Origin of the sequence: Propioniciclava sp. (assembly GCF_047602245.1) — a bacterium.
Lineage (GTDB): Bacteria > Actinomycetota > Actinomycetes > Propionibacteriales > Propionibacteriaceae > Propioniciclava.
This window is the reverse complement of sequence record NZ_JASGHT010000001.1, coordinates 340,981-795,030: the sequence shown is the minus strand read 5'-3', so window position 1 is coordinate 795,030 and position 454,050 is coordinate 340,981. Positions and strand designations below refer to the sequence as shown.

The window sequence follows — 454,050 nt, the reverse complement described above, 5'->3', positions numbered from 1 at the left end:
CGCCCCCGAGGGAGCGCCGGCATCGTGATCCTGCGGCCGTGAGGCTCAGGCCTTCTTGGTGAAGGGCTCCACCAGGTTGGCCGGCAGCAGCTCGTAGCCGTGGAACGCCCGGCTGAAGCTGCCGGTGCCGTGGGCGATGCCGCGCAGATCGATCGCGTAGCGCGCCAGCTCCAGCTGGGGCACCAGCGCCTTGATGATCACCTTGCGGCCGTCGGTGTCGGTGCCGAGGAGCTGCCCGCGGCGTCCGGACATGTCGGTCATCACCGCGCCCATGTACTCCTCGCCGACGGCCACCGTGACCAGGTCGAGCGGCTCCAGCAGGGCCACGTTCTTGCCGACCTGCGCGGCCTCCTTCAGCGCCGCACCGGCCGCCATCTGGAAGGCCATGTCGGACGAATCCACCGAGTGGGCCTTGCCGTCGTACAGGGTCACCCGCACATCGACCATCGGGAACCCGGCGATCACGCCGCGCTCGAGTTGGGCCTTGGCGCCCTTCTCGACCGAGGGGATGAACTGCCGCGGCACCGCACCGCCCACCACCTTGTCGACGAACTCGAAGCCCGCGCCGCGCTCCAGCGGCTCGACCTCGATGTTGACCACGGCGTACTGGCCGTGCCCGCCGGACTGCTTGACGTGGCGGCCGAGCGCGGTGGCCTTGGCGGTGAACGTCTCGCGCAGCGCGATCTTCACCGGCTCCTGCTCGACGTTCACGCCGTAGCGGTTGCGCAAGCGGGCCAGCAGCAGGTCGGCGTGCGCCTGGCCGGTGGTCCACAGCACCAGCTGATCGGACGCCCCGCGCGCCAGCCGGACGGTGGCGTCCTCGACCGCGAGCCGCTGCAGGGCACCGGCGAGCTTGTCCTCGTCGTTGCGGGTGGCGGCCTTGATCGCCAGCGGCAGCAGCGCCTGCGGCGTCTTCCAGTTGCCGACCACGACCACGTGATCGCGCGAGGACAGCGTGTCGCCGGTTTCGGCGGTGGTCAGCTTGGGCAGCATCACGATCTCACCGGCGATGGCGGAGGTCTTCGGCTTCAACTCGGTGCCGTGCGCCTGCTGGATCTGGCCGATGCGTTCCTCGTTGTCGTGGTCGGGATGAGCCTCGTCTTCCTCGGCGAGGAAGAACGAGCGGTGGCCCGACAGGTGCACCACGTCATCGGTACGCAGGGTGCCCGAGAAGATGCGCACCATCGACAGCCGGCCCGCGAACGGGTCGGTCGTGGTGCGGATCACCTGGGCGCACAGGGGAGCCGACGGGTCGGAGGGGGCGGGGCCGGCCTCGTCGCCGTTGAGCTTCACCATGACCGGGTTGGGGTGCAGGCTCGGGGTGGGGAAGCCGTGCTCGATCAGGCTGAGCAGCTCGTCGGTGCCCAGGCCGCTGGACTGGATGACGGGCACCACCGGGAACAGGTTGGCGCCCGCGGTGGCCTTCATCAGGTCGTCGAGCAGGTAGGAGCGCCCGGGATCGGTGCCCTCGAGGTAGGAGTCCATCAAGGCGTCGTCCTCGGCCTCCTGGATCAGCGCCTCGATCAGCGGGCCGCGGTGCAGCTCGACGAGGTCGTCGTGGCTGCCGTCGCCCTCGTGCAGCACCGGCTCACCGCCGCCGGAGTAGTCGCGGAAGCGCCGCGACAGGACGCCGACGGTGCCGTGGATGCCCGCGCCCTCGCCGACGGGGACGTGGACCGGAAGGACGCCCTCGCCGAACTTCTGCTTCAACTCCTCCACCACCGTGTCGAAGTCGGAGTGCGCGGCGTCCAGCTTGGTCAGCGCGATCACCCGGGGGAGGTTCGCCTCGGCGCATTCCTCCCACAGTGCTTGGGCCGCGCCGTCGATGCCGTCGGCGGCGCTCACCACGAAGATCGCGGCGTCCGCGGCGCGGATACCCGCCCGGAGCTCGCCGACGAAGTCGGGATGACCGGGCGCGTCGAGGAGGTTCACGAAGACGTCGCCGGTAACCAGCGACGCGAGATAGAGCTGGGAAAGACGCTCGGCGTCGTCCTTCTCGCCCCTGTAGCCGGCGACGCGCGCACGCAGCAACTGCTCGAACAGCGAGGTCTTCCCTGACCCCGCGTTGCCGATCAGCACCACGTTGCGGACATCGTCCGGATTGTTCACCTGGACCAGTGCAGTGTTCACCTTTGAACTCATGGCCCAACCCTGCCACGCGCCGGGTTCGCATGTGCGGTTTGAGCCTGTTTTTGACCCCTGCGTTGCCCCGGGGTAATCTGAACCGCTGTTGCGCTGGAGTGCGCCCTTGTGGTGACCCGCGCCGACGCTCACGTTTTGTTCAGCTCTGAATGGAAGATGGTCCACGACCGTGTCTACGTACAGCCCCAAGCCTGGCGAGATCACCAGGAACTGGCATGTGATTGATGCCTCCGATGTCGTGCTGGGTCGCCTCGCCGTGACCGCCGCGACGCTCCTGCGTGGCAAGCACAAGCCGGTGTTCGCGCCGCACGTCGACACCGGCGACTTCGTCGTGGTCGTCAACGCCTCCAAGATCGCGCTCACCGGCAACAAGGCCACCACCAAGATGGCCTACCGCCACTCCGGCCGTCCGGGCGGCCTGCGCGCCGTCTCCTACGGTGACCTGCTGGCCACCGACCCGCGCAAGGCCGTCGAGGCCGCCGTGTGGGGCATGCTGCCGAAGAACAAGCTGAGCCGCCAGCAGCTCAAGAAGCTCAAGGTCTACGCCGGCCCCGAGCACCCGCACGCCGCGCAGCAGCCGCAGGCGTACGAGATCACCCAGATCGCCCAGTGACACGACAGGGAAGCACCGTGACCGACACCACCAACGAAGAAGTCCTCGCTGAGATCACGCCGTTCACCGACGAGGCTGACCGCGAGATCGCCTACCGCTCCGAGGGCACCGCGTCCTCGGCGGCGCCGGGCGTCCGCCCCGCCGTCGTCGCGCCGGGCGCCGCGACCGGCCGCCGCAAGGAAGCCGTCGCCCGCGTGCGCATGGTGCCGGGCTCGGGCCAGTTCACCATCAACGGCCGCACGCTCGAGGAGTACTTCCCGAACAAGCTGCACCAGCAGACGGTCAACGAGCCGTTCGTGACCGCGGCTGTCGAGGGCTCCTACGACGTCGTCGCGAAGATCGTCGGCGGCGGTGTGACCGGCCAGGCCGGTGCGCTGCGCCTGGCGATCGCCCGCGCGCTGAACGCCGTGGACGCCGAGGCCAGCCGCCCCGCGCTGAAGAAGGCCGGGCTGCTCACCCGCGACGCCCGCGTCAAGGAGCGCAAGAAGGCCGGTCTCAAGAAGGCCCGCAAGGCGCCTCAGTACAGCAAGCGCTGACGCCGATGCCGCGGCTCTTCGGTACAGACGGGGTCCGGGGCAAGGCCAATGTGGATCTCACCGCGGAGCTCGCGCTCGAGCTCTCGGTGGCGGCCGCGCACGTGCTCGGCGAGTCCGGGCTCTTCGAGGGTCACCGTCCGGTGGCCCTCGTTGCGCGTGATCCCCGGGCCTCCGGCGAGTTCCTCGAGGCGGCCGTGGTGGCCGGCCTCGCCTCCGCGGGCGTGGATGTCGTCCGGGTCGGCATCGCGCCCACCCCGGCGGCGGCGTTCCTGGTCAACGCGCTGGACGCCGACCTCGGCGTCATGCTGTCCGCCTCGCACAACCCGATGCCCGACAACGGCATCAAGTTCTTCGCTCGTGGCGGCGTCAAGCTCGACGACGCCCTGGAGGAGATGATCGAGGCCCAGCTGGAGGCCGAGTGGAAGCGCCCGGTGGGCGCCTCGGTGGGGCGCGTCAGCGACGATCCCGCCGCGGTCGAGTCCTATGTGGCGCACTTGGTGCGCTCGCTGGGCTCCCACGGCAGCCTGGCCGTCCTCAAGGTCGTGCTCGACTGTGCCCACGGCGCCGCCTTCATGACCGCCCCTGCGGCGTTCGAGGCTCAGGGTGCCGAGGTGATCACCATCAACGCCGCCCCGACCGGTCTCAACATCAACGAGAACGCGGGTTCGACGCACATGGAGGGCCTGCAAGCTGCCGTGAAGCACTACGGTGCGGACGCCGGCTTCGCCTTCGATGGGGACGCCGACCGCTGCCTCGCCGTGGACGCCGAGGGCAACCTCGTCGACGGCGACCAGATCCTGGCGATCCTGGCGCTGGCGCTGAAGGACTCGGGTGCGCTGCGCTCCGACACCGTGGTGGCGACCGTGATGAGCAACCTCGGTTTCCTGCAGGCGATGGAACGCCACGGCGTCCGGGTCGACCAGACCAAGGTGGGCGACCGCTACGTGCTGGAGTCGATGAACGCTAACGGCTTCACTCTCGGTGGCGAGCAGTCCGGCCACGTGATCATGAGCGAGTTCGCGACCACCGGCGACGGCGTCCTCACCGCGCTGCACGTCGCGGCGCAGATGGTGACCACCGGACGGTCGCTGGCCGATCTGGCCGGCGTGATGCGCCGGCTGCCTCAGGTGATGATCAACGTCAGCGGCGTCAACAAGGCGCGGGCGGGCATCGACCCGGTGGTCCAGTCCGCCGTGACGGCGGCCAGCCGCGAGCTGGCCGGCACCGGACGCGTCCTGCTGCGCCCTTCGGGCACCGAGCCGTTGGTCCGGGTGATGGTGGAGGCGTCCACGGCCGAGGAGGCCGGCGAGGTCGCGCAGCGTCTCGCCGACGTCGTGCGGGATCGCCTGACCCTGTGAGCGGCGTGGCCCCGGCCCGGACGGCGGGCACCGGTCTGGTTCTGGCGGTTGCCGTGGCCTCGTTCGTGTTCGCCAGTTCGCTGGTCGCGGTGCTGCCCGCCTTCCGGTTCGAGTCGCAGTTCCCGGCGCTGCTGCCGCTGTTCGCCCCGGCGGCCGCCGCCGGCATCGGGCCGGTCCTGGCCGCCGCGCGCGCCGTGGCGGGCCCGTGGCGGGCCGTCCACGGCCCGGTGTTTCTGCTTCCCTACGCGTTGGTGCTGGTGTGGGGGGCCGCAGTTCCCGCGTCGCCGTTGCCCTGGTGGGTGGCGCTGGTGGCGTCGGTATCGGTAGCGGCGCCGTTCTTCGTGATCGCGCTCCGCGAGCGTGCACTGCTCGGATTCCCGGCCCACGCCGAGCCCGACGCCTCCAGCCGGCGGGGCACCGTCCTGATCGGGCTGGCGCTGCTGCTGCTGGTCTACGCGGTCGCCGGCCCACCGCTGATCGGCCCGGTGTCCGGCGCGCTGCTGGCCGTGGTGCTGGCGATCGCGGCGCTGCTGCCGTCCGGGCTGGCGCGCGCGTCCCAGACCTGGGGGACCGGGTCCTGGCTGGCGTTGCTGTGGGGCGCGCTGGTCGTCTGGGCCAGCGCCGTGGTGCACGGCCTGACCAGCGTTTTCGCGCAGCCCTGGGTGCTGGCGGGGGTGATGGTGCTCGCCGGCCTGCCGTTGCTCGCCGTCCAGTCGGCGACCGGACGGCGTCTGGGCTGAGGCGTCCGGTCAGGTCTTGCGGATCCTGATCCACTCGATGTCGTGCTGCGCGTCCTTGCGCAGGATGGCGGTCGCCCGGCCGCGGGTCGGCAGGATGTTCTCGACCAGGTTGGGCCGGTTGATGGTGTCCCACACCTGCTCGGCGTAGGCGAGCGCCGCGTCGGCGTCCAGGCTCGCATAGCGGGTGAAGTAGGAGCGCGGGTCGGTGAAGGCGGTTTCGCGCAGGCGCATGAACCGGGTCAGGTACCACGACCGCAGGTCGTTCTCGTCGGCGTCCACGTAGACGGAGAAGTCGAAGAAGTCGCTGACGGCCAGCGACAGGCTGCCGTCCTGACGCGCCCGGGCCGGCTGCAGCACATTGAGTCCCTCGACGATCAGGATGTCGGGCCGGTGCACCACCACGCGCTCGCCGGGGACGATGTCGTAGACCAGATGGCTGTACACCGGGGCGCTGACCTCCTCGATGCCGGACTTCACGTCCATCACGAACCGCAGCAACGCCTGCCGGTCGTAGCTTTCCGGGAATCCCTTGCGCTGCATCAGTCCGCGGCGTTCCAGTTCGGCGTTGGGCAGCAGGAAGCCGTCGGTGGTGACCAGGCTGACCCGGGGGCGTCCGGGAAGCTGCGCGAGCAGGGCCTCCAGCAGTCGCGAGGTGGTCGACTTGCCCACCGCCACCGAACCGGCGACACCGATCACGAACGGGGTGCGTCGCTCGGACAGGCCCAGGTACTCGTGCGTGCTGCGATACAGGTGGCCGGTGTGCATCACGTACAGGTTGATCAACTCGGCCAGCGGCAGGTACACCTGCTCGACGGTGCTCATGTCGATGAAGTCGGCGCGGCTGCGCGCCCGGCGCAGCGCCTCCTCGGTGAGTTGCAGCGGCATCTGCCCGGCGAGATCCGCCCACATGCGCCGGTCGGCGAGCACGTAGGGCCCGTACTCGTCCAGCCCGGACGAGGAACGGGTGGGCATGCCGGTGGGCGATAGGCTGAAGACCATGTGCGGAATTATCGGGTATGTCGGGCCGCAGGGCGCCCAGAAGGTTCTCGTGGACGCCTTGCGTCGGATGGAATACCGAGGATACGACTCGGCGGGCATCGCCTTGGTGTCGGACGGATCCCTCGTCTCGGCGAAAAAGGCGGGCAAGCTGGCCAATCTCGAGGACGAGCTGACGGCCTCCCCGATCGCCGACGCGCACCTGGGCATCGGGCACACCCGGTGGGCGACCCATGGCGCGCCGACGGACGCCAACGCGCACCCGCACCTGTCGGCGGATCGTCGTGTCGCGCTGATCCACAACGGCATCATCGAGAACTTCGCGACGCTGCGCGCCGAGCTCGAGGCCGAGGGGATCACGTTCGTCTCGGAAACGGACTCGGAGGTGGCCGCACAGCTGGTCGGCCGTGAGGTCACCGCTGGAGCGGGGCTGGCCGACGCCATGCGCACCGTCGCCCGCCGCCTGGAGGGCGCCTTCACCCTGGTCGCGATCGACGCGCACAACCCGGACCTGCTGGTCGCCGCCCGCCGCAACAGCCCGCTGGTGGTCGGCGTCGGTGACGGCGAGATGTTCGTCGCCTCCGATGTGGCCGCGTTCATCGAGCACACCCGCGAGGCCGTCGAGATGGGCCAGGACGAGGTGGTCGAGGTGACCGCCGGCGGCTACCGGGTGACCGACCTGGACGGCAACCAGACCCAGGGCAAGCCGTACCACGTGGACTGGGATCTGTCGGCGGCCGAAAAGGGCGGCTACGACTGGTTCATGCGCAAGGAGATCTACGAGCAGCCGCAGGCGGTCGCCGAGACCCTGCTGGGCCGCTTCGATGCCGACCGCCGCCTCACCCTCGATGAGATCCGGATCTCGGAGGCGGAGTTGCGCACCATCGACAAGATCGTCATCGTCGCCTGCGGCACCGCCTTCTACGCCGGCCTGGTCGCCAAGTACGCCATCGAGCACTGGACCCGGATCCCTTGTGAGGTCGAGATCGCCTCCGAGTTCCGCTACCGCGACCCGATCATCACCGCCCGCACCCTGGTCGTCACGATCTCGCAGTCGGGGGAGACCGCCGACACGCTGATGGCCGTGCGGCACGCCCGCGAGCAGGGCGCCAAGGTGATCGCGATCTGCAACACGAACGGCTCGACGATTCCGCGCGAGTCGGACGCCGTCCTCTACACGCACGCCGGTCCCGAGATCGGGGTCGCGTCCACCAAGGGCTTCCTGACCCAGGTCGCGGCCTGCTACCTGCTCGGTCTCTACCTGGCGCAGGTGCGTGGCACCAAGTACGGCGACGAGATCGCCGCGGTGATGGCGGAGCTGGAGTCGATGCCCGGCAAGATCCAACAGGTGCTCGACGGCACCGACGCGATCGTGGAGCTCGCCCGTGGGATGGCCGACCGGGGCTCCTTCCTGTTCTTGGGCCGCCATGTGGGCTACCCGGTGGCGCTCGAGGGTGCGCTGAAGCTGAAGGAGATCGCCTACCTGCACGCCGAGGGCTTCCCGGCCGGCGAACTCAAGCACGGGCCCATCGCCCTGGTCGACGAAGGCATCCCGGTATTCGTGATCGTGCCGCCGCAGGGCCGCGATCAGCTGCACGACAAGGTGATCTCCAATATCCAAGAGGTCCGGGCCCGCGGGGCCCACACCGTCGTCCTGGTCGAGGAAGGCGATACCGAGGTGGCGCCGTACGCGGACGTGCTGATCGAGTTGCCGCGCGCCTCGACGCTGCTGCAGCCGTTGCTGGCCACGGTGCCGTTGCAGATCTTCGCCTGCGAGGTGGCGACCGTGCTCGGTCACGACGTCGACCAGCCCCGCAACCTGGCCAAGTCCGTCACCGTCGAGTGAGCTAGATGATCCTCGGTATCGGAGTCGACGTCTGCTCGATCGAGCGGATCAAGGACGCCTGCGGGCGTCCCGGATTCACCGACCGGGTGTTCACCCTCTCGGAGCAGCCGGCCAGCGAGCAGACGCTGGCCGGTCGCTTCGCGGCCAAGGAGGCGCTCGCCAAGGCGCTCGGCGCCCCCGCGGGGCTGCGCTGGAGCGACTGCGAGGTGCTCAGCGACGAGACGGGGCGTCCGTCGTTGGTGATCGCGGGCACCGTGGCCGAGCGCGCCGACGAGCTGGGCGTGACCCGGCTGCACGTGTCGATCAGCCACGATGCCGGAGTGGCGGTCGCCATGGTGGTGTGCGAGGGCTGAGGAGGGAGTGGACATGATGCCTGCTACTGCCGCGCTCGCCGCGGCCACGCTGCCCGACGGGCGCGAACTCATCGTCCGAGGGGCCGCCCATGAGGACGCGCCGGCGATCCTCGCCATCGTGCATCGCGCGTTCACCGCGCGCCCGGTGGTCGGCGACAAACCCGAAGCGCTCAGCGACGACCTGCGCTCGGTCGAGGCGCGCCTGGAATACGGCCACGGCTATCTGACCCTGCTCGACGGCGAGCCCATCGCGGTCGTCATGGTCGCCCGGCAGCGCGGCGCGCTGCGGCTGGGCCGGGTCGGCGTCCTGCCTGAATACCGGCAGTTGGGCGTGGCGTCCTTCGTGATCGGGGTGGTCTTGGAGGATCTCGCCGCGCGCGGCGAGGAGCGGGTGCAATTGCTGGCCCGCCAGGAGTTCCCGGCGCTACAGGCCTGGTGGGAGAAGCACGGCTTCGTCGCCCAGGGCATCGTCGAGGGCAACTGTGTGGTGATGGCGCGCGCGCTGCCCGTCGCGATCGAGGTGCCGGACGCCGACGCGATGCGCGCGCTGGGCGCTCGGCTGGCGCACCTGCTGCGCGCCGGCGACCTGATCATCGCCTCCGGCGACCTGGGCGCGGGCAAGACCACGCTCACCCAGGGCATCGGGGCCGGCCTCGATGTGGACGGGCCGGTGATCTCGCCCACCTTCGTGCTGGCGCGCGTCCACCCGACGCGGACCGACGGCCCGGCGCTGGTGCACGTGGACGCCTACCGCCTGGGCGGCTTCGCCGAACTGGACGACCTCGGCCTCGACGACTCGATGGAGGGTGCCGTCACCCTGGTCGAGTGGGGAACCGGGGTGGCCGAGGCGCTGGCGTCCGACCGGCTCGAGATCGACATCCGCCGGGGCATCGACCCCGACGACGAGACCCGCTGGGTGTTCCTCACCCCGATCGGGCCGCGCTGGAACCGCGTCGCGCTCGCCGCGGTCGCGAAGGAGGAGACGTGAGCACCATCCTGGCTGTGGACACCTCGACCGTGGTCGCGGTCGGCCTGGCCGCCGGCGGCGGCATCGTCGCCTCGGCGCGCATCGAGGACTCCCGCGCGCACGCCGAAGAGTTGATGCCGCTGGTCGTCCGGGTCCTCGACGAGGCCGGGATCGCGCTCGCCGACATCGATGGGCTGGTCGCCGGGGTTGGCCCGGGCCCGTTCACCGGCCTGCGCGTCGGCGTGGTCACCGCGACCACGCTCGCCGAAGTGCTCGGGGTGCCGGTTCGCGGCGCCTGCTCGCTGGACGCGATCGCGGCCGCCTGGGCGTCCGCGGGAGCCCCGCAGGAGTTCGTCGTTGCCAGCGATGCCCGCCGCAAGGAGGTGTACTGGGCGCGCTACGAGGCGTCCGGACGCCGCCTCGACGGCCCGCACGTCACCGCGCCTGCCGAGGTGCCCGCCCTGCCGCTGGCTGGGCCGGGTGCCGCGCTGATCGGCGATGTCGCTGGTCCTCAGGCGCTGGATGCCGGCTGGCTCGCTGCCGCCGAGTTGCCCGACGCGGGCCTGGAGCCGCTGTACTTGCGGCGTCCGGACGCCGAGGTGTCCACCAAGATCAAATCGACCCTGCCCGCGCCCAAGCTGTCGCTGCGGAGGACGCGGTGACCGTCGGTGTCGCCACCGGCGCCGACCTGGCCGCGATCATGGCGCTCGAGGCCTGCTTCGAGCACGCGCGCTGGAGCGAGGCGTCCTGGGCCGAGCAACTGGCCAACGATCAGGGGCGCGTCCTGACCGCCCGCGACCCTCGCGGTGAACTCTGCGGGGTGGCGACGTTCCGCTGTGTGGCCGAGACCGCCGACCTGGACCGGATCGTGGTCGCGCCCGGCCTGCGCGGGCAGGGGATCGGCGGCCGGCTGCTCGATGCGGGCCTGACCTGGGCGGACGCCGCAGGCGCGGAGCAGGTGATGCTCGAGGTGGACGCCGGCAACGCGCCGGCGATCGCGCTGTACCAGGGTCGCGGATTCGTGATGCTGGCGCGGCGCCGCGACTACTACGGAACCGGGCGGGACGCCCTGGTGATGGCACGGACGAAGGAGGCCGCGCATGAGTGAGCCGCTGGTGATCGGCATCGAATCGAGCTGCGACGAGACCGGGGTGGCGCTGGTGCGCGGGCGCGAACTGCTCGCCAACGAGGTGGCCAGTTCGGTCGATCTGCACGTCCGCTTCGGCGGCGTGGTGCCCGAGGTGGCCTCGCGCGCACACCTGCAGGCGATGGTGCCCACGCTGCGCCGGGCCTGCGCCAGCGCTGACGTCGACCTGTCCGAGATCGACGGGGTGTGTGTGACGGCCGGTCCCGGGCTGATGGGGGCACTCGTCGTCGGGCTGTCGGCGGCCAAGGCGCTCGCGGTCGCGCTGAACAAGCCGCTGTACGGGCTCAACCACCTGGTCGGGCATGTGGCGGTCGACCTGCTCGACCATGGCCCGCTGCCGGAGCGGTTCGGGGCGCTGCTGGTCTCGGGCGGGCACACGTCGCTGCTGGTCATCGACGACATCACCTCGTCCATCACCGAGGTCGGCTCCACCATCGACGACGCGGCCGGCGAGGCCTACGACAAGGTGGCTCGCCTGCTCGGGATGGGCTACCCCGGCGGTCCGGTGATCGACCGCGCGGCGGCCCAGGGCGACCCCCGGGCGATCGCGTTCCCGCGCGGGCTGACCAGCCGGCGCGACCTGGCCAAGCACCGCTTCGACTTCTCCTTCTCCGGGCTGAAGACCGCCGTGTCGCGCTGGGTGGAGACCGAGCGGCGCGCGGGCCGTCCGATTCCCGAGGCGGACGTGGCCGCCTCCTTCCAGGAGGCGGTCGCCGACGTGCTCACCGCCAAGGCGATGGACATGTGCGACCACTTCGGGCTGGACACGATCCTGCTCGGCGGCGGCGTCGCCGCCAACTCGCGGCTGCGCGGGCTGCTGGCCGAGCGCGCCGAGACGCGCGGAGTGACCGTGCGGCGTCCGCGCCCCGGCCTGTGCACCGACAACGGCGCGATGATGGCGGCGCTCGGCGCCGAGGTCGTCCGGCGCGGGCACCGGCCCAGTTCGCTGAGCATCGGCGCGAACCCCGGCCTGCCCGTCTCCACCGTGTTGGTCTGAGCGCCGGTGAGCAAGACCACGCGGTCGTACCTGCTGCTGGCGCTGTGCTCGGCGATCTGGGGCTTCGCCTTCGTGGCGCAGCGGATGGGCGCCGAACACCTGGGTGCCTGGTCGTTCAACGCGTCCCGCGGCCTGCTGGGCGCGCTCGCCTTGGTGCCGCTGGTCTGGTTCCTGGACGCCCGGACGGGACTCAGCGCCGAACAGCGGCGTCGGGAATGGAAGGCCGTCGCCGGGCCGGGGCTGTTCATCGGCGCCATGTTCTTCGGCGGGCAGAGCCTGCAACAGCTGGGCGTCGAGCAGACCACCGCCGGCAACGCGGCCTTCGTGACCGGCCTCTACATGGTGCTGGTGCCCATCGCCGGACGCCTGTTCGGCCAGCGCACGGGTGGCTTCACCTGGCTGGGGATCGCGCTGGCGGTGCCGGGACTGTTCCTGCTCACCTGGACCGGCACCGGGATTGGTGCCGGCGACCTGCTCTGCCTGATCGGCACCGGATTCTGGACCTTCCACATTCTCGGCATCGGCCGGTTCGCCCGGCACGTCGACCCGATCCGGCTGTCGGTGGCACAGTTCGTGGTGCTCGCCTCGGCCTCGGCGGCCGTCGCCGTCGTGGTGGAGCCGGCCCCGTTCGGCGGGCTGATGCCCGCCCTGGGCGCGGTGCTGTTCGCCGGGGTGATGTCGACCGGGGTCGGGTTCACGCTGCAGATCCTCGGCCAGCGGCACGCCCGGGCCTCGATCGCGGCGATGATCATGTCGCTGGAGGCGATGTGGGGTGCGGTCGGTGGTGCGCTGCTGCTCGGCGAGCGGCTCACCGTCCCCGGCCTGATCGGGGCCGGGCTGATGCTGGCCGGCATCCTGCTCGCGCAGGTGCCCACCCGCGCCGAGCGGGCGGCCGAACGCGAGGCGGAGGCGTCCGTACCTGCCCGGGAGGGGAGCTGAGATGCCGTACACGCCGATCCTGGGCACGCTCGCGTACGTGACGCGCGGCGAGGACGTCCTGATGGTGCACCGGACGTTCCGCGACGGCGATCAGCATCTGGGCAAGTACAACGGGCTCGGCGGCAAGCTCGAGCCCGGTGAGGATGTGGTGGCCGGGATCGTCCGCGAACTCCGCGAGGAGGCCGGGATCGAGGCCACCGACGTCCGGCTGCGCGGCACGCTGAGCTGGCCCGGGTTCGGCACCGGCGGCGAGGACTGGTTCGGGTTCATCTTCCGGGTGGACGCCTTCGGCGGCGAGCCGCCGGCGGCCAACGAGGAGGGAACCCTGCACTGGGTGCCGCGGGACCGGCTGCTCGACCTGCCGCTGTGGGAGGGCGACCGGCAGTGGCTGCACCTGGTCTTCGACGATGCGATCGCCCAGTTCCACGGCGTGATGCCGTACCTGGACGGGCGTCCGGCGAGCTGGTCGGTGACGATCGTCGAGCGCTGATTCCGGCCGGCGGACGCGGGGCCGGGGACGTTTCCGTGGGACCTTGGCATGAGGGATCGGGGCGGAGGTTGCCCTAGGCTGGAAGGCATGTCTGAAGCGCCCTACGTCGTCCTGCCCGGAAACCATGGCTCGCGCGTGCGCGTGAACGCGCGCGGCAGTTTCATCCTCCGCATTCCGCGTCTCAACCGCGGCACCGCGTTCACCCCGGAAGAGCGGGTGAAGCTGGGGCTGGAGGGGCAGCTGCCCGAGCGAGTCACTCCCTTGGAAGGCCAGCTGCACCGCGCCTACACGCGCTTCCTGCGCGCCGGGACGGCGCTGGACAAGTTCGCCTACCTGCAGGGGCTGCGCGACCGCAACACGGTGCTGTTCTACCGGCTGATGAGCGAGCACCTCGAAGAGATCATGCCGATCGTGTACACGCCGACCATCGGCGACGCGATCCAGGAATTCAGCCTGTGGTACCAGCAGATCAACGGGGTGTTCCTGTCGATCGATGCGCCCGACCGGATCGAGGCGTCCCTGCGGGCGAGCGGCAAGGGCCCCGATGATGTCGACCTGCTGATCATCACCGACTCCGAGGGCATCCTCGGCATCGGCGACCAGGGCGTGGGCGGCATCCAGATCTGCATCGGCAAGAAGTCGCTCTACACGGCGGCGGCGGGGGTGGATCCCGACCGGATGATCCCGATCGTGCTCGATGTGGGCACCGATAACCTCAAGCTGCTCAACGACGACCTGTACCTCGGCGTCCGGCGCGCCCGGGTGCGCGGCGAGCGCTACGACGAGTTCATCGAGCAGGTGGTGCGCGCGATCCAGAACGTGTACCCGGACGCGATGGTGCACTGGGAGGATTTCGGCGCCGACAACGCCCACCGCATCCTGCGCCGCTACCGCGACGAGATCTGCACCTTCAACGACGACGTGCAGGGCACCGCAGCCGTCGTGGGTGCCGCCATCCTGGCCGGCGTCCGGGCCAAGGGGGAACGGCTGCGCGACCAGAAGTTCGTCATCCACGGCGCCGGGACCGCGGGTGTGGGCGTGGCCGACCTGCTGGTCGACCTGATGGTGGCCGAGGGCCTCACCCGGGATCAGGCGCGGGCCCGGTTCTGGGCGGTGTCCAGCCGCGGGCTGGTCACCGATGATCCCGATGTGCCCTTCCGTGACTTCCAGCGCGCCTACGCGCGCCCGGCCAAGGAGACCGAATCCTGGTCGCACTCCCACCGCAAGCGGATCGGTCTGGCCGACATCGTCGCCAACGTGCGGCCGACGGTGCTGATCGGCACCTCCGGGCAGCCCGGTTCCTTCACCGAGAAGATCATCCGCGAGATGGCCTCGCACGTCGAACAGCCGCTGATCCTGCCGCTGTCGAACCCGACCAAGCTGGCCGAGGCGACGCCCGCGCACATTCTGGAATGGACTGAAGGACGGGCGTTGATCGCGACCGGTTCGCCGTTCCCGCCGGTCATGTACGACGACGTCACCTACACCATCGCGCAGGCCAATAACGCGTTCGTGTTCCCCGGACTGGGCCTCGGTGTCGCCGTGTGCCGTGCCTCCCGGGTCACCGACCGGATGATCGCGGCGGCCGCCGAAGCGGTGGCCTCGCTGGTGCGGCTCGGACGCCCCGGCAAATCGCTGCTGCCGCAGGTCAACGACCTGCGCCGGGTGTCGGCCACCGTCGCCATCGCGGTCGCGAAGGCCGCCGAGGCCGACGGCGTCGCCACGGTGCCGCTGACCGACCCCGTCCAGCAGGTGTTCGACACCATGTGGCAGCCGGTCTACCCCGAGCTGATCATTGAGGACTGACGCTCTTTCTCTTTTTTCCTTGGTGGCCCGGTGTGGTTCAGGAAGCCGATGGCCGGCGCGCTCTAAAAGGGAGGCGAAGGCTCTCGTGCGACCGAGGTGGGCTGTTCGGTTGCTGCCGGTGTTCGGTGACTCAACGCGGGCGGTGGGCGGTTCCCGGCTTGGCGGCCGTCGAGGTTCGGTGTCTTGCGATGGTCGGGGTCTCGCCCGAGAGGGACGGTGCCCGCCGGGGTGACGAGATAGCGGTAGCCGGCCGGGGAACGCCAGTGGAAAACGCCCGGGAGCGGCTGGTCCAGTCGCCAGTCGGCATGGGTTTTGGCGCGGTGGACCGGAATGCTGAGCGGACCGAGGTTCGCCGCGCGGGTCTGCGGCACGGCGTCCGTAGGCACGGCTCGGTAGGGGACCGTGTGGTCGAGTTGGCAGCCGCGTGAGGAGCGCGCCGACCAAGGGAACACCTCGACCATGTTGCGGGCGATGACATGCTCGCGGAGCCGGTCGGGGATCTCATAGGCGTCCGTGGCGGGCGGCTGGTTGAGGTCAACCACCGGCCGGACGACCACCTGGCAGCCGCGCAGCACCTGGTGGAGCGATCCGAGGTCGATCGGGTCGTGGCCTTCGACGCGGACGACCCGGGTGCCACGGCTGTTGCTGGGGTCGACGTCATCTGCGTGCAGGTGGAGGTTCAGGGTGACGCGCGGCCGGAGCTTGTCCGGATCGATCCGTCGCACCCGCTTGAAAGCATCCAGTCCGGCCGACGGGGCTCCTTGCTCTGGTTGTGTTGATTCCTGCGTGTGCGGTGATGGCGCCTGCACGTCGGACGGACGTTCCGGCGTGGTCAGTGACAATTCCGGCACGTACTGCGGCGGCTCATATCTGGCGGGTGCGTGCTCCTGTGTGGGGAGCGCATGGTCCTCCAAGAAGGCGGCGGCGAGATGCGGATGGGCGAGCATCGCGAGCGCAGTGGCGCGGCGTTGCTGCCGGTCGCGGGTATCGCCTTCGGTGGTCAGGAGTTCGGCGATCCGGTCGATCTGGGCGTCCAGGGTGACCCCGTCGCCGCCGTCGAGACACGCGTGCACGCGGGAGACGCCGTCCATGATCGGATCCACCCACACGCCGCGCCGGGTGCGGGCTTCGGCCGCCTTGTGGGCCGCAAGTTCGGGATCGGCCCGGAGGATGAGGCCTTTGAGGAGCCGGCGGGCGCGTGGCCAGCCGAGCATGCCGACCGCCGCGGCGAGGTCGGCGTCCACCCGCAGGCAGGCGTCCAGGCTCAGCCCCGCCGAAGTGGTGTCGCGGACCACGTTGATCGCCTGCCAGGCTTCGATCCGCTGATCGAGGACGACGGCGTCCCACAAGCGGGGATGCCGGTGGCGCAGGTTGAGTGCGTCGGCGATCTTGAGCTTGGCCGTGGTGACCGTGCAACGCAGGATGCCGGCGAGTTCGAGGGCCAGGAACTCGCCCACGTGCGGGGTGCCTTCGGCTCCACCGGGGATCCACCGTTCGCCGGCGAGCACGCGCCCCGACAGCGGAGCGGAGCGGTCGTCCGCAGGGGTGCCGTGGACGAGCGCGGCATCCAGGGGCAACTCGTCGTGCAGGTCATGTTCGGTGACCTCGTACTCGTCACATGCCCGGGCGACCAGGACGAGCTCACGAGCATTCAGCACCGAGCGGAGCTGGACGGTCTCGCTGAGTTCATCGAACACGTCCCCAGCACGATCTCCGAGCCGAAGCCCGGACGCCACACCGGTCGGCAGCACCGCGGTCGGGACGCGCATGGACGGCAGCGGCACCTCGTCGGCGCCGTGGATGGGGGACGCCCACCCTGCCGTCTGCGGATCGTTCATGAAACCAGTCTGTCTCCCGGCTCTGACATTTTCTGAGCCAGGAACCCCACCAAGAGGTCTCGAAGATCACGACCAGATGACAATGATCAACCCATGGCGCGGCCAGGGTGAGGAAACGGGCTTGGCGACCCACCCGATGTTTCTCAGATCATGCTCGACGCGGTGTTCCGCGCGACATCACCGCTCAGGCGTCCGCGAAACCGTTCGGGTTGGACGACTGCCAACGGTAGGCGTCTGCGCAGGCGTCGTCGATGGTCAACCGGGCCGACCAGCCCAACTCGGCGTTCGCCTTGGTGGGGTCGGCATACGAGGACGCCACATCACCAGGACGGCGGGCGACGATCTGGTAGGGGATCGTGATCCCGGACGCCTTCTCGAACGCCTTCACGATGTCGAGCACGGACGTCGGGTTGCCGGTGCCCAGGTTCCACACGTGGTAACCGGACGCTTCCGCCAGCTTGCCGAGCGCGGCGAGGTGGCCGGCGGCCAGATCGACGACATGGATGTAGTCGCGGGTGCCGGTGCCGTCCGGGGTGGGGTAGTCGTCGCCGAAGATCATCAGTTTCTCGCGGCGTCCGGCGGCCACCTGAGCGACGAACGGCAGCAGATTGTTCGGGATGCCCTTCGGGTCCTCGCCGATTCGCCCGGATTCGTGCGCGCCGATCGGGTTGAAATAGCGCAGGACGCCCACGGTGAGGCTCGGATCGGCCGCCGCCACGTCCTGGAGGATCTGCTCGATCATGTGCTTGGTGCGCCCATACGGGTTGGTGGCACCAGTAGGGGCGTCTTCGGTGAACGGCGGCTCGCTCATGTCGCCGTACACGGTCGCCGAACTGGAGAACACGATCCGGTGGCAGCCGTGCTTGGCCATCGCCTCCAGCAGGGTGAACGTGGAGCCCAGATTTTCCCGGTAGTAGGTGAGCGGGATCTGCGTCGACTCACCCACCGCCTTCCAGCCCGCGAAATGAATGACGGCGTCCGGGGTGAAACCGGCGAACGCGGCGTCCAGGGCGGCTTCGTCGCGCACATTGGCCTTCACGAACCCCGGCGTGCGCCCGGTGAGCTCGGTGACGCGGCGCAGCGACTCCTCGCTGGAATTCGACAGATCGTCGACGACCAGCACGTCGTGGCCGGCCTCCAGCAGGGCGAGGGTGGTGTGCGAGCCGATGTAGCCGGCGCCACCGGTGACGAGAACGCGCATGGGTGGGGGTGTCCTTTCGTGGGCGGTTCGCCACCCACTCTAGTGCGGCATTCGGCGGCGGACGCGGAGGGTCGCGGTTGTCTTGGGTGCTGAACCGAGACCGGACGGACGCGCCCGCACGGAGGCCTTGCTCCTTGACGGTCTTTGCCGACGCCATCAATGAGCGGTGCGGAAACCTCCGTTGCTGTAGAGCACCTGACCGGTGATCCAACTGCCGGCGTCCGACATTAGGAAACGGACCAGATCGGCGGTGTCCTGCGGCGTGCCGAGGCGTCCGGCGGGCGTCCGTTCCAGACCCGACTGCCTGATCTCGGGTGTCATCCAGCCGGTGTCGATCGGCCCCGGGTTGATCACATTCGCCCGAAGGCCGCGCGCGCCCAGTTCGACCGCGGCCGCGACGACGATCCGGTCGAGTGCGCCCTTGCTGGCACCGTAGGGAAGATTGTGGACGGTGTGATCGCTGGTCAACGCCACGATGCGCCCGGTCGGCTCGGTGGTTGGCGCCTCCGGCAGCTGCTCGGCGAACGCCTTGATCAGCAGCCAGATGGCTCGTGCGTTGACGGCGAAATGACGATCCCAGCTCTCGATCGTCGTGTCGAGGACCGAAGAGTTCACCGACTCGCAATGCGACAGCACCAACCCGCACAGGTCGCCGTGCGCTGCCCCCGCCTCGATCAAGGTGGCGGGCGCGTGGGCGGTGGCAAGGTCGGCCTCGACCAGATCGACCCGGACGCCGAGGGCGCGGCACTCCTCGGCGATCTCGTCAGGGTCGGACGCGCCGCGCTCCAGCCCGATCCTGTCGTCGTAGGGACGCCAATAGCCAAGCACCAGGTCCCACCCGTCGGCGGCGAGCCCGCGCGCGATACCGGCGCCGATCGACCGCTGCCGCCCGACCCCGGTGATCACGATCGTTCCGCGTTGCTGCTTGCTCATCGAACTCCTTCGTCGGCTGGTGTCGGTTCGATCAGGACTGTATTAGGTGCGCGGCCCTGACAACGACGAGCGCGTTCGGCAGTAAAGGAGAAGGATCGGGTTGGAGTACCGGCCCGAACCTTCTCACAAGGCGCCGTGCCACGTGGCGGCGTCGGCTAGGGTCATGATTCATCGTATGGATCCTCGAAATAGAGGAGGCGGGATCGTGGAAACACCGAACACGTCGAGAACGCTCGTCAAGGCGGCCCTGATCGCGCTCGCCTTCGGAATCGCGGGGGTGGTGGGCTGGGGCGCTTTGCGCGGCTTCGATCCCGGCTACTGGGCCTTGATCCCGGCACCGTTCGTGGCAGCCGCCGTCTTCGCGATCGTCGCGTCGCGTCGCGCCAGGCGCATGGGGGCCTAGCGGTCGTGAGTACGCTGCTGCCATGAAGATCCTCAAGATTGCGTTGGCGGCCCTCGGCGTCGTCGCGCTGATCGTGGCCGGCTATCTGCTCGCCAAGTTCGCGCTGGACGCACGCGAACTGATCGGCGCCGCGCAGCGCTACGACTCCGCCAAGGCGATCGAGAGCCCGTTCACCACGACGGCGATGCTGACCGGCATCGGCGTGCTGGCCGGATTCCTGCTCGGGCTGGCCGCTGGACTTCCCGTGCTGACGCGTGGCCAGGTGCGCAAGCAGCTGGTCGCCGAGTCCGCGCCGGTGGTCCCGGGCCCGGGAACCGTCCCGCCGCCGGCCTCGCCCACCGTCTGACCGCGTGGACGTCGCCACCGCGCGCTGGCTGACCTCGGACGCCGCCCGCCCGGCCCTCCAAGCGGCCACCGCGGAGCCCGATCCGGCCAGCCTGGCCGCAGCGACGCGATTGCGCGCGCTCGTCACGCCCGAGCAGGCCGCCGCGGTGCTCACCCAGGCGGTGCTTCGCCGCAAGGCGGTCGCCAAATTCGGACGCCGCGCCGAACGCCTCTTCTTCACCCCCGACGGGCTCGAACAGGCCACCCGTGCCGGTGTCGCCGCTCGCCGGGCCTCCCGGTTCGCCCACCTGCTCGCCGCCGCCAACCACCGCGCGCTGACCGCGCCCGGGCCCATCGCCGATCTCGGCTGCGGCCTCGGCGCGGACGCCCTCGCCTTCGCCGACGCCGGACTCGACGTGATCGCCGTCGAGCGGGATGAGGTCACCGCGATCCTCGCCGAGGCGAACCTCGCGAGCGCGTGGGAACCCAGCGATGACGAGCAGCCCGGCGCCACCGTGGGATCGGCCGCGTCGCCCAGGGGCCAGGCCAACGAGTTGCTGGCGGCCCACGGTTTCGAACCCTGTCCGCGTGTGGAGGTTGGTGCCGCCGAGGAACGGTGGCCCGCGCTGGCCCAAGCCTGGGGCGATCAGCCGCTCGTGGCTCCCAGTGGGATCGCGGTGTTCTGCGATCCGGCGCGACGGACGGCGTCCGGGCGCACCTGGCGTGTCGAGGACCTCACCCCGCCCTGGTCGTTCGTCGAAAGCCTGCTCGATGGCTCACGGGTCGCCTGCGTGAAACTCGGCCCCGGGATTCCGCACCGGCTGATTCCCGACCAGGTATGGGCGGAATGGACCTCCGAAGGTGGCACCGTCGTCGAGTGCGCCTTGTGGGCGGGGCCCGGCGTCATGCCCGGCGTCCGTGCCGCGGTGGTGGACGGCGCCGAACTCGTCGCTGGGCGGGCGACCGACGGCGCTCCGGTGGGCCCTATCGAGGAGTACTTCTACGAACCTGACGGGGCGGTCGTCCGTGCCGGCCTGGTCGATGAACTCGCCCGGATGATCCGCGCTCATCGGGTCGCCGACCAGATCGCCTACCTCAGTGCGCCGTGGCATATGCCGACCCCGTTCGCCACCGCCTTCCGGGTTCGCGAGGTGCTGGCGTATGACGAGAAGGTGCTGCGCGGCTGGGTGCGCGAGCACGGTGTCGGCACCCTGGAGATCAAGAAGCGGGGCATCGACGTCGACCCCGCCCAACTGCGCAAACGGCTCAAGCCGAAGGGACGCGCACAGGCGACGCTGATCCTGACGCCCACGGCGTCCGGGGCCGTCGCGGTCGTGTGTGAGCGGTTGCGCTGACGACACACCCGTCCACGGTTAGCACTCAGGTTGAACGAGTGCCAACGCGGGGCTAGAGTCGGTTCTGGCACTCGACCACCGAGTCTGCTAGCCCCGGCGGCACCGCGACGACGCCAGGGCGGCACCGAAGGAAGACACCAATCCGGGCCCGCGCAAACGAGGGCCCATACAAAGAAAGGGCACCATCGTGGCCGTCACGATCAAGCCGCTCGAGGATCGCATCCTCATCAAGCCCCTCGAGGCAGAGACCACCACCGCCTCGGGTCTGGTCATCCCCGACACCGCCAAGGAGAAGCCCCAGGAGGGCAAGGTCGTCGCCACCGGCCCCGGCCGCATCGACGACAAGGGCAACCGCGTCCCGCTGGACGTCGCCGAGGGTGACGTCGTCATCTTCAGCAAGTACGGCGGCACCGAGGTCAAGTACGACGGTCAGGAGTACCTGCTCCTGAACGCGCGCGACATCCTCGCCGTCGTCTCCAAGTGACGCTGAACCAGACAAAGGAAGTAACTCATGCCCAAGATCCTTCAGTTTGACGAGGAGGCACGCCGCTCCCTGGAGCGTGGCGTCGACGCCCTCGCGAACACCGTGAAGGTGACGCTCGGCCCCAAGGGCCGTTACGTGGTGCTCGACAAGAAGTGGGGCGCCCCGACCATCACCAACGACGGCGTGACCGTCGCCAAGGAGGTCGAGCTCACCGATCCGTACGAGAACCTCGGTGCGCAGCTCACCAAGGAGGTCGCCACCAAGACCAACGACGTGGCCGGCGACGGCACCACGACGGCGACGGTCCTGGCCCAGGCGCTCGTGCACGAGGGCCTGCGCGCGGTCGCGGCCGGGGCCAACCCGGTCGGCCTCAAGCGTGGCATCGAGCTGGCCGTGGACGCCGTGGCCGGCGAGCTGGCCCGGGTCGCCAAGCAGGTCGAGACCACCGCCGACATGGCGTCGGTCGCCACGATCAGCTCGCGCGACGCCGAGATCGGCGCCCTGATCGCCGAGGCCTTCGACAAGGTCGGCAAGGACGGCGTCATCACCGTCGACGAGTCGAACACGTTCGGCATCGAGCTCGAGTTCACCGAGGGCATGCAGTTCGACAAGGGCTACCTGTCGCCGTACATGGTGACCGACCCCGACCGTATGGAGGCCGTGCTCGAGAACCCGTACATCCTGATTCACTCCGGCAAGATCAGCGCGATGAACGATCTGCTGCCGCTGCTGGAGAAGGTCATCGGGGCGTCCGGCACGCTGTTCATCGTGGCCGAGGACGTCGACGGCGAGGCGCTGTCGACCCTGGTGGTCAACAAGATCCGTGGCACGTTCACCTCGGTGGCCGTCAAGGCTCCCGCGTTCGGCGACCGCCGCAAGGCCATGCTGGAGGACATCGCCACCCTGACCGGCGGCCAGGTCGTCGCCCCCGAGGTGGGCCTCAAGCTCGACCAGGTCGGCCTCGAGGTGCTGGGCCGCGCCCGCCGCGTCGTCGTCACCAAGGACAACACCACCATCGTCGATGGCGCGGGTGAGGCGTCCGAGGTGGCCGGCCGCGTCGAGCAGCTGCGCGCCGAGATCGCCCGCACCGACTCCGAATGGGATCGCGAGAAGCTCCAGGAGCGCGTCGCGAAGCTCGCCGGCGGTGTCTGCGTGATCAAGGTCGGTGCTGCCACCGAGGTCGAGATGAAGGAGAAGAAGCACCGCATCGAGGACGCCGTGAGCGCCACGCGTGCGGCCATCGAGGAGGGCATCGTCGCCGGTGGCGGCTCGGCTCTCGTCCATGCGGCTTCGGTCCTCGCCGATGGTCTGGGCCAGGTCGGCGACGAGCGCGCCGGCGTCCGGATCGTCGAGAAGGCGGTCGTCGAGCCGCTGCGCTGGATCGCGGAGAATGGCGGAGAGCCGGGCTACGTGATCGTCGCCAAGGTCAAGGAACTGGCTCCGGGCAACGGCTACAACGCGGCCACCGACGAGTACGTCGACCTGATCGCGGCCGGCGTCATCGACCCGGTCAAGGTGACCCGTTCGGCGCTGGCGAACGCGGCGTCCATCGCGGCGCTGCTGCTCACCACCGAGACCCTCGTGGTCGACAAGCCCGAAGAGGACGAAGCGCCCGGCCACCAGCACTGAGCATCACCGCTGGTCCGGCGCACTCGCCAGGCACACGAACGGGGCCCTCGCACACGCGGGGGCCCCGTTCGCTGCGTCCGGGGGCGTCCGGTCAGCCGCGTGCGTGCCCAGGCCGGGAGACCAGGCGGCGCAGCAGCGCGTCGAACGGTCCCGGTCGGCCGCGAGCCTCCAGCCGGGCCGCGATCACCACGCTCGCCAGCCAGACGCCGGCCGCGATGGCCAGCATGCCGGCCGTGCCGAGGCGTCCGCCGATGCCCAGACCCCAGGCCGCCAGCAGCGGGGCCATCACGATCGACTGCCACAGATAGCCCGACAGCGAGCGCCGGCCGAGCGCGGCGATCGCTCCGCTGACCGGCCCGGGCCGACGCAACCGGCTCGCGATCAGGGCGAACAGGGCCGCGTACCCGGCCCCCGCGAACACGCCGGTCGCCGTCGACAGCGGCATCGGCGCCCACGAGAGGCTTGCCGGAAGGCCGAGGACGCCGAGGTGCTGGAGCGCGGTGGGCAGGCCTCCCAGCCAGCCGACGGTGATGCCGGTGACCGCCACCCCGATCAGCAGCCGGCGGTGCCGGTCAGGATGCTCCAGGACTCCGCGCCGGGCGGCCAGCCAGCCCAGAACCACCATGAACGGCACGATCAGCGTCAGCACGCTGCTGGGGGTGCCACCCAGCCACAGCAGCACTCGCCACAGCAGGGCGGTCAGATAGTGGGCGTGGCCGGACGCCATATCGGCCAGGCCACCGAAGGACGTCATGCTCGCGTCGATCTCGGTGGCCAGAGCCGGATCCTGGTCCAGCGCCCACATCAGCAATGCCGCCATCGCGCTGGTCAGCGCCGCCCAGGCGGCGATCAGGATCGCGAAGACGATCAGCCATCTGCGCAGCACGCGATCGCTGCGGTCGAACAGCAGCCCGGCGAGTACCAGGCCGGCGAGCCCGTAGGAGCCCAGGATGTCGCCGCCGAACAGCAGCAGGGCATGCACGAAGCCGAAGCCGATCAGCAGCCAGTGCCGGCGGAACAGCTGATGCTTGATCGCGGCCGGCGGCAGGCCGCGGCCGGCGCGGGAACGCGCGAACTGCACCATGCCGTAGCCGAACAGCAGCGCGAACATCGGGTAGATCCGGCCGTCCACCGCGACCGCCATCACCGCCTGCAGTGCCTTGTCGAGCGCCGAGCCGTCGGTGGGGTGGGCCGAACCGAGCCCGCTGGGGCGGCCCCACAAGTACCAGGTCGAGTTCGCGCACGCGATCAGCAGCAGCATCAGGCCGCGCGCCAGGTCGGGGGCCAGGCTGCGTCCGGACGCCGCGGGCGGCAGATACCACGGCGGTGGAGGCGGTGGAGCCCAGGCCGGGGGAGCCTGCGAGGAGGGGTACGGAACAGCTGGCCTCGGGGTGTTGGTCATGACTTCACGCTAACGGCCAGGACGCCGATGGGTAGGCTTTGCGCCATGTTCAACCCACCTCCCCGGCATGCCGGCCTGCCCTGGGGAGTGGCGGCGGCCACCGGCGCCGCCGCGAGCGCGCTGATCGCCTGGGGGTCGGCGCACGCCGAGTTCGCCTACCATCCGTCCGGCTGGCTGGAGCCCACCGTCACCGCGATCGGTACCGTGTTGGTGCTTCCGCTTGATCGGGTCGCCATCGTCGCGGGCACGGTGATGTTGTCGGTGCTGTGGTGGCTGTTGCGGGTCCGGCCCGGCGTCGCGCCCATTGCCTGGCCCGGGTGGCTGCTGGTGATCTGGGCGCTGCCGCTGCTGTGGGCGCCGCCGGTGCTGTCGGGGGATGCCATCCTGTACGCCGATTCCGGCTGGATCGAGAACCAGGGAGCCTCGGTGTACGCGGCCGGCCTGGGTGCTGCGGGCGGGCCGTTCGCGGCGTCCGTCGACCCGCTGTGGCAGGGATCAGGCGTTGCCTATCCGGCGCTCAGCCTGGTGGTGAACCAACTCGTGGTCGCCCTCACCGGCGCTCATCCGTACTGGTCGGTGGTGGCGATGCGGCTGCCCGCCGCCCTCGGCGTCGGGCTGATCGGGCTCACCCTCGCGCGGATCGCCCGGCACCTCAACCCCGGTGACCCGGACGCCGCCGGCCGCGCGCACTGGTGGGGGCTGCTCAATCCGCTGCTGCTGATCCACTTCCTCGGCGGCGCGCACAACGACGCGCTGATGGCCGGCGTCTCGCTGCTGGCGATCTGGGTCACCGTGGTCGCCGTCGAACGCGGCCGCGCCCACGGGGCCGAGCTCGGGACGCGGCTGGCGTTGTGGCTGGTCGCGCCCGCACTGGTCGGGGTCGCCATGGCGCTCAAACAGCAAGCCGGGCTCACCGTGCTCGCGGTCGCGGGCATCCCGATCCTCACCGGACTCGCCCGCACACCGCTGCCGGCTCGCTTGTGGCGCCTCGGCGTCCGGACCGCGGCCGTGACGGCCATCGCGGTGGCGAGCTTCGTCGCGATCAGCCTGGGCACCGGCAAGGGATTCGGCTGGATCGACTGGCTCACCCTGATGGGTGCGGCCGGGACCCCCGCACCGTTCGCGCTGCTCGGCCAGCACGGCGGCGACCTGATCGCCTATCTGGGCGCCGACCCGGCCGGTTTCCGGACGGTGGTCGGGCTGGTCTCCAACGCGGTGCTGCTCGGCGTGCTGGCCTGGGTGGTGATCCGGTTCAGTGACCGGCCGGTCGCCGCGGTCGGCTGGGGATCGCTCGCGGTGGCGATCCTGGGCCAGTCGCTGCACCCCTGGTACGTCCCGTGGAGCCTGGCGCTGCTCGGCCTCACCCCGCTGGTGCCTCGTCAGCACCGCTGGCTCGCGGGGTTCACGATCGCCTTCGTCTGCTGGAACGCGTTCCAGACCGTCATGTGGCACGGATGATCCGGCGGCGAGGGTAGGATCGGGCAGGTCCGGCGAGGCGAGAAGCAGACACGACGAGGGGAGTGGCGCATGGCAGACGAGCACCTGACGGCGATGGGGGTGCCGGAGCCGTTCGCGCTGCTGGGCCTCACCTTCGACGACGTGCTGCTGCAGCCCAACGAGTCCGATGTGATCCCGGCCGAGGTGGACACCTCCACCCAGGTCAGCAAGCGGATCACCCTGCACGTGCCGCTGCTGAGTTCGGCGATGGACACCGTCACCGAGTCGCGGATGGCGATCGCGATGGCGCGCCAGGGCGGCCTCGGCATCCTGCACCGCAATATGAGCATCGACGAGCAGGCCAGCCAGGTCGACCGGGTCAAGCGCTCCGAGGCCGGCATGATCGACCAGCCGATCACCACCAGCGTGGACGCCACCATCGGCGAGGTCGACGACATGTGCGCCCGCTACCGCATCTCCGGCGTCCCGGTCGTGGACGCCTCCGGCCGCCTGGTCGGCATCATCACCAACCGCGACATGCGCTTCGAGGACGATCCGAACCGGCCCGTCGGCGAGGTGATGACCCGGATGCCGCTGGTCACCGGCTACCCCGGCATCTCGTCCGACGATGCGCTGGCCCTGCTGGCCCGGCACAAGATCGAGAAGCTGCCGCTGGTCGACGGCGACGGCCTGCTGCGCGGCCTGATCACGCTGAAGGACTTCGTGAAGTCCGGCAAGTACCCCTTCGCCACCAAGGACGACCACGGACGCCTGCGCGTCGGTGCCGCCATCGGCACCTTCGGTGACGCCTGGGAGCGGGCGATGTCGCTGGTCGAGGCCGGGGTGGACGCCCTGGTCACTGACACCGCGCACGGCCACTCCCGCTCCGAGATGGACCTGATCCGCCGGCTCAAGGCCGAACCGCGCGCCGCGCACGTCGACGTGATCGGCGGCAACGTGGCCACCTATTCCGGGGCGAAGGCGATCGTCGAGGCCGGCGGGGACGCCGTCAAGGTCGGCGTCGGGCCCGGTTCGATCTGCACCACCCGTGTGGTCGCAGGCGTCGGCGTCCCGCAGGTGACCGCCATCTACGAGGCGGCGCGTGCGGCGCGCCCGGCCGGGGTGCCGGTGATCGGCGACGGTGGCCTGCAGTATTCCGGCGACATCGCCAAGGCCCTGGTGGCCGGCGCCAACGCCGTCATGCTCGGCTCGCTGCTGGCCGGCTGCGACGAGAGCCCCGGCGAGCTGGTGTTCATCAACGGCAAGCAGTTCAAGAGCTACCGCGGCATGGGGTCGCTGGGCGCGATGAAGGCCCGCGGCACGCAAGGCTCGTTCGCCTCCGACCGCTACTTCCAGGCGTCCACCACCACCGACGACAAGCTGATCCCCGAAGGCATCGAGGGCCAGGTCGCCTACCGTGGCCCGCTCGCCGCCGTCGCCTACCAGCTGACCGGCGGCCTGCGGCAGTCCATGTTCTATTCGGGGGCCCGCACCGTCCCCGAACTTCAGCAGCGAGGCCGGTTCGTCCGGATCACCTCCGCCGGCCTGCGCGAGTCGCATCCGCACGACATCCAGATGACCGTCGAAGCCCCCAACTACTCCCAGAATTGAGCAACATGATCGAGATCGGCCGCGCGAAGCGCGCCTCCCAGGTGTACGGATTCGACGACATCGCCATCGTGCCCACCCGGCGCACCCGTACGCCCGAAGACGTCAAGCTGTCGTGGAGCATCGACGCCCTCACCTTCGACTTCCCGATCGTGGCGGCCCCGATGGACTCGGTGATGTCGCCGGCGACCGCGATCGCGGTCGGCAAGCTCGGCGGCCTGGGCGTGCTCAACCTCGAAGGCCTGTGGACCCGTTATGAGGACCCCGAGCCGATCCTGGCCGAACTCGCCGAGATCAGCGACGCGGTGGCCGCCACCCGCCGGCTGCAGCAGGTGTACGCCGAGCCGGTCAAGGCCGAACTGATCACCGAACGCATGCGGCAGATCCGGGACGCCGACGTGCCGGTCGCCGGCGCGCTCAGCCCGCAGCTCGCCCGCGAGTTCGCCGGCGTCGTCGAGAAGGCCGGCGTCGACTTCTTCGTGATCCGCGGCACCACCGTCTCGGCCGAGCACGTCTCGACCGCTGAGGAGCCGCTGAACCTCAAGGAGTTCATCCGCAAGCTGGACGTGCCCGTCATCGTCGGCGGCTGCGCCACCTACCAGGCCGGCCTGCACCTGATGCGGACCGGCGCGGCCGGCGTCCTGGTCGGCTTCGGCGGCGCCGCCACCGGCCGCACCCGCAACGTGCTCGGTGTGGAGGTGCCGATGGCGTCCGCGATCGCCGACGTCGCCGCCGCCCGCCGTGACTACATGGACGAGTCCGAGGGCCGCTACGTGCACGTGATCGCCGACGGCGCGCTCGGCCGCTCCGGCGACATCGCCAAGGCGATCGCCTGCGGCGCGGATGCCTGCATGGTCTCCACGCCGCTCGCCCGCGCCGAGGAGGCGCCCGGCCACGGCTGGCACTGGGGCCCGGAGGCCTGGCACGCCACCCTGCCGCGCGGCGAGCGGGTCAAGATGGGCCGCGTCGGCACCCTCGAAGAGGTGCTGGTCGGCCCCTCGCACACCCCCGACGGCACGATGAACCTGGTCGGCGCGCTGCGCAAGGCAATGGCGACCACGGGCTATACCGACGTCAAGGGCTTCCAGCGCGTCGAGATCGTCGTCCACTCCTGAGATGCGCCGCCCGGTCCTGGCCGGCCTGATCGTCGCCGTCGTCGCCGGGCTGATTGGCGGCGGCGCCTGGTGGTTCGTGCTGCGCCCCGCGCAGCTGCTGAACGCGATGGTCGACCGGGTGGTGGCCGGGCTCGGTACCGGTGAGCTTCCGGACGCCGACCTGACCGTACCGGCCGCCGAGGATCTGCGCCGGATCTATGCGGGGATGGGCGAACTGCGCCCGGCCGTGACGCGTGTCGGCGAGTTGACGCCCCAGCAGGACGGTTCGATGGCCACCGAGCTGGCCTGGGCCTGGGTGATCCATCAGGGCAAGCCGGCGTGGGAATACACCACCACGCTCACGGTGGTGCGCGACGGCGGTGCGTGGCGGGCCCAGGTCGATCCGGCGGTGGTTGCGCCCGGCCTGGCCGCCGGCGAGTCGCTGCGTGCCACCCGGCTCACCCCGGTGCGCGGATCGATCCGCGGCCACGACGGAGCCGCGCTGGCCACCAACACCCCCGCCTGGCGGCTCGGCATCGACAAGACGCTCACCGACGCCGCCACCGCGGCCGATTCGGCGGCCAAGCTGGCCGAACTGTGCGGGATCGATGTGGAGCGCTTCGTCGCCCGCGTCGCCGGGGCCGGGCCGCGGGCGTTCGTCGAGGCGCGCATCCTGCGCCAGCACGAGGCCGCCGACGCGGACCTGGTGGACCAGGCGCAACATTGGATCGGCGTCCGGGCTGTGCCGACCACCTTCCCGCTCGGGCGCACTTCGTCGTTTGCCCGCCCCCTGCTCGGGGTGGTCGGGGAGGCGACCGCCGAACAGGTTGAGAAGTCGGGCGGCACGATCCGGGCCGGCGATTTGGCCGGGCGCGGCGGGTTGCAAGAGGCCCGCAATCACGTGCTCGCCGGCACCACCGGCTTCGTGATCGCGATCGTGGACGCCGAGGGCAAGAATCCGCGCGAGGTGTTCCGGGTCGAGAAGCTCGACGGCTCCGACGTGGTCACCACCCTCGACGTGGACGTGCAGATCGAGGCCGAGCGACTGCTGGCCGGTGTCGTCCCGGCGAGCGCGCTGGTGGCGCTGCGGCCCTCCGACGGTGCGATCCTCGCGGCGGCGTCCGGGCCTGGATCGCAGGGGCATTCGACGGCGACGCTGGGCCGGTTCGCGCCCGGATCGACCTTCAAGGCGGTCACCTCGCTGGCCCTGCTGCGCAGTGGCCTGACCGCAGACTCGCCGGTGAACTGCACCGACGGCGTCACCGTGGACGGCTACCGGTTCGACAACTGGCAGGGCTACCCGGCCTCCGCGCTCGGGTCGGTGCCGCTGCACACGGCGCTGGCCCACTCGTGCAATAGCGCGTTCATCAACGCCCGCGACGCGGTCAGCCAGCCCGCACTCGCGGACGCCGCCGGCTCGCTCGGGCTGACCGCGACGCCGAACCTCGTGGTGGGCGGCTTCCTCGGCGAGGTGCCCGCGACGGCCGGCGGCGCCACCGAGCACGCGGCGTCCCTGATCGGGCAAGGCAAGGTGGTCGCCTCCCCGCTCGGCATGGCCACCGTGATGGCCAGCATCGTCGCCGGGCACCCGGTCACCCCGGTGCTCGTGGACGAAGGCCGGGCCACCCCCGCGCCGGTGCAGGAACTGAGCGGTGCGCAGGCGTCCGCGCTGCGCGATCTGCTCGCGAACGTGCCCGTCGAGGGCGGCTATGCGGCGTTCCGCGGCGAGGGTGGCGTGCTGGCCAAGACGGGCACCGCCACCTACGCCGACGGCCGCTACCACGGCTGGCTGATCGCGGCCCGCGGCGATCTCGCGGTGGCCGCCTTCGTCGAGGACGCCTCCAGCGGAGCCACCGACGCCGCCCCGCTTGCTGCCGCCCTGCTCGATTTCGCCTCCTGAACGCTTCCGAGGAAAGGACGCCATGACACACTCCCCAGCGCAGCGCACGCCCGCATGGGTGGCCCGGATCCTGTCGACGCCCAAACACTGGTGGCGGCGCGCGGGCGGCTACTTCCTGGGCGTCCTCGTCCCCTGGGCCATCCTCGCCCAGCTGTACGGCCTGGCCACCGCGGGCCGGACCTCACCCGGAGGCCTCGCCGGATACCTGGTCGGCTTCGCGGCGTTCAGCACGGTCGTCCTCGTCTCGGCGGTGTTCACCCGCAACGGCCAGCCGCCCATCTACCGGTTCACCCGGCTGCGCCTGGTCGACCGCAACGGCGAACCCGCGATGATGGTGCGGGTCGCCCTGCGCGGGTTCGCGCATCTGCTGGATGCCCTGCCGTTCGGCCTGGGTTTCCTGTGGCCGATCTGGGACCGGCGCGGCCAAACCTTCGCCGACAAGCTCTGCGGCACCGTGGTGCGCCGCATCGACGAGTGAATCAGCCGCTGGCGCCCTGAGGCGTCCGCACCCGTAGCGCGGCATGCTGCACGCGGACCCGGAAGTCGGCCACCACGCCCACCACATCGCCGTCGAGGTGCAGCGGTGCGGGGGACTCGGGAACGGCCCACAGCGTCCGCAGCCGCGAATAGCGCAGCGCCGAGGCCTGCCAACGGTGCCGGGTCAGGCCGGCCCAGGCGACGGACGCCCACTGCGCCGGCGTCCGGAGCGGAACCTCCAAGCAGTCGAGGTAACCGTCGTCGGGGCGCGAGTCGGGGAACACCTCGATGCCGCCCGGGATGATGCCACAGTTCGCCACCAGGATCGTCCAGGTGCGCAGCGCCCGCGCCGGGGCGTTGTCGATGGACACCCGCATCGACAACGGGGCCTGGCGCAGGTGCCGGACGCCGGCGGCCAGGTAGGACGCCCAGCCCAGGCGCGCCTTGGCGTGCTGGTCGGTGGCGAGCACGGTCGCGGCGTCGTGGCCCAGCCCCGCCATCACCAGGAACGGCTGCTCGGGCGTGGGCGGGCCGGTGCGATCACCCTCGACGGTCCGCCAACTCGCCCAGCCCACGTCGTGCGCGACCGGCGTGCCAAAGAGGGCCCGGTCGACCATGAGCCGGGGATCGCGGGTGCGCAGGCCCAGATTGAACGCGAACAGGTTCGCGGTGCCCAGGGGCAGGATGGCCAGTTCGACGCCCGTACCCGCGACCGCGCGGGTCACCGCGCGCACCGTCCCGTCGCCGCCGCCCACGACGATCGTGCGGGCGCCCTGGGCGAGTGCCTGCCGGGCCTCGGCGTAGCCGCCCTGCTCGGGGGTGGTGGTCAGCACCCGCGGAGGCGGCAGTCCGGCGTCGGCGCAGGCGCGCTCGAGCGAATGCCGGGCGACGGCGTAGCGTTTGGCGACCGGGTTGAGGACGGCCCACACCCCTGCACCGAGGTCGCGGGGTGGATCGGCGTCGTCGCTCACCCTGCCATTGTCCTCGCAGGAGCCTGCTCGTCGGTAGGGTGTCATTCGTGAGCGAGATCCCCACCGAACTGGTTGCGATGCGTCACAGCATCGACAACCTCGACCAAGCCTTGATCTGCCTGCTGGCCGAGCGGTTCAAGATCACCCAGAATGTCGGCGTGCTCAAGGCCGAACGCGGGCTGAATGCCGCCGATCCTGAGCGCGAACGCGCCCAGATCGACCGGCTGCGGCGGCTGGCCGACGAGACGGGGCTCGACCCGGAGTTCGCGGAGAAGTTCCTCACCTTCATCGTCACCGAGGTGGTCCGGCACCACGAGCGGATCGTGCGCGACCTCGACGAGACCTGAGCGCCGCCGCCGGTAATCAGCGCGCGAAGCGCTCCACGAAGTTGCGCAGGATGATTCCCGGCGTGCCATCGACGCCCGCGCCGCGTGCGACCTCGACGAGTTCGTCGAACTCGTCGGCGGGAAAATAGCCCGAATGCCGGTAGACCTCCATGCGATGGATGAGCCCGTCGAGATCCAGTTCGGGGTGGAACTGGGTCGCGTAGACGTGCTCGTTCACCCGGAAGGCCTGCACCGGGCACGCGGTGCCTGAGGCCAGCTGTACGGCGCCGTCCGGCATCTGGGTGCAGGCCTCCTTGTGGCCGACGAAGGCCATGAACGTCGACGGGACGCCGTCGAACACCGGATCGTTCTTGCCGTCCGGGGTGAGGGTGATCTCGACCGCCGACGTGGTCTCGCTGTAGGTGCCATCCACGACACCGCCCAGATGCCGGGTGACCAGCCCGACCCCGTAGCACAGCCCGATCAGCGGTAGCCCTTCGGCGAGCGCGAGGTCGAGGATGCGGCCCAGGTCGTCCTCGACGCGGAGCTGTTCGGCGGTCTTCACCTCGTCGGAGGCGTTGAACTGCCCGCCGCCGATGATGATCCCGGAATAGTCGTCCGGGTTCAGCGGCGGCAGCGGCGCCTGTTCGGCGCGCAGATGGACGAGCTGGCCCTCACGCAGGCGGCCGAAACGCTGAATAGCGTCGAACTCGCCCGTGACGGCCTCGTCATGGTGGCGGATCGACAGGTGGAGGAAGGGCTTCACGATGACTGCTCCGTGCTCGAAGATCCGGTCAGGCGACCGGGTCGGTCTGGGTGTCGGCGACGATGCCGGTGACCACGGCGTCCGCCGGCACATCGTGGACGACCAGAGCGTTGGCGCCGATCTGGGCCCGGTCGCCGATCGTGATCGGGCCGATGACCTTGGCGCCGGCGCCGAGCAGGACGCCGTTGCCGATCGTCGGATGCCGCTTGAACCGGCCCCGGCTGCGCCCGCCCAGGGTGACCTGGTGGTACATCAGCACATCGTCGCCGATCACCGCGGTCTCGCCGATGACGGTGCCCATGCCGTGGTCGATGAAGAACCGGCGCCCGATCACCGCGCCCGGATGAATCTCGACGCCCGTCCACTGCCGCGCGAACGCGGAGATGGCGCGCGCAACCGGGCGCAACCCGGGGGAGCGCCGCCACAGCTGGTGCGCGACCCGGTGCGCCCACAAGGCGTGCACGCCCGGGTACATCAGGGCGACCTCGACGCGGCTCACCGCCGCCGGATCCTCCTGCATGGCGGTGTCGAGATCCTCGCGCATGCGCTCTGTCACAGCCTTCGCCCGCTCGAGAAAACTCATGCCCGGCAACCTACCCGTGCCCTGCCGGAACTCGCTTCACATCTCACCAGGTGCGAGGTGGAACCGTTGGCCGAGCGGCAGTGGCCCCGGCGGCGTGTGGCCGTGACGGACGCCGTCAGCGCGGCCAGGCGTCCGCGATGGCCTCGAAGCTGGCGATCCTGGCGGAACGATCCAGGCCCGGGGTGACGATCACCACCTCATCGGCACCGCTGGCGTCCTGCAGTGCGCGCAGCCGGGCGACCACCTGATCCGCGGGACCGATCGCCATCCGCTCTGGATCGCGCGGGCCGTGCGTGAACGCGGGGGAGGCCGCGAAGGTGTCCACCTCCTCGGGGCGAATCGGGGTCCGGACGCCGCGGCGCAGGTTCGCCATGGTGAGCGCCCAGCCGGCCTCGAAGCGGGTCACCTCGGCCTCGTCGTCGCTGGCGAAGGCGAGCACCGAGATCGCCGACCACGGCCGCTGCTCGACGCCGGGCTGGAACCGTGCGCGGTAGTCACGCAGCACATCGACGGCGATCTCGGGACTCATGTGGTGCGCGAACACCGCGCGCATGCCGTTCACCGCCGCGAACTGCGGGCCGTAATGGCTGGAGCCGAGCAGGAAGAGTTCGGGACGCTCCTCGACCACCGGGGCGGCGATCAGGCGGGTGTAGGGGTGCCCCTCGGGAAAGCCGTCGCCCAGGAAGGCCAGCAACTCGCCGACCTGGTTGGGGAAGTCCGCGGCCGCGTCCGCGTTCGTGCCGCGACGCAGCACATGCGCGGTGAGCGGATCGGTGCCCGGAGCGCGTCCCAGCCCGAGATCGACGCGGCCGGGAGCGATCGCCAACAGCGTCCGGAACGTCTCCGCGACCTTGAACGCGGTGTGGTTGGGCAGCATCATGCCCGCCGCGCCGACCCTGATCCGCCCGGTCAGCGTCAGGATGTGCGCGATCAGGATCTCTGGCGCACTGCACGCCAGCGACGACATGTTGTGATGCTCCGACACCCAGTAGCGCCGGTAGTTCGCTGCCTCCACGGCGCGGGCGACCTCGACCGCCCCCGCGATGGACTCGGTCGGCGTCTCGCCGTACTCGATCCCAACGAAGTCAAGGACGCCGAGCGGCAAAGTCTGGTCAGGCGGAGTCTGATGGTGGGGAGCGGTCACGCCTCCTCAACCACGACGGAGTGCGGGAGATTCCTTCGGCGTCCTGAGGGGCACTCATGGTCTGGGTGCACGTCCGCTACCCCGCCTGGCTGGGGCCGGATGCCGGAAACGTCACACAAAACGGCATGGCGAGGGCGCTGTTCGGGGATCTGCGTGACGTTTCCGGCGTTCCGCGTCGGCCGAGGGACGTCAGAACATCTGAGCTTGCGCGGGTCGGAAGACCCAGACGCTGACCGAGATCTCGGTGGTCAGTGGTTCCACCTCGGTGGGGACACCGTGGAAGGCGTTGGGGCCCATCGCGATCAAGTCGGCCACCAGCGCGGCGTCGGCGTCCACTACTGAACGGACGCGGTGGCGCGCCACCGGCTGGAAGTGGCCCGACGCCGACCGGAGCAGGCGATCGTCCTTGTCGGGGTCGATGCCGAGCAGGCCGTGGCGCTCGCGCACCGAGGCGAGATGGTCCGGCTCCGGGGTGACCACGACCAGCAGACCGCTGGGGGTGAGCGCACGGGCGAACGCGGCCATGTTGCGGGGCGCGAACACGCAGGTGACCAGGTCGAACCGGCCGGGACGCACCGGCAGGGTGCCCCAGGCGTCCGCCACCACCGAGGCCGCCCGCGGGTGGGCACGGGCCGCACGCCGGGCGGCGGCCGTCGAGATGTCGAGGGTGACGCCGCGCGCGCCGGGCAGGGTGTCGAGCAGGCGGGCCAGGTGATGTCCGGTGCCACCGCCGACGTCGAGGATGGTGCGGGCACGATCGGTCCGGCGGGCGAGGGCGGCGTCCACGGCGTGGAAGGCCCCCGAGGTGAGCACGCGGGCGCGCGCCTCCACCATCGATGCGGTATCGGCGTGCTCGGGCTGCGGTCCGCCGAGCAGATTGAGATAGCCCTGACGGGCGACATCGAAGCGATGACCGTCGCGGCAGGACGCCGGACGGTCCGCCACGTTCAGTGCGCCCGCGCACACCGGGCATGCGAGCAGCCCTTGCGCGGCGTCCAGACTCACCAGGCGCCCCGGCTCAGTCGGCGTCCGTGCCGGACGTCCCGGGAGCACCGGAAGCTGCCGACGACCCCGCGTCCGCGGCACGCGCGGCGGCTTTGGCGGCCGCCTTCTTGCGGTCGCGGAGGTCGTTGCGGATCAGGATGAACAGGCCGGCGCCGGCGATCAGCGCGAAGGTGAACCACTGGAACGCGTAGCTCAGGTGCGGGCCCTCGGTCGGGGGCGGGGGCGTGATCGGGGTGAGTCCTTCGGTTTGCGGCGGGGTCACCGAGATCAGGTTGAGGTAGCCGTCGACGACGTCGCGGCCGAGCCAGGCGCCGATCGCGCGCGAATCGATCAGCCGGATCATCTGCTGCTGCGGGGTGATCGCATTGGCGTTGCCCTGCTCGTTGCGGCGTACATAGCCGATCACGGTCACCTCACCGGCGGGCGGCTCCGGATAGACCGACGGATAGTCCTGCGAGGCGGGGCGTTCGATGAAGCCGCGGCTGACGATCACCGTCTTGCCCGAGCCGGTGACCAGCGGGGTGAGTAGCTCCCATCCGGTGGCCTCGCCGAAACTGCGGTGCCGGGCCTGCAACTGGCGGTCGGCCAGGAAGGTGCCGCGCACCTCGACCCGCTGCCACTGATCGGCGTCGGCGATCGGGCCGGTGAAGACCTCGTCGAAGGGGCGCACCGGCGCGTTCTCGTGGACGGCCGCGATCTCGTTGCGGTCGCGGCGCTGGTCGAGCCGGTCGAGTTGCCAGCGGCCCAGGCTCACGAAGGTGCCGCCCAGCACGACGACGAACACCACCAGCAGGCCCCAGCGCAACAACAGCTTCTTGTTCACTCGTTCCCCTCGTCCTCGACCTCGCCCTGCACGATCTCCCCGGCCGTGATCGCCAGCCGGGGCTCCTCGTCCTCGGCCGGCACCACCGCGGCGGGCCGGTTGTCGCGCGCGTTCGCGAGCAGCACCGCGATCCCGGGCAGCAGCGCCGCCATCAGGAACAGAACGATGTTCCACGGCAGCGGGCTCGCGATGCCCGCCAGGAAGCAGATGACCCGGACCGCCATCGTCACCAGGTAGCGGCGGATGCGTTGCTCCGACGACAGGCTGGTGCCCACCCGTGCGCTGGTGATCAGCGCCGGACGATCGGTCGTGGCGCGTCCTGCCATACCCGCCAGCCTATCCCCGTTCCGGCGGCGCTCGCGGTACGGTGACCCGGTGACGCAGACACCGACACCTCGTAGCATCCTCGTGACCGGCGGCGCCCGCGGCATCGGCCGCGCCATCGTCGAGGAGTTCCTCGCCCAGGGCCACCGGGTGGCCGCCGCCTCGACCTCCGGCAAAGCGCCCGAGGGCGCGCTCGGCATCGCCTGCGACGTGGCGGACGCCGCGTCGGTCGATGCCGCCTTCAAAGTCGCCGAAGAGGCGCACGGCCCGGTCGAGGTCGTGGTCGCCAACGCCGGCATCACCAAGGACACGCTGCTGATGCGGATGAGCGAGGCCGACTTCGACGCGGTCGTCGACGTCAACCTCAAGGGTGCTTTCAACGTGGCCAAGCGCGCCTGCCGCCCGATGCTGCGCGCCAAATGGGGCCGCATCATCTTCATCGGTTCCGTGGTGGGTCTGTACGGCTCGCCGGGGCAGGTAAACTACGCCGCGACCAAGTCGGGCCTGATCGGCATCGCCCGCTCGATCACCCGTGAGCTGGGCGGGCGCGGCATCACCGCGAACGTCGTCGCTCCCGGCTTCATCGAGACCGAGATGACCGCGGTGCTCCCCGAGGCGACGGTCGCCGGCTACAAGGCGGCCATCCCCGCCGGACGCCTCGGCGCCACCGAGGAGATCGCCGCCGCGGTCGCCTACCTGGCCTCGGACGCCGCGTCCTATGTCTCCGGGGCAGTGCTCCCGGTCGACGGCGGCCTCGGCATGGGTCACTGAGACACCGCACCGACCACCAGCGAGCAGGAGCAGACATGGGAATTCTCGAAGGCAAGACGATCCTCGTTACCGGCGTCACGATGAACACCTCGATCGCCTACAAGGTTGCCGAGATCGCCGCCGAGCAGGGGGCGACCGTGGTGATCTCCAACTTCGGGCGGGCGCTCAACCTGACCCGGCGGATCGCCTCCCGCCTCGAGCCGGCGCCCGCGGTGCTGGAACTCGACGTGACCAACACCGAGCATCTGGCCTCGCTGCCCGCGCAGTTGCGCGCGGCCGGGGTGGAGCGTCTCGACGGCATCGTGCACTCGGTCGCCTACGCCAACCCCGAGACCGCGCTGGGCGGCAAGTTCCTCACCACGCCGTTCGAGGACGTCTCGACGGCGATGAACGTGTCGGCCTACTCGCTGGTCAGCCTGACCATGGCGTGCAAGGAACTGTTCAGCGAGAACGTCTCGGTGGTCGGCCTCACCTTCGATGCGCGGATCTCCTGGCCCACCTACGACTGGATGGGCGTGGCCAAGGCCGCCCTGGAGTCGGCCTCCCGCTACCTGGCCCGCTACCTGGGGCCGGAGGGCGTCCGGTCGAACATCGTCGCCGCCGGGCCGCTGGAGACCATCGCCAAGAAGGCGATCCCCGGCTCGCACTCGTTCAACGACATCTGGGGCGGACGCGCGCCGCTGGGCTGGGATTCCTCCGACGCCACCCCGACCGCGAAGGCGGTCGTCGCGCTGCTGTCGGACTGGTTCCCCTCGACGACCGGCGAGATGATCCACGTCGACGGCGGGCTGCACTCGACCGGCGCCTGAGCGGGCGTGGCCGCGGGCCTTCGGGGCCGCGCGGGCGGTAGGTTGGTGGCCATGGCAGCTGTCGTGGAACTGGTGGACGTCTCGATCGTGCGCGGCGGGTCGACCCTGCTGGACAAGGTCTCCTGGACGATCGACGAGACCGACCGCTGGGTCGTCATCGGCCCCAACGGTGCGGGCAAGACCACGCTGCTGCAGGTGCTCAGCGCCAATATGCATCCCAGCAAGGGGATGGCCTCGATCCTGGACGAGGTGCTGGGTGCGGTCGACGTCTTCGAACTGCGTCCCCGCATCGGCGTCACATCCGCCGCGCTGGCCGACCGCATTCCGCGGTCGGAGGCCGTCGGCAACGTGGTGGTCTCGGCCGCCTACGCCGTCCTGGGCCGCTGGAACGAGGGCTACGACGTCTCCGACTTCGCCCGCGCGGGCGAACTGATGGCCCAGTTGCGGATCGGGCATCTGGGCAAGCGCACCTTCGGCACCTTGTCCGAGGGCGAACGCAAGCGCGTCCAGATCGCGCGTGCGCTGATGACCGATCCCGAACTGCTGCTGCTCGATGAGCCGGCGGCCGGGCTCGACCTGACCGGCCGCGAGAGCCTGGTCGACACGATCAGCCAGATCATCTCCCAGCCATGGGCGCCGGCGACCGTCCTGGTCACCCACCACCTGGAGGAGATCCCCCCGGGCATGACGCACGCCCTGCTGCTCAAGGACGGTGCCGTGGTCGCGGCCGGCCCGATAGCCGAGGTGCTCACCGACGACCTGATGAGCCGCACCTTCGACCTGCCGCTGCAGGTCACCCAGGCGGACGGACGCTGGACGGCGCGCGCGGTGCGCGGAGCGCCGCAGGGAACCCCCGAGGGCTGACCGATGCTGGAGTGGCTCTCGGAGAACTGGTGGGTGGCCTGGCTGGTGCTGGCCGGTGGGCTCGCCGTGTCCGAGATGCTCACCCTCGACATGACCCTGCTCATGCTGGCCGGCGGAGCGCTGGCCGGGGCCGGGGCCGCATTGGTGTTCCCGGGGCTGCTGTGGGTGCACATCCTGGTCGCCGCCGTGGTGGCGGTCGCGCTGCTCGGGCTGTTGCGGCCCGAGATCCTCAAACGGCTGCATCAGGGGCGCGGCTACCGCAGCACTTTCGACCAACTCCTCGGCAGCACCGGACGCTCCGCCGGCGAGATCACCGCGTCCGGGGGCGAGGCGATCGTCAACGGCGAAACCTGGAGCGCCCGCAGTTGGGACGGTGAGCCGATCGCGCCAGGGGTGGCGGTCGAGGTGATCGAGGTGGACGGCCTGACGATCGTGGTCCACCCGCAGCACAAGCCGCTGGGCTGACCGGACGCCGTCGGCTCAGTCCTCGGCGATCGCCTCGCGCACCTCGGCGAGGATCACCTCCATGGCGGCCCTCGCCGCCGCCGGATCGCCGCGGAAGACGGCGTCCGCCACCGCCTCGTGGGCGGCCAGCGCCTCCTGCTTGGGGTGGGCCGGCATCAGGTCGAGTTCGGTGCGGCCCTGAAGCACGGCGGCGACCAGCCCGGACAGCGCGGCGAACATCTCGTTGCCTGAGGAGGTCAGTAGCAGCGAATGGAAAGCGATGTCATGCTCCATGAAGGTGCCCAGGTCGCCGGCCTCGCCGGTACGGCGCAGCTCCGAGGCCAGGGCGAGCAGTTGGGCGCGGACGTGGATGGTGGCGTGGGCGGCGGTGTTCGCGGCCGCCGCGGGTTCGATCGCCATCCGCAGATGGGTGAGGGAGCGCAATTGCTGTTCCCGGTCGGCCGAATGCAGGCGCCAGTCGATCAGCAGAGGGTCAAGCACATTCCAGGATTCAGGAGGCTGCGGCACCAGGCCGCGCCGGCGCAGGATGCGCAACAGGCCCATCGCCTCCAGCTGGCGGGACGCCTCCCGCGCGACGGTGCGCGAGACGCCGAAGCGGTCCTGCACGTCCTCGAGGGTGCGTGGCCGCTCGCCGGCCCACGTGCGGTCGATGATCTCGATGCCGAGTTCACGCGCCACGCCCTGGTGAAGGGCGGCGGAGCGGGCATCGCCGGCCATGAATCCCCCCTGTATCTCGACGGTGTGCACTCGGAGCATATACGTGGCACGACGCAGACGCCCTGCCAGCAAAGAGTTACTCTCTTTCGCTTGATTAAGAGCATCTATATGTTTTATCGTCATCTCAACGTCGCGACGGTGCGACGCTGAGAGAAGGTCGAAGATGACATTGACCCACATCGTCGTCATGGGGGTGGCCGGCTGCGGCAAATCGAGCGTCGCCGACGAGATGTTCGCCCGGCTCGGCCCCGGCTGGCTTCAAGCCGAAGGCGACGACTTCCACCCCAAGGCGAACATCGCGAAGATGAGCTCGGGCACCCCGCTCACCGACGAAGACCGGTGGCCCTGGCTCGACCTGATCGCCGAATGGACCGCCGCCAAGGACATCACCGGCCATTCGACGATCATCACCTGCTCGGCGCTACGCCGGGTGTACCGCGACCGCCTGCGCATCACCCCTGGGCGCACGGTGTTCGTTCATCTCCACGGCTCCGAAGAGCTTCTCGCCTCCCGCCTGGGCGGACGCGCGGGGCACTTCATGCCGCCGACCCTGCTCCCGTCGCAGCTCGCGACGCTGGAGATGCTGGAACCCGACGAAGACGGTGTCGTCATCGACATCGACGCCGACCTCGCTACGATCGCCGAGCGGGCGATCACCGCCGTCGGTCTCGTCCCCCTCGCGCGCTAAGGAGGCGCCACTTCCCATGACCACACAACTCGTCCTTGCCGCACTCGCCGGCATCGCCGCGATCATCATCCTGATCGGCTGGCTCAAGATCCATCCCTTCCTGTCGCTGATGGGCGGCTCCGCGGTCATGGCGATCGCGGCAGGCGTCCCCTACCCCGACCTGTTCAAGAGTTTCTCCTCCGGCCTCGGCTCGACGCTGTCGGGTGTCGGCCTGCTCATCATCCTGGGGTCGATCATCGGCGTTTTGTTGATCTCCTCCGGCGGTGCCGACGTGATCGTCGACACCATCATGGACAAGACGCCGCTCCAGCGGCTGCCCTGGGCCATGGCGCTGATCGCGTTCATCGTCGGCATCCCGCTATTCTTCGAGGTCGGCGTCGTCATCCTGATTCCGGTCGTCATGTTCGCCGCCAAGCGGGCGAAGCTGCCCGTGGTTCTGCTCGGCATTCCCGCGCTGGCCGGCCTGTCCGCCCTGCACGGCCTGGTGCCGCCGCACCCCGGCCCGCTGATCGCCATCGAGGGCCTCAAGGCCGACCTCGGCCTCACCCTGGGCCTGGGCCTGCTCGTCTCGATTCCCTGTGTGATCATCTGTGGCCCGGTGCTGGGCAAGATGATGGCCACGTGGGTGCCGATCCCGGCGCGTGAGGACTTCCTCGGTGGGGGCGGCCCCACCGCAGGCGACAAGCGCCCCGGCTTCCTGGCCGCCATCGGTGTGGTGCTGCTGCCGGTCTTCCTGATGCTGATCCGCACCCTGGTCGAGGTCACCAAGAACCAGGGCAGCGGCTTCGGTGCGGCGCTGGTCTTCGTCGGCACTCCGCTGATCGCCCTCACCATCACCACGGTGGTCGCGATGTTCGTCTTCGGCTACTCCATCGGCAAGTCCCGCGACAAGGTGAACGACCTGGTCGGATCGTCCTTCGGTCCCATCGCCGGCATCCTGCTCATCGTCGGCGCCGGCGGTGGCTTCAAGCAGACCCTGGTCGATTCCGGCATCGCCAAGGTGATCGCCCAGGGCCTCACCGACGCGGCGCTGCCGCCGCTGCTGGCCGCCTGGATCGTCGCGGTCATCATCCGCCTGGCCACCGGCTCGGCCACCGTGGCCACCATCACCGCCTCCGGCATCATGGCGCCGCTGGCCGTGGGCCTGTCGCCGACGCACACCGCGCTGATGGTGCTGTCGATCGGTGCCGGCTCGGTCTTCCTCAGCCACGTCAACGACGCCGGCTTCTGGATGGTCAAGGAGTACTTCGGCATGACCGTCGGCCAGACCTTCAAGACCTGGTCGCTGATGGAGACCACCTTGTCCGTCGTCGGCCTGGTCTGCGTCATGGGCCTGAGCCTGGTGCTCTAGCGGAGATAAGGAGACTGCGATGCAACTGGGAATGATCGGTCTGGGCCGGATGGGCTCGAATATGGCCGCACGAATCCGCAACGCGGGCCATGAGGTGATCGGGTACGACGCGGACGCCTCCCGCTCTGAAGTCGCCGACCTGCCCGCGCTGGTCGCTGCCCTGGACGCCCCGCGCGCGGTCTGGGTGATGCTGCCCGCCGGGCCGATCACCCAGGGCGTGCTCACCGAGCTCGCTGGACTGCTCGAGCCCGGTGACGTCGTCGTCGAGGGCGGCAACTCCCGGTTCAGCGACGACGCCGCCAACGCGGCGATGCTCGCCGAGCACGGGATCGGCTATCTCGACTGCGGCGTCTCCGGCGGCGTGTGGGGTCTCGACAACGGCTACGGCCTGATGGCCGGCGGCGACGAGGCGTCCGTGGCCCGGCTGATGCCCATCTTCGACGCGCTGCGCCCCGAGGGCCCGCGCGAGGAGGGCTTCGTGCACGCCGGCGGCGTGGGCGCGGGTCACTACGCGAAGATGGTGCACAACGGCATCGAGTACGGCCTGATGCACGCCTACGCCGAAGGGTGGGAGCTGCTCGAGGCGTCCGACGTGGTCAGCGACGTCAAGGGCTGCTTCAAGGCCTGGTCGCGCGGCACCGTCGTCCGCTCCTGGCTGCTCGACCTCGCGGTGAGCGCCCTGGAGGAGTCGCCGCACCTGGACGGGATCAGCGAGTACACCACCGATTCTGGTGAGGGCCGCTGGACCCTGGACGAGGCCGTCGAGCACGCGGTCCCGATGCCGGTGCTCGCCGCCGCATTGTTCGCGCGGTATTCCTCGCGCCAGGAGAACAGCCCGACCATGCGGATGGTCTCCGCGCTGCGCGGGCAATTCGGCGGCCACACCGTCGAACGCACCGGCGAGTAAGACACCGATCAAGGGCCGCCTTCTCGGCGCCGGGGTAGTCTGAACCCAACCCCGAGCACCGAGGAGGCGGCCCATGCCCGATCCGTTCCTGATTCTCGTCATCCTGATCGCCGTGGTCGCGGTGGTCGCGCTCGGACTGTCAGTCCGGGTCGTCCAGCAGATGCAGGTCGGCATCGTGCAGCGAATGGGCAAGTTCCACCGGACCATCGAGCCCGGCTTGCACTTGATCATGCCGTTCATCGACCGCGTCCGCTACACGATGGACATGCGCGAGGCCGTCGTCCCGTTCCCGCCCCAAGGCGTGATCACCGAGGACAACCTGATGGTCGGCATCGACTCGGTCATCTACTACCAGATCGTCGATCCGGTGCGCGCCGCCTACGAGGCGCAGAACTACATCCAGGCCATCGAGCAGCTCACCATGACGACGCTGCGCAACATCATCGGCGGTATGGACCTGGAGCAGACCCTGACCAGCCGCGAGGAGATCAACCAGAAGCTGCGCGCCGTCCTCGATGAGGCCACCGGCAAGTGGGGCATCAAGGTCAACCGCGTCGAGCTGCGCTCGATCGAGCCGCCCGCCACCATCCGCGACGCGATGGAGAAGGGCGCCCGAGCCGAGCGGGAGAAGCGCGCCCAGATCCTGCTGGCCGAGGGCCAGCGGCAGAGCCAGATCCTGTCCGCCTCCGGCGACCGCGAATCCAGCATCCTGCGCGCCCAGGGCGAGCGGGAGTCCGCGGTGCTGCGCGCTCAGGCCGACCGGCAGGCGTCCATGCTGCGCGCCGAGGGCGAGGCCCAGGCGATCACCACCGTCTTCCACGCCATCCATGCCGCCGAGCCCGACCAGGGCCTGCTCGCCTACCAGTACCTGCAGATGTTGCCCAAGCTCGCCGAGGGCGGCGCGAACAAGGTGTGGATCATTCCCTCCGAGCTCAACGACGCCCTCAAGGGCCTCGGCGGCAACCTCGGTGAGATGGCCCGCAGCTTCGGTGCCGCCGATCCGTCGAAGTTCGACGCGCCTCAGAAGGTGGACGTGTTCGCCGAGATCGAGCGCGCCAAGCGTGCCGAGGAGGAGCAGTCCCAGGCCTCGGTGCAGCAGGCCATCGCCGAGGCGGCCCGGATGGAGAAGGGTGCCGCCGGTGTGGTGGCCGCACCGGTCACCCCGGCGGTGACCGCGGCTCCGCCGGCGCAGATCGCCCCGGATACGCAGATCGCCCCCGCCGAGCCGCAAGCGGCCGGCGAGGGCGACGGCTGAGTGAATCAGCCGGCGTAGTCCAGCAGGCGCTGCAGCAGCACCGGCCCGAGCGGCTGGTCGGTGTCGAGCACGACCCGGACGTTGGCGCCCTCGACATCGCGGGCGCCGCCGCGCTGGCCACGCAGATCGCACAGCGTCTGGCCGCGCCCAGGGCCCTGGGTGTCGTCGACCACCACCGGCACCTTCGGCGCCCGGGTCGCGGTGATCTGCCCGACGGCGATCGCGGCGGCCAGCGGGTCGTGCAAGGCGCACATGCGGCGTCCGTACTCGTGCACGTAGAAGTCGAAGTACAGGTCGAGGATGTCGGCCAGGGCCCGGTTGAGTGGTGAGGCGGACGCCGCCAGCGCCGTCCGGTCGGCCTCCTCGAAGGTGTTCTCCAGCGTGACGTCGAGCGGCACCAGGACGACCTGCCACGGCGCGGAGACCACGATCTGTGCCGCCTCGGGGTCGTTCCAGATGTTCGCCTCGCCGGCCACGCTGACGTTGCCGGGCACCAGGGCCGCACCGCCCATCACGGTCACCTTGCGGACCAGGGTGGCGATCGACGGATCGAGTTGCAGGGCCAGCGCGAGGTTGGTCAGCGGACCGATCGCGATCACGTCCAGCTCGCCCGGATGCTCGTGCGCGAGCCGGACCAGCATCTCGGCGGCCGACTCCTGCTCGGGCCCGCGGGCAGTGTGCGGCAACTCGACGTCGCCGACGCCGTTGTGGCCGTGAATGTGCGGGACGCCGCCGCTGAACGGGCCGGCCAGCGGATCCATGGCGCCGACGGCCACCGGCACCTCGTCCAGGCCGCCCAGGGCGAGCAGATCGAGGGTGTTCACCGCGGCGCGGGCGGCATCGATGTTGCCGCTGACGGTGCCGATCCCGGCGAGGGTGATCTCGGGGGAGGCCATCAGGTACACCAGGGCCAGCGCGTCATCGATCCCGGTGTCGCAGTCGAAATAGACGGGGCGGGGAGTCATCGTTGATTCCTTTCGTTCAGCTGCCGACGACGCCGACGACGGCGGCGTTGAGCAGGTTGGTCATGGTGGCCGCCAGCAGCGCCAGCAGGCCGTACTTGGACACCTCGCCGCGGCGCTCGGGCACCAGCGAGCCGAGCGAGCCGACGAGGATGGCGATCGAGGCGAAGTTCGCGAACCCCGACAGCGCGAAGGTGGTGACCAGGGTGGTCTTCGGAGTGAGTGAGCCGTCGGCGACCATCGGGCCGAAGTTGGAGAAGGCCACGAACTCGTTGAGCACGGTCTTCTGGCCGATGAAGTTGCCGGCCAGGGCGGCCTCATTCCAGGGGACGCCGATCAGCCAGGCGACGGGGGCGAAGATCCAGCCGAACACCATGTCGAAGGACAACTCCGGCATGCCGAACCAGCCACCGATGCCGCCCAGGGCGGCATTGGCCAGCGCGATGATCGAGATGAAGGCGATCAGCAGGCAGCCGACGATCACGGCCAGATGGCCGCCGGTCAGCGCGCCGCGGGCGAGCGCGTCGATGACGTTGGTGGACTCGGTGTCGCGGACGTCGCGGACTGAGGCGTCCAGGTCGGACTCCTCGGTCTCGGGCCAGATGCCCTTGGCGATCAGCAGCGACCCCGGCGCGTTCATCACGGCCGCGGCCAGCAGGTAGGGCAACGGAGCCCCCAGCAGCGAGTACCCGACCAGCACGGTGCCGGCCACCGAGGCCAGGCCGCCGGTCATGCAGACGAAGAGCTGCGACTTGGTGAGCCGGGACAGGTACGGCTGGATCACCAGCGGCGCCTCGCTCATGCCGAGCAGCACCACGGTGGAGGCCCAGACCGACTCGATCTTGGAGGTGCCGAGCACCCACTTCAGCGCGGTGCCGACGATCTCGATGATCCACTGCAGCACCCTCAGGTAGTAGAGCAGGCCGATCAGGGTGCCGAAGAAGATGATGACCGGCAGCACCCGCAACGCGAAGATGAACGGGAACTGGGCGTCGTCCATCAGCGGGCCGAATACGAACTTGGTGCCCTCGTCGGCGAAGTGAATGACGTAGGCGATGCCTTCGGCGAGTTGTTTGAGCGCCTGCGCGCCCGGTTCCCACTTGATGACGAGGAAACCCATCACGGCCTGGAGCGCGAGCGCCGCCCCGATGATCCGCCAGTTGATTCTGCTCCGGTGCTTCGAGATGGCGACCATCAGGCCCAGGATCAGGATGACCCCGAGTACGCCTTGGAACCGCTCCACAGCTACCTCCTTGTGCTTGGTTCCGAGAGACCTTAGCCGTTGCGCGATGCGTTGGCTAAACCTGGCGCGAGAGATCTTGCTGGACGGATGGACGAATCCCATCGGATGTGCGGGAAGCTCGACCTCGCGTGCTGAATTAGGTTAGGTTCGGCGCTGAGCTGTTCCATTCAATGAGGAGTGATGATCGTGGCCGGACGCGTGCTGGTGGTGGGTTCTCTCAATGCGGATCTGGTGGTCCGCACGGCCCGCATCCCGAAGCCGGGTGAGACGGTGACGGGCTCGGACCTGTTCATCGTGCCGGGCGGCAAGAGCGCCAACCAGGCGGCGGCGATCGGCAAGCTCGGCGGTGATGTCGCGATTCTCGGGTGCGTCGGCGACGACGGCAACGGGGCGATGCTGCGGGCCAGCCTGGAGGCGTCCGGGGTCGACATCGGTCACCTGCGCGTGCTGAGCGGCGTGGCGACCGGCTCGGCGATGATCGCCGTCGACAGCGCCGGCGAGAACTGCATCATCGTCAGCCCCGGCGCCAATGGGCGGTTGACCACCGATGATGTGACCCAGGCCGACGCGTTCTTCGACAGCGCCGGCCCCTCCTCGGTGCTCACCTTGTGCCTGGAGGTCTCCGTCGGCGTGGTCAAGGTCGCCGCCCGCCGGGCGCGCGAACGCGGCGCGACGGTGGTGCTGAACATCTCGCCGTACATGAAGGTGGACGCCGATCTGCTCGCGCTGGTCGACATCCTGCTGGTCAATGCTCATGAACTCGCCGACCTGACCGGTCAGGCGGAGTTCGATCCCCTGGGCGACTGGTCGGCGGTGGTCGCGGCCACCGCGGCGGCGCTCGGCGAGGACGGTCCCCGCACCGTCGTGGTCACTCTCGGCGGGCTCGGCGCGCGGGTGATCGACCTGGACGCCGGCACGGCCTCGGACCAGATCCCGTCGCCGAAGGTGACGCCGGTGGACACCACCGGCTGCGGGGACGCCTTCCTGGCCGCCTTGGCCTTCCGGCTCGCGGCGGGTGATGCGCTCACCGACGCGTGCGCGTTCGCGGTCCGGGTGGGTGCCTACGCTGCGACCGGCGAGGGTGCGCAGGCGTCCTACCCGACGGCCGAGCAGTTGGCGAACTGGACGCCGTGACCGGTCACCACCCCAGGGTGGCCTCGACCTGCGCGCTCAAGGCCGCCATCGATGCCCGAGCCTCGGCTCTGGCGCCGGCCAGGCCCAACGGATGCCCGGGTGGCAGTCGTACCTCGAGGTAGCACTTGAGTTTGGGCTCGGTGCCGGAGGGGCGGACCACCACCCGGAACCGCTCGGATTGCAGCAGGACGCCGTCGGTGGGCGGCAGGCCGTCCCAGCCGGCGGCCAGGTCGGCGGCGCTGGCCGGCTCGCCCAGCAGTTCGGTGGGCAGGCCGGCGCGCAGCCGCGCCATGGCGTCCGCGATCACCGGCAGACCGGCCACGCGGAAGGACAACTGCGCCGTGTGGTGGACGCCGTGGGTGCGCGCGATCTCGTCCAGCCGGTCGCCCACGCCCATCCCGTCCGCCTTCAGCGACGCCACCAGGGCCAGCACCCGGATCAGCGTGGAGATGCCGTCCTTGTCGGCCACCGCCGCGGGGTCGGTGCAGTAGCCGATCGCCTCCTCGTAGCCGAAGGCGAGGCCGGGCACGCGGCCGATCCATTTGAACCCGGTGAGTGTGGTCGCGAACGGCTGCCCCGCCGATTCGGCCAGCCGGCGCAGCAGCGTCGAGGACACCACCGAGCAGGCGTACACGCCGGGAGTGCCCCGGCGCAGCGCGTCGTCGGCGAGCAGCCAGCCCAGTTCGTCGCCGGTGAGCATCCGCCAGGCTCCGCCGATCGGTGCCGCCAGGGCGCAGCGGTCGGCGTCAGGGTCGTGGGCGATCGCCACGTCGGCGTCCGTCTCGGCGGCCAGCGTCAGCGCCAGATCGATGGCGCCGGGCTCCTCGGGATTGGGGAAGGCGACCGTGGGGAAGGCCGGGTTGGGTAGCGCCTGCGCCTCAACGATCGCTGGGCCCGGAAATCCGGTCAGGTCGAGCACCCGGCCCACGACGGTGGCGCCGACGCCGTGCAGCGGCGTGTACACCCAGCGCACGTCGCGCGGAGTATCCGGTGTCACCAGCGAGGCGACGCGCGCGGCGTAGGCCTCGACCAGCGGCTGCCCGATCGTCTCGTAGGCGTCCGAGCGTGGAAGCGTCGAGACCGGGGCGAGCGCGGCCCGGGCGAGGTGGGCGGCGATCTCGGCGTCGGTCGGTGGCACGATCTGGGACGGCCCGGCGTACACCTTGTAGCCGTTGTCGGCCGGCGGGTTGTGCGAGGCGGTGACCACGACACCGGCGATGCAGTCGTAGTGGGTGAGCCCGAACGCCACCACGGGAGTCGGCACGTGGGTGGCGGTGAGCATCGGCGCCAGACCGTAGCCGGCCAGGATCTCGGCGGTGTCGCGGGCGAACACGTCGGAGTTGTAGCGGGCGTCGTAGCCCACCAGCACGCGTCCGCCGGCGTGGCCGTGCTCGATCAGCCAGCGAGCCAAGCCGGCGGACGCCTGGCTCACCACCACGCGGTTCATCCGGTTCGGGCCCGGACCGAGTGCGGCGCGCAGGCCCGCGGTGCCGAAGGCGAGAGGCCCCGCGAAGGAGTCCGCGAGTTCGGCGGAGGCATCCTCGTCGCCGGCCTCGGCGCGTTCGATCAGCGCGTCCAAGGCCGTCACCGTGCCCTGGTCGGGATCCTCGGCGCGCCAGGCCATCGCCCGGGCGAGCAGGTCCGGATCGATCATCACAGCACCTCGAGCAGCCCAGCCAGCAGCCGGCGCAACCGCGGCACCGCGGCCCGTCCCGCTTCGAGCACCTCGGCGTGGGACAGCGGCTCGCCCGACATGCCCGCGGCCGCGTTCGTGACCAGCGAGATGCCGAGCACCTCCAGGCCGGCCTCGCGGGCGGCGATGCACTCCAGGGCGGTCGACATCCCCACCAGCGAGCCGCCGAGGATGCCGGCCATCCGCACCTCGGCCGGGGTTTCGTACTGAGGCCCGCGGAACTGCACGTAGACCCCCTCGTCCAGGCTGGGGTCGATGCCGCGGGCGAGCGCACGCAGGGCGGGGGAGTAGGCGTCGGTCAGGTCGACGAAGGTGGGGCCGTGCAGCGGCGTCGCGCCGGTGAGGTTGATGTGGTCGGCGATCAGCACCGGGGTGCCGGGGCGCCACGCCGGATCGAGCCCGCCGCAGCCGTTGGTGAGCACCAGCCGCGTCGCGCCGGCCGCCGCCGCGGTCCGGACGCCGTGCACGACCGCCGCCGCGCCTTTGCCCTCGTAGAAGTGGGTGCGGCCGGTGAACAGGGCGGCCACCCGCTCGCCGGGCAACCGTAGCGCGCGCACGACGCCGCCGTGACCGGCCACCACGGGGGCCGAGAAGCCGGGAAGCTCGCCGAGCGGGCACTCGGCGATCACTTCGCCGAGGCCTTCGGCGGCCTGTGACCAGCCCGATCCCAGCACGAGCGCGACATCGAGGCGTCCGACGCCGAGACGCGCGGTGAGGGCGGTGGCGGCTTCACGAGCCACAGCGGCGGGGTCGGTGTGTTCGCTCATGGCGCGAGCATAATGGGGACGCCGGGTCCGCTGGCGTCGCTCGCGGGCGACGCGCATGCCACAATGCCGGGCATGGCGGACGTGGTGATCATCGGTGGCGGTCCTGGCGGCTACGAGGCGGCTCTGGTCGGGAATCAGTTGGGTGGGAAGGTCACGCTGGTGGAACGCCGCGGGCTGGGCGGCTCGGCCGTCCTCACCGATGTGGTGCCCTCCAAGACCTTGATCGCCACCGCGGAGGTGATGAACAAGATCCACCGCGCGAACTCGCTCGGGCTGCAACCGGTCGACCCCGCGCTGTCCGACCTGGCCGACGCCGTGCGCGTCGACCTCGGTCACGTCAACCGGCGGGTGATCGGGCTGGCCACCCAGCAGTCCACCGACATCCGCGCCCGGCTGGTGCGCGAGGGCATCCGCATCATCGACGGCACCGGACGCCTCGACGGCACTGAGGCGGTTATCGCCACCACCCCTGATGGGCGGGAGGAGCGGTTGCCGGCCGACATCACCCTGATCGCGGTCGGGGCGCGTCCTCGCGAACTGCCCGATGCGATGCCCGACGGCGTCCGGATTCTCAACTGGACCCAGATGTACAACCTCACCGAGCTTCCCGAGCGGCTGATCGTGGTCGGCTCGGGCGTGACCGGCGCCGAGTTCGCGGGCGCCTACCGCAACCTCGGCGTCGAGGTCGTGCTGGTGTCCTCGCGGCACCAGGTGCTGCCGAGTGAGGACGCCGACGCCGGCCGGGTGATCCAGGACGTGTTCGAGTCCTCGGGCATGACGATCATGTCGAACGCGCGCGCGATCGCGGCCCGCGTCGAGGGCGACGGCGTCGTGGTGACGCTGGCCGACGGCGGCACCGTCGAGGGCAGCCACGTGCTGATGGCCGTCGGCGCGCTGCCCAACACCGAGAACCTCGGGCTGGAGGCCGCCGGCGTCGTCACCACGGCGTCCGGGCACGTGCAGGTCGACCGGGTCTCGCGCACCTCGGCGCGCGGCGTGTACGCCGCCGGCGACTGCACCGGCGTGTTCAACCTGGCCTCGGTGGCCGCCATGCAGGGCCGCATCGCGATGTGGCACTCCCTCGGCGATGCGGTCGCCCCGCTCGACCTGCGCACGGTCTCCTCGAACGTGTTCACTTCCCCCGAGATCGCCACGGTGGGCGTCTCGCAGAGCGAGGTGGACGCCGGCATCGTCCGGGCCCGGGCGGTGGTGCTGCCGCTGGGCTCGAACGCGCGCGCCAAGATGAAGGACAACCGCGACGGCTTCGTGAAGGTGTTCTGCCTGCCGACGACCGGCATCGTGATCGGCGGCGTCATCGTCGCCTCGCACGCCAGCGAACTGATCCATGTGCTCGCCGTCGCGGTCGCCTCCAAGCTGACCGTGGACGAGCTCGCGCAGGCCTTCACCGTGTACCCGTCGGTGTCGGGATCGATCGCCGAGGCGGCTCGTCGCCTGCACGGCAGCGCCGGCGACGAGCACCTCGTCTACTAGCCGGACGCCGCGGTGCCCTCGGCGATCACGCCGTCGTACACCGCCTCGAAGCGCTCGCGCAGCCCGTCGTAGTACCCCCGCTGGGCGGGATCGGGCAGGGTGAGCGCGGTCTCGGGAATGCGCGCCATCGGGTGGCCCGGATCGAGCGCGGTGAGCGCCATCACGGCCGCGCCGCGCATGGTGACCCGCTTGACGTCGACGACCTGCACCGGGAATCCGAGCGCCTGGGTGACGATCTCCATCACGCCGGGGTAGTCCTGGGTGACGCCGCCGGAGGCGATCACCCGGCTCAGCGCGGGGTTGACGCTGGCCAGCTGCTCGAAGACGCGGGCGTAGGAGACCGCGACCCCCTCGCAGGCCCCGCGCCACAGGTCGAGCCCGGTGGTCGAGGACGAGACGCCGGTGAACACGGCGCGGGCGTTGCCGGCCCATCCGGTGGCGCGTTCGCCGGTCAGGAAGGGCAGCACGAGTGGGGTGCCGGCGCCCGGCGCCGCGCGCAGAGCGGCGTCGATCTCCTCGGGGGTCGCCGCGGCGAATGTCCGCTCCATCCAGGCCATCACCCGGCCGACATCGTTGAGCGCGCCGCCCACGATCGAGGAATGCCGCGAGACGCGGTAGGCCCACAGGCCCGAGGGCAGCACCTGCGGGGTGCCGGGAACGATCACCCGCATGGCGCCCGAGGTGGCGGCCGACAGCGCGGCGTCCTCGGGCGTGATGGCTCCCACGCCCAGGTTCGAGGCGTAGCCGTCGGGGATGGCGGGGAACCATGCGGCTCCCTCCAGGGCCGGCCAGCGGCGTGCCACCTCGCGTGAGACGTCGGTGATCGGGTCCTCGGGATCCACGATCGGTGCGAACTGGCCGGCGGAGACGCCCATCACGTCCAGCAGTTCCTCATCCAGGGTGAGCGTGTGCCGGTTCAGGATGCCTGGCCCAGGCCATCGTCGAGGTCGCGGCGCCCTCGATCCCGGCCAGCTTCGCGTAGACGTACTCGCCCAGCGAGAGGAATTTCGTGGTGGCCGCCCACACGCCCGGGAAGGAGTCCTGCAGCCACAGCATCCGCGGCGGGTGATAGCTGGTGTGCAGCCGCGCGCCGATGCGCTGGTGGATGTCGGCTTCGTCGAGGCGCTCGCGCAACACCGCCAGGTGGGCGGCGGAGCGTCCGTCGGCGTAGGTGATGCACGGGGTGACCGCCTCGCCCTGGGCGTCCACGCAGACCAGCGAGGAGGCGAAGGTGTCCATCACGACGGCCCTGATGCTGCCCGGCTCCAGACCCTTGACCGTCTGGGTGATCACCTGGGCGACCTCATCGGCGACCTGGTCGGCGTAGATCTCCGCGGTTCCGTCGGCGCGTTCGGTGAACAGGTGCTCGGCCTTGAAGGTGCGCTTCTTGATCGGGCGGGCGTAGCCGTCGTACAGGGCGCACCGCGTCGAACCCGAGCCGATGTCGAGAGCGAGGACGATCGGCTGCACGGCCTGGGCGAGCGAGACCGACGTGGCTTCGGGGAGTTCGTTGAATGCTGTCACGGGGGTTCCTTCGGCACTGGAGGAGGACGATCCGGGTCCCACCCTACGGGTTTCCCACGTCAAGTGGCACGACAACGGCGTGCGATGCCGGGACTGAGCCCGGCAGCCGGTACCGTAGGTGGACGTGAGTCAGAACATCCCCTTGGCCGTCGGTCTGGTCATCGTCGGTTCGTTCTGCTTCGCCCTGTCCGCGCATTTCCAGCACAACGCGGTCGACAGCCACCTGAACGGCAACGTGCACAAGGAGCGCATGGGCTTCGTCGCCCTCCTCGAGGCCGTGCAGCGTCCGCGCTGGATCATCGGCCTCGTGTTCATGGCGGCATCGTTCTTCCTGCAGTTCGGCGCGCTCTTCATCGCGCCCTTGACTGTCGTGCAGCCACTGGGGCTGCTGGCATTCCCGTGGTCGATCCTGCTCGCCGCCAGCGCCAGCCGTACCCCCGTCCCACCCGGCATCCGCATGGCCGTGGCGGTCACCGTCGCCGCGACGCTCGCCTTCACGATCGTGACCGGCAGCCACGCGACCGCGGACTCCGAACTGGTCATCCGGCGGGTCGTCTTCGGCGCGTTCGTCGTCTATCTCATCGCGTTCGTGTTCGCCTCCCTGGGGGCACGCGGCCCGGCAGCCTGGCGCTGCCTGTTCTGGTCCTCCGGCGGAGCTCTGTTCTACGGCCTGGAGGCCGCCTTGGTGAAGTCGCTGATGGGCTACGCCAAGCTACATCCGTGGCCGTTCACCACGCTGTTCTGGTGCATCGTCGCGGCGCTGGTCTTCGGGGCGGTGGCTGCCGGGTGGTTCATCCAGCAGGGCTACGCGACCGGTGCCCCCGAGATCGTCGTCGGTTCGATGAACGTGACCAGCCCCGTGGTGGCGGTCGCCTTCGGCTTCCTGGTGCTCGGCGAGGGGACCCGCATCACGCTCCCGATCGCGCTGCTGATGATCGCACTGGGGGCCATCGCGGTGAGCGGCGTGGTCGCACTGACCCGCTTCCACCCCACTTATGTGCCTGCCGGCGAAGACGCGGACGCCGAGGCGTCCGACCGCGACGAGATCAGTTGAAGCGGTAGAGCTTCTGCGCGGTGCGGTACAGCACCGTGGACGCCTTGCGGCCGAGGGGGCCGGGCAGGTTGGCGCCCAGCACCAGCGGCAGGCGCAGGCCGAGCCGGTGCTTCAGGATCGGGTCGATGCCGTCGATGTGCTCCCACATCTCCCGGCGCATCCGCAGGCCCTTCTCGGTGCCCTCCAGCAGCGCGAACATCGACGAGGCGGTGACGATCAGGCCCAGGTACTGCTCCATATAGCCGGCCAGGCGGCGGTTGCCGGCCCCCTCGGGCAGCTTGTGCGCTTCGACCATCACCCGGGTGACGCGCATCTGCTGGTCCAGCCGGCTGATCTGCACCGACTCGTTGACCGACTGGTCCTCGCGGCCGATGAAGTAGCGGTACAGGTTCACCGGCAGGTAGTACAGCGTCTGGACGCTGGGCAGCGGCACGTAGACGAAGATGTTGTCGACGTAGAAGGTGTGCTCGGGCAGCTCGACGCCCGAGTCGCGCAGGATCTGGGTGCGGAAGATGGCCGCGTGCATCAGGATGTTCTGGCCGGGGCCGGAGAAGCCGAGCTCGTTCCAGGTGAACACCCGGTTCTGCGGCATCATCCGCCGGTAACGGATCACCTTCTGGGTGCCCGAGTTGGTGTGCTCGTAGACGTAGTTGGCGACCACCAGGTCGACCGGCGAACCGGAGGCGATGAAGTGCCGCAGCTTCGACAGCGTCAGGTTGAGCGCGACCGGGTCGAGCCAGTCGTCGGAGTCGACCACCTTGAAGTAGACCCCGGACGCCGCCCGCAGGCCGGCCATCACCGCGCCGCCATGACCCTTGTTCTCCTGGTGGATCACCTTGATCACGTCGGGATGCTGCGCGGCCCACGCGTCGGCCTTCTCGGCGGTGTCGTCCCGCGTCGAGCCGTCGTTGACGATGATGATCTCGATGTCGCCGCGCCCGCGCAGGATCGAGTCGATGCAGTGGTCCATGTACTCGGCCGAGTTGTAACACGGGATGACGAAGGTGATTTCCTTCTGGCGGACGTAGGGATGGTCGGCGGTCACAGGTTCCTTCTTCGTCAGGTGGCTGAGCATTCCTGCCAAGGTTACCGGGTCGCGCGCAGGCGCTGGTTCAGCGCGCCGCGCGCGGGCCGGTTTCAGTCGAACAGTCCGCCGAAGAGGTCGCCGATGCCCTCGCCGAGGCCTTCCAGGCCCTCCCCGAGCCCTTCACCGAGATCGCCCAGCCCTTCGCCCAGGCCGCCCAGCCCTTCGCCGAGGCCGGCCGCCAGGTGCGGCAGCGCGCCGATGCCATGGAAGATCAGCGAGCCAATCGCGATGTCACGGATCAGGTTGCTGCCCTGCCAGCTGGAGTAGTAGCCCTGCGCGTACGGCGCGTACTCGCCGCCGGCCTGCCAGTAGGGCACCCGCCGGGCGCCGACCGGGACGGTGCGCACGTGCGGCTCGGCACCGGCGAGGACGCGCTCGGCGTCCGCGGGACAGGCCGGGACCGAACGGACCGAGCCGCCCGGGGGAGCCCAGTCCACATTGGTGCTGGACGGGCCGTGGGAGGGGTTGAAGAAGCAGGGCGGGCGCTTGACCGGCAGCGGATCGCCCGCGACGCGCGCTTTCACGCAGGCGATCGCGTAGCGGCCCTCCTCCAGGATCTCGGTGACGAACCGGATCTCTTCGGCCTGCTTCACCGCGTCGAGGGACTCCTTGGCGTGCTCGTAGGCGTCCAGGGCGCGGCCATAGTCCTCGCGCATCGCCTCGTCCAGCGGATGCCCCGCGACGTCGCCGTCGAGGCGCTGCAGTTCCTCGCCGAACTTGGTGACGTCCTCTTCGGCCGTCCGCTTCACGCTGGCGAGCTGATCCTCCAACTCGGCCGCCTGCTGCTTCTCCAGCTTCTGCTGATTGCGCCCCAGGCGCATCGCGAAGTATGAGACGAAAGCGACGATGAGTAGCAGGCCGACGAACTCCATGCCTCTATCCTGCCAGCGGCCCCCAAGCCGGAAGCTGGGGGGCCGCTGTGCGGAGGCAATGATCAGGGATTATTCAGGGTCGACGATTTCGCACAGCGCCGCGCCGGACGACACGGTCTGCCCGGCCTCGGCCTGCAGCCCCTTGATGATGCCCGAGCGGTGCGCGTTGAGCGGCTGCTCCATCTTCATCGCCTCCAGCACCACGATCAGATCGCCCTCGGCCACCTCGTCGCCCTCGGCGACCGCGACCTTGACGATGGTGCCCTGCATCGGGGAGGTGAGCGCATTGCTGGACGGTGCCGCCGCCTTCGCGCCACCGCGGTCGCGCTTGGTCGGCCGCTTGCCCTTGGCGGACGCCGCGGGTGCGGCGCTGCCCAGGACGGCGGGAAGCTTGACCTCGACGCGGCGTCCGTTGACCTCGACGACGACCGTGGTCTTCTCGGTCTCCTCCGATTCGCCCAACTCGCCGGTGTAGGCCTCGACCTTGTTGTCGAACTCGGTCTCGATCCACCGGGTATGCACCTTGAAGTCGCCATCGGGTGCGGCGTAGGCCGGGTCGTTCAGCACGACCTGGTGGAACGGGATGACGGTCGGCATGCCGGTGAGCACCGTCTCGGCCAGCGCGCGCTTGGAGCGGGCGATCGCCTGTTCGCGGCTGGCGCCGGTCACGATCACCTTCGCCACCAGCGAGTCGAACGAACCCGGGACGGCCATTCCGGCCAGGTAGCCCTCATCGACGCGGACGCCGGGGCCGGTCGGCGCGTGCCACTGCACCAGGGTGCCGGGGGCCGGCATGAAGTTGCGGCCGGCGTCCTCGGCATTGATCCGGAACTCGATCGCATGCCCGCGCACGACCGGATCGCCGTAGCCCAGTTCCTCGCCGTCGGCGATGCGGAACATCTCGCGGACCAGATCGATTCCGGTGACCTCCTCCGACACCGGGTGCTCGACCTGCAGGCGGGTGTTCACCTCGAGGAACGAGATCCGGCCGTCGGTGGCGACCAGGAACTCGCACGTGCCGGCGCCGACGTAGCCGGCCTCCTTCAGGATCGCCTTCGACGACGTGTACAGCGTCTCGATCTGCTCGGCGGTCAGGAACGGCGCGGGCGCCTCCTCCACCAGCTTTTGGTGGCGGCGCTGCAGCGAGCAGTCACGGGTCGAGACGACGACCACGTTGCCGTGGGCGTCGGCCAGGCACTGGGTCTCGACGTGGCGCGGCTTGTCGAGGTACTGCTCCACGAAGCACTCGCCACGGCCGAAGGCGGTGACGGCTTCACGGGTGGCGGACTCGAACAGTTCGGCGACCTCGTCCAGCTCACGGGCCACCTTCAGGCCACGGCCGCCGCCGCCGTAGGCGGCCTTGATCGCAATCGGCAGGCCGTACTCCTGGGCGAAGGCGACGACCTCCTCGGCGCCGGAGACCGGGTCCGGGGTGCCGTGCACCAGCGGGGCGCCCACCTTCTGCGCGATGTGGCGGGCCTTGACCTTGTCGCCGAGCGCGTCGATCGCGGCCGGCGGCGGGCCGATCCAGATCAGGCCCGCGTCGATGACGGCCTGGGCGAACTGCGCGTTCTCGGCGAGGAAGCCGTAGCCGGGATGGATCGCGTTCGCGCCACAGCGCGCGGCGATGTCGAGGATCTTGGCGACGTCGAGGTAGGTCTCGGCGGGAGTCATGCCATTGAGGGCGAATGCCTCGTCGGCGAGCTTGACGAACAGCCCGTCGGCGTCCGGATCGGCGTAGATGGCCACGCTCGGCAGGCCGGCATCGCGCGCGGCACGGATGACGCGGACGGCAATCTCACCGCGATTGGCGACGAGCACCTTGGTGATAGGCACATTTCCTCCTTGAAAGACCCGTTCCTGGGCTACACAGCCGTGTCGGTTCGGAGTCTAGGACCAAGAATGCGCACGCTCCGAATCCGGGATGACGCAGCAGCCGGAACGAACCGGTCAGGGTCAGAGAAATACGCCGATGGCAAGGGGAACCGCCCACGCCACCGCGAGCAGCTGCAGTACGCGATCGCCCATCACGACGCTTTCGGGCTCGCCCGCCTGGCCGGTGTCGATGACGTAGGCGTAGCGCATCAGCGCGAGCGTGAACGGCGCGATCGAGATCGCATGCCAGGGCAGCTGGAACAGTTCGGCATCGCCGCGCTGCTCGAAGGCCCACAGGCTGTAGGACATGATCACCGCGGTGCAGGCCATCGTCCAGGCGAACCGCAGGTAGGAGTCGGTGTAGCGCTCCAAGGACGCGCGGGTGCCGGCGTCCGGCCCCAGTTCGCGCATCTCGGAATACCGCTTGCCCGCCACCATGAACAGCGAACCGAAGGAGGCCACCAACAAGAACCACTGCGACAGGGGGATGTGGGACGCCACACCGCCGGCGATCGCCCGCAGCAAGAAGCCGGACGCCACCATGGCGAGGTCGATGATCGGCTGGTTCTTCAAGAACAAGGAGTAGCCGACCTGGAGCAGCCAGTAGAGAGCCAGGGTGACGCCCAGCATGGGCGCGACGAGGAAGCCCAGGGCCAGACTCGCCGCAGCCGTGAGCGCCGCGAGCCCCAGCGCGGTCGGTTGCGCCAGCTCGCCGGCCGCGATCGGGCGCAACCGCTTCTTCGGGTGCAGCCGGTCGGATTCGATGTCGCGCACATCGTTGATCAGGTAGATGGATGCGCTGATCAGGCAGAAGGACACGAAGGCCCACAGCGTGTTGAGTGCGACCGTGGGAGCGAGCAGCGTGCCCGCCGCGACCGGTGCCGCCGCGACGAGGACGTTCTTCACCCACTGCTGGGGGCGCATCGCGCGTACCCAGGCGGGCAGGTGGGGACGGGGGGTCACGGGAACGGGATCAGTCATGGCCGCACCATGCTACCCAGCGGCTCAACCCCCGGTCTGCTCCGTGGTGTTCCACAGACCTGTCCACTCCACGCCGACGGTGGCCAGCATCCGGCGCAGCAGGGGAACGCTGAGGCCGATCACGTTGTGATGATCGCCCTCCAGCCGTTCGACGAAGGCGCCGCCGAAACCATCGATGGTGAACGCGCCGGCGCAGTGGTGCGGTTCGCCGGTGGCAATGTAGGCCTCGATCTCGGCGTCCGACACGTCGGCGAACGTCACCGCCGTGAGCGCCGCCTCCGTCCGGCCCACCCCGTCACCGTCACGCGCGACGATCAGGTGATGACCCGTGATCAGGTCGCCGCGCCGCCCCCGCATCGCCTGCCAGCGGGCGCGCACCACATCATCGGTGTACGGCTTGCCGTGCACGGCGCCGTCCAAGACGAGGATCGAATCGCACCCGATCACGATGACGTCCTGCGGTGCGTCCAGACTCGCGAAGACGGCCTCCGCCTTGAGCCGCGCCAGTTCCATGGCCAGCTCGCGCGGCTCCGCGGCCTCGACACGGGACTCGTCGACGCCGGAGACGATCACCTCGGGCTCGATCCCGGCGCCCCGGAGCACGCTCACGCGGGCCGGGGACGCCGACGCCAGGACGACGCGCACGCTCAACGCCGCGCGGTGCTACGCCAGGCGGCGTGGCCTTGCAGCATCGGCTGGCGCACCAGGTGCCAGTGGGAGCGCCAGCCGCCCGCGATCGCTGAGGAGGCGGGAGCATGCGGACGTCCGCGGCCGCGCCGCAGCACCGCGAACACCGCGGTGAGCGCCGCCACCTCCTCGTCGCTCACCTGGCCCGAGACGATCTGGAAGGCCGGCGCCTGCACCGGGTCGAGATTCTCCGCCCCGGTCACAGCGGGATGTTCCCGTGCTTCTTGGGCGGAAGCGACTCGCGCTTGGTGCGCAGCAGCCGCATCACCCGGATGATCGTCTCGCGCGTCGAGTGCGGGTAGATCACCTGGTCGATGTAGCCGCGCTCGGCCGCGACGTACGGGTTGGCCAACTCGTCGTTGTACTCCTGGATCAGCTGCTGGCGGCGGGCAGCCGGATCCTCGGCCTCGGCCAGCTCCTTGCGGTATAGGATCTCGACCGCACCCTCGGCGCCCATCACGGCGATCTGGGCGGTCGGCCAGGCCAGGTTCACGTCGGCACCCAGGTGCTTGGAGCCCATCACGTCGTACGCGCCGCCGTAGGCCTTGCGGGTGATGATCGTCACCAGCGGCACGGTGGCCTCGGCGTAGGCGTAGATCAGTTTCGCGCCGCGGCGGATGATGCCGTTGTGCTCCTGCTCGACCCCGGGCAGGAAGCCGGGCACATCGACGAAGGTCAGCACCGGGATGTTGAAGCAGTCACAGGTGCGGACGAAGCGCGCCGCCTTCTCGGAGGCGTCGATGTCGAGGCAGCCGGCGAACACCATCGGCTGGTTGGCCACCACACCGACCACCCGGCCCTCGATCCGGCCGAAGCCGACCACGATGTTGCCGGCGAACAGCGGCTGCACCTCGAGGAACTCGTCGTCGTCGAGCACCGTCTTGATCACGGTGCGCATGTCGTAAGGCTGGTTCGGGCTGTCGGGAATCAGCGTGTCGAGCTCGCGGTCGTGATCGGTGATGGTCAGGTCGACCTCGGTCTCGTCGTAGACCGGCGGATCTTCCAGATTGTTCTGCGGCAGGTAGCTGATCAGCTCGCGGACGTACTCGATCGCGTCGTTGTCGTCGGCGGCCAGATAGTGCGCGTTGCCCGACTTCTGGTTGTGGGTACGGCCGCCGCCCAGCTCTTCGAGGGTGACGTCCTCACCGGTGACCGTCTTGATCACGGCCGGGCCGGTGATGAACATCTGGCTGGTCTGGTCGACCATGATCGTGAAGTCGGTGAGCGCGGGGGAGTACACGTGGCCACCGGCCGCGGCACCCATGATCAGCGAGATCTGCGGGATGACGCCGGAGGCGAGCGTGTTGCGGCGGAAGATCTCGCCGTACAGGCCGAGGCTGACCACGCCCTCCTGGATGCGGGCGCCGCCGCCTTCGTTGATGCCGATCAGCGGGCAGCCGGTCTTGATGGCGAAGTCGATGATCTTGACGATCTTCTCGCCGTAGACCTGGCCCAGCGCGCCGCCGAACAGCGCGACGTCCTGGCTGAACACGCAGACGGGGCGTCCGTGGATTGCGCCGACGCCGGTGATGACGCCATCTGTGTAGGGACGCTTGGCTTGCATGCCGAACGCCGTGGACCGGTGGCGGGCGAATTCGTCGAACTCCGCGAACGTGCCCTCGTCCAAGAGCGCGGCGATGCGCTCGCGGGCGGTGAGCTTGCCCTTGGCATGCTGCTTCTCGACGGCGGCCGGGGAGGCAGCGTTGACGGCGGCGTCAATGCGCTCTCCGAGATCGGCGATCTTGCCCTGTGTCGTGTGGATGTCGATCTCCATGGGGCGACGATAATGCCAAGGGGCGCCAGTTGCCCAAGCCGACCTGACCCTCACCCGAAAGGTGTTGCCGTGACCGACTTCCTGGACGCCCCCGCGCTGCGCGCATCCGTGCTCGGTGGGCTGTGGCGTCAGCTGGATGTAGTCGCGTTCACCGGATCGACCAATGCCGACCTGGCCGCGGCCGCGCGCGCCGGGGCCGAGTCCGGGCGGGTGCTGGCCACCGGCGATCAGCGCACCGGCCGCGGACGCCTCGCGCGCAGTTGGGGCGCGCCGCCGGACACGTCGTTCGCCTGCTCGGTGCTGGTGGCGCCGCGGCGTCCGATGGCCGAATGGGGGCTGCTGCCGCTGCTGGTCGGGATGGCGGTGACCGACGGCGTCCGTGAGGCGACCGGACTGGACGCCGCACTGAAATGGCCCAATGACGTCCTGGTGGACGACCGCAAACTGTGCGGGATCCTGTGCGAGTCCGTCTTCGACGCCCCCGGCAGGCCGCACGCGGTGCTCGGCTTCGGGCTGAACGTCGCCTTGAGCACCGAACAGCTCCCGGTGCCGACCGCCACCTCGACCCGGCTCGAGGGTTCGGACGCCTCCGCGACCGCGATCCTGGCTGCCTGCCTGGTCGCGCTGGAACGCTGGTTCACCTTCTGGGACGCCGGCGGCGACATCATCGCCCCCTACCGGGAACGCTGCGGAACGCTGGGCCGCGACGTCGTGGTGCACCTGGCCGGCGGCCCCGTCACGGGGCGTGCGGTGGCGGTGGACGCCCACGGCGGCATCGTCGTCGCCACCCCCACCGGTCATCAGACCTTCGTCGCCGGCGACGTGGAACACCTGCGCCGCGCCTAGACCTCGTTCGCTGCGGTCAGTCAGCGGTGAGGAAGCCGTAGACGAGTTCGTTGAAGCGCTCCGGGGCGTCCGTGTTGAGCTGATGGCCCGCACCTTGGATGATCTCCAGGCGCGCGCCCGGGATTCCGGCGGCGAGCGCCTGCGCGGCGGGCTGATTGGGCTTGTCATCGGAGCCGACCAGCACCAGGGTGCGCGCCGTCACCTTGCCGAGCTGGGAGCGGTAGTCGACGTTCGCCGCCTCGTCCAGGGCCTGCAGGAAACGCTTCTTCTCCACGCCCATCGCCGCGAGCCGGCGGGCCGGCATCAGCGAGAACACCAGCTTCTGGGCGCGCATCACCGACTTCGGCGGATTCACCTGACCGGCGGCCAGCACCAGATGCGAGACGCATTCGGGGGCGCGGATCGCGGCGTCCAGGGCGACCACGGCACCCAGGCTGACCCCCACCAGCGACATCTGCTCGACCCCGTGGGTGTTGAGCAGCCCGAGCACGTCGTCGGCGGCGCCGGTCACGCTGAACTGCTCGGCCCGCCCGGGGCGGGTGCCCTTCAGCCACGGCGCCACGGCTTTGAAACCGCCGGGCAGGACGGTGACCTGATCCTGCCAGGACTGAGGAGTCTGACCGAGGCCGTGCAGCAGAACGAGGAGGCGCATGAGCGTCAATCTAGCGGGCGGCGGAAGGTTGGCCGGCGGGACAGCGTCCCGGGCCCGCGTGGTGGTGGCACGCCGCGGGCGGTATGGGCGTGGCCCGAGGGGGCCTGCGGCGGTATGCGACGATGGAAGACGTGAGTGTTTCGCCCGATCCGTCCGCCGTCTCCGCCTCCGGTGCTGCGCCTGGTGAAGGTGCGTTTGACCGGAGTGTCCCGGGAGCCCCCACCGACGGCGGTGGCACGGCGTCCGGTGAGAACGATCCGGCTGCGCCGCGCCCCCAACTGCCGCTGAGCACCCAGCTCACCCGCTTCGTCCTCACCGGCGGACTCTCCGCGGTCGTCGACTACGGGTTGCTGGTGGCCGGCATGGCGTTCGGTCTCGGCTACTCGGCCGCCAAGGCGATCTCGTGGGTGTTCGGCACGATCACCGCGTACGCGATCAACTCGCGCTGGACGTTCAACTCCACCGGCCGCAAAGGCGCCTTCGCCGCCGTCGTCGTGCTCTACCTGACCACGTTCGCGGTACAGGTCGGCACCTTCACCCTGATCTACCCGTTGTTCGAGGCCTGGTGGGGCTCCGGCGTCGCCTCGTTCGCCGGCTTCGTGATCGCCCAAGGCCTCGCCACCACGGTCAACTTCATCGTGCAGCGGACCTTCATCTTCCGCTGAGTCCCCTCCGTTCCCGCGACGGTGCCGATCTTCGTTGACATTGTCGCTATACCCTTTGGCGCCCGGTCCCGACGCCGGTGAGATGAGAAGGTTCGGGTCGAAGTACCGGCCCGCTTCTTCTCCTGTGAGTGGGAGTGGCGTCGTCCCGGTTGAGCGACCGTTGGGGTCGGAAGGTCCGGGTCGGAGTACGAGCCTGTTTCTTCTCGCGCGACGCGAGAACCGTCGTCCGGCTTCGGAAACTGAGGCGGCGGCCAGCCGCTTTCATCGAAGTCGCCCGGTTTCAGTGCAGTCGCCCGGTTTCCTACCAGGGCGAGAGCGACTACACCGGGCGGCGTGTCGGGCGAGTGTGCGTAACCCGGGCGTTGGTGCGGAAACCGGGCGGCGGACGAAGCCGATGCGGTGGACGAAGGCGATCACAGCTGGGGCGGCCTCGGAACGGGTTCGGGATGCTGTTGCGGCCAGACGCGTCTTGGGCAGACGGCCCCGCCCCGGACGGACGCGGTGCTCAGTCGGCGCGGTAGCTGTGGGCCGCCCGGAATGCTTGGCGCAGGTGCTCACCGAGAAGTTGGTGGTCGACAGCTGTCTCCCAATCCCATCGGGTGACCCACCATCCGCAACGCTTGATGAGTTCTTCCCGTTGAACCTGAGCGGCGATGACCTCAGACGGAGAACGGCCGCGGTCGGGGGAGTCGTACTTGACCCGTCCATCGACCTCGCCGACCACGCCCAATTCGGGCCACCCGAAGTCCGACCGAGCCACCCATTCGCCGTCGGCGTTGACGATGTCGAACTGGAGTTCGGGGCGCGGGATTCCGGCCCGGAGCATCGACACCCGGCTGAGTGATTCGGCGGGTGACTCGGCGCGAGGATCGGCGAACTCAAGGACGCTGGTCAGCGTGCGATTGCCCCGGCGTCGGCGTCCGCTGTCGACATAGTCCGCCAGCAGGATTCGGTCCGGTTCGCGCGCGAGGGCGGCGTCGGTGAGCACGACGCCCCAAGCGAAGGTCTCCATCCGGCCGATGTCGGCGATGGTGCGCTCCAACGTGGTGACGGGCACTCCGTCGATCAGCGTGATCTCCGAGGCTGCGAGTGGTGCGTGATGCAGATGGACGCCGGCCTCATGGCGTCCGTGACCGCCCTCCGCACGCGTGAGATGGATCCGTTCGAGGGCGGCGCGACGGACCGGAAGGCCGTGAAACACGGCTGCGGACGTGTGACTGACGACGCTCCCGGTCGTGCGTAGGGACGTCGCGGCGGCGGCCAGTCGGCGGTGTCGCGCTTCGGCGTCCCCGATGACAGGAACGGAGTAGACACCACGCCGCAGCCGGTCGAGCTTTCCGGAGGCGCACGCCTGTGCGATCCGGCGCTGCGTCCATCCTTCGGCGGTGAAGGACTGCGTAGGGCGAAGGTCATGAATGGTCATGACTCCGAGGAGACCATTTGAGGCGGTGCGAACACCAGGCCTTCGGGATGATGTGGAGAACTTGACGGGTTTGTCCACATCGGGCGATTGAGTGACCGTTTTCGCCCGATGGCGCCTATACGCGCGGCCCCTCCCCGGCGTCGGTCTTGGCGCGTTCGTCCTCACGTCGCCCGGCTCCCGCTCAGTCGCCCGGTTTCCTACCCGGGCGAAAGGGACTACACCGGGCGACAGTCCGGGCGGCTGTGCGTAACCCGGGCGTTTGTGCGTTCGCCGGGCGACGTGGGGGTTGCACGGAGAACGACGTGGGGGCACACAGAAAAACCTGGCGCCGGTACGGGCGGCGCCAGGAGTCTGTGAACAGCGATGATCGACTACAAGACCTCGACGGTGAGTTGCTCGGCGACGACACCGGACGTCGAGGGCAGATCCGAGGGCTGGATTGAGAACACCCGCTGTCCGCGCGCTTCGGCGACGCAGCCGGCGAATGTGCCGTCGACGAAGTGGACGCCCGCACCGTCGTCGGCGGCGTAGCCGCCCGGCAGATCGCCGGAGGCGATGGCGTCGGTGTAGACGCCGACACGGCCGTCCTCGGAGTTGAAGTGGCTGCAGAAGCTGCCTTTGACCAGGCCGAGGCCGCCGCGCCAGGCCCGGAAGTCGCCGAACGAGTCGGTGACACTTCCCTCGAACCAGGCGTTGCCTCCGGCTGAGGTGCCGGCCAGCACGACATCACCGGCCTCATAGCGCTTCTTGATCGCCTTGCCGACGCCGTGCGCCTTCCATAGGGCGAGCATGTTCACGGTGGCGCCGTTGCCGACCAGGACCAGGTCCGCCTCCTGAATGCGCGCCACCGCGTTGGCGGCGTCGGTCCACAAGGTCAGCACGATCGGGCGAATACCGAGGGTGCCGTAGGCGACCAGGAACTTGTTGATGTACTGCGGGTCGTCGGCTGAGGCGGTCGGCACGAAGCAGACCTTCGGGCTCGCCTTTCCGGTCAGCTCGACGAGATAGCGGTCGAGGTTGGTGGGAGCGCCGAGGTGCGACGTTGCGAACCCTCCGCCTCCCATCGCGACGATGTGTGCGGTCATGGCGTCATCTTGGCACTCGGCGCGGGTTTGATGCGAAGCCAGATAACCTCAGGCCTCGTGACAGACGTGATGATCGGCATCGTGGGCGGCGGGCAGTTGGCCCGGATGATGAATGAGGCGGCGACCCCGCTCGGCCTCAGGGTGGCTCTGCTCGCCGAGGCACCGGGGGTGTCGGCGGCCCAAGTGGTGCCGGACGCCGTGGTCGGCGACTACACCGACGAGGCGACGCTGCTCGCGTTCGCGCGCGGGGTGGACGCCCTCACCTTCGACCATGAGCACGTCCCGGCGGTCGTGCTGCGGGCCTGCGTGGACGCCGGCGTCGCCGTCCGTCCGGGACCGGACGCGCTGTTGTACGCCCAGGACAAGGCGGCGATGCGCGCGCGCCTGAGCGAGATGGGGGTGCCCTGCCCGGCCTGGCGCGTGGTGGCCACCCCGGCCGATCTGATCGCCTTCGGCGACGAGATCGGCTGGCCGATCATCGCCAAGACCTCCCGCGGCGGCTACGACGGCAAGGGCGTGTGGAAGGTCGACGGCCCCGGCGAGGTCGCCGCCCCGTTCGCGGCGCTGAGCCGCGCGCTCGGCCCCACCGAACGGGTGGACGCCGGCACGGACGCCGCGGCGTCCGGCGACGTGGTGATCGTGGCCGAGGAGTTCGTGCCGTTCACCCGCGAACTGTCCGTGCTGGTGGTGCGGCGCCCGGGTGGGGAATCGGTCACCTACCCGGTCAGCGAAACGGTGCAGCGCGACGGCATCTGCCACGAGACCACCACTCCGGCGCCGGGCCTGGACGCCGCGCGCGCCGAGGCCATCGCCGCCTTCGCGACCCGGATCGCCGGCGAACTCGGCGTCGTCGGCGTCCTCGCGGTCGAACTGATGGAGCGCGACAACGGCGAGGTCGTCGTCAACGAACTCGCGATGCGCCCACACAACACCGGGCACTGGACGATCGAGGGCGCCCTCACCAGCCAGTTCGAGAATCATCTGCGCGCCGTCGCCGACCTGCCGCTGGGCTCCACGCGGATGACCGCACCGGTCGCGGTGATGAGCAACGTGCTGGGCGGGGACAACCCCGACCTGGTCGGTTCGCTCCCGGTCGTGCTCGCCGACCCCGAAGTGCGCGTCCACCTCTACGGCAAGGGAGTCAAGCCCGGCCGCAAGGTCGGCCACGTCACCGTCTGCGGCAGCGACATCGCCGCCACCCAGGCCGCCGCGCGGGCGGCGTCCGATCATCTGGAAGGAAGAACCCATGGCTGAGAATCCCCAGGTCGGCATCGTGATGGGGTCGGATTCGGACTGGCCCACCATGGAGGCCGCCGCCACCGCGCTCACCGAATTCGGCGTCCGCTACGAGGCCGATGTCGTCTCGGCGCACCGGATGCCGGAGGCGATGGTCCGCTACGGCCGTGAGGCGCACACTCGCGGACTGAAGGTCATCATCGCCGGCGCCGGGGGAGCAGCCCACCTGCCGGGCATGCTGGCCGCGCTGACGCCGCTGCCGGTGATCGGCGTCCCGGTGCCGCTGAAGTATCTCGACGGCATGGACTCGTTGCTGTCCATCGTGCAGATGCCCGCGGGCGTCCCGGTCGCGACGGTGGCCATCGGCAACGCCCGCAACGCGGGCCTGCTGGCGGTGCGCATCCTGGCTGCGGGCGATGCCGCGCTGACCGCGAAGATGCTCGCGTTCCAAGACGAGTTGCGTGAGGTCGCCACCCGCAAGGGTGCGGCCGTCCGCGGGCGCTGACCGGATCCGGCGGCACGCCGCGCGCCTCCGACGTCAGCGACGTCGCGCACGCGACCATGGTCGTCGCTCAATTTCACTTCCCCAAGGATCTGCCATGACCATGGACGAGCGACCGGACGGCGTCCGGCGCCGTAGCGAACGCTTGGCTTTCCGGCGCGGGCTGTCGCTGCTCGCGTTGACGGTCCTGGTCCCGGGCTCCGCCCAGGTCATCGCGGGCGGGCGCGGACTAGGCCAGATGGCCATCAAAGTATGGCTCGGCGTCTGGGCGGTCGTGCTGGGATTCGTCGCGCTCACGCTGCTGCGCCGCGACTGGGCACTGACGGTCTACGCGCACCCGGTCACGCAGTGGACCGCGTCCGTCCTGGTCCTGGTGCTCGGCCTCGGCTGGACCTGGCTGTTCCTGGACGCCTGGAGGCTGAGCCGGCCGCGGTCGATGGGACGGCGCCGGTACGCGATGGCGCTGCTGTCGACGCTGCTCGCCTTCGCCGTCGGCGTCGGCTCGTTGAGCGCCTCGGCGGCCTCCCGCAGCCAGGCCGAACTGTTCGGCACGGTGTTCGCAGGCGGGGGCGACGGGCGCGCGGTGGACGGTCGGATCAACGTCCTGCTGCTCGGCGCCGACGCCGAAGTGGATCGCCCGGGCATCCGCACCGACACGATGATGGTGGCGTCGGTGGACACCGTCACCGGCCGCACCGTGCTGTTCAGCCTGCCCCGCAATCTGCAATGGGCGCCCTTCCCCGCATCGTCGCCGCTGCGCAGGATCTATCCGCGCGGATTCTGGTGCCCGGACCAATCCTGCCTGCTGAACGCGGTGCACACCGAGACCGCGAACCATTCCGAACTGTTCGAAGGGGTGGCCGACCCCGGCGTCAACGAACTGCGCGGCGTGGTCGCCGAAATCCTCGGACTGAAGATCAACTACTACGCGATGGTCGACATGCGCGGGTTCGAGTCGCTCGTGGACGCCCTGGGCGGCGTCCGTCTCGACATCGCCAAGGCCGTGCCCATCGGCGGCGGATCATCGAAGGTCGAAGGCTACATCCAGCCCGGCAAGGGCGTGCTGCTGGACGGATTCCGGGCGCTGTGGTTCGCCCGCTCGCGGCACGGCGCCAGCGACTATGAGCGGATGGCGCGGCAGAAGTGCGTGGTGAACGCCCTCGCCAAGCAGGTCACTCCGGTCAACGTCGTCACCCGGTTCAACGAACTCGCCGACGCGGGCACCGCGATGGTGCGCACGGACATCCCCGGCTCGGACCTGATGCGGCTGGCCGAACTCGCCGATGCCGGACGCCGCCTGCCGATCGCGTCGACCAGCTTCGCGCCGCCGCTGATCGAACCGGTCAAGCCGGACTTCGGGCTGATCCGCGCCACGGTCAAGGCCGATATCGCCGCGTCCGAGGCGCTCGACCGCGCGGCGGAGGGTTCGTCGGTGCCCACGCCCGAGCCGAGCGCCGCGCCAGCCCCGATGCGGTCGGCGCAGCCCGCGAAGCGTGGCGAGGGCCCGACGGCCAAACCGGTGGTGTCCGGAAAAGCGGGCCGTGCGGTGGGCGAGTTCAGCGAGGAACGGCAGACCGGCGATCTCGCCGAGATCTGCGGTGTCAGCTGAGCGTTCCGGAGCCCATCGCCGCGAACAGGTCGGCACCGAGGGCGTCCACGAGCGCGCGCCCCTCATCGAAGCTGGGCATCCGGCACATGATCGCCGCCACATAGTCGCGGCCCTCGCCGGACACCCGGCCGATCGAGTTGACGGCCCACAGGTTGTCGAGCGACTTGAACTGCACCCAGCCGTTCTTCATCGAGACCGCGACCTTGCCGCCCTTGTCATGCCCGACACCCCAGGTCTGCGACGGATTGGTCTTGCCCATCAGCTCCAGCAGGTAGAGCCGATCGTCGGCGTGGATGGCCTTCGTGCCGGTCGCGAGCCGGTGCATCAGCAGGCGCTGATCATCAGGGGTGGTGTTGGTCCACGACCAGAAGGTGCTGCGCGGGTCGGAATGCGTGTGCGCCAGCCCGAGGTCGGACGCCAACGCATCGTAGGCGGCACCGCCACCGACCCACTCCCACAGCTGGTCGGCCGAGTCGTTGTCGGAGTCGCGGATCGCTTTGCTGATCCGGCCGTAGTTCTCGAAGCTGAGCTCCTCGCCGGCCGAGCGCGCCTTGCGCAGCGCCAGCAGCGAGATCATCACCTTGGCGATGGAGGCGCTCTGGGTGTCGAAGTCGCCGCGGAACGAGAACGTGGCATTCGTGCGCAGGTCGGTCACCGACAGGCCCAGCTTGTCGGTATTGGCGGCGTAGGCGTCCGCCAGGGCCTGGAGCCGTTCGCGGACCGGGCCTGAGGGTGTGGCGCTCGGCCTGATCAGGGCCGGGGCGGCCGGGGTGCAGGCGGTCAGGGCGAGGACACCGGCGCCCCACAGCAGGCCACGGCGGGACAGTGTCATCGGATCCTCCTGAACCTGGACGGGCGCCTCATGCTACCGGTCCAGCCGGGCGGGCCCGCTCGCTGGCCGCGGTGTGCGCGGCATCGGCGTCCCCTTCCACGAAGACGACCGAGCCGCCGCCGATGATCGCGCGGGCGAGCAGCGAGACGGCCTGCCACGGCCCGGACGGTGCGTCGATGACGCGGTCGCCGATCGGATCCAAAGCCGCAATCTCGGACGCCGTGAGCGTGCGCGCGCTGTCGGACCAGGCGGCCCGGCCTTGGTCGGGGGCGACCGGCGGCACCGCGTCGGGTTGGGCCAGCGCCTCGGCGGCGAAGTCGAGGACGCCGGCCGCCAGCCCGGCGAGCGGGCGAGCCCACGGGTCGAGGGAACAGGCGAGCGTGATCGGCGCGACCGGGCGCGGATCGACGGGGCCGACGACGGCGAGCCCGGCGTCCGGTGCGTCGAGGCACACCCGATGGCCGGCGTGCCACAACGCGAACGGCCAGACCAGCGCCATCCAGTGCGCGGGCCGCTCGGCGAGCACCGGAAGGACGAACGTGTCGTCCTCGTCGAGGCCCAGGTCATCGAGCAGGTTCACCGTCTTGGCGACCCAGTTGGCGAAGCTCGTGCCTGATAGTTCGGTGCGTTCGCCGCGGCCCGTAGTGGGTGATCAGCGGGCTCGAACCGGCCGAGACGGCCCGTCGCTGCAGGTGGAGGCTCACGTGGGGCTGCGGTGTCACCGGGCCAGCTTAGGCGCCGCACCGTCCGCGGGCGGTCCCCGGGATTGTCGGTGCGGTTCACTACGATGCCGTTCATGCGCTACGTCGTGATCATGGCCGGCGGCTCGGGCACTCGCCTGTGGCCGCTCTCCCGCAAGGGCACCCCCAAACAGTTGCTGAAGCTCATCGACGGCACCAGCCTGCTCCGCCTCGCCTTCGAGCGAGCGGCCCGCGTCGTGCCCGCCGAGCGGGTGATCGTCGTCACCGGTGCGGCGTATCTCGATGACGTACGGGCCGACCTGCCCGAGGTCGCCGAGCAGAACCTCCTCGGCGAGCCCGAGGGCCGCGACTCGCTCAACGCCGTCGCCTGGCCGGCTGCCGTGCTGAGCCATCGCGACCCCGATGCGGTCGTCGCGCACCTCACCGCCGATCAGCTCATCGACCCCGTGGAGACCTTCGTGGAGTCGCTGGAGGAGGCGTTTGCCGTCGCGGAGGCCGATCCCGGCGCGCTGGTGACCCTCGGGGTGGTGCCGACCAGTGCGCACACGGGCTACGGGTACCTGCATCGCGGCGCGCCCGTACCCGGCTTCCCGACGGCCTGCGCGGTGCAGGAGTTCAAGGAGAAGCCGGACGCCGCGACCGCGGCCGACTATCTCGCCTCGGGCCAGTACTGGTGGAACGCCGGCATGTTCGTCTGGCGTGCCCGCACGTTCCTCGAGCAGCTGGCGGCACTCGAGCCGGCCACCCACGCCGCCGTCCTCGACCTCGCCGAGCGCCCCGAGGCGCTGGGGGAGATCTTCCCGGCGCTGCGCAAGACATCGGTCGACTTCGCCATCATGGAGCCGGTCTCGCAGGGGCGTGCACCCGGGCACGTGCTGGCGGTGGCCCTGCCCGTGCGCTGGCGCGACGTCGGCGGATTCGCCAGCCTGGCCGAGGTGCTGGACGGCGACGCCGACGGCAACGTCATCGAGGGGCTGGCGGTGCTGAACGACGCCCATGGCAATCTGGTGATCAGCACCGACCCCGACCACCTGGTCGGCCTGTCGGGCGTCTCCGGCATGGTCGTGGTGCACACCGCCGACGCCACGCTGGTGACTACGCTCGCGGACGCCGAGGGCATCAAGGCGCTGGTCGGCCAGGTCGCCGAGGCCGTCGGCGCACGCTACGTGTAGGGCGAGAAGAGGACACCCCCGTGCTTGACAACCTCATCCGCCTGCGCGAACCGGCGGCATGGACGGCCATCGCCGTCACCGCGGTGAGCATCGTCCTGGCGCTGGTCCGCTTCGCGGTCACCGTGTCGACCGACACGCTCCCGTTCTCGGCCGCCGCGCAGAACGTGGCGCTGAACGCGATGAGCCTGCCGCTGGTCATCGTGGTGATCGCGCTGGTCTGGTTCTGCGTGTTCCACGCCCCGCTCCCCAGCGCCGGGCGCATCGTCGCTGCGGCTGCGCTCGTGGTGACCACCGGCACCGTACTGACGATCGTGGCGCTGCTGCTCGGGCTGAGCGCCTCGGCCGGAACACTCGGCGTCGTGCTCGAGATCGTCGGCGGGCTGCTCGACGTCGTGCTCAAACTCGGAGCGGCGGTCACCTTGTGGCTGATCCTGCGCGGCCTGCGCGGCGGGCGCATCGACATCCCGGCTCCTGGGCCGGCGGCCCCGGCGCAGCAGGCCGCGCCCGAGGCGTCCGTCGCCGCGGAGGCCGCTACGCAGGTGCCGTCCTGGACGCCGCCCCCGGTCACCGGAACCGCTTGGGCCTCAGCCAGCGAGGCGGCCGCGGGCGCGCCGGGAGCGGCGGCTCCCGCGGCAGGAGCGCCGGCTGTCGGCTGGCATCCGGTGCGCAGGCCGGCCATCGGCGACGGCACCACCCAGGAGGAGCCGGGCGCGGGTCGTCCTTGAGTACCGGATTTGGCTCCCTCGCTTGACGCGGGCAGAATGACAGGGCTGTAATTCCTGTCAAGCACTGCCGTCGGCGAGTCGAGGAGGTCCCGGGTGCACGAGTTGATGATGGTGACCCTGGACGATGACGGGCTCCTGCTGTGGCAGGAGCGTGCTCTGTGCGCGCAGACGGACCCGGAGGCGTTCTTCCCCGAGAAGGGCGGCTCGACCCGCGAGGCCAAGAAGGTGTGCCAGACCTGCGACGTGCGGGCCGAATGCCTGGAGTACGCGCTCGCCCACGACGAGCGCTTCGGCATCTGGGGCGGCCTGTCCGAGCGCGAGCGCCGCAAGCTCAAGCGCCGGGCCGTCTGAGTTCCGCCGTCACTCGTCCTCGTCGTCTTCGCGATGCCCGTGCGGATCGATCTCGTCGACGCTGATCCCGGTCGCATCGCTCAACTGCTCCACGATGGTGCGGAACACCAGGATGCGCAGGCCCTCCCGCGTCCGCGCCCGCCGTTCGATCGGGCGGCGGAAGACCACCACCTGACCATGCACCTCGGGGGTGGGGGAGATCGCCGCCGCGAGCGGAACCCGGTCACCGACCCACCCCATGCCGACCGTGGGGACGTCCTCGATGCCGACATCCATCGCCGCCAGTGCGCGCGGGCAGTGTTCGATGATCTGGCGCAGCGCATCCTGGACGCACCGGGTGAAGAACTCCGCCTTGGACTGCTGGGCGCGCAGCGGTACGGGCGCGCCGGTGTAGGGGTTGGGCCAGGCCAGGCGCCCGCGGCGTCCGCGCTGGTGCCGATCGCGGTGCTTGAGCATGTCGCTCACCCTAGCGGGCGGCGCACCCAGTACCGTGAACGGCGTGAAACCGCGCCAGTGCTCCCGGACGGGGTGCAATGCACCCGCGGTCGCCACGCTGACGTACGCCTACAGCGACCGTGCGGCCGTGGTGGGCCCGCTCGCATTGCGCGCCGAGCCCGGCTGCCATGACCTGTGCCGCACGCACAGCGACGGGCTGTCGGCGCCGCGCGGCTGGGAACTCATCCGGCTGCCGCTGACCGACGGCGCGCCCGAGCACGATCACGACGATCTGCTCGCGCTCGCGGACGCCGTCCGCGAGGTCGGGATGACCTGGGACGAGGAAACCCGCGGCGCCGTCCCCGCGCCGACGCTGGCCCGGCGCAAACGCCATCTGGGCGTCGTGGCGGACCCGGCCGATCCCGGCCGCTAGTCTTTCGCTAGTCTTTGCGGGTGATCACGCACGGCATCTTCAAGGCGAACGATATTCGCGGCATCATCGGCGTTCCGGACCCCGAGTGGGACCTCGATGGCGTGCGTGCCGTGGGCGCCGCGTTCGTCCGAGTGTTCGGCCTTGCCGGACGCGAGTTCGTGATGGGCCGTGATATGCGGGTCACCGGTCCCGAGGTGGCCGCCGCCTTCGCCGACGGGGCTCGCGGCCAGGGCGCTTCGGTGGTCGACATCGGCCTGGCCAGCACCGATGCGCTGTGGTACGCCTCCGGCCTGCTCGGCCTGCACGGCGTCCAGTTCACCGCCTCGCACAACCCGGCCGACTACAACGGCGTCAAGTTCTGCCTGCCTGCGGCGGCGCCGGTCACCGCCGAGACGCTCGTCGAACTGCGCGACCTCGCGCTGGGCGAGCCGCTGGCCGAGGCTCAGCAGCGTGGCGGCCACCGCACCCTCGACATCCTGGACGGCTACGCCAAGCACCTGCATGCGCTGGTCGACCTCGACGGCCTGCGGCCCCTGAAGGTCGTCGTGGACGCCGGCAACGGCATGGCCGGGCACACCACGCCCGCCGTCCTGGGCACCCTCGGGCTCGACCTGGTCGGCCTCTACCTGGACCTGGACGGCACCTTCCCGAACCACATGCCGAACCCGCTGATCCCGGAGAACCTGGTGGACGCCCAGGCCGCGGTGCGCGAGCACGGCGCCGACGTCGGCCTGGTGTTCGACGGCGACGCCGACCGCTGCTTCATCATCGACGAGAACGGCGACGTGGTCAGCCCGTCCATCGTGACCGCGCTGATCGCCACCCAGGAACTGCGCCGCGAGCCGGGCGGCACCATCGTGATCAACACCATCACCTCGCGCGCGGTCGGCGAGGCGGTCGCCGAATGCGGTGGCGAACTGGTGATCAGCCGGGTGGGCCACACCTCGGTGAAGGCGAAGATGGCCGAGCACGACGCGGTCTTCGGCGGTGAGCACTCGGCGCACTACTACTTCCGCGACTTCTGGGGTGCCGACACCGGCATGCTCGCCGCGCTGCACGTGCTGGCGATGCTCGGCCACGGCGACCAGAGCATGTTCGCAGCTCGCGGCCCGGTTCGCCGGCGACGTGCCCTCCGGCGAGATCAACTCGACGGTGCCAGCCGTGGAGCCGATCCTGGAGCGCGTGCAGGCAGCCTTCGCCGGCCGTGGCGAGATCGAGGTCGGTGACGGCGTCATGGTGGCCGGCCCCGACTGGTGGGTGAACGTGCGCCCGTCCAACACCGAGCCGCTGCTGCGGCTCAACGTGGAGGCGCGCGACGAGGACACCATGGCGGCGCTGCGCGACGAGACGCTGGCCATCATTCGAGGAGGCGACGATGAGTGATCTGATTCCCGGCGTGCTGGAGCTGCTGGTCTGCCCGGCCTGCCACGGCAAGCTGACCTGGGACTACGAGGCGTCCGAGCTGGTCTGCACCGAGATCGCGTGCGGCCTGGCCTACCCGGTGCGCGGCGGCATCCCGATCCTGGTGATCGACGAGGCGCGGGCCCCCGAGGAGGGCTGAGCCGTGCCGGAGTTCGTCGACGAGCGCCTCGATGACCCCGAGGTGCTTCAGGCGGCCGATCACCTGCTCCGGCCGCTGGCCCAGGCGGGCGCCCGGCTGCGGCGCGACGCGGTGGACGCCGAGGCGGCGATCGTCCCGCTGGCCGACGAGCCGCGCCCGCGCGCGGTGGTCGCGGTCGGTCCCGAGGCGCGCCTGCTGCGCGCCGTGCTCGAGCCGGTGTGCCCGGTGCCGTTCGTGGCCTGGCCCTCGCTCGGGCTTCCCGGCTGGGTCGGCCCGCTCGACCTGGTCGTCGTGCTCGGCGGAGGCTCGGCGGCGCTCACCTGCGCCCACGAGGCGCTGCGGCGCGGCTCACGGGTGCTGGTGACCGCACCGGAGGATTCGAGCCTGGCCCGCCAGTCGGCCTCGCGCGCCACGACGCTGCTGCCGGTGTCGACGAACGATCCGCTGACTGCCGCCATCGTGGCGCTGCTGGCGTTGCAGGAGATGGGCCTGGGCACGCCGGTGTCGGCGTCCGCGGTCGCCGCGGCGATGGACGCCGTCGCGGTCGAGGCCGGGCATGCGGTGGACGTGTCGGTGAACCCGGCGAAGGCCGTCGCGCTCGAGCTGGCCGACGCTCAACCTCTGGTGTGGGGCGGTTCGGTGCTGGCCGCGCGCGCCTCGCGCCGCATCGCCGAGTCGTTGCGGACGGCGTCGGGGCGGGTGGCGCTGGCGGCGGACGCCTCCGAACTGTTGCCGATCCTGGCCTCCACCCAGCCGCGCGACCCGTTCGCCGACCCCTTCGAGGGCGCGACCGAGGAACGCCCGGTTCTGGTGCTGGTCGACGACGGCTTCGGCGACGAAGCCGACGACGAACGGCACGAGGCCCTGGAACACAACGCCCGGGTCGCCGACGTGCGGGTCTGCACCCTCACCCACGCGGGCGGCACCGCGATGGAACGCTACGCCACGGTGCTGGCCAAGGGCCGCTTCGCCGCTGCGTACCTGCAGATCGGGCTGGGCCGGGTGCTCTGAGGTCCGCGCACACCGGGTAGGCTTCGGCGTCGTGGAATACCGCGTTGCTGACCTGACCCTGGCCGACTTCGGACGTCGCGAGATCGCTCTCGCCGAGCACGAGATGCCCGGCCTGATGGCGATGCGGGAACGCTACCGCGACTCCCAGCCGCTGGCCGGGGCACGGATCGCCGGCAGCCTGCACATGACCGTCCAGACCGCGGTGCTGATCGAGACCCTCGTCGAGCTGGGCGCGCGGGTGCGCTGGGCGTCCTGCAACATCTTCTCCACCCAGGACCATGCCGCCGCCGCGATCGTCGTCGGTCCCGACGGCACGCCGGACGACCCGCGCGGCGTCCCGGTGTTCGCCTGGAAGGGCGAAACGCTGCCGGAGTACTGGTGGTGCACCTCGCGGATCCTCGACTGGGGCGACGAGCTGCCCAACATGATCCTCGACGACGGCGGCGACGCCACCTTGTACGTGCACAAGGGAGTCGAGTTCGCCCGGGCGGGCGCGGTGCCGGCACCGCAGGCGTCCGACTCGGCCGAATACCGGGTGATCCTGGAAACCCTGGCGGCGTCCACCCTCGACTTCGAGGCCCTGGCCGCCTCGATCATGGGCGTCACCGAGGAGACGACGACCGGCGTGCACCGGCTCTACGAGATGGCCCAGACCGGCACGCTGCTCTTCCCGGCGATCAACGTCAACGACTCGGTGACCAAGTCGAAGTTCGACAACAAGTACGGCTGCCGTCATTCGCTGATCGACGGCATCAACCGCGCCACCGATGTGCTGATCGGCGGCAAGGTCGCGGTCGTGTGCGGCTACGGCGACGTCGGCAAGGGGTGCGCGGAATCGCTCGCCGGCCAGGGTGCGCGCGTCATCGTCACCGAGGTCGACCCGATCTGCGCGCTGCAGGCGTCCATGGACGGCTACCAGGTCGCCGTGCTCGAAGACGTCGTCGCCACCGCGGACGTCTTCGTGACCGCGACCGGCTGCCGCGACGTGATCACCGCCGACCACATGGCCGCGATGAAGCACAACGCGATCGTGGGCAACATCGGCCACTTCGACAACGAGATCGACATGGCCGGGCTGGAGTCCCGCCCCGGCGTCGAGCGCCGTGTGGTCAAGCCGCAGGTCGACCAGTGGATCTTCCCCGACGGGCACGGCGTGATCGTGCTCAGCGAGGGACGCCTGCTCAACCTCGGCAACGCCACCGGCCACCCGAGCTTCGTGATGAGCAACAGCTTCACCAACCAGGTGCTCGCCCAGATCGAACTGTTCACCAAGCCGGAGGATTACCCGGTCGGGGTGTACGTGCTTCCCAAGCACCTGGACGAGGAGGTCGCACGGCTGCACCTGAACGCCCTCGGCGTCCGGCTCACCACGCTGACGCCGGCGCAGGCGTCCTACCTCGGCGTGCCCGTGCAGGGGCCGTTCAAGCCGGACTCCTACCGCTACTGATCGGTCGGCCCCAGCTCAGCCGCGGGGGATCTCGAAGGCGGCCAGCCGCGAGACCCCGTGGTCGAGGTCCGACCAGCTGCCCTGGTGGGCCAGCGCCGCGATCGCCGAGGTGGGGAACTTCCGCTCGATCGCCCGGGTCAGCTTGTTCGGCTTACTCACGGTGAGGGCCAGATCGCTGATCAGCGGCTCGTGTCCGATCACCAGCACCGTGCGTGCGCTGTCGGGCAGTTCGCGGAGGATCGCCAGCACGTCATCGAGATCCCCGTAGTAGAGCTCGTCGACCTGACGGACGTCCGCCGCGGTGGCGCCGCCCATCTGATGGCACTGCCAGGTCTGCCGCGCGCGCGTCGCGGGGGAGACCAGCGCCAGGTCGATGTCGAGGTTGGCCAGCGTCGCCCCGGCGACGACCCCGTCGCGGGTGCCGCGGCCCGACAGCGGGCGGGCCACATCGGGATCATTGGTCTTCCACGAGGACTTCGCGTGCCGGGCCAGGACGAGCAGCCGCGGCGGGGCCATCGCTACTCGCCCCCGTCGCTGGAGCCGCCGCCCTTGCCGCCGGCGCCGTCACCGCCGCCACCACCGCCACCGCGGAACGTCTCCCAGATCTCCTTGCACTCGGGGCAGACCGGGAAACGATCGGGATTGCGGCTGGGGACCCAGACCTTCCCGCACAGCGCCACCACCGGCGTCCCCATCACCATCGCCTCGGTGAGCTTGTTCTTCGGCACATAGTGGCTGAAACGCTCGTGATCGCCTTCATCGAGCCGGAACTCGGTGCGCTCGTCGAGGACCGTCTGCGATCCGGGTGCGGGAGTGAGCTGCGTCATGCGCGCCATGGTAACGCGGCCACGCGCCTGGGAGGAGGGCTCAGGGGGATCAGGGCACGGGGCGTCCGTGATTGACGGCCGGATCATCACCGCTGAATAGTGGCGGGGACAAGCGGCGTGAGCTGGGGAATCTGGTGCGAATCCAGAGCCGACGCGCGACGGTGAGGGAGCAACGCTCCTGAGTCCGACCACCAGCCATGCCGACTCTTTCGACGATCGAGCCTCGCGCCACAGGCTCGGAAAGAAGGCAGCACGGTGGTTTCCGTCCCGCGCGCCGCCCGTGGGCCGCGCACCGTCCGTCGTCGCGCCCGGCCGGTTCTGGTCGGCGTCCTGGGCGTCGCCGGAGTCCTGCTGAGCGCTTTCCTCGGGTTGGCCTTCGGGGCTGAGCCGCTCCCGCTGACCAAGGTGTGGGCCGTGCTGGCCTACCAGTTCGGCGGACCGCAGCCCGACCCGACCGCCCTCACCATCGTGTGGGGGCTCCGCCTGCCCCGCACCATCCTGGCCGCCACCGTTGGCGCGGGGCTCGCCGTCGCCGGTGCCGCGATGCAGACGCTCGTCCGCAATCCGCTGGCCGACCCCTATCTGCTCGGTGTGTCGTCCGGCGCGTCGGTGGGCGCCACCGCCGTCATCGCGCTCGGCGTCGGCGGCGCCACCGGACGCCTGAGCCTCACCGCCGGCGCGCTGCTGGGGGCGCTGATGGCGACCGCGCTGGTGTTCGGGGTGACACAACTCCAAGGCGGCCTCACCCCCTTGCGGATGCTGCTCACCGGCACCGTGCTGGCCTCGGCGATGTCGTCTGTGTCCAGCCTGCTGATCTTCCTCAGTGGCGAACCCCAAACCGCGCAGGCCGTGCTGTTCTGGCTCTTGGGCACCGTGGCCGGCGCCACCTGGGAGACCCTGTGGTTCCCGCTGATCGGGGCGGCCCTGGGATTGACCGCGTTCCTGCTGGTCAGCGCATGGATGGACGCCCTCGCAAACGGTCCCGACGTGGCCGCGGGCCTGGGGGTTCCCGTGGCGCGGTTGCGCTGGAGCCTGTTCGTCATCCAGGCGGTGCTGGTCGGCGTCCTGGTCGCCTCGGCCGGCAGCATCGGCTTCGTGGGCCTGATCATCCCGCACATCTGCCGGTTGCTCGTGGGGTCGGCGCACCGGCGCGTCTTCCCCATCTCGGCGCTGATGGGCGCGATCTTCCTGGTCTGGGTCGACGTCGTCGCCCGCGTCCTGGTGGCACCGGTCGAGATCCCGCTCTCGGTGGTGACGGGCATCGTGGGCGCTCCGATCTTCCTGTTCCTGCTCGGACGCCGCAGCTACAGCTTCGGGGGCGGGCGGTGAGCGCCGGGCTGGGCGGCATCGAGGTCCGCACCGAGAACCTGACCTGCGGCAACGATCAGCGGCCGGTGCTGACCGGTGTCAATCTCGACGTACCGCCGGGAACCTTCTTGGCGCTGGTCGGCCCCAACGGCTCCGGGAAATCGACCCTGCTCCGGGCGTTGGCGGGCATTCGCCCGGCCATGGCCGGCGCGGTGTTCGTCGGGGGCCGGGATCTGGCGCGGATGCCGGCCCGGTCTCGTGGCCGGCACCTCGCCATGGTGGCCCAGGATGAGAAGCCCAACGAGGACATGTCGCTGGGCGAGCTGGTGGCGCTGGGCCTGACGCCGCACCGCAACCCCTGGTCCGGTCCACGCTCCCAGGATCGCGTCCTGGTCGCGGAGGCGCTCGGCCGGGTGGGGCTCGGCGAATTGATCGACCGCCCGGTGCACCAGACCTCCGGAGGCGAGTTGCGGCGCGCGGTGCTGGCGCGCGGCCTGATCCAGCAGGCACCGGTGCTGCTGCTGGATGAGCCGACCAACCACCTGGACGTTGAGCAGCAGCTTGCGCTGCTCAACCTGGTCCGCGGCCTCGACCGCACCGTGATCGCCGCCATCCACGACCTCGATCTCGCGGCCGCCTTCTTCGACCGGGTCGCGCTCCTCGACGAGGGGAGCGTCGTCGCCGAGGGCACGCCGTCGGAGGTGCTGGGTGGGATCGCCGCGCGGGACGCCTTCCACATCAGGGTCGCCCCCGTCCGGCACCCACACACGCAGGCCCGCTATCTGCTGCTCGACAGCCCGGCTTATCCCCGACCGACCGAACACCAAGGAGAACACCACCCATGACAACCTTCACCCGACGCGGCAAGCTCGTCGCGGTGGCGGCTAGCCTCGCCGTCCTCGCCACCGGCTGTAGCGCGAACACAGCGCCCGCCGGCTCGCCGTCGGCGTCTGCCACTGCGGGCACGGTCACCGTGACGAACTGTGGCGTGCAGCAGACCTACCCGTCGCCGGCCACCCGAATCCACGCCAACGACGGCGGGATCATCGCGATGCTGCTGGCCATCGGCGCCCAGGATTCGATCAGCTCTGTCTCCAGCCTGCAGCGCGACCGCGCGGTGTTGACCGAGCACTACGGCAACGTCCTCGGTTCGCTGCAGGACAAGGCGGACGGCATGCCCTCGCTGGAGACGCTGATCGCGGCCACCCCGCAGATCGTCTTCGCGGGCTGGAACTACGGATTCAAGGAGGGCGCGGTCACTCCCGACCAGCTCCACGACAAGGGCATCGCGAGCTACCTGTTGACCGAGAGCTGCCGCAAGACCGAGGGTGAGGTGCAGCGCGGCATCATGGCGCCCTGGGACGCCCTGCGCGAGGACCTGGGCAATCTCGGCAAGATCACGGGCAAGACGGCGAACGCAGACGCCGTGCTTGCCGATCTCGGCCAGCGCCTGGCGGCGCTCACGGCGGCGCCGCAGGCCAACCCCGTCCCGCGGGTGCTGCTGTTCGACAGCGGCTCGAAGAACGTGTTCACCAGCGGCAACAAGGGCGCCCCTCAGGCGATCATCGAGGCGGCCGGTGCCGCGAACGTGATGGGTGACGTCGATGACACGTGGACGAGCGTGTCGTGGGAGCGGGTCGCGGGGGCCAACCCCGACGCGATCGTCTTCGTCGACTACGGGACGCAGACGTTTGCAGAGAAAGTGGCGCTGCTGGAGTCGAACCCTGCCACCAAAGACCTGGACGCGGTCAAGCAGAAGCGCTACCTGAACCTGCCCTACGCGATGTGGGTGAGCAGCCCGCTCAACATTGACGCTGCCGAGCAGCTCCGTGCACGCCTGGAACAGTGGAAGCTGGTCCCGGACTCGGAGCTGCCCGCGCCGAAGTTCGACGACCACCTCGCGGAGTCGGCGAGCTAACCTCGGCACGCCGCCCGTCCTCCGCACACACTCCGCAAGCGAACCGGTGTGCGGGGGATCGTCGTTCTCATGATGGAATAGCTCCTCGTGTCGTCTTCGCGTCGTGGCCTGACTGTCGGCCTGCTGTTGTGCGTGATGGCCGTCGCCTTCGAGGCGATGGCCGTCGTCACCGCCATGCCCGCCGCGGCCGCCGACCTGGGCGACCTGCATCTGTACGCGTGGGCGTTCACCGCGGTGATGATCCCGCAGATGGTCGCCATCGTGCTGGCCGGACGCCTGTGCGACCGGATCGGCCCGACCCGGCCGCTGCTGGTCGGCCTGGGCATCTTCGCGGCCGGCATCATCGTCGCCGCGCTGGCCCCGTCCATGGCGGTGCTGCTGGCCGGACGCGCCATCCAGGGCCTGGGCGGCGGCGCGGTCAACCTGTCGCTGATGGTGCTCACCGCGGTCGCCTACGACCCGCGTGAGCGCGCCCGGATCATGACCTGGTACTCGGCCTGCTGGATGCTGCCCTCGTTCGTCGGTCCCGCCGTGGCGGCCTGGGTGTCGGAGACCTTCTCCTGGCACTGGGTGTTCTGGTCGGTGCTGCCCATGGTCGCGATCGGCCTGGCCTTCATGGCGCCCACGCTGGCCCGGCTGTCGCCCGGGGCGTCCGCGAGCGAGGGGCGGTCCACGCCACCGGCCGTGCCCAACCATGCCGCCCTCGGCGTCGCCGCCGGCCTGGCCCTGCTGCAGTGGGCAGGCCAGCGGCTGGAGGCCTGGTCGCTGCTGTGGGCGGTGGCTGCGGTGGTGCTGCTGGTGGTGTTCTTCCCCCGGTTGATGCCGCAGGGATTCACCCCGGTCGCGCCCGGGCTGTCGGCCACCGTGATGGTGCGCGGGCTGATGGCCGGCGGCTTCTTCGGCATGCAGACCTTCCTGCCGCTGATGCTCACCGCGCGTGGCGCGAGCCTGATGGCGGCGGGTGCGGTGATCACGGTGGGATCGGTGGGCTGGATGACCGGATCCTGGCTCCAGGCGCGCCCCTGGCTACGGCTGTCGCGCGATCAGATCATCTTCGCCGGATCCTGCGGGCTGACGCTGGGGCTGGTGGTGATCGCGGTGTCGGCGTGGTCCGGCTCGGGCAGCCTGATCCTGCCGGCGGTGGGCAGCGTGTTCGCCGGGCTGGGGATGGGGTTGCAGTCGGCGTCCACCTCGCTGGTGACGATGCAACTGTCGTCCGAGGCGGACATCGGGCGCAACACCAGCTCGCTGCAGGTCGGCGAGACCAGCGGCAACGCGGTGTTCGCGGGAATGGCCGGCACGCTGTTCGCCGCGCTCGGCGGACGCGGCCCCGACGCGGTCACCTTCGGTGCCGTGATGACCGCGATGGCGGTGGTGGCGGCGCTCGGCGCCGTCTCGGCGCGCAGAATCGGACACGTGCGGAACTTTTCTCTACGTTCTTCGTCTTAATTCAGTCCGTTTCCCTGTACGTCGAGATGTCACGACCGCTAGAATCTCGGAATCAAGTTTGTCGATAGCGAGATCGAAGGGCGGGGCATGGACGACGTCGACCGGATCGTTGCCGCATGGTCGCACGAGGTTCCGGAGTTGGACGTCAGCCCGCTGCACGTGCTCTCGCGCGTCAACCGCCTGGCCCGGCACCTGGACTTCACCCGCCGGGACGCCTTCGCCGCGCACGGCCTGGACGGCTGGGAGTTCGACGTGCTCGCCGCCCTGCGCCGCGGCGGCCCGCCGTATGAGTTGTCGCCGGGGCAATTGATCCAGCAGACCCTGTCCACCTCGGGCACGATGACCAACCGGATCGACCGGCTGGCCGCCCGTGGCCTGGTCGAGCGCCTGCCCGACCCGCGCGATCGCCGCGCGGTCCGCGTCCGGCTGCTGCCCGAGGGGCGCGACATCGTGGTGGCCGCGCTGGCCGACCTGCTGGCCGCCGAGAAGCTGATCCTGGCGGGCCTGTCCCGCGAGGAACGCGCGACGGTCGCCGGCCTGCTGCGCCGGATCGTGCAGCCGTTCGAAACCAACGACTCCTAGGGTTCGGAGCAAGCGGCGCTCAGGCGTTAGGGTTTCCGTCATGCCGTTGACGAATCCAGTGCTCGCAGAGCTCGCCGACGCCTTCGGCGTCTCCACCGAGTTCTGGGACTGGAAAGGCCGCCACATCGAAGTCGGCGACGCCACCGTGATCGGCATCCTGGCCGGCATGGGTGTGGACGCCTCCACCGATGAATCCGCGCGCGCCGCCCTGATCGACCACGCGCTGCGGCCGTGGCGGCGTCCGTTGCCCCCCTTTACTGTCGCGCAGGCGGGCCAGCCGATCCGCATCGACGTGCATGTGCCCGCCGGTAGCCCGGCCTGGGTGGCTGTCCGGCTCGAAGAGGGCGGACGCCGCGAAGGCTGGCAGGTGGACAACTACACCCCCGATCGCGAGATCGACGGGGCCTGGGTGGGGGAGGCCAGCTTCGAACTGCCCGGCGACCTGCCGCTGGGCTACCACCGGGTGGTCCTGGAGAACGGTGAACGCACCTTCGAGGCGTCCCTGGTGGTCACGCCCGGATTCCTCGGCTTCCCGCGCGCCATGGGGGCGCGCCGGGTCTGGGGATATGCCGCGCAGCTGTACTCGGTGCGGTCGTCCCGCTCGTGGGGGATCGGCGACCTGGCCGACCTGGCCGACCTGTGCACCTGGTCGGGCACCCAGCACTTCGCCGACTACCTGCTGATCAACCCGCTGCACGCCGCCCAGCCGATGACGCCGCTGGAGCCGTCGCCCTACCTGCCCACCTCGCGGCGCTACGTCAACCCGCTCTACATCCGCCCCGAGCTGATCCCCGAATGGGCCACCCTCAGCGAGCACAAGCGCACCCGGATCGCCAAGATCAAGGCCGGCCTGGATCACCAGCTCGAAGGGTCCGAGCAGATCCGGCGCGACCCGGTGTGGGAGGCCAAGATGGCGGCGTTGCGGGTGATCTATGACGAGGGCCTTTCCGAGGTGCGCACCATGGCCAAGGAGAAGTTCGTCCGCGGCGAGGGGCGCGCCCTCGATCAGTTCGCCACCTGGTGCGTGCTGGTCACCGAGCACGGCATGAACTGGCGCGAATGGCCCGTCGAGTTCCGGCGGCCCAGTTCGCCCGAGGTCGCCGCGTTCGCCGCCAGCAGGGCCCGCGACATCGACTTCTTCGTGTGGCTGCAATGGATCGCCGACGACCAGCTGCGCGAGGCGCACTCGGCGGCGAAGGCGGCCGGTATGCGGGTCGGCGTGATGACCGACCTGGCCGTGGGTGTCAGTACCCAGAGTGCCGAGGCCTGGACCCTCGGTGACGCGTTCGCCCAGCACGTCGGCGTGGGCGCGCCGCCGGACCACTACAACCAGCTCGGCCAGGACTGGGGTCAGGCGCCCTGGCGTCCGGACCGGCTCGAAGAACTGTCCTACCAGCCCTTCCGCGCGATGGTGGCCGGCATGCTGCGCCACTCCGGCGGGCTGCGCGTCGATCATGTGATGGGGCTGTTCCGGCTGTGGTGGATTCCCGAAGGCCTGCCGCCCACCGCCGGCGCCTACGTGCGGTACAACCATGAGGCCATGGTCGGCATCCTGCTGCTGGAGGCGCACCGCGCCGGCGCGCTGATCGTCGGCGAAGACCTGGGCACCGTCGAGCCCTGGGTGCGCGAATACCTGCGCGGACGCGGCGTGCTCGGCACCTCGGTGGCCTGGTTCGAGTCCAACTACGACGGCACCCCGCTGGCGCCGGAGCACTACCGCGAATACTGCATGGCCTCGGTCACCACCCACGACATGCCGCCGACCGCGGGCTACCTGGCCCTGGATCACATCCGGCTGCAGCACCGCCTCGGCATCCTCACCGAAGACCTGGACGAGGAACTCGACCTGGCCCGGCGCGGCTTCCAGACCTGGGACCGGATCCTCACCGAGCGCGGCTTCCTCGATCCGGAGTGCGACGACGTCTCCGAGAAGGTGCTGGCCATGCACCGCTACATCGTCGACTCGCCCGCACGGGTGCTGTGCGCCGCGCTGGTGGACGCCGTCGGCGACCGCCGCACCCAGAACCAGCCGGGAACCATCGACGAATACCCGAACTGGCGGGTGCCGTTGTCCGGACCTGACGGCGAACCGTTGCTGCTCGAAGACGTCTTCACCTCCGCCCGCGCCGCACGCCTGGCCGCGGTGATGAACGGCTTCTCCGTTCCGGTGGGCGGGTGCCGCTGACTACTCCTCGGCGAGGGCCAACAGCTCACCGACCTCGCAGTCGAGCGCGTCGCACAGCGCGGTCAGGGTGGAGAACCGGATCGCGCGGGCACGGTCGTTCTTGAGCACCGACAAGTTCACCAGGCTGATGCCGACCTTCTCCGACAGCGCGGTGAGGGTCATGCCGCGCTCGGCGAGCAACGCGTCGAGCCGGCAGTGAATCCTCCCGTCGCCCTCGACGGGCATCAGATGAGTCCCTCGGTGTCGTGGCGCAGCTGCTCGCCGGTGCGCAGGATCGCGGCCACCAGTGCCAGCCCGAGCCCGGCCGCGAGCGGCCAGAACTCCACGGTGAGCGACAACTCCGCCGGAGGAACGAACCCGTGCCGGGCGAGGATCTGCTCGTGCGGCAGGTCGGGGGGCGGGTCGCCGAACATGTCGACCGATCCTCCCCAGCCGCTGACGAAGAAGAGGTCGTTGCTGGCTCGCCAGTCGCCGATCTGGCCCAGCACGCCGGCGAGCAGCCCGCCCACCACGATGATCACGGCGGCCCGCAGCACGACGCGCGAGGTCACCCGGAACGGATCGCCGTCGCGCACCGAGCGGGCGACCCGCAGCACCATCACCGCGATGGCGACCGCGGTCGCCGCGTAGACGATCTCGTGCGCGGCCAGCAGACCTCGAGTGCTCATCGGCAGCCCCTTCGCGTCGACGGTGGCTCGGTCGAGTCCGCCGCCGGTGACGGTGGCCGTGGTGGTGCTGAACTCGATCCCCGGGTCGAGGGCCGGCATGAACGGCTGGACCGGCACGGTGATGCGCACCGTCTCCGCGAAGAGGGTGGTCGCGATCACCAGGAGGGCGGTGATCGCGGTCGCCGCGATCGACAGCCAGCAGACGACGATCGCGATCTTCGGCAGCCGTGGGCTGCCGGTGTTGATCGCGCGCACGAACAGGCCGAGCAGTGCCAGGGGAACGACGATCACGAGGAGCAGGACGGACAAGCCGATGACGTGCATGAGGACCTCCGGGGGTTATCGATCATCGATACATTATCGAATTTCGATAATCCGTCAAGGGTGGTGGGTCCCGGTCGTCAGCGGACGGTGATGCCGGCGTCCGCCCACTCGGCGCACACCGCATCCACCGACGCCGGGGCCACCGCGGCGGTCAACGTGGTCAGCACGGTAGTCGCGAAGCCGGACGCCGCGGCGTCCAAGGCCGTCGCCCGGACGCAGTAGTCGGTGGCGATGCCGCAGACGTCGACGCCGGTGACGCCGCGGCCGCGCAGGTAGTCGGCCAAGCCGACATCGAGGGCATGGTCACGCCCCTCGAAGCCCGAATACGCCGCCTCGTATTCGCCCTTGTCGAACACCGCATCGAACCTCACGCCAGCCAACTCGGGCCGCACGTCCGCCCCCGGCGTCCCGGCCACGCAGTGCGGCGGCCACGAGTCGACGTAGTCGGGGGTATCGGAGAAGTGCGCGCCCGGGTCGATGTGATGGTCGCGGGTGGCCACCACCACGTCATAGCCGTGCTCACCGGCCAGCAGCCCGGCGACGGACGCCGCCACCGCGACTCCGCCGGTGACGGCGAGCGAGCCGCCTTCGCAGAAATCGTTCTGGACATCGACGATGATGAGAGCGCGGGTCACGGGCGTCCTACTTCTCGGGGGCGTACGGGTTGAACGTCTGGTCGCCCTCGGCGTCCAGCATCACGGTGACGATCGCGGGGTAGCCCTTGCTCATCTTGAATGCCGAACTGGGCAGTTCGGCGCGGGCGGCCTGGTGGCGTTCGCGGGCGGCCGGCAGCGGTTCGCGGCCGATGATCTCGCCGTCGCGAACCAGATGCTTCAGCAGCACCCGGTCGTTGCGGTCCGGATGCGGCGCGGCACCGACGCCGATCACCTCGGCCTCGGCGATGCCGTTGTCGTCCAGGCGGCGCAGCGCCGACTTGCGGCCGCCGATCGAGCCCTTGTTCGCCGACTTCTTCGCCACCGGCAGCAGCGGAGCATCGGAGGAGTCGGAATCAGCACGCGAGACCAGCTTGTAGACGAACCCGCAGGTGGGCGCGCCCGAACCGGTGACCAGCGAGGTGCCGACCCCGTAGCCGTTGACCGGCGCGGCGCGCAGGGCGGCGATCTGGTACTCGTCGAGGTCGGAGGTGACGATGATCCGGGTGTTGACCGCACCCAGGGAGTCGAGCAGCCGGCGGACGTCGATCGCCTGCGTGACCAGATCGCCGGAATCGAGGCGGACCGCGCCCAGGCGTCCGTTGGTGAGTTCGACGCCCTTCTTGACCGCCTCGGTGACGTTGTAGGTGTCGACCAGCAGCGTGGTGTCGTTGCCGAGCGCGGCCAACTGCGAGCGGAAGGCGTCCTCTTCGGAATCGTGCAGCAGGGTGAAGCTGTGCGCGGCCGTCCCGGCCGTGGGGACGCCGTAGGTGCGGCCGGCCTCCAGGTTGGAGGTGGATGCGAAGCCGGCGATGTAGGCGGCCCGCGCGGCCGCCACCGCCGCCCACTCACTGGTGCGCCGCGACCCCATCTCGATGCAGGGACGGTCGCCGGCCATCGCCGTCATCCGGGACGCCGCCGAGGCCACCGCCGAGTCGTAGTTGAAGATGCTGAGCAATACCGTCTCCAGGATGACCGCCTCGGCGAACGACCCCTCGACCACCATGATCGGCGAGCCCGGGAAGTACAGTTCGCCATCGGGGTAGCCCCACACGTTGCCGCGGAACCGGTAGTCCGCCAGCCACTGCGCCACCTCGTCGTTGATGATCTTCTTCGAGGTGAGGAAGGCGATCGTCTCCTCATCGAAGCGGAAGTCCTCGATGGCGTCCAGCGCGCGGCCGGTACCGGCGACGACGCCGTAGCGGCGTCCTTCGGGAAGGCGGCGCGGGAACAGCTCGAACACCGAACGGCGGAACGCGGTGCCCGAACCCATGGCGGCCTGCACCATCGTCAGCTCGTATTGATCGGTGAGCATCGAGGTCGTCGAAAGCATGGTGCTCAGAGTAACCATCCAGGTCGACGTGCCGGGGTGGTGTCCCAGGCGCGTGACACAATAGGAGGCATGTCGTCCCCCGAGGTGCCCGTCACGCCGGCGTCCGGGACCGCCGTTGCGGACCGCCCTACCGTCAGCGCGCAGGAGTTGACGCCGTGGGTCACACTGGTGTGGAACGATCCGGTCAACCTGATGAGCTACGTGACCTATGTCTTCGTCACCTACTTCAAGTTCGACCGGCCCACGGCGGAGAAGTTGATGATGCAGGTGCACACCGAAGGCAGAGCGGTCGTCGCGAGCGGGACCCGCGAGGAGATGGAGCAGCACGTGAACGCGATGCACGGCTACGGGCTGTGGTCGACCCTGGAGCGCTCCGCGTGAAGCCGTTCGTGCGCGACGGCGCGGCGTTCGTGGCACGCCTGGACGACTTCGAGGTGGCGCTGGTCTCTTCGCTGGTCAGCCAGGTCGCGGAACTGATCGGCGACGCGGGGGCGCCCGAGGCGTCCGAGGACCCGTTCGCGCGCTGGGCCCGCGAGTTTTCCCCGGCCCCGCTGGATCGTTCCGATCCGGTGGTGGCCCGGCTGTTCCCGGACGCCTACGACGACGAGCTGGCCGCGGCCGAGCACCGGCGCTATTCGCAGGACGCGCTGCGGCGGGCGCGGATCGACGACTCCCATCTGGTGTTGAGCGATCTGGACGCCACCGGCGACGGCCGGTTCCCGCTGGTGGTGGCCGACGATCACGTGTCGGCCTGGATGAAGACCATCAACGGCGTCCGGTTGAGCCTGTCGGTGCGCCTGGGCATCGAGTCCGAGGACGACCACGAGGAACTGCTCGCCCTGTCGGCGCGCGACCCGCGCACGCAGCTGGTGTCGCTGTACGACTGGCTCGGCTACGTGCTCGAATCGCTGATCGAGGCCGCCGGGCCGTCCGCATAACGCCTGACTCGCATTGCACCGACGGCAGAGGTTGGCCATGCTGGGCCCATGCAGCAGGTGAAAGCGGTCATCGCGCGCGCCAAGGACGCGCCCGTCGAACTCGTCACGATCAACGTGCCCGATCCCGGTCCGGGTGAGGCGGTCGTCAGAATCCAGGCGTGCGGGGTCTGCCACACCGACCTGCACTACCGCCAGGGCGGCATCGGCGACGACTACCCCTATCTGTTGGGGCATGAGGCGTCCGGCATCGTCGAGCAGGTCGGGCCCGGAGTGAGTGAGGTCGCGCCCGGCGACTTCGTCATCCTCAACTGGCGTGCGGTCTGCGGCAACTGCCGCGCCTGCCTGCGCGGGCGTCCGTGGTACTGCTTCGCCACCCACAACGCCACCCAGAAGATGACGCTCGAAGACGGCACGGAACTGAGCCCGGCGCTCGGCATCGGCGCGTTCGCCGAGAAGACCCTCGTGGCCGCCGGCCAGTGCACCAAGGTCGATCCGGGCGCCCGCCCGGCCGCCGCCGGCCTGCTCGGCTGCGGCGTGATGGCCGGCCTGGGCGCGGCGATCAACACCGGCAACGTCGGACGCGGCGACTCGGTCGCCGTGATCGGCTGCGGCGGCGTGGGCATGGCCGCGATCGTCGGCGCCCGCCTCGCCGGCGCCGCCAAGGTGATCGCCGTCGACGTCGACCCGCGCAAGCTCGGCCAGGCGCTCGAACTCGGCGCCACCCATACGGTGTACGCCTCCGAGGGCGACCCGGTGGACGCCGTCCGCGAACTGACCGGCGGTTTCGGCGCCGACGTCGTCATCGACGCGGTCGGGCGTCCCGAAACCTGGACGCAGGCGTTCTACGCTCGTGACTTGGCCGGCACCGTGGTGCTGGTCGGCGTCCCCACCCCCGACATGGAACTGACCATTCCGCTGCTGGAGGTGTTCGGCCGCGGCGGCTCGCTCAAGTCGAGTTGGTACGGCGACTGCCTGCCGAGCCGCGACTTCCCGATGCTGATCGACCTCTACCTGCAGGGCCGGCTGCCGTTGGACGCCTTCGTCTCCGAGGAGATCGGCATCGGCGACATCGAGGCCGCGTTCACCAAGATGCATCACGGTGATGTGCTGCGCTCGGTGGTCGTGCTGGAGGGGGCGCCGGCATGAGCGCCCGCATCGACCACGCCGTCACCTCGGGCACCTTCTCCCTCGACGGGCAGACCTTCGACGTCGACAACAACGTGTGGGTGCTCGGCGACGACACCGAATGCATCGTGCTGGACGCCCCGCACGACGTCGAGGCGATCCTCACCCTGGTGGCCGGACGCCGCGTACTCGCGGTGGTCTGCACGCACGCCCACGACGACCACGTCCGGTACGCCCGTGAACTCGCCGACGCCGTCGGCGCGCCGGTGTGGCTGCACCCCGACGACCTGCCGGTGTGGCGGCTCACCCATGCGACCGACCCGGATGGTGCGTTGGCCGATGGGCAGCAGATCTCGGTCGCCCAGACGGTCGTGACCGTGCTGCACACGCCCGGGCATTCGCCGGGGTCATGCTGCCTGTACGTCCCCTCGTTGGGCACGGTGTTCACCGGGGACACCCTGTTCCAGGGTGGTCCCGGGGCGACCGGGCGCAGCTTCTCCAGCTGGGACACGATCCTGGAGTCGATCAACAACGTCCTGTTCGCGCTGCCGGACGACACCGTCGTGCGCACCGGGCACGGCCCGAACACCACCCTCGGCGCCGAGCGTGCCACGGTGCCGGCGATCGGGTCGGCGAAACCGGAGTGAACGAGCTGAACCCGCCCGTCGGCGACCAGAGCGTCCTCACCCGCGGGGTGGACGCCCCGATCGGGATCTTCGATTCCGGATTCGGCGGGCTGACGGTCGCCCGCGCGGTGTGGGATCAGCTGCCCGCCGAGGATGTCATCTATCTCGGTGACACCGCGCGAGCCCCCTACGGGCCGCTGCCGATCTCGCAGGTGCGCGAATATGCGCTGGAATGCCTCGACCTGCTCTACGCCTCCGGCGTGAAAGCCCTGGTCATCGCCTGCAACTCGGCCTCCTCGGCGGTGCTGCGGGATGCCCGGGAGCGCTATGACGTGCCGGTGATCGAAGTGATCCTGCCCGCCGCGCGGCGCGCGGTGAAGATGACCCGGTCCGGTGAGGTCGGGGTGATCTGCACCGCGGCCACCGCGATGTCGCAAAGCTACGACGACGCCATGGCCGCCGTCCCCGGCGTCCGGCTGCACACCGCCACCTGCCCGCTGTTCGTCGACTACGTCGAGCGGGGAGTGACCGGCGGGCCGGAGCTGCTCGATGTGGCCCGCCGCTACCTGGCCCAGTTGCAGTTCGTCGGGGTCGACACGCTCATCCTCGGCTGCACGCACTACCCGCTGCTGACCGGACTGCTGTCGTACGTTCTCGGCGACGGCGTCACCCTGGTGAGTTCGTCCGAGGAATGCGCCAAGCAGGTCTACGCCGAACTGACCGACCTCGGCCTGGCCCGCGAATCCGACCACGCCGGACGCCGCCGCTTCCTCACCACCGGCGACCCGACCCGTTTCTCCGGCATCGGACGCCGCCTGATCGGCACCGAGCTGGACGCCGTCGAACAAGTCGTCGGCGCCGCTCAGGGCTGACCCGCTGGGGTCGTCTCTGGCGTGGTCTCCCCGGCCGTCACCACCCGTGAGCCGTGCGCGGGCGAGTTCCCGTCTTGCTCAGGCCCCGTGAATGTAGAGATGTGGTGCGTCTACTCGCCATATCTCTACATTGATGCGCACGGCGCAGTCGGGAATTGATCCTCCACCTGAAACCACTCAGTGGCAGCGCCTGACGATTCCGGGTAGCCACTCCAGGTAACTCGCGTCGGCGAGGTGCAGACGGGGTAGAGCGTCGGGGGCGAACCAGGTGACGGCGTCGTGCTCATCGGGCGCGGTGTTGCGGGGCTCGCCGTGCCACGCGGTGACGAGGAAAGGGTGCGCCACCACGGCCGGATCGGACAGCATCATGCGGATGCCGGCCAGCGAGGTCACCTCGATGCCGAGCTCTTCCCGGCATTCGCGGCGGACGGCGTCCTCGGGCGTCTCGCCCGGCTCGACGTGCCCGCCGACGAGATCCCAGCAGTCGGGATACCAGGCGCGGTCCGCTCTCCGGTGGGCCAGCAGGACGCATCCGCGGCGGACGAGCACCGCCAACGCGACGTGGTGGACGCCGGTCAGTGCGACGTCCCCGGCGCTCCGACGCGGGGCGGCGCGGACGCAGGCACGGATGATCCGTTGCGGGTCAGGAATGCGAGATGGCCGAGGGCGGCGACGAAGAGGGTCGTCCCGACCATGTGCAGCATCACCATCGCGATGGGCAGGTGGGCGAAGTACTGGACGTAGCCGATCACGCCCTGCAGTAGTTCGACACCGAGCAGGCCGAGCCACAGTCGGCGCAGGCGGGCGTCCGACCACGCCAGCAGGATGCCGAGCACGGTCAGGCCGACGATCAGCCATACCGACCAGGCGTGCAGTTTCGCGGTCCATTCGGGGGAGAAGCCGTTGCGCTGGGTGCCACCATCGCCCGAATGCGGGCCCGCGCCGGTCACCACGACGCCCAGCGCGATCACGATCAGCCCGACGACGAACACCGCGCGGGTCAGCAGCGCCAGCCGGGGGGCGGCATAGGCCCGCCGCACCGCGAAGGACAAGTGGACGATCTCCACGCAGATCAGGATGAGCACGACGGATGCCACCATGTGCAGCCCGACCACCCACGGGTTGAGCTGCATCCGCACCGAAATGCCGCCGATGACGGCCTGGGCGATGATGCCGAGGCCGACGCCGAAGGTCAGCCCGACCAGCAGCCGCGGAGCCTGCTGCCGCCGGTACAGGCGCAGGGCGGTGATGAACGCGGCCAGCGCGATCGCGGCGAGCACGAAGGTCAGCAGCCGGTTGCCGAATTCGATGATCCCGTGGATGCCGAGTTCGCCGGTCGGCACGTACGACCCGGGCTCGCATTGGGGCCAGGTCGGGCAGCCGAGCCCCGACTTGGTGAGCCGGACCAGCGCGCCGGTCCAGATGATCACCATGTTCGCGATCAGGTTGGCCACGGCCCAGCGCCGCAGCGCGCGCGGGGAACTCAGGACGTCCATCGGAAGGCCTTTCGAGCGAGGACGAGGGCGACTACCAGCCACGCGGCCAGCACCACCAAGGGAAGCGGGGCGACGATCCCGGACGCCAGCGCGCGCAGCGACTCGCCCAATGCGGCCGACGGCAGCAGCGCCAGCACCGGCTGCGCCCAGGCGGGATGCGCGGCGACGGGGATCACCAGGCCGCCGCCGACGGCGACCAGAAGGTAGATCAGGTTGGCCAGCCCGAGGGTGGCTTCGGCGCGGAGGCGCCCGGCCAGCGCGAGCGCGAAGCACGCGAAGGTGGTGACCGCCAGCAGCGCGGCGACCACAGCGATCGGGATCTGCAGCGCGGCGGGTGCGGGCCGCCAGCCCAGCGCGAAGGCCGCGACGGTGAGCAGTACGACCTGGCCGAGCGCGATCGCGCCATTGGCGAGCGCTTTGCCGGTCACCAGATCGCCGCGGGTGAGCGGCGTGGCGACCAGGCGTTCCAGGACGCCGTAGCGCCGTTCGAACCCGGTCGAGATCGCCAGCGACGTGAACGTCGTCGACCACAGCGCCAACGCCAGCACCGAGGCGGGGAAGACCGCGACATCGAGCCCGACCCGATCCCCGAACACCAGGCCCGCGATCAGCAGCCCGAACGGGATCACCAGCGCGAGCAGCAACTGCTCCCCGTTGCGCACCAGCAGGGACGCCTCGATGGCGGCGTGCCGCAGGATCCGTCGCCCGCGCGGGGCGGCCCCGGCGGCGGGGGTGAGGTCGAGACCCTCGACGGTGGCGGTCATCGGCGCTCCTGGGTGAGGCGGGGCGAAGGCACCGGCCGTGCCGGCGTGGCGGCGGTCACGAACGGTCCTGGGTGTGGGCGACGAACACGTCCTCCAGAGACGCCTCCGCGGTGAGTTCGGCGACGGTCCCGCTGATGGTGATCCGGCCGGCGTCGGTGATCCAGACCCGATCGGCGAGCGCGGCGGCCTCGTCCATGGCGTGCGTGGTGAGCAGGACGCCGGCGCCGGCGTCCGCGAAGGCGCGGATCACCGACCAGGTGCGCCGGCGCGCGTGCGGGTCCATGCCCGCGGTGGGCTCGTCGAGCAGCACGAACTCGGGGCGCCCGATCAAGGCGCCGGCCAGGTTGACCGCCTGCTGCTGGCCGCCCGACAGGCGGCGGTACGGCGTCCGCACGAACGACTCCAGCGCGAGCGCCTCGACGACCTGCTCGACCGGCTGCGGGTTCGCATAAAGGCTGGCGAGATAGCGCAGTAACTCCAGGGGCCGGACCCCGGACCAGGCGCCGGCCGACTGCGGCATCAGCCCGAGCCGGGCGAGCGCCCGGGGATCGCCTGGCGCGTGACCGAGCACCCGCACCGTGCCCGCGCCGGGCGGGATGAGGCCGGTGAGCACGCGGATCGTCGTCGTCTTGCCCGCCCCGTTGGGGCCGAGCAAGGCGGTCACTTCGGCGGGTTCGGCGGTGAAGGTGAGGCCGCGGAGGACGGGGCGTCCGCCGAGGGACACCTCGAGCCCGTCGACGATGAGGGCAGACTGTGCGGGCACCCGGACAGTCTACGCGCGACGGGCGGGGCGGATGCCCGGGCGGCCCGGGGTGCCCCAGGCTCAGGCGCCGCGACCGGACGCCACCTGCTCGCGGGTGAGCATCGGCTCGTCGATGCGCATGCCGTAGAAGCTGCGCCACATGAACACCAGCGCCGCCACCAGCGAGGCCCCGGCGAGCACCAGCACGAGCGTGTGGGCGTCCGAGGCACGCAGCGAGACGCCCAGCTCGACTGCCAGCAGGCCGAACAGGGTGGTGAACTTGATCACCGGGTTGAGCGCGACCGAGGAGGTGTCCTTGTACGGGTCGCCGACCGTGTCGCCCACGATGGACGCGTCGTGCAAGGCGGTGCCCTTCGCGTCCAGATCGACCTCGACGATCTTCTTGGCGTTGTCCCAGGCGCCGCCGGCGTTAGCCATGAAGATCGCCTGGTAGAGGCCGATGATCGCGATCGAGACCAGGTAGCCGATGAAGAAGAACGGGTCGGTGAACGCGAAGGCGAGGGTGGCGAAGAAGACGCCCAGGAAGATGTTGAACATGCCCTTTTGCGCGTACTGGGTGCAGATCTCCACCACGCGCCGCGAGTCGGCCACCGACGCCTTCACGACGCCGTCCAGCTTGATGTTGTCCTTGATGAACTCCACCGCGCGGAAGGAACCCGTGGTCACCGCTTGGATGGACGCCCCCGCGAACCAGTGCACGATGGCGCCGCCGGTGATCAGCCCGAGCAGGAAGGGCGCGTACAGCAGCGACAGCTTGTCGATATTGGCGGTCATCCCGTCGGTCAGCCCCATCATGATCGAGAAGATCATCGTGGTGGCACCGACCACCGCGGTGCCGATCAGCACCGGTTTCGCGGTCGCCTTGAACGTGTTGCCGGCCCCGTCGTTCTGCTCCAGCAGCCCCTTGGCGTGCTCCCATTGCGGGTCGAACCCGTAGCGGGCGCGGACGTCGGCGTCGACGTCGGGCAGATCCTCGATGGTGGACAGCTCATAGATCGACTGCGCGTTGTCGGTGACCGGACCGTAGGAGTCGACCGCGATGGTGACCGGCCCCATCGCCAGGAAGCCGAACGCCACCAGCCCGAACGCGAACACGCCGGGGGCGACCATCAACTCACCCAGCCCGGTGAGCGAGACCAGGTAGGCGATCGCCATCAGGAACACGATCGCCAGGCCGAGCCACAGCCCGGAGAAGTTGCCGGCGACCAGGCCGGAGAGGATATTGAGCGAGGCACCGCCCGAATGCGACGACTTCACCACCTCGTGCACATGCTTGCTGTGCACCGAGGTGAACACCTTGACCAATTCGGGAATCAGCGCGCCGGCCAGCGTGCCGCACGACATGATGCCGGCCAGCTTCCACCACGCGGTGCCGTCGCCCAGGTCGGGGATCAGCACCGCCGAGGTCGCGAAGGTGACCACGATCGAGACGAGCGAGGTCGTCCACACCAGCCGGGTCAGCGGCCGCTCGAAGTCCATCTCGCCGGCGCCGGCGTCCCGTTTCCAGGTCACCCACGAGCTGACCAGGTAGGACGCCAGCGAGGCGAGGATCATCATCGCCGAAACGAAGAACAGCCAGACCAACAAAGTGGCCTGCGTCGACTCCACAGCGTCCCCAACGACCGCCGGCGACACCGCGAGCATGATGAAGGTGACCAGGGCCACCGACGTGACGCCGTAGGTCTCGAAGCCGTCGGCGGACGGGCCGACCGAGTCGCCGGCGTTGTCGCCGGTGCAGTCGGCGATGACGCCGGGGTTGCGGGCGTCGTCCTCCTTGATCTTGAAGGCGATCTTCATCAGGTCCGAGCCGATGTCGGCGATCTTGGTGAAGATGCCGCCGGCGATGCGCAGCGCGGAGGCGCCCAGCGACTCGCCGATGGCGAAGCCGATGAAGCAGGCGCCGGCCAGATGCCCGGGCAGCACCAGCAGGATGGTGAGCAGCGCGAACAACTCCAGCGAGATCAGCACGGTGCCGATGCTCATGCCCGCCCGCAGCGGAATCTGGTGCAACAGATACGGACGCCCCCGCAACGCGGCGAACGAGGTGCGGCCGTTCGCGAACGTGTTCACCCGGATGCCGAACCAGGCGATGCCGAAGCTGCCGGCCATGCCGAGCAGGCTGAAGGCGAGGATCACCAGGGTGTTGCCGATCGGCGTCCCCACCAGGAACGCGAAGTAGACGAAGATGACTGAGGCCGTGAACAGCCACAGGATCGCCAGGAACCGGCCCTGCTGGGCCAGATAGGCGCGGCAGGTGGCGTAGATCAGCTCGGACACCTCGCGCATCGCCTCGTGGACCGGCAGCCGGCGCAGGCCGAGATAGGTGACCAGCCCGAACACCAGGCCCACCAGCGAGATCACCATGCCCACCATCAGCAGCACCCGGCCGTCCACGCCGCCGGCGACGACGGCCTGGGAGAGGTCGGGAAGCCGCAGGTTGGCCTCGCCGCCGCCGTGGCCGGTGCCGGGCGCGGTCGGGCCCATCGAGCACCCGGCCAGGCCGAGGACGATCACGGTGGCGACGACGAGCGGGACACGACGGTGTGCGGGGGAGTGGGCTGCCATTGCCAAACAATAGGGGGACGCCTGCCCTCCCCGGGAGGTGCAGGCGTCCCTCAAACGCTCACAAATTCCTTACAGTCGCGATCGCTACAGGCGTGAGGCGTCGGTGAAGTCGTCCGCGGTCAGCATCGGGGCGTCGATCCGCATGGCGTAGAAGCTGCGCCACACGAACACCGCCGAGGCGATCAGGAAGACCACCGACAGGGCGCCGACCAGCACCCCGTGACCGCCGGCGGTCAGCGACACCGCCAACTCGACGGCGAGCAGCCCGAACAGGGTGGTGAACTTGATCACCGGGTTGAGCGCGACCGAGGAGGTGTCCTTGTACGGGTCGCCGACGGTGTCGCCGACGATGGACGCGTCGTGCAGGTCGGTGCCCTTGGCGGCGAGGTCGACCTCGACGATCTTCTTGGCGTTGTCCCAGGCGCCGCCGGCGTTCGCCATGAAGATCGCCTGGTACAGACCGAACAGCGCGATCGAGACCAGGTAGCCGATGAAGAAGAACGGTTCGGCGAACGCGAAGGCCAGCGTGGCGAAGAACACGCCCAAGAAGATGTTGAACATGCCCTTCTGCGCGTACACGGTGCAGATCTCGACGACGCGCCGGGAGTCCTCGGCAGAGGCGCGGGTCGCGTTGTCGTCCAGCTTGATGTTGTCCTTGATGAACTCCACCGCGCGGAACGAGCCGGTGGTGACCGCCTGAATGGACGCACCGGTGAACCAGTAGATCACCGCGCCGCCGGCGATCAGGCCGAGCAGGAAGGGTGCGTGCAGCAGCGATAGCATCTCCACGCCGTGTTCCAGGCCGCCGGTGAGGCCCATGATGATGGAGAAGATCATCGTGGTGGCGCCGACCACCGCGGTGCCGATCAGCACCGGTTTGGCGGTCGCCTTGAACGTGTTGCCCGCGCCGTCGTTCTCCTCCAGCAGGCCCTTGGCGCGGTCCCAGTCGGGGGTGAAGCTGAAGTCACGCTCGATGTTGGTGGTGATCCCGGGCACCTCCTCGATGGTGGACAGCTCGTAGACCGACTGGGCGTTGTCGGTGACCGGGCCGTAGGAGTCGACCGCGATGGTGACCGGGCCCATCCCGAGGAAGCCGAACGCGACCAGGCCGAAGGCGAACACCGCGGGCGCCTTCATGTCGTCGCCGAAGCCGAGCACGGTGGACACCGCGAAGCCGATCGCCATCAGCCCGACGATCGCCATCCCCAGCCAGTAGGAGGAGAAGTTGCCTGCCACCAGGCCGGACAGGATGTCGAGCGAGGCGCCGCCGGAGTTGGCCGACTTGACCACCTCCTGGGTGTGCCGGCTCTTGACCGAGGTGAAGACCTTGACCAGTTCGGGGATGAGCGCGCCAGCCAGGGTGCCGCAGGAGATGATCAGCGACAGCTTCCACCAGGTGGTGCCGTCACCCAGATCGGGGATCAGCAGTGCCGAGGTGACGAAGGTGAGCACGATGGAGACGACCGAGGTGATCCACACCAGCCAGGTGAGCGGGGCCTCGAAGTCCATCTCGGCGGCGTCCTCGTAGCGGCGCTTGGTCAGGGCCGCGTTCACCGCGTAGGAGGCGCCGGAGGCGACCACCATCACCGCGCGGATGAAGAAGATCCACACCAGCAGGGACGCCTGCAGCACGGCCTCGCTCGGCGGGATCGCCAGCATGATGAAGGTGACCAGGGCGACGCCGGTGACGCCGTAGGTCTCGAAGCCGTCAGCGGACGGGCCTACCGAGTCGCCGGCGTTGTCGCCGGTGCAGTCGGCGATCACGCCCGGGTTGCGGGCATCGTCCTCCTTGATCTTGAACACGATCTTCATCAGGTCGGAACCCACATCGGCGATCTTGGTGAAGATGCCGCCGGCGATGCGCAGCGCGGAGGCGCCCAGCGACTCGCCGATCGCGAAGCCGATGAAGCACGAGCCGGCGATCTGCGCCGGCAGGAACAGCATGATGACCAGCATCATCAGCAGCTCGATCGAGATGAGCACCATGCCGACGCTCATCCCCGCCCGCAGCGGGATCTGGTGCAGCGGGTACGGACGCCCGCGCAGCGCCGCGAAGGAGGTGCGGCCGTTGGCGAAGGTGTTCACCCGGATGCCGTACCAGGCGATGCCGTAGCTGCCCGCCATCCCGATCAGCGAGAACGCCAGGATGATGAACACCTGACCCCAGCCCGACCCGGCCAGGAACTTGAAGTAGACGAAGATGACCGAGGCGATGAACGCCCACAGGATCATCAGGAACCGGCCCTGCTGGATCAGGTAGGCCTTACAGGTGGTGTAGATCAGCTCGGACACCTCGCGCATCGCCTGGTGCACGGGCAGGCGGCGCAACTGCATATAGCTGCTCAGGCCGAAGGCCAGGCCGCCCACGCACACCACCAGGCCGATCATCAGCAGCGCGACGCCGTTGATGGCCCCGCCGAAGAAGGTCGCCGCGCCCAGATCGGGCAGGTGGAGGTTCGCCTCGCCACCGCCGGTGTGACCCTGGCCGGCCTCGGGCGGGGGAGCGGTACATCCGGCGAGCGCCACCAGAAGTGGCGCGAGAAGGACGGGAAGCCTGCGGCTGGCCACGGTGACATCCTTTGCTGGTCGGCACTGCGGGCGGCGAGCGTCGACGCCCGCGCCAGATACTACGCCGCGTAGTGGTCAGGTGTGGGCGAAGTTCAGGTTCGGCGTATGCCGACGCGCGCGGTAGCCTGGGCAAGTTGCGCACGGCGGGAAATTTGAAAGAATGGCGTTGCTTTATAGCGATGGGAAGGGGGCGTCCGATGATCGAACTGAGCATCGAAGCCAACAATGACCACGCTCGCGACGATGCCTCGACCCGAGACCGCGTCGCGCGCTCCATCCTGGAGCACGGGCCGTCCACGGCCGCGGAGCTCGCCCAGCGTCTCTACCTGACGCCGGCGGCGGTCAGGCGCCACCTCGCCGTCCTGATGGACGCCGGGCATCTGACCTCGCGCGAGCAACGTGTGTACGGCCAGCGCGGGCGGGGGCGTCCGGCCAAGGTGTTCCTGCTCACCGATGAGGGCCGCGAGTCCTTCCACCACGCCTACGACGAACTGGCGATCCACGCGCTGCAGTTCCTGCGCGCCTCCGGGGGCACCGAGGCGGTCAACGCGTTCGCCGAGCAGGTGATGGAAGAGGTGCGCCGCCGGTTCACCGCCGAGGGTGCGGAATATTCCACCCCGGTCGATGCGTTGGCCGAAGTGCTGAACGAACGCGGTTACGTCACGTCTTTGCAGCCCGTGGCCTCGGGAACCCAGCTGTGCCAGTACCACTGTCCGGTGGCGCACGTGGCACGCGAGTTCCCGGAGTTGTGCGCGGCGGAGACCCGACTGTTTTCGGAGCTGCTGGGGAGCCATGTCCAGCGGCTCGCGACGATTGCCCATGGCGACGGGGTGTGCACCACGCACATCCCCCACCCAGTCGAGAGGAAGTCTTCATGACTCAGACCCAGGCCCCCGGGCTCGGTGCTACGCAGGACGAGCACCTCGAAGCCCTCGGTAAGTACCGTTTCGGGTGGCACGACGCCGATACCGCAGGGGCGTCCGCCCGCCGCGGCCTCAACGAGGACGTCGTGCGTGACATCTCCGCCCGCAAGGACGAGCCGGCCTGGATGCTGGAGCGCCGCCTGCGCGGCCTGAAGCTGTTCGATCGCAAGCCGATGCCGACCTGGGGCGCCGATCTCGGCGACATCGACTTCGACACGATCAAGTACTACGTGAAGTCCACCGAGAAGCAGGCGACCACCTGGGACGAACTGCCCGAGGACATCAAGAACACCTACGACCGTCTCGGCATCCCCGAGGCCGAGAAGCAGCGCCTGGTCGCCGGCGTCGCTGCGCAGTACGAGTCCGAGGTGGTCTACCACAAGATCAACGAGGAACTGGAGCGCCAGGGGGTCATCTTCCTCGACACCGACACCGGCCTGAAGGAACACCCCGAGATCTTCGGCGAGTACTTCGGCACGGTGATCCCGACCGGCGACAACAAGTTCGCCGCGCTGAACACCGCCGTCTGGTCGGGCGGCTCGTTCATCTACGTGCCTAAGGGCGTCCATGTCAGCATCCCGCTGCAGGCCTACTTCCGGATCAACACCGAGAACATGGGCCAGTTCGAGCGGACGCTGATCATCGCCGACGAGGGCTCCTACGTGCACTACGTCGAGGGCTGCACCGCGCCGATCTACAAGTCGGACTCGCTGCACTCGGCCGTGGTCGAGATCATCGTCAAGAAGAACGCCCGCGTCCGCTACACGACGATCCAGAACTGGTCGAACAACGTGTACAACCTGGTCACCAAGCGCGCCACCTGCGAGGCGGGCGCGACCATGGAGTGGATCGACGGCAACATCGGCTCCAAGGTGACCATGAAGTACCCGGCGGTGTGGCTGCTCGGCGAGCACGCCAAGGGCGAGACCCTCTCGGTCGCCTTCGCCGGCGAGGGCCAGCACCAGGACACCGGCTCCAAGATGGTGCACGCCGCCCCGCACACCTCCAGCTCGATCATCTCCAAGTCGGTCGCGCGCGGCGGCGGACGGGCGTCCTACCGCGGCCTGGTCGAGGTGCAGCCGCAGGCGCACCACTCGGCGTCCTCGGTGAAGTGCGACGCGCTGCTGGTCGACACCATCAGCCGCTCCGACACCTACCCCTACGTCGACGTCCAGGTCGACGACGTGTCCATGGCGCACGAGGCGACCGTCTCGAAGGTGTCGGACGACCAGCTGTTCTACCTGATGCAGCGCGGGATGGAGGAGGACGAGGCGATGGCGATGATCGTGCGCGGCTTCGTCGAGCCGATCGCCCGCGAACTGCCGATGGAGTACGCCCTCGAGCTGAACCGGCTCATCGAACTGCAGATGGAAGGAGCCGTGGGCTGAGCCCGCGGAGAGGAACGAGAAACGTGACCGTGACTGAAGTCCCCAACGTTGCCGGGGCGATCGAAACCATCGAGTCCCACCTGCACCCGAAGCCCAGCTTCGACCTGGCCGACCATCCGGTGCCGACCGGCCGCGAGGAGGTGTGGCGGTTCACCCCGCTGCACCGGATCAAGCCGCTGCTCGCCGAGGCCCCGGACGCCGACGGCGTCCGCGTCGGCGTCGAGGCCCCCGAGGGTGTCGTCGTCACCTCGGCCGTCCGCGGCGCCTCGCCGCGCGGCGACGTGCTGGTGCCCGGTGACCGGACCGCGGCCCTGGCCGATGCCGGAGCCGCCGAGGCGACCGTGGTGCGCATCCCGGCCAACGCCGAACTCACCGAGCCGGTCCGCCTCGACCTGGTCGGTACGGACGCCTCCGCGCGCTCGGCCCGGGTGTACGTGATCGTCGCCGAGCCGAACTCGAAGGCGACCGTGGTGCTGCGGCACACCGGCAGCGCCCAGGTGCTGGAGAACGTCGAGATCGACGTCCAGCCCGGCGCCAACCTGACCGTGGTGTCGCTGCAGAACTGGGACGACGACGCGCTGCACGCCGGCGAGCAGACCGCCCGGGTGGGCCGCGACGCCACCTACCGGCACGTCAACGTGACCTTCGGCGGCAGCGTCGTGCGGCTGCACACCAACATGTACTACGAGGGCACCGGGGGCGAGGCCGAACTGTTCGGCCTCTACTTCGCCGACGCCGGCCAGCACCTGGAGCACCGGCTGTTCGTCGACCACAACGCGCCGCAGACCCGCAGCAACGTCGACTACCGTGGCGCGCTGCAGGGCAAGGACGCACACTCGGTGTGGGTCGGCGACGTGCTGATCCGCAAGGTCGCCGAGGGCATCGAGACGTATGAGTCCAACAAGAACCTGGTGCTCACCGAAGGTGCCCGCGCCGACTCGGTGCCCAACCTCGAGATCGAGACCGGCGAGATCGCCGGGGCCGGGCACTCCTCGACGACCGGACGCTTCGATGACGAGCACCTGTTCTACCTGACCAGCCGCGGCATCGACCCCGTCGAGGCCAAGCGCCTGGTGGTGATGGGCTTCTTCGTCGACATCATCCGCCGCATCGGCGTCGACGACGTCGAAGCCCGCCTGATCGCCGAAGTGGAGCGCGAGCTCGCCAGCACCGTCGGTGCGGCGCCCGCGGCGTCCTTGGAGGGCTGATGAGCTGGGCCGTCGCGTGCGCGGTCGCCGAACTGGAGACCGACATCCCGCTCTCGGTGGAGGTGGGCGACGAACTCGTCGCGCTGGTCTCCACCGCGGGCGAGGTGTTCGCGATCCGCGACGAGTGCAGCCACGCCCGCGTCATGCTCAGCCTCGGCGAAGTCGACGACTGCACGCTCGAGTGCTTCGCCCACGGCAGCCGGTTCGACCTGCGCACCGGTGAGCCGCTCGACCTGCCGGCGACCCAGCCGGTCCCCGTGTACCCAGTCAGAATTGAGGGCGACGAGGTGCTCGTCGACCTTGCCAACCCGCTCAACCAGGAGTCCTGAACACCTATGTCCCTCGTCATCAACGACCTGCACGTCGACGTTCTCACCGAGGACGGCCCCAAGGAGATCCTCAAGGGCGTCAACCTGACCATCAACCCCGGTGAGGTGCACGCCATCATGGGCCCCAACGGCTCCGGCAAGTCGACCCTGGCGTACGCGTTGGCCGGGCACCCGAAGTACCAGATCACCTCGGGCAGCGTCACCCTCGACGGCGTCGAGATCAACGAGCTGAGCGTCGACGAGCGCGCCCGCGCCGGGCTGTTCCTGGCCATGCAGTACCCGGTCGAGGTTCCCGGCGTGTCGGTGGCGAACTTCCTGCGCACCGCCAAGACCGCGATCGACGGCGAAGCGCCGAAGGTGCGCACCTGGGTCAAGGAGGTCAACGGCGCGATGAGCGACCTCGGCCTCGACCCGTCCTTCTCGTCGCGTTCGCTGAACGAGGGCTTCTCCGGCGGTGAGAAGAAGCGCGCCGAGATCGTGCAGCTGCAGCTGCTCAACCCCAAGTACGCCATCCTGGACGAGACCGACTCCGGCCTCGACATCGACGCCCTGCGCGTCGTCGCCGCCGGCGTGAACCGCTACACCTCGGCCGGTGACCGCGGCGTCCTGCTGATCACGCACTACACCCGCATCCTCAACTACATCACGCCCGACTTCGTGCACGTGTACGTGGACGGCCGCGTGGTGGCCGAGGGCGGCCCCGAGCTGGCCCAGAGCCTGGAGGAGACCGGCTACGACTCCTACGTCGCCGCCGCCCGGGCCAATGCCTGACCCGAACCCTTCGGTCTCCTCGCTCGCCGAGCAGGTGCGCGGGGACTTCCCCGTGCTCACCCGCTCGGTGAACGGGCACCCGCTGGTCTACCTGGATTCGGCGAACACCTCGCAGAAACCGGTCGCCGTCGTCGAGGCGATGCGCGCGCACCTGCTGGAGCACAACGCCAACGTGGCCCGCGCGATGCACACGCTCGGCGCCGAGGCGTCCGCGGCCTTCGAAGGCGCACGCGCGAAGGTGGCCGGCTTCATCGGCGGGGCGACCGAGGAGGTCGTCTTCACCAAGAACGCCTCCGAGGCGCTCAACCTGGCCGCGTACTCGCTGGGGTCGCACCTGAGGCTGGGGCCTGGTGACGAAGTGGTGGTGTCGGTGCTGGAGCACCACTCCAACATCGTGCCCTGGCAGCTTTTGTGCGAACGCACCGGCGCCACGCTGCGCTGGTACGACGTGACCGATGCGGGCCGGCTCGACCTGGACAAGGCGCGCGCCGAAGGCCTGGTCAACGAACGCACCAAGATCGTCTCGCTGGCCTGGGTGTCGAACACGCTCGGCACCGTGAACCCGATCACCGAACTGGCGCGCGAGGCGCACGCCGTGGGCGCGATCGTGGTGGTGGACGCCTCGCAGGCCGTCCCGCACCTGCCGGTCGACGTCACCACGCTCGGGGCGGACCTGATGGCCTTCACCGGCCACAAGATGGTCGGTCCCACCGGCATCGGCGTCCTGTGGGGGCGCTACGATCTGCTGGAGAAGCTGCCGCCGTTCCTGGGTGGTGGCGAGATGATCGAGGTCGTCCGGATGGAGGGCTCCACCTTCGCCCGCCCGCCGGCCCGCTTCGAGGCGGGCACGCCGCCGATCGCCGAGGCCGTCGGGCTCGGCGCGGCCGTCGACTACCTGACCGGCATCGGCATGGAGCGGATCGCCGCCCACGAGCACGCCATCACGCAGTACGCGCTGTCGCGCCTGGTCGGCATGGACGGCATCCGGGTGCTCGGACCGCAGGACGCCGTCGACCGCGGGGGAGCGATCTCGTTCACCGTGACCAGCGCCGACGGCTTCGAGGTGCACCCGCACGACGTGATGCAGCTGCTGGACGCCCGCGGCGTCGCCGTCCGCGGCGGGCACCACTGCGCCCGCCCGCTGCATCAGCGGCTCGGCATCCAGGCGTCCTCGCGGGCATCGGTGTACCTGTACACGACCCCGGCCGAGATCGACGCCCTGGTGGACGCGCTCGGCTACGCGCGCGACTTCTTCGGAGGAATCAGGTGAGCGTCGAACAGCTGTATCAGGAGATCATCCTCGACCACTACAAGGCCAAGCATCACTCCGGCCTGCGCGACCCGTTCCAGGCCGAGGTGACCCACGTCAACCCGTCCTGCGGCGATGAGATCCTGCTGCGCGTGCACCTGGACGGCGACACCGTCGCCGACGTGTCCTACGACGCGATCGGCTGCTCGATCTCGCAGGCGTCCACCTCGGTGATGACCGATCTGGTGATCGGCAAGACCGTCGATCAGGGTCTCGCCCTGGCCGGCGCCTTCCAGGAGATGATGCACTCCCAGGGCAAGGCCGAACCCGATGAGGACCTTCTCGAGGACGGCATCGCGTTCCTGGGCGTGGCCCAGTTTCCCGCGCGCGTCAAATGCGCGCTGCTCGGGTGGTCGGCGTGGAAGGACGCCGTCGCCCACGCCCTGGCCGTCACCGGACGCGGTGATGCGGCAGACGATTCTGTGCAGGAGGCACGATGACCGAACAGCCCCGCCCCTCCGACCTGGTCAAGGACACGTTCCCTGACGCCGTGCCCGCCGAGGGCGCGCCCGTCCAAGTTGCCGCGATCGAAGACATCGAAGAGGCCATGCGCGAGGTCGTCGACCCCGAGCTGATGGTCAACGTTGTCGACCTCGGCCTGGTCTACGGCGTCAGCGTCGACGAGCAGAACAACGCGACCATCGACATGACGCTCACCTCCCCCACCTGCCCGCTGACCGACCGGCTGGAATACGACACCCAGGCAGCGCTGGCGTCCCTGGTGAACTCGGTCACCATCAACTGGGTCTGGCTTCCGCCGTGGACGCTGGACAACATCACCGACGAGGGCCGCGAGCAACTCCGCGCGATCGGTTACAACCTCTGACGCCAGTGGTTGCATAGGGTGGGGGCATGACGGAAACCACCCCCCTGGCCGTACTGACTGTCTGCACCGGCAACATCTGCCGCTCACCCGCGCTGGAGAGGCTGCTCGCCCAGCGGTTCGGCGACGCCGTGACCGTGTCGAGCGCGGGAACCGGCGCGGTGGTCGGCGCCCCGATCCACCCGCCCATGGTCGCCTTGATGGAGGCGGCCGGCGTGAACACGGCCGGCTTCGCCGCGCGGCAGATCAACGAGGGCATCGTCGCCGGCGCCGAGTTGATCATTCCGCTGACGGTGGAGCACCGCTCCGCCGTGCTGCGGGATTCGCCCGCGGCGCTGCGCCGCTGCTTCACGATCCTAGAGCTGGCCGCGATCGTGACGTCCCCCGACTTCCCGGCCTTGACCGGTGAGACGCGCGCCGAACGGCTGCGCGAGGCGGTGAAGCTCGCGGCCGCCTACCGCGCGCTGGCAGCCGACGCCGAACGTGACGTTCCCGACCCGTACCGGCGCGGGAATGAGTCCTACCGGCATGCCTGGGACCTCATCGTGCGCGCGGTCGACGGCTTGGCCGGGGTCATCGAGCCTGCGCGCTGAACCTTCGCCTGCCGGCGTCCGCCGGGAGAAAACCTCAGGCGAGCGAGATCAGGTCGGTGTACTCCGGGCTCCACAGGTCCTCGTCGCCGTCGGGCAGCAGCAGGACGCGGTCGGGTCGTAGCGCCTCCACCGCGCCCTCGTCGTGGGTGACCAGGACGACCGCGCCCGCGTAGGTGCGGATCGCCTCCAGCACCTCGGCGCGCGAGGCCGGGTCGAGGTTGTTGGTCGGCTCGTCGAGCAGCAACACGTTCGCGGAGCTGACCACCAGCATCGCCAGCGCCAGGCGCGTCTTCTCGCCGCCCGACAGCACGCGCGCGGGCTTGTCGACGTCGTCGCCGGTGAACAGGAACGAGCCCAGGATCTTGCGCACCTCGGTGTCGTCGAGGTTCGGCGAGGCGGACACCATGTTGTCCAGCACCGACCGTGATGTGTCGATGGTCTCGTGCTCCTGGGCGTAGTAGCCCAGCTTGAGCCCGTGCCCGGGGTGCACCTCGCCGGTATCGGGGGTCTCGATGCCGGCCAGAATGCGCAGCAGCGTCGTCTTACCCGCGCCGTTGAGGCCGAGCACCACCACATTGGCGCCCTTGTCGATCGCCAGGTCGACGCCGGTGAACACCTCCAGCGACCCGTAGTTCTTGCTCAGGTCGGACGCCGTGAGCGGCACCTTGCCGCAGGGTGCCGGCTCCGGGAAGCGGATCTTGGCGACCCTGTCGGCGGCACGCTGGCCTTCGGTGGCGGCCAGCAGTCGCTCGGCGCGCCGAGCCATGTTCTGTGCGGCGACGGCCTTGGTCGCCTTGGCGCCCATCTTCTCGGCCTGCTCCAGGAGCCGCGCGGCCTTGCGCTCGGCATTGGCTCGCTCGCGGCGGCGGCGCTTCTCGTCGGTCTCGCGCTGAACCAGGTACTTCTTCCAGTCGAGGCTGTACTGGTCCAGCTCGGCGCGGTTGGCGTCCAGGTGGTAGACCTTGTTGACCACCGCGTCCAGCAGCCCGGTGTCGTGGCTGATCACCAGCACACCGCCCGGATACCCGGCCAGGTAGCTGCGCAGCCAAACGATCGAGTCGGCGTCCAGGTGGTTGGTGGGCTCGTCGAGCAGCAGCGTGTCGGCGCCCGAAAACAGGATGCGCGCCAACTCGACGCGGCGGCGCTGGCCGCCCGACAGCGTTTGCAGGGGCTGGGCCAGGACGCGGTCGGGCAGGCCCACGTTGGCCGCGATCCGGGCCGCCTCGGATTCGGCGGCGTATCCGCCGGCGGCGGCCAGTTCGGCCTCGGCGCGCGCGTAGCGGCGCATGGCGTCGTCGCGGTCCTCATCGGTGGCGGCGTCCGCCATCGCATGGCTGTAGGTGGCCAGCCGGACCAGGATGCCGTCGAGGCCGCGCGCGGACAGGATCCGGTCGCGGGCGAGCTGGGTCAGATTGCCGGTGCGGGGATCCTGCGGCAGATAGCCGATCGTGCCGGTTCTGGTGATCTGGCCGCCGGCCACCATGCCCTCGCCGGCGAGGATCTTCGTCATCGTGGTCTTGCCGGCGCCGTTGCGCCCGACCAGGCCGATCCGGTCGCCGGAGGCGATCTGGAACGACGTGGGTTCCAGCAGGGTCCGGGCGCCCACGGACACCGTCAGCTCGCGCGCAACAATCACGAGGGACGAGTCTACGCGCTCGCCCCTAGAGGCCCCTGCGGGGCACAGAACGTCGGAAAGGGTCGTTACGATGGCGACCATGGAGGTCACCGACCGTCGTCCGCTCTTGCCCACCATCACCGTCATCCTGCTGACGCTGACCGCGTCCGTGGCGGTGCTCTACGGCATGAGCCAGTTCGCCGACATCCTCGGCCCGTTGCTGCTGACGACCAATCTGTTCATCGCCGCCTTCCCGATCCAGGTATGGCTGGTGCGCAAGGGCGTTCCACGGATGCTCGCCCAGGTCGTGCTGGCCATCACCGTGTTCGCGGTGCTGGCGGTGTTCTTCTACGCCCTCGCCTGGTCGGTGACCGCGCTGGTGCAGGAGTTGCCCCGGTACCAGGCGCAGTTCTACGTGCTGTACTACGACGTGGTCGACCTGCTGAAGAGCCTCGGCATCTCCGAGCAGCAGATCTTCGAGCAGATTCGCGGGGTCAACCCGGCCAGCCTCACCGGTGTGCTGAGCAGCGCCGTCGGCAGCCTCACCAACGTGGTCAGCGTGGTCGTGGTGCTGATCGTGATGATCTTCATGATGGCCTTCGACACCGACGCCTTCGCGCACCGCAACCGCACCTTGAAGACTTACCAGCCGCGCATCTGGAACTCGATCGCCGACTTCATCATCGGCGTGCGCCGCTACTGGCTGGTCACCTCGCTGTTCGGCCTGATCGTAGCGATCGTCGACGTGGTCGCCCTGGAACTGCTCAGCGTCCCGCTCGCGCTGGTGTGGGGCATCTTGTCGTTCCTGACGAACTACATTCCCAATGTCGGTTTCGTGATCGGCCTCGTCCCGCCCGCGCTGATGGCGCTGCTGGCCAACGGGCCGATCACCGCGCTGATCGTGGTCATCGTCTACTCGGTGGCCAACTTCGTGATCCAGTCGATCATCCAGCCGAAGTTCAACGGGGACGCCGTGGGCGTCACCGCCCTGGTCGCGTTCTTGTCGCTGCTGCTGTGGAGTTCGGTCCTGGGCGCGCTCGGCGCGCTGCTCGCGCTGCCGATGACGCTGCTGGCCAAGGCGCTGCTGATCGACCACGATCCGCAGATGCGCTGGATCAACGCCTTCATCTCGAACGACCCCGACACCGCGATCCCGCGCGAGGTCACCGTGGTGGCGATCGACGCCGACGGCATCGTCGAGGATGTCGGCGCCGAGGCCGAACCTTCGTCCGGCGGGCCGGCCGAGTCGCTTCCGGACGAAACCGGTCCGGGGCGGCCCGCGCCCGCCGGCTGAGCGCCGTGGGGACGCGGGACCGCCGCCTTGCGGCGGTCCCGGGGGCTGTGGTCATCTGAAGCGAATCCGGCTACTGCCGTCCGCCGCCCATCGGGCCACCGCCCATGGGTGCGCCGCCACCTCGCGGGCCGCCCATCATCTGGTTCGTCAGCTCGGTCACCGGCTGGCCGTTGACCGTGATGGTGCCGCCGTTGAGTGCGCCGGTGCCGTCGAAGTCGAAGGGGGACTGCGCGGTGATAGCGAGCGTGCCACCGTTGATGGTCAGATCGCCGTTGCTGTCGATCGCGTCGGTGTCGCCGGCGCCCATCGTGATGGCGAGCTCGCCGCCGTTGATCGTGACGCTCAGCCCGGTCGTCACGAGCGCGGAGGCTGAAGCGTTGATGCCGTCGTCGGACGCGTTGAGGGTGATCTTTCCACCGTCGATGACGATGACCGGCGCCTCGATGCCCTCCACGGACTCCTGGATGTCGAGCGTGCCGCCGCTGATCAACAGCTGCTGCTCGGCCTTGACGGCGTCGTCGCCGGAGACGATCGTGATGGTGCCGTCGCTGATCGTGAGCCGCCCCTCGCCGAGGTCGGTGTCGTTGCTGGACTTCAGGCCGTCGCCCGCGGCGTCCACGGTGAGCGTGCCGCCGCTGATGGTCAGCGAGTCCTTGCCCCGGATGCCGTCGTCGGCGCTGGTCACGCCGATCGTGCCCGACTCGATCCACAGGTCGTCCTTGCCGGCGATGCCGTCGGCGAAATGCGCGGTGACGTTCAACGTGCCGGTGCCGGTGATCACCAGATCGTCGGAGGAGTAGATGGTGGCGTCGATCTCCTCATCAGCCCGGGTGGACGCGTCCGAGACGGTATTGGTGGTGCCGTCGGCCAACTCGAGCACGGTCTGCTCGGCATTGTCGACCTGGATGGCCGCGCCGACGCTGCTGGCGATCGTCGCGTTCGACAAGACCAGACGCACGTTCCCATCGGTGTTCACGATCACCTGTCCGGTGGTCGAGCCGGTGAGCACGTAGGTGCCGGCCTCGGTGATGGTCAGGCCGGCGTCGGTGAGCGTCACCTGGGTGGTCGGCAGACTGCTCCAGTCGACGGTGGCGGGGGAATCGCCCGCCGCGAGCGCGGCGGTGGTCGTCGTGGTCGTGGCCGTCGTGGTCGTGGTGACCGAGGGGCTCTGATTCGCGGCGAGCGTGGTGGCCGCGCACCCGCTGAGCAGTACGGCCGAGGCGGTCAGTGCGGCGATGGTGTGCTTGAGGTATTTCATCGTCGGTCCTTTGGTGGGGTCGTCGTCTGGGTGATCCCCAGTCCAGCGGTCCGCGCTGTGCGAATCCTGTGGGAACTCTGTGCCGCGCGCGTGAGTCCGGCGCCGGCTCGGCCCCGTGGCATGGGCGAGTGTTGAGCGCACGCAGCCCTTGAGGCAGTCATGTTCCGCGCCCGGTCGATCGCCAGAATCAGCCACTCGACGGTACCCAAGCGGGGGTTCAGGGCCCTCGACTGGCAGATCCTTGCGAATCCAGAAGCCAGCGTATCGGCGATTGCCGGCACGGACGCACCACCAGCAGCCGTCGCCCATCGCACCTGAACAACCCGGGCGGCATGGGTGAGCGTGTCGACCGGACGCTCGCCTATGGTGGGATCGCCGCATCCATTCCGGTGGAAAACGGGATTCCGGCGGAAAGTGAACTCGGGTGCCCCACCGCGTTTCTTCCCGGTGGGGCACCCGAGTGCTAGTTGCCCGGCGATCACCTGGCCGAAGAACCTCTATTCTTCGTGCGTGGCCACCGCCGTGATGGATTCAGGCCGTGAAACGGTAGTTGGACCAATGGATGGCCTTGATCGCGGGGGTGTCGCTGTTGTAGCGCACGGTATGCACCGAACGGGTGCTGCTGTAGATGGACAGGTAGTAGGTCTCGTTGTCCTCATCGGTGAACGCGAGGTACATCGAGCCGCTCCCGAACCCGCGCGGGCCCTCGGCGTCCACGTTGACGACGTAGTCGTAGACACCGGGCGAACCCGTCAGGATGATGCTGTAGACGCGGCCGCCGTCGTTGGACCGGATGCAGGTGGTGAGGTCGGTGTTGCCCTGGATGCTGGCCTGTTCGTTCGGCTGGAGCCCCTTGCCGGATCTCACGGTGTAGTGGTGGCCCTTCTGGGTGCATTCGCCGCAATCGCCCTGGAATTCAGTGATCGGATAGTTCATTTTAAACTCCTGAAACTGGCGTGGCGCGGGTGCTCCGCGTCACTTTTCACGATAGTGAGCCAGGGGTGCAAAGGGGCGGAATGTCGCGAAAGTCAGACTTTTTACTGAGGCCCGCGGGGGAGGCGTTTCCGGGCGTCGCCTACCCTGGCGGTGTGACTCCTGAACTCACGGCCCTGTTGTCGGTCATCCTCGCTGTGGTCGGTGTCGTGGGCATCGTGGTGCCCGTGCTCCCCGGAAGCCTCGCGATCGCGGGTGCGCTGCTGCTGTGGGCGCTGTTCGGCGCAGCGTCGTCGGGCTGGATCGTGTTCGGCATCGGGGGCGTGCTGGTGCTGGCGGGCATGAGTGCCCAGTACCTGATCACCGGACGCGCCCTGAAGCGCCGTGAGATCCCCAGTCGCTCGGTCGTGATCGGGGTCGTCGTTGGCCTGGCCGGGATGGTCGTCATCCCGTTCGCTGGACTGGCGCTGGGGTTCGCGGTCGGCCTGCTCGGTTCGGAGTACGTGCGCCTGCGTGACGTCGGCGAGGCCGCATCCAGCTCGTGGGAGGCGCTGAAGTCGGTGGGTCTGGGCATGGCCGTCGAACTTGTGTGTGCGCTCGCCGCGACCACCATTCTGGTGACCTCCGTGCTGGGGCATCTGCTGGCCTGACGGCCCAGGCGGCGCCGGTGTCCGGTTGGTGGGACGCGGAGTCCCGCATGGCGAGCTTCGGCCGAAAGCGGCCTCGGGCGGCCGGGAGTGAATGCTACGGTGCGTAGTAGTTCCCGGGGTGTCCGGGGGCGACCCCCAGACGACGAGGCTGCACCTGATGAGTGATCAACTGGCAACGCTGCGAGCGAAGAGGCAACAGGCGCTCGAAGGAGGTGGGGCCAAGCGCATCGATGCGCAGCACGCGAAGGGGAAACTCACCGCGCGTGAGAGGCTGTCCATCCTTCTCGACGAGGCGTCCTTCCAGGAGCTCGGCGCACTAGCCACCCACCACAACACCGATTTCGGCATGGCCAACAACCGCTACCCGGGCGACGGCATCATCACCGGTTTCGGCAAGATCCAAGGACGCCGCGTCGCGGTGTTCGCCCAGGACTTCACCGTGCTCGGCGGCTCGTTCTCCGAGGTGCAGTCCAACAAGATCTCCCGCATCCAGGACTTGGCGATCGAGGCGGGCATCCCGCTGATCGGCCTCAACGACTCCGGTGGCGCCCGCGTCCAGGAAGGCGTCCGTTCTCTGGCCGCCTACGGCGAGGTGTTCGTGCGCAACGTCAAGGCGTCCGGCGTCATCCCGCAGATCTCGCTGATCATGGGCCCCTGTGCCGGCGGTGCCGTCTACAGCCCGGCCCTGACCGACGTGACGATCATGGTCGACCAGACCTCGAATATGTTCCTGACCGGGCCCGACATCATCAAGACCGTCACCGGTGAAGTGGTGAGCGCCGAAGAGCTCGGCGGTGCGCTGGTGCACAACGCCACCTCCGGCGTCGCGCAGGTGATGGCCGAGAACGAGCAGCACGCGTTGTCGCTGACCAAGGCGCTGCTCAGCTACCTGCCGCAGAACAACACCGAGGATCCGCCACCGCTGGAGCCCTACGACCCGGCCGACCGGATGGATGACGCGCTCAACAAGATCATCCCCGACGACGACAACGCCCCCTACGACATGCTCGACGTGATGGGCCGGATCTTCGACCACGACTCCATCTTCCAGCTGCACAAGGACTGGGCGGCCAACGCGCTGGTCGGCTTCGCCCGCCTGGATGGCCAAAGCGTCGGCTTCATCGCCAACAACCCGATGGTGATGGCCGGCTGCCTCGACATCAATGCCTCCGACAAGATCGCCCGGCACATCACGCTGTGCGACCAGTTCAACATTCCGCTGGTCACCTTCGTCGACTGCCCCGGTTACCTGCCCGGCGTCGAGCAGGAGTACAACGGCGTCATCCGGCACGGCGCGAAGATCATCTACGCGTACTGCCAGGCCACCGTGCCGAAGATCTCGCTGGTCACCCGCAAGGCGATGGGTGGCTCCTATGTGGCGCTCAGCTCCAAGCAGATGAACAACGACGTGGCGTTCGCCTGGCCGAGCGCGCAGATCGCGGTCATGGGCGCCGAAGGTGCGGCGCGGCTGCTGAACCGGCGCCAGATCGAGGCCGCGGAAGACCCGAAGGCCGAAGAGGCGCGCTTCATCGCCGAATACCGTGAGAAGTTCTACAACCCGTACCAGGCCGCCGATGTCGGCCAGATCGACGAGGTCATCGAGCCCCGTGAAACCCGTCCGCGCCTGATCCGTGCCCTGGAGGTGCTGCGCACCAAGGTGACGCAGACCATCCCCAAGAAGCACGGCCTCTTCCCGGTGTAAGGGCTGCTTGCAATGGGAATCACCATGGACGACCTCACCTGGGGTCTGATGATGATGGTCGTCGGCATGGGCGTCGTGTTCGCCCTGCTGCTGGTCCTGGTCGGCGTCCTCATGCTGATCGGATTCCTCGACCGCCCGCCGTCGGAGGCCAAACAGGCTCCGGCCCCCGCGCCGGCGCCTGAGGCTGAGCCGGACGACGGCGAGGAGAAGCCGGCGGCGCCGGCCGTCCGGATCATCGCCGACGGCCTGGACGAGAACCAGGTCGCCGCCATCACGATCGCCGTCATGACGCACGCCGAGAACCGGCGGCGGCTGGCGGCACCCGAGACCCGTGCCCACGCCCCTGGCAGCCAGCTCTTCGCGAGCCGTTGGCTGGCGGTGGGCCGCGGCTTCCAGAACAACCCCTTCACCCGGAGGTAAGGCCACATGCGCCGCTACACCATTTCCGTCAACGGCACCCAGAAGGTGGTCGACGTCGAGGCGGTCGGGGCTGATCTGTTCCGCGTGCAACTCGACGGACGCCTCGTCGACGTGACACTCGAGGATCACCGCGACCTCGCCCACTCCGCCATCACTCCCGCGGTCCAGCCGCGCCAGCAGGTGGCCCCGGTCACGACCGCACCCGCGGCGTCCGGCGCCGCGCCCGTGGCCTCGGCACCTACCCCGTCGGCACCGAGCGCGGCCGCCCCCGCGGCGTCCGGCGCAGCCCCGAAGGGCGGCGGCCGGGACAAGATGACTGCACCGATGCCGGGGGTGATCCTGTCGGTGGACGTCGCCGCTGGCGCGAAGGTCACCCGGGGGCAATCACTGATGATCCTGGAAGCCATGAAGATGAAGAACGAGCTCAAGGCACCGCGCGACGGCGTCATCGCGGAGATCTATGTGGCGGCCGGCCAACAGGTGAAGTTCGGCGAGACTCTGGTGAGGTTCGAGGCCTGATATGAGCCCCGATACCCTCCACTACCTGCTTCAAGGCGTCCAAAACGTCACCTGGCAGAGCCTGACCATGATCGCGATCGGCCTGCTGCTGATCTGGCTCGCGGTCAAGAAGGAATACGAGCCGCTGCTGCTGCTCCCGATCGGTTCCGGCGCCATCTTGGCGAACCTGCCGTTGTCGCCGATGGTCGGCGAACACGGTGCGTTGTCGATTCTCTACGACATGGGTGTGGGCAACGAGCTGTTCCCGCTGCTGATCTTCGTGGGCATCGGTGCGATGACCGACTTCGGGCCGCTGCTGGAGAACCCGAAGATGGTGCTGCTCGGCGCTGCCGGACAGTTCGGCATCTTCCTCACGCTGCTGCTGGCGCTGTTCCTGGGCTTCTCGCACCCCGAGGCGGCCTCGATCGGCATCATCGGTGCCATCGACGGACCCACCTCGATCTATGTGTCGAACCAGCTCGCGCCACATCTGGTCGCACCGATCACGGTCGCCGCCTACTCCTACATGAGCCTGGTGCCGATCATCATGCCGCCGATCATGCGGCTGTTGACCACGCAGAAGGAACGCGCCATCCGGATGCCGTACACCAGCCGCGAGATCTCGCAGCGCACGCGCATCCTGTTCCCGATCATCGTGACGATCGTCGTCGGCACGCTGGTGCCGTTCGCGACGCCGCTGATCGGCATGCTGATGCTGGGCAACCTGATGCGCGAGTCGAAGGTCGTCGAGCGTCTGGTCGGCGCCTCGTCCAACGAACTGGCCAACGTGGTGACCCTGTTCCTGGGCCTGGCCATCGGCTCGACGATGGTGGGGGAGAGCTTCCTCAACGGCGCGACCCTGATGATCCTGGGCCTGGGCCTGATCGCTTTCTGCCTCGACACCGTGATGGGCGTGCTGTTCGGCAAGCTGATGAACGTGTTCTCCGGCGGCAAGTTCAACCCGCTCATCGGTGCGGCCGGCATCTCGGCCTTCCCGATGGCGGCACGTGTCGTCCAGGGTGAAGCCCAGCGGGAGAATTTCGACAACTTCCTGCTGATGCACGCCATGGGCGCCAATGCGGCCGGCCAGGTCGCCTCCGTCGTCGCCGGCGGCGTCCTGCTCGCCCTGATGGGCGCCAGCTAACAGGTTCTGTGACCACCAAGCCGCCCGCGGTTCGTCCCCACCGGACGCCGCGGGCGGCTTTTCGTGCGGACGCGGCGGGTTCGGCGCCGACCGCGTGTGACGGAGCGTGCGCTCCGCGCTCGAGCGTGGGAAGTTGTCGTCGCGCCTATGTTGCAGCATGCGCGCGGCGAAGGTTAGTTGCGCCAAGCGACCCGGCGGCGTCCGTTGGTGAGGGCCTGGCTGACTCGTGCGCAGAGGGCGTCCGGATCGTTGAGGTCGCTCCATACCCAGCGGACGACCGACCAACCTTGTTCGCGGAAGCGCTCCTCGCGCGCCTTCTCGCGGAACAGGACGTCGGATGGTGACTCGCCGGGGCGTGCGTGTTCGCCGTATTTGCTCTTGCCGTCGAACTCGCCGAGGAGGCGAGCGGCTTCCCACGCGAAGTCGCTGCGACCGAGAAGGATGCCGTTCGCCCGGACGTTGAACTGCAGCACCGGCGCCGGGAGGCCGCCCATGGCGAAGATGGCGCGGCTGCGAGATTCTCCGGGTGACTCCGACCGGGGATCGGCGAAGGCGATCGCAGAACGTGCCTTGACGTTGCCGGGCCAGCCGTGCGACAGCTCCAACTGCTCGTCCAGAGCGGCACGGCTCAGCTGTCGCGCGAGTGCGGCGTCCGCCACGGCCACTGCCCAGTCGAACGGCAATGTGCGTGCGAGATCAACGACGGTACGAGGCAGGCTGGTCGTGCGGCAGCCCTCGAGCAGGGTGACGGCATCGTCGCCGATCCGGGTACCTCGAAGATGCACGCCGTGGGTGATCCGCCCGTGGCCTCGTCCGGTTCTGCTCACCGATATCCGCGCCAGTTCTGAGTTCGGTACCGGGAGATGATGCAAGATCCCGGCGCTGGCGTGACTGATGACGAGATCGCCGGACAAGTCGGCGAGCGCAGCACGAATCCCCAGGAGATGTTCGTCGCGCAAGGTCATCGTTCCTGGACGCCGATAGTGTCCACGCCGCAGCCGGACGAGTTCGCCACGGGTGACCTTCAACCGGATGTCGGTATGGCTCAGACCCGTGCGGAGGAGTTGGGCGGTCGATAGCACCTCGGGCATGGGTTCACTTCACCAGGACGCCGGTGGCCTGACCAGCGCCGGCGGCGTCCGGACAACACCTAGTCGCGAACGGACAACACTCGCGGTCGCCAGGCTAGGTTGCGCAGCCGTCGCGGGACGCCCACGGAGCGTACGCTCCGTGCTCAAGCCCGGGAAGTGGTCGTCGCGCGCATGTTGCAGCATGCGCGCGACGAAGGTTGGATGCGCCAGGCGATGGAGCCTACGCTCCGTCGAGCTCGCTAGCGCTGAGATCGGCGTGGGTGTGCCCGGTGGGGGTACGCCTTGCTGTTGGGGGCGGACGGTGGACGCGACGTCCCCGACGACCACTCAGGAGTCGTGGCCGGCCTCGGTCTGCAACAGGTGTGCGGCGGCGGCGAAATTGGCGGCGAGGGCAACGGCGCTGAGGCGGAGTGCGCCGCTGGTGGGCAGGAACTGGGCGTGATGCAAGCCCACGCCGTGCGCGGAGCCCGTGCCCACGAACGACATCAGCGAGGGGACGAGTTCGTTGTACTCCGAGAAGTCGTCCGAGCCGCAGGAGCGGAACGGGACCGGTGCCACCGGGACGCCGACGCCGGTGAGCAGCCGATCGGCGCGCGCGACCAGGCGAGCGTCGTTCACCAGCGCCGGACCGCCGCGGGTGAAGGTGACGGTGGCGGTGGCCCCGCGCGCCATGGCCGTTCCTTCGGCCAGGCGTGCGATCGCCTCGTGCAAGGTGGCCCGGTCGTCCTCCTCGAAGGTGCGGATGGTGCCCTCGCAACGAGCGCTGTCGGCGAAGACGTTCGGCGCGGTGCCACCCCGGATCATTCCCACCGAGACGACCGCGGGCCGGATCGGGTTGATCATCTGCGCGGTCAACTCGCCGAGCCCGGTGACGATGGCCGCCAGTACCGAGATCGGGTCGACGGCGGCGTGCGGATAGGCGCCATGCCCGCCGCGTCCGTGCACCACCACTTCGAACGCGTCGAACGCCGCGTTGACCGCACCGGCACCGGTCGACACCACGCCCTTCTCGACGGCCGGTTGCACATGGACGCCGACCATCGCGCGCACATCGGCGTCCTCGAGGACGCCGGAGGCGACCACGTCGGTGGCCCCGGGCGGACTGTCCTCTTCGCGGGGCTGCAGCAGCGGGATCATCGCCACCGGAAGATCCAGTTCTCGGGCGGCGCTCAGCACCGCCCACAGCGCCGCCATGTGGACGTCGTGCCCGCAGGCATGCATGATCCCGCGGCGCTGGGACGCCCACTCCACTCCGGTCGCCTCGGTGATCGGCAGGGCATCCAGTTCGGCGCGCAGCGCGACGGCGGGGCCGTCCGGGCCGAAGCGGGCATAGGCGCCGGTCTCGGCAACCGGCAGCCAGTCAAGCCAGGGCGCGGCGGCGGTGAACGTGTCGCGGGTATCACCCTCATCGCCGCCCAGATGCGGGTCGGCATGGATCGCGCGCCGCAACGAGGCGGCTTCCGGCAAGACGGCGTCGATGCCCTGCACGAGCCGGGCCAGCATCTCGGTGTTCATGATCGGCCCACCATACGACCCCAACGCTCGATCACGGCGCCGAAACGCTCCGCGAGCCGCTCCGGCGGAACCGGATGGTGACACGCGAGGGCGGCTTGGGCCTGCAGGGACGCCGCCAGCACGGCTGCGCGAGGCCCCGGCAACCCGGCGGCCAGGAAGGTTCCCACCGCCCCGGCCAGCACGTCCCCCGACCCTGCTGTCGCCGCCCACGGGGTGCCCGGCAGCGCGATCAGCACCTCGCCACCGGGCGCGACCGCGTACTGGGTGGCGCCCTTGAGCAGCACGGTCGCCCCGAAGCCGGACGCCGCACGGCGCGCGTGACCGATCGGATCGGCCTCCACCTCGGCGCGAGGGACGCCGAGTAGTCGCGCCAACTCGCCCGCGTGCGGGGTGAGCACCGAGTCCGCCGGGAGGTCTGGAACCAGCGCGGCGAGACCCTCGAGGGCGCCCGCGTCGATCACCACCGGGACGCCGTCGCGCAACCGGAGCGCGAGGCGTCCGGCGTCGGCCCCGGGCCAACCGGAGCCGCACACCCACGCCTGTACCCGCCCCGGCACGCCGGGATCGACCGGCACCACCACGCTCGGGAAGGCGGCGAGCACCCCGTCGGCCGGACGCCGCGGGCCCGCGTAGCGCACCATGCCGGCCCCCGACCACAGCGCGCCGGCCACGCCCAGAACGGCGGCGCCCGGGTAGTCCTCCGAACCGGTGTCCAGACCCACCACCCCGCGGGAGTACTTGTCGGCGACCGCGCCCGGGAACGGGAACCAGGCCGCGCAGTCGGCGTCCTCGACCAGATTGATCAGCGAGGCCGGCGCCGCGACGCCGATGTCGACCAGCGTGACGTCACCACACGCGGACGCCGCCGGCTGCGCGAGGTGGGCGAGCTTGTGCGCGATGAAGGTGACGGTGTGCGTCGCCTGAACGCAGCGGTGCGCCACGACGGCGTCCGCGACCAGGCCACTTGGGATGTCGACGGCCACCACCGGCACCCCCGCGCCCGTCGCTGCACGGCTCACCGCCCAGACGGCGTTGTGTACGCCGGCTCGCCCGCCGAGTCCGGAGATCCCGTCGATCACGACGCCGGAGCCATTGGCCAGCATCAGAGCACCCGCGGCGTCCACCACGGTCGCGCCCGCATCCAGCGCTGCGGCCAGGCCGTCGGCGTGGGTGGACTCCGCGACCGGCCACACCCAGATCGGCACCCGGGCGTCGAGCAGCGCGGGGAGTTCGGCGGCGGCGAAGAGCGCGTCGCCGGCATTGTTGCCGGGCCGGCGATCACGAGCGCGCCCCAATGCGCGCGCCCGGTGAGCGCCTGCGCCGCGGCCTGGGCGACGGCGTCCGCGGCGCGGCCCATCAGGTCGCCGCCGGGGTGGGCCTCGAACCAGGCCCGTTCGGCGTCCCTGATCTGCTGGGCTGTGGCGACCGGCTTCATGGGCGCAACGTTAGTCCTCGTGGCGCCCGGTGAAGCCGGCGCGTTCAGCCGCGCAGGATGGCCGCGTTCAGCCACGACTCCTCGACGCCGAGACCCTCGACGAGTTCGAGCGCCTTGGGGCGAAGCTCGAGGCAGAGCGCGTCCACCGCCTCGGTGATCGCCTTGCTGCGCGAGCCGTCGAAGCGCTCGTGCTCCATGAACCAGCCGCGGTTCTCCTCGATCGTGGCAAGCGCGTACAGGTCACACACCTTCGACAGGATCGACGCGATGTAGGGATCGCCGGTCGCGTCGATGCCCGCGATGAACGCCTCCAGCACCACCCGGTCGGTGTGCGCGCGAGCGGCGGCGAGCATGTGCTGCTGGCAGGCGTTGGTGGCGGCGAAGGCCTCCTCGGCGGGCACCTTGCCGGCGGCGCGCATCCGCTTGGCGAGGCCCTCGACGGTATGCCGTTCGCGGTCCTCGAACAGCTGGATGTGCCAGGCCCGCGAGGTGAGCTGCTGAGCCTCGGGACGCCGGTTCGCCGTCGTCAGGATCCGGTCGATGACGCTGCGCGCCGTCGTCCGCTCCAAGAAGGTCTCGCCCAGCATCCGCGCGGTCGCCTGGGCCGTCCCGCGCAGGTCGAGGTCGCCCCAGGTGCGCTGGTAGTCGAGCAGCAGGGCCTTGGCGACCAGCTGCATCAGCACCGTGTTCTCGCCCTCGAAGGTGGCGAACACGTCGGCGTCCTGACGCAGCAGGGTGAGGCCGTTCTCGGTGAGATAGCCCGCGCCGCCACAGGCCTCGCGGGCGACCTGGATGGTGTCGTTCGCCCAGCGGGTGAGCATCGCCTTCATGCCCGCGGCGCGCGTCTCCAGCTCACGGCCGGCCTTCGGGTCGGCACCCGCGGCGTCCGTCACCCGCTGCAGTTGCAGCGCGAGTTCGTTCATCGCGAAGCCGTACGCGTACGCCTTGGCGATGTTCGGCAGCAGTTTGCGCTGCTGGGCCTGGTAGTCGAGCAGCGGGATCTCGGCCCCGAGGCCGGGTAGGCGGAACTGGGTGCGCTTCAGCGAGTAGCGGGTGGCGATCGACAGTGCCTTGCGGGTGGCGGACGCCGCCCCGCCGCCCACGCAGATCCGGCCGCGGACCAGCGTGCCGAGCATGGTGAAGAAGCGCGCGTTCTTCGACTCGATCGCCGAGGTGTAGACGCCCTCGGTGTTCACGCCGCCGAACCGGTCGAGCAGGTGGGTGCGCGGCACCCGCACATGGTCGAAGAACAAAGTGCCATTGTCGACACCCAGCAGCCCGCCCTTGTGGCCCTGGTCGCCGATCACCACGCCGGGCACCGGGCCGAGGTCGTCGGTGCGGATGCGCACCACGGCGACGTGGACCCCCTGGTTCACGCCGTCGACGAGCAACTGGCCGAACACCGCCGCCCATTTTCCGTGAGCGGCGGCGTTGCCGATGTAGGCCTTGGCCGCGGTCGGGGTGGGCGAGTTGACCTCGAACTCACAGGTCTCGGGCAGCCAGGTGATGGTGGTCTCCAGGCTCTGCACGTCGGAGCCGTGGCCGAGTTCGGTCATCGCGAAGCAGCCGGTCAGCTCGCCGGTGATGGTGCCCGGAAGGAAGGTCTCGTGGTGCCAGGACGTACCCAGGTTGACGATCGCGCCGCCCCACAGGCCGTGCTGGACGCCGGACTTGATGGTGAGGCTCAGGTCTCCCATCGCGAGCATCTCGAAGTGGGCCACCGACTCGGCGGTGCTGCCGCGCCCGCCCTGGGCCTCGGGGAAGCCCGCGATCGCAAAACCGCGGGCGGCAAGGGCGACCAGCTTGTCGAGCGCCCATTCCCGGGCCTCCTCCACGCCGAGCGTGGGGTCGCGGACGAAGTCGTCGGCGCTCACCTCGTGGCGCCAGCGCTGCTTGAGCGTGTGGAAGGGGCCGTCGAGTGCCCGGCGCAGCCCCTCGCCGGTGGCGGTGATGCGCGGGCCTGTCTCGGCGGTGCGGGGACGGTCGGGTGCGGTGATGGTCATGGTCGCGTGACTCCTTCGTGCGGGCGATCGAATCGGCGGGACAGCGTCGCGCTGGCCGCGATGGCGGGCGAGATCTGGATCTGTTCGTCGGGATGCGGGAAGACCAGGTCGACCCGTGGGGTGTCGACGGGCAACTGGGTCGCGAACGCTGGGGTGAACAGCGCGCCGACGAAGTCGACGACCTCGGCGCGCGGCCGGCGTAGGTCGGTCACGATCCAGCGGTCGGCGACGGCCCAGAGGAAGCCGACGATGCCGTGCCCCCAGGTGTTGGCCGGGGCCGGATCGCGGCCGTTGTCGGTGAGCCAGGCGGCGAACGACGCCGAGACCTGATCGCCGATCCGGTTGGTGATGCCGAGGACGGGGTCGGCCGTCCCGGCCGGGCGGTTGATCACGAACCGGTAGATCTCTCCGTCCGCCTCCACCAGGGCCAGGTAGGCGTCGGCCAGGCCGCTGACCAGGGCCGCCGGCGTGGGGGCCGAGGTCATCGCCGCGGTCACGTTGCCCAGGATGAAGGTGTGCACCGATTCCACCACGGCCTCGTACAGGCCCTTGCGGTCGCCGAAGTGGCGGTAGATCACGGTCTTGGACGTGCCGGCTTCGGCGGCGATCTCGTCCATTCCGAGGGTGTGGCCGTGCCTGCGGATCGCGCGCAAAGTCGCCTCGACCAGTTCGCGCTTGCGCTCCTGGTTGTGCTGGGTCCAGCGTCGGGCTCGACCGTCGAGCGGGGCATCCATACTGACAGGGTACCCGGAACGGCAAGTACCTGCTACCGTCAGTGCTGGACATATTTTCAGAGTCGAGGAGGACCCATGACGCTCCGCCAGGCCGTCATCGTCGGCGGCAACCGCACCCCCTTCGTGAAGGCCGGCGGCGCGTACGCGCAGGCGTCCAGCCAGGATCTGCTCACCGCCGCACTGGACGGGCTGGTGGCCAGGTTCGGGCTCGCGGGCGAACAGCTTGACGAGGTGGTCGCCGGCGCGGTGCTCAAGCACACCCGCGACTTCAACCTCACCCGCGAGGCCGTGCTCGGGTCGGCGCTCGACCCGCGGACGCCGGCGTGCGACCTGCAGCAGGCCTGCGGTACCGGCCTGGAGGCGGTGGTCTACCTGGCCAACAAGATCAGCCTGGGCCAGGCGGATGTCGGGGTGGCCGGCGGCGTCGACAGTGCCTCCGACGCCCCGATCGTCGTGGGCGAGCGGCTGAGGCGGGCGCTCTTGGCGGCCTCGCGGGCCCGCAAACCGCTGGACCGGCTCGCGGCCTTCGCCTCGCTGAGGCCCGCCGATCTGGCCCCGGTGCCGCCCGGTGTGGTCGAGCCGCGCACGGGGCTCAGCATGGGTGAGAGCCAGGCGCTCACCACCGCGAAGTGGGGAATCGCCCGCGAGGCGCAGGACGAACTGGCCGCCGCCTCGCACCACAACCTGGCGCGGGCCTGGAACGAGGGATTCTTCGATGACCTGGTCACGCCCTACCTGGGCGTGGCCCGCGACGGGGCGCTGCGGCCCGACACCAGTGTCGAGGCGCTCGCCAAGCTCAAGCCGGTCTTCGGAGGGCCGCAGGGTTCGATGACGGCCGGCAACTCCACGGCGCTCACCGACGGCGCGGCGGTCGTGCTGATGGCCGCGGCGTCCGTGGCCCGGGCGCGGAACTGGCCGGTGCTCGCCCGGGTGGTGGACGCCCAGGTGGCCGCGGTCTCGCACGTCACGGGCGAGGAAGACCTGCTGCTGGCCGGGCGGCGCGCCATCCCCGCGCTGCTGGAGCGCAACGGGCTGAGCCTGGACGACTTCGACTACATCGAGATCCACGAGGCGTTCGCCGCGACCGTGCTGGCAACCATCGCCGCGCTGGAGGCCGACGGTGTTGGCGTGGTCGACCGGTCGAAGCTCAACGTGAACGGCAGTTCGCTGGCGGCCGGGCATCCGTTCGCCGCCACCGGTGGGCGCATCGTCGCCTCCTTGGCTTCCATGCTTGCCCGTCGCGGCCCCGGCTCGAAGGGCTTGATCTCGATCTGTGCGGCCGGTGGTCAGGCGGTCGCGGCGATCCTGGAGGCGGTGTGAGATGAGCATCCTGGAATCGCTGTTCGAGAGCCCGCTCGGGCGTCAGGTGGCGGCCAGGGCCGGGTTGGCCGAGCCTCCGGTGCTGCGCCGCGGGCGGGTGATCCCGTCCGGGCCGGTGCTGCTGGCCGAACTCCCCGGCGGCGGGATCGGGCGCGCCGTCCTCGCCGCGCTCGGCGTTCCGGCCAGTGAGCCGCTGCTCGATCTGCCCGAGAACCGAACGCCGGACGAACGCGGACGCCCCCAGCCGCCGCGCTACGACGTCCGTCCCGGAGCACTGGTGATCGACGCCACTGGCGTCCGGGAGATCGTGCAGCTCGAGCTGCTGCGCCAGGTGCTGCGGCCGGTGATGAAGCGGCTGGAGGGTTCGGGCCGGGTGATCATCCTCGGCACCCACGCCGACGACGTGGAGGGGTTGGAGGCGCGCGCGGTCGCCCAGGCGCTGGACGGCATCATGCGCACGGTAGGCAAAGAACTGCGCGGCGGCGCGACCGCGAACCTGGTCTGGCTCAGCGATGGCGCGGACGCCGCCGACCTGGCCTCGACGCTCGCCTTCCTGCTGGAGGGCCGCTCGGCGTTCGTGTCCGGGCAGGCCTGGCGCGTCCGGCCGCGCAAGGACGGTGACCGCTCGGGCGAGGGCATGCTCGGTGAACGTTCCCGCCCGTTCGAGGGGCGAATCGTGGTGGTCACCGGCGCCGCGCGCGGCATCGGCGCGGCCATCGCCCACACCTTCCACCGCGACGGGGCCCAGTTGGTCGTCATCGACATGCCGGCCGCGGGGGAGTCGCTGGCCGCCGTCGCCAACGAACTGCGCGGGTCGGCGCTGCAACTCGACATCACCACGCCGCAGGCCGGCGCGCGCATCGCCGCGCAGGTGACGCGGGTGCATGGGCCGCAGGCGAAGATCTGGGCGATCGTGCACAACGCCGGTATCACCCGCGACACCATGCTCGCCAACCTCGACGAGAAGCGGTGGGCGTCCGTGCTGGACGTCAACCTGGCCGCCGAGATGCGGATCAACGAGCTGCTGCTCGATCCGGCGCTGCCGGGCGGCCTCGGCGAGAACGCCCGCATCGTGGGCATCGCGTCCACGTCCGGCTGGGCGGGCAACAAGGGCCAGGCGAACTATGCGGCGTCCAAGGCCGGCGTGATGGGGCTGGTCCGGGCCGAGGCCGAGGAATTGGTCGGCCGTCCGGTCACCGCGAACGCGGTGGCGCCAGGCTTCATCGAGACCGACATGACCGCGGCGATCCCGTTCGTGCAACGCGAGGTCTTCCGGCGCACCAACTCGCTGTCCCAAGGCGGGCAACCTGTCGACGTCGCCGAGTCGCTGGCCTACCTGTGCGATCCCGCCTCGGGCGGGGTGGATGGCCAGGTGATCCGCGTGTGCGGCCAGAACATCATCGGTGCGTGAGCGGCCGGACGGAGCGCGCGTGGATCGGAAGGTGTGAATCGTGAGTGATCTGGTGTTCGAAGACCTCCCGTCGATCGGAGGACTGCTCGTCAAGGCGGCGACGCCGAAGGCGTCCGCGGTGCGCACCGGCGCCATCCCGCACCGCACCGCGATCGTGGCCGCGCACAACCAAGACGTGTCTCGGCTGGCAGCCTACGACCGCCTGTGCGGGTTCACGCTGCGCGACCGGGTCCCGCCGACCTGGCTGCATGTGCTGGCCTTCCCACTGCAGGCGGCGCTGATGGCGCAGCGCGACTTCCCCTACGCCCTCGCCGGCCTGGTGCACGCCCGCAACTCGATGACGCTGCACCGCCCGGTCACCGTGAGCGACGAGCTCGCGCTGATCGTGCGCGCCGAACCGGCGCGCGCCCACCGCAAGGGGGCCGAGTTCGACCTGGTCAGCGAGGTCAGGGTGGGCGGCGAGACCGCCTGGACGGGGATCAGCACCTACCTGGCCCGTGGCGCCAGGGCGCCCGGATCTGGGGAGGCCACGGTGTGGCAGGAAGCGCCGCCCGCCATGCCGGCTGCCTCCGCGACACTGGACGGCACCGGTGCGTCGGACGCCGGTACGCCCGAAGAATCCGGGCTGACGGTGGACGGCCCGCCGAGCCAGCAGTGGCGCCTGCCCGGCGACCTCGGACGCCGTTACGCCGGGGTCTCGGGCGACGTGAACCCGCTGCACCTCAACGCGCTCGCCGCGCGGGCGTTCGGGTTCAAACGCCCGATCATCCACGGCATGTGGACGCACGCGCGCGCCCTCGCCGCCCTCGGCCCGCGCCTGCCGGAGACCTACACGGTGAGCGTCCGCTTCACCAAGCCGATCCTGTTGCCCGCGCGGGTGGGTTTCGCCACCTCGACCGACGCCGGCCGCACCACTTTCGCCGTCCTGAGCCGCGACGGACGCGCCCACCTGCTCGGCGAGGTGGAACCAGCCACCCCATGAGAAGGTCCGGATCTGAGTACCGACCCGAACCTTCTCGGTTGGCCTGCAGGCCAAGCGCTTCTCGCGGGACCGGGCCGCCGTTCAAGCAGGTGTTCGTCAGTAGATCGGGTGCTTCCACTAGACTCCCGCCCATGACCCACGCTGCCGCGGACGCGCACGCGCCCGTCCTTGTCATCGACTTCGGAGCGCAGTACGCGCAGTTGATCGCCCGCCGGGTTCGCGAGGCCCGGGTGTATTCGGAGATCATGCCGCACACGGCGTCCGTCGAGGCGCTGGCCGCCAAGAAGCCGGCCGCGATCGTGCTGTCCGGGGGGCCGCAGTCGGTGTACGCCGGCGGTGCCCCGCAGGTCGACCCGGCGCTGTTCGAGCTCGGCGTCCCCGTGTTCGGTATCTGCTACGGCTTCCAGGCGATGGCCGCCGCGCTCGGTGGCGAGGTGGCGCAGACGGGCCTGTCGGAGTTCGGCCGGACGCCCACCGCGGTCGATGCCCCCGGCGTGCTGCTGAGGAACCTGCCGTCGAGCTTCTCCAGCTGGATGAGCCACGGCGACTCGGTGCAGCGCGCCCCCGAGGGCTTCGACGTCCTTGCGCACACCGCGGGCGCGCCGGTGGCCGCCTTCGAGAACGCGGAGCGCTGCCTGGCCGGCGTCCAATGGCACCCCGAGGTGCTGCATTCCGAGCACGGCCAGCAGGTGCTGGCCCAGTTCCTCTATGACATCGCCGGGCTGGAGCCGAACTGGACCCCGGCCAATATCGTCGAGGAATCCATCGCGGCGATCCGCGAGCAGGTCGGCGACAAGCAGGTGCTCTGCGCGCTGTCGGGCGGCGTCGACTCCGCGGTGGCGGCCGCGCTGGTCCACCGTGCGATCGGCGACCAGCTCACCTGCGCCTTCGTCGATCACGGTCTGCTGCGCAAGGGTGAGCGCGAGCAGGTGAAGGATGACTTCGTCCGGATCACCGGCATCAAACTGGTGGTGGCCGACGCCGAGGAGCAGTTCCTCAGCGCGCTCGCCGGCGTGTCCGAGCCGGAGACCAAGCGCAAGATCATCGGCCGCGAGTTCATCCGTGTCTTCGAGCAGACCGTCCGCGACATCAACGATTCCGAGGACATCGAATTCCTGGTCCAGGGCACCCTGTACCCCGACGTGGTCGAATCCGGCGGCGGCGAGGGCGCGGCGAACATCAAGAGCCACCACAACGTCGGCGGCCTGCCCGACGACCTACAGTTCACCCTGATCGAGCCGCTGCGCACCCTGTTCAAGGACGAGGTGCGCGCCGTCGGCGAGGAACTCGGCCTGCCGCATGAGATGGTCTGGCGCCACCCGTTCCCCGGCCCCGGCTTGGGCATCCGCATCATCGGCGAGGTCACCAAGGACCGCCTCGATCTGCTTCGCGAGGCTGACGCCATCGCGCGCGAGGAACTCGCCAACTCGGGCCTGGAGAAGGACGTCTGGCAGTTCCCGGTGGTGCTGCTCGCCGACGTCCGCAGCGTCGGCGTCCAGGGCGACGGCCGCACCTACGGCCACCCGATCGTGTTGCGCCCGGTCAGCAGCGAGGACGCGATGACCGCCGACTGGTCGCGGCTGCCCTACGACCTGCTCGAGAAGATCAGCACCCGGATCACCAACGAGGTCCGTGAAATCAACCGGGTCGTGCTCGACGTCACCTCCAAGCCGCCGGGCACCATCGAGTGGGAGTGATCGCGACGGCGCTGCGTCCCCTCCAGCGCAGGCTGGGGGAGTCGTTGCGCGGTCGCGTCGCGGGTGAGGACGCCGAACGGTCCGGCGAGCAGATCTGGGGCAGGCCCGGCGAGCGCTGGTTCGCGCCTGAGGACCCGATCTGGCGTGTCCACGAGGATGCCGCCATGTTCTGCGGCGGCATCGCGACACTGCTGCTGCAGTCGCTGCACCCGCTCGCGATGGCGGGTGTCGCCGGGCATTCGGGATACAAAGGCGACCCGTGGGGGCGCCTGCAGCGCACCAGCCACTACATCGCGGTGACCACCTACGGCACGGTCCCGGACGCCGTCGCCGCCATCGAGCGGGTGAAGGCGATCCATCACCGTGTCCGCGGCAAGGACCATCGCGGGCGTCCGTACCGGGCTTGTGACCCGCACCTGCTCAGCTGGATCCATGCCGCCGAGATCGCCGGTTTCCTGACCGCCTACCGGTGCTACGGGCCGCGTCCGCTCAACGATGAGGACGCCGACACCTACGTCGCGCAGACCGGGCGGGCGGCGTCCCTGCTGGGGGTGCCGCGCCCACCGCTCACCGTGGCCGGTTTGGAGGCCGCCGTCGCGTCGTACCGCGGTGAACTGGAGTTGACGCAGGCCGCCGCCGACACGATCGAATTCCTGCTGCGGACGCCACCGCTTTCCTGGCAGGCGCGGCCCGGCTACGCGATGCTGGCTGCGGGAGGTATGGGGGCCTTGCCCGCATGGGCGCGCCGGATGATCGGGATCCGCCACCCGGCGCCGCTGTTGTGCGGGGCCGGACGCCTCGGCACCGCGGTGGTGCGCTGGGGGCTCGCGGGCGTGGAAAGCGGGCGGAGGTCCGCACCTCCGCCCGCTCCCTAGACCGGCGGCACCGGCCGTAATCGTCCGCTCAGTTGGACGAGTTGTTGCCGAACTGCTTCTTCAGCGAATCCAGGCCCGAGGGGCCGCCGTCCTCGTAGGGCAGCAGCAGCCACAGTGCCACGTAGATCACCCAGCCGAACTGCAGGAAGATCGCCGCGAGCACGAACAGGACGCGCAGCAGGTTGGAGTCGATGTTGAACTGGCGGGCGAGGCCGCCGCACACGCCGGCGATCACCTTGTCGGATCGGCTGCGGGTCATTGAGTTGGCCATGATGGGTTCCTTTCGGTTGATGCTTGTTCTTGTTCAGGACTGGGTCAGGACTTCTCGCGCGACGCGATCAGGCCGATGAGGCCGACCGCGACCAGGCTGATGGGTGCGGCGACCGCGACCGAGGACCAGGCGACGGTGCCGAAGGCGGCCCACAGCCCCAGCACGGCCAGGACGCAGGCGAGCAGCCCGGAGACGAGTGCGACCACATCGGTGCGGGGCCTCATGGCAGCACCTCGATGCTGCCGACCCCGACGACGGCCTCGATGGTCAGCACCGGGGCTCCGGGGGTGTCGATCCGCTGCCAGGTGTCGGATTGGTCGACGCCGCCGAGCTCGTGCTCGGGGGTCTCGATGCTGCCGGCGCTGACGCTGGAGCGGACGATGACGTTGCCGTGGTCGGGAATGGCGACTTCGATCGAGCCGACATCGACCCGGTAAGTCCGGGTCTCGTCGGTGGTCAGGGATGCCGTGGTGGCGTCGATGGTGTGCGAGCCGACGTACACGCGATCGGCGGCGGGGCTCGTCGTCGCCCCCCGCTCGATCGCCGCGGGCGGGCCGACGACCGTGCCGATCAGCAGCACGGCGGTGCAGGCGGCCGCCAGCGTGGTCAGCGGAAGCAACAGACGCGGACGCCCCCACGCCGCCGACAGCGGCCGGGCGCTCCACAGCAGTGCGATGCCCAGGACGAGCAGGGTGGACGCCGCCCACGCCAGGCCGGTCACGGCGACGCCGACCGCGGCACTGATCGCCAGGCTGGCCCAGACGACACCCAGGCAGATCAGGATGCCGAACCAGGTGCGGCGCCCGCGACGGCGCACCGCGGCGCCCGCGCGCCGGGCCATGCCGGCCTCCGCCGGGACCGGGTCGTAGAGGCCGGCCGGATCGGGATCGGCCGGCGTGGGCGTCCAATCGGCCGGACGCCCGGCGTCGATGTTGTCGAGGCGCTGCTGCCAGGCGGCGGACGCCCGCTCGAACGGCGTGGTCGGCACCGGCATCGGCGGGGGAGGCATCGGTTCGTCGGTGACCCGGCCGCGGCGTCCGGCGAGCCCGAAGCGCAGGATCACCCAGGTGAGCGCGATCAGGACCAGCGCGCCCACGCCAGTGCCGGTGGCGATCCCCCCCACGATCGCCGCCGTCGCGACGACGACCACCACGAGCGTCGCGGTGGACCAGGGCCGCGTGAACGGCAGCAGGCGGCGGACGGGTTCGGTGGTGCTGCCACGCTCGGGCAGGAGCGCCCACAACGCGAGATAGGCGAACACGGCGAAGCCGCCGGTGATGAAGGTCAGGATCACGAAGGCCACCCGGACGACGACGGCGTCCACCTGCCAGGTGCGGGCGAGCGCCGCGCAAACGCCGGCGAAGCGCGCCTCGCTGCGGTCGCGGGTGACGGGTTGGTGGGCCATGGCACCATTCTTGCCGCCGAGGACGCCGATGCCGTCAGGGTTCCCCCGAAGCGCTCCCGGGTCGTCCGCGTTAGGCTGGCCGGCATGCCGCAGGAGCCGACCCTCACGCCACGCGCGGCGTCCGAGGCCGAGCCTTCGATTCCCGTGCTCGCCGAGCCGCGCAGGCTGGTGCGCCCGCTCGACCGTGCCCAGGTGGCCGGTGTCGCCGCGGGGCTGGGGGATCACCTGGGCATCTCCCCGCGGGCGCTGCGGGCGCTGTTCGCCGTCGCCACCGCCTGGCAGCTGGCCGGCGTGGTCGCCTACCTGGTGCTCTGGCTGGTCATTCCGCCGGCGTCGGCTCCGGCGTCGGCGCCGGGGGTGGACGCCGCCACGCGCCAGGGCATGCGCACCGGCGAGGCGGCCCGGCAGGCGCCCGGACGCGACGTCGGCGAGATCGTCGCCCTCGGCCTGGTCGCGGTCGGCGGCCTGTGGCTGGTGCAGCTTCTCGGCTGGGGCGGTGAGCCGCGCTGGCTCGCCGTGACCGGACTGGTGACCGCCAGCGCGACCCTGGTGTGGTGGCAGGCCGATCGTGCCCAGGCCTCGCTCCCGGACGCCTCGCACGGCCCGGCGGGCTGGTTGCGCCCCCTGGTCGCGCATTGGACCACCGTGTTCGCCCACGCGGTGGCGCTGCTGGCGATGGGCGCGGCGATCGCGCTCGCCTTGTTGTGGCTGCCGAGCCTGGGCACCGTCGGCACCCTGGTTGCCGGGCTCGGCCTGGCCGGCGCCGGCGTGGCGCTGCTGGCGGCGCCGTGGGTGCTGCGCGCACGCCGGGCGCTGTTGCGGGCGCGCGAGGAGAAACTGCTATCGGACGCCCGCGCCGACATGGCCGCTCACCTGCACGACTCGGTGCTGCAGACGCTGGCCCTGATCCAGCGGCAGGCGTCCGACCCGCGGCGGGTGGCCCGGCTGGCCCGGCGGCAGGAACGCGAGCTGCGCGAATGGCTCTACGGCGTCGCCGAAGAGGACGACACGCTGCGCGGGGCGCTGCTGGAGGCGGCGCTCGAGGTCGAGGACGACTTTCCGGTCAGCGTCGAATGCGTGACCGTCGGCGACGACGTCCTGCTCACCCCGGGCCTGCGCGAACTGGTGAAGGCGGCCCGCGAGGCGATGGTGAACGCGGCCAAACATTCGGGCGAACCGCTCGTCGACGTCTACGCTGAGGTCGGAGAGGATGTCGTCGAGGTGTTCGTCCGGGACCGCGGCGACGGCTTCGACATCGATGAGGTGGCCGAGGATCGCATGGGCGTCCGCGGCAGCATTCTCGAACGCATGGCGCGCCACCACGGGGTGGCCCGCATCCGGTCCTCCGCGGAGCGCGGAACCGAGGTGATCTTGGAGATGAGACGATGAGCGAGCAGCAGACCACCGACAAGCAGGCCCCCGAGAACTCGGGGGCGTCCCACCGCCAGCGGCGCGTCGTGGTGGTCGATGACCATTCGATGTTCCGCAGCGGCGTCAAGCACGACATCGGCCCCTTCGTGACCATCGTCGGCGAGGGCGAGGACGTGCCGACCGCCATCGAGGCGATCACCCGCACTCGCCCCGATGTGGTGCTCCTGGACGTGCACATGCCCGGCGGGGGCGGCATCGAGGTGATCAAGGCGGTGCACGCCACCCAGCCCGAGGTCCGTTTCCTGGCCGTGTCGGTATCGGACGCCGCCGAGGACGTCATTGGCGTGATCCGCGCCGGCGCCCGCGGCTACGTGACCAAGTCGATCTCCGCACCCGAACTGGTCGAGGCGATCGGCCGCATCGCCGACGGGGACGCCGTGTTCAGCCCGCGCCTGGCCGGGTTCGTGCTGGACGCCTTCTCCGGCGCCATCGACATCTCCTCGATCGATGAGGACCTCGACCGGTTGTCGCAGCGCGAACGCGAAGTGCTACGCCTGATCGCCCGCGGCTACGCGTACAAGGAGGTGGCCCGCGAGCTGTTCATCTCGATCAAGACGGTGGAGACCCACGTCAGTTCGGTGCTGCGCAAACTCCAGCTCTCCAACCGCCACCAGCTGACCCGCTGGGCGACCGACCGCAAGCTCGTCTGAGGCGTCCGTCACCCGCGCGGACGCGCAAATCCGCCACTCGACGAGGCCGGGGAGGGGAGCCTGTGCCGTCGAGTGGCGGATGCTTGCGAAAACAGGGGTCAGACGCGCTTGTTGTTCATCCGGCCCCATACGGCGAGGACCAGCACGGAGCCGAGGATCGACAAGACCCAGGTTCGCAGGCTGAAGAAGTCCCCCAAGCCGACATGGAAGATGACGCTCCCGAGGAAGCCGCCCACCAGGGCTCCGACGACGCCGAGAACGAGCGTCGCGAGCCAACCGCCACCCTGCGCACCCGGCAGGATGGCTTTCGCGATAGAACCGGCCAGCAGGCCCAGAACAATCCAACCGAAAATACCCATGCCTCGACGGTAGGCCGGTTCCGGCGTCAAAGGTAGTGGTGGCCGGGTGTTTCAGGGCCGCTTCAGGGATCGGGCTTAGGGGAGGCTCCCCGTCACAGCAGCGGGCGCATCGGCGCCAGCACCGCCTCGGAGATCTTCATCGCCACCGGACGGGTGTTCCACTCCTCCAGCGTCAGTTCGATGCAGTTGCCGGCGTCCATCTCGAAGATGCGCTCCATCTCGGCGGCCAGGTCGGCGTCCAGGATCTGCAGGTTGATCTCGTAGTTGCCGGTGAGGCTGAGCTGGTCGAGGTTGGCGGTGCCGATCGTGGTCCACAGCCCGTCGACGGTCGCCGTCTTCGCGTGCACCATGGCGTCCTGGTAGAGGAACAGCCGGACGCCGCGCGACAGCAGCCGGTGGTAGTAGCCGCGCGAGAGCCAGTCGGCCACGATGTGGTTCGACTCGGCGGGCACGATGATCCGGACGTCGACGCCGCGGTCGGCGGCCTCGACCAGCGCGTAGGTGAGGTCATCGTCGGGGATCAGGTAGGCGTGGGTGAGCCAGATGCGTTCGCGGGCGCGATCGATCGTCTCCAGGTACATGTAGCGGATCGGGTAGACCCCGATGCTGGGCACGTTGCGGACCACCGTGATCGGCGAGTTCCACTTGCGGTTGGTGGGCTGGGGGAGCGCGGGATGCTCGCGGCGCGAGGAGTTCCAGTAGTCGACGAACGCGTTCTCGAGCTCGGCGGCGGCGGGGCCGCGGACGCGCATGTGGGTGTCGCGCCAGCGGGTGGCGTACAGCGACCCGATGTTGTAGCCGCCGATGAACCCGATCTCGCCGTCGACCACCATGATCTTGCGGTGGTTCAGGCCGGGTGCGCGCACGAAGGGGCCTGCGCGGGCCCCCGTCCACGGCCGGTGGCGCAGCACGTGGATGCGGGGGTCGAACCGGAAGAAGCGTTGCGGTACCACCAGATTGGCGAACACGTCGTAGCAGACGTACACGGCCACCCCGCGGTCCACCGCGGCGGTCAGCGCGTGCTTGAACTGCATGCCGACCCGGTCGCCCTTCCAGATGTAGGTCTCCAGCAGGATCGTGTGTTGGGCGGCATCGATGGCGGCGAGCATGTCGTCGTACAGGTCGCGGCCCTTGGTGTAGACGGTGACCCTGTCCTCACCCGTGCGCATCTCGGTGGGTTCCGCGAACGGGAACGGGACGTGCCCGCGATGCCTCTTGCGCTGACGGTCCAGCAACAGCAGCCCGCCGACCGTGACCGCCTGCGCGGCGGCGAACGCCGCCACCCCCACCTTGGCGGCGGTCTTCAACCGGTCGACCATCATGACTCTCACTCTAACGTCCGCGACCGACGGCCAGGCGCGCGGGAGGGAACCGGGTCGAGCGCCTAGGCTGTGCGGTGCCATGAGTGAGTTCCCCACCCTGTTCTCTTTCACCCCGGACGCCCCGGCGCGGCCCGCTCGCGAGGCGTCCGGCCGTTCCCGGTCCGCCGCGCGTCCGGACGCCGACGCGCGCCCGCTGATCGCGGCCGACAGCGAGCCGGGCACCGAACGCCGGCGCAGGCGTCCGGATGCCGAGGAACTCCTCGACGGGCTCAACCCGCCGCAACGCGAGGCGGTGATCCATTCCGGCTCGCCGGTGCTCGTCGTGGCGGGCGCGGGGTCGGGCAAGACCCGGGTGCTGACTCGGCGGATCGCCTGGTTGATCGGGCAGCGCGGCGTCCACCCCGGATCGGTGCTGGCGATCACCTTCACCAACAAGGCGGCCGCCGAGATGCGGCACCGGGTCGAGGAACTGGTCGGTAATCGCGCCCGGCTGATGTGGGTCTCCACCTTCCACTCGGCGTGCGTGCGGATGCTGCGCGCCGACATCGACCGCTTCGGCATGTCGCGCACCTTCTCGATCTACGACGACACCGACTCCAAGCGGCTGATGTCGCTGGTGTGCCGTGACCTCGGCCTGGACTCCAAGCGCTACCCGGTGCGCACCGTGATGAACGCGGTGTCGAACTGGAAGAACGAACTCGTCGACTTCGAGTCGGCCGCCACGCTGGCGGGCGGCAACGGGCACGAGGCCGTCTACGCCGAGGCGTACGCTGACTACCAGCGCCGGCTGGTCGCGGCGAACGCGCTCGACTTCGACGACATCATCATGTCGACGGTGCACCTGCTGCAGGCCTTCCCCGACATTCGTGAGAAGTACCGCCGCCGGTTCCGGCACGTGCTCGTCGACGAGTACCAGGACACCAACCACGCCCAGTACGTGCTGGTCCGCGAACTGTGCGGCGCCGGTTCGGGCGCCGAGGGGGAGACCGAGCCGCCCGAGTTGATGGTGGTCGGAGACTCCGATCAGTCGATCTACGCCTTCCGCGGGGCGACGATCCGCAACATCCTCGACTTCGCATCCGACTTCCCCGGTGCGCGCACCATCCTGCTGGAGCAGAACTACCGCTCGACCCAGACGATCCTGAGCGCCGCCAACGCGGTGATCGAGCGCAACGAGGGGCGTCCGGCGAAGAAGCTGTGGTCGGACGCCGGCGACGGCGACCTGATCACCGGCTATGTCGCCGACACCGAGCACGAAGAGGCGCAGTTCGTCGCCGCCGAGGTGGACCGGCTCGCCGACGCCGGCCGTGCCTACTCCGATGTGGCGGTGTTCTACCGCACCAACGCGCAGTCGCGTGCCTTCGAGGACGTCTTCATCCGGGTCGGGCTGCCCTACAAGGTGGTCGGCGGCGTCCGCTTCTACGAGCGCCGCGAGGTGCGTGACGCGATCGCCTACCTGCGCGCGATCGCCAACCCGGCCGACGACGTGAGCGTGCGGCGCATCCTGAACGTGCCCAAGCGCGGCATCGGCGATCGCGCCGAGGCGATGGTGGACGCCTTCGCCGCCGCCGAGCGGATCCCGTTCGGGCACGCCCTGGACCGGCTCGATGAGGTCGTCGGCCTGGCGCCGCGCTCGACCAAGCAGTTGCAGGGGTTCGCCGAGATGATGGCCGCGCACCGGCAGATGGTCGCCGAAGGGTTGAGCGCCGACCAGATCCTCACCTCGATCCTGCACGAGTCCGGTTACCTGGACGCGCTGCAGAACTCGACCGATCCCCAGGATCAGACCCGGCTGGAGAACGTCATCGAGTTCGTCTCGGTGGCCGGCGAGTTCGTCGCCGCCGCGCACACCGAAGACATCGGCCCCGGCAACTCCGGGCTGCTGCCCCCCGGTGGAGCACCCAATGAGGGCGACGCGGCGGATCAGGCGGCCACCGATGATGCGGCCGACGGGGCGACCGGGGCGCTGCTGGTGGCCGGATCACCCGAACCGGACGATTCGCTGGCGGCCTTCCTGGAGCGGATCGCGCTGGTCGCCGACTCCGACCAGATCCCGGACGCCGACGGTGACGGCCGTGGCGTGGTCACCTTGATGACGCTGCACACCGCCAAGGGGCTCGAATTCCCGGTGGTGTTCCTGACCGGTTTCGAGGACGGGATCTTCCCGCACATGCGCGCGATGAGCGACCCGGACGAGCTCGCCGAGGAACGCCGGCTCGCCTACGTGGGCATCACCCGCGCCCGCGAACGGCTCTACCTGTCCCGCTCCACCGTCCGGGTGATGTGGGGGCAGCCGCAGTACAACCCGGCCAGCCGGTTCCTGGCCGAGATCCCCGGGCGCCTGCTCGACTGGCGGCGGCTGGGCGAGAGCGTGGGCGGCTACGCGTCCACGGCGTCGCGGCGCAGTGAACAGTCCTGGCGTAGCACCATCGGCTTCGGTGCGTCAGCGCCCAAGCCGAAGGCCGTGCCGGCGCTGGCCGTCGGCGACAAGGTGCTGCACACCACCTTCGGGATGGGCCGGGTCACCGAGACTCACGGCGCCGGTGACAGCCTGAAGGTGGTCGTCGACTTCGGCTCGGCCGGGGTGAAGAAGCTGTCGGTCAAGCACGCCCCGATGGAGAAGCTGTAAGGCGTGCGGTCAGCGGCCCTGGTTCAGGTACGGGGCCGGGTCGGAGTTCACGCCGTTGGCGTAGACCGAGAAGTGCAGGTGCGGGGCGGTCGACAGGCCGGTGTTGCCCACGGCGCCGATGCGCTGGCCCTTGGTGACCTTCTGCCCTTCGGCGACGTCGATCGAGCTCATGTGCAGGTAGCCGGTCTCCAGCGCCTCGCCGTCGATCATTCCGTGATCGATGCGGACGTTGTTGCCCGAGCCGCCGTTGTGGCCGGTTGCCGCCTTGGTGACGACGCCGTCGGCGACCGCGTAGATCGGGGCGCCGATGGCGCCACCGATGTCGGCACCACCGTGCAGGCGCACGTAGTGCAGGATCGGGTGCATGCGCGGGCCCCACGGAGAGGTGATCGAGCCCTCGGTCGGCCAGAAGAACTTGATGGCCGACAGGCGCTCGGATTCGCTGTCGATCGCGTTCGTCATCGACGACAGCGCCAGCTGGCGGGCCTCGGCGGCCGCCTCGGTCTGGATCGCGACGACCTGCTCGTCGACGGTGGCCAACTGGGCGGCGCGGGCGTCGGCGGCGGCCTTCAGGTCGTCAGCGGCCTCGCGGCTGCTGCTGAGAGACTCGCCGCGCGCCACGAAGGCGTCGGTGGTGCCCGCGCGGCCGGAGTCGGCAGTCAACACCGGCGTGCCGGCGGGGACGGTGCCCGCGCCGTGCGCGAGGGCGGGGACGCCCATCGCGATACCGCCGGCGAGCAGGGCCGCGGCCACGCCGATGCCGCCGCGGGTCAGCCGGGAGCGGGTCACCGCGCGCCGGGGCGTACCGAGTGCGATCGGGAAGGCCTCGTCGGTGTCGGCAACTGCACGCTGCGGCTGGGAGGAGCCGGAGAACATTAGCGCCACTCGTACTAGCCTTTCCTGAGAAAACTTCAAGGTGTTCGCGGAGGGTTCCGCGTGAACGACCGGAAACAGGCTAGCAGTTCTTGGGTGTTTCTCAGAAATCGTCTCGGGGTGGCGGGACCGTGGTCCCGGGGGTGGCCTGCGGGTGGTCGCCTGGTGGCATGCTGGGCCGATAGTGTCGTTTTCACCCGCAGGGTCGCGGGACGGCGAGGACAGGAACCATGGACCTTTTCGAGTATCAGGCACGAGATCTTTTCGAAGCACACGGCGTCCCGGTGTTGCGAGGCATCGTGGCCCGCACACCCGCCGAGGCCGGCGCGGCCGCCGAAGAGCTGGGCACCGAGGTGGTGGTGGTCAAAGCGCAGGTCAAAGTCGGCGGACGCGGCAAAGCGGGCGGTGTCAAACTCGCCCGCAGCCGCGCCGAGGCCGAGGCACACGCGGCCGCCATCCTGGGGATGGACATCAAGGGACACACGGTCGAGGCGGTGATGATCGCCGAGGGCGCCGCCATCGCGGAGGAGTACTACTGCTCCCTGCTGCTGGACCGCGCGCAGCGCTGCTACCTGGCGATGGCGTCCGTCGAAGGCGGCATGGACATCGAACAGCTCGCGGTGGAGCGCCCCGAGGCGCTGGCCCGGGTGCCGCTCGACCCGCGCACCGGCCTGGACGCCGAGGCGGCCGAGAAGATCGTGGCCGCCGCCGGCTTCGATGAGGAGGTCGCCGGCGAGGTGGCGCGGGTGCTGACCCTGATCGGCACGGTGTACCGGGAGTCGGACGCCACCCTGGTGGAGGTCAATCCGCTGGTGCGCACCGAGGACGGCCGCATCATCGCCCTCGACGGCAAGGTGTCGCTCGACGACAATGCCGCCTTCCGGCACCCCGAGTGGGCCGATCTCCGCGATGAGAGCCGCGACGATCCACTCGAGGTGCGTGCGCGCGAGAAGGACCTCAACTATGTGAAGCTCGACGGGCAGGTGGGTGTCATCGGCAATGGCGCCGGCCTGGTGATGAGCACCCTCGACGTGGTCGCTTACGCCGGCGAGAGCCTGCCCGGCAGCCCCAAGCCCGCCAACTTCCTCGATATCGGCGGCGGCGCCTCGGCGCAGGTGATGGCCGACGGGCTCGACATCATCTTGTCCGATCCGCAGGTGAGCGTGGTGTTCGTGAACGTCTTCGGCGGTATCACCGCCTGCTCGGAGGTCGCCAAGGGCATCCGTGAGGCACTGGTGCAGCTGGGCAACCGGGCGAGCAAGCCGATCGTGGTGCGCTTGGACGGGAACGCGGTCGAGGTCGGCCGCGCGATGCTGCAGGAATACGGTCACCCGCTGGTCGAGGTGGTCGACACGATGGACAACGCCGCCGCGCGCGCCGCGCAGCTCGCCAGCGCGGCCATGGGAGGGAACTGACATGGCGATCTGGCTTGATCACCGCAGCAAGGTCATCGTCCAGGGCATGACGGGGACCGAGGGCCGCAAGCACACCACGCGGATGATGATGTTCGGCACCCGTATCGTCGCCGGTGTCACGCCCGGCAAGGGCGGGCAGTCGGTGACCTTCGAAGAGGACCCGATCCCGGTGTTCAACACCGTGGCCGAGGCCAAGCACGCCACCGGCGCCGACGTCTCGGTGGTCTTCGTGCCGCCGGCGTTCGCCAAGGCGGCCGTGATGGACGCCGTCAACGCTGGGATCGCGCTGGTCGTGGTGGTCACCGAGGGCATCCCGGTCAAGGACACCGCGGAGTTCCGTGCGGCGGCCGAGGAGGCCGGCGTCCGGCTGATCGGCCCGAACTGCCCGGGAATCATCTCGCCGGGCCGCTCCAACGTCGGCATCATCCCGCCCAATATCGCCCGGACGGGCCATGTCGGCCTCGTGTCGAAGTCGGGCACGCTGACCTATCAGATGATGTTCGAGCTGGGCGATATCGGGTTCAGCACCTGTGTGGGCATCGGCGGTGATCCGGTGATCGGCACCACTCACATCGACTGCCTCCAGGCGTTCCAGGAAGACCCGGAGACCGACTGCATCGTCATGATCGGCGAGATCGGCGGCGATGCCGAGGAGCGGGCAGCCGAGTACATCCGCGCCCACGTCAGCAAGCCGGTCGTCGCCTACGTGGCGGGCTTCACCGCGCCCGAGGGCAAGACGATGGGGCATGCGGGCGCGATCGTGTCGGGCTCGTCGGGCACGGCGGCGGCGAAGAAGGCCGCCCTGGAGAAGGCCGGCGTCAAGGTCGGCCGGACGCCGAGTGAGACAGCCGCGCTGGTGCGGGCCATCGTGGCCAAGTCCTGATCGGAGCGTTGGCGAGGTCCTGACCGGGAAAGTATCCCGGTCAGGACCTCGGCGTATTCACGACAGTTGCGTCGCCCGCTCGATCGCGCGGCCGCCGACGGCGGCCCAGGCCTCGTCGGAGAAGTCGAACTCGGCCGACGGGTTGGCCATCAGATAGACGACCCGGCTGCCGGACATGACCACGCCCAGGCGGTAGCGCGCGGTCCCCGACTCCTGATCGGTCTTCTGGGTGATCATCCACGCCGCACCCCAGCCGCCGTTGCCGTACTCGGCGGTGATGCCGGGCGTCCGTTCCACCTGGGCGGTGTTGGTGCGGTTCCCGCAGCTGTCGAGGTTGCTGGCCAGCGTGCTGAAGAAGGTGCTGGCCTCGTCTGCGGACTCGAAGGTGTACACGACCTCATCCACGCCGAACTGGGCGGGGGCCACGGCGTCGTCGCGGAGCAGGTAGGTGCGCTGCTGCCGCTCGGTGCCCGCGGCGGTCAGATCGACGGCCTCGCAGCGCGTGCCGGTGGTCGTCACGGTCGTGCTGGCGTCCGTGCCGCGCCACGCGCCGGCGCCCGGGGTGATCCGGGGCAGATCGACATCGGCCAGCCAGCCGCGGCTCGACGACCGGCGGAGCAGAACCCGCGACGCCGACGTCGCTGGGGCAGGTACCGCCGTTGTTGCACTGGCGCGCCGAGACGAGCTGGAGCGCCGAGATCAGAGGCTGGGCGTCGCTGGCCGCGTCGGCGGCGGTGGCGTCGACGATGTTGACCCGGGTGCCGGTGCGGCTGATCAGGATGGTGTGGTACTCGTCCGCGGCGTTCTGCAGCACCAGCTTGATGCCGGCTGCCTCGTCGGACAGGCCGCTCACGGCGACGCCGGAGAGGGCGAGCGCGGTCGTCCGTTCGCACTCGGAAAGCTGGGTCAGCCGCGCGACGTAGGCGTGATGGGCCTGTTCCTCGCTCTCGAACTGGTCCACCTGGTGCAGCAGGCCGAGTGCGGCGCCGTCCGCCGGGGCGAAGGTGCGCACGAGCGTGGAGGCGGGCTTGATGGTCTGGTCGGCGGCCAGCAGCAGGCATTGCGGATGGGGTGTGGTCGCCTCCACCGTCGTGCTCGTGGAGACCTCCGTCCAGGTGGAGCCTTCGCGGACGCCGTCCAGGTCGCCCGGTTGCGCGAGGTAGGTCGCCACCGGATCGATCGTGGGCGTCGGGGTCGGCATCAGGCGTCCGGCCAGCCCCGATCCCCAGGCGACCGCGACCACCACGACCACGGCGATCACCGCCACGGCGATCGTGCCGATCAGCTTGCGCGGGGAGCGCGGGGCGCCGGAACCCGGCGCGGCGGCACCGTCGTCGGTCGGCGGTAGCGCACGGCGTGGCGTGTCGTCGCCTGGTTCGCTCATCAATCCCCCTTGTGCTCGGGCAGCCGAGGGGCCTCGGCCTGCTGAGACTTTAGCAACCGGGGCGTGTCCCGACGACGTGTGGGGCGTGATGGGTGACCATGGACCTATCATGCGCACACCCACCCAACGCCGCCGCCCGGAGCTCACGGTCACCGAGGCCGGGCCGCCCGCCGACGACACCAAGGCCGGGCAGGCCGGTCCACGCGTGCCCTACCTGCCCTGGCTGGTGGCCGCCCTCGCCTGGAACGCCGTCACGATGGTGGTGGGCTGGGCCGCGCTCGGGGCGCTGATCAGCGTGTCCTGGCTGACCGCCGTGCACCTGCCGCCGGCTGAGGTGTTCGGCACGATCGGGCAGGCCTGGTTGTCCGTGCACGGGGCGACCGTCGTCCTCGGGGGGGTGACGCTGCGGATGGTGCCGTTGGGCTTCGCGGCTCTGCTCTGCCTCGGCTGCGCGCTCGCCGCGCATCACGCGGCCCACCAGTACGGGCGCCCGGCCGGTGGCGGACGGCGCGCCGGTCTGCGCGCCTGGTCGCTGGTGGTCGCCGCCTCCGTCGCCGGCTACGCGCTCCCCGGGCTGCTGGTCGCGGGCGTGGTGGCGGCTCCCGCGCAGATCGCGGGGGCGCTGCCCGGCCTGATTCTGCTGCCGTTAGCGGGCGCCGTGCCCGGCGCGCTGGCCGGCTTCGGACTGCGGCCGCTCCAAGGGCGTGTGTGGTGGATCGCGCGGCTGCCTGCCTCGATCGGGACGGGTCTGGCGATCCTGGCTTTGACCTCGGTCGCGGCGTTGACGGTGGCCGTCGTGGCGCACTGGCCGACGGTGAGCGCCGTCGGCGATCTGCTGCGCCCCGACGCCGTCGGTGCGGTGACCTTGGTGCTGATCCAGGCCGCCTATCTGCCGAACCTCCTGCTGAGTGCCGGATCGTTCGCGCTCGGCGCCGGCGTGCGCCTGGGCGCGGACGCGGTGCTCGCCCCCGGCCTCAGCACCGCCGCGGCATTGCCCGCGCTGCCGGTGTTCGGGGCAGTCCCGGTCGTTTCGGCGCCGGCCGACTGGGCGTGGCTGGCCGGCGGGGTGCTCGCCGGGGTCGCGGCGGGTGTCTGGCTGCTGCGCACCGCGCCTGCCCCTTCGGCCGCTCAGACGACCCCCTCCGCGCTCCGCGCCGCCGCCTGGCGTGCGGGCCTGGCCGGGATGGGCGCGGGTGTTTGCTGGGTGGCCGCGTCGTGGATCGCGGTCGGTGATCTGGGTGCGGCGAGGCTCGCCGGGATCGGGCCGCGCTTCCCCGACCTGTGCTGGTGGGGCACGCTGGTGCCCGCGGCGTCCGCCGCGCTGGCCGGTGTGGTGACCACGGCGTGGCGGCGTCGCCGAATCCTCGGCGCGGCGGCGTCCGAACCGGCGGATGCGACGAGCCCGGACCAGCCGGCGTCGCTGTGGTCGGAACAGACACCCACGCGCGACGACGAGGCGACTCGGTAGGCTGACCGCATGACATTCCGGCTCCTGGTCCTGGTGTCCGGTTCCGGCACCCTGCTCCAGGCGCTCCTGGACGCTCAAGCCGCAGGCACCCTGTCCGGCGAGATCGTCGCGGTGGGCGCCGACCGGACCGGCATCGAAGGCCTCACCCGGGCCGAGCGCGCCGGCGTCCCCACCTTCACCGTGCGCCTCGGCGACCACCGGGACGCCGCGGGTGCGATCGACCGCCCCGCCTGGGACGCCGCCCTCACCGAGGCCTGCGCCGCGTTCGAGCCCGATCTGATCGTCAGCGCCGGCTTCATGAAACTCGTCGGCGCGGCCTTCCTGAGCCGCTTCGGCGGCCGGATGATCAACACCCACCCCGCACTGCTGCCAAGCTTTCCGGGGGCGCACGGCGTCCGGGATGCGCTCGCGCACGGCGTGAAGGTGACCGGCTGCACCGTCTTCGAAGTCGACGCCGGCGTCGACACCGGGGCGATCATCGACCAGGTCGCCGTGCGGGTCACCGCCGGCGACACCGAGGAAACCCTGCACGAACGCATCAAGGTCGCCGAGCGCGCCCTGCTGCTCGATGTCGTCAACGCCAAGGCCCGCCAGAAAGAGGACGCATGAACCAGACCGACCGCACTGAGATCAGGCGCGCCCTGGTATCGGTCTACGACAAAACCGGCCTGCTCGAGTTGGGGCATACCCTCGCCGAGGCGGGCGTCGCCATCGTCTCGACCGGCGCGACCTACCGGCTGCTGAGCGAGGCGGGCATCCCGGTGACCGAGGTGGCCGAACTGACCGGATTCCCCGAATGCCTCGACGGCCGGGTGAAGACGCTGCACCCGCGCGTGCACGCCGGCATCCTGGCCGACCGCCGGCTGGCCTCGCACCGCGACCAGTTGGCCGAACTGGGCGTGGAGGCCTTCGACCTGGTGGTCAGCAACCTCTACCCGTTCACCCAGACGGTCGCCTCCGGCGCGAGCGCCGACGAGTGCGTCGAGCAGATCGACATCGGCGGGCCGTCCATGGTGCGCGCCGCCGCCAAGAACCACCCGAGCGTGGCCATCGTGACCTCACCCGAGCAGTACCCCGCCCTGGCCGAGGCGCTGGCCGCCGGCGGTTTCACGCTGGCCCAGCGCCAGGAACTGGCCGCGGCCGCCTTCCGGCACACCGCGAGCTACGACGTGGCGGTGGCGTCCTGGATGGGGTCGGTGCTCACCGATTCCTCCGGCGGTGACGGCTTCCCGGCCTGGATCGGCGGCACCTGGCACAAGCAGGGCACGCTGCGCTACGGCGAGAACAGCCACCAGCCGGCCGCGCTGTACTCCTACCCGGCGGGCCCGGCGGGCATCACCCAGGCCGAGCAGCTGCACGGCAAGGAGATGAGCTACAACAACTACACCGACGGCGATGCCGCCTACCGGGCCGCCTACGACTTCGCCGAACCGTGCGTGGCGATCATCAAGCACGCCAACCCGTGCGGTATCGCGGTCGGCACCGACGTCGCACAGGCGCACCGCAAGGCGCACGCCTGCGATCCGGTCTCGGCCTTCGGCGGCGTGATCGCCACCAACCGCCCGGTCAGCGTCGCGATGGCCGAGCAGGTCGCCGAGGTGTTCACCGAGGTGCTGATCGCGCCCGGCTACGACGAGGGCGCCCTGGAGATCCTCACCCGCAAGAAGAACATCCGCGTCCTGGTCGCCCCCGCCTACACGCACCGGGCCCGCTCGATGCAGCCCATCTCGGGCGGCGCGCTGCTGCAGGCACCCGACCAGCTGGACGCCCCCGGCGACGATCCCGCGAACTGGGAGCTGAAGGCGGGCGATCCGGTCGACGAGGCGACGCTGGCCGATCTCGCCTTCGCCTGGCGGGCCTGCCGCGCGGTGAAGAGCAACGCGATCCTGCTGGCCGCCGACGGCGCCTCGGTGGGCGTGGGCATGGGCCAGGTGAACCGGGTCGACTCCTGCCGTCTGGCCCTCCAGCGGGCCGGTGCGCGGGCGTCCGGCTCGGTGGCGGCCTCGGACGCCTTCTTCCCGTTCGCCGACGGGCCCGGCATCCTGATCGACGGCGGCGTGAAGGCCATCGTCGAACCGGGCGGCTCGGTGCGCGATCAGGAGACCATCGACGCCTGCGCGGCGGCCGGGGTCGCCCTGTACTTCACCGGCACCCGCCACTTCTTCCACTGACAGGAGCGCCGATGACCGCGCAGAAGCTGGACGGGATCGCCACCGCCAAGGCGATCAAGGCCGAACTCACCACCCGGGTGGCGGCGCTCGCGCAGGCGGGCGTCCGGCCGGGGCTGGCCACCGTACTGGTCGGTGAGGACCCGGCCAGCCAGAACTACGTCCGGATGAAGCATCGCGACTGCGAGCAGGTGGGCATCGCCTCGATCCAGGTCGAGTTGCCCGGCGACGCGACCGCCGAGCAGGTGCGCGCGGCCATCGAGGGCCTCAACGAGGATCCGGCCTGCACCGGCTACATCGTCCAGCTGCCGTTGCCCCGGCACCTCGACGAGAACTGGGCGCTGTCGCTGATCGACCCCGACAAGGACGCCGACGGCCTGCACCCGGTCAACCTGGGCCGCCTGGTGCTCGACGAGCCGGCCACCCTGCCGTGCACGCCGCGCGGCATCGTCGAACTGCTCACCCGGCACGGCATCGAGTTACGCGGCGCCGAGGTGTGCGTGGTTGGCCGCGGCATCACGGTCGGACGCCCGCTCGGGCTGATCCTGACCCGGCGCAGCGAGAACGCCACCGTCACCCTGTGCCACACCGGCACCCGCGACCTGGCCGCGCACACCCGCCGCGCCGGCATCGTGGTGGCGGCCGCCGGGGTGCCCGGCATGATCACCGCCGGCATGATCGCCCCGGGCGCGATCTGCGTGGACGTCGGCGTCAGCCGCGTCGACGGCAAGACCGTCGGCGACCTCGCGCCCGACGTCTGGGACCAAGCGGCCTGGGTCACCCCCAACCCCGGCGGGGTGGGCCCGATGACCCGCGCGATGCTGCTGTCCAACGTGGTCGACCGCGCGGAGAAGCTGGCCGCGCTCCGCTGATGGAGGCCCGCCGATGAAGCGCCGCGAGCGCCACGAGGCCTGGGACCACTCGCAGGGGCCGCGCGCCCCGCGTCCGTGGTATCAGCTGGTAGCCGGGCAATGGCCGCTGGCGGTGGTGCTCGTGACCGTGTCCGCGGGCGTCGCCTGGGCCGGGCTCGGGCATTGGAAACGTGGTTCGTTCCTGATCGGGATGGGCTTTTGCGCTGGCCTGGTGCTGCGGGCGTTCCTGCCCGAGGCCAAGGTCGGGTTGCTGGGCGTCCGGGCCCGCTGGGTGGACCTGATCTGCCTGGGCGTCCTCGGCGTTGGCATCATCGTCTTATCCCTGATCGTGCCGCCCCAGACCTGAACGCTCACCCCCGCCGGCGGCACCTGACCAGCCAGGCGGTGGTGGCCACGGCCACGACGGCGCCCACGAGCAGCGCGACCCACGCGGGCACGACCAGGGCGAGCAGCGCGACCACCCAGGGCGCGGTGAAGCCGATGTAGGCCAGGCAGTACACGATCGCGGTCATCGGCGCGAGCAGCCCGGGTGGTGAGTTGAGCTCGACCAGGGTCATGCAGCCGACGATCAGCAGGGCATGGCACGAGCCCAGCACCACGGCGATCACCGGCAGCCACCATGATGCTGGCCACAGCGCGGACGCCATCGCCATCAGCATGCCGAGCGCGACCGTTCCCATCCCGATCAGGATCAGCGTGGCCGCATGGCCGGACGCCCACCGGCGCAGCAGCGGCTGCACCAGCGCGGAGGTGCCGAGCGCGATGCCGGCCGCGGCGCCGGCCGCGAACACCACCGGCAGGCCCGGCAGGGGACCGGTCACCGACGGCACGACGGCGAAGGCGACCGCGACGGTGCCGAACACCCAAGGCGCGCTCGGCAGCACGATCGTCCAGAACCACTGATGCCGCACCGTCTCGGCGACCGCGCCCAGCCGCAGCAGCGCCGTTGTCTCGGGGCGCGGTTCGGGGGCGTTCCAGACCGCGACGGCCGCCAGCGTCTGCAGCACCAGGTGCACCGCGTAGGGCAGCTGCAGCGGTGCGGGCACCCATTGCGCGAGCGCGCCCGCCAGGATCGGGCCCAGCCCGAAACCGGCCGTCATCGCCAGCGCCGCCCGCCGGGCTCCCGTGCCGGCCGGGCGATCCGAGGACAGCGCCGACACCCAGGCCGACCCGGCGCCCATCGCGAAACCCACGCCGGCCCCGGCGACGATCCGGCCGGCGAACAGCAGCGCGGGCACGTCGGCGCCGGCGAGCAGCAGCAGGCTCGCCACCGCCATCAGTACCACCGAGATCCGGACCATGAGGCGGCGTCCGTGCCGCTGGCTGAACCAGGCCCCGCCCAGCAGCGTGGGCACCATCCCGAGCACGTAGGCGGCGAACATCGCGGTGACCAGCGTCTCGGGCAGGCCGCGCTCGGCGCGGTAGACCAGCAGCATCGGCACGAACTGGTTCGCGCCCCACGCCGCCATCGCGAGCGCGGCGGCGACGCGCAGCCAGGGCTGTCGCGCCCCGGCCGGCGCGGTCGTGTCGGTGTTGGCGCTCACCGGGGTCAGCGGAAGTCGCGGTAGAAGAACTGGCCCGCCACCGCGCCGGAGGCGACCCGTTCGGCCTCGGCGGCCCGCAGCTCGACCCGGCGCACCTTGGCGCTGATCGTCTTGGGTAGCTGGTCGATGAACTCGACGATGCGCACCAACTGGTAGCCGTTGAGGTGCTCGCGGCAGTGCGCGAACACCGACGCCGCGGTGTCGGGGTCGGGGCCGTGCCCGGCGGCGAGGGTGATGTAGGCCTTCGGGACGGCGCCGCGCACCTCGTCCGGCGACGGTACGACCGCGCACTCGGATACGGCCGGGTGCAGCATGAGCGCGTTCTCCAGCTCGAACGGCGAGATCTTGTAATCGGACGCCTTGAACACGTCGTCGGCGCGGCCCACGTAGGTGAGGTAGCCGTTCTCGTCGCGGGCGGCGATGTCACCGGTGTGATAGAGGCCGCCGCGGGTTGCCTCGGCGGTGAGCTCGGGCGCGTCGAAGTAGTCGCCCATCAGGCCGAGATGGTGCACCGACAGGTCCAGGCACACCTCGCCCTCGGCGACGCCCTCTAGCAGCCGGCCGGTGGCCGGGTCGGCCAGCACCACCGCGTAGCCGGGCATCGGACGCCCCATCGCGCCCAGCTTGATCGGCTGGCCGGGAGTGTTGCCGACCGCGCAGGTCATCTCGGTCTGCCCGTAGCCGTCGCGGATCGTCGAGCCCCAGGCGTCCCGCACCCGGTTGATCACCTCGGGGTTGAGCGCCTCGCCGGCGCCGAGCAGTTCGCGCGGCGGCTTGGTCAGATGCGACAGGTCGGCCTGGATCAGCATCCGCCACACCGTCGGCGGCGCGCAGAAGGTGGACACGTGGTGGGCGTCCATGATCTGCATCAGCTTCTCGGCGTTGAACCGGTCGTAGTTGACGATGAACACGGTCGCCTGGGCGAGGAAGGGCGAGAAGAAGTTGCTCCACGCATGCTTGCCCCAGCCCGGGGAGGAGATGTTCAGGTGCACATCGCCGGGGCGCACCCCCAGCCAGTACATCGTGGACAGGTGCCCGACCGGGTAGCTGACCTGGGTGTGCCGCACCAGCTTCGGGTGCGCGGTCGTCCCGGAGGTGAAGTAGAGCAGCGACGTGTCCCCGGCCGGGGTCGGCGCATCCGGGGTGAAGGTGGCGGACGCCTGCGCGCTGTCGGCCCACGGCGTCCACCCCTCGGCGGCGCCGTCGCCGACGCTGATCAGCGTGGTCTGCGCCCGGACGAGGTGGAAGCGCTCGGCCAGGCCGGCGGGGGCGATCGCGAACCGGGCATCGGCGGTCTCGACGCGCCAGGCCAGGTCGGCATCGCTGAGCAGCGTCGAGGTGGGGATCGCCACCCCACCCACCTTGAGCAGGCCGAACAGGATCTCCCACAGCTCGATGGTGTTGTTCAGCATCACGATCATCGTGTCGCCGCGCTGCATGCCCAAGTCGGTGAGCCAGCAGGCGACCTGGTCGGAGCGCCGCGCGATTTCGCCGTAGCTCCAGGTGCTCATCGATCCGTCGCGCTGTTCGACGATGGTGACGGCCGGACGGTCCGGGTGCTCCCCGGCGACCACGTCGAACCAGTCGAGGGCGAAGTTGAAGTGCTCCAGCTCGGGCCAGCGGAACTCACCGACGACGGTGTCGTAGTCGTGCGGGTGGTCGAGCAGGAAGTCACGCGCGGAGCGGACGGCGAGGGTGGCGGGGGTCGCGGGGCGGCCAGCAAAACTCATGATCGTCACTCTAGACCCGGCCTACGGTGTCGTAGGTAGGGCGGCACGCCGTTGCCCCGGGCCTGGAATGCCGAGAACGTCACGCAACCCCGGGAGACCCGGTGGCACGAGGCCTGGTTGCGTGACGTTCTCGGCTGATGAACCGGGAAACCCGGTTCAGTGGATCACTCGCTGTCGACCCGGATGATCGACTCGCCCGCGGTGATGCCGTAGTTGAGCACCGGAACCACGGCGACACCCTTGCGCTTGAGCGCCTTGGTGTTCATCACCGTGACGATCGTTGCGGTGGAGTAGCCCGCCTCGCGGACGCCGTCGAGGTTGACCTCGGCGATCAGATCGCCGGCCTGCACCTGCTGGCCCTTGGCGATCTTGGCCTCGAAGTGCTGGCCCTCGAGCTTCACCGTGTCGATGCCGATGTGCACCAGCACCTCCACACCCGAGGCCGACTTGATGCCGTAGGCGTGCCCGGTCGGGAACACCGTGGCGACCTTGCCCGAGATAGGGGCGACGAAGCGTCCCTCGCTCGGCAGCACCGCGACACCCTCGCCCATGGCGCGGGAGGCGAACACGGCGTCCCCGGAGTCGTCCAGCGACACGGCGTCGCCAGACACGGGGGAGACCACGGTCTCGTGGATCGGCTCGGCCGGGACGGCCGGTTCGGTCACCACGGCGGCGGGCGCGGCCGCGGCGGGAGCGGCGACGGCGGCCGGAACTGCGGCGGCGACGGCACCGGCCGGAACGAGCGCGGCCGCGGCCTCGCGGGCGTCACGGGCGGCGCGGAAGGTGGCCTTCTCCTCGGCGGTGCGGTAGTCGGTGAGCAGGATCACGAAGAACGACACGAAGAACGCGCCGGCGATCGCGATCACGTACAGCATCATCGGGGAGAAGATCGGGATGGTCAGCAGCGAGGTGAACGCGAACGTGCTCGCGCGGACGCCGTCCAGCTTCAGCAGCATGGAGCCGCCGGCGATGATGATGCCACCGGTGGCACAGCCGGCCAGCATGCGCGGGTAGATCCGCTTGAAGCGCAGGTGGATGCCGTACAGCGACGGCTCCGAGATACCGCCGAGCAGGCCGGCCGCCAGGGCGCCGGTCGAGGTCTGCCGCATCTCGGTGTCGCGCTCGCGCATCGAGATCACCAGCACCGCCGCGGTGGCGCCGAAGCAGGCGAAGTTCCAGGTGCCCATCGGGCCCTGGATGAAGTCGTAACCCAGCGTGCTGATGTTGGCGAGCATGATCGCATTCAGCGGCCAGTGCAGGCCCAGCGGCACCAGGAACGGGTAGAGCATCGGGATGAGCAGGGCGAAGACGTACGGCGCGGTCGTGTTCAGCCAGGAGAGTCCTTGGCCGAGGGTGGTGCCGATCCAGATGCCGAGCGGGCCGATCAGGAAGGCCGACACCGGCACCATGATCGCCATCGACAAGAAGGGCACGAACACCAGGTGCACGTTCTCCGGGATGAGGCGCTGGGCGAGCTTGTAGACCAGCGCCAGCACCGCGACCATGATCAACGGCACGAACACCGCGCCCGAATAGTCGTTCAGCGGCATCGGGATGCCGAAGATGTCGGCCGTACAGGCGGGTGGGGCGCCGGGAATGGGGCTGGCCACACAGGTGGTGCTGGGTACTTCTTCCGGCTTGGTCAGCTTGACGAAGTCGGGCGTCATCAGCGCGGCCATGACGCTGAAGCCGACCCACGGATCGATGTTCAGCGCCTTGGAGGCGTTGTAGGCCACCATCAGCGGCAGGAAGTAGAAGACCGCGTGCCAGATGGTGTCGATGAAGATCCAGCCCGCGGGCTTGTCGGCGGCGCGGAACTCGACGACGCCGAGGGCGTCCAGCACCGCCGCGAAGGCGATGACCAGCGAGGCGCCGAGCAGGACGCCGAGCAGCGGGCGGAAGCTGTTGGACAGGTACTCGAAGAAGGCGTCCAGCCAGGCGTTCTTGCCGCGCGCCTTCGCACGGGCGGCGGCCTTGACGTCGGCGTCGGAGGAGGCCGCGCCGCCCTTGCTCATGCTGGGAAGGTTCATGATGTCGGTGAACATGCCCTGGACAGCGCCACCGATGATGACCTGGTGCCGGTCGCCGGATTGCGGGACGGAGCCGAGAACGGCCGGGATGGCGTCCAGGGCAGCCTCGTCCACCTTGCTGCCATCGACGAGCTCGAAGCGCAGGCGTGTCGCACAGTGCGTCAGCGACGTGATGTTGTCAGGCCCGCCGACGCCATCGACGATGGCTTGCGCGGCGGACTGTGTGGTGGGTTCCACGGTGATCCCCTTCTGTCAAAGGTTCGGTGAGAGTATCGAACCAAAAAAACACGGCGGTGTGTGGGATATGACCGCTTGTCTTACCTGGGTCTTTCTCGTCCGGTGAGCCTGCAAGGACCGCCCCTCGGACGCCTCAGCGTGGGCAGGGGGCCGGTGCTGGCACAATCGCGCGGTGACGCGTCGCGAGAGTTCCTCCCAGCCACTGCTGCTGGTCGTCTTGGCCGGCCTGGGCATGGTCGGGCCGTTCTCGATCGACATGATCTTCCCGGCGTTCGCCCAGATGTCGGACGCCCTCGGCGTCACCGACTTCGCCTTGCAGCAGTTGCTGAGCGCCTACCTGGTCGCCTTCGCGGTGATGTCGTTGTTCCATGGCCCGATCTCGGACGCCGTTGGGCGCAAGCGGGTCATCATCGCCGGGTTGCTGGTCTACGCCGCGGCATCGGTGGCCTCAGCGCTGGCGCCCGGGTTCGGCACCCTGGTCGCCTTGCGTGCCGTCCAGGGGGCCAGCGCGGGCGCAGGCCAGATCATCAGCAGGGCCGTGGTCAGCGATCTCTTCCACGGCCAGCGCGCCCAGCGGGTGATGAGCCACATCGCGATGATCTTCGGCCTGGCCCCGGCACTGGCTCCGATCGTCGGCGGCTGGCTGCTGCTTGCCGGGGACTGGCGGGTGATGTACTGGTTCCTGGCCGCCTTCGGGCTGGTGCTGGTGCTGCTCACCGTGCTCTTCCTGCCCGAATCGCACCCGGCCGGAGCGCGCAGCCCGCTGCGGCTGCGTCCGCTGCTGACCAGTCTGTGGGCGGTGTGGCGGCACCGTGACGGACGCCGGCTCGCGCTGGCCGGCATGTTCAACTTCGCCGGCATGTTCACCCTGATCTCGTCCGCGCCGCTGTTCGTGGTCGGCCTGCTCGGCGGAGGCGAGCAGGATTTCTGGGTGCTGTTCGTCCCGCTGATCGGCGGCATGGTGGCCGGCTCCTTCGTGTCGGGGCGGGCGGCGGGGCTGATGCCGCCGCGCGCGATGGCCTCCCTCGGCTACCGCATCTCGCTGGTGGGTGGTCTGCTCAACCTGGCGTTGGCGCTGCTCCCGGCCACCCAGGGGCTGCCGTGGGCGGTGCTCGCGCTGCCGGTCTACACCTTCGGCGTGGCGTTGGCGTTCCCCGTGCTCACCCTGGAGATGCTGCAGCTCTTCCCCCAGGCCCGCGGTGCGGCCAGTTCGGTGCAGTCGTTCGTCCAACTGAGTTTCAACGCGGTGATCGCGGGGGTCATCGCGCCGCTCGTCGCGGCGTCCGTGGCCGGGCTCGCGGCGACCGCCGTCGGCTTGACCGTGGTCGGGTGGCTGGGCTGGCGCCGTCACCTCGCCAAGGCTGCCCGGGAGGGGGCCTGAGCGGGATAAGCTCGGCGTCACCCACGACGAGGACGATTCCGTGGGGCCGAGCTGCGAAGGGGCATGAATGAGCAACAAGGTGCTGTGTTTGGGCGAAGCGCTGATCGATGTCGTCATGCGTGACGACTCCAGCGTCGAGCACGTCGGGGGGAGCCTGCTCAATGTGGCGGCAGGCATCGCCACCCTCGGCAACGATTCCTCGATCTGCGCCTGGTGGGGGCCCGATGAGCGCGGCGCACGCCTGGCGGCCTGGGCCACCGACTCTGGTGTGGCGATCGTGCCCGGCACGGATTCGGCCGAGAAGACCGCGGTCGCCTACGCGAAGCTGGACGCCGACGGCCGGGCCACCTACGAATTCGACCTCGAATGGAACGTTCCCGAGATCGGCGACCTGGGGCAGTACACGCACCTGCACACCGGTTCGATCGCGGCCACGCTGGAGCCGGGCGGCAGTCGCGTCGTCGAGATCGCCCGCGCGATCAAGCCGCAGGCCACCATCTCCTACGACCCGAACATCCGCCCCGCGCTGATGGTCTCGCCCGAGCAGGTGCGCGGCCGGGTCGAGGAGATCGTCGAACTGTCCGATCTGGTCAAGGTCAGCGATGAGGACCTCGACTGGCTCTACCCGGGCGAACCCGTCGAGAATGTGATGCGCCGCTGGATCGCCGCAGGACCGTCCATGGTCGTCGTCACCCGCGGCCCGTGGGGCGCCTACGCGTTGCTGGCCGGCAACCGCGACCTGCTGCACATCGATCAGATGGACGTCGAGGTCGGCGATACCGTCGGCGCGGGCGACTCGTTCATGGCCGGCCTGATCTCGGGCCTGCTGAAGGCGGGCCTGCTCGGCGCGGGTGAGGCCCGGCAGCGGCTGCGGGACGCGGGCTGGTCCGACGTCCAGCCGGCGCTGCACACGGCGGTGGTCACCTCGGGCATCACGGTGAGTAAGAACGGCGCCTACGCGCCGGCCGCGGCGGAGGTGGAGGCGGTCCAGGCCGCCGATCCGGCGTTGCGCTGATTACTTTCGGCCAGTTTTCTTCAACCGGCCTGCCAGGCGAATACGCCTCTGGCAGGCCGGTTCTGCCTGCGCGGACCGCGACGGGGCCGCCGCGGGTGCTGGGGTGGGGCGCCGGAATGTGGCACAATGGCGCTCAGGTTGGACGCTACCCAGCGCCTGACCGGAGCCAGGCCGCGACGCATCCAACGACCGCGGCGGGTTCCTGTCATACCGCAAGCTTCGTCGCACGCGGTCCGTGAAGGATCGTTCCGCGACCACTGTCCGGCAGGTCGACTGCCGTGTGGAGGAGAGCAGCATGCTCGATTCAGACGTACCCACTGGTGCACCCGAAGACGCCGCAGGCGCGCTCGCCGCGCCCCGCCGTCGCAGGCGCGCGGCGAGCCGGCCCGCCGGCCCGCCCAAGGAGCTGCCCTCCCCGGCCGCTCCCGCCGCCATCGCGCCGCTGGACGCCGAGCCCGAATCCGTTGAGGCCGAATGGTCCGAGGTGGAGGCCACCGACGCCGCCCCGGTCGCCGAGGCCGTAGCGGACGCCGAAGACCCGGCTGGCGCCGAGGTGCCCGCCGACGAGACCGAGGCCGAGCCGGACGAGGACGCCGACGAGGAGGCTCCGGACGCCGAGCCCGCGCCGGAGGAGATCGCCGGCGCCGCCGAAACCAGCAACGACGCCGCTGAGCCGAGTGAAGCCGCTGACGCCGCGTCCGCCGACCAGGACGGTACCGGCGACGAGGTGGCCGCGGAGCAGCCGGCCGTCGCCGATACCCCGGCCGAGGACGACCAGACGCCGCCGGCCGCCGAGGCCACCCCCGACGAACAGCCCGCGCGCCCCGCGCGCCGGCATGGCGGCCGCCGCCGTGGCGGACGCGACACCAAGGGTGAGGACGCCGACGCCGCCGACCTGGTCGCCGCAGGCCTGGCAGCCTTGAGCGCCGAGCGCGCTCGTCCCGAGGAGGCCGACGACGCGCGGCCCACCGACGTGTCCGCGGCCCTCAGCGACCTGGCCGCCGCCATCTCGGGCGCCGAGAGCGCCGGCGAGGCGGCACCCGAGGACGCCGAGCCCTCCGAGGCCGACGCCGAGACCGAGCAGGACGCGGACAACGACGCCGAGGCCGGCGACGACGAGGGCGCGCCGCGCAAGCGCCGCCGCCGTCGTGGCGGACGCCGCCGCCGCAAGAACGCCGACGACGAGTCGGGCGACGAGGCCGACGCCGAGTCCGACGCGGACGACTCCGACGAGGAGCCCGCCGACGACGCTCAGGGCGAGGCCACCTCCGGTGCGGCCGACGAGGGCGACGAGTCCGGTGATGCGGTGCCCGCGGGCCGTCGCCGTCGTCGCCGCCGCCGTCGCGGTGAGGACACCGGCGCCGAGACCGAAGAGGGCGTCGACGTGGTGGTGAAGGTGCGCGAGCCGCGCGGCTCGCGGGCCAAGTCGCCCAACGACGAGATCACCGGCATCGAGGGCTCCACCCGGATGGAGGCCAAGCGCCAGCGCCGCCGCGAGGGGCGCGCCGCCGGCCGCCGCCGCGCGCCGATCCTGTCCGAGTCGGAGTTCCTGGCCCGCCGCGAATCCGTCGAACGCCAGATGCTGATCCGCCAGGCCGACGACTACACCCAGATCGCGGTGATGGAGGACGGCGTCCTCGTCGAGCACTACGTCGATCGCGCCACCTCGGCGTCCCTGATCGGCAACATCTACCTGGGCCGCGTGCAGAACGTGCTGCCCTCGATGGAGGCGGCGTTCGTCGACATCGGCCGTGGCCGCAACGCGGTGCTGTACGCCGGCGAGGTCGACTGGGATTCGTTCGGGGTCACCGGCGACGACCGCAAGGTCGAGAGGGTGCTCAAGTCGGGCCAGCCGGTGCTGGTCCAGGTCACCAAGGACCCGATCGGCGCCAAGGGCGCCCGTCTGACCGCGCACATCTCGATCCCGGGCCGCTACGTGGTTTACTGCCCCGGCGGCCAGCTGTCCGGCATCTCGCGCAAGCTGCCCGATGGCGAGCGCGCCCGCCTGAAGGGCATCCTCGACGAGGTGGTGGGCGCCGACGCCAGCGTGATCGTCCGCACCGCCGCCGAGGGGGCGTCCGAGGAGGAGCTCGTCCGCGACGTGAACCGGCTCAAGGCGCAGTGGGAGGTCATCGAGAAGAAGGTGAAGGCCGGCTCCGCGCCGCAGCAGCTCTACACCGAGCCCGACCTGACCGTCCGGATCGTCCGCGACCTGTTCACCGAGGATTTCTCCGCGCTCGTCGTTGACGGCAACGGCCAGGGCGAGGACGCCTGGGACACCATGCAGGGCTACGTCACCCACGTCGCGCCGCACCTGGCCGAGCGGCTGCGCCGCTGGGATCGCGACACCGAGGGCGACCTCTTCACCGTGTTCCGGGTGCACGAGCAGGTCGCCAAGGCCCTGGAGCGCCGGGTGCACCTGCCCTCGGGCGGCTCGCTGGTGATCGACCGCACCGAGGCGATGACCGTTATCGACGTCAACACCGGCAAGTTCACCGGCAACCAGGGCAACCTGGAGGCCACTGTCACCTCCAACAACCTGGAGGCGGCCGAGGAGATCGTCCGCCAGCTGAGGCTGCGCGATATCGGCGGCATCATCATCATCGACTTCATCGACATGGTGCTGCCGGCCAACCGCGAGCTGTTGCTGCGCCGGCTCGTCGAATGCCTGGGCCGTGACCGCACCCGTCACCAGGTCGCCGAGGTGACCTCGCTCGGCCTGGTTCAGATGACCCGCAAGCGGATCGGCACCGGCCTGGCCGAGGCCTTCACCGTCTCCTGCGAGACCTGCAACGGCCGCGGCTACCACGTGCACGACGCGCCGGTGGCGACCCAGACACCGGCCGACGGCGGCGACCGCGACCCGAACGGACGCCGCGGCGCCCGCGCCCGCGGTGGCCGTGCCCGCAACCGCCAGGATGCACCGGCGGCCGCGCCCGCGTCGGCTCCGCGTACCAAGGAACTGCTCGGAGCGCCATCGGTGGCCGCCATCGCGGCCGCTACGCCCACCGGTGAGGCCACGGGGGAGCCCGAGCCTCGCGCGGACGAGCCGGTCGCGACCGGGCCGTCGGAGACCCCGGACGCCGCGGCGTCCGTGCCCGTCGATGCTCCGGCCGACGCGCCTGCGGCACCGGCGGACGAGGCCGCGGCTGAGGCGTCCGGCACCCCCGAGGGCGAGCAGCTCTTCTGACGTCTCGCGCGGTGGGCCGGGTCAGACGAGCTGGCTCACCGCGTGGATGATCAGGCCGGCCAGCGCACCGACGACGGTGCCGTTGATCCGGATGAACTGCAGATCGCGGCCGACATAGAACTCGATGCGCCGTGAGGCGTCGCGGCCATCCCAGCGCTGGATGGTGTGGCTGATCACCGAACTCAGCTCGTGACCGTAGCTGGTCACCAGGTAGGCGGCGGCATCCGAGGTGGTCGCGTCGATGCGCGCGGCCAGCGCGTCGTCCTCGCGCAGGGACTCGCCGAGCTTCTCGACCGCCTCGGCCGCGCGCCGGCGCAGCGCCGAATCGGGGTTGTCGAGCGCGGACTCGAGACTGACCCGCACGCTGCCCCACAGCGACACCACGGCGTCCTCGAGCTGGCGATGCGTCAGCAGCCGGCCCTTGAGCGACTCGAAGCGGGCCTGGACGGCCGGGTCGTGCTGCAGGTCGTTCGCGATGCGCAACAGCAGATTGTCGAAGCTGCGCCGGGTGGGGTGCCCGGGATCCTCCAGCACCCGCGACACCCAGTCCAGCGCCTGCCAGTACAACGCCGACACGATGCGCTGGTTGACGAAGTTCGGCGCCCACGACGGGGCGCGGTCGTGCAGCATCGCGGTGAACTGGGTGGGGTGCTTGGCGAGCCAGGTGCGGGTCTCGCGCAGGATCAGGTCGACGAACCCCTGGTGGGCGCGATCGGCGACGATCCCCTCCAGCAATGCTCCGCCGACGGACGCCAGCGGTTCGCGGTCCAGGCGCGGCAGCAGCACGTCACGGGCCAAGGATCGGACATCGTCGTCGGACACCCGGCCCAGCAGCGCGCGGCCGATCCGGACGCCCTCATCGACGACCCGGCGGGCATGATCCTCCTGGCGTAGCCAGCCGCCCAACCGGCGCCCGAGCCGGGCGTCGGTGATGCGTTCGCGGACGACGTCCTCGGTGAGGAAGTTGTCGGCGAAGAACGATTGCAGCGAGCCGGCGAGTTCGTCCTTCTTGCGCGGGATGATCGCGGTGTGCGGGATCGGGATGCCGAGCGGATGCCGGAACAGCGCGGTGACCGCGAACCAGTCGGCCAGCGCACCCACCATCGCGGCCTCCGCCATGGTGTTGACGTAGCCCCACACGCCGGAATGATCCAGGCGGAGCGTGGCCAGATAGATGACGGCGGCGGCGCCCAGCAAGCCGAGCGCGACCGCCTTCATCCGCCGCAGGCGCTGCAGCCGGCGCTGGTCGGCGGGGGAGAGCGACATCACATCCACCCCTCCAGCATTCCACGCGAGGTGCGCTGATCCGGGGTTCCGCCTCGGCGTTCGGCCCCGGAAAAGCCCCGTCCGGGGCGTGCGTGGTCTTCTGCAGGTATGCGGGAGCGCGCCGGCGTGGCACAGTTAATACTTGTGTCTTCAACCATCGTGTTCGTTCATGCCCACCCCGACGACGAGGCGTCCGCCACGTCGGGAACGATGACCCGTGCCTCACAGCTGGGCCACCGCGTCGTCTGCGTGTACGCCACCGGCGGCGACCACGGCACCGCCCCCGACGACCTGGGCGAGCGTTCGCTGGCCGACCTGCGCCGTGAGGAGGCCGAGGCGTCCGCTGTGGTCACCGGCACGCAACGGCTGGTCTGGCTCGGCTACTCCGACTCCGGCATGTACGGCTGGGAGCAGAACGATGCCCCCGATGCGCTGTGGCAGGCCGACGTGGCGGTCGCCGGGCGCGCGCTCGCCGACGTGCTGGACGCCGAGAACGCCGACGTCGTGGTGGGCTACGACTGGCACGGCGGCTACGGCCATCCCGACCACATCATGGTGCACCGGATCACCCGCTATGCCGTCGAGGTGGCGGCGCGGCGTCCGCGCTACCTGGAGACGACGATGAACCGTGACCGGATGCGGTCGTTGTACGCGCTCGCGGTCGAGGCCGGCATGATGAGCGCCGACCAGGTGTGGGACATCGACGCCCCGATGGATGACGGCAACCCGATGGGCACGCCGGAATCCGATCTGCACTGGGACGTCGACATCGCGCCGTTCATCGAAGCCAAGCGGGCTGCGCTGGCCTGTCACGCGAGCCAGCCGGACGCCGCGGGCATGCTGCAGATGCCTCCGGCGGCGTTCGCGATCGCCTTCGGCCACGAGTTCTACCGCGAGCCGGCCCGCGCCCCCGGCATGGTCGCGGGTTGGCCGTTCTGATCACAGGTCTAGCGACGTCCCCCTCTTGCACGTTGACGGTGACGGCCATGAAGCCATGACGCCTACGACGTTGCTAATCTCCCGCCTATGGGTCGGCTGATGCGACGATGGGGAGTCGGCGGGATCCTCCTTGCCTGTCTCGGGATAGCGGGTTGCGGTAGCGGTCCAGTTCACGCTGTGGGTACCTGCCTGAAGTCCGGAGACGGCGGTGGGTTTCCGTGGCTGGCGAGTCGGGTGTCGTGCGATGCCGTTCATCATTTCGAGGTCTTTGCTACCTGGCGCCCGGAGGACCCAGAATCTGGCGATGTCGACGATCGCGTGCGAGAACATTGCCGAACGGCGTTTGCAGGTTATGTGGGTGTCGATCGAACGGAGTCGAGTCTCGCCATCGTGACCTGGCTGGCCAGCTACCGTGACCTAGATCACACCGACGGCTCAGCGCTCTGCCTGCTCTATCAACCTGGCGTCGGCGATTCGTTTGATACTCCCGCTCCCAAGCCGATGACGGGCACAGCCAAGGACAGCCGACGCTGATCCGAAATGGCCCCCCTGGTTGAGCGCAGCCAGCCCCTCGGCGGACCGGCGGCCGGGTGACCGGCGGCCGGGTGGTCACTCCTCGTGGGTGACGAGGGTGAAGCCGGTCGGGGTGGGCTCGAGCCGGACCACCCAGGAGGTGTGCGCGATATCCGGATCGATCATCCAGACGGCCTCGGCCAGGGTGAAGGCGGCCATCACGATGCCGTGCCGGGCCACGTCCTCGGGAGCGGCCTGGGGCTGTCGTTGCCGGGGCTTGCCCCGGCGATCCAGCACCGGGCCGGGCGGGCGCGTGCCGAAATCCGCGGTGGCGTCTTCGGAGTGTAGGTCGAGCGTCACCATCATCGGCAGCGGACGCCCCTGATCGCTGGTCACCGCGAATCGGACGCCGCGGCGGCCGACCGGTTCGGTCGCGACGCCCCAGTCGTCCCGGAGCGAGGCAACGATCGCGGTCAGCGCAGTCATGGGGACATTCCAGCACGCGATGCATGCCGAGACGAGAGCAAATCACTGCACTCGATTGCGGGCGGGCCCGGAAAACATCAGTGGGACTGCTGTTTTCCGGAGCCCGAACTGAACGAGTGCAGTGATTTGTCGCCCCGCTACGTCCAAGGTGCGCAGTTCACCTCGGGGAACGCAAGGATCGTGGCGTCCTTGGTGACCAGCGTGAAGCCGCCCAGTTGAGATTGAGCCACCAGCATTCTGTCGAACGGGTCCCGGTGGGCCCACGGCATGGAGCCGGCACGGGCCATCGCCTCGGCGGTCAGCGGCAACTCGGCGGCCATCATGGCCTCCACGAGTTCGTCCCATCGTGCGAGGATGCTGGCGGCCGAGGGGAGGCGGCCGAGGCGCACCAACTGGACGATTTCGTAAACGCTCGCGGGTGACACGTGCAGGTGTTCCGCACGGGCGAGCGCGGAACGCAGTTTGCGCGGGATCCGCTTGGGCTCGGTCGCCATCCATACGATGACGTGAGTGTCGAGCAGATAGGCGGTCATGCTGACCGGGCCCCCATGAGCGGGTCGTCGATGTGCCCGTCCTCCCAATCGCGGAGGTCGGTCTCGTTCATGGGCATCAGGAGTTCTGCGACGTCGATCGGGGGAATGCCGGGGAGCAGCGGCGCGTCGAACGACCGGACGCGTGGGGCCACTGGCTCGAGGCGGGCGATCACGGTTCCGGCCCGCGCGATGACGACCTCTTCGCCGGCTTCCACACGATGAAGGAGTTCGGAGAGGCGAGTCTTGGCCTCTTGCACGTTCACGGTCACGGCCATGAAGCCATGATGCCTTGGTCTGGTCGAGTTGACCAGACCAAGACGCGTAGCGTCGCTCGAGAGGGCCAACTCAGTGCCGCGCTTGGCATCAGGCCTGGTTCAGAGGTCCGTCGGCTACCGCGACCTCGCCGGCCGCGAGCGGTTCGGGTGGGGTGCCGGCGACGATGAGGTCTGCGCGCTCCCAGGGGCGGTCCTCGGCGAGGTAGGCGCGCTCGGCGTTCCACCATTCGTGCCAGAAGGCGATGGTTTCGTCGCGATCGCCGTTGACGCCACAAGCGAGGTCGCGCTCGATGCCGCGCCGCTCGGCCTCGACGTGATCGGACTGCACCCAGATGGTCGCATCGAGGAAAGCGGACGCCGAGTCGTGCGCCGCTCCGACGCCCTCGATCACCACGACCGGGGCAGATGCCGGCACGACGATCGCCCCGTCGCGGCCGTGCGCGGGCCAGGCGGGCGGGGTGAACCAGACGTCCTCTCCGCGGCGCAGCGGGGCGAGGATGTCTTCGCGCAGCAGGTGGAACCAGTCGAACAACGGCTCGTTCCAGGCCAGGTCGTCGGTGTGCACGACGACGAGTCCCGGCACGAATGTGGCGAACCTAGCGGCGAGGGTCGACTTGCCCGAGGCGCCGCGCCCGTCCACGGCCACGATCAGCGGCGAACGATCAGACGCCCGATCGCGGATGCTCTGCCAGAGTTCCTCGACCAGGATGGCCCGCCAAACCGCGACGGCGGGTTCCTCAGGGAGCAGCTTCATGAGTACGAGCCTCTCATCCCGGGTGAGCGCGTGATGGTGCGTAGGCGAGTCAGGACCGGCTCAGCCGGCCAGGAGCCCGAGCCTCACCAGGTCGTCGCGCAGCGTGCCGGCACTGGTGAACAGGTGGGTGGGCATGCCGACGCGGGCGGCGGCGTCGAGATTGTGCTGGGTGTCGTCGACCATCAAGGTCTCGGATGCCTCGAGCCCGAACCGGTCGAGGGCGAGCCGGAAGATGGCCTCATCGGGTTTGGCCAGGCCGACCTCGCCGGAGACGATCAGCCCGTCGAGGCGGTCGATCACCGGTGCTCCGGCGCGGGCGACGGAGAAGTTCTCCGCCGACCAGTTCGACAGCCCGTAGCTGGGAACGCCCGCGGCCAGGAGTTCGTCGATCACCGCGGTCGTGCCGGGAATCTCGCCGGTCACCGTGAGCGGGAAGCGTTCGCCGTAGTAGAGCCGGGCCAGTTCGGCGAACTCGGGAAGCTCCGCCTCGATCCGCGCGACGGCGTCGACGAGCGGCAGCCCGGCATCGGTCGCGGCGTTGATCGCCCAGTACTCCTGGCTGGCCAGAAACGCGTCCACGACCTCGTCGGGCAGAGCGCCACGGACGGCACGCCCGGCGTCCCAGTCGACGATCACCTTGGCCACATCGAAGATGACGGCTTTCATCGCCGGCCCTCCGCGAAGGTCTCGGCGTCGGGAACATTGCGGCGCAGTTCGTCGAGCCACACGGTGGCCGAGGCGTCGGTCGGCATCCGCCAGTCGCCGCGCGGCGACAGCGAGCCGCCGCGCACCACCTTGGGACCGTTGGGCAGCGCGGAGCGTTTGAACTGGGCGAAGCCGAAGAAGCGGCCGCAGAACACCTCGAGCCAGCGCTTGATGGTGGCCAGGTCGTAGGAAACTCGCTTGTCGTCCGGGAAACCCTCGGGCCAGGCGCCGGGCGCGGCGTCCGACCAGGCGTGCCAGGCCAGGAAGGCGATCTTCGACGGCGGCATGCCGTGGCGCAGCACGTGGAAGAGGGTGAAGTCCTGCAGGTTGTAGGGCCCGATGGACGCCTCGGTCGACTGCGGCTTCTCGCCCGGTTTGGTGGGCACCAATTCGGGGGTGATCTCGGTGTCGAGGATGGACGCCAGCACCGCACCGGCGGTCGCGCCGAAGTGGCCGTCGGTGATCACCCAGCGGATCAGGTGCTGCATCAGGGTCTTGGGCACACCGCCGTTGACGTTGTAGTGGCTCATCTGGTCGCCGACGCCGTAGGTGCACCAGCCCAGCGCCAGCTCGGACAGGTCGCCGGTGCCCAGCACGATGCCGCCGCGCTGGTTCGCGATCCGGAACAGGTAGTCGGTGCGCATGCCGGCCTGCACGTTCTCGAAGGTCACGTCGTAGACCGGCTCGCCCTCGGCGAACGGATGGCCGATGCCCTCCAGCATCGCCCGGCAGGCCGGGATGATGTCGAGGGTCTCGAAGGTGACGCCCAGAGCCTCGGCGAGCGCGACCGCGTTGTTACGGGTGTGATCCGATGTCGCGAAGCCCGGCATGGTGAAGGCCAGGATGTCGGTGCGCGGGCGCCCCATCCGGTCCATCGCCTGGGCGGCGACCAGCAGCGCGTGCGTCGAATCCAGCCCGCCCGAGACGCCGATGACGACCTTCGGGTTGCCGATCGAGCGCAGCCGCTGTTCCAGCCCGGCGACCTGGATGTTGTAGGCCTCGTAACAGTCCTGCGCCAACCGGGCGGGGTCGGCGGGCACGAACGGGAAGCGGGCCAGCGGACGCCGCAGGCCCAGGTCGCCGGCCGGATGCCCCAGCTCGAACGACACCGTCCGGTATTCGGCGACCCGGGCGGCGTGCGCGCGGCGGTTGTCGTCGAAGGTGCCTTGGCGCAGCCGCTCCGAGCGCAGCGTGGCCACGTCCACGTCGGCGATGCTGGCGCGCGGGCCGGCCGGGAACCGCTCCGATTCGGCGAGCAGCGTTCCGTTCTCGTAGATCATCGTCTGGCCGTCCCAGGCCAGGTCGGTGCTGGACTCGCCCTCACCGCCGGCCGCGTAGAGATAGGCGGACAGATAGCGCGATGAACTCGAGGCGCACAGCAGATGCCGGTCGACCGCCTTGGCGACGGTGATCGGTGAGCCGGACAGGTTCGCGATCACGGTCGCGCCCGCCAGCGCGGCCTCGGCGGCCGGCGGAACGGGCACCCACATGTCTTCGCAGATCTCCACGGCGAGCACCAGCCCGGGCGTGTCGGACGCCTCGAAGAGCAGATCGGCGCCGAAGGGGGCCTCCTGCCCGGCGACGGCGATCTCGCCGGTGACATCGGCCCCCGACCCGATCTGGCGGGCCTCGTAGAACTCCCGGTAGGTCGGCAGGTAGACCTTCGGCACCACGCCCAGAACCCGCCCGCGATGCAGGACGACCGCGCAGTTGTAGACGCGATGCAGCGACCGCAACGGTGCCCCGACCACCAGCACCGCCCCGATCTCGGCCGACGCGGCGGCCAACTCGGCGAGCGCGGCGTCGGTGGCGTCCAGCACCGAATCCTGCAGCACCAGGTCTTCGATCGAGTAGCCGACCACGCACATCTCGGGGAACACGATCACCCGGACGCCCTCGGCGTCCAGCGCGCGCGCCTGATCGGCGATCGCGGCCACATTGTGCTGCGGATCGACCAGTTTCAGCGGAAACGTGGACGCGGCGACGCGGACGAACCCGTGATCGTAGAGGTTGCGGAAGTCCATGGCCTCAGCATGTCACGGGTGGCTGACAGTCGAGTTCTGCATCAAAGTAAGGACGCCGTCGCGGGCCAGTTCGCGTGCGGCCGACACCGCACCCAGGGCCACGATCTCGCCGCCGAGCGGCGACGCGATCAGGGTGGGGGCGGGCAGGTCGAGGTGTTCGGCGACGACGGCGTTCGCCTGCTCGACCAGCTGGTCCAGCCCGGCGGCCACCGCGCCGGAGACGATGATCTTCTCGGGGTTGTAGAAGCTGCCGATCACCCCGGAGATGCGCGCCAGCATGGTTGCCGCCCGGGCCACCACCTCGCCCATCAGCGGATCGCCGGCGGCCGCGAGCGCGACGACGCGTTCGGCCGTGATCGCGCGGCGCGGCAGATCGGTGAGCGGATGCGTGGCGGGCATCCGTCCCGAATCGCGGGCTTCGTTGGCCCAGACCTCCAGCCGTTCCCCGACGCCGGAGGAGCGGGACACCCCCTCGATGTGATTGAACGCGATGGTCTCGCCTGCACCGCCGTGCGCGCCGCGCAACAGGTGACCGTCGACGACCACGCCCATGCCGAAGCGCAGCCCGGCCAGCAGGGCGACGTAGTTGTCGCATCCTTGCGCGGCGCCGACGGCGCCCTCGGCGACCGCGGCCAGTGAGGCGTCATTGGCCACCCGCACCAGCGGCACCGAGCGCCGCAGCATGCCGAGCAGGTCGGGGTTGGAACGGCGCCAGAACCCCTGGCGATGGTCGGGGGAGCGGCCTTGGTCGTCGACCGGAGCAGGCACACCGACGCAGGCGGCCAGCACGGGCGGACGATCGTCGGCGTCGCCGACGGCGTTCACCGTCTCGCGCACGACCGTGTCGATCAGCGCGCGCCGTTCGTCCCAGTCGTCGCCCGGATCGGCGTCCACGGTCGCCTGGTGCCGGGGCACACCGCGCAGATCGGTGACCATGGTGGTGACGTGGGAGCGCCCGGCGTCCACGCCGACGACCAGTCCCGCGCTGCCATCGAGTTCGAAGCGGCGTGCGGGGCGTCCCTTGCTGTAGGCGCCGACGGCCCGCGCGTTGGGCAACTCGCGGATCAGGCCGAGATCGATGAGCGCGTCGATGGCCTCGATCGCTGTCGATCGGGTGAGGCCGACGCCGGCCATCGCGTCGCTGCTGGTGAAGGCGCCGGCGTCCCAGGCGAAGCGCAAGGCGGCTTCCAGGCTCGCTCGTGCGGGCGTCCTGGTGGCTTTGGCAATCCTGGGCAAGTGACTTGACCTCCGTTGGCGTCACGTTGGATCATAGAGCGTCAACTTGATTTGAGAGCAAAATCTAGTTAACGAATCAAATAACGGGTGCACCAGCGTGGGTGCGGCCCGGATGAAAGGACACAAAAGTGCCTCAGACTCGACGCCGAGTTGCTCGAATAGCAGCCGCCGTCCTCACTGTCGTCGCGGTTGGTCTTGGCGCGACCGGGTGCGGAGCGACCAGCGGCAAGCAGACCATCAAGTTCGCCTTCAGCAAGCGTGAGGCGATCGACCACATGAACCAGGTGGTGGCCGACTACAACAAGTCGCAGAACAAGGTCGAGGTCGTCATGGACACCTCGGGTGTGGATGTCACCTCCGCGAGCTTCGTCCGTGGCAACCCGCCCGACATCGCGCTGGCGAACCACAACATGGAGGTGTCGCGCTTCGTCGAACGCTGCACGCTCACCGACCTTTCCAAGACCAAGGCCGCGCAGCGGATCAACCCCGATCTGACCCCGCTCGTCGACCAGTACGGCGTGTGCGAGGGCCGCACCAGCGCGCTGCCGTACTCGGTGATGGCCGCCTCGGTCATCTACAACAAGGGCATCTTTGCCCAACACAACATCGAGGTGCCCAAGACCTGGAGCGAACTGATCAAGGCCGCCGACAAGCTCAAGGCGGCGGGCGTCGATCCCTTCTACGCGACCTTCATGGACCCGTGGACGATCGGCCAGGGCTGGTTCGACTACACCATCGGCGGCTCGATCGACGTCAAGGACTTCTTCGACAAGCTGAAGGCCGAGAAGGACCAAGTCGGGCCCAACTCCGCGGTGTCCTTCCAGAAGGACTTCCTGGAGCCGATGACGAAGATGCGCCAGCTCACCGACAAGTACGTGAACGGGGACGCCGGCAGCCGGCTCTACGGTGACGGCAACCTGGCGTTCTCCCAGGGCAAGGCCGCGATGTACCTGCAGGGCCCGTGGGCGTTCAGTGAGATCGCCAAGAGCGCGCCGGCCGATCTGGAACTGGGCACCTTCCCGCTGCCGATGACCGAGGATCCGGCCGACCTGAAGATCCGCGTCAACATGGACCTCGCGATCTGGATTCCCGAGAAGGGCAAGAACCACGAGGCGGCGCTCGACTTCCTCGAGTACCTCTACACGCCTGAGGTGATCGACGCCTACAACGCCTCGCAGCTCGGCTTCGCGCCCACCACGGACGCCCGGCAGAACGACGATCCGCGCGTGGCCGGCATGAAGACCTACTACGAGGAGGGCAAGATCTACCAGGGCCCGTCGGTGCTGGTGCACAAGTCGATTCCGGTCTTCAACTACGGCCAGGCGATGGTCTTCGGCGCTGATCCCAAGACCACCCTGGCGACCCTCGACGCGGACTGGGCGCGACTCGCCTTCCGCCAGAAGTGACACGGAACAAAGGAGTCCCATCCATGTCTTCGACCACAGCCGGCCAGACACAGGCCGTGCGTCATCGGCGCCGTCGCGTCGAACCGCTCTACTGGTGGTTCCTGGTGCCCAGCCTGATCCTGTTCACGGGCGCCATCACCATCCCCGGTGCTGTCGGCATCTTCTTCAGCTTCACCGACTCGATCGGCGTCGGTGACTGGAAGTTCGTCGGCCTGACCAACTACATGGCGTTGTTCAGCGATCCCGCCGTGCTGCAGAGCTACCTGTTCACCTTCGGCTTCGCCTTCGCGACCGTGATCGTGGTGAACGTGATCTCGTTCCTGCTCGCGGTACTGCTCACCTCGCGCATCCGGATCAAGACGGCGCTGCGCACGATCTTCGTGATCCCCATGGTGATCTCGGGCATCATCATCGCCTACGTCTTCCAGTTCCTGTTCAACCACACGTTGCCCGGCATCGGGCAGGCGCTCGGCATCGAGGTGCTGTCCACGTCCATCCTGTCCAACCCGAACATCGCCTGGGTCGCGATCGTCATCGTGACGGCCTGGCAGTCCGTTCCGGGCACGCTGCTCATCTACATCGCGGGCCTGCTCGCGGTGCCGGGCGACGTGTACGAGGCCGCCGACATCGACGGTGCCTCCAAGAGCCGGCAGCTGATGCGCATCACGCTTCCGCTGGTCTTCGGCTACGTGGTGATCAACATGATCCTGGGCCTGAAGAACTTCCTCGGCGCCTACGACATCATCAAGGGCTTGACGGACGGCGGTCCGGGTACCGCCACCCGAAGCATCTCGATGACCATCATCGGCGGCTTCAACGGTGGCGACTACGCCTACCAGATGGCCAACGCCACGGTCTTCTTCATCATCACGATCATCATCTCGCTGTTGCAGCTGCGGCTGACGCAAGGAAGGAGCCTGTAATGGCCGCGACCCCCATCCCTGCGGCGTCCGCACCGCAGAAGATCCGGATGAAGCCGGAGCGCGTGAACTGGGCGGGCACGATCATCCTGATCCTGGCCTCGCTGACTGTCCTCATCCCGCTGTACGTGACGGTCTCGATGGCGTTCAAGTCGGGTGCGCAGGCGGTCAACGGTGAAGCGTTCGCGATCCCGAACCCGTTCAGCATCGAGGGCTTCGAGAAGGCCTGGGCGCTGACGAACTTCCCGGTCGGCGCGGGCGTGTCGATCCTCGTCACGGCCGGCACCGTGGTGGGCACGATCGTCTTGGCGGCGTTCGCCTCCTACGCGATCGTGCGCAACTGGGACCACAAGTTCTTCCGGTACTCGTTCTTCTACCTGCTCGCGGCCATGTTCATCCCGTTCCCGGTGGTGGCGTTGCCGCAGATCCAGCTGACCGGCCTGGTCGGCCTGGCCAACCCGGGTGGTGTGGTCATCCTGGCCACGATGTTCCAGCTGAGCTTCAGCGTGCTGTTGTTCACCGCCTTCCTGCGGTCGATCCCCTACGAGTTGGAGGAGAGCGCCCGCATTGACGGCGCGACCACCTGGCAGACGTTCTCGCAGCTGATCTTCCCGCTGCTGGCCCCGATGAGCGCCACCGTCGGCATCTTCGCGTTCCTGTACGCCTGGAACGACTTCATGATGCCGTCGCTGATCATTGCGGAAGCCACGCAGCAGACGCTGCCCGTGCGCCAGAACATCTTCCAGTCGCAGTTCAGCAACAACTATCATGTGTCGTTCGCGTCCTACCTGATGGCTATGGCTCCGGCCGTCATCGCCTACCTGTTCACGCAGCGTTGGGTGATGGAAGGCGTCACCCAGGGTGCCGTGAAGGGCTGATCCAACCCATTTCGAGAAGGCGGTGGCGCTGACGTCAGGTCGGCGCCACCGTCTTCTCATCTCCGCTTGTCTCGAACCAACCCTAGAAAGGGACTCCTCTTGTCCTCTTCCGCACCATCCCGTCCGGCCGCCGCCACCGCCGAATGGTGGCGCCAGGCGGTCGTCTACCAGATCTACCCGCGCAGCTTCGCCGACAGCAACGGCGACGGCCTCGGCGACCTGCCCGGCATCCTGTCTCGGGTCGACTATCTCGCCGGACTGGGCGTGGACGCCGTCTGGCTCAGCCCGTTCTACCCCTCGGCGCTGGCTGACGGCGGCTACGACGTGGCCGACTACCGCGACGTCGACCCGCGTCTGGGCACCCTTGCCGACTTCGATGCCCTGACCCAAGCCCTGCATGCCCGCGGCATCAAGGTCGTGGTCGACATCGTCCCGAACCACACCTCTGACCTGCACGTGTGGTTCCAGGAGGCACTCCAGGCGGGCCGCGGTTCGGCCGCGCGCGAGCGGTACATCTTCCGCGAGGGCCGCGGCGAGGACGGCTCCGAGCCGCCCACCGACTGGGTCTCCACCTTCGGCGGACCCGCCTGGGAACGGGTCGCCGACGGCCAGTGGTACTTCCACCACTTCGCCCGGGAACAACCCGACCTGAACTGGGACAACCGCGAGGTGCACGAGGAATTCCTCACCACGCTGCGGTTCTGGGCCGACCGGGGCGTCGACGGCTTCCGCATCGATGTGGCCCACCTGCTCACCAAGGACCTGAGCGAGCCGCTGCCGTCCAAGGCGGAACTGTCGGCAATGCCGATCGACGGACGCCACCCGCTGTTCGACCGCGACGAGGTGCAGGAGATCTACGCCGAGTGGCGCGCGCTGTTCAACGAGTACGACCCGCCGCGGACGGCCGTCGCCGAGGCCTGGGTGCACCCCGACCGGGTGCCCCGGTACGCCCACCCCGACAGCCTCGGCCAGGCGTTCAACTTCGACCTGCTGCTGGCCGACTTCGACGCGGACATGTTCCGCCAGGTGATCGACCACAACCTCGACCTGGCCTCCCGCTCCGGCTCGTCCACGACCTGGGTGCTGTCCAACCACGACGTGGTGCGGCATGCCACCCGTTACGGGCTTCCCCCGGTCGGCACCTTGGCCGACGCCGCTGAACGCGTCGACGGCGAGCCTGAGGAGCGCGCGGGAGCTGCCTGGCTGCTCAGCCGCGGCGCCTCCCCGGAGCTGGACCGTGAGGGCGGAATCTGCCGGGCGCGCGCCGCCACGCTGCTGCTGCTCGGCCTGCCAGGGTCGGCCTACCTCTACCAGGGCGAGGAACTCGGCCTGCATGAGGTCGCCGAAATCGCCGACGACCAGCGCCAGGATCCGACCTTCTTCCGCACCGAGGGGGCCGAGATCGGACGCGACGGCTGCCGGGTTCCGCTGCCCTGGACGGCCGAGGGGCCGTCGTTGGGGTTCGGGTCCGCGGCCCCGCACCTGCCGCAGCCCGCGTGGTTCGCGGCGTCCGCCGTCGAGGTGGAGTCGGACGATCCGGCGTCCACGCTCACCCTGTACCGCCAGGCCCTACACCTGCGCCGCGAACTGCAGTGCGGCGAGGAGTTGGCCTGGGAGCAGACCGGACGTGACGACGTGCTGAGCTTCCGGCGTCCCAACGGCTGGCGGGTGGTGACCAATTTCGGCACCCAGCCCTACCCGCTGCCCGCGGGGGAGGTGCTGATCGCCAGCGGCCCGGTCGGCAACGGCATCCTGCCGGCTCAGACCACCGTCTGGCTGGCGCCCCAGGCGAGCTGAGGCTCCGATGCAACCCGGGACGCCCGGTGGGTGGTCATCGATTGCTCGCCGGGCGTTCCTGCCTCTTGATCCGGTTGGCGGACGCGATCAGCCAGATCGCCACGCAGGGCAGGATCGCCAGGATCAGGACCATCACGAGCATCCCGGTCTCCTCGGTGTGCTCGGGCAGCAGCGGGCCCAGTGAGGCCCCGCCGGCGTCCGGCCAGGTTTGAGCGGGGGAGGACTGCACGGTGGGCGTAGCGAACGGGACGAATCCGGCGAACACGACCCCTGGTGCCGCGAGCGTGCCGATCACCTTGTGGTGGACCCGCCAGGTGCGTGAGGCGGCCAGCATCACCACGCCGATGATCCAGCCGATCACCGGGACCACGAACCCGCCCACGGTGACCGCCAGTGCCGTGAGGATCGTGTACCAGTCGGCGTCGTGCTGGCGCGGAGGGGGCGCGTAGAAGGACGAGGGAGCGGGAGTCGTGGAGGCCGGCCAGGACGGCGGGGCGCTGGGCCGCGCTTCGGCACGCGCCTCGGCGGTCACCTCTTCGGGGCTGCCGATCTCCCGGATCCGGGCGCGGGTCTCGTCCTCGCCGAGCCCGTCGAGTTCCTCGGCGAGCCCGGTGATCAGCGCGTCCGCCACCTCGGCATCGACTCCGGTCAGCAGGGTGCGGACGCGGTCGAGATAGGCGTAGGCCTCACCGGTGAGGCGTGCGTGGGTCGGCATGGCTAGCGTCCCTTCTCGGATGGGGTGATCGCCACGGATGGCGTGATCGGCTCGGGTGGCGTGATCAGGCGGGTGACAGCGGGAACGAACTGCTCCCATTGCTGCCGGAACGCGTCCAGCGCGTCGCGTCCGCTGGCGGTCAACTCGTAGTAGCGGCGAGACCGGCCCTCGTCGGAGAGCCGGTCGAAGCTGGTGACCAGCCCGGCCTTCTTCAGCCGGGTCAGGACCGGGTAGAGGGTGCCGATGCCGCCGATGATCCGGCCGGAGTCGATGAGAACCTGGGCGAGTTCCCAGCCGTACATCGGACGCCGGCTGAGCAGGCCGAGGATGCAGGACTCCACCACGCCGCGGCGCAGCTGGGAGCCGACCTCGTCCGTCATCATGCCGCACATTATATCGTGTGGCGCAAGATATGATGACGCGCGTGCGTATTCGCTCACCGGGCACCTCGCTGGTGGGTGTCGCGCGCCGGGGAACGTCCTGGTTTGACCGCTTCGGGCGGGGGCCGTATTCTTGATCCCCGGTGCCCGTGCGGGCCGGCGGTTTTCCGTTGGCTCCGGCGCCGACCGAATGGGGCGTACCGCGTCCGTGTTCGGCCAAGACGACGACAATTCGTAGGAAAGCAGGTCAGGCGTGTACGCGATCGTGCGCAGCGGCGGACGCCAGCACAAGGTGGCTGTCGGGGATGTCCTCACCGTCGACCGGATCACCGACGTTGAGGTTGGCTCGACCGTCAATCTCACCCCCCTGATGCTGGTGGACGGCGACGCCATCACCACCGACGCGGGCAAGCTGGAGAAGGTGTCCGTGACGGCCGAGATCGTGGCCGAACACAAGGGCCCGAAGATCCGCATCCTCAAGTACAAGAACAAGACCGGGTACAAGAAGCGCCAGGGCCACCGCCAGCGTTACACCCGCGTCAAGATCACCGGCATCGAGAGCTGAGGGAGATCCAGACATGGCACACAAGAAGGGCGCATCCAGCTCCCGTAACGGTCGCGACTCCAACGCGCAGCGCCTCGGCGTGAAGCGCTTCGGCGGTCAGGTCGTCAACGCCGGCGAGATCCTGGTCCGCCAGCGCGGCACTCACTTCCACCCCGGCGAGAACGTCGGCCGTGGCAAGGACGACACGCTGTTCGCGCTGCAGCCTGGCACTGTCGAGTTCGGCACCCGCCGTGGCCGCAAGGTCGTGAACATCGCGCTGGCCGAGGCCTGAGCCACACCCAGCACAGACGAAACGAGGGCGGTCCCGGTCGGGGCCGCCCTCGTCGTGTGTCCGCGAGGGATGACGCTCACAGCAGGCTGGCGGCGTAGATCGCGCCCAGCGTGCCGGCCTGGTTCCCGTTGCGGCAGGCGCGCACGTCGGGGGCGTAGCCCTGGACGAGGAACGGGTAGTCGGCGATCTTGTCCTGCAGGCGGGTGCGGACGCGGGCGACGAAGCCCTCGTACTCGCTGAGCCCGCCGCCGATCAGGATGCGCTCGGGGTCGAGCACGGCCAGCAGGCTGACGAACAGGGTGGAGAGGTGGTCGAGGAACTCCTCGACACTTGCCGAGGCGACCGCGTCCCCGGCCTCGGCACGGCGCAGGATCTCCCAGGTGTCGGTGAACCACTGTGAGGGCTCCCTGAGTCCCTGCGCCTGGCTGTAGATCCGGCTCAACCCGAAGACGGCACCACACCAGTAGGCCGTGCCCTGAGGTACCGCGTCGCCGGGCAGGGTGGGGCCCATCGGCGCCATCGACAGCTCGCCGGCCGCACCACGGAACCCGCGATAGAGCTTGCCGTCGGCGAAGATCGCCCCGCCGACGCCAGTGCCCAGGGTCACGCAGACGAAATGGTCGCTGTCGGCGCCCTCGCCGACCCAGCGCTCGGCGAGCCCGGCGGCGTGGGCGTCGTTGACGACCGCCACCGGCAGCCCGGTCAGCGCCTCCACCTCGTCCTTGACGTTGCGCCCGGCCAGGCCGGTGATCGCGCCCGGGGTGACCAGCTGCCCGGCGGGGGAGACGATGCCGGGGATGCTGATGCCGACCCGGGTCGCGTCCGGCTCGGTGCGGATGATCGTGGCGATCTTCTCGATCACGCCGTCGGGATTCTCGCGCTCGGTGGGAATGCGTTCGAAGGTGCTGATGGCGCCGGAGGCGTCCGCGCGACCCCACTTGATGAATGATCCGCCGACGTCGATCCCCACGATGGTGTGCACGGGTGGTCCTTCTTCGCTCGTGGCGCGCCTCGCCGCGCGCCTGAGGCGGATCCTAGCGAGGACGCGCTCGCCATGACCGGTGATGGGTAGGGTCGTGATATGGCTCGACTCGATGCGTGGTTGTGGGCGGTGCGGCTCTACAAGACGCGCTCCAACGCGACCGCCGGCGTCCGGGGCGGGCATGTGCGCGTCAACGACAAGGTGGCCAAGGCCGCGCAGATCGTGGTGACCGGCGACCTGATCCGGGTGCGCCGCGAGGGCGAGGAGCGGGTCGTCGAGGTGCTCGATCCGAACCTGGTCAAGCGGGTCGGCGCCGCCGTCGCGCAACAGGCCTATCTCGACAAGACCCCGCCCAAACCTGAGCCGGTGGCCGGGATGGGTGGCAAGGTCGCGGTCCGGGACCGGGGTGCGGGCCGTCCGACCAAGAAGGAGCGCCGCGACATGGACGCCTTCCGCGGCCGCCGGGGCTGAGCGCGGGCACACACGGCCAGATCGCTGCCCAGGGGCGAGCCAGGCGATCAGAGACAGGCCGCCGGGGAACGGTGGCCGTTCAGACTCGGGCCGTGGCCTCGGCGGCGAGCCGAGGCTCGGTGGACGGAGTGCGGTGACGCAGGGTCAGCACGGCGACGGCAACCGAGGCCACCACCAGCCCGGCGGCGCTGAGATAGCCGGTTCCGGGCGGGGCGTCCCAGTTGGCGCTGTTCCAGGCGCTCATCACCGCGTAATCCATCCCGATCCGGAGGAAGCTGAAGGCGGTCACGGCCGCCAGCACGATCAACAAGCGCGGCCCGCTGCGGCGCTCGCCGGGCCAGCCGGACCACAGGAATGCCAGTGCGGCGAGCGCGGTCACATCGACCGCCCCGAGGGTGAGCTGTTCGAGTGGTCCGTCGCTGCCTTCGCGCGGAGCCGGGTGCAGGCTGACCCAGGCCAGCCAGATCAGGGCGGCGCCGAACGCCACGCCGGCCAACTGCGATGAGCCGCTCCACTGAGCCGCGGCGAGCGCCGCGATCAGCCAGGCTGCCGCGGCCAGCACCATCGACGCCGAGGCGAGGATGTACGTCGCGGGGACGAACGGCTCCACGGCGTGCGCCAACGGGTAGGGCAGGCCCGCGTCCATCCGGACCAGGCAGGCGTCGGTGAAGCCGGCGGCCCCAGGCATCATCTGGCCCGCGCAGGGCAGCCACCACAGGTAGGTTGCCGATCCGGCGGCAAGGCCGGAGGCGAACAGCAGTGCAGCCGACAGTAGCCAGGGCCAGCGTCGTTCCTTCATGGCCTGACCCTACTGTGCGCCCGCACCCGTGTCACAGCGGGATGTGCTCAGCTGCGAGGGGCCTGATTGATCAGCCGGAGCAGGCGTGCCAGCGTCGGACTGTCGTTGTCGCGCCGCCAGATGGCCACGGTCTGGACCGTGTCGGGCGCGCAGTCGGCGATCGGGGTCAGCCGGATGCCGGGGGCGCTGATGTAACGCGCTGACGCGGGCACCAGCGCGACGCCGAGCCCGGAGGAGACCACGGCCAGCGCGCTGGTCACCTGGGTCACCTGCTGGACGTAGTGCGGGGTCAGGTCGTGGGCGATGAAGGCGGCGATCACCACGTCGTGCAGGTAGTGCGCCAGCGACGGCGAATAGGTGACCACGGGCTGGGTGGCGATCTCGGCGAGGCGGGGGGCGCGTCCCAGCTGGGCGAGCGGGTGCGCGTCGTGGGTGGCGAGCATCAGCGACTCGGCATGAACCTTGCGGGTAGCCAGCACCTCGGTCGCCTGGACGCCGCGGGCGAAGCCGACATCGACGTCGCCGGCGGTCACGCTCTCCACCTGCTGGCGGGTCACTGCCTCGATCAGCCGCAACTGAACCCCCGGCATGGCCGAGGTCACCGAACGCAGCAGCCCGGCCAGCAGGGTGAAGGCGACCACCGCGGTGAAGCTGATCGTCAGCGTCCCGGACTCGCCGAGCGCGGCGCCGGCCGCGACCCGCTGAGCGCCGGACGCACGCTCCAGAATGGCGCGCGCCTCGCCCAGGAGGGCTCGGCCGGCCGGGGTCAGCCGGGCGCCGGTGGCGCCGCGGTCGAACAACACCACGCCGAGGGAACGCTCCAGTTTCTGGATGTGCCGCGACAGCGGTGGCTGGGTGATGCTGAGCCGCTGCGCGCCGCGCCGGAAGCTGCCTTCCTCGGCGACCGCGACGAATCCTTGGAGTTCGGTCAGCGTGAACATGGGCGCCTCCGGTCGGGATCGACAGTGATACCTAAGAAGCATTGAACCATGCCCTGGTCGTGCTGGACAGCTTTCACCAACGGCCGCATGCTTGAGGTGTTCCTCCGGATCAGGCGCCGCGGCGACGATGCTCGGCTCCTCCGGTAGTCAGGGAAGGAATGAAGACGATGAAGTCTCACCGAACACCGCGGCGCCTCGCCGCAGCACTGCTGGCCGGCGTGACCGCCCTCTCCCTCGCCGCCTGCGGCGTCCAGGGTGGCGGGGCCGCCAAGACCGAAACAGATTTCCCCACCAAACCGATCGAGTTCACGCTGCCCTCCAGCGCGGGCGGTTCGACCGACCTGATCGGCCGCGCCGTCGCCAAGGCGCTGGAGAAGCCGCTCGGCCAGCCCATCCCGGTCGTCAACAAGGCCGGCGCCAACGGCGCCGTCGGCGGCAAGGAAGTCCTGGGCAGCCGTGCCGACGGCTACAAGATGGTGATGCTGTTCAAGAGCCTGATGGCCATCACCCCGCTGGCCGTGGACGACGCCAACCCGATCGTCTTCGACCAGATGAAGGTGGTCGGCGGCCTCACCGTCGAGGACTACGTGCTGGTGGTCAACACCGCCAAGCACCCCGACGGTGACCTGGCCGCGCTGCTCGGCCAGGAAGGGCTCGCCTACGGGACGGCCGGCACCGGCACCGGCGGCCAGCTCTCCCAGGCGCTGCTGCTGGCCAAGAACGGCGTCAAGTACAAGGACGTGCCGTTCCAGGGCGGTGCGCCCGCGGTGACCGCGCTGCTCGGCGAGCAGGTGGACGCCATCACGGTGCAGATCGCCGAGGCGATGCCGCACATCAAATCCGGTGCCTTCCGGCCGATCGCCACCTTCGGCGAGAAGCGCTCGGAGTTCCTGCCGGAGGTTCCCACCGCCAAGGAGTCCGGCCACGACATCGTCGTCGACCAGAAGCGCTTCATCGCCTACCCGAAGGACACCGACGCCGCGATCGTGACCAAGGTCGCGAACTCGCTCACCGAGGCCTTCAAGGATCCCGAGTACGACGCGTTCCTGAAGTCGAACTTCATCTCGCGCTGGGAAGTCCCCGGCAGCGAGGTCGTCTCCGACATCTCGCAGGCGAAGGACACCTTCGCCCGTGTGGTGCAGGAGAACGGGATCAGTCTGAAGGGCTGAGGATATGACCCCCACACCCGACGGCGGGCTCCCTCCGGAGCCCGCCCCGCGGACCGCCGACGTCGGCGCCCATCTCAGTGGCATCGATCTGGCCGTCACCCAGGAGGCGCTCGAATTCGAGGACACCCCCGAGGACGGCGGTGTCGCCCTCAACCTGGTCGCCGCCGGCTTCCTCGGTGTGATCGGGGCGTTCTTCCTGATCGTCGGCCGCACCCTCACCCTGGGCACGCCGGAGAACCCGGGCCCGCAGATGTGGCCGCTGATCCTGAGCGTCTTCTGCCTGGTCGTCGCCGCCATCCTCGCGGTGCGTGCGCGTCACGGCCAGGGCACTGAGAAGTTCACCTCCGGCGTCCGCTACGTCGTGCTCGGCGGCGTCTCGCTGTTCGCCTACGGGTTCATCGAGACGCTCGGCTTCGAGGTTCCCACCCTGATCGTGATGGTGCTGTGGCTGAAGTTCATCGGCAAGGAGAGCTGGCTCTCCACGGTGGCCTACACCCTCGGCGTGATCGCCGCGGTCTACCTGATCTTCATCGTCGGACTGCGGGTCACCATCCCGCACCTGCTTCCGGTCTAGGAGCCCCACCATGGATCTCTTCCTGCAAGGGTTCGCTGTGGCGCTCCAGCCGCACAACCTGCTGTTCTGCTTCCTGGGCGTCACCGTCGGCATGCTGATCGGCGTCCTGCCCGGCCTGGGCTCGGCCGCCACCATCTCGATCCTGCTGCCGGTCACCTACACCGTGCACCCGACCACCGCGGTGATCATGCTCGCGGGCATCTTCTACGGCGCCCAGTACGGCGGCACGGTGACGTCGGTGCTGCTGCGCCTGCCCGGTGAGGCGTCCGCGGTCGTCACCGCCATTGACGGTTACCGGATGGCCCGCCAGGGACGTGCCGGCTCGGCGCTGGGCATCGCGGCCATCGGCTCCTTCATCGGCGGCACCGTCTCGATCATCGGCCTCACCCTGGTCGCGCCGAGCGTGGCCGGCTTCGCGCTACGGTTCGGCCCACCCGAGTACGCCGCGCTCGCCCTGCTCGGCATCCTGCTGGTGGCCAACCTCGGCTCGGGCAGCCCGCTGAAGAACATCGGCGCCGCCGCGCTGGGCCTGCTGCTGGCCACCGTCGGCCGCGACCCGCTGATGGGGTCGAGCCGGTTCACCTTCGGCAGCGACGCGCTGGCCGACGGGTTCGACTTCGTCATCATCGCGATGGGCCTGTTCGGCATCGGTGAGTTGCTCTACAACCTGGAGAGCCGCGACAAGCCGGCCCCGCCGATGCCGAAGTTCAAGCGGGCGCTGCCCACCTGGGCCGACTTCCTGCAGTCGCGGATGGCGATCGTGCGCGGCTCGGTGCTCGGCTTCTTCCTCGGCATCCTGCCCGGCGGCGGCGCCACCATGTCGTCGCTGGTCAGCTACGCCGTCGAGAAGCGCTCCGCCAAGGATCCCTCGCGGTTCGGCAACGGCGCCATTGAAGGCGTCGCCGGTCCCGAGACCGCCAACAACGCGGCGGCCACCAGCTCCTTCATCCCGCTGCTGACCCTGGGCATCCCGGCCAACGCCACCATGGCGGTGCTGTTCGGCGCGCTGATGCTGCAGGGCATCACGCCCGGACCGCGCCTGATGGGCGAGCACCCGGACATCTTCTGGGGCGTGATCAACTCGATGTACGTGGGCAACATCTTCCTGCTGATCCTGTCCATCCCGATGATCGGCGTCTTCGTGAAGATCCTGAAGGTGCGCCCGGCGATCCTGGCCGGCCTGACCGTCATCATCGCCATGGTCGGCGTCTACACGGTCCGGTTCAGCGCCTTCGACCTGCTGGTCGTGGTCGGCTTCGGCGTCCTGGGCTACCTGATGAACAAGCTCGGCTTCGCGCCGGCGCCGCTGGTGCTGGCCTTCGTGCTCGGGCAGCTGTTGGAGACGTCCTTCCGCCAGGCGCTGCGCATGTTCGACGGCGACGCGCTCGGCTTCGTGCAGCGCCCGATCTCGGGCACGATCATCGCGCTGATCGTGATCTCGCTGGTCGTGCCGCCGCTGTGGAACCGATTCCAGTCCCAGCGCGTCAAGGAGGCGCTCCATGCCTGAACCCCGCGGGTTGACCATCGACCGGATCGAGATCGTCCCGGTCGCCTTCCACGACCCGCCGCTGCTGAACGTGATCGGCGTCCACGAGCCGTACGCGCTGCGCGGCATCGTGATCCTGCACACCGACGCCGGGCTGGGCCTGGGCGAGACCTACGGCGACTCGGCGCACCTGGCGCGGCTGCGCCGGGTGGCCGACGCCCTGGCCGGGACCGACGCCTTCGACACCAACCGGGTCCGGGCGATCACCGCCCGCGTCCTGGGCGAGGACACCGGCCAGGCCGGCGCCGGCATGTCGGGGATGGTGATGACCTCCAGCACCCTGGACCGGGTCTTCGCCCCCTTCGAGGTGGCCTGCCTGGATGCCCAGGGCAAGGCACTCGGGTTGTCGGTGGCGCAGCTGCTCGGCGGCGCCGTCCGCGACCAGGTGCCCTACGGCGGCTACCTGTTCTACAAGTGGGCCGGGCATCCGGGCGCCGAACCGGACGCCTACGGCGAGGCGCTCACGCCTGAGGGCATCGTCGAACAGGCCCGCCGGATGGAGCAGGCCTACGGCTTCACCGGCTGGAAGCTCAAGGGCGGCGTGTTCGGGCCCGAGCAGGAGGTCGCGGCCATCCACGCGCTGCGCGAGGCGTTCCCGGACGCCCCGCTGCGGATCGACCCCAACGGTGCCTGGACGGTGCAGACCTCGGTCAGGGTCGCCCACGAACTGGACGGCGTCCTGGAATACCTCGAGGACCCGACCCCGGGCATCGAGGCGATGGCCGAGGTGGCCGGGCGGGTGAGCATGCCGCTGGCCACCAACCAGGCCATCGTCAGCTTCGCCGACCTGGTGCCCGGCATCGCCGCGCGGGCGTCCGGGGTGATCCTCGGCGACCTGCACTTCTGGGGCGGCCTGCGCCGCTCCGCGGTGCTGGCGGGCATCTGCGAGACCTGGGGACTGGGGCTGTCGATGCACAGCAACAGCCACCTGGGCATCTCGCTGGCGGCGATGACCCACCTCGGCGCGGCCACCCCGCAGCTCAGCTACGCCCTGGACACGCACTGGCCGTGGAAGCGCGCCGATGAGGACGTCGTCGCCCACGACCTGCGGTTCCGCGGCGGCGCCATCACGGTGCCGACCACGCCCGGGCTCGGCGTCGAACTCGACCGCGACGCCCTGGAACGGCAGCACCGGCTGTACCGGGACTGCGGCCAGACCGAGCGCAACGACACGGCGTACATGCGCCGCACCCACCCCACATTCGACCCCAGCATTCCCCGCTGGTGATTCGGAGGAGAACCATGTTCCAACCCACGGGCGTCTTCCCCGCCCTGGTCACACCGCTCACCGAGGACGGCCGCGTCGACGAGCCCAAACTGCGGGCGGTGATCGACCACCTGATCGCGGCCGGCGTCGACGGCCTGTTCGCGCTCGGCAGTGCCGGCGAGATCTACGGGCTCAGTGCGGCGTCCAAGCGCCAACTGCTGGAGGTGACCGTCGAGCAGGTCGCCGGCCGGGTGCAGATCTGGTGCGGGGCGAGCGAGATCACCACCCCCGACTGCCTGGAGGTGGTGCGGATGGCGCACCAGGTGGGCGGTGTGGACGCCTTCTCGGTGCTCACCCCTTACTTCATGACGCCGTCGCAGAGCGAACTCGTCGCGCATTTCACCCAGATCGCGGCCAGCACCGACCTGCCGGTGCTGCTGTACGCCAACCCGGGGCGCACCAAGGTGCCGATCGCGGTGCCCACCGTGGTCGAGCTGGCGGCGGTGCCGAACATCGTCGGGGTCAAGGACTCCACCGGCGACATGGCGCTCACCCAGCGCTACATCACCGAGACCCCCGACGACTTCGCGGTGATCGTCGGCAACGACGCGGTGATCCTGCCCGGGCTCTTCCTGGGCGCCAGCGGCATCATCGCCTCCACGGCGAACGCCGTCCCGGATCTGGTGGTGGCGCTCTACCGCGCCTACCTCGCCGGGGACCACACCAGGGCCCGTGCCTTGCAGGCGCTGCTCGGCGAGGTCCGGTCGCTGCTGGTCAACACCGGCACCTTCCCGATCGTGATCAAGGAGGCGATGCGGCTGCGCGGGGTGGACGCCGGCTACTGCCTGGCCCCCGCCCGCGAGATCCCGCCGGCCAGCGCCGCCGCATTGCCCGGACTCATCGAGCGCCTCGACGCGGCGCTCGCCTGACCCCTCATCCCCACACCACCACAACAGGAGCATTGACATGAAGATCGGATTCATCGGACTCGGCATCATGGGCCTTCCCATGGCGAAGAACCTCGTGGGCGCCGGCCACGACCTGGTCGTGCTGGACCGCTCACCGCAGCGCGAGCAGGAACTGCTCGACCTGGGTGCCACCCGCGCCGCCAGCGCCGCCGAGGTCGCCGCCCAGGTGGAACTGGTGCTTACCATGGTTCCCGACTCGCCGCAGGTGCGCGAGGTCGCCCTGGGTGAGGGCGGCATCATCGAGGGTGCGCGCCCGGGCCTGCTGTACGCCGACATGTCCTCGATCGCGCCGGCCACCTCCCGCGAGGTGGAGGCCGCCCTGGCCGCCCAGGGTGTCTCGATGCTGGACGCCCCCGTCTCGGGTGGCGAGCCGAAGGCGATCGACGGCACCTTGTCGTTCATGGTCGGCGGCGACGCGGAGACCTTCGCCGTGGTCGAGCCGGTGCTGGCCGCGATGGGTTCCTCGGTGGTGCTGGTCGGCCCGATCGGCGCCGGCAACATCACCAAGCTCGCCAACCAGGTCGTGGTGGCGCTCAATATCGCCGCCGTGTCGGAGGCGTTGGTGCTCGCCCAGAAGGCGGGCGTCGACCCCGAGGCGGTCTACCGGGCCATCCGCGGCGGCCTGGCCGGGTCGACGGTGATGGACGCCAAGGCGCCGATGATGCTGCAGCGCCGCTTCGATCCCGGCTTCCGGATCAACCTGCACATCAAGGACCTGCGCAACGCGCTGGCCACCTCGCACGACGCGCAGGTGCCGCTGCCGCTGACCGCGGCCGTCTTCGAGATGATGATGAACCTGCAGGTGCAAGGCGTCGAGGCCGAGGACCACAGCGCGCTGGTGAAGTTCTACGAGGCGCTGGCCGGCGTCGAGGTGCGCGCGGGCGGGACCCCGGAACAGGACGAGTCGTGACCGCGCCGCGCGTCGTCAAGCTGAGCGTTCATGCCGTCGCCGGGCGCGACTGCATGGAGCTCAACCTGTCCGGGGCGCACGGGCCCTACTTCACCCGCACCATCGTGGTGATCGAGGACTCCGACGGGCGCGTCGGCCTCGGCGAGGTGCCGGGTGGGGAGAAGATCGTCCAGACGGTGGCCGATGCCACCGAGCTGGTGGTCGGGCAGCCGGTGGCGCGCTACCGCAGCATCCTCGCCTCGGTGCATGCCGCCTTCGCCGACCGGGACGCCGGCGGGCGCGGCCTGCAGACCTTCGACCTGCGCACCACCGTCCACGCGGTGACCGCGATCGAGTCGGCGCTGCTCGACCTGCACGGCCAGTATCTGGGCGTCCCGGTCGCCGAACTGCTCGGTGGCGGGCAGCAGCGCACCTCGGTGCGGGCGCTCGGCTACCTGTTCTTCGTCGGCGATCCGGACAAGACGGACCTGGACTACGTGCGCGAGCCTGACTCCGAGGTGGACTGGTACCGGATCCGGCACGAGGAGGCGCTGACGCCGGAGGCGATCGTCCGGTTCGCCGAAGCCACCCACGCTCGCTACGGATTCTGCGACTTCAAGCTCAAGGGCGGCGTGCTGGCCGGGGCCGAGGAGATGCGCGCGATCCTGGCGCTGAAACAGCGGTTCCCCGACGCACGGATCACCCTGGACCCCAACGGCGCCTGGTCGCTGGCCGAGGCCATCGAACTGTGCCGCGACAAGGTGGGTGTGCTGACCTATGCCGAAGACCCGTGCGGCGCCGAGGGAGGCTTCTCCGGGCGCGAGGTGCTCGCCGAGTTCCGCCGGGCCACCGGGTTGCCCACCGCGACCAATATGGTGGCCACCGACTGGCGCGAGATGACCCACGCGCTGGCCTTGCAGTCGGTGACCATCCCGCTGGCCGATCCGCATTTCTGGACCATGCAGGGCTCGGTGCGTGTCGCCCAGCTGTGCCACGACCTGGGCCTGACCTGGGGATGCCATTCCAACAACCACTTCGACATCTCGCTGGCGATGGTGGCGCACTGCGGTGCGGCGGCGCCGGGGGAGTACAACGCCCTCGACACGCACTGGATCTGGCAGGAAGGCCTGGAACGGCTCACCGTGGCACCCCCGCAGATCGTCGGCGGCGAGATCGCGGTGCCGAACGAGGTGCCGGGGCTGGGCATCACCCTCGACCCCGACCGGCTGGCCGAGGCCGAGGAGCTGTACCGGGAGAAGGTGGCCGGCAGCGGGGCCCGCGACGACGCCGCCGGGATGCAATTCCTGATTCCCGGCTGGACGTTCGACAACAAACGCCCCTGCCTGGTGCGTTGAGGTGTAGGAATCAGATCAAGGACCGAAAGGAAAGATCGATGCGTGTCGTCTGTGCCCCGGACTCGTTCAAGCATTCCCTGAGTGCCGCGCAGGCGGCCGCGGCGATGGCGCGCGGCGTCCGGGAGGCTCACCCGGACGCCGAAGCGGTCGAGGTGCCGCTATCGGACGGCGGTGAGGGCTTCACCGACGCCATCGCGGACGCCCTGGGCGCCCGGATCGTCGAGGTCGGCGTGCTGGACGCCCTCGGCCGTCCGGCGACCGGACGCCTCGCGCTCGCCGGCGACCTGGCCGCCTTCGAGGTGGCCACCGCCGTCGGGCTGGAGATGATCGCCGACGACGAGCGCGCCATCATGGCCGCCGACACCCGTGGAGTGGGCCAGCTGATCCTGGCCGCCCTGGACGCCGGCGCCCGGCGCTTCGTGATCGGGCTCGGCGGCTCGGCCACCAACGACGGCGGGGCCGGCATGCTGTCGGTGCTCGGCGTCCGGTTCCTGGATGCGGCCGGCGAACCCGTGGCGACCACGCCCTCGGGATTGGAAGGCGTGGTGCGGGTGGACGCTTCGGGCCTGGACGCCCGCCTGGCCGGCGCGCAGGTGCGGGTCGCCTGCGACGTGGACAACCCGCTGCTCGGTGTCCGCGGCGCCTCGGCGATCTTCGGGCCGCAGAAGGGCGCCACCCCCGATCTGGTGCCGCACTTGGACGGCATCCTGGCCCGGCTGGTCGAGGTGACCGGCACCGGTGCGGTCGCCGAGACCCCGGGGGCCGGCGCCGCCGGTGGCCTCGGCTGGGCGATGCTCGCCTACCTGGGCGCTCAACTGGTGCCCGGCATCCGGCTGGTCTGCGACACCGTCGGCCTGGCCGCGACGGTCGCGGGCGCCGACCTGGTGCTGTCGGGTGAGGGATCGATCGACTCCCAGACCCTGTTCGGGCAAGACGCCCGCGGGCGTGGCCGAGGTGGCGCGCGCCCACGGCGTCCCGGTGGTGCTGTTCGGCGGGCATGTCGCCCCGGACGCCGGCGCGCTGCTGGACCAGGGCGTCCGGGACATCGTGTGCATCACCCCGGAGGGAACGCCGCTGGCCCAGGCGCTGGCTCAGGCGTCCGGCAACCTGCAGACGGCGGTCGCGAGCTACCTGGCCTGAGCGCTGCCCACCGTTGCCGGTGCGGCGGGCGGCGAGCGCGTGAGCGGTAGAATCCGTCGTCATGGCCATTCCCTCCTTTGTTGATCGCGCCACCCTCCGTGTCAGTGGCGGCAACGGGGGGCACGGCTGCGCCTCGGTGCACCGCGAGAAGTTCAAGCCGCTCGGCGGCCCCGACGGCGGCAACGGCGGCCACGGCGGCTCGGTGATCCTGCGCGTCGATCCCGGGCTCACCACCCTGGTCGACTACCACCGCCAGTCGCAGCGGCGCGCCACCAACGGCCAGCCGGGCGAGGGCGACCACAAGGCGGGCGCCAACGGTGCCGACGTCGTGCTGGCCGTGCCGGAAGGCACCGTCGTCTCCGATGCCGACACCGGGCAGATCATCGCCGACCTGATCGGCGAGGGCACCGAGGTGATCGTCGCCGCCGGCGGACGCGGCGGGCTCGGCAATGCGGCGCTGGCGACCTCGGCCCGCAAGGCGCCCGGCTTCGCCCTGCTGGGCGAGGAGGGCGAGCAGCGCACCATCGTGCTCGAACTCAAGGTGCTCGCCGACGTCGGCCTGGTCGGCTTCCCGAGCGCAGGCAAGTCCTCGCTGATCGCCGCGATCAGCCGGGCCCGGCCCAAGATCGCCGACTACCCGTTCACCACGCTGGTGCCCAACCTGGGCGTCGTGGTGGCCGGCGACACCACCTACACGGTTGCCGACGTGCCCGGCCTGATCGAGGGCGCCAGCGAGGGCCGCGGCCTGGGGCATGAGTTCCTGCGCCACATCGAGCGCTGCCTGGCCATCGTGCACGTCATCGACTGCGCCACCTACGAGCCCGGCCGCGACCCGGTCACCGACCTCGACATCATCGAGGGCGAACTCGCCGCCCACGGCGGTCTGGAGGACCGCCCCCGCCTGGTCGCGCTGAACAAGATCGACATCCCGGACGCCCGCGACCTGGCCGAACTCGTCACGCCCGACCTGCTCGAGCGGGGTTTGCGCGTGTTCCCGGTCTCGACCAAGTCGGGCGAAGGACTGCAGGCGCTCACCTTCGCGATGGCCGACCTGGTCCGCACCCGCCGGGCCGCCGTCCCGGCCGCACCCCCGCAGCGCGTGGTGATCCGGCCCGCGCCGGTCGCCGGCGGCCCCGAGTTCAGCATCCGCAAAATGGGCGACGGCGAGGGCGGCTTCGTGTGGCGCGTCGAAGGCGGCAAGCCCGAACGCTGGGTGCGCCAGACCGACTTCACCAACCCCGAGGCCGTCGGCTACCTCGCCGACCGGTTCACCCGGCTCGGCATCGAGGACGAACTGCTCCGCCTGGGCGCCCGTGCGGGCGACGCCGTCGCCATCGGCGCCGGCGACAACCCGGTCGTGTTCGACTTCGCGCCCCAGATCAACTCGGGGGCCGAGATCCTGGCCCGGCGCGGCGACGATGAGCGGCTGCACGGCGAGCGCGCCTCCGTCGCCCGGCGCCGGAAGCTCGACGCCGAATACCACGCGGCCCGCGCCGCCGCCGAAGGCCTCGACCTCGACCCCAAGCAGAGCTGGCGTGCCGCGTCCTTCGACGAGGAGGACGCGTGAGCGCAGCCATCCGGCGCGCGGTCGGCGAGGCCCAGCGGATCGTCGTCAAGATCGGCAGTTCGTCCATCACCGACCGGGCCGGCCGGATCGACATGGCGCAACTGATCGCGCTCACCGACGCGATCGCCGCGGCGCGGGCGTCCGGGCGTGAGGTGATCGTGGTCAGCTCGGGCGCGGTGGCCGCCGGCCTCGACCCGCTCGGGATGACCACCAAGCCGCGCGATCTCGCCACCCGGCAGGCGGCGGCGTCGGTGGGCCAGGGGCTGCTGCTGGCCCGGTACACCTCGCTGTTCGCGGCGCACGGGCTCACCGTCGGGCAGGTGTTGCTCACCGTCGAGGACGTCAGCCGGCAGAACTCCTACGCGAACGCGCAGCGCACCTTCCTGCGGCTGCTGGAGATGGGCGCGGTGCCGGTGGTCAACGAGAACGACACCGTGGCCACCAACGAACTGCGCTTCGGCGACAACGACCGGCTCGCCGCGCTCGTCGCGCACGTGGTCAGCGCGGATGCGCTGTTCCTGCTGTCCGATGTCGACGCGCTCTACACCGACCATCCCTCGCGACCCGGCGCCCGCAAGATCACCGATGTGCCCGAGGTGGAGGACCTGGTGGTCGACACCTCCCGCGGCGGCTCCGCGGTGGGCACCGGTGGCATGGCGACCAAGCTGGAGGCCGCCAAGATCGCCACCCACGCGGGCGTCACCACGGTGCTGGCCTCGGCGACCTCGGCGGCCGAAGCCCTGGCTGGTGACCCGGTGGGCACCCTCTTCCATCCTTCCGGGCGGCGGCGCTCGCGCAAGATGCTGTGGCTGGCCTACGCCTCACAGGTCCGCGGCGTGCTCAGGCTGGACGCCGGCGCGGTGCGCGCGGTGGTCGAGCGTGGGGCGTCCTTGCTGCCCGCGGGCGTGACCGGCTTCACCGGCGAGTTCCAGGCCGGAGACCCGGTGCGCCTGGATGGGCCCGACGGTGAGCTCGTCGGCCACGGCCTGGTCAACTACGACGCCGTCGACGTGCCCGCCATGCTCGGCCGCTCCACCCACGATCTGGTCGCCGAGCGCGGCGAGGGCTTCGACCGCGAGCTGGTGCACCGCGATTCGCTGATCCTGCGCAAGAAGTTCCGCTCCTGAGGTGGGCATCGTCCCGCACCGCCGGCGGATCAGCTCATCACTCGTCGTTCAGGTGCGTGAGAGCCGCGCGGATTCCGTCGGTCTTCATGGTGGTCAGAGCATGGAGGTAAGGCGCGGTCAGCGCCTCGTCGCCGGCTAGCTCGCCGAAGATGGCCTCGTTGGCCAGGAACGCCAGCGGATGCTCACCCTGGGAGCGTGCGAGCGGCACCAAGGTATCGGCCAGCGGATCCACCACCGGGTAGGTGCCGCCGGCCTCGTCGACGCCCTCGGCGTAGCGGGCCCAGCTCGCCAGCACGAACGCTCCGGCCTCCACCGGGCGTGTGGCGGCCAGATTCTCCCGCACCGCGGGCAGCAGGAACAGCGGAATCCGGTCGGACGTCTCGGCGCACAGCCGGGCGAGGGTGTCGCGGATCTCGGGGTTGGCGAAGCGCTCCAGCAGCGTGGCCCGGTACGCGTCGAGGTCGATGCCCGGCACGGGGCGCAGCGTCGGCGTCGCCTCGGCCATCCACCGCGTCAGCAGGGCCACGATGAGTGGGTCGGACGCCGCCTCGCTCGCGTAGACGTGGCCGCTCAGCCATCCGGAGTAGGCCAACGCCTGGTGCGAGGCGTTCAGCAGCCGGAGCTTCATCAGCTCGTACGGCTCGACATCGTCCACGAGCAGCACGCCGGCGTCCTCGAACGGCGGACGCCCCGCGCAGAAATGATCCTCCAGCGCCCACTGGGTGAACGGCTCGGCCATCACCGGCCAGCGGTCGGCGACGCCGAACCGCTCCCGGACGAGCGCGCGGTCCGCGTCGGTGGTGACCGGCGTGATCCGGTCGACCATCGAATTGGGGAACGTGACATGGGCGGCGATCCAGGCGGCCAGCTCGGGATCGCGCGCCTGCGCGTAGGCGAGGAAACTGCGGCGCGCGACGTCCCCGTTGGACTGGATGTTGTCGCACGACATCACGGTGAACGCCCCCGTGCCGGCGTCTCGCCGGCGGCGCAACGCCTCGACGACGTAGCCGAACACGGTCGTCGGTGTTCCCCCGGACGCCGCCGCGGCGAGGTCGGCTGCCACCTGCGGGTGGGCGAGGTCGAAGGCGCCGGTGACCTTGTCGATGTTATAGCCGCCCTCGGTCACGGTCAGGGACACGATCCGGGTGGACGCAGCGGCGAGGCGGGTGAGGACGGCCTCGGGGTCGTCCGGCGCGAACAGGTAGTCGGCGATCGAGGCGATGGTGCGCGCTTCGTGGTGGCCGTCGGGGTGCTTGAGGACGAGCGTGTAGCGGTAGTCCTGGGCCGCCAGGGCGTCCCGCATCGCGCGGTCGCCCGGCAGGACGCCGACGCCGCAGATCGCCCAGTCGAGCGCCTGCCCGGCGTTCATCAGCCGGTCCAGATACATCGCCTGATGCGACCGGTGGAAGTTCCCCACCCCGAAGTGGACGATGCCACACGTCAGCTGGTCGCGGCGATACCCCGGTTGTGCGACGGCGCTGTCCTCGTGCGGGGTGGAGGTGGTGTTCACAGCTTTTCCTCTCGATGGTTCGGCCAGCCTCAGTGTCGTGGTACCCCCGGCTGCGCGCTGGTGTTCGCAGACAGTTCGAAGACGGCGTGCCCGAGCGGTTCCACGTCGATGGCGCCGTCCTGGACGCTGGCCCCGGCTCCGAGGAGCAGGTGGGCGCTTCGTCCCTGGAGGAAGTCGAGCCGGACGTGAGCGGTCGTCGGTCGCGGATGGACCACCACCAGATGGCGGTCGCCGCGCAGGTAGACCAGCGGGTAGTCGGCGTTCAGCACGGTGCGCGGCGCGGAGGTCCGGAGCTCGGGAGTGTTCTTGCGCAGGGCGATCAGCGCGCGGACATGGTGGAGCAGCGAGCCGGAGCGTCGCTGTTGTTCGGCCACGGTGGGGCGTCCGGGGGAGGGGTCCTGCGGCAGGTAGAGCCGCCCGGGCTGGGAGGTCGAGAAGCCGGCGTTGGGGCGGGCGTCGTCCCACTGCATCGGGGTGCGGCAGCCGGCCCGGTCGTAGCCGGGGTTCCAGCGGCTGCCCTCGGTCTCGGGGGCGCCGGTGAGGAAGCGCATGCCGATCTCATCGCCGTAATAGATCGACGGAACGGTGCCCCAGGTGAGCAGGAAGGTGAAGGCGGCGGCCAGCTCTTGTTCGGTGCGTCCGTCGCCGGCCAGCCGGGTGAAGTCGTGGTCGGCGCTGGGCAGGACCACGAGCCGGCCGGGGCCCACCTCGTCGAGGCGGGCCTGCCACAGATCGAGGTAGCGGCGCAGCGCCGCGAGGCCGTCGGCCTCCTCGGCGTGCGGGTCGAAGTAGCACGGCTCGGCCTGGTCTTGCCAGGGCAGGACGCCGGCGGTGCCGTCGTTGAACAGTGCGCTGTGCTCGCGCTGGATGACCAGGGAGAAGTCGGCGTCGAAGCCGCCCCGGACGCCCGCGGTGGCGATCACGTTCTCGTCGCTCTCGGGCAGCAGCGCCGCGTCCGGGTAGTGCTCGTGCACCCACGCCGCGACGCGGCTCCACAGGGCGGTCGTCGCGCTCAGGTCGGGGTCGTCCTTGACCAGGGAGAAGGCCATGTCGACGCGGAACCCCGCGACGCCGCGGTCGAGCCAGAAAGCGATGATGTCTTTGAGTGCCTGCTCGTTGGCTTGTGGTCCTGCCTCGGTGGGCAGCTGCCGCCAGGGCTCGGACGGGTCCAGCCGCGCATAGCCGAAATTGAGCGCGGGCTGCTCGTCGAAGAAGTTCTTCAAGTACCAGCCGGGCCGCGACCCGGGCGAGGGGACGAACCCGGCGCCCGGCCGGGCCGACCAGATGTAGCGGTCGTCGCCGGGCGTGTTCGCGGAGTGCTGGAACCACGGGTGCTCAATCGAGGTGTGGCCGGCGACCAGATCGAGCAGGACGCGGATGCCGCGGTCCTTGGCCGCGCCGACGAGGGCGACCAGGTCGTCGTTGGTGCCGTACCGCGGGGCGATCCTCAGGTAGTCCGAGACGTCGTAGCCGGCGTCGCGGAACGGCGAGGCGAAGCACGGATTGAACCAGAGGGTGTCCACGCCGAGCCAGCTCAGGTAGTCGAGGTGCTCCATCACCCCGCGCAGATCGCCGATGCCGTCGCCGTTGGAGTCGGCGAACGACTGGGGATAGATCTCGTAGATGACACCGTCGGCCAGCCACGCCGGCGGCGTCGGTGCCTGAGCGGCGTGCAGAGACGAGGCGGTCGCGGGAGCGAGCCGTGGTGAGGCCGTGGACATGCGCGAGTTTCTTCCGGTAAATCGGGGCGGCGTCTGGTCATCGACGCGTGTCGACGAGCCGACGCTACCACGGAGTCGCGACCACGACCAAGGACTCCGCCGGGGCGACGGCCGGCGTGAGGGGACTCAGGGCGCGGTGGAAGAACTCGCGCGCACGGTGAGGAGGGGAGCGACCAACGCGTGCATCGCTGGTCCGGGCCGTTGGTCGATGAGGCCGACCAATCCGTCGACGGCGTACTCGGCGATGATCCCCACCGGCGGCGAGACGGTGGTCATCGGCGGCGACATCAGCTCGGCGGCGTCGTCGCCGAGGCTCAACGCGACCACCGAAAGGTCATCGGGGATGCGGACGCCGGCCAGCGCGCAGGCATGCGCCATCCCGGCGAGGGCGGCCTCGTTGAAGGCGATCACCGCACTCGGACGTGGGGTGAGGGCGAGATAGGCCTCGAAGGCCGCGTGCCCGGACGCCGCGGTGTTGTCGACCTCGACGAGATCGAGCCGGACGCCTCGTTCCCGAGCCGGTGCTTCGAGTGCCCGTCTCGTCCGGGCCATCGGGCCCTCGCCGCGGTCGAGCGGGCGGGTGGTCTGCCCCAGGAACAGCACCTGGTGATGGCCCAGGCCGGCCACATGGTCGATCGCGAGCCGCGCCATCGCGTCGTAGTCGTTGTCGACGAACGTCCGGGCGGCCGGGTCTTGGGGGCGTCCGATCATCGTGAACGGCGTGGAGGACGCCTCGAGCACCTCGATGCGCGGATCGTTCAGTCCCACCTCCATCAGGATCACCCCGTCCACCAGCCCCTGGCTCACCAGGCCGCGCAGGCCGTCCACATCGTCTGCGGCGCCGGTCCACAACAAGACGTGATAGCCGCGCAGGCGTGCCCGGGCGGACGTCTGTGAGACGTACTCGAACTCGGTGGCCGAATAGCCGCGGGTGCTGGAGGGGTAGTGGAGGGCGATGATGCCGCCCCTGGAACCGGCGAGTCCCCGCGCGAAGGCGTTCGGGGTGTAGTCGAGGTCGCGCATCGCCTGTTCGACCCGCTCGCGGGTCGCGTCGGAGATCTTGCGCCGCCCGCTGATGGCGTAGGACACGGTGCTGGACGACACTCCCGCCAGCCGTGCCACGTCGTCCCTGGTCGCCATCTTCCCCTTCCGTAGGCCGAGCATCCCGTCCGGCAAGCATAGGTGAGTCCCCTCGCCCGGGACTGCACGGAGCGCCGGAGCCGGGGTGCCGTTGTGAGGGGGGGAGGAATGCCCTTCTCGGGTGGGCCGGGGGCCGGGCATTCTGGGACGGTGATGTCGACGATCCCCTCGCTGCGCTGGGCGCGGCTGGCCACCGATGTGGTGCCCGCGTGGACGGAGTTGACCAATCTGCTCGCCGAGTACGACGACACCGGCGAGTTCTACGATGCCGAGGACCTGGCCGAGGAACTCGGCGAGCACGGCTTCGACCCTGAGCAGGACAGCTGGGCGGTCTGGGGTGGCGATCAGCTGGTCGCCTTCGGGACGATCTCGGTCGGGATGGCGCCCGACAACGAGGGGCGCATCCGGTGCACGCTGGGCGGCGGCGTCCGGCCCAGCCATCGCGGGCAGGGGATCGGGCGAGAGTTGCTGGCCCGGATGGAGCAGCGCTCCCGGGAACTCGCGTCGGCGCGGCACCCGGGCGTGCCGGCCTACTGGCGGCTCGACGGGGGCGATGAGGGGGCGTCGGTCCGTGCGCTGGCCGCTCGCCGGGGCTACGTGATCGTGCGCTACTTCTCCGAACTGGCGCGCTCCTTGCCGGGCGCGGATATCGCCTCGTTCGAGGAGGCCGGCGCAGGGGTGCGACTGGTCTGCCCTGACCCGGGGCAGGAGGAGGCGACCCGGCTCGCGCACAACGACGCCTGGCGTGACCACTGGGGTGCCGGCGCGCAGACGGCGGAGTCCTGGCATGACGTGTGGGCGGCACGCGCCGCCCGGGCCGGGCTGTCCACGCTGGCGCTGGACGCCGACGGCGCGGTGCTGTCCTACGTCCTCGCCGGGTCGTGGGTCGAGCGCGAGGTGTACGTGCCGCTGGTCGGGACGGTGCGCGCCGGACGCGGGCGCGGCCTGGCGGCCGCCTGCCTGGCGCGCACGGTCCGGCTGGCCGCCGAGTCCGGCGAGTTCGGCACGATCGTGCTGCATGTGGACTCCGACAGCCCGACCGGCGCTCACCGGTTGTATGAACGGCTCGGGTTCGTCCGCACGCGTGGCTACGCGGCCATGCAGCGCGACATCGATCCCGGCTAGGGTCGTTAGGATGACCGCATGACTTTCCACGATCAGGCGGTGGCTGCCCGCGAGGCCTCCCGGGTGCTCGCCACGGCGTCCCGCGCGACCAAGGACGCCGCACTCGCGGCGATGGCCGAGTCGCTGCTCGCCGAGACCGACGCCGTGTGCGCCGCCAATGCCGTCGACGTGGCGCGTGCCCAGGCGTCCGGCACCCCGGCCTCGATGATCGACCGGCTGCGCCTGGACGCCTCCCGCATCGCGGGCATGGCCGACGGCCTGGTGCAGCTGGCGGGCCTCGCCGACCCGGTCGGCGATGTGGTCCGCGGCTGGACCACCCCGGCGGGGGTGTCGATCCGGCAGGTGCGGGTGCCGTTCGGCGTGGTCGGCATCATCTACGAGGCGCGCCCGAACGTGACCGCCGACGCCGCCGGCATCGCGCTGAAGTCGGGCAACGCGGCGCTGCTGCGCGGCTCGAGCTCGGCGATCGACTCCAATCGCGCCGTGGTGGCGGCCCTGCGCACCGGGATCGTCGCCGCAGGCCTGCCCGCCGACGTGGTGCAGTTGGTCGAGGGCGGCCGCGAGGTGACCGCCGAGATGATGGCGGCCCGCGGCCTGGTCGATGTGCTCATCCCGCGCGGGGGAGCCGGGCTGATCAACGCGGTCGTCCAGGGCTCGGTGGTGCCGGTGATCGAGACGGGCACCGGCAACTGCCACCTGTTCGTCGACGCGAGCGCCGACCAGCAGGTCGCGCTCGACATCCTGATCAACGCCAAGACGCAGCGCCCGAGCGTGTGCAATGCGCTGGAGACGCTGCTGGTGCACGAGGCCGCCGCCGAGAGCTTCCTGCCGCGCGCGCTGGCCGCGCTCACCGACGCGGGGGTCACCGTGCACGGCACCCCGGCGGTCCAGGCGTTCTCCGACGCCGTCGTCCCGGCTGGTGAGGGGGAGTTCGACGGCGAATACCTCAGCCTCGATCTGGCCTGCGACGTGGTGCCGCACATGGACGCCGCGATCGCGCACATCCGCGCGCACTCGACCGGGCATTCGGAGACCATCGTCACCTCCGATCTGGCCGCCGCCGAGCGGTTCACCGCGGAAGTGGACGCCGCCGCCGTGCTGGTCAACGCGTCCAGCCGGTTCGTCGACGGTGGCGAGTTCGGCTTCGGCGCCGAGATCGGCATCTCGACCCAGAAGCTGCACGCCCGCGGCCCGATGGCGCTGCCCGAGATGACCTCGACGAAGTACATCGTGGTCGGCCAGGGGCAGACCCGCGGCTGAGGTGCGATAACAGGGTCACGGACGCCGCACGGCGAGGGGGCGCGCGTGGGCGTCCGGATTCGGTATGCTCCCGCGCATGACGACCCTGCTTGAGGCGGCCGCCCATCACGGCCCCGACACCACCGGTGCCATCGTCACGGGACTGGTGGTCTTCGCGCTGCTGCTGTCCCTGCTCGGCATCACCGTCGGCTTCGGTTCGGCTCGCCCGCATACCAAGTCCGAGCGCTCCTGAATGGCGCCTTCCCCCGCGGCGGCCACGCCGCCGCACGCACGCTGGCGCCTCGGCGTCATGGGCGGCACCTTCGACCCGATTCATCACGGCCACCTGGTGGCCGCCAGCGAGGTGGCCGCGCGCTTCGCGCTCGATGAGGTCGTCTTCGTGCCGACCGGAGTCCCGTGGCAGAAGGCGCACCGGCGGGTCTCCCCGGCCGAGGACCGCTACCTGATGACGGTGATCGCCACGGCGTCCAACCCGCGCTTCTCGGTGAGCCGGGTCGACATCGACCGCCCGGGCGATACCTACACCGTCGACACGCTGCGCGACCTGCACGGCCAGCGCGGACCCGACACCGACCTGTTCTTCATCACCGGTGCGGACGCCCTCAGCCAGATTCTCACCTGGCGCGGCGCGGAGGAACTGTTCGAGCTGGCGCACTTCATCGGGGTGTCCCGGCCCGGGGTGAAGCTGGAGGAGAAGGACATCTCGCACCTGCCGGCTGACAAGGTGACCTTGGTCGAGGTTCCGGCCCTGTCGATCAGTTCGACGGCCTGCCGCGAGCGCCGGACCGAAGGCCTGCCGATCTGGTACTTGGTGCCCGACGGTATTGTTCAATACATCACCAAGCGAGGGCTTTACCTGGAAAGCCCTCCGGACAAGGAGATTCATGGCGGCGACTGAGCACGCGATCGAGCTCACGCACCTGGCGGCCCAAGCGGCCGCCGACAAATTGGCCACCGATCTGGTGGCCTTCGACGTGTCGGAACGCCTGGCGTTGACCGATGTGTTCCTGATCGCGAGCGCCGCGAACGAGCGCCAGGTCGGGGCCGTCGTCGACGGCGTCGAAGAGGCCCTGTTCAAGGCGGGCACCAAGGCCCTGCGCCGCGAAGGCGGCGGCGAGAACCGCTGGGTGCTGATCGACTTCGGCGACCTCGTCGTGCACGTGCAGCACACCGAGGAGCGCCAGCTCTATTCGCTGGAGCGTCTGTGGCGTGACTGCCCGGCCGTCGAGTTGACCGTCGATGCCGCCTGAGATCCTGAACGCGGTGCCCCCGGCTCGCACCAAACTCGTGCTGGTCCGTCATGGCCAGACCGAGGCGAACCTGGAGGGCCGATTTCAGGGCCAGCAGGACGTCCCACTGAACAAGACCGGACGCCGGCAGGCGCATGTGGTCGCCGAACGGCTGGCCCGGATGGGCCCGGCGCGCGTGGTCAGCTCGGACTTGGACCGGGCCATGACGACCGCCGAGGCGATCGCGAAGGCGTGCGGTGTGGGGGTGGCCTGCGACCGGCGGCTGCGCGAGATCGACGTCGGCACCTGGCAGGGCCGCACCTCGGCCGAGGTCGCCGCCGCCCATCCCTGGTTCGAGGAAGCGCTGCGCCTGGGCCGTGACTTCCGCCGCTCCGAGACTGGCGAGACGGCCGAAGAGGCCGGCACCCGGGTGGCCGGGGTCTTGGAGGAACTGGCGCGGGTGCACCCGCTGGAGACCACCGTCGTCGTCGGCCACGGGCTGGCGCTCCGCGTCGGCCTGGCCCTGTTCCTGGGCATGGGCATCGAAGGATCCTTCTCGCTGTCGGGACTGTGGAACTGCTCCTGGACCGTCCTCGACCACAACGGACGCTGGCGGTTGCTGTCCTACAACAACGTGGTCCCCAATCACTCCGGCCCGACCGCCTCGGCGAGTTCGCGCTGATTCGCCGCTCCATCCTGAGAATACTGAGACGACCCGTGCTGTGCGGTGAGCCCGAGTTGGTAGTTTTGGCTACGTGAAAGCCGACATCGACGACTATCGCGACAGCCACCTGACCTGGTTTGCTGAGAACGAGGCGAACTGGGACGACCGGGCGGCGCTCCACGAGCGGTCGGGATACGGGATCGAGGAACTGGTCGCCGATCCGGCCCGGATCACCCCCGAACTCGCCCAGGACGTGGACCGGCTGGAGCCGATCGCGGGTGCCGATGTGATTCACCTGCAGTGCCATCTGGGCACCGACACGGTCGGCTTCGCCCGGCTGGGCGCGCGTCGGGTGGTTGGCGTCGACCTGTCCGGAGAGTCGCTGAGCCGGGCCCGGTCGATCGCCGAGCGGTGCGGCGTCCGGATCGGCTACGTGCAGGCCAACGTCTACGACGCGCGGCAGGCGGTCGAGGGCGACTTCGACATCGTCTACACCTCCCTCGGCGTGCTGTGCTGGCTGCCCGAGGTGGCCGGCTGGGCTCAGGTGGTGGCCTCCCTGCTCAAACCGGGCGGACGGTTCCTGATCCGCGACGATCACCCGATGTTCATGACGATCGGCGAGGACGTCCGCGACGGCCTGCGGATCGAACAGCCCTACTTCGAGCGGCCCGACCCGCTCACCTGGGTCGATGAGGGCAGCTACGTCGACGCCCCGGACGCCGCACCGGTGCAGCACGCACGTAATCACCAGTGGAACCACTCCCTCGGCGCGATCGTCACCGCGCTGCTCGACGCGGGCCTGCGCATCGACGCCCTCGAGGAGACCCCCTACGCGGCCTGGTGCGCCTGGCCGGACCTGATGGTCCGCGAGGGCGACCGCTGGCGGCTGCGGGAGGATCCCGACCGGCTGCCGCTGCAATTCATGATCGCCGCGCACCGCCCCCGCTGAATCCTCGCCGCGTCCGGCCCGTACGCGCCCGGCGTCGGCTCTATCGACTCCCGCGCTGCCAGATGCTACGCTTCGACGCGCGTCGATATCGACGCGCGTCGACGAGGACCGAGATCTCGCTCGACGCTTCTTGATCAAAGGAGAAGCAATGACGCTACCGGAGAGTGAAATCTCGGCCCAAGACCGGGCAAACGCGCAATTCGATCCAACGGACGCGCGCAAGCCGCTGATGAGCGGAGGTTCCATCCTGCTGATGAACCTCGGCTTCTTCGGCGTCAACTATGCGATGGGCCTGCAGCAGTCGGCGATCAACCCGCTGTTCAGCATCATCGGTGCGAATCCGGAAGAGCTTCCGCTGCTCAACATGGCCGGGCCGATCACCGGCCTGCTGATCCAGCCGGTCATCGGCGTGCTGAGCGACCGGACCTGGACGCGCTGGGGCCGGCGCAAGCCCTTCTTCGTCAGCGGTGTGCTGCTCGCCGCGCTCATGCTGTTCCTGTTCCCGTACGTGTCGGCGCTGTGGATGGCGGTCCTGCTGCTGTGGATGCTCGACATGGGCGCCAACACCGCGATGGAGCCGTACCGTGCGCTGATCGCCGACAAGCTCAGGCTGTCGCAACGTGCGCTCGGCTACCTGCTGCAGGCGATCCTGATCGGCGCCGGCACCGTCGTGGCGAACCTGTCGCTGTTCGTCTTCCAGCAGGTCATCGCGGGGGCCAACGACGCCGGCGTACCGAACTGGGTGCCCGCGACCTTCTGGGTGGGCGCGGTCTTCCTGCTGGCCAGCGTGGCCATCTCCGCGGCCAAGACCAAGGAGATCGAACCCCCGGCCGAGGAGATCGCCCGGCTCCGGGGGCTGCCCAAGAACCCGGTCGCGGTCTTCACCGAGATCGCGCACGCGGTGCGTGACATGCCCATCGGCATGCACAAGATCGGCATCGTGTACGCCTTCCAGTGGTACGCGCTGTTCATCTGGTGGCAGTTCGGCTCGCACATCGTGGGCACCTCGGCCTTCGGTCTGGACACCCGCATCCCGGGCTTCGCGCACACCAAGGCGTTCGGGGACGCGGCGGGCTGGACCGGTCTGCTGAACGGTTGGTACAACCTGGTGGCCGTGGTCGCGGCGCTGATCATGATCCCGCTGGCCCGGCGTTTCGGTGCCAAGTACGTGCATGCCGCCTGCCTCATCGTGGCCGGCGTGGGCATGTCGGTCTTCCCCTTCGTGCATGACCAGTACCTGATGTTCATCCCGATGATCGGTCTGGGCATCGGCTGGGCCAGCGTGTGCTCCCTGCCGTTCGTGATGGTGACCAGCATGGTGCCCGCGGTGCGCATCGGCGTCTACCTCGGCGTGCTCAACATGATGATCGTGGTGCCCCAGCTGGTCGAGACGATCACCTTCGGCTGGATCTACAAGTCGCTGTTGGCCTCCACCCCGGCGAATGCGGGCCTGATGGCCGGCATCCTGTTCGCCCTCGGCGGGCTCGCGTCGTTGTGGATCAACGCCCCGCGTGCCGACCAGGAGTCGTCGCTGGTTCCGCTCGGGTCTCCCCGTCGTCTCAGCTCGGTCTACAAGCAGGTGATCGTGGGCTCCGACGGCACCCCCGAGGCGCTCGCCGCCGTCGGCCACGCCGCGGGGATCGCCGCTGCCGCCCAGGCACGCCTGGTGGTGGTCACGGCTTACACGCCGGAGCCTTCCGACGAGATCGACCAGGCCGCACGGATTCTTCCGCCGGCCACCGAGGCCGATGTGGCGGATCCTGCCGATGTCGTGCACCAGCGCCTGCACGGACAGCGAGCGGCCCAGGCCGCGATGGACCGGACGATCGCGGTGCTCGGCGAGGACGGCGTCCAGATGGTCGATCAGCGTCTGGTCCAGGACGCGCCCGCCCGCGCGCTGCTGCGTGTGGCCGCGGACGATCCCACCAACCTGATCGTGCTCGGCAACCGCGGGATGCACGCGACCGAAGGCGACAAGCTGGGGTACATCTCCCGCCGCATCGTCACCGAAGCCGCCTGCAACGTGCTGATCGTGCAAGCGGGCAACGAGGTGGTCGCGGCCACCGCGGGCGCCTCGGCGGACTCGGCTTCGTGAACAGTCATAAGGAGAACACCATGAAGAAACTACTCGCCGGCACCGTCGCCGTGTTCATGGCACTCAGCCTCGCGGCGTGCGGCGCAGACAACTCCGACGGCAACCCGCCCAAGAACGGCACCGTCGCGCTGGTGGCCAAGGCCAACTGGGCCCAGTACTGGATGAAGGTCAAGGAGGGCGCGGACGCGGCGGGCAACACCCTGGGCGTCAACGTCAGCTTCACCGGTCCCGATACTGAATCCGAAGGTGCCCAGCAGCTCGAGCAGCTGACGTCGGCCATCAAGGCCAAGCCGCTCGGCATCGGATTCGCCCCGCAGGACAGCGCGCAGGCCGGTGCCGTTCGCCTGATGGACGAGGCCAAGGCGGCCGGCATCCCGGTGGTCGTGTTCGACACCCCGTTGACCACCTCCGAAGTGCCGCTGGGCACGGTGGCCTCCGACAACGAGGGCATGGGCGGCCAGTCCGCCGAGGAGCTCGTCAAGCTGATCGGCGGAAAGGGCAAGGTCGGCGTGCTGGCCCACGGTGAGGCCGGCACCGCTGCGGCCCGTCGTGACGGCTTCAAGGCGTGGATCGCCAAGAATGCGCCCGAGGTGCAGGTCGTCGACGTGCAGAACGGCGAGTCCGATCCGTCCACGTCGCGCGACAAGGCCGACGGAATCCTGACGGCACACCCGGATCTGGCCGGCTTCTTCGGCACCGACGATGACTCCGTCCTCGCCGCCGCCGAAGCGGTGGCCGCCCAGGGCCTGAAGACCGCCGTCGTCGGCATCGACTCCTCCCCGCAGGTGCTGACCCTGCTGAAGGAGGGCAAGATCCGCGGTGTCGTCGTGCAGAACCCCTACGGGATCGGCTACAAGACCGTCGAGATGCTGGTGGAGGCCTCGAAGGGCTCCAAGCCGGCTCAGGCCAACGTGGTCTCGGAGTCCATCTGGGTGACGCCGGCGAACGTCGACTCCAAGGACATCCGCAAGATCATCGGCTGACCTGTCCGAACAGGGCAGCTGGTTGACCAACGACCCGGCCCCGGGGGAAACGATCCTCCCGGGGCCGGGTCTTTCATGGGCTGAACCGGCGTCCGCGAGCGGGGAACATGCGAGGAGAATGGATCAAGTGAGTTCGCCCGACGTAATGCCTGCCCGTACCTCCCCGTCTCTCAGCCCGCGCCGCGGCCTGGTGGTGGCGGTTGTGTCGCTGCTGGGTGCAACGCTGTTCTGGGCCGGGAACTATGTGATCGGCGCCGGCGCGGTGACCAGCATCGATCCGCTGAGCCTGGTGTTCCTGCGCTGGGGCATCGCCGTGGTCCCGCTGCTGGTGATCGCGCATCTGGTCGAGCGGCCGCGCTGGGGCGAGGCGCTGCGGGCCTGGCCGTGGCTGATCGCGCTGAGCGCGTTCGGGCTGGCCGGGTACAACTTGCTGCTCTACAGCGCGCTGCAGTTCACCGACGCCTTCAACGCCTCCTTGATCAACGCGTTCAACCCGGCCCTGATCACCTTGGCGGCCGCGGTGTTCCTGCGTGAGAAGCTCACGCCTCGGGCGATCGGCGGCGTGCTGATCGCCCTGGTGGGCGTCCTCGTCGTGCTCTCCAAAGGTGACCTGGCCGCGCTCGGCGGTACCGGATTCGGCCGCGGCGAACTGCTGATGATCGGCGCGATCCTCGCCTGGACCGCCTACACGATCACCGGCCGCCTCGCGCCCACCCTGCCACCGATCACCTCCACCGCGCTGCAGGCGGTCATCGTGCTGGTGGCGCTCGCGCCGGTGAGCATCGCCTCGGGTGGTCCTGCGCTGCCGGCCACCCCGGCGGTGTGGGGCGCGCTGGTGTTCATCGGCGTGTTCCCCTCGGTGCTGTCCTATCTGCTCTGGAACCGGGCGCTCACCGTGCTGCCCGCCGGTGGCGCCGGAGTGTTCCTCAACCTGATCACCGTCTTCACGGCCGCGTTCACGATCCTGGCCGGGCACCCCTACACGGCCGCGCAGATCCTCGGCGGCGTCATCGTGATCGGCGGGGTGATCCTCACCAACGCCGGCAGTTTCGCGCGCAAACGGACGCGCTGACCTCGCTGGTCACCTACGGCGGACGGCGCGGGCGAGCGCGCCGATGTCGGGCGGCGTCGTCCGGCAGCAGCCGCCGATCAGCGCCGCGCCGAGACCGGCCCAGGTGTGCGCCTGCTCGGCGAGCGTGCTGCCCGAAGGAGCGGCGTGCCAGGTGCGGGTGGCGCCATCGTAGATCTCACCCGAGTTCGGGTAGGCGAGCAGTGGCTTGGAGGTGTGCGCCGCCAGCGCGGTCAGCGCGGGGGCGACCTGCTCCAGGGGTACGCAGTTCACGCCGACGGCGACCACCTGCGGGCTGGCGTCCAGGAGCTCGGCGACCGCCGCCAGCGGCGTCCCATCGCTGAGATGCGCGTCGTCGCGCAGCGTGAACGAGAACCAGGCCGGGATGCCGGCCGCCTCGACGAGTTCGAGCAGCGCGCGGGCCTCCGCGAATTGCGGGATGGTCTCGCAGGCGATCAGGTCGGCCCCGGAGTCGGCCAGCGCCTCGATGCGGACGCGGTGGAAACCGGCCAGTTCGCCCGGAGACAGCGCGTAGTCCCCCCGGTATTCGGAACCGTCGGCGAGATGGGCGCCGTAAGGTCCCACCGAACCGGCGATCAGCAGCGGACGCCCGGCCTCGCCCGCGACGGCTCGGGTGCGGCGTGCGGCGTCCGCCACTTCAACGCTGCGGCCGATCAACGCGACGGCGTCCGCCTCGCCGAGGCCGCGTGCGGCCAGCGACAGGGGTGCGGCCTGGTAGGACGCCGTGGTGGCCACCTGCGCGCCGGCGGCGAAGTAGTCGCGGTGCACGTCCTCGACGATCCCGGGGGTGTCGGCCAGCACGCGCGCCGACCACAGCGGGTCGTCGAGATCGCAGCCGCGCGCCTCCAACTCGGTGCCGAGCGCCCCGTCCAGGACGATCGGCTCGCCCCTCTCGCGGGCGTCCGCGATGAGGTCGGCGACCGGCGTGCTGCTCGACGTGGTCATGTCCGCTCCGTTCCCCGGCTCTTGGCGGCCGATCCGGCCTCAAGAGTAGGCGGGCCGGCCGGTCATTCGGCGGTGAGCTGGGCGACGACCTGACGTGCCGGCTTGTCCAGCGACCGCAGCACGGGCAGCGTCGTCGCCGCGGTGACGATGGTGGCGCACACGGCCATGATGACCGCCAGATCGGCCCAGGGCAGGATGAGCGGCGCCGGGAAGCCCAGATCGAGAGCGTTGGTGCCGGCGGTGAAGACGGCCACGCCGACGCCCGCCATCACCAGGCCGAGGATCGTCGCGGTCACCGTGATGATGATGCCCTCGAAGACGGGCACCAGCACCTGCTGACGCTTGGTCGCGCCGACCACACCGGCGAGTGCCAGTTCGCCTTCGCGTTGCCGGGCCATGATCAGCACCACGCTGACCCCGCCCGAGATCGCGATCAGCAGCACCAGCCCGATCAGGCCGAGGATCGCGGCGGCACCGGCATGCTCGATCTGCTCACGCCCGAGGCGGTTGAGCACCTCGATGATGGACGCCGACAGTGCCTGCAGGCCGACCAGCAGGCCGACGGCCATCGCGATCGGGGTCACGGTGCGGGCCAGCCGCTCGCCGCGGGCGATCACCGCGGAACGTGCCAGCATCCAGGCCGCCGAACGGGCGGGGATCAGCGCCGTCCAGGCGCGGGTCAGCAGCCCGATGGTGAGCGGTGCGGACAGGGACAGCACGATGCTGGTCAGCAGGATGCAGACCACCGCCGCCTGCAGGACGGTGTCGCCGCCGTCGACGCCCAGGTGCGGCGCGAAGACGATGGCGGCCGCGGCGATCAGGGCGGTGAGCAGGGCGATCAGGATGGCACCGATCCAGCGCAGGATGTGCCGGCGGCGCACGCTCGCGCCCGGAACGGTGCGCAGCGCCTCGACCGGCGGCACGGTCGCCGCGATCCGGGACTGGCGCAGGCCCGCGAACACGGCGAACAGCACGAACCCGCCGGCGCCGGCGAGCACGAGCACCGGATCGACACGGACGATGGCGAGCTCGGCCGGGACCCCGCGCTCGGCGAGGGTCTCCACCACGGCCGCGGGCAGCAGGATCAAGGCGAGCACGATACCGAGGACGGACCCGGCGACGGCCACCAGCGCCACCTGGCCGAGCATGATGCGCGACACCTGTCCGGGCGTCGCGCCGGCGAGCGCCAGCCGGGCCAGCGCCCCGCGGCGGGCCTGCACGACGAGGCCGGTCACCGCGCCGATCACGCTGAGGGTGCCGAGGATGGCCAGCACCAGGTTCCAGATCGGCGTGATGAGCAGCGCCGGTGCCTCGGCTTCGGGCATCAGGCCGCTTCCGACGGTGGCGAGCAGGCTGTCGGTGCCGAGCACGGCGAGCACGATCGCGAAGCTGGTCACCACGAAGGCGATCAGCACGGCCAGCCACGACGACCAGGCAGACCGGAGTTCAGAGAAGATGAGCGCGCGCATCAGGCCGCCTCCTCCACGCTCGCCTCGAGGGCGGCCAGCATGGCGGCCACACTGTCGGTGGTGGGTGAGGTCATCTGCTGGGCGAGCCGGCCGTCGCGCATGAACACGACCCGGTCGCACGCCGCGGCGACCGCGGGATCGTGGGTGACGATCAGCACGCACTGCCCGGGGGTGCCGCCGATCCGGCGCAGTTCGTCGAGCACGAGGCGTCCGGCGCGGGTGTCCAGTGCGCCGGTGGGCTCGTCGGCGAAAACGATCTGCGGTTGCTGGGCGAGGACGCGGGCGATGGCGACCCGCTGCTGCTCGCCGCCCGACATCGAGGACGGCAGCGCCGCGCCGCGTCCGGCGAGCCCGACGGCATCAAGCGCCGACTCGATGCGCGCCCGGTTGACGCGCTCGCCGCGCAGCCGGAACGGGAGGCCCACATTGTCGGCCACCTTGAGTGTCGGCATCAGGTTGTAGGACTGGAACACGAAGCCGAGCTCGGCCCGGCGCAGCTCGGCGAGCTGCTTGCGCGAGGCGCGGGTGAGGCTGCGCCCGAGCAGGGCGACCTCACCCGAGCTGGGCTGCTCCAGCCCGGCGAGGCAGTACAGCAGGGTCGACTTGCCGGAGCCGGAGGGGCCCATGATGGCGCACACCTCGCCCTCGCTCACGGTCAGCGAGACGTCGTGCAGGATCTCGACCGAGGACGATCCCACCGGGTAGGACTTGGACAGGTGCTCGGCGACGATGAGCGCGCCGGTGGGGTAGTGCGTCGAAGTGGTCATGGGTCGAGTCTGGTGTGCGCGCGGACGCCGCGGTATCGCCCGACCCGGTCGAGGTGGGTCATCCGACCAGAGCGGCGCCGCTACGACCTGAGTCGTAGCGGCGCCGCCGGGTCCGATGGTTCAGTCGGCCTTGGCGAAGGCGTCCTTGAACTTCATCACGCTGCCGGTCTGCAGCAGGCCGCGCCGGTAGATCCGCTCGCCGACCCAGATCGCGATCGCCATGAAGGCGACCGAGGCGGCCAGGGAGAGCAGGGCGTCGATCCAGCTAGCGTCGCCGTTGAGCAGGCGTCCGGGCATCACCACGACCGAGGCGACCGGCACGTAACTGAGCACCTGGGCCATGGTGCCGCTGGCGAACATGCCCAGCATGTAGACCAGCATCACCACCATCATCAACGGCGCGGTGGTCTGGCCCAGGTCCTGCATCCGGGTGGCCATCGCGCCGACCGCCGCCCACAGGCAGGCCAGCGAGGCGAACCCGATCAGGAAGAAGAGGGTGAACCAGCCCGAGACCGGGGCCACCACGCCGATCATCGACTTGAACTCGGTGAACGACATGCCGACCAGCGCCGTCGCGACGATCAGGACCACCTGGCCCAGCGCCATGATCGAATTGCCGACCACCTTGCCGATCAGCAGATGCCGCACCGGCACGGCGGCGGCCAGGATTTCGACGATGCGGGATTCCTTCTCGGTGACCACCGACTGCGAGATCTGCATGCCGTAGGTCATCGCCACCATCATGAACAAGATGGCGAAGGCGAAGGTGGCCACCGTCATCGCGAGCGCGCTGGCCTGGTCGCCGTCGACCGAGACGAGGTCGAGCGTGGTGCCGGCGAGGATGTCGGCGGGATCGATACCGTGCGCGGACGCGTTGTGCTCGATCTGGAAGGTCCGCACCGCACCCTCCAGCGAGGGGGCATTCGCGAAGTTCTTGACCGCGAGCTCCCAGCCCTTGCCGTCGCTGAAGCTGAGCGCGGCGTCGGCGTCCCCGCGGGCGACGGTCGGTGCCAGCTCGGACGGTTCCACCCGGACGGCCTCGACGGGCGTTCCGTCGGCTCGGGCGAGTTCCACGATGGCGATCGCGTCGTCGCTGGCGACGGCGACCCGCTTGGCGTCACCGGGGCCTCCGCTCAGCCAGCCGCCGACGAAGAAGCCGACGATGAGCAGGCCGATCGTGGAGGCGGTGCCGATCCAGAAGGCCTTGTCGGTGAGCTGGGCCATGATCTCGCGCTTGGCCACGATGATCCACGGCGTGTGGACCGGACGGGTAACGGCGTAGGTGCTCATCGGGTGACCTCCCGGTAGATGTCGCTGAGGGGCCGCACGATCGGCCCGAAGGAATGGACGGCGCCGCGGGCGACGGCCTCGGCGAGCACGCGCTGCGCGACCGTCTCGTCGGCGAACTCGACCTGGGCGCGCGGCCCGTCGATGTCGATCACGGTGACGCCCGGCTGGCCGCGCAGCCAGCCGAGGTCAGCATCGGTGTGCAGTCCGTGACGCGGACGCCCCGCGGTGCGCAGGTCGTTCACGCTGCCGGCCGCCAGCACGTTGCCCTTGCGCAGGATGACGACCTGATGGCACAGCCGCTCCACCAGTTCGAGCTGGTGGGAGGAGAACAGCACCGGGACGCCGCGGCGGGTGAACTCGGTGAGCAGCGCGAACATCTCGTCGACCGCGTCCGGGTCGAGGCCGCTGAACGGCTCGTCCAGGATCAGCGCCTTGGGGCTGGCGATCACCGCGCCGGCGATCTGGACGCGCTGCTGATTGCCCAGCGACAGCTTCTCCAGCTTGTCGCGGGTGCGATCGCCGAGGTTGAAGCGCTCCAGCAGGGCCCGGGCGGCGTCCTTGGCGTCCTTGGCCGGCATGCCGTGCAGTTCGCCGAGATAGGCGAGCTGGGGCAGGATCGGCTGCTTGGGGTAGAGGCCGCGCTCTTCAGGCATGTAGCCGAATTCGGCGCGGTCGCGCGCGGTCAGCGTTTGACCGTTCCAGCGCACCTCACCCGAGGTGGGCGCCAGGACGCCCATGATGATCCGCATCGTGGTGGTCTTGCCTGCGCCGTTGCCGCCGACGAAACCGGTGAACCGGCCGTCGGGAACGGTGAAGGACACGTTGCCCAGTGCGGTGAGATCCCCGAATCGTCGGGTGACGTTGACGACTTCCAGCATGACTCCATCGTTGCGGCCGGGCACCGGTGCCCGCTTCGGCCGGGCGGGCGAAATGTGCGCGCCCTCATCTCATCCGATCGGATGAGATGAACTGCCACACGATGGATCGGCACCTGATGGATCGGCGCCGGACGGATGGGTGCCGGATGGATCAGCGGCCGGCCAGGCCGTGCTCGTAGGCGAAGATCACCGCGTGCACGCGGTCGCGGACGCCGAGCTTGGTCAGGCAGGCCGACACGTGCGTCTTCACGGTGGCCTCGCTGACCACCAACTCGGCGGCGATCTCGGCATTGCTGAGCCCGCGCGACAGCGCGGTCAGCACGTCGCGCTCGCGGGCGGTCAACTGCTCGATGGCGGGGTGAGGGGCGGCGTCCCGGTGGCCGTGCACGGCCTGGGCGATCACCCGCCGGGTCACCTCGGGGGCGAGCAGCGCGCCGCCGTCCGCCACGGTGCGGATCGCCTCCAGGAGCCGCTCCGGTTCGCAATTCTTGAGCAGGAACCCGGCCGCCCCGGCCTCGAGCGCCTCGAACAGGTAGTCGTCGCGGTCGAAGGTGGTCAGCACGATCACCTGGCCGTGCCCGGCCTCGCGGATGGCGCGGGTGGCGGCGAGCCCGTTCGTGCCCGGCATCTGGATGTCCATCAGGGTCACGTCGGGCCGCTCCCGCTCGGCGAGCGCGATCGCCGCCCGCCCGTCGGATGCCTCCCCGACCAGCTCGATGTCGTCCTCGACGCTGAGCATCAGCGCGAAGGCGCGGCGGATCAGGGATTGGTCGTCGGCGAGTGCGACGCGGATCATGCGGAGACCTTTCGGGGAATGGTGGCGCGGACGCGATAGCCGTGGGTCGCGCGCGGGCCGATGTCGAGCTGCCCGCCGAGCGCGTGCACCCGCTCGCGCATGCCGACGTGGCCCAGTCCCGATCCGGTGGTGTGCGGGATCGGCGTCCCGTTGTCGGTGACCTCGATCTCGATCGCTGACTCGGTCACCCGGAGCACGACCCGCACCTCGTCGGCGGTGGAATGGCGGCGGACGTTGGTGAGCGCCTCCTGCGCGATCCGCAGCAGGCTGCTGGCCTGGGTCGGTGTCAGCATGGACGCCTGGACCGGATCGCCGACGGTGTCGAAGCTCACCCGCAGCGTGGGCGTGCTGGCCTCCTCGCACAACTGCTCCAGCGAGTTCAGCGAGCGGTCGTCGCCGTCGGCGTCCGCATCGCGCAACGAGCCGAGCAGACCGCGCAGTTCCTCGACCGCGCCCCGGGACAACCCCTCCACCTCCTGCATCGCCTCGGAGGCCAGCTCGGGCCGGGTGGCCATGGCGCGCCGGGCGGCGGCGGTCTGGACGCCGATCAGCGAAATGTGATGGGCCACCGAATCGTGCAGGTCGCGGGCGATGCGCAGCCGCTCGGCGAGCACCGCCTGGCGTGCCAACTGCTCGCCCTGGCGTTCGATCATGGCGCGGGAGCGGAGCAGATCGTCCTCGGCCTTGGCCTGCAGCCACGCCTGCCGGCCCAGGAACAGCGCTGCCCCGAAATAGGCGAGGTTGGTGGTGATCGTTGCCAAGTAGTACCAGCCGTCGCGCGGGAGTTCGATCACCGCGCGCGTGTAGGCGTCCGAGACCACCAGCCAGATCAGCATGCTGGCCAGGACGGCGATCGTCGCCAGCATCAAGGTGTCGCGCCGGCGGGCGTAGGCCATGGCGGTGTAGATGCCCAGGAAGTAGAGCACCTGCATACCGGACAGCTGGGTGACCAAGGGAAAGTTGACGCCGGTGATGATGAAGTGCGCACCAGAACCCAGCAGCAGGATCGCCACCGGGAACCGGCGCCGCACCGCGATCAGCAGGCTGCCCGACGCGATCGCCACCAGGTTCGGCCACAGCGGCGTGACGTACTCGGCCGCCTCTGGGATCTGGGTGAAGGTCATCAGCGACGCGGCGGACACCAGCGCGAGGATCAGCGCGATCAGCACGTCACCGAGCCACGGACCGGACGGCGTGGGGCGCACATAGTCCTCGTCCAGCCCGAAGAACGCGCGGACGGAGAAGGCGCGGGGGGCAGCAGACACGTCGGTCAGCCTAGCCAGATCACGAGACGGACGGGCCGCGCATCCGCCGCGAGGCGCGCGCCGCCGTGATGGAATACCCCCATGCCGATTCTGAACAAAGACATGACGTTGTGCATCTCGCTGGCGGGGCGTCCCTCCAACATCGGGACCCGATTCCACAACTACCTCTACGACGAACTCGGGCTGAACTTCATCTACAAGGCCTTCACCACCGACGACATCGCGGCCGCGATCGCCGGCGTGCGCGGGCTCGGCATCCGCGGATGCTCGGTCTCGATGCCGTTCAAGGAGGCGGTGATCCCGCTGGTCGACGTGATCGAGCCGTCGGCGGCCGCGATCGAGTCGGTGAACACCATCGTGAACGACGCCGGACGGCTCACGGCGTCCAACACCGACTACGAGGCGGTCGCCGAACTGCTCGCCGAACGCGCCATCGATCCGGCGTCCCCGGTGCTGGTGCGCGGCTCGGGAGGCATGGCGAAAGCCGTCGTCGCCGCCTTCCGTGGCGCCGGTTTCGACGACCTGACCGTGCTCGCGCGCAACGCTGCTGCCGGACGCGAGTTGGCCGCGAAGTACGGCTACCGCGCCGCGACGACCGACCCGGAGCCGGGTGCCGCGGTGATCGTCAACGTCACCCCGCTCGGCATGAACGGCCCGGACGCCGACGTGCTCGCCTTCTCGGCCGAGCAGGTGGCCGCCGCACGGATCGTGTTCGACGTGGTTGCGTTTCCTGCCGAGACGCCGCTCATCAAAGCGGCGCGTGCGGCCGGCCGCGCGGTGATCACCGGCGCCGACGTGATCGCCCTGCAGGCAGCCCGCCAGTTCGCGCGCTACACCGGCGTGACCCCGACGCGCGAGCAGGTCGAGCGCGCCTCCGCCTTCTCGCGCGAAGATTGACCGCGTGGGGCCACTCGCGTCCACGGCCGGTTTCGCGCTAGGGTCGCTCGCAGACACGGGGTGCCCGCGAGGGCTGAGATCACACCCGGGAACCTGATCGAGTTCGGACTCGCGGAGGGATGTCGATGAGCAGGGCCAGACAGCCGCACCGTCTTTCGATTCTGCGCGTTCTCGTTTCGGTCTCGGCCCCTGGGCGCCGAGCTGAGAAACGAGAGGATCAACGATGACCGAGAGATTCACCGATGTGCTGCGCCGGCACAACCAGGACACCTGGGATCAGGCGGTCTCCCACCGCTTCGTGACCGAGTTGTTCGACGGGAGCATCGACGACGCCGTGATGGCCGGTTATCTCGTGCAGGATTACCGATTCCTGGACAGCTTCCTCGTGCTGCTCGGTTCGGCCGTGGCCAGCGCGGACGCCCTCCCCCCGCGTTTGCGGCTGGCCCGCTTCATCGGGGAGATCGCCGGTGATGAGAACACCTACTTCCTGCGCGCCTTCGAGGCGCTCGGCGTCAGCGAAGAGCAGCGTTCGGAGATTCCCGACACTGAGCCGACGGCGGCGTTCACCGCGTTGTTCCGCGAGGCCGCTGACACACGTGAATATGCGGCGATCCTGGCGGTGCTGCTCGTCGCCGAATGGCTCTACCTCGACTGGGCGACGAAGGCGCCCAAGCCGCTGCCGGACAACTTCGTGCACGCGGACTGGATCATCCTGCATGACTATCCGGAGTTCCACGACCTGGTCGGTTTCCTTCGCTCCGAACTCGACCGGGTCGGCCCCGCTCAGCGTGCGCTCGCCGAGGATTTCTTCGGACGCGCCGTCGCGATCGAACTCGCGTTCTTCGACGCCAGCTACGCCCATCCCGTCACGGGGGCCGCGCGGCTCCGGGAGGCCCCGACCGCTGGCAGCAGCAGCTCGCCCCGGTAGTCGTCAGGCCATCCATCGTGCGGGTGGGTGCTGCTCCCGCCCGCACGAGCGTGGTTCAATCGCTCGGTGGCGACTCGCCACGCCGAATCCGTCCGTGACGAGGACGCCGACACTCTAGGAGCAATCATGAGCACCGCACGCGTCCAGGCCTTTCTCGACTCCCACGACACCGGGCTCGAGGTCATCCACACCGGCACGGACACCTCCACGGTCGAGACCGCCGCGGCCACCCTCGGCGTGCAACCGGCCCAGATCGCCAAGACGCTCGCGGTGCGCGCCAAGGACGGCCCCGTGCTGGTCGTCGCCCGCGGCGATGCCCGCCTCGACAACGCCAAGTTCCGCAACCAGTTCGGCATCAAGCCCCGGATGCTGCCCGCCGCCGAGGCCGAGGAGTTCACCGGCCAACCGGTCGGCGGCGTCAGCCCCTTCGGTCACTCCGACACCGTCGCGATCTATTGCGACGCCTCCTTGCGCGATTTCGACATCGTCTATCCCGCCGGTGGCAGCCCGAGCAGCGCCGTCCGGATCACCCCTGATCGGCTCGCCCAGCTCGTCTCGGCCGCCTGGGTCGACGTCACCAAGACCCCGGAGGCGCCGCAAGCCTGAGGATCGGCGTGAGGCCCTGATCCCCTGCCATCGTGATTGCGAGGATCGGGAACTGAAGGCGCCGCGGCTCTGGGCTGACCGGGAAGCCGACGTTAGACTCAGCCTATGAGTACGCTCGTCAGCCGCCTGGACCGGATCACCGTGAATCCGGAAGTCTGCCACGGTGCACCGACGATCCGCGGCATGCGCATGCGTGTGCAGGATCTGCTTGAGTTGCTCGCCTCCGGGATGGGTTATGACGAGATCCTGAGCGATTACGACGAGCTTGAGCGCGATGACATCCTTGCCGTGCTGGAATATGCCGCGCTCGACTCGTCAGCACGCGTGCTCCGCGTCGTCGCTTGAGAGCGACGCATGGGCAGTTTTCTTGTCGACCAGCAGTTGCCCTATGCCTTGGCCCATCACCTGGTAAGTCGGGGACACGATGCCAAGCATGTCAAGGACTATCCGGGAGGAACGACCCTTCCCGACGCCCAGATAGCGAACATCGCCGACGCCGAACAACGGATCGTCGTGACCAAGGATGAAGACTTCCGTGTGTCGCATTTGCTGAGCGGACGTCCGGCCCGCCTGCTGCACATCACCTGTGGGAACATCTCCACTCGTGACCTGCTGGCTCTTGTCGATGAGCACTACGCCTCGATCCAAATGGCGATCAGCCAGTTCAACTACATCGAACTCGACCGTCCTGGTGTCATCATTCATGATCCGAGTTGACGGTGGCCGTGGTGCTGCATCCCTTGTCATTCCAGCTATTCTTGGCGGGCGCAACTGGCGCACGAGCGTCTGGGACGGATAACAAGGAGGGAACTGATGAGCAAGCAGAGCAACGCCTCGCGGCTCGGGGCGAACCCTCTGATGGCGCAGGCCATGCGTGAGATCCGTCGCTCGAACGCGGCCGTCCCTCATGTTCCGGGCCCGCGCAAAGGGACGCGCCGCGCTCAGGAACGTCGCGCCATCGACGACTACCGCTGACTGCGGCGCCGCCGTCGGTGAGTCATCAAGAAGCTGGCTGTTCGGCGTTCATGCCGGGGAGTGCTCCGAATCGAGCCGCGGCGTCCCGGCTCAGCACGAGGCGTCCGGTTTCGGCGGCATGAGCGGCGATGATCAGGTCGTGGGCGCCGCGAGGACGCCCCTGGCGGCGGGCGTGGGCGATCAACTGCGCGTGGTGGACGGCCGTGGCCTCGGTGTACTCCAGCACGTCGACGGCGCCGACGATGGCCGCCAGCGCGCGCGAGCGCTGCGCCGCACGTTCGCCGGTGTCGGCGAGTTCGATTCCGGTCCGGTACTCCGCCACGGTGATGGCCGCGATCGCGAGGTCGTCGTCGTCCAGGGCCTCGCGGTTCACCTGTCCGCGTTCGTAGTCGATCAGGACGTTGGTGTCGAGGATCACTCGCCGGCCCACGGGTCCGCTCCCTGGTGAATCAGGCCCGCCACCGCATCGTTGACGTCGTCGGCGAACCGGTCGTCCGGCGGAGTCACGAGCTCGAGTGCGGCGCGTAGATCCTTGCCGGTCCGGCGTTTCGCCGGCCGGATCTCCGCGATCGGCCGGCCACCCCTGGTCACGACCAGTTCCTCGCCGGCCTCGATCGCGTCCAGCAGATCCGAGAAGCGCCTCGACGCCTCGGTTGCGGTGATCGTCCTCATGACCCGAGCTTATCTGATAATCAGATAGATGGGGGGGCGGGTGGCGCCGCCGCTTGGAGACTCGCCGTCGGTGCAACATTTTGGTGCGTCTATTCGCCACATCTCTACACTGACGCGGCTCAGCCCGATGCCGGATCAGTTCGGAGTGTCTACTATCGGACGACACGGCGGCGCTGGGGCGCCCGTACCGTGGGGGGGTGGATCCTCAGCCGAGCAGCGCGAACGTGATGCCATGACAGGCGTGGACGGACACGCCAAGGCCGTGCGGACCAGCGGCTCGCCGGTGTCCTGGTTCGTGGACGCCGCGATCGGGGTGGTCATCGTCGTCGTGTTCTGGGCGCTGCCGTTGATATCCGCTCCCGGGATGGACGCCTCCCTGGTGCCCGTCGGTGCCGCACTCGCCGCCGTCGTCTTCGCGGCCGTGGTGGTGCGGTGGCGGTGGCCGCTGGTGGCGACGGTTTCGGCGTTGGTGGCGACAGCGGTGGGCTGGGGGATCGGGCTGCCGAACAGTGATCCGATGCTCGCCGCCGCATGGTGTTTGTACCCGATCGCGTTGCGGCGCAGCGCGCGGGCGCGACAGGTCGGTCTGGTGGCGGTCGCCGTGATCGTGCTCCTTTCAGGACTGTTGGCTATCACCGTGGCCGGTGGCTTCGCCACGCAGAAGGTGGTGATCGGGGTCGGCGCGATCGGGGTCTCGTGGCTTCTCGGGCATGCGGAGGCCCGACGGCTGGCCGCGATCCGGCAGGCGTCCGAGCAGCAGGCGGAATCCGACCGGTGGCGAACGCAGGCGGCGATGGCCCGCGAAGTGCACGATGTCGTCGGTCATGCGTTGAGCGTGATCAGTGCCGAAGCGGACGTTGCCCGCAGCCTTCCCGACGCCGATGAGAACGAACTACGGGGGAGCCTGGCCGACATCGAACAGCGTGCTCGCGGCGCTCTCGAAGAGGTGCAGGAGTTGGTGCGCGCCCTGCGCGCGGGGAAGAACGCCATCGACGAGGTCGAGCACGGTTCGGTGGACGAGGTACTGCCCCGGCTGGCGTCCGCAGCCCGGGCGAGTGGCCTGGAGGTGACCTCGCACCTTGACCTGCCCGCCGTCCCGGCGACCACCGGGCACATCGTGACCCGGATCGTGCAAGAGGCGCTGAGCAACGTCGTCCGGCACGCACGCGCCACTCAATGCGTGATCGTGATACACCACGAAGACGGACGGCTGATCGTGTGCGTCGATGACGATGGTGACGGCTTCCCGACACCCGCCCGCGTCGGGAACGGCTTGGCCGGGATGCGTGAGCGCGTGGAGGAAGCCGGCGGCGAACTGACCGTGACGAACCGGCTCGACGGCGGCGTCCGTGTGCTCGCGAGACTGCCGCTGAGAGGCGACGCATGAGCGATCCGATCCGTCTGGTGCTCGCCGACGACGACCAGGATTTCCGGCGCATCTACCGGCGGCTGTTCGAACGCACCGCTGGGTTCCAGGTGATGGACGAAGCCGCGACCGGACGGCAGGCGATCCGGAAGATCAATGCACTGCGTCCTGACGTGGCCCTGGTCGACGTGCAGATGCCGGACGGAAGCGGCCTCGACGTGGTGCGGGGCGTCGCCTCGTCGCCCACGCGGGTGATCGTGCTGACCACCTTCGACCTGGACGAATACATCGCCGAAGCGCTCCGTGACGGTGCCGCAGGGTTCTTGCTGAAGAACGCGTCCTCGGCCGAAATCCTGGCGGCCGTCAAGGCAGTTCATGCCGGGCATGGTTCGCTGGCGCCCGAAGTCACCGCGCGGTTGATGGGGCAATTCAGCCAGCGGCCGCGAGCGGTGCCGCACGCGTTCGCCGGCGTCCGTTTGAGCGAACGCGAACTCCAAGTCATCCGTCTGGTCGCGGCGGGCTGGTCGAATCAGCAGATCGCCGATGAATTGTTCCTGACGCTCCCCACGGTGCGCACCTATCTGCGCCGGCTCTTCCTCAAACTCGACGTCAGCGATCGCACTCAGCTCGCCGTCCTCGCGCACGAGGCCGGGCTGTTGCACGAACGACGCTGAGCACCTGGCGGCGTTCTCGATCGCGCGGCGCATGGTGGGCGAATGTCTCTTTTCGGACGACACGGTGGTGGGAGTGGTCGCGCGAGGGTGGAGGGGAAGAACCATCCCCCAACCGAGAGGACCACCCGCGCATGATCGAGATCATCGGCGTCACCAAGAAATACGGCCGGACGACGGCCGTCGAGAATGTCAGTTTCACTGCCAAACCCGGACGCGTCACCGGCTTCCTCGGCCCCAACGGGGCCGGAAAGTCCACCACGCTGCGCGTCCTGCTCGGCCTCGACCGCCCGACCGCGGGCCACGCGCTGATCAATGGAAAGCCCTATGCCACCTTGTCACAGCCGCTGCGCACCGTCGGCGCCATGATCGACGGGGCCTCCGCCGTCCCCGAGCGGCGTGGCATCGATCACCTGCGCTGGATCGCGCAATCCAACCGCATTCCGCCGGGCCGCATCGGCGCAGTGCTCGAGACGGTCGGTCTGACGGACGCCGCCAAGACACGTGTGAAGAAGTACTCGCTCGGCATGAAGCAGCGCCTCGGACTCGCCGCCGCGCTGCTGGGGGAGCCGGGCATTCTCGTCCTCGACGAACCGGTCAACGGCCTCGATCCGGAGGGTATCCGGACGGTGCGCATGTTCCTGCGCCGCTACGCCGATCAGGGAAACGCGGTGCTGCTGTCCAGCCATCTGATGAGCGAGACCGCGGAAACCGTCGACGACATCGTGATCATCAACAAAGCGCGGATCGTCGCCGCCGGAACGCTGGACGAGATCACCGACGGTCACGCGAACCTCGAAGAGGCATTCTTCGCCCTCACCGGCACTCAGTCCGGGCAGAGCTGGTGACGGCCATGATCGCCACGATGCGCTCTGAACTCACCAAGATCGTCACCTTGCCCAGTGTCTGGATCACCACCGGCATTCTTCTCGCGCTCAGCATCTACTTCCAGTTCCTGCTGACCTCCAGCATTCACGGCTACCTCGAAACACTGGACGCGAACGGGATGCACTGGTGGTTCCGGCGTCCTGTCCCCGCCGACCTGTCCGTGATGGAGGACATCGGTGGCGCCGTCTTCAATCCTGGCATCTTCTTCCCCGTGCTCGGTGCGGTGATCGCCGGGGCCGAGTTCCGCACGGGGCAGTTGGGCCACAGCGTGCTCGCCGTGCCGGATCGCGTCCGCCTCGTGCTCGCCAAGACCGTCGCGGCCGGACTGCACGCGCTCGCGTTTGGGCTGCTCTTCGCGCTCATGACGCTGATCTCCGGCTACCTGGGCGTCAAGGACTGGCGCCCCGATCTCATCTGGCGTCCCGAAGTGCTCGCTGGAATCGCGGGTTCGGTGGTGTTCGTCGTCGTGATCACGCTGATCACGTTCGGGATCACCCTGGTCGTCCGTCGAACCATGATCGGGATCCTGATCATGATGGGATTCACCGCGATCCTGATGACGCGTGCGTTCTACGCGATCTCTCCGGTGCTGGACGCGGCGATGCCGATCAGTGCCGCGCGAAACCTGTGGCTTCAAGCGGGGACGTACACCGACGTCGACCGCCCGGCCTACAGCTCGACCCCGGCGATGGCCGCGCTGGTGCTGGCCGGCTGGGTGGTCATCGCCGTTGTCGGCGCGGTCATCGCGATTCAGCGAAGGGACGCCCGATGACGCCCGGCGCGCAACCTCACGCGATCCGCTTCCGGGATGTCGTCGAGTCGGAGATCACCAAGATCATCACGCACCCGGTGGTCAGCTATGCGCTCGGTATCGCCTTGATCGGGAACACCTTCCTGGCAGCGATCGCCTCGAATGAGGCCATCCGATTCGGAATCGGATCCGATATCGCGCCGCTCTCCGCGTTCGCGGCGGTCATGTTCGCCCCGATCTACGCCTTCCTGGTCGTGCCCGTGTGGGCGTCCGCGAGCGAATACCCGGGACAGTTCCGCATCACGTTGACCGCCGTGCCGCAGCGGTCACGGCTGGTCGTGGCGAAGATCGTGGCCATGGTCGCCGTGGTGCTGCCCGCAGCCATCGTGACGCTGACCCCGGCACGGCTCATTCTGGGGATGGGGCAAGGCCTCACCGCTCCCGCGTTGCTCGCCGATATCGGCCGCTGGGTCGCTGTCTATGTGCTGATGTCGCTGTTCGTCTTCGGTCTCGCCGACGTTCTGCGCAGCACGATGGCACCCTTGGCGTCGCTGGCCGTGCTCGCGATCTTCGTGAACGCCGGGTTCCTGAACTGGCCGGAAGGGCTGCGCTTCCTGCCCGATCAAGCCGCCATGAACGCGCTGGGTACGCCGACGTTCGAGGTCATGGAACTGCCGGCCGGCCTCGCGGCGATCACTCTCGCCGGATGGTCCACGGCGGCGATTATCGCCTCTGTGGTCGTTTTCCTGCGCCGCGACGGCTGAGCACTGCGCGTTCGACCTCTTACGGTTTCGTCAGGAACCCCGAAGAGGAGCATCATCACCGGGTGCGGTCTGTGTCGCGCCGTCAGTGCAACATTTTGGTGCGTCTAGTCACCACGTCTCTACACTGACGAGCCTCAGCCCAACAGTCTCAGCGCTTCGGACGCCACGAGGCCGGGTTCAATGGTGGGCACCGTGTGGCCTGACCGGTGCGTGAGCACATGCCGGGCGCCCGGATGCTTGCCGACGGTCTGCCGGTGGGCGGCGATCAGGCGCGTGCGCAAGCCCTTGTCGAGCCAGGTCGTCTTCGCCCCGGAAATCACGCACAGGGGCAGATCGCCGAGATCGGGCGGTGCCGTCGACAGCCGGAACAGATCGTCGGCCACATGCTTCAGTTCGTCCGCGGTCGCCCGGGCAGCGGTGACGGACGCCGAAGCGGTCACGACCGCATCGCGCAGCGGCGGGGCCAACTCCTGAAGCGTCGCTGCGGTCAGCGGACTGAGCAGACGCAGCCGCGCCAACGGCACCATGGATGCCGCCTGGACGGTGTTCGACCACCGCACCGCCCGCGACCATGACAGCGACGGGGCGTGCTCGTCGCTCGGATCGACGAGCACGAGACCGGCCGGCGGACTCCCGTCGGCCAGCATCCGGGCCGCAACCCCACGCACGATCGGGCCGCCCCAGCTGTGGCCGACCAGGACCAGCCGCCGATGCGGGACAGCTCCGATCACCTGCTGCAGGTCGGCGATCAGCCGCGCCAGATCACGAGGGTGGGAATCCGGTGTGCTGGCGCCGTATCCCGCGCGCTCGTACGCGATCACACGCACCTCGCCCGCGAGGGCTTCATGAACGGGTCCCCAGTAGAGCCCGCTGATGCCGAGCCCGGCCTCCAGAACCACCAGATCGTCGCCTGTTCCGGCCACCATGATCCGGAGCCGCCTGCCGGCGGCGGGTGAGATGAAGCGGTCCTCGCCGAGCATTCCCGCGCCGACGGCGTCCGCGTTCACCATGGGCGAATCCTAGGCGCTGGTGTGGGGCGCGCCGGCGTCCGGCCCGGCCTATGCTGGGCGACACACACGAAGGAACAACATGTCTGTTTGGTTCATCACGGGTGCCTCCCGCGGGTTCGGCCGAGTTTGGGCCGAGGCCGCGCTCGACCGCGGAGACAAGGTCGCCGCCACCGCCCGCAATCTGTCCACGCTCGACCCGCTCGTCGAGGCCTACGGTGAGGCCGTCCTCCCGATTCAGCTCGACGTGACCGACCGCGACGCCGCCTTCGCGGCGGTCGCCGCGGCACATGAACGGTTCGGACGCCTCGACATCATCGTCAACAACGCCGGCTACGGCCACTTCGGCCTGGTCGAGGAGTTGACCGAGCAGGAGGTCCGCGCCCAGCTGGAGACCAACCTGTTCGGGGCGTTGTGGGTCACCCAGGCCGCCCTTCCCTACCTCCGCCGGCAGCGCTCCGGGCACATCCTGCAGGTCTCCTCCGTCGGTGGGATCGTCGCATTCCCGCTGCTGGGCGCCTACCACGCCTCGAAGTGGGCGCTGGAAGGCCTCAGTCAGTCGCTCGCCCAAGAGGTCGCCGCCTTCGGGGTGAAGGTCACGCTCGTCGAACCCGGACCGTTCGGCACCGATTGGAGCGGAGCCTCGGCGCAGCACTCGACCCCGCTGGAGGAGTACGGCGACGTGCGCCGCGAGATCGTGGAAGCACGCAGGATCCGGTCGAGGACCTTGTCGTCGAGCCCTGAGACGACCGCGCAGGCGATTCTCGCGCTCGTGGACGCCGAGGAGCCGCCGCTGCGGATGTTCCTCGGCCGGACGCCGTTCGCCAGCGCCGTCGCCGAGTACGGCGCACGTATGCAGGCGTGGGCGCAATGGCAGCCCATCGCGGAATCCGCGGAGGACTGAACGGAACCCCGGTGCGGGGTCGTGACGCTGCCGACCGTCGTTCGCTAGGCGCCGCCCAGTGGCGCGGTTCCGAGCACGTCCGTCGCCTCGATAGAAAGCACCTTGTCGGTGCGGACGATCTCGAACTCCCGGGTGACGAAGGTGCCCAGCGCTACGGTTCGCCATCGGGCGAGGCCGTCGATGAGTGTTTGAGCGTCGCCGGTCCGGAAGCGCATCAGGTTGACGAAACCCAGCAGCCTGCGGGACGGGCTGAGCGTCACGCCCGTCGCGCCGGCGACGGCGGCGCGCAGCCGCCACAGGGCGCCTGTGGTGTCCCACGCTTGCGCATAGAGGGACTGTCGCGTAACGCCGAGGCCGCGTAGTTCGATCGGAAACGGCACGGACGCCCGCGCGGCCGCACCGCAGGCGCCGGGCAGTTGCGCCGGTGTGAGCGGCGATTCGTCCAGGTTCGCGATGGTCAGGTGAAGATCGGTGCTCGGGTACACATAGTGTTCGGCGGCCTGGGGGAGTGCCCGGACGATCTCCAGCGCGCCCGCAGCCGCGTCCGCCGGAACCCTGACGACGCTGGTCAGGCAACTGAATCCGTCGTGCGGGTCGAGCACGTCGACGCATCCGCCCTTCGGTCGCCAGCGAGCCCGGACACATGCGAACCCCAGGGCTTGAGCACTCTCGCGGAACACGGCTCAAGGATGCCATCGTGGGCACCAGGCTGCGATCGCCGAGCGCGTGCGCTCGGCCGTCCGTGCCGTTCCTGTCCGTGACGAACTCAGATTCGAGGTCATGATGAGTCAACGTGTTCTGCTCGTCGTCACCAACGTCGGCCACTATGACGCCGGCCCATCGCACCCGACCGGACTGTGGTTGTCCGAGTTGACCCACGCCTATGACCTCTTCGCCGCACGCGGTTTCGAGCAGACGATCGTGAGTCCCGCCGGAGGGGCGTGCCCTTTGGAGCCTCGTTCGCTGACGTTCCCGAACTACGATCGCTCCGCGAGGGCTTGGCATGCCGACCCGGCCCGGATGGCGCTCCTCGACCACACCGCGAGCCCGGACCAGATCGATTCCGCCGAATACGACGCGATCTACTTCACCGGCGGCCACGCGGTGATGTTCGACTTCCCCGGCAGCGATGGCCTGCAGCGGATCACCCGTGAGATTTTTGAGGCCGGAGGCATGGTCGGCGCGGTCTGCCACGGCTATTGCGGACTGCTCGACACGAAGCTCTCCGACGGCAGCTATCTCGTCGCCGGACGCCGCATCACCGGATTCTCCTGGCGAGAGGAAGTCCTCGCCGGAGTCGCCAAGCTCGTGCCCTACAACGTCGAAGCGCGAATGAAGAAGCGCGGAGCGCACTACTCGAAAGCGCTGCTGCCCTTCGTCTCCAACGTGGTCGTAGACGGACGCCTCGTCACCGGCCAAAACCCCGGCTCGGCCAAGGCGACCGCCGCCAAGGTCGCCGCGCTCCTGTGAAACCACGACACCACGCCGGCGCCGAAGAACGGGACGGCATGCGGACCGTGCTCCTCGCCGGCGGCCTCTTCAGACACCCGCGTTCGCCGCGACTCCACGGAGGATCTGTCTGTGGGAGGCCGTTTTTTGGCAGATCACCTGTGGATAAACCCCTTGTTCGGTACCGGAGGTCGTCGTTGTTTGCCAGACTCTGAGAGCACATCTCAAGGAGGCGCCATGACCCGGTCCAGCGGACAGCTCGCGTTCAGCGAGGCGACAGGTCACGGTGGGTGCGTTGGTGGGCGGTCCACCTCTGCGCGAAGGGGGCGCGGTCGAACTGCCGCACTCGCCGCTGTGCTGCTGTCCGTCCTGCTGGCCGGTTGTGCTCCGACCGCGCCTACGCCGTCGCCCACGCTGGTTACCTACACCTGTGTTCCCGAAGCCGGAGGCGAACCCTATGCGTGCACGGCGAAGGAACACGAGGAGATGCTTGCGGTCAACGCCCTCTACGACGAAGCCGAAGCGGTTTACCGACGGCATATGACCGAGGTCTTCCGCCTCAGTTCCCATTGGGAGTTCTCTGAAGTCACCCCCGAGATCGAAGCCACTGCGGGCGGGCCGTACTTGGAGAGGATGACCACGATCTTCACCAAGAATCGGGAGGAGCATATCGAGCGAATCTCGGGGGAGCCCGTCATCGGGTGGGTAAAGCGGTTCCCCGGTCGCTCCATGAGCGGATCGGTCGTGGCACTTTGGACCTGTGTCGACGGCAGTCCTGGCATCTCGACCAAGCTCGGTGATCCACAAGGCAGCCCGGGCATCACGACCGAGAACCGGCTTTACCTGAACCGCGTCAACGGAGCGCTCAAGATTTGGGACTCAGAGTACAAGGTGGTCGAGTCATGCTGACCAGTTCGGTACGCCTCGTTGCGATCGCTACGGCAACTCTCGCGTTAGTCGCCGGCGTGGTGGCACGTCGGCCGTCGCCGATGACAACCAGGACTTTGCCCGAGGGTCCGCCAACAACAGTGATGCGGTGGTCACGGCGACGAGGTCACGATCAGGCGAGGACTCGGACAAGAAGTCCTCATCGGGGAAGTCGGGTACGTCAGCGTCTGGTTCGGGTGGGAAGTCGTCTGGCGCGGTGTCTCGTAGTTTGACGATTGCTGATCCTGACACCAGTGAGTCGGTCGAGATTCCTCTTGATATTGCGCAGAGCTATGAGTTTGGCTGTCAGGATGAGCTCAGGGCCCGTCTCCCGCCGTGTGTGCGGACTCTGGAGGAAGCGGCGGCCGAGGCGACCACTGCCACTGATCCGGCTGTTCGCTCGCGGGCGGTCACGGAGGCTGTGGTGCATACGGTGATCTCGCAGTTGCGTCTGCCTGATGCTGCGCCGATGATCGGTCCTGACCCGAGCGTCAACGAATGGAACGCCGCGATCGTCGGCTACCCCTACTGGCTGTGGACCCCGGGGCCTACCCGGATGCAGACCACCACCACCGCCCATGGCATCACGATCACGATGGATGCCCGGCAGGACCGGACGGTGTTCGATACCGGTGATGGCAAGCGTGTCACCTGCGCCAGGACGACGCCGTTTACGAAGAACACGCGGCCTGATACGCCGTCGCCGACGTGTGGGCATGTGTATACGTGGCCGTCTCGTCACAAGAGTAAGCCGGCGGGTACGTACACGCTGACGGCCACCACTTATTGGAGTGTGCATTGGACCGCGCTGGGTTATTCGGGGACGATTCCGGTCCGGATCAGCGATAGCCGGGCGATCCCGGTTGCTGAACTCCACGCCATCGCCCGCGTTCCCTAGGCCCGGCCGTCGTCCGCCCGATTTCTTGGTGATCAGTGCATGATCGTGGTGCGTCTACTCGCCATATCTCTACAATCAGGGCAAGTCGCTCCGGACTGTAAGCCCTCGCCCCCCGGAAACGGAGGGGCGATCATTTATCTCGGGACGGTGTCGGAGCGATCACAGAAGCACCTCCAGTGCGTGTCGGATCCGAGGGAGCGCCTTGGGGAACGATCCGGCGACCTTCAACAACGCCGCCGGGGTATTCCCTCTCCGGCGAAGCCACCGCCTCAGCGCCTTGTACGCGACATCGCTGCCTTCCTGATGCATGAGCCGGAAGCAGTCGATGATGGTCCGCTCCGCGGAGTAGATCGTGACCCTGGTTCCTTCCCCGACTTCGACATGCTCGCGGCCGACCTGAAAAGTCCGCGGATCGAAGCTATGCCAGTTCACGTTCGCGAGCCCAGCTGGATGATGTGTGCCACGCGGTAACGCGATATCGGAGGCGAAGGGGATCGCGTCGCTCAGATCATGGTGCACGAGAGCACTCGTCAGGCACAGCGTCGCCTCGCTGTGAAGCGTCGTCGCGGCAGCAAGGTTGATGAAAGCGGGCGGGATTGAGTCGGGGCGTATGTATACACCGCGCTCCACGCGCTCGATCTCGTCCCGGTCGAGCAGCGAGTAGACCTGATCTTTGCTCAGGCCCGCTTCTCGCGCGTCGCCGAGTGTGAAGGCAGGGGCAAGCTCACGTCCTGACATTGGACCTCCTAACTTGCTACAGGTCAAGGGTATCTGTAGATAGTTAGAAGTTCAGGGTTGCATGCGGATCGTGGGTGCCGTTGTCCTGGTGAGCGTCCTCAATGCCGACGGATTCAGACCCGCACCGCCGGAGTGTCATACCCGTCGATACACGCCGTCTGGAGTTCTGGCGTCGTGAGTTCAGGTGGTGGTGAGTCGCTGAGCGATGAGTTGGTCGAGGCGTTCCCATGCGGGGCTGTCGATGCCTTGGTGTCTGGTGAGGATGTCGATGGTCTCGTGCGCCACCTTGTCGAAATCGGGTAGGTCCGAGACCAGTGTCATCCTCTGCGCGACCCGCGCTGCTGAGTCGGCGAGCTGGCCGAGTCGAGGGTCGTCGGGATGCCAGTCAATGGCTTCGTCGTAGCCACGAAGCACCGCGACGTACTCGGTATCGTCCAGCAGGGCAGTGCGCGTGGGGAGGAGGGTCCGGGTGATGTCGGGGGCGATAGCGTAGGCGAGGATGAAGCCGTCCCGGATGGCGTGCATGTGACGTTCGGACAGCGCCAAGGCGCGCACACGATCCATGTATTCGACGGCCTCGGGCGGCAGGCAGAGCCGGTCGGGCTGGTGGAGATGACGCAGCCGGGCTCGACGGTGCTGGAGCCTTCGGATGTGATCGCGCAGTTCGATGTCGATCTGGTTGATCTGCTCAGTGGCAGCGTCGGCGTCCGCGTTCAGGACGTCGGGGATGCGGGCCAGCGGGACGCAGGCCTGGGCGAGGGCGACGATGCGGGTCAGGTCGATAATCGCCTGCGCGTCATAGCGCCGGTACCCGGAGGCGTCCCGTTCCGGTTCGGGCAGTAGTCCCTTGGCGTGGTAGACGCGGATGGCCTTGGCTGATACGCCGGCGTGGGCGGCGAGCTGCCCGATGGTGAGCATCCTTCATTGTCTCGCTTGACCTTGCCCCAAGGGCAAGGCTGCACGCTGGTCGCATGACCGATAGCGGCTTCGATGAAGACACTCTCCGTGCACTCGCCGACGAGGGGAACGAGGCCGCGCTGGACCGGCTCGCCGACCTCGCCGATGCCCGTGATGACCTGGACGCACTGTCCGGACTGCTCGATGAGGGCAGCGAATACGCCGGCCGTCTGCTGACCCGCCGCGCCGTGAAGAACCGCGATCTGCTCGAGCTGCAGCGGCTCTCTGACGCAGGCAGCCCGGACGCCGAAACGGAACTGGAACGGCTGCTCAGCAGAGGCCGGTAGCCGTGACCGGCAGCACGCCCGAAGCGATCGCGAAAAGCGACTGGTCGAACGGCGCGGCCCGCGTCTGCTGTCCTGGGACGGCGCCACCGCTGCGAATCCAGCAGGGGAGCCGCGGTCGCCACGTGAGGACGTTGCCTGGGTCGAACTACTCCGCGGAACCGGCGAGACGGCCGAAGCGGATGCCGCAGCCTGAGGACGGCAGTGACCCTGATCTCGATCGCGCCGCCGTGCAGGCGTTCGTCGAGGCATTCACCGCCGGCGATGTCGAAGGAGTGGTCGCGCTGCTGGCCGAGGACGCCACCTCGACGCCGACGGATTCAGGCCCTGATCTACGCCCGGACCAGAGACAGGACGACGGCCACGGCCCGCAGGTTGGCACGATCCGTCATCAGTTATGATCACGTGTAAACGTTTTGTCTCGGGAGGGAGGTAGCGGTGATGTCCACGGTGAGACCAGGCAGGGCCGAAGAGGCCGGCATGTCGCGCAGCGGGCTCTACCGTGCGGCGCGCGAGGGGAGGTTGGAGCGGATCGCTCGTGGAATCTACCTGCCGGCGGATGCGCCGGCAGCGGACTGGGACTGGATCGAGGCTGCGACTCGTCGCCCGGATTCGACGATCTGCTTGGTGTCAGCCCTCGCCCATCGCCAGCTGACTGATGCGATCCCCGCAGCGTTGGATGTCGCGATCCCGCGCGGGTCGCGTACGCCGGCGAGCACGGGCGCGATCGCGTGGCATCAGTTCGACCGGGCAACGTTCGAGATCGGCCGGGAGGAGATCCCGATTCCGGGCACAGGGCAGACCATCGGGATCTACTCGCCCGAGCGATCGATCGCCGATGCGTTTCGCCTGCGTGGTGAGGTCGGGTATGAGCTGGCGCGCGAGTCGTTGAAGGAATGGCTGCGCCTCGGCGGGAAACCGGCCCGACTCATCGAGATCGCCTCTCGGCTCCCCCGGGCGAAGTCCCCCCTCCTCCAGACATTAGAGGCGCTGACATGAGTGTGGGCGATGAAGTGTTCCGCCGTATTCAGTCCGCGGCACGCTCCGCTGCGGCGAAGGCTGGGACGGGTGCGCCGACGCAGGAGTATCTGATCCGGCACACGCTGGAGTCGTTCCTGGATCGTCTCACTCACACCGCCCATGCCGAGGACTTCGTGCTCAAGGGCGGGATCCTGCTGGCCGCCTATGGCGTGCGGCGCCCGACCAGGGACGCCGACGCGAACGCCATCGGAGCAGACGTCACCGCGGACCACCTGATTGCCGTCGTTCACGACATCGCTGCCGTCCAAACCGATGATGGGGTGGCATTCGATCTCGACTCGATCAGCGTTCAGGAGATCCGCGAGCACGCCGACTATCCAGGATTCAGGGTGCGGGTCGGTGCGTCGATCGGTCCATGGAGGGGCGCCGCAGTGTGGGATGTCTCCACCGGTGATCCGATCGTGCCTGCTCCTCGACGGGTGCGCATCGACCGCGTGCTGGGCGAACCGATCGTGTTGCTCGGCTACGCGCCCGAGACGACGATCGCCGAGAAGGGTGTGACCATCCTGGAGCGGGGTATCACCAGTACCCGATGGCGCGACTACGTCGATATCGTCCAACTCGCTCGGCAAAGCATCGACACTGAGGAGTTGCTCCGTTCGGCACGAGCCGTGGCTCGCTACCGCGGTGTGCCCTCGAGCCCATCGCGCCGCACGTGGTCGGCTACGGACAAGTCGGTCAGGCCAAATGGGCGGCATGGCGTCGCAAGGAACGACTGGAGGAGGTCTGTGAAGCAGACCTTGACGAGCAGATGGCGCTGGTGGCTTCTTACCTGGATCCCGTGTTCAGCCAGGGGGACACCGCGGCGCCTCCCACGTAGCACGCGTCCGCGCTGACGACCGGGCAGGCATCGAACGTCCTGGGCGGTACGAGGCGCACGCCTGTAAACGACTGAGGCCGCCCTCTCGGGCGGCCTCACAAGCGTCGATCTGCACTTTTGATAAGAGCAACTGGGTGGAGCTAAGGGGATTCGAACCCCTGACCTCTTCCATGCCATGGAAGCGCGCTACCAACTGCGCCATAGCCCCAAGTCCCGTGCGGAACGGAGTGAAACTCTACAGGCTTAACCGCGAGTATCCAAATCGTCCCGCGCGGGGTGGTTCGTCAGGCGTCCGCCAGCGCGGACTCGCGCACCTCGGCGGCCACGACGGCCTCGGAGTCGCCGGTCAGCGCGCGGTAGCTGAAGCCCGCGATCAGGGCGCCCACGATCGGGGCGACGATGAACAGCCAGACCTGGCTGAGGGCGTCCGTACCGGCGAACCAGGCGACGCCGAGGGAGCGGGCCGGGTTGACCGAGGTGTTCGACACCGGGATGGAGATCAGGTGGATCAGGGTCAGCGCGAGGCCGATGGCCAGCGGGGCGAAGCCCTTGGGGGCCTTGCTGGAGGTGACGCCGAGGATGATCCACAAGAAGACGGCGGTCAGCACGATCTCGGTGACGGCGACGGCCAGCAGCGAGTAGCCGCCCGGCGAACGATCGCCGAAGCCGTTGGTGGCGAAGCCGGAGGCGACGGCGTCGAATCCGGGAGCACCCGAGGCGATCACGTACAGGACGGCGCCGGCGATCGAGCCGCCGACGATCTGCGCGATGATGTAGGGCGCGACCGCGGCGGTCTCGACGCGCTTGGCCGCCCACACGCCCAGGGTGACGGCCGGGTTGAAGTGGCCGCCGGACAGGTGGCCGAGCGCGTAGGCGCCGGTGAGCACGGTCAGGCCGAACGCCAGGGCCACCCCGAGCCAGCCGATGCCGACCGGGAAGGCGTTCGCGGTGACGGCGGTGGCGGCGAGGACGGCGGATCCGCAGCCGCCGAAGGTCAGCCAGAACGTGCCGAGCCCTTCGGCCCAAAGGCGCTGGCGCATGGTGGGATTGCTCAAGAGAAAGTGTCCTTTCACAACAAAAAGGCCGGTGTGAAAACACACCGGCCATGGAATGAAGCACTTCTAGGATAGCTAGACTTCACATTTTCATCAACCCGATACTGCGAGTGCTGAAATCTGGCGTCCGCCTTCGGTGGTCAGGATGAGTGTCGCCGGGCCCCTCGGCATCGGAATGAACAGATTGCCCGTGATGGATTGCCCGGCACTGAGCCGGCCTGAGCCGATCTGGGGTTCTGGGGCGCCCGCCTGTGGTTCGTGGACGGTGGTGCCGCCGTCGTTGGAGAAGGCCACGAACGCGTAGGTGATGCGTCCGGCGTCCGCGGTTACCCGTACGTTCACGATCAGGCCGGCGTCGCTCCAGCTGTGCGAGACGATCTCCCAGCGGCCCTGGTTGGAGCTGTCGCCGGGCATCACGAACGGCATCCCCGCGCCGTTGGCCTCGCTGGTGCGTGCGGGGGTGGGCGTCGACGCCGGTGCCGTGGACGGCGCGGCCGCAGGGCGCAGGAACAGCGCGGCGAGAACCGCGCCGACGAGCAGCGCGCCGATCACGGCGAACCACAGACCCCCTCCGCCGCGCTTGGGCGGAGCGTAGGCGTTGATGTCGAGCGGACGCCGCTGGTAGGGGTCGTTGTGCCACGGCTGCGTCATGAAGCCGAGAGTACCCGAGTTGTGCACAACCGCCCTGCGGCGATGACGGCCCTGTGCACAACCGGAATTGGCTGACCGGACCGGTGTGTGGACGCCGAGTGTCGCGGCATGACCGATGCTGCCGCGCCCGATGTGCGCCTGTCCTGCCTGACCGATCTGATCGAGTGCATCCCGATCATGATCGGCTTCCATCCTCGCGACTCGATCGTCGTGCTGGCCCTCGACCAGGGCCGCGTGGTGCTCACCGCGCGCACCGACCTGCGCAGCGGGCACGAGGCGCTGGTGGCCGAACAGATGTCGGTGGTCTGGCGCAAGCATCCGGACGCCTCGGTCATCGCGGTCGCGTTCACCGCCTGCCCGGTGGCGGCCTGGCTGGCGCTGGAGGAGATCGACCTGGCGGTGTGCGAGGGCAGGGGCCGGATCCTTGCCCATGCCGACGGTGAATTCTGGTTCGACCATCCGGACGCCGACGGGGTGCCGTACGACGCCGAAGGGTCGGTGCATCTGGCCCGGGCGGCCTTCGAGGGCCATGTGGTGCGGCGTTCGCGCTCGGAGATCGAGGGTATGGTCGCGTCGCGCCAGCATCCCGACGATGTGGCCGCCGCTCTGCGCCGGCTCTCCGACCGTGATCTGAGCCGGGACGAGATTGTTGCGGAAGCGCTCGCGTTGATCGAGGCTCACGATGCCAAGCCGCGTCCGCTGAACCTGGATGAGACCACCCTGATCAGCGTGATCAGCCACGACGCACTGTTCCTGGAGGCGACGATGGACTCCGCCTCGCGCGAGAATGCGGCGTCCCGGATCGGGCTGTGGACGCAGGTGGTGCAGGACTCCATACCGCGGTGGGCCGGGTCCGCGCTCGCGGCGCTGGGCGTGTCGGCCTGGCTCGCCGCTCAGGGCACGCTGCTGACCGTCTGCCTCCAGGCCGTCAACGGGATCCCCGCGCCGGCGGCCTGGTTCGACCTGTTGGAGTCCGTGATGGCCGACGCGGCGCATCCTTCCGAATGGGAGGAGCGCCGCGCCGGTGTGGTGATTGAGACGGTCAGGCCTGGCTCGCGCGGACGCCGTCGGCGACCGACTGGAGGGCGTCGCCGGAGGCGCGCAGAAGTGCCAGCTCGCTCGGAGAGAAGGACGTCTGCAGAATCGGGCGCGCGCCGTCAGCGCTGACGATCGACGGCAGCGACAGGGCGACGTTCTTCAACGGGTGGAAGTTGTCCAGCACCGTGCTGACCGGCAGGATCGCGTGCTCGTCATTGAGGATCGCCTCGATGATGCGCGCGCTGGTGACGCCGATCGCGTAGTTGGTGGCGCCCTTGCCATCGATGACCTTGTAGGCGGCGTCGCGCACGGCCACCGCGATCTCGTCGAGCTCCTGGACCGTGAAACGGGTGCCGTCGGGCTTGATCCACTCCAGGATCGGGACGGTGCCGATCGAGGCGGTCGACCACAGCGAGAAGCCGGTGTCGCCGTGCTCGCCGACGATCACGGCATGCACGCTGGACGGCGCGACGCCCGCGCGGCGGGCAAGCTGCCAGCGCAGACGAGAGGTGTCGAGCACCGTGCCGGAGGCGAAGATGCGGTTGGAGGGCAGGCCCGTGTACTCGCGGGCGAGGACGGTGAGGACGTCGCAGGGGTTGGTGACGATGACGTAGACGGCGTTCGGGGCCACCTCCAGCAGCTGGTTCATCATCGTGCGCAGGATGTTGGCGTTGACGCCGGCCAGTTCGATGCGGGACTGGCCGGGCTTCTGCTTGGCGCCGGCGGTGATGACGACGACGTGCGAGCCGGCGGCGACGGAGATGTCGCTCCCGCCGGTGATGTCGCTGGTGCCCATGAACTGGCTGCCGTGAGCGAGGTCGAGCACCTCCGCTTCGACCTTCTGGGTGGCGATGTCGTAGAGGGCCACGTGGCGGGCGGAGCCACGGATCAGGCAGGAGTAGGCGACGCTGGAGCCGACTGCACCGGCACCGACGATGGTGACTTTCGAGTTCTCGATAGCGGTCATGAGCTTCAGTCTGGCGGACGCAGGCGCTCAGCGGGGTGGATTTTTTCGGAAGTGGTCACCTAATTCGGCACGGGCGTCGCATGGTGGGCCGCCGGACGGGCCGCCCCAGCAGGGTGCGCTAGTCTGCCTATGAAGCGGGGCCGCGCCTGCGGCGTCCGTCACCTTTTGCTGGACCAGCGCCGACGTCTCTCCGTGGGGGAGACGTTATGTCTGTGTAGACCGAGAAAGACCTGAGGACGAAGAGATGAGCGAGCCCGCGTACCGCTACACCGCGGAGTTGGCGAGTGAGATCGAAGCTGCTTGGCAGGACCGCTGGGAGCGTGAGGGAACCTTCCACGCGCCGAACCCGGCCGGCCCCTGGGCCGAGCCCGACCAGGGCGAAGGCCGCGAGAAGGTGTACGTCCTCGACATGTTCCCCTACCCGAGCGGTGCCGGCCTGCATGTCGGCCACCCGCTGGGCTACATCGCCACCGACACCTACGCGCGCTTCCAGCGGATGACCGGCAAGAACGTCCTGCACGCGCTCGGTTTTGATGCCTTCGGCCTTCCCGCGGAGCAGTATGCGGTCCAGACCGGCCAGCATCCCCGCATCACCACCGAGAACAACATCGCCAATATGCGCCGGCAGCTGCGTAGGCTCGGCCTGGCCCACGACGAACGCCGCTCCATCGCGACCACCGATGAAGAGTTCTACCGGTGGACCCAGTGGATCTTCCTTCAGGTCTTCAACGCCTGGTACGACACGGACGCCGACGGTGGACGCGGGCGCGCCCGGCCCATCGCCGAGCTGATCGCGCAGTTCGAGTCCGGCGAGAGGGCCGTTCCGGACGGTCGGCAGTGGGCCGATCTGAGCCGAGGCGAGCGGGCCGGCGTCGTCGACGGATTCCGGCTGGCCTATATCTCCGAGGCGCCGGTCAACTGGTGCCCCGGCCTGGGCACGGTGCTCGCCAACGAGGAGATCACCACCGAGGGCCGCAGCGAGATCGGCAACTACCCGGTGTTCCGGCGCAATATGCGGCAGTGGATGATGCGGATCACCTCCTACGCCGACCGTCTGCTGGAGGATCTGGATCGCGTCGACTGGCCCGAGAAGGTCAAGACGATGCAGCGCAACTGGATCGGGCGCTCGACCGGCGCGCTGGTGCGCTTCACCACCGCAGGATCGGCCGGGGAGATCGAGGTCTTCACCACCCGCCCGGACACCCTGTTCGGCGCGACGTTCATGGTGCTGGCGCCCGAACACCCGTTGGTGGATGCGCTGATGCCGGCCGGCGGCTGGCCCGAGGGCACGCGTCCGGAATGGACCGGCGGCGCGGCCTCGCCTGCGGAGGCGGTCGCCGCCTATCGCCTGGCGGCGTCCAAGAAGACCGACCTCGAACGCCAGGGGAACAAGGACAAGTCCGGCGTCTTCACCGGCGGCTACGCGGTCAACCCCGTCAACGGGGCGAAGCTGCCGGTCTTCATCGCCGACTACGTGATGATGGGCTACGGCACCGGCGCGATCATGGCGGTTCCCGCCGAGGACGAGCGGGACTGGGACTTCGCCCAGGAATACGGGCTCCCGATCATCCGGACCGTCCAGCCTGACGCCGACCACGACGAAAACACCGCGTTCACCGGTGATGGGCCGACGATCAACTCGGCCAACGACGAGATTTCGCTGAACGGGCTGAGCATGGCGCAGGCCAAGGCGTCCATGACGGCCTGGCTGGAGGCGAAGGGCTACGGTCACGCGACCACCACCTACAAGTTGCGCGACTGGCTGTTCAGCCGGCAGCGCTACTGGGGCGAGCCCTTCCCGATCGTGTACGACGAGGACGGTCACCCGATCGCGCTTCCCGACGACCTGCTGCCGGTCCGGCTTCCCGAACTGCAGGACTACTCCCCGCAGGCGCTCGACCCCGACGACGAAGAGTCCGATCCGGTGCCGCCGTTGGCGCGGGCCCAGGAGTGGTCGACGGTCGAGCTGGATCTCGGTGAGGGCCTGAAGACGTACCGCCGCGAGCTGAATGTGATGCCGCAATGGGCGGGCTCGTGCTGGTACGAGTTGCGCTACCTGGATCCGGCCAACAACGACCGGTTCGTGGACGCCGGCGTCGAGCGCTATTGGATGGGGCCGCACGCCGCACCGGTCGCGAACGCACCGGCCGGATCGGTCGATGCCGGCGGTGTCGACCTTTACGTGGGCGGCGTCGAGCATGCCGTGCTGCACCTGCTCTACTCGCGTTTCTGGCACAAGGTGCTGTTCGACCTGGGGCAGGTGTCGTCGGCCGAACCGTTCCGGCGGCTGTACAACCAGGGCTACATCCAGGCGTACGCGTTCCGTGACGGCCGGGGCCAAACCGTTCCTGCCGACGAGGTCGAAGAAATCGCGGACGCCAGCGGCGAGATCTCCTGGCATTGGCGAGGCGAGCCCGTTTTCCGCGAGTACGGGAAGATGGGCAAGTCGCTGAAGAACATCGTCACGCCCGACGAGATGTACGACAACTACGGTGCGGACACGTTCCGGATCTACGAGATGAGCATGGGTCCGCTGGACCAGTCCAAGCCGTGGGAGACCCGCGCGGTGGTCGGTTCCCAGCGCTTCCTGCAGCGGCTGTGGCGCAACGTCGTCGACGAGGAGACCGGCGAGGTGCGGGTGGTCGACGCCCCCGTGGACGCCGCCACCGAGCGTGCGCTGCACAAGACGATCGCCGCGGTCAGCCAGGACTACACCGACCTGGCGTTCAACACCGCCATCGCACGGTTGATGGAGTACAACAACGTCTTGACCAGGCTTGATGCGGTGCCGCGTGCGGCGATCGAGCCGTTGGTCCTGATGGTCGCTCCGCTGGCCCCGCACCTGGCCGAGGAACTCTGGTCGAGGCTGGGGCACTCGGAGACGCTGGCCTTCGAGCCGTTCCCGGTCGCGGACCCGGCGCTGATGGCCGACGACACGGTGACCTGTGTCGTGCAGGTGCGCGGAAAGGTGCGGGCGCGCCTGGAAGTGCCCGCCGACATCACCGAGGACGCGCTCGAGCAGCTGGCGCTGGCCCAGCCGCGGATCGTCGCCGAGACGGAGAACGGCATCCGGAAGGTGATCGTGCGCGCCCCCAAGCTGGTCAACGTGCTGCCGATGTAGCACCAGGGCCGCCCGTTCGGGGCGACCGAAGACACGGCCGCGGGCCGGGACCCATCATGTGGATGGAGTCCCGGCCCGCGGTCTTTTGTCCACAGGGTGCCGGTTGGGTGACAGAAACGGCCGACGGACGCCGAATGTGCCGGCATGCGCAAACTGGCTCGTGATCCCGTGCAGGGCGACGTGGTGCGCGCCCGCTTGGACGCGCTCGTCGCCGAGTTGAACGACCTCGAACGATCAACGGACGCCGATCCCGGGACGAGGGAGGCTTCCTCCGGCGCCGGAGCCGAGCCGGCGCATCTTGGCGTCGAGCCCCGGAGCGGGCACGCTTCGACGCCTTCGGAACCGAGACAGGCGGAGTCGGGAGCCGCCTCCGGGGGTCTCCCGCGGGCGCGCCCGTCGGTGGCGCGCCGGGTCTGGGAGTTCGGACGAACGCACGCGGCGGTCGTCGGCATCATCGGGCTGGTCGCGGTGCTCGCGGCGACCTGGACGTTGACGCGTTCGCGCACGGTCGCGGTCGCGGACGTCACACCGTCGGCGGTGCCCGCGACGCATGCCCCGGCGCCGTCTCCGTCGGCGACGCCGTCCCCGATGCGCGTCCATGTGCTGGGCGCGGTGGCGACGCCGGGCGTGGTCACCCTGGCGCAGGGTGCCCGGGTGGAGGACGCGCTCGCGGCCGCGGGCGGGTTCACCCCAGGTGCGCGTCCCGGCGACCTCAACTTGGCGGCCCCGGTGAACGACGGCGACCAGATCGTGGTCGGCGACGAACGCAAGCCCGGCGGCGAAGTCCGTGCGGCCGACGGTGGCGCGGGGAGCAGTGGCGGTGGGGGTGCGGGCACAGGCTCGGGCAGCAGTGGCGCGGGGGGATCGGCGGCGCTCGACCTGAACAAGGCCACGGCCGAACAGCTGATCGCGCTGCCCGGAATCGGTCCGGTGACGGCCCAGGCCATCGTTGCCTGGCGCACCGAACACCAGAAGTTCAGCCGCGTCGAGGAACTGCAAGAGGTCGACGGCATCGGTCCCAAGACGTTCGCCCAACTCCGGCCGTTGGTGCGGGTGTGAGAAGGGGAGCAACCGACCTGCGTCCGGTTCTGCTCGGGGCAACGGCGTGGCTGAGCATGGGGCTGGCGATGACGGGTGACCCGCGTCTGCTGGTGCTCGCCGGCGCGGTGGCGGGGTCGGTCGCGCTGGTCGGGTGGCGTCAGGGCAGTTGGCTGCTGGTCTCGCTGGCCCTGGTGGCCGGCGTCTGCGTGGTGATCGGCGGCGTCCGTTCGGTGACCGTGCGGTCAGGGCCCTTGGCCGAGCTCGCGGATGCGCGCGCCACCGCCACGGCCGAGCTCCGTGTTGGCGGGAACGGCCGGCTCTGGCCCGAGAAGGGGCATCGTTCGGGTCTGTGGGTCGGCTCGGCGGTGCTGCTGAGTGTGGACGCTCGCGGCGGCTCGTGGGCCAGCTGCGCGCCGGTGCAGGTGATCGCAACAGGCGAGCCCTCGGTCGCGTGGGCGTCGGTGCCGCAGGGGGCCGTGGTGCGCGCCACGGTCCGCATTGCATGGCCCGATCCGGGCGGGGCGGCCTTCGTCGACCTGCGGGCGCGCGAGCCACCGGTCCGGATCGGCGACCCGGACCCGGTCTCGGGCGCGGTCGGAGCGTTGCGCCACGGGCTGGTCGAGGCGTCCGCCGGACTGACACCGGACGCCCGGGCGCTGATCCCGGCGCTCGTCGTGGGGGACACCCAAGGTGTGCCCGACGAACTCCGCGAGGCCTTCCAACTGTCCGGGCTCACCCACCTGATGGCGGTCTCCGGGGCGAACCTGGTGCTGATCCTCGGCTTCCTGCGCGCGGCCGCGGTTACCGCGGGCGTCCGCGGACGATGGTTGACCGGCGTGCTGGTCGGAGGCGTGGCCGGCTTCGTCCTGCTCTGCCTGGGCGAGCCCAGCGTGGTCAGGGCCGCGGCGATGGGACTGGTCGGTCTGGCCGCGGTCGGGCACGCGGGCCGCGGACGCCACGGCATGCGGTTCCTCGGCGTCGCCGTGCTCGCGGTCGTGCTGATCGAGCCGCCGATGGCGCTTTCGCTCGGGTTCGCGCTGTCGGTGGTCGCGACGTTCGGGCTGTTGTGCTGGGCGGGCGCCTGGACCGACCGGCTGGCCCGGTGGATGCCGCGCTGGTGCGCCGAAGCGCTCGCCGTGCCGCTGGCCGCGCAGATCGCGACCCAGCCCATCGTGGTGGCGCTGTCGGGGCAGGTGAGCGTGGTGTCGGTGCTGGCCAACCTGATCGCGGGCCCGCTGGTTGGGCCGGCCACGGTGCTCGGACTGGTGGCGACACTGGTCGCCCCGGTCTCGGTGCCGCTGGCCGGGCTCGTCGCCTGGCCGGCCGCTGGTGTGCCCAGGGGATCGCCTGGGTCGGCTATCTCGGCGCCTCCTTGCCGGGAGCCTCCCTGCCGTGGCCGGCGACCCCGGCGGCGATCGCGGTCGTTGTGCTGGCCTCGGCGGTGATGGTGCTGCTGGCTCCGGTGGTGCTCGGCCGTCCATTAGTCTGTCTCGGGCTGGCCGTCGCCCTCGTCGTGGCCCTGGCCCGGACGCCGACGCCACCCGGCTGGCCTCCCCGCGACTGGGCGGTGGCATCCTGCGACGTCGGGCAGGGCGACGCCACCGTGCTGGCCGCCGGACCAGGTCAGGGCGTGGTCGTCGACACCGGACCCGACCCGGCGCTGCTCACCCGCTGCCTGCGCCAACTCGGCATCACGTCGGTGCCGCTGCTGGTGCTGACCCACCTGCACGCCGACCATGCGGGAGGCCTGGCCGCCCTGGCGGGCGCCGAGGTCGGTCTCGTGGTGACCTCGGGGGTGCGCACGCCCGCCGACGCCGATGCCCGGATCGGGGCCTTGCTGCCGGACGCCGACCGCCGCTTCACCGAGGCGGGGCACGCCTGGCAGGTGGGCGAGGCCAGGATCGAGGTGCTCGCCGCCCCACCCCTGAACGACCACCTGGTGCCGAGCGAGGGGGAGTCCTCGGCCGAGAACGACGCCTCGCTGCTGCTACGCGCTGAGGTCGGCGGCGTGAGCGTCCTGCTGCCCGGTGACGCGGAGGAGGGGGCCCAGAGTTCCCATGCGCGGTTGGGCTCCGCGATCGATGTCGACGTCCTGCTGGTGCCGCATCACGGCAGCGGACGCCACGCCCCCTCCTTCATCGCCGCCACCACGCCGAGCGTGGCACTGGTCAGTGTCGGCGCCGACAACGACTACGGCCATCCAGCCGCCTCAACCCTCCGCTCGGTCGCGGCGACCGGCGCCCAGTTGGCGCGCACCGACATGAACGGAGCGATCGCCATCGGACGCTCCCCAAAGGGAGAACTCCTGGTGACCACCCAGAGATGAGCCGGCGACAAGGGGCGTGGGAGGATGGCGAGGGCGTCCGGGCCGGATGCCACCACATCGTGATGCAGTGAGGCAAGGAGTGGACATGAGCAGTGGCCGTCCCGTCGATTTGATCGCCACCATCCCGTCACGCCCGGGCGAGGGCGCCCGCGTGCTGGCGCTGCTGCAGGAGTACGCGGTGCACGTCAACGCGACTCCGGGCACCGAGCGCTTCGAGGTGTATGCCGATCGGGACAACCCCGACGTCATCGTGGTGATCGAGCGCTACCGCGATGATGCCGCATTCGCCGAGCACATCGCCGACCCGGCCAACGGCGTCCTGAACGCGAGCCTGGCCGAGCTGACCCTCGGCGGGTCCCAGCTCCAGTTCCTGGTCACCGACTGAGAGCGCTGACGTCGTGGCGGCGTCCGGTCACCGAGCATCGGACGCCCGCCGGCGAGGTTAGGATGGCAGCCGGTGTGCCGGGAAGTCTGGTCGGCTCGATCTGACTATGCCCTGCCGAAGGACGACCGATGACACCGTCTGAACCTGGCCGCGAACCGCGCCGCATTCTCACCCGCGCCAGCTGGCCCGAACACCGGCGCATCGGCACCATCCTGCGCCAGGAGACCACCGGCGGCATCCTGCTGATGATCGCCGCGCTGGTCGCCATCGTGTGGGCGAACTCGCCGGCCTCCGACAGCTACTTCGCGCTGCGCGACTTCGAGATCGGCATCGAATCACTGCACCTGCGCCTCAGCCTGGGCGCGTGGGCGGCCGACGGCATCTTGGCGATCTTCTTCTTCCTGGTCGGCCTCGAACTCAAGCACGAGTTCGTCGACGGCGACCTGAAGGATCCGGCGCGTGCGCTGGTGCCGGTGGCGGCGGCGTTCGGCGGTGTCGCCGTGCCGGCGCTCATCTACACGCTGGTCAACCTGGGCGACGCCGAGATGCTGCGCGGCTGGGCGATCCCGACCGCCACCGACATCGCCTTCGCGGTCGCCGTGCTGGCCATCATCGGTTCGTCGTTGCCGTCGGCGCTGAGGATCTTCCTGCTCACCCTGGCCGTGGTGGACGACCTGATCGCGATCGTGATCATCGCCCTCTTCTACAGCGACGACATCCATGGGGTGTCGCTCGGCCTGTTCCTGATTCCCGTGGCGCTCTACGCGGTGCTGGTGCAGTCGCATCCGCGCTGGTTCGCCGAGCGGCTCTGGGCGCCGTGGCTCATCCTGCTCCCGATCGGGATCGTCGCCTGGGCACTGCTGCACGAGGCGGGCATCCACGCCACCATCGCGGGCGTGGTGCTGGGCTTCACCGTGCCGGTGCGCCGCAAGGACCCGGCCGCGGGCCCGGGCAAGGGGCTGGCGATGACGTTCGAGCACAACTACCGGCCGCTGTCGACCGGAGTCGCGGTGCCGGTGTTCGCCTTCTTCGCCGCAGGCGTGAACGTGGGCGGATTCGACGGGCTCGCGCACGCGCTGCTCAGCCCGGTCGCGCTCGGCATCATCCTCGGCCTGGTCCTCGGCAAGCCGGTCGGCATCGTGCTGACCACCTTCCTGCTCACCCGGTTCACCCGCGCCACCCTGGACGACTCCGTCCGCTGGGGCGACATGACCGGCGTGGGCATCCTGGCCGGCATCGGGTTCACCGTGTCGCTGCTGGTCGCCGAGCTGAGTTTCGGGCTCGGGCATGTCCACAACGACGAGGCGAAGGTCGGCATCCTGGCCGCGTCACTGCTCGCGGCGTTGCTGGCATCGGTGATCCTCGTGCCTCGCAACCGGCGCTACCGCCTGATCGAAGAGGCCGAACGGCGCGACACCGACCGCGACGGCGTCCCCGACCTGTGGGACAGCGCGCCGCTCGACCCGACCATCGCCACGCCCCGCGACCCGGACGCCTGAGGCAGTCAGCCGCGGTCGGCCCAGAACAGCCGCGATCCTTCCAGGTCGGCCCACGATCCGGTGAACTCGATGCCCGCCACCGTCGCGGTGGGGAACGAGTAGCGGACGACCGCGGCGGCGTCCGGATCGGGATCCTGGCCGGCCAACTCATCGACCAGCGCCGGGACGCCGGGCGCGTGCGCGACCAGGGCGGCCACCTGGACCGAGTCGGCCAGCGACGCCAGGGCCTGCATCAGCCCGAAGGTTCCGGCGTTGTACAACTCGTCCAGCGGAACCAGTTTGGCGGTCAGCCCGAGGCCCTCGGCGGTCTCGCGGGCGCGGTCGGCGCTGGAGCAGAGGATCACCTGGACGCCCGCCGGCGCCAGCATCGCGCCGAGCCGCTTGGCCTGCTCCTGGCCTTCGGCGGTGAGGATGCGGCCGTGATCGCCGCGGCCGCGGCCCATGAACTCGGCATCGCCATGACGGATGAGGTACACACGCTTCACGCGGCGAGCCTAGCGGTGCGCGGATGTCGGTGCCTCCTGGCAGGATGGTGCCGTGGACGACCAGCGGATTTTCGGGGCGGTGACCCTCGTCAGTGGGCCGGAGGCGCTGCTCGCCGAGCGGGCCGTCGAACGGCTCGTCCGGCAGGCGCTCGACGAGCGGCCGGCGGCGAGCGTGACGAAGGTGACCGGCGGCGAACTCGACGCGGGCCGTCTCGCCGAGGTCACCGGCGGGTCGTTGTTCGCCGAAGACTCCGTCGTGGTGATCACCGAGGTCAGCGACCTCGCCCAGCCCCTCTTCGACGCGGTGCTCGCCCTGGTCGCCACACCGATGGAAGAACTCGCGCTCATCCTCGTCCACCCCGGCGGCGTCAAGGGCAAAGGCCTGCTCGACAAGCTGAAGAAGGCCCGCGTCACCATCATCGACTGCCCGGCGGTCAAGGCCTGGGAGATGCCGCAGTTCGCGGCCGGTGAGGCCCGGCGCCAGGGCGGCCGGATCGACCCGCCCACCGCGGCCCGGCTCGTCGAGGCGCTGGGCGCCGACGTGCGCGCCGTCGCGGGCGCCATCCGGCAACTGCTGATGGACTCCGACGATCAGGTGATCACCGAGGGCTCCGTGCGCCGCTACTTCGCCGGCCGCGCCGATGTGACCAGCTTCACCGTCGCCGATCACGTGATGGCCGGACGTCGCAACGAGGCCCTCGGCGCTCTGCGCTGGGCGCTCGACACCGGGGTGGCGCCCGTCCTGGTCACCTCGGCGCTCGCCGGGGCCTTGCGCGGCCAGGGCCGCTACACCGACTTCGCCGGCTCACGGATGCGCGACGGCGACCTGGCCCGCGAACTCGGCGTGCCGCCGTTCAAGGTCAAGGAGATCGTGCAACGCGCCCGCTCCTGGACGCCGCGCGGCCTGGCCACCGCGCTGCAGGCGGTCGCCGAGGCGGACGCCGCGGTCAAGGGCCAAGCCGCCGATCCGGCCTTCGCGCTGGAACGGATGGTGATCACCGTGACCGGGCTGCGCGGGCGGCGTCCGGATTCGGGCATGGGCCGCTGACCGCTGTCGATCCCGGAGACGGCCGTACGTCAGGATGGTGTCGGGCCGGCCGGCTCGGCGTCCGCTACCCCGCGGGACACGCACCGCGAACCGACGGGGCAGACGAGGAGGAATCATGAAGTACGCGCTACTGCTGATGGGGCACGTGAACGATCCGGCATGCGGCGAGGAGGGCGGCGCGAGCCCGGAGGAGTTCTTCGCCTTCGATGCCGAGATCACCGCCGCGGGCGTGGTCGTCGACTCGTTCGCGCTGGAGGATCCCGAGCACGGGGTCGTGGTGAGCAGCAACGCCGACGGCGAGCGAGTGGTGTCCTCGGGACCGTTCGCCGAGGTTCAGGAGTTCGTCGGCGGCGCCTACATCATCGAGGTCGCCGACATCGACGAGGCGATCGCCTGGGCCCGCCGCAGCCCGGCCTCCGCACCGGGAGGCCACATCGAGATCAGGCCGGTGGCCCCGTACTGACCGGCAGGCTGGGTCGTTGACCGATGAGACGCGCCGCGCGCTCGCGGCCCTCGACCGCGACACGCGAACGCGGTTGCTGGCCACGCTCGCGCGGCGCTTCGGTGACCTCGATCTCGCCGAGGACGCCCTCCAAGACGCGATCGCGCAGGCGCTGGTCAGCTGGCCGGCCAGCGGCGTCCCCGACTCGGTGGAGGCCTGGCTGACCACGACCGCCAAGCGCAAGGCACTGGACGCCGTCCGGCGCGAAGGCGTCCTGGCCCGCAAACTTGCCCGGATCCGGTTGCGGGAGGAGCGCGCGCCGGCGGCGTCCGCATCGGTGGACCCGGCCGAGCAGGTCTTCGACGAGGACGGCGACGAGTTCGACGACCGGCTCGGGCTGTTCTTCGCCTGCGCCCACCCGGTGCTGAAACCCGAGGACAGGATCGCCCTCACCCTGCGTTTTCTTGCCGGGCTGACCACGGCGGAGGTGGCGCATGCGCTGCTCGTGCCGGTGCCCACGATGCAGCAGCGGATCGTGCGCGCGAAAAGCCGCATCCGTACCCTCGGCGTCCCGTTCGGCGTGCCTCGAACCGCCGACCTGCCCGAGCGGCTCGCGTGCGTGCAGCGGGTGATCTACCTGCTCTACGCGGAGGGATTCGCGCGGTCGGCGGGGGCCGAGCATGTGCGCGACGACCTCACCGCCGAGGCGATCCGGCTGGCGCGGATGCTGCACGCGCTGATGCCGCGCGTCGCCGAGGTGACCGGCCTGCTCGCCCTGCTGGTGCTGACCCAGGCCCGCCGCCCGGCGCGCACCGATGCCGGCGGCCGTCCGGTGTCGCTGGCCGAGCAGGACCGGACGTGCTGGGACGCCGCGATGATCGCCGAAGGGCTCGCCCTCGCCGAGACTGCCGCCGCGGCCGGTCTTGACGGCGGGGCGGGGGTCTACGCGATCCAGTCGGCGATCGCGGCCGTGCACGCCGAGGCGGCGTCCTTCGAGACCACCGACTGGGTGCAGATCGCGGTGCTGTACGGCCTGCTGGAGGCGCGCGAGCCGAGCCCGGTGGTGCGGCTGGGCCGCGCGGTGGCGTGGGGGCGGGCGCGCGGGCTCGCTGACGGTCTCCGGCTGCTCGACGATCTGGCCGTCGATCCCGTGCTGGCCCGGTTCCGGCCGTTCCACGTCGCACGCGCCGTGACGCTGGAGGAGTTGGGCGACAGCGCGGGCGCCATGCGCGCCTATCGCCGTGCGCTTGAGTTGCCCGGCAACGAGGCCGAAGATGGTCTCCTGGCCGCGGCATTCGCCGGGCTGGACGGTGCGGGGCATGGCTAGCCGCGCCGGGGATCCAGCGCCGATTTGGGTGCCCACCTCTGCGCTGGTAGGCTGACCAATCGCGTCCGCAGTGGGCGCACCACCAGAACTCTTTGAACCGAAGGCTTGCCCGTGGCGAACATCAAGTCCCAGAAGAAGCGGATCCTCACGAACGAGAAGGCGCGTCTGCGCAACAAGGCCGTGAAGTCCTCTCTCAAGACGCATATTCGCAAGTTCCGCGAGGCTGCGGCCTCGGGTGACGCGGCGAAGGCTCAGGAGCTGGCTCAGGCCGCGTGCCGCCAGCTCGACAAGGCCGCGTCCAAGGGCGTCATCCACAAGAACCAGGCGGCGAACCGCAAGTCGGCCATCGCCAAGGCCGCTGCCGCGCTCTGATCGAACTCCGCGACGTCGCCCCCGCACCTGAGTGTGCCGGGGCGACGTCGCGCCGTACCCGAACGCTGATCGGCGAGCGCCGGCCAGTCCTGGACGAGAGGGAACGCGCGTGAGCACGCCGCAGCCCGGCACCACACCCCCGCCGATCATCCGCAACTTCTGCATCATCGCGCACATCGACCACGGCAAGTCGACGCTGGCCGATCGCATGCTGCAGCTCACCGGCGTCGTCGACGACCGGTCGATGCGCGCCCAATACCTCGACCGGATGGACATCGAGCGCGAGCGCGGTATCACCATCAAGTCCCAAGCCGTCCGCATGCCGTGGAACGTCGAGGGCACCGACTACGTGCTCAACATGATCGACACCCCCGGTCACGTCGACTTCACCTATGAGGTGTCGCGATCGCTGGCCGCCTGCGAGGGCGCGATCCTGCTCGTGGACGCCGCCCAGGGCATCGAAGCCCAAACCCTGGCCAACCTGTACCTGGCGATGGGCGCCGACCTGCACATCATCCCGGTGCTCAACAAGATCGACCTGCCCAGCGCGCAGCCCGAGAAGTACGCCGAGGAACTCGCCAACCTGGTCGGTTGCGATCCCGACGACGTCTTCCAGGTGTCCGGCAAGACCGGCGCCGGCGTCCGTGAACTGCTGGACGCGATCGTCGCCCAGGTGCCGCCGCCCGAAGGCAAGGCGGACGCCCCCGCGCGCGCCCTGATCTTCGACTCGGTCTACGACACCTACCGTGGTGTGGTCACCTATGTCCGCGTCGTCGACGGCCAGCTGAACCATCGTGAGCGCATCCTGATGATGTCCACCAAAGCCACCCACGAGGTGCTCGAGGTCGGCGTCATCTCGCCTGAACCCAAGCCCGCGAAGGCGCTCGGCGTCGGCGAGGTGGGCTACCTGATCACCGGGGTGAAGGACGTCCGCCAAAGCCGGGTCGGTGACACCGTCACCGGGCAGTACAAGTCGGCGTCCGATGCGCTGGGTGGCTACAAGCACCCCAACCCGATGGTGTACGCCGGCCTGTACCCGATCGACGGAGCCGACTTCCCCGAACTCCGCGAGGCCTTGGAGAAGCTGCAACTCAACGACGCCGCGCTCACCTACGAGCCGGAAACCTCCGGTGCGCTCGGCTTCGGTTTCCGGATCGGCTTCCTCGGCCTGCTGCACATGGAGATCGTCCGGGAACGGCTGGAGCGCGAGTTCAACCTCGACCTGATCTCGACCGCGCCCAACGTCGTCTACCGCGTCGTGATGGAGGACGGCTCCCAGCACACGGTGACCAACCCGAGCGAATTCCCCGAGGGCAAGGTCGCCGAGATCTGGGAGCCGGTCGTCAAGGCCACCATCCTGAGCCCCAGCGACTACATCGGCACCATCTTGGAGTTGTGCCAGCAGCGCCGCGGAACCCAGACCGGCATGGACTACCTCAGCTCCGACCGCGTCGAGATCCGCTACACGCTGCCGCTGGCCGAGATCGTCTTCGACTTCTTCGATGCCCTCAAGAGCCGCACCAAGGGCTACGCGAGCCTCGACTACGAAGAAGACGGCGAGCAGAAAGCCAAGCTGGTCAAGGTCGACATCCTGCTGCACGGCGAACCCGTGGACGCCTTCAGCTCGATCGTGCACACCGACGCCGCCTACTCCTACGGCCTGGCGATGGCGAAGAAGCTCAAGGAACTCATCCCGCGCCAGCAGTTCGAGGTGCCCATCCAGGCCGCGATCGGCTCACGCGTCATCGCCCGCGAAACCGTGCGCGCCATCCGCAAGGACGTCCTCGCCAAGTGCTACGGCGGCGACATCAGCCGCAAGCGCAAGCTGCTGGAAAAGCAGAAGGAGGGCAAGAAGCGGATGAAGATGGTCGGACGCGTCGAGGTCCCCCAAGAGGCGTTCGTGGCGGCCCTGTCGACCGGCGAGGCCCGAGAGACCAAGTAGCCGACAGCTACGCTGCATCCGTGGCTGACTTCTTGCCGCGTGGCGGTCCTGTGTCGGGGTTGACCTTGTGGGTCGACACCGATGATTCCGACGAGCCCGTCGTCCGGTTTCTCGTGAACGGTCGCGATCTGTTCGGTGTGGTCGCGCCGGAGGGGATCGGCTTTGCCCCCGAGGAGATCCTCGGCCCGGATTGGCCGTTGCTTCCTGTTGTTGGCGGACGCCGGGTGGCGGTCTATCGCTGTTCCTGCGGCGTCGCCGGCTGCGGATCGATCGCGCCGGTGATCGTCGCGTCCGAGGACGGGGAGTACGTGCACTGGGTGGACTTCCGGAACGTGGTGGGCGTCTTCGACTCACCCGTGGCCAACGAAGTCGACGTCGATCCCGAATGGCCGGGCAAGGCCGTCGATCTGCCTGACCTGCGATTCGGCATGCGCCAGTACGTCGCCGAGATCGAGAGGGCGTCCCAGGATCGTTCGTGGGAGACCCTTCGTCGGTGAGTACCCCGGGCGGCATCCAGATACTCGGCGGACGAGAACCGGGCGATGAGGTCAGCGGGTGAGCGCTCGCGGCTTGGGGCGTCCGCCCACCACCCAGGCGGCCAGGAGGCCGCCCACGGCGCCACCCAGGTGCGCCTGCCAACTGACACCCGGCACCGTGGGGAACACACCCCACAGCATGCCGCCGAAGAAGCCGAAGACGACGGCGGCGAGCAGAATCTGCTTCCAGTTGCGCGCGATGAGCCCGCGGACGAGCAGGAACACCAGCCATCCGAAGATCACCCCGGACGCCCCGGCGGTGATGCTGCGCGGTGGGCCGAGCAGCCACGCGCCCAGGCCCGAGCCGAGCACGGCGCACAGCGTGGCGAGCCAGAACTCGCGGCGTCCGGCCATGCGGGTGAGCGTGCCCAGCGCGAGGAACGGCAGGCTGTTCGCCATCAGATGCCCGAAGCCGAAATGCAGCAAGGGGGCGACCAGAACCGCAGGCAGGCGGTCGATCCGGCGAGGGAGGATGCCGTAGGAGTCGAGAGCGCCCGCCATGAGGAAGTCGACCGTCTCGACGGCCCACATCAGCGCCAGCAGGCCGCCGACGAAGAACAGCGCGCTCCCGAAGGTCGGCTTGGCGGGCGCGAGCGGCGCCAGCGGCGCGACGGGAACGGGCTGCGGGTAGCCGGGGGGCGGGTAACCCGGCGGAGGCTGGTAGCCCTGCGGAGGCGGAGGCGTCCAGCGCACGTGGGGTGGCTGACCGCTCGGGCCGTATCCAGGAGGCTGCTGCGTCATGCTTCCAGTGTGCCGGGATCAGGCAAGCGCCCGGAAAGCGTCCACGCGTCGCCTTAGGATGGCGGGTATGAGCATCTTCGCCGTGCAGTACACCTACACCGACGACACCGCCGCGCGCGACGAGCATCGCCCGCACCACCGCGCCTACCTCGGGACCCCGGGGGAGAAGGCGGAGGTCGTGCTGTCCGGGCCGTTCGCGGCCGGCGTCGGCCAGTCCGACGGCGCGCTGATCCTGGTCCAGGCCGAGAACGTCGAGGATGTCTTGGAGTTCCTGTCCTCGGATCCCTTCCAGGTCAACGGCCTGGTCGAGCGGGTGCAGGTGCGCGGCTGGTCGCCGGTGATGGGTTCCTGGCACGCGTCGCTGGCCGACCGCCTGTGATTCCAGCGGACGCCCGGAGCGCCGGGTGAGCCCGTCCGCCCTGCCCGAGGGTGAACCCGCGCCCGAGGACGGGTCGCTGCCGGCGTCCGCTCTGGCCGGAGTGGCAGGCCGCCGATTGTCGGCGTACGTGCACGTCCCGTTCTGCGCCTCCCGGTGCGGCTACTGCGACTTCAACACCTACACCGCGGCTGAGCTGGGCGCGGCACCGGGGGCGTCGCGCGCCGACTACCTGGACGCCGTCGCCGCCGAGATCGGCCTGGCTCGCCGGGTGCTGGGCGAGGCGCCACCGCTGTCGACGGTGTTCTTCGGCGGGGGGACGCCGACGTTGCTGGAGGCGTCCGAGCTCGGGGGGCTGCTCGCCGCGTTGCGCGACACCTTCGGCCTGGCACCGGACGCCGAGGTGACCACCGAGGCCAACCCGGATTCGGTGACGCCCGCGTCGCTGGCACGGCTGCGCGAGGCCGGCTTCACCCGGATCTCGTTCGGCATGCAGAGCGCGGTGCCGCACGTGCTGCGCCTGCTGGAGCGCACGCACACGCCCGGACGCGCGCGCGACGCCGTCCGGTGGGCGCGCGAGGCCGGCTTCGCATCGGTGAGCCTCGACCTGATCTACGGGACGCCGGGGGAGTCGGTCGCCGACTGGCGCACCTCGCTGGAGTCCGCCTTGGCGGCCGAACCCGACCATCTGTCGGCCTACTCGCTCATCGTCGAGGACGGCACCCGCTTCGCCGCCCGGGTCCGTCGCGGCGAGGTGCCGTTGCCCGACGAGGACGACCTGGCCGACAAGTACGAGCTGGCCGACTCGCTGCTCTCGGCGTCCGGGCTGGCCTGGTACGAGGTGTCGAACTGGGCGCGCCCCGGGCACGAATGCTGGCACAACCTGGCCTATTGGCGCGGCGACGACTGGTGGGGCTTCGGCCCGGGCGCGCACAGCCACATCGGCGGCGTCCGGTTCTGGAACGTCAAACACCCGCGCAGCTACGCCACCCGCTTGTCCCAGCGGCACTCCCCGGCCGCGGGCCGCGAGCGCCTCGGCGATGACGACCGCCACGTCGAGCGCATCCTGCTGGAACTGCGCCTGGCCGAGGGCATGCCGCTGGCGGTGCTCACCGACGCCGAACGCGGACGCCTGCCCGAGATCATCGGCCGCGGCTGGCTGGAGACCCGCGGCGACCGGGTCGTGGTGACCCACGAAGGACGCCTCTTCGTCGACGCCGCCGTGCGCGACCTGCTGGGCTGAGTCGTTTGTAGCACTCGACGCGTGTAAAAGGGGCTCGAGAGCCCGCGAGTGCTACAAACGACTCATCGGCCGACGATGGGAGGCCCTTCGCAAAAGTCAGCCACTCGACGCCGGTTGCGGGGCACCCAAGGCCCGTTGAGTGGTCGATCCTTGCGACGGACGCCTCGATCCGGACGAACTCGGCCCCCGTCGCACTAGCCTGGACGCATGGTTCGTTCGATTCCGTTGCGTGGCGGCACCTCCATTCCGCAGTTCGGGCTGGGCACCTACAAGCTCGCGCCCGAGCAGACTCAGCGGACGGTCGAGGCGGCGCTTGAACTCGGCTACCGGCATGTCGACACCGCGGCCATGTACGGCAACGAGCGCGAGGTCGGGCTGGCTCTGGCGGCGTCCGGACTGGCCCGTGACGACGTGTTCGTCACCACCAAGCTGAACAATCCCGATCATGACCCGGACGCCGCCCGCGCGGCGTTCGAGCGTTCCCTGGACGCCCTGCAACTCGATCAGGTCGACCTGTACCTGATCCACTGGCCGCTCGCGCACAGCACCGACTACGTCGCCACCTGGGCCACCCTCATCGAGATCGCCGCAACCGGACGCGCCCGCGCGATCGGTGTGTCGAACTTCCAGCCCGATCACCTGCGCCGGATCATCGACGCGACCGGGGTGACGCCCGCGGTGAACCAGGTCGAGATCCACCCCTACCTCAGCCAGGATCCGCTGCGCGCCCTGCACGCCGGTCTCGGCATCGTCACCGAGGCCTGGTCTCCGCTGGCCCGCGGCAAGGTGCTGGACGACCCGGTCGTCGAAGGGATCGCTGCCCGCCTCGGTGCGACGCCCGCGCAGGTCGTGCTGGCCTGGCATCTGCGGCGCGGCGACGTGGTGTTCCCCAAATCGACCCATCCCGGCCGGCTCGCCGAGAACCTGGCCGCCACCACGATCGACCTGGACGCCGCCGACGCCGCCGCGCTGGATGGGCTCAACCGCGATGAGCGCACCGGAAGTCACCCCGATCACGTCGAATGGCCGTGAGGCGGAGCCGCTGACGCTAGGCTTGTCCAGAACAGGTTCCCGAGCGGGAAGGGATGGCCATGGCGGTCGAGACGGCGGCGGCAGTGCAGACATCGGACACCCGTGAGCGCAGCGCGGCCGACCGGTTCATGCGCCGCCTGCTGCGGGTGAACGCGACCGACACCAAGGCGATCGGCGACGCCCACAAGGCGTTCCGCTACTCGCTGGTGATCTCGGGCATCCGCTGCCTGATCAGCTACGTGCTGATCCCGATCCTGGTGCCGGTGCTCGCCTTCGCCGGCGTGCTCGCCGCGCCGATCGGCATCGCCTTGTGCGTGATCGCGGTCGTCAACGGCATCGTCAGCGTCCGGCGCTTCTGGATCTCCGATCACCGATCCCGGTGGATGTACACCTGGTTCATGGCGATCGTGTTCGCGATCCTGGCGGTGGCCCTCTATGCCGACATCGCGCGATGGGTGGCCGGCGCATGACCCTCGACAACAGCAAGCACGATATCCACGCGGTTCCGCCGGCCGAGGTCGACGATACGGACGCCGTCGAGGACGCCGAACCCGAACCCAACTACGTGATGCAGGGCGTGATCACGATCGCGCTGTTCGCCGCGTTCGTCGCCTTCGCGCTGTTCTGCCTGCCGTTCTACATCTTCAGCTGACGGACGCCGCTTCAGCCGACGGACACCCCATCTCCGGCGAACGGGACGCCGATACCCCGCGGCCGGGTCAGTACGCGGTGAGCCCGCGCTCGCGGAAGATGGCGCGCGTCGACTCGACGAGTTCCGGCGACGGGGGAGCGGTGTCGTCCAGTTCGTAGGTCAACCCGAGATCGGCCCACTTGTCGCGGCCCATCTGATGGAACGGCAGCACCTCGACGCGCGAGACGGTGGCCAGCGAGGCCGCGTAGTCGGCGATCGGCGCGACCGTGTCGGGGTTGTCGGTCAGTCCCGGCACCAGCACGAAGCGGATCCAGGTCTCGATGCCCAGATCCGATAGCCGCCGCCCGAACTCCAGAGTGGGGGCGAGGCGGCGTCCGGTCACCCGGTGGTAGGTCGCCTCGTCGCCGGCCTTGACGTCCAGCAGCACCAGATCGACATCGGCCAGCAGATCGTCGTCGGCGTTGGCGCCGAGGAAGCCCGAGGTGTCCAGCGCGGTGTGGATGCCCCACTGTTTGGCGCCGCGCAGGATCCGGCGCGCGAACGCCGGCTGCATCAGCACCTCGCCGCCCGAGAGGGTGATGCCGCCGCCCGTGGCCCGGAACACGCCCCGGTAGCGCTTGATCCGCGCCAGCAGGTCGTCGGCGAGTACCGGGACGCCGTTGCGCGCGGTCATCGTGTCGGGGTTGTGGCAGTACAGGCAGCGCAGCGGGCAGCCGGCCAGGAAGGTCGTCATCCGGGTGCCCGGGCCGTCCACCGCAGTGACCAGCTCCCAGGAATGCACCGAGCCGACCTCGCCGGTGCGCTGGCCGAGCAGCAGCTCGGAGCGGGACAGGTGATCGGCGGTGGGAATACCGCCCAGCATGGACGCCCGCACCGGCGGGGCGGGCGGGAGGGCGTCCCCGGGGCACGAGCCCGGAGCCACCCTCCCCACCGCGATGTCGCTCAAGGTCACAGCGCCTCGTGGAAGGTCCGCGACAGCACGTCGAGCTGCTGCTCACGGGTGAGCTTCACGAAGTTGACCGCGTAGCCGGAGACCCGGATGGTCAGCTGCGGGTAGTTCTCGGGGTTCTCCATCGCATCCAGCAGCGTCTCGCGATTGAGCACGTTGATGTTGGCGTGGTAGAGCCCTTCGCCCATGCCGGCGTCCAGGATGCCGACCAGGTTCGAGATCCGCTCCTGCTCGGTGCGGCCGAGCGCGGGCGGGGTGATGGTGTTGGTCAGCGAGATGCCGTCCAGCGCATCGTCGTACTCGAGCTTGCCGACGCTCATCATGGAGGCCAGCATGCCGTGGGTGTCGGCGCCGTTGGCCGGGTTCGCGCCCGGAGCGAACGGGGTGCCCGCGCGGTGCCCGGACGGGAACGAGCCGGTCGCCTTGCCGTACACGACGTTCGAGGTGATCGTCAGCACCGACTGGGTCGGGATCGCGTCGCGGTACAGCTTGAGCTTGCGGATCTTGTTCATCACCGTCTTGACCACCAGGCGAGCGATGTCGTCGGCACGGTCGTCATCGTTGCCGTAGCGCGGGAACTCGCCCTCGGTGATGTAGTCCACCACCAGGCCGGAGTCGTCGCGCACCGGGGTGACGGTCGCGTACTTGATCGCCGACAGCGAGTCGGCCACGATCGACAGGCCCGCGATGCCGCAGCCCATCGTCCGGACGATCTCGTCGTCGTGCAGCGCCATCTCGATCGCCTCGTAGGCGTACTTGTCGTGGCTGTAGTGGATGATGTTCAGCGCCTCGACGTAGGTCTCGACCGACCAGGTGAGCATCTCGTCGTACTTGGCCCACACGGTGTCGAAGTCGAGCGGCTCGTCGCCGGTCAGCGGCTCGAAGCCCTTCACGATCTGCTTGCCGCTCATCTCGTCGCGGCCACCGTTGATGGCGTACAGCAGCGCCTTGGCGCTGTTGAGGCGAGCGCCGAAGAACTGCATCTGCTTGCCGATCGCCATCGGCGAGACGCAGCAGGCGATGCCGGTGTCGTCGCCCCAGTGGGCGCGGATCTCGGAGTCCGATTCGTATTGGATCGCCGAGGTCTCGATCGAGATCAGCGAGCAGAACTCCTTGTAGCCGGCCGGCAGCGCGGCGTCCCAGTAGATGGTGATGTTCGGCTCCGGGGCCGGGCCCAGGTTGCGCAGCGTCTGCAGCAGGCGGAACGACGTCTTGGTGACCAGGGTGCGGCCGTCGTTGGCGAAGCCGCCGTCGGACCAGGTGGCCCAGTACGGGTCGCCGGAGAAGATCTGGTCGTAGTCGATGGTGCGCAGGAAGCGGACGATGCGCAGCTTGGTGACCAGGGCATCGATGACCTCTTGAGCGCGCTCCTCGGTGAGCAGCCCGGCGGCCAGGTCACGCTCGGCGTACACGTCGAAGAAGCCCGACAGGCGGCCGATGCTCATCGCGGCACCGTCCTGGCTCTTCACCGCACCCAGGTAGGCGAAGTAGGTCCACTGCACGGCTTCGACGAAGGTGCGCGCCGGACGCCCCAGGTCGAACCCGTAGGTCTCGCCGAGGTTCTTCAGCTTCTTCAGCGCCTTGACCTGCTCGGCGTGCTCCTCGCGGTAGCGCGCCCAGTTCTCGCTGAACGGCTGGTCGGCCACCGCATCCTTGTCGGCCTGCTTGGCCTCGATCAGGCGGTCCACGCCGTACAGCGCGACGCGGCGGTAGTCGCCGATGATCCGGCCGCGACCGTAGGCGTCCGGCAGGCCGGTGACCAGGTGCGAACTGCGGGCGGCGCGGATGCGCGGGGTGTAGATGTCGAAGACGGCCTCGTTGTGCGTCTTGCGGTACTTGGTGAAGATCTCCTTCACCCGCTGGTCGGGCTCCAGGCCGGCCTCCTTGATGGCGGTCTCCACCATGCGCCAGCCACCGCTGGGGATCATGGCGCGCTTGAGCGGCACGTCGGTCTGCAGGCCGACGATCACGTCGTCGTCAGGGCAGATGTAGCCGGCCGGGAAGGCGTCGATGTCACCGGGGGTGTGGGTGTCCACGTCGTAGACGCGCTTGGCGCGCTCGACGGACAGGTAATCGCGCTGCAGCGTCTCCCACACGGTGAGGGTCTTGGTGGTCGGCCCCGAGAGGAACGATGCATCACCGGTGTAAGGGGTGAAGTTGCGCAGGATGAAGTCGCGCACGTCGATGGTCTGCTGCCACGCGCCGGGGGCGAATCCTTCCCAAGCGTCGTCGCGATCGTGTTCGGTGAGGGTCGGTGCCGAGGCCGTCATGCGTTCTCCTGTATGCAGCGTCATGGGTCGAGGGCAGGCTTGCGCCCCGGTGCTGTCAGGAATCTGGGATGGGTGATCTCAGGAACCACGAACGGGGTGTGGCCAGCGCTTCAACCCACATCCTACAACATGTAGGAGACAGGTGAAATGTGGGATTGCCTGTGCTAAGCAAGTGGCGCAACGGCAAGACAACCGCCTGTCGCTCCCCGCGGACGCCGCGGCGCGCCTTAAGCTTTCCCAGGTGGACCGATACGCGCGTGACGTACTGAGCCCGGGCTGGCGCAAGGCCGGCAAGCCGACCGCGGTGAAGACGCCCGTGCGGCGCGACCTGGTGCTGGAGGAGCCCACCTCGGGATTCGTCGGGGCGGTCGTCAGCTGGGGCAACGGCATCGTCGTGCTCGAAGACCGCCGCGGCAAGCGGCGCAGCTTCCCGTTCGGCCCCAACTTCTGGATCGACGGCAAACCGGTCGAGTTGGTCGCACCCCCGCGGGTGGCCACCGCGCGCGACCAGGCGCAGGAATACAACCGGACGCACACGGCGTCCGGCTCGCGGGTGGGCCCGGCGCAGGCCGCGAAGGTCGCCCTACCCAGCCGGATCTACGTCGAAGGACGCCACGACGCCGAACTCGTCGAACGGGTGTGGGGCGCCGACCTGCGCCACGTCGGCGTCGTCGTCGAATACCTGGGCGGCATCGACGACCTGCCCGCCATCGTCACCTCCTTCGCCCCGACGAAAGGACGCCGCCTCGGCGTCCTCGTCGACCACCTGGTGCCCGGCTCGAAGGAATCCCGCATCGTCGCGCAGGTCAGCGGCGAGCACGTGTTCGTCACCGGCCACCGCTTCATCGACATCTGGGCGGCCGTCAAGCCCGAACGCCTCGGGCTGACCGCCTGGCCCGACATTTCCCGCGGCACCGACTGGAAGAAGGGCACGCTGGCCGCGCTGGGCTGGCCGCACGCCGACCAGGCCGACGTCGCCGCCGGCTGGAAGCGCATTCTCGCCCGGGTGAGCGGATGGAAGGACCTCGATCCTCGCCTGCTCACCGAGGTGGAGAAGCTGATCGACTTCGTCACCGCCGACCACATCGACCGGGAGTCATGATGAAAACCGAGGACGTATCGGCGCTGATCGCCGACGTGTGCGAGCGCCTCATCCTGCCGCGGTTCCAGGCGCTCACCGAGAGCGAGATCATCTACAAGCGCCCCGGCGACCTGGTCACCGTCGCCGACCGCGAGGCCGAAGCCGCCCTGGCCCGCGCCCTGCACGCGTCCGCGCCCGAGGCGCTGGTCGTCGGCGAAGAGGCGGTCTTCGGCCGCCCCGGCCTGCTCCGCGGGCTCGCCGAGGCCGACCACGCCTGGGTGATCGACCCGATCGACGGCACCCGCAACTTCGTCGCCGGCAATCCCGACTTCGCCGTCATGGTCGCCGAGATCCGCGCGGGCCAGACCCGGCGCGGATGGATCTGGCAGCCGCTGCATCAGGCCCTCTACGTCGCCGAACTCGGTGCCGGCGTCGAACACAACGGGACGCCGATGGCACCGCTCGCCGAGCCCACCCGGCCCTGGCAGGTGGCGGTGTGGCCGCGCGGGGCCGGCCAGCGCGTCGCCGGCGCCGACCTGCGGCCCACCCGCGGATCCTGCGCGATCGACTATCCCGCCTTGTTGCGCGGTGAACTCGACGGTCTCGCCTACCGCTCGCTCAACCCGTGGGATCACCTGCCCGGCGTCCTGATGGTCACCGAACTCGGCGGTACCGCGCTCGCCGACGGCCAGCCCTACACGGCGGCCGCGAAGGGACGCCTGCTCGCCATCGGGGCCACCGCCGAGGTCGCCGAGGCGCTCGGGCGCGACCTGCGCCCCTGACCCCCGAACCGAGCCACCCGGACAGGGCCGGCGCTCAGCGCACGTGCAAGGTCAGCGACCGCTTCCGCTTCCGCGGCCGTCCGGACGCCTCGAGCCGGGCGATCGCCTGCGCGACGAAGGCCTCGCTGGGATCCTTCGGCCACGGCCAGTCCTCGCGCCAGGCGCCGGCCGCGTTCTGGCCGGCGTCGTAGATCTCGACGGCCTTGTCGTGGTACCAGTGCAATTCGGCGCGCTGCATGAAGGCCGCCTCGCGGTCCATCGGCTCGCCGTGGCCGGGCACCACCACGAAGCCGCGGCGCAGCGCGCCCAGGGTGCCGTCGAGGGTCTTGGGCCATTCCGCCGGCCAGGAATCCGCCTCACACACCGGCGGTGCCGCCGACTCGAGCAGGTCGCCGAAGAAGGCGACGCCCCGCTCGGGAACGACGATGGTCACATCATGATCGGTGTGCCCGCGGCCGAAGTGCAGCAGTTCGGGGTGGCAGTCGCCCAGGTCGAGTGCGGCGGCCAGCCCGAACGTGCGGGTGGGCCGGGCCAGGTCGGCGTCCGTCATGCCGAAGCGCGCCAATTCTTCGGCGCTCGGCGGCGCGGATTCCAGCAGCGTGACCAGATCGCGGTGGGCGAGGGTGACGAGCCCGTCGAAGGCGGCCAGGCCGTAGCAGTGGTCGTAGTGGGCGTGGGTGACCACCACATGGGTGAGCGGCACCTCGCCGGCGATCGCCGCGGCGGCGCGGCGGATCTCGGCGCCCTGGGCGGGCGAGCTGCCGGTGTCGACGAGCAGCGCACCGGTGGTGCCGACGACCAGCCCGATGTTCACCCCCGCGGGTTGCGCGACCGCGACGTAGACGCGATCGGCGACGGCTGAGAAGGCTGACAGGGCGAAATCCACCCGCTCACTGTATCCCGCGCGGTGGACTAGACTGGCACTCAGCCCGCACGAGTGCCAGGCGGGTGTGCATGATGCGAGGAGGTGATGGGGTGCTGGACGAGCGCAAGCTCACGATCCTGCGCGCGATCGTCACCGACTACGTCTCCAGCCGCGAACCCGTCGGCTCGAAGGCGCTGGTCGAGCGCCACAACCTGAACGTGTCCCCGGCGACCGTCCGCAACGACATGGCGGTGCTGGAGGAAGAGGGCTACATCACCCAGCCGCACACCTCGGCCTGCCGGATCCCCACCGACAAGGGCTACCGGCTGTTCGTGGACCGGCTGAGCGCGGTCAAGCCGCTGAGCGCGGCCGAGCGCCGGGCGATCTCCACCTTCATGACCGGTGCCCTCGATGTGGACGACATCGTCCGCCGCACCGTGCAGTTGCTGGCCCAGATCACCCACCAGGTCGCCATCGTGCAGTACCCGGTGCTGTCGGCCTCCACCATCCGCCACGTCGAGATCGTCCGGCTTTCGGCCGACCGGGGCCTGGTGATCTGCGTCACCTCGGCCGGCGCGGTCGAGCAGCGGCTGATCGGGCTGCCCGAGGCGTCCGATGACGACATCGCCGAGGTGCGCGGACGCCTGGCCGAACGCCTGATCGGCAGCACCGCCGCCGAAGCCGTCGACAAGCTGGCCTCCTTCGCGGCGACCGTGCCGCCGCACCGGTCGGTGTTCGCCGCCTCGGTGGCTGCGGCCGTCCTCGACATCGTCGGCCACGACGCGAGCGCGCGGGTCGCGGTGGCCGGCGTGCCGAACCTGACCCGGTTCGGCGACTCCTACGAGACCACCGTCAAGCCGGTGCTGGAGGCCCTCGAAGAGCAGGTGGTGCTGTTGCGCCTGCTCGGCGAGGCGACCACCCGCGACGATGTGCTGGTGCGCATCGGTCACGAGAACGACTACGAGCCGCTGCGCGCGACATCGGTGGTGGCGTCCGGCTATGGTTCGGACGCCGGGAGCCGCGCGACCCTGGGGATCGTCGGTCCCACCCGCATGGACTACCCGTCCGCGATCGCCTCCGTGCGCGCCGTGGCGCGCTACGTGGGCCGATTCCTCGCTGAAGCCTGACCAGAACTAAGGACCACGTTGAGCGACTACTACGAAACCCTCGGTGTGCCCCGGGACGCGACGTCCGACCAGATCAAGAAGGCGTACCGCAAACTGGCGATGAAGTATCACCCCGACGTGGCCGACGACGCCGCGTCCGCGGAGAAGTTCAAGGAGATCGGCGAGGCGTACGCCGTCCTGTCCGACGACAAGAAGCGCCAGATGTACGACCTGGGCGGCGACCCGCTGCGCGGCGGCGGGGGCCCGGGCATGGGCGGCTTCGGCTTCCCCGGTGGCGCGCAGGGCTTCGACGTCGGCGGCCTGTTCGATGCCATGTTCGGGGCGCAGAACTCGCGCGGCCCGCGCAGCCGGGTGCGCAAGGGCCAGGACGCCCTGGTCCGGCTCAACCTCACCCTCGCCGAGGCGGCGTTCGGCACCACCAAGCCGATCCGCGTCGACACCGCCGTGCTGTGCCCGTCCTGTTCGGGGCGCGGTGCGGCCGATGGCGGCGAGCCGGTCACCTGCACCACCTGCCACGGGGCCGGCGACGTGCAGACCGTGCAGCGTTCCTTCCTGGGCGACATCCGCACCGTGCAGCCCTGCCCGTCCTGCCGCGGCTACGGCACCGTGATCCCGCATCCGTGCGGTGAGTGCTCCGGTGAGGGCCGCGTCCGCTCGCACCGCACCATCAACGTCAAGATTCCCGCCGGGGTGAGCACCGGCAACCGGGTCCATCTCGATTCCCAGGGCGAGGTGGGGCCCGGCGGCGGCCCGGCCGGCGACCTGTACGTGGAGTTGTCGGTGAGCCCGCACCCAGTATTCAAGCGTGAGGGCGACAACCTCGAGATGGTGGCCCGGCTGCCGATGACCGCCGCCGCCCTCGGCACCGAGGTCTGGGTCGACACCCTGGAGGCCGAGGTCGACGGAACCCTGCCCGAGGACGCCCGCGTCCAGCTCGTCGTGCCCGCCGGCACCCAGTCCGGTGCCCGCCTGGTCATCGCCGGACGCGGCGTGCCGCGGCTGCGCGGTGCCGGACGAGGCGAACTCGGCGTTACGCTGTTGGTGCAGACGCCCGAAGGTCTGGACGAACGCCAGCGCGAACTGCTCCGGCAGCTCGCCGAGGCGCGCGGCGAATCCCGTCCGGAGGCGACGGTGTCGCGAGGAGCCAACCCCAAGGGCTTCTTCAGCCGGTTGAAGGACGCCTTCGCCGACTGAGCCCGACCGCACGAATCGACGAGGAGCCATGACCGAAGCGCTGTTCCTGGCCGACCTGGATTCCCCCCAGGTGGGCGACACGTTCACCCTCGGCGGCGACGAGGGCCGCCACGCCGCCGCCGTCCGGCGGATCCGCGTGGGGGAGACCATCATGGTGGCCGACGGTGCCGGCACCGGCATCAAGGGCCCGGTGACGGCCGTCGACAAGGCGTCGGTCACCCTCGAGATCGCCCAAGTGCTGCACGCCGAAGGGGCGACGGTGCGCTACCACGCCGCGCAGGCGCTCGCGAAGGGCGACCGGTCCGAGCTGGCCATCGAGATGCTCACCGAACTGGGCGTCGACCGGGTGATCCCGTGGCAGTCGGCCCGCTCGATCGTGCGCTGGGCGCCCGAACGCGAGGCGCGCGGGCTGGCCCGCTGGCGCTCCACCGTCCGCGAAGCGACCAAGCAGAGCCGCCGCCTGCGGGTGCCGGTGGTCACCTCGCCGATGACCACCCGCGAACTGGTGCTGCTCATCGAGCAGATGGACGCCGCGTTCGTGCTGCACGAGGGCGCCGCGGTGTCGCTCAACCGGGTCGACGTGCCCGCCGAGGGCGACATCCTGATCATCATCGGCCCCGAGGGCGGCCTGACCGACGACGAGGTGGCCACCCTGGAGGCCGCCGGGGCCCGCCAGGTGCTGGTCAGCGACGGCGTGTTGCGCACCTCGACCGCCGGTGTCGTCGCCCTGGCGCAGTTGCAGGCGCTCCAGCACCGCATCACGCAGGCCAAGTGAGCGGCGCCGAGGTTTCGCCGGGATTCGGGTTCACCCCCGGCGTCCGCCTGCCCGGTGGGCGTGGCCGCACCGGCGTCATCCACACCCCGCACGGCGACATCGCCACCCCCGCCTTCGTCGCGGTCGGCACCAAGGCGACCGTCAAGGCGGTCACGCCCGAGGCGGTGTCCGAGCTCGGCGCCCAAGCCGTGCTCGCCAACGCCTACCACCTGTACCTGCAGCCGGGCTCTGACATCGTGGACGCCGCGGGCGGCCTGGGCGCGTTCATGAACTGGCCGGGCCCGACCTTCACCGACTCGGGCGGATTCCAGGTGATGAGCCTGGGCGTGGGCTTCAAGAAGGTGCTGGCCATGGACGCCGCGGGCGTGGCCGACGACGACGTGATCGCCGAGGGCAAGGAGCGCCTCGCCCACGTCGACGAGGACGGGGTGACTTTCAAGAGCCACCTCAATGGCGACCTGCACCGCTTCACCCCCGAGGTGAGCATGCGCGTCCAGCACGAGATCGGCGCCGACATCATCTTCGCCTTCGACGAGCTGACCACCTTGATGAACACCCGCGCCTACCAGGAGGAATCCGTCGAGCGGACCCACCGCTGGGCCGCGCGCTGCCTGGCCGCGCACGACGAACTCACCCGCGAGCGCACCCATCGTCCCTACCAGGCGCTGTTCGGGGTGGTGCAGGGCGCGCAATACGAAGACCTGCGCCGCCGGGCGGCCCGCGGGCTGGCCGAGCTCGAGGCGTCCGGGCGCCGCTTCGACGGCTTCGGCATCGGCGGCGCCCTGGAGAAGGAGAACCTGGGCACCATCGTCGGCTGGTGCGCCGACGAACTGCCGTTCGACAAGCCGCGACACCTGCTCGGCATCTCTGAGCCCGACGACTTCTTCGCCGCGATCGCCAACGGCGCCGACACCTTCGACTGCGTCAACCCGTCCCGGGTGGCCCGCAACTCGGCGGTCTACACCGCCGACGGACGCTACAACCTGCTCACCGCGGCCAGCCGCCGGAATTTCGGGCCCATTGAGGACGGCTGCGACTGCTACACCTGCACCCACTACACCCGCGCCTACCTGCACCACCTGTTCAAGGCCAAGGAGATGCTGGGCGCCACGCTGGCGACCATCCACAACGAGCGGTTCACCGTCCGGCTGGTCGACGACATCCGCGCCTCGATCGAACAGGATCGCTTCGAGGAGTTCCGGGACGCCTATCTCGGCCGCTTCTACGCGCGCCGCCGCTGAACCCGCCCGGCGGCGTCCTCAGGTGTGTGGCGTCCTCAGGTCAGGTCGGGCTCGCGCCGCTTCACGCCCGCGATCACGCGGTAGGTGATGGGCAGCAGCAGGATCTCGACGGTCACCTTGTAGACGAAACCGACCACGATGTAGTTGATCAGCTGCGGTCCGGGGATCGAGCCACCGCCCAGGAAGGCGCCCAGCGGGCCGAACGCGATCGTGCAGAACAGCAGCGTGTCGACGAACTCGCCGACGATGGTGGAACTGACCAGGCGCACCCACAGCCGCTGCTGCCCGAAACGCTGCTTGATCCGCACCAGCACCCACGCGTTCAGCAGCTGCCCGGCCAGATAGCCGGCCAGGCTGGCCAGCACGATGCGCGGCACGAAGCCGAGCACGGCGACCCAGGCGTCCTGGTTCGGCCAGTCGGCGGCCGGCGGGGTGGCCGAGACCAGCCAGAAGGTGAGACTCATCAGGGCACTCATCACGAACCCGACCGCGATGGCGCGGCGGGCGCGGCGCAGGCCGTACACCTCGGCGAGCACATCGCCCAGCACGTAGGTGAGCGGGAACAGGAAGGCGCCGCCGTCGGTGATGATCGGCAGCACGGGGAATCCGCCGACCAGCACGTCGGGGCCGAACTGGATCAGCTTGGTGGCGGCCACGTTCGAGATGATCAGCAAGGCGACGAACACGGCCACGATCAGGTCGTAGTTGCCGCGCACGTGCGGGAAGTTCTCGGTGGCTGGGCTGGTGCGGAGAGAGGCTGTCACGGGATGGCAGCGTACCCGTACCAACACTCGGCGCCGATGTGCCCCAAAATGTCGGCCGGAGGTGGCAGGATCGGTGCATGAGCGAGAATGGATTCGACGACCAGGGCTCCGGTGACAGCACCGTCGAGCAGCTTCAAGCCGCAGACACGCTCATCGACCGCGGTGTCGACGACGTGCTCGATGAGGGGTACATCGCGCCCGACCACTGGTCGCCCGCCCAGGGGTTCGGCAACACGCCCGCCGAGATGCGCCAAGGCGAGACACTCGAGATGAGGGTCGCCCAAGAGCAACCCGAGGCGACCGCGCCCGACGATTCGCCGTGGAATCCCGAGGGGGAGTCGCGCGAGGTGGGCGCGATCCGCGCCGGACGCCTCGTGGACGCCAACCGCGGCGAGGGCGGCACCGACAGCACGCACGAGGCGGTGGCGTTCTCGGTCGGCATCGACGGCGGGGCGGCGTCCGCCGAAGAGGCAGCCATGCACATCATCGAGCCCGAGGATGACGACGTCGAGTGAGTGAGGTCACTGCGGCGGCGAGCCGCCGCTTTACGGTCCCGGCGTCCCTCCCGATGGTGGCGATCGTGGGGCCGCATGACGAATTCCTGCGCATCCTCGAGGGCGCATTGGACGCCGACGTGCACGTGCGCGGCAACGAGATCACCCTCGCCGGCACGCCCGAGGCGGTCACCCAGGGCGTCGAGGTGCTCACCGAGATGGTCACCATCACCCGTACCGGCCAAGGCCTGACCGGGGACGCCGTGGAGCGGATCGTCTCGATGGCCACCGAGCCCGACGGAGTGCAGGCGTCCGAGGTGCTGACGCAGAACATCCTGTCCACGCGCGGGCGCACCATCCGGCCCAAGACGCTCAACCAGAAACGCTATGTGGACGCGATCGACGCCCACACCGTCGTGTTCGGCATCGGCCCGGCCGGCACCGGCAAGACCTACCTCGCCATGGCGAAGGCCGTGCAGGCGTTGCAGGCCAAGGAGGTCAACCGGATCATCCTGACCCGTCCCGCGATCGAGGCCGGCGAGCGGCTTGGCTTCCTGCCCGGCACGCTGAACGACAAGATCGACCCCTACCTACGTCCGCTCTACGACGCCCTGCACGACATGGTGGACGCCGACTCGGTGCCCAAACTGCTCACCGCCGGCACCATCGAGGTGGCACCGTTGGCGTATATGCGCGGCCGGACGCTGAACGATGCGTTCATCATCCTCGACGAGGCCCAGAACACCTCGATGGAACAGATGAAGATGTTCCTCACCCGGTTGGGCTTCAACTCCAAGATGGTCGTCACCGGCGACGTCACCCAGGTCGACCTGCCCGGCGGCCAGAAGTCCGGCCTGCGCGAAGTGCAGCAGATCCTCGACGGCGTCCACGACATCGCGTTCTGCCAACTCACCAACCGCGACGTGGTCCGCCATCAGTTGGTCGGGCGCATCGTCGCCGCCTACGACCGCTACGAGTCCACCTCACCCCCGCGACACGAGAGCCGCGCACCCGGCCGCCGATAGGATGACGGCGTGATCGACCTGAACAACGAGTCCGGCGTGGAGGTCGACGAGCAGCGGCTCGTCAAGCTCGCGCGCTTCGCCCTCGCCGAACTACGCATCCATCCCCAGGCCGATCTGTCGATCCTGCTCGTCGACGAGGCGACCATGGCCGACTATCACCAGCGGTTCATGAACCTGCCCGGTCCGACGGATGTGCTGAGTTTCCCGATGGACGAGCTGCGCCCCCCCGCCGATGACGACGAGGAGCCCCCGCTCGGATTGCTGGGCGACATCGTGCTCTGCCCGACGGTGACCGCCGCGCAGGCGTCCGAGAATGGGCGGACGCCCGAGGGCGAGGCCGACTACCTGCTGATCCACGGACTGCTGCACTTGCTCGGCTACGACCACGCCGAACCCGACGAGCACGCGGTGATGTTCGGCCTGAACGACCGCATCATCGCCGCCTGGGACTCCTCCCGCCGCTGATCGAAGACGCCCGGCTGCCTTGGGAGGAGTGCTCCCGCGCCCGCTAGACTGTGCGGCAGTCCTAACGAGGAGTCGTGAGTAACCCCTGTTAACCGAGACTGAGTGGATCGTGCTGGCGGTCGCCGCAGTGTTCGTGCTTGTGGCCGGCATCTTCACCACGATCGAAAGTGCCCTGCAGTCGTTCAGTAAGTCCCGCGCGGAAGCGCACCTGAAGGAGGGCGCCCGTGGCGCCGAGCGGCTGGTCCAGATCACCCAGGATCCCGCGCCTTACTTGAACACCCTGCTTTTTGGCCGCATGCTGCTGGAGTTCAGCGCCATGGCGATGGTGGGAGTGGTGGTGTTCACCCACTTCGAGGCGCTCTGGGAGCGCCTGCTGTACACGATCGGCCCGATGCTGATCGTGTCGTTCGTGCTGCTCGGGGTGGCCGCGCGCACGCTGGGCCGCCAGCACGCGGACGCCGTGGCGTTGCGCACGGCCGGCTTGACCGGCGCGCTGACCACCGTGCTGGGCCCGATCCCGCAGATCCTGATCGTGATCGGCAATGTGATCACCCCCGGTCGCGGGTTCACGGACGGCCCATTCACCTCTGAGGCCGAATTGCGTGAGCTGGTCGACATGGCGGAGGCCTCGGAGGTGATCGAGGACGGCGAGCGCCGGATGATCCATTCGGTGTTCGAACTGGGCGACACCATCGTCAAGGAGGTGATGGTGCCGCGCACCGAGATGGTGTGGATCGAGGCCGGCAAAACGCTGCGGCAAGGCCTGTCGCTGGCGCTGCGTTCGGGTTTCAGCCGTATCCCGGTGATCGGCCACGACGTCGACGATGTGCTCGGCGTCCTCTACCTCAAAGACCTGATCCGCCGCCTGTACGACAATCCGGGCGGCCAGTCGTCGGAGACCGTCGACTCGCTGATGCGCGAACCCACGTTCTGCCCGGATTCCAAGCCGGTCAACGACCTGCTCGCCGAGATGCAGTTGAACCGCAGCCATGTCGTCATCGTCATCGACGAGTTCGGCGGCACCGCGGGCCTGGCCACCATCGAGGACATCTTGGAGGAGATCGTCGGCGAGATCGTCGACGAGTACGACGAGGAGATCCCGCCGTGGATCGAACTCGCCGATGGACGTTTCCGGGTCAGTTCCCGGCTGGGAGTCGACGAGCTGGGTGACCTGTTCGGCCTCAAGGTCGACGACGAGGACGTGGACACGGTGCTCGGCCTGATGGCCAAGGAATTGAACCGCATCCCGATCCCCGGTTCGGTCGTGGTCTGGGAAGGGATCGAGCTGGTTGCCGAGCGGGCGTCCGGACGCCGGCACACCATTCAGACGATCGTGGCCGGCCTGGTGGCCGACGCGGACGCCGACGCCGGCGTGGATGCGGCGGTGGCGCTGGCCACGGGAGAATCGAAGCGCTGGCGGGTCGACCCGAAGTCACCCAAGTCTCCGGCGGAGGAGGAAGCATGACCGAACCATTCGACACCGAGGGCCTGGACGCCGCCGAGCTGGCGCTGTTCCGTCAGGCCGGCGCGCCCGCGCCGGGCCCGCTGCCCGTCCCGAAGGGGTTCCGTTCGGGCTTCGCCTGTTTCGTTGGACGCCCCAACGCCGGCAAGTCGACGCTGACCAACGCGATCGTGGGGGAGAAGATCGCGATCACCTCCTCCAAGCCGCAGACGACGCGGCGGATCATTCGCGGCATCGTCAACCGTCCGCTCGCCCAGCTGGTGCTGGTCGACACGCCCGGTTTGCACCGTCCGCGCACGCTGCTCGGCCAGCGCCTCAACGACCTGGTCTACGAGACCTGGGCGGGCGTGGACGTGATCGGCGTCTGCCTGCCGTGCAGCCAGCGGGTCGGTCCGGGCGATGAGTACCTGCTCCGCGAGATCGCCTCGCTGCCCCGGCGTCCGAAGCTGGTGGCGCTGGCCACCAAGACCGACCTGGTCGGTCCCGAGCGGATCGCCCAGCACCTGATCAAGATCGCCTCGCTGGAGGAGGAGCTCGGCATCCGCTGGGAGGCGATCGTGCCGGTTTCGGCGCTGACCGGCGACCAGGTCGGCATCGTGCTCGACGAGCTGATGAGTCATCTGCCGCCCGGCCCGCCGCTGTACCCCGACGGCGAGACCACCGACGAGCCGGTCGAGACCCGGATCGCCGAACTGATCCGCGAGGCGGCCCTCGAAGGCGTCACCGATGAGCTTCCGCACTCGATCGCGGTCGTGATCGACGAGATGCGCCCGCGGGAGGATCGCCCCGCCGACAAGCCGATGATGGAGGTGTTCGCCTCCATCATCGTCGAGCGCGACAGCCAGAAGGGCATCATCATCGGCCACCGCGGCGAGCGGCTGAAGCAGGTGGGCCGGGATGCCCGCTTGCAGGCCCGCGAACTGCTCGGCATGCCGGTGCACCTGGCATTGCATGTCAAGGTGCTGCCGGACTGGCAGCGGGACGCGAAACACCTCAACCGCCTCGGGTTCTGAGCCGTCGTGGACGCCGCCACCCCCGGCGCCACCGATCCCGGCGACGCCCGTGAAGAACGCCGTCGATGGTTCGACGTGCGGACATGGGGCGCGCTCGCCTTCGCGACCGCGCTCGCACGCCAGGGCGTCCGCCGGGTGCGCGGAGCGCTCTGGCCGATGCTCACCGCCGCCTTCGCGGCCTCGCTGGCCTACCTGATCGCCGAGCAGTTGCTCGGCCGGTCGGTGCCGATGTTCGCGCCCATCGCCGCCTGGGTGTGCCTGGGCTTCAAGGTCGACCGGGTGCCGCGGAAGGTGGCCGAGCTGGGCGTAGGGGCCACGGTCGGCGTCCTGATCGGCGAACTCCTGGCCGGGTGGATCCATCTCGGCTGGTGGCAGATGGGCGTCGCGCTCATGGTCGGCGGGGTGATCGGGCGTTTCCTCGACCACGGTGACCTCACCACCATCCAGGCCGGGGTGAATGCGGTCGTGGTGGTCGGCATGTCCTGGTGGCAGGCGGCCACCGGTGGCTTCACCGGCCGGTGGATCGACGCCGTGGTGGGCGCGGGGGTCGCGTTCGTGTTCGCGATCCTGCTGCCACGCCACCCGACCGAGCGGCCCCGTCGCTACGCCGCCGCGACGCTCACCGAACTCGCCACCCTGGTCACGATGGTCAGCAAGGGGTTGACGACCGGCGACCGCCAGATCATGCGGGACGCCCGCGGGCAGGCGCGTGCGGTCGGTAACCTCTCCGAAAGCTGGGAGGAGACGCTGGTCACCGCCCGCGCCGTGGTGAGGCTCAACCCGAGCCTGTGGCGCCAGCGCGGTGAGGTGGCCGAGCTGGAACGCGTCTTCCGGCTGGCAGCCCGCGCCCGGCGCGTCGCCGACATGCTGGTCCGGCAGGCGCGCGGCATGACCGAGGAAGTCGGCCCGATGCCCGAACTCGGCGCCCTGGTCCGGGGTGTCGCCCAGGCCGCACACGCGCTCGCGGTGTCGGTAGGGCAGTGGCGGCGTCCGGACGAGGCTCGCGCAGCCTTGCTCGAGATCGCCTCGCGGGTGGCCCCGGCCGAACTCGCCGAGGAGGACTGGCGGCCGGCCGCGCTAGCGTCCGTGCTGCGGGCGCTGGTGATCGACCTGCTGCAGATCACCGGCCTGTCGCGGGAGGCGGCGCACGATGCGCTGACCGATACCTGGGGGCGTCCCTACGGTCCGCACGACGCCCCGGTCCCGCCTTCGGAGAGCGACGACGACGCCTCCGAGCTGTGGGGATGAGCACGTCGCCGCCGCAGTGGTGTACCATCGCCGACATGGCTTGGGCGAACCTGCTTCTTGGTCGCCGCAGCGAGGCCTAGGGCTCCTCACCACACGGCGAGGTTGAGCCGGTCGGGCTTCCTCGTTGCGGAGTTTCTGCATGCGCCTGGCATCCCACTCATTCACGCAGATGTGAGGAACCACCATGACCACCACCGCTACCTCCCGTTTCGGCACCCGCGTTCAGCAGGGCAAGCCCGTGCAGCAGCCGAGCCCGATGCCGTTCCACCGCTACACCGCGTTCCAGCCGGTGCAGGTCCCCGACCGCACCTGGCCGGACAAGAAGATCACGCAGGCGCCGCGCTGGCTGTCGACCGACCTGCGCGACGGCAATCAGGCGTTGATCGACCCGATGACCGTCTCCCGCAAGCTGAAGATGTTCGATCTGCTGGTCAAGATGGGCTACAAGGAGATCGAGGTCGGCTTCCCGTCGGCGTCCCAGACCGATTTCGACTTCGTCCGCAAACTGATCGACGAGGATCGCATCCCCGAGGATGTGCAGATCTCGGTGCTGGTGCAGGCGCGTGAGGACCTGATCTCCCGCACCGCCGAGTCGCTGGTCGGCGCACGCCGGGCGAACATCCACCTGTACAACGCCACCGCCGAACTGTTCCGCCGCGTCGTGTTCAACATCGATGAGGCCCAGTGCATCGGCATGGCCAAGCGCGGCACCGAACTGGTGATGAAGTACGCCGAGAAGCACCTGGGCGACGTCGAGTTCGGCTACCAGTACAGCCCCGAGATCTTCACCCAGACCCCGACCGACTACGCCATCGAGGTGTGCAACGCCGTCGCCGAGGTGTGGCAGCCCGGCCCCGACCGCGAGATCATCTTCAACCTGCCCGCCACGGTGGAGATGAGCACGCCCAACACCTACGCCGACCAGATCGAGTACTTCGGCCGGCACATCGACAACCGCGAATACGTCGCGATCTCGCTGCACCCGCACAACGACCGGGGCACCGCCGCGGCGGCGACCGAGCTGGGCATCATGGCCGGCGCCGACCGCGTGGAAGGCTGCCTGTTCGGCCATGGCGAGCGCACCGGCAACGTCGACCTGGTCACCTTGGGCATGAACCTGTTCAGCCAGGGCATCGACCCGCAGATCGACTTCTCCAACATCGACGAGATCCGCCGCACGGTCGAGTACTGCACCGGCCTGCCGGTGCACCCGCGGCATCCCTACGCCGGTGACCTGGTCTACACGGCGTTCTCCGGCTCGCATCAGGACGCGATCAAGAAGGGCCTGGAGGCGCTGGACAAGCGCGCCGCGGCGCAGGGCAAGGGCGTGCACGAGATCGCTTGGGAGGCGCCTTACCTGCCGATCGATCCGTTCGACGTGGGCCGCACCTACGAAGCCGTGATCCGGGTCAACAGCCAGTCCGGCAAGGGCGGCATGGCCTACATCATGAAGAACGACCACAAGATGGACCTGCCGCGCCGTCTGCAGATCGAGTTCAGCCGGGTCGTGCAGCAGCACACCGACGAGGTCGGCGGCGAGGTCAGCCCCGAGCAGATGTGGGAGATCTTCGAGGCGGAGTACTTCGGCGACGAGACCCCGCTGCAGCTGGTCCGCAACAACTCCCAGTCCGAGAACGGCTCCTACTCGGTCGAGGCGACCGTCACGGTGAACGGTGCCGAGCGGAAGATCAGCGGTGAGGGCAACGGTCCGCTGTCGGCATTCGTGGACGCCCTGGGCATGGCCGGCTTCCGGGTGCGGGTGCTGGACTACAGCGAGCACGCGCTGAGCTCGGGGGGTGACGCCCTGGCCGCGGCCTACGTCGAGGTCGAGATCGACACCGACAGTGGCACCCGCATCCTGTGGGGCATCGGGCGGCATTCCTCGATCGCCACCGCGTCGATGAAGGCCGTGATCAGCGCCGTCAACCGCAGCGATCGCGAGGACTGACACTCCACGACGCAGAGGCCGGCCGTTCCCCAGTGGGGGATGGCCGGCCCTTGCCGTGCCCGGGCTCTTCTGGTGGAACGTCCTGCGAACGCCACCGCCTTGTCCCTACACTGCGTCACGCCGTTGTTACACGGTGTTACCTCACAGTCATAGGAGACCCTCATGGAACTGAGCCCCGTCCTTCAAGAGGAATTCGACATCGTCGTGCGGCGCAATCCCGGGGAGGCGGAGTTCCACCAGGCCGTCCGCGAGGTTCTCGAGTCGCTGGCCCCGGTGATCGACAAGCACCCCGAGTATGTCGAGTCGGGCATCATCCCGCGCATCTGCGAGCCCAACCGCCAGATCATCTTCAAGGTCAACTGGCAGGACGACCGCGGCCGCGTCCACACCAACCGCGGCTTCCGCGTCCAGTTCAACAGCGCGCTGGGCCCCTACAAGGGCGGCCTGCGCTTCCACCCCAGCGTCTACCTGGGCATCATCAAGTTCCTCGGCTTTGAGCAGATCTTCAAGAACGCGCTGACCGGCATGCCGATCGGCGGCGGCAAGGGCGGCTCGGACTTCGACCCCAAGGGCAAGTCCGACAACGAGGTGATGCGGTTCTGCCAGTCGTTCATGACCGAGCTGTCGGGCCACATCGGCGCCGACGTCGACGTGCCCGCCGGTGACATCGGCGTCGGCGGCCGCGAGATCGGCTACCTCTTCGGCCAGTACAAGAAGCTGACCGGCCGCTACGAGTCCGGCGTCCTCACCGGCAAGGCGATCTCGCTGGGTGGCTCGCGTGCGCGCACCGAGGCGACCGGCTACGGCACCGTCTACTTCGCCAACGAGATGCTGAAGCTGTCCGGGGAAAGCTTCGACGGCAAGAAGGTTGTCGTGTCCGGCTCCGGCAACGTGGCCCTCTACGCGGTCGAGAAGGTCAACCAGCTCGGCGGCACCGTGGTCGCGATGTCCGATTCCAGCGGCTACATCGTCGACGAGAGCGGTCTCGACTTCACCCAGATCCAGGACCTCAAGGAGGTCCGCCGCGGCCGGATCAGCGAATATGCCGACGCTAACTCGAGCGCGCGGTTCGTCGCGGACGGCTCGATCTGGGACGTGCCTTGCGATATCGCGCTGCCCTGCGCCACCCAGAACGAGCTCAACATCGGCGGCGCCCGTGCGCTGATCAAGAACGGCTGCACCCTGGTCGCCGAGGGCGCCAATATGCCGGCCACCCCGGACGCGATCCGCGCGTTCACCTCCGGCGGCGTCCGGTTCGCGCCCGGTAAGGCGGCCAACGCCGGCGGCGTGGCCACCTCGGCGCTGGAAATGCAGCAGAACGCCTCGCGTGACTCGTGGACCTTCGAGCACACCGAGGAGCGGCTACACGACATCATGGTCGGCATCCACGCGCGCTGCTACGAGACCGCCGAGGAGTACGGCGCCCCCGGCGACTACGTCATCGGCGCCAACATCTCCAGCTTCCTGCGGGTCGCCGACGCGATGATGGCCCTGGGCGTCATCTGAGCGCGGACGCCGGCGCGCACACCACGCGCTGGCTGACGATGTCGGAGTAGAGCTCCAATCCTTCGAGCCGGGCCACGTGGATCACCTCCGCGAGGCCCGGTTCGGCGTCGCGGACCAGCGAGCCGAACAGGTTGGGTCGCTGCAGCGCCATCTCGGGATGGAAGGTGACGTCCGGCCGCTCGCCGAAGATGGCGGCGTAGAAGATGCCGGTCTCGACCAGATCCTGGAAGAAGTGGCTGCCGTAGCTCAGTTCGGGCCGGAAGTCGCCCTCGGCGTAGGTGGCTTCGACCAGCGCTGCCGCATGGTTGATCTCGGTGAACCGCACCGGCACGCCCAGCGACACGGTCGTGGTTCCCCAGCGCCCCGGACCCATCAGCAGGTACTGGGTGCCGGCCAGGGCCCGGTTGACCGCACCGATCCCGCGCGCGACGGCGTGCCGGGCCGGGCTGCCCAGCTTCATGTAGGCGTCCGGGCGGACGGAGACCACATAATCCAGCGGCAGGCGAACGTTGCCGCCCATGAACTCGCCCTGGGAGGCGAACAGGACGCCGTCAGGATCGGCGACCTCGGGCATCGCGACGGCCGCACCCGGGCCGCGGGTCTGCAACGGCCGGCATTGCACGATGCCGATCCGCGGCGCCCCGGCCGCATTGATGTTGACGGTGAACTCGACGTCGACCGGGTAGTGGTAGGCCTCGGCCAGCGCGGCCAGCATGGCGCGCATCACCCCCGGAAAGGCGGTGCCGGCCAGCAGGCCGCGGAAGTCGGCGACCACCGGCGGTGGTCCGGGCCGCGCGCGGCGTCCGGAACTGCGCTCGCGCTCGACCAGCCGGCGCAACACCGCCCGGTCGGGGCTGACGAACAGCGACCAGTCGGCGCGGATGTCGGTGCTGGTGAGGTCGTCCAGCCGGACGGTGCTGAAGGTGTTCGTGGCCAGATCGACCGCGTCCACGCGGCGCTGGCTGTGCGCCGACAGGTCCTCGGGATCCGACAGCCGTCCGCGCAGCGGATCGTCCAGCGCCACGATGCGGGCGTGATCGGTGGTGGTCCGGTCGACCGCGCGGGTGCCCATGCCGATCACCAGCCGCAGCATGCCGGCCTCGGCGTCCACCTCGGCATCCCAGGTGTACAGGTTGGAGGAGTTCGCCACGCCGGCGGCGTGCGGGAAGAACAGCGACCCGTGATGGTCGCCGGAGACGCGCTGGACCAGGATGGCCATCTGCTCGTCGGCGCCGGCCAGACCGCGGGTCAGGCGGTAGGCGAGGGCGTCGGGGCTCATCGCGGACGCGTACACGGTGCGGACGGCGTCCTCGAGCGCCTCCAGGCGCTCCTCGGGGGTGCCCTGGTTGGCCAGGAACACCGAGTCGTACTTGCCGGCGAAGGCGTTGCCGAAATTGTCCTCCAGCAGCGAGCTCGACCGGACGATGATCGGCGCCTGGCCGTAGTGCTCGAGCATGCGCAGGAACTCCTCGCGCACGGGCGCCGGGAACCGGCCGTGCGGGAGTTCGGCGTGCAGCGCGGCGCCCGCCTCCAGGAAGCCGTCGGGGGAGCGCTGCTCGAGGCGGTGATGCCACCAGCCGTTGGTGACCAGGTAGGTGTAGAACACGTCGGTGCCGATGTGGAACGAGTCGTGCGGCTCCAGGTGCTCGCTGAACCGGCCGGCCGGGTCGTGGGCGAGAATGGCGCGCGCGGTGAGCATGCCGACGGCCTTGCCCCCGATATTGCCGGTGCCGACCAGGCGGGACGCGATCAACACCAGGTCGCTCAGGCGCAGGTGCCGCCGGGCCAGGCCACCCATCCGCTCGGTGTCGCGGCCCAGCAGCGCGTCGGCGAGGACGCCGTGCGCGTGCACCTGCTCGTCCAGCCCGGCGTCGAGGGCGTCGAAGGCGCGATCGACCAGGCGCGTCCAATGATCGGGGCGCCCGCGCCGGCGTCCCTGGGCGGCCGACAGGCGGGCGGACGCCTCCGAGGAGGTGACCGGCGTCGCCTCGCGCCCGCGCACGTAGTGGGGGAAGAACATGGTCGGTGAGGAGCGGCCGTCCACCTTGAGCGGGTGCACGTAGACCTCGTCGTCGACCACCTGCAGGTCGAACAGCACCTGGGTCGTCTCCCGGATGCCGGCCAGCGTGGCCAGCGTAGTCTGCTCGCGCAGCAGCGGGAAGTAGGCGATCGTGTCGAGCTCGTACAGGAACGGGCAGGTGACCTTGAAGAAGTTCATCACCATCAGGTCCGAATGCCAGGCATGTCTCAAGGTGGCCAGCGAGTCGAACACGTAGAAGGCCTCGGGGCCGGTCGCGGCGATCAGGTCGTGGACGGCCACCGCGAACGGCTCGAAGCCGGCTGAGGGGTCGAGCAGGTGCTCCTCGACGTCGTCGCCGCCCAGAAACTTGTCGTGGTCGGCGAAGCGCACGTAGACGAGCCGGCGTCCCTCGGCGCGTGCCGAGCGCAGGAACGGGGCCAGGACGCGGGCGAAATCGTCGAGCGTCGAGCATTGCCACACGACGTTGTCTCCGATGCGCAGGCCGTCGATCGCAGCGTCGAGCCCGACGATTCCGGTTCCCGGGTGTTGCGGCGTCGCATCCATGGGCGAAACGCTACCGGCCCCGCGTGCGCCGCGCCGACGCCTGTCCCGATCGGGCGGCAGCGCCGCGCGTGCGCGGATTGTGACCAGGTCGTGAAGGAAAAGGATTGCTCTTCCTTGTCGAAATAGAGCAAACTCGGCGGTTAACCCGGTTGGCCGGCCAGGCCGCCGACCGGGAAGGTAACCGTTCTACACGAGGTGGTGTTGAAGCATGGTTGACATATCTGGCAGTGGCTCCGTAGGACGGGTGGCCCCCGTCCCCCCGATCTCGCGGGTGGTGACGATCGCCGCCGCGGCGGCGATGGGCGGCTTCCTCTTCGGCTTCGACACGGCCGTCATCAACGGCGCGGTCGGCGCCATCGGCACCTGGAGCGGTGTCGGCGCGGTGCAGCTGGGGTTCTCGGTCGCGAGCGCGCTGCTCGGGTGTGCGGTCGGGGCCTGGTTCGCCGGGCCGATCTCGGCCAAGCTGGGCCGGATCACGGTGATGAAGCTGGCCGCGCTGCTGTTCTTCGTGACCTCGCTCGCCTGCGGCCTGGTCTGGGACATCTGGTCGTTGACCGTGTTCCGCCTGATCGGCGGCCTGGCGGTGGGCGCCGCGAGCGTCATCGCGCCGGCCTACATCGCCGAGGTGTCGCCGGCCGAGGTCCGCGGACGGCTGGGGTCGATGCAGCAGCTCGCCATCGTGCTCGGCATCTTCGTCTCGCTGCTGTCCAACTACGCGCTCGCCCAAGCCGCCGGCGGTGCCGGCAATGTGCTGTGGTTCGGGCTGGAGGCGTGGCGCTGGATGTTCATGGCCGAGTGCATCCCGGCCCTGCTGTACGGCGTCCTCGCCTTCACGATCCCCGAATCCCCGCGCTTCCTGATCGGCAAGGGACGCCTGGACGAGGCCGCCCAGATCCTCACCCAGTACGTGGGCGGATCCATCGACGAGAAGATCGCCGACATCCGGTCGACGCTGTCGGAAGAGTCGCAGATGTCGGCGGCGGTGCTGCGCGGCCCCGATGGCAAGCTGCTGCCGATCGTGCTGGTCGGCATGGCGCTCGCGGTGCTGCAGCAACTGGTCGGCATCAACGTGATCTTCTACTACTCCACGATGCTGTGGGAGGCGGTCGGCTTCACCGAGTCCGACGCCCTGCTCACCGGCGTGATCACCTCGGTGACCAATATCGCGACCACGATCCTGGCCATCGCGCTGATCGACAAGGTGGGCCGCAAGCCGCTGCTGCTGGTCGGCTCGATCGGCATGGCGGCCACGCTGGGCACGATGGCGTTCATCTTCGGCACCGCGCCGGTGGAGGACGGCCAGCCCGTCCTGGCTGCCGGGATCGGCATCCTCGCCGTCGTCGCGGCGAACCTGTACGTGGTCTTCTTCGGCATGAGCTGGGGCCCGATCATGTGGGTGCTGCTCGGTGAGATGTTCAGCAACAAGATCCGCGCCTACGCGATCGCGATCGCCGGCGCCGCGAACTGGATCGCCAACTTCATCGTGTCGCAGACCTTCCCGCCGCTGGCGGCGATGAGTCTCGGCTTGGCCTACGGCATCTACACCGCAATGGCACTGCTGTCGTTCTTCTTCGTGGCAAAGTTCATCAAGGAGACCCGCGGCATGGAACTGGAGGAAATGGTATGAGCAACGGATTCGGCATCGACATCGGCGGCACCGGCATCAAGGGTGCGTTGGTCGACCTCGAACGTGGCGACCTCGCCGGGGAACGGGTGCGCATCCCGACGCCGCAGCCCGCGACGGTGCCGGCGGTGCTGGATACGGTCAAGGCCGTCATCGATCAGGCGGGCTGGGACGGGCCGGTCGGCTGCACGTTCCCGGGCATCGTCCGTCACGGCGTGATCGGCTCGGCCGCGAACGTCGACAAGGGCTGGATCGGCGTCGATCTCGCCCAGCAGCTCAGCGAGAAGATCGGCCATCCGGCGGTCATCCTCAACGACGCGGACGCCGCGGGCATCGCCGAGATGCAGTTCGGCGCCGGCCGTGACCGGAACGGTGTGGTGATCATCGTCACGCTCGGCACCGGCATCGGCACGGCGGTGTTCGTCGACGGCACGCTGGTGCCCAACACCGAACTCGGCCACATCGAACTCGACGGCTTCGATGCCGAGACGCGGGCGTCCTCGGCGGCGCGCGAGCGCGAGGAGCTGAGCTACAAGAAGTGGGCGGTGCGCCTGCAGCGCTACTTCAGCCACATGGAGATGCTGTTCTCGCCGGATCTGTTCATCGTCGGCGGCGGAGTCAGCAAGAAGTCGGAGAAGTTCCTGCCGCGGCTGGATCTCAAGACCGAGATCGTGCCCGCGCAGCTGCTCAACCAGTCCGGCATCGTGGGGGCGGCCGTCGAGGCCGCGCGCGTGACCGCCTGAGCGAGCGTCCGTTACGCCGGTCCCGGGGGAGCGATCCTCGCCCGGGACCGGCGTAAGTGCGCGGTCATGGCGGCCGCGGCCCCCTCGGCGTCGGATCGTTCGATCGCCTCGGCGACCGCGGTGTGCTCGTGCACCAGCCGGGCGAAATGCTCGTCGTCGGTGACCAGGGCGTCGCCCTGCATCCCGGCCCGGTGGGCCAGGATCGCCCGCGGGCCTACCGCCTTGAGCACCGAGGCGATGTAGCGGTTGCCGGACGCCTCCGCGATCCGGGCGTGGAAGGCGAAGTCGGCCTCGATCAGGTGGACGCGTTCGCCCTCCAGGCCGGCGAAGGTGGCCAGCGCCCGCCGGATCGAGGCCAGCTGCGCCGGCGTCCGGCGCTGCGCGGCCAATGCCGCCGACTGGGGCTCCAGCCCCAGTCGCATGTCCATCATGGCCAGCACATCGTGCGCGCCACGCACCTGCAGCCACGGCGGCGCGGAATCATTCCCGACCAGAACCGGAGACGTCACTGGTTGCCCGAGCACGAACGAGCCGCGGCCCTGGAACGTCTCCACCAGCCCGGCAGCGCGCAACGCCGCGGTGGCCTCGCGGACCACCGTCCGGCTCACCCCGAACTCCTCCGACAGCGCCGACTCCGAGGGCAGCAGGGCGCCGGGGGCCAGATCGCCCTCGATGATCCGCTGTCTCAGGACGCCGGTGAGCGCGTGCCCGAGGCCGCGCGGATCGTCGCGATCGAAGGTGGCTGCCATGGCCCTGACGCTAGCGCGTCAGCGGACGCCGACCTCGCAGGTGTCCGTCGTCCACGCCCGTAGCTGGTCGGACAAGGTGACCCCGAGGCCGGGGCGCTCGGAGACGATCATCCGGCCCTCAGCGATCGCCATCCGCTCGTTGAACAGCGGGTCGAGCCAGTCGAAGTGCTCCACCCAAGGCTCGCGGGGATAGGTCGCCGCCAGGTGGCAGTGGATCTCCATCGCGAAGTGGGGCGCCAGTGACAGTCCGGCCTGATCGGCCAGCGCCGACAACTTCAGGAACTCGGTGATGCCGCCGATGCGGGGGGCGTCGGGCTGGATGATGTCGCAGGAACGGTGCTCGATCAGCTTGACGTGCTCGGCGACCGAGGCGAGCATCTCGCCGGTGGCGATCGGGGTGTCGATCGCCCGGGCCAGGTCGGCGTGGCCGGTGTAGTCGTAGGCGTCCAGCGGTTCCTCGATCCAGACGAGGTTGAACTCCTCCATCGCCCGGCACATCCGCATCGCGGTGGCGCGATCCCACTGCTGGTTGGCGTCCACCATCAGCGGGAAGTCGTCGCCCAGGTGCTCGCGCATGGCGGTGAGGCGGCGCATGTCGACGCTGCGGTCGGGGTGGCCGACCTTGATCTTGATGCCGCCGATGCCGGCCTCGCGCGAGGCGGTGGCGTTGTCCAGCATCTCCTCCAGCGGGGTGTGCAGGAATCCGCCGGAGGTGTTGTAGGTGCGGACGCCGTCGCGGTGCGCGCCGATCAGCTTGGCCAGCGGCAACCCGGCGCGCTTGGCCTTGAGGTCCCACAGGCAGACGTCGATGGCGGCCAGCGCCTGGACGGCCACGCCGGACCGTCCGACCGAGGCGCCGGCCCACAGCAGCTTCACGAAGAGCTTGCCGATGTCGTTGGGGTCCTCGCCGATCAGGTTGTCGGCGATCTGCCGGGCGTGCGCGAACTGGGCCGGGCCGCCGGCGCGTTTGCTGTAGGAGAAGCCGATTCCCTCCTGTCCTTCGGCGGTGCGGATTTCGGCGACCAGGAAGTGGACCTCGGTCATCGGCCGCTGGCGTCCGGTGAACACCTTGGCATCGCTGATCGGGGTGGCCAGCGGCAGGACGACGGCGCTCAGTGTGACGTGCGCGATGGTGTCGGACATCGGGCTCCTTTGCTCGAGATGGCAATGATCATACAAGTGATTGACTCGTCTGACGAGAGGTGTCACGATGGAAGCATCTCAACGACGAGTGAAGGGAATCCCCCCATGGATTTCGGCACCACGATCACTTCCCGCCGCGCGTTCCTCGGTCTGGCCGGATCGGCCGCGGCCTTCGCCCTGACGGGCTGCTCGGTCCAGGGCGGCGCCAACGCGAACACCAACACCGCCGCCGCGGTCAACTACCCGACCAAGCCCGTCGAGTTCGTCCTGCCCAACTCTCCCGGCGGCAGTACCGACCTGATCGGGCGCGCCGTCGCCAAGGCCTGGGAGCCGTCGCTGGGCCAGTCGCTGGCCATCGTCAACAAGCCCGGCGCCAACGGCATGCTTGGCGGCAAGGAGGCCCTGGGGCGTCCGGCCGACGGCTACACGCTGGTCGAGTTGTTCCAGACGCTGATGGCGATCACCCCGCTGACCACCAAGGACAGCGAGGCGATCACGATCGACCAGATGGACGTCATCGGCGGCCTCACCGTCGAGGATTACATGTTCGTGGTCAACGGCCAGCGCGCCTCGGAATTCCCCACCCTGAAGGACGCGCTCGCCGTCAACGGCCTCAAGTACGGCACCGCGGGTGTGGGCACCGGCACTCAACTCGCCGGCGCCTGGCTGATGGCCAAGTCCGGCGCGCGTCACGTGGACGTGCCGTTCACCGGCGGCTCCCAGTCGGTGACGGCGCTGATGGGCAACCAGGTGGACGCGATCAGCTGCCAGCTGGCCGAGGGCATGTCCCAGGTGAAGGACGGCGTCTTCAAGCCGCTGTGCATCTACGGGCGCCAGCGCTCGGAGTTCCTGCCTGAGGTGCCCACCGCCGCCGAACTCGGCTACGACGTGTTCGTCGACCAGCGCCGCTTCGTGGCCGGCCCCAAGGGCATGCCGGACGCCGTGAAGGCCAAGCTGCGCCAGACGCTGACCGAGGCGTTCAAGAACGCCGAGTACGGCGACTACCTGAAGCAGAACCAGTTCTCCCGCTGGGAGGTCGACGCCGACGCGGTCGTCAAGCAGATGACCGAGGCCGTCGCGGAGGCCAAGCGCGTCGTCGCGGAGAACAACATCGACCTGGGCGGCTGAACTCTCCTTCGCACCCGTCCGGTGTTCCGGGCCGCGTACCTCCCTGACTGGTGCGCGGCCCGGTTCCACGTCCGCACCCGGCGCGAGGGCGGGCGGGCGTCCGGGTCTAGAATCGCGCGCATGTCCAAAGTGCTCATGAAGCTCCCTGTCGGGGAGAAGGTCGGCCTGGCCTTCTCCGGCGGCCTCGACACCTCGGTGGCGGTCGCCTGGATGCGAGAAAAGGGCGCCATCCCCTACACCTACACCGCCGACATCGGGCAGTACGACGAGCCCGACATCGACTCGGTTCCCGGTCGCGCCGGCGAGTACGGCGCCGAGGGCTACCGGCTGGTCGACTGCACCACCGAACTGGTCAACGAGGGCCTGGTGGCGCTCGCCTGCGGCGCTTTCCACATCCGCAGCGCCGGCGTCCCCTACTTCAACACCACGCCGCTGGGCCGTGCGGTCACCGGCACGATGCTGGTGCGCGCCATGCGCGAGGACGACGTGAACGTGTGGGGCGACGGCTCCACCTACAAGGGCAACGACATCGAGCGGTTCTACCGCTACGGCCTGCTGGCCAACCCGCAGCTGCGCATCTACAAGCCGTGGCTGGACGCCGACTTCGTCAGCGAACTGGGTGGCCGCGACGAGATGAGCCAGTGGCTCGCCGAGCGCAAGCTGCCCTACCGCGACTCCAAGGAGAAGGCGTACTCGACCGACGCCAACATCTGGGGCGCCACGCACGAGGCCAAGAAGCTCGAGTTCCTGGGCACCGGCATCGAGATCGTCGACCCGATCATGGGGGTCGCCTACTGGCGCGACGACGTCGAGATCGCGCACGAGGTCGTCACGGTCGCCTTCGAGCAGGGCATCCCGGTCAGCATCAACGGGCAGACCTTCGCCTCGCCGGTCGCGTTGGTCCGTGAGGCCAACACCATCGGCGGACGCCACGGGCTCGGCATGTCCGACCAGATCGAGAACCGCATCATCGAGGCGAAGAGCCGCGGCATCTACGAGGCGCCCGGCATGGCGCTGCTGCACATCGCCTACGAGCGCCTGGTCAACGCGATCCACAACGAGGACACCGTCGCCAGCTACCACAACGAGGGCCGCAAGCTCGGCCGGCTGCTGTATGAGGGCCGCTGGCTCGACCCGCAGTCGCTGATGATCCGCACCTCGCTGCAGCAGTGGGTGGCCTCGGCGATCACCGGCGAGGTGACGCTCAAGCTGCGCCGCGGCTGGGACTACTCGATCCTCGACACCACCGGCCCCGCGCTGTCCTACCACCCCGAGAAGCTGTCGATGGAGCGGGTGCAGGGCGCCGCGTTCGGCCCGGTCGACCGGATCGGCCAGCTGACCATGCGCAACCTCGACATCGCCGACACCCGCACCCGGCTGGAGCAGTACTCCTCGCTCGGTCTGGTCGGCGGGGCGATCTCCGAGCTGGTCGGCGAGCTTGATCAGGGCGAGGCCCGGGCGATCGCCGCGAGCAGCGACGCGACCCCGGACGCCATCGAGGCCGCGCAGATGATCTCGGGCATGGAGGCGGGGACCGACTGACCCCCGCACCTGGGCCTACGAACGCCGGGCGCCGCCTCGATCGGGAGATCCTGGGGCTGGCGATCCCGGCGTTCGCCACGCTCATCGCCGAACCGCTGCTGGTGCTGGTCGACACCCTCGTCATCGCGCACCTCGGAGCGTCCCAACTGGGTGGTCTGACGCTCGCCTCGAGCGTGCTCGGGATCGTGGTGGGGCTGTCGGTGTTCCTGGCCTACGGCACCACCGCCACCGTGTCGCGCCGGCTCGGCGCCGGCGATCGTGCCGGAGCACTGGCTGGCGGCCTGGACGGGCTGGTGCTCGGGATCATCCTCGGCGCGTTGGCTGCCGCAGTGCTGGTGCCTGGGGCGCCGGTCATTCTCGGCTGGTACGGCGGCGCCCCCGACGTGACCGCCTTCGGTGCGCAATACCTGCGGATCGTCGCGCTCGGCCTGCCCGCGCAGATGCTGATGCTCGCCTCGACCGGGGTGCTGCGTGGCCTGCAGGACACCCGGACGCCGCTGCGCGTCGTGGTCACGATCAACCTGCTCAACATCGCCTTCAACCTGGTGCTGGTCCTGGGGCTCGGGTTCGGCATCGAGGGCGCGGCCGCCGGAACGGCGACCTCGCAGTGGGTGGGCGCGCTGATCATGGCCGGCCTGGTGCTGCGCGGGGCGCGGCGCGAAGGCGTCGGGCTGCGACCGCGTCCGGCGGGCGTGCTGGTGGCGGCCCGGATGGGTGGCTGGCTGGTGCTGCGCAACGGAACCTTGCAGGCGGCCCTGGCGCTGACCACGGTCACCGCCGCTTCACTGGGCACCGTCGCACTCGCCGCCCATCAGGTGGTGGCCGCGGCGTGGTCGCTGATGACCTACGGCCTGGACGCCTTCGCGATCGCCGCCCAGGCCCTGGTCGGCCTGCGGTTGGGCGCGGGGGACCGTGGCGCGGCCCGCGGGGTGCTGGCCCGTGTGCTCGCTTGGGGCGTCGGGTTCGGTGTGGTGATCGGGATCGTGCTGGCTTTGGCGCGCGTGCCGGTCGCGGGACTGTTCGGAACGCAGACGGCGGTGCAGGAGGTCGCAGCCGCCGCCCTGCTCATGCTCGCGGCCGCGGCACCGATCGGCGCGATCGCCTTTCAGCTCGACGGCATCCTGATCGGCGCCGGCGACGCCCGCTTCCTGGCGCTCGCGGGGGTGGTGACCACGCTGGTGTACGCGCCGTTCGCGCTGGCGGTGATGGCGACCGGAGCGGGCCTGGCCTGGCTGTGGGGCGCCTACACCGTGTGGCTGTTCGCCCGCGGCGTGGCGCTCGGCGTCCGCACCCGCGGCACGGGTTGGATGCGTACCGGCGCCTGAGGCCGTCCGGCGGCGTATGGTGGGAGGTAACCCGGCACCACGGCGCAGCGGGCTTCACTCACCGAGGAGGGAGCAGGGGCTATGTCCATCAGTTTCGATGCCACTGGAAAGATCGTTGTGGGAACCGACCTCTCCGGTCGGGCCACGATCGCGGTCGAATGGGCGGCAGACCGAGCGGTCGAACGCGGAAAGGACCTGGTGATTCTCACGGCATTGCCGGAGGTCCCGATCCCGCACCGCAACAGCCTGTACGGGGCGATGGCCGCAGGTGATTGGCCGTCGCGCCTGCACGACGAGGCGCGGCACAATCTCAAGAAGTTGCGCGACACCATCGTCGCCAAGCATCCGGGCCTGAATATCGAGGCGCGGATCGAAGAGGCGATGGGCTCGTATGCGCTCGCGCAGGCGTCCAAGACGGCCGAACTGGTCGTCATCGGCGCGCGCGGCCAGACCGCGCCGCTGCGGGCGCGCGCCCTCGGCGGCACCGCGCTCGCCGTGATTGCGCACGCGCACGGCCCGGTCGCGGTGATCCACGATCAGGCGCTCGGTATTCCCGGCGGTCCGGTGATCGTCGGCATGGACGACAGCCCCGAGTCGGAGGGGGCGTTCCGGTATGCGGCGACCGAGGCGCTGGCGCGCGGCGTCCGGTTGCATGCGGTGCATGCGGTCGACCTGACCACGTGGACGCTCGGCCTCGCCGAGGCGGGCATCGACATCGCGGCGGTCGTGGCCGGTATCAAGGGCCACATGAGCGACCTGATCGACAACTACGCGTCCGAGTACCCGGGGCTGGAGTACCACCTGGAGGTCAAGCCCGACCGTCCGGCGTCCGCGCTGATCACGGCCTCGGGTGAGGCCAGCCTGGTGGTCGTCGGCGCCCGCGGACTGGGCGGATTCGCCGGCCTGCTGCTCGGCTCGACCAGCCGCGCGGTGGTCCGCGAGACGCTGTGCCCGGTGATCGTGGTGCGTGCGCCGAAGAAGAAGCGCTAGTCAGTCGCTGGTCGGTGGGGTGATCTCGTTGGGGATCGCCCCACCGTAGCGGCGGTCGCGCTGGGCGTACAGCTCGAGGGCGTGCCACAGGTCGCGGCGGTCGAAGTCGGGCCATAGCCGGTCCAAGAACACCATCTCGGCGTAGGCCATCTGCCAGACCAGGAAGTTCGACGTGCGCTGCTCGCCCGAGGAGCGGATGAACAGGTCGACATCGGGAATGTCCGGCGCGTACAGGTGGGAACGGAACGAGGCCTCCGAGATCTTGTCAGGGTTGATCCGGCCCTCGGCGGCGGCACGGGCCAGCGAGCGGACGGCGTCCACGATCTCGGCGCGGCCGCCGTAGTTGACGCAGAACTGCAGGGTGAGCGTGTCGTTGTGCCGGCTCATCTGCTCGGCGACCTTGAGTTCGTCGATGACGCTCTTCCACAGCCGCGGGGTGCGCCCGGCCCACACGATGCGCACCCCCAGGTCGTTGAGTTCGTCGCGGCGGCGATGGATCACGTCACGGTTGAACCCCATCAGCCAGCGCACCTCGGCCGGCGAGCGCTTCCAGTTCTCGGTGGAGAACGCGTACGCCGACAGATACTTCACCCCCGCCTCGACCGCGCCATGGATCACGTCCAGCAAGGACGCCTCGCCGCGTGCGTGCCCGTCCGTGCGGGGCAAGTTGCGCTGCTTCGCCCATCGCCCGTTCCCGTCCATCACGATCGCGACATGCTTGGGGATCAGCGAGGCCGGAATCTGCGGCGGACGTGCGCCGGAGGGATGCGGTCGAGGAGGAATCGGGCTCACAGGTCGAGCGTAGTGCGCGCGCGTCCAAGCGGCACGGTGCTGGGCCTAGGGGAAACCCGGCGTCGGCCGGCCACCCCGGGTGATTTCGCACGAATCAACCACTCGAGGGTGGCTGGGGAGCACCCGGACCCCGTCGAGTGGCTGATTCTTGCGAAACCGAGTTCACGAGGCGACCCGGATGCGATGGCCGCCCGGCGGCGTCCGGTGCTGCCGGGCGCGGACGAGACTGCGCACGATCCTGACGAACTCTCGCGGCGTACCGAAGACGACCGCGGACCTGATCCGGATCACCTCCCAGCCTGCCTCGGCCAGACGCAGGTCGCGCTGGGCATCGCGGGCGACCTGGTCGGGTGAGCGATGGTAGGTATCGCTGTTGAGTTCGATGACCAATGCCAGGTTAGCGAAGATCAGATCGCCGTAGCCGATCAGGTTGCCGTCTCGGTCGGTGAGGGCGCGGTTCGCCACCCAGCCCTCGATGTGCGCATCGCGCAGGAGTTGATGGGCGGTTCGCTCCAGGATCGACCATGGCCGGTCGCGGAGTTGATGCACCGTGCGGCGAATCGAGGCGAGCCCACGGCGTCCGGTTTGCAGACTGAGGGCGTAGCGCAGATCGAACGGGGCGACGCCGCAGCGCAGAGCATCATCGAGATAGCGGTCGTGGTAGACGAGCGCCAGGTCGATGGCGGTCAAGGCACGGGTGGTGATGCGATAGCCGTCCATGCGCCGGATCAGTCGTGGGTGAATGCTGCGGCGCTCGAGCCTGAATCCCGGCCTCGACACGCGTGTGCCATGGGTGGCGGCATCGACGAAGCTGGCCGGTGGCAGCCCCTTCCAGCCCCCGAGGATGCCGGCGGCCAAACCGGTCACCACCGCGTCCGGGTAGGCGAGGCAGACGGCGCGGGCGCGGACCTCAAGGTCGTCGGCCTCACACGACCGGCTGTAGACGCCCGGAAAGAGCGCGAGCAGGCTGCCGTCCTCCAACCCGCGGCGCAGCGCGTAGGCCAGTTCGGGATGGTCGCGCCGGGCGACCACGCCGCCCCCGGCGTCCAGGGCGTCCTCGACAAAACGATGCATGCCTCATTGCAGCGCGCCCGGGTGGTGACGACCAGCCCCAATCGGGTGCTGTGTGGACAACTCTGCGCTATCCACAAGCGTGAGGTGTGCTCGCGGGCGCTGGGTCTGGTGTCGCTGGGTGGCTGGGCGAGGATGAAGCTGAAGGCGTCCGTGCATCGGCTTGTCCTCGCAAGAATCGACCACTCAACGGGCCCTGGGTGGCCTCTGGACCCCCTCGAGTGGCTGATTCTTGCGAGAAAGTCGCGTTGCTGAGCTACCAGGGTGGCTACTCGCGTCGGTGGAAGCGTCAGCCCTGCCCGCCGGGAGTGTGGTCGTGGTCGCGCGGGCAGTACCAGCGCAGATCACCGTCGATGAATTCTGGCCAACTCGGGTGGACATGGCCGGGGCAGGGCCGGAACGTCGCACCGTGGGTTTCTTCGATGATCAGGGCGTACACCTGGTCGACGAAGGAGTTCGCGGCACCGTCGTCGGCCAGATCGTCACCGGTGAAGGTGGGAAGGCCGCCGCAAGCGCCGTCGGCGTTGATGAACTCCGCGTAGGTGTGCCGGATCGTCTCGCCGTCCCACGGGTCATCTTCGGTCTGCGACACGACGGACGCCACCCGCCAAGGCGGCCTGGCCCCGGCCTCGTCGAGGACGCGCTGGGCCAGGGCACGAACCGCCTCGCAGACACTCCAACTCATCGGGAACCCCTATCGGTCGACGTGCTCCAGGGTGCGCAGGCCGCGGTCGAGATGCCAGCCTACGAAGGCGGCGACCAGACCGGACGCCTGGCGCTGGTCGGTGGGGTGCGCCTCGCGGGTCGCGGGCCAATCCCCGCTGATCAGGGCCGACAGCAGTGCGAGGGTCGAGGGCCGGACCAGCGCGGTGCCGGGCGGACGACAGCGCCGGCAGACGACTCCGCCCGCCGAGGGTGAGAAATAGTCGTGCGGACCGTCGGTTCCGCAGGAGGCGCACTGGTCCAGGCTGGGCGCGAAGCCGGCGGTGGCGACCGCGCGCAGCAAGTAGGCGTCCATCACCAGGGGGGCCGGGCGTGGGCCGTCCGAGGTGCCGGTGACAAGGGCGTTCAACGCCCCGGTGAGCAACTGGAACTGCGGAAGCGCCGGCTCGTGTTCGATCGAGACGAGCCGGTCGGCGGTCTCTAGCATCACCTGGCCCACCGTGTAGCGCGGGTAGTCGGTGCACAGCGGCTCCGACCAGGCGTGCAGCGTGACCGCCTCGGTGATCACGTCGAGGGTGCGCCCGGTGGCCAGCTGCAGGTCGACATGCGTGAAGGGTTCCAGCCGGGCGCCGAACTTCGACTTGGTGCGCCGGACGCCGCGGGCCACCGCCCGTACTTTGCCGTGGCGGCGCGACAGGAGGGTGATGATCCGGTCCGCTTCGCCGAGTTTCTGCGTGCGCAGCACGACAGCCTCGTCGCGATAGGTGGGCATCGGTGCCGGTTCAGGCGGAGCAGGCGGCGCACAACCCGTGCACCTCGATCGAGTGATCGACGCCGGTGAAGCCGTTCTCGGCAGCGAGCGCGGTGATGCGATCCTCGACGCCCTCGAACTCGATCTCGACGGCACGCCCGCAGGAGCGGCAGACCAGATGATGGTGGTGCGAATGCGTGGCCTCGCCGCAGGCGCGATAGGTGGCCTGGCCATCAGGCGTCCGGACCACGTCGACGCGCTCGGCCTCCACCAGCGACTGCAGGTTGCGGTAGACGGTCGCCAGGCCCACCGAATGGCCGCGGTGGCGCAGGATGTCGTGAATGTCTTGGGCTGACTTGAACTCGTCGAGCTCGCCGAGCACCTCGGCGATCGTCGTGCGCTGACGCGTCTGACGTTGGGGTGCGCTGCTGCTCATCGGGCCTCCTTGATCCCGTTCAGCTTACCCAGCGGCGCTAGTGTGGGCCGCATGCTGGCCTTCAGTCGTTTCCGCGTCGCGGCGGACGCCGAGGCGTCCTTCATCGAACGTGCGGACGCCGCCGTCGCGTTCTTCCGGACGCGGCCGGGAAACCTGTCGGCCGAACTGGTGCGCAACCTGGACGAACCGGACCTGTGGGCGATCGCGACCGTGTGGCAGAACGTCGGTTCCTACCGGCGCGGCTTCAACGGCTACGAGGCGAAGATCGTGCTGGTCCCGCTGCTGAGCGAGGCCATCGACGAGCCGAGCGCCTACGACGACGCCTCCCAGGTCGGGTTCAACCTGCCGCGGGATCTGTGACGGCGGACGCGACGCGGGCGTCCGGACGCGGTTTAGTCCGGGACGCCGGTCAAGGATAGGGTTGCCGGGTTCAGGGGATGCCGGCCGGGCACCCCCCGCCGACAAGGAGGCATCAGGTCGCATGGCCAGCAAGCTCGACAACGTCATCAGTCTCACGAAGCGCCGCGGCTTCGTGTACCCCTGCGGAGAGATCTACGGCGGCACCCGGGCTGCCTGGGACTACGGCCCCTACGGCGTTGAGCTCAAGGAGAACATCAAGCGGCAGTGGTGGAAGGCGGTCGTCCAGAACCGTCCCGACGTGGTGGGCGTCGACTCCTCGATCATCCTGCCCCGGCAGGTGTGGGTGGCCTCGGGCCACGTGGGCGTGTTCTCCGATCCGCTGACCGAGTGCCTGAGCTGCCACAAGCGGTTCCGCGCCGACCAACTCGAGGAGGCGTTCGAGTTCAAGAAGGGCCGCAAGCCGGCCGGCCTCGAAGAGATCAACTGCCCCGAGTGCGGCACGCTGGGCCGTTTCACCGAGCCGCGCGACTTCAACATGATGCTGGAGACCCATCTCGGTGTCATCAAGGACGAGTCGGGTCTGCACTACCTGCGCCCCGAGACCGCCCAGGGCATCTTCATCAACTTCGCCAACGTGCAGCAGACCTCGCGGATGAAGGTGCCGTTCGGCATCGGCCAGGTCGGCAAGAGCTTCCGCAACGAGATCACGCCGGGCAACTTCATCTTCCGCACCCGCGAGTTCGAGCAGATGGAGATGGAGTTCTTCGTCGAGCCGGGCACCGACGAGGAATGGCACCAGCACTGGATCGACGCCCGCAAGGACTGGTACGTCGACCTGGGTATCGATCCGGAGCACCTGCGCCTGTACGAGCACCCGAAGGAGAAGCTGTCGCACTACTCCAAGCGCACCGTCGACATCGAGTACGACTTCGGCTTCACCGGCGGTGACGGCTGGGGCGAGCTGGAGGGCGTCGCCAACCGCACCGATTTCGACCTGGGCACGCATTCGAAGCACTCGGGCCAGGACCTGTCCTACTTCGACCAGGCCAAGAACGAGCGCTACGTCCCCTACGTGATCGAGCCGGCCGCCGGCCTGACCCGTTCGCTGATGGCGTTCCTGGTCGAGGCCTACACCGAGGAGCAGGCACCCAACGCCAAGGGCGGTTTCGACACCCGCACGGTGCTCAAGCTCGATCCGCGGCTGTCCCCGGTCAAGGTGGCCGTGCTGCCGCTGTCGCGCAACGAGAAGCTGTCGCCGAAGGCGCGCGAGCTGGCCGCCGAGCTGCGCAAGTACTGGAACGTCGAGTTCGACGACGCCCAGGCGATCGGGCGCCGCTACCGCCGCCAGGACGAGATCGGCACCCCGTACTGCGTGACGATCGACTTCGACACCCTCGACGACAACGCGGTCACCATCCGCGAGCGCGACACGATGGCGCAGGAGCGGGTCGCCCTCGATGAGGTCGTCTCCTACCTGGGTGCGCGCCTGATCGGCTGCTGACAAGCTGCTGAGCCGGACGCCGCACGGCGGTTCACCTTCGGGTGGGCCGCCGTGCGCATGTCCTGATCGCTTGCGCCTCCGCGTCAGCCGAACAGGCCTCGCAGCAGTGAAGCGGCGACCGCGACCATGATGGCGGCGACGGCGAGGTCGAAGATGCGCCAGGCGGAGGGTTGGGCGAACAGTGGGCGCAGCTTGGTGGCGCCGAAGCCGAGTGCGGTGAACCAGATCAGGCTGCCGGCGATGGCGCCGCCGGCGAACGCCCAGGGGGAGGCGTAGGTGGACGCGATCGACCCGAGCAGCACCAGGGTGTCGAGGTAGACGTGCGGGTTGAGCCAGGTGAGGGCGAGGCAGGTCAGCGCCACCGGCAGCAGGCGTCCGGGCTCGTTCGCGCCCTCGATGACCAGCGCTTGCGGACGCGCCGCCCGGCGCGCGGCGATGAAGGCATAGCCGAGCAGGACGGCCGCGCCCACGATCGTGACGACGGTCAGCAGGGTGGAGTTGTCGGCGATCAACGCCCCGATCCCGGCGGTGCCGAGCGCGATCAGCAGCGCGTCGCTGAGGGCGCAGATCGCCACCACGACGCCGACGTGCTCGCGGCGCAGTCCCTGGCGCATCACGAACGCGTTCTGGGCGCCGATGGCGACGATGAGGCTGAGCGAGAATCCGAATCCGGACAGGGCGGTGGTGAGCACGGGTACGACCGTAGGCCCGCGCCGATCACCAGTCCAGCGAACGTTTCTACAGAATGCTTAGCAACGCTTAATATAGGCCGATGGACTGGGACCTGCCCCAACTCCGCGCTCTGGCCGCGGTCGTCGACCACGGCACGCTGGAGGCCGCCGCGCGTGCGCTGCACCTGACGCCTTCGGCGGTCAGCCAGCGACTCAAAGCCCTCGAACGCGCGGTGGGCGCGGTGCTGCTCAAGCGCACCCGTCCGGTCGAGCCGACGGATGCCGGGCGTCCGGTGCTGTTGCTCGCCCGGCAGATGCAGGCGCTGGCCGCGGACGCCGATGCGGCGCTGAGCGCGCCTGCCGAGCTGATGCCCGAGGTGCGCCTGGCCGTGAACGCCGACTCGCTCGCCACCTGGGTGATGCCGGCCTTGGCCGGGGTGGCCGCCGGGATCCGGATCACCTTCCTGCGCGAGGACGAGGGGCACACCGCCGACCTGCTCCGCGACGGCACCGCGATGGCCGCGGTCACCACCGAGCGGACGCCGGTGCAGGGGTGCACGGTCGAGCCGCTGGGCGCGATGCGCTACCGGCCGGTGGCGTCCGCCGCGTTCGCCGCCCGGTGGTTCGCCGACGGGGTCACGCCCGAGGCGCTCCGGCGTGCCCCGGTGGTCGTCTTCGACGAACGCGACCGGCTGCAGATCGACCGGCTCGCCGAGGCGGGCGTGCCGTGGGGCCGGACGCCGTGGCACACCGTCCCTGCCAGCACCCAGTTTTCCGAGGCGGTTCGCCTCGGCTACGGCTGGGGCATGCTGCCCGACCTGGAGGGCCGCCCCTGGGACGGCGTCGAGCTTTCCGAGATCCCGGGAAGCTGCCTGGGTGTCCACGATGTCCGGCTGTCGTGGCAACAATGGTCGCTGCGCACGCCGAGCCTGGACGCCGTCGCCGCCGCCGTCCGCGAGGGCGCCGCCCGGTCCCTGCATCGCTGACCGCGCCGGACTGTCGGTGACGGCGCATACGATGACCCTCGTGCCCGAACTCACCCCGCTCGACGTGCTGCGCACCACCTTCGGCTATGACGATTTCCGAGGGGAACAAGCCGCGATCATCGAGCACGTGGCCACCGGCCACGACGCGATCGTGCTGATGCCGACCGGCGGCGGCAAGTCGCTGTGCTACCAGATCCCGGCGATGGTCCGCCCCGGGGTGGGTGTGGTGATCTCGCCGCTGATCGCGCTGATGCACGACCAGGTGACCGCCCTGGAGAACCTCGGCGTCCGGGCCGGCTTCCTCAACTCGACCCAGAGCCATGACCAGCAGCGCCTCACCGAGCAGCTGGCGCTCGCCGGTGAGCTCGACCTGCTCTACCTGGCGCCCGAACGCCTCGATCTGCCGCGCACCCAGGAGTTCCTCGACCGGGTTCAGCTGGCGGTGTTCGCGATCGACGAGGCGCACTGTGTCTCGCAATGGGGCCACGATTTCCGCCCCGAGTACCTCAAGCTCTCCGTGCTCGGGCAGCGCTGGCCGAGCGTGCCGCGGGTCGCGCTGACCGCGACCGCCACCCCGGCCACCCGGCGTGAGATCGCCGAACGCCTCGGCCTGGCTGAGGCCCGCACCTTCGTGGCCAGCTTCGATCGGCCCAACATCCGCTACCGGATCGAGCCCAAGCAGCAGCCGCTGAAACAGCTGGTCTCGCTGATCCGCACCGAGCATGACGGCGACGCCGGCATCGTCTACTGCCTCAGCCGCAAGTCGGTCGAGTCCACGGCCGCATCCCTGGTCAACGAGGGAATCGAGGCCCTGCCCTACCACGCGGGGCTGCCCGCCGGCGTCCGGGCCGCCCATCAGTCGCGGTTCCTGCAAGGCGACGGCATCGTGATGGTGGCGACCATCGCATTCGGCATGGGCATCGACAAACCCGACGTCCGGTTCGTCGCGCACCTCGACCTGCCGCGCAGCATCGAGGGCTATTACCAGGAGACGGGCCGCGCCGGCCGCGACGGCCTGCCCGCCACCGCCTGGATGGCCTACGGCCTGGCCGATGTCGTCCAGCAGCGGCAGATGATCGAGGGTTCCGAGGGGGACGCCGCGCATAAACGCCTGCTCGGCCAGCATCTCGATGCGATGCTCGGCCTGTGCGAGACGCTGCGTTGCCGGCGCCAGCTGATGCTGGACTACTTCGGCGAGACCAGCGAGCCGTGCGGCAACTGCGACACCTGCCTCCACCCGCCGACGCCCTGGGACGGCACGGTCGCCACCCAGAAGCTGCTCTCCACGGTGGTCCGGCTCAAACGCGAACGCAACCAGCGCTTCGGCGCGGGCCAGCTGATCGACATCCTGCTCGGATGCCGCACCGCCCGCGTCGAGCAGTGGCACCACGACGAGCTGAGCACCTTCGGCATCGGCACCGAACTCAGCGAACTGCAATGGCGGGCGGTGGTGCGCCAGCTGCTCGCGGCCGGGCTGCTGGCCGTGTCGTCCGACGGGCACCACACCCTGGTGGTCACCGAGGCGTCCTGGCCGGTGCTGCGCGGCGAACAGACGGTGCCGCTGCGCGAGGACGCCGTGGTCCGGGCCGGGGCCACCCGCAAGCGGACGGCCTCCGGCACGGGGGCCGGCGTGAAGGCGTCCGCCGCGGCGAGCGAATTAACCGACGAGGATCGTGAACTGTTCGAGCGGCTGCGCTCCTGGCGCGCGGAGACCGCGCGGGCGGCGTCCGTGCCGGCCTACGTGGTCTTCCCCGACACCACGCTGGCCGCGATCGCCCAGCACCGGCCGTCCACCCCCGAGGAGTTGTTCACGATCAGCGGAGTGGGGGCGAAGAAGCTGGAGACCTACGGCGACGCGGTGCTGGCCGTGGTCACGGTGCAACCGGCTTCTTCGGCGGACGGGTGACCAGCGGCAACAGCACGCCGGCGACCGCAAGGGCACCGATCACGCTGAACGCCAGCGTGTAGTTGCCGGTTTCGCCCACCAGCGAGGAGGCCAGCAGTGGTCCGACCACCCCGCCCAGGCTCCAGCCCACCAGCATCAGGCCATAGATGGCGCCGGCGTGGGAGAGGCCGAAGAAGCGCCCGGCGGCGGACGGCATGGTGCCGAACGCGCCGCCGTAGCACAGGTAGACCAGCGCCGCGAGGGCGAGGAACCACATCCCCCTCGTGTGCGGCAGCACCAGCAGCGCGGCGCCTTCGATCACCAGGATGACGGTGAGGACAGGCAGTTGTCCGACGCGCTGCGCGACGGCGGCCCACAAAATCCGCCCGCCGCCGTTGAACAAGGCCAGGACGCCGACCGCACCCGCCGCGGCGCCCGCGTTGAGCCCGGCGACGTCCACCGCGGCTCCGGCCATCATCGAGATCAGCGCGATACCGGCGATCACCGCGACGGTGAGGGTGCCGGTCAGCAGGTACCACTGCGGGGTGCGCAAGGCCGCCGCGACGGTGAAGTCGTCCTCGCGGCGTGCCTTCGCCCCGGTCGCGGGCGGGCTGAACATCAGCGCCGATCCCAGCAGGCCGGCGATCAGGTACACCAGGCCGAGGACGCGGAAGGCGCCGGCGGGATCCTGCGGGGCCTGGTCGATGAGGTGCTGGGCGACCGGGGAGGTGATCGTCGCGCCGAAACCGAACCCGCCGACGGCCAGGCCGGTGACCACCGCGGCGCGGGCCGGGAACCACTTCTGCAACAGCGCCACCGGCACGATGTAGGCCACGCCCAGCCCGAACCCGCCGATCAGGCCATAGCCGAGCACCAGCAGCCAGTAGTCATCTGCGGTGCGGGCAAACGAGGCCAGCATGATGCCGGCACCGTAGAGCGCGGTGCCGATCAGGGCCACCACGCGCGGGCTGCTGCGATCCTGCAGGCGTCCGCCGATCGAGGCGCCCACGAAGATCATCCCGATCGCGGCCTCGAAGGGCACCGAGGCGAGCACGTGGCTGAGCCCCATCGACTCCGGCGATTGCAGGGCCCGTCCGAACAGGCTCCACGCGTACACGCCACCGAGGACGATCTGAACAAGGACTCCGCCTACCAGGGCCAACCAACGCATGTACGACAGTCTGTCGTAGAAATCAGGGTGCCCAGGACCAGCGCTCTCCGTCTGAGAACACCAGGGTGACACCGGCCGGATCCAGGGTCAGGGTCACGTCCACGAAAGGCGCCGCCGCGATGTCGGCGGCGCGCGCGGTGCAGCGCCAGGTGATCGTCGTGTTGGTGTTCTCGGCCACCTCGATCCGTGCCCGGCTGAGCCACGGGTGGCGCCTGCGCATCCCGATCAGGTGCTGGTACACCGCGTGCAGCCAGGCGCCAGTGGGGAACAGGTCCGAGGGCCGGGGCGGCAACGGTGGGCGGACGGCGTCGTCGGCGTGGTAGCCGGTGTGCCGGGTTCCGGTGAACGCCTGTTCGTCGCCGTAGTACACGCTCGGCATGCCCGGCAGCATGAACAGCGCCGCAGCGGCCACGGCCGCGCCCTCCATGCCGGCCAGGGACGCTATCCGGTCGACATCGTGGTTGCCGCTGAACGTGTTGAGCACATGAGCGGCGGAGAACTCGGCATGCCGGCGCAACGCGTGCGCCAGCTCGAAGAAGTTCTTGTCGGCGATCGAACTCCAGCCGGCCTTCCACAGCTCGTAGGCGGTGATCGAGTCGAGATGGCCGTTGCGGGCCAGCGCCGCATAGTCGCCGTGAATCACCTCGCCGAGGAAGATCGCCTCGGGAAACTCGGCGCGCACACGGTCGGTGACCTCGGCCCAGAACGCACTCGGCACCGCATAAGCCACGTCGAGGCGCCAGCCGGCGATGCCGCGGCGCAGCCAGTGCAGCATGATCGCGGTCACCTCGTCGGCGACGGCGGGGTTGCGGTGGTCGAGTTCGACCAGGTCGCCGTGCCCCTCCCAGCCGGCGAGTTGGCCGTCGATCCGCTTCAGCAGCGGGCTGTTCTCGGCGACCCAGGGGTGCTGGGCTCCGACATGGTTGAACACGCCGTCGAGCATGATCGACAGGCCGCGGGCACGGCAGCCGTCGACGAAGTGGTCGAAGTCGGCCTCATCGCCCAGGCGCGGATCGATCCGGTAGTGGTCGAGCGTGTCGTAGCCATGCGAGGTGGAGGCGAAGATGGGGCCGAGCAGCAGCCCCGAGCAGCCGAGTTCGACCACGTAGTCAAGCCAGGGGTCCAGCGCACGCAACCGGTGGTGCACTCCCTCCTCGGGCTCGCGGATCGGGGCGTTCAGCGCACCCAGGGGGTAGACCTGCCACCAGATTGCGGTGTCGACCAGGCTCATCGTGCTCCTCCCACGCGAAACGGATTGAATCGACGCTACACCCCGGTGCCACGCGTCCGCGCGACCCGCCGCGCGAACCGGGCGGCAGCGGCCAGGTAGACTCACCCGTCGTGTCGACGTATCCGGGCCTGCGATTGACCGCTCCCTGCGGGGGGACGGTCGAGGTCGGCACGCCCGTGGTGCTCGCTCCGATGGCCGGCATCACCAACCTGTCCTACCGGCAGCTGTGCGCCGAGCAGGGCGCCGGGCTGTACGTGTGCGAGATGATCACCTCGCGCGGCATCGTCGAGCGCATCCCCAAGACCTTCCAGATGCTCGAGTTCGCGCCCGGCGAGGCGGTCCGCTCGGTGCAGCTCTACGGCGTGGACGCCGGCGTGATGGCCCGCGCCGCCGACATCCTGTGCGGCGAGTTCGGCGTCCACCACATCGACATCAATCTCGGTTGCCCGGTGCCCAAGGTGACCCGGCGCGGCGGTGGCGGCGCGCTGCCGTGGAAGACCGACCGGCTGGCCGCCATCCTGACCCGCACCGTCAAGGCCGCCGACGCGCACGGCGTCCCGGTCACCGTCAAGACCCGGATGGGCATCGACGAGGACCATCTCACCTACCTGGACGCGGGCCGGATCGCGCAGGACGCCGGTGTGGCCGCCATCGCGCTGCACGCGCGCACCGTCCAGCAGGCCTACTCGGGCCAGGCGCGCTGGGAGCACATCGCGGCACTGGTGAACGCCGTGAGCATCCCGGTGCTCGGCAACGGCGACATCTGGGAGGCCTGTGACGCGCTCGCCATGGTCGAACAGACCGGCGCCGCGGGCGTGGTGATCGGACGCGGCTGCCTGGGGCGTCCGTGGCTGTTCCGCGACCTCGCCGACGCTTTCGACGGCCGGACGCCGCAGCCCTACCCGAAGCTCGGCGAGGTGGCCGCGATGCTGCGCCGGCACGCCGAACTGCTCGCCGGCATCCACGGCGAACGGCATGGCCTCACCGATCTGCGCAAGCACATGGCCTGGTACTTCAAGGGCTTCCCGGTAGGCGGCGAGATCCGCCGCGGGCTCGGGCTGGTCAGCAGTTTCGCCGAACTGGACGCGCTGCTCGCCCGCCTCGACCCCGACGCGACCTACCCGCCCAGCGAGGCAGGGATTCCGCGCGGACGCCAGGGTTCACCCCGCGCGCACGTGACGCTCCCGCACGGCTGGCTTGAGAGCCGCGAGATCGGCGAGGAGGACCTGTCAGCCGCCGAATCGGATGTGTCCGGCGGCTGACAGGTCCGCGACGCGTGATCAGGAAATGACGGCCATGTAGGGCATCATGGCGGCGATCATGGCCCCGAAAGCGACGACCGGAGCGAGAATGCCGAGGATGATGCCCCAGATGCCGAAGCGACGTCCGGTACGGCGCACGGTGGCGACGATGGCCATCACCCAGCCGACGAAGCCGACGGCCATGGCGGCGAAGGCGGCGTTCGAGAGGCCCATGGCGTTCTGGCTCAACGCGATCACGGCGGGGTCGTTCATATCGAGGTTGGATACGGCGTCGATGCCGTAGTCAGCGACGAAGGCCCCGCTGCGGTCGCCGATCAGGTAGGCCATCACCGTGAGCACCACCGCGGCGATCACGATCACGATCAGGGCGATCAGGCCGAGCTTGGTGTTCTCCGGAGCGGGCGTGGCGTCCCATTGTGGCTGCGCGGGGTAGCCCGGGTAGCCGGGGTAGGCCTGCTGGGCCTGGGGATCGTAGCCGGGCTGTCCGTACCCCTGGGGGTACTGGCCCTGCTGGGGGTACTGACCTTGGGGCGGATACTGCGCGTACTGGCCCTGCTGCGGATAGCCCTGGGGGTACTGGCCCTGCGCGTACTGACCCTGCTGCTGGTAGTCCTGGGGGTAGCCACTTTGCTGGGGGTAGCTCTGCGCGGGGTAGGCCTCGTTCTGCTGGGGCGTGGTGCCGTGGTCCTGCGGGGTGGGATTCTGCTCGCTCATGGTCAGGCGCGTCCTTCGTGTGGGGTCGCGTCCATCCTACGGGGCGTGGGCCGGTGCCGGTCCGGGATGCGACACGCGACAATGGCTCCATGACGGACTCGCTCAAACCACGGACCGTCGCCTGGGCGTCCACGATGGCCGGTCATGGCGACGGAGCGATCGTGCGAGCCCACCGCGACTCGGACGCGCGCCTGCGCTTGCCGCGCGGAGTGGTGGGCCGTGAGGCACGCGAGGAGCGCGAACGGTTACTGCTCACGCCGGGGGCCGCGCTGGCCGAGGGAGCCGGCAACCGGGCCCTGGCCGAGGAACCTGACCCTGAGCGCACTTGTTTCGAGCGCGACCGGGACCGGATCGTGCACTCGGCGGCCTTCCGGCGCCTGGCCGGCAAGACGCAGGTGACGGTGTTCCCGACCGACCACCAGCGCACCCGGCTCACGCACGCGCTCGAGGTGGCCCAGGTGGCGACCTCGCTGGCCCGCGGGCTCGGGGTGAACGTGACGCTCGCGGACGCGATGGCGCTCGGCCACGACTGCGGGCACGGGCCGGGCGGGCACGCGTCCGAGGAGGCCTTCGATGCGTTCATCCCCGGCGGTTACGACCATGCGACCTGGGGCTCCGACGTCGTGCTCGTTCCGCTGAACCTGTGCGCCGAAACCCTCGACGGCATCCGCAACCACTCCTGGTCGCGCCCGGCGCCGTTCACGCTGGAGGGGGAGTTGGTCAGCTGGGCCGACCGGATCGCCTATTGCGCGCACGACTTCGAGGACGCCGTGCACGCCGGCCTGGTCACGGTCGACGACCTGCCGCGCGACATCGTCGGTGTGGTCGGCGGCACCCGCCGCGAGCAACTGGCCACCTTCGTCCGCTCGATCCTGACCACGGTCGCCGAGACCGGCGTCATCGGCATGGACGCCGAGGTGGGCGCCGCCCTGGCCGGGATGCGCACGTTCAACTATGAGCGGATCTACACCCGGCCCGAATCGGTCGCACAGTCGGACGCCGTCATCGACGTGCTGCGCGGGCTGGTCGAGTACTACTGCGAGCATCCCGGCGCCATGCCCGAGGAATACGAGTCCCTCGCCGAGGCCGACCGAGTGCGCACCGCGGTTACCTATGTGGGCGGCATGACCGACCGGTTCGCGTTCGAGCAGGCCGAGTTCCTGTTGGGCTGGGACGCCGAACGCGTCCCGAAGGGCATCGGCCGCGGCGCCTGATCCAGGCGAGGGAGCCGGCCAGGCCGAGGGAATCGCGGCGCGATCACGTTTCCGCGGGCGGTCACACCGCGTTCGTGGTCGCGGGCAATCGCAGTTCTACGGTCAGCCCGCCGCCCTCGCGTGGCCGAAGGAGCAAGACGCCGCCGAGCCGCCGGGTGATCGCCTCGGCGAGCGTCAGCCCGAGCCCGGCCCCCGGGCCGGCGATACGGGTGCGATCGCCGCGATGGAACGGCTCGGTGAGGCGGGCCGTCTCGGCCTGGGTGAGCAGGCGTCCGTCATTGCCGAGGACGAGGACGGCGCCGGTTCCGTCACCGAGGACCTCCGCCCGGATCTCGCCGCCGTCGAGGTTGTGCCGGATCGCGTTCTCCACCAGGTTGCCGATCAGCATGGTGGCCAGGGTGGGATCGACGACGGCCCCCACCGTGCCGCCGGTGACCGTGGTGCGCAGTCCCCGGCGCTCGGCGTCCGGGGCGCGCTCGGTGACGGCTGCCTGAACGAGGGCAGTGAGGTCGACCGGCCTGCCCTCGGCAGGGGCCGGGTCGCCGGTGGTGCGGGCGAGGGTGAGTAGGGCGGCGATCAGGCTCTCGCTCCGGGCGTTGGCGGCCAGGGCGCGGCGTACGGCCGGTTCGACGCCGGCCTCGAAGCGACCCTGCTCCAGCGGGATCTCCAGGGCGGCGCGGGTGGCGGTCAGCGGCGTCCGTAGTTCGTGGGAGGCCGCCGCGACGAACTGCTCCTGCCGGGTGAAGGCCTCCTCGAGACGGTCGAGCATGTCGTCGATGGTGTCGCCGAGCTCTTTGATCTCATCGACGGGACCGGGCAGCTCGAGGCGGCGGTGAAGGTCGTCGCGGGTGATCGCGCGGGTGGTCGCCGTGATGTGTGTGATGCGGCCCAGCGAGCGCTGCGACAACCAGCGCGCAGCCAGCACGGCCAGACCGGCGAACAGCACCAGGATCACCACCGACCAGCCCAGCAGCGCCGACAGCACCTCCTGGGAGAGATGGCTCGTGGTCAGCACGGTCAGCTCCCAGCTGGCCTCCTGTGAGCCGGTGAAGTCCTCGGGGCCGGGCACATCGATGACGTCGACCTGGAAGATGTCCGGTGTGGGAGCGCCGGGAGAGGCGCCGCCGGCCGTGATGGTGGCGACTCCCGAGGTGAGCAGCTGGTGCACCAGCACGTACTGGACGGTGAGCAGCACCGCACCGCCGATGATGAAGACGCCGGCGATCAGTGCCGTCAGCCGTTCGTGGAAGCCCCAGCGCCGGGTCATGCTCCGGTCCCGATCCGGTAGCCGCGGCCGGGGGCGCTGTCGATCGGGTCGGGGTGGCCGAGCTTGCGGCGCAGCGTGTGCACTGCGGCCTTGACCACGCCGCGGTTGCGTTCCTCGGCGTCCGGCCACACGTCGTCGAGCAGTTCGCCCGGCTCCACCCAGCCACCCCGTGCCGTGAGCAGGCATTCCAGGACGCCGTACTCCTTGCGGGTCAGCCGCAACGGGACGCCGTCACGCTCGGCGATCCTGCGCACGGTGTCGACGCGCACGCCGGACGCCTCCAGCACCGTTCCGCCCTCCGCGGTGCGGCGTCCGAGCGCGCGCATCCGGGCCAGCAACTCGACGTAGGCGAACGGTTTGGGCAGATAGTCGTCGGCCCCGAGATCGAGACCGGCGACCCGGTCGTCGAGGGTGCCGGCCGCGGTCAGCATCAGGATGCGTATCGGCTCTCCTTGTTGGCGCAGGATGCGGCAGACGGCGTCGCCCGACAGCGCGGGCAAGTCGCGATCGAGCAACAACAGATCGGCCTCGGTGTGCGCCAGCGCCACCAGCGCGGCGGCGCCGTCACGGGCCACCTCGACCAGATAACCCTCGCGGCGTAGCCCGTCCGCGAGCGAGTCGGCCAGGTCGGCGTCGTCCTCGACCAGCAATACCCGCATGTGCCACCTCCCAGGGTGCGGTGGTCTCCATCATCCCCGCTCGGCGGTCAAGTCCGGGTCAAGCGACCCATGACCGGCGCCCAACCGCCGCCCACCGAAGCTGGCCTGAGGAGCCCGGCCGTCGTGCCGGGGAAGGAGACCATCATGCATACCAGGATTTGGGCCGGGGCCGCCGGTGCCCTCGCGGTCACACTGCTGTCGGGATGTGGCGCACCTGTCGTGAACCTCGTGGACGGTGGCGCCCGCCCAGCGCCGAGCTCGGCCGCCGCGGGCGACGCGACCCTGTTCGTCGCCTGCCTCGAGGCGGCCGGAGCCCCAGCGCAGGTCGATCAGAGGTCGGGAATGGTGCTGGTCCGCAGCGACCTCGGCACCATGAAGACCGAACCGGCCGCCGGCCGCGTCCAGACGGTGAGCAATGCTGATCTGGAGGTCCCCGACGGGAGCGCCTTGCTGTTGCAGATGGGCGACGATCAAGGGAACGAGTGGATCGCGGTGAGCGACGCCGGCTTCTTCACCACCCTCGATCCCGATCTGCACACCGTTTACGCGGGGTGCGAGGCCCGGTATCCGGGCTTCAAGCAACCGGCCTACCGCCCCCAGGACGATCCGGCGTTTGCCCAACAGCAGCAGGAGCAGCTGCAGGCGGGACTCGCCTTCGCGCGGTGCGCCCGTGATGCCGGATTCGCCTGGGTGGCCGACCCGTCGGCGGAGACCTCCCAGTCCATCGCGATCCCGCTCGACATCAGCGAAGCCGAGTTTCGCGCGCTGCTTCAGGCCTGCCCCACCCAGGCCGCGGCCGGGGTGACCTGGATGATGGCGGGCGACCTCAGCTTCGACTGGACGAGCGTGCTGGAAGAGGTCCTGGACGGCAAGGGCGGTGCCGTCATCGCGAAGGGGAACCGGTGAAGGACCACCGACGCTTGGCCGGGCGTCGCCGGGTGTTCGTCGTGCTGGTGCTGACCGGTGCGTTGGCGGCGTCGGGATGGCTGTTCTGGCCGCGGAGCAGAGCCGTATCCACCGAGCCGCCGCGCGAGCCGGTGACCGCCGCCGTCGAACGGGTGACACTGACCAGCCAGGTGCGGCTGAGCGCTCAACTCGGCTACGGCGACCCGGTGGCGCTGCCCGAACGGGACGGAATGATCACGGCGCTGCCCGCGCCCGCCGCGGTGGTGGGGCGAGGCGAACAGGTCTATGAGGTGGACGGAGCCTCCGTGGTGCTGTTCCAGGGGGCGCGGCCGTTCTGGCGTGAGCTATCGGTGGATGCGCCGGACGGAGCCGACGTGCGGCAACTTCAGGAGAACCTGGCGGCCCTGGGCTGGTTCAAGGGCCGGGTGACTGGTCGTTTCCAGGCCTCGACCCAGCGGGCGGTGCGCGCCTGGCAGAAGAGCCTCGGACTGGAGCAGACCGGCGTGTTCTCGCCGTCGAGTGTCGTCGTCGCCGCCTCACCCCGGATCCGCATCGCCCAGGTGACCGCCCGCCTCGGCGAACGGGGAGTGAGCCCGGCGACCTACACCGAGACGACCGTGCGGGCCAACGCCCGGCTGACCGAGGCGCAGGCCCGGGACCTGGTCGCCGGAACCGCGGTGACGGTGGTGCTGAACGACGGCACCCAGGTCGAGGCAAGGTTGTCGGTCATCGATCCCGGCGGGCATCCCGACGCCACCGGCGAGAGCACCACGAATCCCTCGGCGACGGTCGACATCCCTGATCAGCAGGCTGTTTCCTCCGCCGGAAGCACCGCGGTGCGCGTCGTCGTCAGCGGTGGCGAACAGCCGCCCACCCTGGTCGTGCCCGCGGCGTCCCTGCTGGCCAGTGCCGGCGACGGGTATGCCGTCGAAGTGGAGCGAGGCGACGGGTTCGTACGGACGCCGGTCGCGATCGGCCTGGTGGCGGACGCCCGCGTGCAGGTGCTGGCCAGCGGTTCGGAGGTCGAAGGCGGCGAAGGACCGGTGCTGGCCGAGGGCGACCGGGTGGTGCTGGCCCGATGAGCGCCCCGGTCATCGAACTTCGTGGCGCAGGCAAGACCTACCCCGGGCCGCCCGTGATCAGGGTGCTGCATCCCACCACCCTCGCGCTGCGCCAGGGCGAACGGGTCGCCGTGGTCGGGCCGTCCGGCTCCGGAAAGAGCACCCTGCTCGCGATCCTCGGCACACTCGACGAGCCGAGCGAAGGGTCCGTGCTGGTGGCGGGGGAGGAGATCGCCGCGCTGGGCGAACGCGCACGGTCGGCGCTGCGGGCCGAGCACCTCGGCTTCGTCTTCCAGCAGTTCCACCTCATGCCCGCTTTGACCGCCCTCGACAATGTCGCGACCGGGCTGCTGTACAGCGGCGTTCGTGCCCGGGAGCGCCGGGAACGGGCTGCCGCCGCGCTCGACGAGGTCGGGCTGTCCGGACGCCTCGCGCACCGGCCGGGCGAGTTGTCCGGCGGCGAACAGCAGCGCGTCGCGATCGCGCGGGCACTGGTCCGCCGGCCGCGGGTGCTCTTCGCCGACGAGCCCACCGGTGCGCTCGATCAGGCCACCGGCGCCGAGGTGGTCGCCCTGCTGGCCGGTGTCGCCGACCGGGGCACGACCGTCGTCGTGGTCACCCACGACGAGCGGGTCGCCGAGCGCTTCTGCCGGCGCATCGAGTTGTGCGACGGGATCGCCGTTGAAGCCGGCCGCCCGATCAGCCGGCTCACCCCTGATGCCGGCGGACCTGAGCGGGTCGGCTCATGAGTACCCGGCTCTCGCCGGCCGATGTGGTCACTACGGCATGGCGTGGGGTCGCCGCCCGTCCGCAACGGACCGTGCTGGCCAGTCTCGGCATCGCCGTCGCGATCGCCGCCCTCGTCGCGCTCACCGGCGTGTCGGCGTCCAACCGTGCCCATCTGTTGCGGCAACTGGATGCGATGGGCGCCGATCTGGCCGTGGTGGTGCCGGGGGTGGGTCCCGACCGGGAACCGGTGCCGCTGCCCTTCAGCGCCCCCGCCGCGATCGCGCGCCAGGACGGGGTGGCGCGGGTCGGCGTGTTCGAAACGGCGCCGGAGAACCTCGGGGTCTACCGCACCGACCTGGTGCCGTCGACGGCGAGCGCGGGAATCACCGTCGCCGTCGCGCGTCCCGATGTCCTGGACGCCGTCGGTGCGGACCTGGCCGCCGGTCGCTGGTTCGATGAGGCGTCCCGGGGCTTGCCGGTCACCGTTCTGGGCGCGACCGCGGCCGAGCGGCTCGGCGTCCGGAATGCCGGGGACCGGGTCTGGATCGGGGAGCGGTGGTACGGCGTGCTCGGCATCCTCTCCTCGGCCGGGTTGGCCGCCGAGATCGACACCGCCGCCTTGCTGGGCGATCGCTGGGTGCGGGACGCCTTCGACGGTGACACGATCGGGGACGTCTCGGCGATCTACGTGCGTGCCGAACCCGGCCGGATCGATCAGGTGAGCGATCTCCTGGCCGCCGCCGCGAGCCCGGGGTGGCCCCATGTGGGGGTCACCCAACTCTCCGACCTCGCCCAGGCACGGGCGGCCACCGACGACTCGCTCGCCCTGCTCGGGGTGGCGCTGGCCGGCATCGCCCTGCTGGTGGGCGGTGTCGGCATCGCCAACACCATGGTGGTGGCGGTCATGGAGCGCCGCGGCGAGATCGGTTTGCGCCGCTCGCTGGGAGCGCGTCCGGGTCAGGTCGCGGCCCAGTTCGTGGTGGAGGCCGCGATCTTGTCGGCGATCGGAGGGGTTGGCGGGGCGATCGCCGGGGTCGCGGTGTCCGCGGTGATCGCGCTGGTCAACGCGCAGCCGTTCGTTCTCGCGGTGGACATGCTCGTGGCCGGCTCGGTGGTCTCGGTGATCGTCGGCGCTCTGGGTGGTCTGCAGCCGGCCGTCCGGGCGGCGCGGCTGTCGCCCACCGTCGCGCTCCGCAGTGTCTGAGAGTCGCACTACACTGCGCTCATGGCCGGCCTGATCCACTCCGAGGACTTGGAGACGGTCCGCGAGCGGTCCCGGATCGAGGAAGTCGTCGGCTCCTTCGTCCAGCTGCGGCCGGCGGGCGGCGGGGCACTGGTCGGGCTGTGCCCGTTCCATGACGAGAAGACGCCGAGCTTCCGGGTCACGCCCGCCAAGGGCTTCTACTACTGCTTCGGCTGCGGCGAAGGCGGCGACGTCATCAAGTTCGTCCAGCAGATCAACAACATGGGTTTCACCGAGGCGGTGGAGTTCCTGGCCGACCGGTGCGGCGTCCAGTTGCGCTACACCGAGGGGGACGGCGGCGTCCGGCACGAACCCGGGCTGCGGATGCGCATTCTGGAGGCCAACCAGCTCGCCGCCGAGTTCTTCGCCGGCCAGCTGACCTCGCCCGAGGCGGTGGAAGCGCGGGTGTTCCTCGACGGGCGTGGCTTCACCCGCGAGCACGCCGCCCACTTCGGGGTCGGTTTCGCGCCGCGCGGCGGGCGTGACCTGCTCAACCATCTGCTGGGCAAGAAGTTCACCAAAGAGGATCTGGTCAAGGCCGGCCTGGTCCGCGAATCCGGCTGGGACTTCTTCCAGGGACGGCTGGTGTGGCCGATCCGCGATGCCGGACGCTCCACGCTCGGTTTCGGTGCGCGCCGGCTCTACGACGACGACCGGATGCCGGCCAAGTACCTCAACACCCCCGAGACGGTGGTGTACAAGAAGAGCCACGTCCTCTACGGTCTCGACCTGGCCCGCCAGCCGATCGGCAAGAAGAATCAGGCGGTGGTCGTCGAGGGCTACACCGACGTGATGGCCTGCCACATCGCGGGCGTCGACACGGCCGTCGCGTCCTGCGGCACCGCGTTCGGGCCGGACCATTCCAAGATGATCGCCCGGCTGATGACCACCGACGCGCTGTCGGGCGAGGTGGTGTTCACCTTCGACGGGGACGCCGCCGGCCAGGCGGCCGCACTGAAGGTGTTCTCCTCCGATGCGATGTTCACCGCGCAGACCTATGTGGCGATCGAGCCGACCGGCATGGACCCGTGCGATCTGCGTATCGCTTCGGGGGACGCCGCCGTGCGCGAGTTGGTCGCCCGCCGGGTGCCGCTGTACCGCTACGTGATGCGCAACACCGTGGAGAAGTTCGACCTCGACCGCGCCGACGGGCGCCTCGCCGCCGTCCGCGCCGCCGCGCCGCTGGTGGCCTCGGTGCGGGACTCGTCCTTGGTGTCGGGTTACCTGCGCGAACTCGCCGGTCTGGTCGGCATGGACACCGACGAGGTGCGTGCCGAGGTGCAGCTGATCAACCGGCGCGGCGTGCCCGCCGAGCGCGGGCGGACGTCCGCACGCGAGTCCCGGGAACGCGCGGCGGAGGCGTCCGAACCGGCGGCCGCGCAGCCGGACCAGCCCGCCATGCTGGTGATGCCCGACCCGCACGACCGGCGCCTGGACACCGAGCGTGGTGTGCTCAAGCTGATCGTGCAGCATCCGAGCCTGTTCCCCGAGGATTGGGGCGGCATCACCGGCGACGACTTCCAGCACCCCAGCTACCGGGCCGTCTTCGCGGCCGCGGCGTCCGCCGACCGCCGCCTGGGCGGATTCGCGCAAGCGGTCGTCGACCTGATGCCCGACCCGGTGGGGGAGCAGTTGGTGGTGTCCCTCTCGGTCGAGCCGCTGCTCGGTGAGCCGACCGGCGCCTACGCGCGTGAGTACGCCGCCCGGCTGCGGCTGGGGCGGGTGTCGCGTGAGATCGGCGCGCTCAAGTCGCGGCTGCAGCGGACCAACCCGGTCGAGGAACAGCCCTCCTACAACCGGATGTTCGCCCAACTCCTGGAGTTGGAGAGCCGCCGCCGCGCCCTGCAGGCCTACGCGCTGGGGGAATGACGGCCCGTCGTCAAGGGCGTGGGCGGATCGGTGTTGTCCGAATGCGGCCGGTGGGTAACTCGTTTCCCCATGGTAGGCGGTCGCCGCGCTCGGCACGCTCGGGGCATGACGATCACGACCGCCGTTTCGGCCCACCGATTCCCCGCACCCCCACTGCCGCGCGAACCGTTCGGTCGCGCCGGCCTCGACTCGGACGCCGATCACGCCGGATCCGAGGCGCCGGACGATCTCCGCGATGCCGTTGTGGCCGAAGCCGCCGGCGTCTCCTGCCCCGACCAGGCGGCTCTGCTGCGCCGCATTGAGGCCGGGGTGCTCGCGGACGCCGCCTTGGCCGGCGAGTTCCCCGTCCCGGCGGGGGCGTCCGCGGTCGAGTTGCAGTTCATCGCCGACGACGGACGCCGCGCGCAGCAGGTGCTGATCGACCACCATGTGGGGCTCGCCCGCTGGGTGGCGTCGGCCGCGGTGGGGCGGACCGGACTCGACCGGGACGAGATGATGCAGGAGGCGATGCTCGCGCTGGTGGAGTCCATTCCGCGCTTCGACCCGGCCCGTGGCAACTTCGCCACCTGCGCCCTGCCGCGCATCCGGATGCGGGTCTGGGACGCCGCGGCCACCGCCCTCGGCACCCTGGGGCTGCCCGCGCGCCGGGCACGCCAGTGGCGGCACGTCCGCACCGTCACCGCCCGCCTGATGACCCGGCTCGGGCGCGAGCCGGGCCTCGACGAGATCGCCGAGGAGGCAGGCGAGACCCGGGCCACCGTCGAGATGCTGCTGTCGTTCGACGCCCCGGTGCCGCTGGAGCCCGACCTGCATGCGTCCGGTACCGGCGCGGACGCCGGTGGCGCCGACCCGATGGTGTTGCGCAGGCTGTTGCGCCGGCTACCGCCGTTCGACCGGTTCGTCATCTGCCACCTCTACGGGGTGGGCGGACGCCCCACGCGCACCTACGCCGACCTCGCCGCGCAGACCGGGCGCAGCGAATCGACGATCCGCCGACGGCATCGTGCCGCGCTGACGCTGATGCGGGCCGGTAATGCCGCCGACCTGCTGGCGGCCTGAACCGGCAGGCCCGCGCGCGAAGGGTCGGGCACAATGGCCGCGTGAAGCTGTTCTCCCGCAACCCGCTGCCCGCCGAGTTCCGTGCACTCCTGCCTGGCTCAGGCAGCTCGCGCGTGCTGGCCTGGGCCCGGACCGAGGACGGCGCGGTGGTGGCGCTGCACGACCGGCTGGTGCTGATCGCGGGCACACAGGCGGCGCCGCTGGGCTGGCACGACATCCTGGCCGGCGGCTGGGACGACGAGAACCAGACCATGCGGTGGACGCGGATGTCGACCGACGACCGCACCGAGGTGCGGTTGACCGAGCCGAACAGCTTTCCCGAGGTGTTCAAGGAGCGGGTGGAGGCGACCTTCCTGTTCCAGACCGCCGTCTATCCGCGTCCGGGCAAGGCCGTGACGATCAGTGCACGGCGCAACCTGACCGACTCCGACCAGCCGCTGATGTGGACCGCGCATCCGGCTCGAGGGGTGCGGATGGATGCTGAGACGATCGCCTTCGTCCAGGCCGAGCTGGACCGGCTCCGGGCCGAGTATGCGTTCTGACCAACTCTTTGCTAATGTTTCTTCTCGCGCGAGCGATCCCCTGTAGCTCAATTGGCAGAGCGTCGGACTGTTAATCCGCAGGTTCCTGGTTCGAGTCCAGGCGGGGGAGCCATCACCATCCAGAGCGCTTCGACTAGGTAATACACCGGTCGGAGCGCTTCGTGGTTTTCAGGGTGGAAGCGAGGCGCCCCTTCAAGCGCGCCATGACCCGGCGTCCGCAGGGTGGTCAAAGTGGCGCCGGTGGGTGTAGGGCGCATAAGGTCACCGGCATGGGTCACGTCTTCGCCGCCACCGCGGCCATGATGATGCCCTGCTGTCGGCGAATGTGCGCCTGACGGCACGGATCCAGCTGCTCCCCGGAAGGGTCGAGCGAATCCTGGAATCCTGTTCGTAATCTGCCAGCCTCGCTCGCGGTTCCGTGCTGTCGCCTGGGTCCTGCCCGATCACTGAATGAAACCAATGAGGAGACAACCATGTTCCGACGAGCGATCACCACGGTCGCCGCAGTGGTGGCGACCGGTCTGGCGCTGACCGGCTGCGGCGCGAACCCCGCCGCCAGCCCGAGCGCTTCGGCCGAGGCGACCAAGCCGCTGCGCATCATCGCCGACGTCACCCCGCACGCACTGTTGCTCAAGGAGGCCGAGAAGCAGGGCCTGCTGGGTGACGTGAAGCTGGACATCACCGAGATCACCAGCGGAATCGACGCCAACCAGCTCGTGAATGCGGGCGACCTGGACGCCAACTTCTTCCAGCACGTGCCCTACCTGACCGACTGGAATGCCAAGCATGCGGGCTCCGACCTGGTCGCGCTGTCCCCGGTGCACGTCGAGCCGCTCGGCCTGTACTCCAAGAAGGTCAAGCTCGACTCCGTGCCGGACGGCGCCAAGATCGCGATCCCGTCCGATGCCACCAACCAGGCGCGGGCGCTGTTCGTGCTCGAGGACGCAGGGCTGATCACGTTGAACGTGAAGGAGGACGATCCGGGCCTGGACTTCTCCCAGATCACCCCGGCCAAGAACATCACCGCCAACCCGAAGAACATCACGTTCATCGAGATCGATCGCCCGCAGCTGGCGGCCACCCTGGACGACCCGCAGGTGACCCTGTCGATCGTCAACGGCAACTACGCGATCGAGGCGGGCCTGACGCCGAAGACGGACGCCTTGCAGCTGGAGGCCGCCGACAACAACCCGTACGCCAACATCGTCGCGGTCAAGGCGACCCTCAAGGACGACCCGCGCGTGAAGAAGCTGGACGAGGCCCTGACCAGCCCGAAGATCCAGTCCTTCATCGAGGAGACCTTCCAGGGCTCCGTGCTGCCGGCGAAGTGAGTTGAGGCGTCCATGATCGAGGTCACCTCCCTGACGAAGGTCTACGGCACCGGTGCGCCCGCCGTCACCGCGGTCGACGACGTGTCGCTGAGCGTGCCGTCCGGCCAGATCTTCGGGATCCTGGGCCGCTCGGGCGCGGGCAAGACCACCCTGATGCGCTGCCTGACCGCGCTGGAAAGGCCGACGTCGGGGAGGGTGACCATCGGTGAGGTGGAACTCACCACGCTGTCGGCGTCCGGTTTGCGTGCCGCGCGGCACCGGATGGGCATGATCTTCCAGCACTTCAACCTGCTGGGCAGCCGGACGGCCGCCGGCAACATCGCCTTCCCGCTCGAAGTGCAGGGCGTCCCCGCCGCCGAGTGCAAGGCGCGGGTCGCCGAGCTGATCGAGCTCGTCGGCCTACCCGGGCGTGAGGACGCCTACCCGTCACAGCTGTCCGGTGGCCAGAAGCAGCGGGTCGGCATCGCCCGGGCGCTGGCCGCGCACCCGGACGTGCTGTTCTGTGACGAGGCCACCTCGGCCCTCGACCCGGCGACCACCGAGCAGATCCTCGATCTGATCAAGGAGATCAACGTGCGCACCGGCGTGACGGTGGTGCTGATCACCCACGAATCCGAGGTGGTGCGCCGCATCTGCGACGCCGCGGCGCTGATGGCCGACGGACGCGTCGTCGAACAGGGAGCGCTGATCGACCTGCTCGCCGACCCGGACTCGCAGCTGGCCGACATCCTGCTGCCCGCCGGGAATCCCTCGGTGACCGCGGGGGAGTCGGTGGTGCTGAGCTTCGCCCAAGGCCACACCACCGAGCCGATCATTTCGGGACTGACCAGGCACTTCGGGCTGGACGTCTCGATCCTCGGCGGCACCGTCGAGACCGTCGCCGGCCGTCTGGTCGGACGCCTGCGCGTCTCGTTGTCGCACCCCTCGGGCGTCATCGACCGGGACGCCGTCGCGTCCTACCTTGCTGAGCGGGAAGTGAGCGTGCACTTGTGAAGCAGGCAACATGGCAGGAAGCCCTGCCGGAACTGTTGGGAGCCCTCGGTGAGACCGCCTGGATGGTCGGCTGGTCGTTCCTGATCGTCACCGTGTTCGGGATCGCCATCGGCGTCCTGCTGCGGCTGTGGGCCTCCGACGGGCTGACGCCCAACCGTCCCGCGTACACGATCGTGGGGGCTGTGGTGAACGTGGCACGCTCACTGCCCTTCCTGATCCTGATGATCGCCCTGATCGGGTTCACCCGCTGGCTGGTCGGCACCGCCTACGGCCCCACCCCGGCCATCGTGCCGCTCGCCGTCGGCGCGATCCCGTTCTACGCCCGCGTCGTCGAGGCAGCCCTGCGCGAGGTCGCCCCCGGCAAGATCGAGGCCGCCCAGGTGATGGGCGCCACCACCTGGGACATCGTCCGCAAAGTGCTGCTGCCCGAATCATTGGCCGGGCTCGTGTCGGGCGCCACCCTGACCCTGGTGACCCTGATCGGCTACTCGACCATGTCGGGTGTGATCGGTGGCGGTGGCGTGGGCGACTTCGCCCTCCGGTACGGCTACCAGCGGTTCAACCAACCGGTCCTGCTGATGAGCGTGGTGCTGCTGATCATCATTGTCCAGCTCGTGCAGACCATCGGCGACACGATGGTGGCCAGGATGGCCCACCGCCGCGGCTGATACCCTGTCGTGGCCGCTGGGGGCGTTAGCTCAGCCGGTCAGAGCAGGGGACTCATAATCCCTGGGTCGCGGGTTCGAGCCCCGCACGCCCCACTTACATGTCCTGATCAGAACCTCGCGCAGCTACGTGCTGCGTGAGGTTTCTGGCGTTCTACGGGGGTCTTCGTCCGGGGCTCCGGCTGACAATGGACGATATCGATCCGCAAGGTGAATCGCTAAGTGTGGCAATAGTATTACGGTTCCGTTATCCTATTGCCATGACGGTGTTGGCGCGTGATGCTCTGTGGGATATGGCGGATGCGCAGCACGGTTTCGTGACGGCGCAGCAAGCGGCCGAAGCAGGCATCAGCAAGCAGGCTCTTCAGATGCTGGTGCATCGCGGCACGTTGGAGCGCGCTGCGCATGGGGTCTACCGTTTCCCGCAGTATCCCGTTGGTGAGTATGACCAGTTCATGCTGGCGGTGCTCTGGACGCGGGTTCCCGAGGCTGTGTTGTCGCACGAGACGGCGCTCGACGCGTACGGCATCAGCGACGTCAACCCCAACCGCATCCATGTCACCGTCGGCAAGGACCGCCGGTTCCGTCGTGCGAGCGGGGAGGACTACGTCGTCCACTATCAGGACCTCACACCCGAGCAGGTCGGGTGGTGGCAGGAGATCCCGACCGTGACCCCGGTGACGGCGATTGAGCAGTGCCTCGTCTATGGAACGCCAACGTATCTGCTTCGGCAGGCGATCGAACGCGGGTATGCGCAGGGCTATCTGAAGACGGCTGAGCGCGATGCTCTAGCGGAAGAGCTGGAGGCTCGCTATGACCGATGACCATGTTGGCTCCAAGTTGGCTGCGCTGCTGAGGACATTAAAGCCGAAGACGAAGGCGCCGGTCTCGGCCAAGGTTCTCAACACCTGGATCGCTCAAGCAGAGGGTCAGCTCGGCGATGAAGCCAAGGGCGGACGGCTTGGCTGGTTGATCGCTTCATCGGTCGCTATCGGCGCGGTCCAGCGTGCGCTGGATGAGGATGGACGCCAGTTGTTCCTACTCAAGGGCGGCACCCTGCTTCAGCACCGGCTCCATGCGACAGCCCGGACCACCAAGGATGTCGATGGCCTTGTCCGCGGTGACATGGATGCGTTCTTCGCGGTGCTCGAAGAGGTGCTTGATGAGCCGTGGGGGCCGCTGACGCTGCGCCGTGGTGAAGTCGAGGTGATCGATGTACCCACGAAGCTCGTCAAGCCACGCAGGTTCGACATCATCCTCAATCTGCGCGGCGTCACCTGGCGGCGCATCCAATTCGAGGTCTCACCCGACGAGGCCGGCATCGGACAAGAGCGAGAGCTCATCGAGCCGCCTCCGTTGGCGGGTTTCGGGCTGCCAGATCCTGACGTGTTGGTGGGGATCGCGATGCGGTTCCAGATCGCGCAGAAGCTCCATGCCGTCTCCGATCCGCACGAGCCACCGGGATCGATCAACGACCGTGCTCGCGATGTCGTCGACCTGCTCCTGCTCCGCGACCTCATGGCCACGACCGGTATGCCGACGCTGGCAGACGTGCGAGAGGCTGCGGTTGCCGTCTTCGGGGCGACGGCCGCCGAGGCTGCCAAGCGCGGGCGACCGACAAGGAACTGGCCGCCGACCGTTGTCGCATACGCTCACTGGAGGGATGACTACATCCGAGCGGCCGCCTCCGGTGGCGTCGAATTGTCACTCGAGGACGCGGTTGGCGAAGCGAATGCCTGGATCCAGAAGCTCGACAGCGCCCAGTAGCGAGGTAGGTTCCCGCTACACCGTTGCGGGCGAGGTTGGTGGTGCATGGTGACTCCGCCGTCGGAGACGCCGCATGAATATGTCGTCGCTGGCAAGACCCCCGGGTTGACCGATGACGACGTTGCACGGGCAGCGCATGTCATCAGGACATACGGCGAGCCGATGAAGTTCTACAACGACACCCGCATCTACTTGGTGACGCCCATGGGACGGAAGCACTGGGACATGCAAGGCTGCACCTTCGACGAAGGGAGCGTGAGGCTCATCAATCGTGCCCGTACGGAGCGCATCTACGGCATCCAGAACATGCCGCGCACATCCTCTGGCCGAGAATCTGACTACGACTGTCTCGCCAACACCTGGGATCGCCCCCGAGCGAAGCGGGACATGCTGCTCATGCACTACGCGCCCGATGCATCACAGACGGGACCGGCTCTTGATTTCCGGCTGGCCGAGGCGTCGCTGCGCGCGGTCAAGACATCGGCCACGTCACAGACACGAGTTGGACGCTTCATCGCCTCCAGGAACCCTGCTGGCTCGGTGGCTTGATCATGAACAATGGCTCGATCAGTAAGCTGGGAGCCGTAACGGCGGCGGCGCTGGAGTATCAGCAGGGCATCGAAGGGAGAGACGTGGCGACTCTCGTAAGCCCGATCTGTCGTTGGTCGGTGGGTGCGCATGACTGGCCATGATCTGGCCAGCCAGTTGCTGCCGCTCCTTGGGCGCTCACTCGACGCCGGATTCAACGTGTTCGACGTCATGCATCACGGCACCCACGAGAAACAGCTGTCGAACGTTTTCCGCTGGCTCTTTGAAGTCGGTGGAACCCACAACTTCGAAGAACTCGGTCAGCACTTGTTCGTGGAGCAGGTCAACCAGAGTCTGAGACCCGAGTCGGCGTTGCCACTGGTCACTTACGCGGTTCGCCAGGAGGTCAACACAGCCGAGATCGGGGACGGCGGCGACATTGCGGACATAGTGCTCGAGAGTGACGCATCGGTGATCGTAGTGGAGAACTACGGAACATCTGACGGACATGGTCATGGCTACGACGGGTACCTACGATTCGGCCAACGCGATGGCAAGACCGCGACTGCGGTCATGCTGTGCGCGGAAGAAGACCGCTCTCGTCTAACCGATGGTTGGGAGCAAGCTGTCGTGGTCACATATGAGAGGTTCCTCGACCTGCTGGTCACGGAACTCAATAGGGACGCCAAGTACGCCACACAGAACCCCGAACAGTATGCCTTCATCAGCCAACTGCATCGCAAGTTTGCGAGCGGAAAGGAACGCATGGGCAGCAAAGACGTGCTCGATTTCGTTACAGCGATGTGCGCAACCGGCGAGGCAGGACGCTGGCGGGAGCGAAATCAAGATGTGGCCGCTGAACGATTCGCCAGCGACCTGGCCCAGCAGGTGCGCGAGCGATTCGCCGAAGGCAGAGAGGTTCTGCAGATCGTGAAGGCACGCCTCCGCACCTACGGGAACACCATCGTGCGGAAGCAGGTGAACGAGTCGATGGGTAAGGAGTTCATTGACAAAGTGACCGCCGGGTACAGCGGAATCTACCAGTGGAGTATCAACTTCGAAACCTCAGAGGAACGCGATTCCTTCGGCGAGGCCCGCCTCCAGATCAAGTTCGGCCCCTCCGCCTGGTTCGCGAACGAACAAGATGCTCACTGGAAGCGAAAAGTCGAACCTGGAACCGCCGACTACTCGCGCCTGTTCCTAACGCGGGCACGGAACCACGAGCTTCGCCAATCTGCGGTGACGCTCCATGAAGTTCTTGACGGCCTTTCACCTACTGATACGCGCCTTCGCGATGAAATCATCGATCTGCTGCAAGGCTCCTGAGTCGGTGCCATCACGCATCGTCTCAAGTTGCCCGATGTCCGCGTGGAAGAATGTTGAAACCCCGGCCGTGTGATCGGCTCCGAGGAGCTACCAGGGACGGTTCCGGGGTGTTCGCCGACCCTCCTACATCAGGAGCAGTGATGACGCACCTCTCTGACGAGACGTCGGAGTGGGAGCTGATGCGTCGACACACTTCTCCGAGGAACGCCTCCGCCACTATCTGACCGAGAACAACGGCGACGAAGGCGCCTCGGCACGTCTGTCAGCGGTGTTCGTGTGCGTTTCCTTGGCTCTGCCGAGGACGCGATGAGTTGGGTCGGCGGGCTCATCTACGGGCCTGGAGGTGGCCCCACACCCTTGATTCCACGCGCAAACAAGCCACTCGACCCGTGGTCGCCTGTTCCCGTAGCGTTCGCTGAGATCCACAGTTTCAGACGCACGAGACCGGCCTGCGGCTCGCCAGCGTGCCCGCTGTGTTCGGTCATACCGGGCGCGGCAGGCTCCGGACTCGTTCGATGGCCACTTCGAGTTCGCCGGGACTTGTTCCGATTGTGGCGAGGGCGGCAGATGCGTCGGCGCTGAACGACGCGGGGGCATTGGGCAGTCGGCTCACGCCGGAGACAACTCCCTTCTCGTTGATGACCCACTCGCCACAGGCGCCATGCCAGGCGTGGGAGAGCAGGATCACCGCGTGTGACATACACAGGGCCACGTAGGCCGTGTCGTTGCTGCGCGCCGCCTTTGTCGCTCCATCGAGGTGGAAGTCGACTTGCCAGAGACTCGCGAGAAATGAGCGTCGCAGCGCGTCCGGGTACGGGGTGATTGATTTCTTGAGAGCGGCGTGAACACCCTGCCCATCGACGAATGGCACTCCGGTGGCGACCTCTCCCGCATAGGCGACGTCGAGGAACCCGAAGGGGTGTCCGGGTTGGCTGTGGAAGGAGAACTCGCCGCGTCGCGCCCGCTCGCACTGCTCGGTCACGCGGCCGATGTCCCGAAGGATGAGGTCGACGGCGGTGCCATCGACAGTGAGCCATGCGCCGCTGTCCACCCACGGGCCCCAGGATCCGGGGGCGCCGATCGTCACTTCCGAGCGGCTCCAGCGGCTCGCAGCGTGTGCGAGTGCCTTCCTATCAATGTCGGCGGCGCCGTAGATACCTAGGTCGACGTCGGAATCCGGACGGTGCGTACCGCGCGCGCGACTGCCGCCGAGCACAACGGCAACAACGCCTGAGGTGCAGGCGAGGTCTTCGGCCAGTGCCTGCAGCCTGTCATTGGAGATCATGGTTCAAGGTTCTCTTCACCGTTGATGCGTCGCCTGATCGAGTCGCTGGTCACGCTGACGCGTTGTAACGCTGGCGGGCGGCTTCGGCCAGTTCTGTCTCGGCGGCGTCGCGTCGCCAAGCGGTGAGCTTGACCGCCATCGTGGGAGGGAGGGCCGCGTCCTGGTCGCCGGGCTTCGGGTCGTAGTTCTCGAAGGCGTCGGCGAACTCGTCAGCACGAGCTTTGATGTCTTCGATGGAGCGTCGAGTGATGGTGTTTCACCTCAGATACTTGGTTCGGGGCGGGCGCATGGAGCATGGCGGAGGGCTTGGCTGGTTTTGCGCGTCTAGGTTGAAGAGGACGTCGAAGGGCTTGCGGGAGAGGCGGCGTCGGTGGTGCTGTCTCTAGAACCGCCAGCTGATGGCCGACTGGCCTCGATGAGATGGCGGGTGGAGTGAGCGACGAACGGTCCGTCCTGCTGGATGAGGTCGTGAAGGTCTCGGAGCCGATCCCGGTATTTGTCCACCGTGAATCCCGGCACCCACCAGATCACCTTTCGCAACAAGTACACGACGGCCGCGACATCATGGATCTCGATCCGCAGCTTGGTCGTCTGCAGATTCACGATCTCCAGTCCTGCGGCTTCGGCGGCGGCGGTCTCGTCGTCGGGGTGGCGTCCTCGCCGTGCTTCGGGTTGTGGGCCCAGGAAGAACTCGATCAGTTCGAACGCACTCGCCGGTCCGACATGCTGCGCGAAGTACGTTCCGCCTGGACGGAGGACTCGGGCGATCTCCTCCCACCAGATCGTCGCAGGATGCCTGCTTGTCACCAGATCGAACGCCTCGTCACCGAATGGCAACGGCGGCTCATCCGGATCGGCCACAACAACGACTCCGCGGGGATGCAGCAGCTGGGTGGCTTTCGCGACGTTCGGCGGCCAGGACTCCGTGGCAACGGCGGTCGCAGGGAACCTCTCGGCCTGGGCGAGCACCTCACCGCCACCAGTCTGGATGTCCAGCGATGCCGACGCGCTGCCGAGCCGGTCGGAGAGTTGGCGAGCGTACCCCCAGGCCGGGCGCTCCTCGGTTGCGCGCCCGTCCAGCCAGGAGAAGTCCCACCCGGATACATCGGCGGAGGCCCCAGCCTCGATCAGCGATTCGAATGCGTCAGTCATGGCGCCTATTCTCCCAGGAGCCCTGAGTCGACACGACTCTTGAGATTTCGATTTTCGATGGCCGCTTTGGCGACGGCACGGTGACCAGGCCGCGTGCGGTGAGGTTGCGCAGCAGCCCGGCGATGGAGGTCTCGCCTTTGGCGTAGGTTTCGAATGCCCACCGGATCAGCGGTGCGCGTTCGGGATCGACCTCGACGGTACGAATCTCGCGGCCCTGCTGCGGGCTCTCGGGCTACGCGCTTGCACATGGAAGAATGCTCAAACCCCGGCCGTGTGATCTGTTCCGAGGAGCGACAGGGACGGTTCCGGGGTGTTCGCACACCAGATTACCCCGAAGCTCAGCTGGGATGGGGTACGCTGATCTCATTCCGCCCCGCCGTCCTCCGGGATTGGCGGGGTTTTTTCTTACCCAAACGGAGGGCCGGATGCGCCACGGCGATCCTGTTCTCCTCCGACAACGACCTCATGCCCGCCGTCGAGGTGCTCTGGGTGATGCCCCAGTGTCATGTCGAGGTCGCCTCCTGGTCGGGGGCGCACCGCATCCGCTTCCCCGGCACGCAGCAGCCCTGGTGCCACCATCTCAACGAGGTGGACTTCACGGCCGTGCGGGACACCCACGACTACTCCGACAACCAGTAGGGGCAGGTCTTGCCCATCAAGTGCCGCGGGTCTTCGTCCAGACGGTGCCACGATGGACGCCTGATCGCCACCCTGGGCGTCGACCGCGGGGCCGAATGCTGACCTCGCTTGCCGGAGAGGACGCGCAGAGGGTAACTTCATGGCTGGCCGTGCATGACGCAGAGGAGGTGATACCCGTGAACGATTCGACATGGGTGCTCCTCTTGGGAGTTTCGGTCGGGCGATAGGTCGTCCGGGAGCGCCGCTGATCAGCAGCACTCTCGAAAGGCACGACCATGCATTTCATTTCTGAACGACATCTCGATGTGGGAATCGCCGAGCGCGCGTTTACTCTCGATGGTGTCCCCGGCATTCTCTGGACGCCGCCGTCGGCGTCCTCATCTGCGCCGGCGCCTGTCATTCTGATGGGGCAGCCCGGTGGGATCGGGATGGACCGTATGTATCCCCGTCTGGCCGCGCGGGCACGAAGCGCCGCGGCGGACGGGATCGCCGCCGTCTGCATCGAACTGCCCGGCTCCGGCGGCCGGCCGCGACTGCCTGGCGTGGAGCAGGCGCGAGCCGATCTCGTGCGCGCCATCTCCGCGGGTGCGGCGCCGAGCGGGGACGTCATCGACCGGCTGGTCCTGCCGCTCGTCGAACAGGCGGTGCCGGAGTGGCAGGCCACCCTTGACCAGGTGCTCGCGCTGCCCGAGATCGCTGACCGGGTGGCGATCTCCGGTGGGCTGATCGCGGTCGGCGTCCGGATGGCCGCGACGGATCCGCGCGTCGTGGCGGCCGGACTCTTCGCCGGCAGCTATCTGCCGCAGGCGATCATCGAGCAGGCGCGCGAGGTCACGATCCCGCTCCACGTGCTGCTGCAATGGGACGACGAGTTCAATGACCGGCAGACGGCCCTCGACCTGTTCGACGCATTCGGGTCGAAGGAGAAGACGCTGCACGCGAACATGGGCGGCCACACCGGCGTCCCGCCGTTCGCGAGCGAAGACGCCGCCCGCTTCTTCGTCCGGCATCTGTTTGCCTCGCAGCCGGCGCAGGAGGGCGTGTGAGGCGGCCGAAGCGCTCAGATCTGGCTACTCGCTGAGGGACGCCCGCGCATCGCCCGGGCTATGTGGCGAGGTCGGTGCCCCAGGCGTCCGCTGATTCGAGTTCTCCGGGCTGGAGGGGGCCTTGGGTGGCGCGCACCAGGAAGGTGCGGGCGGTCGCGGGGATTCCGCGCCGGGCGAGCAGCTTGACCGCCGCCTTGGCGGCTGATCCGCTCATCCAGTTGCGGCTGGTGCAGGTGTCGAACACGGCGATCCGGGAATTCGCGGGAAAGGTGATGCCCTCCAGCCAGTCCTTCACGCCGGGGCCACCCGGCCCTGCCTGCGCGCGGGTGCTCGCGGTGGAGAGGCCGCGACTGTGGGTCGGTGCGCCGATCACCACCAGGTCCACCTCGCTGGGGATCTCGGCAGGGGCGTCCGCGATGCCGACCAGCCGAACCGTGGCCCCACTCCTCGACAGGGATGCCGCCACGGCCTCGCCGACCTGCCTCGTGTTGCCGAACATCGACTCGATCACCATCAGCACGTTCATCGGGATGCACCTTTCTCGGGTCTTGCTATTCCTCTATTGGTACTCAAAGTACCATCTATGGGATGGTCGCTAGAGTCGTCGGGTGGCGAGGATGAACGACAGGCAGACCGAGCAGCGCATGCTTCAGGCGGCGATCACGCTCGTCCAGGAGCGCGGGCTCTCCACCGGCCTGGAATCGATCGCATTCGACGAGGTGATCCGCGAGGCCGGGGTGTCGCGCACGTCCGCGTACCGGCGCTGGCCCACCCGCGACCGCTTCTACGGCGATGTGCTGGTGGAACTCGCCCGTGGCGCCACCCTTCCCGCCCCCGAGATGAGCACGGCCCTGCTCGACGCCCAGGCCGTCCGCGCGGTCGAATCACCCCAGGCGCACCGCGACCTGGTGGTGGAACTGCTGCGGGTGTCGATCCAGGCCGACTACGCCGTGGCAAGCACCTCGCCACAGTGGCGCACGTACCGGCTGCTGCTCGCGAGTTACGAAGGCATCGCCGACGACGAGGTACGGACGGCCGTCGCCCAAGCCCTCGCGCAGACTGAACGGCGCGCCCTCGAACTGCGCGCCCGCGTCTACGCCGAGTTCTCCGCGCTGCTCGGCTACCGGCTCGTGGCACCCCTCGCCGGCCCGGATGGTTTCGAGTTCATGAGCCGCGCGGCCGGCGCCACGATGCGCGGGGTGCTCGCGCTCATTGCGCTCGGGGACGCCGGTGTGAGCGCGCCGCGGGCGATGCACGCCTTCGGGGCGTCCGCTGTCGCCGAGTGGTCGCCCGCCGTTTACATGGTGACCGCGGCCGTGCTCAGCTACATCGAACCCGATCCGGGAGTCGTCTGGGACCAGCGGCGGATCGAGGATCTCCTGACGGCGATCGACGCGTTCCGGCCGTGAGGCGCCCTCGAATCTGGCGCAGGCGGCACCGACTCACCGAAGGTGCGCTTAACTGAAGCGGTGGGCACGTCGATGACGACGGCCACGTGTGGATTCGGTTCGTTCGTGAGTGAGGAGAGGCCGGCATGGAAACGGTCCCGCTGAAGGTGCTGCTGATCGGCTCGACCGGACCGATGGGACGGGCCGTGCTGCGCCGGGCCGATCCCGCGCGCGTTGCGTTGCGCGCCTTCGCCCGCACCCCCGCGGCGCTCACCAGCGACGCGACGCTGCCCCGGGACATCGACGTGGTGCAAGGCGATGTGCGTGACCGCGCCAGCATCGAACGCGCGCTCGCCGGGGTGGACGCCGTGATCTGCGTGCTCGGCAGCATGCCTTTCCAGAAGGCCTCACAAGGGCTGTTGGAGGAGGGCACCCGGAACCTGCTCGCGGCGATGGCTCAAACCGGCTGCCCGCGCCTGGTCGTCGTCACCGGCATGGGTGCAGGGTCGAGCCGCGGTCACGGGCCCGGTTTCTACGAATGGTTCCTGCGGCCGGTCATCCTGCGTTCGGTCTATCAAGACAAGGAACGCCAGGAGAAACTGGTTCAGGAATCAGGGCTCGACTGGACCATCGTCCGGCCGTCCATGCTGGTCAAGACCACCCCGGCGCGTCCGATCAAGGCGCGATCGAGCCTCGGCGTCCGCGAGAAGATGGGTTCGATCAGCCGCGAGGACGTCGCGGACTGGCTACTCACCGAAACCCTCTCGCCGTCGCACCGCCGCGAGATCGTGCACCTCTACACGCAAGCGAAGGCCTAGACGAGGCGCGGTTTCGGTCGGCGCGGACGCGGCATGCCGGACCGATGCTCAGTGCTCGCTGGCGCTCACCATCGGCCGGCTCTGCTCGCCCCGCAAGAGCGACATCCGCTCGTCGCGGTCTTTGCGCCGAACGAGGCTCGCGTAAAGGACGCCGGTGGCAAGGACGGACACTCCGGCGGCGAGGGTGACCAGGAACGCGGCGGAGTGGCCGCCGGCGTCCGCGAGAGCCCCACCACCCCAGTTGCCGATGGCGGTGCCCAGGGTGATGCCGGCGCTGAGCAGGGTCATCACGAAACCGAGCCGATGCGCGGGGGTAACGTCGGCGGCGGCGCTGAACACGGTCACCAGGACGGGCCCGATCGGTGCGCCCACCGCGAGCAGCAGCAGCGCCAGATGCCACGGCGTGCTCGCCAGCCACAGCAGGCTCAGCACCGGCAGCAGCACGACGGCGCAGAGCAGCCAGCGGCGCGCGGCGCTCCACGCGGCCGGCCAGCGGGACACGCTGAGCGCGGTGGCGCCCGAGGTGAGTCCCATCGCGGCGTAGATCACGCCGCCGGCTCCGGCATGCCCGGTCTCTTGGGCGAAGGCGGTCGTCGCGGTGGCGAGCGAGCCGAACACGGTCCCGATGCTCAGCATCCCGAGCAACAGCACCGCGACGGTGCCCCAAGCCACGGGCGCGGGGTGCGCTGAGGCGGACGAAGCGGAGCGCGTCCGCACGGCGGCGAACCGCTCGGTGCGGTGAAGCGCGAACCACGGCACCAGGACCACCGCGAGCACCAGAGCCGTCCATAGCGGCGCCGCGGGACCGACGAGAACCGCGATCAGTCCGACGGCCGCCGGCCCGAGCACGAAGCCCAGTTCATCGATCGTCGATTCGTAGCCCTGAGCCGCATCGAGCGTGCGGCGATCGGCGGCACCGAGGCCACGGATCCAGCGCACCCGGGTCATCGGGCCGCACTGCGGGGCCACCAGGCCCGCGGTGAAGGCGGACGCCGCGAGGCCCGGGCTGAAGGTCAACGGTTCCGCGCCCGGTGCGCCGGCCGCGAGCAGCCACACCAGCGCGAGGGTGTACAGCGCGGTCGCGGTGAGCAGCGTGACGCGCTGCCCCCAACGGTCGGACGCGGCACCCGACAGGGGTGCGCCCACCGCCACGCCGAGTCCGGCGATCGCCGCGATCGCTCCCGCGGTGGCAAGGTGATCGGCCGATGCCGAGACGTAGGTGAGCACGCCCAGAACGAGCATGGACAGTGGCAGCCGCACGAGTGCGGACAAGGGGAAGTAGGCGGTTCCGGCCAGTCGGCGCATGGCGCTGAAACCCGAATCGGTAGGAGACACCGGTTTCATCCTTCCGCGGGAGAAAACCCGCAACGAGTGCGCCGCGTCCCAACCACCCGCTGCGCGAAACCCTGATGTCAGTCACCCATTCTACCGGGAAATCCTGTTTCGCCAACTCGCTCGGGGCGCAGCCCCCAGAGAAGGCCGGCCGCGTGACCGACCCTCGAAGCAATTGGTCCGCAAGCTGTGGACCAATTGCCCTAGGGCACATCCGGACCGACAAGCCCGACAGTCCTGAGGTTCGTGCGCGGGACGCACAGGCTCGTCACAGGGACGGTTGCTAGCGTGGACGCCGACTGTTGCTTCTGGGAATCCCGGGGCACGAGAACACGACCCCCCGAGGAACTTCCGCATGAAACTGCCCACTCGTCTTGTCGCTTCGTTGTGCCTGTGTACTGGTCTGCTCCTGGCGGGCTGCTCCGGTGCTCCCTCGGGGACGCCCTCCGCCCCGGATCCGACCGGCACGGCCGCCCCGACCGGCGGCGTGTGCGATGTCACTGTCACGGGTGCTCCGGCGTCCGCCACACCCGCACCCGAAGACGAAGCAGCCTCCCGGCAGGCCCTCGCCGCGGTGCGGCTGAACGGCGATACCGCCTCCGCTCCGACCCTGGCGTTCGAGGCGCCGTTGGCGCTGACGTCGGAAATCATCCACGTCGCCGACGAGGGCAGCGGTGACGCGATCGGGAGCGGGCAACTGGTCACCTTCAACTTCCTGGTGTGTGACATCGTCACCGGCGAGAAGGTGGCCTCCACCTGGGGTGTCAGTGCCGACGCGAACGCTCCGAAGACTTTCCCGATCACCGAGCGTAGCTTCGGACCGAAGCTGACCGAGGCCCTGGCCAACGCCAAGGTGGGTGCCCGGCTGCTGTGGGGGCAACCCAGCGTCGCCGCCGAGCAAAGCAGCAGCGGCATGGCAGTGAACGGTCAGGTGTTCGTCCTCAGCATCGAGGGTGCCCGTCCCATTCCCGACGCGGCCTCGGGTGCCGCCGTGACACCGGCGGACGCCGCGCTGCCCACGATCACGATCACCGACGGCAAGCCCGCCGTCTCCGTGCCGTCGTCCTTCGCGGACCCGACTGAACTGGTCGTGCAGCCGCTGATCGACGGCGACGGTGAGGTGGTCAAGTCAGGCAAGTCGGTCGTGGTCAAGTACACCGGCTGGCTGACTGACGGCACTCAGTTCGATTCTTCGTGGGATCGGCAGGCGCCCAACGACAAGTTCGTCTTCGGTGTCGGCGCCGGCGGCGTGATCCAGGGCTGGGATCAGGGACTGATCGGCCAGAAGGAAGGCAGTCGCGTGCTGCTGGTCGTCCCCGCCTCGATGGGGTACGGCGATCAGGCCAGCGGCGCGATCCCGGCCAACTCGACGCTGATCTTCGTCGTCGACATCCTCGCCGTCTTCTAGGACGGGAACGCGTCACCTCGCCGCCGTCAGCGCGCCGGGGTGACGCGTGCGACGGCGTCCGGCTGGACGACATGCCGCGCGCCGTACAGTTGAGCGGCACCACTGGACGTTCGTACAGTCGCCACGTGAGCGATCAGAGAAACCGGAACGGACGCGACCGGATCCGCGAGGCGGCGCTGGTGTCGTTCGCCGAGCAGGGCGACGCGGCGAGCATCCGTCAGATCGCCCGTGCTGCGGGCGTCTCCCCGGCCCTCATCCAGCACCATTTCGGCACCAAGGACGACCTCAGGGCCGCCTGCGACGAGTACGTGGTGTCGTATTTCACCGATCGCGTCACGAGCGGGCTGGACGATCTCGGGTTCACCGATCCGGCCTATCTCGCCGAGGTGTACCGTTCCGCGCCGGTGGTGCTCGCCTACCTGAAACGGCTGCTGCTGGAGGACACTCCCCATGCGCGCTACGTCTTCGACGCCTTGGTCGCGCTCACGGAGCGCTACCTGCCGCCGGAGGGGGCCTCGCCGGTGCGCGACCGGGCCGCGGTGCTGGTGGCGATGAAGCTGGGCGTGATGTTGCTGCGCCCGCACCTGCACCGGACGCTCGGCCTGGCGGACGCCACCCCCGCGGGCGATCCGCGCCTCAGCGCCGCCCAGCTCGACCTGCTCAATCCCGATCTCGTCTCACCCGAGGTCATGGCGGCCGCATGGAAGGCGGCCGGAACGGAGGCCACGGCATGAGCGCTGTCATCGAACTCTCCTCGGTTACCAAGAAGTACGGCCGGGCGGTCGCGTTGCGCGACTTCAGCCTGCGTGTGGAGGAAGGCCAGGTGCACGGGTTCCTCGGCCCGAACGGCGCCGGCAAGACCACCACCATGCGCGTCCTGCTGGGCTTGCTCGGCATCACTTCGGGGCGGGCGTCCGTGTTCGGCCTCGACCCGTGGCGGGACGTCGCCGCGATCCACGCCCGGCTCGCCTACGTGCCTGGCGACGTGACGCTGTGGCCGGACCTCACTGGCGGGGAGACCCTCGACATCCTCGCCCGGTTGCACGGCGGTCACCACGACCGAGAGCGCTGGCTCGACCTGTTCGATCTCGACCCCACCAAGAAGAACCGCACGTACTCGAAGGGCAACCGGCAGAAGGTGGCGCTGGTCGCCGCCTTCGCCTCGGACGCGGAGTTGTTGATCCTCGATGAGCCGACTTCCGGGCTGGATCCGCTGGTCGAGCAGGCATTCGCCGAGGCCGTGCGTGCCGAGCAGGCCCGCGGCAAGACGATCCTGCTGTCGAGTCACATTCTCAGCGAGGTCGAGCGGCTCTGCGATTGGGTGAGCATCATCCGCGACGGCACGCTCGTCGACTCGGCGCCGCTGGCCAGCATCCGCGGCGCCCAGCGGACGCTGGTCACGGCCCGGGTCGACGTCGTGCCCGACCTGGGCCTGGACGGTGTCACCGTCATCGAAGCGGACGCCGCGAGGCTGCGGCTGAGCGTCACCAGCGCCGCACTGCCCGAAGTGCTGCGCCGGCTGGCCGCGGCCGGCGTCCGGAACCTCGACGCGGGCGCACCCTCGCTTGAGGATGTGTTCCTGGCCCACTATCAATCCGCGGAGGCGTGATGATCACCCTGGTCAGGGCCTATCTGCGCCGCTCCCGGGGCAGGCTGCTCGCGTGGGTGCTGGTGCTGGGACTGCTGCCGGCCCTGATGGTGCCCTCGACCGCGATCGGCTACCCGACCCAGGCCGACCGTGAGGCGTTCGCGACCGAATCGATGGCCAGCCTCGCCCAGGTGGCGCTGCGCGGCCCCGTGTTCGAAGCCTCGACCGGCGGCCTGGTGGCCTGGACCCTGGCCTCATCCGGCTCGCTGGTCGGCGGCATCGTCGCGCTGCTGTTCATCGTCGGCTACGCCCGCTCCGACGAACAGGCCGGACGCCTCGAACTGGAGCTCGCCGGGCGCGCCACCCGCCGCGACCAGCTTCTGGCGGCGCTGATCGTGGTCGGCGGTGCCGGGGTGCTGGTCGGTGTGGTGGCCTTCGCCGGGCTGGTCATCGCGGGTATGGACGCCGCGGGCTCGGCCCTGCTCGGGCTGGTGCTCGCCTCCTCCATCCTGTTCTTCACCGCGGTGGGAGCGGTCTGCGCGCAAGTGGCCGCCGATCCGCGCGCGGCGGGCGGCCTCGCGGCGGTCACGCTCGGCGTCCTCTTTCTGCCGGCGGCGATCGGGGACGCCACACGCAGCTCGCTGGTGTGGGCGAGCCCCTTCGGCTGGGCCCGGCACGCGCAGGCCTTCGTGGCCGATCGCTTCTGGGTGCCGGTGATCCCGCTGGTGCTCGCCGGGGTGCTGGCCTGGGTGGCGCTGCGGCTCAACGGCGTCCGCGACTACGGCGCAGGGCTGATCGCTCCGCGGCCGGGGCGCGCCCGGGCGGCGAGCTGGGTCCGGACCCCGCTCACGCTGGCGCTCCGGCTCGAGAGTGGCGCGCTGATGGCGTGGACGGTGACGCTCGCCCTGCTCGGACTGCTGCTCGGTTCGGTGCTGGGTAGCCTCGATGCGCAGCTCGCCGGAACGGCGTTCGAGGACTTCGCCCGGCGGCGGGGCGGGTCGGTCGGTGAGGTGTTCTTCCAATTCGTGCTCTACCTGCTCGCCCAGATCGCGACCGCCGCGGCGCTGGCGGCCGTCCTGACGCTGCGGCGCGACGAGATGGGTGGTCTCGCCGAGCCGCTGCTGTCTGGTCCGGTGACCCGGGTGCGCTGGTCGGTGTCGTGGTGGGCGGTCGCGGTGTGCATGGGCGCGGCCATTCTGGCCGGCATCGGTCTCGGCGCGGCCGTGGGTTCCGGACGGTGGCCGCTGGTGCTCACCACGCTGGCCTATCTGCCGGCGGTGCTGAGCATCGTCGGGTTGGCCCTCGCGCTCGTCGGCTGGTTGCCGCGGACGGCGGTGGCCGCGAGTTGGACGGTGCTCGGCGTGCTGGTGATGGTGGATCTGCTGGCCGAGTTCAACCTGGTGCCCGCCGCCGTGGTGGGCCGGGTGTCCCCGTTCGCGGCCACCTTCGGCGGGCTGTTCGCCGGCAATCTCGCCTCCGTCCTGGCCGTGCTGACCAGCGTCGGTGCCGGGCTGGCCGCGTTGGGCGTCCTGGGTTTGCGGCGCCGCGACCTGCAACCGGTCTGAGCGGCCATACCTGGGCGCGACGGCGATGTACCGCCGCACGGATTCGATAGGGCGAAGGAATCACTGGCGCGAAGGGTGCTGTCCGGTTTGACCATTCCCGGAAATGTGTCATGATGATTGGCATGCAGCTTCAGCGCGACGCGTGGGTGACGAAGTCCCCGGCCCGTGGCAACCAGTGTTGTCGCGGCTGTCTGTGTTGCTGAGCGCAGCTCCTCTTATCGCCGCTGGCTAGCGGTTCCAGGGTGTCTCCCTGGTGTTGATTCACACGAAAACCCACCATGGTGGGCGTCATTCGTGCACCTCTTTTACACCTCCCCGCAAGGAATCATCATGTCTTCTGTGCCCATTTCGGAGGGGATTTCCCATCCCGCTCCGGAAGAACCGAATGGTGCCGGTAAATTCTCGGTCAGCGAGGACTGGCTCGCTGTCATCGCCGGCCTCGCGCTGATCGCGCTGGCGCTGACCGGGCTCATCCCTGAGTGGCTGATCCCATGACGGACGTCCGCTCCGTCGCCACCGAGGGCGACGCCGAAGCTCCTCAGAACGCCTCGGACGCCGCGCCGTCCGGATTCTCCGCTGGATGGCTCATCGCCGGGGTGGCCGTCGTGGTCGCGCTCAGCGCCGGCGTCCATCTGCTCACCGAACAGGTGCCGGTCTGGGCCAAAGGCACCGCGTTCGGCCAGATCGCCAAGTCGATCGAGTTCCCCGTCTACGCGATCCTGCTCGGCCTGGTCGGCAACGCCGTCCTGTCGGCGACCGGTCTGCGGGAACGGCTGATGCCCGGGTTCCGTACCGAGTTCTTCATCAAGACCGGGCTGGTGCTGCTCGGGGCGTCCATCAACATCGCCGTCGTCGCACGGGCGGCAGGCCCGGCCGTCGCCCAGGCCGCGGTGCTGATCAGCGCGGTGTTCCTGTTCACCTGGTGGGTGGCCGGACGCTTCGGCCTCGACGACCGGCTGCGGGCCCTGCTCTCGGCGGCCGTCTCGATCTGCGGGGTGAGCGCGGCCATCGCCGCCGCCGGCGCGGTCAAGGCGAAGAAGGAGGATCTCGCCTACACGGCGAGCCTGGTGATCATCTTCGCGTTGCCGTCGATCTTCCTGCTGCCGTGGGCGGCCGGCGTCCTCGGCCTCAGCCCCGCCGTCACCGGCGCCTGGATCGGCGGCAATATCGACACCACCGCAGCCGTCACCGCCGCGGGAACCCTGGCCGGCGAGCAGCCGCTGCAGATCGCGACGATCGTCAAGGTCACCCAGAACGCGCTGCTCGGCGTGGCCGCAGTCCTGCTCACGGTGTACTTCGCCTACAAGGTCGAACGCGGCGAAGGCCAGGCGCGCCCCAGCCTGCGGGCGTTCTGGGACCGGTTCCCCAAGTTCGTGCTCGGCTTCATCGCCGCCTCGCTGATCGCCACGGTCTACAGCCAGTTCGCCCCCGCGGCGACCTCGAAGGCGACCATCGGGATCGTCAACGACCTGCGCACCTGGTTCCTGATCTTCGCGTTCGTCAGCATCGGCCTGGAGTTCAAGGTGACCACCTTGAAGAAGTCGGGATGGCGTCCCATCGCGGTGTTCGCGCTGGCCACGGTGGCGAACCTGGTGATCGGCCTCACCCTCGCGGTGCTCTTCTTCAGCCACTTCACCTTCTGATACTCTCAGCGCCCTCGACCGGCGCGTAGCTGCCGGAAACGTCACAGGAATCGACCGCGAAAGCGCTCAGGTGGCAGATTCCTGTGACGTTTCCGGCATCCGGTCAGGACGGCGCGACGCGCAGCAGGTAGCCGTCCGCGGTGGGGGAGCCGTAGTCGCCTCCACCCCAGGTGAGGATGGCGTCCGGGCTGTCGAAGAAGGCCGCGCCGGGACGTTCGCCACCGGGTAGGTGCGGGACGGTCGTCCATTCCAGCGTCACCGGGTCGAGCAGGTGTCCGTTGACGGAGACATGGCCTGCTACGACCAGTGGATAGATGCTCCCGTTGAGGCCACCGTGCGGGCTCGTCAGCGGGAGTCCTCCCTGGTCGCCGAGCGTGGGCAGGTTCGTCCAGGCTCCGGTGCTCGGGTCGAGGATGCGGCCGTAGGGGTAGGACCGTCCCCAGTTGCGGTTCTCGCCGCCATCGGCGGAGCCGACCCCCGGCCACACCACACGGTCGCGGGCGAATACCGGATTCCAGCCGATCACCTCGGTTGGGCCGAGATCGCGCCAGGTGGTCAGGGTGCCGTCCAATTCGGCCAGCCGGGCCACGGGCGCTCCCTCGACGCGGCCTCCCGTCCCTGAAATGGCTGCCAGCAGCAGCCGGTCGCCGAGCCAGACCGCACCGCGACTGTGACCGCCGATCGGGTCGTCGGGAAGCGGGGTGAACGTGCCTGTGACCGAGTCGAAGACCAGGTCGTGCCCCATGTTGGCCCCATTCGTGTTCGCGATCACCAGCACTCGGTCTCCAGCCGCGATCAGTTGACCTGCCGGGCCCGGCAGGGCGTGGGTCGACCACTGATCGGTCGTCGTGTCGTAGCGGACCAGCCAGCCCTGCTCCGAATTGCCAGGCCGCCAGCCGGAGAAGTAGGCGGAGGTGCCGACCGACGCCGTCGACTGGACGATCACCGGCCAGGGCATGGGGGCGATGGTGGTCCAGGTGTCGGTTGCCGGGTCGTAGCGGGCTCCGTCGGTGAGCAGTTCGGGGAGGATGCAGTCGGCGTTCGGCGGGCACATGAAGTCGTCGTGGCCGCCCACCACCAGGAAGCGGCCGTCCACCCACACACCGGACGCCTCCCAGCGCGGGGACAGCGGACCGGCGGCGATCTTCGTCCACGTCCTCGTGGCCGGGACGTTCGGTGCGACGGTAGGTGTCGGTGTCGTCTCGGTGGCCGGAGGCCCGGCCGGTACCGCCCGATAGGGGCTGCGGGAAACGATCCAACTGCCGATGGCGACCCCCGCAACCACGACGAAGACGGCCGCGGTCAGCCAGGTGCGCCGCCACCGCCCGCGGGCCGGCACGGGCGCGGCCGTCAGCGATTCCGCGTCGAGGGACGGGACGGGGGAGTCCAGATCGTTGATGCGGCGCAGGCCGGTGCGGAAGGCGTCCTCGAACTCATCCATGGTGATCTCCTTCCAGGTGGCGTGTGCGCAGCGCGACGAGCGCGCGATGAACGTGGGAGCGTGCCGTGGACTCGGGGCAGCCCAAGGCGGCCCCGACCTCGGCGAACGACAGGTCGCGGTAGAAACGCAGCACGACCGCGGCCCGCTGGATCGGCGGTAGGTCGCCGCACAGCCGCCAGGCTTCGTCGGCGAGCGCGAGCGCCTCGGTCTGGTCGGACGCCGCCCGTACCCCGGGCAGCGCATACGGTTCGGCGACGGGCTTCACCCGGCGCAGCCGCCGCAGCCGGATCAGGCAGGCGTTGGTCACCGAGCGGTGCACGTAGGCGTCCCGGTGTTCGGGGGTGATCTGGTCCCAGCGCGGGTAGAGGTTGGCGAGGGCGTCCTGGACGGCGTCCCGGGCCTCCTCCCAATCGCGGGTGACCAGGCACGCCATCCGCACCAGGCCGTCCGACCGCTCCCGCACATAGTCGGCGAACGGCGCGACGCCGGACGTCCCCGGGCGGGCCGGGACCTCCGATGCCGGTTCGCTCCTCATACCCACACGATTCACCAGACGGGTGATTCGTTGCAGGCAGACCGAAGAAAAGTCAGTCGGGCACGGTGAAGTCGAAGATGTCGGTGTCGAAGCGGGTGTAGGACGCGTAGTCGATCAGGTCGTACAGGTCGCGGCGGTGCTGCATCTCGCCGACGGCGTCCGTCAACGAACCCTCGGCATCCAGCAGGGTGAGGGCGCGATCGGCGGCCCCCATCGCCAGCCGCAACAGTGAGACCGGCCAGATCACCAGGTTGACGCCCACGTCGCGCAACTGGTCAACGGTGAACAGGTCGCTTTGGCCGAACTCGGTCATGTTCGCCAGGATCGGCACGTCCAGCGCCCGGCGCACCCACTCGAACTCGCCGAGATCGCGCAGGGCTTCGGGGAAGATCGCGTCCGCGCCGGCGTCCACCAGCCGGCGCGCGCGGTTGATCGCGGCGTCCAGACCATCGGTGGCGCGGGCGTCGGTGCGCGCCATGATCAGGAAGTTCGGGTCGCGGCGCGCCTCGACCGCGGCGCGCACTCGCCGGACGGCGACCTCGGTCGCGACGACCTGCTTGCCGTCCAGGTGGCCGCATCGTTTCGGGTTGACCTGGTCCTCCAGGTGCAGGCCGGCCACGCCGGCGTCCTCGAGTTCCTGCACGGTGCGGGCGGCGTTCATCGGCTCACCGAAGCCGGTGTCGGCGTCCACCAGCGCGGGCAGATCGGTGACGCGCGCGATCTGCCGGGCGCGGGCGGCGACCTCGGTGAGCGTGGTCAGGCCCACGTCGGGCAGGCCCAGATCGGCGCTGATCACCGCCCCCGAAATGTAGACGCCGTCGAAGCCGCGCCGCTCGATCAGCCGGGCCGACAAGGGGTTGAACGCGCCCGGCATCCGCAACAGCTCGCCCGAGGCGAGCCGCTCACGGAAGGCGCGCCGCTTGTCGGCGGGAGTGATCCCGGAGTACAGCATCAGGCCTCCTCAGAACAGTCCGGGCGTGGGCGCGACCGGCAGCGGCCCGGGCGCGGTGAAGGTGAGCGCACGGACGCCCGCGGCGTCCAGATCGGGCAACCGCAACGCCAGCGCGGCGAACCGTTCGGTTTCGGCCTCGCCGAGCACCCCGACGGCCAGCGAACGGAACTTGGCCAGATACTCCGCGCGCCCGAACGGCCGCGCGCCCGCGGGGTGGGCGTCCGCCACGGCGATCTCGTCGACGAGCTCGCGGCCGTCGGCGAGGGTGACCACGATCCGGCCGCCGTAGGATCCGGCGCCCGCGTGATAGGCGGCCGTCCAGGCGGGATCCTCGACGGTGCTGATCGTGCGCCACAGCGCGACGGTGTCGGGGCGGGTGGCCCGCTGCCGGGCATAGGACGCCTCGTGGTGCCAGCCGCCGTCCTGCAGCGCGACGGCCAGGATGTAGGGCAGCGAATGGTCGAGGGTCTCCCGGGACGCCTGCGGATCGTATTTCTGCGGATCGTTCGCGCCCGAGCCGATCACGAAATGAGTGTGGTGCGAGGTGTGCACCACGATCGACGCCACCTGCCCGGGGTCGGCGACTTCGGGGTGTGCGTGGCGCAACCGGCGGGCCAGGTCGATCCAGGCCTGGGCCTGGTATTCGGCCGAATGCTCCTTGGTGTAGCTGGCCGCGATGGCCCGCTTGGGCTCACCGGATGCCGGCAGCGGCACCTGGTAGCGCCCCTCGAAGCCGTCGAGCAACTGGGCGATCACGCCGTCCTCGCCCTCGTAGATCGGCGACGGACTCGTCTCGCCACGCATCGCCCGGTCCACGGCCTCGATCGCGGCCTTGCCGGCGAATGCGGGCGCGTACGCCTTCCACGACGAGATCGCGCCCTTGCGGGACTGCCGGGTCTGCGTCGTCACATGCAAGGCCTGCCCGATCGCCTGATAGATGGTGGCGGCGTCCAGGTTCAGCATCGTGCCTAGTCCGGCCGCGGTGGCCGGACCGAGGTGGGCGATGTGGTCGATCTTGTGCGCGTGCAGGCTGATCGCGCGCACCAGGTCGATATGCACCTCGTAGGCGGTCGCCAGCCCGCGGACCAGGTCGGCACCGGACGCCCCCACATGCTGCGCGACCGCGACCAGCGGCGGGATGTTGTCGCCGGGATGGCTGTAGTCGGCGGCCAGGAAGGTGTCGTGAAAGTCGAGTTCGCGCACCGCGACCCCATTGGCCCACGCCGCCCACTCGGGGCTGGTGCGGACGCCGGCGTCCACCCCCATCACGGTCGCGCCCCCACCGCCCCGGCTCGGTGGGTGGGCGAGGGCCTGATCGCGAGCCGCGGTCGGTGCCGGACGCCGCAGCGACGCGGCCGCGACGCCGGCGTTGTCGAGCACCCGGTTGACGATCATCGCGGCGGTCTCCTCCGGCACCGCGACCGGATCGGCGGCCACCTCGGCGATCCGCCATGCCAGCTGTTCGGAGGTGGGTAGGTCCTCTTCGCTGCGGTGCGCGCGAACTTCATAGGTCTGCATCGGCACTCCTCCTGATCTCGTGTGGGCGGTGCCCGTCGCGGCGACGTCGCCAACCCGCGAGCCTACCGCCGAGGACCGGAAACACCCGCGCCCGGAGGCGTCCCGTGCGATGATGAGAGATGGCCGCGCCCCACGACGCGGAGAGTGAGGTTCTACTTCGTGAATGCTGCGGTCGGGCGGGCATTGCCCCTGCTCATCCATGCTTTCCTGCTGCAAGGCGCGGCCTATGTGGTGCGCCCGACGTCCGCCTACCGGGCGATGGAACTCGGCCTGTCGCCGGGCCTGGTCGGCCTGATCGCGGCCAGTTTCGCGCTCGTGCCGCTGATCGTCGCCGTGCCGGTCGGGCGCTGGACCGACCGCGGCCGCGAGTTCGCCACCTTGATGATCGGTGGCGTCGCGATGGTGCTCGGCGGCGTCGGCCTGCTGGTGTTCTCGGGATCACTGTGGGCGCTGCTGATCTGGAATGCCGTGATCGGCTTCGGGCACCTGCTGTGCGTGATCGGCCAGCAGAGCGTGGTGGCGCGCGCCGGACGCCGCGGGCTCGACACCGCGTTCGGCACCTACACCTTCGTCGGCTCGCTCGGACAGGCCGCCGCACCGCTGCTGCTGGCCGGTGTCGGCGGGCAGGCGATCATCCCCGACACGTTCGCGCTGCTCGCCGTCTACACCTCGCTGTGCGTGGCACTGGTGGCCGTCACCGTCTGGATGCGTCCGCTGGCCAGCCGGACGCCGTCCGCCGCGGCGGCGTCCGGGGCATCGGGATCGCTGCACCTGGAGCCGGGCAAGGGCCGGACCATGCTGGGCGCGATCCTGCTGAGCACGCTGGTGCTGGCCGCGATCGACCTGATCCAGGTCTATATGCCGGCCCTCGGCGTGGAGCGGGGCATCGAGTCGTGGGTGATCGGCCTGCTGCTGACCATGCGTGCCGGCGCGACCATGGTGTCGCGGATCGGTCTGGCGACGCTCACCGGCCTGTTCGGACGCCGCCGCCTGGTGGTCGTCTCGAGTGTGATCGCGGGGGTCGCGGTGGGGGTGCTGGCGATGCCGGTGCATCCGGGCGTCCTCGGCGGCGCGATGGTGGTGGCTGGCTTCTGCCTGGGGGTGGGGCAGCCGTTGTCGATGACGCTGGTCACGCTGGCCGCGCCGAAGGGGGCCACCTCGACCTGGCTGGCGGTGCGGCTGGTCGGCAACCGGTTCGGGCAATCCGTGGTGCCGGGCGTGCTGACCCTGGTGACCACCGCGACCGGAACCGCCGGCATCTTCGTGGTGACCGGCATCGGCCTGCTCGGTACGGCGGCGTTCGCGCAGTTCATGATCCGCGACGACCTCTAGCGGCATCCGAGGTCGGTGCGCTGGCGGTGAGGTGGCGTCACGGCACTAGGCTGACGCCCATGGCCTACCACGCGGACTCAGCAGACCTGATCACCAAGGAAGTGCTCACCTGGCAGGGGTTCGGCGATGCCGGCCGCGAGCTTGCCCAGACGATCGCCGACAGCGACTACGACCCCGAGATCGTGATCGCGGTCGCCCGCGGCGGCCTGTTGCTCGCCGGCAGCCTCGCCTACGCGCTCGGCCTCAAGCTCGCCGACGCCATCAATGTCGAGTTCTACACCGACGTGGATGAGACCCTGCCCGACCCGGTGCTGCTGGCGCCGCTGCTCGACCGCGACGCCCTGCGCGGACGCCGGCTGCTGGTGGTCGACGACGTCGCCGACTCCGGGCGCACCCTCGCGCTCGTGCTGAAGCTGCTGCGCGAGATGGGCGCCGAGGCCCGCTCGGTCGTCCTGTACGGCAAACCGTCCTCCGAAATCGAGCCCGACTACGTGTGGAAGCACACCGCCGAATGGATCGTCTTCCCGTGGTCGGCCGAACCGCCGGTGCAGGCGTCCCGCTGACCGCCGACTGGCAGCGCGTCGAGGCCGCGCGCGACCGGTTCGTGGACGCCGCGCGCCGGGTAGGCCAGGACGCCCCGACGCTGTGCGAAGGCTGGACGGCCCGCGATCTGGTCGGGCACCTGCTGGTCTTGCGCGACGATCCGCTGGCGTGGCCGGGGATCGCGATCCCCGCCTTGGCCTCGCTGACCGACCGGCGGATGGCGCGGGCGACGGCGGCCGGTTATGACGCTGCACTGGATTCGCTGGCGGGCCGGCGGCCCTGGCTACCGCCGGTGATCGACCTACCCGGATCGCGCTGGGGCCACCACCTCGGCGAGTACGTGGTGCACACCGAAGACCTGCTGCGCGCCAACGCCCTGTCGGCCTGCGCGCCGGATGCCGCCACGGCGGAGGTGCTGTGGTCGCGGGTGCAGGTCGCGGCCCGCCAGTTGCACGGACGCCGCCAGCAAGGCCTCGTCCTGGTGCGCGCCGACACGGGCGAATCGGCACAGGTCGTGCCCGGCGAACGCGCGCCGACCGTGACCGGAACGGTGCTCGAACTGCTGGTGTGGACCTATCGAGGCGCCGAGCACGCAGACATCGTTGTCGACGCTGGATGATCGCTCCCGACGTGAGCCGCGTGGACACGGACTGGGGCGGCTTCGGACCAAGAAACTGTCGTTTTCAGCGGGGTCATCCGCTCCAAAACCGGTGCGGGCTAGGAAATGGTCGTTATGCGCCCGGTCAGCACCCTTCATAACGACCATGTCTTGGTCCGGCCTTCAGAACCGGCCGGCCACCCGTCTGATAACGACAATTTCTTGGTCCCACCCCGGAGGCAGGGCTCTCGTGAGTGAACCGAAGCCCGGAACCTCGACGCCTTGGCGCGCGACGGCCTCGCGACCCGAGTCTGGGCTGGTGTAGCCCCTTGGCGTGGGTCTAGGGTGACTCACGAATCCACGGGAGCCCCTCGGCAGGGGCTGAGAGAGGGCTGAGGCCGCCCAATACCGTCCGAACCTGTCCGGGTTATGCCGGCGAAGGAAGCGAGGGCGACGTGAGTAACGTGCACACCACCAGCGACAAGACCGAGGAGATCCGGCGCGCCATCGTCGAGGCGGTGACCGCCGTGAAGGCCACCCATCCGATGGTGCCGTCGATCACGAACACGATCACCATCAACCTGGTGGCCAACGCGCAACTGGCCGTCGGAGGATCGGCCGCCATGGTCTACCTGCCCGACGAGGCCGAGGCGCTGGCGTTGATGGGCGGAGCCTTCTACGTCAACGTCGGCGGGTTGCTGCCCATCTACGAGGAGACGCTGCCACATGTGGCCCGGGTGTTGCACGAGCACGCCAAACCCTGGGTGCTGGACCCGGTTGCCGTCGGCATCGGACGCCTGCGCACCGCCGCCCTGTCGCAGTTCAAGCTGTACAAACCGTCGGTGATCAGGGGCAATGCCTCGGAGATCATCGCTCTGGCCGGCCTGTGGCAGCTGGACGGCGAGGACGCCTCGCGCGTCCGTGGCGTCGATTCGGTGGACTCGGTTACCTCCGCCACCGTGGCCGCGGTCGCGCTCGCGCGCTGGACCGGTGGTGCGGTCGCGGTGTCCGGCGAGACCGATCTGGTCACCGACGGGACCGTCGTCGTCCGCTCCTTCGGCGGTTCGCATTTCATGACGAAGATCACCGGAGCCGGCTGCTCGCTGGGCGGCGTGACGGCCGTCTACGCGACGGCGTCCGGCCCCTTCATCGCCGCGCTCACTGGAACGGCCGTCTACAACCTGGCCGGACGCCGCGCGGGCGCGCGGTCCGAGGCGCCGGCGCAGTTCCAGACCGAGTTCCTGAATGAGCTGTACCAGGCGTCCGCCGAGGACATCGCCGACAATCCGTTCGAAATCGAGGAGGTTCTGTCATGAACACGTTGATCGCCGTCGCCATCGCACCGTTCGGGGTCGGGGACGAGTTGGCCGCCGAGGTCACCGAGGTGATCCGGGTCATCCGGGAATCGGGCCTACCGAACCGGACCACCTCGATGTTCACCGAGATCGAAGGTGAGTGGGACGAGGTGATGAAGGTCGTCAAGGACGCCACCTTCGTGCTCGCCCAGAAGGGCATCCGCACCGAGGTGGTGCTGAAGGCCGACGTCCGCCCCGGCTTCACCAACATGATCAACGACAAGATCAAGAAGGTCGACGACGCGCTGGGGACTCAGTCCTGAGCGTCGTACCCGACGTCACAGCCGGTTTGGGAAGCCCAATCATGGTCCATCGTCTGCCGGGTCGGAGTCGTCCTCGGTCTCACGGAGCTTCTGGCGCAGGTCATCGGCACGGCGTTCCGCTTTCTTGAAGGATGAGCCGAATCGAGCCACATCCTCGTTGGCCAGGATTTGGTAGAGCGTGAGCGCTTCTTCGGCAGCGACGAGTGCTTGCCGGTATTCGCCGAGGTTGGCGAGACGGTTGCTGAGGTTGGTGAGCGAGTTCGCGAGGTTGGGGTTGTGGCGGGTGGGGTTGTCGTCGGCGAGGTCTCGGTGAAGGTTGACGGCTTCCTGGGCGTGGGGGAGTGCTTGCCGGTATTCGCCGAGGTTGCCGAGACGGTTGCTGAGGTTGTGGAGCGAGTTCGCGAGGTTGGGGTTGTGGCGGGTGGGGTTGTCGTCGGCGAGGTCTCGGTGAAGGTTGACGGCTTCTTGGATGTGGGGGAGTGCTTGCCGGTGTTCGCCGAGGTAGAAGAGGTGGTTGCTGAGGGTGTTGAGCGAGTTCGCGAGGTTGGGGTTGTGGCGGGTGGGGTTGTCGTCGGCGAGGGCTCGGTGAAGGTTGACGGCTTCTTGGATGTGGGGGAGTGCTTGCCGGTGTTCGCCGAGGTAGAAGAGGTGGTTGCTGAGGGTGTTGAGCGAGTTCGCGAGGTTGGGGTTGTGGCGGGTGGGGTTGTCGTCGGCGAGGTCTCGGTAGAGGTTGACGGCTTCTTGGATGTGGGGGAGTGCTTGCCGGTGTTCGCCGAGGTAGAAGAGGTGGTTGCTGAGGTTGGTGAGCGAGTTCGCGAGGTTGGGGTTGTGGCGGGTGGGGTTGTCGTCGGCGAGGTCTCGGTAGAGGTTGACGGCTTCTTGGATGTGGGGGAGTGCTTGCCGGTGTTCGCCGAGGTAGAAGAGGTGGTTGCTGAGGTTGGTGAGCGAGTTCGCGAGGTCGGGGTTGTGGCGGGTGGGGTTGTCGTCGGCGAGGTCTCGGTGAAGGTTGACGGCTTCCTGGGCGTGGGGGAGTGCTTGCCGGTATTCGCCGAGGTTGCCGAGACGGTTGCTGAGGTTGGTGAGCGAGTTCGCGAGGTTGGGGTTGTGGCGGGTGGGGTTGTCGTCGGCGAGGTCTCGGTGAAGGTTGACGGCTTCCTGGGCGTGGGGGAGTGCTTGCCGGTATTCGCCGAGGTTGCCGAGACAGTTGCTGAGGTTGGTGAGCGAGTTCGCGAGGTTGGGGTTGTGGCGGGTGGGGTTGTCGTCGGCGAGGTCTCGGTGAAGGTTGACGGCTTCTTGGATGTGGGGGAGTGCTTGCCGGTATTCGCCGAGGTTGCCGAGACGGTTGCTGAGGTTGGTGAGCGAGTTCGCGAGGTTGGGGTTGTGGCGGGTGGGGTTGTCGTCGGCGAGGTCTCGGTGAAGGTTGACGGCTTCCTGGGCGTGGGGGAGTGCTTGCCGGTATTCGCCGAGGTAGGAGAGACGGATGCTGAGGTCGTATGTCCGGCTTGCTCGATCCTCGGTCTGTTCCTCAGGAGTGAATTCGAGTTGGAGTTCCAGCAGGGCTATGTGGCTGCGTGGCAACCGATCAAGCATGGCCATCTCGAGCAGGCGATTGACCTGCTTCGCGCTAAGCGACTCCCGCGCCGAGTTGATGACTCCGATGAGGAAGAGATCGAATCGGGACGTGTCGGAGGTTTCGCCCACGAGCGAGACGAGAGAGCGGATCTGCTTGCCCGTGGACGGGGTCAGACAAGAGAGCAGCCGTGGGGCGCCGAAGAACTCCCCTGCGATGACGCACTGCCTGATGGCCTCGATGAGGCCGCGTTCCGACCCCGAACGAATCGCGGTGCCGAGTGCCCGGATGCGTTCGGGCGTCCAGGCTTCGGCGGCGGCGATGGCCGCCAGGGTTGCGGAGAGTGACGCCGGCGTGCTGAGGGTCTCTCGTGCCCACGAAGCCAGTTGCTGAGCCTGGTGGGTGGTCAGGTCCTCGAACCAGCCCAGCTTGGCAAGCTCCTTGGTGTGCTTGTTGGGGTGAAGGGCTTCGGTGGCGTCACCGATGATCGCGGTGAGCGCGAGGGCATCCTCGAGTTGTTGAGGGCTGAGCTTCGGCAACCCGTAGCCGGAGTCCGGTTGAGGCGCTTTCCTCCAGTCCTGGGTGAGTCTCACCCAGTAGTGGGCCAGTGATTCGCGCGTGCTGAGCTTGGTGCTGGATGGCCCTTCGAGGGCATGAATCATGGCCAGCGCACTCACCAAGCCGATCGGTTCGTTCGACCATGTGCGCATCGAACGCGGACGTGGCCCGGTTGCTGGCTTCCCGTTGACCGCGTTGAGGTACGCGTGCACCATCTCGCCGTAGCGATGCTCGAAATCGGATGGTGAACCGGGGCTGGCAATGGTGATGGTGTGCGCGCCATCGAGCAAGTGCTGCACCGCCGGGGAAGCCCTCTCAGCACGCTCGCGAAGCGGTGCGGCGCTGCGTCGCTCGATCACCAACGTGACCGGGGCGGTCGTATTGGCCAGGGCAGACAGTGCCGCCACGGCGTCCGCATCACTGCCCTGTTGGAGCAGGACGACGGGCCGATCGAGTGCGATGGCCTCGTTCACGATGGCTGCTATCGGAGCGTTGCCCGTGTCGGCGGAGCCGGGAAGCCATCCGGCGATCACGTCCTCCTTCTCCGCGACGCCAGATGCCCACTCGGTGAGCAAACGGGTCTTGCCCGTCCAGACGGCGCCGGTGAGCAAGACGACGTTCACACCTGGGTGAGCACGTGCCTCATCCAACTGGTGGTGAAGCGTGGAACGTCCCCAGTAAGGCGCGAGTCGGTACAACGCCTGGTCGAGGTCGATCTTTGCGCGCTGCGCATCGTCGTCGGGCCGGACGCCGTCCGCCCGAACATTCGGATCCCTTGCGGGCCTTGGTGCTGCCGAGTCCGCCCGTGGCTGGGGGTGAAAGCTGGCGCTGAGCGGATGCAGGTGGGAGCGGAAGTCCTTGATTGCCTGCGCTGCCGCTTCTGCGCGATCGCGGCGTCGGGTGACGCCGGCCTGCAGTAGCCCAAGTGCGAACGGGATCGCAGCGGCGGCGAAGAGGGCCAGCGTCACCGACGTCCCGGCCAAGGGCCAGCCCTCGGGAACCGTCCACTCGGCTCCCAGCGAGACGCTCCCGAGTCCGAGGAACAGGACGACTCCGATCGCGTAGCCGGCGAGAACCCACCAGCTGCTCTTGGATGATCGAGCCACCTCTGTCGTCCTCCCCGCTGCGCGCTACTTCAAGAGACTGACGGACGATATCGATCCACGATCCGTCCGTCAGTCCGCCTGAACTGCCTCGATCCTTCCCTATTACACGACCGGGCGCACTGATTCGCGGGCGCCTCGCCATAGGTCGATGCCGCCGTCGATGGCGTGTTCGTCGATCGCGGAGAGTTCGGCGTCGGTGAAGATCAGGTTGTCGAGGGCTCCCAGGTTGTCGAGCAACTGCTCGGGACGGCTGGCGCCGATCAGCACCGAGGTGAGTCCTTCGTGGCGCAGCGCCCAGGCGAGGGCCATTTGGGCGAGCGACTGGCCGCGGTCGGCGGCGATGTCGTTGAGTGCCCGGATGTGGCTGAGGGCCTCGTCGCTGAGCAGGTTGCGTCCCAGCGACTTGGGCTGGCTGGCCCGCGAACCCTCAGGGATGCCGTTCAGGTAGCGGTCGGTGAGCATGCCCTGGGCGAGCGGGGAGAACGCGATGCAGCCCGCACCCACATCGGCGAGCGTGGAGAGCAGGCCGGTGGTCTCGATCCAGCGGTTCAGCATCGAGTAGGACGGCTGATGGATCAGCAGCGGCGTCCCCAGATCGTTGAGGATCGCCGCCGCCTGCGCGGTCAGTTCGGGGGAGTAGGACGAGATGCCCACATACAGCGCCCGGCCGGAGCGGACGATGTGGTCGAGCGCGCCCATCGTCTCCTCCAGGGGAGTGCCGGGGTCGGGGCGGTGGTGGTAGAAGATGTCGACGTAGTCGAGGCCCATCCGCTTCAGGGACTGGTCGCAGCTGGCGATCAGGTACTTGCGCGATCCGCCGACATCGCCGTACGGGCCGGGCCACATGTCCCAGCCGGCCTTCGACGAGATGACCAGTTCGTCGCGCAACCCGGCGAAGGACTCGCGCAGATGGCGTCCGAAGTTGATCTCGGCCGAACCGGCGGGCGGGCCGTAGTTGTTGGCCAGGTCGAAGTGGGTGACGCCGTGGTCGAACGCGGTCCTCAGGATCGCGCGCTGCCGTTCGAACGGCACATCGTCGCCGAAGTTGTGCCACAGCCCGAGGCTGACGGCGGGCAACGTGAGGCCGCGCGCACCGACGCGCCGGTACTGCATCGTGTCGTAGCGGGTGTCTGCTGGCTGCCAGGTCACGGGAGTCCTCCTCGGTTGCGCGTATGCTCCGACGCTACCGTGAGTCGGACGCCGACGCGGCGACCCGCGCGTCCGCGTGTGGCTGTTGTGCGGCGCTTTCTCTGTTCGACAAGGTGTTTTAGTACGGGCCGACGTTGACGGATTTAGGGTAGCAAAATATGCTCTATTTGGTCCGATCGTGTGTCTCGAAGGGGTACCCAGTGAAGCGTCAACTCCCGAATCCGGCGGAACTGCTCGAGCTGATGCAGTTCAAGAAGCCCGAACTCAACGCGAGGAAGCGCCGGCTTGACGCCGCCCTCACCATCTACGATCTGCGCACGATCGCGAAGCGCCGCACGCCCAAGGCCGCCTTCGACTACACCGATGGTTCGGCGGAGTACGAGCTGTCGCTCACCCGGGCGCGCCAGGCGTTCGAAGACATCGAGTTCAACCCCGACATCCTCCGCCCGGCGGCCAACGTCGACACCTCGACCGAGATCCTCGGCGGGCGCAGCGCGATGCCCTTCGGTATCGCCCCCACCGGCTTCACCCGCCTGATGCAGACCGAGGGGGAGATCGCGGGCGCGACGGCGGCCGGCGAGGCGGGCATTCCGTTCACGCTTTCCACGCTCGGCACCACGTCGATCGAGGACGTGAAGGCGGCCAACCCGCACGGACGCAACTGGTTCCAGCTGTATGTGATGCGCCAGCGCGAGATCTCCTACGGCCTGGTCGAGCGCGCCGCCCGGGCCGGCTTCGACACCTTGATGTTCACCGTCGACACTCCGGTCGCCGGGGCGCGCCTGCGTGACAAGCGCAATGGGTTCTCGATCCCGCCGCAGCTCACCCTCGGCACCATCATCGACGCGATTCCCCGGCCGTGGTGGTGGATCGACTTCCTGACCACACCCACCCTCGAGTTCGCCTCGCTGTCCAGCACCGGCGGCACCGTCGGCGAACTGCTCGACTCGGCGATGGACCCGACCATCAGCTACGACGATCTCGCGATCATTCGCCAGATGTGGCCCGGCAAGATCGTGATCAAGGGTGTGCAGAACGTCGCCGACTCGGTGCGCCTGGTCGACCACGGCGTCGACGGCATCATTCTCTCGAACCATGGCGGACGTCAGCTCGACCGCGCGCCGATCCCCTTCCGGCTCCTGCCCGAGGTGGTGCGTGAGGTGGGCAAGGACGCGACGATCATGATCGACACCGGGATCATGAACGGCGCCGACATCGTCGCCTCGGTCGCGCTCGGCGCGAAGTTCACCCTGATCGGCCGGGCTTACCTCTACGGCCTGATGGCGGGCGGGCACGCGGGTGTCACCCGCACGATCGATATCCTCCGCTCGGAGATCGAGCGCACGATGAAGCTGCTCGGCGTCTCGTCGCTGCAGGAACTCGAGCCGCGCCACGTCACCCAACTCACCCGGCTGGTGCCGGTCGGCGAGGCGGCGAAGCAGGCAGCCGGGATCAGCTGAGCCGGTTCGTCCGAGGGCTGCTTGCTCGACCGCGCTCCCGGTTCTTGGGCCGGTGGTGCAAGAGGACGCGGCCCGCCGTGCCTGCCGCCGCCGTGATTCCAGGAGAGTTGCGGGAATCCGGAAAAAACGCATCCCGGCGGCGGAGTCCCGTGGACGCGCTCGATAGGAGAAGAATCGGGTGTGAGTACAGGCCCGATTCTTCTCCTATCGGCCTTCGTGTGTGACGTTGGCTCCAGGATCCGAAGAAATGAGAACAATCGGGTTGGGCAATCGACGATGTTGCCGGGCTGGAGGTCAGGAGTCCTGCGCGGACTCCCACCACTCGGTCTCCTCGCGGTAGGAAGCAAGATCGTGGGCCGAGGTCGCATCGATCTCAGCCCGCAGCCGTTCGATCCGACGCAGCTTGTCGGCAAGGGAGGCAAGGTAGGCCAGATGCTCACTCATGGTGCGGCCCTCGGCGATGGCCTGTCGGGTGAGCAGGTCGCGCACCTCGTGGCTGACTTTGATCGTCGTGAGCCTCATTCCTGAAGGATGCCATGGGTCGCGTTCCGGCTGCGTCAGACAACAAGCGCGGCGTGGGCGTCCGACCCGGTCACCGAGACGGACGCCCACGCCAACCAGGCACCTCAGCCGGCCGTGTGCACCCACTCACCCGACTTCAGCACGCGCACCACGGCAGACGAGGCGTCCAGCACGACGGCGTCCGCGGCCATGCCGGCACCTAGACCGACGGTGGCGAAGCCCATCACCCGTGCCGGGTTGACCGACGTCTGGCGCACGGCGCGCAGCAGGGATTCGTCGGCGGAGCCGCCGCCGTGGGCGAGCGCGAACCGGAACAGCTGGTCCATGGTGGCGGTGCTGCCGGCGATGGTGTCGGTGCCGGCGATGTGCGCGACGCCGCCTGAGACCTCGACGGGCAAGGCGCCGAGCACGTAGGCGCCGTCGGCCATGCCGGCGGCGGCCATCGCGTCGGTGACCAGGGTCACCCGGTCGTCACCGACCCGTCGGCACACCTCGGTGTACAGCGCGGGGTGCAGGTGGACGCCGTCGCCGATCATCTCCACGGTGACGCGTTCGTCCTCGACCAGGGCCACGATCGGCCCGGGCTCGCGATGATGCACGGGCCGCATCGCGTTGAACAGGTGCGTCGCCACGCTCGCTCCGGCGTCGATGGCGGCCCGGGCCTGCTCCAGTGAGGCGTCCGTGTGCCCGATCGCGGCAATGGCGCCGAGATCGACCATCTGGCCAATGGCGGCCATCGCCCCGTCGAGTTCGGGAGCGATAGTGACCATCTTGATGGTCCCGCGCCCCGCCGTGAACAGCCGCGCGATCTCGGCAGCCTCAGGGTTCCGCAGCGCGGTCGGGTCGTGCGCGCCCTTCTTGCACGGCGCGAGCCAGGGGCCCTCCAGGTGGATGCCGCCGATCAGGCCGTCCTCGACCTGCTCGGTGAGCACCGACACCTCGCGCAGCAACTCGTCGGGGTGCGCCGACACCAGCGACGCGATCAGCGCCGTGGTGCCGTGCGCCCGGTGCATCGCGACCGCGGCCCGGGACGCCTCGGCGGTCGCCTCGGGGAAGGCGCCGCCGCCGGCACCGTGGGTGTGCATGTCCACGAACCCCGGCACCACGGTCACCTCACCCAAGGCCACATCACCGACACCGAGCGGGCGGGGCGGCTCGCCGGAGCCGAGCGCGCGCACCCGGCCCCCGGCGACCTCAAGCCAACCCGGTCGCAGGATCTCCGATCCGGTGACGACCGTTCCCGCGGTGATCAGCATCGACATCAGTGTTCCCCTCCCCGGACGCCGCCGGTCACAGTCCCTGCCAGGCCGGCTTCGACGCGTAGGTCTGACGGTAGTACGCGGCGAGCTGCAGGCGGCTCGCGGCCGCCTCGTCGAGAAGGACCGTCACGTGCGGGTGGTGCTGCAGGATGGTGCCCGGCCACATCGCGCTGACCGCGCCCTCGACGAGGTGGTGGACGGCCTCGGCCTTGCCCTGACCGGTGGCGACCAGCAGGATGTGCCGCGCCTCCATGATGGTGCCCAGCCCCTGGGTGAGGCAGTGCACCGGCACGGCGTCCAGGTCGTTGTCGAAGAACCGCGCGTTGTCGAGGCGGGTCTGATGGGTGAGGGTCTTGATCCGGGTGCGGGAGGCGAGAGAGGAGCCCGGCTCGTTGAAGCCGATGTGCCCGTCGGTGCCGATCCCGAGGATCTGCAGGTCGACCCCGCCCGCGGCGGCGATGGCGGCGTCGTACTCGGCGCCGGCGGCGCGCAGGTCCTCGGCCAGGCCGTTGGGACCCTGCACGGAGTCGGGGGCGAAGTCGACCCGCCCGGTGAAGTCCTTCTCGATCACGCTGCGGTAGCGCTCGGGGTGATCGGCGGGCAGCCCGACGTACTCGTCGAGGGTGAAGGCGCGGGCCTGGGCGAACGAAACCTCACCGGCCTGGTGGCGGGCGACCAGGTTGTCGTAGATGGCCAGCGGCGAGCTTCCGGTGGCCAGGCCGAGGACGGCGTCCGGCTTGGCGGTGACCAGGTCGGCGAACACGCCGCCGCCGAGGCGTCCGATCTCCTGGGAGTTGGGGAGGATGACGATTTCCATGATTCTTCTCTTCTCGTGGGGTGGTCAGCGGGTGACGGTGAACAGGGAGTCCTGCGGGGAGACCAGGCCGCCGAGGAAGGCGGTCACCTCCAGGGCGTCCGGCTTGGTGTCCATCACGACGACGGGGATGATCGGGTTGCGCCCGGTGGCCTCGACGGCGGGCACGTCGAAGGTGACGATCCGCTGGCCGGCGACGACCTGGTCGCCCTTGGCGACGTGGGTGGTGAAGCCTTCGCCCTTGAGCTGGACGGTGTCGATGCCGAGGTGAACCAGGACGCCCACCTTGTCGGCGGTCATGATCACGTAGGCGTGCGGCCACAGCTGGACGACCTTGCCGCTCACCGGGGCGAGCGCGTCCACGATGCCGCGGGGCGGATCGATCGCCAGCCCGCTGCCGACCATGCCGCCGGCGAAGGTGGGATCGGGCACCTCGGACAGCGCCACCGCGCGGCCCTGGATGGGGGCGAGGATGGTCGTGGCCACCTTCGGCTTGGCCGTGGTCGCGACCGGCGCGGACGCCTCGACGGTTTCGTTGAGCGGGGCGGCGATCGGGGTGGCCGGCGCGGGACCGGCGAGGGCGGCCAGGATGTCGTGCTTGAGCGCCTCGGCCTGGGTGCCGAAGATGGCCTGGACGTTGTTGCCCACCTCAAGGACGCCGGCCGCGCCGAGCGCCTTCAGCCGGGCGTGGCTGACCTGGGACTTGTCGGCGACCTCCATCCGCAGCCGGGTGATGCAGGCGTCCACGTTGACCAGGTTCCCGCGGCCACCGAAGGCGGCGATGAGCTGCTCGGCCTTGGCGGAACCGCCGGCGGTCGCGCCACCCTCCTCGTCGGTCAGGTTGGCGGCCTGCTCGGCCTCGAATTCCTCATCGGACAGCCGGCCCGGGGTGCGCATATTCCACTTGACGATGGCGAAGCGGAACACGACGTAGTAGAGGACGGCGAAGGCGAGGCCCTGAATCACCAGCAGCGGGATGTTCTGCGCGGCCGGGGCGGTGCCGTAGAGCAGCAGGTCGATCAGGCCGGCGGAGAAGGAGAAGCCGAGGTGGATGTCGAGCAGGTAGGCGATGGCCATCGACAGGCCGGTGAGCAGCGCGTGCAGGATGTACAGCGGCAGCGCGACGAACATGAAGGCGTATTCGAGCGGTTCGGTGATGCCGGTGAGGAAGGCGGTCAGGCCGGCGGCGGACAGGATGCCGATGGCGACCTTCTTCTGCGCGGGGCGGGCGACGTGGATCATGGCGAGGGCGGCGGCGGGCAGGCCGAACATCAGGATCGGGTAGAAGCCGGCGGTCAGCAGGCCGGCGGCCTGGTCGCCGGCGGCGAAGCGGGTCAGTTCACCGGTCAGGACGCCCGAGGGGCCCTCGAACTCGCCGTAGAGGAACCAGATGAACGCGTTGAGAATGTGGTGCAGGCCGAGCGGGATCAGCATCCGGTTGGCGAAGCCGTAGGCGAAGGCGCCGATCGCGCCGGAGCCGCCGATCGCGGCACCCACGCCGGTGAGGCCGGTGTTGAAGATCGGGTAGAAGTAGCTGAGACCGAAGCCCAGCAGCAGGGTGGTGAACGACACCACGATCGGCACGAAGCGGCGTCCGCCGAAGAAGCCGAGATAGGTGGGCAGCTGGATGTCGTGGTACTTGTCGAACAGGAACGCGGTGACCAGGCCCACGATGATGCCGGCGAAGACCGAGTAGTTGATCATCGCCTGCTCGCCGGCGGCGTCGGTGACGCCTTCGAGCACGATCGGCGACATGGACTTGAACACCGCCGCGATGACGAGGTAGCCGGCGACCGCCGAGAGGGCGGTGGAGCCGTCCGCCTTCTTGGCGAAGCCGATGGCGACGCCGACCGCGAACAGCAGCGGCAGGTTGGCGAAGACCGCATCGCCGCCGGCGCTCATCGCGTCGAAGAAGGCGCCGATGATGGGCCACTCGATCTGGCCGAGCAGGTCCGGCTGGCCGAGGCGGAGCAGGATGCCCGCGGCGGGAAGCAGCGCGATGGGGAGCATGAGGCTCTTGCCGAGCCGCTGGAGCTGCGCGAATCCTGGGATGCGCAGACCGGACTTCTTGTCCGTCGAGGTGGTGGTCATCTGTCCCTCTTCTTGGGTGAGTCGCCTGGTTGACCGGTCCGACCGGCTGGTCTAGACCAATACCTGAATATTGGCATAGACCAATTCGAGTGTCAAGGGTGTTGTCGAGTATGGTTGGTCTAGGCCAATATTCGTCGAGGGGTGGGGTGCAGGTGCCGGGGGTGCGCGGAGTGAAGATCCCGAAGTACTACGTGGTCAAGCAGGCCTTGATCGAGATGATCGCCGGCCTGCCGACCGGCGCCGCGGTGCCCACCGAGCGCGAGCTGGCCGAGCGCTTCGACACCTCGCGCACCACCGTCCGCCAGGCGATCGCCGAGCTGGTCGTCGACGGACGCCTCGAGCGCACCCAAGGCCGTGGCACGTTCGTCTCGCGCCCGAAGGTGATGCGGGTGCGTCCGCTCACCTCGTTCTCTCAGGAGCGTGATTCGGAAGGGTGGCGCGCCGGTGGGGTGGTGCTCGGCATCGACCGGGTGCACGCGGACGCCGAGACGGCGGCGGCGCTGGGGGTCTCGCGAGGCGACCAGGTGTACCGCGTCGAGCGGCTGCGCACCGCCGACGGCGAGCCGATCGCGCACGAGGTGGCCTGGCTGCCCGGCGACCTGCCCGAACTGGAGCGCAAGCTGGGGGAGCGCGGATCGCTCTACCGCACGCTGCGCGAGGATTTCGGCCGCGAGATCGTCACCGTCGAGGACACCGTCGAGACCGTGCTGGCCGACCCGGTGCAGGCGAACCTGCTCGGGGTCGACACCGGATTGCCCATGCTGCTGATTCACCGCACCGGCTGGGACGCCGCCGGCGGCGTCGTCGAATGGACGCGGTCGGTCTTCCGCGGCGACCGGTTCCGGTTCGTGTCCCGTCACCGGCTCGCCGCGGAAGGCGCCGCGGTCTAGATCACTCCCAGGGCTCGGGGAGCACCTCGACGGTGTAGGCCACCCGGCTGGTGGTGCCGTCGGGCGCGGTGAGCTCCACCCGCCAGGCGTCCGAGAACTGGTTGACACCGGGGATCATCGGGATGGTGCCGCTCATGAACACCGTGCCCGGCTTGAGCAGGCCGGCCTCGCCCAGCTTCTCGATCCAGTAGGCCGGCGACAGCAGCAGCGCCGGCGAGCCGTCAGAGATGAGCTCTTCGGTGCCGTCGTTGGTGACCCAGGCCTTGAGGGTGAAGGAGTCGAAATCGTCCTTCACGTCGCCCCAGCGGAAGGCGACATCACCGAGGAAGTCGGGCGAGGACTGCTTGCTCCAGGCCACGCCGTGCACCTCAAGCGCGCGGTCGGTGTGGTCGCAGGCGGCCACCAGCAGGTAGTCGTCGGGCGAGGCGGCGTGTGCGGGCACGATGAGTGCCCACTCGGCCTCGCCGGACGTCTTCGCGTGCGGCACCTGAACGTGATCGCCCTGGATCGCCAGCGTGCTCGACAGCGGGTACATCGTCGGGATGCGGGTCGGCCCGGGGATGCCGAGTTCGGCCAGTTCGTCGATGTGGTGCTGCACCTGCTCGGTATTGCGGCCCGCGTAGCCGCCGTTCAGCGCGTAGGTGACGTCGACGCCGACGCTGCCGCCGCCGGCCAGGGTGAGGTTGAGTTGAGCCATCGTGCCCTCCGGATTCCTTCGTTAAATGCGGGTTAAAGGCTTGCGAATACCTCTTGTATACAACCAGTATGGACCTCGACACAAGGAGGTCGGATGAGTCAAACGCATACTCCCCAGGAGAAGCGCAATCTGCGCAAGGCCTTCGTGGCCAGTCTGTCCGGCACGGCGCTGGAATGGTACGACTTCGCGCTCTTCGGCGCCGTCACCGGAACGGTCTTCAGCAAGCTGTTCTTCGACGGCTCCGATCCGAGCATGGACATGATCAAGGCGTTCATGACCTACGGCGCGGGCTACGTCGCCCGCCCGATCGGCGGCATCTTCTTCGGGCGCCTCGGCGACCGGATCGGCCGCAAACGCGTCCTGGTCTACACGTTGGTGCTGATCGGCGTCGCCACGTTCCTGATCGGCGTCCTGCCGACCTACCAGCAGGCCGGTGTGTGGGCGCCGATCCTGCTGGTGTTCCTGCGGTTCCTGCAGGGCGTCGGCGTCGGCGGCGAATGGGGCGGCGCGGTGCTGCTGTCCTCGGAGTTCGCGCGTCCCGGCACCCGGGGCCTGTGGGCGTCCGCCGCCCAGACCGGCGTGCCGCTGGGTAGCTTCCTCGCCAACGCGCTGCTCGTGGTGATGACGTTGTCGATGCCGGACGCCGCCTTCCAGGCTTGGGGCTGGCGCGCAGCGTTCATGCTGTCGCTGCTGCTCGTCGCCTTCGGCCTGTGGATTCGCCATCAGCTCGAGGAGACCCCGGTCTTCCAGAAGATCCTCGAGAAGGGCGAGGCGCCGCAAGCCCCCGTCACCGAGGTGTTCAAGACCCAGGGCCGCGCCCTGCTCGGCGCCATCCTGGTCCGGTTCGGGCCTGACGTTCTCTACGCCTTCTTCGCGGTGTACGTGATCACCTGGCTGCAGAACGGTCCCGAGAAGCTCACCAACCAGCAGGCGCTGACCGCGACGATGACCGCGGGCCTGATCCAGGTGTTCACGATGCCGTTCGCCGGCTGGCTGTCCGACCGGGTCAGCCGCAAGAAGCTCTACGGCGGGGCAGCCCTGCTCGGCGCGGTGTGGACGTTCGTCTTCGTGGCCATGCTGAACGACGGGCGCCAGTTCGCGCTCGCGGTGGCCGGCGTCATCATCGGCCTGGCGTTCCACTCCTTCATGTACGCGCCCCAGGCCGCGCACATCGCCGAACAGTTCCCGGCGCGCCTGCGCTACACCGGCAGCTCGCTGGCCTACACGTTCGCGGGCATCTTCGCCGGCGGCCTGGCCCCGACCATGTTCGCCATCTTCTGGGCGTCGGGGCAGAACAGCTGGGCGATCGCGGGCTACATCGCGGTGGCCTGTGTGATCACCCTGATCGGCCTCGCCATGGGCCGTGCGGTGCACGACGAGGCGGACGAGGCACTCGTCGAGGACTGATGAACCCCCCGAAGGACGTGGCTCGCTCCTCAGTGGTGAGCGAGCCGCGTCGCCGTCTCGTCGAGGTGGGTGAGGATGGCCGCCACGGCGGCCTCCTCGTTGTCGGACGCCAGGGCGTCCACGATCGCCTGATGCTCGCTGAGGACGACCTCGAGCGAGGCCGGATTCCGCTCGATCGCGGCGACACCGATCACGACGTGGCGGGCGTCGAGGGCCGCATACAGCTGGGTGATCACCCGATTGCCCGTCGCCTGGATCAGCAGGGTATGGAACTCGCGATCGGCCGCAATGAACGCCGCCGAGGAGACCTCAGGGCCCAGCCCGCGCTGATGATCGAGGGCGTCGCGCATCGCCTCGACCGGTGCCAGGCCACGCCGCAGCGTCTCGCGGGCGGCCCACGGTTCGATCATCGCGCGCGCCGCCAGGATGTCGCTCACCTGTTCGGGGGTGAGCGCGGGCACGAAAGCACCGCGATTGGGAATCAGCCGGACGAGTTGTTCGCCCGACAGCAGCAGCAGCGCCTCGCGGATCGGGGTACGCGACAGCCCCAACTCCTCGGCGGTCTGTTGTTCGTTGATGAAGGTGCCCACCAGCCCGGGATCGGACATGATCGCGGTTTTCAGGTGCTCGTACGCCTTCGTCCGCCCCGACCTCTGCTGCATGGATCTTTGTATACACGACATCGACATGTTGTCCGCAGTGCGCGTGTCACTCTTTGAGTAGGAAAGGAATCATCATGACCGAGTTGCTCCGCGTCGCCGCCTGCCAGATCAGCGCGACGGACGATCCCGCCCACAACCTGACTCAGATCGCCGAGGCCGCCCGCGACGCCGCAGCGCGCGGCGCCCGCGTCCTGGCGTTCCCCGAGGCCGCGATGGTGCGCTTCGGCGCGCCGCTCGCCGAGGTCGCGCAACCCCTGGACGGGCCCTTCGCCGACGGCGTCCGTGAGCTCGCCGCCGAGACCGGCGCGCTGCTCGTGGTGGGCATGTTCACCCCATCGGGCGACGGCCGGGTGCGCAATACGCTGCTGATCACCGGCGCGGGCGTCGACACCCACTACGACAAGATCCACCTGTTCGACGCCTTCGGCGCACGCGAATCCGACACGGTCGCGCCCGGAACCGGCGTGGTCACCGTCGAAGCCTTCGGGACCACGCTCGGGTTCGCCACCTGCTTCGACCTGCGCTTCCCCGCCCAGTTCCAAGACCTCGGACGCCGCGGCGCCGAGGTCATCGTCGTGCCCGCCTCGTGGGGTGAAGGCCCGGGCAAGGCCGAACAATGGGACGTCCTCACCCGCGCTCGCGCGATGGACGCCCAGGCCTGGCTGATCGCCTGCAACCAGGCCTGGACGCCGCCCGCCAGCAGCGACCCGCTCGGCCTGGGCCGCAGCGTGATCGTCGAGCCGCTCGGCGGCATCCGGGCACGCCTGGGCGCCGCCGCGGACGCACTCGTGGCCGACATCGATCCCAGCATCGTCGCGGGCATCCGGCAGCGGGTACCGATTCTGTGACCTTTCGGGGGTTAGAGGCGGTAGACGCGGAGCCAGTCGACTTCCATCACGGTGGGAACCTTCGCCTCGCCGACGCCCTGGCTGTCGACCTGGAATGAGTGCCACATCGGCCCGGGAGGCAGCATCGCGTGGTCGTCCATCGTCCAGACCGGGGCGCCGTCGAGGTAGGCCGTGATGTGATCCGGCGTCCATTCGACGGCATAGGTGTGCCAGTCCCGCATGTCGACCCGGACGCCGTCGCTATGCACGAAGACGTGCTCGCCGCCGGACGCGTCGTGCACCGTGACCGTATTGGTGGCGCCGCTGCCGTAGGCCTCCAGGTAGTTGACCTCGCCGTCATCGGGCCAGCGCTGGCTGTGCGGCCACAGCAGCGCGACCGCGGTGTAGCCGGAGTCGCCCGAGGGGATGCGGACCCGGGCCTCCCAGCGTCCGTGCTTCTGCGTGGCGCCGTAGTAGGCGGCCGTTCCGGTGCTGCCGTCGGGCTTGCCGGTCAGGATCAAGCGCCCGTCCCGGACGTCCACATTGTCGCGCGTGATCCGCCCGCGCCCCTGGTAGCCGGGGCCTTCCCAGACGTACCACTCGCCATCGCCGTCGCGACTGGTGGTGCCGAAGTCGACCGGATCGTTGAACTCGTGCCCGCCGATCCGCTCGGTCCAGCCGAACGCCCTGGCGGCCGACGGATAGTCCTCGGCCTCCGCGGCAGGCGGGAGGGTGCATCCCGTCACCGTGGCCATCAGCGCGGCCAGCGTCCCCGCTGCGACCCGGGGGACGGCCGACGCCTGGCCCGGCTTTCCGCGACTATTGGGGCCCGCGATGTGGGGTCCGGTGCCGGGCTGTGCTGACCGCATTCTCGACTGCTCGCTCCATGGATCGGGGTTATGCCTTGCCGGATCGTACAAGAGCCAGCCGGGGCGGGTTCGGCCCGTACGCGTTGCGGCGCGCCGACCGGGTGCGGGCACCGGGCAGGGCGGTGACCACCCGCAACAGCTGTCCCGGCACCAGCGGACGGCCTTGTTCGCGCGCGTCCGCGGCGCGCCGCTCGATCCGCGCCTGATCGGCCTGGACCCGCCGGATCGCCGGCATCCGCTCCTCCTGCACGGCGAGCAGCGGCGCCAGCCCGATCGGTTCCGGGCTCCGCAGCGCGTCGGTGAGATGGTTGGCGACCGACACGGCGTCCTGCAGCGCCATCAGGATGCCGTTGCCGCCGACCGGTGAGATCACGTGCGCGGCGTCCCCGATCAGCAACAGGCCCGGCCGGAACCAGCATTCGAGCCGTTTGAGTTCGACCGAGAGCAGGGTGATCTGGTTGAAGTCGGTCAGCAGATCGATCCGGTCGTCGAGCCAGCTCAGATGCTCGCGCAGGAACGCCCGGATCGGCTCCACCCCGGCGTCGCGGGCCGCGGCGTACCCGCCCTTGGGCAGGCTGATGCCGAGCTGCCAGTCGGATTCGCCGCCGAGCAGACCGACGTACTCGGTCGCGCCGAAATACAGATCGACATCGGCCTCGGGCGGATCGTCCGGATGCCGGGGGAGCCGGAACCACAGCATGTCGGTGCTGGCGCCGAGTTCGGTCACCGGCAACCCCGACAGCGTGCGCACCTTCGAGAACCGGCCGTCCGCGGCGATCACGAGCCGCGCGCGCAGCGTCCGCGTCTGCGCCCCCTCGCGCCAGCTGACGCCGGTCACGACGCCATCGTCGTCGATGATCAGGTCGCGGACCCGGGCCCCGGTGATCAGCGTGAACGACGGCAGTACGGACGCCTTCTCGGCAAGGAAATCGAGGAACCGCGCTTGCGGCATCAACGCGACGAACGGACGCGGCGAGGCCAGTTTTGCGTAGTCGCTGGTGATGATGGTGCCGACCGGGGTGTGCATCCGGAACCGGGTCGCCGGAAAGTGCGGCAGCCGCAACAGTTCGTCACCCAGGCCGAGCTGATCCATCAGCTCCAGCGTCCACGGGTGCAAGGAGTCGCCACGGAACTCCCGGTTGAAGTCGCGATGCGACTCCAGCAAGACGACATCAATGCCGGCCCGCGCGAGCAGATAGGCGGTGAGCATTCCCCCAGGCCCGCCCCCGACGACGATGCAGTCATGCTCCTGATCCGGCATGCACCGACGCTACCCACCCGGCGGACGGCCAACAAGGGGCGGCCCCGTGCGCCTGACATTCCTCGGGTCTGTGCCGGACGCTCCCCGGCTCCGCGCGGCCGGATGAGGCCACCTTCAGGTGAGGAGGCGGGCGGCGTCGGCTCGGCTCGCCGGCACGACGAGCCAGGTGAGGCTCGCGCCGAGCAGCGGGATGCCGAACACGAGGGCCACCAATTCCCAGCCCGGCACCGCGAACGGGATCAGGTTGGCCGGCATCGCGTGGGCGAGCGCGGTCATTCCGAGCAAACCGATCCCGGCGCCCAGCAGGGTGCCCACCCCTGCTACCACCAGCACTTGCGCGGCGGTGGTCGTCCGGCGCAGACCGGGTGGGGCGCCCACGGCGGCGAGGGTGGCGTCGTCGCGGCGGGCGTCCGTCACACCGAGCGCGGTGACCAGTCCAACGATCGCCAGCAGCAGGAAGCCCGCGGCGCCGACCGCGAACCATCCGAGCGGTGGGCCGGGCCGATGCGGGTCGCGGGGCAGCACCGGCTGGAGTGCCATCTCGTTCAGATTGGCCTCGATCCGATCGAGTTCGGCCTCGGACGCCGTCCGCGCAAGCGGGACGACCATCGCCTCGCCTTTGGGCTGCCAGCCGAGCTTCGTGGCGCGGTCGGCCGAGACGATCGACCATCCCGCCGAGATCTCGGACCAACCGTCAGGGGCGTCGGCGTCCACCAGCCGGGCGGGAACCTCCTCGGACCGCATCGTCTCGGTCTGCGACAGCGCCGTGGCCCGCCCGTTCGAGACGTAGCCCCGGTGCGTGGTCAGGATCATTCCGGCGCGCAGGTCGGCGAGTTCATCGGGCGCAGGCGTCCGGTTCAGCAGCAGTGCCAGCTCCTCGGCGTCCCCGACGAACATCGACGGGTATCCACCGCCCTGCACCGCGCAGCGCACATCGCCGGACGCGGCCGCCCGGGGGCCGGGGCAGCGATGCTCGTCGCGGACATCCAAGAACCCGCCCACGCTCGTCATCCGCAGCGAGCCGGTGACCGGAATCACGCCGTCGATCGAGGCGACCACCGCGTCCTCAGCCGCGTCGGGGTCGCGATAGTCCGCGAACGTGCGCAACGTCACATGGGTGGGCAGCATCTGCCAGGTGCCCTGTCCGCGCTCGTCGGTGCGCATCCCGGCATTGAGGACGGCAAGAGTGGTGGCGAGCGTCGCCGCGGTGAGCACCGCCGCGACCGCGGGAACGATACGGGCCCGGCTACGGTCCAGGTCGCGGACGGCCAGCCGCGCCGCCAGCGGACGCCGAGGTATCCCGCGCGCCAACAGGAACACCACGAAGTTGAGAGTCCTCGTCACCCCGAGCAGCAGCACGATTCAGCCGAGAATCACGGCGGCGACGATGCCCAGGTCCAAGGCCCAGGGTTCCGCCGATCCGTGCCACGCCATCACCGCGACGCTCATCACGGCCGCGCCGAGGGTGGTGACGGCCACGCCGAGCAGGGGGACGCGCGCGGGCGGCGTCCGGACCTCGGCGGAACGCACCGCCTCCAGCGCGTCCACCTTGGCGACCGATCTCGCGGGCGCCCAGGCGGCGACCACGCACGCCCCGATTCCGACCGCGGCCACCGCCGGCAGCACCAACCACGGAACGTGATAGCCCCAGATGGACGCCGTATCGCTGACGGACAGACCCCAGGCGGCACCGAATCCGCTGGCGATCCCCAGCATCACCCCGAGAGCGGCGCCGATGCCACCGAGCAGCACGGCCTGGGTCAGCACGATCCGGCGCAGCACCGCCACCGTCGCCCCGACCGCGCCCAGCAATCCGAGCTGCCGCCGTTGCGAACGGACGCCGACCGCGAACGCCGAACCGGCGACGAACATCAGCAGGGTCGCGCCCAGGGCGCCCGCCATGGACAGCATCACGATCGAACGGCCGGCGTCGTCCAGGTGCGCCAGCGCCGGCGCATCGAGCACCACCGCTCGTGAGAACGCTCCGACCCCACGCCGGTTGAGGGAACGCACCTGCTCCCAGGTGAGGGGATTCTCGCCGACGAGGAAGACCCGGTTATCGCCGACACCTGCGGCCAGCGGATGACCGGGCGGAACGTAGAGTCGTGCGGACTTCAGTCCGGGCGCGGCCACCACGCCCACGATCCGGTAGGCGCTCTCGGCGGTGACGACCTCGTCACCGACCCGGACGCCGAACGCCGTCAACCAGGGGCGGCTGACCACCACCTCGGTGCCGGAGGCTGGGCGTCCCTCGATGAGGTCGAGCATGCCGGCGAACTCCGGGGCGCCCACATCGAGCGCCGTCAGCGGCACCACCCGCGGCAGGGATGCCGCGCCGGGTACGGGGCGCTGTACGTCGACCGAGCCCTCCTGGACGGTGACCAGGCGATACCCGGGCGGTGCGGCGTCCGCCAGAGAGGCGGCGGGCCGGACCCTGAAGCGATCCGGGGAGGCGCAGGAGTCCCACGAGTCGGGCAATTGCTCGCAGGCGGTGCCGTCCTCGTCGAGTGACAGCCATCCGAGCCGGGCCTGGGTGGCGCCCAAGGCGCGGGTGACCGTCTCCGAACGAGTCGGCTGGTTGCTCTGAATGACGACGGCGCCGGCGGTGACGGCCATGACCGGCAGCAGCACCAGCATCACGATGAGCAGGCTGCGCCAGCGATGAACGCGCAGGTCGCGGCGCGCGAGCCGCCAGGCGACGCGGCGCACCTCAGGCGCCCAGCAGCGTGTCGGCCGACGACTCGACGCGGGTGGCGTCGATGACGCGTCCGTCGCGCAGGAACACCACCCGGTCAGCCCATCCGGCATGCCGGGCCTCGTGGGTGACCAGCACGACCGCGACCCCGTCGTCGGCGAGCATCCGCATCCGGGCCATGATGTCGTCGCCGGTCACCGAGTCGAGCGCCCCGGTCGGTTCATCGGCCAGCACCAGGGACCGGTCGCCGACGATGGCCCGTGCGATGGCGACCCGTTGCCGCTGGCCGCCGGAGATCTGGTCGAGGCGGCGTCCGGCCAGTTCGCCGATGCCGACGCGTTTCAGCGCGGCGCGGGCCTCCTGCCGCGCCCAACTCGGGTCGACGCGGTCGAGTTCGAGCGGCAATGCCACGTTCTCGATGACGGCGAGGGTCGGCACCAGGTTGTAGTCCTGGAAGACGTAGCCGACATGCTTGCGGCGGAGTGCGGCCAGATCGTCGCGGGATCGTCCGGCCAGCGGCGTTCCCGCCACGGTGACCGAGCCCGTCCAGCCCTGATCGAGCCCGCCCGCCACCGCGAGCAGGGTCGACTTGCCCGAACCCGACGGTCCCATGATCGCGACGAACTCGCCTTCGGCCACGGTCAGGCTCACACGGTCGAGGGCGATCACCTCGGTGGTGCCGTCGGCGTAGACGCGGGTGACGTCGTCCAGTTCGAGGGCGGTCACGGGGCCACCTCGTCCATGCGGCCGTGTTTGGCGCCCTGTCGCCTGGTAGGTGAGGAACCGCGGTCGTTACCGGTCGATGCCGGAGCGCCGGATCGGCCGGCGCCGTGCGGCCAGGCGGTGGCGGTCGCGAGGCGTTCGGCGAGGTCGAGCCAGCGGGCGTCCGCCTCGGCGTGCAGGATCATCTGCTCGACGACCAGCAACCAGGCCACGTCGGCGGGATCGGCTTTGCGTTTGGCCAGCGTGTAGTGCTGCAGGGTGCGCATCGTCGCCGTGCGTTGGGTCTGGACGAGCCCGACGACATCGACGCCGGGCGTGGACGCCGCCACGGTCAGCTTGATCGCCAGATCGTTGCGCGGCGGCTGGGTCACCTCCACCGGCGTCGCGAACCACTGCGCGACCTCGGCGCGCCCGGCATCGGTGATGGCGTAATGAACGCGGCCCTCCTCGTCCTCCCCGCGCGGCTCGACCAGGCCGTCGCGGACCAGCCGATCGAGCGTCCCGTAGACCTGCCCGATGTTGAGCGGCCAGGTGGACGCCGTCCGTCGCTCGAACTCCGCCTTGAGTTGATAGCCGTACGACGGCCCCGACGTCAGGATCGCCAACAGGCTGTGCTTGACCGACATGCCACCTCCATACCGAGTATGCATCGATCATACATGCTCGGTATGCATCGCGTGATCGGGGCCCGATCAATGCAAAGTTGTGGTGCGTCTAGTCGCCACATCTCTACATTGACGACCGTCGTGGCGGCGGCCGACAGCCAAAACCCACCGAACTGGAGGTGTTCGCTGCCGAGGCGGTCGGGCTAGGTGGGTTCGCCCTCGGTTAGTGATGCCCGCTTGGCTCGCCTGAACGCTGGCCTCGGTGAGGGTCGGCTCGGCTGGGGGGAGAGTAAATCGCTGCACTCGATTTCGAGCGGCCCGCCAGAACATCAGTCCGACTGGGTTTTTATGTAGGCCGTGCGGATTGAGTGAAGCGATTTACTCACGCACGCTTAGCGACGCCATGCACGCTCGGCGTGGAGCCAGGTGCCGCCGACAGGTTCGTTGCGGAGGACTGGGCCGATGAAGGTGTGCATCAGTTCGAGGGCCCGGTCGACGGTGCGGTAGTCGGCACAAGCTGGGACAGGCTTGGCGTCCTTCGCGTAGCGGCGCCCCCAACTGGCTGGCACGGCGAATGATCCGGGTAGCTGGAGATTCCGGACCCGTGCTTCGGCTGTCAACGCTCGTCTGAGCTTGTCGGCGTCCACGTCTTCGGAGACCGCGAGAACGACGAGGTCGACGAGGTCCCATTCGCGGCTGGAGGGCTTGCCGTTGTAGAGGGCGAGGGTGGCGCAGACCTTGTCGGCGATCTGGTCGACGACGGGGTAGACGGAAGTCGTGGCTGATGAGCCTGGGCAGGTTGAGCCCGTTGGCTGGTGGGGTGATGGTGGGCTCGTCGGTGACGATCACGTTCACGACGAGATCGACACCGAGATCGCCGCGCTTGTTGGCGCCGATGTAGACATCGAAGTTGACGTGGTAGCCGACTGCGTAGGTCTGCTGGCCGGCGACGGCGCTGGTGTGCGAGGTGTACTCAAAGCGGAAGAAGTCGCCGAGGTCGATCGCAGCGAGCCGTCTCAACTCGCTGAGGGCGGCGTCGAGCGAGGCGTGCTGTCGGAAGAGGTCGACGTCGGTGGTGGTGCGCGCTGATCCGACGCGTGCGAGAACGCCAGTGCCGCCCTTGAGGAGCCAGGCGGACTCTGCGCCGTCGGCGAAGATGCGGCTGAGGAAGCGGCGGAAGTACTCCTGGCGGATGCGATCTGACACGGAGATCGACGGATCGGCGGCGTAGGCGTTCTTCGCGGCCGCGCTGATCGCTGCCTCAACCCCGGCGGGTGCTGAGTATCCCTGGACTTCCATCTCATCGTCTCCTTCGGTTGGAGTGGTCATCCGGTCGGGTCAGGATGCCCATTCGGTGATGTTCAGTACTTCGGTGAGGTGATCGGCTGTCGCGTCGCGGGCAGCCGAGCTGGCTGCTGACTCCAGGAGTGAACGTACGGCTCCGAGCGTCAGGTCATCCGGCAGCTCAAGCGACGCGAGGTAGCGGCCCGCGACCAGGGCACTCAGGTTCGGGACCGCAGCGATCCTCCGCACAAGACTCGCGATATCGATCCCGGCTGCTTCGCGGAGTTGTGCGAGCAGCGCTTGGCCGTCGCGCTTGGGGTGGCCGTTGCGTTCGGCGAGTGGGGCAAGGAGTTCGATCAGCCGGTCGGTGTCGAGGCGGGACTGGCGTGCGGCGTCGCGTAGCGCGTCGCCGATGTGGCCGAGTTGGACGCGTGCCTCGACCAGGTCTGCGATGGTGCGTTCAACAGTGGTCACCGGTAGCCCGGCGCGGATGGTGACGTCGTCGCTGGTCAGGGTGCGGGTGCGGTACCGGACGTCGAGGCGTTGGGTCTGCTTGCGTACCGGTGTGGTGAACTCGCTGCGCATGGCGCGGAGGTTTCCGATGCCGTGCAGCTGGGCAGCTGACTCGCCGGATACCACTGCGAACCCTGGTCGTTCTGCGGTCCGTTCCCAAGCGAACCGGTCCGGTTCGATAGCCAGCCAGGCGGCCCGCAGTGCCTCGTGTTCGTCACTCGGTGCGCAGGCGTTCTTGTAGACGCCGTGCGCGACCCGGATGAAGTCTCCGGACCCAGTGAGCCGTGACAGCGTCAGATGACTCACGCCGTGCGCAACGGCTTGAGCTGAGGTCACCATTCCCCACTGGGATGCAGTCACCTCCGCCAGGTCTCTGAGTGCGGTTCGCGCATACATACTTAGATTCTATCTTTTAAGAAGATAGATACCAAGATCATTGGTGGTTGATCTCTAACTCGCAGTACCGGTTGGTCGAGTTGGCCCCTGTGGCTGCGGGTCGGTGATGCTCCGCATCGACGGAGCGTAGGCTCCGTGCCCTCGCGCTGGACGTTGTCTTCGGGCGCATGCTGCAACATGCGCGTGGCGAGGGTAAGCAGCGTGCGACGACGGAGCGTAGGCTCCGTCAACGGATGTGGGGCGCTCGGTGACCGTGCAAACCGGCGTGCAATAACGGCGGCGTCTCGGACGGATGCCGGGCGCTTCGAGGGGGCGAACAAAGCAAAACCCCCAGCCAGAGTGATCTGACTGGGGGTTGTACGTGTCCGAGAGAGGACTTGAACCTCCACGCCCTAATACGGGCACTAGCACCTCAAGCTAGCGCGTCTGCCAATTCCGCCACCCGGACAGAGTGTCGGCCGGGTCTCCCCGGCAGCCCGGTAACTATAGCGTGACCGGGCCGTCCGAACCAAAACGGGCGTCATTCGGACCACCCGAGACGTCGTCGAGGGCTGAGGCGATCTCGTGGGGCAGCGTCATGGACTCCGCCTCCAGGTACGGGGCGAGTTGGGACGCCGTCCGCGCACCCAGCAATGGGGCGGTGACCCCGGGGGCGTCCCGCACCCACAGCCAGGCCACCTGCAACGGGGTGACGCCCAGCCCGTCGGCGGCCTTGGCCACCGCTTCGACGACGGCGCGTGACCGGGATTCGAGGTAGGGCTCGACGTACCACTGGAAATGCGGGGCGGCGCCGCGCGATCCGCGTGGGATGCCGGAGCGGTATTTGCCGGTCAGCACGCCGCGCCCCATCGGCGACCAGGGGAAGAAACCCATCTCGAAGTGCCGCACGGCAGGCAGCACCTCGACTTCGGCCCGCCGGGCCAGCAGCGAGTACTCGACCTGGTTGCTGACCAGCCGCGCGCGGCCGGGAAAGGCCGACTGCCAGGTGGCCGCGGCGGCGGTCTGCCAGCCGACGAAGTTCGACACGCCGGCATACCGCACCACTCCGGTCCGGACCGCGTGATCGAGCGCGGCCAGGGTTTCCTCCAGGGGCGCCGAACCCCAGGCGTGCACCTGCCACAGATCGATGTGATCGGTGCGCAGCCGGCGCAGCGAATCGTGTAGGTCGTCCAGCAACGCCCGGCGTGAGGTGTCGACGACCCGGACGCCGTCGCGGAACGTGAATCCCGCCTTGGTGGCGATCACCACGTCGTCGCGGGGGATGTCGGTGCGCAGCAGGCGTCCGAGGATCTGCTCGGCCGCGCCGCGCGCATAAGCGGGCGCGGTGTCGACCAGGTCGCCGCCGGCGTCCACGAACGCGCGCAGCAGGCCGCGCGCCTCGTCCAGGGGCGTGTCCCGCCCCCAGGTCATGGTGCCCAGGCCCGCCCGTGCGACGCTCAGCCCGCTGGAGCCCGCCGTCCGCCGTTGCATGTCGCCGCCGGACGCCTAGAACGGCTGCATGATGCCGACCGCGAGCAGCACGGCGATGATGACGCCGACGATGACGCGGTAGATCACGAACGCGGTGAAGTCGTTGGTGGCCACGAACTTCAGCAGCCACGCGATCGACACGTAGGCGACCACGAACGACACGATGGTGCCGATGATGGCGGCGGTCCAGCCGACACCCGCGGCGACATCGGACGCCGACGACACGGCCTGGTAGCCACCGGCCGCGACCAGGGTGGGAATGCCGAGGAAGAAGCTCATCCGGGTCGCGGTGACCCGGTCGATGCCGAGCAGCAGCGCGCCCGAGATGGTGGCGCCCGAGCGGCTCACGCCGGGCACCAGCGACAGGCACTGGATCAGGCCGAGCTTGGCGCCGTCCACCCAGGTGATCGACTTCTCGCCACGCTCCTGCTTGCCGATCCGGTCGGCGAGGAACATCACGCCGCTCCACAGGATCAGGCCGCCGACCACGAACCACAGACTGCGCAGCGGTCCCTCGATCAGGTCCTTGAGCGCCAGCGCGATCACGGCGGTCACGCCGAAGCCGACGATGATCGCCCAGCCCAGCGCGAAGTCGGGGCCGCGCTTGTCCTTGTTGGCCAGGCCCGCGAACCAGGCGCCGGCGATCCGCACGATGTCGGACCAGAAGTAGACGATGGACGCCAGCATCGCGCCGATCTGGATGATCGCGGTGTAGGCGGTCACCGAGGGATCGTTGATGGGCAGGCCCATCAGGCTTTCCGTCACCGTGAGGTGCCCCGTCGAGCTGATCGGGAGGAACTCCGTCACACCCTCGACGATCCCCAGGATCACCGATTGCCACCACTCCATGCTTTCCAACCTTCCCCGTGTGGAAACCGCCGCCCGTCCGGGCCGCTCGGCCGCACCAGCCTAGTGGCGGTTTCGGCGGTTAGGCTTGCACGTGTGCGGCGCTGGGCCGTGCAGAGCGCCGTAGAGGAGTTTCATGCAGGCCTGGTCGCGCCCCGACATCACCACCTTGACGCCGGATCCGCGGCGTCCGCGCGTGTTCGACACCGCGAGCGGAGCGCTGGTGGAAACGGGTCCGGCCCACGCCGGCGCCGCGCGCCTGTACGTGTGCGGCATCACGCCCTACGACGCGACGCACCTGGGTCACGCGAACACCTATGTGACCTTCGATCTGCTCAACCGGGTCTGGCGCGACGCCGGCCTGGAGGTGCACTACACGCAGAACGTCACCGACGTGGACGACCCGCTGCTGGAGCGCGCCAACGCCACCGGCGCCGACTGGCGCGCGTTGGCTGCCGACCAGACCCAGCTGTTCCGCACCGACATGGAGGCGCTGCGGGTGCTCCCGCCCGACCACTACGTGGGCGCGGTCGAGTCGATCCCGCTGGTGCTGGCCCTGATCGAGCGGCTGCGCGCGACCGGCCTGATCTACCAGGTCGAGGACGCCGACTACCCCGACTGGTACTTCGCGTGCAGCGAGGCGCCCGAGTTCGGCGAGGTGTCCCACCTCGACCGCGCGGCTGCCCTGGTGATCTTCGGCGAGCGCGGCGGCGACCCCGACCGTCCGGGCAAGCGGGACGCCCTCGACTGCCTGGTCTGGCGGATGGCCCGCGAGGGCGAGCCGAGCTGGCCGTCGCCGCTGGGGCAGGGGCGTCCGGGCTGGCACATCGAATGCACCGCGATCGCCCTGGAGTATCTCGGCGAGTCTTTCGACGTGCAGGGCGGTGGGTCCGACCTGGTGTTCCCGCATCACGAGATGTGCGCCGCCGAGGCGCGTGCCGCCACCGGGGCGCCGTTCGCGCGCGCCTACCTGCACGCGGGCATGGTCGGCTACCAGGGCGAGAAGATGAGCAAGTCGAAGGGCAATCTGGTCTTCGTCTCCCGGCTTCGCGCCGAGGGGGTCGATCCGATGGCGATCCGGCTGGCTCTGCTCGCGCACCACTACCGCTCCGACTGGGAGTACACCGACGCCGATCTCGACCGCGCCCGTACGCGGCTCGCCGCCTGGCGTGATGTCGCGAACCGTGGGCTGGGGACGCCGGCCGACAGCACTGTGCGTGCGCTCCGCGACGCGCTCCGCGACGACCTGGACGCCCCCGCCGCGCTGGCCCTGGTGGACGCCTGGGTGACGGCCTCGGCGACCGCGGGCGCGGGCGATGCGGCGTCCGTCGCGGAGGTCGTGGCCGCCGTGGACGCGCTGCTCGGCGTCCGGCTGTGACCCCGTAGAGTGGGACCACGTGAAGACGTTCGAGGATCTGTTCGCTGAGCTGAGCCACAAGGCCGCTACCCGCCCCGAGAACTCGGGAACCGTGCGCGAACTGGACGCCGGCGTCCATTTCATCGGCAAGAAGATTGTCGAGGAGGCCGCCGAGGTGTGGATGGCCGCCGAATACCAGACCGACGCGGAGGCGTCCGAAGAGATCAGCCAGCTGCTGTACCACCTGCAGGTGCTGATGATCGCCAAGGGCCTCACGCTCGACGACGTCTACCGCTACCTGTGAAAGGCACCACTGTGACCGACCGTCTGCTGCGCATCGCCGTCCCCAACAAGGGTTCGTTGTCGGAGGCGACGCACGCGATGCTGACCGAGGCCGGCTACAAGCAGCGCTCCGATTCCAAGGACCTGGTCCTGATCGACGAGGCCAACGGTGTCGAGTTCTACTACCTGCGCCCGCGCGACATCGCGGTGTACGTGGGGGAGCGCACCCTCGATCTGGGCTTCACCGGCCGCGACATGCTGCTCGACTCGGGCGCGGCGGCCACCGAGGTGCTCGCGCTCGGCTTCGCCGGCACCAAGTTCCGCTTCGCCGCCCCCGGTGCGGCGTCCTGGACGGCGGCCGACCTGGACGGCAAGCGCATCGCCACCTCCTACCCGGGCCTGCTCGGCGCCTGGCTCGCCGAGCGCGGCATCAACGCCCGCCTGATCAAGCTGGACGGCGCGGTCGAGACCTCCGTGCGCCTGGGCGTCGCGGACGCGATCGCCGACGTGGTCGAGACGGGCTCGACCCTGAAGCGGGCCGGCCTGGAGATGTTCGGCGAGGCGATCCTGGTCTCGGAGGCGATCCTGATCCAGCCGACCGGCGTGGAGCGCGCCGACGGGGTCGATCTGCTGCTGCGCCGGCTCAGCGGCGTGCTGACCGCCCGCAACTACCGGATGATCGAATACAACGTGTCGTCGGACAACCTCAAGGCCGCGACCGCGATCACGCCCGGCATCGACAGCCCGACCGTGTCCCCGCTCACCCGCGAGGGCTGGCTGGCGGTGCGCGCGATGATCCCGGCGAAGGAAGCCCCGGTGATCATGGACGAGCTGTGGGAGGTCGGCGCCGAAGGCATCCTCGTGACGGACATCACCGCATGCCGGCTGTGAACCACACCTGGGAGGCGCAGGCGCATCCGCACCTGCTGCGGCGCCAGGCGTCCGTGTGGACGATCGTGCTCGGGGGCGGTGCGGTGTTCGGCTGGTTCGCGCTGCCGGCGAACGTCCGGGTGTTGTTCACCGAACTCCAGGTCGCGACGTTGGCCTTCTTCGTGCTGGTGATGCTGTCGATCGTCTGGTCGCTGGCGCTCGGCTACGTGAAGGCGGGCCCGGACGGCCTGCTGTTCCGCAACGGGCTCCGTACCCGCCATCTGCCCTGGTCGGAGGTCGTCGGCGTCCGCTACAACCGGGCCGACCACTGGGCGTTCGTCGAACTCAGCGACGACTCGGACCGTCCGCTGTTGGGCATCCAGCGCTCCGACGGCCCGCTGGCCGATGAGATGTTCGCCCAGCTGGATGCGGTGGTCACCAAGTACGCCGGACGCTGAGCGCGCCGCTCAGGAGCGGTGCGCCGACGCGAGCACCTGCTCGAGCGTCATGAGCGCCTCCGGCTCGGAGGCGACCGAGCGGCCCACGATCACGCTGGGACGGCCGGCGGTCTCGCCGGGGATGTCGGCGACCGCCACGTAGACGTATTCGGCGTCGTAGCCCTCGCCGACGACGCCGTGCATGCACCATCCCGGCACGCCCGCGACGACCGCGGCGCCTGAGTCGGGATCATCGTCCGATGACGCACCGGTATCGGCCAGGACCGCCTCCCACACCGTGCGCGCGACCGTCTGTGGGTCATCGGTCTCCGCAGGGCCGGCGCCGAGGCTGACCACCACCAGCCCGCCGGGCCCGGCCATGGTCTGTCCGCAGTGCATCCAGGGCGCGCGTTCGCCCCGCGCCCGCCAGCCGTCGGCCGGCAGATCGACGGCCAGGCCGGCGTCCGCGAGCCGCGCCGAGTCGGCCGTGCCATCACACGGATGCGCGGAGGACTCCGGGTCGGGACGCACCGAGATCTTCGCGGGCGCAGCCCCGGAGGCGGCGACGCTGGGGCGGATGCCCTCGGCGGCGTCCGTACTGCGCCCGGTGGTCCCGCGCGCGCTCGAGGCGGACCGGGCCGAGTCGATCGCCGAACGCAGCGCCGGCCCGAGCGCGGCGGCGGCGACCACCAGCACCACGGTGACCACCACCACGGCGATGCTCCGCGGACGCGGCCGTCCCGAGGCCTCGGAGGAGGTCGGCGGGGCGACGGAGTCCGCGGCGTCCCTGGTGCGCCCGGTCCACTGGTGGCCGTCCCACCAGCGTTCGCGCCGGGGTGTGCCGTCGGGATCCGGGTACCAGCCTGGCTGGGACATCACACCTCCTATCGTCCGCCTGCTCGCTTCGCGCTCAGTCCGCATGGCTGCCGTCCATGGTAGGTGGGCTCACGGATGGCTCGCGGCCCCGGACGCCGGACGTCCGGGCGCCACGCGACGAGCCGAAGATGGAACTGGCGCGCGATCCGCGTCCTGGCGGGTACTCTGTGCGCCATGTCGCGTAGCCACACCATGCCGATGCAGGCCCTCGGGTTCTCCGGGAACACCTGCTGCATGTGTCGCCGCGCGGGCGCCTGTCGCTGTCGGTGACCCCAGCCGTCCGCCCCGCCGGTGGATGAGCGGTCCCGGCGAACGCCGTCGACCGGCTCCCCATCCCACCTTGAACCGGCTGGCACGCAGCCGTGCCCAGTCATCGCACCCTCGGCTTCGCGCAGGAAGCCTCGTTCCGCCTCTCTCGACGAAGGATCATTCCCATGAAACTCAACCGCATCGTTCCCGCCGTCCTGGCCGCCGCCGTCCTCGCCCTGACCGCGTGCTCCTCGCCGTCGGGCACCGGCGCCACGCCGACGCCCGGCGACGCGCTCGCCGACCTGAAGAAGGCCGGCGTGCTCAAGGTCGGCACCGAGGGCACCTACTCGCCCTTCACCTACCACGACCCGAAGACCAACGAGCTCACCGGCTACGACGTCGAGGTGACCAAGGCGGTCGCCGAGAAGCTCGGCGTCAAGGCCGAGTTCTCCGAGACCAAGTGGGACTCGATCTTCCCGGCGCTGGAGGCCAAGCGGTTCGACGTGATCGCCAACCAGGTCGGCATCAACGCCGAACGCACCGCCAAGTACGACCTGTCGGATCCGTACACCGTCTCCTACCCGGTCGTCGTGGTACGCGCCGACAACACCGGCATCACCACGCTTGCCGACGTGAAGGGCCACACCTCGGGCCAGACCGCCACCTCGAACTGGGCCGACTTCGCCCGCAAGGCCGGCGCCGAGATCGTGCCCGCGGAGGGCTTCACCGAGACGGTGGCGCTGATCCGCGACGGACGCGTCGACCTCACCTTCAACGACAACCTGGCCGTGCTGGAGTACTTCAAGTCGACCGGCGACACCTCGGTGAAGGTCGCCTTCGAGCAGAAGGATCAAAAGCTTGAGATGGCCTTCGCGCTGCGCAAGGACTCCGGCCTCGTCGAGGGCATCAACGGCGCGCTGAAGGAGTTGGCCGCTGACGGCACCCTCGCCAAGCTCGGCGAGAAGTACTTCGGCCAGGACGTCTCCAAGTAGCGGACGCCTGCACGCGAGAGGGGTGTGTCGATGGAATCGGACGTCTGGGAGTTGCTGCTGAACTCGGTCGGTCCGCTGCTGATGGGCGCGGTGGTCGGGACGATTCCCCTGACCATCTTGTCCTTCATCTTCGGATTGGCGATCGCCCTGGTGGTCGCCCTGGGCCGGATGTCGCTGAACAAGGTGGTCTCCGGCATCGCGGCGGCGTACATCTCGCTGATCCGGGGCACGCCCCTGCTTGTGCAGTTGTTCATCATCTTCTACGCGCTGCCGATGCTGGGGATCGTCATCGATCCCTACCCCTCAGCGGTGATCGCCTTCTCGCTGAACGTCGGCGGCTACGGCGCCGAGGCGATCCGGGCGTCCATCCTGGCGATCCCGGTCGGGCAGTGGGAGGCCGCGCGCACGGTCGGCATGGGCTACACGCTGACCCTGCGCCGGGTGATCCTGCCGCAGGCGATGCGGGTGGCCGTGCCGCCGCTGTCGAACACGTTCATCTCGCTGGTCAAGGACACCTCGCTGGCGTCCTCGATCATGGTCACCGAACTGCTGCGCCGCGCTCAGGAGATCGCGGCACCGTCGTACCAGTTCCTGGCCCTGTATTCGCTGGCCGCGGTCATCTATTGGCTGATCTGCTCGGTGCTGTCGTTCGGGCAGGAGCGTCTGGAGCGCTATCTCAGCCGTTACGTTTCGGTCTGAGGGGGAGGACACCATGAGTCTGACGAGTCTGGTTGAGGTGCGCGGCGTGCGGAAGGCGTTCGGCGACCACGTTGTGCTGAAGGACGTCAACCTCGATGTGGAGCAAGGATCGGTGACGGTGCTGATCGGCCCGTCCGGGTCGGGCAAGACGACGCTGTTGCGCTGCCTCAACGGCCTGGAGTTGCCGGACGCCGGCACCGTCCGGGTCGACGACGTCACCGTCGACTACGCCACGAAACCGTCGCGCGACCAGCGCAAACAGTTGGCCGCCCAGTCGGGGATGGTGTTTCAGGCCCATCACCTGTTCCCGCACCGGACGGCGCTGGAGAACATCATCGAGGGCCCCGTCTACGTGCAGAAGGAGCCGGTGGAGCAGGCGAAGGCCCGTGGCCTGGCGCTGCTGGCCCAGGTGGGGCTGGCCGAGAAGGCGGACGCCTATCCGTCGCAGCTGTCCGGTGGCCAGCAGCAGCGGGTCGGGATCGCCCGCGCGCTGGCGTTGCGCCCCAAGCTGATGCTGTTCGACGAGCCCACCTCGGCGCTCGACCCCGAGACGGTCGGTGACGTGCTGGTGGTCATGCGCGACCTGGCCCGGCAGGGCTGGACGATGGTGGTGGTCACCCATGAGATCCGGTTCGCCGAACAGGTCGCCGACCATGTCGCCTTCCTCGACGGCGGCGTCATCGTCGAAGAGGGACCGCCGTCGGCGGTGCTCGCGCACCCGTCCGAGCCGCGCACGCGCCGCTTCCTGCGCCGGGTGCTCGACCCGCTCGGCGAGGGCCGGGAGGACCTGTCGTGACCGACGGTTTCGCGACCCGCGCCGTCCACGTCGGCCAGGATCCCGACCCGGTCACTGGTGCGGTCGTTCCGCCGCTCACCTTGGCGACCACCTTCGTGATGGACGCCGCGGGCACCCCGCGCGCCGGCTACGACTACGCCCGCTCCGGGACGCCCGGGCGAACGTCGTTCGAATCGGCGCTGGCCTCGCTCGAGGGCGGCGCCGCCGCGCTCGCCTTCCCCTCAGGACTGTCCGCCGAGGACACGCTGCTGCGCGTGCTGACCCGGGCCGGGGACGCGGTGGTGTTCGGCGGCGACGTCTACGGCGGCACCTTCCGGTTGCTGACCGCCGCGCTCGCCCACGACGGACGCCGCGGCGTCCCCGTCGACGCGGCCGACCTGGCCGCGACCGCCGCCGTGATCGAGGCCGAGCGCCCGGTCGTGGTGTGGGTGGAGACCCCGTCGAACCCGCTGCTGCAGATCGCCGACCTGGCCGGTCTCGCGTCCGCCGCCCATGCGGTGGGTGCGCTGCTGGTGGTGGACAACACGTTCGCCTCGCCCGCCCTGCAGCGTCCGCTTGAGTTCGGTGCCGATGTGGTGGTGCATTCGACGACCAAGCTGATCGGCGGCCACTCCGACATGACCGGAGGCGCCGTCGTCACCGCGTCCGGTGCCGTGCTGTCCGCGCGCCGGACCGGTGCGGGCGGCGGCACCTCGGTGATCGACGAGGTCGGCTGGCTGCGCAACGCCGTCGGCGCCGTGCCTGGGCCGTTCGACGTCTGGCTGGCCGCCCGCGGCCTGAAGACCTTGCGGCTACGGGCGATGCACGCCAGCGCCTCGGCGCTGCGGTTGGCCGAGCACTTCGCCGCGCGGGCGGCGTCCGGTGCCCGAGACGTCGTCGAGGTGATCTATCCGGGCCTGGCCGCTCACCCGGGTCACGCGCTCGCCACTCGGCAGATGGACGCCTATGGCACCGTCGTCTCGCTGCGCTGCGCGAGTCCCGAGTTGGCGCGGGCGGTCTGCGAACGCACCCGGTTGTTCGCGCTCGCGGTCTCCCTCGGCGCGGTCGAGTCGCTCATCGAACACCCGGCGTCAATGACCCACGCCACCAAGAAGGACTCACCCCAAGCCGTCGCGGACGAGATCATCCGCCTCTCGATCGGCCTGGAGGACGTCGAGGACCTGATCGCCGACCTCGAACAGGCCTTCGCCTGACCCACGCTCCGCTGCTGGTGAATCAGTTGATGCCGCGTTTGCGGAGCAGATCGGCGATCTCGTCGAACTCGGAGTCGTCGGCCGGGGCCTGCTTCGGGGTGGGAGCCGGCGCAGGCGCCGACGGGCGCGCCGGGACGGCCGCGGGGCGTCCGCCCTTCGCGGGGGTGGCCGCCTTGGGCTTCTTGTCCTTGCCGGACGCCTTGAGCGCCTTGCGGTCGGCGCGCGACTCCGAAGGGATCAGCCGGCTGCCGAAGATCAGCAGCGCACCGAGGCCCCCCATCACGATGCCCACCCAGACGATCGGGGTGAGGGTGAGCGTGCCCCACCAGATCCGCAGCGTGGTGATCGCGCCGGCGACGGCGGGGGCCAGGCCGACCAGGTAGATCGCCATCGGGATCATCGTCAGCCCGATCCACCAGAACACCGTCTTGACCTGCGCGCTCTTCCAGATCAGGGCCGTGATCACCACGCCGACGACAGTCAGGACGGCGGCGATGATCAGGTGGAGGGCATTGGGATCCATGGGGCAAGCGTAGTGGTCGTCCGCCGCGCCGGTTTGGGTGGAATCCCTGGTCGATGGGACGGTGGAGCCATGAAGACCCTCCGAGCGCCCAACGCCGCCTTCGCCGGCGACCACGGCCAGGCCGATCCCGCGCTGCGGGCGTTGCTCGCCGAGGCCTACGCCGGTGGCACCCACTACGCCCAGGCGATCGCCGCGCTGTGCACGGCACGGCTGCTGCTGCCGATCGTCGCGACCGGCGACGAGCACGGCGACGGTCCCGACCCGAACCGGCACGCCGAGATGGCGGCCGTCCTGGTCACCTCGGACGCCGGCGCCACGGCCGTCCCGGTGTTCACCGGGATCGACTCGATGCAGGCCTGGAAGCCGGAGGCCCGCCCGGTTCCCTGCACCCTCGACGATGTCGCCGCAACCGTCATCGAGACCACCTCGCAGGCGATCCTGATCGACCTGCCCGGCCCGCACCCGCTCGTGATCGAATTGGGCATCGTCGAAGAGCTCGCCCAGGGCCACCGGCTTGTCGAGCTTCCCGACGGCGGCTTCGGCTGGATGTACCTCGACCGCGGTTGATTGGAGCCGGAGGCGTCCGTTCGGCTATGATGGACGAGTTCGACCACCCGCGAGGGTGCGTCCGCAGCAAGTGGAGTGGCCAAGCTCCCACCCGCATCGGTTCCGCCGAACGGGTCCAGGTGCCCCCGATCCCGGGGTGAGCGCCGACGGCTTGGGCCTCCGCATATGAGCGGGGGCCTTTCGTGTCGGTCGGGCCACACCACGGATATCTGGAGGAACCCATCAGCACTGAACCGCGCATCAACGAGCGCATCCATGCGAACGAAGTCCGGCTCGTCGGCCCCAACGGCGAGCAGGTCGGCATCGTGCGCATCGAGGATGCCCTGCGGCTGGCCCGCGAGGCAGACCTCGATCTCGTGGAGGTGGCTGCGCAGGCCCGCCCGCCGGTCGCGAAGCTCATGGACTACGGCAAGTTCAAGTACGAGTCCGCGCAGAAGGCGCGTGAGAGCCGCCGCAACCAGGCCAACACCGTCATCAAAGAGATGAAGCTGCGGCCGAAGATCGACGCCCACGACTACGAGACGAAGAAGGGCCACGTGGTCCGCTTCCTCCGTGGCGGAGACAAGGTCAAGATCACCATCATGTTCCGTGGCCGCGAGCAGAGCCGCCCCGAGCTGGGCTTCAACCTACTCAAGCGTCTCGCCGACGACGTGGCCGAGGACGGCACCATCGAGTCGCAGCCCCGCCAGGACGGCCGCAACATGCTGATGGTGCTCGCGCCGACCCGCAAGAAGGCCGAGGCCCGCGAGCAGGAGAAGGCCGCCAAGGCCGCCAAGGCGTCCCAGCGCCAGGCGGACGCCGAAGCCGAGGCTCGCGAGCAGGCCGAGATGCGTGCCGCCCACCAGGCCAGCCCGCCGCCCAAGAAGCGCCGCGGTCCGGCCGACAATCTCGATCCCGATATCGACCTGTAAGCACCGGGCGTCCGCCCGACGAACGCGAGTTCACGAAAGAAGGAGACCGGCGACATGCCGAAGATGAAGACGCACTCTGGTGCCAAGAAGCGTTTCCGGGTCACCGGCAGCGGCAAGATCATGCGCCGTCAGGCCGGCAAGATGCACCTCAACGAGCACAAGCCGACCAAGCGCACCCGCCGTCTTGACGGCGACGTCGTGCTCAGCCCCGCGGACACCAAGACCGCGCGCAGGCTGCTGGGCAAGTGACCCGCCCCCGGAACATTCGTTAGAAACAAGGAGAATCGATCATGGCTCGCGTCAAGCGCGCAGTGAACGCGGCGAAGAAGCGCCGCGAGGTGCTGGAGCAGGCTTCCGGCTACCGGGGGCAGCGGTCCCGCCTCTACCGCAAGGCGAAGGAGCAGATGCTCCACTCGGCGACCTACAGCTACGCCCACCGCAAGGACAAGAAGGGCGACTTCCGTTCGCTGTGGATCCAGCGCATCAACGCCGCGGCTCGCGCCAACGGCATGACGTACAACCGATTTATCTCGGGCCTCAAGGCCGCCGGCGTTGAGGTCGACCGCAAGATCCTGGCTGACCTGGCTGTCACCGACGAGAACGCGTTCGCCGCGCTCGTCGAGCTGGCCAAGGCCAACCAGCCTGCGGCCGCCTGAGAGACTCAATGCTGCGCGGCAGCTTCCGGTGAAAGCGCCGGGAGCTGCCGCGTTGGCGTCCGTGGTGTGACAGGGTGAGGATGATCCGAGAACAGGGATGGAGACCATGACCGACGACCGCATCGAATTCGACGAGCCGAGCCAGGCAATCCTCAGGGATGCGCGCAAGCTGCTGCGCCGCAAGGAGCGGAAGGCTGCCGGTGAGTTCCTGGTGGAGGGACGCCAGGCCGTGCGTGAGGCCCTCCGGGCGCCCGGCGTGGTGAAGTGGCTGTTCGTGCAGTGGTCCGCCGCCCGCGACAACAAGGATCTGGTCGACCTGGCCCGCGCCGAAGGCGTCCCTGTGTACGCGGTCAGCGAGCAGAACCTCGGCACCCTGTGCGACACCGTCACCCCGCAGGGGCTCGTCGCGGTCGCGCGCAACGTCGATGTGGCTCTCGGCGAGGTGCTGCACCCCGAGCGCGAGCGCGTGGTGCCGGACGCCGAGAAGAAGCACCGCCGCCGCGATGTCGGCCTGGTGGTGATCTGCGCGCAGATCCGTGACCCCGGCAATGCCGGCACCGTGATCCGGTGCGCGGACGCCATGGGTGCCGACGCCGTGATCCTGTCGAGCGACTCGGTGGACGTCTACAATCCCAAGACGGTCCGTTCGACCGTGGGCAGCCTGTTCCATCTGCCGATCGTCATCGACGTCGAGGTGGACGACGCGATCGCCGCTTGCCGCGAAGCGGGCATGCAGGTGTTCGCGACCGACGCCGACGCCGGCACCGACCTCACCGACCTGGACGCCGAGCTCGAGCGTCCCACCGCGTGGGTGATGGGCAACGAGGCGTGGGGCCTGCCCCTGGAGCATCTGACCCTGGCCGACAAGACGGTCGCCGTGCCGATCTACGGCCACGCCGAGTCCCTCAACCTGGCCGCCGCCGCCGCGATCTGTCTGTACGCCTCGGCGTCCGCCCAGCGCGCGCACGAGCACTGAGCTTCGCGCGCGGCGCACCACAACCCCAGAGAGCTTGTGAATCGACAAGGAGAGCCCATGCCCGGGCCGCACGACACCCATGACTCGAGCCCGGCCGATCCGTTGAGCGCGGCGAGACTGGACGCCCTCGTGGCGGACGCCCTGGCGGCGTTCGCGGCGGCGTCCACGCTCGCCGAACTCAAGGACGCCCGCCTGGCGCACGCCGGCGACCGCTCGCCGATCGCCCTGGCCAACCGTTCGATCGGCGCCCTGGCGCCCGCCGAGCGCAAGGACGCCGGCCAGCGCATCGGCGCCGCCCGTGGTGCCATCAACCGCGCCCTGGCCGCCCGCGAGATCGAGGTCGAACAGGCCGAGCTGGAGCGCACGCTCGCGGCCGAGGCCATCGACGTCACCCTGCCGGCCGCGTTGGCGCCGCAGGGCGCGATCCACCCGATCCGCGGCCTGATCGACCTGATGAGCGACGTGTTCGTCGCGATGGGCTGGGAGGTCGCCGAGGGTCCCGAGGTCGAAGCCGAATGGCTCAACTTCGACGCGCTCAACATCGGCGCCGACCATCCGGCGCGCGGCGAGTCCGACACGCTGTTCGTCGAGCCGGTCGAGGCGCACCGGGTACTGCGCACGCACACCTCGCCGGTGCAGCTGCGCTCGCTGCTCGACCGCGAACTGCCCGTCTACGTGGTCTGCCCGGGCAAGGTGTACCGGGCCGATGAGTTCGACGCCACCCATGTGCCGGTGTTCCATCAGATCGAGGGATTGGCCGTCGACAAGGGCATCACCATGGCGCACCTGAAGGGCACCCTCGACCACCTGGCCCGCACCATGTTCGGCGATGTGCGGACGCGGTTCCGCCCCAACTACTTCCCGTTCACCGAGCCGTCGGCCGAGATGGATCTCGAATGCTTCGTGTGCAAGGGATCCTCGGTGGGCAACCCGGAGGCGCCCTGCCGCACCTGCCGCAGCGAGGGCTGGATCGAGTGGGGCGGCTGCGGCGTGGTCAACCCGCGCGTGCTGCGCGCCGCCGGCATCGACCCGGACGTCTACTCGGGCTTCGCGTTCGGCATGGGCATCGAGCGGACCCTGATGTTCCGCAACGGTGCCGCCGACATGCGCGACATGGTCGAGGGTGACATCCGGTTCAGCCGTTCGTTGAAGGGAGTGGCGCGATGAGGGCGCCCAAGCGTTGGATCGAGGAGTACGCGGCACTGCCCGCCGGGCTGAGTGGCCGTGAGCTGGCCGACGTGCTCGTGTCGGCGGGTCTGGAGGTCGAGGCGGTGGATTCCGTCGGCGGTGACATCTCCGGGCCGGTGGTGATCGGCCGCGTGGTCGGCTTCGTCGAGGAGCCGCAGAAGAACGGCAAGACCATTCGCTGGTGCCATGTCGACGTCGGCGCCGACCATGCTCCCGAGAAGGCTCCGGGGCCGCTGGTGAAGGGCGATGTTGTCGCGGAACTGCCGGGTGGCTACTGGCCACGCGGCGTCATCTGTGGCGCGTTGAACTTCGTGCCCGGCGATCATGTGGTGGTCGCGCTGCCGGGCTCGGTGCTGCCCGGTGGGTTCGGGATCGGCTCGCGCAAGACCTACGGGCACATCTCCGACGGGATGATCTGCGCCGAGGACGAACTCGGTCTCGGTGAGGACCATGCCGGCATCATGGTGCTCGGCGACGCCGACGACTCCGGGCGCGCCCGGCTGCTCGGCGAGCCGGCGCTGCCGGCTCTGGGCGTGCTGGACGAGGTGCTCGATATGCCGATCACCTCCGACATGGGCTACTGCCTGTCGATTCGCGGTCTCGCCCGCGAGGCGGCGCAGGCGTTGGGGGTTGCCTTCACCGATCCGGTGGCGCTGGCGACGCCTGCGTCGGTCGCCGACGGCTACCCGGTGCGGATCGAATCCGATGAGTGCCGGCTGTTCGTGGCGCTGACCGTGTCGGGTCTGGACGCCACCCGTCCCACCCCGCGCTGGATGGCGACCCGGCTCGCGGCGTCCGGCATGCGCTCGATCAACCTGCCGGTCGACGTCTCCAACTACGTGATGCTCGAGACCGGCCAGCCCAACCACTGCTACGACGCGGACGCACTCAGCGGTGCGATCGTGGTGCGGACGGCGCGCGCGGGGGAGCGGTTGGTCACGCTGGACGGCGCCGATCGTGCGCTCGATGTGGCCGACCTGGTCATCGCCGACGACTCCGGGCCGATCGGTCTGGCGGGCGTGATGGGCGGGGAGTCCAGTGAACTGTCCACCTCCTCGACGCGGGTCGTGATCGAGGCGGCGTCGTTCGATCCCGTCGCCGTCGCGCGGATGTCGCGCCGGCACAAGCTGAGCAGTGAGGCGTCCAAGCGCTTCGAGCGCTACGTCGACCCGGGTGCGGCCTACTCGGCGGCCCGGCGGGTGGCCGACCTGCTCATCGAGCTGGGCGGTGGCGTTCTGGAGACGGCCGAGACCGTCGCCGGGTTCGTGCCCGCGATGCCCGCCCAGACCATCGACGTCACCCTGCCCGAGCGCGTCCTCGGCATGCCTGCGCCGGCCGACCGTGTGGTGTCGATCCTGGAGGCGTCCGGGGTGTCGGTCGTGCGTACCGGCGACACCTTGGAGCTCGTGCCGCCGTCGTGGCGCCACGACCTGGTCGACCCGTACGACTACGTCGAAGAGGTCGGCATCAAGATCGGCCTGGAGCACCTGCCCTCGGTGGTGCCCGCCGCCCCGGCCGGACGCGGATTGTCCCGAAGCCAGGTCGTGCACCGGGCTCTGGGCGCCGCCGTGGCGCGTGCCGGATTCGTGGAAGTGTTGTGCTTCCCGTGGGGTTCCGAGGCGGACGCCGACGCGCTCGGCCTGGACGCCGGCGATCCCCGCCGCCGGGCCGTGCGGCTGGCGAACCCGCTGGCCGACACCGCTCCATTGCTGCGTACCACCCTGCTGCCCGGACTGTTCGGTGCTGTCGCCCGCAACCGCTCGCGCGGCCAGGACGATCTCGCACTGTTCGAAGTCGGGCGGGTGTTCTTCTCCTCCGGTGACGAGGTGACGCCGCTGCCTGGGATGGGGGGGCGTCCCTCGGATGCCGACCTGGACGCGATCGCGGCCACCCTGCCCGTGCAGCCCACCCACCTCGGTGCGGTGCTCACCGGCGAATGGCGTCCCCAAGGCTGGGACGGCCCCGCCGTCCAGGCCGGCTGGGAACAAGCCTTCGGGCTCGTCGAGACCATCGCCGACGCCTGCGGCGTCCGGATCGAACGGCGTGCCGCCCAGCAGGCTCCCTGGCATCCCGGACGCTGCGCGGCCCTGGTCGTCGATGGCGCCGTGATCGGCCATGCCGGCGAACTGCACCCGCGCGTCATCAAGGCGTTCGGGTTGCCGGCGCGCTCCGCCGCGGTCGAACTCGACCAGGACGCCTTGATCGCGGCCGGTGGGGCTGCTGGTGTCATCGTCCCGGTGTCCGGCCATCCGGTCGCCAAGGAAGACGTGGCGCTGGTCGTCGACGAATCCGTTCCGGCGGCCGATCTGCAGGCGGCGTTGGCCGTCGGCGGGGGAGACCTGCTCGAATCCGTGCGACTGTTCGACATCTACCGCGGTGCTCCGGTTCCCGAAGGGAAGAAGTCGGTCGCCTTCGCGCTGCGCTTCCGGGCGTCCGATCGCACCCTGACGGACGCCGAGATCGCGGCCGCTCGTGAGGCGGCGGTGGCGAAGGCGTCCGCGTTGGGCGCTGAACTGCGAGGTTGAGCTTCGTCTTTTCTCCGGTCTCTCCGGCCCGGGTTTGGTTTCGTTCCGGCCGGGTCGGGGAGAGCGATTCGGGCGCGCTGTGGTGGCGTTGGGCATGGTGGTGCGGGAGTCCTCGCTTGGGCTTTTGAAAGATAGGCGCCCGCATCGCTCTCCCCGACCCGGCCTTTTCGGTGCGGATGGTCTCGGGTGCGCTCTGGTGGCCTTGGTCGTGGTGTTGTATCAACACGCGCGGCTCGTGCTCCTTGTTAGCGGGACGACAGCCGGTTGTCCCCCGCGACAGGAGGAGACCATGAGAGTACCCGTCGAGAAGGTGCCGTGGGATGTGCGGCGACGCGCAGCACGCGCTGTGGCCGCGATGACCCAGGAGCATCTGTTCCCGCGACTGGACAGGGATGATCCCGAACCACGGTTCGGGCCGGAGGCGGTGCCTGTGTACCGCCCAGACCTGGACGAGGTAGCTTACTGGGAGTTCGAGCTGGAGAACCTGACCACGGCGCTCCCGCTGCCCGAGGGCGAAGCGAAGGAGTTCGATCGCGGCTTCATCGTGGTGTCCACCGGACGCCACGACGTCCCGGTGCCGCACGTCAGCCTCGATCTCGCGCCGCCGAGCCGCCAACTGGAAGCGCAGGTCGGCGCCTACGCGCGCCTGGTCAAAGTGGACTCGCTCTGCTACGTCGCTGAGGACGACCACGGTGAACTCTTGGCCCATCTCGGCACTCTGCCTCCCCGGCTGGTCGGGATGCCGTCCGAACTGCCACGACGCCTGCCGATCGGTCAGCAGACCGCCGACCCCACCGACGGCGAGGACCGTGACGAGATGGAGCCGTCGCGCATCCGGCGTTCGCGAACCAAGCGTGTCGTGGAGTTCGCGGATTGGGGGTCCTGGGCCGACCTTCGTCAGGGCTATGCCGAGTGCTACGGCCTGCATTTGCGCTTGCTGGCCGAGCGAGCCAGCGAGCCGTGGGAGGCCGAAGACTTGACGGAGAAGTTCGGAGAGGGCATCCATTCCGGCGACTCGCTGACCGTGTACCTGCTCGATGAGGGCGAGTTCGAGGTGCGAGGACCCGGCGCTGACTACGTGATCGCTGAACTGAACCCACAGCCGTTGCCGCCCAAGCTGGTGCTGCGACCGAAGGCCGACACCCGCGTCAAGGACACCAGCTTCGAGGTGGTGCTCCATTACGGACATGCGTCCGAGATCCTGAGCTACTTCATCGTCCCTGAAGGCGCCCCGACCACGGTCGAGCCGGTCGCCAGCAAGCTGGGACCAACATTCGGAGGTGCAGGGCGATGACCTGGAACTACTTCTGGGCTGGCAACAGCGGCGATCAGCCTCGCTATCACCAGTTTTCCTACCGGAACTGCGCGGTCGGCTGCGGCCCGGTCGCCTGGGCGATCCTCATCGGCTGGGCCGACCGTCAGGCGGCGTTCGGCAATGCCTACTGGGCTGGGCGGTGGGGGCTCTATCGAGAGAACGGTGGGCGCGGAGCGGACGCGGTGGCCCCGATCCATCAGGATGACGGCGTCAAGAACATGATCGTGGAGATCCACCACGGCGTCGGGACGTTCTGTCTCGCTGGCCAGGGCGCGACGACTCCCTGGGGGATGGGTGGTGTGGCGTCCTATCTGAACGGTCGCACCGGAGCCCGGGCCGTGACGCACTACAACGTGCTGGGCATCCACGAGACCCGGTTGGCCAATGACGCGGCCAGCTCGATCGCCTACCGGCGCACGCCCGCGGTGATCGGCACGGGTTGGTTCAGCCACTACCCGGTGGCTTGGGGATACGCCTGGCAGCGCCGGATCGTCCGCAAGTCGATCCTCTGGTTCGAATGGACCGAGACGGTCACCGATACCGCCTTCTACGTCAACCAGGGCTGGGGTGGCGGAGGACACGGCCAGTGGATCGACGCGGGCACCTGGTTTGCCGGAGAACTGTATCCGTGACGGCAAGAGGCGGGTGCCGGGCTTGCTCCGGCACCCGCCTTTCTTGTCTGGCTCGGCGCCGGGTGATCCTGCATGATGCAGTGATATCATTGCAACATGACGGCCATCACGATTCGCCGGCTTCCCGAGTCGGCCAAGCAGAAGCTCCGCATGCGGGCGGCGGCGCACGGGCGCTCGATGGAGGCCGAAGCGCGCGACATTCTCGTCTCGGAGCTCGAGCGCCCGCAGGGCGTCGACCTGTCGTGGGTGCAGCAGTTGATCGAGCTGGGTGAAGAGGTCGGCGGGGTCGAGCTGGATATCGCTCCGCGCGATGAGGCGCGGATGGTTGAGCTGTGATCGTTCTCGACACCAATGTCGTGTCGGAGTTGTTGCGGGGCCCCGAGGCTGATCCGCGTGTGGTGGCGTGGCTGTCCAGCCTGGGGGAGCGTCCGGTGACCACCGTCCTGACCAGGGCGGAGATCCTGTCGGGCGTCGCCTTGCTGCCGCCGGGGGCCCGCCGCGAGCGTCTTGAGATGGGCGTCAGGAAGATCCTGACCCAGTTGGGCGTCTGTCTGCCGCTCACCGATGAGGCGGCCGACCACTATGCCGAGATCGTGGCGCTCCGGCGCACGAGCGGACGTCCGGTGTCCGGCTTCGATGCGCTGATCGCCGCCATCTGCCGGACGGCGTCCGCGACGCTGGCCACCCGGAACACGAAGGACTTCGTCGGCGTGGGCGTCGACCTCGTCGATCCCTGGGGCGAGCCGGCGTCATGCCGGTGACCGACGTGACCCTGACGCGGGGACCTCGACCTGGCTCGTTCTGGTCGGGATCCGCTCCCCGGTAGGCTGGCCCGAGTGAAGCTGACCGATCTCGTCGAGGGCGATGACCCTGATTCCCTCTACGACGCGTTCACGTCGTGGGCGAGCAAGGACGGGCTGGAGCTGTACCCGCATCAGGACGAGGCGATCCTCGAGGTGCTGTCGGGCGCGAACGTCATCGTGACCACGCCGACGGGGTCGGGTAAGTCGCTGATCGCGACCGGCGCGCATCTGGCGGCCTGGGCGTCCGGCGGGCGTACCTACTACACCGCCCCGATCAAAGCCCTGGTCAGCGAGAAGTTCTTTGCGCTCGTCGACACGTTCGGCGCTGACCAGGTGGGCATGGTCACCGGCGACGCGGCGGTCAACTCCGACGCCCCGATCATCTGCTGCACCGCCGAGATCCTGGCCAATATCGCCTTGCGCGAGGGCAGGGACGCCGAGGTCACCCAGGTGGTGATGGACGAGTTCCACTTCATCGCCGACCGCGACCGCGGCTGGGCCTGGCAGGTGCCGCTGATCGAACTCCCGCAGGCGCAGTTCATCATCATGTCGGCCACCCTGGGCGACACCACCAGGCTGGTGAAGACCCTCGAATCCAGCACCGGACGCCCCACCGCGGTGATCGCGGACGCCGTCCGCCCGGTGCCGTTGTCCTACCGCTGGTCGCTGGATCCCGTGCACGAGACGATCGCCGAGATCATCCAGACCGGGCAGGCCCCGGTCTACGTCGTGCACGCCACCCAGGCGGCCGCGGTCGAACGGGCGCAGGCGCTGCTCAGCCAGGGCATCGTGGACGCCTCGCGCCGCAAGCAGATCTCCGAGGCGTTGCGCGGCTTCGCCTTCACCTCCGGCTTCGGCAAGACCCTGGAGAAGCTGCTGCTGGCCGGCTTGGCCGTCCATCACGCCGGCATGCTGCCGCGCTACCGCCGCCTGGTCGAGACCCTCGCGCAGCGCGGCCTGCTCGCGGTGGTGTGCGGCACCGACACCCTCGGCGTCGGTATCAACCTGCCGATCCGCACCGTGCTGTTCAATGCGCTGACCAAGTTCGACGGACGCCGCAGCCGGGTGATGCGCAGCCGCGAGTTCCACCAGATCGCCGGGCGCGCGGGCCGGGCCGGCTTCGACACCATCGGCTATGTGGTCGCCCAGGCGCCCGAGCACGAGGTCGAGAACGCGCGCATCGCGGCCAAGTTCGCGGGCGATCCGAAAAAGCTGCGCAGCGTGCGCCGCAAGAAGCCGCCCGAGGGCTTCGTCAATTACACCGAGGCCACCTACACCAAGCTGATCGAGTCCACTCCTGAAGAGTTGCACGCCCGGATGCGGATCACGCACGCCATGCTGCTCAACCTGTTGCAGCGCGACGAGGACACCGGCGCCGCGGTGGTCCGGCTCGTCGATTCGGCCACCCATGAGCGCAAGGTCCGCGGGGCGATGCTGCGCCGCGCCGCGCAGATCGGGCGCTCCCTGGTTCGGGCCGGCGTGGTCACCCGGCTGACCGAGCCGACTCCGGGCGGACGCCGGTACGCGCTCGCCGTGGACCTGCAGGACGACTTCGCCCTCAACCAGCCGCTCAGCGCCTTCGCCGTCAACGTGATCGAAACTCTCGACCCCGAGGCGCCCGACTATGCGCTCGATGTGGTCAGCGTCATCGAGGCGACGCTGGAGAACCCGATGACGCTGCTGCTCGCGCAGCAGTTCCGGGCACGCGGCGAGGCCGTCGCCGAGATGAAGGCCGACGGTCTCGACTACGACGAGCGGGTGGAGGCGCTGGACGAGATCACCTGGCCGCAGCCGCTGGCCGACCTTCTCGACGACGCCTGGACGGCCCAGTCGGCCACCCATCCGTGGCTGGTCGAGACGCCGGTCTCGCCGAAGGCGATCGTTCGCGATATGTACGCCCAGGGCATGACTTTCGGCGAATATGTGGCTCACTACAAGGTGCAACGCTCCGAGGGCCTGTTGCTGCGCTACCTGTCGGACGCCTGGCGGGCCCTGCGGCAGACGGTGCCGGAGGCGTCCCGCACCGAGGAACTCGCCGATCTGATCGCCTGGCTCGGCCAGGTGACCCGCATGGTCGACTCCTCGTTGCTCGACGAGTGGGAGAAGCTGGCCGGCCTCACCGGTGAGACCCCCACCGGCCACCTCGACGACGCGCCCCCGCCGCCGGCCCGTCCGGTCACCGGCAATGAGCGCGCCTTCCGCGTGCTGGTCCGCAACGCGCTGTGGCGCCGGGTCGAGCTGATGGCCGACGACGACGTGGACGCCCTCGCCTCGCTCGAATCGGGCCAGGTGGTGATGACCCGGGCGCGCTGGGACGAGGCGCTGGGGGAGTACTGGGACGAGCACGACGAGATCCTCACCGACGCCGACGCGCGCGGCCCCGGCCTGTTCTCGGTGACTGCCAAGGGCCGGATCTGGGAGGTGCGCCAGGGAATCGCCGATCCCGAAGGCAATCGTGACTGGGTGCTGGACGCCTTCGTCGACCTGGACGCCTGCGACGAGGCCGGCGAGCTGGTGCTGCGCACGATGTGGTTCGGACGTCTCGACTGACCGTGGAGCGGGACGCTTTTGCTCATGATTGGGTTGCCTAAGTCGTTTCGCTGACGAACGTCTGAGAGCGGGCATAGATTGACGAATGTCCGGGCCCCAGGCCTCGTGTCGACGACGATGGAGACGTCCCTATGTACACACCAGAGATCGCGCCGCTGGGCAGTCTGATGACGTCCGCGCTGGTCGCGCTCCTTCCCCTGGCGGTGATGTTCCTCACGCTCGGTGGCCTCAAGTGGAAGGCACACTGGGCGGGCCTCACCTCGCTGGCCACCGCCATGATCGTGGCGGTGGTGGCTTTCAAGATGCCGATCGGCATGACCGTGCTCAGCGCCACCCAGGGCGCCGTCTTCGGTCTGTTCCCGATCACCTGGATCGTGCTGACCGCCATCTGGCTCTACCAGGTGACCGTGGTCAGCGGCCGGTTCGAGGATCTGCGGGCCACCTTCGGCCTGATCTCCGACGACCCGCGCGTGCTCGCCATCCTGATCGCCTTCTGCTTCGGCGGCCTGATGGAGGCGCTCGCCGGATTCGGCGCCCCGGTCGCCATCACCGGCGTCATGCTGATGTCGGTCGGTTTCTCGGCGTTCCGCGCCGCGATGGTGGTGTTGCTGGCCAACACCGCGCCGGTTGCCTTCGGTGCCGTCGCCATCCCGATCATCACCGCCGGCAACCTGACCGGCATCGACTACCACCACATCGGCGCCTACGTCGGCCATCAGTCGCCGGTGCTGGCCTTCTTCGTCCCGATGCTGCTGGTGCTGCTGGCCGACGGCAAGCGCGGCCTGAAGCAGACCTGGCCGGTCGGCCTGGTCATCGGCGCCTCGTTCGCGGTCGCGCAGTGGATCTCGGCGACCTACATCTCGGTCGAGCTGACCGACGTGATCGCCTCGCTCGTCGCGCTCGCCGCGGGCGTCATCTTCATGCGGTTCTGGACGCCGCAGGGTGGCGAGGCCGCGCTGGAGCGGATGGCTGCCGAGCGGACGAAGGAGAACCTCACCCCGGTCGAGACCGCTCACGCGCCGGCCGGCGCGCTCACCGGCGGCCGGATCGCCATGGCCCTGTTCCCCTACCTGCTGGTCATCGTCGTGTTCGTGATCGCCAAGCTGGTGGCACCGGTGCAGGCGTTCCTGGCCAGCACCGACGTGAAGATCCAGTGGCCGGGCCTGTACGGGCAGCTGATGACGGTCGACGGCAAGGTCAGCGGCACCGCGGTCTATACGTTCTCCTGGCTGTCGGGCCCCGGCACGCTGCTGCTGATCACCGGCTTCATCGTCGCCCTGGTCTACCGGGTGTCGTTCGCCGACATGGCCAAGGAGCTGTGGAACACCGCCTACAAGATGCGCTTCTCGGCGCTGACCATCGCCTCGGTGCTAGCGCTGGCCTACGTGATGAACTTCTCCGGCCAGACCATCAATATCGGCTATTGGATCGCCGGCGTCGGCGCGGCCTACGCGTTCTTCGCTCCGATCCTGGGCTGGGTGGGCACGGCGGTCACCGGTTCGGACACCTCCGCCAACGCGCTGTTCGCGACGCTGCAGCAGGCCACCGGCAACCAGATCGGCGTCGATCCGGCCCTGCTGGTCGCGGCCAACACCACCGGTGGCGTGGTCGGCAAGATGATCAGCCCGCAGAACCTGGCCATTGCGGCGTCCGCCGTCGGCCTGCTCGGTTCGGAGTCGGCCATCTTCCGCAAGGTGATCTGGTGGAGCCTCGGCATGCTGTTCGTGCTGTGCCTGCTGATCGGCCTGCAGTCGACGCCGGTGCTCAGCTGGATGCTGCCGCACTACCCGTCCTGAGCATCGCCGCCCGTCACGAGACAAAGGAGCACCACCCATGGCACCCGGAACCGGGAAGCGAGTGGCCCTGTTCGCCACCTGCATCAGCGACACCATGTACCCCGGCACTCCCAAGGCGGTCGTCACCGTCTTGGAGCGGTTGGGTTGTACCGTCGAGTTCCCCACCGAGCAGAGTTGCTGCGGTCAGATGCTGACCAACACGGGCTACTTCAAGCAGGCGGTCCCGACGGTGAAGAACTTCGTCCGCGCATTCGAGGACTACGACTACGTCGTGGGGCCGTCCGGCTCCTGTGTCGGCGCGGTGCGGCACCAGCACCCGATGCTGGCGCGCCACGCCGGCGACGAGGGCCTGGCGAAGGCGTCCGAGCAGGTGATCACCCGCACCTACGACTTCAGCGAGTTCCTGATCGACGTGCTCGGCGTCACCGATGTGGGGGCCTACTTCCCGCACCGGGTCACCTACCATCCGACCTGCCATTCGGTGCGGGTGGCGAAGGTGGGCGACCGGCCGATGCGGCTGCTGGAGGCGGTCAACGGCATCGACGTGGTGCCGCTGCCGTCGTCCGATCAGTGTTGCGGCTTCGGTGGCACCTTCTCGGTGAAGAACCCCGACGTGTCCGTGGCGATGGGCGCCGACAAGGCGCACCACGTCATGGAGACCGGTGCGGAGTATCTGGTCACCGGTGATAACGCCTGCCTGATGCACATCGGCGGGCTGCTGCACCGCATGAACGCGGGCGTCCGCACCATCCATCTGGCCGAGATCCTGGCCCACACCGACGAGGGGGCAGCCGCATGACCGCCACCGTTCCCCGCCTCACCCCGGCACCGCCTCCGGGCACCTTCCTGGGCATGCCGGCCTTCCCGAAGGCGGCCAAGCAGGCGCTGGAGAACCAGCAGCTGCGCAAGAATCTGCGTCACGTCACCACCACCATCCGCAACAAGCGGGCCACGCGGGCCTCCGAAGTCGCGAACTGGGAGGACCTGCGCACCGCCGGCGAGCAGATCAAGAACAGGGTCGGACGCCATCTCGACCACTATCTGCTGCAGGCCGAAGAGGCGATGACCAAGGCCGGCATCACCGTGCATTGGGCGCGGGACGCCGAGGAGGCCAACCGGATCGTCGTGGAGATCGCCAAGGCCAAGCAGACCAAGGAGATCGTCAAGATCAAGTCGATGGTCACCCAGGAAATCGACATGAATGAGGCGCTCGAAGAGGCGGGCATCGCGGCCTGGGAGACCGACCTGGCCGAGCTGATCGTCCAGTTGGGTCATGACCGCCCCAGCCACATCCTGGTGCCGGCCATCCACCGCAACCGCTCCGAGGTGCGAGAGATCTTCCGCGAAGAGATGGGCCAATGGGGTGCGCCGCCACCGGAGAACCTCAGCGACGACCCGCCGGTGCTGGCCGGTGCCGCGCGCGGCCACCTGCGAGAGAAGTTCCTGCGCGCCAAGGTGGCCGTCTCGGGCGGTAACTTCATCGTCGCCGAGACCGGGTCGCTGGTCATCGTGGAATCCGAGGGCAACGGCCGGATGTGCCTGACCCTGCCCGAGACGCTGATCTCGATCGTCGGCATCGAGAAGCTGGTGCCCACCTTCGAGGATCTCGAGGTGTTCCTGCGCCTGCTGCCGCGCAGTTCGACCGCGGAGCGGATGAACCCGTACACCTCGATCTGGACCGGCGTCACCCCGGGCGACGGCCCCCAGGATCTGCACGTCGTCCTGCTCGACAACGGCCGCACCAACGTGCTCGCCGATCCGGTCGGGCGCGAGGCGCTGCGCTGCATCCGCTGCTCGGCCTGCATGAACGTCTGCCCGGTCTACGAGCGGGTCGGCGGGCACGCCTACGGGTCGGTGTATCCGGGCCCGATCGGCGCGATCCTGACCCCGATGCTGCGCGGCATGGACAGCGACGTGGACAAGTCGTTGCCGTTCGCCTCGACGCTGTGCGGCGCCTGCAACGACGTCTGCCCGGTGAAGATCCCGATCGCCGACATCCTGGTGCATCTGCGCAACAAGGTGGTGCAGAAGAAGACGGCCAAGCACCCGACCATCGAGAGCGCGATCTTCGGCGGCGTCGGCTGGGTGATGGCGAAGGGTTCGCATCTGGCGATGGCCGAGAGCGCGGCCGGCGTGGTCGGCAAGATGATGAGCTCCAAGACCCACATCGGCCCGATCCCGCTGCCGCTCGCGATCGCCTGGACGCGGTCGCGCGACATTCCGGTGCCCCCCGCGCAGAGCTTCCGCGCCTGGTGGGCCGAGCGTGAGGAGAAGAGCAAGTGAGCGCGCGCGAAGAGATCCTGGCCCGTATCCGGGCGGCGACCACCGACGTCACCGAACCCGATCCGGTCAAGGACGTCCCCGTCGACTGGGCTTACGCGCAGCCGACCCCGCTGGAGGATGTGCTGGACACGTTCGAGGAGAACATCCTCGACTACCGGGCGCGGATCGTCCGCACGCCGGCGTCCGGAACCGCCCAGGCCATCGTGGCCGCCTTGGCCGAGGTGGGCGCGAACTCCGTCGTGGTGCCGGTGGGTGTGCAGGCGTCCTGGGTCGAGGCCGTCGAGGCGGCCGGCATGACCGTCGTCCGCGACGATCCGCCGCTGAGCCATGACGAGCTCAACCGGGTGGACGCCGTGCTGACCGGCTCGTGCGTGTCGATGGCCGAGACGGGCACCATCTGCCTCGACCACCGCGATGATCAGGGACGCCGCGCGCTCAGCCTGGTCCCGGACCGGCACGTATGCGTGGTCACCGCGGACTCGGTGGTCTCCGACGTCCCCGAGGCGGTGGCGCGGATGAAGCCGTCCATCCTGGACGGGCGCCCGTTGACCTGGATCAGCGGCGGCTCGGCGACCTCCGATATCGAGTTGCAGCGGGTCGAGGGCGTGCACGGCCCGCGGCAGTTGTTCGTGGTGCTGCAGGAGTGAGGCGTCGGGTCGCGGTGAGGGGTGCGGGCGGAGTGACCCCACCACACCCCGGCGCGGTACGTTGAGGGGCATGCCGCTCAGCCATGCCCAGGTCGTCGATGCCGCCCGCGCGATCCTGGTGGCCGACGGGCTGGAAGGCCTGAGCATGCGCAGGGTGGCGTCCGCGCTGGAGGTGCAGCCGGGCGCCCTCTACCATCACGTGCCTGACAAGCAAACCCTGCTCGCGGCGGTCGCCGACGCGATCCTGGCGGGGGTGGAGGAGCCGTTGGGGCGGTGGCGCCCGGCGGTGGAGGCGTGGGCGGCGAGCCTGCGCGCGGTGCTGCTGGCGCACCGGGATTCGGCCGAACTGGTCGCGACCGCGCGTGGTTTCCGGCTCAGCCGGCACGACACCACCCGGCATCCCGCGACGCTGCTGGCCGCGGCCGGGCTGCCGCCCGAGGCGGCGCGCGGGGCCGCGTCCGCTTTGCTGTACTTTGTGCTCGGCCACTGTGCCGAGGAGCAGGCCCGGCAGGACTGGGAGCGGTTCCATCCCGCCGCGCAAGGCCCGGACGCCGACGGCAGTTTCGCGCTCGGTGTCGGCCTGCTGCTGGACGGCGTGGCCGCCCGGGCCGACGATTTGGAATAACTATTCCTCTGGGCGTATAACTATGCCATGACGCTACGTATTGCGGTCGCCGGGTGTACGGGTTATGCGGGGGGCGAGGTTCTCCGCATCCTCGCCGGGCGCGACGACATCGAGATCGGTGCTCTCACGGCCAAGTCCTCCGCGGGCACGCGCCTGGGCGCTCACCACCAGCACCTCACCCCGCTGTTCGACCGCGTGGTGGCCGACACCACGCCGGAGAATCTGGCCGGGCACGACGTCGTGTTCCTCGGCCTGCCGCACGGGGCCTCGGCCGAGGTCGCCGAGCAACTCGGCGACGACACCCTGGTGATCGACGCGGGTGCGGACTTCCGGCTCGAATCGGCTGAGGACTGGGCGGCGTTCTACGGCACCGAGCACGCCGGCACCTGGCCCTATGGCCTGCCCGAGCTGCCCGGCCAGCGCGAGGTGCTCGCCGGTGCCACGCGCATCGCGGTGCCGGGCTGCTTCCCGACCACCGTCACCTTGGCGCTCGCCCCCGCCCTGACCGGCGGGCTGGTCGACGGCCACGACGTGGTCGTGGTGGCACCCACCGGCCCCTCGGGCGCGGGCAAGGCGCTCAAGCCGCACCTGCTCGGCGCCGAACTGATGGGGTCGGCGTCCGCCTACGGGGTCGGCGGCGTGCACCGGCACATCCCCGAGATGGCGCAGAACTTCCGCAAGCTGGGTGCGCCGGACCCGACCATCTCGTTCACGCCGATCCTGGTGCCGATGTCCCGCGGCATCCTCGCCACGGTCACCGCGCCGCTGCTCGCACCGGTCAGCACCGAGCAGGCCCGCGCCGTCTACGCGCAAGCCTGGGCCGAGGAGCCCTTCGTGCACCTGCTGCCGGAGGGGATGTGGCCGCAGACCCAGTCGATCCTCGGCTCGAATCACGTGCACGTGCAGGTGGCCGTCGACCGCGCCGCCAACCGGCTGATCGCCGTCGCCGCGCTCGACAACCTCACCAAGGGCACCGCCGGCGGTGCCGTCCAGTCCATGAACGTCGCCCTGGGTCTGCCCGAGACCCTCGGCCTGACCACGTTGGGAGTCGCACCGTGAGCGTCACCGCAGCCCAGGGATTCACCGCCGCCGGCGTGAAGGCCGGCATCAAGGCCAGTGGCAACCACGATCTGGCGCTGGTCCGCAACCTCGGCCCGTCCCCGGTGGCCGCCGGCGTGTTCACCTCGAACCGGTTCCAGGCCGCCCCGGTGCTGTGGTCGGTCGCCGCGCTCGCCGACCACAGCCTGGACGCCGTGGTGCTCAACTCGGGCGGGGCCAACGCCTGCACGGGCGCCGACGGTTTCGCGGACGCCCAGGCGACCGCGCAGGCGGTCGCGTCCGCCTTGCAGACCACGCCCGACCAGGTCGCGGTCTGCTCGACCGGACTGATCGGCGTCCGCCTGCCGATGGACGCCGTGACCAGCGGCATCGCCACCGCGGCCGCCACCCTGGCCGCCGATGGTGGTGACGACGCCGCGCTGGCGATCATGACCACCGACACCGTGCCCAAGAAGGCCGCCGTCACCTCCGAACAGGGCTGGACCGTCGGCGGCATGGCCAAGGGCGCGGGCATGCTCGCCCCGGCCCTGGCCACCATGCTCGTGGTGATCACCACCGACGCCGATCTGACCGCGAGCCAGGCGGACGCCGCCCTGCGTGAGGCCACCCGGCTCACCTTCGACCGCACCGACTCCGACGGCTGCATGTCCACCAACGACACCGTCATCCTGATGGCGAGCGGCGCCTCCGGGATCGAGCCGGATCCGGTCGCGTTCACCGAGGCGCTCACCGGCGTGTGCGCGTCGCTGGCCCGGCAGTTGCTCAGCGACGCCGAGGGCTCCAGCCACGACATCGCGGTCACCGTGGTGAATGCCGCCGGCGAGGACGACGCCCTCGAGGTGGCCCGCGCGGTGACCCGGTCGAACCTGTTCAAGTGCGCCATCTTCGGCAATGACCCCAACTGGGGCCGGGTGCTCGCCTCGGCGGGCACCACCGGCGCCGAGTTCGACCCCGACCAGGTCTCGGTGAGCTTCAACGGCGTCACCGTCTTCCGCCGCGGCGGCCTCGGCGAGGACCGCTCGCTGGTCGACCTCACCCCCCGCGAGGTGGCCGTCGAGATCGACCTGGCCGCCGGTGCGGCGTCCGCCACCGTGTGGACCAACGACCTGACCTACGACTATGTCAAAGAGAACGCGGAGTATTCCTCATGAGCCCCACCACCACCCGCACTGCGGCGACGCAGCACGCGGCGTACGCGAAGGCGAGCACGCTGATCGAGGCGTTGCCGTGGCTGACCAAGCACGCCGGCGCCACCATGGTGATCAAATACGGCGGCAACGCGATGACCAGCGAGGCGCTCAAGCAAGCCTTCGTCGAGGACGTCGTCTTCCTGCGCCGCTGCGGCATCCGCCCCGTCGTGGTGCACGGCGGCGGCCCGCAGATCAACAAGATGCTCGGCAAGCTCGGCATCGAGAGCGAGTTCAAGGGGGGCCTGCGGGTCACCACGCCCGAGGCGATGGACGTCGTCCGGATGGTGCTGGTCGGCCAGGTGGGCCGCGAGCTGGTCAACCTGCTGAACGCGCACGGACCGCTGGCGGTCGGCATGTCGGGTGAGGACGGTGGCCTGTTCACCGCGCAGCGCCGCGGCACCGTCGTCGACGGCGAGGACGTCGATCTCGGGCTGGTCGGCGAGGTGGTCGGGGTGAACACCGACGCGATCACCGACCTGATCGATGCCGGGCGCATTCCGGTGGTCGCCACGGTGGCTCCGGACGCCGCGGGTGCGATCCACAACGTGAACGCCGATACCGCCGCCGCCGCGCTGGCCTCCGCACTCGGAGCCGACCGGCTGATCGTGTTGACCGACGTCGAGGGCCTGTACGCGAACTGGCCGAGCACTGATGAGATCATCGCCTCGATCACCACCTCCGAATTGCGCGCGCTGCTGCCCAGCCTCGCCTCGGGGATGATCCCGAAGATGGAGGCCTGCCTGGCCGCGGTCGAGGACGGCGTCCCGCTGGCCACCATCGTGGACGGCCGCCAGCCGCACTCGATCCTGCTGGAGGTCTTCACCGACGAGGGCGTGGGCACCATGGTGGTCCCCGACGACGAGGTGGCCTCGTGACCGATCTCGTGACGGCGGCGTCCGCGGGCGTCCCGCAGGCCGCCTGGCTGGACCGCTACACCCAGGTGATGATGAACACCTTCGGGACGCCGGCGCGCGTCTTCGTGCGCGGCGAGGGCACCCAGATCTGGGACGCCGACGGGCACCAGTACACCGACTTCCTGTCCGGGCTCGCGGTGACCTCGCTGGGCCAGGCGCATCCGGCGGTGCTGGCGGCGATCACCGCCCAGCTGTCCACCCTCGGGCATGTGTCCAACTTCTTCGCCACGCCCGCCCAGGTGTCGCTGGCCGAGCGGCTGACCGGCTTCGTCACCGCGAACGCGCCGGGCACGCCGGCGAAGGTGTTCTTCACCAACTCCGGCACCGAGGCGAACGAGTGCGCCTTCAAGGCGACCCGGTTGACCGGCCGCACCCGCATCGTCGCCATGGAGGGCAGCTTCCACGGCCGGACGATGGGCGCCCTGGCGGTGACCTCGAACCCGAAGTACCGCGAGCCGTTCGCGCCACTGCCCGGCGAGGTCGTCTTCGTGCCCTACGGTGACGCGGACGCCCTGGCCGCGGCCGTCGACGAGACGGTGGCGGCGATCCTGATCGAGCCGATCCAGGGCGAGAACGGCATCGTCGACCCGGGGGATGAGTTCGTGCGGGCCGCCCGCCGGATCGCCTCCGCGCACGGCGCGCTGCTGTGGATCGACGAGGTGCAGACCGGCCTGGGCCGCTGCGGCGACTGGCTGTGCTCGGCGTCCTCGGGAGTGACCGCCGATCTGGTCACCTTCGCCAAGGGCCTCGGCAACGGCTTCCCGATCGGCGCCTGCGTGGCGACCGGACCGGCCGCCGGCCTGCTGCAACCCGGCAGCCACGGCAGCACCTACGCCGGCAACCCGGTCGCGGCCGCCGCCGGCCTGGCCGTCATCGGCGTGATCGAGCGCGACGGGCTGCTCGCCCGCGCCACCGCGATGGGCGAACGCCTGGCCGCCGGCATCGCCGCCCTGGACGCCCCCGGCATCGTCACCGTGCGCGGTCGCGGGCTGCTGCGCGGCATCGTGCTGCGCGACGAGATCGCTCCGGCGGTCGTCGCCGGCCTGTTGCAGGCCGGCTGGATCGCCAATGCGCCGCGGCCGTCGGTGGTCCGGGTGGCGCCGCCGCTGATCGTCTCCGAGGCCGAGATCGACGCCTTTGTGGCCGCGTTCGCCAAGGCGCTGGACGCCGCGACCGCGGAGGCGGGGTGAGCGAGCGTCCGGTGGGTGCCTCGAAGGCCGCGCGACAAGGGCGGATCGTCGATCTACTCACCCGGATGACGGTGCGCTCCCAGACCGAGCTGGCCGAACTGCTGGCCGGCGACGGGTTCGTGGTCAGCCAGGGCACCCTCTCGAAGGATCTGGTCGATGTCGGTGCCGTGCGGTTGCGCTCGGCCGGCGGCGAACTGATCTACGCGATCAGCGATGTCGAGGCCGCCGACCGGGGCCGCGCCCAGGCGAAGCTGATCCGGCTGGCGTCCGAGTTGCTGCTGTCGGCCGAAGCCTCGGCGAACCTGGTCGTCGCCAAGACACCGCCGGGCGCGGCGCAATTCCTGGCCTCGGCGATCGACAAGGCGGGGCTGGACGCCGTCCTCGGTACGATCGCCGGGGACGATTCGATTCTCATCGTCAGCCGCGACCCCGAAGGCGGGGCCGCGCTGGCGGAACACCTGCTCGCGATGAGCGCGGGCGAGAAGGAAGGTAGCGCATGAGCGAGGCAGGCGAAGGACGGCTCTGGGGCGGACGGTTCGCGGGCGGACCCGCGGACGCCATGTTCGCGCTGTCGAAGTCGACCCAGTTCGACTGGCGGCTCGCCCACCACGACATCAACGGCTCCCGCGCGCACGCCCGCGCGCTGCACCGCGCCGGGCTGCTCACCGACGGCGAACTCGACGGCATGCTCGCCGGCCTCGACCAGCTGGACGCCGATGTCGCCTCGGGCGCCTTCGTCGCCGCCCCCACCGACGAGGACGTGCACGGCTCGCTGGAGCGCGGACTGATCGAGCGGGTCGGCCCCGAACTGGGCGGACGCCTGCGCGCCGGCCGCTCCCGCAACGACCAGATCGCCACCTTGATCCGCGCCTACCTGCGCGAGGAACTGCGCCACATCGCCGCCGAGGTGCTCGGTGTGGTGGATGCGCTGCACGCGCAGGCGTCCGCACATCTCGGCGTGCCGATGCCCGGCCGCACCCACCTGCAGTCGGCCCAGCCGGTGCTGCTCAGCCATCACCTGCTCGCGCACGCCTGGCCGCTGCTGCGCGACGTGGACCGGATCCGTGATCTGGACGCCCGCCTGGCCCTGTCGCCGTACGGCTCGGCGGCGCTGGCCGGCACCTCGCTCGGCCTCGACCCGGAGTTCGTCGCCGCCGAACTGGGCTTCGCCGGCTCGGTGCCCAACTCGATCGACGGCACTGCCGCCCGCGACCTGGTCGCCGAGGCGACCTTCGTGCTGGCGATGATCGGGGTCGACCTGTCCCGGATCAGCGAGGAGGTCATCCTCTGGTCGACCGTCGAGTTCGGCTTCGCCACCCTCGATGACGCCTGGTCGACCGGATCCTCGATCATGCCGCAGAAGAAGAACCCCGACGTCGCCGAACTGGCCCGCGGTAAGGCCGGACGCCTGATCGGCAATCACGCCGGCCTGCTCGCCACTCTCAAGGGCCTGCCGCTGGCCTACAACCGCGACCTGCAAGAGGACAAGGAACCCGTCTTCGACGGCCTCGATCAGCTGCGCATCCTGCTGCCCGCGGTCGCCGGCATGATCGGCACGCTGCGCTTCCATCCCGAGCGGATGGCCGAGCGCGCCCCGCAGGGATTCTCGCTCGCCACCGACGTCGCCGACTGGCTGGTCAAGCAGCGGGTGCCGTTCGCGCAGGCGCACGAGGTGGCCGGCGCGGCGGTGCAGTACTGCGAGACCCGCGGCATCGAGCTCTACGACCTCACCGCGTCCGACCTGCCCGCCATCGACGCGCGGCTCGGCGAGGGCGTCCTGGCCGTGCTCTCGGTCGACGGCTCGATCAATGCCCGGGACGGACGCGGCGGCACCGCCCGCGCCCAGGTCGCGGTTCAGCTCGGCGAAGTCCGCGCCGCCACGGACGCCGCGGCGTCCTGGCTGGAGGGCTGACGGCGTTTCGCGCGTGACGCCGTCCGGTGCGGTGGGGCGATGCGCCGCACGATCACACCCGATGTGTCGCGGAGTGCGGCACTGCGGATAGGCTGACCGACCGTGAACGCTGTCATCGACGAACTGTCCTGGCGTGGCTTGATCGCGCACTCCACCGACCTGGATGCGCTGGGCGCGCATCTGGACGAGGGCCCGATCAGCGCGTATGTGGGCTTCGACCCGACGGCGCCCAGCATCCACATGGGCAACCTCGTGCAACTGATGGTGCACCGGGCGCTGCAGCGCGCCGGCCACCGGCCGATCCTGCTGGTGGGTGGATCGACCGGCCTGATCGGTGACCCGAAGCAGACCGCCGAGCGGGTGATGAACGACGTGGACGTCGTGCACGAATGGGTGATGCGCATCCGCGCCCAGGTCGGACGCCTCATCGACTTGGACGGCCCGCAGGCCGCGCGGCTGGTGAACAACTACGACTGGACCTCGGGGTTGTCGACCCTGGAGTTCCTGCGCGACGTCGGCAAGCACTTCTCGGTGAACCGGATGTTGGACCGCGAGGTGGTCAAGGCCCGCCTGGAGACCGGGATCAGCTACACCGAGTTCAGCTACGTGCTGCTGCAGTCGCTGGACTACCGGGAGCTGTACCGCAGCTACGGGTGCACCCTGCAGACCGGCGGATCGGACCAGTGGGGCAATATCACCGCCGGGGTGGAGCTGCTGCGCCGCTCCGACGGCGCCCGCGTGCACGCGCTGGCCACCCCGCTGCTCACCAAGGCCGACGGCACCAAGTTCGGCAAGACCGAGGCGGGCACCGTCTGGCTGGATCCGGAGATGACCTCGCCGTACGCCTTCCACCAGTACTTCCTGAACGCCGAGGACGCCATGGTGATGGCCTACCTCAAGGTGTTCAGCGAGCGCTCCCGCGAGGAGATCGAGGCGATCGAGGCCCAGCAGGCCGAGAAGCCGTTCCTGCGGGTGGCCCAGCGCGCCCTCGCCGACGACATCACCGACCTGGTGCACGGGGTGGCCGAACGCCGCTCGGCCGAGGCCGCCGCCGCCGCGCTGTTCGGGCGCAGTGCTCTGCCCGAGCTGGACGCGCACACCCTGGCCGCCGTGGGCAAGGAGTTGGGTGCCGGACGCCTCGAGGTAGGGGAGAGCTGGCCCTCGGTCGTCGACCTGCTGCTCGCCGGCGGCGTGGTGAAGAGCAAGGGCGAGGCGCGCCGGGCGATCGGCGAGGGCGGCGGCTACCTCAACAACGAGAAGGTCACCGACCCGGACGCCGTCCTCACCTCCGACGACCTGCTGGCCGGCCGCTGGGTGGTCGTGCGCCGCGGCCGCAAGACCGTCGGCGCGGTGGAGATCGTCCGCTGATCCGCTGCCCGCTGGCACCACGTTCGGACCGCCGTCACGCCTCGCGCGTGGCGGCGGTCCGGTGTATCTACCTCTGACAAGGCCGGACGCCTCCGTGAGGCCGACACCCTTCGGCCGATTTGCATCGCGTGAAACACCCGTGTAATCTTTACCAAGCGCTCGGGGGAGCGACGAAGAAGCCGAAAGGCAGCTTCGAAGATTCCCGAGAGCCGAAACTACCAACGACGTTCAACCCTAAGAACTAGGGTTAATCGCCATGGGGTTTCGGGGGTCAAAGCTTCGTGAGGGCCTTTCTAACCTTCTCGAAATGAGGCTCCAAGAGGCTGGAAACGCCGATTTGACTCGGCGAGAAAGACTCTCTAAAGTATTACGAGTGCCTTACCGAAGGGCGCGGGGGAAATAACCCGGGTTGTTCGGTTTGGTGGTGGAAGTTTGAGAACTCAACAGCGTGCTTAGGTCAATGCCAGTCGATCATGGTCAACCGATTTTGTTTGGTTGGTTGTGGTTGTATTTTTTGCACATGAATCATGTCATATTGGTTTGTGTGTCCTCGTTGCCAACACTTGTTGTTGGTTTCTTTTGAGTAGTTGAAATTTTTCAACCTTTTTATAAAGGGTTGGGTTTCTTACTTTTTTGTCGAGTTTTCGATGGAGAGTTTGATCCTGGCTCAGGACGAACGCTGGCGGCGTGCTTAACACATGCAAGTCGAACGGACCTCGGAGACTTCGGTTTTTGTGGTTAGTGGCGAACGGGTGAGTAACACGTGAGTAACCTGCCCCCCTCTTTGGGATAACTGCCGGAAACGGTGGCTAATACCGAATATTCACTTTATGGCGCATGCTGTGGGGTGGAAAGATTTTTTGGTGGGGGATGGGCTCGCGGCCTATCAGCTTGTTGGTGGGGTGATGGCCTACCAAGGCTTTGACGGGTAGCCGGCCTGAGAGGGCGACCGGCCACACTGGGACTGAGATACGGCCCAGACTCCTACGGGAGGCAGCAGTGGGGAATATTGCACAATGGGCGAAAGCCTGATGCAGCAACGCCGCGTGCGGGATGAAGGCCTTCGGGTTGTAAACCGCTTTCGCCAGGGGCGAATTTGGACGGTACCTGGAGAAGAAGCACCGGCTAACTACGTGCCAGCAGCCGCGGTGATACGTAGGGTGCGAGCGTTGTCCGGATTTATTGGGCGTAAAGGGCTCGTAGGTGGTTTGTTGCGTCGGAAGTGAAAACCTGCAGCTTAACTGTGGGCTTGCTTTCGATACGGGCAGACTTGAGGAAGGTAGGGGAGAACGGAATTCCTGGTGGAGCGGTGGAATGCGCAGATATCAGGAGGAACACCGGTGGCGAAGGCGGTTCTCTGGACCTTTCCTGACGCTGAGGAGCGAAAGCGTGGGGAGCAAACAGGCTTAGATACCCTGGTAGTCCACGCCGTAAACGGTGGGCACTAGGTGTGGGGGACATTCCACGTTCTCCGTGCCGTAGCTAACGCATTAAGTGCCCCGCCTGGGGAGTACGGCCGCAAGGCTAAAACTCAAAGGAATTGACGGGGGCCCGCACAAGCGGCGGAGCATGCGGATTAATTCGATGCAACGCGAAGAACCTTACCTGGGTTTGACATCTGCCGGAAGCATCCAGAGATGGGTGTGCCTTTTTGGCCGGTTGACAGGTGGTGCATGGCTGTCGTCAGCTCGTGTCGTGAGATGTTGGGTTAAGTCCCGCAACGAGCGCAACCCTCGTCCTATGTTGCCAGCACGTTATGGTGGGAACTCATGGGAGACTGCCGGGGTCAACTCGGAGGAAGGTGGGGATGACGTCAAGTCATCATGCCCCTTATGTCCAGGGCTTCACGCATGCTACAATGGCTGGTACAAAGGGTTGCGATCCCGTGAGGGTGAGCGAATCCCGTAAAGCCAGTCTCAGTTCGGATTGGGGTCTGCAACTCGACCCCATGAAGTCGGAGTCGCTAGTAATCGCAGATCAGCATTGCTGCGGTGAATACGTTCCCGGGCCTTGTACACACCGCCCGTCAAGTCATGAAAGTCGGTAACACCCGAAGCCGGTGGCCCAACCCTTGTGGAGGGAGCTGTCGAAGGTGGGATCGGTGATTAGGACTAAGTCGTAACAAGGTAGCCGTACCGGAAGGTGCGGCTGGATCACCTCCTTTCTAAGGAGCCCGTCATGTTCATCACGCTTTACTGGGCGTGGGGACTGTCCATCTAGCACAGCCGTTCGTGTTGTGGGGTGGCCGGGTTTACTTTTGTGGAAGCATTGATCGAGTCTCATGCACTCTTTAAGCATCATGTCTAGTACTACCAACCTTCCTTTTGGGGGTGTTGGTGTGGAACGGGTGGTGTAGTCGGGGTGTGTGGGGTGTGCACGTTGTTGGGTTCTGGAACTTCCACCCACACACTCTAGTGACAATCCCAGACTTTCGGGTTTGGGGTTGTTGTGTGTGAGGGTGTTGGTTCTGTTGAACGATGCTCGTCATTGCACCGGATGGTTTGTTTGGTGTGGTGGTGTGTGTTTGTTTGTTGTTTGAGAATTGTATAGTGGACGCGAGCATCTTTAAGTAGATTTTTGTTGTTGATCGTTTTGTTTGGTGACAAGCTACTAAGGGCGATCGGTGGATGCCTTGGCATCAAGAGCCGATGAAGGACGTTGTAACCTGCGATAAGCCACGGGGAGTTGGTAAACGAGCTTTGATCCGTGGATGTCCGAATAGGGAAACCTCGAAGTGACCGGAGTTATGTCCGGCGACCTCCACCTGAATATATAGGGTGGTTGGAGGGAACGTGGGGAAGTGAAACATCTCAGTACCCATAGGAAGAGAAAACAATTGTGATTCCGTGAGTAGTGGCGAGCGAAAGCGGAAGAGGCCAAACCTGGTGTGTGTGATAGCTGGCAGGCGTTGCATGCTGGGGGTTGTGGGACCAGCCTCACCATACTGCCTTGTGGTGAACGAGTGATAAAAACAATACGAAGCCGAACCGTTTGAATGGCGGACCAGAGTGCGTGATAGTCGTGTAGGTGTATGTGTTGTTCTCGTGGTTGGTATCCCAAGTAGCACGGAACCCCTGAAATTCTGTGTGAATCTGGCGGGACCACCCGTTAAGCCTAAATACTCCTTGATGACCGATAGCGGACAAGTACCGTGAGGGAAAGGTGAAAAGTACCCCGGGAGGGGAGTGAAATAGTACCTGAAACCGGTCGCCTACAATCCGTCGGAGCCTCTTTAATGGGGTGACGGCGTGCCTTTTGAAGAATGAGCCTGCGAGTTAGTGGTGTGTGGCGAGGTTAACCCGTGTGGGGGAGCCGTAGCGAAAGCGAGTCCGAATAGGGCGTTTGAGTCGCATGCTCTAGACCCGAAGCGAAGTGATCTATCCATGGCCAGGGTGAAGCGACGGTAAGACGTCGTGGAGGCCCGAACCCACTTGGGTTGAAAACCGAGGGGATGAGCTGTGGATAGGGGTGAAAGGCCAATCAAACTTCGTGATAGCTGGTTCTCCCCGAAATGCATTTAGGTGCAGCGTCGTCTGTTTCTTACCGGAGGTAGAGCACTGGATGGTCTAGGGGGCCCACAAGCTTACCGAAATCAGCCAAACTCCGAATGCCGGTAAGTGAGAGGACGGCAGTGAGACTGTGGGGGATAAGCTTCATAGTCGAGAGGGAAACAGCCCAGATCATCAGCTAAGGCCCCTAAGGGACTGCTAAGTGGAAAAGGATGTGGAGTTGCTGAGACAACCAGGAGGTTGGCTTGGAAGCAGCCACCCTTGAAAGAGTGCGTAATAGCTCACTGGTCAAGTGATTCTGCGCCGACAATGTAGCGGGGCTCAAGCAGTCCGCCGAAGCTGTGACATTCACACAAGAACCTGCGGTTTTCCGCCAGGTGTGTGGGTGGGTAGGGGAGCGTCGTGTGTCCGGTGAAGCGGCGGGGTGACCCAGCCGTGGAGGGCACACGAGTGAGAATGCAGGCATGAGTAGCGAATGACGGGTGAGAAACCCGTCCGCCGAATATCCAAGGGTTCCAGGGTCAAGCTAATCTGCCCTGGGTAAGTCGGGACCTAAGGCGAGGCCGACAGGCGTAGTCGATGGACAACCAGTTGATATTCTGGTACCGGCGAAACAACGCCCGTGCTGAGGCTGGTGATACTAAGCATGCAAGAGCATCCGTCGCATCCTTCGGGGTGTGTGGGTGTTTGAGTCTGTGACCTGAACTGGTAGTAGGCAAGCTGCGGAGGGACGCAGGAAGGTAGCCCATCCCACGCGATGGTTGTCGTGGGCTAAGAGCGTAGGCCGGCACGTTGGCAAATCCGCGTGCCATGCAGGCTGAGACTTGATGGCACTGCACCTTTGGGTGTGGTGTGGGTGATCCTATGCTGCCTAGAAAAGCTTCGTGAGCGAGTTGTGAGCCGCCCGTACCCTAAACCGACACTGGTGGATAGGTAGAGAATACCAAGGCGATCGAGAGAATCGTGGTGAAGGAACTCGGCAAAATACCCCCGTAACTTCGGGATAAGGGGGACCTGACCCGTGACAACCCTTGCGGTTGGTAGCGGTGATGGTCGCAGAGACCAGGCCCAAGCGACTGTTTACTAAAAACACAGGTCCGTGCCAAGTTGTAAGACGATGTATACGGACTGACTCCTGCCCGGTGCTGGAAGGTTAAGGGGAACCGTTAGCTGCAAGGCGAAGCGGTGAACTTAAGCCCCAGTAAACGGCGGTGGTAACTATAACCATCCTAAGGTAGCGAAATTCCTTGTCGGGTAAGTTCCGACCTGCACGAATGGAGTAACGATTTGGGCGCTGTCTCCACCACGAACTCGGCGAAATTGCATTACGAGTAAAGATGCTCGTTACGCGCAGCAGGACGGAAAGACCCCGGGACCTTTACTATAGTTTGGTATTGGTGATCGGTACGACTTGTGTAGGATAGGTGGGAGACTGTGAAGTCCGGACGCTAGTTCGGGTGGAGTCATCGTTGAAATACCACTCTGGTCGTTCTGGTTATCTAACCTAGGACCCTGATCGGGTTCAGGGACAGTGCCTGATGGGTAGTTTGACTGGGGCGGTCGCCTCCCAAAAGGTAACGGAGGCGCCCAAAGGTTCCCTCAGCCTGGTTGGCAATCAGGTGTTGAGTGTAAGTGCACAAGGGAGCTTGACTGTGAGACCGACAGGTCGAGCAGGGACGAAAGTCGGGACTAGTGATCTGACGGTGGCATGTGGAAGCGCCGTCACTCAACGGATAAAAGGTACCCCGGGGATAACAGGCTGATCTTGCCCGAGCGTCCATAGCGACGGCATGGTTTGGCACCTCGATGTCGGCTCGTCGCATCCTGGGGCTGGAGTCGGTCCCAAGGGTTGGGCTGTTCGCCCATTAAAGCGGCACGCGAGCTGGGTTTAGAACGTCGTGAGACAGTTCGGTCCCTATCCGCTGCGCGCGTTAGAGTCTTGAGAAGGGCTGTCCTTAGTACGAGAGGACCGGGACGGACTAACCTCTGGTGTGCCAGTTGTACCGCCAGGTGCACGGCTGGTTGGCTACGTTGGGAAATGATAACCGCTGAAAGCATCTAAGCGGGAAGCATGCTTCAAGATGAGGACTCTCACCACCATCGAGTGGGTAAGGCCCCCTACAGACCATGGGGTTGATAGGCCAGACGTGGAAGCACAGCAATGTGTGGAGCTGACTGGTACTAATAGGCCGAGGGCTTGTCACACCACCAACAATATGGTTGGCAACCCAAACTACTTTAAAGCTTCTGCTCGCGTCCACTATACGATATCCCAACCAACAAACAACGTTCGGTAATTCCCCCATGCTTGCGGGTGTGGGAAGACAACTCAAGATTGTTACGGTGGTCATAGCGTCAGGGAAACGCCCGGTCCCATCCCGAACCCGGAAGCTAAGCCTGACAGCGCCGATGGTACTGCACCCGCCAGGGTGTGGGAGAGTAGGACACCGCCGAACACACCCAACAGGGTGAAACAAAGGGGAGGAACTCGCAAGGTTCCTCCCCTTTTTCTATTTCTCCGAAGTGAGGTGTGGTCCCCTGGATCACCCCTGATTCGGCCGTCCGGGGGTATCGGAGATTTCCGCCGGTGGGGCAGACTCATGGCCGTGCGGACCTCCATGAACGTGCGCTACGCGCTCAACGACCTGCGCAAGGGCTGGGGCGTCAGTCTGGCGCTGGTCGTCACGCTGACGCTGTGCGCGTTCCTGATGGCCGCCGGTGCGATGGTGATGGAGAGGTCCGCAGGTGCGGTCGACCGGCTGTTCTCGCACGCCAAGCCGCCACACTTCCTGCAGATGCACACCGGCGAGTATGACCCCGCCGCCGTCGAGGCGTTCGCGAACGGCCGCGAGGAGATCGGTTCCTGGCTGATCGAAGAGATGATCGGCGTCGACAGCAGCGCGCTGGCGTGGGGGCGTCCGGCTACCGGCGAGACGGGCAGCATCGCCGACAGCCTGATCGACAATCTGTTCGTCACCCAGAACGATACTTTCGACTTCCTCCTCGACGAGGCCGATCGGACGCCGCGTCCGCAGCCGGGCGAGGTGTATGTTCCGGTCGCCTACCAGCAGCGCTTCGCGCTTCGGGCCGGGGACGAGCTGCGGATGACCACCGCGGAGGGCGTCCGTACCTGGACCATCGCCGGTTTCGTGCGGGACGCACAGATGGCGTCCTCGTTGTCGTCGGCGACCCGCTTCTTGATCGGGGAGGCGGACTTTGCCCACCTGGTACGCGACGGAGTCGGCGTCCCGGAGATCATCGTTGAGTTCCGGCTGCACGATCCCGCGGGAGCGGATGCGCTGCAGACGGCGTATACGGCGGATTCGGCACTGCCGCGCAATGGGCAGGCGGTGACCGACTCGATGATCCGGATGATCAATGCGATCAGCGGCGGTCTGGTCGCCTTCGCGCTGGTGTTCGTCGGCGTGCTGCTGATCGGGATCGCGCTGCTGTGTGTGCGGTTCGTGATCCGCGGGACGGTGCAGGACGAGGTCCGCGAGATCGGCGCGATGAAGGCGATCGGCCTTCCGCACTCCACGATCGCGGCGATGTATCTGGCCAAGTACGTGCTGCTCGCCCTGGCCGCCTGTCTGGCCGGAGGCCTCGCGGCCGCACCCGCGGCGCAGGCGCTGACCGCCGACGTGCGCCGCAGCTACGGCCAGGCGGTACTGGGACCGGCCACCGTGCTGGCTCCGGCGCTGGCGTTGGCGGTCATGTTCGCCCTGGTGATCGGCATCTGCCGCGGCGTCCTCAACGGCGTCGGTAGGATCGAGGTGGTGGGCGCGCTGGTGCACGGCACCACGCTGACCGAACGCGGCGCCGCACGTCAGGCCCGCCGGCGGGCCGGAGGGGCGCATCGTTCGGCGTTCGCATCGTTCCGCGGCGGCGACGTGAACCGCGTGCTGGCGCTCACCGACCTGCGTGCGGACGCGCGGCAGTGGGCGCTGATCACCCTGGTCTTCGGGCTGGCGGCGGTGCTGATGATCCTGCCCACCAACCTGCTGAGCACGCTGACCAGTCCCCGGTTCGTCACCTACCTGGGGGCCGCCGATAGCGACCTGCGCGTCGACCTGCAATTCGCCGACCAACTGGACGCCACCCGGGCCGCCCTGCTCACCACCCTCGAGCGCGACGACCGTGTCGCCAGCGCGCACGTCTACGGGCGCGAGATGCACGAGGCCGAGGGGCCGGAAGGATGGGAGACGCTACGGGTGGACGTCGGGGATCACGCCACCTCGGTCGAATTCCTGCACGGGCGGCGTCCGCTGGAGGGTGAGATCGCGCTGTCGGTGCTCAATGCGGAACGGTTCGGCGTCGGAGTGGGGGACACCCTCGCGGTGCGCGACGGCGCGGCGGTACGGACGCCGCTGGTGAGCGGCATCTACCAGGACGTGACCAGCGGTGGGCGCACCGCCAAGATGCAGGGCCAGGCCTCGACGGGGGCGTCCGGGTATGTGATCTATCTCGACCTCGCCGAGGGCGCCGATCCCGCCGCGGTGGCCGCCGAGTACGACGGCGGATTTCCGGGGGCCTCGTTCGTGCCGATGCGCGCCTACACCGCGCAGACGCTGTCCTACGTCACCGACGGGCTGATGCGCGCGGCGGTGCTGGCGTCCGTCTTCGCGCTCGGGGTGGCGCTGCTGATGTCGTACCTGTACCTGGATCTGCGCCGCGCGCGGGAACGGAGCCGGACGGCGATCCTCGCCGTGCTCGGCTTCAGTGGCAGCGAACTCGCCGCGCAGATCCGGCTCAAGACGCTGATCGCGGTCACGGTGGGGGTCACCCTCGGCGTCCTGGCCGCCGCGACCGCCGGCGAGGCCCTGGTGAGCGCGGCCCTGTCGGCGGCGGGGATCGGGATCACGCGGCTGAGCTTCCTCCCCAACCCCTGGCTGGTCTACCTGGCCTACCCGCTGCTGCTGCTCGGGGTGGGCGCGGTGAGCGCGGCCACGGTCGGGCGGAAGGTGCGCGGGGCCGATGTCAGCCGGTGGCTCAGCTGATGACCATCACGAAGGGAACACCGATGACCACGCCTGCCGACATCCTGGTGGTGAAGGGACTGGAGAAGACCTACTTCTCGACCGAGCCACCCACCACCGTGCTCCAGGGCATCGACCTCACCGTCGCCACCGGGGAGTTCCTGGTGGTGATGGGCGCCTCCGGCTCGGGCAAGTCGACGCTGCTGTACTGCATCAGCGGCATGGACCGGCCCACCGCCGGCCGGGTCGAACTCCAGGGCCGCGACCTGACCTCGCTGACGGACGCCCAGATGAGCCGGGCGCGGCTGACCACGATGGGGTTCATCTTCCAGCAGGCCCACTTCCTGGCGAACCTGAGCATTCGCGACAACATCCTGCTGCCCGCGCTGAAGGCGACGCCGAAGCAGGCCGGCGCGGTGACGGCTCGGGTGGACGGGTTGCTCGCCCGGTTCGGCATCGCTGCCGTCGCCGACCACGGCATCACCCAGGTATCGGGCGGGCAGCTGCAGCGGGCCTCGATCTGCCGGGCACTCGCCACCGAGCCGGCGATCCTGTTCGCCGACGAACCGACCGGCGCGCTCAACACCAGCGTGACCGCCGAGGTGATGGACGCGCTCACCGCGATCCACCGAGACAAGACCACCATCGTCATGGTCACCCACGACCCGGCTTGCGCCGCCCGCGCCGACCGGGTGGTCTACCTGCGCGACGGGGCGGTGGTGGACGCCCGCGCACTGGGCGCCTGGACCGAAGGCGAGGCCCGCGCGCGGGAGGACGAGGTGCTGGTCTGGCTGCGGGGCCTGGGCTTCTGAGCTCCGCGCTCGCCGGCCCCGGATCGCAACGCCGCGGCCACCGGATCGCCGCCGCGATGCGACGGCCGCACGGACTCCGAAAAGGCATGGACCACCCCTGAAGTCGACTCCCTAAATTTGGGGTATCCAGGGGTGCTTCAGGGGTCGGACAAGGTCTTTTAGTAAGGCCTGGCTAGCCTAATATTGAGGCATGCCTCCCTCCCCCCAGTTAATTGAACGCGGGCCCATGGTGCTGCTGACCGGCGCCGCCTCCGGCATCGGCCGGGCCACCGCGCTCCGGCTCGCCCGCGCGCAGGCGTCACTCGCGCTGCTGGATCGTGACGCCGACGGTCTGGCCCTGGTCGCCGACGAGGCGCGGGCCGCGGGGGCGTCCGCTGCGCTGCCGCTCACGGTCGATCTCACCTCGCCGGAGCAGATCGAGGACGCCTTCGCCACCGCCACCGATGCGCTGGGCCCGCTGGACGGGCTCGCCTGCGTGGCCGGAATCCTGGAACCCGGCGGGCTGGCCGACACCACCCTGGAATCCTGGCAGCGGCACTTCGACGTGAACACCACCGGCGTCCTGCTCTGCCTGCAATCCGCGCGCACCCGGCTCCGCGACGGCGCCGCGATCGTCGTGGTCAGCTCGAACGCCGCCCGGGTGCCGCGCCTGGGCATGCTCGCCTACAGCGCATCCAAGGCGGCCACCTCGGCGCTCGCCCGCGCCGCCGGCCTGGAGCTGGCCGCCCGCGGCGTCCGCTGCAACGTCGTCGAGCCCGGATCGACGGATACGCCGATGCTGCACGCGCTGTGGCCCGATGAGGAATCGGGCCTGTCGGGTACGCTCCACGGCGACCCCACAACCTACCGCGTGGGCATCCCGCTCGGACGCGTCGGGAAGCCCGAGGACGTCGCGGAGACGGTGGCCTTCCTGCTCTCGGACGCCGCCCGGCACGTCACCTTGCAACAGATCTACGTCGATGGAGGAGCCTCGCTGTGACCGAACTACTGGAGGATGCGCTGGCCCCGATCGTGGACGCCGAACTGGTCTTTTTCACCGGCGAGGAGAACATCGTCGCCGAACACGTGCTCGACACCTGGATGGCGCCGAGCAGCGGTCAGTGGGCCGACGCGGTCGTCGCCTCCCTGCACGCCGATCAGCGCGCCGTCGGCGTGCTGCCCTTCGCGCCGGATGGGGTGGCGGTGATGCACCGGATCGTCGGCTCGGGGCACTTCGCGACCCCGGCTGCGCGAGGCGTGCAGCATCGCCATGCCGTCACCGAACGGCCGACCGCCGGCGAATATGCCCGCGGCGTCAGTGACGCTCTCGCCCGGATCGCCCGCGGCGAGATCGACAAGGTGGTGCTCGGGCGCTGCCTCGACGTGGTGAGCGAGCCGCCGCTGCGCGCCGAAGAGCTGGTGGCGCGGCTGCTGCGCACCCGCCCGGGCCGCTACATCTTCAGTGTGCCGCTGTCGGACGACCTGATCTCGGGGCCGGTGCTCGTCGGCGGCAGCCCCGAACTGCTAGTCCGGCGCCGGGGCGCGGCGGTGAGCAGTCTGCCGCTGGCCGGGTCGGTGCCCCGCTCGGAGGATCCTGCCGAGGACGCCCGCCGCGCGGAGGCGCTGCTGGATTCGAGCAAGGATCTCGACGAGCACGCCTATGTCGTCGACGAGATCGTGGCCGCATTGCGCCCGGTCGCGCGGGAACTGCGCGCCGACGCCCGGCCACGCCTGCTCGGCACCGACACGCTGTGGCACCTGGCCAGCTCGGTCGAGGCCCGGATCGATCCCGGGAGCGGACCGAGCGCGCTGCACCTGGCGCAACTGCTGCACCCCACCCCCGCGGTCGGTGGCGTGCCGACCCGGGCGGCGCTGGACGTGATCGCCGAGATCGAAGGGCCTGACCTGCGCGGCCCGCTCGCGGGCGCGGTCGGCTGGGTGGACGGATCCGGTGACGGCGAGTTCGCGGTCGCGATCCGCTCCGGCGTCCTGCACGGTGCCCGCCTGCGCCTGTTCGCGGGCGCGGGCATCGTCGCAGGCTCCGAACCGGACGCCGAGGTGCGCGAGACCGGCGCCAAGCTGGCCACGATGGCGCGGGCGGTGGGACTGTGAGGAGCCCGCTGGCCGCCTTCCCGACCTGGCCCGAGGACGTCCGGCGCCATTACCGCGAACAGGGCTACTGGACCGAGGAGACCTTCCCCGCATTCCTGGCCGAACGCACCACCCGCTTCGCCGCCAATATCGCGGTCGCCGGCCGTGACGCCCACGGGCGCGAGACCCGGTGGAGCTACGCCGACCTGGCCCAGGCGTCCGAGCAGACCGCGGCCCGGCTCGCGGCGTCCGGTGTCGGGGCCGGCGACCGGGTGGTGGTGGCGCTGCCCAACATCACCGACTTCGTCGCGGTGGTGCTCGGATTGTTCCGGCTCGGCGCGCTGCCGATCTTCGCGCTGCCCACCCACCGCGAACTGGAACTGACCCAGTTCTGCACCATCGCCGACGCCGTCGCGATCGTGGTGGCCACCGATGATCTGCGCGCCCTGCACGCGGTCGTCGCCGAGCGGGTCGGCGAACAGGGGGTCGAACCGCCGGCGCTGATCGACGTGCGCAGCTGGGAAGCCGGCGACCTGCCAGCGGTGTCCGCGCCGGGCGTCCAGGCGGAGGATGTCGCGTTCCTGCAGCTGTCCGGCGGCACCACGGGGGTGGCCAAGCTGATCCCGCGCACGCACGCCGACTACCTCTATTCGGTGCGCGAGTCCGCGACCATCTGCGGGCTGAGCGAGGACACCGTGATGCTGGTGGTGCTGCCCGCGGCGCACAACTTCCCGATGAGCTCGCCCGGCATCCTCGGAGTCCTGCACGCCGGCGGACGGGTCGTGCTCGCGCCCGACCCCAGCCCGCGCACCGCCTTCGCGCTGATCGCCCGCGAACGGGTGACCACGGCCGCGCTGGTGCCGCCGCTCGCCCAGGCCTGGATCTCGGCGGCCCGGCGCCGCACCCCCGATCTGTCCTCGCTGCGCACCGTCCAGGTGGGTGGTGCCAAGCTCGCCGACTCCGTCGCCGCCGAGATCGAACCCGTGCTCGGCGCCCGGCTGCAGCAGGTGTTCGGCATGGCCGAAGGGCTGGTCAACTACACCCGCGACGATGATCCGGACGAGCTGGTGCTCACCACCCAGGGCACCCCGATCAGCCCCGACGACGAGATCCTGATCGTCGACGAGGACGACAACCCGGTGCCCGCCGGGCAGGAGGGCAGCCTGCTCACCCGCGGGCCGTACACGATCCGCGGCTACTACCGGCCCGGCGACCCGCACGGCGGGCCCAACCGGGACTCGTTCACCGCTGATGGTTTCTACCGCACCGGCGACCGGGTGCGGCAGCTGCCCAGCGGCCACCTGATCGTCACCGGCCGCGACAAGGACCAGATCAACCGGGCCGGGGAGAAGATCGCCACCGACGAGATCGAAGGCCTGGCGCTCGCCCATGCGGACGTCCTCGACGCGGTCGCGATCGGGCTTCCCGATCCCTACCTCGGCGAGAGCATCTGCCTGGTCGTCCGCGCCGAGCCGGGGCGTCCGCGTCCGGCCGACCTCACCGAGCGGATGGCCCAAGCCGGGCTGGCGTCCTACAAGATGCCGGACCGGGTCGAGTTCCTCGACGCCTTCCCCGAGACGCACGTCGGCAAGAACAGCCGGCGCGAACTGCGCCAGATGCTCGCCGCGCAACTCCTGCCCGCCCAGACCGCCGACCACCGCTGAGGACACCACCCATGCCGCTCCCCGCACTGATCGACTACGCCACCCCCACCCAGACTCCGGCGAACCGACTCGACTGGACGCTCGATCCTGCTCGCGCCGCCGTGCTGGTGCACGACCTGCAGCAGTACTTCGTGCGCCCGTTCGCGCCCGGCTGCCCCGCGCTGACCCGCGCGGTGGAATCCACCGCCGCGATCCTGCAGGCCGCCCGGGCCGCCGGGGTGCCGGTGTTCTACACCGCCCAGCACGGCGACCAGGATCCGGTCGAGCGCGGCCTGCAGCGCGAGGCCTGGGGCCCCGGGATGACCTCCGCCCCCGAAGACACCGCGATCCTCCCAGCTATCGCGCCGCGTGACGGCGAGGTCGTGCTCGACAAGCGCCGCTACAGCGCGTTCGCGAAGAGCGACTTCGGCGACCGGCTCGCCGCGCTCGGCCGCGACCAGCTGGTGATCGTCGGCGTCTACGCCCACATCGGGGTGCTGGCCACCGCTTACGATGCGTTCCAGCGTGAGGTGGCGCCGTTTGTGGTCGCCGACGGCATCGCCGACTTCGGCCTCGCCGATCACGAGCGCGCCCTCGCGCAGGTCGCCGACTGCTGCGGTGTGGTCACCGTCGCGGCCGAGGTGGTGGACGCGCTGGCGTCCCGCACCCCGGCGCCCGAGGCGTCCGGCACCGCGAGCGATGCGGGTGACGCGAGTGATGCGGGCGCGGAGAACCAGGCGGGTGGCGGGTGGGACGACGAACTGCGCGGCTCGCTGGAGGGCCTGCTTGCCGAGGACGCCGTCGCCGCGGCCTTCGCCGCCCCCGAGACCGACCTCTTCTCGCTCGGCCTGGACTCGATGCGCGCCTTCGAGATGCTCGACCGACTGCTGGATGCGGGCGCCGATATCGACTTCGGCGAGTTCACCCGCCGCCCGAACATCGCCTTCCTCCGTGAGCAGGGTACGGTGTCGGCGCGCTCATGAGCTGGCTTCCGCTGACCTCCGCGCAGCGCGGCCTGTACTTCGCGCACGAACTCGCGCCGGAGAATCCCTGCTACACCACGGCCGAGGTCGTCGAGATCACCGGCGCGATCGACGCCGCCCGGCTGGCCGCCGCGCACACCCAGGCCTACCGCGAATTCGAGCAGTTGCGCGCCGAGTTCCGCACCACGGCGTCCGGACCCGAACAACGGGTGGGCGAGGCGGTGCCGCGGCTGCGGTCGATCGAGGTGCCGGACGCCGGCGCGGCCGAGGCATGGATGCGGGCCGACCTGGCCCGGCCGATGAATCCCGCCGCCGGGGATGTGGTGCGGGCCGCGCTGCTCGCGCTGCCGGACGGCCGGACCTGGTGGTTCCATGCCGCCCACCACGTCGTGCTCGACGGCTACGGGGTGCAGCAGTTGCTGCGCCGGATCTGCGAACTGTACGACGGCGCCGCTGTGGCCGACGCCCCGGTCGGGCTCGCCGAAGTGGTCGCCGACGACCTGGCCCGGGCCGACGATGCCGGCGCCGCCGCGTTCTGGGAGGAACGCCTCGGCGCGATGACCGGTTCGGCCTCGCTGGCCGGGCGGATCGCGGCTCCGGCGGCGACGGCGATCAAGCGGAGCGTCGAACTCGACGCGGCGACCCAGAAGCTGCTGGTGAGCAGCGCGCGGGCGCAGCGGGCCGGATGGCCCGACCTGTTCGTGGCCGCCGTCGGCGGCTACATCGCCCGGATGGGCTCAGCGGCGTCGGTGCGCGTCGGCGTCCCGCTGATGAACCGGACCATCCCCGGCGTCGGCGCGCTGCCCTCGGCACACACCGTCTGCACCGCGATGAACGTGCTGCCCGTCACGGTGCCCGCCGACGGCACCGTCGCGGACGCGCTACGCGCCACCTTGGCCGAGCAGGCCGCGGTGCGCACCCATCCCTTCGAGCGGCAGGAACGGCTCGCCCGCCGGCTGGCCACCCTGACCGGCGGCCAGTTGTTCGGCGCCCAGGTCAATATCGTCCCCTTCGAGTTGGAGTTGCACCTCGGCGAGGCGGTCGGGGTCGTCCGTAACCTGACCGCGGGACCGGTCGAGGACATGACCATTTGCCTGCGCGGGACGCCGGGCCGCGGCCGCGTCGTCCGGCTGGAGATCGACGCCAACCCCGACCTGTACTCCGCCGACGAGATCGACCTGCATCTGGCGCGGCTCACGCACTGGCTGGGGGCCTATGCCGCCGAGCCTCAGGCGCGGATCGCCGACCTCGCGCTGCTTCCCGCCGAGGAACGCGAGCGGGTGCTGACCGGCTTCAACGACACCTTCGTCGAGCGGGAATCGGCCACGCTCGGGCAACGGTTCGCCGCCCAGGCGGCCCGGACGCCGGACGCCCCCGCGCTGGTGTTCCGGGGCGAGACCAGGACGTATGCGCAGTTGTCCGAGGCCGCGCACCGCCTGGCCGTGGGGCTGGTGGCCCGCGGGGTCGGGCCTGGCGACGTGGTGGGCGTGGCGCTGGAGCGGGGCTTCGCGCTCTACGAGGCGGTGCATGCGCTCGCCCTGCTGGGGGCGGTCTATCTACCGGTCGATCCCGATCTGCCGTCGGCCCGGGTCGAGGCGATGCTCGAGGACGCCCGTGCCGCGCTGGTCATCACCGCGTCCGATGATCTGGCCGCCGAGCGCGGTGAGGCGCCGGTTTTCGCCCAGCCCGATGCGCCCGCCTATCTGATCTTCACCTCGGGTTCGACGGGGCGGCCCAAGGGCGTCCTGGTCGGCCATCGCGCCATCGACAACCGGCTGGCCTGGATGCAGCACCACCTGCCGCTGCGCGCCGGCGACCGGGTGCTGCACAAGACGGCGATCTCGTTCGACGTGTCGGTGTGGGAGCTGTACTGGCCGCTGCAGGTGGGCGCCACCGTGGTGATCGCCGAGCCGGGCGCGCACCGCGATCCGCGCGCGATCGCCGACCTGGTGGTGACCGAGAACATCGACGTGCTCCACTTCGTGCCGTCGATGCTGCGCGCGCTGCTCGCCGATCCTCGCGCCCGGGAACGGGTGTCCGCGGGCCGGGTGCGACACGTGGTGACCAGCGGCGAGGCGCTGACCCCCGACCTGGTGGACGGTTCCGCGCGCTGGTTCGGGGTGGCGCCGACGAACCTGTACGGCCCCACCGAGGCCGCGGTCGACGTGACCTGCTGGGACTGCGCGGTGGGTGACGAGGTGGTCCCGATCGGGCGTCCGGTGTGGAACACCTCCTGCTATGTGCTCGATTCCGGCCTGGAGCCGGTGCCTATCGGGGCGACCGGTGAACTGTGGCTGGGCGGCGTCCAATTGGCCGATGGCTACGTCGGACGCCCCGACCTGACCGCCGAGCGGTTCGTGCGGACGCCGTACGGCCGGCTGTACCGCACCGGCGACCTGGCCGCCTGGCGGCCCGACGGAGCCTTGCGCTACCTCGGCCGCACCGACGACCAGGTGAAGGTGCGCGGCCAGCGCGTCGAGCTGGGCGAGATCGAAGCCTCGCTGGCCGGGGCGCCCGGCCTGGCCGGCGCAGCGGTCGGCGTGGTCGACGAGGCGCTGGTCTGCTGGTTCGCCATCGCCGAGGACGCCGATCCGGACGCCGTCGAGACCGCGCTGCGGGCGGCGGCCTCGGCCGCGCTGCCGGCGTCCTTCGTGCCTGCGCACTGGATTCCGGTCGCTGAGATTCCGCTGGGAACCAGCGGCAAGACCGACCGCCGCCGGCTCGCCGAGATCGCCCCGCCGCGTCGGGTCGCCGCCGGCGAGAGCGCCCCGCGCGACCTGTGCGAGCAGCGGCTGTGCGCGATCATCGCCGACGTGGTGGGGGCCGAGACCGTCGGCCCCGACGACGACTTCTTCGCCCTCGGCGGTGATTCGCTGCGGGTGCTGCGGCTGATCGCCGAGGCCGACAGCCACCTCGGATTGGAACTGACGCTGGCCGATGTGTTCGCCCACCCGACCGCCGCCGGGCTGGCCGCGCTCGCGGGCGACCGAGACCGTTCCGATCTGGCCGAGGTGCTGGTGTTGCGCCCGGTGGGCGAGCGGGTGCCGCTGGTGCTGCTGCCGCCCGCCGGTGGGCTGGGCTGGTGCTACGCCGGGCTGCTGTCGGCGCTGCCGCTGGACCAGGGCGTCCTCACCGTGCAGGCGCCCGGCATCGCCGAGGGCGCGCCCGAACCGGTCGCCGACCTCGAGGCGCTGGCCCGGCGCCAGCTCGCCGCGATCCGCCGCGAGATCGGGCGCCGCCCGTTCCACGTCGCGGGCTGGTCGCTCGGCGGCATGGCCGCGCACATGCTGGCCTGCTTGGGGAAACAGGACGGGCAGCAGGTGGGCCGGGTCATCCTGCTGGACGCCTACCCCTCCGACCAATGGCAGCACCTCACCGAGCCCGCCGAAGAGGAAGCGCTGATCGGCATCCTGCGGCTGGGCGGCGCCGAAAGCCTGCTGCCTGAGGGCGCGAGCGTCGACCGCGGCACCGTGGCGGACGCCTTGCGCCGCGGCGGTAGCGCGCTGGCCGCCCTTCCCGCTCCGGTGCTGGACGGCTGCATCGCCAGCGTGATCGAGGCGAGCCGGATCGTGCGCACCTCGCAGCACCGACGGCTCGACGGCGATGTGGACGTGGTCATCGCGACGGCACCGCGTCCGGAACATTGGCTGGACGCGGACGGCTGGCGGCGCCACGTCGGCGGAACGGTGCGCGTGCACCCGGTCGACTCCACCCACGGCGACCTGGTGCGCCGCCCGGTGGCCGACCAGGTGGGCGCGATCCTCGCTACCCTGCTGGGGTGAACATGACGGACGCCGCCGCGCCGGCGGTCGTCCGGTTCGAGACGGTGACCGGCGACGAGGACGCCGGACTGCTGACCGCTGCCGAGCGTCAGCGGCGAGATCTGTTGCGGTTCGCGGCCGACCGGGAGGCGTTCGTGGCCGCGCACGTCCTGGTGCGGCGGTGCGCCGGCGCGTTACTCGGCTGCGATCCTGCCGAGATTGAGATCGTGCAGCGCTGCGCTGAGTGCGGAGGGCCGCATGGGCGTCCGTCGGTGCTGGGGTCGCCCGGGGTGTACGTGTCGCTCAGCCACACCCGGGGGTGGGTCGCGGCGTGTGCGGCGTTCGTGCCGTGTGGGATCGATGTCGAGGTCATCCGGCCGGTCGCGCCGATCGCGTCCGTGCTGACGGGCTATGAGCGCGCGTGGATGGCGGCGCAACCTGATGCCCAGGCGACGTTCCTGCGGCTGTGGGTGCGCAAAGAAGCCCTGGTCAAGGCCGGATTCGGCACGCTCGACCACCTGGCCGGACTGGACGCGTTGCGGCCCCCTGGGCAGGTCAGTGACTGGTCCGGTGGTGATGCTGTCGGTGCTTGCGCCGTAGCGAGATTGAGTGGGAACTGACCAAAGGCTAACTGTGAAACCAGGTTCGGAGTGCCTAGCCTGAAGGGGGAGGAGAACCGCGAGCAGGAGGCGAGATGACCGTGACGCAGAGGCGGTCCGTTGAGGACGACACTGCGGCATGGACAGCATTCTTGGTGCGTTCGGGCATCGTCGCGGGGGGCGGCGTTGCTCTGGTGGTGGCACTCAAGATGCCGGTATGGCCTGTGACCGCCGGCGTGCTGGGCCTCCTGTTCCTGGTTCTCCTCGTAGGCTTTCTAGAGAAGAAGCACCCCCGGCGACGCGCGCTGAAGTCGGTCGTCGTCGTCCTGGGGGTGCTGGTGACGCTGATGCTCGTGGCGCTCCTGCACGGAACCCTCGGCGCGGCGCACTTCGTCATCGGCGGCGTCGCCGCCGCGACCATGCTGCTCCCGTCACGCATCCAGGTGTAGCGCGTCGCTACGCACTGAGCGGGGCCCCGTCCCGGCGAAGGTCAGAGCCTCGGGGGAGACGTGAGAACAATCGGGTTGGACTACCGCCCCGGTCCTTCTCATGTCTTCGCTGGCTACGAGCTCTGGTTCGGCGTGACTGGGATCAAGCGTCTGGCTCCACGTCGCGGTTGATCAAGATCCTCCAGTTGCTGTCCACCGGACCAGTTGCTGGCGTGTGAGGCTCGAGGTGGGAGACGGACGTGACAGCGTCGCGGACGACCTGGCGAAGCGGCCCGAGATCGTCACGGTCGGTGAACTGAGAGAGGAACCATCCGACTCGCCTGCCTGCGGCTGCGGGAAAGGATGGGGCGAGCCGGGCCAGGTCGTTGACGTCGAAGAGTTCATGCTCGGACAACTCGATGATCACGGTCGCGGCATTGTCGATACCGGCCGCCCTCATCAGGTCATCGGCGACATCGAGCATCGTCGCGGCGACACTTGATACGCGTGCCGACCCGTCACGGGTCGGGTGCGCGATCGTCGGGATGCTGGTGATGCCTCGCTGGGCGAAGACGAACCGCGTGCGTCCGACGACCCGGTCACGCATGTGGCGATCCACCGCGACCTGGAACACCTGTGGTGCCTGATGTGCAGCCCCGTAGATGGCGGCCGCGCTGAGCCAGCCGACGTAGTAGCCGATGCCTCGATGACGCATCATTGCGTCAATGATCTCGATCCCCGGTGGGGCGCCCCAGGTCCGGTATTCCGGCGGCACCGGCACCCACAAGCCGCGCGTTGGCTGCACCCATTCGCCACGTCGAGCTGGAGCGTTGAGCCGTTGCCGTACCTGGCTCGTGTCAACGCCCAGCAGTCTCGCGACCTCGTCACTGGTCAGCGACCCACGGCCATGAGCCAGTGCCCAGGTCGCCAACTCAGGCGCCCGCACTGGAGTTGTCAGCTGATCCATATTGACAATCGTCACAGATTGTGTGACGTTCTGCAATCTGCATTGAGAGTCTAGCTGTCGCAGCGAGCTCAAGATGGCCGAGCCGGCCTGCTGTCGGTGCGGAGGAGGAGCGGCAGCTCCAACCGCTAGCCCTCGGGTGGCTCCGGAGGCGTCTCGTGCTCGCGATACAGGTCCGCAAAGAAGTGCTCGATCTCGCCATCAGTTCGTCCCAGGGCACGAAGGTCGATGGTGGTGTTCTTGATCGCTCGTTGGAGGGGTTCGGTGAACACGCTCGGCCAACGGCGAGCCAGCGGGAGATAGAGAACGATCGCCTCCCGATCGGCGGCCACGGCGCCATCGTGGTCATCTACCTCACGCAGTTGAACACCGAGCGCGCCTAGCGAGTTGGCGAGGTCGGGGTTGAAGGTGTCGGGTCGTATGGCGGCGAGGTGGCGTCGGATTCGGACGGCTTTGTTGATGGCGGTGAGGGCTTCTTCGCGGTGCCCGAGATTGGCGAGCTGGACGGATTGGTTGTTGAGTGCCAGGGCGAGGTCGGGGTTGAAGGTGTCGGGTTGTGTGGTGGTGAGGTTGCGGTACAGATTGACGGCTTTGTTGATGGCGGTGAGGGCTTCTTCGCGGTGCCCGAGATTGGCCAGCCAGAGGGATTGGTTGTTGAGTGCCAGGGCGAGGTCGGGGTTGAAGGTGTCGGGTTGTGTGGTGGCGAGGTTGCGGTACAGATTGACGGCTTTGTTGATGGCGGTGAGGGCTTCTTCGCGGTGCCCGAGATTGGCGAGCTGGACGGATTGGTTGTTGAGTGCGCGGGCGAGGTCGGGGTTGAAGGTATCGGGTGGCGTGGTGGTGGCTTCGCGGTACAGATTGACGGCTTTGTTGATGGCGGTGAGGGCTTCTTCGCGGTGCCCGAGATTGGCCAGCCAGAGGGATTGGTTGTTGAGTGTCAGGGCGAGGTCGGCGTTGAAAGTATAGGGTCGTATGGTGGTGAGGTCGCGGTACAGATTGACGGCTTTGTTGATGGCGGTGAGGGCTTCTTCGCGGTGTCCGAGATTGGCCAGCCAAAGGGATTGGTTGTTGAGTGCCAGGGCGAGGTCGGGGTTGAAGGTGTCGGGTTGTGTGGTGGTGAGGTTGCGGTACAGATTGACGGCTTTGTTGATGGCGGTGAGGGCTTCTTCGCGGTGTCCGAGATTGGCCAGCCAGAGGGATTGGTTGTTGAGTGCCAGGGCGAGGTCGGGGTTGAAGGTATCGGGTTGTGTGGTGGCGAGGTGGCGTCGGATTCGAACGGCTTCGTTGATGGCGGTGAGGGCTTCCCCGCGTCTGCCTAACTGAGCGAGGGCCAGACTGTGATGGTCGAGCAGTCGGGCTCGTTCGACGTCTGAATCTGCCTGCTGAAGCAGGCGTGCGATAACGGCGGCATATGCCCCGGCGAACTTCACCGACGGGTAGGGGATCGCATTGAGGATCGAGTTCAGCACTTCGGGTGGTGCGGTGAGGGTCTCGATGACCTCGACCACCTGAGGCATCAGGCGTTCGAGGAACGTTTGGGCGGCTTCGCTGTCGGTGGAGGCCCGGCCGAGCACCGTGAGCGCATGCCGGGCTTGCTCGGCGTCCACATTGTCGAGGGATCGTTGCTGTAGCTCCGGCTTGCCGGTAAGGACCGAGATTACGAGATGCTCCGCGAGGCGGTCGGGCTGGACCGATCCGGCCCAGCGGTCGTCCGAAAGGTAGAGATCCTGGTACCACGCCAAATGCCTGGATGTTGTCAGTTCTTGGTGGGCCCGTCCGAAAGCGTCGCGGGCGTGTGATTCGGTGTCTGTGCCGAGGAGGCAGGCGACTGCCATCAGCTCGTCGGTCTGCCTTGTTGTCGGGCTGATCTGGTAGGTCGGCTGAGAACGTGTCCAGTAGGAGCGCTCGTGAGAGAGTAACTCCTCCATGACCGTGCGTAGGTCGACCGTCATTTTCTGCCCGAGAAGTTCAGCGTTGAGCACGCCGATGAGGGCGGCCGCGTGGAGGTCGAGGATTCGTGGGGCGGGGATACCTAAGACCGCAATCTCTGGTGGTCTCGTTTTGCCGAGTTGCTGGGCGAACCGTTCTGCGGCGCGTTGGATGATCTCCTGCGGAGTCGTCGTCTCATCGACCTTGTGCTCGAGTTCTGTGACCACCTCGGGACCTTCGAGCAGGGAACGGACACCTCCGTCGCATGAGCGGACGGCTTCATTCCACCACTCGCCCGCCGACCGTGCCAGAAGCAGGACCTTCGCGTTCTTGCCGTCTTGGTGGGCAGCGACATCGGTGATGAGTTTGCTCAAGCTCACTCGGGTTTCCGCGTAATCGATGATCACGAGCAGGCGTCCGGTGTGTTGGTCGCGGTAGCTGGTCAGGAGGCCGTCGAGGTTGAGGTCGCTGGGGTGTTTGGTCGTCCAGCCATCGGCTTGCGCCTGTCGCTCGAACTTCAGTGCGAGGCGGGTCTTTCCGACACCACCCGCGCCCCAGATCAGCCGGACGGGGTCGGCGGCCGTTGCGAGCCAGTCGCGTAGAGCCGCGAGTTCGCGCTGGCGTCCGATGAAGTCGACGACCTCGGAGCCAGCGGCGAGCAGTTGGCTGGGAGGCGGGGGAAGCGCTTCGGTGGGTTGCTTGCGGGCGATCTCCGCGCGGCGCTGCATGCGGTCGAGGAGGGTCGGAACGAACGCGCCGGCGACAGCCGACACGGCGATGACGATCCACGCTGCGGGGTGAGCTTGCAGTTGAGCGGCCAGGACGGCGAGGGTTCCGACCACCGTGACGCCGACAGGCCACAGCGCGGCGCGGAGCGGTCTGGGCACGGTGGTCAGCCTAGGACTTCAGGGACTTCAAGGTCTGGGAATGACCCTCCGACACCTCGGCGAGGTGGCCGAGGTACAGCTCGGCGCAGGCGAGGGCGTCCGTTAAGGCGCCGTGGGCGGGGTAGCGGGGGAGGCCGTAGCGGCGGCGGGCGTTCCACAAGCGCAACTCGCCGGCTTTGGCTTCGTCGTCGAAGCCTCGGTTGATCAGGCGGTCGTGCAGGACGAGGGTGTCGATCACCGGCACCACCAAGGGAGCGCCGTAGAGCTGTTCGCAGATCCGGGACAGAAAGCGGGTTTCGATCATCGCGAAATGCGCCAGCATGACCCGTCCCGCCAAGGCCGACAAGGCCTCGGCGACGGCGTCCGCTACCGGGACGCCTTGGGCGACCTGGTCGTCGGTGATGCCGTGGAAGACGGCCGACTGGCCGACCTCGGTGCCGGCGGCGAGAATGCGGTGTTTTGCGCCGGAGAAGACGATGGTCTCGCCGTCGACGGGAACGTAGCCGAGGCTCAGCACGGTGTCTTTGCGTGGGTCGAGGCCGGTGGTTTCGATGTCGATCGCCAGCAACCGCAACGCGGACGCGGGGGTTGAATCGGGCTGTACCGGCGTCCGGTAATACTCGGCCAAGGCGCCGCGCGCGGATGCGGCCGCCTTGGCGCGCTTGCGCTCGATCGAAGGCGAGAACAGTCCGAACATCACGAGGTCACATCGGTGCGGTGCACGTAGGCCAGCGCCTTCTGCATGGTGCGGATGATCGTGAAGGCGTCCTTCAAATGCCGGCGCTCGAACGAACTGAGCACCGCAGGCGGCACATAGTTGTCGGGCGTCTCGCCCTGCTTGAGTTGCCGTACCTGATGCCGGATGCGCACGTGGTTGATGAACTCGAACGCATCCGACAGATCGGCGGCATTCTCGGCCGACAGTGCTTTCACCTCGCCGGCGATCTTGAGCCGTTCCTGGGTCGAGAACGGTCCTTCGCCCTTGCTGAGCGCAAACAGCCGCGCCATCTGCACGATGGGAACAATGCCGCCGGCCTTCAGGTCGAGCATATTGGCGTGCTCGCCGGAATCCTCCAGCACGAAATCGCGGAAGAACCCCAAAGGAGGCTCGAAGCGTTGCGCCTGCTTGGCCAGATAGGCCAGGAAGCGGGTCGATCCGGGCGTCCGGGACAGGATCGCCGAATGCAGCGAATCGAACAGCGCGCGGTTGCCGTGCACCGGGCGCATATCGAAGAAGGTCTGCGCGTTCAGCAGCGCGTCCGGCTCGGGGGCATTCATCCAGGTGGTGAAGTACTGCCACCACTGCGTCCGGCGCACCCGCCACTGCGGGTTGGACGCCATCATGTCGCCGGGGCAACGCTCGTAGCCGCACGCCTCCAAGCCGTCCACCACCCGCTCGGCGAGCCGGCCGAACCATTCCAGCTGCTCGTCGGTGGCGTCGTCGGCAATGATGATCGCATTGTCCTGATCGGATTGCAGGCCCGCCTCGAAGCGGCCCTGCGAGCCGAGCGCCACCCAGCAGTACTGCGCGGGCGGGCGTCCGATCTCGGCCTCGGCCAACTCGATCAGCTTGCGGGTGATCGCATCGGTGATCGCGGTGATCACCCGGGAGATGTCGTCGGCGGTCGCATCCTGGATCACCGCCTGGGTCACCACGGTCGAGATCTGCCCGGACGCCTCGATCAGGCCCTCCAAGGTGTCCTGGCGGGCGATCCGGCCGACCAGATAGCTGGGGTTGGCCTGCTCCAGGCGCATCAGGTCACCGGAGGTGATCATGCCGAGCAGGCGTCCGTCCTCGAGCACGGGCAGGTGATGCCAGCGGTTCTGCGTCATCGCGACCAGCACCTCGAACGCGAGCGTGTCGGGGTGCACGCTGGTCGGGTTGCGGGTCATGATCGTCGACACCGGCCGCGTCGTCGGGAACCCGGTCGCGGTCACCTTCGAGCGCAGATCGCGGTCGGTGACGATGCCGATCATCGCGTCGTTCTCGGTGATCAGCAGCGCCGAGACGCCCTTCACCGTCATGTACTGCGCCGCCTGCTGGATCGTGGCGTCCGGCGCGATCGTGATCGGCTTCTTACGGATGATGTCGCGCACCCGCGTCCGCAGGATCGCCGAACCCGCCTCATCGACCCGGACGGCCTCGATCGCCGCCTTGATCCGGCCCGCCTGCTGCTGCAGGAAGTGCCGCGAGAACGGCTCGGAGGTCGCCATCAACTGCCGGAACACCGCCGAGGGCATCAGCAGCAGCAACGAATCCTCGTGCGCGGTCAGCGTGAACAGCGACGGACCGCCGGTCATCACCGACGACAAGCCGAACGAGTCGCCGATACCGGCCCGGTCGGTGAGCGCACCCTGGGCGTCCACGATGTCGACCGACCCCGAACGCAGGATGTAGAGGTATTCGTTGTGCGCGCCGACCTCGACGATCGTCGTGCCGCGGCGGTAGTAGCGGGCGACCAACTGCGCCGGAAGCTCGTTGAGCCGCGCCGGATCGAGCTGGTCGAACGGGTGATGCGCAGCGAGGAAGTCCCTGATCTCGACCAATTCGACGTCCATGAACGAATGCAACCCTGAACGGCGCGAAAACGCTAGTCGTGCTGCGCGGGATCGGGCGCCGGGGTGGGGCGTGGGACGTCCGCCGCATGTGACAAACATGTTCCAACCTGGCCGGACGGCCGGTTGTGCGGCGACGGCGTCCGGGTGCGCGACGTAGGGTGGAGGTCCGTGGGTACAGCGAAACGGACCAAGCACATCTTCGTCACCGGGGGCGTCGCCTCCTCTCTCGGGAAGGGCCTGACGGCCTCAAGCCTCGGCTCACTCCTGGTCGCGCGGGGCATGCGGGTGACCATGCAGAAGCTCGACCCCTACCTCAACGTCGACCCGGGAACGATGAACCCGTTCCAGCACGGCGAGGTGTTCGTCACCGAGGACGGCGCCGAGACCGACCTCGACATCGGCCACTACGAGCGCTTCCTCGACGTCAACCTGACCGCGGACGCCAACGTGACCACCGGCAAGGTGTACTCGACCGTCATCGCCAAGGAACGCCGCGGCGACTTCCTCGGCGACACCGTGCAGGTGATCCCGCACATCACCAACCAGATCCGCGACGACATGCTGGCGATGGCATCCAAGAAGACCGACATCGTCATTCACGAGATCGGCGGCACCGTCGGCGACATCGAGTCGCTGCCGTTCCTCGAAGCCGCCCGGCAGGTGCGCCGCGAAATCGGGCGCGACAACGTGTTCTTCCTGCACGTGTCGCTGGTGCCCTACATCGGGCCGTCCGGTGAGCTGAAGACCAAGCCCACCCAGCATTCGGTCGCGGCGCTGCGCCAGGTCGGCATCACGCCGGACGCGATCGTGGCCCGCTGCATCCGCGAGGTGCCCGACGGCATCAAGCGCAAGATCGCGATGATGTGCGACGTCGACGAAGAAGCCGTCGTGTCGTGCGCGGACGCCCCCAGCATCTACGACATTCCCAAGGTGCTGTTCGACCAAGGCCTGGACGCCTACGTGGTGCGCCGGCTTGGGGTGTCGTTCCGCGACGTGAACTGGAAGCGCTGGAACAACCTGCTCGAGCGCGTCCACCACCCCAAGGAAGAGGTCACCGTCGCCCTGGTCGGCAAATACGTCGACCTGCCGGACGCCTACCTGAGCGTCTCCGAGGCGCTGCGGGCGGGAGCCTTCGCGAACTGGGCCAAGGCGTCGGTGCGCTGGGTGCCCTCCGACGAATGCGCCACCCCCGAAGGTGCTGCGCACAACCTGGGTGATGTGGACGCCGTGCTGGTGCCGGGTGGCTTCGGCATTCGCGGCGTCGAGGGCAAACTCGGCGCGCTGCGCTACGCCCGCGAGAACGGGATCCCGACCCTGGGATTGTGCCTGGGCCTGCAATGCATGGTGATGGAGGTGGCCCGCAACCTGGCCGGCCTGGCCGGGGCGGCGTCCACCGAGTTCGACCCGCGCACCGAGCACCCGGTCATCTCGACGATGGCCGAGCAGGAGGCGTTCGTCGAGGGCGCCGGCGATCTGGGCGGCACCATGCGGCTGGGCGCCTACCCGGCCGAACTGGTTCCCGGATCGCTCGTCGCCGAGGCCTACGGCACCACCTCGGTCAGCGAACGGCACCGGCACCGCTACGAGGTCAACAACGCCTACCGCGACCGGATCGAGGCCGCCGGGCTGCACGTATCGGGCACCTCGCCCGACGGGAACCTGGTCGAGTTCGTCGAACTCGACCGCACCCTGCACCCCTTCTTCGTGGCCACCCAGGCGCATCCCGAACTGAAGTCGCGTCCCACCAAACCGCACCCGCTGTTCGTACAGTTGCTCGCGGCGGCCGTCGAACGGCGCCGCAGCCAGCGGCTGTTCACCGAAGAAGACCAGAGCTAGGAGCAGGATGCGCGGACTGAGGGTGCTGAGCGGCGACGAGGTCCGCGACGAGCCGCTGGACTGGCCCGTCCGCGCGCACACCCTGCTCGGCGGCGGGTTGGTCAGCGACTTCGTCCGCGACGACGTCGAAACCCCCGACGGCGCGCGGATGAAGCGCGATTACCTGCTGCATCCCGGTGCCGTCGGCGTGATCGCGCTCGACGACGCCGAGCGGGTCGTGGTGGTGCGGCAGTTCCGCCACCCGGTCGGGTACCGGCTGATCGAGCCGCCGGCCGGGTTGTTGGACGCCTCCGACGGCGACGGCTGGCTGGCGGCTGCCCAGCGTGAACTTGCCGAGGAGGTGCAGCTGGCGGCGTCTGATTGGCGGGTGCTGGTCGACTACATGACCTCGCCCGGCTGCCTGCAGGAGTCGCTGCGGGTCTACCTGGCCCGTGGACTCACCGACGCCGCCCGCCCCGACGGCTTCGTGGTCGAGCACGAGGAGGCCGACATGGAGGTCTGCCTGGTGCCGCTGGACGACCTGGTTGATGCCATCTACGCCGGACGGGTGCAGAACCCGACCATGGTCGTCGGTGCGCTGGCCGCGTACGCTGCGCTGCGCACTGGCCGGGTCGATGCGTTGCGGACGCCGGGCGATCCGTGGCCGGCCCGCGCGGTGAAAGCCGCCCGGGACGCGCAGATTCACGCCCTCGGCGGACAGACCCGGCCGCGCTGAGGCGTCCGTGGCTTCACTCGAGCGCGCGATCGGCGCCTACCTCGACCACCTCGTCGCCGAGGTCGGCGCCTCCCGGCACACCGTGTCGGGCTACCGGCGCGACCTCACCCGCTACGCAGCCTTTCTGGCGGGGTTGGGCGTCGCCGAGACGGACGCGGTGCGCGCCGAACACGTGTCGGCATTCGGTGCCTGGCTACGCGAAGGGGACGCCGAACGGCGCGGCCTGGCGGCGTCCAGCGTGGCCCGGGCTCTCGCCGCGGTGGGATCGTTCCATGCGTTCGCGGTGCGCGACGGTGAGGCCGTCCACAACCCCGCTGCGCACGTCGACCGTCCCAAACAGGGCCGGCGGTTACCCAAGGCGCTGTCGGTCGAGCAGGTGCAGGCGCTGCTCGACGTTCCTGACCGGACGACCGTCACAGGGCTGCGCGACGCCGCCCTGATCGAACTGCTCTACGGCACCGGCGCGCGCATCTCCGAGGTGTGCGATCTCGACGTCGACGACATCGCCGCCCAGCTCGACGACCCGGACGCCGGCCTGCGCCTGTTCGGCAAAGGCCGCAAGGAACGCCTCGTCCCGCTCGGCTCCTACGCCCGCGCCGCGGTGGGAGCCTGGCTGGTGCGGGGACGCCCGGTGCTGCAGGCCAAAGCCGTGCGGCCCGGCCCGGCGTTGCTGCTCAACGCACGCGGCGGACGCCTCAGCCGTGGGTCCGCGTTCAACGTGATCACCGATGCCGCCGAACGGGCTCGTCTCGGTGTTCCGGTGAGCCCGCACACCTTGCGGCATTCGTTCGCGACCCATCTGCTCGACGGCGGCGCGGACGTCCGCGTCGTGCAGGAACTCCTCGGCCACGCCTCGGTGACCACCACCCAGATCTACACCCTGGTCACCGCCGAACACCTCCGCGAGGTCTTCCTGACCGCACACCCCCGCGCGCGCTGAGTCAGGCCGGCCCCGTGGCCACGGCAAGCAATGTCTGTGTCGGCATGCGCGACTGGGGCGGGATGCCGGAAACGTCACACAAATCGTCTCCCAGGTCGCTTCGCGAGCTGATGTGGGTGACGTTTCCGGCACGAGGCATCGCCAACCCTCATGTAGTCGCCGTCAATGCAAAGTTGTGGTGCGTCTATTCGCCACGACTTTGCAGTGACGAGCGGGCGACGGCTGCAGGCCCAAGACCGGACGCCCGCCCTGCCGAGACCGATCGCCGCGCATTGGGTGAGAGCACCAGGAATAATATGAGAATCGTTATCATGTGAGATGTATGGTGGTGGCGCGTCTGGTGTGGGCGGGAGTTGTCCACTTTGGGGAGAGGGGGCCGAATGGGCGCAGGGATTGCCGATCGTGTCGTGCTGCGGTGCGCCACGTGGGATGCCATGCACCGCATCTACTTCCCTGACTACGACGAACGCTGGCAGTTGGTCATCGACCGGGTCAAGGAGGTTGTCCCTGGGGAAGGTCGCATCCTGGATCTTGGGTGCGGGCCGGGCACGCTGACCGGGCGGCTTGGGGATGCGCTTCCGGAGGCGTCCGTCCTCGGCGTCGACGCGCACCCGGCCTTGATCGCGATGGCGCGCGCGGGGCATCCCGGGGTCTCGTTCGTCGAGGCGTTCGTCGGGGCACCTGACGCCGAAGCGTCGCTAAAGCAACTGGGTCCGTTCGATGCGATCGTGTCGTCGGCGTTCGTACACTACTTCGACCCAGACGGCGTGGTCTCGCTACTTCGCGGATGCCGTGGCTTGCTGACCCCACACGGGGTGCTGGTGACAGCAGAGCAGTTCGTCTCCGGCGAGCCGAGTGTTGGCGACGGGAACTCGGAGTTACCCGACGTGAACCCCGTCGCGCGGCAGAAGCAGTTCACAGACGGCGTCTCTGCCGATGTCGAGGCTGACGACTCCCTTTCGCCCTGGACGCAGTGGTGGGCTGACACGAGCGCGGACGTCGAGATCGTGGCGCTCACCGGGCCGATCGAGGTGCCGCTGGGGTCTTCGCCGCTCCCGATGACGCTGTCGGACTTCGTCGAAGCGTTGGGTTCGGCGGGGTTCCGGCGCTGGGACGCCCTCTATGCGACAGGGAAGAGCGTCGTGGTCACGGCGAGCATCGCCTGAGTCAGCCTGCGCGAAGGGTCGGGATGCCGGAAACGTCACACAAATCGCCTCCCGGGGCGGCTCGCGGGCTGATGTGTGTGACGTTTCCGGCACCAGGCGTCGCGGACCACCATGTAGTTGCCGTCAATGCAAAGTCGTGGTGCGTCTAGTCGCCACGACTTTGCATTGACGAGCGGGTGGCGACGGGGACCCGGGACGCCTGCCTATGGCTGCTCGGATGAGGCCTCGGCGTCCCCTGGGCACGGTAGCGATCCACGCTGCCGAGCGACCACGGCGGACGCGGGCGCACCGCAGCGTAGCTATGTTCCCGGGAGTGTCATTTTGTCGGCAAAGACCGGCGTAGGATTCGGGGAAGACTGAATCGGAAGGACCCCAGCCGTGAGCCAGATCCCCGCGTTGTTCGAGGACCCCGCCGAGGCCGGCGACGAGCTCGGACCGACCGGGCGTCCGTGGCCGGATCTGCCTGAGCCGCGCGCTCCGCGCGAGGGGCCCAAGCAGGCGGTCGTCATCGCGATGACGAATCAGAAGGGTGGCGTCGGCAAGACGACGACCACGATCAATCTGGGGGCCGCACTTGCCGAAACCGGGCGCAAGGTGCTGCTGGTCGACTTCGATCCGCAGGGGTCGGCGTCGGTCGGGCTGGGCGTGAATCCGCACGTGATGGAGAAGTCGATCTACACGCTGCTGATGACCCGCGACCACGACATCAACGAGGTGATCGTCGCCACCAATGTCGACGGGCTCGATTTGCTGCCGGCGAACATTGACCTGTCGGCGGCCGAGGTGCAGTTGGTGTCGGAGGTGGCCCGCGAGCAGACGTTGCGCCGCGTGCTGAAGCCGGTCCGCGATCGCTACGACGTGATCATCATCGACTGTGCGCCCAGCCTCGGCCTGCTCACCGTGAACGCGCTGACCGCGGCCGATCAGGTGATGATTCCGCTCGAGTGCGAGTTTTTCGCGCTGCGCGGGGTGGCGTTGCTCACCGACACGATCGCGAAGGTCACCGACCGGCTCAATCCTGATCTGGAGGTGCTCGGCATCGTCGGCACCATGTACGACGGCCGCACGCTGCACAGCCGCGAGGTGCTGGAGCGGGTCGTCGAAGCGTTCGGTGACAAGGTGTTTCACACGGTGGTGAAGCGGACGGTGAAGTTCCCCGAGACCACGGTCGCCGGCGAGCCGATCACCACCTATGCGCCGTACAGCCCGGGGGCGGAGTCGTATCGCACCCTCGCCAAGGAGGTGCTCGCCCGATGCCCCGGCGCGTAGGACTGCCCGGCGCCTCTGAGCTGTTCCGTTCCACGGTCGACTCCCTCGAACTATTGCGCGAGGTCGAGGCGGCCCGGACGCCGGTATCCCCGGTCACACCGATCGCGCCCGAACCGGCCCCGGCAACCCCCACCGCGGCGGTCCCGAAGGTGGCGCACACCGGGCGCGTCCGGCACGACGAGAAGATCACCGTCTATGTCAGCTCCGAGGAGTTGCTCGCCTTGGAGCAACTCCGGTTGCAGTTGCGCGCCGAGCACAATCTTGCGGTCGATCGCGGCCGGATCGTGCGCGCGGCGATCGCATCCGCGCTCGCGTCGATCGCCGATGAGGGTGCGGACGCCGACGTCGTCCGCCGGCTGGCTGCGCGGTGAGCCAGCAGCCGGCGTTCACCGTCCGGCTCTCCAACTTCGAGGGGCCGTTCGACCTGCTGTTGCAGTTGATCACCCGCCACAAGCTCGACATCACCGAGATCGCGCTCAGTGCGGTCACCGACGAGTTCATCGCGCACATCCGCGCGATGGGCCCGGACGCCGACCTGGACCAGGCCAGTTCGTTCGTGGTGGTCGCCGCGACCCTGCTCGATCTCAAGGCGGCGCGGCTACTGCCTTCGGGTGAGGTCGAGGATCCCGAGGATCTTGCCCTGCTGGAGGCCCGCGATCTGCTCTTCGCCCGGCTGCTGCAATACCGCGCGTTCAAGGTGGTGTCCGGCCTGATCAATGCGCGAATGGACGCCGAGGCGCGCCGGTTCGCCCGCCCCGGCGGTCTCGAGGACGCCTTCGCGCGGCTGCTGCCCGAGGTCGAGATCCATGCCGACGGCGATCAGCTGGCCTGGCTGGCCGCCCGCGCGCTGCAGCCGAAACAGGAGCCATCGGTGTCGCTGGCGCACCTGCACGCCCCGCCGGTGAGCGTCCGCGAGCAGGCGGGCATCCTGGTCGACAAGCTGCGCCGCGCCGGCACGGCCACCTTCCGTGCCCTGGTGGCGGACGCCGGCCAGCGCCTGGTCGTGGTGGCCCGCTTCCTCGCCCTGCTCGAGCTGGCCCGCGAGCACGCGGTCGCCTTCGAGCAGCTGACCCCGCTGGGCGAGCTGACCATCCGCTGGACCGGCGGCGACGACGAGCGCGATGCGGCCGCCAGCGAGTTCGACGAGGAGAACGATCATGACCAGTCCTGACCCGACGCCCCCGGACACGGCGCTGACCGCGCCCCTGGAGGCGCTGCTGTTGATGGCCACCGAGCCGGTCAGCGCGAACGAACTCGCCCAGGCGGTCGGCGCGCCGGTCCCGGTGGTGGGGGAGGCGCTGGAAGCGCTCGCCCGCTTCTACGACGAAACCGGCCGCGGCTTCGAGTTGCGCGAGGTGGGCCAGGGCTGGCGGTTCTACACCCGCCCCGAACACCATGACGTGGTGGCGGCCTGGGTGCTGGAGGGCCAGCAGGCCCGCCTGTCGCAGGCCGCGCTGGAGACCTTGGCCGTGGTCGCCTACCTGCAGCCGATCTCCCGCTCCCGGGTGGGTGCCATCCGTGGCGTCAACGTGGACGGCGTGATGCGCACCCTGGCCACCCGCGGGCTGATCGAGGAGGCCGGCCACGCGGAGGACACCGGCGCCATGCAGTGGAAGACCACCGACTATTTCCTGCAACGGATGGGCTACACCACGCTCGACCAGCTGCCACCCATCGCGCCGCACCTGCCCGAGGCGTCCCTGCTGGAGGCCGAACTCGCGGGCCTGGCGCAACCACGAGAGGATGACCTCATGACGACCACCCCGACCATCCCGACGGCCCCCAAGGACCAGGTATGAACGACCGCCCCGCCGCGCACGACCCGAACAGCGAGGGCATCCGGCTGCAGAAGGTGCTCGCCCAGGCCGGCATCGCGTCCCGGCGTGCCGCCGAGATCATGATCGAGGAGGGACGCATCGAGGTGAACGGCAAGCTCGTCACCGAGCAGGGCCGGCGCGTCGACCCCGAGCGTGACGTGATCCGCATCGACGGCAGCCGGCTGCCCCCGCCGCGGCGGCACGTGTACGCGATGATGAACAAGCCCCGCGGCGTGGTGAGCACGATGGACGATCCCGAGGGGCGTCCGACCATCACCGACTACCTGGGCCGGTACACCCGCGAGCGGGTCTATCACGTCGGACGCCTCGACACCGACACCGAGGGCATGCTGCTGCTCACCAACGACGGCGACTTCGCCCAGGCGATGATGCACCCCCGCTATGAGCTGCCCAAGACGTACGTGGCCGAGGTCGAGGGGCATATCGACGCCGCCACCTTGAACCGGCTGCGCAAAGGCGTCCGGCTCGAGGACGGCTGGGTGAACCCCGAGCGGGTCAAGCTGGGCCCGCGCACCGAGAAGCGCAGCATGGTCACCATCGTGCTGCACGAGGGTCGCAACCGGATCGTCCGCCGGCTGTTCGCCGCGGTCGGGCATCCGGTGCGCAGCCTGTCGCGCGTGCAGATGGGCCCGGTCAAGATGGGCCAGCTGCGCGTCGGTGAGGTCCGCGACCTGACCCGCGACGAGCTCGGCGCACTGATGGACGCCGTGGGCTTGTGAGGCCCGCGGGCCCGGCAGTCGGTAGCATGGCCGGGTGCCGATGACCCCCCGCCTGTACCGCGCCGCGCTCGCCGCGGCCTCGGTTCTGCTCGCCACCACCCTCGCCGCCTGCGGCGGACCCGCGCCGACGCCCACCCCGACGCCGGACGCGTCCACCGCGCCGACCGCGAGCGCCGGACCGGACGCGAGCCCGACGCCCACCCCTGAGCCCGTGCCGGTGTCGAACTCGATCGATGGCATCACGGTGCAGGGTGCGCTGGGTTCGGTGCCGCAGGTGAGCATTCCGACCCCGTTCGCGATCGACGAGACCCGGACGCGGACGATCAGCGAGGGCAAGGGGGAGGGTGCGCTGGCCGAGGGCATCGTCGAGGTCAACTACGTCGGCATCAATGCGCGTACCGGCCAGACCTTCGACTCGTCGTGGGAGAAGGGCGAACCCGCCCTGATGTCGTTGCAGCAGGTCGTCCCCGGGTTCACCAAGGGCCTCACCGGCGCCAAGCCGGGCGAGCGCCGCCTCGTGGTGATGCCGGGCGTTGACGGCTACGACAGCAACGGCGGCAGGACCGAGGCCGGCATCGAGGTCGGTGACACGCTGGTGTTCGTGGTCGACATGGTGTCGGTGCAGACGGCCGCGCCGAGTGGTGTGGCTCAGCAGCCGAGTCTTCCGGTCACCGTCGGCGAAGCCGACGGCAAGCCGACCGTGACGATCCCGACCGGCGAGCAGCCGCCGTCGGAGCTGGTGATCGCGCCGCTGATCGTGGGCGAGCAGCGCAAGGTCGGCGAGAACGACATCGTGATCACCCACTTCCGGTCCTGGTCGTGGAACAGCGGTCAGCAGATCGAGGACAACTTCGGCGACCTGCGCACCGGCCCGATCGCCGACGCGCTCGACGGCTTCAAGCGGGCCGTCATCGGGCAGCCGATCGGCTCGCGGGTGCTGGTGATCGTGCCGCCGGCCTACGGCTACGAGCGCGCCAGCCAGAAGCCGGCCATCGCGGCCGGCGACACCGTCGTCTTCGTCATCGACATCCTGTACTCCTACCCTCAGAGCTGACGCCGGGCGTCGGTGCCCGGGGGTAGGGTGCCGTCATGAACCTGGAGAAGGTGGTCTTCGGCTTCTTCGTGCTCTTGGCGGCGACGCTGAACTTCGGGTACGTCACCGGCGACATCGGCAACCCCGAGCACCACAACGTCATCGAGCTGTATGCCGCGGTGGTGGTCAACATCATCGCGACGATCCTGAAATTCGGCGACCGCACCCAGATGGGCGCGATTCACCTGGCGACCAGCCTGGTCGCCACCATCCAGCTGATCGCGGCCGCGGTGACGTGGATCTGGTTCACCCAGGTCGATCCGGTCACGTTGGACGCCCACGCGATGTCGAGCGTGGTGTCGCTGGCCCTGGGGGCCTTGCTGGCGAACATCGTCTCGGTGGTGCTGATGGTCATCGAGACCGCCAACTTCCGCCGGCACTGATCGCCGCGAAACCCGCACAATGAGCCCTGAGAGCCACCAGAGGCGTCCGGCGTTGCGCCGCCGCGATGTGGAGGTGCCGCGGGTGGCGCCGTCCACCGATGCGCTGTTCCTGGTGTTGCGCCGGATGCGCGCGCCGCTGGTGGTGATCGTGGTCGTGTTCACCGTGTCGGTGGCCGGGCTGTGCCTGATCCCGGGCGTTGACGAGCAAGGGTTGCCGGCGCGGATGTCGGTGTTCGACGCGTTCTACTTCATGGCCTACACCGCCACCACGATCGGTTTCGGCGAGGTGCCCTACCCGCTGACCCGCGAACAGCGGATGTGGGTGATCGCCTGCATCTTCGCCTCGGTGATCGGCTGGGCGTACGCGATCGGCTCGCTGCTCGCCCTCGTCCAGGACCGGGCCTTTCGCGGTGCGATCGCCCGGCAGGCGTTCGTGCGCCGGGTGCGGCGGCTGCGGCGTCCGTTCCTGATTCTGGTCGGCTATGGGCAGATGGGCCGGGCGGTCGCCGAGACATTGGACGCCTTGGGCCGCAGTTGCGTGGTGGTCGCCTCCTCGCAGGAGTCGATCGATGCGCTCGCGGGAGCGCAACTGTCCAGCGACATCCCGGGGCTGGCCGGGGACGCCAGCGATCCGGGCATCCTGGGCCTGGCCGGCCTGGGCAGCCGGTATTGCACCGGCGTGCTGGCGTTGACCGACGATGATGCCGCGAATCTGTCGATCGTGATGGCGGTCACCCTGCTGCGCCCCGATGTGCAGGTGATCGCGCACGCGAACCGGGCCGAGACCGACAAGGCGATGCGCGAATTCGGCGCCGACTCGGTGGTGAACCCGTTCGAGCGCTACGGCAACTATCTGGTCACCCGGCTGCGGCGCCCCTCCACGCACCGCCTGGTCACCTGGCTGACCGCCGCACCCGGCGATCCGGTCGGCCCGGTCGCCGAACCCTGCCCGGACGGGCATTGGATCATCGCCGCCGACGACCATTTCGGCGAGGAGATCGCCGCCGACCTGGAGGACGCCGGGCTGCCCTGTTCGCGGGTGTGGCCGGTCGACGGCGCGCCGGACGTGAGTGGTGCGGCCGGTTTCATCGCCGCAGGGCTGGACGACGCCGAGAACCTGGCCATGGCCGGGCATGCCCGGCTGTCCAACCCGGACGCCTTCCTGGTGGTGCGGCAGAAGACCCGGCGCAACGACGCGCTGCTGCGCGCTTTCGAGCCCGATTCGGTCTTCGTCGCCGCCCATCTCAGCGTGCAGGAGGCGCTGGCCCGGGTGATCACGCCCGACTTCTGGGACTTCGTCCAGTACGCCTGGGACCTGTCCGACGCCGACGGCGCGGCCCTGCTGGACCGGATCGTCCGGGTGGTCGGCACCGAATCACCCGACTCGCGCCGGTTCGTGATCGGCGAGGCCGACACTCCCGCGGTCGCCCGCTGGCTGCGCACCCGCGAGGCGGCGCTCGGCGACCTGTTCCGCTACGCCGACGACCGCGACGGCTACATCCAGGCGCTGCCGGTGCTGCTGATCCGCGACGGCCAGCCGCGCTACATGCCCGAGTTCGCCAAGCCGGTCCGGCCCGGCGACGTCGTGGTTGCCGTCGGACGCCCGCGCGCCTTCCACACCATGGTGGACGCCCTGCACTACGATCACACCCTGGAATACCTGGTCACCGGCGCATCGGTGCCGGCCACCTGGGTGTGGCGGCTGCTCAGGCGCCGGGCCAGATCCAGGACTGAGGCCTGACCGACGGGTCGAACCGGTCCAGCAGTGTGGCGAGGGTGACCGGTTCGCCGGGGTCGCACAGCCCGAGCGAGGCGCCGATCACCGAACGGACGCCGTCGGCGTCCCAGCCCCGCGCGCGCAGGTCGGCCAGGGTGACCGCGCCGTCGCGTTTGGCGAGCCGCTGGCCGGCGGCATTGGTGACCAGACCGACATGCGCATACGACGGCTCACATCCGCCGAGGGCGCGGGCCAGCCAGGCCTGCCGCGGTGAGGAGGAGAGCAGGTCGTCGCCGCGCACCACTTGGGTGACGCCCTGGTCGAGGTCGTCGACGACGACCGCGAGATTGTAGGCGTAGGCGCCGTCGTTGCGGCGCACCACGAAGTCGTCCACCACGGCGGTCACCTCGCCGGCCCAGACGTCACGCACGGTCACCTCGGCGCCACCGGCGTCCACCCGGATCGCCGGTGGCCGGTGGACGCGGCGCTCGGCGCGCTGGGCGTGCGTCAACGTGCGGCAGGTTCCCGGGTAGGGGCGATAGCCGTCGCCGTGCGGCGCCGAGGACGCCTCGGCGATCTCGCGGCGGGTGCAATAGCAGGGGTAGGTGGGCAGCGCCTCCAGCGCGGCGGCGTACAGCGCGAGACGGGCCGACTGCCACACGACCGGGCCGTCGGCGTCCACCCCGATCGCGGCCAGGTCGGCCAGTTGGCGTGCGGCCACCTCGGGGGCGGCCTTGACCCGGGTGGCGTCCAGATCCTCGACGCGGATCAGGTGCGGCACGCCGGCGTGGCGGGCCATCAGCCAGGACACCAGCGCGGTGCGCAGGTTGCCGACGTGCAGGTCGGAGGTCGGACTCGGCGCGAAACGCCCCGCCATTGGTCCCTCCTATCCCGTCGTCGCGGCGTGCTGCACGGTAGCCTGAACGCCGTGTCAGCGCGCAAATCCGAGCGGATCATGAACCTCACGATCTGCCTGCTCATGGCGCGCCGCTTCGTCGAACGCGAGCAGCTGCGCGAACTCGTCGAAGGCTATCGCGGGCTGTCCGATTCCGCGTTCGAGCGCACCTTCGAACGCGACAAGGAAGAGTTGCGCGCGATGGGCGTGCCGGTGGAGACCGGCAGCAACTCGGTGTTGTTCCCCGACGAGATCGGCTACCGGATCCGGCGCCGCGACTTCGAACTGCCCGAGATCGACTTCGATCCCGCCGAGACCGCTGCCCTCGGCGTCGCCTCGACGGTGTGGGGCGATGCGAGCCGCGGCCGTGAGGCGGGCGCCGCGCTGGCCAAGCTGCGCGCCTCCGGCCTCGATCCGGACGCCGACCGGGTGGCCGGTTTCGCGCCCACCGTCGGCGCCCGCGAGCCCGCCTTCGACGTGCTGTGGGAGGCGGTGCTGCGCCCGTCCCGGGTGACGTTCCGCTATCGCGATCGCGACCGGGTGATCGAACCGTGGCGGATGGTGAACCGCAAGGGGGCCTGGTACCTGATCGGCCTCGACGTGAGTCGCGGCGAGGGGCGCTCGTTCAAGGTGTCCCGCATCGAATCGACGCCGGCCTTGGTCAAGGGCGAGGTGCGCCCGGCCGATCCCGAACTGGTCGCCGCCCAGGTCGCCTCGCTGCGGCCGCCGCGCGGCGCCGAGGCGATCGTCGCCGTCCGCGAGGGCACCGCACCCGACCTGGTCCGCTTCGCCCGGCCGGCCGACCGGGAGGCCCCCGAGGGGTTCGCGGCCTGGCGCGTCCGGCTGTTCTCGGATGCCGTCGGCCAGCTGGCCTGGTACGGCGCCGACGTGATCGTGCTCGACCCGCCCGAGTTGGCCGACGCGGTGCGGGCGCACCTGGAGGCGGTGGCAGCATGGGCATGACCTCGGCCAGCCAGGTGCCCCGGCTGCTCGCGCTGGTGCCCTACTTGCAGGCGCACCCGGACGCCGACGTGGCCTCGACCGCCGCGGTATTCGGCATCACCCCTCGTCAGCTCGTCGCCGACCTCAACGTGCTCTGGTATTGCGGGCTGCCCGGCGGCGGCCCCGGCGACCTGATCGAGGTCGACATGGACGCCCTCGAGAGCGGGCGAATCCGGCTCACCAATGCCGACTTCCTGGCCCGCCCGCTGCGTTTCACCCCCGAAGAGGCGATGAGTCTCATCGTGGCGTTGCGCGCCTGCGAAGAGATGGCGGACGCCTCGCTGGCGACGGCCGTCCGTTCGGCGCGCGCCAAACTGGAGGCCGCCTTCGGTGGGCTGGGCAGCGAACGGATCGACATCACCGTCGCCGCGGGCGCCGAGGCGGTGCGCGACGAACTGGTCGACGCGATCGCCGACGGCGTCGCCGTCCGGCTCACCTACCACGGCGCCGCCCGCGGTGTGGCGACGCACCCGTGGGTCGACCCCGTCCAGCTGGGCACCCGCGACGGCTACGGCTACCTCACCGCCTGGGCCCGCGAGAAGGACGCCTGGCGCACCTACCGGCTCGACCGGATCGTCGCCGTCGCGCCAACGCAGGACGCTGTCGGTGAGCACGGTGCTGTGCCCGCGCTGGCGTCCGGCTGGCTGGATGAGCGCCCGGATGCCGCCGAGGTGAGCCTCGATCTGCGCCCCGGCGGGCACTGGATCACCGAATACCTGCCCGTGGACGCCGTCGAGCGGCTGCCCGGTGACTTGGTCCGCGCCCGGCTGCGGGTCGCCGACCCGGCCTGGTTCCGGCGGATGCTGCTGCGGCTCGGCCCGGCGGTCGCCCGGATCGACCCGCCCGAGGCCGCGGCGTCCGCGGTGGATGCCGCCCGCGAGGCCCTCGAAGTCGCCCGGCTCGTCGGAGCCGATCCCGGCACCGAGGTGGAGTAAGGTCGGGGAGTGCTTTGGGTGTGGATCATCGTGGCGGCCGCCGTCGGCGGCCTGGTGATGCTCGCCTTCTTCGCTGTTTGGCTCTGGCGCAAGCTGCGCGCGCTCGGGACCGCCCTGGCCGACCTCGGCAGGCAACTGGAGGGCGCGCTCGCCCTGCTCGACATGGTCGAGTTAGAGCCCCGGCGTCCTGAGTCCGTACACTGACACACGCCCCCACACGAGGAGAAACACCATGCCGTTCAATATGCAGGGCTGGGAATGGGTCATCTTGATCATTCTCGGTCTCCTGATCTTCGGCGGATCCCGCCTGGCCGGAGCCGGCAAGAACGCCGGCCGTGCGCTGCGCGAATTCAAGGATGAGACCCGCCAGATCAAGGCGGACGAGGAGCGCGCCCAGCGCGAGGCCGAGCTGGCCCGCCGCGAGTCCGAGATCGCCGGTCTCGAGAACCGCCAGGCGGTCGAGGAAGTGGTGGAGGCAGAGGTCATCGAGCCCCAGCCCGAGAAGCGCGACCCGGCCTGACCGCCGCCGTGGCCCGCCTCAATCTTGGCTGGCTCAGACCCCCGAAGGTTCCCGCCGACGGGGTGATGTCGCTGGCCGACCATCTGCGCGAACTCCGCTACCGGCTGGTCTTCTCGCTCATCGCGATCACGGTGGGCGTGATCGTGTGCGCCTTCTTCTACTTCCCGTTGCTCGACTTCCTGGTGCAGCCGTATCTGACCGCGAAGGAGATTCTGGAAGGTACGCGTCCGCAGCTGGACCTGCAGGCCGCGCTGTCGGGTGTGGCCGCCCCCATCGTGCTGGCGCTGATGGTGGTCGCCGTGGGTGGATTGGTGATCACCAGCCCGATCTGGCTCTACCAGCTGTGGGCCTATATCGCACCGGCGCTGTTGGCGAAGGAAAAGAAGTACGCGCTGGCGTTCCTCGCCGCCGCCGTGCCGCTGTTCTTGGGCGGCATCGTGCTCGCGTACGTGATCATGCCGCAGGCCGTGGCGGTGATGGTGTCCTTCACGCCCGGCCTCGATATTTTGAACATCATCAATCTCGATGACTTCCTCAAGCTGATGATGCAACTCATGCTGGTTTTCGGCGTGGGGTTTCTGCTGCCGGTGGTGGTCGTCACCCTCAACTTCGTCGGCCTCGTGAAGGCGACGGCGCTCAAGTCTGCCCGCCGCTACGTGCTGTTCGGCTGCGCCGTCTTCGGCGCCGCGGCGACGCCGGGCGGCGACCCGATCTCGATGCTGGCGCTGGCGCTGCCCATGATGGGCCTGTTCCTGATTGCCGAATCGATCTGCCGTGCCAATGATCGCCGTCGCGCCCGGAAAGCGGGCACAGATCTGGTGAGTGCGTGAAGCGCCTCGCGCTGGTGGTCAACCCCTCGGCCGGCCGCGGCCGCGGCGACCGGATGACCGCCCTGATCGAGTACCGGCTCGCCGCGGCCGGGTACGCGCTGGCCACCACCCGGGCCTCCTCGGTGGAGCATGCCCGGGTGGCCTGCGCCGACGCCGTCGCCGGCGGGGTGGATGGCCTGGTGGTGGTCGGCGGCGACGGCATGGCGCATCTGGGCGTGAACGCCTGCGCGAACACCGGAGTGCCGTTGGGCATCGTGCCGGCCGGCACCGGCAATGATTTCTGCCGCGGCGTCGGCATCGGGCGCCGCTGGTCGGGCGGGGTGGACGCCGTGGTGCGCGGCCGCGTCCGCACCATCGACCTGGCCGAGGTGACCGGCGGACTGTATTCCGGCGAGCGGGTCTATGTCGGCTGTGTGGTCTCGACCGGCTTCGACGAGCGGGTCAACGCGCGCGCCAACAACTTCTCCGTCGACCTCGGCGCACCCGCCTACGCGTGGGCGGTGGTGCGCGAGGTGGGCGCCTTCAATCCGCTGCGCTACCGGCTGACCGTCAACGGCCGCACCCGCGAGTTGGACGCCATGCTGGTCGCGGTCGCGAACAGCGGCATCTTCGGCGGCGGCATCAAGATCGCGCCCGATTACGATCTGACCGACGGGCTGCTCGACGTGGTGATCGTGCACCCGTTGTCGAAGGTGAAGCTGGCCGCGTTGTTCCCGCGGTTGATGATCGACCCGCACTTCACCCATCCGGTGCTGGAGCGGTTCCGGGTGAGCAGCATCACCGTGGCCGGCGACGATCTGCACGGTGCCGCCGACGGTGAGCCGCTCGGCATCCCGCCGTTGACCGTGTCCGCGGCGCCGGGTGCGCTGCGCGTGTTCGCGCCGGGGTTGTGATGGACGCCGTTCGTCGCGTCCCCGATCCGGGGCCTGCCTTCGCCGAGTTCGCCGCCGCGTTCCCGTTCGCGCTGGACGACTACCAGCGCGACGGCTGCGCGCACATCGAGGCCGGCTCCGGCGTGCTGATCGCCGCCCCGACCGGTGCGGGCAAGACGGTGGTGGGCGAGTTCGCGGTGTTCCTGGCGTTGCGGGAGGGCCGCAAGTGCTTCTACACCACCCCGATCAAGGCGTTGTCGAACCAGAAATACCACGACTTGTGCGAGCGTTTCGGCGCGCACCGGGTCGGGCTGCTGACCGGCGACACCACCATCAACGGCGAGGCGTCGGTGGTGGTGATGACCACCGAGGTGCTGCGCAACATGATTTACGCCGGCTCCTCGACCTTGTCGGGGCTCGGCTATGTGGTGATGGACGAGGTGCATTACCTGGCCGACCGGTTCCGCGGCGCGGTGTGGGAGGAGGTCATCATCGGGCTGGCGCCGTCGGTGCAGATGGTGTCGCTGTCGGCGACCGTCTCGAACGCCGAGGAGTTCGGCGACTGGCTCGACGAGGTGCGCGGCGGCGTCGAGGTGGTGGTGAGCGAACGGCGCCCGGTGCCGCTGTTCCAGCACGTGATGGCCGGACGCCGCATGTACGACCTGTTCGACGATCTGGCGCCGACGGCGTCCGAAATGCCGGTGAAAGCCGACGTCAACCCCGAATTGGTGAAGCTCGCCAAGACCGAGAGCCGGTTCGTCCGCGACGATTCGCGGCATGCGCGCGGACGCCGTGCCCGCGACCGGATCGAGCGCAACGCGGCCGGGCGCGGGTCGAAGGGCCCGAATCTGGTGCCTCGGCGCGATGGTGCGGTCGAGAAGCTGGACGCCGAGGGGCTGCTGCCGGCGATCTACTTCATCTTCAGCCGGGCTGGCTGCGATCAGGCGGTGCGCCAGCTGATGCATTCCGGCGTCCGGCTCACCACGCCAGAGGAGCGGGCCAAGCTGGACGCGCTGGCCGGCGCGGCGGCGTCCGGGCTGAGCCGTGATGACCTGGAGGCGCTGGAGTTCTCGACCTTCGCCGAAGCGCTGCGCCGCGGGATCGCCTCGCATCACGCCGGCATGCTGCCCGCGTTCAAGGAATGCGTCGAGGCCGCGTTCGTGGCCGGCCTGGTCAAGATCGTGTTCGCCACCGAAACCCTCGCCCTTGGCATCAACATGCCCGCGCGCAGCGTGGTGCTGGAGAAGCTGGTCAAGTTCAACGGCGAGGCGCACGTCGACATCACGGCGGGGGAGTACACCCAGCTCACCGGCCGTGCCGGACGCCGCGGCATCGACGTCGAGGGCCACGCCGTGGTGCTGTGGCACCGCAACTTCGACCCGCGCCAGGTCGCCGGGCTCGCCTCGCGGCGCACCTACCCGCTGCGGTCGTCGTTCTCGCCGACGTACAACATGGCGGTCAACATGGTCGCCCGGGTCGGACGCGCCCGGGCGCGCGGGCTGCTGGAGCAGTCCTTCGCGCAGTTCCAGACCGACCGCTCGGTGGTCGGTCTGGCGCGTGCCGCGGTGCGGTCGAGCGACAAGGTCGCCGGACTGTGGGCGGAGGCGTCCTGTTCGGTGGGTGATTTCCGTGAGCACGCGCGATTGCGCGCCGAGATCGGACGCCTACAGGCAGAGTCGGCGAAGTCGCGCCGGGCCGATCGTCGCGCCGAATCACTGTCGGTGTTGCTGGAGTTGCAGCACGGCGACATCATCGGCGTGCCCGCCGGGCGGCATGAGGGCTGGGCGGTCGTCGTCGATCCCGGAGTGCGCGATCGCGGCAACCCGTCGCCGTTGGTGATGACCGAGCAGCGGCAGTTGAAGAAGCTGTCGCTGACCGACTTCCCGTCGCCGCCGGTGGTCGCGGGGCGAATGCGGATTCCCAAGCATTTCGACGGACGCCAGCCGAAGGACCGGCGCAACCTGGCCGCCGCCTTCCACGCCAAGCTCGGTTCGCTGGACACCCGCGCCGAGCGCTACCGCCCGGAGGCCGTGGACGCGGCGACGCTGGTGGAGATCGAGTCATTGCGCGCCCAATGGGCGGCGCATCCCTGCCATGGCTGCCCCGATCGCGAGGAACACGCCCGCGCCGCCGAGAAGGCCTTGCGCGCCGAACGGGACGCCGCCGATCTGCGCGCCCAGAAGGACCGCCGCACCCAGACGATCGCGGTGCGCTTCGACCGGATCTGCACGGTGCTGTCGGCGTTGGGCTACCTGGATGCCGCCGGTGAACAGGTGACGGACGCCGGCCGCATGCTGGCCCGGATCTACTCCGAGCTGGATCTGGTCACCGCCGAGTGCATTCGCGCCGGAGTGTTCGACGAACTGACCGCCCCCGAGCTGGCGGCGGTGTTGAGCACCCTCACCTACGAATCCCGCGGCGGCGACGCCCGCCGCCCCGCCCGGATGCCGTCGCGGTCGAGCGAGATCGCCCAAACGATGGTCCGCCAGATCTGGCGCGAGGTGTCCCTGATGGAACGCGACCACCGCCTCGAATCCGGACGAGACCCCGACATCGGCTTCGCCGAAGCCGTCCACGCCTGGGCCTCCGGACGCCCCTTGGGCGACATCCTGGATGCGACCGACCTCACCGCAGGCGATTTCGTCCGCTGGATGCGCATGGTGATCGACCTGCTAGGCCAAGTAGCGGACGCCGCCGGCCCCGGCCATGTGCGGGACGCCTCCCGCGAGGCGATCGATTTGCTCCGCCGAGGCGTCGTGGACGCCGCCTACCTTGAGGACGATTGATCGCCGATAAAGGTGTCGTTGGTAGCGATGCTGCGCAGGAAAGTAGCGACTGGCGAATGTCATTCGCCGCCGAGAATCACCCGTCGTGCGAAGTCGCGATTCTCCATGAGCGTGCGCGTCAGTGGATAGTCGGGACCGAACAGCCTGAGCGCTGACTCGACGGCTGCCTCGAACTGATCCAGGGCTGATCGCTGATCTCCGTGATGCCACAACGCGCCGGCGAGGTTGTTGCGTGAGCCCAGGGTGTCGGGGTGGTCGTTGCCGAGGACCCGTTCGCGGTCGTTGAGGGTTTGCTGGTAGAGGGGGATGGCGCGGCTGAGGTCGCCGGCAGCTTGGTAGGCGCCGGCGAGGTTGTTGCGTGAGGTGAGGGTGCTGGGGTGGTCGTTGCCGAGGACCCGTTCGCGGTCGTTGAGGGTTTGCTGGTAGAGGGGGATGGCGCGGCTGAGGTCGCCCGCAGCTTGGTAGGCGCCGGCGAGGTTGTTGCGTGAGGTGAGGGTGTCGGGGTGGTCGTTGCCGAGGACCCGTTCGCGGTCGTTGAGGGTTTGCTGGTAGAGGGGGATGGCGCGGCTGAGGTCGCCCGCAGCTTGGTAGGCGCCGGCGAGGTTGTTGCGTGAGGTGAGGGTGTCGGGGTGGTCGTTGCCGAGGACCCGTTCCCGCTCGTTGAGGGTTTGCTGGTAGAGGGGGATGGCGCGGCTGAGGTCGCCCGCAGCTTGGTAGGCGCCGGCGAGGTTGTTGCGTGAGGTGAGGGTGTCGGGGTGGTCGTTGCCGAGGACCCGTTCCCGCTCGTTGAGGGTTTGCTGGTAGAGGGGGATGGCGCGGCTGAGGTCGCCCGCAGACTCGTAGGAGTAGGCGAGGTTGTTGCGTGAGGTGAGGGTGTCGGGGTGGTCGTTGCCGAGGACCCGTTCCATCTCGGTGAGGGTTTGCTGGTAGAGGGGGATGGCGCGGCTGAGGTCGCCGGCAGCTTGGTAGGCGCCGGCGAGGTTGTTGCGTGAGGTGAGGGTGTCGGGGTGGTCGTTGCCGAGGACCCGTTCCATCTCGGTGAGGGTTTGCTGGTAGAGGGGGATGGCGCGGCTGAGGTCGCCGGCATCTTGGTAGGCGCCGGCGAGGTTGTTGCGTGAGGTGAGGGTGTCGGGGTGGTCGTTGCCGAGGACCCGTTCGCTGTCGTTGAGGGTTTGCTGGTAGAGGGGGATGGCGCGGCTGAGGTCGCCGGCAGCTTGGTAGGCGTAGGCGAGGTTGTTGCGTGAGCCCAGGGTGCTGGGGTGGTCGTTGCCGAGGACCCGTTCCCGCTCGTTGAGGGTTTGCTGGTAGAGGGGGATGGCGCGGCTGAGGTCGCCGGCAGCTTGGTAGGCGTAGGCGAGGTTGTTGCGTGAGGTGAGGGTGCTGGGGTGGTCGTTGCCGAGGACCCTCGCGAGATCGTCCACATAGTCGGCCAACTGGATTGCTGGGTACGGATCTTGCAGTTCGTTGGCGGCGTAGATGACACGACCTGCGGTAGTGAGCAGTTCGGGCAGCTCGCATAGGTGTCGCGAGTGCTTCTGGGCGCGGATCGCCATCAGTTGCTCGGCGAGCGCCGAACACAGCACGCGCCGCTGCCAGTAGTCAGTCGCTGACAACATGTCGACGCCAGCAAGGACGGTGGCAGCAGCGGTCGCATCTTTCTCGCGGTCCGCTGCTGTGCGGTCTTCTCGGAAGACCTGAGCCTGCAAGCGGTGCAGAGACACGATGCTCTGATCGTCCGACGCTGCCGAGAGCGTGACAATCGAGTACTGCGCGAGGCGTCCGATCGCCTTGCGTACTGTCTTGAGGCTGTCACCGAGGGTCAACAGCCAGTCCTTTGGGACACCCGATTCGGCCAGCAGTGACAGCGCAGCGAGCGTCCGAACGGCCGCAGTTGCCACGTTCGGTTCTGTTTGGCTCAGGCGGCCGAGCACGCTGGTGTAGGCCTTTCTGAGAGCGATTCCGACGGTGACGTCGTAGGGGTCGCCGTCTCCGCGTTCGACTGTGTCGTCCAGCGGGTAGTGGGCCAGCATGTCGCAGTACTCGCGGTAGTTGTACTGCTCCAGCCTGATGGTGTTTGCGGCCTGGGTCAGCGCTAGCGGCAGCCTGCCCAGTTCATCGGCCACGCGTCTTGCGCCGTTCGGATCGTTGAGACCGGTCGCCGATTCGAGATAGTCGATCGCTTGGTCCTCGGTGTAGGTGCCGACCGGGACGGGCGTGCCCAGATTGCGCGTGAGGCCGGTGGTGGTGACGAGCACGCGCATGCCAGGGCCCTGTGGGATCAGGCCTTGTAGGTCATCGGGATTATTGACGTTGTCGAAGACGAGGAGTCGGTCGTCAGGGCCGCGGCTGCTCAGCCAAGTCACGAGCTTGCTCGCGGCTGTCGCTGGATCGTCCTCGGCCGTGGCGCAGATTCCGCGTGCGATCTGGGCGAGTTCGCTGATTGCTTGATCGCGGGTGGCGGCGGTAACCCAGCCAACGAAGCGCCATCCCGTGTTCTGGCATTCCTCAGCGAATGCCGAGGCGATTTGTGTCTTGCCGACGCCGCGCATGCCTTGGAGTGCGCTCAGTGAGGCGACGCCTCCGTCGGCGAGCGCCTCGGACACCCGTTCGAGTTCGTCGCGGTCCACAAAGTCGCTGGCGAGTCGTGGGCGTGTGCCGACGATCAGTTGCCTTGACCGGAGTTCTCCCGCGACAGCGCGCTCGATCATTCGCAGGACGTCATCCTTGGTGGGTCGTGAAGACAACTGTTGGGCGACCGACGCGAGGCTGACGAGGATTTGGCGCAACGCGCTCGTGGTCGCGACGCCGAGAACCTCGGGGGACTGAACGAACCTCAGGACCAGCCCGTGAGTCTGGCGTAGCAACGCTGTCAGGTACTTCTGCTCTTGTCGGGACCAGTCCGCCGCGGAGTCTCCAGGCAGAACTGCCGCCCGGAACTCTGCTTCGCCGAGCAAGGCGGCCCCGAGCAGTCGTTCGCGCTCGCCGCCGTTCAACTGTGCGGTGAGGAATTCCTCGACAGACTCGCGTTGATCCGGAGTCAGCGCGCTTGCCTCGCGTGACGCGTAGTCGTCGAGATCCTCGACCGCCTTGCGTACGAACTTCTTGAGTGGCTTCGACCCACGAGGGAGCGCGTTGATGACGGCGTTCACGCTGCCCACGCCGCCGGTGGCCTGAGCAGGGAGCGGAGCGCCGGCGAGGGTCATCGCCCACGGCACAACGGCGGATGCGACTGACCGTACTTTGCTCATGCGCCCTCCCCAGCGTCCGTGACCGCTCGTAGCATCGGCCAGATGTCACCCCAATCCTAGAGGAGGCATCGTCAACCTTCATTTGGCAGTCGAGAAGGGTAGCTGATTGAGACGTCGGGCGATCTGAATGGACGACCGGACCTACTCAAGTGCCGTGCTGTCGTTTCTGAGTGCTCCGCGTGCTTCCGCATGAGGCCATTCTTTCAACTCGAAAAGATGCGGCATCAAACCCGGGGCGGTTCAGACTATGGGTGTCACGGGTGTGGCTCGCTTGAGGGTGGTGGTCTCCGTCGATACTGGCGAGGAAAACGGAGTCGGTGTCGGTTCAAGTAGCATGATCCTTGCGATTGACAAGAAGCGTGACAACTGGTGCCAGTTGCATGAGGCCGCCTAGAATGAGCATGGTCCAGCCAGGGGTTGATTTGTCTGAAGTCAGATAGTTGACTCCAAACCCCACCAGTATTGCTCCGACTATGCTCACGGTCGTCGCAAATGCTTGCCCCCTCCGGAGGGATGCGAGTTGTAGTTGCAGAGAATGGACTCGTTCTTCCGTTGTGGCAAGGGTGGCATTTGTTTTGGAATGGGTGTCACGCAGGTCGGTAAGTTCGGCACTTAGTGAAGCCGAAATGTCTCGGAATAGCAAGATTACGTCGAGGCTGGGTGGTGTGGCAGTCACGTCAAAGTTGGAGAAGACTGCATATAAAGGCTGTGGAGTTCTCTCGTCATCTGCCGGAGCTTGTCGACCTTGGGGGTTCATGGTCGACCCTCGTCTTGGCCGATGCTTCCCGGCCTACTGCGAGATGGTTCGACCGGCGTTGATGGGTCAATCAGCGCGGACAGTGCAGCTCGCGGATTGCCGGCACGATTCAACCAGTAGGCCAATTCTTGGCGCGTCTTCAAAATTGATGGATGTTGATGCTCGAGCGTTCGCTGTTCGTCTTCCAGAAGTTGCTCCAAGAGTGCAACAGCTCCAGCTGTGTCGCCCGAATTCCCAAACGCGTTAGCCAAGTTTGCGCGAGTGGCTAGCGTGTCCGGGTGATTGTTGCCGAGCACTCGTTGCCGGTCGGCGAGGGTTTGCTGGTAGAGGGCGATCGCGAGGGGGAGGTCGCCCGCAGCCTGGTAGGCAGTGGCGAGGTTGTTGCGCGAGCCGAGGGTGTTGGGATGATCCTTGCCGAGAACACGGACAGAGTCGGTGAGGGTTTGCCGGTAGAGAGGGATGGCGAGGGGGAGGTTGCCCGCAGCCTGGTAGGCACCCGCGAGGTTGTTGCGTGATTGCAGGGTGTGGGGGTGGTCGTTGCCGAGGACGCGTTCTCTCTCGGTGAGGGTTTGTTGGTAGAGGGGGATGGCGCGTTGGAGGTGGCCAGCCGCCCGGTAGGCGCTAGCGAGGTTGTTGCGTGAGGTGAGGGTGTCGGGGTGAACGTGACCGAGAACTCGTTCCTGTTCGGTGAGGGTTTGTTCGTAAAGGTGAATGGCGCGTTGGACGTCGCCCGTTGCCTGGTAGGCGCTGGCGAGGTTGTTGCGTGAGGCCAGGGTGTTGGGATGGTCCTGGCCGAGGACCCCAACGGAGTCTGTGAGGGTTTGCTCGTAGAGGGGAATGGCGCGTTGGAGGTCGCCTGCGGACTGGTAAGCGGAGGCGAGGTTGTTGCGTGAGGTGAGGGTGTCGGGGTGGTCGTGACCGAGGACCCGTTCCTGGTCAGTGAGGGTCTGTTGGTAGAGGGGGATGGCGCGGCTGAGGTCGCCGGCAGATTGGTAAGCGTAGGCGAGGTTGTTGCGTGATTGCAGGGTATGGGGGTGGTCGTGACCGAGGATTCGTTCCGCGTCTGTGAGGGTTTGTTGGTAGAGGGGGATGGCACGGCTGAGGTCGCCGACAGATTCGTAGGCGCTGGCGAGGTTGTTGCGTGAGGTGAGGGTGTCGGGGTGGTCGTTGCCGAGGACCCGTTCCATCTCGGTGAGGGTTTGCTGGTAGAGGGGGATGGCACGGCTGAGGTCGCCGACAGATTCGTAGGCGCTGGCGAGGTTGTTGCGTGAGGTGAGGGTGTTGGGGTGGTCGTTGCCGAGGACCCTCGCGAGATCGCCCACATAGTCGGCTAACTGAATCACTGGGTACGAATCTCGCAGTTCATTGGCGGCGTAGATGACACGACCTGCGGTACTGAGCAGTTCGGGCAGTTCGCACAGGTGTCGAGAGTGTTCCTGGATGCGGATCGCCATCAGTTGCTCGGCGAGAGCTGTACAGGTCATGCGCCGCCGCCAGTAGTCAGCCGCCGACAACATGTCGACGCCAGCAAGGACAGCGACGGCGGCGGACGCATCCTTCTCGCGGTCCGCTGCGGTGCGGTCTTCTCGGAAGACCTGGGCCTGCAGGCGGTGCAGAGACACGATGTTCTGCTCGCCCGACGCCGCCGAGAGCGTGACAATCGAATACTGCGCGAGGCGTCCGATCGCTTCGTGCGCCACCAGTGGGTCTTTACCGAGAGGCGCCAGCCAGTCCTGCGGGACACCCGACTCGGCCAATAGTGACAGCGCAGCCAGCGTCCGAACGGCCGCAGTTGCGACTTTCGGTTTGGTTTGGTTCAGGTGATTGAGGACGCTGGTGTAGGCCTTTCTGAGCGCGACTCCGACGGTGAAGTCGTAGGGGGCGCCGGAGCCGCGGTCCTCGCGTTCGACTGCGTCGTTCAGCGGGCAACTGGCCAGCATATCGCAGTACTCGTGGTAGTTGTACTGCTCCAGCCTGATGGTGTTTGCGGCCTGGGTCAGTGCCAGTGGGAGCCTGCCCAGTTCATCGGCCACGAGGCTTGCGCCGTTCGGATCGTTGAGACCGGTCGCCGATTCGAGATAGTCGATCGCTTGGTTCTCGGTGTAGACGCCGACCGTGATTGGTGTGCCCAGATTGCGTGTGTGGACGGTGGTGGTGACGAGCACGCGCATTCCCGGTCCCCGCGGGATTAGGCCGTGTAGATCATCTGGATTGGTGACGTTGTCGAAGACGAGGAGACGGTCGTCAGGACCTTGGCTGCTTAACCATGTCATGAGCTTGTTCGCGGCTGCCCTCGGGTCGTCCTCGGCTGTGGCGCAGATTCCGAGTGCTATCTGGGCGAGTTCGTTGATTGTCTGATCGCGGGTGGCGGCGGTTACCCAGCCAACGAAGGGCCATCCCGCGTTCTGGCATTCCTCAGCGAAGGCCGAGGCGAGTTGCGTCTTGCCGACCCCGCGCATGCCTTGGAGTGCACTCAATGACGCTTCCCCGCCGGCAGAAAAAGCATCTCGCACTCGTTGGAGTTCGTCGCGGTCCACGAAATTGGCCGGAAGTCGAGGACGTGAGCCGGCGATCTGCTGTCGGGCCCGTAGTTCAGCCGTGATCCCTCGCTTGACAATCCGCAGGTACTCGTCACTCAGCCCTAGCGTCGGTTGTTGGAAGGCAAATGCAATCTCCTCCAGGATCTGGCGCAATGCAGTCGTGCTTGCGAGGCCTAGGATATCGGGGGATTGCATGAACGCCATGAGCAAGCCGTGGGCCTGGTTCAGCAGGGCCTCCATGTATGCCCATTCAGGATCGGTCCAGTCTAATTTTGCGTCTGCCTGCAGAGTTTTCGTCCGAAACTCTGTTTCGTCGAGCAGTGCAGTCCTCAGCCAATGTTCTCGCTGACCGTCGTTCAACTGCGCAAAGAGATGCCCCTCGATGGACTCCCGTTGGGCCACCGACAGTGCAGTAGACGCCTGGGCCGCGTATTCGTCGAGATCCGTGGCTGCCTGGCGTACGAATCTCTTGACCGGCTCCGGCGCCTGAGGAAGCGCCTCCAAAACGGCCTCAATGCCGGCGACTTCAGCTGCTGGCGCTGCTGGGAGGGGTGCTCCGATGAGCCTCAGTGTCCACGGCACAACGGCGGATGCGACTGACCGTACCTCGCCCATGCACCCTCTCCCCCCGGCGTCTGTGCCCGCGCGTCCCAGCGGCTAGATGTCACCGATCCTAGGGCAAGGTTCGGCGCGTGCGGGAGCGCGGTGACGTCCCGCTGAGTGGTGTAGTTCCCTTGGTGTTGGGTTCGTCGTGTTGCCGGTGAGGTAGGCGGCCATCGTGCGACGGTCAGTGAGTACTTGCGACGGAAACTCACAGATAGGACACGAAGCACGATGGCCTTGGACAATGCTGCACTACTTGAGGTGTTGGAAGCTATGCAGGCGGGCGGGGTCGAGGACCGCGTCCGGATCGCGGCTCAGACGATCTACCAGGCGTTGATCGACGCCGAACTCACCAGCGTGATCGGCGCCGGCCCCTGGGAACGCACTGATCAGCGCACCACCCAGCGCAACGGATCACGGGCACGGACGCTGTCCACGACAGCAGGGGATCTGGAACTGCGGATCCCGAAGCTGCGGGTCGGGTCGTTCTTCCCGTCCTTGCTGGAACGCCGGCGCCGTGTCGATCAGGCGTTGTTCGCGGTCGTGATGGAGGCCTACCTCCACGGTGTCTCGACGCGGAAGGTCGATGATCTGGTCAAGGCGCTGGGTGCCGATACCGGAATCAGCAAGTCCGAGGTCTCTCGGATCTGTGCCGATCTTGACGAGGAAGTCGGCGCGTTCCGCGACCGTTCCCTGGGCGATATCGCCTACCCCTACGTGTTCTTGGACGCCACCTACTGCAAGGCCCGGGTCAATCGGCGGGTGGTGTCGCAGGCGGTCGTGATCGCTACCGGAGTCACCGCCGATGGCCGCCGTGAGGTTCTGGGTTTCGATGTCGGTGACAGCGAGGACGGCGCGTTCTGGACCGCGTTCCTACGCGGACTGAAGGCCCGCGGCCTGGGTGGGGCCCAGCTCGTGATCAGTGACGCCCACACCGGGCTGAAACAGGCCATCGCGTCGGTGTTCCTCGGTGCTGCCTGGCAGCGGTGCCGGGTGCACTTCATGCGTAACGTGCTCGCGGTGGTGCCGAAGGGCAACGCCGAGATGGTCGCCGCGGCGATCCGCACGATCTTCGCTCAGCCCGATGCCGAGCATGTGCGCGAGCAGTTCGACGTCATCACGGTGATGCTCGGCAAGCAACTACCGAAGGTTGAGCAGATGCTCCACGATGCCCACGACGACCTGCTCGCGTTCACCGGGTTCCCGGTATCGCACTGGAAGAAGGTCTGGTCGACCAACCCGCTCGAGCGGCTCAACAAAGAAGTCAAGCGCCGCACCGACGTCGTCGGTGTCTTCCCCAACCCCGCCGCGCTCCTGCGTCTGGCAGGCGCCGTGCTGGTGGAAGCACACGATGAATGGCAGGTCACCGCCGAGCGCCGCTACCTGTCCGAACACTCCATGGAACTCATCACCGGCACCAGCAAGAACACCAAGGAGGTAGCCAAACCAGAACTCATGACGGCATGATCAGAACCACTGACCCGCACGGTACCGAGAAACCCCACCACAACACGGGACACCACCCGGGAGCGCTCCCGACTACGTCTCCTCGACTGTCAGGACTAGCCACCGCTGTTGCCAATCCTTCGCTTCTAGGCGGCGCTTGAAGGCGTCGATTCTCGATGGCTCCCTGAACGCCGGCATCGGTCGGGCGACCATGCCGAACAAGTCGTCGGAGCCGTGGCAGTAAAGGAAATTGAGTCGATCATCGATCAGCCGGACCCCGACACAGGTGGCGGTCTCGACCCAGTGTGCGATCCCGTCCCGTGTTGATTCGAACGGTGGGAAGCCGTCGCGTTCGTGCATGCGCGCCTGGTTGCGCGCTTCCCACGCGGCAAAGGGGAAGCGTTGGCGAAGCTCCTTGTCGAGACCCCAGTCCCGCTCTGGCGTGACGTCGGTGGGGTCGAAGTAGGCGAGGTCGATGTCGGTGTCATGCCGTGGTCGCTGACCCGAAAGGTGGTCCCACACGGCGTTGCGCAGGAAGCCCGCGCCGATCCACCAATCGGGGAGGCAAACCGTCTCGGCGGCACGCAGCACCCTCATCATCCAGTCGTCGCCACGGACGAGTTCAGCGAGGGCGTCCTCGGTCATTCGGTTCATGGTCATCGGCTCTCGCGTCCCTGCCGGACTTCCCTCGTAGGCGGTACTTCGCTGGGTGGCAGGCGCCGACTCGATCCACTCAGGTGAGTCCATAGCGGGCCCGTATGCGCGCCACCAGCTCGTCAGAGTCGATTCGGCCTTCGACGTACTCCTCAGCGTCGGCTCGAGTGGCGGGGGTGACGTGCACCCCGTCCATCTCGCCGCTGTGAATTGCCTCGGCCACACGCCCCTCGCGCTCGGCCCGAGTGGTGGTTGGGATCGGCGAAGTCATCATGTCCACCCCTCTCGCTCGGTCTTCCAATCTAGCGTCCGGCCGTCACAGGCCTTCCCCAGGGTGCGCGTCGGCGTCCACAGGGGGAGTATGAAGAGCAAGTTACTATCGCGTCCACTGGCGTTTTCGGGCGGTATTCGCAATACAGTGTGCTCATGCTGAACGGGTAGTGGCCATGGTGTGGCCACTCCAACTCGAAAGTGGGTCAGATGTCACAACCGCACTCCGACGCCGGGCGTCCGGATGATCTCCCGCACACGACCGTCACCCAGGATCCGCCGCGGGAGATGCAGCGGTCGATGGAGCCGCGCCATCTCATCATGATCGCGATGGGCGGCGTGATCGGGTCGGGACTGTTCCTGAGTTCGGGCTACACGATCTCGCAGGCCGGGCCGCTGGGTGCGGTGATCGCCTACCTGATCGGCGCGGTCGTCGTGTATCTGGTGATGGCGTGCCTGGGTGAACTCGCGGTCGCCTATCCGGTCTCGGGGGCGTTCCACATCTATGCGGCGCGCTCGATCGGTCCGGCGACGGGTTTCGCCACCGCGTGGCTGTACTGGTTGTGCTGGGTGGTCGCCCTCGGCTCGGAGTTCACCGCGGCCGGCATCCTGATGCAACGCTGGTTCCCAGACGTCGAAGTGTGGGTCTGGTGCCTGATCTTCGCGGTGGTGCTCTTCAGCGCCAACGCGATCTCGGCGCGCGTCTTCGGCGAGACCGAGTTCTGGTTCTCGCTGATCAAGGTGACCGCGATCATCGCCCTGATCGTGCTCGGCGGCATGGCGGTCGTCGGCTTCACGCCGCTGTCGACCGAGCATCATCCGGCGGTGTTCTTCAGCAATTTCAACACCGATCTGGGCCTGTTCCCGGCGGGCATGGGCGGCGTCGTGATGACCTCGCTGGCCGTCTTCTACGCCTTCAGCGGCTCGGAGCTGATCGGCGTCGCCGCTGGTGAGACCAAGGATCCGGGCAAGAACATTCCCAAGGCGCTGCGCAGCACGGTGATCCGCCTGGTCATCTTCTTCATCGGCGCCATCGCCGTGATCGCCGCCATCGTGCCGTATGAGGAGACCGGCGTCACCGACAGCCCGTTCGTCACCGTGTACGACTACATCGGCATCCCGTTCGCCGCCGACATCATGAACTTCGTGATCATCACCGCGCTGCTCTCGGCGGGCAACTCGGGACTGTTCTCCTGCGCCCGCATGCTGTTCTCGCTGTCGGCCGAAGGTCACGCGCCGCGCTCCTTCGCGCGTCTCACCAAGCGCGGCATTCCGTTGATCGCGCTCAGCGTCAGCATGATCGGCGGACTCGCCTCGCTCATCTCCAGCGTCGTCGCCCCCGGCACGGTCTACCTGATCCTGGTCTCGGTGGCCGGCTTCGCCGTCGTCGCGGTGTGGATGTCGATCGTCGCCTCGCAGTTCTTCCACCGGCGCGCGTTCCTCAAGGCCGGCGGCGATCTGAGCACCCTCGAATACAAGACGCCGTTCTACCCGGTGGTGCCGATCGTCGCGTTCGTGCTGCTGGCCATCTCGATGATCGGGGTCGCGTTCGACCCCAACCAGGTCGCCGCGCTCTACTTCGGCGTGCCGTTCACGGCTGCCTGCTACGTCTACTTCTGGTGGCGGCACGGCCGCAAGCGCACCGACGCCGAGATACGCTCGCCCTTGTGACCACGAGCCAGCGCCCAGCGGGGGAGTCCTCCTCGCTGGGCCAAGGACTCGCCCTGCTCGACGCCGCCGTCCGCCGCGAGCGCAGCGGCCTGCCCGGCCCGAGCGTCTCGAAACTCGCCGACCTGACCGGCATCGAACGCAGCCGCGCCTCCCGCCTGACCCAAGAACTCCTCGACCTCGGCCTGCTCGAGAAGAGCCACGACGGACGCCTCCGCGCCGGTCCCGCCTATTTCGCGTGGGGAGCCTCCCGGCACGACACCTGGCTGCGCGCCGCCCGGCGCGACCTGCGGCGGCTGGCCTCGCGTCACCGCGCCAGCGTGCGCCTCCTCGCCGCGGACGGCCCGCGCGCCGTCCTGCTGCGCTACGAATCCGCACCCGGAGCCCCCGACGCGGCGATCCGGGCCGGCATGGTCACGCCGATCTGGAGCACCGGCGGCGGACGTGCGCTGCTGTGGCAACTCGACGTGGCGCAGATCGCCGACCTGCTCGCCGGCAGCCTGTTCATCGGTGTCGGCGGACCGCATGCCGCCCGGTCGAGCGCCGACGTCGCCGCCCGCGTCCGTGCCGATCGCGAACGCGGCGTCGTCGAAGCGGCCGAAGAGTTCGAGTACGGCGTGGTCGAACTCGCCTTCCCTGTCATCGACGGCGACCGCGTCATCGCCGCGGTGAGCGCCGCCTGCCATGCCGGCGATACGGACGCCCGCGCCGCGCTGAGCCGCGAGGTCGTCTCAATCGCGCGCGAACTCGGACGCCTCGCCACTTTCGGGCCGGACGCCGCCGATCAGTGAGGTGAGTTCGTCGGCTGCCTCCTGGCAGGCCTGCCCGAGCTGAACGACCCGCGCGGCCATCCGGTCGCGTTCGCCGACGATCTGCACCGCGGCGACGGTTTCGCCGCGGAAGTCGAACACTGGCGCGGCCACCGAGAAGAGCCCGGCCTCGGCTTCCTCGTCGACGATCGAATACCCGCGGGCGCGAGCCTGGTGCAAGCGGTCGAGAAACTCCTCGACCGAAGTTGCGGCGCGCGGGCCGCCGGTGCCGAACGGGGAATCCTGCAAGACCGCCCTGACTTCGTCGTCGTCGGCGTCCCACAATGCCGCCTGGCCGGCGTCGCTGGTGAACGCGGGGTAGGCGCGTCCGATCCACGAGGCGAACGCGCCGGGGTCTTTGCCGGTGAACTCCGCGATGGTGACGGTGCTGTCGCCGTACAACTCGCCGAGGAAACAGGCTTCGCCCACCCGGCGTGACAGCCGTTCGAGCACGGCGAGGCCGTCGGCGCGGAGGCGGCTCTCGGTGAGTGCCTGGGCGATCGCGTACGCGTTCGCCGAGATGCGGTAGCCGCGGCGTCTGCCTTCGACGAGCCCGCTCGACGCCGATTGGGCGAGGGTTCGGGCGACCTGGGATCGCTCGCGCTCCATCGATTGGGCGAGCCCGGAGACGCGCCAGGCGGACTCGCTCGCGCCGCTGGCCGCGGCCAAGGTCTGCAGGACCTCCATCCCGCGGCCCATGCTCGAGCGCTTCACCATTCCGTCATTCTAGAGCCGGTCAGATCGGCACAAACATGCAACAAAAGCATGTAGCGATGTAAATCATGCACGTTATGATCGGAGGGTGAAGCCCGCAGACCTGATGACCACGCGTCCCGACCGTCACCAGCCGCGGACGTTGTCCGAACTCAGCCTGGCCGTGCACGGCGGCGTCCTGAGCGACAGCACGAAGGCACTACGGACGCCGCTGGTGATGGCGAACTCCTACGAGCTTCCGGAGGATCCCAGCGAGATCAGCTGGTCCGCGACGGCGTCCGGGCTCTACACGCGCAACAGCGGGCACAACCAGGTCGCGCTGGAAGCCAAACTCGCGGCGATGGAACGCGGCGAAGCCGCGGTCGCGCTGGCGTCCGGTGTCGCGGCCCTGCATGCGGTGTTCTTCACCCATGTGCGCGCCGGCGACCACGTGGTGGTGAGCGACGTCACCTACGAGGCGACCTGGCGGCTGTGGACCGAACTACTGCCCGGCCGCTACGGCATTCAGACCACCTTCGTCGACATCACCGACCTGGACGCCCTGCGCGCCGCGCTGCGCCCAGACACAAAACTGGTCTGCATCGAAGCCATCGCGAACCCGACCACGAAGGTCGCCGACGTCGAGGCCGTCGCCGCCATCGTGCACGAGTCTGATGCGCTGCTCATGGTCGACTCGACCTTCACGCCGCCGCCGTTCTACCGCCCGCTCGAACACGGCGCCGACCTGGTGGTGCATTCGCTGACCAAATACATCAACGGTCACGGCGATGCGATGGGTGGTGCGGTGATCGGCCCGGACCGGCTCATCGAGCCGATCAAAGCCGAGGCGATGGTGGACGTCGGCGGGGTCATCTCGCCGTTCAACGCCTGGCAGATCCAGCGCGGCTCGGTCACCTTGCCGCTGCGGCTGCGGCAGCACTACCGCTCGGCTCAGCTGATCGCGGAGTTTCTAGAGGCTGATCGCCGTGTTGAGTACGTCTATTACCCCGGACTTGCCTCGCATCCTCAGTACGATCTCGCCGTGCGGCAGTTCGGTCGCGACAACCTCGGCGGCACGCTCGCCTTCGCGGTCAAAGGTGATCCCGCGACGCAGAACCGCTTCGTCTCCCACCTTCGGCTGGTCACCTCGGGGTTCTCGCTGGGGCATGACGATTCGCTGATCGTGCACGTCGGTGCGGACGGCCCTCGGGTCGCGGCCTATCCCGAACCGTTCCGCAGGCATGGCTACCTGCGGCTGTCGGTCGGCCTCGAAGATGTCGGTGACCTTCTCGCTGACCTCGCCGCCGCGCTCGACCAGACCTTCGACCGCACCGTCGCCGGGTAGCCATGCGCGACGCGATCGACACCCAGATCCTCGCCGAACTCGCCGCGAACGCGCGCATCCCGCTGGCGACCCTCGGCGAGCGC

The 454,050-nt window shown here is 69.3% G+C and carries 436 protein-coding genes, 4 tRNA genes, 3 rRNA genes, 4 pseudogenes and 3 riboswitches (1 of these 450 only partly in view); of the genes and pseudogenes, 290 read left to right on the top strand and 157 right to left on the bottom strand.

All coding sequences use genetic code 11. The annotated features are described in order from the left end of the window. Positions 1-45 precede the first annotated feature (45 nt). Positions 46-2,130: an elongation factor G-like protein EF-G2 gene (locus tag QM708_RS03885; protein WP_415104592.1), complete on the bottom strand. Its 2,085-nt coding sequence runs from the start codon at positions 2,128-2,130 to the stop codon at positions 46-48. A 181-nt stretch (positions 2,131-2,311) separates the two neighbouring features. On the opposite strand from QM708_RS03885, the gene rplM reads away from it, so the two are divergent. Genes rplM through QM708_RS03865 form a run of 4 tightly spaced genes read left to right on the top strand, consistent with a single transcriptional unit; the run spans position 2,312 to position 5,389 of the window. Beyond that, entirely contained in the window at positions 2,312-2,755 is a 444-nt protein-coding gene (gene rplM / locus QM708_RS03880; RefSeq protein WP_415104590.1) for a 50S ribosomal protein L13, read from the top strand. 17 nt (positions 2,756-2,772) lie between these two features. Continuing rightward, a complete protein-coding gene (rpsI, locus tag QM708_RS03875; protein ID WP_415104588.1) occupies positions 2,773-3,291 on the top strand; it encodes a 30S ribosomal protein S9 in 519 nt (172 codons plus the stop codon). A 5-nt stretch (positions 3,292-3,296) separates the two neighbouring features. Then, positions 3,297-4,649 carry a phosphoglucosamine mutase gene (glmM, locus tag QM708_RS03870; RefSeq protein ID WP_415104586.1) on the top strand — a complete coding sequence of 451 codons (1,353 nt, stop codon included), beginning with the start codon at positions 3,297-3,299 and terminating at the stop codon, positions 4,647-4,649. Continuing rightward, on the top strand, positions 4,646-5,389 hold the full coding sequence (locus QM708_RS03865; RefSeq protein WP_415104584.1) for a hypothetical protein: 744 nt from the start codon (positions 4,646-4,648) through the stop codon (positions 5,387-5,389). Before glmM ends, QM708_RS03865 begins: the two co-directional genes overlap by 4 nt. A 9-nt stretch (positions 5,390-5,398) precedes the next feature. Here QM708_RS03865 and coaA read toward each other — a convergent pair whose 3' ends face one another. Beyond that, entirely contained in the window at positions 5,399-6,388 is a 990-nt protein-coding gene (coaA, locus tag QM708_RS03860) for a type I pantothenate kinase (RefSeq protein ID WP_415104582.1), read from the bottom strand. Here coaA and glmS point away from each other — a divergent pair. The 9 genes from glmS to QM708_RS03815 all read left to right on the top strand — a co-directional run bounded on the left by glmS (position 6,387) and on the right by QM708_RS03815 (position 14,930). Further along, the gene (glmS, locus tag QM708_RS03855; RefSeq protein ID WP_415104580.1) at positions 6,387-8,231 is read left to right on the top strand and encodes a glutamine--fructose-6-phosphate transaminase (isomerizing); all 1,845 of its coding nucleotides are present in this window, start codon (positions 6,387-6,389) and stop codon (positions 8,229-8,231) included. The genes coaA and glmS overlap by 2 nt on opposite strands. A 5-nt stretch (positions 8,232-8,236) precedes the next feature. Next, on the top strand, positions 8,237-8,584 hold the full coding sequence (locus tag QM708_RS03850) for a holo-ACP synthase (protein WP_415104578.1): 348 nt from the start codon (positions 8,237-8,239) through the stop codon (positions 8,582-8,584). A 13-nt stretch (positions 8,585-8,597) separates the two neighbouring features. After that, positions 8,598-9,572: a tRNA (adenosine(37)-N6)-threonylcarbamoyltransferase complex ATPase subunit type 1 TsaE gene (tsaE, locus tag QM708_RS03845; protein WP_415104576.1), complete on the top strand. Its 975-nt coding sequence runs from the start codon at positions 8,598-8,600 to the stop codon at positions 9,570-9,572. Next, positions 9,569-10,213 carry a tRNA (adenosine(37)-N6)-threonylcarbamoyltransferase complex dimerization subunit type 1 TsaB gene (gene tsaB / locus QM708_RS03840; RefSeq protein ID WP_415104574.1) on the top strand — a complete coding sequence of 215 codons (645 nt, stop codon included), beginning with the start codon at positions 9,569-9,571 and terminating at the stop codon, positions 10,211-10,213. The genes tsaE and tsaB overlap by 4 nt, the downstream gene beginning before the upstream one ends. Beyond that, positions 10,210-10,659, top strand: coding sequence for a GNAT family N-acetyltransferase (locus QM708_RS03835; protein ID WP_415104572.1), 450 nt, complete (start codon positions 10,210-10,212; stop codon positions 10,657-10,659). The genes tsaB and QM708_RS03835 overlap by 4 nt, the downstream gene beginning before the upstream one ends. Then, positions 10,652-11,695 (top strand): tRNA (adenosine(37)-N6)-threonylcarbamoyltransferase complex transferase subunit TsaD, encoded by a 1,044-nt coding sequence (gene tsaD, locus QM708_RS03830; protein WP_415104570.1) that lies wholly within the window; start codon positions 10,652-10,654, stop codon positions 11,693-11,695. The genes QM708_RS03835 and tsaD overlap by 8 nt, the downstream gene beginning before the upstream one ends. 6 nt (positions 11,696-11,701) lie before the next feature. Next, positions 11,702-12,634 carry a DMT family transporter gene (locus QM708_RS03825; RefSeq protein WP_415104568.1) on the top strand — a complete coding sequence of 311 codons (933 nt, stop codon included), beginning with the start codon at positions 11,702-11,704 and terminating at the stop codon, positions 12,632-12,634. A 1-nt stretch (position 12,635) separates the two neighbouring features. Then, the gene (locus QM708_RS03820; RefSeq protein ID WP_415104567.1) at positions 12,636-13,124 is read left to right on the top strand and encodes an NUDIX hydrolase; all 489 of its coding nucleotides are present in this window, start codon (positions 12,636-12,638) and stop codon (positions 13,122-13,124) included. A gap of 87 nt (positions 13,125-13,211) precedes the next feature. After that, positions 13,212-14,930: an NAD-dependent malic enzyme gene (locus tag QM708_RS03815; RefSeq protein ID WP_415104564.1), complete on the top strand. Its 1,719-nt coding sequence runs from the start codon at positions 13,212-13,214 to the stop codon at positions 14,928-14,930. Between the two features lie 62 nt (positions 14,931-14,992). Here the strand turns inward: QM708_RS03815 and QM708_RS03810 are convergent, their stop codons facing one another. From QM708_RS03810 to QM708_RS03800, 3 genes are all read right to left on the bottom strand, one after another. Then, entirely contained in the window at positions 14,993-16,768 is a 1,776-nt protein-coding gene (locus QM708_RS03810; RefSeq protein WP_415104562.1) for a DUF222 domain-containing protein, read from the bottom strand. Between the two features lie 184 nt (positions 16,769-16,952). After that, a complete protein-coding gene (gene galE / locus QM708_RS03805) occupies positions 16,953-17,969 on the bottom strand; it encodes a UDP-glucose 4-epimerase GalE (RefSeq protein WP_415104560.1) in 1,017 nt (338 codons plus the stop codon). Between the two features lie 156 nt (positions 17,970-18,125). Next, on the bottom strand, positions 18,126-18,902 hold the full coding sequence (locus tag QM708_RS03800) for an SDR family oxidoreductase (protein ID WP_415104558.1): 777 nt from the start codon (positions 18,900-18,902) through the stop codon (positions 18,126-18,128). Positions 18,903-19,107: 205 nt separating this feature from the next. On the opposite strand from QM708_RS03800, the gene QM708_RS03795 reads away from it, so the two are divergent. The 5 genes from QM708_RS03795 to groL all read left to right on the top strand — a co-directional run bounded on the left by QM708_RS03795 (position 19,108) and on the right by groL (position 23,097). Further along, positions 19,108-19,305 (top strand): hypothetical protein, encoded by a 198-nt coding sequence (locus tag QM708_RS03795; protein WP_415104556.1) that lies wholly within the window; start codon positions 19,108-19,110, stop codon positions 19,303-19,305. A 22-nt stretch (positions 19,306-19,327) separates the two neighbouring features. Beyond that, complete coding sequence (locus QM708_RS03790; RefSeq protein WP_415104554.1) at positions 19,328-19,651, top strand: hypothetical protein; 324 nt, start codon at positions 19,328-19,330, stop codon at positions 19,649-19,651. Between the two features lie 4 nt (positions 19,652-19,655). Continuing rightward, positions 19,656-20,984 (top strand): THUMP-like domain-containing protein, encoded by a 1,329-nt coding sequence (locus QM708_RS03785; RefSeq protein WP_415104552.1) that lies wholly within the window; start codon positions 19,656-19,658, stop codon positions 20,982-20,984. Between the two features lie 187 nt (positions 20,985-21,171). Continuing rightward, the gene (gene groES / locus QM708_RS03780; protein WP_415104550.1) at positions 21,172-21,468 is read left to right on the top strand and encodes a co-chaperone GroES; all 297 of its coding nucleotides are present in this window, start codon (positions 21,172-21,174) and stop codon (positions 21,466-21,468) included. A gap of 27 nt (positions 21,469-21,495) precedes the next feature. Further along, positions 21,496-23,097, top strand: a complete 1,602-nt coding sequence (gene groL, locus QM708_RS03775; RefSeq protein ID WP_415104548.1) for a chaperonin GroEL — start codon at positions 21,496-21,498, stop codon at positions 23,095-23,097. A 91-nt stretch (positions 23,098-23,188) separates the two neighbouring features. Here groL and QM708_RS03770 read toward each other — a convergent pair whose 3' ends face one another. Continuing rightward, entirely contained in the window at positions 23,189-24,499 is a 1,311-nt protein-coding gene (locus QM708_RS03770) for a DUF418 domain-containing protein (RefSeq protein WP_415104546.1), read from the bottom strand. A gap of 45 nt (positions 24,500-24,544) precedes the next feature. Between QM708_RS03770 and mptB the strand changes: the two genes are divergently transcribed. The 5 genes from mptB to QM708_RS03745 all read left to right on the top strand — a co-directional run bounded on the left by mptB (position 24,545) and on the right by QM708_RS03745 (position 31,016). Continuing rightward, positions 24,545-25,957 (top strand): polyprenol phosphomannose-dependent alpha 1,6 mannosyltransferase MptB, encoded by a 1,413-nt coding sequence (mptB, locus tag QM708_RS03765; protein ID WP_415104544.1) that lies wholly within the window; start codon positions 24,545-24,547, stop codon positions 25,955-25,957. Between the two features lie 69 nt (positions 25,958-26,026). Further along, positions 26,027-27,547: an IMP dehydrogenase gene (gene guaB, locus QM708_RS03760; RefSeq protein ID WP_415104542.1), complete on the top strand. Its 1,521-nt coding sequence runs from the start codon at positions 26,027-26,029 to the stop codon at positions 27,545-27,547. Between the two features lie 5 nt (positions 27,548-27,552). After that, positions 27,553-28,659, top strand: coding sequence for a GuaB3 family IMP dehydrogenase-related protein (locus tag QM708_RS03755; RefSeq protein ID WP_415104540.1), 1,107 nt, complete (start codon positions 27,553-27,555; stop codon positions 28,657-28,659). 1 nt (position 28,660) lies between these two features. After that, positions 28,661-30,538, top strand: coding sequence for a penicillin-binding transpeptidase domain-containing protein (locus QM708_RS03750; RefSeq protein ID WP_415104538.1), 1,878 nt, complete (start codon positions 28,661-28,663; stop codon positions 30,536-30,538). Between the two features lie 22 nt (positions 30,539-30,560). Then, positions 30,561-31,016, top strand: coding sequence for an RDD family protein (locus tag QM708_RS03745; protein WP_415104536.1), 456 nt, complete (start codon positions 30,561-30,563; stop codon positions 31,014-31,016). A 1-nt stretch (position 31,017) separates the two neighbouring features. On the opposite strand, the gene QM708_RS03740 is transcribed toward QM708_RS03745, so the two are convergent. Beyond that, positions 31,018-31,986 carry a diacylglycerol/lipid kinase family protein gene (locus QM708_RS03740; protein WP_415104534.1) on the bottom strand — a complete coding sequence of 323 codons (969 nt, stop codon included), beginning with the start codon at positions 31,984-31,986 and terminating at the stop codon, positions 31,018-31,020. A 47-nt stretch (positions 31,987-32,033) separates the two neighbouring features. Between QM708_RS03740 and QM708_RS03735 the strand changes: the two genes are divergently transcribed. Further along, positions 32,034-32,333 carry a chorismate mutase gene (locus QM708_RS03735; RefSeq protein ID WP_415104532.1) on the top strand — a complete coding sequence of 100 codons (300 nt, stop codon included), beginning with the start codon at positions 32,034-32,036 and terminating at the stop codon, positions 32,331-32,333. Positions 32,334-32,349: 16 nt separating this feature from the next. Here QM708_RS03735 and QM708_RS03730 read toward each other — a convergent pair whose 3' ends face one another. From QM708_RS03730 to QM708_RS03705, 6 genes are all read right to left on the bottom strand, one after another. Beyond that, entirely contained in the window at positions 32,350-33,078 is a 729-nt protein-coding gene (locus QM708_RS03730) for a glutamine amidotransferase (RefSeq protein ID WP_415104530.1), read from the bottom strand. A gap of 28 nt (positions 33,079-33,106) precedes the next feature. Then, the gene (gene cysE / locus QM708_RS03725) at positions 33,107-33,661 is read right to left on the bottom strand and encodes a serine O-acetyltransferase (protein WP_415104528.1); all 555 of its coding nucleotides are present in this window, start codon (positions 33,659-33,661) and stop codon (positions 33,107-33,109) included. A gap of 115 nt (positions 33,662-33,776) precedes the next feature. Then, positions 33,777-34,805 (bottom strand): LLM class flavin-dependent oxidoreductase, encoded by a 1,029-nt coding sequence (locus QM708_RS03720; protein ID WP_415104526.1) that lies wholly within the window; start codon positions 34,803-34,805, stop codon positions 33,777-33,779. A 189-nt stretch (positions 34,806-34,994) separates the two neighbouring features. Next, entirely contained in the window at positions 34,995-35,810 is an 816-nt protein-coding gene (locus QM708_RS03715) for a putative RNA methyltransferase (RefSeq protein WP_415104524.1), read from the bottom strand. A gap of 13 nt (positions 35,811-35,823) precedes the next feature. After that, positions 35,824-36,633, bottom strand: a complete 810-nt coding sequence (locus QM708_RS03710) for an SURF1 family protein (protein ID WP_415104522.1) — start codon at positions 36,631-36,633, stop codon at positions 35,824-35,826. After that, entirely contained in the window at positions 36,630-36,959 is a 330-nt protein-coding gene (locus tag QM708_RS03705; RefSeq protein WP_415104520.1) for a DUF3099 domain-containing protein, read from the bottom strand. The genes QM708_RS03710 and QM708_RS03705 overlap by 4 nt, the downstream gene beginning before the upstream one ends. Before the next feature lie 49 nt (positions 36,960-37,008). Here QM708_RS03705 and fabG point away from each other — a divergent pair, with 49 nt between their 5' ends. From fabG to QM708_RS03685, 4 genes are read left to right on the top strand one after another with little or no spacing between them, the layout of a single operon-like run. After that, positions 37,009-37,728, top strand: coding sequence for a 3-oxoacyl-ACP reductase FabG (gene fabG / locus QM708_RS03700; RefSeq protein ID WP_415104518.1), 720 nt, complete (start codon positions 37,009-37,011; stop codon positions 37,726-37,728). Between the two features lie 35 nt (positions 37,729-37,763). Further along, complete coding sequence (gene fabI, locus QM708_RS03695) at positions 37,764-38,537, top strand: enoyl-ACP reductase FabI (protein ID WP_415104516.1); 774 nt, start codon at positions 37,764-37,766, stop codon at positions 38,535-38,537. A gap of 51 nt (positions 38,538-38,588) precedes the next feature. Next, the gene (locus QM708_RS03690; protein WP_415104514.1) at positions 38,589-39,401 is read left to right on the top strand and encodes an ABC transporter ATP-binding protein; all 813 of its coding nucleotides are present in this window, start codon (positions 38,589-38,591) and stop codon (positions 39,399-39,401) included. A 3-nt stretch (positions 39,402-39,404) separates the two neighbouring features. Then, a complete protein-coding gene (locus QM708_RS03685; protein WP_415104512.1) occupies positions 39,405-39,866 on the top strand; it encodes an NfeD family protein in 462 nt (153 codons plus the stop codon). Between the two features lie 15 nt (positions 39,867-39,881). Here the strand turns inward: QM708_RS03685 and QM708_RS03680 are convergent, their stop codons facing one another. Further along, positions 39,882-40,583: a FadR/GntR family transcriptional regulator gene (locus QM708_RS03680; protein WP_415104510.1), complete on the bottom strand. Its 702-nt coding sequence runs from the start codon at positions 40,581-40,583 to the stop codon at positions 39,882-39,884. Between the two features lie 163 nt (positions 40,584-40,746). On the opposite strand from QM708_RS03680, the gene QM708_RS03675 reads away from it, so the two are divergent. The 4 genes from QM708_RS03675 to QM708_RS03660 all read left to right on the top strand — a co-directional run bounded on the left by QM708_RS03675 (position 40,747) and on the right by QM708_RS03660 (position 44,784). After that, entirely contained in the window at positions 40,747-41,271 is a 525-nt protein-coding gene (locus tag QM708_RS03675; protein WP_415104508.1) for a gluconokinase, read from the top strand. A 16-nt stretch (positions 41,272-41,287) separates the two neighbouring features. After that, positions 41,288-42,622 (top strand): GntP family permease, encoded by a 1,335-nt coding sequence (locus QM708_RS03670; protein ID WP_415104506.1) that lies wholly within the window; start codon positions 41,288-41,290, stop codon positions 42,620-42,622. A 19-nt stretch (positions 42,623-42,641) separates the two neighbouring features. Continuing rightward, positions 42,642-43,529 carry a phosphogluconate dehydrogenase (NAD(+)-dependent, decarboxylating) gene (gnd, locus tag QM708_RS03665; protein ID WP_415104504.1) on the top strand — a complete coding sequence of 296 codons (888 nt, stop codon included), beginning with the start codon at positions 42,642-42,644 and terminating at the stop codon, positions 43,527-43,529. A gap of 73 nt (positions 43,530-43,602) precedes the next feature. Next, positions 43,603-44,784: an SPFH domain-containing protein gene (locus QM708_RS03660; protein WP_415104502.1), complete on the top strand. Its 1,182-nt coding sequence runs from the start codon at positions 43,603-43,605 to the stop codon at positions 44,782-44,784. A 5-nt stretch (positions 44,785-44,789) separates the two neighbouring features. Here QM708_RS03660 and QM708_RS03655 read toward each other — a convergent pair whose 3' ends face one another. Both QM708_RS03655 and QM708_RS03650 read right to left on the bottom strand, forming a co-directional pair. Continuing rightward, complete coding sequence (locus tag QM708_RS03655) at positions 44,790-45,749, bottom strand: nucleoside hydrolase (protein ID WP_415104499.1); 960 nt, start codon at positions 45,747-45,749, stop codon at positions 44,790-44,792. Between the two features lie 16 nt (positions 45,750-45,765). Then, positions 45,766-46,989 (bottom strand): NupC/NupG family nucleoside CNT transporter, encoded by a 1,224-nt coding sequence (locus QM708_RS03650; protein ID WP_415104498.1) that lies wholly within the window; start codon positions 46,987-46,989, stop codon positions 45,766-45,768. 180 nt (positions 46,990-47,169) lie between these two features. Between QM708_RS03650 and QM708_RS03645 the strand changes: the two genes are divergently transcribed. Beyond that, positions 47,170-48,123 carry a ribokinase gene (locus QM708_RS03645; protein WP_415104496.1) on the top strand — a complete coding sequence of 318 codons (954 nt, stop codon included), beginning with the start codon at positions 47,170-47,172 and terminating at the stop codon, positions 48,121-48,123. A gap of 4 nt (positions 48,124-48,127) precedes the next feature. Here QM708_RS03645 and QM708_RS03640 read toward each other — a convergent pair whose 3' ends face one another. Next, positions 48,128-49,777 (bottom strand): phospho-sugar mutase, encoded by a 1,650-nt coding sequence (locus QM708_RS03640; protein ID WP_415104494.1) that lies wholly within the window; start codon positions 49,775-49,777, stop codon positions 48,128-48,130. Beyond that, positions 49,777-50,583 carry a purine-nucleoside phosphorylase gene (locus QM708_RS03635; protein WP_415104492.1) on the bottom strand — a complete coding sequence of 269 codons (807 nt, stop codon included), beginning with the start codon at positions 50,581-50,583 and terminating at the stop codon, positions 49,777-49,779. Before QM708_RS03635 ends, QM708_RS03640 begins: the two co-directional genes overlap by 1 nt. 72 nt (positions 50,584-50,655) lie before the next feature. Between QM708_RS03635 and QM708_RS03630 the strand changes: the two genes are divergently transcribed. Next, a complete protein-coding gene (locus QM708_RS03630; RefSeq protein WP_415104490.1) occupies positions 50,656-52,074 on the top strand; it encodes an NAD(P)H-quinone dehydrogenase in 1,419 nt (472 codons plus the stop codon). On the opposite strand, the gene QM708_RS03625 is transcribed toward QM708_RS03630, so the two are convergent. Beyond that, a complete protein-coding gene (locus tag QM708_RS03625) occupies positions 52,071-52,949 on the bottom strand; it encodes an FGGY-family carbohydrate kinase (protein ID WP_415104488.1) in 879 nt (292 codons plus the stop codon). The genes QM708_RS03630 and QM708_RS03625 overlap by 4 nt on opposite strands. A gap of 16 nt (positions 52,950-52,965) precedes the next feature. Beyond that, positions 52,966-53,598: an FGGY family carbohydrate kinase gene (locus tag QM708_RS03620; protein WP_415104486.1), complete on the bottom strand. Its 633-nt coding sequence runs from the start codon at positions 53,596-53,598 to the stop codon at positions 52,966-52,968. Positions 53,599-53,722: 124 nt separating this feature from the next. Here QM708_RS03620 and QM708_RS03615 point away from each other — a divergent pair, with 124 nt between their 5' ends. After that, positions 53,723-54,652 (top strand): hypothetical protein, encoded by a 930-nt coding sequence (locus QM708_RS03615; RefSeq protein WP_415104484.1) that lies wholly within the window; start codon positions 53,723-53,725, stop codon positions 54,650-54,652. Here the strand turns inward: QM708_RS03615 and QM708_RS03610 are convergent. The 7 genes from QM708_RS03610 to QM708_RS03580 form a co-directional block, all read right to left on the bottom strand. Next, the gene (locus tag QM708_RS03610; RefSeq protein WP_415104482.1) at positions 54,645-55,727 is read right to left on the bottom strand and encodes a glycosyltransferase family 2 protein; all 1,083 of its coding nucleotides are present in this window, start codon (positions 55,725-55,727) and stop codon (positions 54,645-54,647) included. The two genes, QM708_RS03615 and QM708_RS03610, sit on opposite strands and share 8 nt — an antisense overlap. A gap of 62 nt (positions 55,728-55,789) precedes the next feature. Continuing rightward, the gene (locus QM708_RS03605) at positions 55,790-56,611 is read right to left on the bottom strand and encodes a hypothetical protein (protein WP_415104480.1); all 822 of its coding nucleotides are present in this window, start codon (positions 56,609-56,611) and stop codon (positions 55,790-55,792) included. Positions 56,612-56,680: 69 nt separating this feature from the next. Continuing rightward, positions 56,681-58,447 (bottom strand): acetyl/propionyl/methylcrotonyl-CoA carboxylase subunit alpha, encoded by a 1,767-nt coding sequence (locus QM708_RS03600; RefSeq protein WP_415104478.1) that lies wholly within the window; start codon positions 58,445-58,447, stop codon positions 56,681-56,683. A gap of 120 nt (positions 58,448-58,567) precedes the next feature. Beyond that, the gene (locus tag QM708_RS03595; protein WP_415104476.1) at positions 58,568-59,467 is read right to left on the bottom strand and encodes a decaprenyl-phosphate phosphoribosyltransferase; all 900 of its coding nucleotides are present in this window, start codon (positions 59,465-59,467) and stop codon (positions 58,568-58,570) included. Positions 59,468-59,491: 24 nt separating this feature from the next. Then, entirely contained in the window at positions 59,492-60,118 is a 627-nt protein-coding gene (locus tag QM708_RS03590) for a Maf family protein (RefSeq protein ID WP_415104474.1), read from the bottom strand. Beyond that, on the bottom strand, positions 60,115-60,357 hold the full coding sequence (locus tag QM708_RS03585; RefSeq protein ID WP_415104472.1) for an acyl-CoA carboxylase subunit epsilon: 243 nt from the start codon (positions 60,355-60,357) through the stop codon (positions 60,115-60,117). Before QM708_RS03585 ends, QM708_RS03590 begins: the two co-directional genes overlap by 4 nt. Continuing rightward, positions 60,354-61,928, bottom strand: a complete 1,575-nt coding sequence (locus tag QM708_RS03580; RefSeq protein WP_415104470.1) for an acyl-CoA carboxylase subunit beta — start codon at positions 61,926-61,928, stop codon at positions 60,354-60,356. The genes QM708_RS03585 and QM708_RS03580 overlap by 4 nt, the downstream gene beginning before the upstream one ends. Positions 61,929-61,997: 69 nt before the next feature. Here QM708_RS03580 and QM708_RS03575 point away from each other — a divergent pair, with 69 nt between their 5' ends. Further along, a complete protein-coding gene (locus QM708_RS03575; RefSeq protein WP_415104468.1) occupies positions 61,998-62,774 on the top strand; it encodes a biotin--[acetyl-CoA-carboxylase] ligase in 777 nt (258 codons plus the stop codon). Positions 62,775-62,790: 16 nt separating this feature from the next. On the opposite strand, the gene QM708_RS03570 is transcribed toward QM708_RS03575, so the two are convergent. Continuing rightward, a complete protein-coding gene (locus QM708_RS03570; protein ID WP_415104466.1) occupies positions 62,791-63,426 on the bottom strand; it encodes an alpha/beta fold hydrolase in 636 nt (211 codons plus the stop codon). 131 nt (positions 63,427-63,557) lie between these two features. Between QM708_RS03570 and QM708_RS03565 the strand changes: the two genes are divergently transcribed. Continuing rightward, positions 63,558-64,091: a GtrA family protein gene (locus tag QM708_RS03565; RefSeq protein ID WP_415104464.1), complete on the top strand. Its 534-nt coding sequence runs from the start codon at positions 63,558-63,560 to the stop codon at positions 64,089-64,091. A gap of 505 nt (positions 64,092-64,596) precedes the next feature. Here the strand turns inward: QM708_RS03565 and QM708_RS03560 are convergent. Together QM708_RS03560 and QM708_RS03555 are read right to left on the bottom strand one after the other, a co-directional pair. Beyond that, positions 64,597-65,514, bottom strand: coding sequence for a hypothetical protein (locus tag QM708_RS03560; RefSeq protein ID WP_415104462.1), 918 nt, complete (start codon positions 65,512-65,514; stop codon positions 64,597-64,599). Positions 65,515-65,885: 371 nt separating this feature from the next. Continuing rightward, positions 65,886-66,599: a Type 1 glutamine amidotransferase-like domain-containing protein gene (locus QM708_RS03555; protein WP_415104460.1), complete on the bottom strand. Its 714-nt coding sequence runs from the start codon at positions 66,597-66,599 to the stop codon at positions 65,886-65,888. A 30-nt stretch (positions 66,600-66,629) separates the two neighbouring features. Between QM708_RS03555 and QM708_RS03550 the strand changes: the two genes are divergently transcribed. From QM708_RS03550 to QM708_RS03540, 3 genes are all read left to right on the top strand, one after another. Then, a complete protein-coding gene (locus QM708_RS03550; protein WP_415104458.1) occupies positions 66,630-67,853 on the top strand; it encodes a 5-(carboxyamino)imidazole ribonucleotide synthase in 1,224 nt (407 codons plus the stop codon). Beyond that, positions 67,846-68,340 carry a 5-(carboxyamino)imidazole ribonucleotide mutase gene (gene purE / locus QM708_RS03545; RefSeq protein WP_415104456.1) on the top strand — a complete coding sequence of 165 codons (495 nt, stop codon included), beginning with the start codon at positions 67,846-67,848 and terminating at the stop codon, positions 68,338-68,340. The genes QM708_RS03550 and purE overlap by 8 nt, the downstream gene beginning before the upstream one ends. Before the next feature lie 94 nt (positions 68,341-68,434). Continuing rightward, positions 68,435-69,946 (top strand): LCP family protein, encoded by a 1,512-nt coding sequence (locus QM708_RS03540; RefSeq protein ID WP_415104454.1) that lies wholly within the window; start codon positions 68,435-68,437, stop codon positions 69,944-69,946. Here the strand turns inward: QM708_RS03540 and QM708_RS03535 are convergent. Beyond that, entirely contained in the window at positions 69,939-70,778 is an 840-nt protein-coding gene (locus QM708_RS03535; protein WP_415104452.1) for a serine hydrolase, read from the bottom strand. The genes QM708_RS03540 and QM708_RS03535 overlap by 8 nt on opposite strands. Positions 70,779-70,806: 28 nt before the next feature. After that, positions 70,807-71,403 (bottom strand): annotated as a pseudogene (locus QM708_RS03530) (TIGR03089 family protein); the annotation flags it as partial. A 171-nt stretch (positions 71,404-71,574) separates the two neighbouring features. On the opposite strand from QM708_RS03530, the gene QM708_RS03525 reads away from it, so the two are divergent. The 3 genes from QM708_RS03525 (at position 71,575) to QM708_RS03515 (ending at position 73,727) form a co-directional block, all read left to right on the top strand. Next, positions 71,575-72,651 carry a mannose-1-phosphate guanylyltransferase gene (locus QM708_RS03525; protein WP_415104450.1) on the top strand — a complete coding sequence of 359 codons (1,077 nt, stop codon included), beginning with the start codon at positions 71,575-71,577 and terminating at the stop codon, positions 72,649-72,651. 20 nt (positions 72,652-72,671) lie between these two features. Further along, positions 72,672-73,376 carry a hypothetical protein gene (locus QM708_RS03520; RefSeq protein WP_415104448.1) on the top strand — a complete coding sequence of 235 codons (705 nt, stop codon included), beginning with the start codon at positions 72,672-72,674 and terminating at the stop codon, positions 73,374-73,376. 105 nt (positions 73,377-73,481) lie between these two features. Then, the gene (locus tag QM708_RS03515) at positions 73,482-73,727 is read left to right on the top strand and encodes a WhiB family transcriptional regulator (protein ID WP_415111259.1); all 246 of its coding nucleotides are present in this window, start codon (positions 73,482-73,484) and stop codon (positions 73,725-73,727) included. A gap of 9 nt (positions 73,728-73,736) precedes the next feature. On the opposite strand, the gene QM708_RS03510 is transcribed toward QM708_RS03515, so the two are convergent. After that, the gene (locus tag QM708_RS03510; RefSeq protein ID WP_415104446.1) at positions 73,737-74,183 is read right to left on the bottom strand and encodes a metallopeptidase family protein; all 447 of its coding nucleotides are present in this window, start codon (positions 74,181-74,183) and stop codon (positions 73,737-73,739) included. 43 nt (positions 74,184-74,226) lie between these two features. Here QM708_RS03510 and QM708_RS03505 point away from each other — a divergent pair, with 43 nt between their 5' ends. Genes QM708_RS03505 through ahcY form a run of 6 tightly spaced genes read left to right on the top strand, consistent with a single transcriptional unit; the run spans position 74,227 to position 78,614 of the window. Then, on the top strand, positions 74,227-74,595 hold the full coding sequence (locus tag QM708_RS03505; protein WP_415104444.1) for a DUF3499 domain-containing protein: 369 nt from the start codon (positions 74,227-74,229) through the stop codon (positions 74,593-74,595). A 20-nt stretch (positions 74,596-74,615) separates the two neighbouring features. Then, positions 74,616-75,821: a phosphomannomutase/phosphoglucomutase gene (gene manB / locus QM708_RS03500; protein ID WP_415104442.1), complete on the top strand. Its 1,206-nt coding sequence runs from the start codon at positions 74,616-74,618 to the stop codon at positions 75,819-75,821. Beyond that, the gene (locus QM708_RS03495) at positions 75,778-75,978 is read left to right on the top strand and encodes a hypothetical protein (RefSeq protein ID WP_415104440.1); all 201 of its coding nucleotides are present in this window, start codon (positions 75,778-75,780) and stop codon (positions 75,976-75,978) included. Before manB ends, QM708_RS03495 begins: the two co-directional genes overlap by 44 nt. Continuing rightward, positions 75,971-76,156 (top strand): Trm112 family protein, encoded by a 186-nt coding sequence (locus tag QM708_RS03490; protein WP_415104438.1) that lies wholly within the window; start codon positions 75,971-75,973, stop codon positions 76,154-76,156. The genes QM708_RS03495 and QM708_RS03490 overlap by 8 nt, the downstream gene beginning before the upstream one ends. A gap of 3 nt (positions 76,157-76,159) precedes the next feature. Next, the gene (locus QM708_RS03485) at positions 76,160-77,167 is read left to right on the top strand and encodes an SIS domain-containing protein (RefSeq protein WP_415104436.1); all 1,008 of its coding nucleotides are present in this window, start codon (positions 76,160-76,162) and stop codon (positions 77,165-77,167) included. Positions 77,168-77,198: 31 nt separating this feature from the next. Then, positions 77,199-78,614: an adenosylhomocysteinase gene (ahcY, locus tag QM708_RS03480; RefSeq protein WP_415104434.1), complete on the top strand. Its 1,416-nt coding sequence runs from the start codon at positions 77,199-77,201 to the stop codon at positions 78,612-78,614. 15 nt (positions 78,615-78,629) lie between these two features. Here ahcY and QM708_RS03475 read toward each other — a convergent pair whose 3' ends face one another. Both QM708_RS03475 and QM708_RS03470 read right to left on the bottom strand, forming a co-directional pair. Then, positions 78,630-79,130: a SixA phosphatase family protein gene (locus QM708_RS03475; protein ID WP_415104432.1), complete on the bottom strand. Its 501-nt coding sequence runs from the start codon at positions 79,128-79,130 to the stop codon at positions 78,630-78,632. Between the two features lie 2 nt (positions 79,131-79,132). Next, positions 79,133-79,441 (bottom strand): DUF3039 domain-containing protein, encoded by a 309-nt coding sequence (locus tag QM708_RS03470; RefSeq protein WP_415104430.1) that lies wholly within the window; start codon positions 79,439-79,441, stop codon positions 79,133-79,135. A gap of 80 nt (positions 79,442-79,521) precedes the next feature. Then, a riboswitch (cobalamin riboswitch) is annotated at positions 79,522-79,656 on the top strand. Between the two features lie 103 nt (positions 79,657-79,759). Here QM708_RS03470 and QM708_RS03465 point away from each other — a divergent pair. The 6 genes from QM708_RS03465 (at position 79,760) to malQ (ending at position 86,883) form a co-directional block, all read left to right on the top strand. Further along, positions 79,760-80,770 (top strand): FecCD family ABC transporter permease, encoded by a 1,011-nt coding sequence (locus QM708_RS03465; RefSeq protein ID WP_415111256.1) that lies wholly within the window; start codon positions 79,760-79,762, stop codon positions 80,768-80,770. Continuing rightward, positions 80,767-81,594, top strand: coding sequence for an ABC transporter ATP-binding protein (locus QM708_RS03460; RefSeq protein ID WP_415104428.1), 828 nt, complete (start codon positions 80,767-80,769; stop codon positions 81,592-81,594). The genes QM708_RS03465 and QM708_RS03460 overlap by 4 nt, the downstream gene beginning before the upstream one ends. Next, positions 81,591-82,667, top strand: coding sequence for an ABC transporter substrate-binding protein (locus QM708_RS03455; RefSeq protein ID WP_415104426.1), 1,077 nt, complete (start codon positions 81,591-81,593; stop codon positions 82,665-82,667). The genes QM708_RS03460 and QM708_RS03455 overlap by 4 nt, the downstream gene beginning before the upstream one ends. Before the next feature lie 87 nt (positions 82,668-82,754). Next, positions 82,755-84,116 (top strand): MFS transporter, encoded by a 1,362-nt coding sequence (locus QM708_RS03450; protein WP_415104424.1) that lies wholly within the window; start codon positions 82,755-82,757, stop codon positions 84,114-84,116. An 87-nt stretch (positions 84,117-84,203) separates the two neighbouring features. Then, a complete protein-coding gene (locus QM708_RS03445; RefSeq protein ID WP_415104422.1) occupies positions 84,204-84,698 on the top strand; it encodes a MarR family winged helix-turn-helix transcriptional regulator in 495 nt (164 codons plus the stop codon). 40 nt (positions 84,699-84,738) lie between these two features. Next, positions 84,739-86,883 (top strand): 4-alpha-glucanotransferase, encoded by a 2,145-nt coding sequence (gene malQ / locus QM708_RS03440; protein ID WP_415104420.1) that lies wholly within the window; start codon positions 84,739-84,741, stop codon positions 86,881-86,883. On the opposite strand, the gene QM708_RS03435 is transcribed toward malQ, so the two are convergent. The 4 genes from QM708_RS03435 to QM708_RS03420 form a co-directional block, all read right to left on the bottom strand. Next, entirely contained in the window at positions 86,884-87,108 is a 225-nt protein-coding gene (locus tag QM708_RS03435; RefSeq protein ID WP_415104418.1) for a helix-turn-helix domain-containing protein, read from the bottom strand. Further along, positions 87,108-87,875, bottom strand: a complete 768-nt coding sequence (locus QM708_RS03430) for a hypothetical protein (RefSeq protein WP_415104416.1) — start codon at positions 87,873-87,875, stop codon at positions 87,108-87,110. The genes QM708_RS03435 and QM708_RS03430 overlap by 1 nt, the downstream gene beginning before the upstream one ends. Positions 87,876-87,952: 77 nt before the next feature. Then, complete coding sequence (locus tag QM708_RS03425) at positions 87,953-88,510, bottom strand: isochorismatase family protein (protein WP_415104414.1); 558 nt, start codon at positions 88,508-88,510, stop codon at positions 87,953-87,955. Positions 88,511-88,517: 7 nt separating this feature from the next. Next, on the bottom strand, positions 88,518-89,861 hold the full coding sequence (locus QM708_RS03420; RefSeq protein ID WP_415104412.1) for a nicotinate phosphoribosyltransferase: 1,344 nt from the start codon (positions 89,859-89,861) through the stop codon (positions 88,518-88,520). A 69-nt stretch (positions 89,862-89,930) separates the two neighbouring features. On the opposite strand from QM708_RS03420, the gene clpS reads away from it, so the two are divergent. Genes clpS through murI form a run of 5 tightly spaced genes read left to right on the top strand, consistent with a single transcriptional unit; the run spans position 89,931 to position 93,422 of the window. After that, entirely contained in the window at positions 89,931-90,242 is a 312-nt protein-coding gene (gene clpS / locus QM708_RS03415) for an ATP-dependent Clp protease adapter ClpS (protein ID WP_415104410.1), read from the top strand. Then, positions 90,239-90,799, top strand: a complete 561-nt coding sequence (locus QM708_RS03410) for a DUF2017 domain-containing protein (RefSeq protein WP_415104408.1) — start codon at positions 90,239-90,241, stop codon at positions 90,797-90,799. Before clpS ends, QM708_RS03410 begins: the two co-directional genes overlap by 4 nt. Before the next feature lie 48 nt (positions 90,800-90,847). Beyond that, positions 90,848-91,945 carry an S-(hydroxymethyl)mycothiol dehydrogenase gene (locus tag QM708_RS03405; protein ID WP_415104406.1) on the top strand — a complete coding sequence of 366 codons (1,098 nt, stop codon included), beginning with the start codon at positions 90,848-90,850 and terminating at the stop codon, positions 91,943-91,945. Next, positions 91,942-92,571, top strand: coding sequence for an MBL fold metallo-hydrolase (locus QM708_RS03400; protein ID WP_415104404.1), 630 nt, complete (start codon positions 91,942-91,944; stop codon positions 92,569-92,571). The genes QM708_RS03405 and QM708_RS03400 overlap by 4 nt, the downstream gene beginning before the upstream one ends. Then, positions 92,568-93,422, top strand: a complete 855-nt coding sequence (gene murI, locus QM708_RS03395; RefSeq protein WP_415104402.1) for a glutamate racemase — start codon at positions 92,568-92,570, stop codon at positions 93,420-93,422. The genes QM708_RS03400 and murI overlap by 4 nt, the downstream gene beginning before the upstream one ends. Before the next feature lie 177 nt (positions 93,423-93,599). Here murI and QM708_RS03390 read toward each other — a convergent pair whose 3' ends face one another. The 6 genes from QM708_RS03390 to QM708_RS03365 form a co-directional block, all read right to left on the bottom strand. Continuing rightward, positions 93,600-93,977 (bottom strand): NUDIX hydrolase, encoded by a 378-nt coding sequence (locus tag QM708_RS03390; RefSeq protein ID WP_415104400.1) that lies wholly within the window; start codon positions 93,975-93,977, stop codon positions 93,600-93,602. Between the two features lie 20 nt (positions 93,978-93,997). Then, positions 93,998-94,918: a COX15/CtaA family protein gene (locus QM708_RS03385; protein ID WP_415104398.1), complete on the bottom strand. Its 921-nt coding sequence runs from the start codon at positions 94,916-94,918 to the stop codon at positions 93,998-94,000. Next, positions 94,906-95,682 carry an ABC transporter permease gene (locus tag QM708_RS03380; RefSeq protein ID WP_415104396.1) on the bottom strand — a complete coding sequence of 259 codons (777 nt, stop codon included), beginning with the start codon at positions 95,680-95,682 and terminating at the stop codon, positions 94,906-94,908. Before QM708_RS03380 ends, QM708_RS03385 begins: the two co-directional genes overlap by 13 nt. A gap of 55 nt (positions 95,683-95,737) precedes the next feature. Beyond that, on the bottom strand, positions 95,738-96,445 hold the full coding sequence (locus QM708_RS03375; RefSeq protein WP_415104394.1) for an ABC transporter ATP-binding protein: 708 nt from the start codon (positions 96,443-96,445) through the stop codon (positions 95,738-95,740). A 60-nt stretch (positions 96,446-96,505) separates the two neighbouring features. Continuing rightward, complete coding sequence (locus tag QM708_RS03370; protein WP_415104392.1) at positions 96,506-99,010, bottom strand: sodium-translocating pyrophosphatase; 2,505 nt, start codon at positions 99,008-99,010, stop codon at positions 96,506-96,508. Positions 99,011-99,094: 84 nt separating this feature from the next. Beyond that, positions 99,095-101,578: a sodium-translocating pyrophosphatase gene (locus tag QM708_RS03365; protein WP_415104390.1), complete on the bottom strand. Its 2,484-nt coding sequence runs from the start codon at positions 101,576-101,578 to the stop codon at positions 99,095-99,097. Between the two features lie 197 nt (positions 101,579-101,775). On the opposite strand from QM708_RS03365, the gene QM708_RS03360 reads away from it, so the two are divergent. Genes QM708_RS03360 through QM708_RS03320 form a run of 9 tightly spaced genes read left to right on the top strand, consistent with a single transcriptional unit; the run spans position 101,776 to position 108,922 of the window. Further along, positions 101,776-102,456 carry a helix-turn-helix transcriptional regulator gene (locus QM708_RS03360; RefSeq protein WP_415104388.1) on the top strand — a complete coding sequence of 227 codons (681 nt, stop codon included), beginning with the start codon at positions 101,776-101,778 and terminating at the stop codon, positions 102,454-102,456. Continuing rightward, the gene (gene sufB, locus QM708_RS03355; RefSeq protein ID WP_415104386.1) at positions 102,453-103,889 is read left to right on the top strand and encodes a Fe-S cluster assembly protein SufB; all 1,437 of its coding nucleotides are present in this window, start codon (positions 102,453-102,455) and stop codon (positions 103,887-103,889) included. The genes QM708_RS03360 and sufB overlap by 4 nt, the downstream gene beginning before the upstream one ends. Positions 103,890-103,912: 23 nt before the next feature. Then, positions 103,913-105,097: a Fe-S cluster assembly protein SufD gene (gene sufD / locus QM708_RS03350; protein WP_415104384.1), complete on the top strand. Its 1,185-nt coding sequence runs from the start codon at positions 103,913-103,915 to the stop codon at positions 105,095-105,097. Continuing rightward, the gene (locus QM708_RS03345) at positions 105,097-105,426 is read left to right on the top strand and encodes a non-heme iron oxygenase ferredoxin subunit (protein WP_415104382.1); all 330 of its coding nucleotides are present in this window, start codon (positions 105,097-105,099) and stop codon (positions 105,424-105,426) included. The genes sufD and QM708_RS03345 overlap by 1 nt, the downstream gene beginning before the upstream one ends. Before the next feature lie 6 nt (positions 105,427-105,432). Then, a complete protein-coding gene (sufC, locus tag QM708_RS03340; RefSeq protein WP_415104380.1) occupies positions 105,433-106,197 on the top strand; it encodes a Fe-S cluster assembly ATPase SufC in 765 nt (254 codons plus the stop codon). Next, positions 106,190-107,467, top strand: a complete 1,278-nt coding sequence (locus QM708_RS03335; protein WP_415104378.1) for a cysteine desulfurase — start codon at positions 106,190-106,192, stop codon at positions 107,465-107,467. The genes sufC and QM708_RS03335 overlap by 8 nt, the downstream gene beginning before the upstream one ends. After that, positions 107,464-107,946: a Fe-S cluster assembly sulfur transfer protein SufU gene (sufU, locus tag QM708_RS03330; RefSeq protein ID WP_415104376.1), complete on the top strand. Its 483-nt coding sequence runs from the start codon at positions 107,464-107,466 to the stop codon at positions 107,944-107,946. Before QM708_RS03335 ends, sufU begins: the two co-directional genes overlap by 4 nt. Further along, on the top strand, positions 107,943-108,332 hold the full coding sequence (locus tag QM708_RS03325) for a metal-sulfur cluster assembly factor (protein WP_415104374.1): 390 nt from the start codon (positions 107,943-107,945) through the stop codon (positions 108,330-108,332). The genes sufU and QM708_RS03325 overlap by 4 nt, the downstream gene beginning before the upstream one ends. A 26-nt stretch (positions 108,333-108,358) precedes the next feature. Continuing rightward, complete coding sequence (locus QM708_RS03320; protein ID WP_415104372.1) at positions 108,359-108,922, top strand: hypothetical protein; 564 nt, start codon at positions 108,359-108,361, stop codon at positions 108,920-108,922. A 34-nt stretch (positions 108,923-108,956) separates the two neighbouring features. Here the strand turns inward: QM708_RS03320 and QM708_RS03315 are convergent, their stop codons facing one another. After that, on the bottom strand, positions 108,957-110,558 hold the full coding sequence (locus tag QM708_RS03315; RefSeq protein WP_415104370.1) for an ABC-F family ATP-binding cassette domain-containing protein: 1,602 nt from the start codon (positions 110,556-110,558) through the stop codon (positions 108,957-108,959). A gap of 70 nt (positions 110,559-110,628) precedes the next feature. On the opposite strand from QM708_RS03315, the gene QM708_RS03310 reads away from it, so the two are divergent. Further along, positions 110,629-111,831, top strand: coding sequence for an AI-2E family transporter (locus QM708_RS03310; protein WP_415104368.1), 1,203 nt, complete (start codon positions 110,629-110,631; stop codon positions 111,829-111,831). A 70-nt stretch (positions 111,832-111,901) separates the two neighbouring features. On the opposite strand, the gene QM708_RS03305 is transcribed toward QM708_RS03310, so the two are convergent. Together QM708_RS03305 and QM708_RS03300 are read right to left on the bottom strand one after the other, a co-directional pair. Continuing rightward, a complete protein-coding gene (locus QM708_RS03305; protein ID WP_415104366.1) occupies positions 111,902-113,089 on the bottom strand; it encodes a carbohydrate-binding domain-containing protein in 1,188 nt (395 codons plus the stop codon). A 531-nt stretch (positions 113,090-113,620) separates the two neighbouring features. Further along, positions 113,621-114,025 (bottom strand): hypothetical protein, encoded by a 405-nt coding sequence (locus tag QM708_RS03300; protein WP_415104364.1) that lies wholly within the window; start codon positions 114,023-114,025, stop codon positions 113,621-113,623. A gap of 152 nt (positions 114,026-114,177) precedes the next feature. Between QM708_RS03300 and QM708_RS03295 the strand changes: the two genes are divergently transcribed. The 5 genes from QM708_RS03295 (at position 114,178) to QM708_RS03275 (ending at position 118,436) form a co-directional block, all read left to right on the top strand. Next, positions 114,178-114,672, top strand: a complete 495-nt coding sequence (locus tag QM708_RS03295) for a DUF456 domain-containing protein (protein ID WP_415104362.1) — start codon at positions 114,178-114,180, stop codon at positions 114,670-114,672. A 157-nt stretch (positions 114,673-114,829) separates the two neighbouring features. Beyond that, positions 114,830-116,374 (top strand): acyl-CoA carboxylase subunit beta, encoded by a 1,545-nt coding sequence (locus QM708_RS03290; protein ID WP_415104360.1) that lies wholly within the window; start codon positions 114,830-114,832, stop codon positions 116,372-116,374. Between the two features lie 24 nt (positions 116,375-116,398). Continuing rightward, entirely contained in the window at positions 116,399-116,794 is a 396-nt protein-coding gene (locus tag QM708_RS03285) for an OadG family transporter subunit (protein WP_415104358.1), read from the top strand. A 6-nt stretch (positions 116,795-116,800) separates the two neighbouring features. After that, entirely contained in the window at positions 116,801-117,313 is a 513-nt protein-coding gene (locus QM708_RS03280) for a biotin/lipoyl-containing protein (RefSeq protein ID WP_415104356.1), read from the top strand. Position 117,314: 1 nt separating this feature from the next. Next, positions 117,315-118,436 (top strand): sodium ion-translocating decarboxylase subunit beta, encoded by a 1,122-nt coding sequence (locus QM708_RS03275; protein ID WP_415104354.1) that lies wholly within the window; start codon positions 117,315-117,317, stop codon positions 118,434-118,436. A 173-nt stretch (positions 118,437-118,609) separates the two neighbouring features. Here QM708_RS03275 and QM708_RS03270 read toward each other — a convergent pair whose 3' ends face one another. The 3 genes from QM708_RS03270 to QM708_RS03260 all read right to left on the bottom strand — a co-directional run bounded on the left by QM708_RS03270 (position 118,610) and on the right by QM708_RS03260 (position 122,337). Further along, positions 118,610-119,263, bottom strand: a complete 654-nt coding sequence (locus tag QM708_RS03270) for a hypothetical protein (protein ID WP_415104352.1) — start codon at positions 119,261-119,263, stop codon at positions 118,610-118,612. Positions 119,264-119,854: 591 nt separating this feature from the next. Then, positions 119,855-121,042 (bottom strand): M20 metallopeptidase family protein, encoded by a 1,188-nt coding sequence (locus tag QM708_RS03265; RefSeq protein WP_415104350.1) that lies wholly within the window; start codon positions 121,040-121,042, stop codon positions 119,855-119,857. Beyond that, positions 121,039-122,337, bottom strand: a complete 1,299-nt coding sequence (locus tag QM708_RS03260; RefSeq protein WP_415104348.1) for a bifunctional ADP-dependent NAD(P)H-hydrate dehydratase/NAD(P)H-hydrate epimerase — start codon at positions 122,335-122,337, stop codon at positions 121,039-121,041. The genes QM708_RS03265 and QM708_RS03260 overlap by 4 nt, the downstream gene beginning before the upstream one ends. Between QM708_RS03260 and QM708_RS03255 the strand changes: the two genes are divergently transcribed. Then, a complete protein-coding gene (locus QM708_RS03255; protein ID WP_415104346.1) occupies positions 122,337-122,510 on the top strand; it encodes a hypothetical protein in 174 nt (57 codons plus the stop codon). The genes QM708_RS03260 and QM708_RS03255 overlap by 1 nt on opposite strands. Positions 122,511-122,521: 11 nt before the next feature. Here QM708_RS03255 and QM708_RS03250 read toward each other — a convergent pair whose 3' ends face one another. Together QM708_RS03250 and QM708_RS03245 are read right to left on the bottom strand one after the other, a co-directional pair. Continuing rightward, on the bottom strand, positions 122,522-124,480 hold the full coding sequence (locus QM708_RS03250; protein ID WP_415104344.1) for an acyl-CoA dehydrogenase: 1,959 nt from the start codon (positions 124,478-124,480) through the stop codon (positions 122,522-122,524). Continuing rightward, positions 124,477-125,214 (bottom strand): TetR/AcrR family transcriptional regulator, encoded by a 738-nt coding sequence (locus tag QM708_RS03245; protein ID WP_415104342.1) that lies wholly within the window; start codon positions 125,212-125,214, stop codon positions 124,477-124,479. Before QM708_RS03245 ends, QM708_RS03250 begins: the two co-directional genes overlap by 4 nt. Positions 125,215-125,289: 75 nt before the next feature. Between QM708_RS03245 and QM708_RS03240 the strand changes: the two genes are divergently transcribed. The 5 genes from QM708_RS03240 to QM708_RS03220 all read left to right on the top strand — a co-directional run bounded on the left by QM708_RS03240 (position 125,290) and on the right by QM708_RS03220 (position 131,499). Continuing rightward, positions 125,290-126,534 carry an acetyl-CoA C-acetyltransferase gene (locus tag QM708_RS03240; RefSeq protein WP_415104340.1) on the top strand — a complete coding sequence of 415 codons (1,245 nt, stop codon included), beginning with the start codon at positions 125,290-125,292 and terminating at the stop codon, positions 126,532-126,534. A 1-nt stretch (position 126,535) separates the two neighbouring features. Continuing rightward, the gene (locus tag QM708_RS03235) at positions 126,536-127,945 is read left to right on the top strand and encodes a 3-oxoacyl-ACP reductase (RefSeq protein WP_415104338.1); all 1,410 of its coding nucleotides are present in this window, start codon (positions 126,536-126,538) and stop codon (positions 127,943-127,945) included. A 40-nt stretch (positions 127,946-127,985) separates the two neighbouring features. Beyond that, positions 127,986-128,927 carry a MaoC/PaaZ C-terminal domain-containing protein gene (locus tag QM708_RS03230; protein WP_415104336.1) on the top strand — a complete coding sequence of 314 codons (942 nt, stop codon included), beginning with the start codon at positions 127,986-127,988 and terminating at the stop codon, positions 128,925-128,927. Positions 128,928-129,058: 131 nt separating this feature from the next. After that, a complete protein-coding gene (guaA, locus tag QM708_RS03225) occupies positions 129,059-130,624 on the top strand; it encodes a glutamine-hydrolyzing GMP synthase (protein WP_415104334.1) in 1,566 nt (521 codons plus the stop codon). Further along, positions 130,621-131,499, top strand: coding sequence for an oxygenase MpaB family protein (locus QM708_RS03220; RefSeq protein WP_415104332.1), 879 nt, complete (start codon positions 130,621-130,623; stop codon positions 131,497-131,499). The genes guaA and QM708_RS03220 overlap by 4 nt, the downstream gene beginning before the upstream one ends. A gap of 28 nt (positions 131,500-131,527) precedes the next feature. On the opposite strand, the gene QM708_RS03215 is transcribed toward QM708_RS03220, so the two are convergent. Genes QM708_RS03215 through QM708_RS03205 form a run of 3 tightly spaced genes read right to left on the bottom strand, consistent with a single transcriptional unit; the run spans position 131,528 to position 133,175 of the window. Then, a complete protein-coding gene (locus QM708_RS03215; RefSeq protein ID WP_415104330.1) occupies positions 131,528-131,770 on the bottom strand; it encodes a PspC domain-containing protein in 243 nt (80 codons plus the stop codon). A gap of 44 nt (positions 131,771-131,814) precedes the next feature. Further along, complete coding sequence (locus QM708_RS03210) at positions 131,815-131,994, bottom strand: hypothetical protein (RefSeq protein ID WP_415104328.1); 180 nt, start codon at positions 131,992-131,994, stop codon at positions 131,815-131,817. After that, the gene (locus QM708_RS03205; protein WP_415104326.1) at positions 131,991-133,175 is read right to left on the bottom strand and encodes a PspC domain-containing protein; all 1,185 of its coding nucleotides are present in this window, start codon (positions 133,173-133,175) and stop codon (positions 131,991-131,993) included. Before QM708_RS03205 ends, QM708_RS03210 begins: the two co-directional genes overlap by 4 nt. Positions 133,176-133,259: 84 nt before the next feature. Between QM708_RS03205 and QM708_RS03200 the strand changes: the two genes are divergently transcribed. Together QM708_RS03200 and QM708_RS03195 are read left to right on the top strand one after the other, a co-directional pair. Further along, positions 133,260-134,564: a PspC domain-containing protein gene (locus QM708_RS03200; RefSeq protein ID WP_415104324.1), complete on the top strand. Its 1,305-nt coding sequence runs from the start codon at positions 133,260-133,262 to the stop codon at positions 134,562-134,564. Beyond that, positions 134,561-135,256, top strand: coding sequence for a response regulator (locus QM708_RS03195; RefSeq protein WP_415104322.1), 696 nt, complete (start codon positions 134,561-134,563; stop codon positions 135,254-135,256). The genes QM708_RS03200 and QM708_RS03195 overlap by 4 nt, the downstream gene beginning before the upstream one ends. 98 nt (positions 135,257-135,354) lie before the next feature. Here QM708_RS03195 and QM708_RS03190 read toward each other — a convergent pair whose 3' ends face one another. Continuing rightward, entirely contained in the window at positions 135,355-135,615 is a 261-nt protein-coding gene (locus QM708_RS03190) for a GlsB/YeaQ/YmgE family stress response membrane protein (protein ID WP_415104320.1), read from the bottom strand. Between the two features lie 92 nt (positions 135,616-135,707). Continuing rightward, a complete protein-coding gene (locus QM708_RS03185; protein WP_415104318.1) occupies positions 135,708-136,937 on the bottom strand; it encodes a phospholipase D-like domain-containing protein in 1,230 nt (409 codons plus the stop codon). Between the two features lie 79 nt (positions 136,938-137,016). Here QM708_RS03185 and QM708_RS03180 point away from each other — a divergent pair, with 79 nt between their 5' ends. Beyond that, entirely contained in the window at positions 137,017-139,566 is a 2,550-nt protein-coding gene (locus QM708_RS03180) for a UvrD-helicase domain-containing protein (RefSeq protein ID WP_415104316.1), read from the top strand. Positions 139,567-139,575: 9 nt separating this feature from the next. Here the strand turns inward: QM708_RS03180 and QM708_RS03175 are convergent, their stop codons facing one another. Beyond that, a complete protein-coding gene (locus tag QM708_RS03175; RefSeq protein ID WP_415111253.1) occupies positions 139,576-140,442 on the bottom strand; it encodes a M23 family metallopeptidase in 867 nt (288 codons plus the stop codon). Positions 140,443-140,669: 227 nt separating this feature from the next. On the opposite strand from QM708_RS03175, the gene sucC reads away from it, so the two are divergent. Continuing rightward, positions 140,670-141,854, top strand: a complete 1,185-nt coding sequence (gene sucC / locus QM708_RS03170; RefSeq protein ID WP_415104314.1) for an ADP-forming succinate--CoA ligase subunit beta — start codon at positions 140,670-140,672, stop codon at positions 141,852-141,854. Position 141,855: 1 nt separating this feature from the next. After that, positions 141,856-142,737, top strand: a complete 882-nt coding sequence (gene sucD, locus QM708_RS03165) for a succinate--CoA ligase subunit alpha (protein ID WP_415104312.1) — start codon at positions 141,856-141,858, stop codon at positions 142,735-142,737. Between the two features lie 57 nt (positions 142,738-142,794). Here sucD and QM708_RS03160 read toward each other — a convergent pair whose 3' ends face one another. Together QM708_RS03160 and QM708_RS03155 are read right to left on the bottom strand one after the other, a co-directional pair. Then, on the bottom strand, positions 142,795-143,130 hold the full coding sequence (locus QM708_RS03160; RefSeq protein ID WP_415104310.1) for a hypothetical protein: 336 nt from the start codon (positions 143,128-143,130) through the stop codon (positions 142,795-142,797). Between the two features lie 4 nt (positions 143,131-143,134). After that, positions 143,135-144,121 carry a hypothetical protein gene (locus QM708_RS03155; RefSeq protein ID WP_415104308.1) on the bottom strand — a complete coding sequence of 329 codons (987 nt, stop codon included), beginning with the start codon at positions 144,119-144,121 and terminating at the stop codon, positions 143,135-143,137. Between the two features lie 109 nt (positions 144,122-144,230). Here QM708_RS03155 and QM708_RS03150 point away from each other — a divergent pair, with 109 nt between their 5' ends. The 5 genes from QM708_RS03150 to QM708_RS03130 are packed head-to-tail and all read left to right on the top strand — an operon-like array spanning position 144,231 to position 148,975. Continuing rightward, on the top strand, positions 144,231-145,589 hold the full coding sequence (locus QM708_RS03150) for a DUF6350 family protein (RefSeq protein WP_415104306.1): 1,359 nt from the start codon (positions 144,231-144,233) through the stop codon (positions 145,587-145,589). 9 nt (positions 145,590-145,598) lie between these two features. After that, on the top strand, positions 145,599-146,198 hold the full coding sequence (purN, locus tag QM708_RS03145; RefSeq protein ID WP_415104304.1) for a phosphoribosylglycinamide formyltransferase: 600 nt from the start codon (positions 145,599-145,601) through the stop codon (positions 146,196-146,198). Continuing rightward, entirely contained in the window at positions 146,195-147,760 is a 1,566-nt protein-coding gene (gene purH / locus QM708_RS03140) for a bifunctional phosphoribosylaminoimidazolecarboxamide formyltransferase/IMP cyclohydrolase (RefSeq protein WP_415104302.1), read from the top strand. Before purN ends, purH begins: the two co-directional genes overlap by 4 nt. An 11-nt stretch (positions 147,761-147,771) precedes the next feature. Then, complete coding sequence (locus tag QM708_RS03135) at positions 147,772-148,629, top strand: bifunctional methylenetetrahydrofolate dehydrogenase/methenyltetrahydrofolate cyclohydrolase (RefSeq protein WP_415104300.1); 858 nt, start codon at positions 147,772-147,774, stop codon at positions 148,627-148,629. Between the two features lie 13 nt (positions 148,630-148,642). Beyond that, entirely contained in the window at positions 148,643-148,975 is a 333-nt protein-coding gene (locus tag QM708_RS03130) for a DUF3017 domain-containing protein (protein WP_415104298.1), read from the top strand. Positions 148,976-148,979: 4 nt separating this feature from the next. On the opposite strand, the gene QM708_RS03125 is transcribed toward QM708_RS03130, so the two are convergent. The 3 genes from QM708_RS03125 to QM708_RS03115 all read right to left on the bottom strand — a co-directional run bounded on the left by QM708_RS03125 (position 148,980) and on the right by QM708_RS03115 (position 154,170). Continuing rightward, positions 148,980-150,173, bottom strand: a complete 1,194-nt coding sequence (locus tag QM708_RS03125; RefSeq protein WP_415104296.1) for an MFS transporter — start codon at positions 150,171-150,173, stop codon at positions 148,980-148,982. Between the two features lie 5 nt (positions 150,174-150,178). After that, positions 150,179-151,903, bottom strand: a complete 1,725-nt coding sequence (locus tag QM708_RS03120) for an AMP-binding protein (RefSeq protein WP_415104294.1) — start codon at positions 151,901-151,903, stop codon at positions 150,179-150,181. Positions 151,904-152,067: 164 nt separating this feature from the next. Then, the gene (locus QM708_RS03115) at positions 152,068-154,170 is read right to left on the bottom strand and encodes a glucose PTS transporter subunit IIA (RefSeq protein ID WP_415104292.1); all 2,103 of its coding nucleotides are present in this window, start codon (positions 154,168-154,170) and stop codon (positions 152,068-152,070) included. A gap of 172 nt (positions 154,171-154,342) precedes the next feature. Between QM708_RS03115 and QM708_RS03110 the strand changes: the two genes are divergently transcribed. From QM708_RS03110 to QM708_RS03100, 3 genes are all read left to right on the top strand, one after another. Beyond that, positions 154,343-155,551 (top strand): multidrug effflux MFS transporter, encoded by a 1,209-nt coding sequence (locus QM708_RS03110; protein ID WP_415104290.1) that lies wholly within the window; start codon positions 154,343-154,345, stop codon positions 155,549-155,551. 67 nt (positions 155,552-155,618) lie between these two features. After that, positions 155,619-156,566: a carbohydrate kinase family protein gene (locus QM708_RS03105; protein ID WP_415104288.1), complete on the top strand. Its 948-nt coding sequence runs from the start codon at positions 155,619-155,621 to the stop codon at positions 156,564-156,566. Positions 156,567-156,861: 295 nt separating this feature from the next. Beyond that, positions 156,862-159,756 carry an Rne/Rng family ribonuclease gene (locus QM708_RS03100; RefSeq protein ID WP_415104286.1) on the top strand — a complete coding sequence of 965 codons (2,895 nt, stop codon included), beginning with the start codon at positions 156,862-156,864 and terminating at the stop codon, positions 159,754-159,756. Between the two features lie 21 nt (positions 159,757-159,777). Here QM708_RS03100 and QM708_RS03095 read toward each other — a convergent pair whose 3' ends face one another. Beyond that, entirely contained in the window at positions 159,778-161,022 is a 1,245-nt protein-coding gene (locus QM708_RS03095; RefSeq protein ID WP_415104284.1) for a DUF445 domain-containing protein, read from the bottom strand. A gap of 144 nt (positions 161,023-161,166) precedes the next feature. Here QM708_RS03095 and QM708_RS03090 point away from each other — a divergent pair, with 144 nt between their 5' ends. Further along, complete coding sequence (locus QM708_RS03090) at positions 161,167-161,961, top strand: PIG-L deacetylase family protein (protein ID WP_415104282.1); 795 nt, start codon at positions 161,167-161,169, stop codon at positions 161,959-161,961. A gap of 87 nt (positions 161,962-162,048) precedes the next feature. Then, entirely contained in the window at positions 162,049-162,495 is a 447-nt protein-coding gene (locus QM708_RS03085) for a septum formation family protein (protein ID WP_415104280.1), read from the top strand. A 75-nt stretch (positions 162,496-162,570) separates the two neighbouring features. Here the strand turns inward: QM708_RS03085 and QM708_RS03080 are convergent, their stop codons facing one another. From QM708_RS03080 to QM708_RS03050, 7 genes are all read right to left on the bottom strand, one after another. Next, positions 162,571-162,960 (bottom strand): hypothetical protein, encoded by a 390-nt coding sequence (locus tag QM708_RS03080; RefSeq protein ID WP_415104278.1) that lies wholly within the window; start codon positions 162,958-162,960, stop codon positions 162,571-162,573. A gap of 137 nt (positions 162,961-163,097) precedes the next feature. Beyond that, on the bottom strand, positions 163,098-163,493 hold the full coding sequence (locus QM708_RS03075) for a type II toxin-antitoxin system VapC family toxin (protein WP_415104276.1): 396 nt from the start codon (positions 163,491-163,493) through the stop codon (positions 163,098-163,100). After that, positions 163,490-163,768, bottom strand: coding sequence for a type II toxin-antitoxin system Phd/YefM family antitoxin (locus QM708_RS03070; protein WP_415104274.1), 279 nt, complete (start codon positions 163,766-163,768; stop codon positions 163,490-163,492). Before QM708_RS03070 ends, QM708_RS03075 begins: the two co-directional genes overlap by 4 nt. A gap of 88 nt (positions 163,769-163,856) precedes the next feature. Further along, positions 163,857-164,522, bottom strand: a complete 666-nt coding sequence (locus tag QM708_RS03065; RefSeq protein ID WP_415104272.1) for a uridine kinase family protein — start codon at positions 164,520-164,522, stop codon at positions 163,857-163,859. 60 nt (positions 164,523-164,582) lie between these two features. After that, positions 164,583-165,188: an HAD family hydrolase gene (locus tag QM708_RS03060; protein WP_415104270.1), complete on the bottom strand. Its 606-nt coding sequence runs from the start codon at positions 165,186-165,188 to the stop codon at positions 164,583-164,585. Then, positions 165,185-167,251, bottom strand: a complete 2,067-nt coding sequence (locus QM708_RS03055) for an NAD(+) synthase (RefSeq protein WP_415104268.1) — start codon at positions 167,249-167,251, stop codon at positions 165,185-165,187. The genes QM708_RS03060 and QM708_RS03055 overlap by 4 nt, the downstream gene beginning before the upstream one ends. Positions 167,252-167,263: 12 nt before the next feature. Further along, positions 167,264-168,487, bottom strand: coding sequence for an ROK family protein (locus QM708_RS03050; protein ID WP_415104266.1), 1,224 nt, complete (start codon positions 168,485-168,487; stop codon positions 167,264-167,266). Between the two features lie 128 nt (positions 168,488-168,615). Between QM708_RS03050 and QM708_RS03045 the strand changes: the two genes are divergently transcribed. The 4 genes from QM708_RS03045 (at position 168,616) to QM708_RS03030 (ending at position 173,488) form a co-directional block, all read left to right on the top strand. Beyond that, on the top strand, positions 168,616-169,893 hold the full coding sequence (locus tag QM708_RS03045) for an ABC transporter substrate-binding protein (protein WP_415104264.1): 1,278 nt from the start codon (positions 168,616-168,618) through the stop codon (positions 169,891-169,893). A 23-nt stretch (positions 169,894-169,916) separates the two neighbouring features. Beyond that, positions 169,917-170,816 carry a carbohydrate ABC transporter permease gene (locus tag QM708_RS03040; RefSeq protein ID WP_415104262.1) on the top strand — a complete coding sequence of 300 codons (900 nt, stop codon included), beginning with the start codon at positions 169,917-169,919 and terminating at the stop codon, positions 170,814-170,816. Then, positions 170,816-171,691 (top strand): carbohydrate ABC transporter permease, encoded by an 876-nt coding sequence (locus QM708_RS03035; RefSeq protein WP_415104260.1) that lies wholly within the window; start codon positions 170,816-170,818, stop codon positions 171,689-171,691. The genes QM708_RS03040 and QM708_RS03035 overlap by 1 nt, the downstream gene beginning before the upstream one ends. 99 nt (positions 171,692-171,790) lie before the next feature. Continuing rightward, positions 171,791-173,488: a glycoside hydrolase family 13 protein gene (locus QM708_RS03030; protein ID WP_415104258.1), complete on the top strand. Its 1,698-nt coding sequence runs from the start codon at positions 171,791-171,793 to the stop codon at positions 173,486-173,488. Between the two features lie 34 nt (positions 173,489-173,522). Here the strand turns inward: QM708_RS03030 and QM708_RS03025 are convergent, their stop codons facing one another. Both QM708_RS03025 and QM708_RS03020 read right to left on the bottom strand, forming a co-directional pair. Next, complete coding sequence (locus QM708_RS03025; protein ID WP_415104256.1) at positions 173,523-174,203, bottom strand: hypothetical protein; 681 nt, start codon at positions 174,201-174,203, stop codon at positions 173,523-173,525. A gap of 2 nt (positions 174,204-174,205) precedes the next feature. Further along, a complete protein-coding gene (locus QM708_RS03020) occupies positions 174,206-174,586 on the bottom strand; it encodes a PadR family transcriptional regulator (protein WP_415104254.1) in 381 nt (126 codons plus the stop codon). Positions 174,587-174,836: 250 nt separating this feature from the next. On the opposite strand from QM708_RS03020, the gene rplU reads away from it, so the two are divergent. Both rplU and rpmA read left to right on the top strand, forming a co-directional pair. Further along, a complete protein-coding gene (rplU, locus tag QM708_RS03015) occupies positions 174,837-175,148 on the top strand; it encodes a 50S ribosomal protein L21 (RefSeq protein WP_415104252.1) in 312 nt (103 codons plus the stop codon). Positions 175,149-175,161: 13 nt separating this feature from the next. Continuing rightward, positions 175,162-175,419 carry a 50S ribosomal protein L27 gene (gene rpmA, locus QM708_RS03010; RefSeq protein ID WP_415104250.1) on the top strand — a complete coding sequence of 86 codons (258 nt, stop codon included), beginning with the start codon at positions 175,162-175,164 and terminating at the stop codon, positions 175,417-175,419. A gap of 76 nt (positions 175,420-175,495) precedes the next feature. On the opposite strand, the gene QM708_RS03005 is transcribed toward rpmA, so the two are convergent. Beyond that, positions 175,496-176,401: an ROK family protein gene (locus QM708_RS03005; RefSeq protein WP_415104248.1), complete on the bottom strand. Its 906-nt coding sequence runs from the start codon at positions 176,399-176,401 to the stop codon at positions 175,496-175,498. A 99-nt stretch (positions 176,402-176,500) separates the two neighbouring features. Here QM708_RS03005 and QM708_RS03000 point away from each other — a divergent pair, with 99 nt between their 5' ends. After that, positions 176,501-176,872 carry an RNA-binding S4 domain-containing protein gene (locus tag QM708_RS03000; protein WP_415104246.1) on the top strand — a complete coding sequence of 124 codons (372 nt, stop codon included), beginning with the start codon at positions 176,501-176,503 and terminating at the stop codon, positions 176,870-176,872. A 79-nt stretch (positions 176,873-176,951) separates the two neighbouring features. On the opposite strand, the gene QM708_RS02995 is transcribed toward QM708_RS03000, so the two are convergent. Then, entirely contained in the window at positions 176,952-177,671 is a 720-nt protein-coding gene (locus QM708_RS02995; RefSeq protein ID WP_415104244.1) for a hypothetical protein, read from the bottom strand. Positions 177,672-177,718: 47 nt separating this feature from the next. Then, positions 177,719-178,612, bottom strand: coding sequence for a LysR substrate-binding domain-containing protein (locus tag QM708_RS02990; protein ID WP_415104242.1), 894 nt, complete (start codon positions 178,610-178,612; stop codon positions 177,719-177,721). Positions 178,613-178,779: 167 nt separating this feature from the next. Here QM708_RS02990 and QM708_RS02985 point away from each other — a divergent pair, with 167 nt between their 5' ends. From QM708_RS02985 to proB, 11 genes and pseudogenes are all read left to right on the top strand, one after another. Beyond that, positions 178,780-179,781: a Bug family tripartite tricarboxylate transporter substrate binding protein gene (locus tag QM708_RS02985; protein WP_415104240.1), complete on the top strand. Its 1,002-nt coding sequence runs from the start codon at positions 178,780-178,782 to the stop codon at positions 179,779-179,781. 4 nt (positions 179,782-179,785) lie between these two features. Beyond that, positions 179,786-180,355 (top strand): tripartite tricarboxylate transporter TctB family protein, encoded by a 570-nt coding sequence (locus QM708_RS02980; protein ID WP_415104238.1) that lies wholly within the window; start codon positions 179,786-179,788, stop codon positions 180,353-180,355. 10 nt (positions 180,356-180,365) lie between these two features. Next, a complete protein-coding gene (locus tag QM708_RS02975) occupies positions 180,366-181,862 on the top strand; it encodes a tripartite tricarboxylate transporter permease (RefSeq protein ID WP_415104236.1) in 1,497 nt (498 codons plus the stop codon). After that, positions 181,855-183,129, top strand: coding sequence for a glucarate dehydratase family protein (locus QM708_RS02970; protein WP_415104234.1), 1,275 nt, complete (start codon positions 181,855-181,857; stop codon positions 183,127-183,129). The genes QM708_RS02975 and QM708_RS02970 overlap by 8 nt, the downstream gene beginning before the upstream one ends. Positions 183,130-183,143: 14 nt before the next feature. Further along, positions 183,144-184,037 carry a 4-hydroxy-tetrahydrodipicolinate synthase gene (dapA, locus tag QM708_RS02965; protein ID WP_415104232.1) on the top strand — a complete coding sequence of 298 codons (894 nt, stop codon included), beginning with the start codon at positions 183,144-183,146 and terminating at the stop codon, positions 184,035-184,037. Between the two features lie 37 nt (positions 184,038-184,074). Then, a complete protein-coding gene (gene garR, locus QM708_RS02960; protein WP_415104230.1) occupies positions 184,075-184,986 on the top strand; it encodes a 2-hydroxy-3-oxopropionate reductase in 912 nt (303 codons plus the stop codon). After that, positions 184,983-186,320: an enolase C-terminal domain-like protein gene (locus QM708_RS02955; protein ID WP_415104228.1), complete on the top strand. Its 1,338-nt coding sequence runs from the start codon at positions 184,983-184,985 to the stop codon at positions 186,318-186,320. The genes garR and QM708_RS02955 overlap by 4 nt, the downstream gene beginning before the upstream one ends. 38 nt (positions 186,321-186,358) lie before the next feature. After that, positions 186,359-187,240: pseudogene (locus QM708_RS02950) on the top strand (glycerate kinase); the annotation flags it as partial. Further along, positions 187,215-187,460: a glycerate kinase gene (locus QM708_RS02945; RefSeq protein WP_415111250.1), complete on the top strand. Its 246-nt coding sequence runs from the start codon at positions 187,215-187,217 to the stop codon at positions 187,458-187,460. The pseudogene QM708_RS02950 and the gene QM708_RS02945, both read left to right, overlap by 26 nt. 61 nt (positions 187,461-187,521) lie before the next feature. Then, entirely contained in the window at positions 187,522-189,027 is a 1,506-nt protein-coding gene (gene obgE, locus QM708_RS02940) for a GTPase ObgE (RefSeq protein WP_415104226.1), read from the top strand. After that, positions 189,024-190,154, top strand: a complete 1,131-nt coding sequence (proB, locus tag QM708_RS02935; RefSeq protein ID WP_415104224.1) for a glutamate 5-kinase — start codon at positions 189,024-189,026, stop codon at positions 190,152-190,154. The genes obgE and proB overlap by 4 nt, the downstream gene beginning before the upstream one ends. Positions 190,155-190,191: 37 nt before the next feature. Here the strand turns inward: proB and QM708_RS02930 are convergent, their stop codons facing one another. The 3 genes from QM708_RS02930 to QM708_RS02920 all read right to left on the bottom strand — a co-directional run bounded on the left by QM708_RS02930 (position 190,192) and on the right by QM708_RS02920 (position 194,525). After that, a complete protein-coding gene (locus QM708_RS02930) occupies positions 190,192-191,664 on the bottom strand; it encodes a mannitol dehydrogenase family protein (protein WP_415104222.1) in 1,473 nt (490 codons plus the stop codon). Positions 191,665-191,693: 29 nt separating this feature from the next. Beyond that, a complete protein-coding gene (locus QM708_RS02925; RefSeq protein WP_415104220.1) occupies positions 191,694-193,385 on the bottom strand; it encodes an alpha-amylase family glycosyl hydrolase in 1,692 nt (563 codons plus the stop codon). A gap of 126 nt (positions 193,386-193,511) precedes the next feature. Continuing rightward, positions 193,512-194,525 carry a LacI family DNA-binding transcriptional regulator gene (locus QM708_RS02920; RefSeq protein WP_415104218.1) on the bottom strand — a complete coding sequence of 338 codons (1,014 nt, stop codon included), beginning with the start codon at positions 194,523-194,525 and terminating at the stop codon, positions 193,512-193,514. 153 nt (positions 194,526-194,678) lie between these two features. Here QM708_RS02920 and QM708_RS02915 point away from each other — a divergent pair, with 153 nt between their 5' ends. The 10 genes from QM708_RS02915 to QM708_RS02870 all read left to right on the top strand — a co-directional run bounded on the left by QM708_RS02915 (position 194,679) and on the right by QM708_RS02870 (position 203,902). Next, positions 194,679-195,650, top strand: coding sequence for a GNAT family N-acetyltransferase (locus QM708_RS02915; protein WP_415111247.1), 972 nt, complete (start codon positions 194,679-194,681; stop codon positions 195,648-195,650). Positions 195,651-195,668: 18 nt separating this feature from the next. Further along, positions 195,669-196,910, top strand: a complete 1,242-nt coding sequence (locus QM708_RS02910; RefSeq protein WP_415104216.1) for a glutamate-5-semialdehyde dehydrogenase — start codon at positions 195,669-195,671, stop codon at positions 196,908-196,910. A gap of 76 nt (positions 196,911-196,986) precedes the next feature. Beyond that, positions 196,987-197,142 carry a hypothetical protein gene (locus QM708_RS02905; protein WP_415104214.1) on the top strand — a complete coding sequence of 52 codons (156 nt, stop codon included), beginning with the start codon at positions 196,987-196,989 and terminating at the stop codon, positions 197,140-197,142. Then, positions 197,143-197,808: a nicotinate-nucleotide adenylyltransferase gene (gene nadD, locus QM708_RS02900; protein ID WP_415104212.1), complete on the top strand. Its 666-nt coding sequence runs from the start codon at positions 197,143-197,145 to the stop codon at positions 197,806-197,808. It begins immediately after the preceding gene. Beyond that, positions 197,795-198,160: a ribosome silencing factor gene (gene rsfS, locus QM708_RS02895; protein ID WP_415104210.1), complete on the top strand. Its 366-nt coding sequence runs from the start codon at positions 197,795-197,797 to the stop codon at positions 198,158-198,160. The genes nadD and rsfS overlap by 14 nt, the downstream gene beginning before the upstream one ends. Beyond that, a complete protein-coding gene (locus QM708_RS02890) occupies positions 198,150-198,821 on the top strand; it encodes a histidine phosphatase family protein (protein ID WP_415104208.1) in 672 nt (223 codons plus the stop codon). The genes rsfS and QM708_RS02890 overlap by 11 nt, the downstream gene beginning before the upstream one ends. Positions 198,822-198,894: 73 nt before the next feature. Beyond that, entirely contained in the window at positions 198,895-199,752 is an 858-nt protein-coding gene (locus QM708_RS02885) for a class I SAM-dependent methyltransferase (protein ID WP_415104206.1), read from the top strand. Between the two features lie 148 nt (positions 199,753-199,900). Further along, entirely contained in the window at positions 199,901-201,847 is a 1,947-nt protein-coding gene (locus QM708_RS02880; protein ID WP_415104204.1) for an MFS transporter, read from the top strand. A 20-nt stretch (positions 201,848-201,867) separates the two neighbouring features. After that, positions 201,868-202,830: a substrate-binding domain-containing protein gene (locus tag QM708_RS02875; RefSeq protein ID WP_415104202.1), complete on the top strand. Its 963-nt coding sequence runs from the start codon at positions 201,868-201,870 to the stop codon at positions 202,828-202,830. A gap of 127 nt (positions 202,831-202,957) precedes the next feature. Next, entirely contained in the window at positions 202,958-203,902 is a 945-nt protein-coding gene (locus tag QM708_RS02870) for a DMT family transporter (protein ID WP_415104200.1), read from the top strand. A gap of 9 nt (positions 203,903-203,911) precedes the next feature. On the opposite strand, the gene mmuM is transcribed toward QM708_RS02870, so the two are convergent. The 7 genes from mmuM to QM708_RS02835 all read right to left on the bottom strand — a co-directional run bounded on the left by mmuM (position 203,912) and on the right by QM708_RS02835 (position 211,330). Next, entirely contained in the window at positions 203,912-204,865 is a 954-nt protein-coding gene (mmuM, locus tag QM708_RS02865) for a homocysteine S-methyltransferase (RefSeq protein WP_415104198.1), read from the bottom strand. Positions 204,866-204,927: 62 nt separating this feature from the next. Beyond that, a complete protein-coding gene (locus QM708_RS02860) occupies positions 204,928-206,334 on the bottom strand; it encodes an FtsX-like permease family protein (RefSeq protein WP_415104196.1) in 1,407 nt (468 codons plus the stop codon). After that, entirely contained in the window at positions 206,334-207,101 is a 768-nt protein-coding gene (locus tag QM708_RS02855; protein WP_415104194.1) for an ABC transporter ATP-binding protein, read from the bottom strand. Before QM708_RS02855 ends, QM708_RS02860 begins: the two co-directional genes overlap by 1 nt. A 120-nt stretch (positions 207,102-207,221) precedes the next feature. Beyond that, the gene (locus QM708_RS02850; protein WP_415104192.1) at positions 207,222-208,391 is read right to left on the bottom strand and encodes an ABC transporter permease; all 1,170 of its coding nucleotides are present in this window, start codon (positions 208,389-208,391) and stop codon (positions 207,222-207,224) included. Beyond that, positions 208,388-209,269, bottom strand: a complete 882-nt coding sequence (locus tag QM708_RS02845; protein ID WP_415104190.1) for an ABC transporter ATP-binding protein — start codon at positions 209,267-209,269, stop codon at positions 208,388-208,390. The genes QM708_RS02850 and QM708_RS02845 overlap by 4 nt, the downstream gene beginning before the upstream one ends. 151 nt (positions 209,270-209,420) lie before the next feature. Then, a complete protein-coding gene (locus tag QM708_RS02840) occupies positions 209,421-210,062 on the bottom strand; it encodes a response regulator (RefSeq protein WP_415111245.1) in 642 nt (213 codons plus the stop codon). Further along, positions 210,062-211,330, bottom strand: coding sequence for a sensor histidine kinase (locus QM708_RS02835; RefSeq protein WP_415104188.1), 1,269 nt, complete (start codon positions 211,328-211,330; stop codon positions 210,062-210,064). Before QM708_RS02835 ends, QM708_RS02840 begins: the two co-directional genes overlap by 1 nt. Positions 211,331-211,411: 81 nt before the next feature. Here QM708_RS02835 and QM708_RS02830 point away from each other — a divergent pair, with 81 nt between their 5' ends. The 6 genes from QM708_RS02830 (at position 211,412) to QM708_RS02805 (ending at position 214,736) form a co-directional block, all read left to right on the top strand. Beyond that, entirely contained in the window at positions 211,412-212,227 is an 816-nt protein-coding gene (locus QM708_RS02830) for a shikimate 5-dehydrogenase (protein ID WP_415104186.1), read from the top strand. Positions 212,228-212,273: 46 nt separating this feature from the next. Continuing rightward, positions 212,274-212,364: riboswitch (TPP riboswitch) on the top strand. Between the two features lie 86 nt (positions 212,365-212,450). Next, the gene (locus QM708_RS02825; RefSeq protein ID WP_415104184.1) at positions 212,451-213,155 is read left to right on the top strand and encodes a TenA family protein; all 705 of its coding nucleotides are present in this window, start codon (positions 212,451-212,453) and stop codon (positions 213,153-213,155) included. Between the two features lie 126 nt (positions 213,156-213,281). After that, positions 213,282-213,761 (top strand): YbaK/EbsC family protein, encoded by a 480-nt coding sequence (locus QM708_RS02820; RefSeq protein ID WP_415104182.1) that lies wholly within the window; start codon positions 213,282-213,284, stop codon positions 213,759-213,761. Between the two features lie 105 nt (positions 213,762-213,866). Continuing rightward, positions 213,867-214,106 (top strand): DUF433 domain-containing protein, encoded by a 240-nt coding sequence (locus QM708_RS02815; protein WP_415104180.1) that lies wholly within the window; start codon positions 213,867-213,869, stop codon positions 214,104-214,106. Positions 214,107-214,115: 9 nt separating this feature from the next. Then, positions 214,116-214,478, top strand: a complete 363-nt coding sequence (locus QM708_RS02810) for a DUF5615 family PIN-like protein (RefSeq protein WP_415104178.1) — start codon at positions 214,116-214,118, stop codon at positions 214,476-214,478. Between the two features lie 96 nt (positions 214,479-214,574). Continuing rightward, entirely contained in the window at positions 214,575-214,736 is a 162-nt protein-coding gene (locus QM708_RS02805; protein WP_415104176.1) for a hypothetical protein, read from the top strand. A gap of 25 nt (positions 214,737-214,761) precedes the next feature. Here QM708_RS02805 and QM708_RS02800 read toward each other — a convergent pair whose 3' ends face one another. Together QM708_RS02800 and QM708_RS02795 are read right to left on the bottom strand one after the other, a co-directional pair. Next, positions 214,762-215,166, bottom strand: coding sequence for a PIN domain-containing protein (locus QM708_RS02800; RefSeq protein ID WP_415104174.1), 405 nt, complete (start codon positions 215,164-215,166; stop codon positions 214,762-214,764). Next, a complete protein-coding gene (locus tag QM708_RS02795) occupies positions 215,151-215,408 on the bottom strand; it encodes a type II toxin-antitoxin system Phd/YefM family antitoxin (RefSeq protein ID WP_415104172.1) in 258 nt (85 codons plus the stop codon). Before QM708_RS02795 ends, QM708_RS02800 begins: the two co-directional genes overlap by 16 nt. Before the next feature lie 232 nt (positions 215,409-215,640). Here QM708_RS02795 and QM708_RS02790 point away from each other — a divergent pair, with 232 nt between their 5' ends. From QM708_RS02790 to QM708_RS02770, 5 genes are all read left to right on the top strand, one after another. Further along, positions 215,641-216,795, top strand: coding sequence for a sensor histidine kinase (locus QM708_RS02790; protein WP_415104170.1), 1,155 nt, complete (start codon positions 215,641-215,643; stop codon positions 216,793-216,795). Beyond that, complete coding sequence (locus QM708_RS02785; protein WP_415104168.1) at positions 216,792-217,448, top strand: response regulator; 657 nt, start codon at positions 216,792-216,794, stop codon at positions 217,446-217,448. The genes QM708_RS02790 and QM708_RS02785 overlap by 4 nt, the downstream gene beginning before the upstream one ends. Before the next feature lie 131 nt (positions 217,449-217,579). Next, positions 217,580-218,293, top strand: a complete 714-nt coding sequence (locus QM708_RS02780; RefSeq protein ID WP_415104166.1) for an ABC transporter ATP-binding protein — start codon at positions 217,580-217,582, stop codon at positions 218,291-218,293. A 17-nt stretch (positions 218,294-218,310) separates the two neighbouring features. Then, a complete protein-coding gene (locus tag QM708_RS02775; RefSeq protein ID WP_415104164.1) occupies positions 218,311-219,105 on the top strand; it encodes a hypothetical protein in 795 nt (264 codons plus the stop codon). Further along, a complete protein-coding gene (locus QM708_RS02770) occupies positions 219,102-219,848 on the top strand; it encodes a hypothetical protein (RefSeq protein WP_415104162.1) in 747 nt (248 codons plus the stop codon). Before QM708_RS02775 ends, QM708_RS02770 begins: the two co-directional genes overlap by 4 nt. A 134-nt stretch (positions 219,849-219,982) precedes the next feature. On the opposite strand, the gene QM708_RS02765 is transcribed toward QM708_RS02770, so the two are convergent. Beyond that, entirely contained in the window at positions 219,983-220,858 is an 876-nt protein-coding gene (locus QM708_RS02765; protein WP_415104160.1) for an alpha/beta fold hydrolase, read from the bottom strand. Between the two features lie 79 nt (positions 220,859-220,937). On the opposite strand from QM708_RS02765, the gene QM708_RS02760 reads away from it, so the two are divergent. After that, positions 220,938-221,759 carry an SDR family oxidoreductase gene (locus QM708_RS02760; protein ID WP_415104158.1) on the top strand — a complete coding sequence of 274 codons (822 nt, stop codon included), beginning with the start codon at positions 220,938-220,940 and terminating at the stop codon, positions 221,757-221,759. A 44-nt stretch (positions 221,760-221,803) separates the two neighbouring features. On the opposite strand, the gene QM708_RS02755 is transcribed toward QM708_RS02760, so the two are convergent. Continuing rightward, positions 221,804-222,361 carry a 2'-5' RNA ligase family protein gene (locus tag QM708_RS02755; RefSeq protein ID WP_415104156.1) on the bottom strand — a complete coding sequence of 186 codons (558 nt, stop codon included), beginning with the start codon at positions 222,359-222,361 and terminating at the stop codon, positions 221,804-221,806. A 178-nt stretch (positions 222,362-222,539) separates the two neighbouring features. Here QM708_RS02755 and QM708_RS02750 point away from each other — a divergent pair, with 178 nt between their 5' ends. The 3 genes from QM708_RS02750 (at position 222,540) to QM708_RS02740 (ending at position 225,033) form a co-directional block, all read left to right on the top strand. Continuing rightward, a complete protein-coding gene (locus QM708_RS02750) occupies positions 222,540-223,229 on the top strand; it encodes a type 1 glutamine amidotransferase domain-containing protein (protein ID WP_415104154.1) in 690 nt (229 codons plus the stop codon). A 333-nt stretch (positions 223,230-223,562) separates the two neighbouring features. Further along, positions 223,563-224,117, top strand: a complete 555-nt coding sequence (locus tag QM708_RS02745) for a hypothetical protein (protein ID WP_415104152.1) — start codon at positions 223,563-223,565, stop codon at positions 224,115-224,117. 235 nt (positions 224,118-224,352) lie between these two features. Then, on the top strand, positions 224,353-225,033 hold the full coding sequence (locus tag QM708_RS02740; protein WP_415104150.1) for a hypothetical protein: 681 nt from the start codon (positions 224,353-224,355) through the stop codon (positions 225,031-225,033). A 159-nt stretch (positions 225,034-225,192) separates the two neighbouring features. Here QM708_RS02740 and QM708_RS02735 read toward each other — a convergent pair whose 3' ends face one another. Both QM708_RS02735 and QM708_RS02730 read right to left on the bottom strand, forming a co-directional pair. After that, a complete protein-coding gene (locus QM708_RS02735) occupies positions 225,193-225,771 on the bottom strand; it encodes a type IV toxin-antitoxin system AbiEi family antitoxin domain-containing protein (RefSeq protein ID WP_415104148.1) in 579 nt (192 codons plus the stop codon). Between the two features lie 180 nt (positions 225,772-225,951). Further along, positions 225,952-226,689: a MerR family transcriptional regulator gene (locus QM708_RS02730; protein WP_415104146.1), complete on the bottom strand. Its 738-nt coding sequence runs from the start codon at positions 226,687-226,689 to the stop codon at positions 225,952-225,954. 53 nt (positions 226,690-226,742) lie between these two features. On the opposite strand from QM708_RS02730, the gene QM708_RS02725 reads away from it, so the two are divergent. The 4 genes from QM708_RS02725 to QM708_RS02710 are packed head-to-tail and all read left to right on the top strand — an operon-like array spanning position 226,743 to position 228,889. Further along, positions 226,743-227,015: a hypothetical protein gene (locus QM708_RS02725; RefSeq protein ID WP_415104144.1), complete on the top strand. Its 273-nt coding sequence runs from the start codon at positions 226,743-226,745 to the stop codon at positions 227,013-227,015. Positions 227,016-227,017: 2 nt separating this feature from the next. After that, positions 227,018-227,413 carry a hypothetical protein gene (locus QM708_RS02720; protein ID WP_415104142.1) on the top strand — a complete coding sequence of 132 codons (396 nt, stop codon included), beginning with the start codon at positions 227,018-227,020 and terminating at the stop codon, positions 227,411-227,413. 40 nt (positions 227,414-227,453) lie between these two features. Further along, positions 227,454-228,011 carry a type IV toxin-antitoxin system AbiEi family antitoxin domain-containing protein gene (locus tag QM708_RS02715; protein WP_415111242.1) on the top strand — a complete coding sequence of 186 codons (558 nt, stop codon included), beginning with the start codon at positions 227,454-227,456 and terminating at the stop codon, positions 228,009-228,011. After that, positions 228,008-228,889, top strand: coding sequence for a nucleotidyl transferase AbiEii/AbiGii toxin family protein (locus QM708_RS02710; RefSeq protein WP_415104140.1), 882 nt, complete (start codon positions 228,008-228,010; stop codon positions 228,887-228,889). Before QM708_RS02715 ends, QM708_RS02710 begins: the two co-directional genes overlap by 4 nt. 119 nt (positions 228,890-229,008) lie before the next feature. Here QM708_RS02710 and QM708_RS02705 read toward each other — a convergent pair. From QM708_RS02705 to QM708_RS02695, 3 genes are all read right to left on the bottom strand, one after another. Beyond that, positions 229,009-229,081 (bottom strand) — tRNA-Ala (locus tag QM708_RS02705). 76 nt (positions 229,082-229,157) lie between these two features. Next, a complete protein-coding gene (gene aqpZ, locus QM708_RS02700; RefSeq protein ID WP_415104138.1) occupies positions 229,158-229,928 on the bottom strand; it encodes an aquaporin Z in 771 nt (256 codons plus the stop codon). A 93-nt stretch (positions 229,929-230,021) separates the two neighbouring features. Beyond that, positions 230,022-230,579, bottom strand: coding sequence for a hypothetical protein (locus QM708_RS02695; protein ID WP_415104136.1), 558 nt, complete (start codon positions 230,577-230,579; stop codon positions 230,022-230,024). Positions 230,580-230,687: 108 nt separating this feature from the next. Here QM708_RS02695 and QM708_RS02690 point away from each other — a divergent pair. Next, a pseudogene (locus QM708_RS02690) lies at positions 230,688-231,497 on the top strand (DUF4192 family protein); the annotation flags it as partial. A gap of 124 nt (positions 231,498-231,621) precedes the next feature. On the opposite strand, the gene QM708_RS02685 reads toward QM708_RS02690, so the two are convergent. Next, positions 231,622-232,584 carry an L-lactate dehydrogenase gene (locus QM708_RS02685; RefSeq protein ID WP_415104134.1) on the bottom strand — a complete coding sequence of 321 codons (963 nt, stop codon included), beginning with the start codon at positions 232,582-232,584 and terminating at the stop codon, positions 231,622-231,624. A 244-nt stretch (positions 232,585-232,828) separates the two neighbouring features. On the opposite strand from QM708_RS02685, the gene leuS reads away from it, so the two are divergent. From leuS to nhaA, 6 genes are all read left to right on the top strand, one after another. Further along, positions 232,829-235,705 carry a leucine--tRNA ligase gene (leuS, locus tag QM708_RS02680; RefSeq protein ID WP_415104132.1) on the top strand — a complete coding sequence of 959 codons (2,877 nt, stop codon included), beginning with the start codon at positions 232,829-232,831 and terminating at the stop codon, positions 235,703-235,705. Positions 235,706-235,849: 144 nt separating this feature from the next. Further along, positions 235,850-236,764 (top strand): helix-hairpin-helix domain-containing protein, encoded by a 915-nt coding sequence (locus tag QM708_RS02675; RefSeq protein WP_415104130.1) that lies wholly within the window; start codon positions 235,850-235,852, stop codon positions 236,762-236,764. Then, the gene (locus QM708_RS02670; protein WP_415104128.1) at positions 236,761-238,191 is read left to right on the top strand and encodes a ComEC/Rec2 family competence protein; all 1,431 of its coding nucleotides are present in this window, start codon (positions 236,761-236,763) and stop codon (positions 238,189-238,191) included. The genes QM708_RS02675 and QM708_RS02670 overlap by 4 nt, the downstream gene beginning before the upstream one ends. After that, the gene (locus tag QM708_RS02665; protein ID WP_415104126.1) at positions 238,119-239,072 is read left to right on the top strand and encodes a ComEC/Rec2 family competence protein; all 954 of its coding nucleotides are present in this window, start codon (positions 238,119-238,121) and stop codon (positions 239,070-239,072) included. Before QM708_RS02670 ends, QM708_RS02665 begins: the two co-directional genes overlap by 73 nt. A gap of 85 nt (positions 239,073-239,157) precedes the next feature. Beyond that, on the top strand, positions 239,158-239,457 hold the full coding sequence (locus tag QM708_RS02660) for a putative quinol monooxygenase (RefSeq protein WP_415104124.1): 300 nt from the start codon (positions 239,158-239,160) through the stop codon (positions 239,455-239,457). Between the two features lie 128 nt (positions 239,458-239,585). After that, positions 239,586-240,956 carry a Na+/H+ antiporter NhaA gene (gene nhaA, locus QM708_RS02655; RefSeq protein WP_415104122.1) on the top strand — a complete coding sequence of 457 codons (1,371 nt, stop codon included), beginning with the start codon at positions 239,586-239,588 and terminating at the stop codon, positions 240,954-240,956. Between the two features lie 5 nt (positions 240,957-240,961). On the opposite strand, the gene QM708_RS02650 is transcribed toward nhaA, so the two are convergent. Beyond that, complete coding sequence (locus QM708_RS02650; protein ID WP_415104120.1) at positions 240,962-241,441, bottom strand: SixA phosphatase family protein; 480 nt, start codon at positions 241,439-241,441, stop codon at positions 240,962-240,964. A gap of 52 nt (positions 241,442-241,493) precedes the next feature. Here QM708_RS02650 and holA point away from each other — a divergent pair, with 52 nt between their 5' ends. The 6 genes from holA to QM708_RS02620 all read left to right on the top strand — a co-directional run bounded on the left by holA (position 241,494) and on the right by QM708_RS02620 (position 247,069). Next, positions 241,494-242,489, top strand: a complete 996-nt coding sequence (holA, locus tag QM708_RS02645) for a DNA polymerase III subunit delta (RefSeq protein ID WP_415104118.1) — start codon at positions 241,494-241,496, stop codon at positions 242,487-242,489. A gap of 115 nt (positions 242,490-242,604) precedes the next feature. Continuing rightward, a complete protein-coding gene (locus QM708_RS02640; protein WP_415104116.1) occupies positions 242,605-242,952 on the top strand; it encodes a YciI family protein in 348 nt (115 codons plus the stop codon). A gap of 16 nt (positions 242,953-242,968) precedes the next feature. Next, entirely contained in the window at positions 242,969-244,258 is a 1,290-nt protein-coding gene (locus tag QM708_RS02635; RefSeq protein ID WP_415104114.1) for an RNA polymerase sigma factor, read from the top strand. A 111-nt stretch (positions 244,259-244,369) separates the two neighbouring features. Further along, entirely contained in the window at positions 244,370-244,630 is a 261-nt protein-coding gene (gene rpsT / locus QM708_RS02630; protein WP_415104112.1) for a 30S ribosomal protein S20, read from the top strand. 109 nt (positions 244,631-244,739) lie between these two features. Continuing rightward, complete coding sequence (lepA, locus tag QM708_RS02625) at positions 244,740-246,572, top strand: translation elongation factor 4 (RefSeq protein ID WP_415104110.1); 1,833 nt, start codon at positions 244,740-244,742, stop codon at positions 246,570-246,572. Between the two features lie 20 nt (positions 246,573-246,592). Beyond that, on the top strand, positions 246,593-247,069 hold the full coding sequence (locus QM708_RS02620) for a hypothetical protein (protein WP_415104108.1): 477 nt from the start codon (positions 246,593-246,595) through the stop codon (positions 247,067-247,069). Positions 247,070-247,120: 51 nt separating this feature from the next. Here QM708_RS02620 and QM708_RS02615 read toward each other — a convergent pair whose 3' ends face one another. Then, the gene (locus QM708_RS02615) at positions 247,121-247,849 is read right to left on the bottom strand and encodes a rhomboid family intramembrane serine protease (protein ID WP_415104106.1); all 729 of its coding nucleotides are present in this window, start codon (positions 247,847-247,849) and stop codon (positions 247,121-247,123) included. Positions 247,850-247,916: 67 nt separating this feature from the next. On the opposite strand from QM708_RS02615, the gene QM708_RS02610 reads away from it, so the two are divergent. From QM708_RS02610 to QM708_RS02590, 5 genes are all read left to right on the top strand, one after another. Continuing rightward, positions 247,917-248,228 carry a YciI family protein gene (locus QM708_RS02610; RefSeq protein ID WP_415104104.1) on the top strand — a complete coding sequence of 104 codons (312 nt, stop codon included), beginning with the start codon at positions 247,917-247,919 and terminating at the stop codon, positions 248,226-248,228. A 25-nt stretch (positions 248,229-248,253) separates the two neighbouring features. Continuing rightward, positions 248,254-249,468, top strand: a complete 1,215-nt coding sequence (gene hemW, locus QM708_RS02605) for a radical SAM family heme chaperone HemW (protein ID WP_415104102.1) — start codon at positions 248,254-248,256, stop codon at positions 249,466-249,468. Between the two features lie 207 nt (positions 249,469-249,675). Continuing rightward, the gene (locus QM708_RS02600; protein ID WP_415104100.1) at positions 249,676-250,500 is read left to right on the top strand and encodes an aldo/keto reductase; all 825 of its coding nucleotides are present in this window, start codon (positions 249,676-249,678) and stop codon (positions 250,498-250,500) included. A gap of 59 nt (positions 250,501-250,559) precedes the next feature. Continuing rightward, entirely contained in the window at positions 250,560-250,970 is a 411-nt protein-coding gene (locus tag QM708_RS02595) for a hypothetical protein (RefSeq protein ID WP_415104098.1), read from the top strand. Beyond that, a complete protein-coding gene (locus QM708_RS02590; protein ID WP_415104096.1) occupies positions 250,967-251,152 on the top strand; it encodes a hypothetical protein in 186 nt (61 codons plus the stop codon). The genes QM708_RS02595 and QM708_RS02590 overlap by 4 nt, the downstream gene beginning before the upstream one ends. 67 nt (positions 251,153-251,219) lie before the next feature. On the opposite strand, the gene pflA is transcribed toward QM708_RS02590, so the two are convergent. Both pflA and pflB read right to left on the bottom strand, forming a co-directional pair. Beyond that, positions 251,220-252,104: a pyruvate formate-lyase-activating protein gene (gene pflA / locus QM708_RS02585; RefSeq protein WP_415104094.1), complete on the bottom strand. Its 885-nt coding sequence runs from the start codon at positions 252,102-252,104 to the stop codon at positions 251,220-251,222. Continuing rightward, positions 252,101-254,371, bottom strand: a complete 2,271-nt coding sequence (gene pflB / locus QM708_RS02580) for a formate C-acetyltransferase (RefSeq protein ID WP_415104092.1) — start codon at positions 254,369-254,371, stop codon at positions 252,101-252,103. The genes pflA and pflB overlap by 4 nt, the downstream gene beginning before the upstream one ends. A gap of 241 nt (positions 254,372-254,612) precedes the next feature. Between pflB and QM708_RS02575 the strand changes: the two genes are divergently transcribed. Together QM708_RS02575 and QM708_RS02570 are read left to right on the top strand one after the other, a co-directional pair. After that, a complete protein-coding gene (locus QM708_RS02575; protein ID WP_415104090.1) occupies positions 254,613-255,473 on the top strand; it encodes a DUF3097 domain-containing protein in 861 nt (286 codons plus the stop codon). Next, complete coding sequence (locus QM708_RS02570) at positions 255,473-256,234, top strand: inositol monophosphatase family protein (protein WP_415104088.1); 762 nt, start codon at positions 255,473-255,475, stop codon at positions 256,232-256,234. Before QM708_RS02575 ends, QM708_RS02570 begins: the two co-directional genes overlap by 1 nt. Before the next feature lie 34 nt (positions 256,235-256,268). On the opposite strand, the gene QM708_RS02565 is transcribed toward QM708_RS02570, so the two are convergent. Next, positions 256,269-257,120 (bottom strand): MBL fold metallo-hydrolase, encoded by an 852-nt coding sequence (locus QM708_RS02565; RefSeq protein ID WP_415104086.1) that lies wholly within the window; start codon positions 257,118-257,120, stop codon positions 256,269-256,271. Between the two features lie 89 nt (positions 257,121-257,209). Between QM708_RS02565 and hrcA the strand changes: the two genes are divergently transcribed. From hrcA to tgt, 4 genes are read left to right on the top strand one after another with little or no spacing between them, the layout of a single operon-like run. Next, complete coding sequence (gene hrcA, locus QM708_RS02560; RefSeq protein ID WP_415104084.1) at positions 257,210-258,226, top strand: heat-inducible transcriptional repressor HrcA; 1,017 nt, start codon at positions 257,210-257,212, stop codon at positions 258,224-258,226. An 18-nt stretch (positions 258,227-258,244) separates the two neighbouring features. Further along, positions 258,245-259,420: a molecular chaperone DnaJ gene (gene dnaJ, locus QM708_RS02555; protein ID WP_415104082.1), complete on the top strand. Its 1,176-nt coding sequence runs from the start codon at positions 258,245-258,247 to the stop codon at positions 259,418-259,420. 28 nt (positions 259,421-259,448) lie between these two features. Next, positions 259,449-260,195, top strand: a complete 747-nt coding sequence (locus QM708_RS02550) for a 16S rRNA (uracil(1498)-N(3))-methyltransferase (RefSeq protein ID WP_415104080.1) — start codon at positions 259,449-259,451, stop codon at positions 260,193-260,195. After that, positions 260,192-261,436 carry a tRNA guanosine(34) transglycosylase Tgt gene (gene tgt / locus QM708_RS02545; RefSeq protein WP_415104078.1) on the top strand — a complete coding sequence of 415 codons (1,245 nt, stop codon included), beginning with the start codon at positions 260,192-260,194 and terminating at the stop codon, positions 261,434-261,436. The genes QM708_RS02550 and tgt overlap by 4 nt, the downstream gene beginning before the upstream one ends. A gap of 35 nt (positions 261,437-261,471) precedes the next feature. Here the strand turns inward: tgt and QM708_RS02540 are convergent, their stop codons facing one another. Then, positions 261,472-262,200 carry a queuosine precursor transporter gene (locus QM708_RS02540; RefSeq protein WP_415104076.1) on the bottom strand — a complete coding sequence of 243 codons (729 nt, stop codon included), beginning with the start codon at positions 262,198-262,200 and terminating at the stop codon, positions 261,472-261,474. Positions 262,201-262,277: 77 nt separating this feature from the next. Here QM708_RS02540 and QM708_RS02535 point away from each other — a divergent pair, with 77 nt between their 5' ends. The 8 genes from QM708_RS02535 to gdhA all read left to right on the top strand — a co-directional run bounded on the left by QM708_RS02535 (position 262,278) and on the right by gdhA (position 271,361). Further along, positions 262,278-262,715 (top strand): DUF5709 domain-containing protein, encoded by a 438-nt coding sequence (locus QM708_RS02535; RefSeq protein WP_415104074.1) that lies wholly within the window; start codon positions 262,278-262,280, stop codon positions 262,713-262,715. A gap of 53 nt (positions 262,716-262,768) precedes the next feature. After that, positions 262,769-263,719, top strand: coding sequence for a PhoH family protein (locus tag QM708_RS02530; RefSeq protein ID WP_415111240.1), 951 nt, complete (start codon positions 262,769-262,771; stop codon positions 263,717-263,719). A 9-nt stretch (positions 263,720-263,728) separates the two neighbouring features. Next, on the top strand, positions 263,729-264,184 hold the full coding sequence (gene ybeY / locus QM708_RS02525; RefSeq protein ID WP_415104072.1) for an rRNA maturation RNase YbeY: 456 nt from the start codon (positions 263,729-263,731) through the stop codon (positions 264,182-264,184). Between the two features lie 85 nt (positions 264,185-264,269). Then, positions 264,270-265,649 carry a hemolysin family protein gene (locus QM708_RS02520; RefSeq protein WP_415111238.1) on the top strand — a complete coding sequence of 460 codons (1,380 nt, stop codon included), beginning with the start codon at positions 264,270-264,272 and terminating at the stop codon, positions 265,647-265,649. Next, complete coding sequence (era, locus tag QM708_RS02515; protein WP_415104070.1) at positions 265,646-266,659, top strand: GTPase Era; 1,014 nt, start codon at positions 265,646-265,648, stop codon at positions 266,657-266,659. Before QM708_RS02520 ends, era begins: the two co-directional genes overlap by 4 nt. A 6-nt stretch (positions 266,660-266,665) precedes the next feature. Next, positions 266,666-267,907, top strand: coding sequence for an FUSC family protein (locus QM708_RS02510; protein WP_415104068.1), 1,242 nt, complete (start codon positions 266,666-266,668; stop codon positions 267,905-267,907). A 184-nt stretch (positions 267,908-268,091) separates the two neighbouring features. After that, positions 268,092-269,855, top strand: a complete 1,764-nt coding sequence (gene leuA, locus QM708_RS02505) for a 2-isopropylmalate synthase (RefSeq protein WP_415104066.1) — start codon at positions 268,092-268,094, stop codon at positions 269,853-269,855. Positions 269,856-270,017: 162 nt separating this feature from the next. Continuing rightward, positions 270,018-271,361, top strand: a complete 1,344-nt coding sequence (gene gdhA / locus QM708_RS02500; protein WP_415104064.1) for an NADP-specific glutamate dehydrogenase — start codon at positions 270,018-270,020, stop codon at positions 271,359-271,361. Here the strand turns inward: gdhA and QM708_RS02495 are convergent. Beyond that, positions 271,354-273,945, bottom strand: coding sequence for a PEP/pyruvate-binding domain-containing protein (locus QM708_RS02495; protein ID WP_415104062.1), 2,592 nt, complete (start codon positions 273,943-273,945; stop codon positions 271,354-271,356). The two genes, gdhA and QM708_RS02495, sit on opposite strands and share 8 nt — an antisense overlap. A gap of 244 nt (positions 273,946-274,189) precedes the next feature. On the opposite strand from QM708_RS02495, the gene QM708_RS02490 reads away from it, so the two are divergent. Together QM708_RS02490 and ppgK are read left to right on the top strand one after the other, a co-directional pair. Next, a complete protein-coding gene (locus QM708_RS02490) occupies positions 274,190-275,572 on the top strand; it encodes a sugar porter family MFS transporter (RefSeq protein ID WP_415104060.1) in 1,383 nt (460 codons plus the stop codon). Further along, complete coding sequence (ppgK, locus tag QM708_RS02485; RefSeq protein ID WP_415104058.1) at positions 275,569-276,312, top strand: polyphosphate--glucose phosphotransferase; 744 nt, start codon at positions 275,569-275,571, stop codon at positions 276,310-276,312. Before QM708_RS02490 ends, ppgK begins: the two co-directional genes overlap by 4 nt. 11 nt (positions 276,313-276,323) lie before the next feature. On the opposite strand, the gene QM708_RS02480 is transcribed toward ppgK, so the two are convergent. Continuing rightward, positions 276,324-277,061 (bottom strand): FadR/GntR family transcriptional regulator, encoded by a 738-nt coding sequence (locus QM708_RS02480; protein ID WP_415104056.1) that lies wholly within the window; start codon positions 277,059-277,061, stop codon positions 276,324-276,326. An 18-nt stretch (positions 277,062-277,079) separates the two neighbouring features. Further along, a complete protein-coding gene (locus QM708_RS02475) occupies positions 277,080-278,204 on the bottom strand; it encodes an L-talarate/galactarate dehydratase (RefSeq protein ID WP_415104054.1) in 1,125 nt (374 codons plus the stop codon). Between the two features lie 105 nt (positions 278,205-278,309). Here QM708_RS02475 and QM708_RS02470 point away from each other — a divergent pair, with 105 nt between their 5' ends. From QM708_RS02470 to QM708_RS02455, 4 genes are all read left to right on the top strand, one after another. After that, complete coding sequence (locus QM708_RS02470; protein ID WP_415104052.1) at positions 278,310-279,332, top strand: Bug family tripartite tricarboxylate transporter substrate binding protein; 1,023 nt, start codon at positions 278,310-278,312, stop codon at positions 279,330-279,332. A gap of 111 nt (positions 279,333-279,443) precedes the next feature. Continuing rightward, positions 279,444-280,874 carry an argininosuccinate synthase gene (gene argG / locus QM708_RS02465; protein WP_415111236.1) on the top strand — a complete coding sequence of 477 codons (1,431 nt, stop codon included), beginning with the start codon at positions 279,444-279,446 and terminating at the stop codon, positions 280,872-280,874. After that, positions 280,871-282,199 carry an MATE family efflux transporter gene (locus tag QM708_RS02460; protein WP_415111235.1) on the top strand — a complete coding sequence of 443 codons (1,329 nt, stop codon included), beginning with the start codon at positions 280,871-280,873 and terminating at the stop codon, positions 282,197-282,199. The genes argG and QM708_RS02460 overlap by 4 nt, the downstream gene beginning before the upstream one ends. 81 nt (positions 282,200-282,280) lie before the next feature. Beyond that, positions 282,281-283,189: a universal stress protein gene (locus tag QM708_RS02455; protein WP_415104050.1), complete on the top strand. Its 909-nt coding sequence runs from the start codon at positions 282,281-282,283 to the stop codon at positions 283,187-283,189. Here QM708_RS02455 and QM708_RS02450 read toward each other — a convergent pair whose 3' ends face one another. From QM708_RS02450 to QM708_RS02430, 5 genes are all read right to left on the bottom strand, one after another. Further along, positions 283,190-283,981 carry an isoprenyl transferase gene (locus tag QM708_RS02450; protein ID WP_415104048.1) on the bottom strand — a complete coding sequence of 264 codons (792 nt, stop codon included), beginning with the start codon at positions 283,979-283,981 and terminating at the stop codon, positions 283,190-283,192. A gap of 162 nt (positions 283,982-284,143) precedes the next feature. Continuing rightward, on the bottom strand, positions 284,144-285,055 hold the full coding sequence (locus QM708_RS02445; RefSeq protein ID WP_415104046.1) for an endonuclease domain-containing protein: 912 nt from the start codon (positions 285,053-285,055) through the stop codon (positions 284,144-284,146). 286 nt (positions 285,056-285,341) lie between these two features. Next, positions 285,342-285,737, bottom strand: coding sequence for a hypothetical protein (locus tag QM708_RS02440; RefSeq protein WP_415104044.1), 396 nt, complete (start codon positions 285,735-285,737; stop codon positions 285,342-285,344). 9 nt (positions 285,738-285,746) lie between these two features. After that, positions 285,747-286,487, bottom strand: a complete 741-nt coding sequence (gene recO, locus QM708_RS02435) for a DNA repair protein RecO (RefSeq protein ID WP_415104042.1) — start codon at positions 286,485-286,487, stop codon at positions 285,747-285,749. Between the two features lie 10 nt (positions 286,488-286,497). Continuing rightward, complete coding sequence (locus tag QM708_RS02430; protein ID WP_415104040.1) at positions 286,498-286,902, bottom strand: Fur family transcriptional regulator; 405 nt, start codon at positions 286,900-286,902, stop codon at positions 286,498-286,500. Positions 286,903-286,953: 51 nt separating this feature from the next. Between QM708_RS02430 and QM708_RS02425 the strand changes: the two genes are divergently transcribed. After that, positions 286,954-287,262, top strand: coding sequence for an antibiotic biosynthesis monooxygenase family protein (locus tag QM708_RS02425; protein ID WP_415104038.1), 309 nt, complete (start codon positions 286,954-286,956; stop codon positions 287,260-287,262). A 121-nt stretch (positions 287,263-287,383) separates the two neighbouring features. Then, positions 287,384-288,763: a glycine--tRNA ligase gene (locus QM708_RS02420; RefSeq protein WP_415104036.1), complete on the top strand. Its 1,380-nt coding sequence runs from the start codon at positions 287,384-287,386 to the stop codon at positions 288,761-288,763. Positions 288,764-288,846: 83 nt separating this feature from the next. Here the strand turns inward: QM708_RS02420 and QM708_RS02415 are convergent, their stop codons facing one another. Next, complete coding sequence (locus QM708_RS02415) at positions 288,847-289,455, bottom strand: LysE/ArgO family amino acid transporter (RefSeq protein ID WP_415104034.1); 609 nt, start codon at positions 289,453-289,455, stop codon at positions 288,847-288,849. A gap of 80 nt (positions 289,456-289,535) precedes the next feature. Here QM708_RS02415 and QM708_RS02410 point away from each other — a divergent pair, with 80 nt between their 5' ends. Beyond that, positions 289,536-290,420, top strand: coding sequence for a LysR family transcriptional regulator ArgP (locus tag QM708_RS02410; protein WP_415104032.1), 885 nt, complete (start codon positions 289,536-289,538; stop codon positions 290,418-290,420). A gap of 31 nt (positions 290,421-290,451) precedes the next feature. Then, entirely contained in the window at positions 290,452-292,326 is a 1,875-nt protein-coding gene (gene recQ / locus QM708_RS02405; RefSeq protein WP_415104030.1) for a DNA helicase RecQ, read from the top strand. Here recQ and QM708_RS02400 read toward each other — a convergent pair. Both QM708_RS02400 and QM708_RS02395 read right to left on the bottom strand, forming a co-directional pair. Beyond that, positions 292,292-293,476 carry an OFA family MFS transporter gene (locus tag QM708_RS02400; protein WP_415104028.1) on the bottom strand — a complete coding sequence of 395 codons (1,185 nt, stop codon included), beginning with the start codon at positions 293,474-293,476 and terminating at the stop codon, positions 292,292-292,294. The genes recQ and QM708_RS02400 overlap by 35 nt on opposite strands. Before the next feature lie 22 nt (positions 293,477-293,498). Then, positions 293,499-294,707, bottom strand: a complete 1,209-nt coding sequence (locus QM708_RS02395; RefSeq protein ID WP_415104026.1) for an alpha-amylase family glycosyl hydrolase — start codon at positions 294,705-294,707, stop codon at positions 293,499-293,501. 110 nt (positions 294,708-294,817) lie between these two features. Between QM708_RS02395 and dusB the strand changes: the two genes are divergently transcribed. After that, on the top strand, positions 294,818-295,969 hold the full coding sequence (gene dusB, locus QM708_RS02390; protein WP_415104024.1) for a tRNA dihydrouridine synthase DusB: 1,152 nt from the start codon (positions 294,818-294,820) through the stop codon (positions 295,967-295,969). Between the two features lie 18 nt (positions 295,970-295,987). Here dusB and QM708_RS02385 read toward each other — a convergent pair whose 3' ends face one another. Beyond that, the gene (locus QM708_RS02385) at positions 295,988-296,683 is read right to left on the bottom strand and encodes a hypothetical protein (RefSeq protein ID WP_415104022.1); all 696 of its coding nucleotides are present in this window, start codon (positions 296,681-296,683) and stop codon (positions 295,988-295,990) included. A gap of 134 nt (positions 296,684-296,817) precedes the next feature. Here QM708_RS02385 and QM708_RS02380 point away from each other — a divergent pair, with 134 nt between their 5' ends. Then, positions 296,818-297,897 carry an HD domain-containing protein gene (locus QM708_RS02380; protein WP_415111232.1) on the top strand — a complete coding sequence of 360 codons (1,080 nt, stop codon included), beginning with the start codon at positions 296,818-296,820 and terminating at the stop codon, positions 297,895-297,897. A 61-nt stretch (positions 297,898-297,958) separates the two neighbouring features. On the opposite strand, the gene QM708_RS02375 is transcribed toward QM708_RS02380, so the two are convergent. Beyond that, a complete protein-coding gene (locus tag QM708_RS02375; RefSeq protein WP_415104020.1) occupies positions 297,959-299,164 on the bottom strand; it encodes a sensor histidine kinase in 1,206 nt (401 codons plus the stop codon). Further along, a complete protein-coding gene (locus QM708_RS02370) occupies positions 299,161-299,823 on the bottom strand; it encodes a response regulator transcription factor (RefSeq protein ID WP_415104018.1) in 663 nt (220 codons plus the stop codon). Before QM708_RS02370 ends, QM708_RS02375 begins: the two co-directional genes overlap by 4 nt. Positions 299,824-299,967: 144 nt before the next feature. Here QM708_RS02370 and QM708_RS02365 point away from each other — a divergent pair, with 144 nt between their 5' ends. The 16 genes from QM708_RS02365 to QM708_RS02290 all read left to right on the top strand — a co-directional run bounded on the left by QM708_RS02365 (position 299,968) and on the right by QM708_RS02290 (position 313,842). After that, positions 299,968-300,729 carry a hypothetical protein gene (locus QM708_RS02365; protein ID WP_415104016.1) on the top strand — a complete coding sequence of 254 codons (762 nt, stop codon included), beginning with the start codon at positions 299,968-299,970 and terminating at the stop codon, positions 300,727-300,729. After that, entirely contained in the window at positions 300,726-301,811 is a 1,086-nt protein-coding gene (locus QM708_RS02360) for a peptidoglycan-binding protein (protein WP_415104015.1), read from the top strand. The genes QM708_RS02365 and QM708_RS02360 overlap by 4 nt, the downstream gene beginning before the upstream one ends. Beyond that, positions 301,808-302,539: an ABC transporter ATP-binding protein gene (locus QM708_RS02355; RefSeq protein WP_415104014.1), complete on the top strand. Its 732-nt coding sequence runs from the start codon at positions 301,808-301,810 to the stop codon at positions 302,537-302,539. Before QM708_RS02360 ends, QM708_RS02355 begins: the two co-directional genes overlap by 4 nt. Beyond that, the gene (locus tag QM708_RS02350) at positions 302,536-303,723 is read left to right on the top strand and encodes an ABC transporter permease (RefSeq protein WP_415104012.1); all 1,188 of its coding nucleotides are present in this window, start codon (positions 302,536-302,538) and stop codon (positions 303,721-303,723) included. Before QM708_RS02355 ends, QM708_RS02350 begins: the two co-directional genes overlap by 4 nt. A gap of 21 nt (positions 303,724-303,744) precedes the next feature. Continuing rightward, entirely contained in the window at positions 303,745-305,631 is a 1,887-nt protein-coding gene (dnaG, locus tag QM708_RS02345) for a DNA primase (RefSeq protein ID WP_415104010.1), read from the top strand. Between the two features lie 105 nt (positions 305,632-305,736). Beyond that, positions 305,737-306,690 (top strand): sigma-70 family RNA polymerase sigma factor, encoded by a 954-nt coding sequence (locus QM708_RS02340; RefSeq protein WP_415104008.1) that lies wholly within the window; start codon positions 305,737-305,739, stop codon positions 306,688-306,690. A 41-nt stretch (positions 306,691-306,731) separates the two neighbouring features. After that, complete coding sequence (locus QM708_RS02335; RefSeq protein ID WP_415104006.1) at positions 306,732-307,232, top strand: hypothetical protein; 501 nt, start codon at positions 306,732-306,734, stop codon at positions 307,230-307,232. Positions 307,233-307,268: 36 nt separating this feature from the next. Then, positions 307,269-307,344 (top strand) — tRNA-Asn (locus tag QM708_RS02330). Between the two features lie 361 nt (positions 307,345-307,705). Further along, positions 307,706-308,563 (top strand): MetQ/NlpA family ABC transporter substrate-binding protein, encoded by an 858-nt coding sequence (locus QM708_RS02325; protein ID WP_415104004.1) that lies wholly within the window; start codon positions 307,706-307,708, stop codon positions 308,561-308,563. Between the two features lie 12 nt (positions 308,564-308,575). Then, positions 308,576-309,556, top strand: coding sequence for a methionine ABC transporter ATP-binding protein (locus tag QM708_RS02320; RefSeq protein ID WP_415104002.1), 981 nt, complete (start codon positions 308,576-308,578; stop codon positions 309,554-309,556). Continuing rightward, positions 309,553-310,224, top strand: a complete 672-nt coding sequence (locus tag QM708_RS02315; RefSeq protein WP_415104000.1) for a methionine ABC transporter permease — start codon at positions 309,553-309,555, stop codon at positions 310,222-310,224. The genes QM708_RS02320 and QM708_RS02315 overlap by 4 nt, the downstream gene beginning before the upstream one ends. A gap of 19 nt (positions 310,225-310,243) precedes the next feature. After that, a tRNA-Ile gene (locus QM708_RS02310) sits at positions 310,244-310,317 on the top strand. Positions 310,318-310,481: 164 nt separating this feature from the next. Then, positions 310,482-311,045: a type IV toxin-antitoxin system AbiEi family antitoxin domain-containing protein gene (locus tag QM708_RS02305; protein ID WP_415103998.1), complete on the top strand. Its 564-nt coding sequence runs from the start codon at positions 310,482-310,484 to the stop codon at positions 311,043-311,045. Continuing rightward, positions 311,035-311,988: a nucleotidyl transferase AbiEii/AbiGii toxin family protein gene (locus tag QM708_RS02300; protein WP_415103996.1), complete on the top strand. Its 954-nt coding sequence runs from the start codon at positions 311,035-311,037 to the stop codon at positions 311,986-311,988. Before QM708_RS02305 ends, QM708_RS02300 begins: the two co-directional genes overlap by 11 nt. 45 nt (positions 311,989-312,033) lie before the next feature. Beyond that, complete coding sequence (locus QM708_RS02295; protein ID WP_415103994.1) at positions 312,034-312,537, top strand: hypothetical protein; 504 nt, start codon at positions 312,034-312,036, stop codon at positions 312,535-312,537. 129 nt (positions 312,538-312,666) lie between these two features. After that, a complete protein-coding gene (locus tag QM708_RS02290) occupies positions 312,667-313,842 on the top strand; it encodes a PD-(D/E)XK nuclease family protein (protein WP_415103992.1) in 1,176 nt (391 codons plus the stop codon). Between the two features lie 481 nt (positions 313,843-314,323). On the opposite strand, the gene QM708_RS02285 is transcribed toward QM708_RS02290, so the two are convergent. Both QM708_RS02285 and QM708_RS02280 read right to left on the bottom strand, forming a co-directional pair. After that, on the bottom strand, positions 314,324-315,127 hold the full coding sequence (locus QM708_RS02285; protein WP_415103990.1) for a nucleotidyltransferase domain-containing protein: 804 nt from the start codon (positions 315,125-315,127) through the stop codon (positions 314,324-314,326). Between the two features lie 324 nt (positions 315,128-315,451). After that, on the bottom strand, positions 315,452-316,279 hold the full coding sequence (locus tag QM708_RS02280) for a class I SAM-dependent methyltransferase (RefSeq protein WP_415103988.1): 828 nt from the start codon (positions 316,277-316,279) through the stop codon (positions 315,452-315,454). 465 nt (positions 316,280-316,744) lie between these two features. Here QM708_RS02280 and QM708_RS02275 point away from each other — a divergent pair, with 465 nt between their 5' ends. Together QM708_RS02275 and QM708_RS02270 are read left to right on the top strand one after the other, a co-directional pair. Next, on the top strand, positions 316,745-316,918 hold the full coding sequence (locus QM708_RS02275) for a hypothetical protein (protein WP_415103986.1): 174 nt from the start codon (positions 316,745-316,747) through the stop codon (positions 316,916-316,918). 428 nt (positions 316,919-317,346) lie between these two features. After that, positions 317,347-317,964 (top strand): alpha/beta hydrolase, encoded by a 618-nt coding sequence (locus QM708_RS02270; protein ID WP_415103984.1) that lies wholly within the window; start codon positions 317,347-317,349, stop codon positions 317,962-317,964. A 58-nt stretch (positions 317,965-318,022) separates the two neighbouring features. Here the strand turns inward: QM708_RS02270 and QM708_RS02265 are convergent, their stop codons facing one another. Continuing rightward, positions 318,023-318,490, bottom strand: coding sequence for a flavodoxin/nitric oxide synthase (locus QM708_RS02265; RefSeq protein ID WP_415103982.1), 468 nt, complete (start codon positions 318,488-318,490; stop codon positions 318,023-318,025). A 91-nt stretch (positions 318,491-318,581) separates the two neighbouring features. On the opposite strand from QM708_RS02265, the gene QM708_RS02260 reads away from it, so the two are divergent. Both QM708_RS02260 and QM708_RS02255 read left to right on the top strand, forming a co-directional pair. Continuing rightward, positions 318,582-319,373 carry a TetR/AcrR family transcriptional regulator gene (locus tag QM708_RS02260; RefSeq protein WP_415103980.1) on the top strand — a complete coding sequence of 264 codons (792 nt, stop codon included), beginning with the start codon at positions 318,582-318,584 and terminating at the stop codon, positions 319,371-319,373. A gap of 125 nt (positions 319,374-319,498) precedes the next feature. After that, a complete protein-coding gene (locus QM708_RS02255; RefSeq protein WP_415103978.1) occupies positions 319,499-320,170 on the top strand; it encodes an NAD(P)-dependent oxidoreductase in 672 nt (223 codons plus the stop codon). A 48-nt stretch (positions 320,171-320,218) separates the two neighbouring features. Here QM708_RS02255 and QM708_RS02250 read toward each other — a convergent pair whose 3' ends face one another. Continuing rightward, on the bottom strand, positions 320,219-321,505 hold the full coding sequence (locus QM708_RS02250) for an MFS transporter (RefSeq protein WP_415103976.1): 1,287 nt from the start codon (positions 321,503-321,505) through the stop codon (positions 320,219-320,221). A gap of 352 nt (positions 321,506-321,857) precedes the next feature. On the opposite strand from QM708_RS02250, the gene QM708_RS02245 reads away from it, so the two are divergent. From QM708_RS02245 to QM708_RS02220, 6 genes are all read left to right on the top strand, one after another. Continuing rightward, positions 321,858-322,910, top strand: a complete 1,053-nt coding sequence (locus QM708_RS02245) for an FKBP-type peptidyl-prolyl cis-trans isomerase (protein WP_415103974.1) — start codon at positions 321,858-321,860, stop codon at positions 322,908-322,910. Positions 322,911-323,035: 125 nt separating this feature from the next. Continuing rightward, positions 323,036-323,644, top strand: coding sequence for a TetR family transcriptional regulator (locus tag QM708_RS02240; RefSeq protein WP_415103972.1), 609 nt, complete (start codon positions 323,036-323,038; stop codon positions 323,642-323,644). Next, positions 323,641-324,519, top strand: a complete 879-nt coding sequence (locus QM708_RS02235) for an ATP-binding cassette domain-containing protein (RefSeq protein ID WP_415103970.1) — start codon at positions 323,641-323,643, stop codon at positions 324,517-324,519. The genes QM708_RS02240 and QM708_RS02235 overlap by 4 nt, the downstream gene beginning before the upstream one ends. Next, on the top strand, positions 324,519-326,063 hold the full coding sequence (locus tag QM708_RS02230; protein WP_415103968.1) for a hypothetical protein: 1,545 nt from the start codon (positions 324,519-324,521) through the stop codon (positions 326,061-326,063). Before QM708_RS02235 ends, QM708_RS02230 begins: the two co-directional genes overlap by 1 nt. A gap of 330 nt (positions 326,064-326,393) precedes the next feature. Then, positions 326,394-326,558 carry a hypothetical protein gene (locus QM708_RS02225; RefSeq protein ID WP_415103966.1) on the top strand — a complete coding sequence of 55 codons (165 nt, stop codon included), beginning with the start codon at positions 326,394-326,396 and terminating at the stop codon, positions 326,556-326,558. Continuing rightward, on the top strand, positions 326,555-327,706 hold the full coding sequence (locus QM708_RS02220) for a YeiH family protein (protein ID WP_415103964.1): 1,152 nt from the start codon (positions 326,555-326,557) through the stop codon (positions 327,704-327,706). The genes QM708_RS02225 and QM708_RS02220 overlap by 4 nt, the downstream gene beginning before the upstream one ends. Before the next feature lie 103 nt (positions 327,707-327,809). On the opposite strand, the gene QM708_RS02215 is transcribed toward QM708_RS02220, so the two are convergent. From QM708_RS02215 to QM708_RS02200, 4 genes are read right to left on the bottom strand one after another with little or no spacing between them, the layout of a single operon-like run. Beyond that, complete coding sequence (locus tag QM708_RS02215; RefSeq protein WP_415103962.1) at positions 327,810-329,147, bottom strand: hypothetical protein; 1,338 nt, start codon at positions 329,145-329,147, stop codon at positions 327,810-327,812. Further along, complete coding sequence (locus tag QM708_RS02210) at positions 329,140-329,682, bottom strand: sigma-70 family RNA polymerase sigma factor (protein ID WP_415103960.1); 543 nt, start codon at positions 329,680-329,682, stop codon at positions 329,140-329,142. Before QM708_RS02210 ends, QM708_RS02215 begins: the two co-directional genes overlap by 8 nt. A 52-nt stretch (positions 329,683-329,734) precedes the next feature. Beyond that, positions 329,735-330,634, bottom strand: a complete 900-nt coding sequence (gene prpB / locus QM708_RS02205) for a methylisocitrate lyase (protein ID WP_415103958.1) — start codon at positions 330,632-330,634, stop codon at positions 329,735-329,737. A gap of 9 nt (positions 330,635-330,643) precedes the next feature. After that, positions 330,644-332,152, bottom strand: coding sequence for an MmgE/PrpD family protein (locus QM708_RS02200; RefSeq protein WP_415103956.1), 1,509 nt, complete (start codon positions 332,150-332,152; stop codon positions 330,644-330,646). Between the two features lie 159 nt (positions 332,153-332,311). Here QM708_RS02200 and QM708_RS02195 point away from each other — a divergent pair, with 159 nt between their 5' ends. The 5 genes from QM708_RS02195 to QM708_RS02175 all read left to right on the top strand — a co-directional run bounded on the left by QM708_RS02195 (position 332,312) and on the right by QM708_RS02175 (position 336,243). Continuing rightward, on the top strand, positions 332,312-333,484 hold the full coding sequence (locus QM708_RS02195) for an MFS transporter (protein WP_415103954.1): 1,173 nt from the start codon (positions 332,312-332,314) through the stop codon (positions 333,482-333,484). A gap of 59 nt (positions 333,485-333,543) precedes the next feature. Then, positions 333,544-334,047 (top strand): phosphoribosyltransferase, encoded by a 504-nt coding sequence (locus QM708_RS02190; RefSeq protein ID WP_415103952.1) that lies wholly within the window; start codon positions 333,544-333,546, stop codon positions 334,045-334,047. Positions 334,048-334,088: 41 nt separating this feature from the next. Continuing rightward, positions 334,089-334,646: a maleylpyruvate isomerase family mycothiol-dependent enzyme gene (locus QM708_RS02185; RefSeq protein WP_415111229.1), complete on the top strand. Its 558-nt coding sequence runs from the start codon at positions 334,089-334,091 to the stop codon at positions 334,644-334,646. A 329-nt stretch (positions 334,647-334,975) separates the two neighbouring features. Then, positions 334,976-335,087, top strand: a riboswitch (TPP riboswitch). Further along, entirely contained in the window at positions 335,081-335,941 is an 861-nt protein-coding gene (locus tag QM708_RS02180) for a hydroxyethylthiazole kinase (RefSeq protein ID WP_415103950.1), read from the top strand. It overlaps the preceding riboswitch by 7 nt. Further along, positions 335,938-336,243 (top strand): thiamine-binding protein, encoded by a 306-nt coding sequence (locus tag QM708_RS02175; RefSeq protein WP_415103948.1) that lies wholly within the window; start codon positions 335,938-335,940, stop codon positions 336,241-336,243. Before QM708_RS02180 ends, QM708_RS02175 begins: the two co-directional genes overlap by 4 nt. 39 nt (positions 336,244-336,282) lie before the next feature. Here QM708_RS02175 and QM708_RS02170 read toward each other — a convergent pair whose 3' ends face one another. Continuing rightward, positions 336,283-339,477 (bottom strand): tetratricopeptide repeat protein, encoded by a 3,195-nt coding sequence (locus QM708_RS02170; RefSeq protein ID WP_415103946.1) that lies wholly within the window; start codon positions 339,475-339,477, stop codon positions 336,283-336,285. 102 nt (positions 339,478-339,579) lie between these two features. After that, a complete protein-coding gene (gene mgrA, locus QM708_RS02165; protein ID WP_415103944.1) occupies positions 339,580-340,626 on the bottom strand; it encodes an L-glyceraldehyde 3-phosphate reductase in 1,047 nt (348 codons plus the stop codon). 200 nt (positions 340,627-340,826) lie between these two features. Between mgrA and QM708_RS02160 the strand changes: the two genes are divergently transcribed. Beyond that, positions 340,827-342,086, top strand: a complete 1,260-nt coding sequence (locus QM708_RS02160; RefSeq protein ID WP_415103942.1) for an alpha-hydroxy-acid oxidizing protein — start codon at positions 340,827-340,829, stop codon at positions 342,084-342,086. A 294-nt stretch (positions 342,087-342,380) separates the two neighbouring features. Here QM708_RS02160 and QM708_RS02155 read toward each other — a convergent pair whose 3' ends face one another. The 4 genes from QM708_RS02155 to QM708_RS02140 form a co-directional block, all read right to left on the bottom strand. Then, a complete protein-coding gene (locus tag QM708_RS02155; RefSeq protein ID WP_415103940.1) occupies positions 342,381-342,608 on the bottom strand; it encodes a hypothetical protein in 228 nt (75 codons plus the stop codon). 104 nt (positions 342,609-342,712) lie between these two features. Further along, positions 342,713-343,864, bottom strand: a complete 1,152-nt coding sequence (gene nagA, locus QM708_RS02150; RefSeq protein ID WP_415103939.1) for an N-acetylglucosamine-6-phosphate deacetylase — start codon at positions 343,862-343,864, stop codon at positions 342,713-342,715. Positions 343,865-343,898: 34 nt separating this feature from the next. Then, positions 343,899-344,684 carry a glucosamine-6-phosphate deaminase gene (gene nagB / locus QM708_RS02145; RefSeq protein ID WP_415103938.1) on the bottom strand — a complete coding sequence of 262 codons (786 nt, stop codon included), beginning with the start codon at positions 344,682-344,684 and terminating at the stop codon, positions 343,899-343,901. A gap of 24 nt (positions 344,685-344,708) precedes the next feature. Beyond that, complete coding sequence (locus QM708_RS02140; RefSeq protein ID WP_415103936.1) at positions 344,709-346,772, bottom strand: glucose PTS transporter subunit IIA; 2,064 nt, start codon at positions 346,770-346,772, stop codon at positions 344,709-344,711. Between the two features lie 161 nt (positions 346,773-346,933). Between QM708_RS02140 and QM708_RS02135 the strand changes: the two genes are divergently transcribed. After that, the gene (locus tag QM708_RS02135) at positions 346,934-347,662 is read left to right on the top strand and encodes a GntR family transcriptional regulator (protein ID WP_415103934.1); all 729 of its coding nucleotides are present in this window, start codon (positions 346,934-346,936) and stop codon (positions 347,660-347,662) included. Between the two features lies 1 nt (position 347,663). Here the strand turns inward: QM708_RS02135 and QM708_RS02130 are convergent, their stop codons facing one another. Further along, positions 347,664-348,359, bottom strand: a complete 696-nt coding sequence (locus QM708_RS02130; RefSeq protein WP_415103932.1) for a DUF2848 family protein — start codon at positions 348,357-348,359, stop codon at positions 347,664-347,666. A gap of 93 nt (positions 348,360-348,452) precedes the next feature. Here QM708_RS02130 and QM708_RS02125 point away from each other — a divergent pair, with 93 nt between their 5' ends. Next, positions 348,453-349,766 carry an MFS transporter gene (locus QM708_RS02125; RefSeq protein WP_415103930.1) on the top strand — a complete coding sequence of 438 codons (1,314 nt, stop codon included), beginning with the start codon at positions 348,453-348,455 and terminating at the stop codon, positions 349,764-349,766. Positions 349,767-349,795: 29 nt separating this feature from the next. On the opposite strand, the gene QM708_RS02120 is transcribed toward QM708_RS02125, so the two are convergent. After that, entirely contained in the window at positions 349,796-350,428 is a 633-nt protein-coding gene (locus QM708_RS02120; RefSeq protein ID WP_415103928.1) for a GntR family transcriptional regulator, read from the bottom strand. Between the two features lie 74 nt (positions 350,429-350,502). Between QM708_RS02120 and QM708_RS02115 the strand changes: the two genes are divergently transcribed. Beyond that, a complete protein-coding gene (locus QM708_RS02115; protein WP_415103926.1) occupies positions 350,503-351,276 on the top strand; it encodes a carbon-nitrogen hydrolase family protein in 774 nt (257 codons plus the stop codon). An 11-nt stretch (positions 351,277-351,287) separates the two neighbouring features. On the opposite strand, the gene QM708_RS02110 is transcribed toward QM708_RS02115, so the two are convergent. From QM708_RS02110 to QM708_RS02055, 12 genes and pseudogenes are all read right to left on the bottom strand, one after another. Next, positions 351,288-352,124 (bottom strand): family 16 glycosylhydrolase, encoded by an 837-nt coding sequence (locus QM708_RS02110; RefSeq protein WP_415103924.1) that lies wholly within the window; start codon positions 352,122-352,124, stop codon positions 351,288-351,290. 28 nt (positions 352,125-352,152) lie between these two features. Beyond that, positions 352,153-353,385 carry an FAD-dependent oxidoreductase gene (locus QM708_RS02105; protein WP_415103922.1) on the bottom strand — a complete coding sequence of 411 codons (1,233 nt, stop codon included), beginning with the start codon at positions 353,383-353,385 and terminating at the stop codon, positions 352,153-352,155. A 114-nt stretch (positions 353,386-353,499) separates the two neighbouring features. Continuing rightward, the gene (locus QM708_RS02100; RefSeq protein ID WP_415103920.1) at positions 353,500-354,729 is read right to left on the bottom strand and encodes a hypothetical protein; all 1,230 of its coding nucleotides are present in this window, start codon (positions 354,727-354,729) and stop codon (positions 353,500-353,502) included. An 18-nt stretch (positions 354,730-354,747) separates the two neighbouring features. Next, a complete protein-coding gene (locus QM708_RS02095) occupies positions 354,748-356,094 on the bottom strand; it encodes an ABC transporter permease (protein WP_415103918.1) in 1,347 nt (448 codons plus the stop codon). Position 356,095: 1 nt separating this feature from the next. Then, complete coding sequence (locus QM708_RS02090; protein ID WP_415103916.1) at positions 356,096-356,806, bottom strand: ABC transporter ATP-binding protein; 711 nt, start codon at positions 356,804-356,806, stop codon at positions 356,096-356,098. Further along, positions 356,803-357,429 carry a PadR family transcriptional regulator gene (locus QM708_RS02085; RefSeq protein WP_415103914.1) on the bottom strand — a complete coding sequence of 209 codons (627 nt, stop codon included), beginning with the start codon at positions 357,427-357,429 and terminating at the stop codon, positions 356,803-356,805. The genes QM708_RS02090 and QM708_RS02085 overlap by 4 nt, the downstream gene beginning before the upstream one ends. 371 nt (positions 357,430-357,800) lie before the next feature. After that, the gene (locus QM708_RS02080) at positions 357,801-358,157 is read right to left on the bottom strand and encodes a hypothetical protein (RefSeq protein ID WP_415111226.1); all 357 of its coding nucleotides are present in this window, start codon (positions 358,155-358,157) and stop codon (positions 357,801-357,803) included. A 127-nt stretch (positions 358,158-358,284) separates the two neighbouring features. Further along, positions 358,285-358,707 (bottom strand): annotated as a pseudogene (locus QM708_RS02075) (nucleotidyl transferase AbiEii/AbiGii toxin family protein); the annotation flags it as partial. A gap of 39 nt (positions 358,708-358,746) precedes the next feature. Next, positions 358,747-359,601: a type IV toxin-antitoxin system AbiEi family antitoxin domain-containing protein gene (locus QM708_RS02070; RefSeq protein WP_415103912.1), complete on the bottom strand. Its 855-nt coding sequence runs from the start codon at positions 359,599-359,601 to the stop codon at positions 358,747-358,749. A gap of 362 nt (positions 359,602-359,963) precedes the next feature. Beyond that, positions 359,964-360,049: transfer RNA gene (locus QM708_RS02065), tRNA-Leu, on the bottom strand. Between the two features lie 35 nt (positions 360,050-360,084). Further along, complete coding sequence (locus tag QM708_RS02060; RefSeq protein WP_415103910.1) at positions 360,085-361,071, bottom strand: aldo/keto reductase; 987 nt, start codon at positions 361,069-361,071, stop codon at positions 360,085-360,087. A gap of 15 nt (positions 361,072-361,086) precedes the next feature. Beyond that, entirely contained in the window at positions 361,087-361,920 is an 834-nt protein-coding gene (locus QM708_RS02055; RefSeq protein ID WP_415103908.1) for an undecaprenyl-diphosphate phosphatase, read from the bottom strand. Between the two features lie 133 nt (positions 361,921-362,053). Here QM708_RS02055 and mshC point away from each other — a divergent pair, with 133 nt between their 5' ends. The 4 genes from mshC to QM708_RS02035 are packed head-to-tail and all read left to right on the top strand — an operon-like array spanning position 362,054 to position 364,884. After that, entirely contained in the window at positions 362,054-363,295 is a 1,242-nt protein-coding gene (mshC, locus tag QM708_RS02050) for a cysteine--1-D-myo-inosityl 2-amino-2-deoxy-alpha-D-glucopyranoside ligase (RefSeq protein ID WP_415103907.1), read from the top strand. Positions 363,296-363,314: 19 nt separating this feature from the next. After that, positions 363,315-363,578: a phosphoribosyl-ATP diphosphatase gene (locus tag QM708_RS02045; protein WP_415103905.1), complete on the top strand. Its 264-nt coding sequence runs from the start codon at positions 363,315-363,317 to the stop codon at positions 363,576-363,578. 23 nt (positions 363,579-363,601) lie between these two features. Then, entirely contained in the window at positions 363,602-364,447 is an 846-nt protein-coding gene (hisG, locus tag QM708_RS02040) for an ATP phosphoribosyltransferase (protein ID WP_415111223.1), read from the top strand. Further along, the gene (locus QM708_RS02035) at positions 364,435-364,884 is read left to right on the top strand and encodes a PH domain-containing protein (RefSeq protein ID WP_415103903.1); all 450 of its coding nucleotides are present in this window, start codon (positions 364,435-364,437) and stop codon (positions 364,882-364,884) included. Before hisG ends, QM708_RS02035 begins: the two co-directional genes overlap by 13 nt. A 9-nt stretch (positions 364,885-364,893) precedes the next feature. On the opposite strand, the gene QM708_RS02030 is transcribed toward QM708_RS02035, so the two are convergent. Then, positions 364,894-365,739, bottom strand: a complete 846-nt coding sequence (locus QM708_RS02030) for a DUF2510 domain-containing protein (RefSeq protein ID WP_415103901.1) — start codon at positions 365,737-365,739, stop codon at positions 364,894-364,896. Between the two features lie 434 nt (positions 365,740-366,173). On the opposite strand from QM708_RS02030, the gene QM708_RS02025 reads away from it, so the two are divergent. Genes QM708_RS02025 through QM708_RS02010 form a run of 4 tightly spaced genes read left to right on the top strand, consistent with a single transcriptional unit; the run spans position 366,174 to position 369,668 of the window. Then, on the top strand, positions 366,174-366,980 hold the full coding sequence (locus QM708_RS02025; protein WP_415103899.1) for an amino acid ABC transporter substrate-binding protein: 807 nt from the start codon (positions 366,174-366,176) through the stop codon (positions 366,978-366,980). Between the two features lie 30 nt (positions 366,981-367,010). Continuing rightward, positions 367,011-367,679 carry an amino acid ABC transporter permease gene (locus tag QM708_RS02020; protein WP_415103897.1) on the top strand — a complete coding sequence of 223 codons (669 nt, stop codon included), beginning with the start codon at positions 367,011-367,013 and terminating at the stop codon, positions 367,677-367,679. A 13-nt stretch (positions 367,680-367,692) separates the two neighbouring features. After that, on the top strand, positions 367,693-368,475 hold the full coding sequence (locus tag QM708_RS02015; protein WP_415103895.1) for an amino acid ABC transporter ATP-binding protein: 783 nt from the start codon (positions 367,693-367,695) through the stop codon (positions 368,473-368,475). Further along, positions 368,472-369,668 (top strand): aminotransferase class I/II-fold pyridoxal phosphate-dependent enzyme, encoded by a 1,197-nt coding sequence (locus QM708_RS02010; RefSeq protein ID WP_415103893.1) that lies wholly within the window; start codon positions 368,472-368,474, stop codon positions 369,666-369,668. Before QM708_RS02015 ends, QM708_RS02010 begins: the two co-directional genes overlap by 4 nt. Positions 369,669-369,690: 22 nt before the next feature. Here the strand turns inward: QM708_RS02010 and QM708_RS02005 are convergent, their stop codons facing one another. Then, entirely contained in the window at positions 369,691-370,191 is a 501-nt protein-coding gene (locus tag QM708_RS02005) for a hypothetical protein (protein ID WP_415103891.1), read from the bottom strand. A 69-nt stretch (positions 370,192-370,260) separates the two neighbouring features. Here QM708_RS02005 and QM708_RS02000 point away from each other — a divergent pair, with 69 nt between their 5' ends. The 36 genes from QM708_RS02000 (at position 370,261) to QM708_RS01825 (ending at position 414,100) form a co-directional block, all read left to right on the top strand. Continuing rightward, complete coding sequence (locus QM708_RS02000; protein WP_415103889.1) at positions 370,261-370,758, top strand: SseB family protein; 498 nt, start codon at positions 370,261-370,263, stop codon at positions 370,756-370,758. Positions 370,759-370,940: 182 nt separating this feature from the next. Beyond that, the gene (infC, locus tag QM708_RS01995; RefSeq protein WP_415103887.1) at positions 370,941-371,669 is read left to right on the top strand and encodes a translation initiation factor IF-3; all 729 of its coding nucleotides are present in this window, start codon (positions 370,941-370,943) and stop codon (positions 371,667-371,669) included. A 54-nt stretch (positions 371,670-371,723) separates the two neighbouring features. After that, positions 371,724-371,918, top strand: coding sequence for a 50S ribosomal protein L35 (gene rpmI, locus QM708_RS01990; protein WP_415103885.1), 195 nt, complete (start codon positions 371,724-371,726; stop codon positions 371,916-371,918). A 41-nt stretch (positions 371,919-371,959) separates the two neighbouring features. Beyond that, positions 371,960-372,325 carry a 50S ribosomal protein L20 gene (gene rplT / locus QM708_RS01985; protein WP_415103883.1) on the top strand — a complete coding sequence of 122 codons (366 nt, stop codon included), beginning with the start codon at positions 371,960-371,962 and terminating at the stop codon, positions 372,323-372,325. A gap of 97 nt (positions 372,326-372,422) precedes the next feature. Further along, complete coding sequence (locus QM708_RS01980; RefSeq protein ID WP_415103881.1) at positions 372,423-373,301, top strand: TrmH family RNA methyltransferase; 879 nt, start codon at positions 372,423-372,425, stop codon at positions 373,299-373,301. 57 nt (positions 373,302-373,358) lie between these two features. After that, positions 373,359-374,468: a phenylalanine--tRNA ligase subunit alpha gene (gene pheS, locus QM708_RS01975; RefSeq protein ID WP_415103879.1), complete on the top strand. Its 1,110-nt coding sequence runs from the start codon at positions 373,359-373,361 to the stop codon at positions 374,466-374,468. Further along, positions 374,465-377,014, top strand: coding sequence for a phenylalanine--tRNA ligase subunit beta (pheT, locus tag QM708_RS01970; protein ID WP_415103877.1), 2,550 nt, complete (start codon positions 374,465-374,467; stop codon positions 377,012-377,014). The genes pheS and pheT overlap by 4 nt, the downstream gene beginning before the upstream one ends. 289 nt (positions 377,015-377,303) lie before the next feature. Next, on the top strand, positions 377,304-378,308 hold the full coding sequence (locus QM708_RS01965) for a hypothetical protein (RefSeq protein WP_415103875.1): 1,005 nt from the start codon (positions 377,304-377,306) through the stop codon (positions 378,306-378,308). After that, a complete protein-coding gene (locus QM708_RS01960; protein ID WP_415103873.1) occupies positions 378,305-378,961 on the top strand; it encodes a hypothetical protein in 657 nt (218 codons plus the stop codon). Before QM708_RS01965 ends, QM708_RS01960 begins: the two co-directional genes overlap by 4 nt. 96 nt (positions 378,962-379,057) lie before the next feature. Further along, the gene (locus QM708_RS01955) at positions 379,058-379,297 is read left to right on the top strand and encodes a FitA-like ribbon-helix-helix domain-containing protein (RefSeq protein ID WP_415103871.1); all 240 of its coding nucleotides are present in this window, start codon (positions 379,058-379,060) and stop codon (positions 379,295-379,297) included. After that, on the top strand, positions 379,294-379,722 hold the full coding sequence (locus QM708_RS01950) for a type II toxin-antitoxin system VapC family toxin (RefSeq protein ID WP_415103869.1): 429 nt from the start codon (positions 379,294-379,296) through the stop codon (positions 379,720-379,722). Before QM708_RS01955 ends, QM708_RS01950 begins: the two co-directional genes overlap by 4 nt. 75 nt (positions 379,723-379,797) lie before the next feature. Further along, on the top strand, positions 379,798-382,314 hold the full coding sequence (locus QM708_RS01945) for a DEAD/DEAH box helicase (RefSeq protein ID WP_415103867.1): 2,517 nt from the start codon (positions 379,798-379,800) through the stop codon (positions 382,312-382,314). A 131-nt stretch (positions 382,315-382,445) separates the two neighbouring features. Then, complete coding sequence (locus QM708_RS01940) at positions 382,446-384,110, top strand: L-lactate permease (protein WP_415103865.1); 1,665 nt, start codon at positions 382,446-382,448, stop codon at positions 384,108-384,110. Positions 384,111-384,147: 37 nt separating this feature from the next. Continuing rightward, a complete protein-coding gene (locus QM708_RS01935; protein ID WP_415103863.1) occupies positions 384,148-384,909 on the top strand; it encodes a (Fe-S)-binding protein in 762 nt (253 codons plus the stop codon). Next, positions 384,906-386,393, top strand: coding sequence for a LutB/LldF family L-lactate oxidation iron-sulfur protein (locus QM708_RS01930; protein WP_415103861.1), 1,488 nt, complete (start codon positions 384,906-384,908; stop codon positions 386,391-386,393). Before QM708_RS01935 ends, QM708_RS01930 begins: the two co-directional genes overlap by 4 nt. Beyond that, positions 386,390-387,040, top strand: coding sequence for a LutC/YkgG family protein (locus QM708_RS01925; RefSeq protein ID WP_415103859.1), 651 nt, complete (start codon positions 386,390-386,392; stop codon positions 387,038-387,040). Before QM708_RS01930 ends, QM708_RS01925 begins: the two co-directional genes overlap by 4 nt. A gap of 70 nt (positions 387,041-387,110) precedes the next feature. Then, complete coding sequence (locus tag QM708_RS01920) at positions 387,111-387,665, top strand: TetR/AcrR family transcriptional regulator C-terminal domain-containing protein (RefSeq protein ID WP_415103857.1); 555 nt, start codon at positions 387,111-387,113, stop codon at positions 387,663-387,665. Between the two features lie 27 nt (positions 387,666-387,692). Next, positions 387,693-388,724 (top strand): N-acetyl-gamma-glutamyl-phosphate reductase, encoded by a 1,032-nt coding sequence (argC, locus tag QM708_RS01915; RefSeq protein ID WP_415103855.1) that lies wholly within the window; start codon positions 387,693-387,695, stop codon positions 388,722-388,724. Continuing rightward, entirely contained in the window at positions 388,721-389,875 is a 1,155-nt protein-coding gene (gene argJ / locus QM708_RS01910) for a bifunctional glutamate N-acetyltransferase/amino-acid acetyltransferase ArgJ (protein WP_415103854.1), read from the top strand. The genes argC and argJ overlap by 4 nt, the downstream gene beginning before the upstream one ends. Then, the gene (gene argB / locus QM708_RS01905; RefSeq protein WP_415103852.1) at positions 389,872-390,789 is read left to right on the top strand and encodes an acetylglutamate kinase; all 918 of its coding nucleotides are present in this window, start codon (positions 389,872-389,874) and stop codon (positions 390,787-390,789) included. The genes argJ and argB overlap by 4 nt, the downstream gene beginning before the upstream one ends. Continuing rightward, positions 390,786-392,018 (top strand): acetylornithine transaminase, encoded by a 1,233-nt coding sequence (locus tag QM708_RS01900; RefSeq protein ID WP_415103850.1) that lies wholly within the window; start codon positions 390,786-390,788, stop codon positions 392,016-392,018. Before argB ends, QM708_RS01900 begins: the two co-directional genes overlap by 4 nt. Further along, the gene (locus QM708_RS01895; protein ID WP_415103848.1) at positions 392,015-392,518 is read left to right on the top strand and encodes an arginine repressor; all 504 of its coding nucleotides are present in this window, start codon (positions 392,015-392,017) and stop codon (positions 392,516-392,518) included. Before QM708_RS01900 ends, QM708_RS01895 begins: the two co-directional genes overlap by 4 nt. Beyond that, positions 392,515-393,930, top strand: a complete 1,416-nt coding sequence (gene argH, locus QM708_RS01890) for an argininosuccinate lyase (protein ID WP_415103846.1) — start codon at positions 392,515-392,517, stop codon at positions 393,928-393,930. The genes QM708_RS01895 and argH overlap by 4 nt, the downstream gene beginning before the upstream one ends. 102 nt (positions 393,931-394,032) lie before the next feature. Next, positions 394,033-395,298, top strand: a complete 1,266-nt coding sequence (gene tyrS / locus QM708_RS01885) for a tyrosine--tRNA ligase (RefSeq protein WP_415103844.1) — start codon at positions 394,033-394,035, stop codon at positions 395,296-395,298. Positions 395,299-395,942: 644 nt separating this feature from the next. Next, positions 395,943-397,462 (top strand): 16S ribosomal RNA (locus QM708_RS01880). Positions 397,463-397,898: 436 nt separating this feature from the next. Next, positions 397,899-401,012, top strand: a 23S ribosomal RNA gene (locus tag QM708_RS01875). A gap of 134 nt (positions 401,013-401,146) precedes the next feature. Further along, positions 401,147-401,263 (top strand): 5S ribosomal RNA (gene rrf, locus QM708_RS01870). The 16S, 23S and 5S rRNA genes sit together here, the layout of an rRNA operon. 144 nt (positions 401,264-401,407) lie before the next feature. Then, positions 401,408-403,804 carry an FtsX-like permease family protein gene (locus tag QM708_RS01865; protein WP_415103842.1) on the top strand — a complete coding sequence of 799 codons (2,397 nt, stop codon included), beginning with the start codon at positions 401,408-401,410 and terminating at the stop codon, positions 403,802-403,804. Continuing rightward, the gene (locus QM708_RS01860; RefSeq protein ID WP_415103840.1) at positions 403,804-404,595 is read left to right on the top strand and encodes an ABC transporter ATP-binding protein; all 792 of its coding nucleotides are present in this window, start codon (positions 403,804-403,806) and stop codon (positions 404,593-404,595) included. The genes QM708_RS01865 and QM708_RS01860 overlap by 1 nt, the downstream gene beginning before the upstream one ends. A gap of 190 nt (positions 404,596-404,785) precedes the next feature. Further along, positions 404,786-405,574: an SDR family oxidoreductase gene (locus QM708_RS01855; protein ID WP_415103838.1), complete on the top strand. Its 789-nt coding sequence runs from the start codon at positions 404,786-404,788 to the stop codon at positions 405,572-405,574. Continuing rightward, complete coding sequence (locus tag QM708_RS01850) at positions 405,571-406,686, top strand: isochorismate synthase (RefSeq protein ID WP_415103836.1); 1,116 nt, start codon at positions 405,571-405,573, stop codon at positions 406,684-406,686. The genes QM708_RS01855 and QM708_RS01850 overlap by 4 nt, the downstream gene beginning before the upstream one ends. Further along, on the top strand, positions 406,683-408,329 hold the full coding sequence (locus QM708_RS01845; protein ID WP_415103834.1) for a (2,3-dihydroxybenzoyl)adenylate synthase: 1,647 nt from the start codon (positions 406,683-406,685) through the stop codon (positions 408,327-408,329). Before QM708_RS01850 ends, QM708_RS01845 begins: the two co-directional genes overlap by 4 nt. Before the next feature lie 11 nt (positions 408,330-408,340). Then, a complete protein-coding gene (locus tag QM708_RS01840; RefSeq protein WP_415103832.1) occupies positions 408,341-409,291 on the top strand; it encodes an isochorismatase family protein in 951 nt (316 codons plus the stop codon). Then, positions 409,288-413,073, top strand: a complete 3,786-nt coding sequence (locus QM708_RS01835) for an amino acid adenylation domain-containing protein (protein WP_415103830.1) — start codon at positions 409,288-409,290, stop codon at positions 413,071-413,073. Before QM708_RS01840 ends, QM708_RS01835 begins: the two co-directional genes overlap by 4 nt. Positions 413,074-413,075: 2 nt before the next feature. Beyond that, the gene (locus tag QM708_RS01830) at positions 413,076-413,672 is read left to right on the top strand and encodes a 4'-phosphopantetheinyl transferase family protein (protein ID WP_415111220.1); all 597 of its coding nucleotides are present in this window, start codon (positions 413,076-413,078) and stop codon (positions 413,670-413,672) included. Positions 413,673-413,746: 74 nt separating this feature from the next. Then, on the top strand, positions 413,747-414,100 hold the full coding sequence (locus tag QM708_RS01825) for a hypothetical protein (RefSeq protein WP_415103828.1): 354 nt from the start codon (positions 413,747-413,749) through the stop codon (positions 414,098-414,100). Positions 414,101-414,242: 142 nt separating this feature from the next. On the opposite strand, the gene QM708_RS01820 is transcribed toward QM708_RS01825, so the two are convergent. The 4 genes from QM708_RS01820 to QM708_RS01805 form a co-directional block, all read right to left on the bottom strand. Continuing rightward, positions 414,243-415,082, bottom strand: a complete 840-nt coding sequence (locus tag QM708_RS01820) for a type IV toxin-antitoxin system AbiEi family antitoxin domain-containing protein (RefSeq protein WP_415103826.1) — start codon at positions 415,080-415,082, stop codon at positions 414,243-414,245. An 89-nt stretch (positions 415,083-415,171) separates the two neighbouring features. Further along, positions 415,172-417,859, bottom strand: a complete 2,688-nt coding sequence (locus QM708_RS01815; protein WP_415103824.1) for a hypothetical protein — start codon at positions 417,857-417,859, stop codon at positions 415,172-415,174. A gap of 10 nt (positions 417,860-417,869) precedes the next feature. Further along, the gene (locus QM708_RS01810; protein WP_415103822.1) at positions 417,870-418,556 is read right to left on the bottom strand and encodes an exonuclease domain-containing protein; all 687 of its coding nucleotides are present in this window, start codon (positions 418,554-418,556) and stop codon (positions 417,870-417,872) included. Next, entirely contained in the window at positions 418,556-420,418 is a 1,863-nt protein-coding gene (locus QM708_RS01805) for a putative nucleotidyltransferase substrate binding domain-containing protein (protein WP_415103820.1), read from the bottom strand. Before QM708_RS01805 ends, QM708_RS01810 begins: the two co-directional genes overlap by 1 nt. Before the next feature lie 168 nt (positions 420,419-420,586). On the opposite strand from QM708_RS01805, the gene QM708_RS01800 reads away from it, so the two are divergent. The 12 genes from QM708_RS01800 (at position 420,587) to QM708_RS01745 (ending at position 432,118) form a co-directional block, all read left to right on the top strand. Beyond that, on the top strand, positions 420,587-422,254 hold the full coding sequence (locus tag QM708_RS01800; protein ID WP_415103818.1) for a CTP synthase: 1,668 nt from the start codon (positions 420,587-420,589) through the stop codon (positions 422,252-422,254). Between the two features lie 7 nt (positions 422,255-422,261). Next, the gene (locus QM708_RS01795; RefSeq protein WP_415103816.1) at positions 422,262-422,969 is read left to right on the top strand and encodes an NUDIX domain-containing protein; all 708 of its coding nucleotides are present in this window, start codon (positions 422,262-422,264) and stop codon (positions 422,967-422,969) included. 7 nt (positions 422,970-422,976) lie between these two features. Next, positions 422,977-423,909, top strand: coding sequence for a site-specific tyrosine recombinase XerD (locus tag QM708_RS01790; protein ID WP_415103814.1), 933 nt, complete (start codon positions 422,977-422,979; stop codon positions 423,907-423,909). A gap of 434 nt (positions 423,910-424,343) precedes the next feature. Next, on the top strand, positions 424,344-425,075 hold the full coding sequence (locus tag QM708_RS01785) for a class I SAM-dependent methyltransferase (RefSeq protein WP_415103812.1): 732 nt from the start codon (positions 424,344-424,346) through the stop codon (positions 425,073-425,075). A 378-nt stretch (positions 425,076-425,453) separates the two neighbouring features. Beyond that, positions 425,454-426,344, top strand: a complete 891-nt coding sequence (locus QM708_RS01780) for a ParA family protein (RefSeq protein ID WP_415103810.1) — start codon at positions 425,454-425,456, stop codon at positions 426,342-426,344. Next, positions 426,329-426,715, top strand: coding sequence for a hypothetical protein (locus QM708_RS01775; protein WP_415103808.1), 387 nt, complete (start codon positions 426,329-426,331; stop codon positions 426,713-426,715). The genes QM708_RS01780 and QM708_RS01775 overlap by 16 nt, the downstream gene beginning before the upstream one ends. After that, the gene (locus QM708_RS01770; RefSeq protein ID WP_415103806.1) at positions 426,712-427,515 is read left to right on the top strand and encodes a segregation and condensation protein A; all 804 of its coding nucleotides are present in this window, start codon (positions 426,712-426,714) and stop codon (positions 427,513-427,515) included. Before QM708_RS01775 ends, QM708_RS01770 begins: the two co-directional genes overlap by 4 nt. Further along, positions 427,502-428,143: an SMC-Scp complex subunit ScpB gene (gene scpB / locus QM708_RS01765; RefSeq protein ID WP_415103804.1), complete on the top strand. Its 642-nt coding sequence runs from the start codon at positions 427,502-427,504 to the stop codon at positions 428,141-428,143. The genes QM708_RS01770 and scpB overlap by 14 nt, the downstream gene beginning before the upstream one ends. Continuing rightward, positions 428,140-428,901 carry a pseudouridine synthase gene (locus QM708_RS01760; protein WP_415103802.1) on the top strand — a complete coding sequence of 254 codons (762 nt, stop codon included), beginning with the start codon at positions 428,140-428,142 and terminating at the stop codon, positions 428,899-428,901. The genes scpB and QM708_RS01760 overlap by 4 nt, the downstream gene beginning before the upstream one ends. A 40-nt stretch (positions 428,902-428,941) precedes the next feature. Next, positions 428,942-429,955: an FKBP-type peptidyl-prolyl cis-trans isomerase gene (locus QM708_RS01755; RefSeq protein ID WP_415111217.1), complete on the top strand. Its 1,014-nt coding sequence runs from the start codon at positions 428,942-428,944 to the stop codon at positions 429,953-429,955. Positions 429,956-429,990: 35 nt separating this feature from the next. Continuing rightward, on the top strand, positions 429,991-430,377 hold the full coding sequence (locus tag QM708_RS01750; RefSeq protein WP_415103800.1) for a DUF6394 family protein: 387 nt from the start codon (positions 429,991-429,993) through the stop codon (positions 430,375-430,377). A gap of 19 nt (positions 430,378-430,396) precedes the next feature. Next, positions 430,397-432,118 carry a potassium channel family protein gene (locus tag QM708_RS01745; protein WP_415103798.1) on the top strand — a complete coding sequence of 574 codons (1,722 nt, stop codon included), beginning with the start codon at positions 430,397-430,399 and terminating at the stop codon, positions 432,116-432,118. Here the strand turns inward: QM708_RS01745 and gluQRS are convergent. Next, the gene (gene gluQRS, locus QM708_RS01740) at positions 432,084-432,971 is read right to left on the bottom strand and encodes a tRNA glutamyl-Q(34) synthetase GluQRS (protein ID WP_415103796.1); all 888 of its coding nucleotides are present in this window, start codon (positions 432,969-432,971) and stop codon (positions 432,084-432,086) included. The genes QM708_RS01745 and gluQRS overlap by 35 nt on opposite strands. A 51-nt stretch (positions 432,972-433,022) precedes the next feature. Here gluQRS and QM708_RS01735 point away from each other — a divergent pair, with 51 nt between their 5' ends. The 7 genes from QM708_RS01735 to QM708_RS01705 all read left to right on the top strand — a co-directional run bounded on the left by QM708_RS01735 (position 433,023) and on the right by QM708_RS01705 (position 439,934). Further along, positions 433,023-433,952, top strand: a complete 930-nt coding sequence (locus QM708_RS01735; RefSeq protein WP_415103793.1) for a helix-turn-helix transcriptional regulator — start codon at positions 433,023-433,025, stop codon at positions 433,950-433,952. Continuing rightward, positions 433,943-434,926, top strand: coding sequence for a helix-turn-helix transcriptional regulator (locus QM708_RS01730; protein WP_415103791.1), 984 nt, complete (start codon positions 433,943-433,945; stop codon positions 434,924-434,926). The genes QM708_RS01735 and QM708_RS01730 overlap by 10 nt, the downstream gene beginning before the upstream one ends. A 9-nt stretch (positions 434,927-434,935) precedes the next feature. Then, entirely contained in the window at positions 434,936-435,130 is a 195-nt protein-coding gene (locus QM708_RS01725; RefSeq protein WP_415103789.1) for a hypothetical protein, read from the top strand. A 28-nt stretch (positions 435,131-435,158) separates the two neighbouring features. Further along, positions 435,159-435,446, top strand: a complete 288-nt coding sequence (locus QM708_RS01720; RefSeq protein ID WP_415103787.1) for a twin-arginine translocase TatA/TatE family subunit — start codon at positions 435,159-435,161, stop codon at positions 435,444-435,446. Positions 435,447-435,511: 65 nt separating this feature from the next. Further along, positions 435,512-436,276: a twin-arginine translocase subunit TatC gene (tatC, locus tag QM708_RS01715; protein WP_415103785.1), complete on the top strand. Its 765-nt coding sequence runs from the start codon at positions 435,512-435,514 to the stop codon at positions 436,274-436,276. Next, complete coding sequence (locus tag QM708_RS01710) at positions 436,273-437,169, top strand: diacylglycerol/lipid kinase family protein (protein ID WP_415103784.1); 897 nt, start codon at positions 436,273-436,275, stop codon at positions 437,167-437,169. The genes tatC and QM708_RS01710 overlap by 4 nt, the downstream gene beginning before the upstream one ends. After that, positions 437,169-439,934: a DEAD/DEAH box helicase gene (locus QM708_RS01705; RefSeq protein WP_415103783.1), complete on the top strand. Its 2,766-nt coding sequence runs from the start codon at positions 437,169-437,171 to the stop codon at positions 439,932-439,934. The genes QM708_RS01710 and QM708_RS01705 overlap by 1 nt, the downstream gene beginning before the upstream one ends. Positions 439,935-439,993: 59 nt before the next feature. Here QM708_RS01705 and QM708_RS01700 read toward each other — a convergent pair whose 3' ends face one another. Beyond that, positions 439,994-443,182, bottom strand: coding sequence for a tetratricopeptide repeat protein (locus tag QM708_RS01700; protein WP_415103781.1), 3,189 nt, complete (start codon positions 443,180-443,182; stop codon positions 439,994-439,996). 753 nt (positions 443,183-443,935) lie between these two features. Further along, a complete protein-coding gene (locus QM708_RS01695) occupies positions 443,936-447,094 on the bottom strand; it encodes a tetratricopeptide repeat protein (RefSeq protein ID WP_415103779.1) in 3,159 nt (1,052 codons plus the stop codon). A 219-nt stretch (positions 447,095-447,313) separates the two neighbouring features. On the opposite strand from QM708_RS01695, the gene QM708_RS01690 reads away from it, so the two are divergent. Then, the gene (locus QM708_RS01690) at positions 447,314-448,549 is read left to right on the top strand and encodes an IS256 family transposase (protein WP_415103777.1); all 1,236 of its coding nucleotides are present in this window, start codon (positions 447,314-447,316) and stop codon (positions 448,547-448,549) included. Positions 448,550-448,621: 72 nt separating this feature from the next. On the opposite strand, the gene QM708_RS01685 is transcribed toward QM708_RS01690, so the two are convergent. Together QM708_RS01685 and QM708_RS01680 are read right to left on the bottom strand one after the other, a co-directional pair. Then, positions 448,622-449,173, bottom strand: a complete 552-nt coding sequence (locus QM708_RS01685) for a nucleotidyltransferase family protein (protein WP_415103775.1) — start codon at positions 449,171-449,173, stop codon at positions 448,622-448,624. Positions 449,174-449,261: 88 nt separating this feature from the next. Further along, the gene (locus QM708_RS01680) at positions 449,262-449,453 is read right to left on the bottom strand and encodes a hypothetical protein (RefSeq protein WP_415103773.1); all 192 of its coding nucleotides are present in this window, start codon (positions 449,451-449,453) and stop codon (positions 449,262-449,264) included. Between the two features lie 209 nt (positions 449,454-449,662). Here QM708_RS01680 and QM708_RS01675 point away from each other — a divergent pair, with 209 nt between their 5' ends. Together QM708_RS01675 and QM708_RS01670 are read left to right on the top strand one after the other, a co-directional pair. Beyond that, complete coding sequence (locus QM708_RS01675) at positions 449,663-451,123, top strand: amino acid permease (RefSeq protein WP_415103771.1); 1,461 nt, start codon at positions 449,663-449,665, stop codon at positions 451,121-451,123. After that, positions 451,120-451,911 (top strand): IclR family transcriptional regulator C-terminal domain-containing protein, encoded by a 792-nt coding sequence (locus QM708_RS01670; RefSeq protein ID WP_415103769.1) that lies wholly within the window; start codon positions 451,120-451,122, stop codon positions 451,909-451,911. The genes QM708_RS01675 and QM708_RS01670 overlap by 4 nt, the downstream gene beginning before the upstream one ends. Here the strand turns inward: QM708_RS01670 and QM708_RS01665 are convergent. Then, on the bottom strand, positions 451,852-452,646 hold the full coding sequence (locus QM708_RS01665; protein ID WP_415103767.1) for an IclR family transcriptional regulator: 795 nt from the start codon (positions 452,644-452,646) through the stop codon (positions 451,852-451,854). The two genes, QM708_RS01670 and QM708_RS01665, sit on opposite strands and share 60 nt — an antisense overlap. An 85-nt stretch (positions 452,647-452,731) precedes the next feature. Here QM708_RS01665 and QM708_RS01660 point away from each other — a divergent pair, with 85 nt between their 5' ends. Further along, positions 452,732-453,967, top strand: coding sequence for a trans-sulfuration enzyme family protein (locus QM708_RS01660; protein ID WP_415103765.1), 1,236 nt, complete (start codon positions 452,732-452,734; stop codon positions 453,965-453,967). A gap of 2 nt (positions 453,968-453,969) precedes the next feature. Further along, positions 453,970-454,050, top strand: partial view of an Lrp/AsnC family transcriptional regulator gene (locus QM708_RS01655; protein WP_415103763.1) — the 5' end (the start) only. Its footprint extends 354 nt past the window's final position; the window shows 81 of its 435 coding nt (coding positions 1-81); the start codon lies at positions 453,970-453,972; its stop codon lies beyond the right edge, outside the window.

Excerpts from the sequence above, each read along its gene's own strand:
- purN (WP_415104304.1), top strand. The coding sequence starts at position 145,599 with ATGACATTCCGGCTCCTGGTCCTGGTGTCCGGTTCCGGCACCCTGCTC.
- QM708_RS02970 (WP_415104234.1), top strand. The coding sequence starts at position 181,855 with ATGCCTGAACCCCGCGGGTTGACCATCGACCGGATCGAGATCGTCCCG.
- tsaE (WP_415104576.1), top strand. The coding sequence starts at position 8,598 with ATGATGCCTGCTACTGCCGCGCTCGCCGCGGCCACGCTGCCCGACGGG.
- QM708_RS03310 (WP_415104368.1), top strand. The coding sequence starts at position 110,629 with ATGGCGACCATGGAGGTCACCGACCGTCGTCCGCTCTTGCCCACCATC.
- QM708_RS02325 (WP_415104004.1), top strand. The coding sequence starts at position 307,706 with ATGTTCCGACGAGCGATCACCACGGTCGCCGCAGTGGTGGCGACCGGT.
- QM708_RS01695 (WP_415103779.1), bottom strand. The coding sequence starts at position 447,094 with ATGGGCGAGGTACGGTCAGTCGCATCCGCCGTTGTGCCGTGGACACTG.
- QM708_RS03105 (WP_415104288.1), top strand. The coding sequence starts at position 155,619 with ATGAGCAACAAGGTGCTGTGTTTGGGCGAAGCGCTGATCGATGTCGTC.
- QM708_RS02020 (WP_415103897.1), top strand. The coding sequence starts at position 367,011 with ATGGAATCGGACGTCTGGGAGTTGCTGCTGAACTCGGTCGGTCCGCTG.
- QM708_RS02425 (WP_415104038.1), top strand. The coding sequence starts at position 286,954 with ATGCTGGCCTTCAGTCGTTTCCGCGTCGCGGCGGACGCCGAGGCGTCC.
- rsfS (WP_415104210.1), top strand. The coding sequence starts at position 197,795 with ATGGCGGCGACTGAGCACGCGATCGAGCTCACGCACCTGGCGGCCCAA.
- QM708_RS02035 (WP_415103903.1), top strand. The coding sequence starts at position 364,435 with ATGCCGGCTGTGAACCACACCTGGGAGGCGCAGGCGCATCCGCACCTG.
- galE (WP_415104560.1), bottom strand. The coding sequence starts at position 17,969 with ATGCGCGTTCTCGTCACCGGTGGCGCCGGCTACATCGGCTCGCACACC.
- QM708_RS02760 (WP_415104158.1), top strand. The coding sequence starts at position 220,938 with ATGTCTGTTTGGTTCATCACGGGTGCCTCCCGCGGGTTCGGCCGAGTT.
- QM708_RS03040 (WP_415104262.1), top strand. The coding sequence starts at position 169,917 with ATGTCTTCGACCACAGCCGGCCAGACACAGGCCGTGCGTCATCGGCGC.
- QM708_RS02735 (WP_415104148.1), bottom strand. The coding sequence starts at position 225,771 with ATGTCAGGACGTGAGCTTGCCCCTGCCTTCACACTCGGCGACGCGCGA.
- nadD (WP_415104212.1), top strand. The coding sequence starts at position 197,143 with ATGGCGCCTTCCCCCGCGGCGGCCACGCCGCCGCACGCACGCTGGCGC.
- QM708_RS02905 (WP_415104214.1), top strand. The coding sequence starts at position 196,987 with ATGACGACCCTGCTTGAGGCGGCCGCCCATCACGGCCCCGACACCACC.
- QM708_RS03790 (WP_415104554.1), top strand. The coding sequence starts at position 19,328 with ATGAAGATCCTCAAGATTGCGTTGGCGGCCCTCGGCGTCGTCGCGCTG.
- QM708_RS02995 (WP_415104244.1), bottom strand. The coding sequence starts at position 177,671 with ATGAAGGAACGACGCTGGCCCTGGCTACTGTCGGCTGCACTGCTGTTC.
- sufC (WP_415104380.1), top strand. The coding sequence starts at position 105,433 with ATGTCCCTCGTCATCAACGACCTGCACGTCGACGTTCTCACCGAGGAC.
- cysE (WP_415104528.1), bottom strand. The coding sequence starts at position 33,661 with ATGAGTTTTCTCGAGCGGGCGAAGGCTGTGACAGAGCGCATGCGCGAG.
- QM708_RS03630 (WP_415104490.1), top strand. The coding sequence starts at position 50,656 with ATGGCGGACGTGGTGATCATCGGTGGCGGTCCTGGCGGCTACGAGGCG.
- QM708_RS01775 (WP_415103808.1), top strand. The coding sequence starts at position 426,329 with ATGCCCCGGCGCGTAGGACTGCCCGGCGCCTCTGAGCTGTTCCGTTCC.
- mshC (WP_415103907.1), top strand. The coding sequence starts at position 362,054 with ATGCAGGCCTGGTCGCGCCCCGACATCACCACCTTGACGCCGGATCCG.
- QM708_RS02440 (WP_415104044.1), bottom strand. The coding sequence starts at position 285,737 with ATGAGTTGGAGTGTCTGCGAGGCGGTTCGTGCCCTGGCCCAGCGCGTC.
- QM708_RS03035 (WP_415104260.1), top strand. The coding sequence starts at position 170,816 with ATGGCCGCGACCCCCATCCCTGCGGCGTCCGCACCGCAGAAGATCCGG.
- QM708_RS02200 (WP_415103956.1), bottom strand. The coding sequence starts at position 332,152 with ATGCAGACCTATGAAGTTCGCGCGCACCGCAGCGAAGAGGACCTACCC.
- QM708_RS02235 (WP_415103970.1), top strand. The coding sequence starts at position 323,641 with ATGAGCGCTGTCATCGAACTCTCCTCGGTTACCAAGAAGTACGGCCGG.
- QM708_RS02070 (WP_415103912.1), bottom strand. The coding sequence starts at position 359,601 with ATGTATGCGCGAACCGCACTCAGAGACCTGGCGGAGGTGACTGCATCC.
- sucD (WP_415104312.1), top strand. The coding sequence starts at position 141,856 with ATGGCGATCTGGCTTGATCACCGCAGCAAGGTCATCGTCCAGGGCATG.
- QM708_RS03455 (WP_415104426.1), top strand. The coding sequence starts at position 81,591 with ATGACAACCTTCACCCGACGCGGCAAGCTCGTCGCGGTGGCGGCTAGC.
- QM708_RS01665 (WP_415103767.1), bottom strand. The coding sequence starts at position 452,646 with ATGGTGAAGCGCTCGAGCATGGGCCGCGGGATGGAGGTCCTGCAGACC.
- nhaA (WP_415104122.1), top strand. The coding sequence starts at position 239,586 with ATGACACCGTCTGAACCTGGCCGCGAACCGCGCCGCATTCTCACCCGC.
- QM708_RS02320 (WP_415104002.1), top strand. The coding sequence starts at position 308,576 with ATGATCGAGGTCACCTCCCTGACGAAGGTCTACGGCACCGGTGCGCCC.
- QM708_RS03250 (WP_415104344.1), bottom strand. The coding sequence starts at position 124,480 with ATGACCATCACCGCACCCGACCGTCCCCGCACCGCCGAGACAGGCCCG.
- QM708_RS03755 (WP_415104540.1), top strand. The coding sequence starts at position 27,553 with ATGATCGAGATCGGCCGCGCGAAGCGCGCCTCCCAGGTGTACGGATTC.
- QM708_RS01940 (WP_415103865.1), top strand. The coding sequence starts at position 382,446 with ATGTACACACCAGAGATCGCGCCGCTGGGCAGTCTGATGACGTCCGCG.
- QM708_RS03060 (WP_415104270.1), bottom strand. The coding sequence starts at position 165,188 with ATGAAAGCCGTCATCTTCGATGTGGCCAAGGTGATCGTCGACTGGGAC.
- QM708_RS02245 (WP_415103974.1), top strand. The coding sequence starts at position 321,858 with ATGAAACTGCCCACTCGTCTTGTCGCTTCGTTGTGCCTGTGTACTGGT.
- QM708_RS03360 (WP_415104388.1), top strand. The coding sequence starts at position 101,776 with ATGATCGAACTGAGCATCGAAGCCAACAATGACCACGCTCGCGACGAT.
- malQ (WP_415104420.1), top strand. The coding sequence starts at position 84,739 with ATGCCGTTGACGAATCCAGTGCTCGCAGAGCTCGCCGACGCCTTCGGC.
- QM708_RS03435 (WP_415104418.1), bottom strand. The coding sequence starts at position 87,108 with ATGCCCGTCGAGGGCGACGGGAGGATTCACTGCCGGCTCGACGCGTTG.
- QM708_RS03235 (WP_415104338.1), top strand. The coding sequence starts at position 126,536 with ATGAGCATCCTGGAATCGCTGTTCGAGAGCCCGCTCGGGCGTCAGGTG.
- QM708_RS01705 (WP_415103783.1), top strand. The coding sequence starts at position 437,169 with ATGGACGCCGTTCGTCGCGTCCCCGATCCGGGGCCTGCCTTCGCCGAG.
- QM708_RS01760 (WP_415103802.1), top strand. The coding sequence starts at position 428,140 with ATGAACGACCGCCCCGCCGCGCACGACCCGAACAGCGAGGGCATCCGG.
- QM708_RS01730 (WP_415103791.1), top strand. The coding sequence starts at position 433,943 with ATGGGCATGACCTCGGCCAGCCAGGTGCCCCGGCTGCTCGCGCTGGTG.
- QM708_RS02155 (WP_415103940.1), bottom strand. The coding sequence starts at position 342,608 with ATGAGGCTCACGACGATCAAAGTCAGCCACGAGGTGCGCGACCTGCTC.
- QM708_RS01755 (WP_415111217.1), top strand. The coding sequence starts at position 428,942 with ATGACCCCCCGCCTGTACCGCGCCGCGCTCGCCGCGGCCTCGGTTCTG.
- QM708_RS01855 (WP_415103838.1), top strand. The coding sequence starts at position 404,786 with ATGCCTCCCTCCCCCCAGTTAATTGAACGCGGGCCCATGGTGCTGCTG.
- mmuM (WP_415104198.1), bottom strand. The coding sequence starts at position 204,865 with ATGACCACGTCGAGCAGCACGCCGGTCGCCGACCTCATCGCGGACGCC.
- QM708_RS01920 (WP_415103857.1), top strand. The coding sequence starts at position 387,111 with ATGCCGCTCAGCCATGCCCAGGTCGTCGATGCCGCCCGCGCGATCCTG.
- QM708_RS02265 (WP_415103982.1), bottom strand. The coding sequence starts at position 318,490 with ATGAACGTGCTGATGGTGATCGAGTCGATGTTCGGCAACACGAGGCAG.
- QM708_RS02225 (WP_415103966.1), top strand. The coding sequence starts at position 326,394 with ATGTCTTCTGTGCCCATTTCGGAGGGGATTTCCCATCCCGCTCCGGAA.
- QM708_RS02230 (WP_415103968.1), top strand. The coding sequence starts at position 324,519 with ATGATCACCCTGGTCAGGGCCTATCTGCGCCGCTCCCGGGGCAGGCTG.
- sucC (WP_415104314.1), top strand. The coding sequence starts at position 140,670 with ATGGACCTTTTCGAGTATCAGGCACGAGATCTTTTCGAAGCACACGGC.
- guaA (WP_415104334.1), top strand. The coding sequence starts at position 129,059 with ATGACCCACGCTGCCGCGGACGCGCACGCGCCCGTCCTTGTCATCGAC.
- purE (WP_415104456.1), top strand. The coding sequence starts at position 67,846 with ATGGCTGAGAATCCCCAGGTCGGCATCGTGATGGGGTCGGATTCGGAC.
- QM708_RS02430 (WP_415104040.1), bottom strand. The coding sequence starts at position 286,902 with ATGAGCAGCAGCGCACCCCAACGTCAGACGCGTCAGCGCACGACGATC.
- QM708_RS03075 (WP_415104276.1), bottom strand. The coding sequence starts at position 163,493 with ATGACCGCCTATCTGCTCGACACTCACGTCATCGTATGGATGGCGACC.
- coaA (WP_415104582.1), bottom strand. The coding sequence starts at position 6,388 with ATGGTCTTCAGCCTATCGCCCACCGGCATGCCCACCCGTTCCTCGTCC.
- nagB (WP_415103938.1), bottom strand. The coding sequence starts at position 344,684 with ATGGAAATCGTCATCCTCCCCAACTCCCAGGAGATCGGACGCCTCGGC.
- QM708_RS03750 (WP_415104538.1), top strand. The coding sequence starts at position 28,661 with ATGCGCCGCCCGGTCCTGGCCGGCCTGATCGTCGCCGTCGTCGCCGGG.
- QM708_RS02770 (WP_415104162.1), top strand. The coding sequence starts at position 219,102 with ATGACGCCCGGCGCGCAACCTCACGCGATCCGCTTCCGGGATGTCGTC.
- QM708_RS02815 (WP_415104180.1), top strand. The coding sequence starts at position 213,867 with ATGAGTACGCTCGTCAGCCGCCTGGACCGGATCACCGTGAATCCGGAA.
- recO (WP_415104042.1), bottom strand. The coding sequence starts at position 286,487 with ATGCCCACCTATCGCGACGAGGCTGTCGTGCTGCGCACGCAGAAACTC.
- QM708_RS02005 (WP_415103891.1), bottom strand. The coding sequence starts at position 370,191 with ATGGATCCCAATGCCCTCCACCTGATCATCGCCGCCGTCCTGACTGTC.
- QM708_RS02260 (WP_415103980.1), top strand. The coding sequence starts at position 318,582 with ATGAACGACAGGCAGACCGAGCAGCGCATGCTTCAGGCGGCGATCACG.
- QM708_RS02385 (WP_415104022.1), bottom strand. The coding sequence starts at position 296,683 with ATGAGCGAGCAGAATCCCACCCCGCAGGACCACGGCACCACGCCCCAG.
- QM708_RS02220 (WP_415103964.1), top strand. The coding sequence starts at position 326,555 with ATGACGGACGTCCGCTCCGTCGCCACCGAGGGCGACGCCGAAGCTCCT.
- QM708_RS03085 (WP_415104280.1), top strand. The coding sequence starts at position 162,049 with ATGGGTCGGCTGATGCGACGATGGGGAGTCGGCGGGATCCTCCTTGCC.
- QM708_RS03300 (WP_415104364.1), bottom strand. The coding sequence starts at position 114,025 with ATGAACTATCCGATCACTGAATTCCAGGGCGATTGCGGCGAATGCACC.
- QM708_RS03645 (WP_415104496.1), top strand. The coding sequence starts at position 47,170 with ATGATCGTGGCCGGACGCGTGCTGGTGGTGGGTTCTCTCAATGCGGAT.
- QM708_RS01840 (WP_415103832.1), top strand. The coding sequence starts at position 408,341 with ATGCCGCTCCCCGCACTGATCGACTACGCCACCCCCACCCAGACTCCG.
- QM708_RS02470 (WP_415104052.1), top strand. The coding sequence starts at position 278,310 with ATGGATTTCGGCACCACGATCACTTCCCGCCGCGCGTTCCTCGGTCTG.
- QM708_RS01825 (WP_415103828.1), top strand. The coding sequence starts at position 413,747 with ATGACCGTGACGCAGAGGCGGTCCGTTGAGGACGACACTGCGGCATGG.
- QM708_RS02140 (WP_415103936.1), bottom strand. The coding sequence starts at position 346,772 with ATGACCACCACCTCGACGGACAAGAAGTCCGGTCTGCGCATCCCAGGA.
- QM708_RS03815 (WP_415104564.1), top strand. The coding sequence starts at position 13,212 with ATGTCTGAAGCGCCCTACGTCGTCCTGCCCGGAAACCATGGCTCGCGC.
- QM708_RS01680 (WP_415103773.1), bottom strand. The coding sequence starts at position 449,453 with ATGACTTCGCCGATCCCAACCACCACTCGGGCCGAGCGCGAGGGGCGT.
- QM708_RS03240 (WP_415104340.1), top strand. The coding sequence starts at position 125,290 with ATGACGCTCCGCCAGGCCGTCATCGTCGGCGGCAACCGCACCCCCTTC.
- leuS (WP_415104132.1), top strand. The coding sequence starts at position 232,829 with ATGAGCGAGCCCGCGTACCGCTACACCGCGGAGTTGGCGAGTGAGATC.
- QM708_RS02370 (WP_415104018.1), bottom strand. The coding sequence starts at position 299,823 with ATGCGGGTATTGCTGGTCGAGGACGACGCCGACCTGGCCGACTCGCTC.
- gluQRS (WP_415103796.1), bottom strand. The coding sequence starts at position 432,971 with ATGGCGGGGCGTTTCGCGCCGAGTCCGACCTCCGACCTGCACGTCGGC.
- QM708_RS01745 (WP_415103798.1), top strand. The coding sequence starts at position 430,397 with ATGAGCCCTGAGAGCCACCAGAGGCGTCCGGCGTTGCGCCGCCGCGAT.
- dnaG (WP_415104010.1), top strand. The coding sequence starts at position 303,745 with ATGGCCGGCCTGATCCACTCCGAGGACTTGGAGACGGTCCGCGAGCGG.
- QM708_RS03475 (WP_415104432.1), bottom strand. The coding sequence starts at position 79,130 with ATGGCCCCGCCGCGGCTGCTCGTCCTGGCCCGGCACGCGAAGTCCTCG.
- QM708_RS02025 (WP_415103899.1), top strand. The coding sequence starts at position 366,174 with ATGAAACTCAACCGCATCGTTCCCGCCGTCCTGGCCGCCGCCGTCCTC.
- QM708_RS01700 (WP_415103781.1), bottom strand. The coding sequence starts at position 443,182 with ATGAGCAAAGTACGGTCAGTCGCATCCGCCGTTGTGCCGTGGGCGATG.
- QM708_RS02550 (WP_415104080.1), top strand. The coding sequence starts at position 259,449 with ATGACCGAAGCGCTGTTCCTGGCCGACCTGGATTCCCCCCAGGTGGGC.
- QM708_RS03610 (WP_415104482.1), bottom strand. The coding sequence starts at position 55,727 with ATGCTCAGCCACCTGACGAAGAAGGAACCTGTGACCGCCGACCATCCC.
- QM708_RS03535 (WP_415104452.1), bottom strand. The coding sequence starts at position 70,778 with ATGACACTGTCCCGCCGTGGCCTGCTGTGGGGCGCCGGTGTCCTCGCC.
- QM708_RS01865 (WP_415103842.1), top strand. The coding sequence starts at position 401,408 with ATGGCCGTGCGGACCTCCATGAACGTGCGCTACGCGCTCAACGACCTG.
- fabI (WP_415104516.1), top strand. The coding sequence starts at position 37,764 with ATGGGAATTCTCGAAGGCAAGACGATCCTCGTTACCGGCGTCACGATG.
- QM708_RS02610 (WP_415104104.1), top strand. The coding sequence starts at position 247,917 with ATGAGCATCTTCGCCGTGCAGTACACCTACACCGACGACACCGCCGCG.
- QM708_RS03560 (WP_415104462.1), bottom strand. The coding sequence starts at position 65,514 with ATGACCATTCATGACCTTCGCCCTACGCAGTCCTTCACCGCCGAAGGA.
- ppgK (WP_415104058.1), top strand. The coding sequence starts at position 275,569 with ATGAGCAACGGATTCGGCATCGACATCGGCGGCACCGGCATCAAGGGT.
- QM708_RS02015 (WP_415103895.1), top strand. The coding sequence starts at position 367,693 with ATGAGTCTGACGAGTCTGGTTGAGGTGCGCGGCGTGCGGAAGGCGTTC.
- QM708_RS02715 (WP_415111242.1), top strand. The coding sequence starts at position 227,454 with ATGTCCACGGTGAGACCAGGCAGGGCCGAAGAGGCCGGCATGTCGCGC.
- QM708_RS01930 (WP_415103861.1), top strand. The coding sequence starts at position 384,906 with ATGACCGCCACCGTTCCCCGCCTCACCCCGGCACCGCCTCCGGGCACC.
- QM708_RS02765 (WP_415104160.1), bottom strand. The coding sequence starts at position 220,858 with ATGGTGAACGCGGACGCCGTCGGCGCGGGAATGCTCGGCGAGGACCGC.
- QM708_RS03280 (WP_415104356.1), top strand. The coding sequence starts at position 116,801 with ATGCGCCGCTACACCATTTCCGTCAACGGCACCCAGAAGGTGGTCGAC.
- QM708_RS02305 (WP_415103998.1), top strand. The coding sequence starts at position 310,482 with ATGACGGTGTTGGCGCGTGATGCTCTGTGGGATATGGCGGATGCGCAG.
- QM708_RS03190 (WP_415104320.1), bottom strand. The coding sequence starts at position 135,615 with ATGGGTATTTTCGGTTGGATTGTTCTGGGCCTGCTGGCCGGTTCTATC.
- QM708_RS03655 (WP_415104499.1), bottom strand. The coding sequence starts at position 45,749 with ATGACTCCCCGCCCCGTCTATTTCGACTGCGACACCGGGATCGATGAC.
- QM708_RS02535 (WP_415104074.1), top strand. The coding sequence starts at position 262,278 with ATGAGCGAGAATGGATTCGACGACCAGGGCTCCGGTGACAGCACCGTC.
- QM708_RS03745 (WP_415104536.1), top strand. The coding sequence starts at position 30,561 with ATGACACACTCCCCAGCGCAGCGCACGCCCGCATGGGTGGCCCGGATC.
- era (WP_415104070.1), top strand. The coding sequence starts at position 265,646 with ATGACCGAACCATTCGACACCGAGGGCCTGGACGCCGCCGAGCTGGCG.
- QM708_RS02060 (WP_415103910.1), bottom strand. The coding sequence starts at position 361,071 with ATGCAACGGCGGACGGCGGGCTCCAGCGGGCTGAGCGTCGCACGGGCG.
- QM708_RS01935 (WP_415103863.1), top strand. The coding sequence starts at position 384,148 with ATGGCACCCGGAACCGGGAAGCGAGTGGCCCTGTTCGCCACCTGCATC.
- QM708_RS03605 (WP_415104480.1), bottom strand. The coding sequence starts at position 56,611 with ATGGAGTTCGTCGGCCTGCTACTCATCGTCGCTTTCGTCTCATACTTC.
- QM708_RS02570 (WP_415104088.1), top strand. The coding sequence starts at position 255,473 with ATGAAAACCGAGGACGTATCGGCGCTGATCGCCGACGTGTGCGAGCGC.
- QM708_RS03185 (WP_415104318.1), bottom strand. The coding sequence starts at position 136,937 with ATGATGGTCGACCGGTTGAAGACCGCCGCCAAGGTGGGGGTGGCGGCG.
- tatC (WP_415103785.1), top strand. The coding sequence starts at position 435,512 with ATGTCGCTGGCCGACCATCTGCGCGAACTCCGCTACCGGCTGGTCTTC.
- QM708_RS03490 (WP_415104438.1), top strand. The coding sequence starts at position 75,971 with ATGAGTGATCTGATTCCCGGCGTGCTGGAGCTGCTGGTCTGCCCGGCC.
- QM708_RS01805 (WP_415103820.1), bottom strand. The coding sequence starts at position 420,418 with ATGGACGTCGAATTGGTCGAGATCAGGGACTTCCTCGCTGCGCATCAC.
- QM708_RS03155 (WP_415104308.1), bottom strand. The coding sequence starts at position 144,121 with ATGAGCGAACCAGGCGACGACACGCCACGCCGTGCGCTACCGCCGACC.
- rplT (WP_415103883.1), top strand. The coding sequence starts at position 371,960 with ATGGCTCGCGTCAAGCGCGCAGTGAACGCGGCGAAGAAGCGCCGCGAG.
- QM708_RS03320 (WP_415104372.1), top strand. The coding sequence starts at position 108,359 with ATGACGGAAACCACCCCCCTGGCCGTACTGACTGTCTGCACCGGCAAC.
- QM708_RS01860 (WP_415103840.1), top strand. The coding sequence starts at position 403,804 with ATGACCATCACGAAGGGAACACCGATGACCACGCCTGCCGACATCCTG.
- dapA (WP_415104232.1), top strand. The coding sequence starts at position 183,144 with ATGTTCCAACCCACGGGCGTCTTCCCCGCCCTGGTCACACCGCTCACC.
- QM708_RS02785 (WP_415104168.1), top strand. The coding sequence starts at position 216,792 with ATGAGCGATCCGATCCGTCTGGTGCTCGCCGACGACGACCAGGATTTC.
- QM708_RS02355 (WP_415104014.1), top strand. The coding sequence starts at position 301,808 with ATGAGCGCCCCGGTCATCGAACTTCGTGGCGCAGGCAAGACCTACCCC.
- QM708_RS03525 (WP_415104450.1), top strand. The coding sequence starts at position 71,575 with ATGCGCTACGTCGTGATCATGGCCGGCGGCTCGGGCACTCGCCTGTGG.
- garR (WP_415104230.1), top strand. The coding sequence starts at position 184,075 with ATGAAGATCGGATTCATCGGACTCGGCATCATGGGCCTTCCCATGGCG.
- QM708_RS01980 (WP_415103881.1), top strand. The coding sequence starts at position 372,423 with ATGGAGACCATGACCGACGACCGCATCGAATTCGACGAGCCGAGCCAG.
- QM708_RS03515 (WP_415111259.1), top strand. The coding sequence starts at position 73,482 with ATGATGGTGACCCTGGACGATGACGGGCTCCTGCTGTGGCAGGAGCGT.
- QM708_RS02190 (WP_415103952.1), top strand. The coding sequence starts at position 333,544 with ATGGCCTACCACGCGGACTCAGCAGACCTGATCACCAAGGAAGTGCTC.
- QM708_RS01960 (WP_415103873.1), top strand. The coding sequence starts at position 378,305 with ATGACCTGGAACTACTTCTGGGCTGGCAACAGCGGCGATCAGCCTCGC.
- QM708_RS02270 (WP_415103984.1), top strand. The coding sequence starts at position 317,347 with ATGGACCGTATGTATCCCCGTCTGGCCGCGCGGGCACGAAGCGCCGCG.
- QM708_RS03255 (WP_415104346.1), top strand. The coding sequence starts at position 122,337 with ATGCGCGCGCCCGGTGAGCGCCTGCGCCGCGGCCTGGGCGACGGCGTC.
- QM708_RS02725 (WP_415104144.1), top strand. The coding sequence starts at position 226,743 with ATGACCGATAGCGGCTTCGATGAAGACACTCTCCGTGCACTCGCCGAC.
- QM708_RS03555 (WP_415104460.1), bottom strand. The coding sequence starts at position 66,599 with ATGACCGCACACATCGTCGCGATGGGAGGCGGAGGGTTCGCAACGTCG.
- QM708_RS02105 (WP_415103922.1), bottom strand. The coding sequence starts at position 353,385 with ATGCCGGATCAGGAGCATGACTGCATCGTCGTCGGGGGCGGGCCTGGG.
- QM708_RS02395 (WP_415104026.1), bottom strand. The coding sequence starts at position 294,707 with ATGAGCCTGGTCGACACCGCAATCTGGTGGCAGGTCTACCCCCTGGGT.
- QM708_RS03215 (WP_415104330.1), bottom strand. The coding sequence starts at position 131,770 with ATGGCCAACTCAATGACCCGCAGCCGATCCGACAAGGTGATCGCCGGC.
- QM708_RS03335 (WP_415104378.1), top strand. The coding sequence starts at position 106,190 with ATGCCTGACCCGAACCCTTCGGTCTCCTCGCTCGCCGAGCAGGTGCGC.
- QM708_RS02365 (WP_415104016.1), top strand. The coding sequence starts at position 299,968 with ATGCATACCAGGATTTGGGCCGGGGCCGCCGGTGCCCTCGCGGTCACA.
- QM708_RS03405 (WP_415104406.1), top strand. The coding sequence starts at position 90,848 with ATGCAGCAGGTGAAAGCGGTCATCGCGCGCGCCAAGGACGCGCCCGTC.
- QM708_RS02590 (WP_415104096.1), top strand. The coding sequence starts at position 250,967 with ATGACCCTCGACAACAGCAAGCACGATATCCACGCGGTTCCGCCGGCC.
- QM708_RS02845 (WP_415104190.1), bottom strand. The coding sequence starts at position 209,269 with ATGCTGGAAGTCGTCAACGTCACCCGACGATTCGGGGATCTCACCGCA.
- QM708_RS03400 (WP_415104404.1), top strand. The coding sequence starts at position 91,942 with ATGAGCGCCCGCATCGACCACGCCGTCACCTCGGGCACCTTCTCCCTC.
- QM708_RS03445 (WP_415104422.1), top strand. The coding sequence starts at position 84,204 with ATGGACGACGTCGACCGGATCGTTGCCGCATGGTCGCACGAGGTTCCG.
- QM708_RS02280 (WP_415103988.1), bottom strand. The coding sequence starts at position 316,279 with ATGACTGACGCATTCGAATCGCTGATCGAGGCTGGGGCCTCCGCCGAT.
- QM708_RS02775 (WP_415104164.1), top strand. The coding sequence starts at position 218,311 with ATGCGCTCTGAACTCACCAAGATCGTCACCTTGCCCAGTGTCTGGATC.
- QM708_RS03080 (WP_415104278.1), bottom strand. The coding sequence starts at position 162,960 with ATGACTGCGCTGACCGCGATCGTTGCCTCGCTCCGGGACGACTGGGGC.
- QM708_RS03275 (WP_415104354.1), top strand. The coding sequence starts at position 117,315 with ATGAGCCCCGATACCCTCCACTACCTGCTTCAAGGCGTCCAAAACGTC.
- QM708_RS03195 (WP_415104322.1), top strand. The coding sequence starts at position 134,561 with ATGAGCGAGCAGCAGACCACCGACAAGCAGGCCCCCGAGAACTCGGGG.
- QM708_RS03180 (WP_415104316.1), top strand. The coding sequence starts at position 137,017 with ATGAGTGAGTTCCCCACCCTGTTCTCTTTCACCCCGGACGCCCCGGCG.
- QM708_RS02350 (WP_415104012.1), top strand. The coding sequence starts at position 302,536 with ATGAGTACCCGGCTCTCGCCGGCCGATGTGGTCACTACGGCATGGCGT.
- QM708_RS03130 (WP_415104298.1), top strand. The coding sequence starts at position 148,643 with ATGAAGCGCCGCGAGCGCCACGAGGCCTGGGACCACTCGCAGGGGCCG.
- QM708_RS02130 (WP_415103932.1), bottom strand. The coding sequence starts at position 348,359 with ATGGCTCAACTCAACCTCACCCTGGCCGGCGGCGGCAGCGTCGGCGTC.
- leuA (WP_415104066.1), top strand. The coding sequence starts at position 268,092 with ATGACCACCACCGCTACCTCCCGTTTCGGCACCCGCGTTCAGCAGGGC.
- groL (WP_415104548.1), top strand. The coding sequence starts at position 21,496 with ATGCCCAAGATCCTTCAGTTTGACGAGGAGGCACGCCGCTCCCTGGAG.
- QM708_RS03000 (WP_415104246.1), top strand. The coding sequence starts at position 176,501 with ATGGCTCGACTCGATGCGTGGTTGTGGGCGGTGCGGCTCTACAAGACG.
- QM708_RS03095 (WP_415104284.1), bottom strand. The coding sequence starts at position 161,022 with ATGTCGCTCTCCCCCGCCGACCAGCGCCGGCTGCAGCGCCTGCGGCGG.
- QM708_RS02695 (WP_415104136.1), bottom strand. The coding sequence starts at position 230,579 with ATGACGCAGCCGTGGCACAACGACCCCTACCAGCGGCGTCCGCTCGAC.
- QM708_RS02340 (WP_415104008.1), top strand. The coding sequence starts at position 305,737 with ATGACGATCACGACCGCCGTTTCGGCCCACCGATTCCCCGCACCCCCA.
- QM708_RS02915 (WP_415111247.1), top strand. The coding sequence starts at position 194,679 with ATGTCGACGATCCCCTCGCTGCGCTGGGCGCGGCTGGCCACCGATGTG.
- QM708_RS02030 (WP_415103901.1), bottom strand. The coding sequence starts at position 365,739 with ATGTCCCAGCCAGGCTGGTACCCGGATCCCGACGGCACACCCCGGCGC.
- QM708_RS02810 (WP_415104178.1), top strand. The coding sequence starts at position 214,116 with ATGGGCAGTTTTCTTGTCGACCAGCAGTTGCCCTATGCCTTGGCCCAT.
- QM708_RS01835 (WP_415103830.1), top strand. The coding sequence starts at position 409,288 with ATGAGCTGGCTTCCGCTGACCTCCGCGCAGCGCGGCCTGTACTTCGCG.
- QM708_RS02980 (WP_415104238.1), top strand. The coding sequence starts at position 179,786 with ATGACCCCCACACCCGACGGCGGGCTCCCTCCGGAGCCCGCCCCGCGG.
- QM708_RS02790 (WP_415104170.1), top strand. The coding sequence starts at position 215,641 with ATGACAGGCGTGGACGGACACGCCAAGGCCGTGCGGACCAGCGGCTCG.
- QM708_RS03810 (WP_415104562.1), bottom strand. The coding sequence starts at position 16,768 with ATGAACGATCCGCAGACGGCAGGGTGGGCGTCCCCCATCCACGGCGCC.
- QM708_RS02085 (WP_415103914.1), bottom strand. The coding sequence starts at position 357,429 with ATGTCGGTCAAGCACAGCCTGTTGGCGATCCTGACGTCGGGGCCGTCG.
- QM708_RS02410 (WP_415104032.1), top strand. The coding sequence starts at position 289,536 with ATGGACTGGGACCTGCCCCAACTCCGCGCTCTGGCCGCGGTCGTCGAC.
- QM708_RS02875 (WP_415104202.1), top strand. The coding sequence starts at position 201,868 with ATGAAGAAACTACTCGCCGGCACCGTCGCCGTGTTCATGGCACTCAGC.
- QM708_RS02055 (WP_415103908.1), bottom strand. The coding sequence starts at position 361,920 with ATGGAGTGGTGGCAATCGGTGATCCTGGGGATCGTCGAGGGTGTGACG.
- QM708_RS02115 (WP_415103926.1), top strand. The coding sequence starts at position 350,503 with ATGACCGAGTTGCTCCGCGTCGCCGCCTGCCAGATCAGCGCGACGGAC.
- QM708_RS03570 (WP_415104466.1), bottom strand. The coding sequence starts at position 63,426 with ATGCGCCTCCTCGTTCTGCTGCACGGCCTCGGTCAGACTCCTCAGTCC.
- tsaD (WP_415104570.1), top strand. The coding sequence starts at position 10,652 with ATGAGTGAGCCGCTGGTGATCGGCATCGAATCGAGCTGCGACGAGACC.
- QM708_RS03850 (WP_415104578.1), top strand. The coding sequence starts at position 8,237 with ATGATCCTCGGTATCGGAGTCGACGTCTGCTCGATCGAGCGGATCAAG.
- QM708_RS03820 (WP_415104567.1), top strand. The coding sequence starts at position 12,636 with ATGCCGTACACGCCGATCCTGGGCACGCTCGCGTACGTGACGCGCGGC.
- QM708_RS03285 (WP_415104358.1), top strand. The coding sequence starts at position 116,399 with ATGGACGACCTCACCTGGGGTCTGATGATGATGGTCGTCGGCATGGGC.
- QM708_RS03380 (WP_415104396.1), bottom strand. The coding sequence starts at position 95,682 with ATGACCGCCACCGTCGAGGGTCTCGACCTCACCCCCGCCGCCGGGGCC.
- QM708_RS01720 (WP_415103787.1), top strand. The coding sequence starts at position 435,159 with ATGCCGTTCAATATGCAGGGCTGGGAATGGGTCATCTTGATCATTCTC.
- QM708_RS03100 (WP_415104286.1), top strand. The coding sequence starts at position 156,862 with ATGCTCGATTCAGACGTACCCACTGGTGCACCCGAAGACGCCGCAGGC.
- QM708_RS03660 (WP_415104502.1), top strand. The coding sequence starts at position 43,603 with ATGCCCGATCCGTTCCTGATTCTCGTCATCCTGATCGCCGTGGTCGCG.
- mptB (WP_415104544.1), top strand. The coding sequence starts at position 24,545 with ATGTTCAACCCACCTCCCCGGCATGCCGGCCTGCCCTGGGGAGTGGCG.
- QM708_RS02375 (WP_415104020.1), bottom strand. The coding sequence starts at position 299,164 with ATGACCCGGCGCTGGGGCTTCCACGAACGGCTGACGGCACTGATCGCC.
- QM708_RS03470 (WP_415104430.1), bottom strand. The coding sequence starts at position 79,441 with ATGACGCAGCTCACTCCCGCACCCGGATCGCAGACGGTCCTCGACGAG.
- rpmI (WP_415103885.1), top strand. The coding sequence starts at position 371,724 with ATGCCGAAGATGAAGACGCACTCTGGTGCCAAGAAGCGTTTCCGGGTC.
- QM708_RS03055 (WP_415104268.1), bottom strand. The coding sequence starts at position 167,251 with ATGGACTTCCGCAACCTCTACGATCACGGGTTCGTCCGCGTCGCCGCG.
- QM708_RS02400 (WP_415104028.1), bottom strand. The coding sequence starts at position 293,476 with ATGCGTTGGTTGGCCCTGGTAGGCGGAGTCCTTGTTCAGATCGTCCTC.
- QM708_RS03175 (WP_415111253.1), bottom strand. The coding sequence starts at position 140,442 with ATGTTCTCCGGCTCCTCCCAGCCGCAGCGTGCAGTTGCCGACACCGAC.
- QM708_RS02420 (WP_415104036.1), top strand. The coding sequence starts at position 287,384 with ATGGCCAGCAAGCTCGACAACGTCATCAGTCTCACGAAGCGCCGCGGC.
- QM708_RS03025 (WP_415104256.1), bottom strand. The coding sequence starts at position 174,203 with ATGCCGACCCACGCACGCCTCACCGGTGAGGCCTACGCCTATCTCGAC.
- QM708_RS02805 (WP_415104176.1), top strand. The coding sequence starts at position 214,575 with ATGAGCAAGCAGAGCAACGCCTCGCGGCTCGGGGCGAACCCTCTGATG.
- QM708_RS02480 (WP_415104056.1), bottom strand. The coding sequence starts at position 277,061 with ATGGCAGCCACCTTCGATCGCGACGATCCGCGCGGCCTCGGGCACGCG.
- QM708_RS03705 (WP_415104520.1), bottom strand. The coding sequence starts at position 36,959 with ATGGCAGGACGCGCCACGACCGATCGTCCGGCGCTGATCACCAGCGCA.
- QM708_RS02750 (WP_415104154.1), top strand. The coding sequence starts at position 222,540 with ATGATGAGTCAACGTGTTCTGCTCGTCGTCACCAACGTCGGCCACTAT.
- QM708_RS01750 (WP_415103800.1), top strand. The coding sequence starts at position 429,991 with ATGAACCTGGAGAAGGTGGTCTTCGGCTTCTTCGTGCTCTTGGCGGCG.
- QM708_RS01965 (WP_415103875.1), top strand. The coding sequence starts at position 377,304 with ATGAGAGTACCCGTCGAGAAGGTGCCGTGGGATGTGCGGCGACGCGCA.
- QM708_RS03420 (WP_415104412.1), bottom strand. The coding sequence starts at position 89,861 with ATGCTTTCGACGACCTCGATGCTCACCGATCAATACGAGCTGACGATG.
- QM708_RS02215 (WP_415103962.1), bottom strand. The coding sequence starts at position 329,147 with ATGGATGAGTTCGAGGACGCCTTCCGCACCGGCCTGCGCCGCATCAAC.
- QM708_RS03430 (WP_415104416.1), bottom strand. The coding sequence starts at position 87,875 with ATGCACGTCATCGGCTTGTCCGTCCTGCTCCTCGTGATCGTCGTTCCC.
- QM708_RS03385 (WP_415104398.1), bottom strand. The coding sequence starts at position 94,918 with ATGGACGTCCTGAGTTCCCCGCGCGCGCTGCGGCGCTGGGCCGTGGCC.
- QM708_RS03595 (WP_415104476.1), bottom strand. The coding sequence starts at position 59,467 with ATGACTGATCCCGTTCCCGTGACCCCCCGTCCCCACCTGCCCGCCTGG.
- QM708_RS03210 (WP_415104328.1), bottom strand. The coding sequence starts at position 131,994 with ATGAGGCCCCGCACCGATGTGGTCGCACTCGTCTCCGGGCTGCTCGCC.
- QM708_RS03640 (WP_415104494.1), bottom strand. The coding sequence starts at position 49,777 with ATGATCGATCCGGACCTGCTCGCCCGGGCGATGGCCTGGCGCGCCGAG.
- QM708_RS03150 (WP_415104306.1), top strand. The coding sequence starts at position 144,231 with ATGCGCACACCCACCCAACGCCGCCGCCCGGAGCTCACGGTCACCGAG.
- QM708_RS03670 (WP_415104506.1), top strand. The coding sequence starts at position 41,288 with ATGACCACACAACTCGTCCTTGCCGCACTCGCCGGCATCGCCGCGATC.
- QM708_RS02210 (WP_415103960.1), bottom strand. The coding sequence starts at position 329,682 with ATGAGGAGCGAACCGGCATCGGAGGTCCCGGCCCGCCCGGGGACGTCC.
- gdhA (WP_415104064.1), top strand. The coding sequence starts at position 270,018 with ATGGAACTGAGCCCCGTCCTTCAAGAGGAATTCGACATCGTCGTGCGG.
- QM708_RS02445 (WP_415104046.1), bottom strand. The coding sequence starts at position 285,055 with ATGCATCGTTTTGTCGAGGACGCCCTGGACGCCGGGGGCGGCGTGGTC.
- QM708_RS01690 (WP_415103777.1), top strand. The coding sequence starts at position 447,314 with ATGGCCTTGGACAATGCTGCACTACTTGAGGTGTTGGAAGCTATGCAG.
- QM708_RS03020 (WP_415104254.1), bottom strand. The coding sequence starts at position 174,586 with ATGATGACGGACGAGGTCGGCTCCCAGCTGCGCCGCGGCGTGGTGGAG.
- QM708_RS02595 (WP_415104098.1), top strand. The coding sequence starts at position 250,560 with ATGGCGGTCGAGACGGCGGCGGCAGTGCAGACATCGGACACCCGTGAG.
- QM708_RS02820 (WP_415104182.1), top strand. The coding sequence starts at position 213,282 with ATGAGCACCGCACGCGTCCAGGCCTTTCTCGACTCCCACGACACCGGG.
- QM708_RS02640 (WP_415104116.1), top strand. The coding sequence starts at position 242,605 with ATGAAGTACGCGCTACTGCTGATGGGGCACGTGAACGATCCGGCATGC.
- clpS (WP_415104410.1), top strand. The coding sequence starts at position 89,931 with ATGTCGTCCCCCGAGGTGCCCGTCACGCCGGCGTCCGGGACCGCCGTT.
- QM708_RS03580 (WP_415104470.1), bottom strand. The coding sequence starts at position 61,928 with ATGGAGATCGACATCCACACGACACAGGGCAAGATCGCCGATCTCGGA.
- QM708_RS03550 (WP_415104458.1), top strand. The coding sequence starts at position 66,630 with ATGCGAAGCCAGATAACCTCAGGCCTCGTGACAGACGTGATGATCGGC.
- QM708_RS01830 (WP_415111220.1), top strand. The coding sequence starts at position 413,076 with ATGACGGACGCCGCCGCGCCGGCGGTCGTCCGGTTCGAGACGGTGACC.
- QM708_RS03325 (WP_415104374.1), top strand. The coding sequence starts at position 107,943 with ATGACCGAACAGCCCCGCCCCTCCGACCTGGTCAAGGACACGTTCCCT.
- QM708_RS03635 (WP_415104492.1), bottom strand. The coding sequence starts at position 50,583 with ATGAGCGAACACACCGACCCCGCCGCTGTGGCTCGTGAAGCCGCCACC.
- QM708_RS03770 (WP_415104546.1), bottom strand. The coding sequence starts at position 24,499 with ATGACCAACACCCCGAGGCCAGCTGTTCCGTACCCCTCCTCGCAGGCT.
- pheS (WP_415103879.1), top strand. The coding sequence starts at position 373,359 with ATGCCCGGGCCGCACGACACCCATGACTCGAGCCCGGCCGATCCGTTG.
- gnd (WP_415104504.1), top strand. The coding sequence starts at position 42,642 with ATGCAACTGGGAATGATCGGTCTGGGCCGGATGGGCTCGAATATGGCC.
- QM708_RS02710 (WP_415104140.1), top strand. The coding sequence starts at position 228,008 with ATGAGTGTGGGCGATGAAGTGTTCCGCCGTATTCAGTCCGCGGCACGC.
- QM708_RS02890 (WP_415104208.1), top strand. The coding sequence starts at position 198,150 with ATGCCGCCTGAGATCCTGAACGCGGTGCCCCCGGCTCGCACCAAACTC.
- QM708_RS02110 (WP_415103924.1), bottom strand. The coding sequence starts at position 352,124 with ATGCGGTCAGCACAGCCCGGCACCGGACCCCACATCGCGGGCCCCAAT.
- QM708_RS02530 (WP_415111240.1), top strand. The coding sequence starts at position 262,769 with ATGGTGGCGATCGTGGGGCCGCATGACGAATTCCTGCGCATCCTCGAG.
- QM708_RS02300 (WP_415103996.1), top strand. The coding sequence starts at position 311,035 with ATGACCGATGACCATGTTGGCTCCAAGTTGGCTGCGCTGCTGAGGACA.
- QM708_RS01685 (WP_415103775.1), bottom strand. The coding sequence starts at position 449,173 with ATGACCGAGGACGCCCTCGCTGAACTCGTCCGTGGCGACGACTGGATG.
- guaB (WP_415104542.1), top strand. The coding sequence starts at position 26,027 with ATGGCAGACGAGCACCTGACGGCGATGGGGGTGCCGGAGCCGTTCGCG.
- scpB (WP_415103804.1), top strand. The coding sequence starts at position 427,502 with ATGACCAGTCCTGACCCGACGCCCCCGGACACGGCGCTGACCGCGCCC.
- QM708_RS02660 (WP_415104124.1), top strand. The coding sequence starts at position 239,158 with ATGAGCAGTGGCCGTCCCGTCGATTTGATCGCCACCATCCCGTCACGC.
- argC (WP_415103855.1), top strand. The coding sequence starts at position 387,693 with ATGACGCTACGTATTGCGGTCGCCGGGTGTACGGGTTATGCGGGGGGC.
- QM708_RS02910 (WP_415104216.1), top strand. The coding sequence starts at position 195,669 with ATGACTTTCCACGATCAGGCGGTGGCTGCCCGCGAGGCCTCCCGGGTG.
- QM708_RS02850 (WP_415104192.1), bottom strand. The coding sequence starts at position 208,391 with ATGAGCACCTACGCCGTTACCCGTCCGGTCCACACGCCGTGGATCATC.
- argH (WP_415103846.1), top strand. The coding sequence starts at position 392,515 with ATGAGCGAGGCAGGCGAAGGACGGCTCTGGGGCGGACGGTTCGCGGGC.
- QM708_RS02920 (WP_415104218.1), bottom strand. The coding sequence starts at position 194,525 with ATGGCGACCAGGGACGACGTGGCACGGCTGGCGGGAGTGTCGTCCAGC.
- QM708_RS02925 (WP_415104220.1), bottom strand. The coding sequence starts at position 193,385 with ATGTCCACGGCCTCACCACGGCTCGCTCCCGCGACCGCCTCGTCTCTG.
- QM708_RS01795 (WP_415103816.1), top strand. The coding sequence starts at position 422,262 with ATGCGCGGACTGAGGGTGCTGAGCGGCGACGAGGTCCGCGACGAGCCG.
- QM708_RS02880 (WP_415104204.1), top strand. The coding sequence starts at position 199,901 with ATGACGCTACCGGAGAGTGAAATCTCGGCCCAAGACCGGGCAAACGCG.
- QM708_RS02600 (WP_415104100.1), top strand. The coding sequence starts at position 249,676 with ATGGTTCGTTCGATTCCGTTGCGTGGCGGCACCTCCATTCCGCAGTTC.
- QM708_RS03540 (WP_415104454.1), top strand. The coding sequence starts at position 68,435 with ATGACCATGGACGAGCGACCGGACGGCGTCCGGCGCCGTAGCGAACGC.
- prpB (WP_415103958.1), bottom strand. The coding sequence starts at position 330,634 with ATGCTGTACTCCGGGATCACTCCCGCCGACAAGCGGCGCGCCTTCCGT.
- obgE (WP_415104226.1), top strand. The coding sequence starts at position 187,522 with ATGGCCATTCCCTCCTTTGTTGATCGCGCCACCCTCCGTGTCAGTGGC.
- QM708_RS02475 (WP_415104054.1), bottom strand. The coding sequence starts at position 278,204 with ATGTCCGACACCATCGCGCACGTCACACTGAGCGCCGTCGTCCTGCCG.
- glmS (WP_415104580.1), top strand. The coding sequence starts at position 6,387 with ATGTGCGGAATTATCGGGTATGTCGGGCCGCAGGGCGCCCAGAAGGTT.
- QM708_RS03370 (WP_415104392.1), bottom strand. The coding sequence starts at position 99,010 with ATGGCAGCCCACTCCCCCGCACACCGTCGTGTCCCGCTCGTCGTCGCC.
- QM708_RS02495 (WP_415104062.1), bottom strand. The coding sequence starts at position 273,945 with ATGGATGCGACGCCGCAACACCCGGGAACCGGAATCGTCGGGCTCGAC.
- QM708_RS03625 (WP_415104488.1), bottom strand. The coding sequence starts at position 52,949 with ATGGGCGTCTCCGCCGGCCAGTTCGCACCGATCGTGGATCCCGAGGAC.
- QM708_RS03245 (WP_415104342.1), bottom strand. The coding sequence starts at position 125,214 with ATGGATGCCCCGCTCGACGGTCGAGCCCGACGCTGGACCCAGCACAAC.
- QM708_RS02855 (WP_415104194.1), bottom strand. The coding sequence starts at position 207,101 with ATGACCACTTCGACGCACTACCCCACCGGCGCGCTCATCGTCGCCGAG.
- QM708_RS02000 (WP_415103889.1), top strand. The coding sequence starts at position 370,261 with ATGAAGACCCTCCGAGCGCCCAACGCCGCCTTCGCCGGCGACCACGGC.
- QM708_RS03305 (WP_415104366.1), bottom strand. The coding sequence starts at position 113,089 with ATGAAATACCTCAAGCACACCATCGCCGCACTGACCGCCTCGGCCGTA.
- QM708_RS02290 (WP_415103992.1), top strand. The coding sequence starts at position 312,667 with ATGACTGGCCATGATCTGGCCAGCCAGTTGCTGCCGCTCCTTGGGCGC.
- QM708_RS03345 (WP_415104382.1), top strand. The coding sequence starts at position 105,097 with ATGAGCTGGGCCGTCGCGTGCGCGGTCGCCGAACTGGAGACCGACATC.
- QM708_RS02275 (WP_415103986.1), top strand. The coding sequence starts at position 316,745 with ATGCCCGCCGTCGAGGTGCTCTGGGTGATGCCCCAGTGTCATGTCGAG.
- QM708_RS03205 (WP_415104326.1), bottom strand. The coding sequence starts at position 133,175 with ATGGCCCACCAACCCGTCACCCGCGACCGCAGCGAGGCGCGCTTCGCC.
- QM708_RS03510 (WP_415104446.1), bottom strand. The coding sequence starts at position 74,183 with ATGCTCAAGCACCGCGATCGGCACCAGCGCGGACGCCGCGGGCGCCTG.
- QM708_RS02175 (WP_415103948.1), top strand. The coding sequence starts at position 335,938 with ATGAACACGTTGATCGCCGTCGCCATCGCACCGTTCGGGGTCGGGGAC.
- QM708_RS01675 (WP_415103771.1), top strand. The coding sequence starts at position 449,663 with ATGTCACAACCGCACTCCGACGCCGGGCGTCCGGATGATCTCCCGCAC.
- QM708_RS03675 (WP_415104508.1), top strand. The coding sequence starts at position 40,747 with ATGACATTGACCCACATCGTCGTCATGGGGGTGGCCGGCTGCGGCAAA.
- QM708_RS03135 (WP_415104300.1), top strand. The coding sequence starts at position 147,772 with ATGACCGCGCAGAAGCTGGACGGGATCGCCACCGCCAAGGCGATCAAG.
- QM708_RS02985 (WP_415104240.1), top strand. The coding sequence starts at position 178,780 with ATGAAGTCTCACCGAACACCGCGGCGCCTCGCCGCAGCACTGCTGGCC.
- argB (WP_415103852.1), top strand. The coding sequence starts at position 389,872 with ATGAGCCCCACCACCACCCGCACTGCGGCGACGCAGCACGCGGCGTAC.
- QM708_RS03290 (WP_415104360.1), top strand. The coding sequence starts at position 114,830 with ATGAGTGATCAACTGGCAACGCTGCGAGCGAAGAGGCAACAGGCGCTC.
- QM708_RS03690 (WP_415104514.1), top strand. The coding sequence starts at position 38,589 with ATGGCAGCTGTCGTGGAACTGGTGGACGTCTCGATCGTGCGCGGCGGG.
- QM708_RS02125 (WP_415103930.1), top strand. The coding sequence starts at position 348,453 with ATGAGTCAAACGCATACTCCCCAGGAGAAGCGCAATCTGCGCAAGGCC.
- QM708_RS03685 (WP_415104512.1), top strand. The coding sequence starts at position 39,405 with ATGCTGGAGTGGCTCTCGGAGAACTGGTGGGTGGCCTGGCTGGTGCTG.
- QM708_RS02120 (WP_415103928.1), bottom strand. The coding sequence starts at position 350,428 with ATGCAGCAGAGGTCGGGGCGGACGAAGGCGTACGAGCACCTGAAAACC.
- sufB (WP_415104386.1), top strand. The coding sequence starts at position 102,453 with ATGACTCAGACCCAGGCCCCCGGGCTCGGTGCTACGCAGGACGAGCAC.
- QM708_RS02825 (WP_415104184.1), top strand. The coding sequence starts at position 212,451 with ATGACCGAGAGATTCACCGATGTGCTGCGCCGGCACAACCAGGACACC.
- QM708_RS02990 (WP_415104242.1), bottom strand. The coding sequence starts at position 178,612 with ATGTTCACGCTGACCGAACTCCAAGGATTCGTCGCGGTCGCCGAGGAA.
- QM708_RS02675 (WP_415104130.1), top strand. The coding sequence starts at position 235,850 with ATGCGCAAACTGGCTCGTGATCCCGTGCAGGGCGACGTGGTGCGCGCC.
- QM708_RS03800 (WP_415104558.1), bottom strand. The coding sequence starts at position 18,902 with ATGAGCAAGCAGCAACGCGGAACGATCGTGATCACCGGGGTCGGGCGG.
- QM708_RS02975 (WP_415104236.1), top strand. The coding sequence starts at position 180,366 with ATGGATCTCTTCCTGCAAGGGTTCGCTGTGGCGCTCCAGCCGCACAAC.
- glmM (WP_415104586.1), top strand. The coding sequence starts at position 3,297 with ATGCCGCGGCTCTTCGGTACAGACGGGGTCCGGGGCAAGGCCAATGTG.
- QM708_RS03120 (WP_415104294.1), bottom strand. The coding sequence starts at position 151,903 with ATGAGTTTTGCTGGCCGCCCCGCGACCCCCGCCACCCTCGCCGTCCGC.
- QM708_RS03200 (WP_415104324.1), top strand. The coding sequence starts at position 133,260 with ATGCCGCAGGAGCCGACCCTCACGCCACGCGCGGCGTCCGAGGCCGAG.
- QM708_RS02615 (WP_415104106.1), bottom strand. The coding sequence starts at position 247,849 with ATGACGCAGCAGCCTCCTGGATACGGCCCGAGCGGTCAGCCACCCCAC.
- QM708_RS03065 (WP_415104272.1), bottom strand. The coding sequence starts at position 164,522 with ATGAAGCTGCTCCCTGAGGAACCCGCCGTCGCGGTTTGGCGGGCCATC.
- QM708_RS02255 (WP_415103978.1), top strand. The coding sequence starts at position 319,499 with ATGGAAACGGTCCCGCTGAAGGTGCTGCTGATCGGCTCGACCGGACCG.
- QM708_RS02295 (WP_415103994.1), top strand. The coding sequence starts at position 312,034 with ATGGTGACTCCGCCGTCGGAGACGCCGCATGAATATGTCGTCGCTGGC.
- QM708_RS02455 (WP_415104050.1), top strand. The coding sequence starts at position 282,281 with ATGTCCATCAGTTTCGATGCCACTGGAAAGATCGTTGTGGGAACCGAC.
- QM708_RS01955 (WP_415103871.1), top strand. The coding sequence starts at position 379,058 with ATGACGGCCATCACGATTCGCCGGCTTCCCGAGTCGGCCAAGCAGAAG.
- nagA (WP_415103939.1), bottom strand. The coding sequence starts at position 343,864 with ATGCTGATCACCGCGGGAACGGTCGTCACCGGATCGGAGATCCTGCGA.
- pflB (WP_415104092.1), bottom strand. The coding sequence starts at position 254,371 with ATGACGGCCTCGGCACCGACCCTCACCGAACACGATCGCGACGACGCT.
- rpmA (WP_415104250.1), top strand. The coding sequence starts at position 175,162 with ATGGCACACAAGAAGGGCGCATCCAGCTCCCGTAACGGTCGCGACTCC.
- QM708_RS03070 (WP_415104274.1), bottom strand. The coding sequence starts at position 163,768 with ATGGCCGTGACCGTGAACGTGCAAGAGGCCAAGACTCGCCTCTCCGAA.
- pheT (WP_415103877.1), top strand. The coding sequence starts at position 374,465 with ATGAGGGCGCCCAAGCGTTGGATCGAGGAGTACGCGGCACTGCCCGCC.
- QM708_RS02685 (WP_415104134.1), bottom strand. The coding sequence starts at position 232,584 with ATGACCGCTATCGAGAACTCGAAAGTCACCATCGTCGGTGCCGGTGCA.
- QM708_RS02285 (WP_415103990.1), bottom strand. The coding sequence starts at position 315,127 with ATGATCTCCAATGACAGGCTGCAGGCACTGGCCGAAGACCTCGCCTGC.
- QM708_RS03680 (WP_415104510.1), bottom strand. The coding sequence starts at position 40,583 with ATGGCCGGCGATGCCCGCTCCGCCGCCCTTCACCAGGGCGTGGCGCGT.
- purH (WP_415104302.1), top strand. The coding sequence starts at position 146,195 with ATGAACCAGACCGACCGCACTGAGATCAGGCGCGCCCTGGTATCGGTC.
- QM708_RS03265 (WP_415104350.1), bottom strand. The coding sequence starts at position 121,042 with ATGAACACCGAGATGCTGGCCCGGCTCGTGCAGGGCATCGACGCCGTC.
- recQ (WP_415104030.1), top strand. The coding sequence starts at position 290,452 with ATGACCCTCGTGCCCGAACTCACCCCGCTCGACGTGCTGCGCACCACC.
- QM708_RS01785 (WP_415103812.1), top strand. The coding sequence starts at position 424,344 with ATGCACCGCATCTACTTCCCTGACTACGACGAACGCTGGCAGTTGGTC.
- QM708_RS02730 (WP_415104146.1), bottom strand. The coding sequence starts at position 226,689 with ATGCTCACCATCGGGCAGCTCGCCGCCCACGCCGGCGTATCAGCCAAG.
- QM708_RS02780 (WP_415104166.1), top strand. The coding sequence starts at position 217,580 with ATGATCGAGATCATCGGCGTCACCAAGAAATACGGCCGGACGACGGCC.
- QM708_RS02380 (WP_415111232.1), top strand. The coding sequence starts at position 296,818 with ATGGCCGGTCATGGCGACGGAGCGATCGTGCGAGCCCACCGCGACTCG.
- QM708_RS02860 (WP_415104196.1), bottom strand. The coding sequence starts at position 206,334 with ATGCGCGCGCTCATCTTCTCTGAACTCCGGTCTGCCTGGTCGTCGTGG.
- QM708_RS02795 (WP_415104172.1), bottom strand. The coding sequence starts at position 215,408 with ATGAGGACGATCACCGCAACCGAGGCGTCGAGGCGCTTCTCGGATCTG.
- QM708_RS01810 (WP_415103822.1), bottom strand. The coding sequence starts at position 418,556 with ATGTTCGGACTGTTCTCGCCTTCGATCGAGCGCAAGCGCGCCAAGGCG.
- QM708_RS02830 (WP_415104186.1), top strand. The coding sequence starts at position 211,412 with ATGCCGATTCTGAACAAAGACATGACGTTGTGCATCTCGCTGGCGGGG.